The organism is Variovorax sp. 278MFTsu5.1, from assembly GCF_048305045.1.
GTDB lineage: Bacteria > Pseudomonadota > Gammaproteobacteria > Burkholderiales > Burkholderiaceae_C > Variovorax > Variovorax guangxiensis.
This window is the reverse complement of sequence record NZ_CP157622.1, coordinates 222,586-677,593: the sequence shown is the minus strand read 5'-3', so window position 1 is coordinate 677,593 and position 455,008 is coordinate 222,586. Positions and strand designations below refer to the sequence as shown.

Genomic DNA, 455,008 nt, shown 5'->3' with positions numbered 1-455,008 from the left:
CAGTCTTGGGCAATGCGCGACTCTGGGGTTGTCCGGAAATTATGGAGGCAGCCTTCTTCGCGGGGGCGAGTCCTCGCAAGCGTCGCCGCTGTGACCATGCGCAAGATGATCAACTAGCATCATGACCGCCCCAACCTTCCTGGCCTCTCGCTCCCAATGAATCCGAACGCGGCACCCAAGCCCGCGGAGCAATCCGGCAACGCCGGCCCCGGCTCACGCCTTACTCGCTCTTCCCGCTGGTCCTCCTCCGCGGCCGCCATGCTCATGGCCCTGGCCACCGCCTTCGCCCTGAGCCAGGCTTTCCGCACCGTCGGCGCCATGATGGCCACGCCGCTCGGCAGCCACTTCGGGCTTACGCCGCAGCAGCTGGGCACCTGGGCGGGCACCTTCCATTTCATGTTCGGGATCATGCAGCTCGCGATGGGCGTATCGATCGACATCTTCGGCGTGCGCCGCACGGTGCTGACCGCCTTTCCGCTGGCGATCGCGGGTGCGGTGCTGTGCGCGATGGCGCCGAACTTCCATGCGCTGCTGCTGGGGCAGGCGCTGATCGGCGTGGGCTGCGCGCCGGCCTTCCTGGCCTGCACGGTGTTCATCGCGCGGCACTTCGATGCCTCGCGCTTCACCGCGATGTCGGGGCTGGTGATGAGCCTGGCCGGCATGGGCATCCTGTTCACGGGCACGCCGCTGGCGCTGCTGATCGAGGCTTCGTCGTGGCGCGTGGGCTATGCGGTGCTGGGGGCGTTCGCTGTGTTGTCGTGGCTGATCATCTTCTGGCGCGTGCGCGAGCCTGCACGTGCCGCCGATATCGCGCTGCCGGAACGGGCGGAGCGACAGTCGCTGCGCAAGGCCGTGCGCGAACTGCTGCCGCTGTTCGCGATGCCGCACACGCTGGGCCTGCTGTGCTTCGCATGCGTGTCGTACGCCGCCTTCATCACGCTGCGCGGCCTGTGGCTCGGCCCGGTGCTGCACGAGCGGCACGGCCTCTCGCTGGTGGCCAGTGGCAACGTCGCGCTGGTGATGACTGTCGCCGGCATGATCAGCCCGACGCTCTTCGGCCGCATGGACCCGGGCGGCGCGCGGCGCACGCGCTGGATGATGGGCTGCGCGCTCGCGGGCTCGTTGATGTTCGGCGCGATGGCACTGACGCATTCGCGCACGATCGACATCGGCCTGCCGATCGTCTACGGCCTTCTCTCGGGCTACAGCGTGCTGCAGTACGCCTACACCAAGAACGCCTACCCGGCAGCCATGACGGGGCGCGCGATGGCGCTGATGAACATGGCGATGTTCCTCGGCGTCTCGCTGATGCAGTGGACCACCGGCGTGGCCGCGTCGTGGGCCGTGGCGAACGGCGTCGAGCCATTCCGCGCGGTGTTCTTCACGGTGGCCGGCATGCTGGCTGCGGGCAACCTGGCGTTCTTCCTTCTGCCGCGCGCGGCAGCACGGCCGGCAGCGCAGCTCAGCGCTTGATCGCGAGCATCAGCACGCCGCCCGCGATCATCGCCACGCCCGCCCATTCGCGGCCGGAGGGTCGCTCGCCGAGGAATATCACGGCGAAGAGCACGACCAGCACCACGCTGAGCTTGTCGACCGGTGCGACGCGCGAGGCATCGCCCACCTTGAGCGCGCGGAAGTAGCAGACCCACGACGCGCCGGTCGCAAGCCCCGAGAGCACGAGAAAGAGCCAGGTGCGCGGCGAGAGCTGCAGCGGGTTCGTCCACTTGCCGGTGGCGTTCACGAACACGAGCAGCACCGCGAAGATGACCACGGTGCGCACCAGCGTCGCCATGTCGGAATCGACACCGGCCAGGCCCAGCTTGGCGAGGATAGCCGTCAATGCGGCGAAGACGGCCGAGAGGGCGGCCCAGAGGAACCAGTTGGAGGCGGTGAGATTCATCGTGCTTTCTTTCATCGCGGGTGGCGCGGCGCCTGCATCATGCGCGATGCGACTTTGCCTCTACCTGACGAACGGCTTCAGACGTCTTCGCCCAGGCGCGCGCGGATCTCCTTGCGGCTGAGCTGGCGCTTGGTTGCGGCATAGACGTCGTCGCGCCCGTACATGGCCCGGTTGCTCGACACGCCGAACTCCGGCCGGCCCCACGCACACGTGGTCCTGACGAAGCAGCGCCGCAACACGTCGAAACGCTTGTCCCAGACACCCGGGGCCTTCATGGGCGGCGTGGCTGCCAGGGTGATCTCGAACCAGTCGCCGTTCACGCGGTGCCATTGCGTGAGTTCGTCGATCACGACGAACGAAAGCTCTGCCTTCGTGCCGCCGCGCTCACGCCGTCGAGCCTGTGAAAACCGGCGGTTGGGTAGAAGGATGCCGGTGGCGGGGTGCACGAAAAGCTTTACCCGCGAAGCCTCCTCCAGCGGCACGCGCTCACCGCGCCCCCACCATCCTGCACGCACCAGCACTTGCCCGTCGTGCATCACCGCATCGCGTTCGACGAAGTCGTCGATGTGCTCGAAGATATGCGCCTGCACGACGCTGCGTCGATCGATGGTGCTGCAAAGCTCCGAATACACCTTGTCCCAAGGCCGGTGCACCTGCTTGTGCAGCCAGCGCTTGAGCGGCGCGAGGTTCTCGTTGAGCCCCTTGGGGTATTCGTAGCCCTGCTTCATGCCCAGTCGCGAGCCGCGCTCCTTGCTGTTGCGCCACTTGCGTCCATCGCCCTGCACGCCGCCACCGCGGCGCGGCCGTTCAACGATGACCTTGTCCATGTCTTCACGCATGGTCAGTCCTCCTGCACGATGTTGCGCGCTGCCTTCTGCAGCGCCACCTTCTGCGCGCGCCGCTCGGCGCTGTGGGTGCGCAGGTGGCGGCCCGCCTTCTGGCTTGCTTCGCGGCGCGCCAGCGCGGCCACCACGGGGTTGCGGGGTGCCGCGTTCGGCACCGAGAAATAGAACCGGCCCAGACGCTTGTCGTCGTCGCGGGCCCTTCGTTGAGCACTCATGTGCACACACTCCGAAAAACAAAAAGGCCCCGGCGAATGGCTGCGCGGGGCCTTTGTCGATGGGCCTCGGCGGATGCGTGGATGCACGTCCGGCCGGGGCGGTCGGTGTGCGGGTCAGGTGTTCAGGTAACGGTTCATTGGATAGGTGTGTCGCCAGGGAGGTCGATCGTCGCCGGGCGCGCGGGGAGCAAAAACTGTTGCTGAAAAACGAAGCGCGGATTCTGTAGCTCGCGCGTTCGATGCGCAAGCGTCGCGCATCGCCTGTGTGGCGCAAAGCCTACGTGGAGGGCCGATGAATCCAATCGCGCGCAGGCGGCGTATCAGGTTCAAGCGCATTGCGCCTCCGATCTGCTGGCGGTTTCCACAGAGAGCCTCGAGAACCATCCATCATCTTTCCAGGAGACTTCAATGAAGAAACTCGTGATCGCAGCCAGCGTCTCTGTCCTCCTCGCAGCCTGCGCGGGCGGCATGGGCATGAGCGGCAACGGCAGCGGGGCATCGAACCCGATGGTCGGCGGCGCGCCGATGTACCCGACGAAGGACATCGTCGACAACGCGGTGAACTCGAAGGACCACACCACGCTTGTCGCCGCCGTGAAGGCCGCGGACCTCGTCGGCACGCTGAAGAGCCCCGGCCCGTTCACCGTGTTCGCGCCGACCAACGCCGCCTTCGCGGCACTGCCCGCCGGCACCGTCGACACGCTGCTCAAGCCCGAGAACAAACCCACGCTGACCAAGGTGCTGACCTATCACGTGGTGCCCGGCAAGCTCGATAGCGCGGCGCTCATGAGCGCCATCAACGCAGGCGGCGGCAAGGCCACGCTGAAGACCGCAAGCGGCGGCACGCTAACCGCGACGATGAGCGGCGGCAACGTGATGGTGACCGACGCCAAGGGCGGCACGGCGACGGTGACGATCGCCAACGTCTACCAGTCCAACGGCGTGATCCATGTCGTGAACAAGGTACTGCTGCCGGGTTGATCGGCATCGTTGTGCGTCAGCTGCGCTGCGCGGCCTCGGCCTCGTCGCGCAGCCACTGCGCGAACTCCTGCGCGTCGCGATTGCCTGCGGCGCGCCTGGACATCTCGATGAAGTAGCCGCGATGCGAGGCAGCGCCCTCGCCCAGCGGCGCCACGAGCCGGCCGTCGCGCACCAGCTCGCTCAGCAAGGGCAGCCGGCCGATCACTACGCCCTGCCCCGCCACCGCGGCCGAGACCGCATCGGCGTACTGCGTGAAGCGCAGCGTGCTCTTCATGCGCAGGTCTTCCAGCCCCATCACCTTGAGCCAGGGTTCCCAATCGGCAGTGGGCGCCTCGCTGTGGTCGGGGTACTCGACGGTGAGCAGCGTGAGCTTGGAGAAATCGGAAAGCTCGCGCAGCGACGCAGCCAACTGCGGCGAGCACAGCGGGATCACCGACTCCTCGAACAGCGCAGGTCCCACGCCACGGCCGATGGGCACGAAGCGCACCGCCAGGTCGATGCGGCTGCTTTCCAGGTCGAGCACGTCGAGCGTGGCCGACACGCGCACGTCGACCTGCGGATGGCTGCCCGTGAAGCGCGCCAGCTTCGGAATGAGCCAGATCGACGCGAAGCCCGGCGTGGTGGTGATCGCCACCTGCCGGGGCGCGGAACTCGCGCGCACCCGCGCCGTAGCGTCGCGCAGGCGCTCCAGGCTGTCGGTGACGGCGCGCTGCAGCACGCCGCCGGCCTCGGTGAGCGACAGCGCGCGATGGCGCCGCTCGAACAGCAGCACGCCCAGGCTGGCCTCCAGTTGCTGGATCTGACGGCTCACGGCCGACTGCGTGAGGTGCAGCTCGGCGGCCGCCAGCGTGAAGCTCAGCCGTCGCGCGGCCGCCTCGAAGCTGCGCAGCAGTTCGAGCGGGGGAAGCTCGACGCCGGTGGCATTGGCGGCTTTCGCATTCTCTGTACGCATGCAACGAGTTCCGAATTACCGTGTGTAAGAAGGGCTCCGGTTCACTATATTCATTCGCATATTGAATGCAATGGAGCTTGCCATGAGCACCTCTTCTTCGGACCCTTCTTCTCCCGCCGCGACCTTCTCGTCCAGCACTTCCCGCTTCCACGTGAGCCTGCCCAAGCGCTCGGTCTTCGCCGTGCCCGACGGCGCGGGCGTGGGCATCGAATGCCGCAGCGGCTCGGTGTGGGTGACGATCGACAGCGACACGCGCGACATCGTGCTGGAGCCCGGCGAGCGCTTCGAGAGCACCGACCACCGGCGCGTGCTGGTGTCGGCGCTGGAGTCGTCGTGCATTACCGTGTCCGACGCGCAGCCGGCCGCGATGCCGCTGCGTTCTCGGGATGCCAGCGCATGGTCGCAATGGCGACTTCGCTCCCACGGGTTGTCCCCGGCTTGACCTGTCTCCATGCGCATCGAACCATCGATGCCATGAGTTCCGACACCGCTGCACAACCCTTCATCCTCCAGGAGCAGGCCGACGGCATTGCGACGCTGACACTGAACCTGCCCGCCAAGTTGAACCCCATCGCGCGCGACCTGCAGATCGAGTTGCGCGACGCACTGGAGCGCATCCGCGACGACCGCTCGGTGCGCGCCGTGATCCTCACCGGCGCCGGCAAGGCCTTCTGCGTGGGCGCCGACCTGAGCGCGATGGCGCCACCCGAAGAGGGCAAGTCGCTCGGCACGCAGACCGCCGAGTGGATGCAGAGCCTGAGCAACCCACTGATCGAGACGCTGCGCACGCTGCCGGTGCCGGTGGTCGCGGCGGTGAACGGCCCGGCCGCCGGTGCGGGCGTGGGCCTGGCGCTCGCGGCCGACGTGACCATCGCGGCGCGCAGCGCCTATTTCTACCTGCCCTTCCTGCCGAAGCTCGGCATCGTTCCGGACCTGGGCTGCACCTGGGCTATTCCGCGCCGCGCGGGCCGTGCGCGCGCCATGGGCATGGCGCTGCTCGACGAGCGCGTGGGCGCCGGACGTGCGGTGCAATGGGGCCTGATCTGGGCCTGCGTGGACGACGAGCAACTGCTCGAAGAGGCCAAGGGCATCGCCCAACGCCTGGCCCGCCTGCCCGCGCACGCGGTGCTGGAAGCGCGAGAAGCCTTCGAAGCCTCCGAGCACCACACGCTGAAGGAACAATTGCACTACGAGAGCGAGCGCCAGCGCGAGCTGATCGACAAGCCCAGCTTCCGCGAGGGCGTGAGCGCCTTCCTGCAGAAGCGCGCGCCGGTGTTCGAGAGCCGCTGACATCCGGACACCGGCGCCCACTGGCGCCGCCCGGGGGGCTGCAGGACAATGCCGCGCATGTCCATCCCCAACGCCTTCTACGCCCAGTCGGGCGGCGTCACCTCGGTCATCAACGCCTCGGCCTGCGGCGTGATCGAGACGGCGCGCCGCCACCCCGACCGCATCGGCAAGCTCTACGCCGGGCGCAACGGCATCATCGGCGCGCTGGCCGAAGAGCTGATCGACACCGGCGCCGAATCGGCCGAAGCCATCGCGGCGCTGCGAACCACGCCATCGGGCGCCTTCGGTTCGTGCCGCTACAAGCTCAAGTCGCTGGAGAAGAACCGGCGCGAGTACGAGCGGCTGATCGAGGTGTTCAAGGCGCACGGCATCGGCTATTTCTTCTACAACGGCGGCGGCGATTCGGCCGACACCTGCTTCAAGGTGAGCCAGCTCTCGCAATCGATGGGCTATGCGCTGCAGGCCATCCACGTGCCCAAGACCATCGACAACGACCTGCCGCTGACCGACTGCTGCCCCGGCTTCGGCTCGGTCGCGAAGTACGTGGCGGTGTCGACCATCGAGGCTTCGTTCGACGTGCGCTCGATGGCCGCCACCTCAACCAAGGTGTTCGTGCTCGAGGTGATGGGCCGGCATGCGGGGTGGATCGCGGCGGCCGGCGGGCTCGCGGCGGACCAGGGCATTCCGGTGGTGGTGCTGTTCCCCGAGATCGAGTTCGACAAGGCACGCTTCCTCGCGCGCGTGGACGAGCTGGTGAAGCAGCACGGCTACTGCTCGGTGGTGGTGTCCGAAGGCTGCCACCACCCCGACGGCACCTTCCTCGCCGAGCAGGGCACGCGCGACGCCTTCGGCCATGCGCAGCTCGGCGGCGCGGCGCCGGTGGTGGCGCAGATGGTCAAGGACGCGCTGGGCCACAAGTTCCACTGGGCCGTGGCCGACTACCTTCAGCGCGCGGCGCGGCACATCGCATCGGCCACCGACGTGCGGCAGGCCTACGAACTGGGGCAGCGCGCGGTCGAGCTCGCGCTGGAAGGCCGCAACGCGGTGATGCCGACCATCGAGCGCATCTCCGACGCGCCCTACGCCTACCGCCTGGGCAGCGCGCCGCTCGAATCGGTGGCCAACGTCGAGAAGCCGATGCCGCGCGACTTCATCTCCGACGACGGCTACGGCATCACCGAGAAGTGCCGCCGCTACCTGCTGCCGCTGATCGAGGGCGAGGACTACCCCTCGTACAGCGGCGGGCTGCCGGTGTACGCGACGCTGCGCAACGACGTCGTCGCGAAGAAGCTGCCGGCCTTCGAGATTTCATGATTTCCACCACTGCAGAGGCTCCGGCCAGCCTGATCGACGCCACGCGCTGCCCGCTGTGCGGCGAGGCGAACCGCTGCGCGATGGAGATCGAGCGCGAGACGGGCCAGGCGCAGCCGCCCTGCTGGTGCATGCAGGTCGACTTCAGCAAGGCGCCTCTCACCAACCTGCCGGAAGAAATGCGCGGGCTCGCGTGCATCTGCATGCGCTGCGCGATGGGCAACCCCTCGCCTCAGGACTGAGCGGGGCTCTCCTGGGCCGGCTCGATGTCGCCGGCCACCACCATCGAGGGCGCGTCGCCCGGCCGCTGCTGCGTGACCACGCGGTGGATGAACTGCAGCTTGCCCACCGCCACGCGCGGCAGCACGAAGGGGTAGTAGTCGGGCTGGCCCATGCTGCGCGACAGCTCGTTGAGCACGTTGGTGAGCAGCACCCAGCCGTTGATGAAGTCGAGGAACCTGCCGGCGTCGGGGTCGTCGGGCTGCCACAGGTCGGCAGGCGTGAAGAGGTCGCTCGCGAGCTCGACGTTGGTCGCGTCGACGCCGAAGCTCATCGCGGTGTCGGCGGTGTCGGCCATATGCAGGTAGTGGGCCCAGGTTTCGGCCCAGTCCTCCCATGGGTGGGTGCTGGCGTAGCTGCTCACGAAGCGGTCGGCCCAGTCGGGCGGCGGGCCCTGCTCGTAGTGCGTCTGCAGCGCGGCGGCGTAGTCGGCGCGCTCGTCGCCGAAGAGGGCGCGGAAGTCGTCGATCCACTGCGTGGGCTGTACCAGCAGGTCCCAGTAGTAGTGGCCGATCTCGTGGCGGAAGTGGCCCAGCAGGGTGCGGTAGGGCTCGCGCATCTCGGCGCGGATGCGCTCGCGCACGGCGTCCTCGGCCTCCTCGGCGTTGAGGGTGATCACGCCGTGCTGGTGGCCGGTCATCACGTGCGGGCCGCCCGGCGTGTTGCTGAGGAAGTCGAAGGCCAGCCCGTGCTCGGGATCGGCGTGGCGGCTCACCACCGGCAGGCCCAGCGCGAGCAGTTGCGAGAGCAGCCGGCGCTTGGCGGTCTCGAGCTTGCGCCAGAGTTCGCCGTTGCCTTCCACCGAGAGATCGGGAATGGTGCGCGTGACGCTGCAGGCCAGGCAGTAGCCGGGCGCGAGGCCATGCGTGTCGGGCGGCTGCTGCTCGCCTTCACGCGCGGCGGGCACCATCCAGTTGCAGCCGGCCGGCGTCATGAAGTTCACGCAGCGGCTGTAGGTCTTGCCGTGCGGATCGCCGAACACAGTGAAGGTGTCGGGCTGCGCACCCGCGCCTTCCGCGGGCGCGAGCGGCATCACGCCGAGCCGCTCGATCACGTAGCCCAGCGGCGTGTGGCATGCCAGGCATTCGCTGTTGCGCAGGAACACGGGCCGCTCGCACTGGCATCGGTAGGCGCGGCTGACGGTGGGCGCGGCCAGCTCGGCGGCGAGGGTGGGCGCGCCTTCCCCTTGCGCTTCGCCGGAGGCAACCGGCTGGGCGTTGGCTTGATCATCGGATGGAGCATTCATGCGGCAGTTGTCTTGATTGATCTTCCTGACGCGGAAGGGACAGCGGGTGCATTTTGCGGTCGCCCCTTTCATTTGCCGCCGCGCAAAGCCCGATATGCTTGTAGGACGACGGACCCGAGACATTCCGCCGCCCCATGACCTCCCCACCGCCCCAAGAAGCCGCGAGCACGCCGGCCCCGCCCTCCATCGGCACGATGCGCCAGCGCTACGGCGAACGCTACCGGTGGTACCTGCTGCTGTCGGTGATGGTGGGGACGATGGCGTCGATCATGTCCTCGACCATCGTCAACGTGGCCATCCCCGGCATGAGCCACCACTTCTCGCTCGGACAGGAGCGCGCGCAATGGGTGAGCTCGGGCTTCATGGTGGCGATGACGGTGTCGATGCTCACCACGCCATGGCTGCTGTCGCGCTACGGCTACCGCCGCACCTACGTGGGCACGATGCTCCTGCTGCTGATCGGCGGCATCGTGGGCGGTGTGGCCAACGACTTCTCGCTGGTGCTGTTCGCGCGCGTGGCCGAGGGGCTGGCCGCGGGCGTTGTGCAGCCCATTCCGGCCATCATCATCCTGCGCGCCTTCGAGCCGCACGAGCAGGGGCGCGCCAGCGGCATCTTCGGCATGGGCGTGGTGCTGGCGCCGGCCATCGGGCCGAGCATCGGCGGCGTGCTGGTCGACCTGTTCGGCTGGCGTTCGATCTTCTTCATGGTGGTGCCGTTCTGCCTCGCGTCGCTGTGGCTGGCCTACAAGTTCGTGCCCAAGACCGCGCCCGGCGGCGTGGCGGCCGCGCGCGGCGACGGGCTGGACGCACGCGGACTGGCGCTGGGCACGGTCGGCACGCTGTGCCTGCTCAACGGCCTGGTGGCGCTGCGCGGCGATTCACCGCTGCAGGCGGCGCTGCTGCTGGCGGGCGCGCTGGCCTCGTTCGGCGTCTTCGTGTGGTGGCAGCGGCGCCTCGCGGCCTCGGGCGGCACGCCGCTGATGAACCTGGCGCTCTTCCGCTACCGGCAGTTCGCCATGGGCAGCGTGGTCGCATTTATCTACGGCACGGCGCTCTTCGGCTCGACCTACCTGCTGCCGGTGTACATGCAGGTGGGGCTGCATCTCTCCGCTTCCCACGTGGGCACCATCCTGCTGCCGGCGGGCATCGTGCTGGCGCTCACCATCGCCGGCGTGGGCCGGCTGGCCGACAAGCATCCGACCTGGGTGCTGGTGACCATCGGCCTCGCGCTGCTGGCGGCCTCTTTCGCGCTGATGATGGTGCTGCGGCTGGACAGCGCGCTGTGGCTGCTGGTGGCCTTCGCGATCATCGGGCGCATCGGGCTGGGCTTCATCCTGCCCTCGCTCAACCTGGGCTCGATGCGGCCGCTGGCCAAGCCGTTGATCCCGCAGGGCGCGAGCGCGATCAACTTCGTGCGCATGCTCGGCGGCGCTGCCGGTGTGAGCCTGTGCGCGATCGTGCTGGAGTGGCGGCTCGCGGCGCACGGCGATTCGCTGGCCAACCCGATGACCAGCCCGGCGCGGCTCGCGGCCTTCGACGAGGTGTTCGCGATGCTCGCCGGCCTTTGCGCGCTGGCCATCTGCGCGGCGTGGCAGTTGCGTCGCCCGCCACAGTCAGGGTAAGCACCGAGTAATACGAAAGGACCCATCGTCTCTAATTGTGAGAATTTGTTAAATCAGTTGGGATGGGTCTTACATGCAACGCAGAAGTTTTATCGCATCGACGGCCGTGGCCGCCGCCGGGCTCGCTCGGCTCTCCTGCGCGCAAGCCGCCGAAACGGGGGTGAGCGACAGCGAAGTCGTGCTCGGCAGTTCGGCCGTCCTGAGCGGTCCGCTCGGATCGCAGATCAAGGTCGTGCACAACGGTGCCGCGCTGGCGTTCGATGCCGTCAACGAACTGGGCGGCGTGAACGGGCGCAAGATCAAGATGGTGGCGCTGGACGACGAGCTGAAGCCCGAGAAGGCGCTGGAGAACTACACCAAGCTGCTGAACGACCATCGCGTGTTCGCCTTCTTCGGCTGCGTGGGCTCGGGCACCACGGCCGCCGCGGCGAAGCTGCTGCAGCAGAGCGGCGCGCCCAGCGTGGGCGGCTACGGGGTGGGCGACAGCGCGCGCGAACGCGTCGCGGGCTCGGCCTACTTCGTGCGCGCCAGCAACGCCCGTGAAGCGCAGGCCCTGGTCGAGCACCTGGCGACCATCGGCGTGAACAAGATCGCGATCGTCCACCTCGACAACCCCGGCGGCGCCGAGGCGGTCAAGCTGATCGAGGCGGCCATGGTCCCGCACAAGCTGGTGCCGACTGCCAAGGTGGTCGCCAAGGGCGACGGCTCCGACGCCGTCGCCGCCGGCAAGGCGCTGGCCGACAGCCAATCGCAGGCCATCCTGATGTACCTGGCCGGCACCGTGGCCGGCGAGGTGATCAAGGCCACCTACGCCGCCGGCAGCAAGCCGATGTTCTACGGCATGTCGATCGTGCCGGGCGAAGTCACGGCCAAGGTGGTGGCCCTGCAGGCAGGCGGCCTCGCGATCTCGCAAGTCATGCCCTATCCCTGGGGCGAAGTGGAGACCGTGACGCGCGACTATCGCCGGCTGGCGGAGCGGGCACAGGTGCCGGTGGGTTACGGCAGCTTCGAGGGCTACCTGAACGGGCTGGTGATGATCGAGGCGCTCAAGCGCACCGGCCGCGACCTGACGCGCGCGCGCCTGCATGCGACGCTGCGCGCGCTCAAGTTCCGCCTGGCCGGCATGGACATCGATTTCTCGACCGGCAACACCACCGGCTCGCGCTTCATCGAAATGGTGCGCGTCACGCCCGAGGGCCGCTTCGTGCGCTGAGCGGCGAGCGGATCCGCCGCACGGCCGGCCGGCACTCGCGCTCTAATAGCGCCATGTGCCAATTGCTAGGAATGAACTGCAACACGCCGACCGACGTGACCTTCAGCTTCACGGGGTTCGCGCAGCGCGGCGGCCGCACCGACCACCATGCCGACGGCTGGGGCATCGCATTCTTCGAGGATCGCGGGCTGCGGCACTTCGTCGACCACCAGCCGGCCTGCGAATCGCCGGTGGCAGATTTGATCCGGCGCTACCCCATACAGAGCCGCAACGTCATCGCGCACATCCGCAAGGCGACGCAGGGCGAGGTCAACCTGCAGAACTGCCACCCGTTCGTGCGCGAGCTGTGGGGGCGCTACTGGGTGTTCGCCCACAACGGCGACCTGAAGGAGTTCCGCCCGCGCCTGCACGGCAACTTCCACCCTGTGGGCAACACCGACAGCGAGCACGCCTTCTGCTGGATCATGCAGGAGCTGGCCAAGTCGCACGCGGGCGTGCCGAGCATCGAGGAGCTCACGCTCACGCTGCGCGAGTTGGCCCCGCAGCTGGCGAGCCACGGCACCTTCAACTTCATGCTGTCAAACGGGCAGGCGCTGTGGGCACACGCCTCGACCAACCTCTGGTACGTGGAGCGCCGCCATCCCTTCGTGACGGCGCAGCTGTCGGACGAAGACCTGGAGATCGACTTCGCACAGCACACCACGCCCAACGACCGCGTGGCCGTGGTCGTGACCTCGCCGCTGACCACCAACGAGACATGGACACAGTTCGCGCCGGGCGAGCTGCAGGTGTTCGTGGACGGGCAGCGCGTCGGAAACTGAGGCAAGTCAGTCTTTCGACTGACACTTTTTCGCAACATTGCAAGAACGTATCGACGGGTGGGCGCATACGAGTAAACAATAACGGTTCTCATTTGCAAATTGAACCGTTCATGCCCGCTTCCTTCTTCCATCTCCGGCCGACCGTGGTCGCAACGCTGCTTGCGCTGAATGCCGCGGTAGCTCTGGCCCAGACCACCGCAACGCAGCCGGCGGCTGCGGTGGTTTCGAGCGGCGGCACGCTGTCCACCGTGACCGTCGAAGCCAGCGCCGACGCCTCGGCCGAGGGCCTGACCAAGCCATACGCCGGTGGACAGGTCTCGCGCGGCGGGCGGGTCGGCATCCTGGGCAACCAGGACATGATGAGCACGCCGTTTTCCAGCACCAACTACACCAACGAGCTGATCCAGGACCAGCAGGCCAAGAGCGTGGCCGACGTGCTGCTCAACGATCCGTCGGTGCGCCAGGCTCGCGGCTTCGGCAACTTCCAGGAGCTGTACGTGGTGCGCGGCTTCCCCGTGTACTCCGACGACGTGGCCTACAACGGCCTGTACGGCATGCTGCCGCGCCAGTACATCGCTTCGGAATTCTTCGAGCGCGTGGAAGTCTTCCGCGGCGCCAACACCTTCCTGAACGGCGCAGCGCCCGGCGGCAGCGGCATCGGGGGTGCGATCAACCTGCTGCCCAAGCGCGCGCCCAACGAGCCGCTCACCCGCGTCGGCTTCGGCGTGCAGACAGGCGGACAGGGCTACGTCAACCTCGACCTGGCACGCCGCTTCGGCCCCGACGACAGCCTGGGCGTGCGCGTGAACGCGGTGCGCCGCGAAGGCGGCACCGGCGTGAAGAACGAGAGCCAGCAGCTCAGCGCCTTCAACGTCGGCCTCGACTGGCACAACCGCAACGTGCGCCTGTCGGCCGACTTCGGCTATCAAGATTACGACCTGAAGGACGGCCGCCCGAGCCTGACGCCTTCGTCGACGCTGCCGATCCCGCGCGCGCCCGACGCCCGCACCAACTTCGCCCAGCCCTGGACCTATTCGAAGGAAAAGGACAAGTTCGCCACCTTCCGCGGCGAGGTCGACATCACCGACAACATCACGGCCTGGGCCGCCGGCGGCGTGCGCCGCAGCGACGAGGACAACGTGCTGTCGAACCCCACGCTCGCCGACGCCTTCGGCAACACCAGCAACACCCGCTTCAGCAACACCCGCAAGGACCGCATCGGCACGGCCGAGATCGGCGTGCGCGGCAACTTCGCGACCGGCCCGGTGAAGCACACCGTGGTGGTGTCGGCGGCCAAGTACAGCAACGACCGCGACAACGCTTACGCCATCTCGGCGCAAAGTGTGCGCAACAACATCTACACGCCGTATGTGTCGCCCTACCCGGTCGCAAATGGCATTTACGTTGGCAATGCGCTGGACAATCCGCGCCTGACCGACAAGATCGAAACAGCCAGCGTGGCAATCGCCGACACCATGTCATTCATGGACGACCGCCTGCTCGTCACTTTAGGCGCGCGCCGTCAGGCCATCGAGCAGACGAGCTACGCCTATGACACGCTCAAGCAGAGCAGCTACTACGACAAGAGCAAGACCACGCCGGTGGCCGGCGTCGTATTCAAGATCACGCCGACCGTTTCGGCCTACGCCAACTACATCGAAGGCCTGGTCCAGGGCAAAGTGGCAAGCGCGACCGACAACGGCCGAGCAGTCACAAACGCTGGTGAGGTGTTCGCGCCATATCAAGCCAAGCAAAAGGAAATCGGCGTCAAGTACGACGGCGGCACACTTGGCGCCAGCGCAGCCTTCTTCTCCACCGATCAGCCAACTTATTACAACCAGCTTCAGCCCTCAGGCGTAGTCACTTTCGGCCTGTACGGCAAGCAGCGCAACCAAGGCCTGGAGCTGTCGGTGTTCGGCCAGCCCGCCAAGGGCCTGCGCCTGCTCGGCGGGCTGACGCTGCTCGACGCCAAGCAGAAGAACACCCAGGGCGGCGCCACCGATGGCCTCACCGCCATCGGCGTGGCCAAGCAGCAGGCCAACCTCGGCGCCGAGTGGGACGTGCCCGGCGTGCGCAACCTGTCGCTGAACGCCCGCTTGCTCTACACCTCGAAGCAGTACGCCAACGCCGCCAACACGCAGTCGGTGCCGTCGTGGACGCGCTTCGACGTGGGCGCGCGCTACCTGGTCGACCTGGGCAACGGCCGCCTGCTCACGCTGCGCGCGCGCATCGACAACCTCTTCAACAAGTCGTACTGGGCCTCGGTGGGCGGCACGCAGGGCAGCAACTACCTGGTGCTGGGTGCGCCGCGCACCTTCGCGGTGAGCGGCACGATCGACTTCTGATTGACCGCCGCGGCGCGCTCAGCGGCCCTGCTCGCGCAGGTTCGCCTCGAGCGCGTCGATGAACATCGCCGGCACGTCGAAGCCGGTCTGCTCGGTGATCTCCTGGAAGCAGGTCGGGCTGGTCACGTTGATCTCGGTGACCGAGTCGCCGATCACGTCGAGCCCGATCAGCAGCAGCCCGCGCGGCGCCAGCGCGCGGCCCACGGTCTCGGCGATCTCGCGGTTGCGCGGCGTGAGCGGCTGGGCCACGCCCTTGCCGCCCGCTGCCAGGTTGCCGCGCACCTCGGTGCCCTGGGGGATGCGCGCCAGCACGAAGGGCGCCGGCTCGCCCGCGATGATGAGGATGCGCTTGTCGCCCTGCGAGATCTCGGGCACGAAGCGCTGCACCATGATGGTTTCGGCGCCGTCCTTGTTGAGCGTCTCGACGATGGAGCCGAGGTTCAGCGCGTCCTGCTTCACGCGGAAGATGCCCATGCCGCCCATGCCGTCGAGCGGCTTGAGGATGATGTCGCCGTGCTCGGCGTGGAAGTCGCGCACGGCTTGCGCGCTGCGCGTCACCAGCGTGGGCGTGGTGAACTGCGGAAACTCCATGATCGCGAGCTTCTCGGGGTGGTCGCGCAGCGCGCGCGGCTTGTTGATTACCTGGGCGCCCTCGCGTTCGGCCTGCTCCAGCAGATGCGTGGCGTAGATGTACTCGGCGTCGAAGGGCGGGTCCTTGCGCATGAGCACGGCGTCGAAATCCTTCAGCGCCTTGGCCTCGGAGATGTCGACGCGGTACCAGTCCCTCGCGTCGCCGGTCAGCGTGATCTGCTGCACCGTGGCCGTGACCACGCCGCCCGACTTCCACTGGATGTCCTGCGGCAGGCAGGCCGCGATGCGGTAGCCGCGGCGCTGCGCCTCGCGCATCATCGAGAAGGTCGTGTCCTTGTAGATCTTGAAGTGATCGAGGGGATCGGCGACGAAGAGAATGTTTTTCATCAGGCGTTCTTTCTTGCGTTGCCGGGGCGCGGCGGCCATTGGCATGGGTGTCGGGGCGCGATGTTGCCGGAAGCGGCGATGTCCTTGCCGGCGGGGGCTTTTTTCTCTTCGGCCCACCGCGTCCGGCCTTGTCGCGCAGCGCGCATCCGGGCGATTGTGCCGGGCGCCCAATGGCTCAGGATGGTCAACAATCTGACTCCGATAAAGTCAACCATCCGGCACGGGAATTGCGTGTCTCCACCTCCGACAACTCCCGGAGAACCTCGTGGACACATCCATTTCGCAGGGCGGCCCTGCGCTCGATCCCGCCGCCGTGGTCGACGAATTCCTTCGCCTGGTGATGATCCCGGACCCGCAGTCGGCCTCGCGCTTCACCGCGCCCGACATCCGCATCCGCTTCACCGGCAACCGCCCGATGCATGCGCCAGCCGACACCTCGGCCTTCAACGCCCGGCGCTACGCCTGGGTCAAGAAGAAGATCGAGCGCACCGAAACGGTGGCCGGCGGCACGCCCGAGGAAACGGTGGTCTACAGCCTCGGCACGCTTTACGGTGCGTGGCCCGACGGCACGGCCTTCGAAGGCAACCGGTACGTCGACCGCTACGTGGTACGCCACGGCCTGATCGTGCAGATGGACGTCTGGAACGACAGCGCCGAATGGCTGCTGGTGCGCGCCGGGCTCGCCGTGCTGTGAGGCCGGCGGCATGACGACGCGCTGGCCCGACCGGCTCCCCACGCACGACCGCTTCGACTACCGGCCGATCACGCGGCGGCCCGATTACGCGTGGCCGAACGGCGCGCGGCTGGCGGTGTACATCGGCTTTAACGTCGAGCATTTCGCCTTCGGCGACGGACTGGGCGCATGCATCGGCCCGGCCTCGCCCCAGCCCGACGTGCTCAACCATGGCTGGCGCGAATACGGTAACCGCGTGGGCGCATGGCGTTGTCTCGAACTCTTCGATTCGCTCGCGCTACCGACCGGGGCGCTCGTCAACACCGCGCTGTATGACCACTGCCCGGAGCTGGTCCAGGCCCTGGTGGCACGCGGCGACGAGCTCATCGGCCACGGCCACAGCAACGCCGAACGCCAGAGCGTGCTCGACGAGGAGAACGAGCGCGCGCTGCTGCTGCGCTGCCGCGAGCGCATGCTGCGCGAAAGCGGGCAGGCGCCCGCGGGCTGGCTCTCGCCGTGGATTTCCGAAAGCGCCCTCACGCCCGACCTGCTGGCCGAGACCGGCTACGGCTACACGCTCAACTGGTGCCACGACGACCAGCCGCTGCGCATGCGCACGCGCGGTGGCGGATCGTTGTGGTCGGTGCCGTACCCGCAGGAGCTCAACGACATCCCGATGATCGTCGGCCGCCTGATGGACGCGAAGGATTTCAGCGCGATGGTGATCGACAACTTCGAGGAAATGCTCGATCAGTCGCGCGCGCAGCCGCTGGTGATGGGGCTGGCGCTGCATCCGTACATCGTGGGGCAGCCCTACCGGCTGAGGCACCTGCGCAGCGCGCTGGAGCGGCTGGCGCAGGCGCGCGACCGGGGCGAGATCTGGTTCACCACGCCCGGTGCGATCGCCTCGCACGTGGCCGGGCTCGAAAAGGAGCGGCCGGGAGAATTCGACTGAGCCGCGCTCGGACTCAGATCTCGATCTTCGACCCCAGCTCCACCACCGCGTTGTTCGGCAGCCCCAGGAAGGCCGCCGCACCGCTCGCGTTGTGGTGCATCTGCGCGAACAGCTTCTCGCGCCACGGCGCCATGCCGCTGCCCAGCGTCGGGATGACGACGTCGCGCGACAGGAAGTAGCTGGTCGTCATCTGCTCGAGCTGGCAGCCGCGCATGCGCGCGTTCTCGAGGGCGCGCGGCAGGTCGATGTCGTTCTTGAAGCCGTAGTGGACGATGATCTGCCAGCAGTGGTGGCCCAGCGCCTCGATCTCGATGCGCTTGTCCATCGGAATCCACGGCACCTCGTGGTTGCGCACGGTGACGAACATGTTCTGCTCGTGCAGCACCTTGTTGTGCTTCAGGTTGTGCAGCAGCGCGTTGGGCACCACGCCCGGCTCGGCCGTGAGGAACACCGCCGTGCCGTCGACACGCGCGGGCGGGCTCACGAACACGGAATCGAGGAAGGACTTCAGGTCGATGGCGTCGGCGTGCTGCGCCTCGCCCATCAGGCGGCGGCCTTCCTTCCAGGTGATCATCAGCGTGAAGACGAAGCCGCCGATCAAGAGCGGGAACCAGCCGCCCTCGAAGAGCTTGAGCAGGTTCGACGCGAAGAACAGGAAGTCGACCACGAAGAAGACCGCGGTGGAGGCGATGCACAGCGCCAGGGGAAGCTTCCACGCATAGCGGATCACGAAGAAAGTGAGCACCGTGGTGATCAGCATGTCGGTGGTCACGGCGATGCCGTAGGCCGCGGCCAGGCTGCTCGACGAGCGGAACATGACCACCGCCAGCACGATGGCCACGAACAGGCCCCAGTTGACAAGCGGAATGTAGATCTGGCCCGCCGTGCGCACGCTGGTGTGTTCGATGTTCAGGCGCGGCAGGTAGCCCAGCTGGATCACCTGGCGCGTCACGCTGAAGGCGCCGGTGATGAGGGCCTGCGACGCGATCACCGTGGCTGCGGTAGCAAGCAGCACCAGCGGAATGAGCGCCCACTCGGGCGCCATCATGAAGAACGGGTTCTTCACCGCCTCGGGGTTCTCCAGCAGCAGCGCGCCCTGGCCGAAGTAGTTGAGCGTGAGGGCGGGCATCACCACCGAGAACCACGCGATGCGGATCGGGCTCTTGCCGAAGTGGCCGAGGTCGGCGTACAGCGCCTCGGCGCCGGTCACGCACAGCACGGTCGCGCCCAGCAGGATGAAGCTGGTGCCGGGGTTGTCCCACATGAACTTCAGCGCGTAGAACGGGTTCAGCGCCTTCAGGATCTCGGGGTGGTGCAGGATCTGCGACACCCCGAGCACCGCGATCGCGATGAACCAGGTCAGCGTCACCGGCCCGAAGAACTTGCCGATGCCGGCGGTGCCGCGCTTCTGCACCACGAACAGGCAGAACAGCACGACCAGCGTGAGCGGAATGACGTAGTGCGTGAAGTGCGGCGACACCACCTCCAGGCCCTCGACCGCCGAGAGCACCGAGATGGCCGGGGTGATGACCCCGTCGCCATAGAAGAGCGAGGTGCCGAAGATGCCGACCACCAGCAGCAGGTGGCGCAGCCTGGGCTTGTCGGCCACCGCTCGGGAGGCCAGCGCCAGCATGGCGACCAGGCCGCCCTCGCCTTCGTTGTCGGCCCGCAGCACGAGCACGACGTACTTGATGGAGACGATGACGGTGAGCGTCCAGAAGAACATCGACAGGATGCCGTAGACGTTCTCGACGGTGAAAGGCACGTGGCCGTGGCCGAACACTTCCTTGACGGCGTACAGCACGCTGGTGCCGATGTCGCCATAGACGACGCCGATGGCGCCGACGATCAGGCCGGCTGAGAGATTTTTGGGGGCTGACACGAAGTCGATGGGAAAAGGGCAGGCTGCTGGAATCGACGCGTCAGGCACGCCGGGCGCGAACGGCGAACTTTAGTTCACCCGGATCGCCCTCCCGCCCTTTTGTTTCCGTTGCTGTGGGGCCGCTATTTTGCCGCCGCCTGCGCTCGGTGCAAGCCGAGGCAGGGAGCCCCCGGCCAATCACTCGTAGATTTCGGCATCCGGATCGGTCGCTTCCATCTCGTAGCTGGCGGCCACCATGGCCAGCCGGCCGACCACGCCGTACATGTAGAAGCGGTTCGGCGCGCTGGCGCCAGGCTTGGCGCCCGGCTGTGGCAAGTGCGCACTTTCAGAGAAGGCCAGCGGCACGAAGCTCGCGCCCGGCAGCTTCAGGTTCTCGTCGGCGGCGCGCTCGGCGTGCACCCGGTAGAAGCCGCCGACCACGTAGCGGTCCATCATGTAGACCACCGGTTCGGCCACGCCGTTGTGCACGCGCTCGTTGGTGAGCACGCCTTCCTGGACGATCAGTTCCGTCGGCTCGCGCAGGTCGCGGCCGGCGGCGTTCCTCGCGGATGCCGCCGGAACGCTGGCGCTGGCGCCGCCGCGCGGCTTGCCGATCAGCGACTCCACGTCCTTGGCGTCACGAACCGTCACCACGCCGGGGCTGCCGCTTCCGCTGTGGCCGCCCTTGACGACCACGAAGGGCTTCTCGTTGATGCCGTATTCCTTGTACTTGCGGCGCACCTTGGTCAGCACCGCATCCACATGGCTGGTGAGCACGTCGATGCCGCGGCCCTCGGCCACGTCGACGCCCTCGGCGCGCGCATAGATCGGGTTGATGAGCCACGGGTCGATGCCCAGCAGCTTGCCGAAGCGCTTGGACAGCTCCTCGTAGCTGTGCAGGTGATTGCTCTTGCGGCGTACCGACCAGCCCGCATGCAGCGGCGGCAAGAGGTATTGCTCGTGCAAATCTTCGAGGATGCCGGGAGTTCCCGCAGAAAGCTCGTTGTTAAGGAGAATTGTGCACGGATCGAAGTTCTTGAGCCCCAGACGTCGCTTGGTGCGCACCACCGGCTCCAGCGTCACGGTCTCGCCATTGGGCAGTTCGATCTTCTTGGGCGACTTGATCGCCGGATCGATCGACCCGATGCGCACGTTGAGCCCCGCCATGTGGAAGATGCGCACGAGTTGCGCGACGTTGGCGAGATAAAAGGTGTTCTTGGAGTGGTTTTCCGGAATGACGAGCAGGTTGCGCGCCTCCGGACAGATCTTCTCGATGGCCGCCTGCGCGGCCTGCACCGCCAGCGGCAGCATTTCCTTGGTGAGGTTGTTCCAGCCGCCCGGAAAGAGGTTGGTGTCGACCGGCGCCAGCTTGAAGCCCGCGTTGCGGATGTCGACGGCGCTGTAGAACGGCGGCGTGTGCTCCATCCACTCGAGCCGGAACCAGCGCTCGATGGCGGGCATCGAGTCGAGCACCCGCTGCTCCAGTTCGTTGATCGGGCCGGTCAGGGCGGTGACTAGATGCGGAACCATGCAGCGGCCTTGTTGGTTTTGTGCTTAAAGGTGGAGTGGAATTGTAGGATTTGGGGCTGGTCGCCCCAATGACAAGACCGCGCGCGAACGCATCGGATCGACCGCTCCCGTGCGGCTCATCAGGTCCGGACTTCGCCTTGCCCCAGCACCACGTACTTGAGCGAGGTCAGTCCTTCGATGCCCACCGGGCCGCGCGCATGGAACTTGTCGGTGCTGATGCCGATTTCGGCACCCAGCCCGAATTCGAAGCCGTCCGCGAAGCGTGTGCTCGCATTGACCATCACGCTGGCCGAATCGACCTCGCGCAGGAAGCGCTGTGCATGCACGTGGTCGCGCGTGACGATGGCGTCGGTGTGGTGGCTCGAGTAGCGGTTGATGTGCGCGATGGCCTCGTCCACGCCGGCCACCACCCTGATGCTGATGACCGCGGCGAGGTACTCCTCGTACCAGTCGGACTCCACCGCGTCGACGATCTTCGCCGGCGGGTTCACCGCGCCCAGCGCCTCGCTCTCGCGCAGGATGGCAGCGGCCGCCGGGTCGCAGCGCATTTCCACGCCCTTGGCCGCGAAGATGGCGGCGATCTCGGGCAGGAAGTCCTCGGCCACCGCGGCCGACACCAGCAGGCCTTCGGCGGCGTTGCAGGGGCTGTACTTCTGGGTCTTGGCGTTGTCGACGATGCGCAGCGCCATCTCGAACTCGGCCGTGTCGTCCACGTAGACGTGGCAGTTGCCGTCCAGGTGCTTGATGACCGGCACCTTGGCGTCGCGGCTGATGCGCTCGATCAGGCCCTTGCCGCCGCGCGGAATGATCACGTCGACGAATTCCGGCATGGCGATCAGCTGGCCGACGGCCTCGCGGTCGGTGGTCTGCACCAACTGCACCGCGTCGACCGGCAGGCCGGCCTCGCCGAGCACCTCGGACACCAGGACCGCCAGCGCCTTGTTCGAGTCGATGGCCTCCGAGCCGCCGCGCAGGATGGCGGCGTTGCCGCTCTTGATCGCCAGGCTCGCGGCCTCGATGGTCACGTTGGGCCGGCTCTCGTAGATCATGCCGAACACGCCGATCGGCACGCGCATCTGTCCCACGCGGATGCCGCTGGGCTGCTGCTTCATGCCGATGATCTCGCCGATGACGTCGGCCATGCCGGCGAGCTGCTCGCAGCCCTGGGCGACGGTCTCGATGACCTTGGGCGTGAGCTTCAGGCGATCGACCATCGGGGCAGGCAGGCCGGCGGCGGTGGCGCGCTCCAGGTCCTTCTGGTTGGCGACCGCGAGCGCCGGGCCGGCTTCGCGCAGGCGGCGGGCCAGCGCCTTCAGCGCCTTGTTCTTGCTGGCCGCATCGGCACGGGCCATGAGGAATGCGGCGGTCTTGGCTTGCAGACCCAGGGCCTGCATGTGTTCGCTTACGTTGAACGCGTTCATCGGGCTATTTTCCCACGCCGACCCGTGGCCCGGCTGGCGCAGGCCTTTTGGCGGCTGGAGCCGCCAGTCCGCTTCGCCGGGCAGCCTTCAGGCGCGCCGAGGGGCGCCGCCCGCGCTGCCGCAGGCGCGGCACAGCATCAGCGCCAGCCGCTGCAGCGCCTGCCAGCCGCTGGCGGGCCAGTCGGGCTGCTTCAGCCCCTTCACGATGCCGTCCACCACGTGCGCGGCGCGCAGCAGGCGCGCCAGCATGCGGTCGTCCAGGCGCGGCAGCACGCGCTCGAAGGCGCGCTCGCGCGGACCCCAGATGCGGTTCTCGCGCAGCGCCATCGGCAGCGGGCGCCCCGAGGCCATGGCGTCCTTCACGCGCTTGAGGGCGCGTATGTCCTCGGCGATCGCGTAGTGCACCAGCACTTCGGCCTCGCCCTCGGCCTGCAGGCCGTCGAGCATGCGCGCCACGCGCTGCGGATTGCCCGCCAGCACGGCCTCGGAGAGTTTGAACACGTCGTAGCGCGCCACGTTGTTGACCGCGCCTTCCACCTGCTCCCAGCTCAACTCGCCGGCCGGATGCAGCAGCGCGAGCTTCTGGATCTCCTGGTGCGCGGCCAGCAGGTTGCCTTCCACGCGATCGGCGAAGAACTGCAGCGTGCGCTGGCCCTCGTCGCCGGGCATCACGCGCTGGCCCTGCTGGCCCAGGCGTTGTGCGATCCACTGTGGCAGCGCGTTGCGCTCGATGGGGTCGACCTGGATGCTCGCGCCGTTGTTCTCCAGCGCCGAGAACCAGGCGCCGGTGCGCGTGGCCTTGTCCAGCCGCGGCAGCATCACCAGCGTGAGCGTGCTGTCGTTGCCGGGCGCCGCCTCCGCCAGCTGCTGCAGGGCTGCGCTGCCGTCCTTGCCGGGCTTGCCCGAGGGAATGCGGATCTCGACGATCTGCTTGTCCGCGAAGAGCGACAGCGAGCCCCCGGCCGCGAGCACCGCGCTCCAGTCGAAATGCGCGCCGGCCACGGTGTAGGAGCTGCGCTCGGTGTAGCCCTGCGCGCGCGCCGCCGAGCGAATGGCGTCGGCCGCCTCCTGCGCGAGCAGCGGCTCGTCGCCGTGGATCGTGTAGAGCGGCTTCAGGCCCTTCTGCAGATGGGCCCCGAGCTGGGCGCTGGCAAGTTGCATGGAAACGAAGGACCCGCCTCAGATTTCCTTGAGCGCCGCAAGCCGGCGCATCAGCTGCTGCGCGATGTCCGACTGCATGTCGCGGAACAGCAGGTCGGCCTCGCCTTCCTTGGCCAGCGCGTTGGTCTCGTTGAAGCTCAGGTCGCGCGTCTGCGAGACGTCGGTGGGCGGCAGCAGGTCCTTGCCGCCCGGGGTGCGCAGCTTGAAGCGCACCTTCAGCTGAAGCTGCAGCTCGCGCACGAGGCCCGCCGAGTTGGTCGAGATCACGATGCGGTTGCGGTCCTCGCCCAGGATCTCGAGCACGACGTCGGCCTTGGATGCGTCCTCGGCCGACATCACCGTCACGGTGCCAGTAGCCCGCAGCTCGCGCCGGATCTGGTTGATCATGGCCGAGTTGCCCGACACCGACAGCGACTTGAACGCGAAGACGGGCGCCTCGCGCAGCTTGAAGCCGCAGCCGGCCAGGCCCAGCGAGGCGCCGGCCGCCAGCCCGAGGAGGAGGCCGCGGCGCGGCAGCGAGACGTTGCGAGTGTTCATGCTTGCTTGGTTGATTGAGCCGTTCGTGCGGCGTTTCAGATGACCACGTTGACCAGGCGGCCCGGAACCACGATCACGCGCTTGGCGGACGCCCCCTCGGCGAAGGCCACGAAGTCGTCGCAGGCCAGCGCGAGCTTCTCGATCTCGTCCTTCGAGGCGCCTGCCGGCACGCTGAGCTTGCCGCGCAGCTTGCCGTTGACCTGCAGCATGAGCTCGATCTCGTCCTGCACCAGCGCGCCCACGTCGACCACGGGCCAGGGCGCGTCGAGCAGGCCGCCCAGGTCCTTGTCGTAGCCGAGCTCGCTCCACAGCTGCTGGGCGATGTGCGGCGTGGCCGGATAGAGGCAGCGCAGCAGGATGCCGAAGCCCTCGCGCAGCGCGGCGGCGTCGCCAGCACTGCCGTCGGGCTTGAAGCCTTCCAGCGCGTTGAGCAGCTTCATCGCGCCCGACACCACCGTGTTGTATTGCATGCGCTGGTAGTCGTAGTCGACCTGGCGCAGCACGGTGTGCACCTCGCGGCGCAGCGCCTGGGCGTTCTTGCCGAAGGCCTGGCCGGCCACGGCCACCGGAGCCACGTCGGCCTGCGAGACGCCGAAGTTCCACACGCGGCGCAGGAAGCGGAAGCTGCCCTCGACGGCCGAATCGTTCCACTCGAGCGTGGCCTCGGGCGGCGCGGTGAACATGGTGTACAGGCGCGCGGTGTCGGCGCCGTATTTCTCGATCAGGTCCTGCGGGTCGACGCCGTTGCGCTCAGTCTTGCCCATCTTGCCGACGCCGCCGTACTCCAGCTTCGTGCCGTCGGCCAGCGTGCCTCCGGTGATGCGGCCCTGCGCATCAACCACCGGTGTGACTTCGGCTGGCGGGAAGTAATTCTTCTCGCCCTTGTCGCCCCGGTTGTAGAAGATGTGGTTGAGCACCATCCCCTGCGTCAGCAGCTTGCTGAAGGGCTCGTCGGCCTTCAGCAGGCCGAGGTCGCGCATCACCTTGGTCCAGAAGCGCGCGTACAGCAGGTGAAGAATGGCGTGCTCGATGCCGCCGATGTACTGGTCCATCGGCATCCAGTAGTCGGCGCCCTCGGCCACCATCGCCGCGTCGTTCTTCGGGTCGCAGTAGCGCATGAAGTACCACGACGAGTCGACGAAGGTGTCCATCGTGTCGGTCTCGCGCCGCGCGGGCTTGCCGCACACGGGGCAGACCACGCCGGCGTGGAAGCCCTCGTGCTTGTGCAGCGGGTTGCCCGAGCCGTCGGGCACGCAGTCGGTCGGCAGCACCACCGGCAGGTCCTTCTCCGGGACGGGCACCGCGCCGTGCTCTTCGCAGTGGATGATCGGGATCGGCGTGCCCCAGTAGCGCTGGCGGCTCACGCCCCAGTCGCGCAGGCGCCAGGTGGTCTGCATCTCGCCCAGGCCCTTCTGGCCCAGCGCATGCGCCACGGCTGCAACGGCCTCCTTGTAGGTCATGCCGCTGAAGTTGTCGGAGTTGATGGTCACGCCGCGCTGCTTGTCGGCGTACCAGTCCTGCCACTTGTGATAGTCGAAGTGCGGCTCGTCGTCGACCAGCACCACCTGGATGATCTCGATGCCGTACTTGTTGGCGAAGGCGAAGTCGCGCTCGTCGTGCGCGGGCACGCCCATCACGGCGCCATCGCCGTAGCTCATCAGCACGTAGTTGCCGACCCACACCGGCACCTGCTCCTCGGTGATCGGGTGCATCACCGTGAGGCCGGTGGGCACGCCCTTCTTCTCCTGCGTGGCCAGCTCGGCCTCGGTGGTGCCGCCGCTCTTGCACTCCTCGATGAAGGCCGCGACCTTGGGGTCGAGCGTGGCGGCGTGCGCGGCCAGCGGGTGCTCGGGCGCGACAGCGCAGAAGGTCACGCCCATGATGGTGTCGGCACGCGTGGTGAACACGTACATGCGGCCGTCCTGGATGAGCTTGCCGTCGGCGCCCTTGATGTCGTGCGTGAAGGCGAAGCGCACGCCCTCGCTCTTGCCGATCCAGTTCTCCTGCATCAGCTTGACGCGCTCGGGCCAGCCCGGCAGCTTGTGCTGGGTGTGCTCGAGCAGTTCCTCGGCGTAGTCGCTGATCTTCAGGTAGTAGCCCGGGATCTCGCGGCGCTCGACCGTGGCGCCGGTGCGCCAGCCCTTGCCGTCGATCACCTGCTCGTTGGCCAGCACGGTCTGGTCGACCGGGTCCCAGTTGACGACCTGGGTCTTGCGGTAGGCGATGCCCTTTTCGAGCATCTTCAGGAACAGCCACTGGTTCCACTTGTAGTAGCTGGGGTCGCAGGTGGCGATCTCGCGGCTCCAGTCGATGGCCAGGCCCATGGCCTGGAGCTGGCCCTTCATGTAGGCGATGTTCTCGTAGGTCCACTTGGCGGGCGGCACGCCGTTCTTCAGCGCCGCGTTCTCGGCCGGCAGGCCGAAGGCGTCCCAGCCCATCGGCATCAGCACGTTGTAGCCACTCATGCGCAGGTAGCGCGTGAGCATGTCGTTGATCGTGTAGTTGCGCACGTGGCCCATGTGCAGCTTGCCGCTGGGGTACGGCAGCATCGAGCAGGCGTAGTACTTCTTGCGGCTCGCGTCCTCGGTGACGCGGTAGGCATCGGCGGCGCTCCATTGCGCCTGGGCAGCGGACTCGACGTCGCTGGGTTTGTAGCTGGGATTCATGGCGGTTCGGCAAGAGCCCGGCTCGGAAGCGGCCGGGAACGCGGGATTATCGCGCCGGACTAGACTCGCCCCCAGGCTGCGCGCACTTCGTGCACTGCGCCAACCCCCTTCCGGGGGCGACACCTGCGGCCCGGCGAAGCCGGTTCCGCGGTGTTTCGCGAAGAATGCATGCCTGCCCGTTACCTGACGCGGACGAAAAACACACCATGAAACTGCGCCTCAAACACCTCGCCCTGGCCCTCGCGGCCGCCGCCGGCCTTGCCGCCACCTCCGCTTGGGCTCAGCAGAACGACAAACCCCTGCGCATCGTCGTGCCCTTCGCCACCGGCGGCGCGCAGGACGTCATCGCCCGCTACCTGGGCGCCAAGCTCACCGACAAGCTCGGCCAGCCGGTCATCATCGACAACAAGGCCGGCGCCGGCGGCATCGTGGCCGCCGATGCGGTGGCCAAGGCGACCGACGGGGCCACGGTGCTGCTGGCCACCGGCGGCGCGGTAACCATCGCGCCGCACCTGCAGGCCAGGCTGCCCTACGACCCGGTCCACGAGCTGGTGCCGGTGGCCCTGGTGGCCGACACGCCCATGACGCTCTCGGTGCGCGCCGAAAGCCCCTACAAGACGGTGGCAGACGTGCTCCGCGACGCCAAGGCCAGGCCGGGCCAGGTGACCTACGCATCCACCGGCAACGGCACCGTCTCGCACCTGACCGGTGCGCTGCTGGCCCAGGCCAGCGGCGTGAACCTGCTGCACGTGCCCTACCGCGGCGCCGCGCCGGCCCTCACCGACCTGCTCGGCGGCCAGGTGGCGACCATCGTGACCAGCGTGGCCTCGATCGAGCCCATGGTCGCCAGCGGCAAGGCCCGCGTGCTGGGTACCTTCTCGCGCGCCGCGCTGCCGAGCATGGGCTCTGCCCCGACCATCGGCGAGGCGACGGGCCTGCCGGGCATGGAAGTGCCGGTCTGGGTCGGCGTGATGGCGCCCGCGCGCATGCCGGCGGCGAGCGTCGAGAAGCTTTCCGCGGCGCTGGTCGAGGTGTGCAACCTGCCGGAGACGAAGCAGCGCTTCGCCCAACTGGGCGCGGTCAACACCTGCGGCGGCCCGGCGGCACTGGGCAAGGTGGTCACGGAGGACAGCCAGCGTTGGGCCAAGGTGATCAAACAGGGCGGAATCAAGGTTGACTGAGGCCGCTGCAGGCAAGAAGTACCGCGTCGGCATTGCCGGCGCCGGAGCGATCGCGCTGGCCAGCGCAGCTTGGCTGCGGCGGGCAGGCCATGGCGTCACGATCTGGTCGCCGGGCGGCCGGGGCGCGGATGCCCTGCGCACGCAGCCGCTGGAAGCCGGCGGCATCGAGTCTTTCTCGGTGAACGTCGAGGTCGCAGACGACGCAGCCGGGCTCTGTACCGCCTCCGACGTGCTGCTGATCGCCCTGCCCGTCAACGGCCACAGGCGCGTGATGGACGCGCTGCTGCCCTTCCTGCGCGACGGCCAGGCGGTCATCGTCAGCTCGATGGCCTCGCTGTCCTCGCTCTATCTGCACGAAGCCGCGGTGCGCGCGGGCCTGCGGCAGCTCACCGTCGCCAGCTTCGGCACGACCGTGCTGACCGCGCGCCGCGAGTCCGGCACGCAGGTGCGGGTGATGACGCGGCGCAAGGCGGTCGGCGTCTCCGCGCTGCCCGGCGCCCGCGTCGACGAAGCTGTCGCGCTGTGCACGGAGCTCTTCGGCGAGGGCTTCTCCGCGCAGGGCAGCGCGCTCGCCAGTGCCCTGGGCAACGTCAACCCGCAGTCGCACGGACCGCTCGCGGTCTTCAACTGGACGCGCATCGAGCGCGCCGAGAACTGGCCGCAGTACCACTGCATGACGCCCGGCGTGTCGCGCGCGATCGAGGCGCTCGATGCCGAGCGCCGCGCCGTGGCGGCCGCCTTCGGCATCGAGCTCGGCCCCATCGAGGCGCATTTCGCGCGCTCCTTCGGCACCACCGCCGAGAAGCTCGCCGACATCGCCGCCGAACTGCACGCCAAGCGCGGCGGCCCGCCCGGCCCCACGCAGACGGACACGCGCTACCTGAGCGAGGACATGCCCTACGGCCTGGCCTTCGTCGAGGCGCTGGGTGCCATCGCCGGCGTGCCCACGCCCGCCACGCGGACCATCGTGGACGCGGCCTCGCTGGTCAACGGCATCGACTACCGCCGCGAGAACGACCTCGTCGGGCCGCTGGGCCTGGCGACCGAGACCGTCGCCGGCCTGCTCGCCCGCCTATGAGGCGTCGGAGGCCTCGGCTCCGGGGAACACGGGCTCCCCGAGGTTGAGCATCAGCCGGTTGGCCCAGGCGAAGATGGCCACCGAGTGGATCAGGTCGAGGATCTCCAGCTCGCCCAGCCCCACGTCCTTGAGCTTGCGCATGTCGTCGGCCGTGACCTTGTCGGGCTCGGCGCCCAGGCGGATCGAGAACTCGACGATGGCCTTCTCGCGTTCCGTGGTGCCGGCGCCCTCCGGCTCCTCGAACACCTGCGAGATCACGTCGTTGCGCTTTGCCAGCTGCTCGAAGCGCTGCGCGTGCACCGAGGCGCAGTACACGCAGCCGTTGACGCGCGATTCCACCGTGGCGCCCAGCTCGCGCTCCGCGCGCGGCATGCCGCCCGGCGCGAACATGATCGCGTTGAAGGCGATAGAGCGCTGCAGAAGAATCTCGGGCTGGTGCGCCAGCACCAGGAAATAGGGCGAGGTGCGCGCCTGCGGGCTCATCTCGTCCAGTGCCGCCAGCTGCTCGGGCGTGGCGGTATCCACGTTCACCGTGTCCAGCCACGGCTTCCACTTGAGCACTTCGTTGGTGAAGCCCTTGATGCGGATCGGGGCGTTCATGCCGACACCTCCAGCGCGGCCAGCGCCTTCAGGCCCGCCGCGACGCGGATCTGGTACGACAGGAAGGCGATCAGCTGGCTCATCGCCACGATGGCCGGCGTCGACAGGCCGCTCGCGGCCAGCGACTGAACGGCAGCCTTGTCGCCCTCGATGGGACGCTCGATCAGCTTGCCGGTGAAGGCCAGCATGGCCTGCAGGCGCGCGTCGGCCACGGGCTTGCCGGCATCGACCGCCGCGACCGCGGCCGCGTCGGCGCCTTCGGCCACGAGCTGCTCGCGGTAGTGCACGGCCAGGCTGTCGGCCTTCGACACGCGGCAGGCGTGCAGCGCCACCAGCAGCCGCTCGATCACCGAGATGCCCTCGACGAAAGGAGAGAACATCGCGTCGTAGCTGCCCTGCGTCGCGGCGAGCACCTTTTCGCGCTGGCGGCGCAGCGTCCAGGTGGGCTGGTCCGGCGCCAGGGGGACGACGGCATCGATCACATCGGTAGTGCTTGTCATGGTTCGTTCTTTTCTCAGTTTCTTTCCTTGGGCGGCAGCGCGGGCGTCCATTCGTCGCCGAAGAGTTCCGGCTCCGCGAACTCCTGCAGGTAGGCCCAGTGCTGGTCGAAGTCCTCGCGGTAGAAGAGGCTCGCGATGCCGCCGGCCAGCCGCCTGGCGCCGTCGCTGATGGCCGGGATGTCGCCCGACACCGTGCCGTGCGACAGCGCCGCCGGGTAGCAGAAGCAGTGAATGCGCCCAAGCCCCGGGCATTCGCCGGGCGCGCGCTCCTTGAACTCGAAGGCCGGGCCTAGGTCGGGCGAGTCGGCCAGTTCCTGGTCTTCGTCGCCCGGGGCGGGCGTGAAACGGTCCTTCCAGGTTCGCACGTGGGGCGCGATGGCGGCGAACTCGGGGCGGTTCGGCCAGTCGACCTTGAAGCCGGTCGAGACGATCAGGAAGTCGAACTCGAAATCGCCCCTGGGCGTGCTAACCACCATCGCGTCGCCCTTCGGCTCGACCGAGAGCACCGGGCAGCCGAAGTTGAAGAACGCATTGGCGTGGCGCGACACCCGCAGCGTGCTGCCGTGCGGCGGCGGCACGTTCAGCACGTTGATGTAGTGGCGGATGCGCCACTTGAGCTCGTCCGGCAGGTCGTAGTGCCCCTGCGTGAGCCCTGGCACGCCGGCGCCCTTGCCCTTGTTGACGCGCGGCAGGTCGGGGCGGCGGATCAGCAGCTCGACGCTGTGCGCGCCGGCCTCCAGCGCGGTGGCGGCGCTGTCCATGGCCGAGGAGCCCGCGCCGATCACGCCGACGCGCAGGCCCTTGAGCTTGCCGTAGTCCATCTCGTCGGAGGAATGCGCCCACTTCGAGCGCGGCAGGGCGTCCACGAAGGCCGGCACGGCCGGGCCGCCGAGGCCGTCGCGCCCGGTGGCCAGCACCAGGCGACGGGCCAGCACGCTGCTGACTTCGCCTTCGCTCGAGCGCAGGTCGAGGCGCACGCCGGTCGCGTCGGGCAGGGGATGGATCGCCGTGACCGTCATGCCGTTGCGCACGTCCACGTTCATCACGCGGCGGTACCAGACGAGGTAGTCCATCCACTGCAGACGCGGGATCTTGTCCATCGCCACCCAGGCCTCCAGCCCGAACTGGGCCTCGAACCAGGCACGGAAGGTGAGCGCGGGCAGGCCCAGCGCGGGACCGGTGAGCTCCTTGGGCGAGCGCAGCGTCTCCATGCGGGCGGTGGTGGCCCACGGGCCTTCGCTGCCGGCGGGCGAACGATCGAACACCACGGCGCGGATGCCCAGCTGCGCCAGCGCCACCGAGGCGGCCAGCCCGGCCTGCCCGCCGCCGATGATGGCCACGTCGATCATGGCCTCGCCATTGGCGGCCTGCCGCGGCGGCATCCAGTTGCGGGCGGGCCAGCCGAGGTAGGAAAGGTCCTGGGCGAGCCGGGCCTCGAGCGCGGCCAGGGAGGAAGAAGGGGAAGCGGGATCTGGAATCGTCATTTTCAAAACCGGGAACGGCGCTCAGTGTAGAAAGCTTCACGCCCCCCATGCCGTGCTCCGACGCCCGCATGGCCGTATCACTGGCCCGGATTTCGCATGCCACAATGATTTTCAGACCACAGGGACCGGCATGGCCAGCAGCAAAACCGACGGCAGCGACAGCGAATGGTGGCGCGGCGCGGTGATCTACCAGATCTACCCGCGCAGCTTCATGGACAGCAACGGCGACGGCATCGGCGACCTGCCGGGCATCACGTCCCGGCTGGAGCACGTGGCCGGCCTCGGCGTCGATGCCATCTGGGTCTCGCCCTTCTTCCGCTCGCCGATGAAGGACTTCGGCTACGACGTGTCCGACTACCGCGCGGTCGATCCGCTCTTCGGCACGCTGGCCGACTTCGACGCCATGCTGGCGCGGATGCACGCGCTGGGCCTGAAGCTCATCATCGACCAGGTGCTCTCGCACACCTCCGACCAGCACGCCTGGTTCGCCGAAAGCCGCAGCTCCCGCGACAACCCCAAGGCCGGCTGGTACGTGTGGGCCGACCCGAAGCCCGACGGCACGCCGCCGAACAACTGGCTGTCGGTCTTCGGCGGCCCGGCCTGGCAGTGGGACTCGCGCCGGCGCCAGTACTACCTGCATAGCTTCCTGGCCGAGCAGCCCGACCTGAACTTCCACTGCGCCGAGGTGCAGCAGGCGCTGCTGGGCGAGGTGCGCTTCTGGTGCGAGCGGGGGGTGGACGGCTTCCGCTTCGACGCCTGCAACCACCAGTTCCACGACGCGCTGCTGCGCGACAACCCGCCGGCCTCGCTGGCCTCCATCGGCGAGGTCAGCACGGTGCGCGCCGACAACCCGTACGCGATGCAGCAGCACCTGTACGACAAGAGCCAGCACGAGAACCTGGCGTTCCTCGAAGGGCTGCGCCGGCTGCTCGACGAGTACGGCGCAGTGGCGCTGGGCGAGGTCGGCGACGAGAACGCGCCGCCGGTCATGGCCCAGTACACCGAACTCGGCAAGCGCCTGCACCTGGCCTACAGCTTCAGCCTCCTGACGGCCGACCACAGCCCCGCGCACCTGCGCCACCAAGTCGAGGCGCTCGACAGCGCGCTCGCGCCCACCGGCGGCTGGGGCTGCTGGGCAGTGTCGAACCACGACGTGCCGCGCGTCGCCACCCGCTGGAGCGGCGGCGCCGCGCCCGACACGCGCCGCGACCGGCTCTGGCTCGCACTGCTGCTCTCGCTGCGCGGCAGCGCCAGCATCTACCAGGGCGAGGAACTGGGCCTGCCCGAGGCCGAGGTGCCTTTCCAGCTGCTGCAGGACCCGTACGGCCGCGCCTTCTGGCCCGAGTTCAAGGGCCGCGACGGCTGCCGCACGCCGATGCCCTGGACCGGCGAGGCGCCCAACGGCGGCTTCACCACCGGCACCCCCTGGCTGCCGGCATACGGCCCGCACCTGCCGCTGGCCATCGAACGTCAGGCCGCCGACCCCGATTCGATGCTCGCCTTCAGCCGCACCCTGCTGCACTGGCGGCGCACCCAGCCGCTGCTGCGCACCGGCGGCATCCGCTTCTTCGACACGCAGGAGCCGCGGCTGCTGCACTTCGAGCGGTACGGCGACGGCGCTTCGCCGCTGCAGGCGATCTTCAACTTCAGCGGCGAGCCCGTGTCGATGCCGCTGCCGGACGGACTGACACCTCTTGTCGGACAGCCGCTGGCGGCGACCTCCGTCATCCACACCTCCGACGGAAAGCGCATGCTGCAACTGGCGCCGTACGGCGTCTTCTTCGGCGCGTCCGCCGGGGAAGGATGAAGCCGAGCCCGATCACCATGCCCTTGAAGCCGCTGCCAGAGTCCGAAATCCACGCGCTGATGCGCGCGGAGCATGGCGATGCCTTCGCCGTGCTCGGCCCGCACGAAACGCCCGAAGGCCTGGTCGTGCGCGCACTGCTGCCCGGCGCCCAGCACGTGGCGGTGGTGCATTCGCGCACCGGCTGGCCGCTGTCGATACTCACGCGCCACCCGGAGTCCGATTTGTTCAGCGGCCTCGTTCCGGCCGCCGAGGCGCGCATGGGCTATTCCTTCCAGGTCGACTGGGATACGCACACCTCGCGGCTCGAAGACCCCTACCGCTTTCCGTTCGTGCTCGGCGAGACCGACGTGTGGCTGCTGGCCGAGGGCACGCACCTGCGGCCGTGGGAGCGGCTGGGCGCGCACCTGCGCGAGATGGACGGCGTGAAGGGCGTGGCCTTCGCGGTCTGGGCGCCGAATGCGAAGCGCGTGTCGGTGGTCGGCAGTTTCAACAACTGGGATGGCCGGCGTCACATGATGCGGCTGCGCCGCGAGTGCGGCGTGTGGGAGATCTTCGCGCCGCACGTGTCCGTGGGCGACAGCTACGAGTTCGAGATCCTGTCGGCGCAAGGCGAGGTGCTGCGCAAGGCCGACCCATTCGCCTTCTCCGCGCAGCTGCGCCCCGACACCGCCTGCGTGGTGCAGCCCCTGCCCGCGCCGGTGAAGATGCCCGAAGGCCGCGCCGCCGCCAATGGCCGCGACGCGCCCATCAGCATCTACGAAGTGCACCTGGGCTCGTGGCGCCGCAAGAACGGCCACGAGTGGCTGGACTACCGCGAGCTGGCCGACACCCTCGTGCCGTACGCGCGCGACATGGGCTTCACGCACATCGAGCTGCTGCCCGTGAGCGAGCACCCCTTCGACGGCTCGTGGGGCTACCAGCCCATCGGCCTCTATGCGCCAACCTCCCGCTTCGGCACGCCGGGCGACTTCCGCCATTTCGTCGAAGCCGCGCATGCGGCCGGGCTGGGCGTGATCCTGGACTGGGTGCCCGCACACTTCCCGACCGATTCGCACGGCCTGGGCCGCTTCGACGGCACCGCACTTTATGAGTACGCCGACCCGCGCGAAGGCTTCCACAACGACTGGCAGACGCTGATCTTCAACTACGCGCGCACGGAAGTCCGCAACTACCTCGTCGGCAACGCGCTGTACTGGCTGGAGCGCTACGGCGTCGACGGCCTGCGCGTCGACGCCGTGGCTTCCATGCTCTACCGCGACTACAGCCGCAAGTCGGGCGAGTGGATTCCCAACGCACTGGGCGGCCGAGAGAACCTGGAAGCCATCGAATTCCTGCGCCGCATGAACCGCGTGGTCGGCGTCGAGCGGCCCGGCACGGTGACCATCGCCGAGGAGTCGACCAGCTTTCCCGGCGTGACCCGCCCGCCCGAGGACGGCGGCCTGGGCTTCCACTACAAGTGGAACATGGGCTGGATGAACGACACCCTGACGTATGCCGGCACCGACCCGGTCTATCGCAAGCACCACCACCGTCAGATCACCTTCGGCCTGATGTACGCCCACAGCGAGAACTTCGTGCTGCCGCTGTCGCACGACGAAGTGGTGCACGGCAAGGGGTCGATGATCGGGCGCATGCCCGGTGACGAATGGCAGAAGTTCGCGGGCTTGCGCAACCTGTATGGGTACCTCTGGGCCTATCCGGGGAAGAAGCTGCTCTTCATGGGTGGGGAGTTTGCGCAGTACGCGGAGTGGAATGCGGATCGCAGCCTGGACTGGCATCTGCTGGAGCATGCGTCGCACCAGGGGGTGCGGAGGCTGGTGCGGGATCTGAACAATGTTTATCGGCACTTTCCGGCGCTGCATGAGCTCGACCATGAGGCTCGGGGGTTCGAGTGGGTTGTGCATGACGACTCGGATCAGTCGGTGTTTGCGTTTGTGCGGCGGGCTCGGGATGGGGCGTTTGTTGTCGTGGTTTGCAACTTCACGCCTGTGCCTCGGATGGGGTATCGGCTAGGCGTTCCCTCTTCTGGGTCCTATCGGGAGGTCATCAATACCGATGGGATTGTTTATGGAGGGAGTGGGGTGGGGAACGGGGTTGTGGAGAGTTCGCCTGTGCCTTGGCATGGGAGGGCGGATTCGGTTTTGATCGATTTGCCTCCGTTGGGTACCTTGATGTGGGTGCTGGTTTGACTTCTTGGGTAGGTTGCTTCCCGGGGCCGGGTCTCGGCCCGGCGGGCGACTCATTGCGCTGGCTTTGCCTCAGTGAGACGCTGTTGGGTGTTTGCTTCCCGAGGCCGGGTCTCGGCCCGGCGGCCGACCTACTTTTCTTTGCTTCGCCAAAGAAACGTAGGCAAAAGAAAGGCGACCCTACTGTCTGCGTCCCTTCGCTTCGCTACGGGCAACCTGCGGTGCTCGACGTAGGAGGGGGTCCGCAGAACTCGCTTCGCTCAAACAGCTGCGGCCCTTATCCCTCCTACGCCTGCGCTCCTCGGCGCAGCCAGAAGGGAGTGACCCGGGCCATCGCTTCGCTCGGCTTCTTGAGCAGCCTGGACGAGCCTTCGCTTTGCTCGGCCCGGGATGCAGGCTCAGAACCGATATCGACAGTGTCAACAGCGCATGCAAGCCAACAAACCTACACCCCATTCCAAGCACAGCAGGCGCGAAGCGCCTGCTGTGCCTTGGGGGCCGAGCAACGCGATGGCCCGGGCATCTCCCCTCCCCTCTGGCTGCGCCGAGGAGCGCAGCGTTGCGCGGACAAGGGCTCGCAGCTGTCTGAGCGAAGCGAGTTCTGCGAGACCCCGCGAAACGCGAGCACCGCAGGTTGCCCCTTCGCAAAGCGAAGGGGTCGCAGACAGTGGGGTCGCCTTTTCTTTGCCTACTTTCTTTTGGCGAAGCAAAAGAAAGTAGGTCGCCCGCCGGGGCGAGACCCGGCCTCGGGAAGCAAACTCCCAGAGGAGCCAACAGCATGCTGAGCCCAGGCAAGCCCTACCCCTTGGGTGCAACCCCTTCCCAACAAGGCATCAACTTCGCCCTCGCAGCCCCTTCAGCAGAAGCCGTAGACCTGTGCATCTTCGACACCACAGGCAACAACGAACAACAACGCCTGAGCCTGAAAGAACAAACAGACGGCATCTGGCACGGCCACCTCCCCAGCGGCAAGCCAGGCCTCGTCTACGCCTACCGCGTCCACGGCCCCTGGAATCCGAAAACAGGCCACCGCTTCAACCCATCGAAGCTCCTCCTCGACCCCTACGCCCGCGAAATCACAGGCACCTATGACGGCAGCGACCTCTTCCTCGGCCACGACCCCGCGAACCCGGAAAAAAGAGACCCTCGAGACAACGCAGCAGTCGCTCTCAAGGCACGGGTAGCAACCCCTCTGGCCCCGGCAGCAACAGCAGGCCACGCCCGCATCGCACCAGGCGACCGCGTCCTCTACGAACTCCACGTCAAGGGCCAGACCAAGCTCAACCCCGCGGTCCCCGCACCGCTGCGCGGCACCTACGCCGGCCTCGCCGAGCCCGCCGTGCTCGACCACCTCCAGCGCCTGGGCGTCACCACCCTGAGCCTCATGCCCGTGCAGCACCGCGCCGACGAGCCCCGCCTGCTGCGCATGGGCCTGAGCAACTACTGGGGCTACAACACCATCGGCTGGTTCGCTCCGGAGGCCCGCTACTGGAGCCGCCGCCCCGGCACCACGCCCGCCAGCGAGTTCCGTGCGATGGCCGACGCGATCCACGCGCGCGGCATGGAGCTGGTGATCGACGTGGTCTACAACCACAGCGCCGAGAGCGACGAACTCGGCCCGACGCTGTCGATGCGCGGCATCGACAACGCGCTCTACTACCACCTGCGCGAAGACGACCGCTCGCTCTACGAGAACTGGGCCGGCACCGGCAACTGCCTGAACCTCGGCGAGCCGCGCGTGCTGCAGCTGGTGATGGACAGCCTGCGCTTCTGGGCCGGCGAGATGGGCGTCGACGGGTTCCGCTTCGATCTGGCGCCGGTGCTCGGGCGCGCCGACGCGCAGCGCGGCTTCGACCCACGCGCGCCCTTCTTCGCCGCGATCGCGCAGGACCCGGTGCTGTCGCGCACGCTGCTCATCGCCGAGCCCTGGGACATCGGCCCCGGCGGCTACCGTCTCGGCGAGTTCCCGCCCGGCTGGCTCGAATGGAACGACCGCTATCGCGACACGCAGCGCGGCTTCTGGCTGAGGCAGGGCCACGACGACAAGGCCGGCCTTGGCGATTTCGCCCATCGCTTCGCGGCCTCCAGCACCGAGTTCGCACACCGGGGCCGGGCGCCGACGGCGAGCGTCAACTTCATCACCGCGCACGACGGCTTCACGCTGCGCGACCTGGTGAGCTACGACGAGCGCCACAACCTCGCCAACGGCGAGAACAACCGCGATGGCCATGGCCACAACCTCAGCAACAACTGCGGTGCGGAAGGGCCCAGCGACGACCCCGCCGTGCTGGCCCTGCGCACCCGGCTGCAGCGCGCGCTGCTCGCCACGCTGATGCTGTCCCAGGGCACGCCGATGCTGCTGGCGGGCGACGAGCTCGGCCACAGCCAGAAGGGCAACAACAACGCCTACTGCCAGGACAACGACACCACCTGGCTCGCGTGGATAGGCACCTCCGCCCCCGACAGCGACGCGGCGCGCCTGGGCGCCTTCATCGCGCGTCTCGCCGCACTGCGCCGCGAGGCCCCTGCCCTGCGCAGCACGCGCTGGTGGCCGGCCGAACCGGCACCCGGCATCCACTGGCTTCGCCCCGACGGCCAGCCGATGACACCCGCCGGCTGGAACGGCACGGGCACGGCCCTTGCAATCCTCTTCGATCATGAAGAGGCGACGGGAAGCTCATGGCTGGTGATGGTGAACGCGGGCCCGCAGGCCGTGACCTTCACGCTGCCGCCGGGCGCGTGGCGCCTCTGCCTGAGCACCGATCCGGCGGCCGACCCGGGCGATGGCCCCGAGGCGCTGGAAGCCGCTGTGCAAGTGCCTTTTTCGAGCATCGGGATTGCAAGAACGTAGGAGCCAGGCGTACAGCGCGGTGCTAGGCTCGATGCAGAAACTCTGACGGCGTATTCCGGCCAAGCGAACGACCAACAAAACGGAGACTCAGGATGGACAACCTCACACCGCAAGCGCAGCTACCGCAACAGGAGCTGCAGGCCCATCAACTGGTCCGCCGCACCATCGCCCTGGTGCTGGCCGGCGGACGCGGCTCCCGCCTCAAGCAGCTGACCGACCGGCGCGCCAAGCCGGCCGTGTACTTCGGCGGCAAGTTCCGCATCATCGATTTCGCGCTGTCGAACTGCCTGAACTCCGGCATCCGGCGCATGGCGGTGGTCACGCAGTACAAGTCGCACTCGCTCATGCGCCACCTGCAGCGCGGCTGGAGCTTCCTGCGCGCGGAACTCAACGAAATGGTCGACGTGCTGCCCGCCCAGCAGCGCATGGGCGACGAGCACTGGTACCGCGGCACGGCCGACGCGGTGTTCCAGAACCTGGACATCATCCAGACCCGCTCCACCAAGCACGACTACGTGGTGGTGCTGGCCGGCGACCACATCTACAAGATGGACTACTCGCTGATGGTGAAGGACCACGCCGAGCACGGCCTGGGCTGCACGGTCGGCTGCATCGAGGTGCCGCGCATGGAGGCCACGGCCTTCGGCGTGATGGCAGTGGACGACGGCCGCCAGATCACCGACTTCCTCGAGAAGCCCGCCGACCCGCCCGCCATGCCCGGCAAGCCCGACACGGCGCTGGCGAGCATGGGCATCTACGTGTTCGACTCCGAGTACCTCTACCAGCTGCTCGAGGAAGACAACGCCAACCCGGATTCGAGCCACGACTTCGGCAAGGACATCATTCCCCGCGCCGTGGCCCAGGGCCGTGCGCTGGCGCACCCGTTCGGCATGTCGTGCGTCACGCGGGCCTCGCGCGGGCCGGAGGCCAAGACCTACTGGCGCGACGTGGGCACGATTGATGCATTCTGGGCAGCCAACCTCGACCTGGCCTCCATCACCCCGGAACTCGACATCTATGACACGGACTGGCCCATCTGGACCTACCAGCGGCAACTGCCTCCGGCCAAGTTCGTGCTCGACCGCAACGGCCACCACGGCATGACGGTCAACACCATCGTCTCTGGCGGCTGCATCGTCTCGGGCTCCAAGGTGAGCAGCTCGGTGCTGTTCTCGGGCGTGCGCGTGCATTCCTTCTGCGAGATCAACGAGGCCGTGCTGCTGCCCGACGTGGAAGTCGGCCGCGGCGCGCGGCTGAACCGCGTGGTGATCGACCGCGCCTGCGTCATCCCCGAGGACATGGTGATCGGCGAAGATGCCGAGGCGGACGCCGCGCGCTTCGAGCGCACCGAGAACGGCGTCGTGCTCGTCACCCGCGAGATGCTGAAACGGCTGACCCCGGCCTGATCCACCCCACGATGCGAATCCTCCAGGTCAGCGCAGAACTCTTTCCCCTCCTCAAGACCGGCGGACTGGCGGACATCGCCGGCGCACTTCCCCTGGCGCTCATGGCGGCCGGGCAGGACGCGCGCGTGCTGCTGCCGGGTTTTCCGGCCATCGTGGCCGGCGTGCGCGACCTCGCGCCCGTGGCCGGCTTCGACGCACCATGGGGCGAGCGCTTCGGCTTGCGGCTGGGACACATCGACATCGAGGGTGCGCCGGGCATCCCGGCCTACGTGATCGACGCGCCGGCGCTGTACGACCGGCCCGGCAACCCCTACGAAGACAGCTCGCGCCAGCCCTACGGCGACAACCACCGCCGCTTCGCCTTGCTTGGCTGGGCCGCGGCGCGGCTGGCGCAGGGGCTGGACCCGGCATGGCAGCCCGAGGTGGTGCACGCGCACGACTGGCATGCCGCGCTCGCGCCTGCCTACCTGCATTTCGCGCGGCAGTCCGGCGCCCCGCACGTGGGCAGCGTCTTCACCGTGCACAACCTGGCCTACCAGGGCATCTTCGCGCCCTGGCACTTCACGGAGCTGGGCCTGCCGGGTGCCGCGTTCCAGATGAACGGCCTCGAGTACCACGGACAGGTCTCGTTCATGAAGGGCGGCCTGTGCTTCGCCGACCGGCTCACCACCGTGAGCCCGACCTACGCGCTGGAAATCCAGACGCCCGAGCAGGGCTGCGGGCTCGACGGCCTCTTGCGCCAGCGCAGCGCGGTGCTGAGCGGCATCCTCAACGCGGTCGACGACCAGGTCTGGAACCCGGCCGGCGACAGTGCGCTGGTGCAGGGCTATCACACGCCCGAAGGCCGCCACATGGCGGGCAAGGCGCGCTGCAAGTCGGTGCTGCAGCACCAGCTGGGGCTGGCCGAACGGCCGGATGCGCCGCTCTTCATCGTCGTGAGCCGCCTCACCGAGCAGAAGGGCCTGCACCTGGTGCTCGGCGGGCTCGACGCGCTGCTCGCCCAGGGCGGCCAGCTCGCGCTGCTGGGCAGCGGCGAAGCCTGGCTGGAGGAAGCCTTCCGCCAGCGCGCGGCGGCCGCGCCGCAGTCGGTGGCCGTGACCATCGGCTACAACGAGACGCTGGCCCACCAGCTCTTCGGCGCCGGCGACGTGACGCTGGTGCCCTCGCTCTTCGAGCCCTGCGGCCTCACCCAGATGTACGGCCTCAAGTACGGCAGCCTGCCGCTGGTGCGCCGCGTCGGCGGGCTGGCCGACACGGTGGTCGACAGCTCGCTGGAGGACCTGGCCAGCGGCAAAGCCACCGGCTTCGTGTTCGACCGCTTCGAGGCCGCCGACTACGAGCGCGCGCTGCGCCGCGCCTTCGCGCTCTACGAGCGCGCGCCCGACTGGCGCCGCGTGCGCGGCAACGCCATGCGCCGGCCGGCCGACTGGGCTACCGCGGCCGCGCAGTACATCGACGTGTACCGGCAAAGCCTGAAATAGACAACCCTCTTCCGGGAGCGCCCCATGACGATCAAGGACTTCGCATACGACCACCCCGACCGCGACGTCGCGGCCTTCAAGCGCGCCGTGGCCAACAAGCTGATCTACGCGGTCGGCAAGGACCCGGTCGCCGCCAGCCAGGACGACTGGCTCAACGCCACCTCGCAGGCGGTGCGCGACCAGCTGGTCGAGCGCTGGATGATGACCACGCGTGCCAACTACGCGCAGGACCTGAAGCGCGTTTATTACCTGTCGATGGAGTTCCTGATCGGGCGCACCTTCACCAACGCGCTGCTGGCGGTCGACCTCTACGACACGGTGCGCGAGGCGCTCGCCGACTTCGGCGTGGACATGGCAGCGCTGTCCGAGCGCGAGCCCGACGCGGCGCTGGGCAACGGCGGCCTGGGCCGGCTGGCGGCCTGCTTTCTCGACTCGATGGCCACGCTGGGCGTGCCGGGCATGGGCTACGGCATCCGCTACGAATACGGCATGTTCCGCCAGCGCATCGTCGACGGCCAGCAGGTGGAAACGCCCGACTACTGGCTCACGCGCGGCAACCCATGGGAGTTCCAGCGGCCCGAGGTGAACTACCGCGTGCGCTTCGGCGGCCATGTGCAGAAGCGCGAGGGAGCCGGCGTGCCCAGCGGCGCGGCCGACTGGGTCGACACGCACGACGTGCTGGCGGTGGCCTACGACACCATCATCCCGGGCTACGGCACGCAGGCCACCAACACGCTGCGGCTGTGGTCGGCGCGCGCCACCGAGGAGATCGACCTCTCGGCCTTCAACCGCGGCAACTACATGCAGGCGGTGGAGAGCAAGAACCATTCGGAGAACGTCTCGCGCGTGCTCTACCCCGACGACTCCACGCCTTCGGGCCGAGAGCTGCGCCTGCACCAGGAATACTTCTTCTGCAGCGCCAGCGTGCAGGACCTGCTGCGCCGCTACCTGCGCAACCACAAGACATTCGACCAGCTCTCGGAAAAAGTCAGCATCCACCTGAACGACACGCACCCGGTGCTGGCGGTGCCCGAGCTCATGCGCCTGCTGCTCGACGAGCACGGGCTCTCATGGGACGTGGCCTGGGCGCACACGCAGAAGGTGTTCAGCTACACCAACCACACGCTGATGCACGAGGCGCTGGAGACCTGGCCGGTGGAAATGCTCGGGCGCATCCTGCCGCGGCACCTGCAGATCATCTACGACATCAACGCGAAGTTCCTCGCCACGGTGACGCAGAAGGTGGGCAACGACGTGGAACTGATGCGCCGCCTCTCGCTGGTCGACGAGACCGGGGAGCGCCGCGTGCGCATGGCCTACGTTGCTGTGCTGGCGAGCCATTCGGTCAACGGCGTGTCGGGGCTGCACTCGGAGCTGATGAAGCAGTCGATCTTCTCGGACTTCGCGAAGATCTTTCCCGAGCGCTTCAACAACAAGACCAACGGCGTCACGCCCCGGCGTTGGCTGGCGCAGGCCAACCCGCCGCTGGCGGCGCTGCTCGACCAGCGCATCGGCAAGGGCTGGCGGCGCGACCTCTCGCAGCTGGAGGCGCTCAGGCCCATGGCCGCGCAGCCGGCCTTCGTGCGCGCCTTCCGCCATGCCAAGCGCGAGAACAAGCTGCGGCTGGCCAACTGGGTGGAGCAGCACCTGAAGATCGACATCGACACCGACGCGATGTTCGACGTGCAGGTCAAGCGCATCCACGAATACAAGCGGCAACTGCTCAACGTGCTGCACGTGGTGACGCGCTACCACCGCATCCTCGACGCACAGGCCGCTGGCACGCCGCTGGACATGGTGCCGCGCGTGGTGGTGTTCGCGGGCAAGGCGGCGTCGGCGTACGCGATGGCCAAGCTGGTGATCCGGCTCGTCAACGACGTGGCGGCCACCATCAACGCCGACGCGCGCGTGGGCAAGCTGCTGAAGGTGGTGTTCCTGCCGAACTACAGCGTGAGCCTGGCGGAGATCATCATGCCGGCGGCCGACCTGTCGGAGCAGATCTCCACGGCGGGCACGGAAGCCTCGGGCACCGGCAACATGAAGTTCGCGCTCAACGGCGCGCTCACCATCGGCACGCTGGACGGCGCGAACGTCGAGATGCGCGAGAGCGTGGGGCCCGAGAACATCTTCATCTTCGGCAACACCACGCCCGAGGTGGCCGACATCCGTGCCCGGGGCTACCAGCCGCGCGAGATCTACGAAGGCAACGCCGAACTCAAGCGCGTGCTAGACGCGATCCGCGACGGCGCCTTCTCGCCGGGCGAGCCCTCGCGCTACCAGGGCATCTACGACGCATTGGTGAACTGGGGCGACCACTACCTGCTGCTGGCCGACTACGCGAGCTACGTGGCGAAGCAGGCGGAGGTCGACGCGCTGTATCGCGACTCGGACGCGTGGACGCGGATGGCGATCCTCAACGTGGCGGGGATGGGGGTGTTCTCGTCGGATCGCACGATCGCGCAGTATGCGCACGAGATCTGGCACACCAAGCCAGTGGTGCTGGGCTGACCCGGCCCGGCTACAGGGGCTAGCTGCCGGGCTTCTTCGCCGGCTCGGCCTCGGTCACGAAGCCGATGCGGCTCAGCCCGGCCTTGTTCGCGATGCCCATGAGCGCGACCACCTTGCCGTAGGGCACGGTCTGGTCCGCACGCAGCTGCACCTCGGTGTCCTTGCTGTCGGCGGCGGCCTTTTCGAGCTGCTGCGCCAGTTCCTCGTCGGTCACGGCCTTGTCGTTGAGGAAGACCTTGCCCGAGGCGTCGACCGACAGGCTCACGAACTTCGGCGCGTCGTTGGGCTGGCCGGCGTCGGTCTGCGGCAGGTCGAGCTTGATCGAGCTGGCCATCAGCGGCGCTGTGATGATGAAGATCACCAGCAGCACCAGCATCACGTCGACCAGCGGCGTGACGTTGATGTCGGACAGCGGCCGCTGCGCCCCGCCACCCATGGCGCGCCCGCCGCCGCCGGCAGCGCTGCCCAGTGATGTGCGACCGAAGGCCATGGCGGTGTTGTGCCTCTCGGTATGTGGCTAGACCGGCATCGGCCGCGCGGGCGGCGGCGCGGCGGATGCCGGCGGGGCGCCGAAGCTGCCCAGCAGGTCGTGCGCGAAGCCTTCGAGCTCGGCTTCGATGCGGCCGATGACGCGGCCGAAGACGTTGTAGGCCAGCACGGCCGGAATGGCCACCGCCAGGCCGAAGGCCGTCATGATGAGCGCCTCGCCGACCGGGCCCGCCACCTTGTCGATGGTGAAGCCGCCGGTCTGGCCGGCGATGCCCGTCAGCGCGCCGTAGATGCCCCAGACCGTGCCCAGCAGCCCGACGAAGGGCGCGGTGGCGCCAACGGTGGCCAGCAGGATCTGCCCCGCCTGCAGCCGCCGCAGGGCGCCATGCAGGGCGTCGCGCAGCACGCGCGTGAGGCGCTGGTTGCGGTCGACCGTGGCGCCCAGCGTGCCGGCCGGCTCGCCCGCGCCCACGCTGCGGATGGCCGAGACGGCGGGAGACACGAGCGTCGCCCGGTCGAAGGCCCTGAGCTTCTGCTCGGCATCGGCCAGCGAGGACGACTGCCAGAACGCCGCGATGCTGCGCAGCACGTCGCGCGTGCCGCCGCGCAGCAGCCATGCCTTCCAGAGGATGATGACCCAGCTCGCGATCGACATCGCGAGCAGCAGCGCGGCCACCGAACGGCTGACACCGTCACCGTGGGCCAGCAGTTCGAGCACGCTCATCGGCGGTCCTTCTTCGTCGCTCGGTCAGCGAAGGCCGAGCACGTCGTACATGTCGAACAGGCCCGCGCGCTGCCCGGCCAGGAAGCGCACCGCGCGCAGGCTGCCCTGGGCGTAGGTGGTGCGGCTGGACGACTTGTGGGTGATCTCGATGCGCTCGCCAGTGCCGGCGAACAGCACGGTGTGGTCGCCCACGATGTCGCCGCCGCGGATGGCCGAGAAGCCGATGGTGGACGGGTCGCGCTCGCCGGTGATGCCTTCGCGGGCGTAGACGGCGCAGTCCTTGAGGTCGCGGCCCAGCGCGTCGGCGATGACCTCGCCCATCTTGAGCGCGGTGCCCGAGGGTGCGTCGACCTTGTGGCGGTGGTGCGCCTCGATGATCTCGATGTCGTAGCCCGTCGCCATGGCCTTGGCCGCCATTTCGAGCAGCTTGAAGGTGACGTTGACGCCCACGCTCATGTTGGGCGCCATCATGATCGCGATGTCCTTGGCGATCTCGGCGATCTCGGCCTTCTGCGCGTCGCTGAAGCCGGTGGTGCCGATCACGGCCTGCACGCCCAGCTCGCGGCAGACCGCGAGGTGCGCGAGCGTGCCCTCGGGCCGGGTGAAGTCGATGAGCACCTGCGCGTCCTTCAGGCCTGCGCGCAGGTCGGACACGATGGACACGCCGCTGTCGAAACCCAGGAAGGCGCCGGCATCGGAGCCCAGGGCCGGGCTGCCGGCGATGTCGAGGGCGCCGGCCAGGCGCAGGTCGGGCGCATTGCGCACGGCCTCGATCAGCATGTGGCCCATGCGGCCCGAAGCCCCGGCGATGGCGACGCGGCGCGGCGCGGAGGCGGAATTGGCGGAGGAAGTGGAGGTGGTTTCGGTCACGCGGATTCAGTCAGTCTTCGAGGTTTTCGAAACGGCCCGAGGCGGTCAGGAACGGCCGGGAACATGGATCGACACGAAAAGGACGGCCGCCTGGCCTCTCGGCTCGGCGGCCTCCCCGTTGCCGCCGATGCTCCAGCGAGCGCTCAGCGCGCGGCTTCGAGCGGGGGATAGGCGGCCGGCAGCGGCGGCAGGGAGGCCGACGGCGAGGCCTTGTCGGCATCGGCCTTTTTGTCGCCGTCCTTGGGCGCGTATTTCTTGAGCTCGTCTTCCGAGGCCTCGAGCGTGGGCACCTTGCCGGATTTCTTGCGGGTGTCGAGCGTGGCGACGAATTCTTCCTCGCTGGGCATCTCGTCACCCTCGAAGCGGTCGAGCAGCTCGCCGTTGAAGAACACCGTGAGGTGGCGTTCCTGCGGGTCGACGCCCTGGCGGCGGATGGTGAAGACGTAGTCCCAGCGGTTGGAATGGAAGACGTCGTTCAGCAGCGAGGTTCCGAGGATTTCACGCACCTGCTGGCGGGACATGCCCGGCTTGAGCGCCGCAACCTGTTCCTTCGACACGAAATTGCCCTGGACCACCTCGACTTTGTAGGGAGTTACGGCGGCCAGCGCACCACGCGTGCGCTCGGTGAAACCGCTGCAGGCACCGAGGGCGAGCGTTGCCGCGACGGCGGCAGCCAGCAGCCAGGGCCGGCGTTGGAAGATGGCAGGCATGGGAGGAAAAGGGGGTAGCGATATGATCGGCCATTGTAGCGGCTGGCCTTTTCGGGGCCTTTCGCCGCGGCCCCGCCAGGGGCGCAGGAACCAACATGGCCAACATCGACGAACTCAAGAACACCGGCCTCAAGGCCACCCTGCCGCGCCTGAAGATCCTGGAGATCTTCCAGACCGGCGCCCAGCGGCACATGACGGCGGAAGACGTGTTCCGCGTGCTGCTCAACGAGCACTCCGACATCGGTCTGGCCACGGTCTACCGGGTGCTCACCCAGTTCGAGCAGGCCGGCATCCTGGAACGCAGCCACTTCGAAAGCGGCAAGGCCGTCTACGAGCTGAACGAAGGCACCCACCACGACCACCTGATCTGCACCTCCTGCGGCAAGGTCGAGGAGTTCTACGACGCCGAGATCGAGCGCCGCCAGCAGATGATTGCCAAGGACAAGGGCTGGATCCTGCAGGACCACGCCATGTCGCTCTACGGCTTGTGCGGAGACTGCGCGAAGAAGCGTTGACCCCCCGGCTTTTCACTTCGCTTCGCTACCTGTAGCTCCACCCCCGAGGGGGAGGCGGCCCGCCTTGGGGCGGCCCGGCGGCGGCAGCATTCCCCGGTCATTCAATCCCCGTCGCGGGAGTTCTCCATCGCCTTGTGGTGCCGCGCCACGAAATCGGCGTACGTGTCGATGCCGCGCAGCTGCAGGATCGAATTGCGCACCGCGGCCTCCACCAGCACGGCGATGTTGCGCCCAGCCACCACCTGGATGATGACCTTGCGCACTGGAATGCCCAGCACGTCCTGCGTGAGCGGCGCCGAGGGCATGCGCTCGTAGTCGCGCTCGAAGCTGTCGCGCCGCACCAGGTGCACGATCAGCTTGAGCCGCATCTTCCGGCGCACCGCCGTCTCGCCGAAGATGGCGCGGATGTCCAGCAGGCCGATGCCGCGCACTTCGAGCAGGTTCAGCAGCAGGTCGGGACAGCGGCCCTCGATGGTGTTCTGGTTGATGCGGTAGAGGTCGACCGCGTCGTCGGCCACCAGGCCGTTTCCGCGCGAGATCAGTTCCAGCCCCAGTTCGCTCTTGCCCAGACCCGACTCGCCCGTGATCATCACGCCCATGCCCAGGATGTCCATGAACACGCCGTGCATCGAGGTGCGCTCGGCGAAGTGCTTGGACAGGTAGGCGCGCAGCAGGTCGATCACGAAAGCCGACGACTCGCGCGTGGCAAAGAGCGGCAGCTGGGCGCGCTCGCAGATCGACAGCAGCTCGTCGGGCGCGGCCTGGCCGTCGGCCAGCACCAGCATCGGCGGCTCCAGCGTGACGATGCGGGCGATGCGCCGGGCGCAGTCTTCCTCGCTGCCGCGCGTCAGGTAGGCGACCTCGCGGGCGCCGAGGATCTGCACGCGGTACGGGTGGATGTAGTTGAGGTAGCCGACGAGGTCCGCCGCCGACTGCGCGCGGCTGATGACCTCCGCATCGAACTGGCGCTCCGATGCCCCCAGCCCCGCCAGCCATTCCCAGCGGAGCGAGCCACGGAACTCCTCGAACATGGCATCGGCGCTGATGACGGTCGGCTTCATGCGTTCAGGAGACGGCGCGCGGGCGCCGGCTTTGCGTTGGAATGAGGGAAGAAGAAGCCGCGCAGCTTATCAGCAGCCGCGCGCGCCAACGCATGCGCTCAGGCGACTTGCGTCGATTGCCAGCCGGCGATCAGGTCGTGCAGGGCCGTGGCGTCCGTGCTGGACTTGATCTGTTCGCGCAGGCTGGCGTCGCTCAGCAGCTCGGCGATTTCGGAGAGGATTTCGAGATGCTTCTGCGTGGCCGCTTCGGGCACCAGCAGGAAGATCAGCAGTGCGACGGGTTGCTCGTCGGGGGCGTCGAAGCCGATCGGATTGGCCAGCTGGAACACAGCGGCCATCGGCGACTTGAGGCCCTTGATGCGGCCATGCGGAATGGCAACGCCATGGCCCAGCCCGGTGGAGCCGAGGCGCTCGCGCGCGAAGAGGCTGTCGGTGATGAGGGCACGGCCCAGACCGTGAAGGCTTTCGAACAGCAGGCCGGCTTCTTCGAAAGCACGCTTCTTGCTGGTAGCGTCAACGCTCACAAGCACTTGAGCGGGCGGCAGGATGGACGCGAGTCGATTCATGGTGGGTGCAGAGCGGGGGCGATTATGCACCCGCTTGGTAAAAACCCCCAGTCCCCCTATTTACTTTCTGTCTACATGTTGCCCAGAGGCCTCTCGCTCTCCTCTGGGCGACTGCCAAAAGCCCGACCGTGACAGTCGGAAAACAAAAAGCCGCCCGAAGGCGGCCTTGATATGCGAGCCCCGGGGGCTCCTTACATCACGCGCTTGGGCGCCGCGTGATGGTGGTCCTGCAGGCGGTCCTTGTGGCGCACCACCTGGCGGTCGAGCTTGTCGACCAGTTCATCGACCGCAGCGTAGAGATCAGCGTGGCTCGACTCCGCGAACATGTCATTGCCCTTGACGTGGATGTTGCATTCCGCCCTTTGGCGGCGTTCCTTTTCCTTCTGCTTTTCCACCGTGAGGATCACCTTCACATCGACCACCTGGTCGAAATGTCGGATGACCCGGTCCAGCTTGCTCGTGACGTAGGTGCGCAAGGCAGGTGTGACGTCGAGGTGATGACCGCTGATCGTCAAATTCATGAATGACCTCCTGGAATTGACGGTTGGGGGAAATGACCGCGCCGCGGGATGCGGTTTGGCCGGCGAAACGAAACGGGAGTTCTCTCTGGGGGTCTTGAGAAAGAAAAGAGGGAGGTGGGAAGAGGTGAGAAAGAGGGAAGGTCGATTCACTATGCCCAAGCTGTCACGGTATTGCAATACCTGAGTTGCCCGGGGTTTTGCAGCTTCGTGAGCAGCTTTTCACACGCTAGCGAATCGATAGCTGCGGGCACGCGCGGGGCTGGCGATACCGCGATTTGGAAACAAGTGTTTCAGTGCCGGCCCGCCGGTGACCATGCCGGCACAAGGGCCTGTCCATGCCGTCTCCGGTTCAGCGCCAGGCGGCCCGCATCCTGTTGCGCAGATCGATCACCGAGCTGGGCGGCGGCACCGCCGGCGGACGCTCCGGCGGGGGCGGCCAGGTCTGCTGCTCGAAGCCTTCCAGGTCGGCATCGGCGATGAAGCGTGTGCGGTTGGCATACAGGTGCCGGTCGCCGCGCGCCGCCTGCTGCGTGACATGGAAGCGCTGCGGCACCAGCAGGTGCAGGTGGTCGCGCGCCCGTGTCATCGCCACATAGAGCAGGCGCCGCTCCTCCTCCAGTTCTTGCGCGCTCTGCGCGACATCGGCCGGCAGGCAGCCGTCGACCACATTGAGCACGTGAACCGAATTCCATTCCTGCCCCTTGGCCGAATGGATGGTCGAGAGGATCAGGTAGTCCTCGTCCAGCAGCGGCGGCCCCGGTCGGTCGCTGGTGGCTTCGGGCGGATCAAGCGTGAGTTCGGTAAGGAAGCGTTCGCGCGAGGCGTAACCGGCCGCGAGCCGCGCGAGTTGCTCCACGTCGGCGCGCCGCACGCCGGAGGTGTCTTCGTACAGGCGCTCCAGATGCGGCAAATACCAGTCCATCGCCAGCTCGACGTCGGCCGGCCACTTCAGCGCGGGCTCGCGCAGCGCCTCGTAGGCCTTCGCGAAGTCGGCCCATTGCGCGCGCGCGGCGGAGGGCGGCACGAACTCGCGCACCGCCTGGGCCGGGTCGGCCGCCTGCTCCATCGCATCGAGCAGGCGCGCGCTCGTGGCGGGCCCGATACCGGGGATGAGTTGCGTCACGCGAAAGCCCGCCATGCGCCCGCGTGGGTTCTGCGCGAAGCGCAGCACCGCGAGCAGGTCCTTCACATGCGAGGCCTCCAGAAACTTGAGCCCGCCGAACTTCACGAACGGGATGTTGCGCCGCGCCAGCTCGAGTTCGAGCGCGGCGCTGTGCGACGAGGTGCGGAACAGCACCGCCTGCGACTTCAGCGCCAGCCCGCCCTCGCGGTGCGCCAGCACCTTGTCGGCCACCCAGCGCGCCTGCCCAGCCTCGTCGGGCACGAGCACGAGCAGCGGCTTGCCGGCCGACGGCTTGTCGGTCCACAGCGTCTTGGCGTGCCGCTCGGCGGCCTGCGCGATGACGCGGTTCGACACGTCGAGGATCGGCTGCGTCGAGCGGTAGTTGCGCTCCAGCGTGACCACGCGCGCGGGCTGCGTGAACTGCGAGGGGAAGTCGAGGATGTTGCGCACCGTGGCGCCGCGGAAGGAGTAGATCGACTGCGCGTCGTCGCCCACCACCGTCACGCCGCGGCCGTCTGGCTTGAGCGCCAGCAGGATCGCCGCCTGCAGCAGGTTGGTGTCCTGGTACTCGTCGACCAGCACGTGGTCGAAGCGCGCACCGATGTGCGCGGCCAGCGAAGGCTCGGCCGCCATCTCGGCCCAGTAGAGCAGCAGGTCGTCGTAGTCGAGCACGTTCTGCCGCTGCTTGGCCTCGACGTACGCGCCGAAGAGCTTCTTCAGCTCGGCCTCCCACTCGCCGCACCAGGGAAAGGCTTCCTTGAGCACATGGGCCAGCGGCGCGCGGGTGTTCACGCAGCGCGAGTAGATCGACAGGCAGGTGCCCTTTCGCGGGAAGCGGTTGACGGTGGAAGAAAGCCCGAGCTCGTGGCGCACCAGCCCCATCAGGTCTTCGGCGTCGCCACGGTCGTGGATGGTGAAGTTCTCGTCGAGCCCGATCTGCGGCGCGTACTCGCGCAGCAGCCGCGCGCCGATGCCGTGGAAGGTGCCGGCCCACGGCAGCGCGGGCGGCGCCTCCGACTTCAGCCCCAGCACCTGCGCCAGCACGCGGCCGGCGCGGCGCTCCATTTCCTGCGCGGCGCGGCGCGAGAAGGTCAGCAGCAGCAGGCGCTGCGGATCGACGCCGCCGGCGATGAGGCTGGCCACCCGATGCGCCAGCGTACTGGTCTTGCCCGAGCCGGCACCGGCGATCACGAGCAGCGGCCGCTCGTCGGGCGCGGCGATGGCCGCGCCCACGCCGTGCTCCACCGCCGCGCGCTGCGCCTCGTTGAGCGAGGCCAGTGCCTGCGCCAGGCGTTCGGCCTGGGTCTTCGGCGCGGCGGAAAAAACGGGAAGCGCAGTGCTCTGCATGGACCGTGACTTTACTGTATGCCCGTCCAGTCCGGCCACCTCGCCGACATGTGGCCGGTGACATAATCGGGCCACGCTGCAACCGGAGATTTTTCCTATGGAAACCGCCCCGTCTCGGCAGCTTTCAACTCCCTTTCGCTGACGCTTTTTTCGCGCTTCCTGCGCACGTCGGGCCGGGGAATTGAAAGCGCCCCTCCCCTCGCCCACCGTCCAGTCAGTCATTCCCGGGAGTGAGCCCCATGCTCAACATCTTCACGCTCGCCAACGGCCGCCTAGTCCAGGAAGAAATCGAGGCCCTCGAAGAGCTCTCCAGATTCCAGCCGATCTGGGTCGACCTCGAGTCGCCCACGCTCGAAGAGAAGCGCTGGATCAAGCAGTACTACGGCCTGTCCATCCCCGAAGACGCGATGGACGAGGACATCGAGGAATCGGCGCGCTTCTACGAGGAAGACAACGGCGAGCTGCACATCCGCTCCGACTTCCTGATCGACGACGACGAAGCCCCGCGCGCCGTGCGCGTGGCCTTCATCCTCAACCAGCACAACACCGACCTGCGCAGCCGCGGCGTGCTGTTCTCGATCCACGACGAGGACGTGCCCGTGTTCCGCCTGCTGCGCATGCGCGCGAGGCGCGCGCCGGGGCTGATCGAGGACGCCAAGGAAGTGATGCTCAAGCTCTTCGACGCCGACGCCGAATACTCGGCCGACTCGCTGGAGAACATCTACGACGAGCTCGAGGCCGCGAGCAAGAAGGTGCTGTCGGGCAACGTCAGCGACGAGCTGGCCGGCGAGGTGCTCGGCGCCATCGCGCGGCAGGAAGACCTGAACGGGCGCATCCGCCGCAACGTGATGGACACGCGCCGCGCCGTCAGCTTCATGATGCGCAGCAAGATGCTCAACGCCGAGCAGTTCGAGGAGGCCCGCCAGATCCTGCGCGACATCGAGTCACTGGACAACCACACGGCCTTCCTCTTCGACAAGATCAACTTCCTGATGGATGCGACCGTCGGTTTCATCAACATCAACCAGAACAAGACCATCAAGATCTTCTCGGTGGCCAGCGTGGCGCTGCTGCCGCCGACGCTGATCGCCAGTATCTACGGCATGAACTTCAAGTTCATGCCCGAGCTCGACTGGGCCATGGGCTATCCCTACGCCATCGTGCTGATGGCGGCGAGCGCGCTGGTGCCGATGTGGTACTTCCGCCGGCGCGGCTGGCTCAAGTAGCAGAGCCTCCCCGGGCGGCCCCGGTGCTAGAGTGGCTCCGGCCCCAAGCGCCGACCGGAGAGCCATCTTGCGCAGACTTCGCTTTCTTACCAACCGCCACCGCGCGCCGTCGACCAACACCGCGCTGGGCCTCCTGCTGGCCTTCAATGCCGGCGCCATCAACGCGGGCGGCTTTCTCGTGCTGCACATGTACACCTCGCACATGACCGGCTTCGCCTCGCAGCTGGCCGACGGCATGGTGCTGGGCAACGTCAAGCTGCTCTTGAACGCACTGGGCGCGATCCTGGCCTTCCTGACCGGCGCAGCCGTGTGCGCGGTGCTCGTCAACTGGGCTCGCCAGCACCGCATGCACGGCGTGTACGCACTGCCGCTGATGCTGGAGGCGGCGCTGATGTTTCCCTTCGGGCTCATGGGCGCCATCACGCTGACCTGGGCCACGCCCTTCGCGGTACCGCTCACCGTGCTGCTGCTGTCCTTCATCATGGGCCTGCAGAACGCGGTGGCCTCCAAGACCTCGGGCGGCAGCATCCGCACCACCCACATGACCGGCAACATCACCGACATGGGCATCGAGATCGGCAAGATGCTCTACTGGAACCGCCGCTCGAAATCGGCGCCGGCGCACGCCCTGCCCGTACGCCACGACCGCAGCCGCATGCGCCGCGCCGGCGGGCTGGTCGGCATGTTCGTGCTCGGCGGCGCGGCGGGCGCGCTGGGCTTCAAGTACGTGGGCTTCGTCTGCGTGGTGCCGCTGGCGGCGCTGCTGCTGGCGCTGTCGATCCCGCCGCTGCTGCGCGACATCCCGCGCCGCCGCACGCCCTCGCTCGGCTGAATTCAGCCGATCTCGGCCGGCAGCGAAGCCAGCCACGCATCGACCAGCGCGAGGCTGTAGCGGCTCGCCACCGCGGCGACGAAGCGCGAGAAGTCGCCGTGCGCGGCATCGTCGGCCCGGTCGGAAATCGTGCGCATCGCCGCAAAAGGCACGCCGTAGTCGTGACACACCTGCGCCACCGAAGCGCCCTCCATCTCGACCGCGAGCGCATCGGGCAAGGCGCGCTGCAGCGCCTCGCTCTCGGCGGTGGTCGAGACGAACCTGTCGCCGCTCACCAGCAGGCCGCGATGCACCTTCGGCGAATGAAGGCCGAATTCGGCGACGGCCTCCTGCCCCACCAGCGCCACTGGGTCGCGCAGCGTCTCCCGCGCAACCGCAGCCAGCGCATCGCCGATGGCTGCATCGGCCGCGAAGCGTGACAGCCCCATCAGCGGCACTTCGTACTTCGGAAAGATCGGCGAGGCATCGAGGTCGTGCTGCAGCATCTGCGTGGCCACCACCACGTCGCCGACGTTCACGCCCGGCGCCAGTCCGCCCGCGACGCCGGTGAACACGATGGCCCGCACGCCGAAGCGCTCCAGCAGCACCGTGGCCGTGATCGCCGCCGCGACCTTGCCGATGCGCGACAGCACCGCGACCACCGGCCGGCCATGCAGATGGCCCGCCCAGAAGTCGCGGCCCGCGACGCGCACGCGCTGCTCGTCGGGCATCAGCGCGAGCAGCGCGCCCAGCTCTTCGTGCATCGCAGCGACGATGGCAACAGGCGGACGCGACAGGGAACTCACAGTATTTCTCTTTCCAGGAACACCGCGGAACCGGCTTTGCCGGGCCGCAGGTGTTGCCCCCTGCAAGGGGGTTGGCGAAGCGACACGAAGTGCGCGGAGCCTGGGGGTTTACTCGTTCACTTGATGTCCACACCGTAGAAGGTGTGGCGGCCGAACGGGCTCAGCTTGAAGTCGATCACTTCCTTGCGCACCGGCTTCAGCTGCACCGCGTGCGCGATGGTGAACCACGGCGCCTGCTCCTTGAAGATCAGCTGCGCCTTCTTGTAGAGCGCGTCGCGGTCGGCCTGCTTGGTCGCGCTCTTGGCCTTCACCACCAGGTCTTCGTACGGCTGGTAGCAGAACTTCGAGATGTTGCTGCCGCTGGCCGACTTCGCCGAGGCGCAGCCCAGCAGCGTGTAGAGGAAGTTGTCCGGGTCACCGTTGTCGCCGGTCCAGCCCAGCATGCCCATCTGGTGCTCGCCGGCCTGCAGGCGCTTGCGGTACTCGCCCCACTCGAAGCTCTTGATCTCGGCCTTGACGTTGATCTTGGCGAGGTCGGCCTGCATCAGCTCGGCGATGCGCTTGGCGTTCGGGTTGTACGGGCGCTGCACCGGCATGGCCCACAGGTCGGTGGAGAAGCCATCGGGGAAGCCGGCCTGCGCCAGCAGCTTCTTGGCGGCCTCGGGGTCGTACGGATCGTCCTTCACCGCATCGTTGTAGGACCACATGGTCGGCGGAATCGGGTTCTTCGCGGCCACGCCGGTCGACAGATACACGCCGTCGATGATGGCCTTCTTGTTGATCGCCATGTTGATGGCCTTGCGCACGCGCACGTCGTCGAAGGGCTTCTTCGTCGTGTTGTACGAGAGGTATCCCACGTTCAGGCCGGGCTGCTCCAGCAGCTGCACGTTCGGGTCCTTGCGGATCGCGTCGAGGTCGGCCGGGTTCGGGTAGGGCATGACGTGGCACTCGCCCTTCTGCAGCTTGGCCCAGCGCACCGACGCGTCAGGCGTGATCGCGAACACGAGGTCGTCGATCTTGGCCTTGCCGCCCCAGTATTGCGGGAAGGCCTTGAAGCGGATGATCGCGTCCTTCTGGTACTGCACGAGGTAGAAGGGGCCGGTGCCGATCGGGTCCTGGTCGACCTTCTCGGGCGTTCCGGCCTTGAGCATCGCGATGGCGTATTCCTTCGACTGGATGCCCGCGTACTGCATCGCCAGGTTCGCGAGGAACGGTGCCTCGGCCTGGTTGAGCGTGATCTTCACGGTGTAGTCGTCGATGCGGTCCACAGACTTCAGCAGCTTGGGCATGCCCATGTCGTTGAAGTAGGAGTGGTTCTGGCTCGTGACCTTGAAGAAGGGGTCGCTCTCCTTCCACTGGCGCTCGATCATGAAGATGAAGTCGTCGGCGTTGAAGTCGCGCGTGGGCTTGAAGCTCTTGCTCGTGGTGTGCCACTTCACGCCCTTGCGCAGGTGGAAGGTGTAGACGGTACCGTCGGGGGAGATCTCCCATTTCTCGGCAAGGCCGGGCACAACCTTGGTGCCGCCGCGCTCGAACTCGACGATGGTGTTGTAGACCTGCGTGGTCACGTCGAAAGAGGTGCCGGTGGTGTTCATGCCCGGATAGAAATTCTCCGGGCTGCCTTCCGAGCAATACACCAGCGTCTTGGCGGACACCGCGCCGCAGGCCAGGGTAAGGGCTGCGAGCGCTGCAGGTGCCAGGAGCGCCAGGCTTCGTGAGCGGCGCGAAACGGTGGGCTGGGTCTTCATTTGGACTCCTTGATACACGGTTGAAAGGACTGCGAGAACGGGAACGGAAACAGGAACCGAAGGAACGCTAGGGATTCGTCGCCATCGCGATGGAGGCGGCGGAGGGAACGTCGGCGCGCACGAGCGGCGCGCCGTCCAGGAACTTCTCGGAGAAGTGACAGGCCACCTGCCGCTCGTCGAGCATGCGCAGCAGCGGGCGCTCTTCGCGGCAGCGCTGCTCCACATGCGGGCAGCGCGTGCTGAACACGCAGCCAGAAGGCGGATTCAGCGGCGACGGCAGCTCGCCCTTGAGCACGATGCGCTGGCTGCTGAGCCCCGGCGTGGAGGCCAGCAGCGCCTGCGTGTACGGATGCAGCGGCCGCGCGAAGATGCGCGACTTCGGGCCCTGCTCCACCGCATGGCCGAGGTACATCACCAGCACCTCGTGCGCGATGTGCCGCACCACGCCGAGGTCGTGCGAGATGAAGAGATACGCCAGGCCCAGCTCGGCCTGCAGGTCGGCCAGCAGGTTCAGCACCTGCGCCTGGATCGACACGTCGAGCGCCGACACCGGCTCGTCCGCCACCAGCAGGCGCGGGCTCAGCATCAGCGCGCGCGCGATGGCGATGCGCTGGCGCTGACCGCCGGAGAACATGTGCGGATAGCGGTTGGCGTACTCGGGCCGCAGGCCCACGCGCGCCAGCATGTCGCGCGCTTTTGCAGCGCGCTCCTGCTTGCCCAGGGTGGTGTTGATGGCCAGCGGGTCTTCGAGCACCGTCGCGATCTTCTTGCGCGGATTGAGCGAGCCGTACGGATTCTGGAACACCAGCTGCACAGCCTGGCGCAGCTCGCGCCTGCGCTCGGGCGGCGGGCTCACCGCGTCGGCGCCGACCAGCGTGAGCTGGCCCGCCGTCGGCTTCTCGATCAGCGCGACCATGCGCGCCAGCGTCGACTTGCCGCAGCCCGATTCGCCGACCACTGCCAGCGTGCGGCCGCGCTCAATCCGGAAGGAGATGTCGCCCACGGCGCGCAAGTGCGAAGGCGCGCGGAACAGCCCGCGGCGGATGTCGTAGGTGCGCTGGAGGTTCTTGGCCTCGACCACCACTTCAGTCGATGCCTCGCTCATGCCGCGACCTCCACGACCCGCTGCTTCGGCGGATCGCCCGCGATGGCCTCCCCGCGCCCCGGATCGCCGAGCGGAAAGTGGCAGCGCACCTCGGCGCCGTGCGACTCGCGCAGCGCCGGCCGCACCTGGCAGGCGCGCTCGGTGACGTAGCCGCAGCGCGGCGCGAACAGGCAGCCGGCGGGCCGGTCGTGCACGCCGGGCACCACGCCGCTGATGGTGGCGAGGCGCCCCTCGGGCGCGGCGCGTTCGGGCAGTGCCGCGAGCAGCGCCTCGGTGTAGGGGTGCTGCGGCTGTGCGAAGAGGCGGTCGACGCGCTGGTGCTCCATCACCTGGCCCGCGTACATCACGGCGATGCGCTGCGCCATCTCGCTGACCACGCCCATGTTGTGCGTGATGAGCACCAGCGCCATGCCGCGCTCCTTCTGCAGGTCGCGCAGCAGGTCGAGGATCTGCGCCTGGATGGTCACGTCGAGCGCGGTGGTCGGCTCGTCGGCGATCAGCAGGCGCGGATTGCAGGCGATGGCCATCGCGATCATCACGCGCTGGTTCATGCCGCCCGAGAGCTGGTGCGGAAAGCTCCCCAGGCGCGAGGACGCGGCCGGAATGCCCACCTGCTCCAGCAGCTCGGTCGCGCGCTTCTTCGCTTCGCGCTTGTCGAGCTTCAGGTGCAGCCGCAGCGTTTCCATCAGCTGGAAGCCGATGGTGAAGCAAGGGTTGAGGCTGGTGGTCGGCTCCTGGAAGATCATCGCGACTTCCTTGCCGACCAGCGCACGGCGCGCCTTGTCGGAAATGCCGAGCAGGTCCTTGCCCGCGAAGCGCATGTGCTCCGCACGCACCCGGCCTGGAAAGCCGACGAGGCCCATCAGCGCCATCATGGTGACGCTCTTGCCGGAGCCCGATTCGCCGACGATGCCGAGCACCTCGCCCTCTTCGAGGCTGAGGCTCACGCCGTCTACCGCATGCAGCACGCCGCCTTGAGTCGGAAACTCGACGTGCAGGTCCTCTATTTCAAGCAAAGGCATATCAGTGACTCCGGCCCGAACGGCCTGTTCCAGGAACACCGCGGAACCGGCTTTGCCGGGCCGCTGGTGTTGCCCCCTGCAAGGGGGTAGGAGGCCACACGAAGTGGGCAAGCCTGGGGGTGTGCTTCATGCTAGCGTTTCAGCTTGGGGTCGAGCGCATCGCGCAGCCCGTCGCCCAGGAGATTGAATGCGAGCACGGCCGCCAGGATCGCCATTCCCGGGAAGGTGACGACCCACCACGCACGCAGCACGAACTCGCGCGCGTCGGCCAGCATGGTTCCCCACTCGGGCGACGGCGGCTGCGCCCCGAGGCCCAGGAAGCCGAGCGCCGCCGCGTCGAGGATGGCGGTGGAGATTCCGAGCGAGGCCTGCACGATCAGCGGCGCGGCGCAGTTGGGCAGCACCTCGCGGAACATCAGCCGCAGCGTGCCGGCGCCGCTCACGCGCGCGGCGGTGACGTAGTCGCGCGAGACCTCGGCGATGACGGCGGCGCGCGTGATGCGCACGTAGTGCGGCAGCACCACGATGGCCACCGCGAGCATCGCGTTGACGAGGCCCGGCCCGAGGATCGCGACGATCACGATGGCCAGCAGCAGGCTGGGCAGCGTGAGCACGATGTCCATCAGCCGCATGATCGCGATCTCGAGCACGCCGCGGAAGAAGCCCGCGATGAGCCCGAGCACCACGCCCGCGACCACCGACAGCGCCACCACCGCGACGCCGATCGAAAGCGACAGCCGCGCGCCGTACATGAGCCGCGAAAGAATGTCGCGGCCGATGGCGTCGGTGCCCAGCAGGTAGCTCATGGAGCCGCCCTTCTGCCACGCCGGCGGCTGCAGGAAGACGGCGCTGTTGGTCTCGTTCGGTGCGTGCGGCGCGATCCACGGCGCGAACAGCGCGACCAGCAGCAGCACGACGATGGTGGCGAGCCCGATGACCGCGCCGCGGTTGGCCGAGAAGGCCGTCCAGAATTCGCGCCAGGGGCCGGGGGGTGCGGTGCTCTTGCCCGCACCGTCGGAAACGGTGATCTGCGTGGTTGTCGCCATGGGGAAGCTCAGCGCCTGATGCGTGGGTTGATGACGCCGTACGCCACGTCTACGAGAAGGTTGACCACCATCACGATGCCGCCGAGCAGCAGCATGCCACCCTGCAGCACCGGGTAGTCACGCCGGCCGATGGCCTCGATGAGCCACTTGCCGACGCCGGGCCAGGAGAAGATGGTCTCGGTGAGGATCGCGCCCGTGAACAGCACGCCCACCTGCAGCCCGATGACCGTCACCACCGGAATGAGCGCGTTGCGCAGCGCATGCAGCCCCACCACGCGAAAGCGCGAAAGCCCCTTGGCACGCGCGGTGCGGATGTAGTCCTCGCCCAGCACCTCGAGCATGGCCGAGCGCGTCATGCGCGCGATGACCGCGAGCGGCACCGTGCCGAGCACCACGGCCGGCAGCACGAGGTGGTGCAGCGCCGACCAGAAGGCGTCGGTCTCGCCGGCGCGCAGCGCGTCGACAAGCAGGAAGCCGGTGTCGGGCTCCACGTAGTACTGCACCGCGATGCGGCCCGATACGGGCGTCCATCCGAGCTGCACCGAGAAGAACAGGATCAGCAGCAGCCCCCACCAGAAGATCGGCATCGAGTAGCCGGTGAGCGAGGTGGCCATCACGCCGTGGTCGAAGATGGAGTTGCGCCGCACCGCCGCGAGGATGCCCGCCGGCAGCCCGAGCAGCAGCGCGAAAAGAATGGCGCACACCGCGAGCTCGACCGTGGCCGGGAAGAGCGAGAGGAACTCGCTCATCACCGTGTCCTGCGTGATGAGCGACTTGCCGAGATCGCCGTGCAGCACGCGGGCGATGTAGATGCCGTACTGCACGATCACCGGCTTGTCGAAGCCGTAGGCGGTGCGCAGTTCGGCATGGCGCGCGGGGTCGATCCCGCGCTCGCCGGCCATGGTTTCAATGGGGTCGCCCGGCACGAGCCGGATGAGAAAGAAGGCGAGCAGTGTCATGCCGAAGAAGGTCGGCACCAACAGACTCAAACGGGTAAAGACAAACCTGAGCATCGACCCGCGAATATGCAAGATCGATGCCTCGGCCCCACCCGGGCCGAACCCTTACTCCAGCGCGTGCTCGCGCACTTACTTCTTGGTGTCGCGCAGCTCGCGGCGAAGGATCTTGCCGACCGGCGTCTTCGGCATGTCGGTACGAAACTCTACGATGCGCGGCTGCTTGTAACCCGTAAGGTTTGCTCTGCAGTATTCGCGCACCTGCGCCTCCGTGAGCGAAGGGTCTTTCTTGACGATCACGAGCTTCACGGCCTCGCCCGTCTTGTCGTCGGGCACGCCGACCGCGGCGCACTCGAGCACGCCCGGAATGAGTGCGACCACATCCTCGACCTCGTTCGGGTACACGTTGAAACCCGACACCAGGATCATGTCCTTCTTGCGGTCGACCACCTTGAAGTAGCCGCGCTCGTCGACCACGCCGATGTCGCCGCTCTTGAAGTAGCCGTCGGCCGTCATGACCTTCGCGGTCTCGTCGGGGCGCTGCCAGTAGCCGGCCATCACCTGCGGGCCCTTGATGGCGATCTCGCCGCGCTCGCCGACGGGCACCTCGTTGCCGTCGTCGTCGAGCAGCCTGAGCCAGGTGCTCGGCAGCGGCAGGCCGATGGTGCCGGTGTAGGCCGTGCTGTTGGTCGGGTTGCAGGTGGCCGAGGGCGAGGTCTCGGAAAGGCCGTAGCCCTCGCAGATCGGGCAGCCCGTCTTCTCGAGCCAGAGCTTCGCCACCGCGGCCTGCACCGCCATGCCGCCGCCCACCGACACCTTCAGGTTCTTCCAGTTGACGGTGTTGAAGTCGGGGTGGTTCGCCAGCCCGTTGAAGAGCGTGTTGACGGCCGGGAAGCTGTGGATCGTGTGCTTCGACAGCTCCTTCAGCACGCCGGGAATGTCGCGCGGATTCGGGATAAGGATCAGCTTTCCGCCCGTGCGCATGCTCAGCATCATGCCGACCGTGAACGCGAAGATGTGATACAGCGGCAGAGCGCACACGCCGGTGGGCTGCTCGTTGGCCGGCACCTTGTTCATGACCGGCTCGTTCCACGCTTCGGACTGCAGCACGTTGGCGATCACGTTGCGATGCAGGAGCACAGCGCCCTTCGACACGCCGGTGGTGCCGCCGGTGTACTGCAACACGGCCACATCGTCGGGGCCGATGGCCACGGGCTTGAGCGCGACGCCCGCGCCCTTGTCGAGCGCGTCGTTGAAGCGCACCGTGCCCGGCAGGCTGAAGGTGGGCACCATCTTCTTGACGTTGCGCACCACGTAGTTGACGAGCGCGCCCTTGAGGAAGCCGAGGCGGTCGCCCATGGAGGCCAGCACGATGTGCTTGACCGGCGTGCTCGCGATGCATTGCTGCAGCGTGGTGCCGAAGTTCTCCATGATGACGATGGCCTTCGCGCCCGAATCCTTGAGCTGGTGCTCCAGTTCGCGCGGCGTGTACAGCGGATTGACGTTGACCAGGATGAGGCCGGCGCGCAGGATGCCCGCGACCGCAATGGGGTACTGCGGGCAATTGGGCATCATCACCGCCACGCGGTCGCCCTTGGCGAGGCCCAGGCTCTGCAGGTAGCCCGCGAACGACTTGCTCTGCCTGTCGGTCTCGCCGTAGCTGATGTCCTTGCCCATGAAGCTGTAGGCCGTGCGGTCGGCGTACTTCCTGAAGCTTTCCTCCATGAGCGCGACCAGCGAGGGGTACTGCGAGGCATCGACATCGGCAGGCACACCCTGCGGATAGCTGCTGAGCCAGGGACGATCGGTCATTGGATTTGTCTCCTCCGGGATTCGGACTGTTGAAAACGAAAACGGCGCACTTGATGGCGCCGCGAAGAACTCGTCCGCTGCGCGGACGGGGACCTTCGGCCTATTCGATGGCCTTGCCCATATCTTCCACTACTTTTTTGGCATCGCCAAAGACCATCATGGTCTTGTCCATGTAGAAGAGCTCGTTGTCCAGGCCGGCGTAGCCCGCGGCCATGGAGCGCTTGTTGACGATGACGGTCTTGGCCTTGTAGGCCTCCAGGATCGGCATGCCGTAGATCGGGCTGCCCTTGGTGTGCGCCGCAGGGTTCACCACGTCGTTGGCGCCCAGGATGATCGCCACGTCGGCCTGGCCGAACTCGCCGTTGATGTCCTCCATCTCGAACACCTGGTCGTACGGCACCTCGGCCTCGGCCAGCAGCACGTTCATGTGGCCGGGCATGCGGCCCGCCACCGGATGGATCGCGTACTTCACGGTCACGCCCTTCTCCACGAGCTTCTGCGCGAGTTCCTTCACCGCGTGCTGGGCACGCGCCACCGCAAGGCCGTAGCCCGGCACGATCACCACCGTCTCGGCATTGCCCAGCACGAAGGCCGCGTCGTCGGCGCTGCCGCTCTTCACCGGGCGCTGCTCCTTCGCGCCGCCCGTGGCTGCTGCGGCATCGCCGCCGAAGCCGCCCAGGATCACGTTGAAGAACGAGCGGTTCATGGCCTTGCACATGATGTAGCTCAGGATCGCGCCCGAGGAGCCCACCAGCGAGCCGGCCACGATCAGCATCGCGTTGTTCAGGCTGAAGCCGATGCCCGCGGCCGCCCAGCCCGAGTAGCTGTTGAGCATCGACACCACCACCGGCATGTCCGCGCCGCCGATCGGGATGATGATGAGCACGCCCATCACGAAGGCCAGCGCCAGCATCGCGAAGAAGGCCGGCCAGCTTTCAGTGAAGACGAACAGCAGGCCCAGGCCGATGGTCGCCAGGCCCAGCACGAGGTTGAGCATGTGCTGGCCCGCGAACTGCACGGGCGCGCCCTGGAACAGGCGGAACTTGTACTTGCCCGAGAGCTTGCCGAAGGCGATGACCGAGCCGCTGAAGGTGATGGCGCCGATGGCCGCTCCCAGGAAGAGCTCCAGCCGGTTGCCGCTCGGGATCGGATCGCCCTTGAGCGCGATGCCGAAGGCATGCGGCTCGGCCACGGCGGCCACCGCGATGAACACCGCCGCCAGGCCGATCATGCTGTGCATGAAAGCGACCAGCTCGGGCATCTTGGTCATCTCGACCTTGTTGGCCATGTAGGCGCCCAGGCCGCCGCCGACGACCAGCGCGACCAGCACGTAGCCCAGGCCGGCGAGGTTGCCGCTGGCGAGCTTGTAGATCAACGCTCCTGTGGTCAGCACGGCGATGGCCATGCCGGTCATGCCGAAGATGTTGCCGCGGATGGAGGTGGTGGGATGGCTCAGGCCCTTCAGGGCCTGGATGAAGCAGATGCTGGCGACGAGGTACAGCAGCGTGACGAGGTTCATGCTCACTTGGCAGCTCCCTCGGCGTTGGCTGCGGGTGCGGCCTTCTTGTCCTTCTTCTTGAACATTTCCAGCATGCGCCTCGTGACGAGGAAGCCGCCGAAGACGTTCACCGCGGCCAGGGCCACGGCCAGCACGCCCATGGTCTTGCCCAGGGGCGTGTCGGTGAGCGCGGCCGCCAGCATGGCGCCCACGATCACGATGGCCGAGATGGCGTTGGTCACCGCCATCAGCGGCGTATGCAGCGCGGGCGTGACGGTCCACACGACGTGGTAGCCCACGTAGATGGCCAGCACGAAGATGATCAGGTTGATGACTGTGTGAGAGACGATGTCCATGTTCTTCTCCTCGACGGGCGTTGCTTGTTGCGTTACTTCTTCGTGACCTGGCCGTCGTGGGTCACGCGGCAGGCGGCGACGATGTCGTCCTCGAGGTCGATCTTCAGCGCGCCCTCCTTGGTGACGATGAGCTTGAGGAAGTCGAGCACGTTGCGCGCATACAGCGCCGAGGCGTCGGCCGCCACGAGCGCGGCGAGGTTCGTTTCCCCGACGATGGTCACGCCGTGCTTCACGACGGTCTTGTCGGCTTCGGACAGCGGGCAGTTGCCGCCCACCCCATCCGGGCCTTTACCGGCGGCGATGTCGACGATGACGGAACCCGGCTTCATGGACTTGACCATGTCCTCGGTGATGAGGGTCGGCGCGGCGCGCCCCGGAATGAGCGCGGTGCTGATGACCACGTCGGCCAGCGCCACGCGCTTGGCGACCTCGGCCTGCTGTCGGCTGAGCCAGCTCGCGGGCATCGGCCGCGCGTAGCCGCCGACACCTTCGGCCGCGTCTTTCTCTTCCTGGGTCTCGTAGGGCACCTCGATGAACTTGCCGCCCAGCGACTCGATCTGCTCCTTGACGCTGGGGCGCACGTCGGACGCCTCGATGACGGCGCCCAGGCGCTTGGCGGTGGCGATGGCCTGCAGGCCCGCCACGCCCACGCCGAGGATGACGACGCGCGCGGCCTTCACCGTGCCGGCTGCCGTCATGAGCATGGGGAAGAAGCGCTGGTACTTGTCGGCCGCGATCATCACGGCCTTGTAGCCGGCGATGTTGGCCTGCGAGGAGAGCACGTCCATGCTCTGGGCGCGGGTGGTGCGGGGGGCGGCCTCGAGCGCGAAGCCGGTGACGCCGGCGGCGGCCAGGCGCTGCAGGCCGGCCGCGTCGAAGGGGTTGAGCATGCCGATCACGACGGCGCCGGACTTCAGCAGCGCGGTCTCGGCCTCGGTGGGCGTGCGCACCTTCAGGACCATGTCGGCGGAGAAGGCGCCTGCCTGGTCGGTGATCTCCGCGCCTGCGGCCTGGTAGGCCGCATCGGTGGCGCTGGCGGCCACGCCCGCTCCCGACTGCACCCTTACGGTATGCCCGGAGGCCACCAGTTTCTTCACCGTCTCAGGTGTAACAGCCACGCGGGTTTCGCCTGCCAGTGTCTCGGCGGGCACGCCTATCAGCATAGAGATCTCCTCAGAGCAAGGGGCACAGGGGGAATGTGCCGGCAGCTTACAGCAAGATTACAGCCGATCGCTGTCGCCGGAGCGCTCTGTCGTTTTCATCCCAAAGCGTTGAGGAGCTTATGGATACTATAACTTCAGCTATTCAATTGATAGCGAATTCGGGTATTCGATAGAAGCGGCCGGCAAAGAAATGAACACCTTTGATTTACATTCCATGCGGTTTGCTACGGCGACGGCATGGACGGGAACCGGAAGAGGTTCGCCGACCGAAATCCCCATTTGTATCCAACTGCATTCAACTTCGTTAACAAGCCCTCAGAAATCGGCGAATTGCGTGCATTAGTTGCAATTCCAAAAACTTTACCTTAGTCGCAGATAGATACACTTCCCCTCATCAATCGCCAGTTCACGGAAGCTGACGAAGGGAGGAAAAAAGGGGCTCGAATGCGAATCGCGGTACTCGACGACGGTGTTGATCAGATCAAGCAGATCAATCGAACCATGACTGCACTCGAACACGAGTGCCACCCGTACACGGAAGGAAGGGCGCTGCTGCAGGCCATGCGCCGCCAGACCTTCGACCTGCTGATACTCGGCTGGAATCTTCCCGACATGAAGGGCTCGGAGGTGGTGGCGACCATCCGCCGGGATCTCAACAGCCGCCTTCCCATTCTTTTCGTCTCCGACAAGCCCGGCGAGGCCGACATGGTCGAGGGCCTCAATGCTGGCGCCGACGACTTCATGGCCAAGCCCGCCCGCGCCGGCGAGCTCGAAGCCCGCGTCAATGCGCTGCTGCGCCGCTCCTACCCGGCCCAGCACGAAAACGAGCTGATCTTCGGCCCCTACCACTTCTATCCACCTTCGCGCGTGCTCAAGGTGCGTGGCGTACAGGTCGAACTGAAGAATCGGGAATACGAGCTCGCACTCTTCCTGTTCCAGAACCTCGGCCGCCTGCTTTCGCGCGAGCATCTGCACGAGGCCGTCTGGGGTCTGGGCATCGAGGCGTTGTCGCGCTCGCTCGACACCCACATCTCCCGCCTGCGGACCAAGCTCGACCTGCGCCCGGCCAACGGCTTCCTGCTGCTGGCCATCTACGGGCTGGGCTACCGGCTCGAAACCATCGAGGCCGACGCGCTGCCTGGAGTGGTCGGCGCGCGCTGAGCCCGGAATTCCGGGCGAGCTACAGTAGTCTCTCCAACGGCCTGCGCCCTGCGCGCGCCGCACCAAGGAACGAGACGAATGAATCCGATGATCCGGCTGCTGCTCGCCGCCGCATTGCTCTGGAGCTGGCTGGGGCCCGCCACCGCGGAAGAGGTCGAAGCAAGCGACATGGTGCGCGGCGGCCTGATGGCGATCCAGATGATCGACCAGGGCCGCGCCGCCGAACTCTGGGACGGCGCCACGCCGGCGACCCGCAATCGCGTGACGCGCGCCGACTTCACCAGCCAGATCAGCCGAAGCCGGGCGCCCATCGGCGTGCCCCAGATGCGCACCTGGGTCGCGGTCAACCGACAGGTCGTCGCCGACGCTGATGCCGGCATTGCTGGCCGGTACATCAGCATCGAATATGAAACCCGCTTCACGGGCAAGCCTGACAGGACCGTCCGGGAACTCGTCAGTTTCCACCTGGACCAGGACCGCGTCTGGCGTTTCAGCGGCTATGTATTGAAATAAAAGGCCAAACGATGCCCACTCCACGCTGGAAGCCCAATGTCACCGTCGCCGCGGTGATCGAGCGCGACGGGCGCTTCCTGCTGGTCGAGGAGCAGACTCCCGACGGCCTGCGCCTCAACACGCCGGCAGGCCATCTCGACCCCGGCGAATCACCCGCCGAAGGCTGCGCCCGCGAGACCCTGGAAGAAACTGCCCATCATTTCATGCCAACTGCGCTCATCGGCATCTACATGGCACGTTCCCGTCCGCTCGCGGAGGGCGGCGAAGACATCACCTACATGCGCTTTGCTTTCATGGGCACGCTTGGCGGGTTCGAGGAAGGCCGCCCGCTCGACAAAGGCATCGTTCGCACCGTCTGGATGACGGCCGACGAGATCCGCGCGAGCGTCGCGCGGCACCGCAGCCCGTTGCTGCTGCAGTGCGTGGAAGACCATCTGGCCGGCAAGCGATACCCGCTCGACCTGATCCACGTCGACGAATCGGTGCGGTCAGTGCCCTGAGTTGAAAAGCTTCGTCAGACGATGACGCCGCCGCCAAGGCAGCGTTCACCGTCATAGAGCACGGCCGACTGCCCCGGCGTCACCGCCCACTGCGCGTCGCCGAAGCGCAGTCCGAAGGCGGCCGGATTCACGCCGCCCTCCACCGCCTCCATCTCGCAAGCCGCATCGGCCTGCCGATAGCGCGCCTTGGAACCGTAAGCGCCCGGCACCGGCGCCTCGCCGGAAATCCAGCTCGCGTCGTCCGCCTTCAGCTCCGACGACAGCAGCCAGGGATGGTCGTGCCCCTGCACCACCCACAGCGTGTTCTTCTCGACGTCCTTGCGCGCCACGAACCATGGCGAATGGTCGCCCGAGCCGCGCTGCGCGCCCTTTTCCTTCACGCCGCCGATGCCCAGCCCCTGCCGCTGCCCCAGCGTGTAGAAGCTCAGCCCCTGGTGCTCGCCCAGCTTGCGGCCGCGGTCGTCCTTGATGGGACCCGGTTCCTTGGAGATGTAGCGGTTCAGGAATTCGCGGAACGGCCGCTCGCCGATGAAGCAGATGCCGGTCGAGTCCTTCTTCTTCGCATTGGGCAGGCCGATTTCCTCGGCGATGCGGCGCACCTCGGTCTTGTGCAGCTCGCCCACCGGGAACATCGTCTTCGACAGCTGCGCCTGGTTCAGGCGGTGCAGGAAGTAGCTCTGGTCCTTCGCCGGATCGAGCCCCTTGAGCAGCTCGTGCCTGCCGGTGGCCTCGTTCAGCCGCACGCGGGCGTAGTGCCCGGTGGCGATCTTCTCGGCGCCCAGGCGCATGGCGTGGTCGAGGAAGGCCTTGAACTTGATCTCGGCGTTGCACAGCACGTCGGGGTTGGGCGTGCGGCCGGCCTTGTACTCGCGCAGGAACTCGGCGAACACGCGGTCCTTGTAGTCAGCCGCGAAGTTGACGTGCTCGATCTCGATGCCCAGCACGTCGGCCACGCTGGCGGCGTCCACGAAGTCGATGTTCGACGAGCAGTATTCGCTGTCGTCGTCGTCTTCCCAGTTCTTCATGAAGATGCCGACCACCTCGTGCCCCTGCTGCTTGAGCAGGTGCGCCGTCACCGCGGAGTCCACTCCGCCGCTCAGTCCCACAACGATCCGATGCTTTGCCATAAGCCCCCTATTGTCCCAGCCCCGCGCAAGGGGCTTCCGGCGTGTGGGAAATCGGGAAAACCCGTGTCGCCGGTTTGTCAGCGTCCCGGTCCGCGACGCGAGGGCCGGCGCTACAGTGATTCCGGACGAAGGCGGCAGCAAGACCCGCCACGCCATTCACGAGACAACCGAAAGCAAGCGGAGACAAGACGCATGGCCACACCTTCCACCGCCGCGAATGCCGGCGACACCCTCCCCTGGACACGCGCCTACCCCGAGGGCATGCGCTGGGACGCCGAACTGCCCGTGAAGCCGGTGCAGCAGATGCTCGACGAGGCCGTCGAGCGCTGGCCCGAGCGTTCCGCCGTCGAGTTCATGGGCCAGGTCATCACCTACCGCGAGCTCGGCGCCGCCGTCGAGCGCGCCGCCAAGGGCCTGCAGGACCTGGGCGTGAAACCCGGCGTGCACGTCGGCCTCTATCTGCCGAACACGCCGCACTACCCGATCGCCTTCTTCGCGGTGCTCAAGGCCGGCGGCACGGTGGTCAATTATTCGCCGCTGGACGCCGAGCGCGTGCTGGCCCACAAGATCGAGGACAGCCGCACCGACATCCTCGTCACGCTAGACCTCGTCAACCTCTACCCGCAGATGGCGCGCCTGCTCGACAACTCGCGCCTGAAGAAGCTGGTGGTCGGCAGCCTCGGCGACTATGGCGCCATGGGCGACAAGGTGCAGGCCCAGCTGCAGGGCGCCGGCCAGATCGCCCCCGTGCCCGTCGACGACCGCCATGTGCGCTTCACCGACCTACTCAAGAGCGAAGGCACGCACAAGACCTATCCGCCGGGGGACCTCACGGAAGAGATCGTGGTGCTGCAATACACCGGTGGCACCACCGGCCTGCCCAAGGGCGCGATGCTCACCCACGCCAACCTCACGTCGGCCTCGGCGCAGTACTACGAGTCGACCCGCGGCGAGCCGCCGATCCTGGAGGAAGGCAAGGAGCGCTTCCTGGTGGTGCTGCCGCTCTTCCACATCTTCGCGCTCAGCGCAGCGATGCTGCTCGGCGTGCGCCTGGGCGCGGCGCTGGTGCTGCACACGCGCTTCGATGTCGATGCGGTGATGAACGAGCTCGCTGCCAGCCGCATCAGCGTGTTCCCCGGTGTTCCGACGATGTACACCGCGATCCTTTCGCACCCCAAGGCCAGGGAGATGGACCTGCGCTCGCTCAAGTTCTGCGGCTCGGGCGGCGCGCCGCTGCCGGTGGAGGTGGAGCAGCGCTTCTTCGAGCTCACAGGCTGCCATCTCAACGAAGGCTGGGGCATGACCGAGACCTCGCCCGTGGGCACCTTCACGCCCGCGCGCGGCCTTCGCAAGGCCGGTTCGTGCGGCATGCCGCTGCCGCAGGTGCGCATCAAGCTGGTGAGCCTGGACGATCCGTCGAGGGACATCACCGCCTTCGGCGAGGCGGGCGAGCTCTGCATCAAGGGCCCGAACGTGATGAAGGGCTACTGGAACAACCCCAAGGCCACGGCCGATTCGATGACGCCCGACGGCTACTTCCGCAGCGGCGACGTCGCGAAGATGGATGCCGACGGCTACCTCTACATCGTCGACCGCACCAAGGACATGCTGCTGTGCGGCGGCTACAACGTCTATCCGCGCGTGCTGGAGGAGGCGGTGTACGAGCACCCCTCGGTGGCCGAGGTCTGCGTGATCGGCATCCCCGACGAATACCGCGGCCAGTCGCCCAAGGCCTTCGTGAAGCTCAAGGAAGGCGCGCCCGAATTGACGCTCGACGCGCTGAAAGCCTTCCTGAAGGACCGCCTAGGCAAGCACGAGATGATCGGCGCGCTGGAGATCCGCGCCGAGCTGCCCAAGACGCCCGTGGGCAAGCTCTCGAAGAAGGACCTCGTCGACGAGGAAGCCCGTAAGCGGGCCTAGCCGCGGCTACTGCTGCTGGCCGAACGCACCGGCCAGCAGCTCGTAGGAGCGCAGCCGGGCCGCGTGGTCGAACACCTGCGAGGTGATCATGAGCTCGTCGGCGCCGGTGCGCGCGACGAAGGCTTCCACGCCCTTCTTCACCGTCTCGACCGAACCCACTGCCGAGCACGACAGCACCGAGTCGAGCAGCGCGTTCTCCGCCGGCCCGACCTTCTGGCGGTAGCCCTCCACCGGCGGCGGCAGGCGCCCCGGACGGCCGCTGCGCAGGTTCACGAAGGCCTGCTGCCATGAGGTGGCGCGGAACTCGGCCTCTTCGTCGGTGTCGGCCGCGAACACGTTGAAGCCCAGCATCACGTACGGCTTCTGCAGCTGGGCAGATGGCCTGAAGGTCTCGCGGTAGATCTGGATGGCCTGCATGATCTGCTGCGGCGCGAAGTGGGAGGCGAAGGCATAGGGCAGCCCCAGGTGCGCCGCGAGCTGCGCGCCGAAGGTGCTGGAGCCCAGGATCCACACCGGCACCTCCAGCCCCGCGCCGGGCACGGCGCGCACCGGCTGCTGCGGATTCTTCGACATGAAGTCCATCAGCTCGATCACGTCCTGCGGGAACTGGTCGGCGTCCGACTCCAGGTTGCGCCGCAGGGCCCTCGCGGTGCGCTGGTCGGAACCCGGCGCGCGTCCCAGGCCGAGGTCGACACGCCCGGGGTAGAGCGACTCCAGCGTACCGAACTGCTCGGCGATCACCAGCGGCGAGTGGTTCGGCAGCATCACGCCGCCGGCGCCGATGCGGATGGTGGAAGTGCCCGCCCCCACGTAGGCCAGCAGCACGGCGGTGGCCGCGCTCGCGATGCCCGGCATGCCGTGGTGCTCGGCCAGCCAGTAGCGCGTGTAGCCCAGTTTCTCGCCATGCTGCGCCAGCGAGAGCGAGTTGCGGAACGACTGCGCGGCGTCGCTGCCCTCGGTGATCGGGGAAAGGTCGAGGATGGAGAACGGAATCATGGGCGCGATCATGGCGCGAACCGCCCAATTCCGTCGCCCCAGGGGCTATTCGGTTTGGTATAGCGTGGTCACGCTCGCGAAGTCGCGGCCGTTCTGCTCCACGCTCGCCTGGAAGGGCACGCTCTCGCCCGGCGCGATGGCCGGCAGGTTGTCCACCAGCTTGAAGCCCGTGAGCTGCCCGTTGCGGTCGCGCAGGCTCACCCACAGCCGTACCTTGCCGACGATGCCCGTGCCCGAATTCTTCACGCTGCCGCTGACCACCACGTACTTGTACGAAAAGCGCTGGCTGAAGTTGAGCAGCACGCTGCCGATTTCGGCCTTGGTGCCCGTCACCTTCACCTCCAGCGGCTTGCGCGGGCCGGGCAGCGCCGCGCGGCGCATCGGCTTCCATTCGATGCGCGTGTCGGTGATGCGCTCCATGTCCTGCGGCTCCAGGTAGATGGGAAAGCGCTCGCCGGGATACAGGTAGGCCAGCCCCGAGATCGTGGTCGTGCCGTGCGCCTTGCTGCCGCTGAAGCGCGAGATCACGCCGCCCGGCGCGAGCACCACGGCATCGGTGCTGCGGTTGACCAGTTCGCCCAGGAAGAGCCGCTGCTGGATGTTGTTGCGCCCGTCCACCAGCGGCAGCAGCTCGAGCAGCTTGTCGTCGAAGCGCTCGCTGTCGTCGGCCAGCAGGTCGTCGGTGCCCAGGCGCAGTTCGGGGTTGAAGCTTTCCGGGCCGCCCGCGGTGCGGATCACGCGGTCGGCATTGAGCACCGGCGTGCGCCCGCCCGAGGCCTCGACGGTGCTGTAGCCGATGCGGTAGTCCCACGCCGCGATGGCTGCCGCGCGGCCGAAGCGCGCGATGCTCACGTCCACCGAGGTGCGTGCGCCGGGCTGGATCTCGTTGGCCTGCCCATAGCCGTGGCCGAAGCCGATCACCTGCCCCGCGTCGTCGTACAGCGTCGCCAGCACCTCGAAGCCGCCGAGCACGGTGGCGTCCTTGCGGTCGTTGACGATGCGGCCCACCAGCCGGACGCGGTCGCCCTGCTGCACCAGCCGCACGCGCGAGAACGCCATTCGCGGCCCCTTCACCGCGCTGTAGGGCTCGGCCAGCTTCTGCACGCGCAGCTCCTGGCGCGTCACGTTCTTGCCGCTGGGCATGTCGATCAGCGCGGGGGCGCTCTCGCCGGGCTCCAGCACGGCCACGGGCAGCATCTCGCTGCGCTCGTCGAGCTTGCTCTCGCCGTCGAAGTACACGGCGCGGATTCCGGCGCGCGACAGCGGCTTGCCGGTTTCGTTGCGCGCCACCACCAGCAGCTTGGGGCTGGCAGAGCTGCCGCTGCCCACGAGCACCTGGCGCGGCTCGTCGAGCTTGAGTCCGTCGACGGGAATGGTGCGGTCGACCGCAGCCACCACACGCTGCGAGCCCGATGCAGCGCGCGTGTCGGCATTGCGGCTGCCGAGGAACACGCCCACCACGCTGAAGAGCAGCACCGCGCCCACCGCAATGCCCACACCGATGCCGACCTTGCGCATCATGAGCGCCTGCCTGCGCGCCTCCTCGGCCGCGAGCCGGCGGCCGGCCTCGTTCTTCACCTGGTTGAGCACGCGCTCCAGCCGGTCGGAGACGTTGTCTTCCACCAGCGTGACGGAGCCGCAGTGCTCGCAGGTGTATTCGTTGAGGCCCGTGCGCTTGAGCACGCTGCTGCCGCACTCGCCGCACTTGAGCGTCTGGAGATCGATGGTCATGTCTGAAATGCTGCTCCCGTTTTTCTTTTGCCGCGGTCCCCGCGGCTCTCTACCAGTCGAAGAGGTCCGCGAGATCGTCGGCCCGGCCTGCGCCGACCAGCGGCGCGAGCCGCTCGATCAGGCGCGCGCGGTGCAGCGGGTTGACCGAGAAGTCGTCCATGAAGATGTCGTCGCCCGCCTCGTCCCACACCTGGCCGATGGTGCCGAGGCACGCGGCCATTTCGAAGATGTCTGCGAAGAGCGGCCCGTCGTCTTCCCACGCGCCCGCGCCATGCCGGGCGAACTGTATCGCGCCGCTGCGCAGGTCGAAGATGAAAGGATCGGCGCCCTGGTCGGCCACCACCAGCCAGTGGTCGGGCCATGAAGCGAGGCGTTCGCCGGTGATGCCATGCCAGCGATAGCCGGCTTGCTGCGACCACAGGCGCGCCAACGGAGGAATGCTGAACGGGTTGCCCGCGGTGGATACGGTGAGGCCCGCGTGGCCCACGCGCTCGTTGACCCAGTTGCCCAGCGGGCCGACCTGCTCGTAGAAGGCCGAGATGGCTTCTGGCAGCGGGATCTCGCCGTGCCAGTGGTCGGCGGCGAGCTGCGGCGCCAGCGCGCCGTGCGGAGCCAGTGCCGCGCGAGCCTGTTCTGTCGATGCCACCCGTGTTCCTCTTCGTTCAGGAAGCGCAGGCCGCACGCAGCGCGGTGCGAAGGACCTCCACGTCGCCGGGCGCGATCTCGCGCACGCCGCTCGGAGCGCCAAGGCCGCAGGCCGTCGATGCGACGACCGGAACGCCCGCTGCCACGGCCCGCAGCAGCGCGCGCGGTGCGTGCTCCACATGCGCGGGCAGCACCACCACATCGGCGCCGGCCAGCCAGTCGCCCTGCCAGTTCATGTGCTCGACGTGGCCGATGCCCTGCCAGAGCCGCGCATCGTCCGAGGCCGAGCCCAGCACACGCAGGCGGCACGGCCAGCCTTGCAGCGCCGCGGCGAGTTCGCGCGCGCCCTTGCGTGCCAGCGCGCTCGCGGCGAAGACGACGAGCGGAAGGTTTGGATTCGTGCGGGCAACGGCCTTGGCCCGAGGCAGCGCCCATTCCAGCTTCCGCAGCACCGCCAGCGGAGCCAGCGCCGCCAATTGCCGTGCAACTTCGGCATGCGGCGTGACGATGACCGAAGCGCGGGCCAGCGCCATCGACTCCGCACGCACCAGCGAAGGATCGGCACGGAAGTCGCGCAGGGTGGCGTCGTCGGGCCAGCGGCGGGAGGCCTCGTCCAGCCGCTGCTCGATCTCCGCCATCGGCAGCGCGCTGGCCAGCACGACGACGTTGCGGCCATCGAGCGCCCCAAGGCGCTGCAGGTGCGGCAGCAGCGACTGCTCGACCACCAGCTGCGTGTGCTGCGGCTTCAGCCGAGCCGCGAAGGCCTGCGCGAGCCAGCGCTGGCCGTCGATCAGGCTGGCCTGCCGCCGTCCCGCCTGCCGCGCCCACAGCCGCAGCCACAGCGCACGGCGCAGGCTCGTGGCCCACGGTGCTTGTGAAGCCGCGGCCGCCGGCTCGCGATGCCAGCCCGTCGCGCTGCGGCGCCAGAAGGCGAGCCGCATCGGCACCGGCTGCATGCGCTGCGCGCGTGGATGCTCTTCGCGCAGGTAGCGCGCGAACTCCGGCGTCCATGCGTCGAGCAGCGCGACGGTGAGCCCCTGCGGCCCCACATCGACCTGCGGACGATGGCGGAAGCAGGCGGTCTGGTCGCAGCTGAGGCAGCCGCGCGCCACCGGCAATGCGGCTGCGGTTTCTTCGTTCGCGCGGCGCATGGTGACGGGCACAAATGGCGCAGAAGATGCACCACGGCTGCGGATGCGCAGCACCAGTTCCGCCCCGGTCAGCTCCACTTCGAGCCGCCATGCATGCCTGGCGCGCACCTTGAGATCGATGTAGTTCCAGAACACGGTCGCATCGACGGCATCCGAGCCCGGCTCGCCGGCCTGTTCGATGCGCGCCGTGTGCCCGTGCCGCTCCACCAGCTCGAAGCCCGCGCGCGACGCCACGGTGGCGAGCGCATTCGACAGCTGGCACAGCCCGCCAGCCAGCGTCGGCACCACGCAGCCGCCGCGCAGCTCGCGGCCCTGCACGAAGCCGCGCCATGCGCCCGGCCTGCCCAGCTGGCGCCAGAAGCTCAGCACCTCACCGGCCGGGACCTCGACCGCGTCGAAGGCATTGCGCGCGACGCGCAGGTTCTGCACCTTGCCGGCCACGAGCGGAAATTCGTCCGCGCGGCCGTCGGTCCACAGGGGCGTGCGGTATTGGGCGAGCACGGGCGCATCGGCCAGTGCGTGGCTTGTGCCGGCGGTCCACCGGCGGGCCGATGGCCGCAGCGTCTCGCGCAGCGCGTGGGCCGTGGCCAGCAGCCGCGAGCGCAGCCAGAAGTCGATCGCGTCGATGCGGCGCGGCGGCTGCCAGGCCTGCACGCTCACGCGGAGGGGCCTCGCTTGCGCCATTGGCCGAGGTCGGCTTCGATGCGCTCCTCGATGCTGCCGCTCCACTGCACGCCGAAGCCGGCCGCGCGCAGCAGCTCGACGATGCGGCGGCCCACGGCCATGGTGTTGGCTTCGCGCTGCTCGATCTCGGGAATCATCCCGCCGCTGAAAGCCAGGTGGAGGCGGCCGGTGCGCACCGCCCGTTCGAGATCCTGTGCGTGATAGAAGCAGCAGCCGCGAATGCCCGAGTCCATGCGGCCGGCGGCGCGCCATTGCTCGCGCACGTCGTCGTGGCCGTCGGCCAGCGTGTTGCCCGCGCGGTGCAGCGCAATGATCTTCTCGCTGCGCAGTTGCTCGAACACGGCTTCGAGCCGGTCGTATTCGGTCTGTTCGGGCCAGCCGGCCTCGGCGGCGCGCTTGGCGGCGCATGCGCTCGCGGCCTCGGCCTTGACCCAGGCGCGGTCCTCGTAGGTGATCTCGTCGGGATCGAGGTACTCGTCGGTGATCATCCACTCGACATCGGCATCGGGATGGAAGCCGCTCCACACCAGGTCGTGGATGCGTCCGCGCGTGTCTTCTGGGTCGAGAGTAAGTGCCATGCGTGTTGTGCTGCCGCCTCGGCGGCAACGGGTCATGCTTTCTTTTTTCCTGGCGGAAGCGTGCTGGTATTTTCACCCGGGCGCACCACCATGGCGCAGTAATGCGAAAGCATGATGTCCTGGGCCACCCTTTCGCACCGCACCATCATGAAGGATGCCTCAGGGCAAGGCAATGCGCCTTTAGGCGAAGGCTGCCCGGCCGGATGGCCTGCGCTGCGCGACTGGCTATGCTCGTCGGCTCTTCATGCCCCAGCCCTCCTTTCCAGCCCCGCCGTTCGACGCACAGTCGCCCACCGCGTGGACCTCCGCCATGCCGCAGGCCACGGAGCGCGCGTCGAAGCCGGCCGCCGACTGGCTGGCGTGGCTGGTCGCGCTGGCGGTGCTGGTCTTCATGGCGGTGTTCGGCCTGCAGGCGATGCGCTGGTCGCTGGCAGGCGGCTGGCATTGGCTCTGGATGCTGGTGGGGCTGCCGTTCTTCGGCGTCTTCTCTGTGCTGGCCGTGACGGCCGTCGCCACGAGGCTGCGCGAGCGCCGCCGGGTGCGGGTGGCGCTGGAGAACATGTCGCTGGAGCGCGGGGAAGGCTTGCGCGTCGGCGAGCCGCTGGAGCTGCGCCTGCGCGCAACGGTACCCGCTGCGCAGGAAGGCGAGCGCACGGTGGCGCCGCAGCGCATCGCCATGCGACTGATGCTGCACCGCACGCTCGATGCTGTTGGCGAATGCTGCTGCGAGGCCATCGCCTCGCGCGAGGAAACGCGTGACGGCCGGCTGCTCTACGAGTGCGAACTGCGCGCAGACCCCGGGCTCGACGCCCCGCAGTGGTCGGTCGAACTGCGCGACGCGGCTGACGACACCGGCGCGCCCATCCTCACCGCCGCGCTGCGGCGGCTGCCCGCGCGCTGATCCTGAACACAGACGAAAAAAGGCCGGGCCATGCATTCCGCATGGCCCGGCCTTCTGTCTGTCTTCAGCTCTGCAGCGGATTACAGCGGCAGTGCGTCGCCGTGAGCGGCAGCGCGGGCTGCGGCGCGAACCGCGGCGCGGTCCACAGAGCTGGCCACGATCGGGGCCACGCCGGACGAAGCGCCTTCAGCGTACGGGTCACCGCTGCGAGCGGCAGCCACGGCTTCGGCGCGAACGGCGGAACGGCTGGCCGTCGACACGATCGCCTGGGCAGGGCCGGCGTTGGCACCGGTGGCGTACGGGTTGGCGCTGTGCGCGGCAACCACGGCCTGGCCGGCGACATCGGCGCGGCTGGCGGCCGAGGTCAGCTGGTGCACGCCTTCATAGGTTTCGGCGTGGGCAACGCCGGCGGCGGCCAGCAGGGCGAGAGAAACGGCGGAGAGGAGCTTCGAGGCGGTCATTTGGATGGGTCCTTCAATTGGTTCGGTTCTGGTTCTTGGTCTGGATCAGCTGAAGGGCTGGTCCATGGGAAGAATTGTGCGCCGTTATCTAAGTAAAAACCCTTAGACAATGGAACCGCGGTGTTCACGCCACGGAAACAATCGATCGCCAGGAACGCAGATCACCGCCTGTCGTAGAGTCCCCGCATGAGCGACCCGGCCCCCGCCCTTTCACCGATTTCGTCCCCCTGGGGCAACCCCGGGACGGTGTTCGACCGGCTCGCGGGCGAATGGAGCCTGCGGCGCAACATCGAGGGCCAGGCCACGATGAGCGGCGTCGCCTCCTTCACGCCGCTCCAAACGGCCGACATGCTGAAGTACCGCGAGGAAGGCCGCATCCGCCTGGCCGACGGCAAGGAGTTCGACGGGCACCGCGAATACGTCTTCGAGCGTGCGCCGAACGGCTTCGTCGTGCACTTCGCCGAAACGCCGCCGCGCCTCTTCCACGCCATCGCCATCGTGCGCGACGGCGATCTGCTCGCCGGATCGGCCACGCACCTGTGCACGCCCGACACCTACGACAGCAGCTACCGCTTCCTGCCCGACGGCTCCTTCGGCATCCGCCACGTGGTACACGGCCCGCGCAAGGACTACCTCTCGGACACGGTCTTCAGCCGCCTGGGCTGAACGAGGCCATTCAGTCGCGGTCCAGCCGCCAGCCCGGCATGCCGCGCATCACCGTCTGCACGAGCATCGCGCAGATGCCGCACTTGATGAGGTCGCCCGGAATGAACACCAGCATGGCCAGCGCAGCCTGCGACAGCGACATGTGCGCGATCAACGAGAGCCCGACGATGCCGAAGGCGTAGACCACGCCGATCCCGCCGACCAGCGCCGAGAGGAAGGCAGCCGCCAGCAGTGGAAGGCCCGTCGCGCCGCCGATGCGGCGCACGGCCAGGCGCATCAGCAGGCCGCAGGCGAAGGCGCCGAACATCCAGCCGAACAGGAAGCCGCCGGCCGGCGCCACGAACACGCTCAAGCCGCCACGGCCGCCGGGCAAGAGCGGCAGCCCCAGCGCCACCGCCAGCAGGAACAGCGCGATGGCCAGGAAGCCCCGGCGAGGCCCGAGCAGGCAACCGGCGAGCATCACACCCAGCGACTGCAGCGTGATCGGCACGCCGAAAGGCAGGTCGATCTTGGGGATCAGGCCGAACACCGCCATCAGCGCCGCGAAGAGCGCGATGTACGCCAGCGAACGGGAGGAAGCGAGGGAGCCTGAAGTGGTGGTCATGGCGATGGCAATCGAGAAGAAGAAAAAAAACGAAAAAATGGCTCAGCGCCCGAGCCGTGCGGCCAACGCATCGGCCACGCGCTCGGCCGTCTGCAGCGTGCGGATGGTCAGCGGCGCCAGCAGCCGCAGCCCGCCGCCATGGCCCGAGCGCGCGCGGTAGGCGTCGTCCAGGCGCTGCCACTGCACATAGAAATTTTCGGCGAAGCGCAGCATCAGGCCAAGGCCGAGCGCGATGCGCTCCGTGGGCACGCCGAAGCGCTGCAGCGGATGCAGCACGGCTTCGAGCACCGCCAGCAGGTCCTCGAAGCGCGTGGTGAGCGTGAGCATGAGCGCGAGCGTGGCCGCGCTGGCCAGCCGCAGCGCACTCGCCACGCCGAGCAGCGTGGTGCCCATTGCCCAGTGGAAGCCGACGATCAGCCCGCCCGCGATGGCCACGCCGAGCAGCATGCGTATGCGCCGCCACGCCGGCCGGCCGAGCGACGCGAACCCCAGCAGCACCACCGCGCAGGCCACCGCCAGATAGACAGGCCGCTCGACCAGCACCAGCAGAGTGCCGCACATCGACAGCACCGCGAGCTTCACCCACGCCGCAATCGCATGCAGCCACGTCGGCTGTTCCGAATAGAGGCTACGCATGGCGCCCCCGCTCGGCCGCCGCACGCTCGCGCACGTCTTCGGCATAGGCTTCGCAGATCTCCCGGCCCGGCCCGTCGGCGCGCACCCTGCCCTGCTCGAGCCACAGCACGCGCTCGAAGTCGTACACATGCTCCAGCAGGTGCGTGGACACGAGGATCTGGTGATCGCTCTCCTGCAGCTGCGCGGCCAGGCGCGCCTGGCTCAGCAGGTCGAGGCTGGCGAAGGGCTCGTCGAGCAGCAGCGTGGCCGGCTCGCTGATCTGCAGGGCGAGCAGGCACACCTGCTGGCGCTGGCCCTGGCTCAGCTCGCCCACCGCGCGCCCGGCCCAGGCTTCGAGCCCGCGCCGCGCAAGGAAGTCGCGCGCCTGCTGACGCGCTGCCTGCCGCGTCTCGCCGCGCGCGGTGAGGCTGAAGGCCAGTTCCTCGGCCACGGTCGGGAAGATGATCTGGTCGTCGGGGTTCTGGAACATCAGCCCGACATGCTTCGCGAGCTGACTTCGGTCGGCCTGCGTGTCGCAGCCATGCACCAGCACGCGCCCTTGCTCGGGCTGGTCGAGCCCGCTGATGAGGCGAAACAGGCTGCTCTTGCCCGCGCCGTTGTCGCCGACGAGGCCGATGCGCATCTCCTGCAGGTCGAGCGTCAGCCCCTCGAACACGCGGTGGCTGCCGCGCACCAGCGTCACCGCATCGAGGCGGATGCTGTGCGAAGAGACGGTTTCTGACGGGCTGGGCTGCGGCAAGGGGCGCCCACTGTACCCGAACCCGCCTGGCCGGCACGAGGTTCGGGCGAGGCTCAGGCCGTGGCCGGAAAGAGCGCGTTGAGCTCGCCCACCGACAGCATCCCCTCGCCCATCTTGCCGAAGCGGCCCTGCCCGAAGGCCTCGGCAGCGACGCGGTTCACCAGCCCCAGCGCCGACTGCAGCGGCCCGCAGCCCAGGCTGATGCGCCGCGCGCCGGCCTTCGCGAAGGCATCGGCCGACGGCGCCCCCGCATAGCCCGCGTACACGTTGAGCGGCAGTTCCAGCGCGCCGGCCAGCCGCGCGATCTCGTCGGGGTCGGACATGCCCGGCACGAAGATGCCGTCCGCGCCCGCCGCCGCGTAGAGCTTCGCGCGGCGCAGCGCCTCCTCGAAGCGTGCCACCGGGTCGTCCCATGGCACGAAGTACACGTCGGTGCGCGCGTTGATGAAGAAGCGCGCATCCAGCCCGCGGATGGCCGCGATGCGCTCGCGCAGCACCTCGGGCGATGCCAGCTCGCGCGTGCCGGGCCGGGTGCCGTCCTCGATGTTGATGCCGGCCGCGCCCATGCCGATCAGTTCGGCCACAACTTCGCGCACCGCCTGCGCGCTGTCGCCGAAGCCGCTTTCGATGTCCACGCTCACCGGCACACCCGCCACGCGGCAGATGCGCGCGCAGGCCGCGAGCAGTTCATCGACCGGCATGCGCTCGCCGTCGGCATAGCCCAGCGACCAGGCCATGCCCGCGCTGGTGGTGCCGATGGCCGTGGCCCCGGCGCGCTCGACGATGCGGGCGCTCGCGGCGTCCCATGCGTTGACCAGCACCAGCGGCGCGGGGCCCTCGTGGAGTCGGTGGAATGTTTCTGTCTTTTGCTGCGCGTCGCTGGCTCGCATGGTCATCCGTTCGGCAAGTTGAGGAATGACCGCAGCTTAGGAACGGCGCGGCGCGCCGGCTTGGAAAAAACTGCTATTTCATTTCACTTCACGCCGTAGCCGCGCGCCGCCCGCAGCGCGATCAGGCTCACCACCACGCCGAAGCCCACGTAGAACGCCGGCGCGATCTTGCTGCCCGTGGCGGTGATGAGCCAGGCGCTGATGAAGGGCGCGAATCCGCCGAAGATCGCCACGCCGAAGCTGTAGCTCACCGACAGCCCCGTGCCGCGCGTGGCCGCCGGGAAGAGCTCCGACATCGCCGCCGAGATCGGCCCCCAGTAGGCAGAGGCCACCACGCCCATCGCCGTGAGCGCCAGCATCAGCGCCGGCACCGAAGGATGGTTCACCAGCAGGTAGAAGAGCGGCACGATCATCACCAGCATGACCAGCGCCGCGGCGCGCATCACGGGAATGCGGCCCACGCGGTCCGACATGCTGCCGAACAGCGGCACCAGCGCGAACTGCAGCACGCCGAACCAGAATGTGCCCGCGAAGGCCATCGAAGGCGGCAGGCCCAGCTGCCGCACCGCGAAGGTGGGCATGAAGAGCCCCGTGTAGGCCACGATGGTCGCGAGGATGATGAGCCCCATCGCCGCCAGCGTGCGGCCGCGCTGGTCGACCAGCGTGGCGCGCACCGGCGCGGCTTCCTGCGCGGCGCGCTTGAACTCCATGCCCTCGTCGAGATGGCGGCGGATGTACAGCCCCGCCGGCCCGATCAGCAGCCCGAAGAAGAACGGGATGCGCCAGCCCCACGACAGCAGCTGCTCGGGCGTGAGCAGCGCGTTGAGCCCCATGCCGAAGCCGGCAGCCAGGAAGGTGGTGACGCCCTGGCTCGCGAACTGCCAGCTCGAGAAGAAGCCACGGCGGCGCGGGTCCTGCTCCGCCAGCAGCGCGGTGGCGCTGCCGAACTCGCCGCCCGCCGCGAAGCCCTGCAGCAGCCGCGCGAGGATCACCAGGCCCGGCGCCCACAGCCCGATCTGCGCGAAGGTGGGCGCCACCGCGATCAGCAGCGTGCCGCACAGCATCAGCGCCATCGACAGCGTCAGCGCGTTCTTGCGCCCCCTGGCGTCGGCGTACGCGCCCAGCACCAGCGAGCCGACAGGCCGCATCACGAAGGTCACGCCGAAGGTGCCCAGCGTGATGAGCAGCGACACGGTGTCGTTCTCGGCCGGGAAGAAGAGCTTGGAGATGGTGACGGCCAGAAAGCCGTAGATCACGATCTCGAACCACTCCAGCGCATTGCCGATGGAGATGGCGGTGATGACCCTCAGCGTGCTCTGCTGGGAGGCCGGCCCGGCGGGTTCCGAGAGGCCGGCGGTGCGTGGGGCGATGGTGCTCATGATGCTGCGTGCTCCAGGGATGGTTGAACTGCAAGGTCCGCGCCTGTCGAGGGCCGGACGCCGAAGTGGTGCAGCACGTTGCGCAGCAGCCCTTCGAACGAGGGGTCGGCGCCGAGCACCCAGCTCGCGCCGACGGCGCCTGCGTTGAACACGCGGCCGCCTTGCGGGCGCTCCCAATAGATCATCTCGGCCGAGAGCCCGCCAAGCGAATCGGTCGGCTGCGAGTAGTAGTCGAGGTAGGCATCGAGGCGCCCGGGGCGCTGCCTGCGCCCCTCGGCGATGACCTGGATGCCGCGCTGCGGCTCGGGCAGCCTTTCACCGGCGGGCAGCCTGCGCGTCATGCGGTTCAGCGTCGCGACGCTCAGGTCCCATTCGTGGCCGATGGCTCTCGGCAGCCCCCCGCCCGGCGCGTGGCCGAAAGTGGCGCCTTCAGTCAGCCCCAGCGGATGCGGCTGCGTGAACAGGAAGTGCTCCGGCTGCGTCGCGTGGTAAACGCCGAAGTCGTCGCCGTCGGCAAAGGCCCAGCCCGCCGATTCCAGCCCGATGAGCTCGGCGCACGAGCGCCCCGCCTGCCTGAACTGGCCGCCGCGCGCCCAGTCCTGCGAGTGGTACTGCTCGCCGTAGGGGCCGGCGGGCGGGCGCAACTCGACCGACTCCGCGCCGTCCTCGTCGCCGGGGCCGCGCACCTTGCGCTGCTCCATCACCGTGCATTCCTCGTCGTAGCTCACGCGCAGGTACATGGTGTTGCCCGACAGCACGATGGCGGTACCGCCGTTCGACAGGTAGTCGTCGAGCCCGTCGCACGCCGGCAGCGACCAGTATTCGCTGTGGCCGTTGATGAAGACCGTCTTGTAGGCCTTGAGCAGGCCCGGGTCGCGGTGCAGGTCGAGGTCGCTCACCACGTCGTAGTCGTAGCCGCAGCGATCGAGCCACACGTGCAGCCGGCGCTCCAGCCGGGTCCACTGGCTGAAGCCGGCATCGGCCGGGTCGTACAGCGCATTGGGGCTGGCGTTGGGCCAGGGCATGCGCAGGCCGACCTGGTAGGTGGGCTGGCCGCCGCGGTGGTAGGTGTAGCTGCAGAAGGCCGGCGCCTCGGGGTGGCTGTTCTCCAGGCCCGCCGAGCGCCGCGGCCACACCGGGTCGCTCGCGACGTTCTTCGCGAAGGGCGTGGCCGCGTAGGCCAGCCAGCTGTTGGTGGCGCACAGCACCAGCACCGGCGCGGGAGCACGATTCGCGGCGCGGCGCACGATGAAGGCGATGTCGTATTCGGCGCTCCGGCCGTCGAGCAGGAAGCGCACGCGGCCCACGTACACGCCGGACTTCGCATCCGCCGGCATGCGGAAGGCATGGCTCTCGGGCCAGCGGCAGTCGTAGAGATCGTCGCTCGCCAGACGCAGGCCGTGGCCGCGCGTGGGGTCTGCGAGCGGGTCGTAGCCCTCGTCGGAAAACTCGTTCACGCGACTCGGCTCGAAAGCCGGGCCGACGATCATCCAGGTGCCGTGGTTGACGATGCGGCCGGTGCGCTGGTGGCCGCTGGCATCGGCCACCACCTCGCCGCGCTCCTCGCGCAAGGGCCAGCAGGCGAGCACGGCGCGGCCACGCGGCGTGTGCAGGCCGCGGTCGGCGAAGCGCGCGCGCACCTCCTCCGGCCGCAGCGCCTGCGAGTAGATCGCGGGCATGGCGATGTCGCCTTCGAGGAACGCGTCCGCCAGGCCGTCGATGCCGCTGCTGCCCAGGCGCAGCGGCGCACGACCCGGCTGCAGCGGGCCGTCGAAGCGGCCGCGCGCGACCGCCTCGCCGTCGAGCCACAGCACCGTCTCGCTGCCGTCCCACGTCGCGACGATGTGGTGCCAGCGCCTCGGCTGCAGCGTGCCGCCCGAGAGCTGACCCTCGGTCCGGAACGCCGCGCCATCGCCCAGATAGAACACCGCGCGTCCGTCTTCGTCGACGAAGAGCCCGTAGCCGCAGGCGCCCGGCAGGTCGAACTGCCCGATCACGCTCTGGCGCGTGCCCACGCTCCACACCTGCACCCAGCACTCGAGCGCGAGCGAGCGCAGCGGCTGGTCGAGGCCGCGCTCGATGCGCACATAGGAGCCGGGGTGGATCGGATGCACGCGCGGCGCGGAAGGCTCGAAGCTGTGCAGCACCGTGTCGGCGGTGCGGCCCTCGGTGTCGGGGCCCAGCCGGCACACCGAGAGCGTGTAGGGCACGTCGCTGCTGATGTGGAAGCGCACCACCTCGCCGGCGGCCACGCTCTTGCGGTCGGTGTAGCCGTGCACGCCGGGCACCCGCAGGCTGCGGTGGGGCGGAAGGGCTTTCTGCTGCTGCATCGTCATGCCGCGGTGGCCAGGCCCTTGGCCGCGATCTCGTCGGCCAGTCCGCGCAGCGAGCGTTCGAGCAGCTCCGCGAGTTCGTCGATCTCGGCGGGCGTGATGGTCAGCGGCGGCGTGATCATCTGGAAGTCGCCGAAGGCGCCCAGGTTGGCGCGCCGGTTGTACAGCGCTATGCCGTGCTTCAGACCGTGCTCGGTGAGCCGCGCCGGCGCGTTGAAGCTTGCCGGCAGCTGCCGCTTGGTAGTCTTGTCGGCCACGATCTCGATGGCGGTGAAGAGCCCCTTGCCGCGCACGTCGCCCACGATGGGCGAGCGCTCCGCCACCTCGCGCAGTCGCGCCATCAGCAGCTCGCCCATGTCGCGTGCACGGCTCACGAGGTCTTGCTCGATCACCTCGCCGAGCACCGCGTTCGCCACCGCGCACGACAGCGGGTTGGTGAAGTAGGTGTGGCCGTGCACGAAGCCGCCGCTGCCCGCGATGGCATCGACGATGCGCTCGGGCGCCAGCAGCGCGCCCAGCGGCGTGTAGCCTGCCGCCAGCCCCTTGGCCAGTGTGACGAGGTCGGGCCGCGCGCCGGCCCAGTGGTGCGCCGCGAGAAAGGCGCCGGTGCGGCCCGCGCCGCTCATGATCTCGTCGTAGATCAGCAGCACGCCGTGCCGGTCGCAGATGGAACGCACGCGCTCGAAGTACGCGGCTGGCGCCACCGCCGCGCCGGTCGAGAGCCCGCCGATGGGCTCCATGATGAAGGCCAGCACCGTGTCGGCGCCCTCGCGCACGATGGTGGTCTCCAGCTCGTCGGCGCAGGCCAGCGCATGGCTCTCGGCGGTGTGGCCCGCGGGCACGCGGTAGGACAGCGGCGCGCTCACCTTCGGCATCTCGCGCACCATCGGCCCGTAGATCGACTGCGTGTGCGCATCGCCCGTCACCGCCAGCGCGCCCAGCGTGGAGCCGTGGTAGCTCGGATTGCGCGAGATGACCTTGGCGCGCTTGGGCTGGCCCGTGACCACCGCGTACTGCCGCGCCAGCTTGATCGCCGACTCGTTGGCCTCGGAACCGCCCGAGACGAAGAAGGCGCGGTCGAAGCCCTCGCCCGCCAGCGCGCAGACGCGGTCGGCCAGCTCGATGCTCTGCTCGCTCTCGAAGAAGCGCGGATAGGCGAAGGTGACGCGCGCCGCCTGCTCCTGCATGGCGGCCAGCACGCGCGGATTGCCGTGGCCGATGTTGGCGACCACCGCGCCGGCCGTTGCATCCAGAAAGCGGTGCCCGCCCTCGTCCCACAGGTAAACGCCCTCGCCGCGCGCGATGCGCGGCGGCCGGGGGGAGCCCTTGGCGGCATAGAAGCCGAGCACGGAACCGCCCTTGGGCGTGTCGCCCACGGTACGGGGGGGTTTGTCTTCGGTCGAGGCACTCATCGGTGGGTAATCCATTCGTTCGCAGCCCCGGACGATAGGCATGACAGGCCTTTGCGGGTAGACGTATGGCCCGATGAAGTGCTATACGTCTGGCGCATGAAGAACGCCCACGACCGGCTCGACCTGCTCCAGACCTTCATCCGCATCGGCGAGAGCGGATCGCTCAGCAAGGCGGCGCGATTGCTCGACACCACGCAGCCCACGGTGAGCCGCCGCCTGCTGGAGCTGGAGCGGCTGCTGGGCTGCAAGCTGGCGATCCGCAACACGGCCAATTTCTCGCTCACCGACGAAGGCCGCTCGCTGCTGGCCGAGGCGCACGACCTGACCGACCGCTGGTCGGGCCTCTCGCAACGGCTGCGCGGCGGCCAGAGCCGGCCCGAGGGCACGCTGCGCGTGATCGGCCCCTCCGGCTACGGCACGGGCTTCCTCACCGACGCGGTGACCGACCTGCGCGCCGCGCATCCGCAGCTGCGCGTGGAGCTCACGCTGACCGACCGCGTGGTCGACCTGGCGGCCTCGGGCGCCGAATGCTGGGTGTGCGTGGGCGAGGTGCGCGACCCGGGCCTCGTCTGCCGCACCGTGGGCCGCATGGAGCGGGTGCTGATCGCCACGCCCGAGTTGCTCGAGCGCACAGGCCCCGTCACGCTGGCACGGCTGCCGCAGGTGCCGTGCGTGGGCCTGATCCCGTACGTGACGGGCAACGTGCGGCTCATCGACCGCAGGGGCCGCTCACGCAGCGTGGCGCTCGATACGCCCATCCGCACCGACAGCCTGCTCGCGAGCTACCGCGCGATCCTCAACAGCGCCGGCATCGGCGCGGCGGCGCCATGGATGTGCCACGAGGACATGCAGGCCGGCCGCCTGAAGCGCGTGCTGCCCAACTGGTGGCTGGAGCCCATCGGCGTGCACGTCGCGCTGCCGCCGGGGCTGTACCGGCCGGCGCGGGTCACGGCCTTCGTCGAGGCGCTGCGGCGGCGCATGCATGCGCTGCCGGGGTTCCGGCCAGCTGACTAGGGCCTGTTCACAGGCCCCAAACCCCTGCTATCGCATCAGCGCGACGACCGGATAGCGCCGCCACCCCGCCTCCGCATGCCGCCGCCCGTGCGTGAAGATGAAGCCCAGCACCGCCTTCGGGTCGGACAGCAGAGCGGGGTTCTCCGCTTTCCATTGCTCGAAGCGCTGCCTGAGCCCGGCTTCTTCCTCCAGCATGCGCAGCGCCGTGTCCTCGAAGACGTAGGCCGAGAAGTTCTCCTTCTTCTCCAGAACGCTGTTGAAGAAGCCCCAGCGGAAGAAGCTGTCGTGCGCGAGCGGCTCCAGCGTCTCGACCACGTAGCGGGCACGCGGCTGGTCCAGCGAAACGAGGACGTCGCCGGCGCGCGCCTGGAAGGGCTCGGTGCTCTCCGACAGAGTCACCTCGTCGTGGAACATGTGGCCTTCGTAGGCACCGGGGCGCGAGGTCACGTCGCGGATGCGGTAGACGCGCGCCGCGTCGAAGAGCCGGTCTTCCTCGAGCCGCTGCAACTCGACGCCGTTCCACGCCAGCCGCTCGATCGCCTCGCGCCATGCCTGCGGCACGAGGTAGGCCTTCGGCGCGGCGGCCGTCGCTTCCTCGACGCAGCGGTCGAAATGGACGATGTCCTTCTCCCACGGCCGGCTGCGGTCGTAGGCCAGGCGCTCGTAGCTGCCCAGCAGGCTGGGCGTGCGGACCGCGCTGTAGCCCTTGAAGCGCAGGCTCGCGGGCCGGCTGCGGTCGTTGCGCCAGGTCAGGGGCCAGCGCGCCTGCCGCGCGGCTTCAGCCTTTGCCTCGCGGCGCAGCTCCTGGATGCGCGCCGCGTTCGCGATGGCGAAGTCGAGCACCGTCTCCACCAGCGCCCGCATCGACGCCACGCGGTCGGCGAAGGGCTTGAGCATGTGGGTCTCCGGCATGAAGCCGATGGTGTGGTGCAGCGCGGCATAGCCGGTGGAAAAGCGCGGCGTGTCGAGGAAGTCCTCGATGCCGTCGTCGGGCGTCTCGGCCAGCAGGTTCATGTACGGACAGGTAGGCCAGCCGCGCCGCGCCATGCCGGCGTAGACGGCGGGCAGCATGTTCTCGCGCAGGAAGGCGCCGAGCCCGCCGCCGAGCTTGTCGGGCTGGGTCGGGATCAGCGTCATGGTGTAGCTGTAGTCCGCGCCGTTGGAGGTGTGGGTGTCGACCATCACGTCCGGGTCCCAGGCGGTGAAGAAGCGGTTGAACACCTGCGCCGCAAGGCTGTCGCACTTGATGAAGTCGCGGTTCAGGTCCAGGTGCCGGCCGTTGCCGCGGAAGCCGAAGGACTCCGGCCCGAGCTGGTTGACGCGCGAAGTGTTCTGCCGGTCGATGCAGCCGTCCACGTTGTAGACCGGGATGAAGAGGAACACCGTGTCGCCCAGTGCCGCCAGCCTGTCGGGCTGCGTGCAGAAGTCGCGCACCAGCGCCATGCAGGTGTCGATGCCCTCGGGCTCGCCGGGGTGGATGCCGTTGTTGTTGAAGAACACCGGGCGGCCCTGCCGCTTGAGCGTTTCGCGGTCGAACACGCCGTCGACGGTGACCACGCCCGCATGGATCGGGGCGCCGGTGTCCGAGGTGCCTATCTCGCCCCAGCGCAGCACGCCGGGGAAATCACTGGCCAGCCGCTCGTAGAAGGCGATGCATTCGGCCCAGGTGGTGGTCTGGTTGCCGTTGCCTGCTTCGAACGGCGTGACGTACGAGGTGTCCTGTGGAGCGGTCATGGGAAGAAGGCTACAGTAGTCGCCCCTCCCGGTCATCGAGCCCTTCTTTCTTCAAAAGAGCCAGACAAGGCCGCAAGCAATACATATTCATTCAAGGAAACGACATGGGCGCCCAGTGGAAAGCCAAGCACAAGGACATCGCCGCCAACGCCAAGGGCCGGCTGTTCGGCAAGCTCGTCAAGGAAATCGTGGTGGCCGCGCGCAACGGAGCCGATCCCGCCTCCAACTCGCGCCTGCGGCTGGCGGTGGAGCAGGCCCGCAAGGCCTCGATGCCCAAGGAAACGCTCGACCGCGCCATCAAGAAGGGCGCGGGCCTGACGGGTGAATCGGTCAACTACGAGCACGTGATCTACGAAGGCTTCGCGCCGCACCGCGTGGCGGTGATGGTCGAATGCCTCACCGACAACGTGAACCGCACAGCGCCCGAGATGCGCGTGCTCTTCCGCAAGGGCCAGCTCGGCACCTCGGGCTCGGTGTCCTGGGACTTCGACCACGTCGGCATGATCGAGGCCGAGCCCGCCCGCCCCGACGCCGACCCCGAAGTGGCCGCCATCGAAGCCGGCGCGCAGGACTTCGAACCGGCCGGCGAGGACCACCCCGCCGTCTTCCTCACCGACCCCACCGACCTCGACCTCGTGAGCCGCGCCCTGCCCGCGCAAGGCTTCACCGTGCTGTCGGCCAAGCTGGGCTACAAGCCGAAGAACCCCGTCGATCCGGCGAGCCTGAGCGCCGAGGCGCTGGAGGAAGTCGAAACCTTCCTCGCTGCCATCGACGCGAACGACGACGTGCAGAACGTGTACGTGGGGCTGGCGGGCTGAGCCCCATGCCGCGCATGCTTTCCGGCAGGTGCCTGTGCGGCGCCGTCCACTACGCGGTGGCAGACGAGTTCACCTATTCGCTCAACTGCCACTGCGCCGATTGCCGCCGCGCGACCGGCTCGGCCTTCAAGCCCTTCGCGGGCATCGAGCGAAGCAAGTTCGCGATCACGCAGGGCGAAGACGGCATCACGGTCTACGGCAAGCCCGACGCGGGCGACCTGCACTGCGCGAAATGCGGCTCCCTGCTGTGCTCGGTGGTGCGCGACGGGCAGTACGTGCACGTCACGCTGGGCACGCTGGTCGACGCGCCCGCGATCCGGCCGGACGCACACATCTTCGTGGGTTCGAAGGCACCATGGTTCACGATCACGGACGACCTGCCGCAGTACCAGGGCCACGTCGGCTGAAGCCGGGCGTCGCGCTTCGTGCTGCCACCCGCGCGCTTCAGCCGGCGGTTCCCGGATGGCGAGCGCGAAACTCGCCCGGCGTCATTCCCTCGATCCGCCGGAAGTGCCGGTTGAAGTTCGAGACGTTGTTGAAACCCACCTCGTAGCAGATGCTGCTCACGTGCTGGCGCGTCGTTGCCAGCAGCCGGCAGGCCCTGGCCACGCGCAGGCCGATCACGAAGTCGGTGAAGGTCTGCCCGGTGGTGCGGCGGAAGCTGCGCGAGAAGGCGTTCTCGCGCATACCCACGATCGCGCCAACATCGGCAAGCGAGAGGTCTTCGGCGTAGTTGTCGCGGATGTGGTCGATCGCCTTGCACATGCGCAGCGCGCGGGCGTCCTCGCCCAGGCCTTCACCGGCCAGCGCGACGCCGGAGAGCACGCGGTAGTCGCGCCACTGCGCGAGTTCGTTCAGCAGCGCGGCGAATTCGGCAAAGCGCGCGAGCCCGCTCGACGCCTCCACGCGGCGCAGACGCGCGATGGTGCCCGCTTCCAGGCCGACGAACCGCACGCCCAGCCGCGCCCGGGCCAGCAGCGGCCCGGCGTCGGCGAGTTCCGGGAAGAGCGCCATGCCGCGCTTGAGCGGCTCGTCGCCGAAGCGCAGCACCAATCCATCCGTGGAGCCGCTGCCCGGCAGCGCGCGATGCTCGAACGCGAGGCTGCGCGGCAGCCGGGGCCCGAGCAGCACGACGGTGCCGGGTGCGAAGCTGTGGACCTCTTCGTCCCCGCCGCTGCCGATGCGCAGGCGTGCCGGCGCGGCGCCGATCAGGTGCAGCTCGTGGTCGTGCATGCAGCGCGTTGCGCTCTCGTGGGCCGCGGGCCCGGAGGCCGGCTCGCACCGGACCGTGGCGCAGATGTCGCCCGTTTCGCCAGCGCGAACCGGCGCGGGGGACGCCGCCTTGCGCCATGCGGCCGCCTCGATGCCGCGCGCGCCATGCCGCCGTGCCGGCGACAGGGGTCGCGCGGCTTTCGCGTGCGGATGCGGATGCGCGTGTGGAACGGAAGCGGGTGTCATCGTGTTCAGCAAGACCGGTTTTCCTTCAGCAAATCTCCGATGGACAACGACGACCGGCAGGCCGTCAGCTTCGCCGCTGCGACGGTGGCACCGCCGTCTGCTGCTGGAACGCGGCGAGCAGCCGGTATTCCTCGCCGAGCTTGCGCGGCAGCGAGTGGTACACCGGCAGCAGCTGCCGGTAGAGCGCGGCGTTCTTGGCGTTGGGCGTGTGGCGATGGGTGGCGCCGACCATGCCCGCGACCGCGTCGAGCGAATCGACATGGCCCAGCGCGTAGAGCCCGAGCACCGCGGCGCCGAGGCAGGAGCTCTCGAAGCTCTCGGGCACGACCACCTCGCGGTCGAACACGTCGGCCATCATCTGGCGCCACATGCCCGAGCGCGCGAAGCCGCCGGTGGCCTTGATGCGTGCACTGCGCCCGGCGATGGATTCCACCGCCGGCAGGATGCTGTGCAGGTTGAAGATCACGCCCTCCAGCACCGCGCGGATCATGTGTTCCTTGCGGTGGTGGATGCCCAGCCCGAAGAAGGAGCCGCGCAGGTCGGCGTTCCAGTAGGGCGCTCGCTCGCCGGTGAGGAAGGGGTGGAACACCAGTCCTTCGGAGCCGGCCGACACGCGCTCGGCGATGCGCGTGAGCACCTCGTAGGTGTCGATGCCCAGGCGCTTGGCGGTCTCGGCCTCGGCCGAGGCGAACTCGTCGCGCACCCAGCGCAGGATGATGCCGCCGTTGTTCACCGGCCCGCCCACCACCCAGCGCCGCTCGGCGAGCGCATAGCAGAAGGTGCGGCCCTCGGGGTCGGTCATGGGGTGGTCGACCACGGTGCGCATCGCGCCGCTGGTGCCGATGGTCACTGCCACCTCGCCGGGAGCCACCGCGTTCACGCCCAGGTTGGAGAGCACGCCGTCGTTCGCGCCGATGACGAAGGGCGTGTCGCGCGCCAGCCCCAGCTGCTTCGCCACGTCGCTCGCGAGGCCCTCGACGTGCCAGGTGGTCGGCACCGGGCGCGAAAGCTGTTCGGCGCGCACACCGGCGAGCGCGAGCGCCGCCTCGTCCCACTCGAGCCGTTCGATGTCGAAGAGGCCGGTGGCGGAAGCGATCGAATGGTCGACCTGCCACTGGCCGAAGAGCCGGAAGAACACGTACTCCTTGATGCCGACGAAGCGCGCGGCGCGCGAGAAGAGTTCGGCGCGCTCGTGGCGCAGCCACACCAGCTTGGCCAGCGGCGACATCGGATGGATCGGCGTGCCCGTACGGCGATAGATCGCGAGGCCGTCCCACTCGTCGCGGATGCGCGTGGCCCAGGCCGAGGCGCGGTGGTCGGCCCAGGTGATGCTGTTCGTGAGCGGCACGCCCGCGTCGTCGACCAGGATGAGGCTGTGCATCGCCGCGCTGAAGGACACGGCGAGCACGTCGGCGGGCGCAGCCTTGGCCTGCTTCACGCAGCTGGCGATGGCCGAGAGCACGGCCTGGAAGATCTGCTGCGGGTCCTGCTCGGCGGCGCCAGCCTCGGGCTGCAGCAGCGGGTATTCGGTCGCGTCGTGCGCCAGCACGCGCCCGGCGGGCGTGAAGGCCACGGCCTTCGTGCTGGTGGTTCCGATGTCGACGCCGATGACGATGCGACCCATGCTTTTCTCCTCAGACGACCATGTTCAGCAGCATGATGAAGACGATCGCCACGACCGAGATCAGCGTTTCCATCACGGTCCAGGTCTTGAAGGTCTCGGCCACGCTCATGTTGAAGTATTGCTTCACCAGCCAGAAGCCCGCGTCGTTGACGTGCGAAAGAATCAGCGAGCCCGCGCCGGTGGCCAGCACCAGCAGTTCGCGGTTCACGCCCGGCACCATGGTCGCCAGCGGCGCGACGATGCCCGCGCCGGTGATGGTGGCTACCGTGGCCGAGCCGGTGGCGATGCGGATCAGCCCCGCCACCAGCCAGGCCAGCAGGATCGGCGAGACCTGCGCATGCAGCGCCATCTGCCCGATCGCGTTGCCCACGCCGCTGGCCACCAGCATCTGCTTGAAGCCGCCGCCCGCGCCGATGATCAGCACGATGGCCGCGGTGGGCGCGAGGCTGTCGTCGACGAACTTCATGATCTGCCTGGCCGTGAAGCCGCGCGCGGTGCCGAAGGTGTAGAGCGACAGCAGCAGTGCCGCCAGCAGCGCGGTGATCGGGTGGCCGATGAAGTCCATCCACTGTCGCACGATGTTCTTCTCGTCGAGCGCCACGTCGGCGAAGGTCTTCAGCAGCATCAGCGCCACCGGCAGCAGCACGGTGACGAGCGTGATGCCGAAGCCGGGCAGCTCGCGCGCCTCGGGCTCGCGCGCCAGCTGTTCCATCAGCTCGGGCGAGGCCTCGCCCGGCACGTACTTCGAGATGAACTTGCCGAAGATCGGACCCGCGATCATCGCGGTGGGCAGGCCGACGATCAGGCCGTAGAAGATGGTCTTGCCGATGTCGGCATTGAACACGCCGATGGCCAGCAGCGGCCCCGGATGCGGCGGCACCAGGCCGTGCACCACCGAAAGCCCCGCCAGCAGCGGGATGCCGATGCGGATGAGCGACACGCCGGTGCGCCGCGCCACGATGAACACCAGCGGGATCAGCAGCACGAAGCCGATCTCGAAGAACAGCGGGATGCCGACCAGGAAGGCCGCGAACATCATCGCCCAGTGCACGCGCTCGCGGCCGAAGGCGTCGATCAGCGTGCGCGCGATGCGGTCCGCGCCGCCCGACTCCGCCATCATCTTGCCGAGCATGGTGCCCAGGCCGAGCACGATGCCCACGAAGCCCAGCACGCCGCCGAAGCCGTCCTGGAAGGACTTCATCACCTTGTCCACCGGCATGCCCGAGGTCAGGCCCAGGAAGCCCGCGGCCAGCGTCAGCGCGATGAAAGGGTGCACGCGCCAGCGCGTGATCAGAAGGATCAGCCCGAGGATCGCCACCAGGGCGTCGACGAGCAGGAAGATCTCTTGGCTCATTCCGAACATGGGTTGTCTCCTGAATCCGGGCCTTTGCGAAAACAAGGCAAGGCGGCGGCCCGGTGGGCTGGACAGCTTCGGGACAGCGCTATCCTGCACGATTCAAAAAAAGCCCGCTCTGGTGGGCGCTCGGGTTTTTCCGAATCGGCCAGGGGCTGGGATAGCGCTATCCTAGGACAGCGCTATCCAAATCCGGATTGGTATTAACCCTGAGACACGCCCGACCATGGCCGACACCCCCGACCGCCCGCGCTCCCGCTCTTCCAGCCACGTCACCCTCGACGACGTGGCGCGCGCCTGCGGGGTGAGCCCGATCACCGTGTCGCGGGCGCTGCGCGGCGCGCGCAACGTGGCGCCCGAGCTGCAGGCCCGCGTGCAGGCGGCGGTCGACCAGCTCGGCTACGTGCCCAACGTGGCGGCGCGCGCGCTGGCCTCGGCGCGCAGCTCCCACGTGGCGGTGCTGATCCCCTCGCTGACAAACCAGCTCTTCGTGGAGCTGCTCGAGGCGGTGCAGGACGCGCTGTCGCCGCACGGTTTCCAGTCGCTCATCGGCGTGACGCACTACGACCCGAGGCAGGAAGAGGCGCTGCTGCGCAGCTACCTCTCGCAGCGCCCGGCCGGCGTGCTGCTGACGGGCTTCGACCGGAGCGACGCGGCCGTGCAGATGCTGGAGCGCAGCAACGCGCCCTGCGTGTACCTGATGGAAACCTCGGCCGACGCGGGCGTGCACAGCGTGGGCTTCTCGCAGCGCGACGCGGGGCGCGCCATCGTGCAGCACCTGCTGCAAGGCGGCCGCCGGCGCATCGCCTATGCCGCCGGCCAGCTCGATCCGCGCGTGATGATGCGCCTGGAAGGCTATCGCGAGGCGCTGCGCGCGGCGGGCTGCCACGACCCCGCGCTCGAACTGCTGGTGCCGGGGCCGACTTCCATGGCGCTGGGCGGCCGCCAGTTCGAGGACCTGCTCGCGCGCCACCCCGACGTGGACGCCATCTTCTATTGCAACGACGACCTCGCCCAGGGCGCGCTGCTGGCCGCGCTGCGCAACGGCGTCGAGGTGCCGCGGCGCGTGGCGATCGCCGGCTTCAACGATCTGGGCGGCAGCGACCAGATGCTGCCGCCGCTGACCACCGTGCGCACGCCGCGCCGCGAGATCGGCGAACGCGCGGCCGCGATGCTGCTGGCGCTGATGCGCGGGGAGACCGTGGCCGAGCGAACGGTGGACCTGGGCTTCGAGCTGATGGCCCGGCAAAGCAGCTGAGGCCAGGCAACCGAAGGCGCGCGGCCTACAGCGCCAGCGCCGCCACCTCCGCGCTGCCCAGCGCACCGCCGTAGATGCGGAAGTCGTCGATGCGGCCCTTCAGGAACGCATCGCTCGGATACTGCGAGCGGCCCAGCCAGTTCTGCGTGGTAGCGCCGAGGTCGGCGGGCGCGAGGCTCATCTGCGCGTTGGAGCCGGCTTCGACGCCGTCCACGTACAGGGTGCCCAGCATGTCCGACACGGTCACCGCCACATGCACCCACCGGCCGGTGGGCATCGCCGCCGAGCCGTCGATCACCTGTTCGTTGTAGCCGTGCTCGGTGGTGATGGAGAAACGCGGCACGCCGCTGCCGTTGCGCACCGTCAGCATCATGTAGCGGCGAGTGCCGGAGCCGAAGTCGAAGACGCGCGACCAAGTCGCGAGCGTGTCGATGTAGAGCCAGGCCGCGATGCTGAAGTCGGCAATGTTCTTCGCCGCGCCGGCAGGCAGCGCCACGCAGCCGTTGGTGCCGCCAAGGGCGAGCGCGTTGCCCTTGCGTCCGGCGGTCCAGGTCGCGTCGCCCTGCAGTTCGCCGGCCGCGAACCGCCCGGTGGCGTCGGCAGCCTGCGTGCCCGCGGATTCGTCGAACTTCAGCTGCAGCAGCAGTTCGGCCCTGATCGCCGCGCGCTCTTCGTTGGAGGCGGCGCTCTCGCCTGATGCGCCGACCGCGACGACCACGTAGTACCAGACATCGTCGGCCGCGACACCGGCGTCGGTGAAGGTCAGCGTGTCGGTGATGCCCGATGCGATGTCGCTGTAGGGCCCGCCCGAGGTGCTCGCTCGCCTGACGGTGTAGCTCTGCGCATCGGGGCAGCCCCACCACGACAGCACCACCTGCGCGCCGCGCACGTGTGCCGTGAGCCCGCTCGGCTTGCCCGGCGCCGCGAACGGATCGCGCGTGAAGGTCAGCGTGCCGAAGCCCAGCTGGTCGCCGTTGCCGCCGTCGGACTCGGGGCGCATCTGTATCGCCTGCAGCGAGGTGTAGGGCGCGGCGACGCCCAGGCGGTTCGCGTAGTGGTTGTAGACGCTCTCCCAGACGGGGCGCCGGTGCCCCTGCCCCCCGGTCGCCAGCACCGACTGCGTGCCCTGCCTGTTGACGTTGGTGAAGAAGGGCACGGTGTAGAAGGTGCCGGTGCTGCTGTCGACGAGGTTCGACCTGGCGACGTACTCGGCGCCCGCGAGGAAGCGGTTGTTCTCGTAGCCGTAGGTGTCGTCGCCCTGGTTCCACGCCATCTCGTGGAACGCGGCCGCCAGGCCGATGCCCAGCGTGCAGTGGCCCTGGTCGCGGCCGCTTTCCTGCCACTGGCCGAGGTAGCCCGGATGCACCTGGTAGACCGCCTGCAGGCCCGCGCCATTGCCCTGGCCGGCCTTGAAGTAGCCCATCGCCTCGTCGTAGATGTCGGTACGGTCGCACAGCACGCCGATGGCCAGCATCGAGGCGATGTTGCACAGGTCCCAGTTGGCCCAGTAGTTGGTGATTTCGGAGCCGTTGTGGTTGATCAGGAAGCTGTGGTTGAGCGGGTAGAACAGCGTGAGCATCATGTTCTGGAAGCGCGCGAAATCGCTCGCGGCCCAGCCCTCGTAGCTGCGCATGATCTCGCCCGCGTTCGCGAACTGGTAGCCGTAGATGCCGGCGGCGAGGAAGCGGTCGGAGTTGCCGGTGACCAGCGTCAGCGTGGACGACCATGCGTTCAGGAAGACGACCGCGAGGTCGGCATAGCGCTTGTCCTGCGAGATCTTCCAGCGCAATGCGAGCTGGTAGGCGCGCGCGATGTCGATGTACATCTGCGCGAAGTTCTGGCCGTCTCCGCCGCGGATCACCGTGGCCAGCGGCCGCGGCGTGGCGCCGAGCTGCGAGCGGCCGCTGGAGGTCAGCGCTTTCCAGCCGTCGAGCCAGGGCTGTGCCTGCGCCGCGACCTTCTGGCGCATGCGCTCGAAGTCGGCCTCGGTGTGCAGCAGGCCGGGATGTACGAACTTTCGTGTCTGCGTGACCGGGTCTGTCGTTGCTGGTGCTGTTGTCGTGTCGACCGCGTCGGCGGCCGTGACCGTCGTCTGCGGCTGCCCGGTGGTGGCAGCGGTGGAGCCCTGCGTGCCGGTGCCCGCTGCCGGAAAGAAGAAGCTGCCTCCCCCTCCTCCGCAAGCCGTGGTCCCGAGGGTCAGGGCACTTGCCGTGCCCAGAAAGAAAACGCGGCGATCCAGGGAGAAGCCGTTCTTGTCGTCGTCCAACGCGTGCATCCTTGCAGAAACCTGTAAGGAGTCGATTCAGCAATCGGCATGCCCGCGCGCCTGCGCCGCCGCGCGGCGTGCCATTGCGCGCAGCGGTGAATGCAATGGCCTTGCATTGCGTCGCAAATGCATGCAGTGGCGTGACATTCGCTGTCACTCCCGCAAGCGGCGCGCCCAGGAATGTCAGTGCCAGCCGGTTCGCCGGACGCGTGGCGGGTTCAGGCGTCCTCCATGCGCGCATCCATATGCACGAGCTCGATGATGGCCTGCATCAGCGTGGCCGCGCTGACCGGCTTGAACAGCACCGGCACGCCCCACTCGCGCACGCGCTGCAGGCGCTCGGGCGCGGTCTCGCCGGTGATGAGCAGCATCGGCGCATCGAGCCTGAAGCGCTCGCGCAGCCGCAGTCCCACCTGCAGGCCCTCGGCACCGTCGCCCAGGCGGTAGTCGCACATCAGCAATGCGACCGGATTCAGGTCCGCGTCGGGCTGCGCAAGGACTTCCACTGCCTCGGCCTCGTCGGCCACCGCCACGACGTCGATGCCGTAGGCGCGCATGAGCTCGGTCATCGCCTCGCGGATGTCCTCCTCGTCGTCGATCAGCAGTACGCGCCCACCGAGTTCCGGCACCTGGAAGAAGTGGCGAACCGGCGATTCGAATTCCTGCAGCGGCAGGCTGTCCTGCGATGCCTCCGAGGGTTCGGCCAGCGGCAGCACGAGACGGAAGCGCGTCCCGCGCCCGGGGCGCGAGCGCAGCTCGACCCCGTGGCCGAGCAGACGGCCGAGGCGCCGCACGATCGACAGCCCGATGCCCAGGCCGCGCGAGCGGTCGCGCCCCGGGTTGTTCACCTGGTAGAACTCCTCGAAGATGCGCTCCGCCTGCTCGGGGGCGATGCCGATGCCGGTGTCGCGCACCTCGATCCACACCTGCTCGCCGCGCCTGCGCGCCATCACGGTCACGCCGCCCTGGCGCGTGTACTTCAGCGCGTTGTCCACGAGGTTGGAAAGCATGCGGTACAGCAGCTGCGGGTCGCTGCGCACCCACAGGCCGCTGGCGCGCACGCGCAGCTGCAGCCGCTTGCGCTCGGCCTGCACGGAAAAGGTGTTGTGCAGAGGCAGCAGCAGCTCGTCGAGTCCCAGCGCGATCGGCACGGGCTGCACCACGCCGGCGTCGAGCCGGGAGATGTCGAGCATGGTGTCCAGCGATGCGCCGAGCGCGTTCACCGCGCGCATCAGCCGCTCGACGTTTCGCTCCTCGGGGCGGTGGCGCAGCGTGTTGCCCAAAGCGGCGCCGAACAGCGCGATGGCATGCATGGGCTGGCGCAGGTCGTGGCTGGCGGCGGCGAGGAAGTGGGTCTTCTCGGCGCTGGCGCGCTCGGTGGCGGCGATCTGCTCGCGCAGCTGCGCGGCGAGCGCCTCGTTCTCGAACTGCAGGATCAGCGTGGCCGTCAGCCGCTTGTTCTGCTTGACGCCCTCGCTCAGCGTCAGCACGAGGTTGACGAAGGCGAAGCCGGCCAGGAACCAGTTGAGCGCGCCGCCATACCAGGCCAGCGAGATGATGAGCCCGCTCATCATCGGAATGCCGTAGCCGAACATCGCGGTGCGCAGCGGCCAGCGCGCCTGCACCGCGCGGGTCCAGCTGCCCATGATGACCACCGTGACGAAAGTGGTCAGCATCGAGTCCTGGATGCTCACGAGGAAGAGGCTGCTGGGCGCGGTCACGGTGCTGACCGCTGTGACGATGCGGGTGTACTTCTTCGCCCACGCGGGCGTTTCCGACAGCGGCACCTGCGGCGTCCAGCGCGGCGTGACGATGGCGTACAGGTCCACCAGCACGATCGCGGTGATCAGCGCCACGATCAGCAGCCTGAAGGCCGGATCGACGAAGAAGTAGCCGAAGCACCCGATGCCGATGGCGAAGCCCATGTGCGCGACGATGGCCGTGGTGTGGCCCGCGTACAGCGAGGCGACGTGCTCGCGCAGCACGCGCAACTCGAGCGTGGCGTCGACGGGCAAGCGCCCCGGGGCCGGATCGTTCTTCTTCATTTCCCTTGTCTCCCTTCGAGGCCTTCATCGCGCCCCGTTGCCTGCCGCGGCAGGGCCCGGCTCAGCGCAGGCTGCTGATCAACTGCGCGCGCGAGCGCATGCCGAACTGCAGCAGGATGCCCGCGACATAGTTCTTGACCGTGCCTTCGCTGATCTCGGCCAGCAAGGCGATCTCGTGGTTGCTCTTTCCCTCCAGCAACCAGTTGAGCACCTGGAGCTGCCGCTTCGTGAGCTTGTGCCGGGCGTTGCTGGACGAAGGCGCCACGGCATCGGACGGCGCGGGCATGGCGGGAGGCTGGTAGTTCACCGCGTCGCCGCCCAGCAGGCCGCAGGCGCGGATGAAGCTCACGACTTCGCGCAGCGTGGCCGACTTCGGCAGGTACGCGAAGGCGCCCAGCGTCATCGCTCCCTGCGCGAGCGTGTCTTGCGCGAGCGTCGTGTTGCCGGTGCCCGAGAGCACCACGATGCGCGCCTCGGGATAGCGCGATCGGAATTCCATGAGCCCGCTCAGGCCCTGCGTGTCGGGCAGCGCCAGGTCGAGCAGCACCAGTTCGATCGCTTCCTGGTTGTCCTCGAAGACCGCCATGGCCTCGGCCAGGTTGCCGGCCTCTAGCACCTCGATGGGCGTGGCCGACACGTTGGCCTCCAGCAGCGCGCACACGCCCATGCGCACGAGGTCGTGATCGTCCACGACCAGGATGGCGCGCGGCCGCGCGGGGTCTCGCTGTCGCCGGGTCTCCTCGGCCGGGGATGCGGGCCTGTCGGTCTCTGTCATCCCCCGGATGCTATTTGCGACCCGTGGGGCACCGTAAGTGCCCAAAGTCATGGCCGCGCCCGGCGCCGGCGCGGCCGTCTAGGGCGTGAAGCGTTCGACCGAGGTGAGGTCGCCCGAACCGGAATCTCCCGAGATGACCAGCACGCTCCCGTCGTTCAGCAGGATGGCCGTTGCCCGGGAGCGGGCGTTCGACATCGAGGCCGCGGCGGTCCAGGTGTCGACGTCGGGGTTGTAGATCTCCGCCGTGGCGAGGCCGGCACCGCCGGCCAGCAGCACGCGTCCGTCCGCCAGGACGGTCATGGTGGGCAGGACGCGCTTGATGCTGCTCGCGATGGTGCTCGCGGTGAAGGCCAGGCCGGAGGGATCGAAGCGCAGCGCGGTGGTGCTGCCGTCCGTCGACGCGAGCACGCTGCCGTCGGCGAGAAGCGCGGAGATGTAGATGTTGCCTGCGGGAACGGTGCCCGCCACCGGCGTCGTGCTTCCGCTGTCGTTGACCGGGAACAACTCGGCGGACGTGAGCTGATGCGTCGCGCCGCTGGGACCGCCGATACCGCCGATCAGCAGCACGGCGCTGCCGCCGGCCAGCAGCTGGGCGCCATGCTGCGCGCGCGGGGTGGACAGCGGGGTGGCCATGAGCGACCAGGTACCGGTGGCCGGGTCGTAGAGTTCGGCCGTCTGCGAGTACTGGGTGGCGGTCTGGTAGCCGCCGATCGCCAGCACCTTGCCGTTGGGCAGCAGCGAGGCCGAATGCCGCGTGCGCGCCGCGCTCATGCTTCCGGTCGCGGTCCAGGTATTGGCGACCGGGTCGTAGAGCTCGGCGCTGGCCTGGCTCGCGCTGTTGGAACTGTCGCCGCCCGCGACCAGCACCCGGCCGTCCGCCAGCAGCGTGGCCGAGGAATCGGCGCGGGCAGCCAGCATCTGCGGCAACGTCGTCCACGTGTCGGTGGCGGGGTCATAGAGGTCCGCCGCGCCGGTGTAGCCCGTTCCCCCTATTCCACCGACCACCAGCACCTTGCCGTTGGCGAGCTTCACCGCGGCGGAATAGTGTCGGGCGACGGGAATGGGCGCAGCCGCCGTCCAGCTGCCTCTTGCGGTGACGGAGATCTTCAGCTGCGTCTGCGCCGAGCCGGCCGCGTTGCTCGCGGTGACGGTGTAGGTCGCCTGCGGCTGGATCGCGCCCGGCGTGCCGGTGACGGCGCCGGTGGCCGCGTTGATGCTCAGGCCGGCGGGCAGCGCCGGCGCGATCGTGAACGAGGAAGCCGGGCCGCCCGTGACCTGAGCCGTGTTGGGCACGATCGGCTCGGTCGTCACGTAGAGGGCGGCGGGCGTGTCATAGCTCACGCTCGCGGGCGCCGCCAGCGCCGGCTGCACGGTCAGGCGCAGGGTGACCGTGGCCGACCCCGCCGTGTTGGTGCCGGTGACCACGTAGTCCGCCGCGGCAGCGGTCGCGGTCGGCGTGCCGCTGATCACGCCGGTGAGCGCGTCGAGCGACAGCCCCGCGGGCAGTGCCGGTGCGATGCCGTAGCCGGTGATCGGACCGCCGCTGCTGCTCGGCGCATTCGCCGCGATGCCCTGGCCCACGGTGTAGACCGGCGCGAGTTCCCTGTAGCTCAGGCCCGCCGGCGCGGCCGGCGACTGGCGAACCTCGACCACCACGCGCGCAGTGGCGGTGCCGCCGGCATTGCCGGCAGTGACCGTATACACGGTGGACGCGGCCAGCACCGTGGGCGTGCCGCTGATGACGCCGGTGGTGCCGTCGATGACGAGGCCCGCCGGCAGCGCCGGCTCGATCGTGTAACGCTCGACCGTGCCGCCGCTGGCGCTCGGCCTGTTGGGCACGATGGGCTGCCCGAGCTCGTATGTCGCGGAGGTCATGGCGTAGCTGAAGCCCGAGGGCGGCTGCACCGTGGGCGTGTCCGGCGGAGTGACGCCCGGACCGGCGCCGACGAAGGAGAAGCCCCCGGAGCCGCCGCCGCATCCCGACAGCAGCACGGCCACGCCCATCAGCAGCATCCGGAACCAGGCCCCGATGGAAGAAGAAAGGTCGAGGCGCAGCGCGTGCCGCGACGAAGGAACAGGCCGGATGTGCATGGCGCCGGGGACTCCGTGATCGTGGTTTGCTTCGCGGAGGCACCACAGGCGCGGCAGATCGGATGCGCGCGGTCGGTACCGTTCCGCCCGGAACGGCAGTCCTGTGGATGCACGGCAATGCCGATCGGCACAGGACGGCCTCGGAAAACGGCGCCAAATGTAACACTCCTGATACTTCTGCGCAGAAGTCAGGCTCCGTACAGGAAATCTCCTGACCGGCAGAGCACCGCAGAGGCTCAGAGCGGCTCCAGCCCCACCTTCTTCATCATGGCCTCGGTGAATACCATCTCCTTGGTGAAGCCCGTGGTGTAGGCCGAACCGTCCTGCATGTCGACCCTGCCGCCCTGCTCCTGCAGCGCCGCGACCACCCTGGGCTGCGCCAGCGCCTTCTCGAAGGCGGCGCGGATGCGCTGCACGATGGCGTCGGGCGTGCCAGCCGGCACCGAGATGCCGCCCCACGAGGTGAGCTCGGCCCCCTTCACGCCCAGCTCGGCCAGCGTGGGCACCTGCGGCAGCACGGGGTTGCGCTTCGCTCCCGCCACCGCCAGCGGACGCAGCTTGCCGGCCACGATCTGCGGATAGGCCACGCTGAAGATCGGCATGCCGAACGCGACCTGGTCGCCGAGCACCGCGTTGACCAGCTCCGAGGCGCCCTTGTAGGGCGCATGCAGCGCGGTGACGTTCTCGGCCGAGAGCAGCATCTCCACGCCCAGGTGCGAAGGCGTGCCCACGCCGCCCGAGGCATAGGCCAGCTGCCCGGGTTGCGCCTTGGCCCTGGCCACGAGGTCGGCCAGGCTGCGGACGTCGGAGCTGGCGTTCACGACCAGCACCACGTCGGAGCTGGCCAGCCGCATCACGTGGCGGAAGTCCTTCAGCGCGTCGTAGCCCGGGTTGCGGTACATGCGCATGTTGGCGGCCATGGGCGCGGCCGAGTAGATCCAGGTGTAGCCGTCCGCCGGAGACTTGGCGACGATGCGCGCGCCGATGTTGCCGGCCGCGCCGGCCTTGTTTTCGATCACCACCGGCTGGCCGATGACCGGCGCCACCGCCTCGGCGAGGATGCGCGCGGTGATGTCGGGGCCGGTGCCGGCCAGGTAGGGCAGCACCCACTTGATGGGACGGCTGGGGTAGGCCTCTTCGGCCCGCGCGAGGCCCGTGCCCAGGGGCTGCAGCATGGCGGCCAGGGCGTGCCCAAGCAGCTTGCGGCGATGTGGATCGGTCATTGTCTTGTCTCCTGTCGCTTGTCTCGTTGTCTGCTTCTTCTTCGGAACGCGCAAGGCGTTCTCAACCCGCCTCGGACGCCAGCAGTTCCTTGGCGATGGTGTTGCGCTGGATCTCGCTGGTGCCGGTGAGCACGCGGTACATGCGCAGCACGCGGAAGAGGAACTCCACACGCCGGCCCTGCACGATGCCTTCGCCGCCGTGGATCTGCACCGCGCGGTCGGCCACGCGGAAGGCGGTCTCGGAGCAGAACAGCTTGGCCATGGAGGCCTCGGCGCGTGCGTCCGAGCCTGCGTCGATCTGGCGGGCGGTGTTGATCATCAGCGCGCGCGCCGCCGCGAGTTCGGTCGCCATGTCGGCCAGCATGTGCTGGATGGCCTGGAACTGGCCGATGGCGCGGCCGAACTGCTTGCGCTGCAGCGCGTAGTCGCGCGCGTCGCGCAGCGCCACCTGCGCCAGCCCGACCATCGCCGGGCAATGCAGCAGCCGGTTGACGGTGATGCGGCCCAGCGCCAGCGCCAGGCCCCGGCCCTGCTCGCCGATCAGGTTGGCGGCCGGCACCCGGGCGTTCTCGAACACGATGTTGCCGGTGCCCGACTGGCCGGCCATGGTCTTGTAGCCCGACTCCACGCGCACGCCGGGCGCCTTCAGGTCGACGAAGAAGGCCGACACCTCGCGCTGGGCGGGGTCGGTGGCGGTGGAGGCGACCAGCACCGCGAAGTCGGCGAAGGGCGCGCCCGAGATGAAGCGCTTGCGGCCGTTGACGATGTACTCGTCGCCGTCGAGCACCGCGTGCGTCTGCACGGCGCCGGCGTCGGAGCCGGCCTGTTCTTCCGTCAGCGCGAAGCAGATGGCCTTGTCGGCCTCGGCCACCGGCACGATGAAGTTCCGCATCTGCCACGGCGTCGCGAAGCGTGCCAGCGCGCCCACACGCGGCGGGCCGCTCAGCTCGCCGAACACATGCGGCGCGAAGGGCGAGCCGGTGGCGTAGATCGCCTCCTTGATGAGCGCGTGGTCGAGCACCGAGAGGCCCATGCCGCCCATTTTTTCGGGCAGCGTCATGCCGTAGAAGCCCAGCTCGCGCGAGCGCTTCCACACGCGCTGCAGCAGCTCACGGGGCGCGCCGCGCTCGCTGTCGATGTCGTGCTCGCGCGCCAGGTCGGCCAGCTCGCCGTTCAGGAAGGCCTGCACGCGGCCGATGACTTCGGCGGCGCGCTCCGAGCCCTCGAAGGGGCCCGCGAAGATCGGCGCCATGTTGTTGATGGCGGGTGTCGTCATTGCATCCATCTCAGTTCACCATCCTCTCCTGGCCTGCCCAGTACGGCGCCTGCACCGCCTTGCGCATCACCTTGCCGTTGGGGTTCTTCGGCAGCGAGGCCACGAACTCGATGCGGCGCGGGCGCTTGAAGCCCGCCAGCCGCTCGCCGCAGAAAGCGTCGATGGCCGTGCCCTCCGCCGCGCGGCCGGGCTTGAGCACCACGTGCGCCGCCACCGACTCGCCCCACTTGTCGTCGGGAATCGCGAACACGCAGGCTTCCTGCACCGCTTCGTGCTGGAACAGCACCGCCTCTACCTCGGAGGGATAGACGTTGAAGCCGCCGCTGATGACCATGTCCTTCTTGCGGTCGACGATGTAGACGTAGCCCTCCTCGTCCATGCGCGCGAGGTCGCCAGTGTGGTAGCGGCCGTTCTTCAGCACCTCGGCCGTGAGCTCGGGCGCGCGCCAGTAGCCGGCGAAGATGTCCTCGCCGCCGACCACGATCTCGCCGATCTCGCCGGTGGCCACCGGTTGGCCCTCGTCATCGAGGATGCGCACGTCGCATTCGAGCAATGGGCGCCCGCACGAGGCCAGGCGCTCGGGCCGCGCGGCGCGGGCATGAAGGTGGTCGTGCGTGGTCAGCGCGCACACGCCAGAGGTGGTCTCGCCCGCGCCGTAGCCTTGCGACAGCACGGGGCCGAACACGTCCATGGCCTTGAGGATGCGCGCCGGCGCCATCGGCGCGGCGCCGTAGCCCAGGCGCTGCAGGTCGGGCAGCGGGCGGTATTGGCCCTCGAGCTCGCCCAGCAGCATGTTGATCATGGTCGGTACCATGAAGGTGTGCGTCACGCGGTCGGCGCGCATGTCTGCGATGAAGCGCGCCGGCTCGAAGCCCGAGAACAGGCGGATCGTCACGCCGCTGCACAGCGCCGGCACGATCTGCATGCCCGAGGCGTGCGTGACCGGCCCCACCAAGCCGAGGATGTGCCCTTCGTGCATGCCCTCGGAGCGGATCAGGAACTTGCGCAGCTGCGCGAGCCGGTTGCCGAAGGTCTGCATCGCGGCCTTCAGCACGCCCGATGAGCCCGAGGTGTAGTGCAGCACCGCGAGCTCGTCGGCATGCACTTCCACCGGCGCGAACGCATCGCTGGCGCGAGCGAGCGCGGCCTCGTAGTTCGTCGCGGCATCGCCGTCCAGCAGCAGCAGGCGGGGCATCTCGCCGCGGATGTGCGCCCGGAAGCTCTCGGCGCGCTCGCTGGTGGTGACGATGATCGCGGCCTCGCTGTTGGCCGCGATCTCGCCCACCTCGCTCGGTGACAGGCGCGAGTTGAACGGCGCCTTCACCAGGCCGGCCTTGTAGCAGGCGATCTCGATCTCGACGATCTCGGCGCAGTTGGCCAGGTAGATGCCCACGCGGTCGCCGCGCGCGAGGCCGAGGCCCAGCAGCGCGTTGGCGAGGCGGTTGCTGCGCTGTTCCAGCTCGGCGTAGCTGAGCGTGCGCGCGGGGCTCGTCACCGCGATGCGCCGGCCGTTGGCACGCGCGCTGCGCGCCACGAGTGCGCCGACATTGGCGACCACGCGCCTTGGGGGAATGGATGGGGGATTGATGCTTGTCTCCTGGGTGCCGCCCTTTGCGGTTCACGGCACTGTTCCAGAAGCGGCGCCGCAGGAGAAATACTGTTTGCTGATCCGCGGCCATCAACGGAATTGATGGCCCGTTGTGCCTCGGGGTGAGCTCAGCCGCGCATCATCCACTCGGCCATCCACTTGCGCTGCCTGATCAGGCTCTGCGCCTGGGATGTCAGCGCATCCACCACCACCTGCGTGACGGCATCGAGCGGCCGCTCGGCGGTGACCAGCGTGTATGCGCGCGAAAGCTCCGGGTTCACCACGCGCGCGACCAGCCAGCCTTCGCGCGGCGCCGGGCTGTCGTTCAGCGCACAGGCCGGCACGAAGGTGAAGCCGGCGCCGCTGAGGTAGAGCGAGCGGATCACACGCGCGGAATCGTGCTCGTGGACGATGTTCAGCGGCATGCCGCGGGCGCTCGCCGCACCCTCCACTGCCTGCCGTATCGCGAATCGGCGCGACTGCAGCACCAGCGGTTGAGCGGCGGCGTCGGCGAGGTCGATCAGCGGATAGGCGGGCGCACCGGCATCCGGCTTCGTCGCGGAGCGCCGACGGCCCGCGGGCGCCGCGCGCAGCAGCCGGGCGACGCGGCCATCGGTATCGCGTCCGCAGAAGTACATGCCCTCCTGCGCCATCGGCCTGCAGCGCAAGCCTTCGAGAGGCGGCGTGTCGACCAGGATGCCCACGTCGGCGCGGCGCTCGAGCACGGCCTTGCACACCGTCAGGCTCAGGCCGTCGAGCACGAAGACGCGCACGCGCGGGTGCGACTCCTTGAGCGCGGCCAGCACCGGCCCCATCAGCAGCGAGGCGAGCAGGAACGGAATGGCCAGCGTGACCGAGCCTTCGGGCCCCTGCGGCAGGCGCTGGATGCGCTCGCGCATGGCATCGGCGTCGCTCAGCAGGCGGCGCGCGTCGTCATACAGCCGCAGCCCGGCCGACGTGGGCGTGACGCCGGCATGCGAGCGTTCGAAGAGCTGCACGCCGAGCTCGCTTTCCAGCTTCTTGATCTGCGCCGTGAGCGCCGGCTGCGCCACGTACAGCGCCCCGGCCGCGCGAGAGAGGCTGCCGGCTTCGAGCACGGCGATGAAATAGCGGAGTGTGCGCAGGTCCATGCTGGCTACTATGCCTCGCGGCGCCGCAGCGGCTGCGGCGACGGACTTGCGGGCCTGGCAAACCCTGATCGGTCATCAGACATATGTTTGAAAATCAGACACGCCATTTGTCTGAATCGACGACACCATACGATCGACGGATCGGGAAATCTCTTGTGGATCAACGCGCAGGCGCACTGGCATGCCCCATGCAAAGCACAGCCGATCCGATCCACAACACGCGCTAAATCATCGCGGGCCGCCGCTCTTCCCGTTTCGCGCCTGGAGACACCATGGACACCCTTCTTCTTCAATCTCGCGCAGACGCGCCCCAGGCGCACGACAGCGTCGCCGCCTGGTTCGACCCGCTGCTGTCCGAAAGGCTCGCGCAGGCCGGCTTCGGCACGCTGGAGCAGCTGGCGCAACGCATCAACGATGCCGGCGTGACCTGGTGGTATCCGGTGCGGGGCATCGGCGTGAGGCGCGCCGAGCGCGTCGTGCAATGGCTGCACGAGCAGCAGCAGAGCACGGGCATGGAGGTGAACCTGCGCGGCCTGCGCGAACACGGGCGGGCGCGGTCGTCGTCATGCGCAGGCGCGCAGGCTGCGGTGGAGTGCGGCTCGGATAATGCGGGCTTCGTGTCAGCAGCAACAAGGCAAGGATGAGCGCCGCGGATTTTCTTTTTTCTCCCGAAGTACAGAAGCTGCTCACGGTCTTGTACGCGGCACCAGCCGACGAGCAGTTCCCGACCGCCGAACTCGCGCGGCGCGCCAGGCTGGCGGAACCCGAAGCCACGGCGACCGTCGGGCACCTGGTCAGCAGCGGCATCGTGAAGCGCCAGGCAGCGAAGGCCGAGCAGCCCGAGACCATCCGGATCGACCGCTCCTTCGTCTTCCACGACCAGCTGCGCAGCATCGCGCTGCGCTCCTTCGCCGCGGCGGAGCCGATCCGCTCCATGCTGCGGTCCAAGTTCAAGGACTCCGTCGTGCGCGCCTTCGTGCTGGGCGAAGACGAGCAGGGCACCTTGGAACTGCTGGTCGCGCACGGCCAGCTGGTGCCCGACGAAGCCGCCATGGCGGCGGCCTGCCAGAAACTGTCGAAATCCATGGGCAGGCATCTGAAGGTGCACGTCGTTCCGCTCACGCGGCTCAACGGCATGCCGCCGCGCGATCCGCTGGCGTCGAAGCTCGCCGCGGCCACGGTGCACGAGATCATCGCGCTGGGGGATACCAAGGCGGCGCTGCCCGTGGAACGTGGCGGGCTGCTGCAGGCGGCGAGGAAGAGGCTGGCGACGCTGGGCAGACCGCCAGCGTGATCCCCAGGAGAAGGACGACACCAGCAAGATGGCCGGCAACCCGGCCTGCCGCCGGGCGTGGCTGCAATCAGAAGACGCCGAAAACCTTCAGCAGGATGATCACGCCGATCGGTACGCCGCACAGCCAGAGGATGATGCTTTTCATAGGGGTCTCCTGTTCATTGGAGCGGCAACCTTAGCGAGCGCCTGGCTGGCGCCGAGACGGAAAAGGACGGACGGCGGGGTAGGCGCACTTCCACGCGCACCTCGCGCGAACTTCACGCGAGCCAATGCACGACGGCACCCGCCGGACTCCGAAATAGAAAGAGCCGCTTTCCCCAAAGGGAAAGCGGCTCTCTATTTGCAAAAACTGTCCGGCTTCAGAACGGAATGTCGTCGTCCATGTCATCGAAGCCCGACGACGACTTGGCCGGTGCCTGGCGCGGAGCCGGCGCCGGAGCGCGCGGTGCGGCCGCGGGTGCGCGCGGGGCGTAGCCGCCACCACCACCGCCGCCTTGCGAGTAGCCGCCGCCACCGCCGTAGCCGCCGTCGTCATCGCTGGGACCCGACGGGCCGCCCTGGCCCTGGCGGCTGCCGAGCATCTGCATCTGGTCGGCGCGGATCTCGGTGGTGTACTTTTCGATGCCGTCCTTGTCGGTCCACTTGCGCGTGCGCAGGCTGCCTTCGACATACACCTGCGAGCCCTTGCGCAGGTATTGGCCGGCGATTTCGGCCAGGCGGCCATTGAAGACGATGCGGTGCCACTCGGTGGCTTCGCGCATTTCGCCGCTTTGCTTGTCCTTCCAGCGATCGGTGGTGGCCACTGTGACGTTCGCGACCTGGTCGCCGCTCGGGAATGTACGCATCTCGGGGTCGCGCCCCAGATTGCCGACGACGATGACTTTATTGACCGATGCCATATGCACTGCCCCTGATAAGTAGATGGAGGAGAAGGTTGAGAAGAACCCTCGATTGTGCCCCAAGGCGACCGCTCTCTTTCTCCCCCGGTGCCAGAATGGGCGCTTGCGATGAACCGGGAACCTGACTTTTTCGAGCATCTGCGCGCCGAGCTGTCCAGCGGCCGCGTCTGGCTCGACCGCGCCATCGTGCTGGGCTACGCCATCGCGGCGGGCCTCTTCGTGGTGGGCTTCACGCTGGCCAGCGACTGGGTCTTCGGCCAGTTCCACCGCTTCTACCGCGCCTGGCCCTGGGCGGTGCTGCTGACCACGCCGATGCTCACGGCCGGCATCGTCTGGTTCACCCTGCGTTTCTTCCCCGGAGCTGGAGGCTCCGGCATTCCCCAGATCAAGGCCGCGCTCCACCCGGCCCTGCCCGGGGAGCGGCGCTTCGTGTTCGCCTCGCTGCGGCTGACAGTCGCCAAGATCGGGCTGGGCGTGGCGGGCTTCGCGGCCGGCCTGTCGATCGGCCGCGAGGGACCTTCGGTGCAGGTGGCGGCGGGCGTGATGCAGCATGCGCGGCGCTGGCTGTCGCCCAACACGTCCATCGACGGGCGCGCGCTGCTGGTGGCCGGCGGCGCGGCCGGCATCGCGGCGGCCTTCAATGCGCCGCTGGCGGGCGTGGTGTTCGCCATCGAGGAGCTGTCGGGCCGGCTGGAGGCGCGCTCCAGCGGGCTGATCATCACGGCCATCGTGCTGGCGGGCCTGGTGGCTGTGTCCGCCTTCGGCAACGTCAGCTATTTCGGCGTGATCCGCGTGCCGCGGCTGGGCTGGGACGTGCTCGGGCCAGGCCTGCTGGTCACGCTGCTGAGCGGCGCCGCGGGCGGCCTCTTCGCGCGGCTGCTGATCGCCTCGCTCACCGGCACGGCCGGGCGCTTCAACCGCTGGCGGGCGCGCTTTCCGGTGCGCTTCGCGGCGGTCGGCGGGCTGGCTGTGGCCGTCATCGGGTTGGTCACGGGCGGCGTCACCTTCGGCGCGGGCTCGGAGGCAGTCAAGCAGATGCTGCAGGGCCACGACGAGCTGACGCCGCTGTACACCGTGCTCAAGTTCGTCGCCACCTGGCTCACGGCGTGGTGCGGCGTGCCGGGCGGGATCTTCGCGCCCTCGCTGTCCATCGGCGCGGGCATCGGCGACGCGGTGGCCCGGTTCGCAAGCAGCGAGCAGGGGCCGGCGCTCATCGCCATGGGCATGGCCGGCTTCCTCGCGGCGGTGACGCAGGCGCCGCTGACCGCCTTCATCATCGTGATGGAGATGGTCGACGGCCACTCGATGGTGCTGAGCCTGATGGCCGCCGCGATGCTGGCCAGCCTGGTCTCGCGCATGATCAGCCGGCCGCTGTACGACACGCTGGCCGAGCACATGGTGAGCCGTGCGATCAGCACCTCCACCGGCACCGAAGCGGTGCACCCGCCGCCGGCAGAAACCCCGAAGTCCGAACCGCCGGTTCCCTCCGGCTCGCCATGAAATCGTCGGCGGTCTATCATGTCCGGTTGCCCTCGGACGATCGCCTCCCTTGAATTCAAAAGCCACAGCCCACACCGCAGCCGACGCGGAAAGCGCTCGCGACGCTGAACTCGAACGAAACACCTACCTCGGCGCGGTGCTGGCGCAGCAGCGCATCAGCATCCGGGGTGCGCGCACGCACAACCTGAAGAACGTCGATCTCGACATCCCGCGCAACAAGCTGGTGGTCATCACCGGCCTGTCTGGCTCGGGCAAGTCGAGCCTGGCCTTCGACACGCTCTATGCCGAAGGGCAGCGGCGCTACGTCGAGAGCCTGTCGGCCTATGCGCGGCAGTTCCTGCAGCTCATGGACAAGCCCGACGTCGACGTGATCGAGGGCCTCTCGCCCGCGATCAGCATCGAGCAGAAGGCCACCAGCCACAACCCGCGCTCCACCGTGGGCACGGTGACCGAGATCCACGACTACCTGCGCCTGCTGTACGCGCGCGCCGGCACGCCCTACTGCCCCGACCATCACCTGCCCTTGCAGGCGCAGACCGTGTCGCAGATGGTCGATGCGGTGCTGGCGATTCCCGACGAGCCGCGCCTGATGATCCTGGCGCCCGTGGCGCGCGAGAAGAAGGGCGAGTTCGTCGAGCTCTTCGCCGAGATGCAGGCCTCCGGTTACGTGCGCTTCCGCGTCGACGGGCAGATCTACGAATACAACGACCTGCCCAAGCTCAAGAAGACCGAGAAGCACGACATCGACGTCGTCATCGACCGCCTTCGCGCGCGCCCCGACATGCAGCAGCGCCTGGCCGAGAGCTTCGAGGCCGCGCTGCGCCTGGCCGAGAGCCGCGCCATCGCGCTGGAGTTGGGCGCCGAGGGAGCGCCCGACAGGGAGCACCTGTTCAACGCCAAGTTCGCCTGCCCGATCTGCCACTACTCGCTGTCGGAGCTGGAGCCGCGCCTGTTCTCGTTCAACTCGCCCGTGGGCGCATGCCCGACCTGCGACGGCCTGGGCAGCCGCGAGGTGTTCGATCCGGCGCGCGTGGTGGCGTTTCCGTCGCTGTCGCTGGCCAGCGGCGCCATCAAGGGCTGGGACCGCCGCAACGGCTACTACTTCAGCATGATCGAGAGCGTCGCCAGGCACTACAAGTTCGACGTCGACGCGCCCTTCGAATCGCTGCCGGCCTCGGTGCAGCAGGTGCTGCTGCACGGCTCGGCGGCCGAGGAGATCAAGTTCAACTACACCATGGAGTCGGGCAACTTCGCGGGCAAGAAGCTCACGAAGAAGCATCCCTTCGAAGGGATCATCCCGAACATGACGCGACGCTACCGCGAGACCGACTCGGTGATGGTGCGCGAGGACCTCGCCCGCTTCCGCAACATGCAGCCCTGCCCCGACTGCGGCGGCTCGCGCCTTCGCCCCGAGGCGCGCAACGTTTTCCTGGTCGACGAGAGCGGCGCGGACAACGGCGCCGAGCGCCCGCGCATGGCGATCTTCGAGCTCAGCCGCCTCACGCTGCGCGACTCCCTCGACTGGTTCCAGAAGCTCGAGCTGCGCGGCGCCAGGGCAGAGATCGCCGACAAGGTGGTGCGCGAGATCGGCCTGCGCCTGAAGTTCCTCAACGACGTGGGCCTGAACTACCTGAGCCTCGACCGCAGCGCCGAGACGCTGTCGGGCGGCGAGGCGCAGCGCATCCGGCTCGCCTCGCAGATCGGCTCGGGCCTCACCGGCGTGATGTACGTGCTCGACGAGCCCAGCATCGGCCTGCACCAGCGCGACAACGACCGCCTGATCGGCACGCTGAAACACCTGCGCGACATCGGCAACAGCGTGATCGTGGTCGAGCACGACGAGGACATGATCCACGCCGCCGACCACGTGATCGACATGGGCCCCGGCGCCGGCGTGCACGGCGGGCGCGTGATGGCGCAGGGCACGTACGCCGAGGTCTCGTCCAACCCCGACTCGCTCACCGGCCAGTACCTCTCGGGCGCTCGCAGGATCGAGGTGCCGAAGCATCGGACCGCATGGCTGCCGTCGACGAAGCAGCCCGCCTTTCATGAAGGCAAGAAGCCCCCTCGCTTTCCGCCGAGCCCCGCCGCCGAGCGCCGCGCCGCGCGCGAGGCCGCGCATCTCGCCACGCAGACCGACCTGCAGGAAATCCGCGTGGTCGGCGCCACGGGCAACAACCTGAAGAACGTGAGCGTCGCCTTCCCCGTCGGCCTGCTGACCTGCGTGACGGGCGTGTCGGGCTCGGGCAAGTCCACGCTTGTGAACGACACGCTCTACACGTCGGTGGCGCGCACGCTCTACCGCGCGCACGAGGAGCCGGCGGCGCACGAGTCGGTGGAAGGCATCGAGTACTTCGACAAGGTCATCAACGTCGACCAGAGCCCCATCGGCCGGACGCCGCGCAGCAATCCGGCCACCTACACGGGCCTGTTCACGCCCATCCGCGAACTCATGGCCGAGACCAACACCGCGCGCGAGCGCGGCTACGGCCCGGGCCGCTTCAGCTTCAACGTGGCGGGCGGGCGCTGCGAGTCCTGCCAGGGCGACGGCGTGGTCAAGGTCGAAATGCACTTCCTGCCCGACGTGTACGTGCCCTGCGAGGTCTGCCACGGCCAGCGCTACAACCGCGAGACGCTGGAAGTGCTCTACAAGGGCAAGAACATCGCGCAGATCCTGGAGATGACGGTCGAGGCCGCGCACGACTTCCTGAAGGCCGTGCCCACCATCGAGCGCAAGCTGCGCACCCTGCTCGACGTGGGCCTGAGCTACATCAAGCTGGGCCAGTCGGCCACCACGCTCTCAGGCGGCGAAGCACAGCGCGTGAAGCTCGCGCTGGAACTCAGCAAGCGCGACACCGGCCGCACCCTCTACATCCTCGACGAGCCGACCACCGGCCTGCACTTCGCCGACATCGAGCTGCTGCTGAAGGTACTGCACCAGCTGCGCGACGCGGGCAACACCATCGTCGTCATCGAGCACAACCTCGACGTCATCAAGACCGCCGACTGGCTCATCGACATGGGCCCCGAAGGCGGCGCCGGCGGCGGCACGGTGGTGGGCCAGGGCACGCCGGAGGAGATCGCGGCGAACGAGGCGAGCCATACGGGGCGGTATCTGAAGCGGCTGCTGTAGCCGGGCCGCTCCCTGCACGAATGGCCGGGCCGCGCCACAATCGCGCCCCATGCCCTCCTTCACCCCGCGCCAGTTCATCATCCTCGTTCTCCTGACCCTCGCCTGGGGTTTCAACTGGCCGGTGATGAAGCTCGGCGTGGCCGACTATCCGCCGCTGGGTTTCCGCGCGATCTCGATCTGGCTCGGGCTGCCGGTGCTGGCCGTCGCGCTGGTGTGGCTCAAGGTGCCGTTCCGCGTGCCTCGCAGCGCATGGCCCGAACTGGTGTGGCTGGGCGCCACCAACATGTTCGTCTGGCACGCCTGCATCATCCTCGCGGTGAAGGCGCTCTCGGGCGGGCGCGCGGCGATCCTGGGCTACACGATGCCGGTGTTTTCCGCCGTCATCGGTGCGCTGCTCTTCTCTGCGGCGCTCACGCGGCGCGCATGGCTGGGCGTGGGCGCCTGCGCGATCGGCGTGGGCCTGCTGCTGTGGCACGAGCTCACGAACCTCTCGGGCCGGCCCGGCTACGTGGCCCTGGCACTAGTGGCCGCAGCCACATGGGCGCTGGGCACGCAGCTTCTGCGCCACACGCGCATCGGCCTGCCTACGCTCACGCTTTCGTTCTGGATGACGGCGATGACTGCGGTGGTGATGACGGTGCTGTCGCTGCTGTTCGAGCGCGACCAGCTCTACTGGCCCAACGACGTGACGTGGGCTTCCATCGGCTACAACGCGGTGCTCATCTTCGGCTTCGCGCACGCCGCATGGTTCTACCTCGCGCGCGGCCTGCCACCCATCGCTTCGACGCTGAGCGTGATGTTCATTCCGGTGCTCGGCGTGTTCAGCGGCGCGGTGTGGCTGGGCGAGGTCGTGCACTGGCAGGACTGGGTGGCGGTCGCGCTGATGGTGGTCGCCATCGCCTCGGTGCTCTGGCCCTCGCGCAGCGCGGCGAAGGCCTGAGCGCGCCTTCTTTTTTCAGGTCGTCGTCTGCACGTGCAGGCGGCTGGTCTTGCAGCGGTGCAGCGCGCGGTAGTGCTCCAGCGGCCTGCCGTTGGCGCCGTAGGCGATCGACTCGATGCGCAGCAGCGGCTCCGGCTGCGGCAGGTTGAGCAGCTCGCAGGTATCGGCATCGGGCAGCACGGCGTCGATCCAGCGTTCGGCGCGCACCAGGCGCAGCCCGTACTGGCGGCGCAGCACGTCGTAGAGCGAGCGGTCGTCCAGGCGCGTGCGGTGCAGGCCGGGCGCGAGGTCGGCGGGCACCACGGTTTCGACCAGCAGGCGCAGTTCGCCGTCGACGCTGCGCAGGCGCTTGAGCGCCACCACCTGCGTGTCGTCGGTCAGGCCGAGCGAGGCGGCTTCCTGCTCGGTGGGCGCGCGCAGCTCCTGCGTGAGGATCTGCGTGCGCACCGAGCGGCCCTTGCGCTCCATCTCGTCGGAGAAGCCGAGCACGGTGGAAACGAAGTCTTCGTCGCGCTCGCGCGCCGACACGAAGGCGCCGCGGCCCTTGATCTTGTAGATGAGGTTGTTGCGCACCAGGTCGGCCAGCGCCTCGCGCACCACGATGCGCGAGATGCCGAACTGTTCGCCCAGCTCGGCCTCGGACGGCAGCTTGGCGCCGATGGGCAGCACGCCCTGCAGGATCTGCATGCGAAGCGCGTCGCGGAACTGGGCCCACAGCGGGGACTCGGAGTCGCGGTCGAGCACGGTCGAAATTTCGGTCGGAGAGTTCACGTCGAAGCTTGGCCCAGGGCCTGAGGAGTCATCAATGATGCATCGAAAGATGCGGGCGCATCCGCGGCCACCGGCGAAAGCCGCACGCCGTGGCGTTCGCGCAGGGCGGTGGCACAGGCCTGCAGCTCCGCGTGCTGCTGCGCGGCGTCCCAGCCCAGCGCATCGGCGGCGATGCCTGCGATCTCGGCGAGCGCGGCATCGGTGACCAGCCCGCGGATGGCCAGCAGCGTGCGGCGGATCACGAGGTCGTCGAGATGCACCACGCCGGTCTCGAGGCAGAGGTACGAAAGCTCGGCCACCGAATAGCCCGGCGCGTGGCGCAGCGGCATGTCGCCCGATGCGGCGAGGCGCTGCGCCAGCGGCAGGGCCTTCGATCCGTAGCGCTTCAGCAGCACCTGCGCGCGCGTGCGGCTCATGCCCGAGGCGGCGACCAGGCGATCGAGAAAACGCTCGACGGCCTGCGCATCCACCGGCAGCTCGGCGCCGCCGCCGATGGGCAGCATGTCGGTCGAGGCTGTGCGGGGACGGCCAAGTTGCTTCAGCACTTCATTGACCGCCTCTTCCGCGAGCGCGCGGAAGGTCGTCCACTTGCCGCCGACCAGGCCGACCACCGGAATGTCGCGCGTGGCGCTGGGCGGATCGAGCACCACCGAATGGTCGCGCGAGATCTGCCCCGGCTTGTCGGCGTCGGAGCGCGCAAGGGGCCGCACGCCGACGTAGGTGTAGACCACGTCGCCACGTCCGAAGCGCAGGTTGGGGAACACCTCGGCCAGCACTTCGAGCAGGTAGTCGACCTCCTCGGGCTCGGTCTCGATCCTGTCGGGGTCGTCCACCGGGATGTCGGTGGAGCCCACGAGCACGCGGTCGAGAAAGGGATAGACGATGCACACGCGCCCGTCCACCGCCTCGAAGTAGGCCATGCGGCCCTGCAGCGCATCGCGCAGCGCGGGATGGTCGAGCACGAGGTGCGAGCCCTTGGTGCCCATCACGCGCGGGCCGGCGCCGCCGAGCACCGCGGTGCTGCGGTCCAGCCACGCGCCGCTGGCGTTGACCACGGTGTCGGCCGTCACGCGCACCAGCGCGCCGGTGATCTCGTCGCGCAGCGTGATGATGTTGCCCGCGCAGCCCATCACGCGGCAGTAGTTGGCCGCGGCCGAGCGCGGCTGGTCGCGGCAGGCGTCGCCGATGAGTTCGAGGATGAGCCACTCGGGGTGGCTGATCCATGCGTCGAAGAAGGTGGCCGTCCAGCGCACCGCGGAGCGGAACAGGCTGCGGTCGCCCGGCGGCACGCGGCTGATGCGGTGATTGGGCATCACGCGCTGTCGGCGGCCCAGCAGGTCGTACAGGCGCAGGCCCGCAGCCACCGCCAGCAGGCCGCGCGTGCGCTGCGGCGGCGTACGGCCGAAGAACTTGAGCGCGCTGCTCATGAGGCCGCCGAAGAAGCTCGACAGCGGCACCACCGTCTTCAGCGGCTGCACCAGGTGCGGCGCGTTGCGCAGCAGCAGGTTGCGCTCGCGCGTGGCCTCGGCCACCAGCGAGAAGCTGCCGTTCTCCAGGTAGCGCAGGCCACCGTGGATCATGCGCGAGGGCGCGCTGCTGGCGCCCGCGCTGAAGTCGCCCTTGTCGACGATGAGGCAGTCCACGCGCTGCAGGCACAGGTCGCGGAACACGCCCACGCCGTTGATGCCGGCACCGATGATGACGGTGGAGAAATGACGGTCCGCGAGCGATGCAGGGCGCACGAAGGGCAGTTGCCACGCGCTCATCGGGAGACCTCCGCGCCGCGCGCTGCGGTGCTGTCGGCGACGGCCGTCACGCCGCCCGCCAGATGGGAAAACACAGGAGACATGGTGTCGATCAGTTCGTTGAAGCCGGCGTTGAAGTCGGCATGGGCGCGCGCCTGGGCGGCGTCGGGTTCGACGGTGTCGCAGGGCGCGAGCAAGGCGCTGCCCTGCTCCGCGCGGTCGATGCCCTGCGACATGGCGGCATGGATGGCGGCGCCGCGCGCGCCGGTCTCATCGTCGGCGCAGCGCTCGACCGGGTGGCCGAGCAGGCCTGCGAGCAAACGCACGAGGCGCGTGTCGCTCGCGCCGCCGCCGAGCACGGTGCACGCGGACACCGGCAGTCCGCAGGCCGCGAGCCGCCTGAGGTGGCGCGCATGCAGTGCAGCGACCGCATCGACCACCGCGCGCGCCATGTCGCCGCGCGTGTGATGGCTCTTGAGACCGACGAAGCCCGCCGTCACTCCGCCACCGCCGTTGACGAAAGGCAGGAAGCGCAGGCCGCCCGCGCCGAGCGGCACCGACATCGCGAGGTCGACCACCGCGCGCGCATCGGGCAGGCCCAGCACGCCGGCCAGCCAGGCGATGTTGGCCATCGACGAGGGGCTGTTCTCCATGTAGAGCCGCTTGTCCTCGCGGCCGAAATTCACGACGGCGGCCACCGCGGGCTTGGGCTCGATCACCGGCCCGATGACGGCGTTCACGCACCAGGTGCCGAAGACCGACACCGCGCGCGAACGCCCTTCGGCGCAGATCGCGGTCATCGATGCAAGCAGGTCGATGGCGCCCATCGCCACCGGAATGCCCGCTGGCAGGCCGCACAGCGCGGCTTCGGAAGGCCGCAGCCTGCCGAGGAGTTCGCCGCTGGGCACCAGCGGACCGAAGACGCGAGGGCCGAGATCGGCGATGCCCGAAGCATCGAAGGCCGCCTGCGACCACGTGCCCGTCGCGATCGACACCAGCCCGGCCGTGCTCGCATCGCTGGCATCGGTGGAGATCTCGCCGGTCAGCAGGAAGCCGAGGTAGTCCTTCGCGAACAGCAGCCGGCGCACCGCGCCGCGCTGCACGGCGTCGGTGCCCAGCAGCTCGGCCGCGATCACGGTGGGCTGGCCGGGCCAGGGCTGGCAGCCCACGTCGGCGAAGAGCGCCGGGCCGTGGCTCAGAGCGAGCGAGCGGGCGCGCGCGTCGGCGCGCTGGTCGGTGGAGGCGATGGCGCGTCCGCCCACGAGCTCGTTGCGTGCATCGAGCGCGTAGAGCCCCGCGCCGTGGCCGGTGCAGCCGATGGCGCGGACCTCCGACACGCGGTCTCCGAGTTGATGGGCGACGTCGCGCAGGACGTGGGTCAGCGCGGCGCGGATCGCCGAGGCCCCCACTTCGCATCCCCCTCCGGGCAGCCGGTCGTGCGGCAATGGCATTCGTGACAGGGCGACGCTGCGGCCACTCCCGGCTTCCAGGGCCAGGGCTTTCAGGCTGCTCGACCCCATGTCGATGCCGATCAGTATGTTTGGCTTCATGTCATAACAGCTTCGGCTGAATAAAAGCGGCCTGCCAGTAGCGTTTCCCCTAGTTATCCCTTCAAATGGCCAGCGCGTACATTCTAGCCTGTCATAACAACTGATGTGACAACAAGGTTCCGAGAGCTGCCCTGAAAAGCGGCATCCACAAGCTGTGCACCCAACGTGAGGAGACAAAGAATGAGGCGTAATTTCCTGAAGTCCGCCGCCGCAGCCGGCATCGGCCTGGCCGGCGCGAGCGCGTTCGCGCAGCAGCAGGCGGCTGCCCCCGCGGCCGGCGGCGGCCTGCGCGGCAACCCCAGCGACGTCTACGTGATGAACGTGATGGTGTCGGGGGTCGAGTACTGGTTTCCGGTCTACGAAATGATGAAGCAGCTCGGCCGCACGCTGGGCGTGAAGACGCGCTACACCGGCACGCCCGAGTACGACGTGAACAAGCAGCTGGCGTCCTTCGAGCAGGAACTGGCGCGCAAGCCCGCGGGCATCCTGCTGCACCCGATGAACCCCGACCCGTTCATCGAGCCGATCAACCGCGCGGCGGCGATGGGCATCCCCGTCGTCACCTTCGCGGCCGACTCGCCCAACTCCAAGCGCACCTCCTTCGTCACCTCCGACAACGACCGCGAGGGCAACCAGGCGGCCGACGCCATCGCTGCATCGCTGGGCGGCAAGGGCGAATACGCGGTGCTGGAGAACCCGGGCCAGGACAACCACGACCGCCGCATCGCCGCCTTCGTCAACCGCATGAAGACGAAGCACCCCGGCATGAAGCTGGTGGGCCGCGCCGCCAGCAACCAGGACCCGAACAAGGCCTACCAGGCGGTGCTGAGCCTCGCGCAGGCCAACCCGAACCTGGGCGCCCTCTTCATGCCCGAGGCCAACTCGGCCCTCGGCGCGGCGCAGGCCAAGGTGGAGACCAAGAAGAACATCAAGGTGATGTGCTGCGACGTGAACGCCAAGATCCTCGACATGATCAAGTCGGGCGACGTGTTCGGCGCCATCAACCCCAACCAGGGCATGCAGGGCTACATGGGCATGATGATGCTGTTCCTGGCCAAGAACCCCGGCCTCATCGACCCGATGAACGACGCCAAGCGCAACGGCACCAACCCGATGGCCGTGCCCTTCCTGGACAACGGGCTGTCGGTGGTCAGCAAGGCCAACGCAGACGACTTCTACTGGGACAAGTACCTCGCCCGCCGCGGCACCAAGGGAATCGGCGAGTGAACGCAGTGGGCGCATTGCTCGAACTGCGCGGCATCAGCAAGCGCTTCGGCGCTTCGCGCGCGCTCACGGGCGTGGACTTCTCGCTGCGCCGCCGCGAGATCCACGCCCTTTGCGGCGAGAACGGCGCGGGCAAGTCCACGCTGATGAACATCATCGACGGCATCCACCAGCCGGACGAAGGCACCATCTCGCTGGACGGCCAGGCGGTTGTCATCGACGGCCCCGCGCATGCGATGCGCCTGGGCATCGGGCTGGTGCACCAGGAGATCGCCCTGTGCGGCGACGCCACGGTGGCCGAGAACATCTTCATGCCGGAGATCAACGCCGGCAGGAGCGCGTGGATGAACTACGCGAACCTCAACGAACGCGCCGCCAGGGTGCTCCAGCGGCTGGGGCAGGACGTCGATCCCGCCGCGCTGGTGAAGGACCTGAGCATCTCCACGCAGCAGCTCATCGAGATCGCGAAGGCGCTCACGCTCGACTGCAAGGTGCTGATCCTCGACGAGCCCACCGCCGCGCTCACCGACAACGAATCGGCCGCGCTCTTCAGGGTGCTGCACGACCTCAAGGCGCAGGGCATCGGCATCATCTACATCAGCCACCGCATGGCGGAGATCTTCGCGAACTGCGACAGCGTCACGGTGCTGCGCGACGGCCGCAACGTACACACGGGCCCGCTGGCCGAGCTCGACGCCGACGGCCTGGTGCGCCGCATGGTCGGGCGCGACCTGGGCAACTACTACCCGCCCAAGCAGGAAGAACCCGCATCGGGCGAGCACGTGCTCGAGGTGACGGACATCGCCGACGGCGAACGCGTGCACGGCGTGTCGTTCAGGCTGAAGCGCGGCGAGATCCTCGGCATCGCGGGCCTCATGGGCGCCGGCCGCAGCGAGCTCGCCGAGACCATCTGCGGCCTGCGCACGGCGCGCGGCGGCAGCGTGCGGCTGCGCGGCAGGCCGCTCGCCATCCGCAAGTACAGCGACGCGCTGCGCGAAGGCATCGCCTACCTCAGCGAAGACCGCAAGGCGGCGGGCGTGTACCTCGATCTGCCCATCGCGCAGAACATCGCATCGATGGCGCTCGCGCGCGTCAGCTCGCGCTTCGGCCTGCTGCAGCGCGCGGCCGAGCACAAGCTGGCCGTGAGCCTCGGCGCGCGGCTCAAGCTCAAGTCGGACGGCGTGGACATCGACGTGGCCAGCCTCTCCGGCGGCAACCAGCAGAAGGTGGCCATCGCCAAGCTGCTGGCCACCAATCCCTCGGTGCTGCTGATGGACGAGCCCACGCGCGGCGTGGACGTGGGCGCCAAGTCGGAGATCCACCACATCCTGCGCGACCTGGCCAGCCAGGGCGTGGGCGTGATCGTGATCTCCTCGGAGCTGCCCGAGATCATCGGCCTGTGCGACCGCGCGCTGGTGATCCGCGACGGCCGGCTCGCCGGCGAGGTGCAAGACAAGGACATGACGGAAGAGGCCCTGCTGCGGCTGGCCTCGGGACTTTGCGAAGAGGAAACGACAGCATGAACTACCCAGCACAACTGGACGCGGGAGCCGCCGGCCTTGCGCCACGACAGACGACCGAGGGAGGAGGAAAGGGAGGCCCCGTGAAACCCGCCAGCAAGCTCGCCAGCATGCGCGAGCTGGGCCTGTTGATCATCATCGCGGCGCTGTGCGTGGGCATGAGCTTCGCGTCGCCCTACTTCCTCACCTGGGACAACGTGCGCGCGATGCTGCTGTCGTTCTCCATCGAGGGCATCGTGGTGGTGGGCATGACCATCCTGCTGATCGTGGGCGGCATCGACCTCTCGGTGGGCTCGGTGGTGTGCTTCGCGATGGTGGTCACCGGCAAGCTCTTCCTCATGGGCTTCGATCCGTGGACGGCGGGGCTCATCGCCATCGCGGCCAGCGCCATGATCGGCGCGATGATCGGCGGCTGCGTCACGCGCATCGGCCTGAACCACTTCATCGCCTCGCTGGCCTTCATGGTGATCGTGCGCGGCCTGTGCCTGGCGCTCACGCAGGGCACGCCGCAGTCGCTGTTCTCGCTGCCGGCGGAGTTCAAGTTCATCGGCCAGGGCACGCTCTTCGGCGTTCCGGCGGTGATCCTGATCTTCCTGGCCATCGTGGTGGTGAGCGATTTCGTGCTTCGCCGTTCCTCGCTGCTGCGCCGCGTGTTCTACACCGGCAGCAACGAGAAGGCCGCGCTTTACTCCGGCATCCGCGTGGGCCACGTCAAGTTCTGGGTCACGGTGCTGTGCGCGGCATCGGCCGGGCTCGCGGGCGTGATCTACACCGCGCGCTTCGGCGCCGCCACGCCCACCTTCGGCGTGGGCATGGAGCTCAACGTGATCGCAGCCGCGGTGATCGGCGGCGCCAGCCTGAAGGGCGGCTCGGGCACGGTGCTCGGCGCGGTGCTGGGCCTGGCGCTGCTGTCGGTGGTGACCAGCTCGCTGATCCTGCTGGACGTGTCGCCCTACTGGCAGGACGTGATCAAGGGCCTGATCCTGCTCGCGGCCGTGACCATCGACCACCTCATGAACACGAGAAAGACCAAGCGATGAGCAACAGCAGCACCATCAACGCATCGGACATGAAGAAGACCGTTCTCGGCCCCTCGGGCATCGAGTGCTCGGCCATCGGCCTGGGCACCTGGGCCATGGGCGGATGGATGTGGGGCGGCGGCGACAACGCGGCCGCCGTGCTCGCAATACAGGCCTCGCTGGACGCGGGCGTGAACCTGATCGACACCGCGCCGGCCTACGGCCTGGGCCGCTCCGAGACCATCGTCGGCACCGCGCTCAAGGGCCGCCGCCACGAGGCGGTGATCGCCACCAAGTGCGGGCTGGTGTGGCACACCCAACAGGGAACGCACTTCTTCGAAGAAGACGGCCACCCGGTGTACCGCTACCTCGGGCGCGAGTCGATCATCCATGAGGCCGAAGAGAGCCTGAAGCGCCTGCAGACCGACTACATCGACCTCTACATCACGCACTGGCAGGACGCCACGACGCCCGTGGCCGAGACCATGGACGCGCTGCTCGAGCTCAAGAAGCAGGGAAAGATCCGCGCCATCGGCGTGAGCAACGTGAGCCCCGAGACGCTGGCCGAGTACCTTCGCTACGGCCCCGTCGACGCGGCGCAGGAGCGCTACAGCCTGATTGACCGCGAGATCGAGCAGACGCTGGTGCCGCTGTGCACCGAGCACGACGTGGCGGTGCTGGGCTACTCCTCGCTCGCGCTGGGCCTGCTCGCCGGCCCCATCGACCCGGAGCGCAAGTTCACCGGCGACGACCAGCGCGCCACCAACCCGCGCTTCAGCGCGCAGAACCGCGCGAAGCTCGCGGCCTTCTTCGAGGAACTGGAGCCGCTGCGCAGGCAGCTCGAATGCTCCTTCGGCCAGCTCATGATCGCGTGGACGCTGGCGCGCGGCAGCGTGTCGGTCGCGCTGTGCGGCGCGCGCGCCAGCAAGCAGGCCATCGAGAACGCGGGCGCCGGCTCGGTGCGCCTGCACGACGCTGCGCTGCAGCTGATCGACAGCGCAGCGAGCAGGCACCTGGGCTCGCTCGGCTGAGCCCTTCTCCCTCTTTTCTGTCACACACCAACAAGCAAGGACTCTTTTCGTATGTCGAAGGACAAGACCGCACGCCTGAACCGGCTGCTCAACAACGGGCGCTGCCTGGACATCGCGCTCGACCATGGCGTGTGCAACGAGCCCAGCTTCCTCGACGGGCTGGAAGACATGCCCTCGGTGATGGAGCGTCTGCTGGCCGCCGGCCCCGACGCGATCCAGCTCAACTACGGCCAGTCCGACCTGCTGCAGGACCGCCCGGGCCGCGACAAGCCCGCCCTCGTGATGCGCATCGACATGGGCAACCCCTACAACGCCACGCGGCATCGCGTGATGTGGGCGGTGCTGCAGAACGAGCACGACCCGGTGCTGCCGGCGGTGCAGCAGGACGCCGCCTGCGTGGTGGTCAACCTCTTCATGCTGCCCGACGAACCCGACCTGTTCCGCCAGTGCGTGCAGAACATCGCCCGCGTGCGCGCCGACTGCGACCGCTACGGCATGCCGCTGATGATCGAGCCGCTGGTGATGCAGGCGCCCTCCGCCGGCAGCCGCTACTCGGTGGACGGCGACGCCGAGAAGATCGTCACGCTCGTGCGCCTGGCGCGCGACATGGGCGCCGACATCGTCAAGGCCGACCCCACCACCGACCCCAGGGACTTCCACCGCGTGGTGCAGGCCGCGCGCTGCCCCGTGCTCGTGCGCGGCGGCGGGCGCGAGGACCTGCAGCAGGTGTTCGCGCGCTCGCGCGTGCTGATGGACGAAGGCGCCGTCGGCATGGTGTACGGGCGCAACGTCTACCAGCACGGCAATCCGTCGGCGGTGGTGGACGCGCTGATGGCCATGATCCACCGGGGCGCCAGCGCCAAGGAGGCATGGGACATCTACGAATCGGGTGGCGCGAAATGACATGACGAAGACGCGCCCTCTTTAGGAGGAAGAAAAGAAGGAAGAGAGCTCACGGCGGGCGACGGATGCGTCGCCCGCCGGGGTGCGTCCTGCGCGCGCATTTTCCTGCCACGCGCGCAGGCGGGCAAGGAAGAGACGAGAGAGACAACGAGACAAGACAAACACGGAGTTAGCTGGCCAAGAAGAAAACGGTTCCCCTGCGGACTTCAAACAACCTGGAGGCGACGATGAAAATCCGGTATTACTTGATGGCGTTCCTGCTGCCGTTCGTCACGCTGTTGACGCACGCGGCAATCACCGGGGTCAGTCCGATGACGACCCTGAACAACATGGCGACGGCAGTGGCCGAAGCCGTGGCCGACCCGCTGCCGCTGCAGGGGCCGGGCCTGGGCAATCTCACCTACACATCGGCCGAGCTGTTCAAGCCGGTCTCGATGATCACCAGCGCCGCGCACCCGCTCGACCCCGCGCACAGCAGCGCCTATGAGTCGCGCGAGGTGCCCGCCACCTACCCGGGCCGCAAGGACTACGGCATGAACGCCGGCATCATGGTCAACGGCTACTTCCTGACCTCCTTCGCGCCGGACAGCGGCCTCGGCCCGGGCGGCTTCCTGCTGTACGACATCTCGAACCCGCGGCAGATCAAGCTCGTGAAGAAGATCTACGAGCCCGAAGGCCGCACGCAGGAGTTCCGCGAGACCCACTCCTTCGGCACCGCGAAGATCGGCGGCAAGACGTACGTGGTGCTGCCCAGCATCAACGGCGTGGAGTTCTGGGACTTCACCGACGTCAACGACATCAAGCAGGTCAAGAAGCTCGCGCTGCCCGGCGTCAACGGCGGCGACTACGAGAACGTGGCCTGGCAGCTCTGGTGGCAGGCACCCTACCTGTACGTGGCCTCGGCCGGCCGCGGCATCTTCATCGTCGATGCCACCGACCCCGCGAACGCCGTGGTGGCGAACCGCGGCGCAGGCAAGCCGAACCCGGTGCCCACCGGGGAACTCGGCGGCTTTCGCATCGGCCCGATCTTCACGATGGGCAACCACATGGTGCTGACCTCGATGGACAACACCGCGGGCTTCTCCAGCCTCGACATATCCGACCCGCTGAACCCCAAGGTGCTGGACACCGTGGGCTCCAACCCCAACTACTACGCCACCTGCTTCGATGGCAAGACGCTGCATGCCTCGGCGCGCGGCGGCGGGGCGAAGATGTACAGCTACGACCTGAGCGACCGCTCCAACTTCGTGGCCGAGGACAACCGCCTCGTCATCGACGAGCAGCTCTATTGCGCCACGCAGGACAACTACGTCATCCAGGGTGCGCAGACCTACATCCACAAGGTCGACGTGAGCAATCCGCTGAACCACGTCGAGGTGGGCCGCGGCAGCATCCTGCGCGAGGACGACCCGAATTTCTCGCACTCCGACAACGGGCAGGTCGCCGCCTTCGGCAACCTGATCTTCGTGGGCAACGACCACGGCTCGGGCAGCGGCTTCGTCGTGCACCAGGTCGACCCCGACACCACCAAGCCGGAGGTGCGGCAGGTCTCGCCCGCCAACAACGCCAAGCAGCAGGCGCTGACCTCGCGCATCGGCCTGGGCATGAGCGACAGCATCCTGCCCGAGAGCGTGAACTCCAACACCTTCATCGTGCGGCCAGTGGGCGGCAACACGCTGGCGGGCACCTACAGCGTGCAGTTGGGCATCATCAACTTCCACCCCGCGCAGCCGCTGCAGCCGGGCACCAGCTATGAAGTGTTCCTGCCGGCCAACGGCGTGAAGGACTATGCGGGCAACGCCATCGGCGCGGACTACAAGTCGGTGTTCCACACCGGCAATGCCGCCGAGATCGGCCTGATGCACTACTGGACGCTGGCGGGCAACCTCTCCGACCAGATCGGCGCCAACAACGGCACGCCCGCCACCGGCGACGCCTTCGAGAGCATCGGCCTGAACTTCGCGAACCGCACCGCCGGCGTGACGCTCAAGAGCGACACCGTGGCCACCGTGCTCGGCGGCAGCGCCTCGGTGAGCTTCTACATGAAGACCACGCAGACCGGCGGCGGCAATTCCTGGACGGCGCCCGGCATCTTCGGCCGCGACCAGGCCTCCGGCACCGACGACGTGTTCTGGGGTTGGCTCGACAACGGCGGGCGCATCAAGCTCTCGGTGGGCAACGACGGCGGCACCACCTCCACGGCGGCGGTGAACGACGGCACCTGGCACCACGTCGTGATGACGCGCGACGCAGCCTCCGGGGCGCAGGCCGTGTACGTCGACGGAGCCAAGACCACATCCACCGGCCCCACAGGCAACAAGGGCCTGTCGAACAAGTTCGCGCTGCTGGGCCAGATCCAGGGCAACGCGGCGCTCTTCAAGGGCACGCTGGCGGAAGTGCGCGTCTACGGCCGCGTGCTCAGCGACACCGACGTGAGCACGCTGCGCAGCCAGGCCATCATCGGCGACCCCGGCATCGGCGGCGGGCCCAAGCTGGTCAACGGCCAGCTGGTGTTCAACCCGGCCACGCTGGGCAGCAGCGGCGCGCAGTACCGCTGGAACTTCGGCGACGGCACGCAGACCGCCTACTCGAACCAGCCGAACTACACCTACACCTACACGCGCCCCGGCCACTTCACCGTGACGCTGACGGTGAAGGACGCCAACGGCCGCGAGACCTTCTACACCTACAACCTCACGGTGATCATGCCGGTGACGGCGAAGGCGCCCACGCACACCACCAACATCGCGGGCGACGCTAACTCGGTGTACTCGGTCAACCCCGACAGCGGCACGGTCGCCGCCATCGACTCGCAGAGCCTGGTCAAGCGCTGGGAAGTGCGCGTGGGCGACGAACCGAAGACGCTGGCCGTCGGCCCCGACGGGCGCATCTGGGTCGCGGTGCAGGGCGAGGACAAGCTGGTGGTGCTCAACGCCGCCGACGGCAGCCTCTCGGCCACCGTGCCGCTGGCCTACGGCAGCGGCCCCTACGGCGTGGCCTTCACGCCCGACGGCACGAAGGGCCTGCTGACGATGGAGAGCAAGTCGGTGCTGATGAGCTTCAACCCGAGCACCGGCGCCACCACCGGCGCGGTCGCGCTCGACGGCGCGCTGCGCGGCATCGCGGTCGAGTCGGGCTCTCAGGTGGCCTACGTCACGCGCTTCAAGTCGAAGATGACGGGCGGCCAGCTGCACAAGGTGAACCTGCAGAGCATGAGCGCCATGAGCACCATCGCGCTGCCGGTCGACACCACCACCATCGACACCGAGAACCGTGCGCGCGGCGTGGCCAACTACCTGAGCCAGGTGGTGATCTCGCCCGACGGCGCGCGCGCCGTGCTGCCCTCGAAGAAGGACAACATCGTGCGCGGCAAATTCCGCGACGGCAACAACCTGGTGCACGACCAGACGGTGCGCTCCATCCTGTCGCAGGTCAACCTGCAGACGGCGGCGGAGGAGTTCGGCGAGCAGATCGACTTCGACGACCGGGCGCCGGCACGCGCGGCGCTCTTCTCTCCCTCGGGCGACTACCTGTTCGTCGCGCAGATGGAAGGCAACCGCGTCGCCATCGTCGATCCGTACAGCCGCGCGGTGCGCGGCGAGATCAACGCCAGCAGCGCGCCGCACGGCCTGTACCTCGACACGGTGCGCAAGCGCCTGTTCGTCAACAACTTCCTGGCGCGCTCGGTGACGGTGCACGACGTGGCGACGGTGCTGTCGTCGGAGACCAACGTGCCGACCTTCCTGCAGACCGTGTCGACGGTGGCGGCGGAGCCCATGTCGCCGGCCGCGCTGCGCGGCAAGCAGGTGTTCTACAACGCGTCGGATCGCCGCATGAGCAAGGACAACTACATCTCCTGCGCGAGCTGCCATGCGGACGGCGGCGACGACGGCATGGTGTGGGACTTCACCCAGCGCGGCGAAGGCCTGCGCCGCACCATCAGCCTGCAGGGCCGGCGCGGCCTGGGCCACGGCAAGCTGCACTGGACGGCCAACTTCGACGAGGTGCAGGATTTCGAAAACGACATCCGCAACGAGTTCGGCGGCACCGGCTTCCTGACCAACGCGGACTTCGCGGCCACTTCCGACCCGCTGGGCGCGCCCAAGGCCGGCAAGAGCGCGCAGCTCGACGACCTGGCGGCCTACCTGACCTCGCTGACCAAGTACATGCGCAGCCCGGCGCGTGCGGCGGACGGCAGCCTCAGCGTGGACGCGGCGCGCGGCCAGACCGTGTTCAACACGGCCCAGTGCGCGACCTGCCACACCGGCGCCACCTTCCGCGACGGCGTGCGGCACGACGTGGGCACGATCCAGGCCTCCTCGGGCAAGGGCATGAACCAGCCGCTGGCGGGCGTGGGCTTCGACACGCCGACCCTGCTGGGCACGTGGAACACCACCGCGTTCTTCCACAACGGCCAGGCGGCCACGCTGCAGGACGTTCTCACCGGCGGCCACGGCAACGCCTCCAGCCTGCCGGCCAACGACGTGGTGGCGCTGCGCGAGTACGTGCGCTCGCTCGACAACGACCCGACGCCCGTGGTCACGCGCATCCGCTCCAACCACAGCAACCTGTGCGTGAACGTCAAGGGCGCGGCGACCACGAGCGGCACGACGGTGGTGCAGTGGCCGTGCGGCAACGCCGGCAACGAGCGCTTCACCGTGACGCAGCTCGGCGGCGGCTTCGTGCAGTTCAAGGCGGAGCACAGCGGCCTGTGCCTCGCGCAGAGCGGCACCGCGACGACCAATGCGCCCGTGGTTCAACTGGCTTGCACGGCTGGCGACACGACGCAGTGGAGCCTGGTCGGCGCGGCCCTGCGCAACCGGGCCTCGGGTTCGTGCCTGGACGTGCCGAACAATGCGACCGCGCAGGACACGGCGCTGATCACCTGGACCTGCAACGGCGGCAACAACCAGAACTGGACACAGCTGCAGTAACTAGGCAAACCCCCAGGCTTCGCGCACTTCGTGTCGCTGCGCCAACCCCCTTGCAGGGGGCAACACCTGCGGCCCGGCGAAGCCGGTTCCGCGGTGTTTTGCGAAGGAGCCGCCCGTTCTCACGGGCGGCTTTTTTGTTTGTGCCTCGGCACCTGCTCCATGACCTCACACGTCATGGACCGTGCGCAGCCGCTCTGGGAAAGTACGTCCATCGAGGAAGCGATCAGTGCCTCGATTCACCAACCTACCAGGAGAAAACACCATGACCGGCTTCAACATCCTTCCCCTCGCAGTGGCCCTGCTGATCGGCGTCGCCGCCCTCGGCTCCTGCCTCGGCATCGGACTGGTCGGGCAGAAGTTCCTGGAGAGCACGGCGCGCCAGCCCGAGCTGGTCGACACGCTTCAGACCAAGTTCTTCCTGGTGGCGGGCGTGACCGACGGGGCGTTCATCATCGCGACCGGCATCGGCCTGTGGTTCGCGACGGCCAATCCCTTCGGCTGAGCGGGAACGAGACGACGCGCTCGCCGGTTCAGGGCTGCTGCGGGCGGCGTGCGAGGAAGTAGACCCACGCCTCGTCGTTGCGGCCGATGCGCTCCATCTCCCAGCAGGGGTGCAGGCCGGCCGCCACGAGCTCCGCGGCGAACCGGTCCTTCTCCCAGCACACCGTGTGGTAGTCGCCGTTCTTCTCGCCTTCGCCGACGCGCATTGACACCAGGAAGACGCCGCCGGGCCGGAGCGCGTCGAAGATCTTGCGCAGCACCGCGGCGATCTGCGCGCGATCGACATGGATCAGCACGCACATCGCGAGGACGGCGTCGTAGGGCCCGCCCAGCGCATCGGTCACGACGTCGAGCAGCTCGCCCTTCTTGCCTCGCTGCGCCTGCAGATCGAGAAATGCCTGCGCCGCGTCGGTGCGCCGGACCACGCCGCCCAGGGACTCGACGAAGTCGGCGTCGCGCCCCGGACCGGAACCGACCTCGAGCACGCTGCCGCCCGCGGGCACGTACTCCATCATCCGCCGCATCGAATCCGCGATTTCGGGCTGCAGCGGATGCCCGGCCACGATCGCGTTGTACTCGCGGGCATGCGCGTCGTAGGACTGGACTGTGCGGCGCGAATTCTCCAGCGCCTGCGCCGGGGTCTTCATGCAGGCCTCACACCGACCGCGTGATGCCACCATCCACGCGCAGGTTCTGTCCGGTGATGTAGCCCGCGCCTTCCGACGCGAGGAAGCCGATGACGGCTGCGATCTCGCTGCTCTTGCCGTAGCGGCCCATCGGAATGCGCGAGCGGAACTCGGCCTTCTCGGGCAGGCTGTCGATGAAGCCGGGCAGCACGTTGTTCATGCGCACGTTCTTCGCCGCGTAGGTGTCGGCGAAGAGCTTGGTGAAGGCCGCGAGCCCGGCACGGAACACGCCCGACGTGGGGAACACCGGATCGGGCTCGAAGGCCGCGAAGGTGGAGATGTTGATGATGGCACCACCGCCTTGCTGCACCATCAGCGGCGCGACCAGCCGCGCCGGACGCACCGCGCTCAGCAGGTACACGTCCATGCCGCGGTGCCAGTCTTCGTCGGTGATGTCGAGGATGGGCGCGCGCGGACCGTGGCCGGCGCTGTTGACCAGCACGTCGACACGGCCCCACTGGGCCACCACCTTGTCGACGAGGCGTTTCAGGTCGTCGTTCGACTGGTTCGAGCCCGTCACGCCGATGCCGCCGAGCTCGGCCGCGAGCGCCTCCCCCTTGCCCGACGACGAGAGGATGGCCACGCGGAAGCCGTCCTCCGCGAGCTTGCGTGCCGCGGCGGCACCCATGCCGCTGCCGCCGGCGGTGACGATGGCTACTTTTTTCTGGTCTTCAGAAGACATTCGGGATTCCTTGGTTCATGCGAGAGCTCGCATTTAGCCAAGGATTCGGATCTCCTGCCAAGTGGAGACTTGCGGCCATGTCCGGGGTGCATGCGCAGGCCGCCGGGTACTCCCCTGCGCGAATGTCCGCCGTCGGCGTGATCGCACGCCGAACGAAAAAAGACTCAGGCAGTGGGCAGGGTCGCCTGCATGGAAGCCCGCTGGTTGAAAGCCTTGAACCACTTCGCGCTGTTCGGTGCTTCGGCGCGCCAGTCCACCGAGGGAAAGCGGAAGTCCATGTAGCCCAGCGCGCAACCGAAGGCGATGGTGCCGATGTCCACGCGGTCGCCGAAGGACGGCGCGGCGGTTTCCAGCCATTCGAGGCCGGTGCGCACCTTGGCGAGCTGGCCGTCGGTCCAGTCGGACCAGCGCAGTTCCTCGGGGCGCAGCACGTTCTCGTAGCGCGCGAGCAGCGCGGCTCCGGTCATGCCGTCGGCCAGCGCCAGTTCGGTGAGACGGGCCCAGCGCTCCTTGCCGCCGGACGGGAAGAGCTTGCCCGACTGCATGGCATCGAGGTACTCGCAGATCACGCGGCTGTCGAACAGCACCTGGCCATCGTCGGTGATGAAGGTGGGCACCTGGCCCAGCGGGTTCTTCGGGATGATGGTGGCGTCGCGCTTCACCGGGCCGGCCGCGCTGGGCAGCTTCTCGATGCGGTCGGCAACGCCGAGCTCGTGCGCCACGACCATGCACTTGCGCACGAAGGGGGAAGCGGGGGAGAAGAAGATTTTCATGGTGGAGGCCTTGTTTCAGCTGAATCGCCAGAACGCACTATGCGCGAGCCGCCGGCTTTCTGATGCGCAGCATGCCTTCCTGCGCAGCCGAGGCCACGAGCCGCCCGTCGCGCGCGTAGAGGCTGCCACGGCACAGGCCGCGCGCGCCGCCCGCGCTGGGCGAGTCGAGCACGTACAGCAGCCAGTCGTCCATGCGGAAATCGCGGTGGAACCACATCGCGTGGTCGAGGCTCGCGGGGCGCACCTGCCCGCTCATGAAGCTCAGGCCGTGCGGCAGCATGGCGGCGCGCAGCAGTCCGTGGTCGGAGGCGTAGGCCAGCAGCGCGCGGTGCACCATCGGGTCGTCGGGCAGCGGCGCGATGGCGCGCATCCAGATGGCGCTCTGCGCCGAGGTCGGGCGCACCTGCGGCGCGATCAGGTCCTCGGGGTCGACACGGCGGTATTCGATGCCGTGCGGCTGGATCGCCTTGGTGCGCCAGGGTTCGGGCAGGCGGTCGCCGAGTGCGATGCGCTGGTCGAGCTCGCTGATGAGCCCGTCGGGGCCATCCACCTCGGGCATGTCGAACTGGTGCTCGACGCCTTCATCCACGGTCTGGAAGGAGGCCGACATCTCGAAGATGATGCGCTCCTGCTGGCGCGCCACCACGTGGCGGGTGGTGAAGCTGCGGCCGTCGCGCACACGGTCGACGCTGTACTCGATGGGCGCATGCTCGCCCGGCAGCAGGAAGTAGGCGTGCATCGAATGCACCGGGCGCTCGGCCCCCACCGTGAGGCTCGCGGCCATCAGCGACTGGCCCAGCACCTGGCCGCCGAACACGGCCGGCGTGCCGATGTCCTCGCTCTGGGCACGGAAGCGGTCGCCGCCCAGGGGCTCGAGCTGCATGAGCGCGACGAGTTCGTTGACGAGGCGGGCGGCGGTGGCGGGATCGGTGGTCATCGGAGGGGAAAAGCGGTCGGAAAGCGACCCTCGACCATAGCAAAGCCCGCGCCCGCCGGCTGTCGCGGGCCTGTCAGCAGGCCCCCTCTTCTCCCTCTTCTTCTACTTGTAGAAGCACATGCCCATGAAGCCCGCACGGCAGCTGTAGTCCGTACCGCCCTGCACGACGCGCACCGGCACGCCGCCCAGCAGCATCGAGCCGTCGTCGGCATACACCAGCGGCGAGGGCGCGGCCTTGCTGAAAGGAGCGCTGAGCGTTTCCTGCTCGACGTAGCTCAGGTACTGGCGCCTGGAGAAATCGACCTTGTCGCCCGACTTCAGCGGCACCGCCTCGTAGCGCTTGCCGTAGACGGTGCCGAAGTAGCGCAGCGCGGGACCCGTACGGTCGCCGTACTTCACCTCGGTCTTCGCGAAGCCGGTCTGGATGAGGAAGGTGCGGTCCTCTGGTGTCAGGTCGGCGTCGAAGGCCAGCAGCACGTACTGGCCCTCGAAGCTCTGGTTGCGCGCCACCCTGAACTCGCCGAGCAGCGCGGGCGTGACCTTGGTGCGCCCGTCCCAGCGCAGCAGCGCAGCCACGGAGGGATCGCCGTCGAACACGTAGTGGTAGTTCTCGCCGACGATGGCGACCTTGCGGCCATCCTTGGCTGCCAGGAAGCTCAGCAGCCGGTCCTTGCCGTGGACGGGTTCGCCTTCGGGGGTACTGGCGCAGCCGGCCAGCGAGAGGCCGATGGCGGCGCAGGACAGCGCCAGGAGGGTGCGACGCGCGGGTGTCGACAGCGAAGGGAAGTGCACGTTGGGTCCGGGGTTCGAGTTCATCAAGCCCCGGACTCTAGCGCCATCCCGCACGCCGCGGGCCTTCAGCGGTCGAGGTCGACGCCGTCGGCGGCCAGCTTCTTCTGCAGCGCGGGGATGTCCACCGCGGCGAACGCCCCGCCGCCCAGCGACGCCGCCGCCGTGCCCGCCGCCTGCCCCATGACGAAGCAACCGCCACTGGCGCGCGCGGCCGACTGGCCCTCGTGCGTCATCGACGCGCAGCGGCCTGCCACCAGCAGGTTGTCGAGCGTCTGCGGCACCAGCATGCGCCAGGGCAGGTGGTTGTAGGCGTTGTCCTCGTCGCGCGGGAAGGCCCATTCGATGCGGCCGTCGGCATGCATCTCCATCGGCCAGGCGTTCAGGCCGATGTTGTCGTCGAACTTCACCGAGCCCAGGATGTCCTCGCGCCCGAGCGCGTAGAGCCCCTGGATGCGCCGCGTCTCGCGGATGCCGACCTGCGGCGCGATCTCCACGATGGCCGACTGGGCGAAGCCCGGCACCTCGGCCTTCAGGAACCTGAAGTACTCGGTGATCTGGCGGCGGCCCTCGAGCTCGCCCTCGGTCAGCTCGCGCGCGTCGACGCCGTTCATCGCGCGGCCCTGCGAGTTGCGGATCTGCGTGACGTTGGCGCGCCACTCGCGCGGGTCCTTGTTGGGCCGCAGGATCGCACCCTCGCGCGGGAACTTGTAGACGCCCGGCTTCTGCTGCTCGGCGCGCGCCATGAAGTCGTTGATGGCCTTGAACTCGCCCACCGCCTCCAGCGCGGCCGGCGCATCCACCTGGCCGATGCGGAACATGGTGGTCGGAAAGAGCCCGCTGCCGTGGCCGTCGCCCACCTCGAAGGGCACGCCCGCGAAGGCGGCCACGTCGGCATCGCCGCTGGCGTCGATGAAGGCGTTGGCGCGGATCGCCTGGCGGCCCGACTTGGTCTCCACCACCAGCGCCGCTATGCGCTTGCCGTCGAGCACGACGGCTGCGGCCAGCGCATGGAACAGCAGCTTCACGCCCGCATCGCCCAGCAGCTGGTCGGCGGCGAGCTTGTAGGCCGAGGTGTCGTACGAGCGCACGCAGATGCGCCCGCCCATGCCGTTCTGCGGCTGGTTCATGCCGTTGAGCGCGGCAATGCGCTCGATGAGCTCGTCGACGACGCCGCGCACCAGCTGCGTCATCTCGCCCTTGCGCTTGCCGTACAGGCCCGCGAAGTTGGTGACGCCGCCCGCGGTGCCCATGCCGCCGAGGAAGCCGTAGCGCTCCACCAGCAGCGTGCTGGCGCCGCGGCGCGCGGCGCTCACGGCGGCCGCGATGCCGGCGGGGCCGCCGCCGACCACCACCACGTCGTACTCGCCGAACACCGGCAGCGCGCGCGCCGGTTCATGCAATGTGGAAGTCATTCAAATAGGTCCATGGATGTCTGTTCGGGAAACACCACGGATCCGGCTTTGCCGGTCCGTCGGTGTTGCCCCCTGCAAGGGGGAAGGCGCGCGCGCGACACGAAGTGCGCGCAGCCTGGGGGTGTGGTTATTGCAACTTGATGCCGCGGGCCGAGATGATCTTGGTCATGATCGCGGCCTCTTCATTGACCCGCGTGCGCATGCCGTCCGGCGAGGTGCCCACGGCCTGCCAGCCCTGCTCGAAGAGCTTGCGGCGCACGTCGGGGTTCTTCATCACGGTCTCGAGTTCGCGGCTGATGCGCGCCTGCGCCACCTTCGACAGGTTGGACGGGCCCAGCAGCGCCACCCAAACCTCGAGGTTGAAATCCTTCACGCCTGCGTCGGCGAGCGGCGGGATCTCGGGCACCAGCGCGCTGCGCCCGCCGGTCAGGCCGATGGCCTTGAGCTTGCCGGCCTTGATCTGCGGCATGGCCACGCCCGGCGGGATCAGGCCCATCTGCACCTGGTCGCCCAGCATCGCGGTGATGACCTGCGGGTTGCCCTGATAGGGCACGTGCTCGGGCTTGAAGCCGGGCACGCGGGTCTTGAGCAGTTCCATGCCCAGGTGGCCGACGGAGCCGATGCCCACCGAGCCGTAGTTCCACTTGTCGCCGGCCTTGCGGCCTTCGTCGAAGAAGGCCGCGCCCGAGGGCAGGTTGTTCTGCGCCACCAGCACCAGCGGCGCGGTCGCGATCAGCGACAGGTAGGTGAAGTCCTTGACCGGGTCGTAGGGCAGCTTGGGGTACAGCATCTTCGACGACGTGAGGTTGCCGTTGATGACGATGCCCAGCGTGTGGTCGTCGGTGGCCTTGGCCACCTGGTCGGCCGCGATGTTGCCCGAGGCACCGGCCTTGTTGTCGACCACGATCGGCTGGCCCAGCGCCTTCGACAGCGGCTCGGCGATGGTGCGCGCGGCGATGTCGGGCGTGGAGCCGCCCGGGAAGCCCACGAGCAGGCGGATCGGCTTGGTCGGCCAGGCGGCGTTGTCTGCGTCGGCGCTCAGGGGCAGCATGGCGGCGGCGGCCAGGCCGCAGGCGATCAGAAGGGCTCTCTTGGTGGCGTGCATGGAGAAAAAGTGTGAAAAAGTCGTCAAAAAACCAAAGAGGGCCAGCTTAACTGCCGAGCAAGACACCGGGCAAGGCCGGGGCCTGGCGCGCCCTCGCTATTCGAGGCTGATGTTGCCCCTGCGCACCAGCTCGCCGTACATCTTCGACTTGGCCTCGGCATTGCGCTCGATTTCCTCGGGCGACCAGGCCAGCGGCTCGAAGGCGAAGGTGTCGAAGCGGGCGCGGATCTCGGGATCGGCGATGACCTTGGCCACGTCGGCATTGATCTTCGCCTTGATGGCCGCCGGCACGCCCTTGGGCGCGAGCAGCGACACGAATGAATTGACCTCCAGCGAGGCCGGGCCGCCCGCCTCGGCCATCGTCGGCACGTCGGGCATCTGCGGAATGCGCTTGCTGGCCGCCACCGCGATGTAGCGCAGCTTGCCGGCCTTGTAGATGCCCTGGCTCGACGGGATGCTCGCGAAGGCCCACGGCACCTCGCCGGTGCCTACGTTGGAATAGAGCTGCGACACCTCGCGGTACGGCGCGTGGCGCATGCGGATGCCGGTGAGCGCCTCCAACTGCTGCGCACCCAGGTGGCCCGGGCTGCCCACGCCCCACGAGCCGTAGACGATGCCGTCGGGGTTGGCCTTGGCGGCGGCGATCAGGTCGCTCATGTTCTTCCATTTCGAGTCGGTACCCACCGCCACGAAGAAGGGCGTGCGGAAGAGCGATGCCACCGGATCGAAATGCTGCAGCGTCACGAAGTTGCGCGACTTGTACAGGTGCGGCAGCGCGGCGACGTGCTCGCTGTCGAGCTGCAGCAGCGTGTAGCCGTCGGGCGCGGCGCGGCGGGCCTGGTCGATGGCGATGAAGCCGCCGCCGCCGGGCCGGTTGTCGATGACCACGCGCTGGTTCCACAGGCGCGAGAGCTTGTCGGAGACGAGGCGCAGCACCGCGTCGGGGCCGCTGCCGGCGGCGAAGGGCGTGACCAGGGTCACGGGCTTGCTCGGGTAGTCGCCGGACTGGGCCAACACGCCTGAAGCGGCCGTGAGGGCGAGGACGCCTGCGAGCAGGGCGCGCGAAAAATTCATGTCTTTGTCTCCTGGGCCTTCGGCCCCGATGGTTATGAATGATGAAAGAAACGGACCTCAGAGCGGCGAAAGCACGGCGGCGCCCTCGGCCCGGATCACGGGCGAAGGCCGCAGCGCCTCCGGGGCGTCGTCCAGGCAGCGCTCGGGCCGCCAGGCGTAGAGCCATTCGACCGCATCGTAGAAGCGCTCGGGCGTGCGGCCCGGCCAGAGGCTGTTGCGCACCAGGCGCTCCACGCCCTTGGCGTGATAGAGCCGCCCCATCTCGCGCACCGACAGCACCACGCGCGCGGTGCGGGCTACGCGCGCCGCCTCGTAGAGCTTGAAGGCGGCGGGCATGTCGAAGCCGCAGGCGTTCACTGCCTCGCCGAGCGTCACGGCGTCTTCCAGCGCCATGCACGCGCCCTGCGCGAGGTACTGCATCATGGGATGCGCGGCGTCGCCCAGCAGCGTGGCGGCGCCTTCGCTCCAGCGCTCGACCGGGTCGCGGTCGGCGGTGCTCCAGCGGCGCCACGAGGTCGGCCGGTCGAGCAGCTGGCGCGGGCGCGCGTGCACGCCCTCGAAGTACGAGAGCACTTCTTCCTTGCTGCCGTCGGTCACGCCCCACTCTTCCTTCTCGCGGCTGTGGAAGGTGACGACCAGGTTGTATTGCTCGCCATGGCGCAGCGGGTAGTGCACCAGGTGGCAGTCGGGGCCGGCCCAGACCACGGGCGCGTTCCAGCGCAGGTCGGCGGGCATGTCGGCCGCCGGCACCACGGCGCGGTACACCACGTGGCCCGAGACGCGCGGCGCGTCGCCGATGAGCCTGCCGCGCACCACCGACTTCACGCCGTCGCAGCCGACGATGGCGTCGGCCTTGAAGCTGCGGCCGTCGCGGGTGACGGCGGTGACTCCCTGACCGCCCAGGTCGATGGAATCGACCTGCGCCGAGGTGTGGAAGCGGATCAGCGGATGCTGCTTCACCGCCTCGTGGATCGCGCCATGCAGGTCGGCGCGGTGGCTCACCGCATAAGGATTTTTGAAGCGCGCGCGGAAGGCCTCGCCCACCGGCACCGAGGCCACTTCGCCGCAGTCGACCGCGTCCATCATCACGAGCCGGTCGGTGAACACCGAGCCCCGGCGCACCGCCTCGCCCACGCCCAGCGCGTCCAGCGCCGCGAAGGCATTGGGGCCGAGTTGCAGGCCGGCGCCGATCTCGCCGATGGTGGCGCTCTGCTCGAGCAGGTCGATGGAAACACCCAGCCGCGCGAGCGCCAGCGCGGCGGCCATGCCGCCGATGCCGCCGCCGACCAGCAGCACTGTGGGGGGGTTCTTCGAAAGGGTCATGGCGCGGCCTGTGCGGTCGGGAAAAACTTACTCGATGTGCACCGTCAACGACGGCAGTCGCTCGATGCTCACCTTGATGGTCTGGCCCGGCTTCACCGCGCCCACGCCCTCGGGCGTGCCGGTGAAGATCAGGTCGCCGGGCTGCAGCGTGAAGAGCGTCGAGAGGTTGGCGATGACTTCGTTCACCGACCAGATCAGGTGCGTGATGTCGCTCTTCTGGCGCACTTCGCCGTCGACTTCCAGCACGATGGCGCCGGCGTTGATCTCGCCCACGTCGGCCAGCGTGCGCAGCGGCGCGATGGGCGCGGAGAAGTCGAAGGCCTTGCCGATCTCCCACGGACGGCCCTGCTCGCGCATCTTCATCTGCAGGTCGCGGCGGGTCATGTCCAGGCCCACGGCGTAGCTGTGGATGTGGCTGGCGGCCTCCTCGACCGGAATGTTGGCGCCGCCCTTGCCGATGGCGACCACCAGCTCGGCCTCGTAGTGGTAGTTGCTGGTGAGCGGCGGGTAGGGAATGGAGACGCCCTTGCCGTCGGCCACCGGCACCACCGAGGCGTCGTCGTTGGGCTTGCAGAAGAAGAAAGGCGGCTCGCGGTCGGGGTCGAAGCCCATCTCGCGCGCATGGGCGGCGTAGTTGCGGCCCACGCAGTAGACGCGGCGCACGGGGAACTGCTGGTCGGAACCCAAGATGGGCAGGCCGACGATGGAAGGAGGCGTGAAGGCGAAGGACATGGGAAGCTCCTGCCGCTCGGGGCGGCACTTGGTCAGACGGAAAACGGGACGATCGCCTGTGGCTTCAGGCGTCTTCGAGGAAGGCTTCGCGCAGGATGCCCATGGCCTGCTGCACGGGGCGGTCGGAGAAGCTGAAAAGCACGGCGTCTTCGGCCGGCGACGACAGCTTCAGCGTCGCCCACGAGGGCACCACGAAGGTGTCGCGCGGGCCGAACACGAAGCGCTGGCCGGCGATCTCGGCCGTGCCGTGGCCCTCGACCACGCTGTAGACGGCGCCGTCGGTCGCGCGATGCGCCTTGCCGGCGAAGCCCTTGGGCAGCAGCTGCAGGTTGGTGGCGATGGTCGGCATCGGCGAGCCGCCGGTCAGCGGGTTGATGTAGCGCAGCTTGTGGCCCAGCCAGGCATCGGGCGCTTCCTGCTTCTGCAGCTGGGCCAGCGCCTCGCGGCTGCGCGCATAGGGGTAGTTGAAGATCGGCGAGGTGGCCGAGGCGTGGTCGTGCCGCACCGGCACCATGTTGTGGCCGAAGCGCGCGAGGCTGTTGCCCTCGGGACGCGAGACATGCTGCACCTTGGAGTCGTCGTTCTCGGCGAAGCCGGCGTCGAAGAAGCGCAGCATCGGGATGTCGAGGCCGTCGAGCCACACCACCGGCTCCACGCTGCCGCCGATGCCCTCGTTGCCATGGTCGTGCCAGGCCCACGAGGGCGTGATGATGAAGTCGCCCGGGTACATGGTGGTGCGCTCGCCGCCCACCGTGGTGTAGGCGCCCTTGCCGTCGACGATGAAGCGCAGCGCCGACTGCACGTGGCGGTGCGAGGGCGCGACCTCGCCCGGCATGATGAGCTGCAGCCCGGCGTAGAGCGACTGCGTGATCGACGAGTTGCCGGGCAGCGCCGGGTTCTCCAGCACCAGCACGCGGCGCACGGCCTCCTCGGCGGTGATGAGGTCGGCCGACTCCATCAGCAGCGGGCGGATCTCGTCGTAGCGCCACAGGGCGGGCACGCACGGCGTCTGCGGCTCGCGCGGCACCAGCGCGTGCAGCGACTCCCACAGCGGCGTGAGATGCAGCGGGCGGATGCGGTCGTAGTAGTCGCGGCGTTCGGCCGCGTTCGAGGGGGCGGGTTTCATGGGGCGGTTGTCTCCGTTGGCGGGCATTGTTGGCCCGCACCACTATTTCCTCAAGACCGGCAACCAATACACGGAATTCGAAATTTCGATAATGGTGCCTTTCGCCGTAAGCAGGAGGCCCGCATGTCGAAGCTCGATCTCGAATGGCTCGCCGTGTTCGACGAGGTCTACAAGACCGGCAACGTGTCGAAGGCGGCCGAGCGCCTGGGCATGGCGCAGGCCGCCGCCAGCACCGCGCTGAACAAGCTGCGCGCGCACTTCGACGACCGCCTTTTCACCCGCACCGCGCAGGGCATGCAGCCCACGCCGCACGCCGAGCGCATCTACCCGAACCTGCGCGAGGCGCTGGCGCAGATCGCGCAGGCGCAAGGCAACCGCAGCAGCTTCGACCCGGCGCAGGCGCAGCGGCGCTTTCGCATCTGCATGACCGACATCAGCGAGGTGGTGCTGCTGCCGGGCCTGCTCGACCACCTGCGGCAGGCGGCGCCGGGGGTGCACATCGAGACGGAGATCATCTCCACGCTCAGCGGCCGCCGGCTGCAGGACGGCGAGGTCGACCTGGCCGTGGGCTTCATGCCGCAACTGGACGCGGGCTTCTACCAGCAGACGCTCTTCATGCAGAACTTCGTCTGCCTGGCCGCCAAGAACCATCCGCGCATCGGCACGAAGCTCACGCGCAGGCGCTTCGAGGCCGAGGCGCACGCGGTGGTGTCGACCTCGGGCACGGGGCACGCCATCGTCGACACCACGCTCGCGCGGCTGGGCCTGAAGCGCAACGTGGTGGTGCGGCTGTCGAGCTTCCTGAGCGTGGCGCGCATCGTGGCGCAGACCGAGCTGCTGGTGGTGGTGCCGCGCATCCTCGGCAAGGTGCTGGCCACGCAGGAGCCGGTGAAGCTGCTGGAGCCGCCCTTCGCGCTGTCGGACTACGCGGTGAAGCAGCACTGGCACGAGCGCTTCCATGCCGACCCGGGCAATGCCTGGCTGAGGCGCACGCTGGCGCAGCTGTTCAGCGGCAGCTGAGCGTGCGCGCCGGGACGACCGGCGGCGTCCGCAAGCGGGCGCCCGCTCGCATAATCGCGGCTCCCCACTCCATAGTCACAGCCACATTCACCAAAGGCGGCCTCCCATGTCCTCGATCACCCTGCGTTTTCTCGCCGAGCCCAGCACCGTCAACTTCGGCGGCAAGGTCCACGGCGGCACCGTCATGAAGTGGATCGACGAGGCAGGCTACGCCTGCGCGACGAGCTGGGCCAAGCGCTACTGCGTCACCGCCTTCATCGGCAGCATCCGCTTCCACCGGCCGATCATGATCGGCGACCTCGTCGAGGTGGAGGCCCGCCTCGCCTACACCGGCAATACCAGCATGAACATCTCGGTCGAGGTGCGCAGCGGCGACATGAAGGGCGGCTCGATGGAGAAGACCACCGAATGCCTGATCGTGTTCGTCTCGGTCGATTCGCACGGCCGTCCGCTGCCCGTCGTACCCTACGTGCCCGGCACCCCCGGCGAAATGGCGCTGGCCGAGCGCGCCAAGGCCCACCTGGACGCGAGCCGCGCGGCCGGCACCTCGGCCTGAGCCTCTGCCGGGGAGCTTCACCCCATAGACGCGAAGCTCTAATGAAGAGGCCGCCGGGCGGCTAGAGTCAGGCGATTGTTTGCAGGCAAAGGAAAAGGAACGAATCGCATGGCTACCCAGGACGACGACAGCAACGGCAAGGCCGCCGACCGCATCAAGGATTCCGCCCAGCAGATCTGGCTTGCCGGCCTCGGTGCCTTCGCCAAGATGCAGCAGGAAGGCAGCAAGGCCTTCGAAGCACTGGTGCGCGACGGCGCCGGCATGCAGAAGAAGACCCAGCAGGCCGCCGAGGAGACCCTGGCCCAGGCACAGCAGCGCATGGCGGGCTTCGCCAGCGAGTTCGGCACCAAGGCCGCCGGCCAGTGGGGCAAGCTGGAGAACATCTTCGAGGAGCGCGTGGCGCGCGCGATGGAGAAGCTGGGCGCGCCCAGCGCCGCCGACATGGCCGCGCTGCAGGCGCGCGTCGAGGCGCTCGAAGCCCAACTGAAAAAGGCGCAGCAGGGCACCGCTACCGCCACCGCCGCGCGCAAGACCGCGGCCCGCAAGGCGGCCGCGCCCGCCGCCAAGAAAACCTTGCGCCGCAGCAAGGCCGGCTGACCCCGCGCAGGCCGCCGCGCCGGGCGGCCGCGATTGCGGCACTGCACAAGAAAGCCGGGGCGGCAAAACATGGCCCGTGCCTTCATGGTGCGGTGCACATACGCTAGAGTGTCCCCAAGAGAGACGAACGAGACATCGGGGGCACGACATGGCAAAGAAGGCGCCACGCCGCACCGCGCAACGCATCCTCGAAGCCGCATTGGACCTGTTCAACCGCTTCGGGGAGCCGAACGTCTCGACCACACTGGTGGCGAGCGAGCTCAACATCAGCCCGGGCAATCTCTACTACCACTACCCGGCCAAGGAAGAGCTGATCAACAAGCTCTACGAGGCCTACGAAGCCGAGCTCGACGAGCTGCTGCACGCCAGCGAGGGCGTGCACGACGTGGAGGACGCCTGGTTCTTCATGCACAGCCTGTTCGAGCTGATCTGGCGCTACCGCTTTCTCTACCGCGACCTCAACGACCTGCTCAGCAAGAACCGGCGGCTGGAGACCCAGTTCCAGCTGGTGCTGAAGAACAAGGCGCGCGCCATCCGCCAGCTGATCGCCGGCCTGAGCCGCGCCGGCCACCTGGAGATCGACGTGCACGAGGTCGACACGCTCGCGCAGAGCATGGTGGTGGTGCTGACCTACTGGCTGAGCTACGAATACGTGCGCAACCCGCGCGAGGCACTGGAACCCGAACATGCGCAGGGCGCGCTGATGCGCGGCGGCCTCCATGCATTGCACCTGCTCGCGCCCTACCTCGGGCCCGAACAGCGGCGCCACCTGCTGGCGCTCGGCAATGCCTACAACGGCGAAGACCCCGGCGGCGCAAACGCTGCCGGCGCCTCGGCTTCTCCTGTCGATATGGCGGTCTAGAACATGCCCCACCACGATTTCAAACCGCTTTCGCTGATGTCCGCCGGCGCCCCCGGCACCAATGCCGGCACCGAACCCTGGACTCCCCTGCCCTGGGCCGACTCTCCCCGCTACGACGCGCGCAGCGTTCTGCCTCACTGGGCGCGCCTGCATGCCGGCCACGAACTGCCGGTGCCCGCCGAGGGCTCGGCGCTCGCCGAGGGCTGGGCGCTGTATCACAGCGGCGAGTTCGAGCGCGCCGCGGCCATCGGGCTGCTGCAGGGCGCCGAGGGAATGGCGCTGGCCAACCAGGCGACCGCGATCTACGCCAACTACCTGGAGCCGCGCGAATCAGTGCGGCTCGCGATGTTCCGCCAGGTCATCGAACGCGCCGGCGCGCAGGCCGACTCCGAGCCCGACAACTGCCAGGCGCTCTACTGGCAGTCGTATGCGCTGGGCCGCTACAGCCAGGGCATCAGCGTGGCGCGCGCGCTGGCGCAGGGCCTGGGCAGCAAGCTCAAGGGCGCGCTGGAGCGGGTGATCGAGCTGCAGCCCCGGCACGCGGACGCGCACCTCGCGCTGGCCTCGTTCCACGCGGAAGTGATCGACAAGGTCGGCGCGCTGGTCGGGCGCATGACCTACGGCGTGCGCTCCGAAACCTCGCTGGAACTGTTCGAGCGCGGGCTCGAACTGCATCCCCATTCGGCCGCCGGAATGATGGAATACGCCCGCGCGCAGCTGATGCTCCACGGCGAATCGCGCATGGGCGAGGCGACGCGGCTGTACGAAAAGGCGGCGGCGCTGAAGCCCGCGGATGCGCGGGAGCGGCTGGACGTGGAACTGGCAAGGGCCGGGCTGCGGGACTGAACCGAGCCGGTACGGCCGTGTACCGCAGGATTTAAGATGCGGGCTTTCCGCTTTACATCCCCCTGACCGACATGTCCGACCTCAACGCCCTGTTCGAAGCCGCCCAGGCCAATTCCAAGCTGCTCGCCGAGCGTCCCGACAACCCGACGCTGCTAAAGATCTACGCCCTGTTCAAGCAGGCCACCGAGGGCGACAACACCGCCAAGAAGCCCAGCTTCAGCGACATCGTCGCCCGTGCCAAGTGGGACGCGTGGACGGCCCAGAAGGGCCTGAGCGCCGACGAAGCCAAGCAGAAGTACATCGACCTGATCGAATCGCTGCGCGGCTGAACGCCGACTCTCGGCCCGCTCAGCCCGGCAGCTTCGTATCGGCGAAACGCCGGATGGACTGCACGAAGGCGAGGTCCGCGCCGTCGAGCACGTCGCGGCCTTCCAGGCTTTCGAAGCGCAGCCCGGTTTCGGCCTCGATGAAGGCCAGCGGGCGCTGCGAGGTGCCGAAGTCTTCCAGGTCGCGGGCCACGCCCGAATCCAGGTAAGTGCCCTGGCTCATCAGGTAGGCGATCGCGCTGAGTTCGCCGGTCGCTTCGCTGATGAAGGCGACCACCTTCCAGAAGTCGCGCGGAATGCGGATGCCGAATCTCTCCGGGTCGTCCTGCCGCAGGATCGGGCCGGTGAAGACGCTGATTCGCTTGTCGTCGCCCTGGGCGTTGCCGAGGACGTAGTCCTCCAGGTCGCCCCAGAGCCCGTCGTTGAAGGGCTGCCACTGGGGGCAGGCGTTGGTGGCGAAGAAGGTGTCGATGTTGGCCCTCTGCGCCGTCGCCAGCGCGCCCCAGTTCGGGTCCTGCCTGCGCGTCATGTGGCCGCGCGAGAACTTGCCTTCCTGACCGGGGCCGTAGGCCTCGCGCAGCATCTGGTATTCCTTTTTGATGCGGCCATCGTAGTTCCAGGTGTCGTGGCGGGGGACGTTCTTCGACTTCGAGCCGTCGATGTTGCAGGCAGAGTAGAGCGGCACGCGCCGCGAGATGCACTGCACCGTGCTGAAGTGCTGATACTTGAGCTCGAAGGAGCCGTCCTCGAGCGTGGCGATGTCGTCCGTGGAAATGGATTCGCCGATGGCCGGCAGTTCCACGTGCCAGTCATCCCCCAGGAAGCCGGGCGCATAGCCCTTGCGGCCCTTGAAGAACTCCGGCGGCTTCGGCGTCGCGGCGACGCGCTGGATGCCGGCCCACGAACTGCTCACGACCTGGATGTCTGCATCGGACATGGAAAAGCTCCCTCCAGAAAAGCGCCGGGGCCATCTGCGGCCCCAGTGATTGCTTGCTGCGCGCTGCGCGCTGCGCGACTACTTCGCGAGCTTGGCCCTGGCGTTTTTCAGATTGAAGACAGGCTTGCGGATTTCCGCGAAGGTAGGCTGGGAGACGGCCCATTCCGGGTTCTGCTCGAGCGCGGCGAGCTGCTCGTCGTCGACCTGGGCTTCCATCAGCGTGCTGGTCTTGGCCGTGAGCACCACACCGGGCACGCAGCGACGCAGCCGTGCTTCCGCCGACAATTTCTTGCGGGGACTGCCTGTGTAGGTCAACACGATGCTGGTCACTTCAGAACTCCAAAACCTTCGTACTCGGCCGGCCAACCCACCTTTTTCGCTGCCTTGGACAGCATCCTGACGATGGCGTCGGCCTTTTCAGGGCCTCCCGGCATGTTAAGCAGCTTGTTATCCCCTGACAACAAACGGGCCGCCATTCCCGAGGAGTACGGCGTGGCCATCGAAGTTCCGGACATCATGGCGTAACGGTCGCCCGGGAAAGCCGACAGCACCGCCACGCCGGGGCCGATGAAATCGGTGGAGAGCCCGTAGTTCGAGAACTCGGCGACGAATTCCTTGCGGCGGCGAATCTCGCTTTCCTGGAAGCTCTCGGGGCAGTCCGCCGGAAAGGTCCCGTCGCGCCCCAGCGCGCCCACCGCCAGGGTGTGGCTGTAGCGGGCGGGGTAGCGCAGGAGCGACTGGCCGTCGTTGCCGGTGGCGGCGAACACCACCACGCCCGCGTTGCGCGCCTTCTCGAGGATGTCGGGCATCTCCGGCATCGGCTCCAGGCTGCCCATGCTGATGTTGACGATGTGGCAGCCGTCGGCGATCGCCCGGTCGAGCGCGCTGGCGATGTCGGTCGACTTGGCGCGCCCGCGCTCGCCGCTCTTCGGACAGACGCGGTAGGCCATCAGCCGGCAGGCGGGCGCGAGGCCGTAGATGCCGGTGTCCGCCGCCATCCGGCCCGCGATGATGCCGGCGACATGGGTGCCGTGCCCGATGCCGTTGTCCAGGAAATCCGCCGGGTTCTCGCCGGTGACGAAGCAGCCTCCGCCCGCCACCGCGATGCCGGCGTGCGGCCCGACGCCGCTGTCGATCACGCCCACCGTCACGCCCTCGCCCGCCTGCGCATCGTAGGGCGCGTAGTTCGCCAGCAGCTGAAAACTGTCGGGCGCCAGCGGCGCGGCCAGCACGTTCAGGCGCTTGGGCGCGTCGACCCGCTCGAAGCCCTTCGCGAACACCGACCAGTGCGTGTGCTCCGGCTCGACCAGGATCATTTCCACGCGCCGGTAGAGCACCGGAATCCCCAGGCTCGCGACGCCGTCGCCGTCGGTCACGGCCGGCACGTGCGCGCCGTCCCAGTCCACCAGCGCCTTCACCCGCACGCCCGCCACCGGCTTTCCCTGCGCGTCGGCAAAACGCACTTCGAAGCGCTTGACCTTGGTGCCCGCGGCGACCTGAATCGCGCTCGCCTCCAGTTCGTCGCCCAGCGGGCGGATGTATTGCAAATAGGCCCACGCCGCCGGCGCGATCCGCAACCCCGGCGTGTTGCGGCGCATGGCCAGCAGGGCCGACGAATTGGCGCGCATCACCGACACGCCCTCGACCTGCTTGAGCAGCTTCATCCTCGGCGCGCCGCGGCCGCGCACGCCCTCGCCTATCGCATCCGCCGCGTTGCCGAGGTTGATCGCGCTCAGCGTCGCCAGCTCCGCGCCCCCGGCCTCCGCCGTGCGGGGCGGCCAGACGATCACGTCGTCGGAGAACTTCGGCTCCAGCGCCATGCGGCGCAGGCGAAGCTCCTGCAGCAGGCGCTCCAGCTTCTTTTCATCCGATTCCGAAAGCTCGCTCTTCATGGACGGAAGATTGCCGTTGTTGTCGCGCCTGTGGACTTCCCGTCGCTCGTTCGCTGCTGCAGCCATGGACTCTCCTTTGCCGCTTTATCGCACGAGGACGGTTTCGCGCCCGTGAATCGCCCCGTGGCGAACTAGCCCACGATGCCCCGCTCGTGCAGCGCCGCGATCTGCTGCGTGCTCAACCCGATCTCCTTCAGCACCGCGTCGGTGTCCGCCCCCAGCGCGGGCGCGTTGCGCCGGTGGCTGGCAGGCGTGAGCGACAGCTTCGGTACGAAGCCGGGCACCGCGAGATCGCTGCCGTCGGACATGCGCACCTGCTGCAGTATGCCGCGCGCGGCGTAGTGCGGATCGGCCGCGATGTCGGCGATGGTGTAGATGCGCCCGCCCGGCACGTGCGCCGCGTCGAGCGCGGCCAGCACCTCGGCCACGGTGCGCTGCGCGGCCCAGTCGCCGATGGCGGCGTCCAGCATTTCCACCTGCGCGACGCGGCCGGTGTTGCCGGCCAGCGCCGGGTCGGCGGCCAGGTCGGGCCGGCCGATGCATGCCATGAGCCGGCGGAAGATGCTGTCGCCGTTGCCCGCGACGATGGCGTAGCCGCCGTCCGCGCAGCGGTAGGCATTGGTCGGCGCAATGCCGGGCAAGGCGCTGCCGGCCGCCTCGCGAACCGCGCCGAAGGCGCCGTACTCGGGCAGCAGGCTTTCCATGCAGTTGAAGACCGCCTCGTACAGCGCCACGTCGACCACCTGCCCGCGCCCTTTCGGGAATTCCGCGCTCACCGTCGCGTGCCGGTGCTGCATCGCCATCAGCACGCCGATCACGCCGTGCAGCGAGGCCAGCGTGTCGCCGATCGAGACGCCCACGCGCACCGGCACCCGGCCCGGCTCGCCGGTGAGGTGGCGCAGCCCGCCCATCGCCTCCGCCACCACGCCGAAGCCGGGGCGGTCGCGGTAGGGTCCGGTCTGGCCGTAGCCGCTGATGCGCAGCATCACCAGCGCGGGGTTGGCGGCCAGCAGCTCGTCGGGGCCCAGGCCCCAGCCTTCCATCGCGCCGGGGCGGAAGTTCTCGATCAGCACGTCGGCCTCGGCAGCGAGCTGCCGCACGATGGCCTGCGCCTCCGCCTCGCGCAGGTCCAGCGCCAGCGAGCGCTTGTTGCGCGACTGCACCTGCCACCAGACGGAGGTACCGTCCTTCAGCAGCCGCCAGGTGCGCAGCGGGTCGCCCGCGCCCGGCGGCTCGATCTTGATGACCTCGGCACCGAAGTCGGCCAGCGTGCGCGCGGCGAAAGGCCCGGCGATGAGCTGCCCGAGCTCGATGACCTTGAGGCCGGCCAGCGGGCCGGCCGGCGAAGCGGATACGGTGTTGGTTGAAGCGGTCGTCGTCATGCGCCCGAGTGTGCCGCGCCGCCGCAGCCACCCCGCCGGGGCGGGAAAACACCTATGAATTCTTGACACCGCAGGCCCCGCCGATTCCGCAGTGCAGCAACGACAGCCCCGTCCGGCCCGCTCCCCCGGGGAGAAAGGCCCTTGCTGCGGCGCAATGAGGGCCGGCAGGGCGGCCTCCAGCGGCCCTTCCAGGGTCAAGAAAGTATCAATTCAGGGCGCTATCTCTGGTTGTTGGCATCGGGAGCGATTCGTACAGTCCGCCCCATGCAACCCGACCTGGAAATCGTCGAAGTCCGCGGTGACGAATCGTTCACTTGCTGGGCCCACGGCTACCCGTACCGCACCGTGCGCTGGCACTTCCATCCCGAGTACGAGATCCAGCTGATCGTCGAGACCGAGGGCGTGTATTTCGTGGGCGACCACGTCGGCCACTTCGAGCCGGGCAACCTGGTGCTGATGGGCCCCGACCTGCCCCACAACTGGATCAGCGACGTGCCCGCCGGGCAGAGCGTGGAGCGGCGCGGCATCGTGATCCAGTTCCCGGCCTCGCTGGTGCAGGGCATGGCCGCGGCCTTCCCCGAATTCGAGCGCGTCGCGCCGCTGCTGGCCGAATCGGGCTCGGGCCTGCTGTTCTCGGCCGAAACCGCCGCGGCGGCCAAGCCCATCATGGAATCGCTGCTGGAGGCGCGCGGCCTGCGCCGGGTGATCCTGCTGCTGTCGCTGCTCGAGCTGCTGGCCGACGGCCAGGACCGCCAGCGCCTCGCGAGCCCGGCCTTCAAGCCCGATCCGAAGGCCTTCATGTCGCATGCCATCAACAACGTGCTGGCGCACATCGCCGCCAACCTGGGCGACGAGCTGCGCGAGCCGATGCTGGCCGAGCTGGTGGGCCAGAGCCCCAGCGCGTTCTCGCGCTCCTTCCGCAAGCACACGGGCCAGTCCTTCGTGCGCTACGTGAACCGGCTGCGCATCAGCCGCGCCTGCGAGCTGCTCACCAACAGCGAGAAGCCCGTGCTCGACGTCTGCATGGACGTGGGCTTCAACAACGTGTCGAACTTCAACCGGCAGTTCCTGCTGCACAAGCGCATGCCGCCAACCAAGTTCCGCAAGTTCCACCGCATGCAGGCAGCCGCCTCGCGTGCCGCCAGCCCGCCGTAGCGCCACAGGGCGCACCGCCCCACCGAGTTCCCCCGCGTCGTTTCCGGCGCGGCGCAAAAAAGGCGCCGCGCGGGGCGGCCCTTTGCCAGCGTTTTTTCAAACAGCGAGACAACCTCAAGGAGACAGCCACCATGACGAAACTTCTCAAAGCCACCGCCCTCACCGCATGCATCGCCGCGCTGGTCTGCGGCACTTCGGCCGTGCAGGCCCAGACGGCGAAGCAGCCGCTGCGCATCGGCATGACCTTCCAGGAGCTCAACAACCCCTACTTCGTGACCATGAAGCAGGCGCTGGAGGAAGCCGCCGCCAGCATCGGCGCAACGGTGGTCACCACCGACGCGCGGCACGATGTGGCCAAACAGATCGGCGACGTGGAGGACATGATCCAGAAGAAGGTCGACATCCTCCTGCTGAACCCGACCGACTCCACCGGCGTGCAGTCGGCCGTGCGCTCGGCCAAGAAGGCGAACGTGGTGGTGGTGGCCGTGGACGCTAACGCGCAGGGCCCGGTCGACTCCTTCGTGGGCTCCAAGAACACCGACGCCGGCCGCCTGGCCTGCGACTACCTCGCGAAGAACATCGGCGAGAAGGGCGACGTGGCCATCCTCGACGGCATTCCGGTGGTGCCCATCCTGGAGCGCGTGAAGGGCTGCCGCGAGGCGCTTTCCAGGTACCCCGGCATCAAGGTGGTGAGCACGCAGAACGGCAAGCAGGAGCGCGCCACAGCGCTCACCGTGACCGAGAACATCCTGCAGGCCAACAAGGACCTGAAGGGCATCTTCAGCGTGAACGACGGCGGCTCGATGGGCGCGCTCGCGGCCATCGAGGCGAGCGGCAAGGACGTGAAGCTCGCCAGCGTGGACGGCGCGCCCGAGGCCATCAAGGCGATGCAGAAGCCGGGCTCGAAGTTCATCGCGACCACCGCGCAGTACCCGCGCGACCAGATCCGCCTGGCCATCGGCATCGCGCTGGCGAAGAAGTGGGGCGCCAACGTGCCGGCCGCCGTGCCGGTGGACGTGAAGCTGATCGACGCCGAAGGCGCGAAGACCTTCACTTGGTGACCCACGCCCGAAGCAGCGCACGGCCATGAACGACACCGCCGAAATCCTCCGGCTCGAAGGCGTCTCGAAGAGCTTTCCCGGCGTGAAGGCGCTCTCGGGCATCGACCTGTCGATCCGCAAGGGCGAGGTGCACGCGCTGCTCGGCGAGAACGGCGCGGGCAAGTCGACGCTGATGAAGATCCTCGGCGGCATCCACCAGGCCGACGAGGGACGCATCATCATCGACGGCGGCGAATGCTGGTTCGCGGGCTACAACGACGCGATCGCGGCGGGCATCGGCATCATCTTCCAGGAATTCAGCCTCATCCCGTACCTGAATGCGGTGGAGAACATCTTCCTGGGCCGCTACATCAGGAACCGCTTCGGCCTGATGGACAAGGCGGCGATGAAGCGCTCGGCGCGCGAGCTCTTCGACGAACTGGGCGTGCAGATCGACCTCGACGCGCCGATCTGCCGGCTCTCGGTGGCGCAGCAGCAGTTCGTGGAGATCGGTAAGGCGCTGTCGCTGAAGGCGCGGCTGCTGGTGCTCGACGAGCCGACCGCCACGCTCACGCCGAACGAGGCCGGGCACCTGTTCAAGATCATGCGGGAGCTGCGCGCCAGGGGCGTGGCGATGATCTTCATCTCGCACCACCTCGACGAGATCTTCGAGGTGTGCGACCGCATCAGCGTGCTGCGCGACGGCGCCAACGCGGGTCATGCCGACGTGGGCGAGACGAACGTGGACGCGCTGGTCGAGATGATGGTGGGCCGCCGCATCGAGCACAGCTTTCCGCCCAAGCCGCAGCCCGCGCCGCGCGGGCGCAAGGTGCTGGAGGTGCCGCACATCCAGCTCGCAAAAGGCGGGCCGGTCAACGCCTTCGAGCTGCACGAGGGCGAGATCCTGGGCTTCGCCGGGCTCGTCGGATCGGGCCGCACCGAGCTGACGCTGGGCATGATGGGCGCCGACCGCGCCCATCGCAAGACGGTGCTGCGCAACGGCGTGCCCGTGCGGCTGAACGACCCGACGCAGGCGCTGGACAACGGCATCGGCCTGCTGCCCGAGAGCCGCAAGGTCGAGGGGCTCATCACCGACTTCACGATCCGCTTCAACATCTCGCTGAACAACCTCGGCAGGCATCGCCGCGCGGGACTGGTCGGCCGGGCCTCGGAGGAGCGCTCGGCGAACGAACTCTCGCGCCGCGTGGGCGTGAAGGCGCCAGGCATCGAGACGCGCGTGGCCACGCTCTCGGGCGGCAACCAGCAGAAGGTGGTGATCGCGCGCTGGCTCGGTCATGACTGCGAAGTGCTGATCTTCGACGAGCCCACGCGCGGCATCGACGTGGGCGCCAAGGCCGAGATCTACGGGCTCATGCGCGAGCTCACGCGGCAGGGCAAGTCGATCGTGATGATTTCGAGCGAGCTGCCCGAGATCGTCGGCATGTGCGACCGCGTCGCGGTGTTCTCCGGCGGCTCCATCGTCGCCACGCTCGAGGGCGACTCCATCAACTCCGGCGACATCATGCGCCACGCAACCAAAGGGGGCCTGCAATGAACGCCACCGCCAGCCATCACCCCGTGCCTCCGGTTCCCGCGGGCGGCCTCTTCACCCAGCTGCGCCGCTCCACGGCCTTCCTGCCGCTGGTGGGGCTGGTCGCGATCTCGGTCTTCATGATCGTCGCGACCGACAACTTCCTCTCGTGGAGCAACCTGCAGAACATCGCGCTGCAGTCGTCCATCAACGCGATCATCGCGGTGGGCATGACGGCGGCGATCCTCACCGGCGGCATCGATCTTTCGGTGGGCGCAGTGGTGGCGCTGTCGGGCACGCTGGCCTCGGGGCTGATGGTGCAGTTCGGCCTGCCGCCAGTGCTGGCGGTGCCTCTCGGCCTTGGCGTGGGCGTGGTGATCGGCCTGTTCAACGGCTACTGCGTGGCCTACCTGCGCATGCCGCCCATCATCGTGACGCTGGCCACCATGGGCATCGCGCGCGGCATCGCGCTGATCTACACCGGCGGCTATCCCATCGACGGGCTGCCCGATTCCTTCGCCTTCCTCGGCGGCGGCGTGCTGGCGGGCATCAAGGTGCCGATCCTCATCATGCTGGCGACGTATCTGGCGGCCTACGTGCTGCTGAACATGGCGCCCTTCGGCCGCTACGTGTACGCCATCGGCGGCAACGAGGAGGCCACGCGGCTCTCGGGCGTTCGGGTGTCGCGCTACAAGCTGCTGGTGTATGCGCTCAGCGGCTTCACCGCCGCGGTCGCCGGCATCGTGCAGGCCTCGCGCGTGACCAGCGGGCAGCCCGGCGTGGGCGTGGGCTTCGAGCTCGACGCCATCGCGGCCGTGGTGATGGGCGGCACCTCCATCGCGGGCGGACGCGGCGCCATCGTGGGCACGCTGGTCGGCGCGCTGCTGCTGGGCGTGCTGAACAACGGGCTGAACATGATCGGCGTGTCGCCGTACCTGCAGCTGATCATCAAGGGCGGCATCGTGCTGCTCGCCATCTTCATCAGCCGAGAAGCAAAACGATGAGTTCGCCCCCAGGCTTCGCGCACTTCGTGTCGCTACGCCAACCCCCTACCGGGGGCAACACCAGCGGCCCGGCAAAGCCGGTTCCGCGGTGTTCCGCGAAAGAACCGCAAACCCTTCGAACAGAAAGAACCATGAGCTATCAGAAACTCCAGCCCGGCACCTCGGGCGCCATCTCCCAGCTCGCCTCCATGCAGGCCGTGGTGTGCCACGGCCCCAAGGACTACCGGCTGGAGACCGTCGACATGCCGGTCATCGGCGCCAACGAGCTGCTGATCTCCATCGCCGCCTGCGGCATCTGCGCCTCCGACTGCAAGTGCCATTCGGGCGCGAAGATGTTCTGGGGCGGCGACGGCCAGCCCTCGTGGGTGAAGGCGCCCGTCATTCCGGGCCATGAGTTCTTCGGCTACGTCGAGGCGCTGGGCGAAGGCGCGGCGGCGCACTTCGGCGTGGAGAAGGGCGACCGCGTGATCGCCGAGCAGATCGTGCCCTGCGGCAAGTGCCGCTTCTGCACCTCGGGCAAGTACTGGATGTGCGAGGTGCACAACATCTTCGGCTTCCAGCGCATCGTGGCCGACGGCGGCATGGCCGACTACATGCGCCTGCCGCCCACCGCGCGCGTGCACAGGATTCCCGACGGCATCTCGCTGGAGGACGCGGCCATCATCGAGCCGCTCTCGTGCGCGATCCACACGGTGAACCGCGGCGACATCCAGCTCGACGACGTGGTGGTGATCGCGGGCGCCGGCCCGCTCGGGCTGATGATGGTGCAGGTGGCGGCGCTGAAGACGCCGAAGAAGCTGGTCGTGATCGACCTCGTGCCCGAGCGCCTCGCGCTCGCGAAGCAATATGGCGCCGACGTGGTCATCAACCCGAAGACGGAGAACGCCGACGCCATCGTCAAGGGGCTGACCGCAGGCTACGGCTGCGACGTGTACATCGAGACCACCGGCGCGCCCATCGGCGTGACGCAAGGGCTGGAGATGATCCGCAAGCTCGGCCGCTTCGTGGAGTTCAGCGTGTTCGGCTCCGAGACCAGCGCCGACTGGTCGATCATCGGCGACCGCAAGGAACTGGACGTGCGCGGCGCGCACCTGGGGCCGTACTGCTACCCCGTGGCCATCGACCTGCTGGCGCGCGGGCTGGTCACCTCGAAGGGCATCGTCACGCACGACTTTCCGCTGACCGAATGGGAGCGCGCCTTCGCGCTGGCAAACTCGCTGGATTCCATCAAGGTGCTGCTGAGACCGCAGCCCCGATCCCGAGAGACAACCAGCCAGGGGACAACATGAAATACGTGATCGGCGTCGACATCGGCACGCAAAGCACCAAGTGCCTGCTGGTCGGCATCGACGGCAAGGTGCATTCGCAGCACAGCGTGGCCTACCAGCCCGAGACGCCGAAACCGTTGTGGGCGCAGCAGGACTGCGAGGTGTGGTTCGACGCGGTGTGCGAGAGCGTGCGCGCCTGCGTGGCGGGCAGCGGCGTCGCACCGGCCGACATCGCGGCGATGTGCGTGAGCAGCCTCTATGGCGGCGCGGGCATTCCGGTCGACGAGGCCATGCGCCCGCTGCACCCCTGCCTGATCTGGATGGACCGCCGCGCCACCGCCGAGGTCGACGCGGTGAACGCGAATGTCGACGTGGCGCGGCTGCAGGCCATCACCGGCAACGGCGTGGACAGCTACTACGGCTTCACCAAGATCCTGTGGGTGCGCGAGCACCTGCCCGAGGTGTGGTCGAAGACGCGCCACTTCCTGCCGCCCAACAGCTACATCAACTGGCGGCTCACGGGTGAGTTCGCCGTCGACCACAGCTCGGCCGGCAACATCGGCGGCGTGTACGACGCGGCGCGTCGGCAGTGGTCGCAAGAGGCAATGGAGATGCTCGGCATTCCGTCGCGCATGATGCCGCCGCGCCTGGTCGAGTCGAGCGACGTGGTCGGCGGGCTGAGCGCCGAATGGGCCGCGAAGCTGGGCCTCGCCGAGGGCATGCCGCTGATGGCGGGCGGCGTCGATGCGGCGGTGGCCACCTTCTGCGCGGGCGTCACCGGCAGCGGCGACCACGTGGCGATGATCGGCACCAGCATGTGCTGGGGTTTCGTGAGCCCCACTGTCGATGCGCGGCACCGGCTCATCACCATGCCGCACGTGTACCGCGGCGCGGACCGCAGCTATGTGTTCGGCGGCGCGATCACGGCGGGCGCCGCAGTCACCTGGTTCCGTGAAGCCTTCTGCCAGGCGGAGATCGCCGAGGCCGCGCGCACCGGCGAGGACGCGCACGCGCTGATCGAGCGCAAGGCGGTCGACGTGCCGCCCGGCGCCGAGGGCCTGGTGTTCCTGCCCTACCTCATGGGCGAGCGCAGCCCGATCTGGGACGCGCAGGCCAAGGGCGCCTTCATCGGGCTTTCGCTGGCGCACAGCCGCGCCCACCTGTACCGCGCGGTGCTCGAGGGCGTGAGCTTCGCGCTGCAGCACAACATCGAGGCCGGGCGCCAGAGCGGCCAGCCGCTGGACGAGCGCCTGATCGTGGTCGGCGGCGCGGCGCACTCCGACCTCTGGATGCAGATCGTGGCGGACATCACGGGCTATCCGGTGTTCACCATCGAGCAGGAAGTGGAAGCGGCACTAGGCGCGGCCATGCTCGCGGCGCTCGGCGCCGGGCTGGTCGATGCGGCCACCGCCGAACGCGGCTGGGTCACGCTGGTGGAGCGGGCGCGGCCCGAGCCCCGCGCACAGGCCGCGTACCGCGAGCGCTTCGAAATCTACAAATCGCTCTACCCCGCGCTGCGCGATGCGATGCAGCGGCTGAAATGACCACTTCCTTCGATTTCTCCGGGCGTCGCGCCCTCGTGACCGGCGCGAGCAGCGGCATCGGCCGCGCGGTGGCGGCGCGGCTCGCGCAGGCAGGCGCGCAGGTCACGGCCGTCGGGCGCAATGCCGCGGCACTGGCGGCGCTGCACACCGAAGCCGGCTGCACGCCGCTGGTGCTCGACGTGGCCGACGCGCCCGCGCTGGAACGCGCGCTCGCACCTCTGCCCGCCTTCGACCTCGTGGTGAACTGCGCCGGCATCGCGCTGCTCGAATCGGCCATCGAGATGCAGGCCGAGAGCTTCGACGCTGTGATGGCCGTCAACGCGCGCGCGGCGGCATTGGTGGCCTCGCGCTGCGGCAAGGCCATGATCGCGGCCGGCGTGCGCGGCAGCATCGTCAACGTTTCGAGCCAGGCTGCGCTGGTGGCGCTCGACGCGCATCTTTGCTATTGCGCCTCGAAGGCGGCGATGGATGCCATCACGCGTTCGCTGTGCCTGGAGTTCGGGCCGCACGGCATCCGTGTGAACAGCGTGAACCCGACCGTCACGCTCACGCCGATGGCCGAGCAGGCCTGGTCCGATCCGGCCAAAAGCGCGGCCGCATTGAAGAACATTCCGCTGGGCCGCTTCGCGCAGGTGGAGGAAGTGGTGGCGCCCGTCCTCTTCCTGCTGGGCGATGGCGCTTCGATGGTGAGCGGCGCGGCGCTGCCGGTGGACGGCGGCTACACCATCGTCTGAACTTCGGCGCGCTCAGGCGAGACGCGTGCCGCCACCTCGCGGCGCATCGAGCATCGCGTCGAGGTTGCGCGTGATCTTGGCCTCGATCATTTCGCTGAAGCTGCTGAAAAGGAAGCCCAGCGTCGCGTCGAGCTTGAAGGTGGTGTCGGTGACTTCGACGGTGCCGTCGATGCCGGCGCGCGTGAAGGTGGCGGTGTCGCAGCCCTCGCCCTGCGTGTAGACGCATTCGAGGCCGAACTCCTGCTCGGCCTGCTGGATCCACTTGCGCGCGACGACGCGCGCGCGTGCGATGCCCAGTGTGTGGTTGCGTTCGATGTGGATGTCAGGCACCGCGATCTCCGGTCTTGTCGTGTTCAGGTGTGGTCTGGGTCTGGAGGATACCCGTCGCTGCCTGCAGGGCGACGCGGCGTTCCTCGGAGGTCGGCAGCTTCGCGATGCGCCGCACCTCGGCATAGAAGCGCGGCCAGTCGCGGCCCTCGCGCTCGAAGAGTTTCTCGAAGCTGGGCACGAGATCGTCGTAGGCTCCCTGCGCGCCGAAGGCCGCGTTGTTGGCGCGCGCCACCCAGGCGTCGTAGGCGTTCTGGCGCGGGCCGGTCCAGCCGGCCTTGAGCTTCGCGTAGCGCTCGCGGAAGTCGGCCATGGCGGCCTGCTTCATGGCTTCCACCTTCGTCCATTCCTTGGCCTTGGCTTCGGGCGACTCGTACACCTTCGTCAGCGCGCGGCGGGTGTCGAGCGCCAGCGCGCGGAACTCCTGGCGCTGCGCGTCGAACTGCGCGTACTCGCGCCGCGCCGCATCGCCGGCCTCGCGCTGCAGCCACATCGCGCCGCCGATGCGCTCGACCGCGGTGGCATAGGACTCGTTGAAGACCGTGTCGCCCGCCACGTAGAGCACCTGGTGCGCGAGCTCGTGGAACACGATGCGCGCGAGTTCGCCCTCTGGGTAGCCGATGAAGGTCGACAGCAGTGGATCGCCGCCGGCCCAGTTCATCCAGCCCAGCGTGGAGTACGCGGGCACCGGGTAAACGGCCACTTCCAGGTCCTGCTTCTTCTGTTCATCGGCTTCGGCCTTGGCCGCTTCCTCGGTGTAGTAGCCGCGGTAGCCCACACAGCCCGCCACGGGAAAGCACCAGCTCTTGAGCGTGAGCGAGTAGTGCGGCGCCGCCACCACGTTCCAGACGGCCGCGGCGCGATGCAGGTCGGCGTACGACTTGTAGCTGGCGTTGTCGGGCAGGCCGAGTTCGCTGGAGGCGAAGCGGCGGATGCGCTGCGTGAGCTCGAGCTTGGCCTTCAGCGCCGCCGACACCGACGGGTCGGCCAGCCATTCGGGCACCGGCTTGGCGGCCCGCATGATGCCGATGTGGCCGCTCGCGGACTGCCAGTAGTAGCCGAGGTCGGCGCAGCCGGTGAGCAGAAGCAGCGAGCCGGCCAGCGCGAGGGCCGGAAGGCCCGGAAGAAAGCGAAAGCGCCTCACACTTTCTCGACTTCGACCAGGCAGTCGTAGAAGGTCGGCCCGCGGCCGATGTCGGTCAGGCGCTGGCTGGTGAGCTCGTTGACGTTGGTGCCGTCCATGCCGAGCTTGCGCCACCAGATGCCCATGCCGTGCACCACGCCCTGCCGCGCGCGGCGCGAGACCTCGGCGCGGCAGCGGTGCTCGCCGCGCTTGTTGAACACGCGCACCGTGGCGCCGTCCTCGATGCCGCGCGCGGCGGCGTCGGCCTCGTGGATCTCGAGCAGGGGCTCGACCTCGATGGCGCGCAGGCTCGTCACGTTGACGAAGGTCGAGTTGAGGAAGTTGCGCGCCGGCGGCGAGATCATGGCCAGCGGGAACTCGGTCGAGCTGCCGGCCGGCTCCCAGTTGGGCACGTGATCGGGCAGGCCGTCCAAGCCCATGGCCTGCAGGCGGTCGCTGAAGAATTCGCAGCGGCCCGAGGGCGTGGGGAAGCCGCCTTCGGCGAAAGGCGCCTCGGGCAGCTTCAGGCTGCTGAAGCCCTGCGCCATCAGTTCGGAGAAATCGATGTTGCGCTCGGCGAAGGCGGTGCGGCAGAGCGTCTCGTCGGAATCGGAGAAGCAGGGTTCGGTGAAGCCCATGCGCTTCGCCAGTTCGCGGAACACCCAGGCGTTGCTGCGGGCCTCGCCGCGCGGCGCCACGGCCGGGCGGTTCAGCAGCACGTCGGTGTGGCCGTAGCTGCAGTGGATGTCCCAGTGCTCCAGCTGCGTGGTGGCGGGCAGAAGGTAGTCGGCGTAGTCGGCGGTGTCGGTGCGGAACTGCTCCAGCACCACGGTGAAGAGGTCTTCGCGCGCGAAGCCCGCCGCCACCTTTGCCGACTCGGGCGCCACCGCCACCGGGTTGCTGTTGTAGACCACGATGGCCTTCACCGGGTTGGCGGTGTCGAGCAGCGCATCGCCGATGGTGCTCATGTTGACGGTGCGCGGCTTGCGCCCGGCCAGCAGGTCGGGGCGCTGCAGCGCGGCGCGGTCCACCGGGTAGTGGCCCGAGCTGCTCAAGAGCAGGCCGCCCGCGCGGTCGCGCCAGGCGCCCACCAGCGCCGGCAGGCAGGCGACGGCGCGCGCCGCGTTGCCGCCGCCGCGCACGCGCTGCATGCCGTAGTTCAGTCGGATGGCGGCCGGCTTCGTGGTGCCGTAGGCCTTCGCGAGCGAGACGATCTGTTCCTCGGGAATGCCGCAGACCCGGGCCGCGCGCGACGGCGGCCATTGCAGCGCGCGCTCGCGCAGCTGCTCCCAGCCCAGCGTGTGGTTCGCGATGTAGTCGTGGTCGAGCCAGTCGTTCACGATCAGCTCGTGCATCAGTGCCAGCGCCAGCGCGGCGTCGGTGCCGGGCAGCAGCGCGATGTGCTCGTCGCACTTGTCGGCGGTCTCGGTCTTGCGCGGGTCGATGCACACCAGCCGCGCGCCGGCGCGCTTGGCGGCCTGGGCGTGGCGCCAGAAATGCAGGTTGCTGGCGATGGAGTTGCTGCCCCAGATCAGGATCAGCTTCGCCTCGGCGAAGAACTCGATGCGCATGCCGACCTTGCCGCCCAGCGTGTAGAGCATGGCCTCGCCGCCGGCCATGGAGCAGATCGTGCGGTCCAGCAGGCTGGCTCCCAGCTTGTGGAAGAAGCGCCGGTCCATCGACTCGCCCTGCACCAGGCCCATGGTGCCCGCATAGCTATAGGGGACAATAGCTTCGGGTTTTCCCTGTAATACTTGAAGATTCGCCGCGATGTCGTCCAGGGCGGCGTCCCAGCTCACCGGCTCGAACTGGCCACTTCCCTTGGGGCCCACCCGCTTCAGGGGCTGAACCAGCCGTTCCGCATGGTCGTTGCGCTCGATGTAGCGCGACACCTTGGTGCACAGCACCCCGCCCGTGTGCGAATGGGCGGGGTTGCCCTGCAGCTTCACGGCAACGCCGTCCCTGACGGTGGTGACCAGCGCGCAGGTGTCCGGACAGTCGTGCGGGCATGCGCCCAGCACGATGGTCGTTGCGGGCTGGGAGGGCGCTTCTTCGAGCGAGGTATCCGGTGCGTGGGCCATCGGGCAAGTCTAATTTGTGCGCGATTCAGAGCGCAGGAGTGGGTTTTCATCATGTTGTTGAATCGACGTCGTTTTTCTCTGGCCGCGGGCGCGGCCGCCACGCTGGGCGGCTTCGGCCTCGCCCGGGCGCAGGACACGCCGCTGGTGCTGGGCCAGTCGGCGGCATTCACCGGCCCGGCGGCGCAGCTGGGCATCCAGTTCCACCAGGGCGCCAAGCTGTTCCTGGACCAGTACAACGCCCAGCCGGGCCGCCGCAACGTGGTCATCAAGAACCTGGACGACGGCTATGAACCCGACCGCTGCGCGGCCAACACGCAGAAGCTGATCGAGGAAGACGTCTTCGCGCTCTTCGGCTACATCGGCACCCCGACCAGCCTGGCCGCGCTGCCGCTGGCGGTAAAGGACAAGGTGCCCTTCGTGGCGCCCTTCACCGGCGCAATGTCGCTGCGCGAACCCTTCCAGAAGAACGTGTTCCACCTGCGCGCCTCGTACAACGACGAGACGGCGCTGATGGTGAAGCAGCTCACCCACCTGGGCCTGAAGAAGATCGCGGTCTTCTATCAGAACGATGCCTACGGCAAGGCCGGCCTCGACGGCGTGACGCTGGCGCTCGGCGAGCAGCAGCTCAAGCCGGTCGCGCTGGCTACCGTGGAGCGCAACTCGGCCGACGTGGCGCAGGCGGTGAAGGCCATCGTCGCGGCGCGGCCCGACGCCGTGGTGCAGGTGGGCGCGTACAAGGCCTGCGCGGCCTTCATCCGCGAAGCGCGCAAGGCAGGCTATGGCGGCACCTTCTTCAACATGTCCTTCGTCGGCACGCAGGCGCTGGCGGACGAGCTGGGCAAGGACGGCGCCGGCGTGATGATCACGCAGGTGGTGCCCTCGCCCTACAACCAGGCCAACGCGCTGGCCCGCGAATTCACCGAGGCGGCGCGCAAGGTCAACGGCGCGAGCGTCAACTTCTCGAGCCTGGAGGGCTACCTGGCCGCGAAGGTGCTGGTCGAAGGCCTGCGCAAGGCGCCGGGCAAGCCCACGCGCGAGAGCCTGATCGCGGGCCTGGAAAGCATCGACCGCCAGCAGTTCGGCGGCTTCGAGGTGTCGTTCTCGGCCAGGAACCACGTGGGCTCGAAGTTCGTCGAGCTCTCGATGCTGACGGGCGACGGCCGCGTCAGGACCTGAGGTTCTCCGGCCGCGGCGTCAGCCCGTCAAGCCGTCGACGGCCTGGAACATCGCCTGGCGCGCCTGGCTGACGATCTGCCCGCGCCAGGCGTCGGTGTCCGTGTAGAACGCTTCCACCATGCGCGCGCGGATGCCATCCGCCAGCTCGGCCGGCGCCTCGGGGTGCTTGTGCAGCCAGTGGTCGGCGCGCAGGGCGCCGGTCACTTCGAGGATGGGCAGCGTGCCGTATTCGAGCGCGATGCCGGTGTACTCGGCCTGCGGGCACTCCTGGTACACCGAATCCCACATCAGCCCGCGCAGCAGCGCCGAGGTGGATGAACCGTCGTAGATGGAGGTGACGGGCGCCGCGGGCGTGCCCCACCACGCGTTGGCCCGCGCGTAGGCGGCCTTGTCGTCGCGGCAGGCGAAGATGCGTTCGCCGAGGCCGTTCGGGCCCAGCCCGGTGTGCAGGTCGATCCACGCGATGCGCTTGGCCTGCCCCGCATGGCGGCGCAGCACCTCGCGGATGGTCCTGTTGCTCCAGGTCGGCGCCTTGCCACCGTAGAAGAGGCCGTCTTCGAACTGGTACTGGCCGCTGGTCACGGCCGCCTGGTAGGCGGTGGTGCCGTGCTTGCCGATCCATTTCTCGATGGCCGCCTGGTTCTCGGGCGTGGGCGGCCAGGTGTCGGGCAGCAGCAACTCGTGCAGCTTGGCGTAGGCCTCGTTGACCGGCACCGGCTTCGAGAAATCGATGAAGTTGCGGTTGAGGTCGACGTTCTCGTGCGTCACGCGCCGGCCGTGCGAGAAACCGTGCGGATTGAGCGCATGCACGTACAGCACCGACACGCCCTGCGCCTTCGCTTTCTCGCGCCACTCGGCGTCGTGCAGCGCGAACACCTGCACGCCGCTGCCGCAGTGGCCTTCGATGCCGTGGCACGCGCTGCTGACGACCAGCAGGTTCGGCGCATCGGGTGCGCCGTCGAGCGCCACGTCCATCGAGAGCTCCTCGCCCTCGCGCCCCTTGAGCGGGTGCGCATGCGGCTCGACCGTGAGGCCGGCGCTCACGCAGCCCTGCAGGAACTTCTGGCGCGCCTGCGCGTAGCGCGGCGAAAAGGCTTCGGCGATTCCGATCATGTGGCGCTGGACCTCTCTCGGTGAATCAGGCGACCGGCAAGGCGGTCAGGCGGCGCTGCCGCCGGGCTTGAGGAACTGCTCCGCGATCTGCACCCAGCAGGTGGCACCCAGCGGGATCAGGTCGTCGTTGAAGTCGTAGCTCGCGTTGTGCAGCGTGCAGGGGCCCTCGCCATGGTGCACGTCGCGGTGCGAGCCGTCGCCGTTGCCGATGAAGGCGTAGGCGCCGGGCTTGGCCTGCAGCATGAAGGCGAAGTCTTCCGACGTCATGGCGGCTTCCTGCTTCAGCACGTTCTCGGGGCCGACCACGCCGCCCATCACGCGGCGCGCGAAGTCGGCCTCGGCCTCGGTGTTGATGGTGGGCGGGTAGTAGCGCTCGAAGCGGAACTCGCAGGTGGCATCGTGCGCGGCGCAGATGTGGTCGCAGATCTGCTTCATGCGCGCCTCGATCATGTCGAGCACTTCGATGGAGAAGGTGCGCACCGTGCCCGACAGTTCGCAGTTGTCGGGAATCACGTTGTTGGTTTCGCCGGCATGGATGGTGGTGACGGAGATGACGGCCGAATCGGTCGGCTTCATCTTGCGCGTGAGGATGGTCTGGAAGGCCTGCACGATCTCGCAGGCGATCGGCACCGGGTCGATGCCGGTCTGCGGCAGCGCCGCGTGGCCGCCCTTGCCCACCACGTTGACGAAGAACTTGTTGCCCGAGGCCATCACCGGGCCCGGGCTCACCGCGAACTGGCCGGCCTTCATGCCGGGCCAGTTGTGCATGCCGAAGACGGCATCCATCGGGAATTTCTCGAAGAGCCCTTCCTTGATCATCTCGCGGGCGCCGCCACCGCCTTCTTCGGCGGGCTGGAAGATCAGGTAGACGGTGCCGTCGAAGTTGCGGTGCTTCGCCAGGTGCTGCGCGGCCGCGAGCAGCATGGCCGTGTGGCCGTCGTGGCCGCAGGCGTGCATCTTGCCGTGGTGCTTGCTGGCGTGGGCGAAGGTGTTGAGCTCGGTGACGGGCAGCGCGTCCATGTCGGCGCGCAGGCCGACGGCGCGGTTGCTGGTGCCGTTCTTGACGATGCCCACCACGCCGGTGGTGCCCAGGCCGCGGTGGATGGGGATGCCCCATTCGGTGAGCTTGCCTGCCACCACGTCGGCGGTGCGGACTTCTTCGAAGCAGAGTTCGGGGTGTGCGTGCAGGTCACGTCGGACGGCGGCGATGCCAGCCGCCTGCGTGACGATCGAGTCGATGAGTTTCATGGGGATAGACCGTCTCAAAACGCCAGTCTATCCACTCTGGCATTTCGGGGCACCTCGGGAAACACGCAGCCCCAGCCGGGTGCCGGGGCCTTTCCTCAGTTCCTCAGTGCGCGCCGGTCCAGAAGCCCACGTGCGGCGCGGCGGCTTCCTGCTCGAGCAGCGGCCCCACCACCTCGACGCGCCGCTGCCCGCGCGCGAAGACTTCGCGGCAGGGAAGCGAAAAGGTCGGGTTCTCGGGATGGTCGCCCGTCAGGCCGAGCAGCGCGTGTTCGGAAAGCGCGTACACCACGCGCCCGATGTTGGTCCAGTAGATAGCGCCCGCGCACATGCAGCAGGGCTCGGCGCTGGTGAAGAGCGTGCAGCGCGCGAGTTCTTCTGGGGTGAGCAGCTTCGCGGCCTGCGCGGCGGCCACCAGCTCGGCGTGCTGCGTGGGATCGCCCTCGGGCGGCATCGAGTTGTTGCCCGCGGTGACGACGACCTCGCCGCGCTCGTTCGCCACCAGCGCGGCGAAGGGATGGCGCCCGCGCGCCTTCGATTCGTCCGACAGGCGGATGGCCATGCGAAGCAGTTCGAGGTCGCGCGGGGACAGGTCGGGCGAGGAGGTGTCGTCTGTGGTCATGCGCGGACGATAACCCGGTCGATCAGCGGCCGACGCTCTTGAGGTAGTCGGCGCGCGCGGCCAGCGCGGTGTCGGTGAAGTCGGTGAACACGCCGTCCACGCCGAGCTTGTAGTACACGCCGTATTCGTTCTTGCCGTCCTTGTTGTAGTCGGAGGCCAGGCGGCGCGACTCGTTGCGGAAGGTGAAGGGGTGCACGAACAGGCCCGCCTTGTGCGCGTCGGCGATCAGCGAGGTGGGCGCCATGGAGGTGGCGTCGGCGTCGTTGATCTTGCCGTCCTTGTTGACGTCCACCGGCTTGCCATCGGCACCGATGGTGCCCTTGATGCTCACGATGTAGCGCTTCCAGGGGCCGATGCCGTCGGCGTACTTCTTGATCTCTGCCAGGCCCGCGGGCGTGACCATGGCGTCGAAGTTGCGCTTGTCGCCAGCCTTGGTCCAGTCGTAGGGGCGGTCGCTGGGCACGGCGAAGGTCACGGCGCCGGTCTTCAGGTCGACGCTGTCGCCGTCGATGAGCTGGATGAGCTTCGTATTCAGGCCCTTGCTCTTCATGTACTTGAGGCTGCCCGGCTCGAAGGACTGCACGTAGATGGGCGCGGTCTTGCTGTTCCAGCCGGCCGCGTTGATGGCGGCGATGACCTTGTCCTCCATCGGCAGGCCCAGGTCGCGGAAGTAGGTCGGGTTCTTGGTCTCGGGGTAGATGGCGATGGTGCGGCCGGTTTCCTTCGACTTGGCCTTGGCGAAGTCGATGATCTCCTGGAAGGTCGGCACCTTGTACTTGCCGTTGAATTCCTGCGGACGCTCGGCGTCGGTGGAGATGGCGCCCAGGGTCTTGATCTCGGCCAGCGTGAAGTCGTTGCTGAACCAGCCGGTCTGGGTTTCGCCGTCGACCTTGATGGTCTTCTTGCGCGAGGCGAAGCGGGGGTGCCTGGCCACGTCGGTGCTGATGGCGAGATTGGGGTCGTGGCGGGCGATGAGCACGCCGTCCTTGGTGGAGATCAGGTCCATCTCGATCACGTCGGCGCCGAGCTCGATGGCGCGGGCGTAGGCTTCGAGGGTTTCCTCCGGCAGATAGCCCGATGCACCACGATGGGCGATGACCAGCGGCGGGTTGCCGTCCAGCGTGAGCAGCTTGCTGCTGCCGCCGGAAGGTCCGGTGCTGCTGCAGGCGGCCAGTGCGAGGGCTGCGGTGGCGGTCAGGGCGATCTGAAGAGAGGTGCGCATGGTCGAGGTTTCTCCGTCCGGAATGAAGAGGCGCAGGGTACCCGTTTCGCGTGACAGCTTCGACATCCATGCACGCGCGGCGCCGACTTCCGGGAGAATGTGTTGCATGCCCCATACGCTTTCCCCCCAAAGCCTGCTGATGGCCCAGACGCTGGTGCGCATGAACACCATCAGCGCCAACAGCAACCTCGAACTGATCGACTTCGCCCAGAGCCACCTCGCGGCGCTGGGCGTGAAGAGCCGCATCACCTACAACGCCGAACGCACCAAGGCGAACCTCTTCGCCACGCTGGGCGAGGGCAAGCCGGCCGGGGTGATCGTCTCGGGCCACACCGACACGGTGCCCTGGGACGGGCAGGACTGGAGCGTCGATCCGCTCTCGGCCGTGGTGCAAAACGAGCGCCTCTACGGGCGCGGCTCGGCCGACATGAAGAGCTTCATCGCCGTCGCGCTGTCGAACGCGAAGCGCTTCGTGGAGAGCGACTCTCCCTTCGCGATGCACTTCGCTTTCAGCTACGAGGAGGAGATCGGCTGCTTCGGCGTGAAGGAGCTCATCGCCGACATGCGCGATGCCGGCATCAAGCCCCTGGCCTGCATCGTGGGCGAACCCACCAGCATGGTGCCCGCCATCGCGCACAAGGGCGTGTACCGCTACAAGTGCTGCGTGCGCGGCAAGGAGGCGCACTCCTCGCTCACGCCGAAGTCGGTCAACGCCATCGAGATGGCCGCGCGCGTGATCGGCAAGGTGCGCGACATGGCCGAGGGCTTCGAGCGCAGCGAGCCGCGCTACGAGGGCTTCGACGTGCCCTTCAGCACCGCGAGCGTGGGACAGTTCCACGGCGGCATCGCCGACAACGTGGTGCCGCGCGACGCCGAGTTCCGCTATGAATTCCGCGACCTTCCCACCGCCGACGCCGGGAAGATGCAGGCCGAGGTGGTCGCCTACGCGGGCAGCCTCGAACCCGCGATGAAGAAGGTGGCGCCCGACGCGGGCTTCAGCTTCGAGACCATCTGCGAGATCCCGAGCTTCCTGGGCTCCGCCAACGACCCCATCACGCTGCTGGCCCAGCGCCTGGCGAGCGAGGAGCGCACCACGCTGGTGGCCTTCGGCACCGAAGCGGGTCTTTTCAAGAACGCCGGCATCCCCACCGTGGTGTGCGGACCCGGCAGCATCGAGCAGGCGCACCAGCCCGACGAGTACGTGAGCCTCGAGCAGCTCGCGCGCTGCGAGCTGTTCATGGAGCGCCTGGCATCCACGCCGAGCATTGGCTGAGAGCGCCGCCAGCATCGACGCGTCGCGGCGCATGAAGCGCGTCGCGCTCGGCCTGCTGTGCGGCGCCGCACTCCTCTATGCGGTGGCGAGCGTGCTGCATGCGCAGCACCCGGCCTGGGGCTACGTGGCGGCCTTCGCCGAGGCGGCGATGGTGGGCGCCATCGCCGACTGGTTCGCGGTGGTGGCGCTGTTCCGCCATCCGCTGGGCCTGCCGATTCCGCACACCGCCATCATCCCGAGCAACAAGGACCGCATCGGCGCCAAGCTCGCGGGCTTCATCTGCGACAACTTCCTGAGCACCGCCCAGGTGCTCGGCAAGCTGCGGCAGTTCGACGCGGCCGGGCGCATCGCCGACTGGCTGGCGCGCCCCGCGAGCGGCGAGAAGCTCGGCGAATGGGGCGTGGCCGCCACGCGCTATGGCCTTTCGGCCTTCGACGACGAGCGCGTGCGCGACTTCATGGGCCGCGCCGCCGCGGCCGGGCTGCAGAAGATCGACCTCTCGCGCCTCACGGGCCAGGCGCTCGACGCGCTCACGGCCGGCGGGCGCCACCAGGCACTGCTCGACGACGTGCTGCAGCAGGTGGCCGGCCTGCTCGAAGGCGAGGAGGTGCAGGCGCACATCACCGAGGCGATCGCGCGCGAGATCAAGACGCTGCGCTACGTGGGCCTCGACCAGGTGGCCGCCAAGCTGGCCACGCGCAAGATCGTCGCGGCCGTGGCGCGCACCATCGGCGAGCTCGCGGCCGAGCCCGACCATCCGATGCGCAGGCGCTTCGACCATTTCGTCGACGACTTCGTGGTGCGCCTGAAGCTCGACCCCGAGTTCCAGCAGCGCGGCGAGCAGATCCGCGCCGAACTGGTCGCGCACCCCGCGCTGGGCGACTACCTGCACGGGCTGTGGGGCGAGCTGCTCGCGTGGCTGCACGACGACCTGGGCCGCGGCGATTCGGCCATCCGCCAGCGCATCGCATCGATGGCGGGCGCACTGGGCGCGCGGCTGCAGGGCGACGAGGCCATCCGCCGCTGGATCAACGAGCAGATCGAGGCGGCCGCGCCGCTGGCCATCGAGCGCTACCGCGAGGACATCCGCCGCTACATCGAGGAGCGCGTGGGCGAGTGGAACGCGCAGGAGATGACGGCGGAGCTCGAGCGCCACATCGGGCGCGACCTGCAGTTCATCCGCATCAACGGCACGCTGGTGGGCGGGCTGGTGGGGCTGCTGATCCACACGGCGACGCAGCTGCTGCGCGGCTGAGTTGCGGCTGAACCGCAGCTGAAGGCCGCGGGTAATCCACAGCGGACGAAAGTCCGCATCCTGTCCCCGTGGGGACTCCGCGGCCCCGCCGCGCTCCTAGACTGCTGCGCGCATCAACAAGAGGAGACGCCAACCATGCCACGTCGAAGCAGCCTCGGCGCCATCGCGCTGACCGCCACCCTCGCCCTGCTGGGCGCCTGCAGCAGCCTCTCGCCACCGGCCTCCGCCCCACCCTCGCCCACGCAGTCCGCCCCGACCACGCGGCCCGCCTCGTGGGCCGCGCCCGAGGCGCTGGTCGCGCCCTCGGCCTTCGCCGGGGTGCATGGGCTGGCCGTCGACGCCAAGGGCCGGCTGCTCGCGGGCTCTGTGCTCGGCAACACGATGTGGGAAGTCGAACGCAGCACCGGCGCGGCCAGGGTGTTCATCGACGCGCCCGAAGGCCAGGCCGACGACATCGCCGTGGGCCCGAAGGGCGAGCTGGCCTGGACCAACTACCTGATGGGCATGCTGCGCTACCGCGAGAGCGACACCGCGCCCATGCGCGTGCTGGCCAAGGACCTGCCCGGCCTCAACTCGCTGGACTTCGACCGCCGCAACGGCAGGCTCTACGCCTCGCAGGTGTTCCTGGGCGACGCGCTGTGGGAGATCGACCGCGAGGGCCAGAAGCCGCCGCGGCTCATCAGGAAGGACATGGGTGGCTTCAACGGCTTCGAAGTGGGGCCCGACGGCATGCTCTACGGGCCGCTGTGGTTCAAGGGCCAGGTGGTGAAGATCGACCCGGCCAACGGCAACATGACCGTGATCGCCGACGGCTTCAAGATTCCGGCCGCCGCCAACCTCGACGGCAAGGGCAACCTCTGGGTGGTCGACGCGCGCAGCGGCGAGCTGGTGCGGGTGGAGCTGGCCACCGGCCGCAAGACGGTCGCGAAGCAGCTGCGGCCATCGCTCGACAACCTGGCGATCGCTCCCGACGGGACGATCTATGTCTCGAACATGGCGAACAACGAGGTGCAGGCCTTCAACCCCGCCACCGGCGAGCTGCGTACGCTCACCAGCGGCAAGGTGGCGGCGCCGGCCGGCATGAAGATCGACGGCAACGACCTCTGGGTGGCCGACGTCTTCGGCTTCCGCCAGGTCGACGTGCGCACCGGCGAGGTGCGCGACATCTTCCGCATGCAGCGCGACCCGGAGCTGGACTACCCCTTCGCCGTCGGCCTGTCGCCGAAGCTCTTCGCGCTGAGCTCGTGGTTCACCGGCACGGTGCAGCTGGTCGACCGGCAGACGCTGAAGACGGTCGAGACCATCCACGGGCTGAAGGCGCCGTTCGACGCCATTCCCATGCCCGACGGCAGCGTGATCTACGCCGAGATCGCCACCGGCAGCATCACACGCGCGAGCGGGCCGAAGTTCGCGCAGAAGTCAGTGCTCGCCAGCGGCCTGAACGGCCCGGTGCAGATGATCGTCGGCCAGGACGGCGCGCTCTACGTGACCGAGGCGGCCGGCCGGCTGCTGCGCATTCCGCTGGACGCCAGCGCTCCGCTGCGCGCGGTGGCCGAGGGGCTGGCCCTGCCCGAAGGCCTGGCGCAGACGCCCTGGGGCAGTTTCATCGTGGCCGAGAGCGCGGCGCGCCGGCTGGTCGAAATCGCGCCCGACGGCAGCCGCCGTACCGTCGCCGAGAACCTGCCGATCGGCCTCGCGCCCGGGCCCGGGCTGCCTCCGCCCTACGTGGTGACGGGCGTCGCGGTGGGCCGCGACGGCTCGATCTACATGGCGGCCGACCGCAACAATGCGATCTATCGGATTCGCCCCGTAAGGTAGGGTAACAATAAGTGTAAATTTCAGTTTACTTTTACAAACAAACATTACAGACTGCGCGGGACGTCTTGTGGCGTCCCGTCCGCATCCGGCGGCGGGGGGTCCGCGAGGCGCTCTTTTGACCTGAAAGGGACATCGCATGACTCCGCTCGTCGTAGGCCAGATCCTGTCGCCCGAGTACTCCCTGGGCATGGTGGCGCTCTCCTTCCTCATTTCCTTCGCGGGCTCGCTGGTGGCCCTGATCTGCGCCGGGCGGATGGTCGGCGCGGACGGCAAGCCCAACCTCGCCGTCGTGACCTGCGCGGCGGTGGCGCTGGGCGGCATCGGCATCTGGTCGATGCACTTCATCGGCATGCTGGCGTACCGGCTGCCGATAGCCATTTCGTACAACATGCCGCTCACGGTGGTGTCGCTGGTGGCGGCCATCCTGATTTCGGGCATCGCGCTGTACATGGCCGGCGGGCGGCGCAAGTTCAGCCGCTCGGGCTGGCTCGGCGGCAGCCTGCTGGCGGGCATCGGCGTGTGCGTGATGCACTACATGGGCATGTTCGCGATGAACATGCGCGCCTCGATGAATTTCGACCTGACGACGGTGGGCCTGTCGGTGCTCATCGCCGTCACCGCCGCCGCGGCGGCCCTGTGGCTGGCCTTCAACCTGCGCAAGTTCACGCACAAGGTCGCCGCCGCCGCCGTGATGGGCGTGGCGGTATGCACCATGCACTACGTGGGCATGAGCGCGGCCAGCATGGTCTGCACCGCCGCCGCGCCGGTCGACGCGCTGGCCATCGGCGGCAGCTACATGGGCCTCACGGTGTTCGGCACGGCCGGCGCGGTGCTGATCTTCATCTACTGGGTGGTCACCGGCAGCAGCCTCGACGCGCCGGTCGCCGGCCGCCGGGTGCGCGCCAGCTAGTAAGCGCAAGCGGGCGAGGCGCCCGCATCCTAGAGTCCGTGCAGAGCGAAAAAAACGATCTGCACGGACTCTCACATGCCAGTCATCGAATCCCGGCTGCAAACGGCCGGCGACACCTTCCAGGCCAACCGGGCCAGCATGCTGGCGCTGCTCGGCCAGGTGCGCGAGCACGAGGCACGCGCGGTCGCGGCCTCCGGCGCGTCGGCCGAGCGTTTCGCCAGGCGCGGGCAGCTGCTGCCGCGCGAGCGCATCGCGCTGCTGCTGGACACCGGCGCGCCCTTCCTGCCGCTGGCCTCGCTGGCCGGGCTCGGGCAGGACAACCCAGACCTCTCGAAGAGCGTGCCCGGCGGCGGCCTGATCTCCGGCATCGGCTACGTCGCGGGCGTGCGCTGCATGGTCAACGCCTCCGACTCCGGCATCGACGCCGGCGCGCTGCAGCCCATGGGCCTGGACAAGCAGCTGCGCGTGCAGGAGATCGCGCTGGAGAACAGGCTGCCCTACGTGCAGCTGGTGGAAAGCGCCGGCGCCAACCTCATGCACTACCGCGTGCAGGACTTCGTGCGCGGCGGCAACATCTTCCGCAACCTCGCGCGGCTGTCGGCCGCGGGGCTGCCGGTGGTGACGGTGACGCACGGCTCCTCGACCGCCGGGGGCGCCTACCAGACCGGTCTTTCCGACTACATCGTGATGGTGCGCGACCGCACGCGCGCATTCCTCGCGGGACCGCCGCTGCTGAAGGCGGCCACCGGCGAGATCGCCACCGAGGAAGAACTAGGCGGCGCGGTGATGCACACGCACATCTCGGGCCTGGGCGACTACCTCGCGGAGGACGATCGCGACGCCATCCGCATCGCGCGCACGATCCTCGGCGGCATCGACTGGGCGCGCGACGAGGCGCCGCGCCGGTTCGCGCCGCCGCGCTACGACGCCGAGGAACTGCTGGGCATCATGCCCAGCGACGGCCGACGCCCGGTGGACATGCGCGAGGTCATCGCGCGCATCGCCGACGGCTCCGAGTTCCTGGAGTTCAGCGAGCACTATGGCAGCGCCACCGTCTGCGGCCACATCCGGCTCGAAGGGCATGCGGTGGGCATCATCACCAACAACGGCCCCATCGACTCCGACGGCGCCACCAAGGCCACGCACTTCATCCAGGCCTGCTGCCAGTCGCGCACGCCCATCGTCTACCTGCAGAACATCACCGGCTACATGGTGGGCCGCGCGCACGAGGAGGCCGGCATCATCAAGCACGGCGCGAAGATGATCCAGGCGGTGTCGAACGCCACCGTGCCGCAGGTCACGCTGCTGTGCGGCGCCTCGTATGGCGCGGGCAACTACGGCATGTGCGGCCGGGGCTTCGCGCCGCGCTTCTGCTTCAGCTGGCCCAACGCGCGCACCGCCGTGATGGGCGGCGAGCAGGCGGCGAAGACCATGGCCATCGTGATGGAGGCCGGCATGGCACGAAAGGGCGCGGTCGACCAGGCAAAGATCGATGCGATGCAGCAGCAGGTCGTCGAGCGCTTCGACCGGCAGATGAGCGTGTTCACCACCAGCGCGCTGCTGCTGGACGACGGCGTGATCGACCCGCGTGACACCCGCGCCGTGCTGGCCGAGGTTCTCTCGGTGTGCCGCGACGCCGATGCCCGTGCGACCCAGCCCATGCAGTTCGGGGTGGCACGGCCATGAGCAACAGCACCACTACCGGATTCCGCAAGATCCTCGTCGCCAACCGCGGCGAGATCGCCGTGCGCGTGATGCGCACCGCGCGCGCCATGGGCTTTCGCACCGTGGCCGTGTACTCCAGCGCCGACGCCGGCTCGGAACACGTGCGCTTCGCCGACGAGGCGGTGCACATCGGCGAGCCCCTGCCTGCGCAGAGCTACCTGAACATCGCCGCGATCGTCGAGGCCGCGCGCGCCAGCGGCGCCGACGCGGTGCACCCCGGCTACGGCTTCCTAGCCGAGAACGCGGCCTTCGCGCAGGCCTGCCGCGATGCCGGCCTGGTCTTCATCGGCCCCTCGCCCGAAGCCATTCGCGCGATGGGCGACAAGGCCGGCGCCAAGCGGCTGATGCAGGCGGCGGGCGTGCCCTGCATTCCGGGCTACCAGGGCGAGGACCAGAGCGAGAAGACGCTGGCCGCCGAAGCCGCGCGCATCGGCTGGCCGGTGATGATCAAGGCCACCGCCGGCGGCGGTGGGCGCGGCATGCGGCTCGTCACCTCGGCCGCGAATTTCGCCGAGCAGCTGCGCAGCGCGCAGTCGGAAGCGCTCAATGCATTCGGCGACGCCACCGTGATCCTGGAGCGCGCCATCGTCGCGCCGCGCCATGTCGAGGTGCAGGTGTTCGCGGACCGGCACGGCAACGCCATCCACCTCGGCGAACGCGACTGCTCGGTGCAGCGCAGGCACCAGAAGGTGGTGGAGGAAGCGCCCTCGCCCGCCGTCTCGCAAGCGCTGCGCGAACGCATGGGCGCCACCGCCGTCACCGCGGCAAAGGCCATCGCCTACGAAGGCGCGGGCACGCTCGAATTCCTGCTCGATGCCGAGGGCCAGTACTGGTTCATGGAAATGAACACGCGCCTGCAGGTCGAGCACCCGGTGACGGAAGCGGTGACGGGCCTCGACCTGGTCGATCTGCAATTGCGCGTCGCGGCCGGCGAGCCGCTGCCGATCGCGCAGCAGGACGTGCGCTTCTCCGGCCACGCGATCGAGGTGCGCCTGTGCGCCGAAGATCCGCGGCAAGGCTTCATGCCGCAGAGCGGCACACTCGCGGCTTGGCGGCCTTCCGCCTCGCTGCGCACCGAGCACGCCCTGCGCGACGGCGCCGAGGTACCGCCCTTCTACGACTCGATGATCGCCAAGCTGGTCGCCCACGGCGGCACGCGGGAGGACGCGAGGCAGCGGCTCCTGGCCGGCCTGCACGACACCGTCGCGCTCGGCATTCCGACCAACCAGCAGCTGCTGGAGCGCACGCTGTCGCATGCGGTGTTCGCCGGCGGCAAGGCGACGACCGCCTTCGTGGCCGACCACATCGACACGCTGCTCGCCGCCGACGAAGCAGGCCGCAACCGCGCCGCGCTGCTCGCCGCACTGCTGTTGCAGCTCGGCGAACGCGGCTGGCCTTCGCCGCTGGCGCACACGCTGCCCAACGCCCTGCGCTTCGAGCTCGACGGCACGTTGCACGCCGCCCGGGTGACGCCGCGCGGCGCCGGCCACTTCGACATCGCGCTGGACGGCCAGGCGCCGATGCAGCTCTCGCTGCTCGACATGCCCGGCGACGGCAGCCTGCGCTTCTCGTGCAACGGGCTTTCGGCAAAAGCCTTGGTCGCGCGGCATGACGGCCGCGTGTTCTTCCACTTCGACGGACAGCCTCACCGCCTCGACGACCTCACTCACGTGCCGGCCACCCGAGCAGGCGCCGATGGCGGCGACGGCCTGCTGCGCGCCTCCATGAACGGCCGCGTGATCGCGCTGCTGGTGACCGAGGGCGAGGCCGTCGCGGCGGGCCAGCCGCTGGTCACGCTGGAGGCGATGAAGATGGAGCACGTGCACTGCGCGCCGCGCGCCGGCAAGGTCGCCCTGCATGTCGCGGTGGGTGCGCAGGTGGCGGCGCGGCATGTGGTCGCGCAGGTCGCCGATGCGTGACGGGAACCAGCCCACGTCTTTGCGAAAACCATTCACATGAACGCTCCCTCCTCCCACTACCGCTCCGTCTTCGCCCCCGGCCTGTTCGACGGGCAGGTCATCGTCGTCACAGGCGGCGGCTCCGGCATCGGCCGCTGCACCGCGCACGAACTCGCCGCGCTGGGCGCGCAGGTGGTGCTGGTCGGCCGCAAGCCCGAGAAGCTCGACGCGGTGCGCGCCGAGATCGAGGCCGTCGGCGGCAAGGCCTCCACGCAGGCCTTCGACATCCGCAACGAGGACGCGGTGCGCTCGGCCATCGCCGCCGTCGTCGCCGCGCACGGCCGCATCGACGGTCTGGTGAACAACGCGGGCGGCCAGTACATCACGCCACTGCATGCGATCTCGGCCAAGGGCTGGGAGGCGGTGATCCACACCAACCTCACGGGCGGCTTCCTGGTCGCGCGCGAGTGCTACCTGCAGAGCATGCAGGCCAACGGCGGCGCCATCGTCAACATCGTGGCCGACATGTGGGGCTCCATGCCCAACATGGGCCACAGCGGCGCGGCGCGCGCGGGCATGGTGAGTTTCACCGAGACCGCCGCGCTCGAATGGGCCGCGAGCGGCGTGCGCGTGAACGCGGTGGCGCCGGGCTACATCGCATCGAGCGGCATGGACCACTACCCGCCCGAGGCCGGCGACATGCTGCGCGCCATGCGCAAGACCGTGCCTGCGGGCCGCTTTGGCAACGAGGCCGAGACCTCCGCCGCCATCGTCTTCCTGCTTTGTCCCGCCGCGAGCTTCGTCAGCGGCAGCGTGCTGCGCGTGGACGGCGCGCGGCCGCAGGTGCGCATGGGCTGGCCGATGGCGATTCCCGACGCGCAGGCGCGGCAGCGCCGCGCGGTGAAGCCCTTCGACGGCTTCCACCTGGCGCAGGCGCCGCGCGTGTTCCAGGACAAGTAGGATGAGAGACAAGAAAAGACCGGAGACCACCTCATGCAGTACAGCCACGAACACCTCGAGATCCAGAAGACCCTGCGCCGCTTCATCGACGACGAGATCAACCCGCACGTGGACGAGTGGGAAGAGGCCGAGATCTTTCCCGCGCACGAGGTCTTCAAGAAGCTCGGCAACCTCGGCATGCTGGGCCTGAACAAGCCAGAGGCCTTTGGCGGCGCGGGCCTGGACTATTCGTACGCGATGGCCATGGCCGAGGCCCTGGGCCACATCTCCTGCGGCGGCGTGCCCATGGCCATCGGCGTGCAGACCGACATGTGCACGCCCGCGCTCGCGCGCTTCGGCAGCGACGAGCTGCGCCGCGAGTTCCTGGCGCCCGCCATCGCGGGCGACATGGTCGGCTGCATCGGCGTGAGCGAGCCCGGCGCGGGCAGCGACGTGGCGGGCCTGAAGAGCCATGCGCGCAAGGACGGCGGCGACTACCTCATCAGCGGCCAGAAGATGTGGATCACCAACAGCCTTCAGGCCGACTGGATGTGCATGCTGGTCAACACCGGCGACGGGCCCGTGCACCGAAACAAGTCGCTCGTGATGGTGCCGATGGACAGCCCCGGCATCGAGAAGGCGAAGAAGCTGCGCAAGATCGGCATGAATTCGAGCGACACCGGCCTCATCTACTTCGACAACGTGCGCGTGCCGCAGCGCTACCGCATCGGCGAGGAGGGCCAGGGCTTCGTCTACCAGATGCAGCAGTTCCAGGAAGAGCGCCTGTGGGCTGCCGCGAGCTCGCTGGAGCCCATGGAAGACTGCATCGCCCAGACCATCGAGTGGGCGCAGCAGCGCCAGATGTTCGGCTCCACGCTGGCCGACCAGCAGTGGGTGCAGTTCAAGCTCGCCGAGCTCAAGACCGAGGTGGAGGCGCTGCGCGCGCTCACCTACCGCGCCTGCGACCTGCACGTGAAGGGCGAGGACGTGCTCGAGCTCGCCTCGATGGCCAAGCTCAAGACCGGCCGCCTCACACGGCAGGTGGCCGACACCTGCCTGCAGTTCTGGGGCGGCATGGGATTCACGCTGGAGAACCGCGTCTCGCGCCTGTACCGCGACGGCCGGCTGGGCTCCATCGGCGGCGGCGCCGACGAGGTGATGCTGGGCATCCTCGCCAAGACCATGGGCATCGCCAAGCGCCCGCCGCGCGGCTAGCAGGAAGCCGGTCGCATGGACGCCGAGCTGCAAGCCGACCGCGCCGCGCTCGCCGACACGGTGCGGCGCTTCGCCGAAAGCGAGATCGCGCCGAACGTGCAGGCCTGGGACGATGCGGGCGAGTTTCCGCGCGCGCTTTATGCACGCGCCGCCGAACTGGGCCTGCTGGGCCTGGGCTATCCCGAAGAACTCGGCGGCACGCCGGCCTCGTATTCGCTCAAGCTGCCGGCCTGGGTCGCGCTCGCGCGCCATGGCAAGAGCGGCGGCGTGCTCGCCAGCCTGTTCTCGCACAACATCGGCCTGCCGCCCGTGGTGCTGCATGCCAGCGACGCGGTGCGCCGCGAGGTCGTGCCGCCGGTGCTGCGCGGCGAGAAGATCGCGGCGCTCGCCATCACGGAGCCCGGCGGCGGCTCCGACGTGGCGGCGCTGCGCACCACGGCAAGGCGCGACGGAGATCACTACGTGGTCAACGGCGAGAAGACCTTCATCACCTCGGGCATGCGCGCCGACTGGATCACCGTGGCCGTGCGCACCGGCGAAGGCCGCGGTGCGGGCGGCATCTCGATGCTGCTGGTGCCGGGCGACGCGGTCGGCCTCACGCGCACGCGGCTGTCGAAAATGGGCTGGCTGTGCTCCGACACCGCCACCCTGCACTTCGACAACGTGCGCGTGCCCGCGCGCTACCTGCTCGGCAACGAAGGCGAAGGTTTCCGCATGATCATGGGCAACTTCAACGGCGAGCGCATCGGCCTCGCCGCGGGCGCGCTGGGCTTCTCGCAGGCCTGCCTCGACGAGGCGCTGGCCTGGGCCCGCGAGCGAAAGGCCTTCGGCGCCCCGCTCATCGGGCACCAGGCGGTGCGCCACAAGCTCGTCGACATGCAGATGCGCATCGCCTCCACCGAGGCGTGGATCGAAGCGGTGTCGGCGCAGGGCGATGCGCTGGAAGCCGCAGGCCGCCACAACGCCCCCGAATGGGTGGCGCAGATATGCATGCTGAAGAACCACGCGACGCAGACCATGCAGTTCTGCGCCGACCAGGCGGTGCAGATCCTCGGCGGCATGGGCTTCATGCGCGGCACCGTGAGCGAGCGCATCTACCGCGAAGTGAAGGTGATGATGATCGGCGGCGGGGCCGAGGAAGTCATGAAGGAGCTGGCGGCGAAGCAGCTGGGCTGGCTGTAGAGGCAACAGAAGGAAGAAGCGGGGAAAGCGGAAAACTGTTCTTCACAGGCGCGGCTCGCCGGGCGCGATGCCATGCTTACCATCGGTCGCGCCAAGCCAGGCAGCAGGAGCCCGTGTGACCTTCATTCCCCATCTTTCTTTCGGCGAGCCCGCCACGGGCACGCGAGCGCCATGCTGAAGCACATCGTGATGTGGGACCTGCGCGCAGACACGCCCGAAGAAAAGGCGCGGGCCACCCAGCTGCTCAAGCGCAAGTTCGAATCGCTGCGCGGGCAGATACCCGGCCTGCTGCACATCGAGGTCGGCGTCGATTCGAGCCGCGTGGGCTACGCCTGCGACGTGGTGCTCTACAGCGAGTTCGACAGCCAGGCTTCGCTCGACGGCTATGCCACGCATCCGGCGCACCTGCGCGTGCGTGAAGAGCTGGGCGATCTGCGGATCGCGCGGCATCAGGTGGATTACGCGGTGGGCTGATCGGCGCCGGCCTGCGCGAGTCCGACACAGAACTCGCGCACCAGCCGCAGCGCAGGCGCCTCGGTTCGGCCTTCGAGCGTGACGAAGGCGAACTGGGCGCTGAGCCCGGCTGCCGGAGTCACCCACAGTTCCGACAGCTCACCGCTGTCCTGCAGCGCACGCGTGGCTGCGAGTACGCCCAGGAAGACGGCATCGGTGTTGCGCACGGCCTCGATCAGCGCGCCGATGTCTTCCGATGAAACATGCAGCCAGCGCTGCGGGCTCGCGTCGCTGCCGTAGCGCTCGACCAGGATGCGTGCCACGTCGTCGCTCACCATGGTCGAGATCACCGGATAGCGAGCCAGGTCACCGAAGCGCACCGGCTTGCCGCGCCCCTGCTTCAGCAATGGATGGTCGCGCCTGCAGACGAAGCCCGAGCGCATGGTCGGCAGCACCTCGATGCTCAGGTCCTCGCGCGGCGAGACGGCGCGGTACGTGAGCACCACGGCATCGAGATTGCGCGCGCGCAGGGCCGCAAGCTGCAGCTCCGGTCCGCCGCCGTGCAGCTGCAGCCCGACCTTCGGATGGTTGCGCAGCATGTGGATCAGAAGCGGCGACGAGAACAACGCGCCCGGCGCCGCACCCAGCCCGAGCCTCACCGATCCGGCCTGCCCTTCGGCCAGCAGCGCGGCGGCGCGCTTGAGCTCGTGCGCCTCCATCGAGATGCGCTTGGCCCGCGCCAGCACCATCGCGCCGAAGGGCGTGAGCTCGTTGCGCTTGCCGACGCGATCGACGAGCTGCATGCCCAACTCCTGCTCGAGCATCTGGATGCTTCGGCTCAGCGCGGGCTGCGTCAAGTGCACTTTCTCGGAAGCCCTACTGAAGGAGCCTGTTTCGGCGAGCGCGAGCAGGTGATCGAGTTGCTGGAGGTTCATGGCGAGTCGGATGCCGTCGTCATATGCATGAGATGCACTCATGGTAATGACAAAAACAATGCATTGGACAGATAGAACCCCGATTCCTAGCATCCATCGCGTACTACTTTGGACCAAGGAATTTCCCATGAAGCGGTTCGGTCAATGGCTCGGCGCGCTGGCTCTTCTAGGCTGCGCGGCGACGGCGGCGATGGCGCAGGCGCCCTACCCGGCGAAGGTCGTCACGATGATGGTTCCCTACCCTGCGGGCGCGGCCAGCGACTTCACCGCGCGGGCGCTGAACGACCTGGTCGGCAAGGAACTGGGCGGACAGGTGATCGTCGAGAACCTCGGCGGCGCGACCGGCGCCATCGCGGCCAACAAGGTGCTGGCGGCGCCGGCCGACGGCTACTACCTGTTCCAGGGCTCGCCCAACGAGCTGATCCTGTCGGGCCTGGTCAACAGGAGCACGCGCTACAGGCCGGAAGACTTCCAGTGGATCGCGCCGGTGGCCACGTCGCCGCTGGTGCTGGTGGTGAACAGCGCCCTGCCGGTGCAGACGCTGGATGAGTTCGTGACGCTCGCGCGCTCGCGCAAGGACGCGCCGCTGAGCTACGGCACGCCGGGCGCGGGCACGCTGTACCACCTGCTCGGTGAGCTCTTCACGAAGCGCACCGGCGCACCGGTCACGCACGTGCCCTACAAGGGCGGCGCGCCGATCATCCAGGACCTGATCGGCGGGCAGATCGACTTCGCCTTCATGCCGTACCAGGCCTTCTATGCCGACTACGTGAAGCAGGGACGGCTGCGCGTGATCGGCTCCCTCTCGCCGGGCAGGCGCCTGCCGCCGCCCTTCGACATGCTGCAGACCAGCGCGCAGAGCCGGGACATGAAGGACTTCGACTTCGGCATCTGGACCTCGTACATGGTGCGCAAGGGCACGCCGCGTCCCATTGCCGAGCGGCTCAACGCGGCCATCGGCGCGGCGCTGAAGAACCCGCACGCGCGGGCACAGCTGGAATCGCAGGCCAAGGCCGTGTTCGAGCCGATGGGCCTCGAGGCGGGCGAGAAGTTCTACGCGGCGGAGATCGCCCGCTACCGCGATCTGGTCAAGGCCATCGGCTACGAGTCGCCCTGACGGCCGGCCCTGCCCGCTCCCTCCTCCTCATTCCAACTATTCAAAGAGGTGTTCCCATGAAGACGAGACAAACCCGTTGCCTGGCGCTGCTGGTCGCGCTGTCGCTCTCCGCCTGCGGCGGGGGTGGCAGCGGCGGCGGCGGCGGATTCGCCGGTATCCTGCCGCCGCCCGCGCCTGCCGCCAGCCCCGCGCCGGCGGCGGCGCCCCCCGCCCAAGACACGACCATCGCGATGACGACCGAAGGCAAGGTCGCCGGCACTGCGAGCGCAGAGATGGTGTCCTTCCTCGGCATTCCATATGCGCAGCCGCCGGTGGGCGCACTGCGCTGGGCACCGCCGCAGCCGCCGGCCGCGCATGCCGACACTCTGCAGGCCAGGGCCTTCGGCAATGCCTGCCCCCAGGCCCCTGGCGCGGTGTCGTCGCCGATCGCCGAGGACTGCCTCTACATCAACGTGTGGAAGCCGGCCGGAACGCAGCCCGGCGCCGCTCTGCCGGTGGTGTTCTACATCCACGGCGGCGCGTTCACGCTGGGCTCCGGCGAGATGGGACCGAGCCCGCTGGCCAGCCAGGGCGTGGTGGTCGTGAGCTTCAACTATCGGCTGGGCGCGCTCGGTTATCTGGCGAACAAGGCGCTGCGCGCGGCCAACAAGGATGGCAGCCTCGGCAACTTCGCGGTGATGGACCAACTGGCCGCGCTCGGCTGGGTCAAAAGGAACATCGCGGCCTTCGGCGGGGATGCTGGCAACGTCACGCTGTGGGGCACATCGGCGGGCGCGACGCAGAGCTTCTCGCTGCTGCAGTCGCCCAAGGCCAAGGGCCTGTTCCAGCGTGCGGTGATGCAGAGCGGAGGCGCGGCGGAGTACTCGAACCCGAGCATGGACACCTCTCTCGCGGTGGGCGATACCGCCGTGACCAACCTCGGCTGCACGGGCGCGGCCGACGTGGTGGCGTGCCTGCGGGCGCTTCCGGTGTCCGCGCTGCTCGCGCAGGGCGGGCTCAAGTGGCGCCCGACGGTGGATGCGCAGGTCATCACGCAGGTGCCCGCGCGCGCATTCGAGAGCGGCAACTTCAACCAGGTGCCGGTGATGATCGGCGGCGTGTTCGACGAAGGCACGCTGTTCGTCGACACGAAGCTCAGCGCCGCCTACTACCCGCTGTACCTGCGCGGCCTCGCTCCGGCCGGCTACGACACCACGGCCATCGAGGCGGCCTACCCGGTCGGCAACTACGCGGTGCCGGCGCAGGGCATCGCCCGGGCCATGGGCGATGCGATGTACGCTTGCGGGAACAGCGCGCGGCGCGATGCGCTGTCGGCGTGGGTACCGGTGTACGGCTGGGAGCTGACCGATCCGCAGCTTTCGTTCCCGGCAAGCCCCACGGGCTTCTACTACGGCACGGCCCACGGCATGGACAGCTACTACTTCACCGGCACCGTCGACGCGCTGACCAGCTACCCGTACTTCGATCCCGGCAGCACAGTCGCACCGGAGGCGACAACCACCGCGCAACGCAAAGCGCTCGCGACGCAGATGCGCGCGTACTTGCTCAACTTCGCGAAGACCGGCGACCCGAACGGCAACGGCCGCAACGTCCCCACGCGCTGGCCGCGCTTCACCGGGCCGGCCGACCGGGCGCTGATCGACTTCAGCTACCCGGCAGTCAAGGTGTCGAGCAATGCCTTCGAGCACACGCACAAGTGCGACACGCTGTGGGGGCCGGCCGTGTTCCCGCCTTTGTACTGATGCCAGTACGCAGCCGCGCCACGCCCATGAACGAACCACAGCAGATCATCGACCACCTCGACGCGCGCCAGCCCGAGATCGTGGAATGGCTCAAGGCCTTCCTGTGCATCCCGAGCGTGAGCGCCGATCCGGCCTTCGCACAGGGCATGCACGAGGCGCGAGGCTTCCTCGTCGAGCGGCTTCGGCGCATGGGCCTTTGCGGCGTGCGCCTGCTCGACGGCGATGGCGAGCCGGCCGTGTACGGCGAATGGAACGGCGCGCCGGGGCGGCCCACGCTGATGGTCTACGGCCACTACGACGTGCAGCCGGCCGACCCGCTCGAGCAGTGGCGCACGCCGCCGTTCGAACCGACCGAGATCGACGGCCGGCTCTACGGCCGCGGCACCTCCGACGTGAAAGGCTCGACCACCATCGCGCTCGAAGTCATCGCCGCCTTCCTGTCGGTGCACGGCCGCTGCCCGGTGAACATCAAGGTGTTCCTCGAAGGCGAGGAAGAAACCGGCAGCCCTTCGCTGCGGGCCATCGTCGCCCGGCATCGTGCGCTGCTGCAGGCCGATGCGGTGCTTTCCGCCGACGGCGGCCGCGCGAGCGCCAGCGTGCCCACCGTCAACACCGGCGCGCGCGGCAACGCGCAGCTCGAGGTGCGGCTGCGCACCGCGCACAAGGACCTGCACTCGGGCCGCTACGGCGGCGGCGTGCGCAACGCGCTGCACGAGATGGCGCGGCTGATCGCATCGCTGCACGACGCGGACGGGGGCGTGGCCGTGCAAGGCTTCCACGACGGCGCGGTGCCGCCCACCGACAGGCAGCGCGCCGACACCGCGGCGTTTCCGTACGACGAAGCTGCGTTCTTCTGCGACGTGGGCGGCAGCGCGCACGGCGAGCCCGGCTACACCGCGCGCGAACGCATCACCTTGCGGCCCGCGCTCGACGTGAACGGCCTCTGGGGCGGCTACACCGGCGGGGGCGGCAAGACCATCGTGCCTTGCGAGGCGCAGGCCAAGCTCACCGTGCGCGTGGTCGCCGGGCAGGATGCAGACGCGGTCGTCCGCTCGGTGCTGGCCCACCTGCGCCGGCACTGCCCGCCCGGCTGCACGCTCGACGTGATCGCCATCAGCGAAGGTTCCCCCGCATCGACGCTCGCGCCCACTCATCCGCTGGTACGCGCGGCCGAAGCGGTACTGGAGCGCGAGACCGGCACTCGCCCCATCCACGTACGGCTCGGCGCGAGCGTTCCGGTGACGTCGATCTTCAAGGAGATGCTGGGCATCGACACGCTGATGTTCGGCTTCAACCTGCCCGACGAGGACGTGCACGCGCCGAACGAGTTCTTCAGGCTGCAGTCGATCCGCGAAGGCACACGCGCGTGGACGCTGCTGCTGGCGGAACTGGCGAGGCATTCGCCCGGCGAGTTCCACGCCGCACCGGACGGATCAGTCGGCGCCTGAGGTCTTCGTCGCTGCCGCGGCCTTCGCAGCAGCCGCCCGCAGCTTGTCCTTTTTGCTCGGCCTCTTCCCCTTGATCCCCCCCGTGCCCGAGGCGTCCACCACCGGCGGCGCGGTTTCCGTCGGCTCGAAGCCCTCGACGCGCTCGCGCGGCAGCCGCAGGCCGTTGCGTTTCTCGATCAGGCGGAAATGGGCCTCGGTGGCCGCGCTCACGAAGCTGATCGCCAGGCCGCGCTCTCCCGCGCGCCCGGTCCTGCCGATGCGGTGGATGTAGTCGGTCGGCGAGCGCGGCAGGTCGTAGTTGACGACCACGGGCAGTTGCGCGATGTCGATGCCGCGCGCGGCGAGGTCGGTGGCGATCACCACGTCCCACCGGCTCTGCTTGAACTGCGAGAGGATGTTGCTGCGGGTGCCCTGCGCGATGTCGCCGTGGAAGGGCACGGCGTAGATGCCGTTGCGGTAGAGCTTCTCGGCCACGGTCTGCGCCGCGTGCTGCGTGGCGACGAAGACCAGCACGCGGTCCCACTCGTTCTCGTGCTGCTCGAGCAGGTGGCGCAGCAGCTGGGTGCGACGGCTCGCGTCGACCTCGATCACGCGCTGCACGATGTCGGGCGCGGTGCCCGGCTCGCCCTGCACGTCGACGATGGCGGGGTCGCGCAGCATGCCGTCGGCCAGCGCCTGGATGGCCGGCGGGAAGGTGGCGGAGAAGAACAGGTTCTGGCGCCGCTTCGGCAGCAGTTCGAGGATGCGTCCGAGTTCCTCGGCGAAACCCAGGTCGAAAAGGCGGTCGGCCTCGTCGAGCACGAGCATGGCGACCGCGTCCAGCCTGAGCGCGTTGTGCTCCACCAGGTCCAGCAGCCGCCCGGGGGTGGCGACGACGATGTTGGCGCCGCCGCGCAGGCTCATCATCTGCGGGTTGATCGACACGCCGCCGAAGGCGGTGACTATCTTCAGGCGCTCGGGCAGGTGCTGCGCCAGGTCGTGCATGGTGTCGCCGACCTGGCCCGCGAGTTCGCGCGTGGGCACCAGCACGAGCGCGCGAACGCGGCGCGGGCCCTCACGCTGCTCGGTCAGGCGCTGCAGCAGGGGCAGGGAGAATGCGGCGGTCTTGCCGGAGCCGGTCTGTGCCGAGCCCCGCAGGTCGCGGCCTTGCAGAATGGCGGGAATGGCCGCGGCCTGGATGGGCGTCGGCGTGGAAAAGCCGCTTCGGGCGGCGGCCTGCACGAGCGCGGGGGCCAGGCCCAGTGAGTCGAATGGCATGTGTATGAGCGCGGCGGGCGAAGAGAGAGAAAGATCGAAAGCAGAAAGAGGCGTATCGGATGTCGACGATGAAACAGCAGCGCACCGGCCAGTCCGGCGGCAGCACCCTGGTGTATTCCACCGACGGGGGCGGACGCATGTGTCCCGGCTGCGGCGAGCCCGTGGCCCGTTGCCGCTGCAAGGAACTGGAAAAGGCGCGCGGCACGCCGGCCACCGACGGCATTGTGCGCGTGTCGCACGAGACAAAGGGCCGCAAAGGCAAGGGCGTGACGGTAGTGAAGGGCATGGCGCTCGACGCGGCGGCCCTGCTGGCGCTGAGCAAGCAGCTCAAGACGGCCTGCGGCACGGGCGGCACGGTGAAGGACGGCACCATCGAGATACAGGGCGACCACCGCGAAACGGTGATCGCAGCGCTGGTGAAGCTGGGCCATACGGTCAAGCGCGCGGGAGGCTGAGCGCTCCATGAACCCCGAAGACCTGCAACGGCTGGTAACGCTCGAAATGCCCTTCGGCAAGCACAAGGGCACGCTGATTGCGGACCTGCCCGGCAACTACCTGGGTTGGTTCGCACGCGAGGGTTTTCCCTCGGGAGAAATCGGCCGGCTGCTCGCCCTGATGCATGAAATAGACCACAACGGGCTTTCCGGGCTGCTGAAACCGTTGCGAAACCGCCCTCCGGAACGGGGAGTTTCCCGATAAGGCGCGATTTCGCCACATCTTTTTCGAAATCGGGCTGGATAATGCCCGCTACGTGTCAGTGAGTCGCATTGCGGCTCCCGTGCACGTAATTTGGTGATCGGTCAGTTTCGCGCCACAGCGCAGTTCTTGTTTGTTGTGATTCTGGGACTCCATCGCTTTTTTGTTTTTTTGTTGGTTTGAATCAGGAGTCCCTCAATGGGCAAGAAACTTTACGTGGGCAACCTCGCCTACTCGATCCGCGACAACGATCTCGAACAAGCCTTCGGCGAATTCGGCTCGATCGTCAGTGCCAAGGTCATGATGGAACGTGACACCGGCCGTTCGAAGGGCTTCGGCTTCGTCGAAATGGGCACGGATGCCGAAGCGCTCGCAGCCATCGAAGCCATGAACGGCCAACCCCTGCAGGGCCGCGCCCTGACGGTGAACGAAGCCCGTCCGATGGAAGCCCGTCCCCCCCGTAGCGGTGGCGGCGGCTACGGCGGTGGTGGTGGCGGCTACGGCGGCGGCGGCCGCAGCGGTGGCGGTGGCTACGGCGGCGACCGCGGTGGCTACGGTGGCGACCGCAGCGGTGGCGGCGGCTACGGTGGCGGCGGTGGCGGCTACGGCGGCGGCGGCCGCGGCGGCTACTGAGTCGAACCCCCTCCAGGGCCCTCGGGCCTCTGAATGAAAAAGCTCCTCCGGGAGCTTTTTTCGTTTCCGGGACACACCGGCCCCGGGGAGAACCCTTGCCCTGCGGTACGCATTTGTTCGTACCGCACCGGTCAGCCAACGGTCAGGCGCGCAGATCGACCCTCGTTTCCCCAATACAAGAGGAGCGAGACATGCGGATAAAGAGCCAGGCGGACTTCTTTTCAGGAGTCATGTTCACCACCGTGGGAGGCGCCTTCGCCATCGGCGCGACCACCTACACCATCGGCGACGGCGCGCGCATGGGGCCGGGCTACTTCCCGCTCATGCTGGGCATCCTGCTGGCGGTGCTGGGCGCGATCATCATGTTCCAGGCGATGGTGGTCGAGACCACCGACGGCGACCCGATCGGCAAGTGGGCCTGGAAGCCTCTGGCCTTCGTGCTCGGCGCCAACCTCGCCTTCGGCGTGCTGCTGGGCGGGCTGCCCAGCATCGGGCTGCCGGCCATGGGCATGATCATCGCGATCTACGCGCTCACCATCATCTCCAGCATGGCGGGCGAGCACTTCAGGCTGCGCGACGTGCTGATCCTCGCGACCATCCTGGCGGCCGGCAGCTACGTGGCGTTCATCTGGGCGCTGAAGCTGCAGATCCAGGTCTGGCCCACCTTCATCGCAGGTTGAGGAGCACACCGCCATGGAACTCTTCAACAACCTCGCGACCGGCTTCGGCGTCGCGTTCACCTTCACCAACCTGCTGTACTGCCTGATCGGCTGCATCCTTGGCACGCTGATCGGCGTGCTCCCGGGCATCGGCCCCGTCGCGACCATCGCGATGCTGCTGCCGGCCACCTATGCGCTGCCGCCCGTGTCGGCGCTGATCATGCTGGCCGGCATCTACTACGGCGCCCAGTACGGGGGCTCCACCACGGCCATCCTAGTGAACCTGCCGGGAGAGTCCTCGTCGGTGGTCACCTGCATCGACGGCTACCAGATGGCAAGGCAGGGCCGCGCGGGCCCGGCACTCGCCGCCGCCGGCCTGGGCTCGTTCTTCGCGGGCTGCGTGGGCACGCTGATCCTGGCCGCCTTCGCGCCGCCTCTGACCGAACTGGCCTTCAAGTTCGGCCCTGCCGAGTACTTCTCGCTGATGGTGCTGGGCCTGATCGGCGCGGTGGTGCTGGCTTCGGGCTCGCTGCTGAAGGCGGTGGCGATGATCGTGCTGGGCCTGCTGCTGGGCATCGTGGGCACCGACGTCAACTCGGGCGTGGCGCGCTACAGCTTCGACATTCCGGAGCTCACCGACGGCATCGGCTTCGTGGTCATCGCCATGGGCGTGTTCGGCTACGGCGAGATCATCGGCAACCTCTCGCAGCCCGACGACGAGCGCGAGGTGTTCACGCACAAGGTCAAGGGCCTGTGGCCCACCAAGGACGACTTCAAGCGCATGCTGCCCGCGGTGCTGCGCGGCACGGCCCTCGGCTCGGCCCTGGGCATCCTGCCGGGCGGCGGCGCGCTGCTGGCCTCCTTCGCCTCCTACGCGCTGGAGAAGAAGATCCGCATGCGCCCCGGCGAAGTGGCCTTCGGCAAGGGCAACATCCGCGGCGTCGCATCGCCGGAGTCGGCCAACAACGCCGGCGCGCAGACCTCCTTCATCCCGCTGCTGACGCTTGGCATTCCGCCCAACGCGGTGATGGCGCTGATGGTGGGCGCGATGACCATCCACAACATCCAGCCCGGTCCGCAGGTGATGACCAGCAACCCGGAGCTCTTCTGGGGCCTGATCGCCTCCATGTGGATCGGCAACGCGATGCTGATCATCCTGAACCTGCCGCTGATCGGCATGTGGATCAAGCTGCTGACGGTGCCCTACAAGTTCCTGTTCCCGGCCATCGTGCTGTTCTGCGCGATCGGCGTGTACTCGACCAACAACAACACCTTCGACGTGTGGATGGTGGCGGCCTTCGGCTTCATCGGCTACCTCTTCATCAAGCTGCGCACCGAGCCCGCGCCGCTGCTGCTGGGCTTCATCCTCGGGCCGATGATGGAAGAGAACCTGCGCCGGGCGCTGCTGCTGTCGCGCGGCGCGTGGAGCGTGTTCGTCACGCGGCCGCTGTCGGCGGGGCTCCTGATCGCTGCTGTCCTGCTGCTGGGCATCGTGCTTCTCCCGGCCATCAAGGCCAAGCGCGAAGAGGCGTTTGTAGAGGATTGAGCCTCAGCGCACGAGCAAAGGCAGCAACAACAGCTGCCACGCCAGCCCCAGCAGGGCCGAGGCGAGCACCACCGGGATCACACCGGCCTTGAAGCGGAACAGCGCCACGGCGGCGACCAGCCCGATCGCCGCCGATGCCGCGTCGAAGCCTCCCCCGGCTCCCTTCGGCCACAGCACGTGCCAGGCGAAGAACACCGCCAGGTTGACGATCACGCCCACCACCGCTGCCGTGATGGCCGTGAGCGGCGCGGTGAGCTTCAGGTTGCCGTGCGTCGACTCGATGAAGGGACCGCCCAGCAGGATGAAGAGGAACGACGGCAGGAAGGTGAAGAAGCTCACCACCGTCGCCGCCACCGCGCCCGCAGTGAAAAGCGAACCGGTGCCGAACAGCGCCTGGTTCCAGCCGCCGACGAAGCCCACGAAGGACACCACCATGATCAGCGGCCCCGGCGTGGTCTCGCCCAGCGCGAGGCCGTCGATCATCTGCGTGGCGCCGAGCCAGCCGTAGTGGTCGACGGCGCCCTGGAACACGTAGGGCAGCACCGCATAGGCGCCGCCGAAGGTCAGCAGCGCGGCCTTGGTGAAGAACCAGCCCATCTGCGTGAGCGTGCCGTGCCAGCCGTACAGCGCCGTGAGCGCGCCCATGGCGCCCAGCCACAGCGCGAGGAACACGCCCAGCACGCGCCAGAAGCGGCCCCAGCCGAAGCGCGCGTGCGCGGGCGTGGGGGTGTCGTCGTCGATGAGCGCCGGGCCGGCGGAAGCCACCGCCGCGCCATGCCCGCCGCCGGGCGCGAAGCGCTCCGGCGCCACCCGGCTGCCGAAATAGCCGATGGCTGCGGCCGCCAGCACGATCAGCGGAAAGGGCACGCTCAGCGCGAAGATCGCCGCGAAGGCCGCCGCCGCGATCGCCCACAGCCATGCGTTCTTCAGCACCCGCGAGCCGATGCGCCAGGCCGCGAACAGCACGATGGCCGTCACGGCAGGCTTCACGCCGTACAGCAGCCCCGCCACCGCCGGCACCTGCCCGTAGGCCATGTAGACCCACGACAGCGCGATCAGGATGAAGAGCGAGGGCAGCACGAACAGCGCCCCCGCCGCGATGCCGCCCCAGGTGCGATGCATGAGCCAGCCGATGTAGGTGGCGAGCTGCTGGGCCTCGGGGCCGGGCAGCAGCATGCAGTAGTTGAGGGCGTGGAGGAATCGCTTCTCCGAGATCCAGCGCCTGCGCTCCACCAGCTCCTGGTGCATCAGCGCGATCTGCCCGGCCGGCCCGCCGAAGCTGATGAAGCCCAGCTTGAGCCAGTAGCCGAAGGCCTGCCAGAAGCTGACGGGAACGGGCCGCTCGACGGGATCTTGGGGAGAGGACATCGGGCGACTTTCGTGTTGCGCTATTTCAGGAATGCGTCGTAGGCGGTCTTCAGTATCAGCGCGCTCACCACCACGATGAACACCACCCGCACGAAGCCCGCGCCGTGCTTCAGTGCAACCCGCGTGCCCAGCACGCTGCCGGCCACGTTGGCCACAGCCATCACCAGCCCGTAGTGCCACCAGACGTGGCCCTTGGCCGCCAGCAAAATCAGCGCGGCGGCGTTGGTCAGCGTGTTGATGATCTTGGCCGAAGCCGAGGCGTTGAGGAAGTCGTAGCCCATCCAGCGCACGAAGAGGAACACCAGGAAGCTGCCCGCACCCGGCCCGAAGAAGCCGTCGTACAGCCCGATCGACAGGCCGATGGTGCAGGCCGCCAGCGTCTCCGCCCTGCCCGAGAAGCGCGGCGCGTGCATGCGGCCCATGTCCTTGCGCGCCAGCGTGTACAGCAGCACGCCCAGCAGGATGAGCGGCAGCGCCTTGCGCAGGAAGTCGCCCGGAAACATGGTGACGCCCCAGGCGCCCAGCATCGAGCCGGCAAAGCCGAGCAGCGCGGCCGGCCACAGCGCGCCCCAGCGCATCTGCACCCGCTGGCTGAACTGGGCCGCGGCGGCGGCCGTGCCCCAGATGGACGCGCTCTTGTTGGTGCCCAGCAGGGTCGCGGGCGGTGCGCCCGGGAACACGGCGAACAGCGCAGGCACCAGGATCAGGCCGCCTCCGCCCACGATCGAATCGACAAAACCCGCGAGCGCAGAGGCGCCCGTGACCACCAGCATTTCCATAGGGCCCGGATTGTCTCACCCCGGTGCTATCGAAAAAGTAGCTGGAATGGCCGATGCCCAAGCCCCGCACAAATAAAAAAGGCGCCGACCAGCGGCGCCTTTCAAGCTTGGACAGGCATCTCGTACGGAGCCTTTGAAGAATTTTTATTGTTGCTTGGGGGTTTGTCTCCTCGGACCCTCGGCACACGAGCAGGGCCCGTTCGCGAGTGCGCAGACTTTAGGGGCACGCACCGCCTCAGTGCATAGGGAATTACCCGCTTTGCCTTACGCGGGAAGCCCGATTTGCAAACCAAAGTGTTTCTGATAGTTAACGACGTGGCACGACTTGTGCACGGGGCGCCTGAGTCCACCACATGAAGAAGAAAGCGACCATGGCCCTGGCACCGCAAGCCTCCATCAACGCGGCAGACACCGCATGGATGATGACCTCGACCGCGCTGGTGCTGCTGATGACGCTGCCCGGCATCGCTCTCTTCTACGCGGGCATGGTGCGCCGCAAGAACGTGCTGGCCACCATGGCCGCGGTGGTGGCGATCGCCTCGACGGTCTCGCTGACCTGGTTCGCGGTGGGCTATTCGCTGGCTTTCACCGAGGGCTGGCCCTGGCTCGGCGGCTCCGGGCGCTTCTGGTTCTCGGGCTTCGACTACCTGAAGGAGGCCGGCCAGCTCGCGGTGAGCCACGTGGCGCCCAACGTGCCCGAGTCGGTCTACGCGATGTTCCAGCTGACCTTCGCGATCATCACCACGGCGCTGGTGCTCGGCGCCTTCGTCGAGCGCATGCGCTTCTCGGCGATCCTTTGGTTCGCGCTGCTGTGGAGCGTGCTGGTCTACGCACCCGTCGCGCACTGGGTTTGGGAGCCGGGCGGCTGGCTCGCGCAGATGGGCGCGCTCGACTTCGCGGGCGGCTCGGTGGTGCACGTCAACGCCGGCATCGCCGGGCTCGTGTGCGCCTACGCCCTCGGCTCGCGCAAGGGCTACGGCCGCGAGGCCTTCGAGCCCTACAACCTGGCCTTCACCATGACCGGCGCCGGCCTGCTGTGGGTGGGCTGGTTCGGCTTCAATGCCGGCTCGGCGGTGGCGGCCGACGGCCGCGCGGGGCTGGCGATGCTGGTCACGCACATCGCGGCGGCCGCCGGCGCCATGAGCTGGATGCTCGGCGAATGGATCGTGCGGCGCAGCCCCTCGCTGCTGGGCCTGTGCTCGGGCCTCGTGGCCGGGCTGGTGGCCATCACGCCGGCGGCCGGCTTCGTCACGCCGCCGGCCGCGCTGGCCATCGGCGCCATCGCGGGGCTGGCCTGCTATTGGGGCGCCACCGGCCTGAAGCACCTGCTGGGGGCGGACGACTCGCTCGACGTGTTCGGCGTGCACGGCATCGGCGGCATCGTGGGTGCGCTGCTGACGGGCGTGTTCGCCGACGCACGCATCTCGGGCGCCACCGGCGACGTGCTGACGCAGGCGATCGCGGTCGGCAGCGTGGCCATCTTCAGTGCGGCGGGCACGGCGGTGGTGCTGTTCCTGGTGCACGTCATCGTCGGCCTGCGCGTCGATGCCGACAGCGAGCAGCTGGGCCTCGATCTTGCACAGCACAGGGAACATCTCGGGAGCAGTTGACCCACCGCCGGAGGAAACAAGCCATGTCCCCATCCATGTCCGAAAGCGAACGCATCGCCCTCGCCGCCCGCCTCCACGTGGCGCTGCGGCGAAAGCACGGCCGCGTGACCGACACCGAATGGATGGCGACCAATGCCGAGTACGCCGCCGAGATCGTGCGCATGACGCGCGCGCACGCCGCCGACACCAAGGACGAGGAGCTCTACCTGCTCGCCACCCGCCTGGAGCAGGCGATGGAACCGCTGGCACGCGCCGCGCGCCTGGCGGCGCGCCAGCCCGACGGCCAGCCGCCCACGCCCCCACCCCGGTACGTAGGCGGCCTGCGCTGAGGCTTGCTCAGCCCTCCAGCGCAGCCTTGCGAATCGACTGCAGCGTGCTGCCCGGCGTGATGGCCTCCGGGTCCAGCAGGCAGTGCAGGATCGCCGGCTTGCCGCTGGCGCGCGCACGGGCCAGCGCGGGGCCGAACTCTTCGGTGCTCTCGACGCGCTCGCCGTGCCCGCCGAACACCTCCGCGTAACCACGGAAGTCCGGGTTCTTCAGCTGCGTGGCGCTGATGCGGCCGGGGTAGTGCTTTTCCTGGTGCATGCGGATGGTGCCGTACATGGCGTTGTCCAGCAGCACCACGATGATCGGCAGCCCGTACTGCACGGCGGTGGCGAATTCCTGGCCGTGCATCATGAAGTCGCCGTCGCCCGCGAACACCACCACCTCGCGCTGCGGCCACAGCCGCTTGGCGCCGACGCCGGCCGGCAGGCCGTAGCCCATCGAGCCGCTGGTGGGCGCGAGCTGGCTCGCGTACGCGCGGAACGGCCAGAAGCGGTGCACCCAGGTGGCGAAGTTGCCCGCGCCGTTGCAGAAGATGGTGTCGGCCGGCAGCACCTCGCGCAGGTGCTGCATGACCTCGCCCATCTGCAGCGCGCCCGGAATGCGGATCGGCGACGGGTCGCTCCAGCGCAGGAAGTCTTGGCGCGCGGTATTCGTTTCCGCTGCCCAGGCCGGAACCTGCGCGGGGCGCAGCGTGGAAACGGCTTCGGCGAATGCCTGCGGCGTGGCATGGATGCCCAGCGCCGGGCGATACAGCTTGCCGAGCTCGTCGGCATCGGCATGCACGTGCACCAGCGCCTGCTTCGGCTGCGGGATGGACAGCAGCTCATAGCCCTGCGACGGCACCTCCGACAGGCGCCCGCCGGCCAGCAGGATCAGGTCGGCGTTGCGGATGCGCTCCAGCATCTTCGGATTGACGCCCAGCCCGAGGTCGCCCGCGTAGCAGGGATGCTCGGCCGACATCAGCATCTGGCGGCGAAACGAGCAGTACACGGGCAGCGAGAACGCCGCCGCGAAGTCCGCGAACTGCCGCGCCGCCTTCTCGGACCAGCGGCTGCCTCCCAAAATGACCACCGGCCGCTGCGCCTGCGACAGGCGCTGCTGCAGCTCGGCGAGCTGCGCCGCGCCCGGATGCGTTTCGGTGACGGCATAAGGCTGCGCGTCGGCCACCGTCGCGGCCTCGGTCAGCATGTCTTCCGGCAGCGCGATCACCACCGGGCCGGGCCGGCCCGAAGTCGCGACATGGAAGGCGCGCGACACCAACTCGGGCACGCGCGCCGGGTCGTCGATCTGCACCACCCACTTGGCCATGGTGCCGAACACCGCGCCGTAGTCCAGCTCCTGGAAGGCCTCGCGGCCCAGCGCGTCGCGCGCGACCTGGCCGACGAAGAGCAGCAGCGGCGTCGAGTCCTGGTGCGCGATGTGCACGCCCGCCGATGCATTGGTGGCGCCCGGCCCGCGCGTCACGAAGCACACGCCCGGCCTGCCGGTGAGCTTGCCCTGGGCCTCGGCCATCATCGTCGCGCCACCTTCCTGGCGGCACACGGTCACGTCGATGGAGGCGTCGTGCAGCGCGTCGAGCACGGCGAGAAAGCTCTCGCCGGGTACGCAGAAGAGCTGCTCGACGCCGTGGGTGACGAGCTGGTCGACCAGGATCTGGCCGCCTGTGCGGGGTGTGGTCATGGGGTTTCCGATGAAATGAAAGAGGCCGATGGGTCGCTCACTCGAGCGCGGCGCAGGCGGCGGCGATGCGCTCGCAGGCCTCCTGCAGCTGCGCCATCGAGGTCGCGTACGAGATGCGGAAATACGGCGCCAGCCCGAACACGCTGCCCGGCACCACCGCCACCTCGAAGTCCTGCAGCAGGTAGCGGCAGAAGTCGCTGTCGCTGTGCAGCAGAGTGCCGCCGCGCGTGCGCCTGCCGAGCACGCCGGCGCAGCTCGCGAATGTGTAGAACGCGCCCTCAGGCACGCGGCAGTGCAGGCCCGGCGCGCGGTTCAGCGCGGCGACCACGAAGTCGCGCCGCGCCTGGAAGTCGGCGCAGCGCTGGGCCACGATGTCCTGCGGCCCGGTCAGCGCCTCGATGGCGGCTGCCTGGCTGATGGACGAGGGGCAGGAGGTGGTCTGGCTCTGCACCACCGCCATCGCTGCAATCAGCGCGCGCGGCCCCGCGCCGTAGCCCACGCGCCAGCCGGTCATCGCATAGGCCTTGGACACGCCGTTCACCGTCAGCGTGCGCTCGCGCAGGCGCGGCTCCACCGCCGCCGGCGTGGCGAAGGCCAGACCGTCGTAGAGGATGTGCTCGTAGATGTCGTCCGCCAGCACCCAGACCTGCGGATGGCGCAGCAGCACCTCGCACAGCGGCTTGAGCTGCGCAGCGCTGTAGGCCGCGCCGCTCGGGTTCGAGGGCGAATTCAGGAAGAGCCAGCGCGTGCGCGGCGTGATGGCCGCCTCCAGCTGCGCCGCGTCGAGCCTGAAGCCGTTCGCTTCGGTACAGGCCACCGGCACGGGCACGCCGCCGCAGACCTGCACGATGTCGGCGTACGAGGTCCAGTACGGCGCGGGCAGGATCACCTCGTCGCCCGGGTCCAGGCTGGCCATCAGCGCGTTGAAGATCACCTGCTTGGCGCCCGCGCTCACGCTGATCTCGTCGAGCGCGAAGTCGAGCGCGTTGTCGCGCCTGAATTTCAGCTGCACCGCCGCCTTCATCGCCGGGCTGCCGTCGAGCACCGTATAGCGCGTGTCGCCCCGGCCGATGGCGCGCACGGCAGCGTCGCGCACGTTCTGCGGCGTGTCGAAGTCGGGCTCGCCCGCACCCAGAACGATCACCGGGCGGCCCGCGCGCTTGAGCGCGTTGGCGTGATCGGTGATGCGCAGGATCTCCGAGACGCCGATGGCGCGCACGCGCTGCGCAGGAGAAAAGACGACGGGGGCGACTGTGTCTGCGGTCACTTGGCGTAGGCCTCCAGCGGCTTGTCGTTGGGTTCGGCAATGAGCTGCTTCAGCGTCGCGCTCATCGGCAGGTTCAGGCTGGTGTTCTTCGGCGGAATGGCTGCGACGAACCACTTGCCGTAGATCTTCTCGAGCTCGCCGCTCTTCATCATGCGGCGCAGCGAGTCGTCCACCGCCGACTTGAAGGCCGGGTCGTCCTTGCGGAACAGCAGCGCGATCGGCTCCGAGCCCAGCGGCTCGCCCACGATGCGGTAGGCCGAGGGGTTCTTCGAGTTCGCGATGATCCCGGCCAGCAGGTTGTCGTCGAGCACGAAGGCATCGGCGCGGCCCGCCTCCATCAGCAGGAAGCTCTCCAGGTGGTCCTTGCCGAGCAAGGTGTTGTACGAGACGTTCTGCGCGCGCTCGCGCTTGCGAAGAAGCTGCACCGCGGTGGTGCCGGAGGAGGCCGACACGTTGCGGCCCGCGAGCTGGTCGAGGCTGGTGATGCCCGAGTCGACCCTGGTGGCCATGCGCACCTCGCTCACGTAGGTGGTGAGCGCGAAAGCCACCAGCTGCTGGCGCGCCATGTTGTTGGTGGTGGGGCCGCAGCCGATGTCCAGCGTGCCGTTCTGCACCAGCGGGATGGTGTTCTGCGCGGTCACGGCCATGTATTCGAGCCTGGCCTGTGGCGCGATGTCCTTCAGCACGCGCTCGCACAGCTCGACGTGATAGCCCACGTACTTCTCGCCCGCGCCCAGCATGTAGGCCATGGGCGGCGAAGCCTCGCGCACGCCGAGCACCACCTTGCCGCTGGACCTGATCTTGTCGAGCGTGCCGCCGGCGGCGGTCTGGGCGGCGGCGCCGAACGAAAGCGCCAGCAGCGCGGCCGCGGCAATGGTCTTGAAGGCGATGTTCATGTGCTCTGTCTCCTGATGGTTGTTTTTGACGGGGAGGCGAAGGCCGTCCCGACCTCGCACGGCCCTTTCGCGGGACATCGCGGAACCGGCTTTGCCGGGCCGCCGATGTCGCCCCCGGTGAGGGGGTTGGCGTAGCGACACGAAGTGCGCGAAGCCTGGGGGGGAGGGACTCAGTCCCCGATGTCGAAGGTCACGCCCTGAGCGAGCGGCAGTGCCGTGGAGTAGTTGATGGTGTTGGTGGCGCGTCGCATGTACGCCTTCCAGCTGTCGGAGCCGGCTTCGCGTCCGCCGCCGGTTTCCTTCTCGCCGCCGAAGGCACCGCCGATCTCGGCGCCGCTCGGGCCGATGTTGACGTTGGCGATGCCGCAGTCCGAGCCCGAGCTCGACATGAAGCGCTCGGCCTCGCGCATGTTCAGCGTGAAGATCGACGACGACAGGCCCGCGCCCACCGCGTTGTGCTGCTCGATGGCCTCGTCGAGCGAGCTGTAGCGCACCACATAAAGGATGGGCGCGAAGGTCTCGCGCAGCACCGGGCCCTCGTGCGACTTCAACTCCACCAGCGCGGGGCGCACGTAGTAGGCGTCGCTCGTGCCGATGCCCTCCACGCGCTGGCCGCCGTGCACCCTGGCGCCGATCTCGCGGCTTTCGGAGAGCGCCTTCTGCATGCCGTCGAAGGCCGCGCGGTCGATCAGCGGGCCGACCAGCGTGCCGGCCTCGCGCGGATCGCCCACCTGCACGATGCCGTAGACCTTGGCGAGCTTGGGCACCAGCTGTTCGTACACGCTCTCGTGCACGAAGAGGCGGCGCAGCGTGGTGCAGCGCTGGCCGGCCGTGCCCATGGCCGCGAAGGCGATGCCGCGCAGCGCGAGGTCGAGGTCGGCCGAGGGCGTGACGATGGCGGCGTTGTTGCCGCCGAGTTCGAGAATGGCGCGGGCGAAGCGCGCGGCCAGCTTCGGCCCCACCTGCCGGCCCATGGCGGTCGAGCCGGTGGCCGAGAGAACGGGCACGCGGTGGTCGTCCACCAGCAGCTCGCCGATGTCGCGCTGGCCCAGCAGCAGGCCCAGCAGGCCCTCGGGCGCGTCGCCGAAGCGTGCGATGGCGCGCTGCGCGATGGCGTGCACGGCCAGCGCGGTCAGCGGCGTCTTTTCGGAAGGCTTCCACACCACCGGGTCGCCGCACACCAGCGCCAGCGCCGCGTTCCACGACCACACCGCCACCGGGAAGTTGAAGGCCGAGATCACGCCGCACACGCCCAGCGGATGCCAGGTTTCCATCATCCGGTGCTCCGCGCGCTCGGTGGCCAGCGTGAGGCCGTAGATCTGGCGCGAGAGGCCGACCGCGAAGTCGCAGATGTCGATCATCTCCTGCACCTCGCCCGCGCCCTCGGACGGAATCTTGCCGGCCTCCAGCGTCACGAGACGGCCCAGGTCGGCCTTGGCGGCACGCAGTTCCTCGCCCAACAGCCGCACCAGCTCGCCGCGGCGCGGCGCCGGCACGTTGCGCCAGGCCTTGAAGGACTCGTGCGCGCGGCCGATCACCGCCGTCGCTTCGGCCGGCGAGGTCTGCGGCACCTGCGCCACCACTTCGCCGCTGACGGGCGAACGCACCGTCAGCTCGCCGCCGGTGTGGGCCGCGCGGGGCACGCCCAGGCGCTGCAGCAGCTGTTCGACTTCGGTGGCGACGGGAAGAGAGGTCTGGGCTTCGGACATGAGCACGCTCCGGGGGACAGGTGAAGGGAAAACGGGAAGGCGGCGAGAGGCCTGATCCGGCCAATATCAGCGAATCCCGCGCGATTGCCTAATGAAAATATGGAAGGACCTGATGCGTTTCAGGAAGGATCCCGGCCTTTTGATGTGCGTCTAGCGCACCAACCGGGCCGCCGCCAGGACCCACAGCGCCACCAGCACCGCATTGCTCGCCGCGAACACGTACAACCGGTGCAGCACGTGGTTGTAGGTCAGGTGCACCGCGCTGTGCAGCGCCCGCAGCCCCACGTAGGCCCAGGCCAGCCACACGGCCGCGGGCGTCGGCTGCGCCGCCACGTAGAAGACCAGGCACACCACGTAGAACAGCACCGGCAGCTCCAGCAGGTTCATGTAGTTGCGGTTGGGAATGCGCACCGCATCCGGCACCGCCGCCGACTCGCCCAGCCTGAAATCGGCCGCCCGGACTTCGCGGCGCAGAACGGCGCGCACGCGCGTGAAGGGAATGAGCAGCAGCACCATGCCGGTGAGGGCCGCGAGGGCGAAGACGGGGTAGAGGATCGAGGGGTTGTTCATGGTCGGCTCCCTGCTCAGCCCGCCCCCGAGGGCTCGGGCAACGGAATCTTCTGCCCCGCCGGCGAACTCGCCAGGCTCTGCGCCGGCCGCCTCAGCGTCGCGTCGAAGGGATTGATCCTCGGCCCGATCGCCGCCGCCTCGCGTTTCAGCAGCTCCACCACCGTCGGCATGCGGTCGGCGTTGAGCCGGTCGGCGATGGTGCCCACGCTCAGCGCGGCCACCGCGCGGCCTTCGCGGTCGAGGATGGGTACGGCCACGCCGGCCATGCCTTCGAGCAGGCCGGTGTTGCGCCCCGCGTAGCCCTGCTGCCGCACGCGCTCGATCTCGGTGCGCAGGTAGACCTCGTCGTACACGCCGTACTCGCGAACGCGCGAAAGGTTGAAGCGGATCACCTCCTCGCGCTCGGCCTCGGGCAGGAAGGCCAGGATCGCCAGCGCACCTTGCCCCACGCCCAGCGCGATGCGCCCGCCGATGTCGCCGGTGAAGGAGCGGATGGGAAAGGGCCCTTCGCTCCGGTCGAGGCACACGGCGTCGAAGCCGCTGCGCGCCAGCAGGAAGATGCTGTCGCCGAGGCTAGCGCACAGCCGCAGCAGCACGGGCCGGCAGATGGAGCGCAAGTCGCCGGGGTTGCCCGCGCTGGCGGCCAGCGCGAAGAAATCGATGCTCAGGCGGTAGAGCTTGCTGCGCTCGTCCTGCTCGACCATGCCTTCGGCGATGAGCGACTGCAGCAGCCGGTGCGTGGTGGCCTGGGTGAGGCCGACCGAGCGCGCGATCTGCGTCACGCGCCCGCCCTCGGCCTGCACCGCGCCGAGCGCGCGGATCACCGAAAAGACGCGCGGCACGCCGCCGCTGGCCGCCGCGTTCGCCCCTGCGCCGGCCGGGGTGTTCGCCGAAGAGCTATCCATACCTTCCTCCTGCGGAATTCGATTCATTGATCGAAGCCATGATATTCCATTGAACGGAATAAATTGAAGAAAGATTCTGATTAATGGAATACCCGATGCGATCTGGCTCAATCGTTGCAATAGAGTGAATCAAGGACAGCAAGCTGTCCATGGCCCGCACCAAGTCGAAGCAAGGTGCCTGAAGCCATCTTTTCGCCCCCGAAGAAAGGCCCGTTCCATGTCATTCCTGCGGCTCACCGACGTGACCAAGTTCTATGGCGCCACCCGTGCGGTGACGGACATGAATCTCTCGGTGGAAAAGGGCGAGTTCGTCTCGCTGCTCGGTCCTTCGGGCTGCGGCAAGACGACCACGCTCCAGATGATCGCGGGCTTCGAGGCGGTGAGCAGCGGCCGCATCGAGCTCGCGGGCAAGGACATCACGCACGCCAAGGCCAACACGCGCGGGCTGGGCATCGTGTTCCAGACCTACGCCCTCTTCCCGCACATGACGGTGGCCGACAACGTGAGCTTCGGCCTGGAAATGCGCAAGATGCCGAAGGCCGAGCGCACCGAACGGGTGAAGCAGGCGCTGGCGCTGGTGCACCTCGAGCAGCATGCCGCGCGCTACCCGCGCGAGCTTTCGGGCGGCCAGCGGCAGCGGGTGGCGCTGGCGCGCGCGCTGGTGATCGAGCCGCCGGTGCTGCTTCTGGACGAGCCGCTGTCCAACCTCGACGCCAAGCTGCGCGAGGAGATGCAGTTCGAGCTGCGCCAGATCCAGCGCAAGGTCGGCACCACCACGGTGATGGTCACGCACGACCAGAGCGAGGCGATGTCGATCAGCGACCGCGTGGTGGTGATGGAGGGCGGGCGCGCCACGCAGATCGACCATCCGCAGCGCGTGTACGAGCATCCGGGCACGCGCTTCATCTCCACCTTCGTGGGCAAGGCCAACCTGCTGGACTGCCGCGTGTCGGGCAGCGGCCCCGGGCGCACCTGCGTGGAGGTGGGCGCGCTCTCGCTGGACGTGGACGACACCGGCTTCAGTGTCGACGCCGCCGCGCTGCTGAGCGTGCGGCCCGAGAAGCTGCAGCTGGTGCCGCCCGGCAGCGGCCGCATCGACGGCGAGGTGCTGGAGCGCTTCTTCCTCGGCAGCCAGTGGCTCTACCGCGTGGCGACTTCGGTGGGCGAGCTCATGGTGCTGAGCCCCAACGACGGGCGCGAGGCCCTCGCCGAAGGCAGCCGTACAGGCATCGACTGGCCGGCGCACTGCATGCGGCTTCTGCCGGCCGATGAAAGGGCTGTCGCGGCATGAGCAGCGCATCGAAAAGCAAGGCCACCGCATGGTGGCTCTCCGGCCCCGCGTTGCTGCTGTTCACGGTGCTGCTGGTGGTGCCGCTCGGGCTCACCGCAGTGCTGTCGTTCAACGTCTACGACCCGGCCACGGGGCCGAAGTCGGGCGAGTTCACGCTCGCGCACTACGCGCTGGTGTTCTCCGACTCCTACTACCTCGGCATCTTCTGGCGCACCTTCTGGGTCTCGGCGCTGGTCACGCTGATCTGCGTGCTGATCGGCGCGCCCGAAGCCTATGTGCTCAGCCGCATGCGCAACCCGTGGCGCTCGGCGCTGCTGCTGGTGGTGCTCGCGCCGCTCTTGGTCTCGGTGGTGGTGCGGGCCTTCGGCTGGAGCATGCTGCTGGGCCCCGAGGGCGCGGTGAACGCGCTGCTGCAGCTGCTGGGCATCGGGCCGGTGAAGATCCTCTACACCAGCGCGGCAGTGGTCATCGCGCTGGTGCACGTGATGCTGCCCTTCATGGTGATTCCGGTGTGGACCTCGCTGCAGAAGCTCGACCCCGGCGTCGAGAACGCCGCCCTCTCGCTCAACGCCACGCCCTTCACCACGCTGCGGCGCATCGTGCTGCCGCAGGTGATGCCGGGCATTCTCTCGGGCAGCCTGATCGTGTTCGGGCTGGCGGCGAGCTCCTTCGCCATCCCGGGGCTCCTGGGCGGACGCCGGCTGAAGATGGTCGCGACCATCGTCTACGACGAGTACCTGAGCGAACTCAACTGGCCGCTGGGCGCGGCGGTGGCACTGGTGCTGCTGGTGGCCAATCTCGCAGTGATGCTCAGCTACAACCGGCTGGTCGAAGGCCGCTACAAGAAGGCATTGGGGTGATCTGATGAACAAGAACGGCCCCATTGCCCTCGCGTTCAACGCGCTCGTCATCGTCTTCATGCTGGCACCGCTGGTGGTGGTGTGCGTGGTGGCGTTCACGCCCGAAAACACGCTGACGATCCCCACCACGCATTTCTCGCTGCGCTGGTTCGAGGCGGTGTTCGCGCACCCCGACTTCATGCAGTCGTTCTGGAACAGCCTGTGGCTCGCGCTGAGCTCGGCCACCATCGCGACGCTGCTCGCGGTGCCGGCCGGCATGGCGATCACGCGCTACGAGTTTCCGGGGCGCGACTTCCTCAACGGCCTGTTCCTCTCGCCGCTGATCGTGCCGCACCTGGTGCTGGGCGTGGCGCTGCTGCGCCTGTTCTCGCTGGTGGGCGGCCCGGGCAGCTTCGCCTGGCTGGTGCTGGCGCATGCGCTCATCGTCACGCCCTACACGCTGCGGCTGGTGGTGGCGGCGCTGGTGGGCTTCGACCGCAGCGCCGAGCAGGCCGCGCTCTCGCTGGGTGCGAGCCAGGCCACCGTGTTCCGCCGCATCACGCTGCCGATGATCCTGCCGGGCGTGACCGGCGGCTGGATGCTGTCGTTCATCAACAGCTTCGACGAAGTGACGATGTCCATCTTCGTCACCTCGCCGAGCACGGTGACGCTGCCGGTGCGCATGTACATGTATGCGACAGAGTCCATCGACCCGCTGATGGCCGCCGTGTCGGCGCTGATGGTGGCGGTGACGGCATTCGCGATGGTGCTGCTCGATCGCGTCTACGGGCTCGACCGCGTGCTGGTGGGGCGCAGATAGATGACCATGAAAACACACGCCCTGCTCCACCGCGTGGCCGAGAAGACCGGCCGCGCGACGGTGCCCTTCATGCTCGACGGCGAACCCGCGAGTGCCCTGGCCGGCGACACCGTGCTGACCGCCGTGCTCACCCAGTGCGGCCAACTGCGCCGCAACGAGTTCAGCGGCCTGCCGCGCGCGGGCTTCTGCATGATGGGCGCCTGCCAGGACTGCTGGATCTCCACCGATGAAGGCGAACGCCTTCGCGCCTGCTCGACATTCATCGCGCCGGGCATGGCGCTGGTCACGGGAAAGGACGGCGCATGACCGCGACAGCAACACCGGCAGCGACAGGCGAAGTCCGCCCGGTGATCGTCGGCGCAGGTCCGGCCGGCGTGCGCGCCGCGCAAACGCTCGTGGCGCACGGCCTGAAGCCGGTGGTGATCGACGAGGCCTCGCGCGCCGGCGGCCAGATCTACCGCCGCCCTCCTCCCACCCTGGCCGGCCGCGACAAGCAGACGCTCTACGGCTTCGAGTCGAAGCGCGCCGACGCGGTGCACAACGCCTTCGAGGCGCTGCAGGGCCGCATCGAACACCATGCCGACAGCCTCGCGTGGAACGCGCAGGACCAGGTGCTCGACGTGATGCACAACCCCACGCGCAGCAACCGCCGCGTGGCCTACAGCCACCTGATCGTCGCGACCGGCGCCACCGACCGCGTGCTGCCGCTACCAGGCTGGACGCTGCCGGGCGTCTACACGCTGGGCGGCGCGCAGGTGGCGCTCAAGTTCCAGGGCTGCGCCATCGGGCGGCGCGTGGTGTTCATGGGCACCGGGCCGCTGCTCTACCTGGTGGCATATCAATATGCGAAGGCCGGCGTGGACGTGGCCGCGGTGCTCGACACGGCGCGCCTGGCCGACCAGATCGCCGCCGCGCCCGCGATGCTGGCGCAGCCGGCCGTGCTCGCGAAGGGCATGTACTACGTGGGCTGGCTGCGCGCACACGGCGTTGCGCTGCATGGCGGCGTGCGTCCGCTGCGCGTGCTCGGCGACGAGGCGCAGGGCCGCGTCACCGGCGTGGCCTGGCTCGACGGCGGGAACGAGCGCACGATCGAATGCGATGCGATCGGCTTCGGCTACGCGCTGCGCTCGGAGACGCAACTCGCCGACCTGCTCGGCTGCCGCTTCGACTACGCGCCGCTGCACCGCGCGCACCTGCCGGTGCGCGATGCGGCAGGACGCTCCAGCGTGCAGGGCGTGTACCTCGCGGGCGACGGCGCCGGCATCATGGGCGCGGATGCGGCCGAGTGGGCTGGCGAGCGCGCGGCGCTGGCGCTGCTGCAGGATGCCGGCATCGCCATCGACACCGCGCGTGCGTCGGAGCTCGAACGCAAGCTCGAAAAGCTCGCCGGCTTCCGCCAGGGCCTGGAGCGCGCCTTTCCCGTGCCGCAGGACTGGGCCAAGAACGCGGCCGACGACCTCGTCATCTGCCGCTGCGAGAACGTCACCGCCGGCACGTTGCGCCAGACCATCGCCAGCACCGGCGCCGACGAGATGAATCGCCTGAAGGCTCTGTCGCGCGTCGGCATGGGCCGCTGCCAGGGGCGCATGTGCGGCGCCGCGGCCGCCGAGATCCTCGCGCATGCGACGCGGCAGCCGCTGCAGCAGGTGGGCCGGCTGCGCGGGCAGGCGCCGATCAAGCCGATCCCGATCCGGCTCGTGCCGGCCGAAGGGAGCAGCGCATGAGTTCGATCAGGAAGCTTCGCACCGACGTCGCCATCGTCGGCGGCGGCATCGTCGGCTCTTCCGCCGCGCTGGCGCTGCGCCGCATGGGCGTCGGCGTGGTGCTGCTGGAGCGCGACCTTTGCGGCTCACGTTCCAGCGGCGTGAACTACGGCGGCGTACGCCGCCAGGGCCGGCCGGTGAGCCAATTGCCGCTGGCGCAGCGAGCACACCGCATCTGGGGCGGTCTTGCCGGGCTGCTGGGCACCGACGGCGAATACATCCGCTCGGGCCACTTCAAGATCGCGCGCAGCGAATCCGACATGGCCTCGCTCGAACGCTACCGCGCGTTGAGCAGCGATTTCGACCTGGGCCTGGAACTGATCTCGGGCGCGCGCCTGCGCGAGCAATGCCCGTGGCTCGGCGCGCGTGCGGTGGGCGGCTCGCTCTGCGCGGAAGACGGGCAGGCCAATCCGCGCCTGGTGTCGCCGGCCTTCGCGCTCGCGGCGCGGCGCGCCGGAGCGCAGGTCTTCGAGCGCCACAAGGTCGACGAGGTCGCGCACGACGGCGCGATGTTCATGGTGCGCAGCGGCAATGCGCTCGAAGTTCAGGCGCCGGTGCTGCTGAACTGCGCGGGCGCCTGGGCCGGCGCCATCGCCAGCCAGTTCGGCGAGACGCCGCCGATGTATGCACGCAGCCCGCTGATGGCGGTGACCGAGCCGGTGCCGCATTTCATGAAATGGAGCCTGGGCGTGGAAGGCGGCGGCATCTACTGCCGGCAGGTCGAGCGCGGCAACGTGGTGCTCGGCGGCGGCACGGGCATCACGCTCGATGCCGAACGCTCGCGCGCCGAGCGCGAGGGCATCGCCGCGCTGGCGGTGCAGGCCATCGAGTTGCTGCCGGTGCTGCGCCACGCGCACATCATCCGCACCTGGGGCGGCACCGAGGGCTACCTGCCCGACCGCGAACCGGTGCTCGGGCCCAGCCGCACCACGCCCGGCCTGTTCCACGGCTTCGGCTTCGCGGGCGCGGGCTTCCAGATCGGCCCTGCCGCCGGCGAGGTGCTGGCCGAACTCGCGCGCGACGGCCGCACCGAGACGCCCATCGACGCCTTCGCCATCGAGCGCTTCGACGGCGCCGACGAATCACTCACCGCATCCCCCACCTGAACCTGAATGGAGAGCATCGCCATGTCCCAGAAGTCCTCGATCAGAACCCTTCCGCTGCTGGCCGCGCTGCTCGCGGCCGCCGGCATCGCCGGTGCGCAGACCAAGACCCTCTACATCGGCATGAACGGCGGCACGATGGAGAAGGCGTACACGCAGTACGTCTTCCCGGCCTTCGAGAAGGCCTACGGCGCGAAGGTGGTGGTGGTGCCGGGCACCTCGTCCGACATCCTCGCCAAGGCGCAGGCCAACAAGGACAAGCCGCAGATGCACGTGATGTTCCTCGACGACGGCGTGATGGTGCGCGCCATCGGCATGGGCCTGTGCCAGAAGCAGAAGCCCAGCCAGTCGCTCGGCGAGATCTACCCGGCCGCGCGCTTCAAGGACGACATGGCCAGCGGCGTGAGCCTGGGCATGACGGGCCTGGCCTACAACGCGAAGATGTTCAAGGAGAAGGGCTGGGCGCCGCCCACTTCGTGGATGGACCTGGCCGACCCGAAGTACAAGGGCAAGGTGGTGTTCCAGTCGGTGTCGTCGTCCTCCTTCGGGCTGCACGGCTTCCTGATGTTCAACCGCATCCAGGGCGGCAACGACAAGAACGTGGAGCCGGGCTTCAAGGCCTGGCCCACCACCATCGGGCCGAACGTGCTGGAGTACATCCCGAGCTCGGCCAAGCTCTCGGAGATGGTGCAGACCGGCGAGGCCGCGATCTTCCCGCTCACGCCCACGGCCGTGGCCGCGATGAAGAGCAAGGGCATTCCGGTGGAGTACGCACCGCCCAAGGAAGGCGCGGTGGTGCTCATGGTGGGCCAGTGCGTGATCGCCAACAACACCGAGCCCGAGCTGTCGCAGAAGCTCGCCGAGTTCCTGCTGAGCCCGCTGGCGCAGGCCAACGTGCTGCAGTACGGCGCACAGATTCCCACCAACCCGAAGGCGCCGGTGGTGGGTGACGGCGTGGCGCAGGTGGCGGACATCAACAAGTGGATGAAGACCGCGGTGACCATCGACTGGGAAAGCATCAACGCGAACCGCCCGGCGTGGAACGCGCGCTGGAACAAGACCATCGAGAAATAGGGCTCGCCCCCAGGCTGCGCGCACTTCGTGTCGCTGCGCCAACCCCCTACCGGGGGCAACACCGGAGGCCCGGCGAAGCCGGTTCCTCGGTGTTTCTGGCATCAGGCCGAAGTCAGGCCACAGCTATGGCCTGGGAGCTCTGCGCAGCAGCACGGGCATGCACAGCAGGTAGACCACCGCGCCCGCCAGCCACGCGATGCCCGGAAAGCGCAGGCGGAAGGCGAAGTAGAGCTGGCTGATGAGCAGCGGTCCGAACACCGAGGCCAGGCTCGACAGGCTCGCGAGCACGCCCTGCAGCCGCCCTTGTTCGGCCTCGCCCACGCGGGCCGAGAGCATCGACTGCAGCGCGGGCGCGCCGATGCCGCCCGTGCACAAGAGCGGCAGCAGCGCGAGTGCCATCCAGCCCTGCGTGGCGAAGGCCAGCAGCGCATACGCGGTGCAGTCGGCTGCGGTGCCGATGGCGATGGCCGCGCGCTCGCCCCAGCGCTCGACCAGCGGCCCCGCCACGAAGCCCTGCATCAGCGCCTGGATCAGCCCGAAGACCGCGAGCGAGACGCCGACCATGGTGCCGTTCCACGCGAACTTGTCCTCGCCGTAGAGCACCCAGGTCGTGCCCGCGACCTCGCCCACCAGCATCAGCACGGTGAACACGCCGAGGATGGGCAGCAGCGCGGGAAAGCTCTTCGCCCAGCGCAGCGGTGCGAGCGGATGCAGCACGCCGCGGTCGAAGGGCTGGGAGGCGAGCTTCGGCGGGCGCGACTCGCGCAGCAGCAGCAGGGCCGCGAGGAATGTCAGGCCGTTGAGCACCGCGGCGGCGATGAAGGGCAACCGCACGCCGTGGTCGCCGAGCACGCCGCCGAGCGCCGGCCCCACGATGAAGCCGATGCCGAAGCAGGCGCCCATGCGGCCGAACCAGCGCGCGCGCTGGTTCTCGGGCGTGAGGTCGGCGATGGCGGCGGAGGCCACGGCCATGTTCGCGCCGGTCATGCCGGCGATCGCGCGGCCCACGAAGAGCATCCACAGCGAGGGCGCGAGGGCCATGAAGAGCGCGTCGATGGCGGCGCCCGCCACCGAGACCAGCAGCACCGGGCGGCGCCCGAAGCGGTCGCTGAGCGCGCCGAGCACCGGCGCGCAGAGGAACTGCATCAACGCGTAGAGCGAGAGGAATGCGCCGAAGCGCCAGCCGAGGTCACCGGTATGGCCGACCTCGCGCAGCAGGCTGGGCACGATCGGCATGACCAGGCTGATGCCGATCGCGTCGAGCGTGACGATCGCGAGGATCACGGCATGCGCGTGGCGGCCGCTCGCGAAAGGGGTCGGGAGGGTGCTTGAATTTATCATTGATAAGAAATTATCAGCGATAAATTCCGAGCTGTGAAGTACGCTCCCCGGTCGACATCGGCACGCACGCACATCGGAAGAATGAAACTGGACCGCGAAGTGATCCTCGAGACGGCGCTCACGCTGCTCGACGAGGTTGGAATGGACAAGCTCAGCACGCGCCTGCTGGCCGAGCGGCTCGGCGTGCAGCAGCCGGCGCTGTACTGGCACTTCAGGAACAAGCGTGCGCTGCTCGATGCGATGAACGGCGAGATCCTGCGCCGCGCCCACGAGCGCAAGCTGCCGGAGCCCGGCGAAACCTGGGACGCCTTCCTGCGCGAGAACGCACGCAGCTTCCGCCGCGCGCTGCTGGCGCGTCGCGACGGTGCGCGGCTGCATGCGGGCTCGGAGCCCGATCCGGCCGACCTCGACATGGTCGAGGCGCAACTCGCTTCCGTGGTCCGCCTGGGCCTGCCCGCGCCGCAGGCGATGACGCTGCTGATCGCCCTGGGCCGCTACACCGTGGGCTGCGTGCTGGAGCAGCAGGCGACGCCGCCCGACGCGGCCGAGCAGCAGCAGGCGCTCGACGCGGCCGCAGCCTCGCGCCCGCTGCTGGCCGAGGCTTTCGCCAACTACCGCCGGGCCGGGCCCGACGCGCTGTTCGAGATCGGCATCGACCTCATGCTGGAAGGCGCGAAGGCGCGCATGGCGGGCAATGCGCCGCCCAAGCGCCGCACTGCCGCACCGCGCCGCTGAAACCGCTCAGCGGTTGTCCTCGACGATCCAGCCCGCGGCCTTCTCGGCCATCATGAGCGTCGGGCTGTTGGTGTTGCCGCTGGTGATGGTAGGCATCGCGCCAGCATCCACCACGCGCAGGCCCTGCACGCCGCGCACGCGCAGGCGCGAATCGAGCACCGCCGCGGGGTCGTTGTCGGCGCCCATCCTGGTGGTGCCCACCGGGTGGAAGATGGTGGTGGCGATGTCGCCGGCCAGGCGCGCCAGGTCCTCGTCGGTCTGGTATTGCACGCCTGGCTTCCATTCCTCGGGCTTGTACTTGGCGAGCGCGGGCTGCTCGGCGATGCGGCGCGTGACGCGCAGCGACTCGGCCGCCACCTTGCGGTCCTCGTCGGTGCTCAGGTAGTTGGGCGCGATGGCCGGCGCGTCCTCGAAGCGGTTGCTGCGGATGCGCACCGAGCCCCGGCTCGTCGGGTTGAGGTTGCACACGCTCGCGGTGAAGGCCGGGAAGCTGTGCAGCGGATCGCCGAAGGCGTCGAGCGACAGCGGCTGCACGTGGTACTGCAGGTTGGGCCATTCGCGGTCTGGCGAGCTGCGCGTGAAGGCGCCCAGCTGCGAGGGCGCCATGCTCATCGGGCCGCTGCGCTTGAGCACGTATTCGAGGCCGATCTTCGCCTTGCCGATCATCGACGAGGCCATCACGTTGAGCGTGGGCGCGCCGGCGATCTTGTAGACCGCGCGGATCTGCAGGTGGTCCTGCAGGTTGGCGCCGACGCCGGGCGCATCGACCACCACGTCGATGCCGTGCTGCCTCAGCAGCTCGGAGGGCCCCACGCCCGACAGCTGCAGGATCTGCGGCGAGTTGATGGCGCCGGCGCTCAGCACCACCTCGCGCGTGGCGCGCACCGTGACCTTCTCGCTGCCGTTCCACACCTCGGCGCCGGTGCAGCGGCGCGTGCCGTCGGGTTGCGTCTCGAAGAGCAGGCGCGAGACCTGCGCGCCGGTCCAGAGCTCGAAGTTGGGCCTGCCGTAGCAGGTCGGGCGCAGGAAGGCCTTGGCTGTGTTCCAGCGCCAGCCGTTCTTCTGGTTGACCTGGAAGTAGCCAACGCCCTCGTTGTTGCCGCGGTTGAAGTCGGTGGAGTGCGGCACGCCGGCCTGCACCGCGGCTTCGGCAAAGGCGTCGAGGATGTCCCAGCGCAGGCGCTGTTTCTCGACGCGCCACTCGCCGCCCGCGCCATGCATCTCGTCGGCGCCCAGGTAGTGGTCTTCGTGCTTCTTGAAGGCCGGCAGCACGTTCTGCCAGCGCCAGCCGTCGTCGCCGGTGAGGTCGGCCCAGTGCTCGTAGTCGCGCGACTGGCCGCGCATGTAGATCATGCCGTTGATGCTGGAGCAGCCGCCCAGCGTCTTGCCGCGCGGATAGCGCAGCACCCGGCCGTTGAGGCCCGCGTCGGGCTCGGTGCTGTAGAGCCAGTCGGTGCGGGGGTTGCCGATGCAGTACAGGTAGCCGACCGGAATGTGGATCCAGTGGTAGTCGTCCTTGCGGCCCGCCTCGATGAGCAGCACGCGCCGGTTCTTGTCGGCGCTCAGGCGGTTCGCCATGAGCGAGCCGGCGGTGCCGGCGCCGATGACGATGTAGTCGAAGGTGGTCTCGCTCAAGTGGTTGTCTCCTTCTGCTTCGTTCTTTTTTGCTCAGGGCGCCGCACCGCGCCGATGCCAGTATCTGCCAGTACCAGTGCTCCCGCGGAACCGGCTCCGCCGGGCCGCCGGGAGCGCCCCCTCGAGGGGGGATGCGAGCGACACGAAGTGCGCGAGAGTCGGGGGTGGACTTATTTCGCAGTGGGCATGACGAACTCGGCGCCCTTGCCGATGCTTTCCGGCCAGCGCTGCATCACCGACTTCTGCTTCGTGTAGAAGCGCACGCCCTCTTCGCCGTAGGCGTGCATGTCGCCGAAGAGCGATCGCTTCCAGCCGCCGAAGCCGTGCCAGGCCATGGGCACCGGGATCGGCACGTTGATGCCGACCATGCCCACCTGGATGCGGCGGCTGAATTCGCGCGCCACGTTGCCGTCGCGGGTGAAGCAGCTCACGCCGTTGCCGAACTCGTGCGCATTGACCAGGTCGATCGCGTCCTTGAAGTTGGCCACGCGCACGCAGCTGAGCACCGGACCGAAGATCTCTTCCTTGTAGATGCGCATCTCGGGCGTGACGTGGTCGAAGAGCGTGCCGCCCATCCAGAAGCCATCGCCGCAGCCTTCGCCCGCCTGGTTGCCGTCGAACTTGCGGCCGTCCACCAGCAGCTTCGCGCCTTCCTTCTCGCCCAGGTCGATGTAGCCGGTGATGCGCTCGTGCGCGGCGCGGGTGACGATGGGGCCCATCTCGGCCGCGAGGTTCTCGCCGTTGAGCACCTGCAGCGTCTTCGTGCGCTCGATGAGCTTGGGAATGATCTTGTCGGCCACGTCGCCCACCAGCACCGCCACGCTGATGGCCATGCAGCGCTCGCCGGCCGAGCCGTAGCCGGCGCCGATCAGCGCGTCCACGGTCTGGTCGATGTCGGCATCGGGCATCACCACCATGTGGTTCTTCGCGCCGCCCAGGGCCTGCACGCGCTTGCCGTGGCGGGCGCCGGTCTCGTAGATGTAGTTGGCGATGGGCGTGGAGCCGACGAAGCTGATGGCCTTGACGTCGGGGTGCTCCAGCAGCGCGTCGACCGCGGCCTTGTCGCCCTGCACCACGTTGAACACGCCGTCGGGCAGGCCGGCTTCCTTCAGCAGCTCGGCGATGCGCAGCGAAGGCGTCGGGTCGGTCGGGCTGGGCTTGAGGATGAAGGTGTTGCCCGCGGCGATGGCCACCGGGAACATCCACATCGGCACCATCACCGGGAAGTTGAAGGGCGTGATGCCGGCGACCACGCCCAGGGGCTGGCGCAGCGTCCAGTTGTCGATGCCGGTGCTGACCTGGTCGGTGTAGTCGCCCTTGAGCAGCTGCGGGATGCCGCAGGCGAACTCGACGATGTCGATGCCGCGGCTGACTTCGCCCTGCGCGTCGGTGAAGACCTTGCCGTGCTCGGCGGTGATCATGTGGGCCAGCTCGTCCTTGTGCTCGTTGAGCAGCTGCAGGAACTTGAACATGACGCGCGCGCGGCGGATCGGCGGCGTGTCGGCCCAGGCCGGGAAGGCGGCCTGCGCGGCTGCGACGGCGGCCGAGACCTGGTCCGCATTGGCCAGGCCGACCTTGCCGGTGACGGCGCCGGTGGCGGGGTTGGTCACGTCCTGCGTGCGGCCGGAGGTGTTGGCGGCGGGCTTGCCGGCGATGAAGTGGTCGATGGAAGTAGGCATGGGGAGAACCCTGATGGAGGCGGTGTCGGGAGGAGGAGTGCGGCCAGTTTAGGCAGCGCGTTGTTCCCCGCCTAGTCACGATGCTTGAACTTATTGTTCGCATTGGCGAACAATGCAGGCATGAAACCCCAAAATATCGAGTCGCTCTGGACGCACCTGCACTGGCTCACGGTGCTGGCGCAGCAGGGCAGCTTCACCGCCGCCGCGCTGCGCCTGGGCGTGAGCAAGGCGGCCATGAGCCAGCGCATCGCCGAGCTCGAACGCGCGGCCGGCGCGCCGTTGGTGCAGCGCACCACGCGCAGCGTGCGACTCACCGAGGCCGGCCAGCGGCTGGTGGAAGACATGCGCGGCCCATTCGAGCAGATCGCCCACAGCTTCGCCGGCGTGCGCGACCTCGCGGGCGTGCCGCGCGGGCTGGTGCGGGTGACCGCGCCGGTGGCCTTCGCGCGCCAGCAGCTGGTGCCCCGGCTGGCCGACTTCCTGCGCGCGCAGCCCGAGGTGCGCATCGAACTCGACCTGTCCGATCGGCTCAGCTCGCTGGCGATGGAAGGTTTCGACCTCGCGATCCGCCATACGGCCGCGCCGCCCGACACGCACGTGGCCTGGACGCTGTGCGAAACCCGTTCGGTGCTGGTGGCCAGCCGCGCCTACCTGCGCCGCCGCGGCACGCCGCGCGAGCCCCAGGCGCTGGCCGGCCACGACTGCCTGCACTACCCCCGCGCCCAGGAAACGCCGACCTGGCACTTCGAGACCAAGTCTTCGGCGCCGCGCATCACGGTGCCGGTGTCGGGGCCGCTGGTCGCCAACAACAGCGAGGCGCTGCGCGACGCGGCCCTGAGCGGCCTGGGCATCGCGCTGGTGCCCGACTTCAGCGCGCAGGCGGCGCTGCAGTCGGGCAAGCTGCAGCAGGTGCTGCCGCAATGGCGCTCGGTGGGCGTCTTCGGCGAGCGCCTGTATGCAATACGCCCCTACGCCACGCACGTGCCGCAGGCGGTGACGGCCTTCGTGGGCTGGCTGCGCGAGGCGCTCTCCGATGGCTTCGCGCCCTGAGGAAATCATGAAGAAACGGCGTGGTGCCCTACGCGAACGAAGGGTCTGGCGCACCTTGACCGCGGATGCACGCGGTTACGATGCGCGCACCCGGCACGGGTTTTGTTAACTTTCCCCCTCACCCGCCTCACTTATTTCTCATCCAGCCATGTCTCCCGCTCCATCGCCTGCCGACGCCTCCGCCGCCGACAGCGCGTGGCCCCGCGTCGGGCAACGTGAGCAGGAGGGCCGCCAATGGACGGTGGCCAGCGGCCGCTGGACTACGCTGGCGATGTCGTCCAAGCCGGCATGGCAGGCGCTGGACCAGAGCCTGAAGGCGGCCCCGCCGGCCGACGACCATGCCTGGGACCTGCGGCCCATCGAGCAACTCGACCACATCGGCGCGCAGCTGCTGTGGGAGCACTGGCGCCACGAGTGGCCCGCCACCATCGAGTTGTCGCCGCAGCACAAGGCCGTGCTCGACCAAGTGGCGCAGTACACCGTCGCGACGCCCGACGAGCCCTCGCCCACGCTGAACGACCGCATCCGCGCGTTCTCGCACAACGGGCCGCGCGTGATGTACGTGGTGCGCGACTTCACCGCGCTGATCGGCCAGCTCGCCCTCGACCTGTGCCGGCTGGCACGCGCGCCGCACCGCGGACCGTGGCGCGATTTCTCCGGGCACCTGTATCAGTTCGGCGCGACGGCGCTGCACATCACGGCGCTGGTCGGCCTGCTGATCGGCGTGGTGCTGGCCTACCTGATCTCGCAGCAGCTGCGCCAGTACGGCGCCGAGACCTTCGTGGTGAACATCCTCGGGCTCTCGCTGATCCGCGAGCTGGGGCCGGTGCTCGCTGCCGTGCTGATCGCCGGCCGCTCGGGCTCCGCCATCACGGCGCAGATCGGCGTGATGCGTGTGACCGAGGAGCTCGACGCGATGCGCGTGATGGGCATCCCGCACGGCTTTCGCCTGGTGATGCCTCGCGTGCTGGCGCTGGCCATCGCAATGCCGCTGATCAGCCTGTGGACTTCGATGGCCGCGCTCGCGGGCGGCATGCTCGCGGCCGACGCTGCCCTCGACATTTCGCCGGCCTATTTCCTCTCGGCCCTGCCGCGCGCGGTGCCGATCTCGAACCTGTGGCTGGCCATGGCCAAGTCGGCGGTATTCGGCATCCTGATCGCGCTGATCGGCTGCCACTTCGGCATGAAGGTGAAGCCGAACACCGAGAGCCTCGGGCGCGGCACGACCTCGTCGGTGGTCACGTCGATCACCGCGGTGATCCTGGTCGATGCATTGTTCGCCGTGCTCTTCAAGGGCATCGGCTTCCGTGCATGAGGGCGTGAAACCATGAGCATGCCCGTGCGCCCCGACACCGACGCCACCGTGGTGGACATCCGCGGGCTGTGGACCGTGTTCCAGAGCGCCGACGGCGAGCAGGTGGTGCACCGCGACCTGCAGCTGCACATCGACCGCGGCGAGGTGCTCTCGCTGGTCGGCGGCTCGGGCACGGGCAAGACAGTGCTGCTGCGCCAGATCCTCGGGCTGGAGAAGCCCACGCGCGGCCACGTGGAGGTGCTGGGCCAGGAGCCCGGCGAGCTCAGCGCCTCGGGCGCGGCCAACGTGGGCATGCTGTTCCAGCACGGCGCGCTGTTCTCGGCCTTCAGCGTGCTGGAGAACATCGCCTTTCCGCTGCGCGAGCTGAAGCTGCTGCCCGACGAGCTCATACGCCACGCGGCGCTGGTGAAGCTGCAGATGGTGGGCCTGGGCCCGCAGCACGCCAACAAGAGCCCGGCCGATCTCTCGGGCGGCATGATCAAGCGCGTGGCGCTGGCGCGCGCGCTCATCATGGACCCACCGCTGCTGCTGCTGGACGAACCCACGGCCGGCCTCGACCCCGAGGCCTCCGACAGCTTCTGCGACCTGCTGCGCGGCCTGCACCGCGAACTGGGCCTCACGGTGGTGATGGTCACGCACGACCTGGACACGCTGTTCGACCTGAGCACCCGCATCGCGGTGCTGGCCGACCAGAAGGTGATCGTCACGGGCGCGGCGCGCGATGTCATCGCGTATCCGCATCCCTTCATCCACGAATACTTTCTCGGCGGGCGCGGCCAGCGCGCCCTCGAAGCGCTGCATGACAAGCCGGCCCCCGAGCGGGCCGCTGAAAGGTAGGTAGCCACCATGGAAAACAAGGCCCACGCACTCGCCGCCGGCGCCTTCGTGCTCGGACTGATCGCCGCGCTCGTCGCGCTGGTGGTCTGGTTCACGCGCGACAACACCGTGCGCAACATCTACGAGCTCTCCACGCGCGACGCGGTCAGCGGCCTGCAGCCGCAGGCCATGGTGCGCTACCGCGGCATCGCGGTGGGCAAGGTGGCGTCGATCGATTTCGACCCCAAGGTCAAGGGCAACGTGCGGGTGCGCATCACGGTCGACGAGCGCGTGCCGCTCACCACCTCCAGCTTCGCCACGCTGAGCTACCAGGGCGTGACCGGCCTGGCCTTCATCGCGCTGGACGACAAGGGCGAATCGACCGTCGCGCTCAAGCCCAACAACGACGACCCGCCGCGCATTCCGCTCAAGCCCTCGATGCTGGCGCAACTGCAGGACCGCGGCGAGGCCATCATCAACCAGGTCGAGGAAGTGACCAAACGCGCCAACCAGCTGCTGAGCGATCCCAACCAGAAGCGCGCGGCCGACGCGCTGGAGAACATCGCGGCCGCTTCGGCCAGCGCCAACACGCTGCTCAAGACGCTCGACAACACCGTGAAGACCGGCCTGAATCCGGCGCTGACGAAGCTGCCCGACACCATGGCCTCCGTGAAGAAGGCCGCCGGCGACGTCTCGCGCGTGGCCAACAACTTCAACACCACCGTGGGCCGCCTGAACGCGCCCGACGGCCCGGTCGAGCGGCTGAGCGACGGCACCAAGGCGCTGGCGCAGGCGGTCGATTCGTTCAACGCCGCCACGCTGCCGCGCGTGAACCGCGTGGCCGACGACACCTCGCACGCGGTGCGCCGGCTGGGCCGCGCGGCGGACAGCATCAACGACAACCCGCAATCGCTGCTGTTCGGCAACGGCGGCGCGGCCGCGGGTCCGGGCGAGCCGGGCTTCCAGGCGCCGGCCGCGACGCGGCCCTGATTCCCGACCGAGGGAGGATCACCGACCATGAACGCCATTCGCAAGACCCCTGCCGCCCTCGCGCTCGGCTGCGCCCTGCTGCTGGCCGCAGGCTGCGGCGCGCTGCCCGACAAGCCCGCGCGCGCCACGCTCTACGACTTCGGCCCCGGCCCGGCGATGCCGGCCCCGGCCGCCGCGCCGGCCAGCCTCCCGACGCTCTCGCTGGCCGAGTTCGAGAGCAACACCCGCCTCGAAGGCACGCAGATCCTCTACCGCCTGGGCTACGCCGACGCCAACGAGCTGCGGCCCTACGGCCAGTCGCGCTGGAGCCTGCCGCCCTCGCAGCTGCTGCGCCAGCGGCTGCGCGACACGCTCTCGGAGCGCCGCATGGTGCTCGGCCCCGAAGAGGCGGCCACCATCTCGCGCGGCCGTGGCGAGGCGCCGGACACGCTGCGCATCTCGCTGGACGAGTTCAGCCACTACTTCGAGTCGGCGAGCGCCAGCGTGGGCCTGGTGCGCCTGCGCGCCACGCTGGTCCGCACCACGACCGGCGGCGACCGGGTGCTGGGCCAGCGCCTGTTCACCGTGCGCCGCCCCGCGCCCAGCGCGGACGCGCCCGGCGGCGTGAAGGCGCTGATCGCGGCCAGCGACGCGGCTGTGGCCGAGGTCGTGCAGTGGGTGGACCAGTTGCAGCAGCAACAGCCGCGGCAGTAATCTGCGGCACCACACGGAAAGGAAGGAGCCTCGCCTCATGAACGCAACACGCATCGTCGGCATCCTGCTGATCGTGGCCGGCATCGCCGTGCTGGCCATGGGCAGCTTCAGCTTCACCAAGGAAACCCACCAGGCCAAGCTCGGGCCGCTGGAGTTCTCGGTGAAGGAGAAGGAAACGGTCAACCTGCCGGTGTGGGCCGGCGTGGCCGTGATCGTGGTGGGCGGGGCGCTGGTGCTGCTGGGGGGCCGCAAGGGCTGAGCGCCCTCAGCCTCTGGAGCCCGGCACACCCGCCAGCAACTGCGGCAGCAGGTCTTCGGAAAGACCGCGCAGCACCACGGCCGCCGCGTCGTCCAGGTGCGGCAGCGGCTCCAGGTTCAGCGTAATGAGCCGCGCGCCGTGCGCGAGGGCGGTCTGCGGCAGCTCGGCCGCCGGATAAACGATGGTGGTGCTGCCCACCACCATGAACAGGTCGCACTCCTGAGCCGCCACTTGCGCGTCGAGCAGCACGCCGGCATTCAGCATCTCGCCGAACATCACCACGTCGGGCCGCGCGTGCGAGCCGCAGCGCAGGCAGCGGTGGAAAGGCCAGGGGCCGCTTCGGTTGCCGCAGCGGTCGCAGCGCCAGCGGCGCAGCGAGCCGTGCAGCTCCAGCACGTCCTGGCCGCCGGCCAGCGTGAGCAGGCCGTCGACGTTCTGCGTCACCAGCCGCGTGGCGGGGCGCAGCCGCTGCAGCAGCGCGAGCGCGGTGTGGCCCGGGTTGGGCTGGGCCGACTCGATGACCGACTGGCGCTGCCCCCAGAATTTCGTGAAGCCCGACGGGTCGCGCGCCAGGTCTTCGGCGTGGGAGAACTGCAGGGCGTTCTGGCTCTTCCAGAGGCCGTCGGCATCGCGGTAGGTGGGAATGCCGGAGGCGCGCGACAGGCCCGCGCCCGAGAAAACGACGATGCGGCGGGCGTTGGCCAGCAGTTCGGTGGCCGCGTGAACAGGGGAGGAAAAGGAAGAAGAAATATCCGGTGTGACTGGCGTCGTCATCTCTCTGTTCTGGGGGGAGCTGGCGCGGCGGCTGCGGCGCCCAGGCGCTGCGACACGGTATCGGCGCAGGCCTTGAGCGCACGGGAAATCTCGCCGTCCCACGCGGTGTCGAAGATGCCGGCCGGGCCGATGGCGGTGACGGCCAGCACGATGGCGCCAGTGTGGTCGAAGACGGGCGCGGCCATGGCGCTGACGCCCTCGATGACCTCGCCGTCGGAACGGCTGATGCCGTGCCCGCGCACCTCCTGCAGCTGGCGCTCGAAGTCGCCCCAGGAGGGCAGCGGCTGCACCGGCGGCATGCCGGCCGGGGGCGTGGGCTCGCCGCCCTTGCGCTGCTTCCGGCGCTGGCGTTCTTCCTCGAGCAGGCTGCGCACCGCGTCCTCGTCGAGATAAGCCGCGAACACCCGCCCCGAGGCCGTGTTGGTCAGCGAGAACACCGTGCCGTGCCGCATGTTCACGTGCACCGGCGAGGGCGACTCGGCCGTGCGCACGATGGTCGCGCCGCGCGCGCCCCACACGGCCAGCGCCACGGTGTGGCCGATCTGCTGCGCGAGCTGGCCGATCAGCGGGGTGGCGATGTGCACCGGGTCGGCCTGCTGCAGGCTGATGAGGCCCAGTTGCAAGGCGAGCGGGCCGAGCAGATAGTGGCCGCTGGCGCGGTCCTGCTCGATGAGGCCCAGGCGCCCGAAGCTGACCATGTACGGGTGCGCCTTGGCCGCCGTCATGTCGGCCTCGCGCGCCAGGTCCTTCAGCGCCATGGGCCGGCCGTGATGCACCAGCGCGCGCAGCAGCTGGCCACCGACTTCGATGCTCTGGATGCCGCGCTGGGCGCGGTCGCTGTCACTGGCTGCCATGGCCGGCCTCGCCTTCTGGTCGTTCGTTCATGAAGAAGGGATTAGACATTAACTGATCTGCGGCTTACACTGCGCCAATTCGTTAACTGCAAATTCGTTCGACTTAGACGAATTTCAAATTCCACCCCACCGACGGAGACACCCCGATGAGCCAAGCCAAGAAATTCGCCAGCCAGGCCGACATGGAAGAGAAGAAGGTCACCTTCAGCCAGATCTCGGAACATGCCTGGGCCTACACCGCCGAGGGCGACCCCAACACCGGCATCGTGATCGGCGACGACTGCGTGCTGGTGGCCGACACCCAGGCCACGCCCGCCATGGCGGCCGACGTGGTGCGCCGCATCCGCGAGGTGACCGACAAGCCCATCAAGTACGTGGTGCTCACGCACTACCACGCGGTGCGCGTGCTGGGCGCGGCCGGCTACGGTGCCGAGCACATCCTGGCCAGCCAGGACACGCGCGACCTGATCGTCGAGCGCGGCGAGCAGGACAAGGCCAGCGAGATCGGCCGCTTCCCCCGCCTGTTCCAGAACGTCGAGACCGTGCCGCCGGGCCTGACCTGGCCCACCATGACCTTCACCGGCAAGATGACCCTGTGGCTGGGCAAGCTCGAGGTGCAGCTGATCCAGCTCGGGCGCGGCCACACCAAGGGCGACACCGTCGTCTGGCTGCCGCAGGAGCGCACGCTGCTGTCGGGCGACCTGGTCGAGTTCGGCGCCACGCCGTACGCGGGCGACGCCTACTTCAAGGACTGGCCGCAGACGCTGGACAACATCGCCGCGCTCAAGCCCGTGGCCCTGGTGCCCGGCCGCGGCGCCGCGCTGACCACCCGCGAGGCGGTGGCCGAGGGCCTCACTGGCACGCGCGACTTCATCTCCGACGTGTACGCCAGCGTGCAGGAAGGCGTGAAGGCCGGGCGCGACCTGAACGCGGTCTACAAGGAGACCTACGAGAAGCTCAAGCCCAAGTACAGCCAGTGGGTGATCTTCGACCACTGCATGCCCTTCGACGTGAGCCGTGCCTACGACGAGGCCTCGGGCCACGCCGACCCGCGCATCTGGACGGCCGAGCGCGACGTCGAGATGTGGAAGGCCCTCGAGGGCTGATTCCGCATTGCTCCCTCCCCCGCTGGGGGAGGGTTGGGGTGGGGGCAGGCAGAGCGCCCGAAGTGAACGCTGTCGTGCCCCCACCCCGGCCTTCCCCCAGCGGGAAAGGAGCAAGACAAGGACAAAAGACACGGAGACAAGTACGTGATCGACTATCAGAGCCTGCGCTTCGACTACAGGCGCCACGCCGACCAGGACGCGGCGGCACCGGCGCGCCATCCCGTCGTGATCGTCGGCGCGGGCCCCGTGGGCCTCACGCTGGCCATCGACCTCGCGCTGCGGCAGGTGCCCGTGGTGCTGCTAGACAACGACAACACGCTCTCCAGCGGCTCGCGCGCGATCTGCTTCGCCAAGCGCACGCTGGAGGTGTTCGACCGCCTGGGCTGCGGCGACCGCATGGTCGACAAGGGCGTGTCGTGGAACGTGGGCAAGGTGTTCTTCCATGACGAGCAGGTCTACCGCTTCGACCTGCTGCCCGAACCCGGCCACGAGCGCCCGGCCTTCATCAACCTGCAGCAGTATTACGTCGAGGGCTACCTCGTCGAGCGCGCGGCGGCGCTGCCGCTGGTCGACCTGCGCTGGAACAACAAGGTCACCGGCATCGAGCAAAGCGACGACGGCGCGGTGCTGACGGTGGAAACGCCCGAGGGCAGCTACCGGCTGCAGGCCGACTACGTGGCCGCCTGCGACGGCTCGCGCTCCAGCACGCGCCAGATGCTGGGCCTGGAGGCCAAGGGCCGCGTGTTCCGCGACCGCTTCCTGATCGCCGACATCACGATGGACGCCGACCTGCCAACCGAGCGCCGCTTCTGGTTCGACCCGTCGTTCCACCCCGGCCAGAGCGTGCTGCTGCACAAGCAGGCCGACGGCATGTGGCGCGTGGACTTCCAGCTCGGCTGGGACGCCGACCCGGTGGAAGAGCGCAAGCCCGAGAACATCACGCCGCGCGTGCGCGCGCTGCTCGACAGCATCGGCTTCGAGGGCGTGCAGTTCCAGATCGGCTGGGCCAGCGTCTACACCTTCGCCTGCCAGCGCATGGAGCGCTTCCGCCACGGCCGCGTGCTGTTCGCGGGCGACTCGGCCCACGGCGTGTCGCCCTTCGGCGCGCGCGGTGCCAATTCGGGCGTGCAGGACGCCGACAACCTCGCCTGGAAGCTCGCCGCCGTGGTGCAGGGCGACGCGCCCGACGCGCTGCTCGACAGCTACGCCAGCGAGCGCGAGTACGCCGCCGACGAGAACATCCGCAATTCCACCCGCGCCACCGACTTCATCACGCCCAAGAGCGAGGTGAGCCGCCTCTTCCGTGACGCGGTGCTGGAGCTGACGAAGCGCCACGCCTTCGCGCGCACGCTGGTCAACAGCGGCCGGCTGTCGGTGCCCTCGGTGCTGCGCGACTCGCCGCTGAACACGCCCGACGCCGACGCCTTCTCGGGCGCGATGGTGCCCGGCGCCGCCGCGGCCGACGCGCCCGTGGTTCATGCCGACGGCAGCACCGGCTGGCTGCTGCGCGAATGCCATGTCGCGCAGTTCACCGCGCTGGTATTCGGCCAGGGCGAGGCGGCCGAGCGCAGCCTGGCCGCGCTGAGGGCTTGCGACCGGCCGCTGCACGTGGTGCGCATGGACGACGGCGCCCGCGGCAGCGAGTTCGCCGCGCAGCGCTACGACGCCCGCCCCGGCACCGTGTACCTGCTGCGCCCCGACCAGCACGTGTGCGCGCGCTGGCGCGCCCCGTCGGCGGCGCAGGTGCGCAACGCCGTCGATCGTGCGCTCGGCAAACACTGAGGGAACGAACCCATGACCGCATCCACCCCCAAGCTGATCACCGAAGCGCACCTCGAGGCGCCCGACGATTTCTATGAAGCGCTGATCGACGCGCACCAGGGCCTGAGCACCGACGAGAGCAACGCGTACAACGCGCGCCTCGTGCTGGTGCTGGCCAACCACATCGGCTCGCTCGCCGTGCTGCGCGAAGCGCTCGCGGCTGCGAAGTAGGCACTCGGATGCGGACAGCCGAACGCAGAGGACGCGAAGGTTTCGCGAAGGACGCAGAAAAGAATTTCAAAATTTCTTTCCTTGTTTCTTTCGCGCTCTTCGCGAAACCTTCGCGTCCTCCGCGTCCCGACCCCGCCTTCGACCCCCATTCAAGTCAATCCATGAGGACCACATGACCGCCGCAACCTCTTCCACCGAGCGCCGCTACCAGAGCGGCTTCGGCAACGAATACGCCTCCGAGGCCGTGCCCGGCGCGCTGCCGCAGGGCCGCAACAACCCGCAGCGCGGACCTCTCGACCTCTACACCGAGCTGCTCTCCGGCACCGCCTTCACCGCGCCGCGCCACGAGAACCGCCGCACGTGGCTGTATCGCCGCCAGCCCTCGGTGGTGTCGGGCCGCTACCAGGCCTATGCGCAGCCGCTGTGGACCACCGGCGCCGACCGCGAGGTCGCGCTGCCGCCCGAGCCGCTGCGCTGGCATCCGCAGCCGCTGGACGAAGCGGCGGCCAAGGCCGACTTCATCGACGGCATGCGCACCATCGCGGCCAACGGCGACGCCGAGTCGCAGGTCGGCATCGGCTCGCTGATGTACCTCGCAGGCCGCTCGATGGAGCGCCGCGCCTTCGTCAACGCCGACGGCGAGATGCTGGTGGTGCCGCAGCAGGGCCGCCTCGTCATCACGACCGAGCTGGGCGTGCTCGACGTGAAGCCCGGCGAGATCGCGGTGCTGCCGCGCGGCATGGCCTTCAAGGTCGCCTTGCCCGACGGCCTCTCACGCGGCTACGTCTGCGAGAACTACGGCGCGCACTTCCGCCTGCCGGAGCTGGGCCCGATCGGCTCGAACGGCCTGGCCAACGCGCGCGACTTCCAGGCACCGGTGGCGGCCTTCGAGACGGAGGAAGGCGGCTACGAGATCGTCAAGAAGTTCGGCGGCCGCTTCTGGCAGGCGCCGATGAAGCAGTCGCCCTTCAACGTGGTCGCTTGGCACGGCAACCTGTCGCCGGTGAAGTACGACACGGCGCACTTCATGGTGATCGGCTCGATCAGCTTCGACCATCCCGATCCGTCGATCTTCACCGTGCTGACCTCGCCCAGCGACACCCCCGGCACGGCCAACTGCGACTTCGTGATCTTCCCGCCGCGCTGGATGGTGATGGAGAACACCTTCCGTCCGCCGTGGTTCCACCGCAACCTGATGAGCGAGTTCATGGGCCTGGTGCTGGGCGAGTACGACGCCAAGCCCGGCGGCTTCAAGCCCGGCGGCGCGAGCCTGCACAACTGCATGGTGCCGCACGGCCCCGACGAGGAAGCCTTCGACAAGGCCACCCACGCCGACCTCAAGCCGCACAAGCTGGACAACACGCTGGCCTTCATGTTCGAGAGCCGCTATCGCTTCGTGCCGACGAACTTCGCGCTGAAGAGCCCCGCGCTGGACACCGACTACGCCGACTGCTGGGCGGGCCTCAAGGATCAATTCAAGGCATGAAGACCGTGTTCACCCTCACGCGCCGCGCTGCGGCCATGGCGCTGCTCGCCGCTCCCTTCCTCGCGCACGCGGCCGACTACCCCTCGAAGCCCATCCGCTTCATCGTGCCCTACACGCCCGGCGGCACCACCGACCTGGTGGCGCGTACCGTGGGCCAGAAAGTGTCGGAGAAGCTGGGCCAGCCGGTGCTAGTCGACAACCGCGGCGGCGCTGGCGGCAACATCGGCATGGACGCGGTGGCCAAGGCCGCGCCCGACGGCTACACCATCGGCTTCGGCGCGATCTCGACCAACGCGTTGAACCCGCACATCTACAAGTCGATGGCCTTCGATCCGCGCAAGGACTTCACCGCCATCAGCCTGCTTGGCACCTCGACCATCGTGCTCGAAGTGCCGGCGGCCTCGGCCGTGAAGTCGGTGCCCGAGCTGATCGCCGCCGCGAAGAAGAACCCCGGCCTGCCCTACGCCACCGCGGGCGCCGGCACCTCGATGAACCTGGCGGGCGTGATGTTCGCGCAGATGACCGGCACCGAGCTCGTCCACGTCGCCTACAAGGGCAGCGGCCCGGCCATCACCGACATGCTGGGCAACAACATCGGCGTGATGTTCGACAACCTGCCGGCCTCGCTGCCGCACATCCAGGCCGGCAAGCTGCGCGCGCTGGCGGTGGCGGGCCCGGCGCGCTCGCCCTCGCTGCCCGACGTGCCGACCATGGCCGAGGCGGGCCTGAAGGGCTACGCGCTGGAGCCGTGGTTCGGCGTGTACGGCCCGGCGAAGCTGCCGGCGCCGGTGGTGAAGGCGCTGAACGAGGCTTTCGTGGAAGCGCTCGCGATGCCCGATGTGAAGGCCAAGCTGGCGCAAGCCGGCTTCTCGCCGCGCGGCTCCACGCCGCAGGAGCTCACCACGCTGACCGAGACCGAATACCAGCGCCTGGGCGATGTGGCGAAGAAGGCCGGCATGACCGCAGACTGAACACAGACAGATCAAGTACAGAAAGACATCCATGACCGCACTGAACGCCACCCATGACCCGAAGCTGCGCAGCTGGGTCGCATCGGCCAACGAGGCCGGCACCGACTTCCCGATCCAGAACCTGCCCTTCGGCCGCTTCCGCACCGCCGGCAGCAGCGAAGCCTTCCGCATCGGCGTCGCCATCGGCGACCAGGTGCTGGACCTGCGCGCCACCGGCCTGATCGACACCGACGACATGAACGTGCTGATGGACGCCGGCACGAAGGAACGCCAGGCGCTGCGCGCCGCCATCTCGGCGGGCCTGGCCGAAGGCAGCGACAAGCAGGCCGCCTGGTCGAAGGCGCTGCTGCCGCAGGCCAGGGCCGAGATGACGGTGCCCTGCCGCATCGGCGACTACACCGACTTCTACACGGGCATCCACCACGCCACCACCATCGGCAAGCTGTTCCGCCCCGACCAGCCGCTGATGCCCAACTACAAGTGGGTGCCCATCGGCTACCACGGCCGCGCCTCGTCCATCGGCGTGAGCGGCCAGGTCTTCAAGCGCCCGAACGGCCAGACCAAGGCGCCCGACGCGGCCGAGCCGACATTCGGGCCGTCGAAGCGGCTGGACTACGAGCTGGAGCTGGGCTTCTTCATCGGCCGCGGCAACGCGCAGGGCGAACCCATCGCCATCGCCGACGCCGAGGAGCACCTGTTCGGCGTGACGCTGCTCAACGACTGGTCGGCGCGCGACCTGCAGGCCTGGGAATACCAGCCGCTCGGCCCCTTCCTGTCGAAGAACTTCGCCAGCACGCTGTCGCCGTGGCTCGTGACGATGGAGGCGCTGGCGCCCTTCCGCTCGAAGTTCGAGCGCCCCGCCGGCGACCCGCAGCCGCTGCCGTACCTCGACTCGGCCTCCAACCGCGAGAGCGGCGCGCTCGACATCACGCTCGAAGTGCTGCTGCAGACCGCGAAGATGCGCGCCGAGGGCGTGGCGCCCGTGCGCCTGACGCGCGGCAACACCACCGAGGCGGCCTACTGGACGGCAGCGCAGCTCGTCGCGCACCACACGGTCAACGGCTGCAACCTGCAGCCGGGCGACATGCTGGGCTCGGGCACCCTCTCGGGCCCGAAGCCCGACGAAGCCGGCTCGCTGATCGAGCTGACGCAGGGCGGCAAGCAGCCGATCACGCTGCCTAACGGCGAGAAGCGGACGTTCCTGGAGGACGGGGACACGCTGACCATTCGCGGTTACTGCGAGCGACCGGGCGCGGTGCGGATCGGGCTAGGTGAGGTCAGCGGAACGGTGGTCTGAGAGTCTTCTTCCCTCTCCCCTCGGGGAGAGGGCCAGGTGCCTCCAATGAAGCGCCGCATCGAATCCGCCGCCGATGCCCTCACCCCACCCCTCTCCCCAAGGGGAGAGGGAGCAAGGCATCAGGGCGCGGTGGCGGGCGTGGCCGAAGCGGCCGGCCAGGCCACTTCGCTCGCCACGCGCGGCTTGCCGATCGGCGCGGTCGCCTTGCCGATCTTGATGGCGGCCATGTCGGCTTCGCTCGGGTACTGGTCCGCGAGCCAGTAGTCGAAGACCCGGCGAGCGATGGGGGCTGCAGCGCCTGCGCCCCAACCGGCGTTCTCGACGATCACCGCCACGGCGATCTTCGGGTCGTTCACCGGCGCGTAGGCCATGAAGAGGGCGTGGTCGCGCTGGTGCTCCTCGAGCGCGCGCGCGTTGTACTTGGTGTTCTGGCCCATCGACACCGCCTGCGCCGTACCCGTCTTGCCGGCCGCCTGGTAGCTGGCGCCCGCGAACACGCCGCGCGCGGTGCCGCTGGTGACCACGCTGGTCAGGCCCTCGCGGATCACCGCGATGTTGGCGGCCGTGAAGCCAAGGTTCTCCGCCGCGGGCTGCGGCAGTGGCACCACGTTGCCGCTGACGGTGTCGCGCGTGGCCAGCGCGAGGTGAGGCTTGTGCTTGAGGCCGCCGTTGGCGATGGTGGCGGTGGCCTGCGCCAGCTGCAGCATGGTGAAGTTGTTGTAGCCCTGGCCGATGCCCAGCGAGATGGTCTCGCCCGCATACCACTTCTTCTGCTCGGGGCGCTTGTAAGTGTTGCGCTTCCACTCGGTGCTGGGCAGCACGCCGCGCACCTCGCCGCCGAGGTCGATGCCGGTGATCTGGCCGAAGCCCAGCGGCTTCATGAAGTCGTGGATCATGTCCACGCCCATCTCGTTGGCCAGCGAGTAGTAGTAGATATTGCTCGACAGCTGGATCGATCGGCGCATGTCGACGCCGCCGAGGTTGCCCTCGGGGCTGCCGAAGCGGTGGCCGCCGAAGTTGAAGTAGCCGGGGTCGTTCACCACCACGCTGGGGCCGCGCTTGCCGGTCTGCAGCGCCGCCAGCGCCATGAAGGGCTTGTAGGTGGAGCCCGGCGGGTAGGTGCCGCGCAGGGCGCGGTTCAAGAGCGGCTTGTCGATGGATTCGGTGAGCGCCGCCCAGCTCTCGTTGTCGATGCCCTCGACGAAGAGGTTGGGGTCGAAGGTGGGCTTGCTCACGAAGGCGAGGATCTCGCCGGTCTTCGGGTCGATGGCCACCAGCGCACCGCGGCGCTCGCCGTACATGTCCTCCACCAGCTTCTGCAGCTTGATGTCGAGCGACAGCATCACCGTGTTGCCCGGCGTGGCCGGGTGGCTGGCCAGCCGCCGCACGGCGCGGCCGCCGGCGGAGGTCTCCATCTGCTCGACGCCGGTCTGGCCGTGCAGCGTCTTCTCGTAGCTCTGCTCGATGCCGAGCTTGCCGATGTAGTCGGTGCCCTTGTAGTTGGCCTGGTCTTCCTCGTCCCAGTCCTCCATCGCGGTCTTCTCGCGCTGGTTGATGCGGCCGATGTAGCCGAGCACGTGCGAGGCCAACTCGCCCTGCGGATAGTTGCGGAAGAGGCGCGCCTTGATCTCCACGCCCGGGAAGCGGTAGCGCTGGGCGGCGAAGCGGGCGACTTCCTCGTCGCTCAGGCGGGTGCGGATGGGAATGGAGTCGAAGCTGCGAGAGTCTTCGCGCAGGCGCTTGAAGCGGCGGCGGTCGCGCGGAGAGACTTCGAGCACCTGCGTGAGGCTGTCGATGGTCTCCTCCACGTCGCCCACCTTCGAGGGCGTGATCTCCAGCGTGTAGGCCGAGTAATTGGAGGCCAGCACGATGCCGTTGCGGTCGAGGATGAGCCCCCGGTTCGGCACCACCGGCACCACCGCCGTGCGGTTGCTCTCGGCCTGCTCGGCCAGGTCTTCGTGGCGCGTGACCTGCAGGTAGACCAGCCGCGCGCACAGCAGCCCGAACGCGAAGAGCACCGCCAGGCCGATGACGATCACGCGGCGCTTGAAGCGCGCAAGATCGGCGGCGACGTTGCGGATTTCGGTCATGGCGATGGGAGCTTAGGCGCGCGCAGGTGCGAAGGCAAATGCGGGAGGGGCTGGGCTTAGAGGGGGCGGTTCTCGTCCGGTTCCGGCGTTCTGCGCTGGGGGGCCAGCAGCAGTGCGGTCGCAAGGGGCCAGAGCGCCGCCTCGATGGCCGGCGAGGCCAGCACCGTCCAGCCCGGGAACACGCCGCCGCCGATCATCCGCGTGACCACCTCGATCAGCTGCGAGAGCGCAAAGAGCGGCAGCACCTGCAGCGCCTGCGAGGCCACCGGATACCAGAGCAGCCGCCGGTGGATGGTGATCGCGAAGAAGCCCAGCGTGGTGTAGGAGAGCGCGTGCTGCCCCAGCATCGACGACTGGTGCACGTCCATGCACAGGCCGAACACGAAGGCCGCGCCGATACCCACGCGCGCGGGCTGGTGCACGCCCCAGAAAACGATGACGAGCGCCAGCAGGTCGGGCATCCAGACGGCGCGGCCGATCGGGATCATGTTGATGAGCAGCGCCACCACGAGGCTGCTCCACATGAAGACCGGGCTGACGGGCAGCAGGAGCTGCTGCTGGCCTGGACGCTTGATCATGGGCGCGCTCCCGGTTTCTTCTCGTTCTTGCCGGCGCCGGGCTTGCCCTCGGGGCGCTTGCGCTGGGTGACGGCGGGTGCCGGGGGCGGCGGCGCGGCGGGCGTGCCGGTGGGTTCGAGCACCAGCACGTAGCGCGCGGCCGTCACGTGGGCCAGCGGCAGGCAGTAGATGCGGGCGAAGGCGGAGTCGGCACGCCGCTCGATGCGCTCGATCTTCGCCACCGGCAGGCCGGCGGGGTAGATGCCGTCGACGCCGCTGGTGGACAGCAGGTCGCCCTCCTGCAAGTCGGCGTTGGCGGCCATGAAGCGCAGCTCCAGCCCGCCGCCGTGCGCCGAAGCGTCGCCGAAGGCCACGCTGCGCACGCCGGTGCGGGTGTTCTGCACGGGAATGGAAAGGTCGCGGTCGATCACCAGCGTGACCTCGCTCGTGAAGGGCAGCACCTGCGTGACCTGCCCGAGCACGCCGCGCGCGTCGATCACCGGCGAGCCGGGCTGCACGCCCTGGGCCATGCCCTGGTCGATGACGATCTTGCGGGTGTAGGGGTCTGCAGCGTCGTAGAGCACCTCGGCGGCGCGGCCCGGCGTGGTGGTGGTCTGGCGCAACTCGAGCAGTTCGCGCAGGCGGGCGTTGTCCTGCGCCAGCGTGTCGGCCTGGGCGGCGCGCTCGGCCTGAGCCATCAGCGCCTTGCGGGCGTCTTCCTCGTTGCGCTGGGCGGTCTGCAGGTCTTCGAAATAGCGCCCGCCGCCCAGCACCGCCTGCACCGGCTTCAGCGCCACCCACTGCACCGGATAGAGCACGGCCCCGACAGCGGCCCGGATCGGCTGCACGATGTGGAAGCGCGCGTCGGCCACCATGAGGAACAGGGAGAGCGCGCCGAAGAAGATCAGCTTGCTGAGTGCCGACTGGCCCTGGTTGAACAGGGGTGGCGCTGTGCGATCGAGCGTGCCCAGGGGCATGAATTCAGACTCGGCGGTGGTGCGGAATCAAATAACAAAAAGCCGGCCTGCGCAAGCAGAGGCCGGCCGATGATGGCTTTCGCCCCTTACTCGCTCGTGAAGATGCTGCCCAGGCGGTCCATGCGCTCGAGAGCGATGCCGCAGCCTCGCACCACGCAGGTCAGCGGATCTTCGGCCACCAGCACCGGCAGGCCGGTTTCCTCGGCCAGCAGGCGGTCGAGGTCGCGCAGCAGCGCGCCGCCGCCGGTCAGCATCATGCCGCGCTCGGCGATGTCGGCGCCCAGCTCGGGCGGCGTCTGCTCCAGCGCGTTCTTCACGGCCGAGACGATGTTGTTGAGCGGATCGGTCAGGGCTTCCAGCACTTCGTTGCTGCTGATGGTGAAGCTGCGCGGCACGCCTTCGGAGAGGTTGCGGCCCTTGACTTCCATTTCCTTGACTTCGGAGCCCGGGAAAGCCGAGCCGATGTTCTTCTTGATGACTTCGGCCGTCGGCTCGCCGATCAGCATGCCGTAGTTGCGGCGGATGTAGTTGATGATGGCTTCGTCGAAGCGGTCGCCGCCCACGCGCACGGAGCCCTTGTAGACCATGCCGCCCAGGCTGATGACGCCCACCTCGGTGGTGCCGCCGCCGATGTCCACCACCATCGAGCCCGAGGCCTCGCTGACGGGAAGGCCGGCGCCGATGGCCGCGGCCATGGGCTCCTCGATGAGGTAGACGGAGGTGGCGCCTGCCGCCTCGGCCGCGTCCTTGATGGCGCGGCGCTCGACCTGGGTGGAGCCGCAGGGCACGCAGATGATGATGCGCGGGCTCGGCGTGAGCAGCGTGCGCGGGTGCACCATCTTGATGAACTGCTTGATCATCTGCTCGGTGATCACGAAGTCGGCGATCACGCCGTCCTTCATCGGGCGGATCGCCTCGATGTTGCCGGGCACCTTGCCCAGCATGGCCTTGGCTTCTCGGCCGACGGCCTGGATCACCTTCTTGCCATGCGGACCGCCTTCGTGGCGGATTGCGACGACCGAGGGCTCATCGAGCACGATGCCCTTGTTGCGGGCGAATATCAGGGTGTTGGCGGTGCCGAGGTCGATCGCAAGGTCGGTGGAGAAGTACCGACGGAAAGCTCCAAACATGTGCGGAATCCTCTGAGCACGGCCTGCGCATCGGCAGGTCGTCGCTCTATTTTTTGGGTCGTTTGACGGGGTGAATTGATCGTTTTTGGCGCAAAAGCCGGCGCGTTCGCGGGGGTTGCGGCAAAGGCGGGATAATACCCGAATCCCCTCTGATTCCCGTATTAGCACCGGCTCCCGCGTGCGAATACCTCCGCTTTTTTGGGCCGTTCCGACCTATGTCTCTCTCCGCTTCCGATATTGCGCGCATCGCCTCGCTGGCGAGGCTGCAGCTGGCTCCCGATGAAAGCGAGCGCATGCTCAGCCAGATCAACGGCTTTTTCGACTTAGTCGAACGTATGCGTTCCGTCGACACCACCGGCGTCGAACCGCTGGCCCATCCGGTGGCCGCCCTCGAAGACATCACGCTGCGCCTGCGCGACGACGTGGTGAGCGAACCCAATAACCGCGAAGCCAACCAGAAGAGCGCCCCGGCCGTCGAAGCCGGCCTTTTCCTCGTGCCCAAGGTAATCGAATGATGAGCAGCAGCGGTGAATTGCACCAATTGAGCGTTGTCGAGCTGGCGAAGGCGCTGGCCGAACGCAAGGTATCGGCCGTCGAGGCCTCGCAGGCCTTCCTGGGCCGCATGAAGGCGCACCAGTCGCTGGGTACCTTCGTCGACGTGAACGAGGAAGTCACGCTGGCCCAGGCGCGCGCCGCCGACGCGCTCATCGCCAAGGGCGACGCCCCGGCGCTGGCCGGCGTGCCCATTGCGCACAAGGACATCTTCGTCACCACCGACTTCGCCACCACCGCCGGCTCGAAGATGCTCGCGGGCTACCGCTCGCCCTTCGACGCCACCGTGGTGCGCCGCCTGGCCGAGGCCGGCGCGGTCACGCTGGGCAAGCTGAGCTGCGACGAGTTCGCCATGGGCTCGGCCAACGAGAACGTCGCCGTGCCCGCCGTGGGCCACGACAAGGCCGTGCCTGTGCGCAACCCGTGGAACACCGAGCGCATTCCGGGCGGCTCCTCCGGCGCCAGCGCGGCTGCGGTGGCTGCACGGCTGGCCCCCGCGGCCACCGGCACCGACACCGGCGGCTCGATCCGCCAGCCCGCCTCCTTCTGCGGCATCACCGGCATCAAGCCCACCTACGGCCGCGCCTCGCGCTACGGCATGGTGGCCTTCGCATCGAGCCTCGACCAGGCCGGCCCGATGGCCCGCTCGGCGGAAGACTGCGCGCTGCTGCTGTCGGCCTTCTGCGGCCCCGACCTCGACCGCGACTCCACCTCGCTCGACAAGCCCGCCGAGAACTTCGGCCGCTCGCTGAACGACTCGCTCGAAGGCCTGCGCATCGGCGTGCCGAAGGAGTTCTTCGGCGAGGGCGTGGCGCCCGGCGTGCGCGCGGCCATCGACGCGGCGCTCGCGCAGTACGAGAAGCTCGGCGCGAAGCGCGTCGAGGTCACGCTGCCGCGCACCGAGCTGTCGATTCCGGTGTACTACATCCTCGCCGCGGCCGAGGCCTCGAGCAACCTGAGCCGCTTCGACGGCGTGAAGTTCGGCCACCGCGCCAAGGACTTCATCGACCCCGCGAGCAGGAAGAGCGCGCTCACGCAGATGTACGAACGCACCCGCGCCGAAGGCTTCGGCGACGAAGTGAAGCGCCGCATCATGATCGGCACCTACGTGCTCTCGCACGGCTACTACGACGCCTACTACCTGCAGGCGCAAAAAGTGCGCCGCATGATCGCCGACGACTTCCAGCAGGCCTTCAAGCAGTGCGACGTGATCGCCGGCCCCGCCGCGCCCACCACCGCCTGGAAGATCGGCGAGCACGGCGACGACCCCGTAGCCGACTACCTCGCCGACATCTTCACGCTGCCCGCATCGCTGGCCGGCCTGCCCGGCATGAGCGTGCCCGCGGGCTTCGACGGCGGCATGCCCGTGGGCCTGCAGCTGATCGGCAACTACTTCGGCGAAGCGAAGCTGCTGAACGCGGCCCACCGCTTCCAGCAGGCCACCGACTGGCACGCCCGCACGCCGGAGGGCTTCTGAAATGAGCGAGACAGTGAACACCTTCGAAGCACAACAACAGGGCCGCCCGACCGGCCCGCTGGTGCGCGGCTATGAAGTCATCATCGGCTTCGAGACGCACGCGCAGCTCTCCACCGCGAGCAAGATCTTCAGCCGCGCCTCCACAGCCTTCGGCGCCGAGCCCAACACGCAGGCTTGCGCGGTCGACCTGGCGCTGCCCGGCACGCTGCCCGTGATGAACAAGGGCGCGGTCGAACGCGCCATCAAGCTCGGCCTGGCGCTGGGCTCGCACATCGCGCCGCGCAGCGTGTTCGCGCGCAAGAACTACTTCTATCCCGACCTGCCCAAGGGCTACCAGATCAGCCAGTTCGAGATTCCCGTGGTGCAGGGCGGCGCGGTGACGTTCTTCGTCGGCGAAGAGCAGAAGACGGTGCGCCTGGTGCGCGCCCACCTCGAGGAAGACGCAGGCAAGTCGCTGCACGAGGACTTCGTCGGCCAGAGCGGCATCGACCTGAACCGCGCCGGCACGCCGCTGCTGGAGATCGTGACCGAGCCCGACATGCGCTCGACCGCCGAGGCCGTGGCCTATGCGAAGGAGCTGCACAAGATCGTCACCTGGATCGGCATCTGCGACGGCAACATGCAGGAAGGCAGTTTCCGCTGCGACGCCAACGTGTCGGTGCGCCGCCCCGGCGAGAAGCTCGGCACGCGCCGCGAGATCAAGAACCTGAACAGCTTCAAGTTCATGCAGCAGGCGATCGACTACGAGATCCGCTGGCAGATCGACGAGATCGAGGACGGCCGCGCCATCGAGCAGGCCACGGTGCTCTTCGACCCCGACACCGGCGAGACGCGCGCCATGCGCGCCAAGGAAGACTCGGCCGACTACCGCTACTTCCCCGATCCGGACCTGCCCCCGCTGGTCATCGCCGTCGACTGGATCGAGCGCGTGAAGGCCGAGATGCCCGAGCTGCCGCGCGCAATGGCCGAGCGCTATGTGCGCGACCATGGCCTTTCGGAATACGACGCGGCGCAGCTCACGCAGAGCGCCGCGCTCGCCGGCTATTTCGACGAAGCCGTGAAGGCGGGCGCCACGCCCAAGCTCGCGAGCAACTGGATCACCGGCGAGATGGCACGCCGCCTGAACGCCGCCGAGATCGGCATCGAGGCCGCGCCGGTGAAGGCGCAGCAACTCGCGCAGCTGGTCAAGCGCATCGCCGACGGCACCTTGCCCAACAACGCCGCGCGCCAGGTGTTCGAGGCCCTGTGGACCGGCGAAGGCAGCGACGTCGACGCGATCATCGAGGCGAAAGACCTCAAGCCGATGAACGACGCCGGCGCCCTCGACAAGATCCTCGACGAGGTGATCGCGAAGAACGCGAAGAACGTCGAGGAATACCGCGGCGGCAAGGAAAAGGCCCTCAACGCCCTCGTCGGCCAAGTCATGAAGGCCAGCGGCGGCAAGGCGAACCCGGCGCAGGTCACCGAGTTGCTGAAGGCCAAGCTCAGCTAAGTCTTTTCGGGGAACACCGCGGAACCGGCTTTGCCGGGCCGCAGGTGTTGTCCCCCGCAGGGGGTTGGCGAAGCGACACGAAGTGCGCGCAGCCTGGCGGGTTACCTGGGATTTCCGCCGTTCTGCGGAGTCCACAGCGCCTTCAAGCGAATGCGCTCCTCGTCGAAGCGCGCATTCACCCGCTTCTTCTCGTCTTCCTGCTCCGCGATGAAGCGGTTCTGCACCGCCACGCTCTTCGTGTTCTCGTCGATCCTGCGGCGTAGCGCGGCCGGGGCCTTGGTGGGGTCCTGCTTGTAGAACTCCATCTCCTCGTCGATCTTCTTGCGGTCTTCACTGAGCTCGGAGATGCGTTTCTTCGCCGCCTCCGACACGGCATCGATCTGCGACAGCGCCTCGGCGCGTTCACGGTCGTGCGTGGCGCTGTTGGGGTAGCGCACCAGCAGCGCCCGCTCGCGGCGCCGCTCGTCGGTCTGGCGCGCCGCCACGATGGCGGCCTCGCGGGCGCGGTCTTCGCGCTCCTGCAGTTCGCGCGCGGTGTAGGTGGGTTCCAGCTTGCGGCGGGTCGAGCCGCTCGGATTGAGCTCCCGCTGCTCGCGGTCGCTGCACTCGGCGATGGGCCGGTCGGCCGTCAGGGTGCGGCCACGGGCGTCGGTGCAGGTGTAGATGCCGGGAGAGGCGCCTTCCACTTTCTGCGGTTGCGCCTGCAGCGCGCCGCAAAACGAGGAAGCCATTAGAAGAAATGATGCCGCCGCCAGCAGGCGGGCCGGTGAACCGTGAGCGTCGCGTGCGGGATGAGGATGGTGCATTCGGCGGCCCTGCGTCTTCAGCTGGCGCCGTAGCGCGCGCGGTAGGCCAGCACGCGCTCGCGGTGAGCACCCAGGTCGGCCGCGGCGTCGCCGGAGAGATAACTCAGCAGGTCGTCCAGCGTGGCGATGGCGATCACCGACAGGCCGAGCTGGTTGCGCACGTACTGCACGGCGCTGTGGTCCACGTCGACGCCGTTCTCGGTGGCCTTCTCCTGCCGGTCGAGCGCGATGGCCACGGCATGCGGCGTGGCGCCTGCAGCCTCGATGGCGGCGATGGATTCGCGCACCGCGGTGCCGGCGGACATCACGTCGTCGACGATCAGCACGCGTCCTTTGAGCGGCGCGCCCACGAGGTTGCCGCCTTCGCCATGCGCCTTGGCTTCCTTGCGGTTGTAGGCAAAGGGATAGTTGCGGCCCCGGCGGGCAAGCTCGGCCGCCACCGTGGCGCCCAGCGGAATGCCCTTGTAGGCGGGGCCGAAGATCATGTCGAACTCGAGGCCGCTCTCGATCAGGCGGTCTGCATAGAATCCGGCGAGCCGGGCGATCTTGCCGCCGTCGTCGAAGAGCCCCGAGTTGAAGAAGTAGGGGCTCATCCGACCGGCCTTGGTCTTGAACTCCCCGAAGCGCAGTACGCCGGCGTCCAGGGCGAACTGGACGAAATCCTGGGCGATCGCGCTGCTTTTGCTTTTCTCACCATCTACAGCCATCGGAAATTCCTTGTGTTCAAACTGACCAGTCTCAATCTCAATGGCCTGCGTTCGGCCGCAACCAAAGGCGTGGCCGACTGGGTGGCCGAACTTGCGCCGGATTGTATTTGCATGCAGGAGATCCGCGTCCAGGCCAGCGACATCGAGGGCCGGTTCGAGGAAATGGCCGGCCTCAAGGGCCATTTCCACTTCGCCGAGAAGAAGGGATACGCCGGCACCGCGGTCTACACCAAGCACGCTCCGAGCCAGGTCGTGGTGGGCTGGGGCGACGCCGAATTCGACGCCGAGGGCCGCTACCTCGAACTGCGCTTCGACACGCCCAAACGCAAGTTCTCCGTGATCAGCTGCTACTTCCCGAGCGGCAGCTCGGGCGAGGAACGACAGGAAGCCAAGTTCCGCTTCCTCAAGGGCTTCTTCCCGCACCTGGTGGCCCTGAAGAAGGAGCGCGAGTTCGTGCTGTGCGGCGACATCAACATCGCCCATAAGGAGATCGACCTGAAGAACTGGCGCGGCAACCAGAAGAACAGCGGCTTCCTGCCCGAGGAGCGCGCCTGGATGACGAAGCTGCTCGATGCCGGCGCCGAGGGCGCGGGCCTGGTGGACGTCTACCGCATGCTCAAGCCCGACACCACGGCCGAGGCCTACACATGGTGGAGCAACCGCGGGCAGGCCTATGCGAACAACGTGGGATGGCGGCTGGACTACCACCTGGCCACGCCGAAGATCGCGGCGCTGGCGCGCACCGAGCAAATCTACAAAACCGTGAAGTTTTCGGACCATGCGCCGATCACGGTGGACTACGACTTCAAGCTGTAGGTCATCATCCGGGTCCGATGCCGCTGCCAGCACCCGCACCCAATCCTTCGCCAGCCAACGCCTATCTGCCACGTGACGTGGTCAACGCGCCCGAGGTCAAGGCAGCGATCACCCGGCGCAGCACCGAACGGGGCGACGAGCCCGACATGCAGGCGTGGCTGCGCAACCATTTCTTCCGCTGGGCGATCGGCAGCTTCGAGCATGTGGTGCCGCTGCGATCGATTGCCGACTATCAGGCCGTGACCGGCACCGGCGATCCGGTGCCGGAGTGGCTGGCCAGGCTCCTGCGGCCGTCCGCTGCCGGGGCCGACAAGGACTGCTGGTATCTCGACCCCGAGCATCTCCTGCTGATCGAACGCGAGCGCGTGCTGGTCGAGTTCCTGCGTTCGCGGCGTGGCACGCGGCTCGAACAGAAGCTGCAACGCATCAACTGCTTCATGGCGCTGACGATGTGGGAGCAGGAGCACCAGCGCATGCAGTCGCGCCGCAGCAAGGGCTGGGTCCCCAGCAGCGGCCTGGCCCTGCGCGAAGTACTGCGCACGCCCAACGGCGTGATCTTCGAATTCGACGGCCGGCACGCCGCGCTGCGCGAGGAAATGGCGTACGAGTCCTACCACATGCAGCACTGCCTGGGCCAGTTCGCGAGCCTCAAGAAGCTCAGCGGCGGCTACGGAGAGCAGTACGCGCAGGCGGCGCAGGACGGCCGGCTGCGCCTGTTCACGCTGCGCAGCGCGGGCAACATGCCGCACGTGACCATCAGCCTCGCCGTGCATCCGGACGGCCTGCGCGTGGACCAGATCAAGGGCAAGCAGAACCGCCACCCGATCCGCAAGTACGCGGACGACGTGCTGCAGTTCCTGCGCACCGTCGCGCCACGGGGCGAACGGCATCCCGACTGCGAAGGCATGGGCCTGGTGTTCGAGCCCCAGGCGACCGCGCAAGACCCATCCGCCGGCCGATGGAAGTTCGTTACCGAGGTGGGCGACGCCAACTATCTGCTCAGCGTGATGAGCGCCAACTTCCACCTGGCCGAGCACTTCGAGCAACCGCCGGCCGTGCTGCAATGGCTGTTGCTGCGCATTGCGCCAGGCGAACTGGCGCGGCTTCGGCAGATCGACCCGGGAGTGGCTGCAGCCGCGCGCCTCACGCTGCCGCAAGACGCGCTGCCGGCCGCACTGCGGGAGATGCCCGCGGGGGCCTGCGAGATCGAGGGCATTCCGCTCGATCTCGTCCGCAAAGGCGCCGCATGCTGACGGCGCTCGCGTGGCTCGCCGGCCTGGTGGTGCTCTTCATCGTGCTGCGCACGGCTGCCGTCTTGTGGGGCGTGGTGCGCGAAGGCGACGGTCAGGACGGCAGCAACACGGCCTTGCCCGCCAGGGACGATCCCGCGCTGCGAGCCCTCCGCGCCAGGGCCGAAGCCGCGCCGCCCAATCGCCGCCGCTGGGCTCTTGCGCTCGGTGACATTCTGTCGATTCGCAACGGCCTTCCATGCAACGGCGACACGCTGGCGCTCGACCTTCCCGCGGACAGGCGCGAGCAACTCGCGCGCCAGGTGCTGCGCGAAATGAACATCGCCGCCGACCTCCCCGCTTCGGCCATCGGCGCACGCATGCAGGAAGCGCTCGACGGCTGGGTCGGGGGCCTGGGGCGCTCGCACGACGGCTTCTACGAACAACTCGCGGCACAAGGCCGCGTACGCGACGCGCTGGCGTTCGACTGCGCGCGCACGGCCTTCCTGGTGCGTTGCATCGCCCACCTCGGCTGGGTACCGGAGGCACGCGCCTGGCTGGTGCTCTTTCTCAACGCGCAGCGCGCACAGGACAGCTTCGAGAGCTGGGAAGACTTCGGCCTGGCCTACGCCCGGGCGCGCGAGCACTGGCTGCGCATGAGCAACCAGGACGGCCCCGCCTCGACACGCGCCATGATGGAGGTGCACGAACACCTTCGCAACGCCGAAGGCAGCTGGCTCGCTCTGCCCTGGAAGCGCTATCGCATCTTCGACCCCCAGCCTCGGCCCGTCTGACGAGTGCTGGCGTCTCCGTTTCCTTTTTTGCAACTCACGCCATGACCACGATCGCTCCGATTCCTTCGCCGTGGAAAGTCTGCGACGCCAGTGCGCTGCTGCGCGCAGGCGACTACGACACGCTCGACCAGCTCTTCGATGAGGCGCTCGCCGCGAGCTTTCACGATCGCACCAGCGAGGAGCGGTACTACGCCGCACTGCCCGCCGACCTGAAGGACTGCATCGATTCGGGCGCCGAAGGACTGGCGCTTCTGCGCGCCTGGCAGGCGGCCCGACCGGAGTCGGCGCACGCATGGCTGTGCGAGGCGCACTACTGGTTCCACTGGGCCTACGAGTACCGGGGCTCCGGCTGGTCGAACACGGTGACCGAGCTGGGATGGACCTGCGCCCACGCCTGCTGCACGCACGCGGCGGTCTGCGCCATTCGGGCGCTGGAGCGAAGCCCCACGCTGTGGAGCGCGCCCGCCCTGCTGATGCAGAGCGTGGCCGCCTTCGAGGAGCCCGCATGGCTGTCGGAACTGGTGCGCAGCGGCCGCGGCCCGGCCGGCGAGCTGGCGCACGACCTGGCGCTCGAAGGCATGCCTGCCGACGCGCGCGACGAATTGCTGGCCATGCTCGCGCGCTCCGGCATCCGCGCCGACGAACGCATTGCCTGTCCTCAGACCGTACCCGAGTCCCTGCCACCACCGATGCAAGGCAAGAAGCTGCTGAGCGGCAGGCAGTACTGGATGCACGCCACCATCCATCTGCATCCGCGCCTGTTCTTCTTCCTGCGCCAATGCATCTGGTTCATGCAGCCGCGCTGGGGCGGCAGCCACGACCGGGTGCGGGCCTTCATCGCTTCGCCCACTTGCGCGCACCTGGACGAGGTAGAGAAAGACCGGCTGCGCCATGAAATCTGGCGCGACGACCATCTGGGGAACGAAGTGGACGAGGACGACGATCCCGAAGACGTTCGCCAGTGGATAGAGGCCGCCCGCAAGCGCGCCGAAGAGGCCCTGTACCCCTATCACCGCTGGGAGACTCTGTACTGGATTTCCAGCGCCCACTACGGACTCGGTGATCAGCCGCAGGCTTTCGCCTTCCTCAAGGAAGCGGAGGCGCACTGGCCCATCGAAGACGACGACGCGATGGCCCGGGCTGTGTTCTTGTTGTTCCAGCTCGAGCCGCAGGATCCGTCGTGGCTGGGCCAGGCCATCGTGCGCAGCGCCAATGCCGGGGAATGCACTGCCGCGATGATCCTCCACGGGTACTGCAGCCTGAAGGGCCTGCTGGGCTTTGTTCCGAACGCGGCGGCCGCAGAAGCCTGGCTCGAGGCCGCGCGCCGGCACGCCCCCGGCTCGCTCGCATGGAACAAGGTGTCCTACGCGTTCCGCAGGGGCAATCGCGAAGCGGATGCATTCGAACTGGCGACCATGGGCCTGGCCGCGGGCGGCGATTCCTGCGACTACCTGCTCGGCCTGTTCCACGAGGAAGGCGTGCACGTCGCGCCCGACCTGGCCAAGGCCATTCGCTATTACGGCCAGACGGCCGAAGGCGGCGGCAACATGGGTGCATACAAGCTGGGTTACGCCAGCTACAACCTCGGCCAGGCCACCCAGGAACCGGCCGAGCGTTCACGTCTCCTGCGGCAGGCCGTGGAAGCCGCTCGCCAGGCACACGAACTGGGGCACTCCGAGGGCCTCGAAAGCATGCTGATGTTCATCGGCGCGCTGGAGGACGTTCCCGCGCGCCACGAATACCTCGAGCTGGTACGCGAACACGCACAGCAAGGCGATGCCACCGCCATGGCCACGATGTCGGTGCTGCTGGCTGACAGCGACGACAAGAAGCTCTACGACTACCGCGAAAGCGTGCGATGGATCATGGGCGCGCAGGCCGTCGCCCCCGAAAGCGAATACGTCCGGAACGTGACGAAGACCTGTCACCAGGACGGCTTCCTGTCGTCCACGCTCTACAAGCTCACGCGGCGCCAGATCAAGGCACACGAGATTCCCGGCGCCGACAACGCGATGGTCTGAGCTTCAGCGCGACAGCTCGGGCAGCGCCTTCTCCAGCGTGGCGACGAAGGCCTGCATGGCCTCCGTCTCGTACGCCCCGCGCTTGGTGATGCGGTAGAAGTCGAGCCCCACCTTCGGCTTGGTCAGCACGTCGGTGCGCACGCGGTGGCGGCGGCAGGCGGCGAGCGCGAAGGTCGGCATCACGGCGGTGCCGAAGCCGGCCTCCACCATCGAGATCAGCGTGCCGAAGAAGTTGAATGCGGTGCGCTGCGCATCGGCGCGGCCGATGGCGGCGAGATGCTGGTCGATCACCTTCTGGATCGGGTTGCCGGGCGGCAGGCCGACGAGCTCGGCGCCGCGCAATGCCGACCAGGGCGCGGTGCCTGTGGCCTGCGGCTCTCCGGCCTCCACGCGCATCAGGTGAAAGCGCCCCACCGGCTCGCGCGACAGCCCCGGCGCGGCCTTGAAGAAGAAGCCCAGGCCCACGTCGGCCTCGCCGGCGGCCACCATCGCCTCCACGTCGCGCAGGTCGGCGTCGAAGAGGCGCAGGCTCACCTGCGGATGCGCGGCGCGGAAGCTGGCGAACACCTGCGGCAGAAGGTTCGACGACACCAGCGGCGTGGCCGCGATGCGCAGCGTCTGGCGTGCCGCGTCGCCCTCGGCGCCCAGCTCGGCGGCCACGTCGTCGAGGTCGGTCACCATCCGCTCCACCACCGGCAGCAGGCGCCGGCCCGCGGGCGTGAGGCTCACCACGCGCGTGGTGCGGTCGAAGAGCCGGCAGCCCAGCTGCTTTTCCATCTCGCGGATCAGGATGCTGAGCCCCGCCTGCGTGATGTGCGCCTGCTCTGCTGCGCGGGTGAAGTTGCCCACGCGCGCCACCTGGAGGAAAGCGCGCAGCTGGCGGGTCGATAGATTCATATTGATTCATGATAAATCCATATCACATCTAAATTTCCCAAATGATCCGTCTGCGTTCCTAATGCGGGCCGAGACAAAGCAACGCGTCGCAACGACCGATCATCATGAGCAACGAAGTCATCATCCTAGGCGCCGGCATCGGCGGCCTGACCCTCGCGCTGAGCCTGCACCAGGCCGGCATTCCCTGCCGCGTGTACGAAGCCGTGCCCGAACTCAAGCCGCTGGGCGTGGGCATCAACCTGCTGCCGCACGCGGTGCGCGAACTCACCGAACTCGGGCTGCTGGAGGCCCTCGACAAGGTGGGCGTGCGCACGAAGGAAGCCGTGTTCTTCACCGAGCACGGCCAGCTGGTGTTCCGCGAGGCGGCGGGCCGGCATGCGGGCTACGACTGGCCCCAGTTCTCCATCCACCGCGGCGACCTGCAGACGGTGCTGTACGAAGAGACGCTCAAGCGCCTCGGCTCCGACAGCGTGGTGTGCGGCCGCCGCTGCACGCACGTGGAGCAGGACGCGGACGGCGTCACCGTGCATTTCGCCGATGCGCCGCCTGTGCGCGGCGCAGTCGCCGTGGGCTGCGACGGCATCCACTCGGCGCTGCGCAAGCAGCTCTATCCCGACGAAGGCGCGCCGCGCTACTCGGGCATCAACATGTGGCGCGGCACCGCGCGCTGGAAGCCTTTCCTCTCCGGCGGCAGCATGGTGCGCGCGGGCTGGCTCTCGGTCGGCAAGATGGTGATCTACCCGATCCGCGAGAACATCGACGCCGAGGGCCGCCAGCTGGTGAACTGGGTCGCCGAGATCCACGCGCCGCAGCCCGCCATGCGCGACTGGAGCCGCGCGGGCCGGCTCGAAGACTTCCTGCCGGCCTTCGCCGACTGGCATTTCGACTGGCTCGACGTGCCCGCGCTGATCCTCGCCTCCGACACCATCCTCGAATATCCGATGGTCGACCAGGACCCGCTGCCGCGCTGGACGCACGGCCGCCTCACGCTGCTGGGCGACGCCGCGCACCCGATGGTTCCGCGCGGCTCCAACGGCGCGGGGCAGGCCATCATCGACGCGCGCTACCTCGCGGGTGCGCTGAAGAAGATGGGCGTCGGAGCGGCCGCGCTCGAAGACTACGACCGCGTGCGCGTCAAGGCCACCACCGACGTGGTGCTGACCAACCGCAGCAATCCGCCCGACGCCATCCTGCGCGAAGTGTTCGAGCGCTCGGGCGGCAAGCGCTTCGGGAACATCGAGCAGGTCGTGCCCGTTGCCGAGCTGCAGGCCATCTCGGACAACTACAAGCGCGTGGCGGGCTACGACCCTGCCGCCCTGAAGGCGCGCGCCTCCTACCTTTGAACCGACAGGCAACCCCGGAAGAACACGGAGACTGAAAAGACCATGCGATCGCTGATCAAGAAGACCCTCGCCGCCCTGCTCGTCATGGCAGGCACCGCTACCACCGCATTCGCCTGGCCCGAGCAGGCCATCACGCTGGTGGTGCCCTACACCCCCGGCACCGGCATCGACCTGATCGCCCGCCAGCTCTCGGCACGCCTGCCCGCGAAACTGGGCCAGCCGGTGATCGTGGAGAACGTGGCCGGCGCCAGCGGCAACATCGGCAGCGAGCGCGTGGCGCGCGCCAAGCCCGACGGCTACACGCTGCTGGTGCAGGTCAACACGCTGGTGATGAACCGCAGCCTGTATCGCTCGCTGGGCTACGACCCGGTGGCCGACTTCGCCCCCGTGTCGCTCACCTCGTGGGGCACGCTGCTGCTGGTGACCAACCCGAACGTGCAGAAGGTGTCGTCGGTGCAGCAGATGGTGAGCGCGGCCAAGGCCGAGCCCGGCAAGCTGACCTACGCCACCCCGGGCGTGGGCACGCCGCACCACCTGTCGATGGCGCTGCTCATGCAAGGCACCGGCACCGATCTGCTGCACGTGCCGTACAAGGGCACGGCCGGGGCGGTGACCGACCTGCTGGGCGGGCGCATCGACTACATGTTCCTGCCGGTGCACGTGGCGCTGCAGCACATCCAGGCCGGCAAGCTCAAGGCCATCGCCACCGGCAGCGGCAAGCGCCTGCCGCAGTTGCCCGACGTGCCCACCCTCGCCGAGGCCGGCGTGACCGCCGACAACGTCGACATGTGGTACGGCGTGCTCGCGCCCAAGGGCACGCCCGCGGACGTGGTGGCGCGGCTGAACAAGGAGATCGCGGCGGTGCTGAAGCAGCCCGACGTGGCGAAGTCGTTCGAGTCGCAGGGCATGGTGCCGGCGAGCTCGACGCCGGCGGAGTTCGGCACGCTGCTGAAGAAGGATGCGGACCGCTGGGCCACGGTGGTGAAGCGCGGCAATATCACCGCGGATTGAGCCAGACCCGGCTCAGCGCGGCGCCACCTTCCCCGCATGCCGCGCCAGATGCACCTGGTGCAGCGTGATCTTGCGCACCTCTGCCTGGCTGGTCTCGATGTGCGCGCGCAGCAGCATCGCGGCCTGGTCGCCGCGGTTCGCGCGCACCGCCTTCAATATCTTGGCGTGCTCGTCGTAGGTGGCGTCGATGCGCGGCTGCTTGGTGAAGTCGAGGCGACGGATGATGCGGATGCGATCGGTCACGTCGCCGTGCACTCGCGCCATCTCGGCATTGCCGGCGGCGGCCACCAGCGAGCAGTGGAAGGCTTCGTCCCACTGCGCGACCTGCGCCATGTCGGTGCTGCGTTGCGCCGCGGGCACCAGCCAGATGTCGGCCAGCGTCTCCAGCAGGCGGCGGTCGATGTGGCGGTCGGTCTCGCACAGGCGGTGCACGGCGGTGGTCTCCAGCACCATGCGCAAGTCGTAGAGTTGCTCGAACTGGTCGAAGTCGAAGGGCAGCACGCGCCAGCCGCTGCGAAACAGAACCTCGACGAACCCCTCCTGCTGCAGCCTGAACAACGCCTGCCGCACCGGCGTGCGCGACACGCCGAGCCGGTCGCTGATCTCGCTCTCGGTGAAGCGGTCGCCCGGCACGAGGATGAAATCGGCCACGTCGCGCTTGAGCTGCGCGTAGACCTCGTCGGCCCGTGTGCGGAAGACCGCCGCGTCGGGAGCGGCAACGGGAGTTTCTGGGCTGGATCGGGCTGTGGACACGGCTGGAATGTTAGTCGCAGGCGCCGGCTTCATCGAAGGCTCTTCAGCGCGGAAAGCAACGCCGTGCCCGGCGCCGTCCAGCCGACGATGCCGCCCTGCGCGCGCACCATGTCGAGCGTGGCCGCCTTGAACGCGGGAAAGTAGCTCTCGGTGCAGTCCTCCAGCAGCAGGCAGTCGTAGCCCCGGTCGTTGGCTTCGCGCATACTGGTCTGCACGCAGACCTCGGTGGTGACGCCGCCGAACAGCAGATGCGTGATGCCGCGCGCCTGCAGCAGCTCGTGCAGGCCGGTGGCGTAGAACGCGCCCTTGCCCGGCTTGTCGATCACGATCTCGCCGTCGACGGGTGCGAGCGCCTCGACGATCTGGTTGCCCGGCTCCCCCGCCACGAGGATGCGGCCCATCGGCCCTTCGTCGCCGATGCGCAGCGTGGGGTTGCCGCGATTGCGCTTGGCCGGCGGGCAATCGGAAAGATCGGCCTTGTGGGCCTCGCGCGTGTGCACGACAAGCCCGCCCGCCTGCCGCCATGCGTGCAGCACGGCCTTCGTCGCGGGAACGATGGCTTCGAGCAGGGACACGTCGTTGCCAAGCGTTTCGCCGAAGCCACCGGGCTCGATGAAGTCGCGCTGCATGTCGATCAGCACGAGCGCCGTGCGTGAAACGTGGAACTCATAGGGAAAGGGGTTGGCTTCGTCGATGTGCATGCTGGTTCTCAAGAATGTTCCGGATCGGGCCAGCGGCTAGGCCGCACCTTCGTGATGCCCACCGCCCATATGCGCCCCGATCACATGCCGCTGCGCTCCAGCAGCCGATGTCTCGAACACGATCCGGCCCTCGCTCATCACGACGATGCGGTCCGCCAGCTCGAGCAACTCGTCGAGGTCCTCGCTGATGAGCAGCACAGCCCCGCCCTTCTCCCGCACCTGCACGATGCGCGAATGGATCTCCGCGACCGCGGCAAAGTCCAGCCCGAACACCGGATTCGCCGCGATCAGCACATTGATGTCGCCCGCCAGCTCGCGCGCCAGCACCGCACGCTGCACATTGCCGCCCGAGAGGCTGCGGATCGGCGCGCCCTCGCCCCGGGTCTTCACGCCGTATTCGGCGATCCACTCGCGCGCCCTGCTGCGCCAGTACGGAAAGCTCAGCACGCCGGCTCGCGACAGCGGCGGCAGGTCGAAGTCGCGCAGCGCCATGTTCTCCGCGACGCTCAGGTCGCCGACGCATGCGTTGCGCAGCGGCTCCTCCGGCAGGCTGCGCACCTTGAGCTCGCGGTTCTCGGCGCGGCGTGCCGCGTAAGGTTGACCCATCACCGTGACCTTGCCTGCAAGGCGCGGGCGCTGCCCCACCAGCGCTTCGACCAGCTCGCGCTGCCCGTTGCCCGAGACGCCGGCCACGCCGAGGATCTCCCCCGCACGCACCGACAGGCTCAGCTCGTGCAGCGCCAGCGTTCCGCGATCGCCCTGCGCCTTCAGTCCTTGGACCTCCAGCGCGACCGGCGCGCCGGCGGGCACGGGCGTTCTTGCAACGCAAGCCTGCGCCGCAGGCGAGGCAGCCACCTGTTCGCCCCCCATCATGGCCTGCGCCAGTTGCGCCGGGCTGGTGTCGGCCACGCGGCAATGGTGCACCGCCTTGCCGCGCCTGAGCACCGTCACGCTGTCGGCGTACGCCATCACCTCGCGGAACTTGTGCGTGATGATCAGCACCGTGCACAGCCCGCTGCGCGCGAACTCGCGCACGTGGCCCAGCACCTCGTCGGCCTCCTGCGGCGTGAGCACCGAGGTCGGCTCGTCGAGGATCAGCAGGCGCGGCTTCAGGTAGAGCTGCTTGAGCAGTTCGAGCTTCTGCTTCTCGCCCGCCGCAAGTTCGGCAGGCCGCGCGTCGAGGTCGAGGCTGAACGGCGTGGTCGCCAGGAAGGCCTCCAGCTCCGCGCGCTTGCGCTTCCAGTCGATGATGGCGGGCGTCTTTCCACCGGCCAGCAGCAGGTTCTCGGCCACCGTCATGCCCGGCGCAAGCGTGAAGTGCTGGTAGACCATGCCGATGCCCAGCGCGCGCGCCACGATGGGGTTGGCGATGTCCTGCTCGCGCCCGTCGATGAGGATGCTGCCCTCCTCCGCGCGCTGGAAACCCGCCACGCATTTCACCAGCGTGCTCTTGCCCGCGCCGTTCTCGCCGAGCAGCGCATGCACCGTGCCGGGCTCGACGCGCATCGTCACGCGGTCCATCGCGGTGAAGTCGCCGAAGCGCTTGGTGAGCTCGTAGGTGTCGAGCGCGAGCGCGCCGCTGCCCGCCGGCAGGCCGCCGATGGCGTGAGAGGAAGAAGACGCGGCGCCCATGGCGGTCAGCCGAGCGCCGCCAGCAGCGCCTGCGAGGTGGCGTGCGCGCCGAACACGCCGCCCTGCATGGTGATCATCTTCAGCGCGGCGAGGTGGTTGCCGTAGTCGGTGGCCGCCGTGCAGTCAGACAGCAGCAGGCATTCGAAGCCGCGGTCGTTGGCGTCGCGCATCGTGGTGTGCACGCACACGTCGGTGGTGATGCCCGCGAGGATGATGTTCTCGATGCCGCGCGTACGCAAAATCAGTTCGAGGTCGGTCGCGTAGAACGAGCCCTTGCCGGGCTTGTCGATGATCACCTCGCCCGGCAGCGGCGCCAGCTCGGGAATGATTTCCCAGCCCGGCTCGCCGCGCACCAGGATGCGCCCGCACGGCCCGTCGTCGCCGATGCCCACGCCGTTCGCGCCGATCTGCCGCGAGCGCCAGCGCTTGTTGGCCGGCAGGTCGCCGAGATCGGGCCGGTGGCCCTCGCGCGTGTGGATGATGTGATAGCCCAGCGGCCGCAGCGCCGCCAGCGTGCGCGCGATCGGCTGGATGGGCGCCTGCACCAAGGAGAGGTCGTAGCCCATCACGTCGACATAGCCGCCCTTGCCGCAGAAGTCGGTCTGCATGTCGATGACGACGAGCGCCGTGTTGTCGGGGCGCATGTTCGCGTTGTAGGGCCAGGCGTAGGGCTCGGCGGCGACGGTCTTTGTTGTCGTTGTCGTCATGGCGTTCAGTTCCTTGTCGATGAGAGTTCGCCGGGGCTGCCTGCGGCGGCGCTGCCCGGCCTGCAGGTGAACACCAGGATCACCAGCGTGAGCACGTAAGGCACGGTGTTGAAGAGGTGGTAGCCCCAGCCGATGCCGATGGACTGCAGCGCCGGGCCGATGGCGCCAGCGCCGCCGAAGAGCAGCGCCGCGCCCACGCAGCGCAGCGGGCTCCAGCGCGCGAAGATCACCAGCGCCACCGCGATCAGGCCCTGGCCGCTGGAGATGCCTTCGTTCCAGCTGCCCGGATAGAAGAGCGTGAGCGACGCGCCGCCCAGCCCGGCGATGAAGCCGCCCGCCGTGGTGGCCGCGATGCGCAGGCCCGAGACCGAATAGCCGAGCGCGCGCGTGGCCTGCGCCGAGTCGCCCGCCATGCGCACCAGCAGCCCTGCACGCGTGCGCGCAAAGCCCCACCACAACAGCACCGCGAGCGCCACGCCGACGGGCACCAGCGCGTTGAGCTGCAGGGCCGAGCGCACGACGGGGTTGTCGCTCCAGAAGCCCAGCGGGATCGCCGGGATCTGCGGCGCCTGCGGCTGGATCAGCGGCTTGCCCAGGTAGAACGCGAGCCCCGTGCCCAGCAGCATCAACGCGATGCCGGTCGCCACGTCGTTCACGCGGTCGAGCGAGCACAGCAGCCCGTGCAGCAGCGCGAGCGCAGCGCCGGCCAGCGCGCCGACCAGCACGCCGAGCCATGCGGAGTCGGCGAGATACGCGCCGCCGAAGGCCGCCATGGCCGACAGCACCAGCACGCCTTCTAGCCCGAGATTGATGCGGCCCGACTTCTCGGTGAGGCACTCGCCCAGGCTCACGAAAAGAAAAGGCGCGCCGACGCGCAATGCGCCGCCGACGATGCCGGCGACCAGCGCGATCCACTGGTCGGCCGTCATGTGTAGCTCCTTGCTTCCGGAAGCATGCGGTCGCCGAACTTCTTCCAGTCGACCGTGCGCAGGCCTTCGCTCGCGAGGATCAGCACGAAGGCGATGCCCTGCAGCACCAGCACCGATGCATCGGGCAGGCCCAGCCGGCGCTGCAGCAGGCTGCCCGCCGCGCCGAAACCGCCGAACAGGATCGCCACCGGCACGATGGCCACCGGGTTGTGCCGCGCGATGAACGACACCAGGATGCCCGCGTAGCCGTAGCCCGCGATCAGCGATGCGTTCGCGTTGGTGTGCACCGCCGCCACCTCGATGGCGCCCGCGAGCCCCGCGCATGCGCCACCGAGCCCGCAGGCCGAAAGAATGAGCCGCGTGGCTGGCAAGCCGACGAGCTGCGCGGTGCGCGGATTGCCGCCCACCACCCGCACAGAGAAACCCGAGGCCGTGGCGCGCAGCCACCAGCCGAGCCCGAGGCAGGCCACGATGCCGACCACCAGCCCCCAGTGCACGTCGGAACCGCCGATGCCGCCGATCAGCAGCCCGTCGCCCAGCGCGTAGGTCGAGGGCTTGTTGAGGCTTGCCGGGTCGCGCAGCGGCCCTTCGACCAGGTGCTTGAAGATGCCGATGGCGATGTAGGCCAGCAGCAGGCTGCTGATGGTCTCGTTGATGCCTCGATACTGGCGCAGCCAGCCCGCGAGCACGATCCACAACGCGCCCGCGAGCGCACCGGCAATGCACACGGCCACGGTGCCCACGACGTTGCCCGGCAGCGGCACCGCATGCGCCAGCGCCGCGCAGGCCAGCCCGCCCAGCACCAGCGCGCCCTCGCCGCCGATCACGATGAGCCCCGCGCGCGCGGGCAGTGCCACGCACAGCGCGGTGAGCATCAGCGGCGCGGCGCGCTGCAGCGTGTTCTGCCACGAGAACCAGTCGCCGAACGCGCCCTTGAACAGCGTGGCCCACACCTCCACCGCGTCGATACCGGCGAAGGCCACCACCAGCCCGAACAGCAGCAGCGCCGCCGCGATGGCGAACACCGGCAGGGCCAGTTCCTTGAAGAGCGCGGGGCGCAGCATGACGGTACCGGGGTGTCGTTCAGACGCTTCCGACGACGCCTTCGACGAGGTAGTTCATCTTCTCGAGCTCCAGGTCGGTCTGCTTCAGGACCTTGCCCGCCGGCACCACCACGGCGCCCTTGTTGTCCTTGATGCCGTCCTTGAAGATGTCGAAGCTGCCCGCGATCATCTTCGCCTTGATCTCGTCGGCGTGCTTCTTCGCGGCGTCCGGCACCATGGGGCCGTAGGCCGACATCTTCACGTAGCCTTCCTTCAGGCCGCCGCGCAGGAAGTTGGGGTGCGGCTTGCCGGTCTGCGCGGCCTCGATGGCGGTCTTGTAGGCGGTGAGCCAGTTCCACTCGGCGCCGGTGAGGTACGCATTGGGCGCGAGCTTGGCCTGGCTGGCGTGGTAGCCGCAGACCATCTTGCCGCGCTTGGCGGCCGTCTCGACCACCACCTTGGGGCCGTCCACGTGCATCGTGAACACGTCGCAGCCCTGGTCGGCCAGGCTGTTGGTGGCTTCGGCTTCCTTCACCGCCATCGACCAGTCGCCCGTGAAGATCACGCTGCAGGTGATGTTCGGCTTGACCGAGCGCGCGCCGAGCGTGAAGGCGTTGATGTTGCGCAGCACCTGCGGAATGGGCTTGGCGGCGACGAAGGCGATCTTGTTGCTCTTCGTCATGTGCGCGGCGATCACGCCGTTGAGGTACTGGCACTCGTCGATGTAGCCGAAGAAGCTGCCGACGTTCTTGGGGTGCTTGCCTTCGGTCCAGAGGCCGCCGCAGTGCGAGAAGCGCACGTCGGGGTTCTTGGGCGCGACCGCGAGGATGTGCGGATCGAAGTAGCCGAACGAGGTGGGAAAGAGCAGGCCCGCGCCGTCCTGCGAAATCATGCCGGTCATGGTCTTCTGCACGGCCGCCGTCTCGGGCACGTTCTCTTCCTCCACCACCTTCACGCCGGGCAGCTTCTTGATCTCGGCGGCGGCCATGGCGTGCGCCTGGTTGTAGCCGTAGTCGTCGCGCGCGCCGACGTAGATCACGCCGACGGTGAGCGGCTTGGGCTTGGCCTGGGCGGCGGCAAGCGCGCTCCAGCTTCCGAGGCCGCCCGCCGCGCCGAGCGCGGCCAGGGTCTTGAGGGAATCGCGGCGATTGAATTGGCTGGTCATGACGTACTCCGTTGCTGGAAAACAGGTTGAAGGACTGAAGGAAAAAGAAGTGCCTGGGCGCTCAGCCGAGCAGGCTGACGTGCGCCGAGACCACGCGCCAGCCCTCGGGCGTGCGCATCCAGGTCTGGCTCTGGCGGCCGCTTCGCCCGGCGCCTTCGCGGCGGAACTCGCAGTTCGCGGTGGCGAAGTCGCGCCCGTAGGTGGTGATGACGGTCACGAGCAGCTCGCGCGCCAAGCCCTGCGAAGGGCGCGATGCGCGAAAGGCCCGGATCTCGTCGTAGCCGTAGAGGTTTTCGGTTGCGCCATAGCGCAGCGTGGTCGGGCTGTTCCAGAACAGCTCGTCGAGCACCTCGACCTTGTTGTTCACCAGCGCGTCCTCGTAACGGGCGAAGGCGGCCTGCACTTCGGACAGCACGTCGGGCAGGTTGATGTTGCTTGCGTTCATGCGGGTGTTTCCTCCGAACTGAGTGCGGCGACCGGCGCATGCGCCACGCCTGCGGCTTCGAGTGCCGCGGCCACGCGCAGCACGAGGTCTTCGCGCCACGGCGCAGCGATCACCTGCACGCCGACCGGTAGGTCGGGCTGGTTCGGCTGGTTGGCGTGCGTGCCCCATACCGGCACGGCGCACACCGGCAGGCCGATGCACGAGAAGGGCTGGGTCAGCAGGCCCATGTTGGGCCGTACCGGCAGCACCTGGCCGTTGACCTCGAAGCTTTCCGCGCCGATGGGCGTGGCCGCGCTGGGCGTGGCCGGGGCCAGCAGGATGTCGTAGCGCGCGAACAGGCGCCCCACCGCCTCGGCATACACACGGCGCACGCGCTGCGCGCGCGCCACCCAGGCGGCCGGCAGCAGCGCTCCGGCCAGGAAGCGGTCGCGCGACAGCGGCTCGAAGTCTTGCGCGCGGCGACGCAGGTCATCCAGGTGCAGCGCGGCGCCTTCGGCGTTGGTGATGAGGAAGGCGGCGGCCCGCCCGGCCTCGACCAGCGGCAGTTCCACGCTGGCCCGCGAGACGCCCGAGCCCAGCGCATCGGCGACCAGATCGGCGGCGGCCAGCGCCTGGGCGCCGGCACGCTGGTGGAAATAACCGCCGAGCACGCCGATGCGCAGGCCGCGCGCGCCCTGCGCCAGCACGCCTGATACAGGTTCGACGGCCCGCTGCGCGCAGCCGGGGTCATGCGGGTGGCCAGCGTCTTCTGGGCCCTGCAGCGCGTCGTAGACCAGCGCCAGGTCGCGCGCCGAACGGGCGAAGGGGCCGAGGTGGTCCAGGCTGGACACGAACGGGAAGCTCCCGGTGCGCGGCAGCCGCCCGAACGTGGGCTTGAGGCCGAACACGCCGCACAGCGACGCGGGCACGCGGATCGATCCGTTGGTGTCGGAGCCCAGCGCGAGCGGCACCTGCCCCGCGGCCACCGCGGCACCCGAGCCGCCCGACGAGCCGCCCGCGATGCGCCGGAGGTCGTGCGGGTTGCGCGTGGGGCCTTCATGGCTGTTCTCGGTGGTGAAGCCGTAGGCGTACTCGTCCATGTTGAGCGCGCCCACCAGCACGGCGCCCGCACGCTCCAGCCGTCGCACCAGCGCGGCGTCGGCGCGCGCGGGCGCGGTCTGGCGCTCGATCTTCGAGCCCGCGAGCGTGGGCAGGCCGGCGATGTCGAACAGGTTCTTCACCGCGAACGGCACGCCGAGCAGCGGCAGTTCGCGGGTGCGCGCGCCGTTCGTCGATGCCAGCGAGGCATCGACCTGTGCCGCGCGACGCAACGCACGTTCCCCCAGCACGGCAGTGAACGCGTTGACCCGGCCGTCGGTGGCGTCCACGCGCTCGAGGCTGGCCTGCACCAGCGCGGTGGCGCTCGCGGCGCCCGCGCGCACCGCTTCGGCCATGGCGGTCGCATCGCGCAGGAGCAGGTCCGCGGCGCTCATGCGTCCTTCTCCTCGGGCGCCACCGGAGCGAAATGCACCGCCGGCTCGGCCGACATGGCCAGCGGTACCGACTCCACCAGCGCTGCGAACTCGGCCGCGAGCGCGAAGTAACGCAGCACGCCGGGGCGGTGCGCGGGCGACAGGGGCAACGCGAGCGCCGCCGCGGCGGCGTCGACGTAGCTCTCGATCTGCGTGGGTGTCATGGACGGTTCCTCGGGTCGATGCCTAGCGGCGGACTTCGCGCTGGAAGATGTCGAGGCTGAGCTTCTTCATGGCGACGAAACTCCCGGTGCTGAGCGTCTCCACCGTGCGGGGGCGCGCATCGCCGTAGCGCAGGATCTCCGCGACCCGTGTGGGCCGCTTGGTCAGGAGCAGCACCTCGTCGGCGAGGTACACCGCCTCCTCGAGGTCGTGCGACACCAGCAGCATCGTGGTGCCGGTCTGCATGAACACCTCCTGCAGCTTCTCGCGGATGAAGAGCGTCATCTCGAAGTCGAGCGCGGAGAAGGGCTCGTCGAGAAACAGCACCTCCGGGTTGGGCGCGAGCGCGCGCATGATCGACGCCGTCTGCTGCTGGCCGCCCGAGAGTTCGTACGGGTAGCGCGCGAGGTCGAACTTCACGTCGAAGGAGGCCACCAGCTCTTCCATGCGCCGGTCGACCTCGGCCTTGCTGCGCCCTTCGAGCTTCAGCGGATAGGCGATGTTGTCGATGGTCCGCATCCACGGGAACATCGCCTCGCGGTAGTTCTGGAACACGTAGCCGATCTTGGTGTCCTTGCGCTGCTTGCCGTCGAACAGGATCTCGCCCGAGTCGACGGGGATCAGCCCCGCGATCATGTTGATCAGCGTGGACTTGCCGCAGCCGTTGGGGCCGAACACCGAGACGATCGCGTGCTTCGGGATGTCGAGGTCGAAGTTCTCGTACAGCGGCCAGCCCGCGAAGTACTTGGTGAGCCCTCGGATGGTGATGTGCGTGCCTGCCGGGCCGGGTTTGAAGACCGGCTTCGGAACGTCGGCGTACACCGGGCCGTTGACGACGATGTCCTGCGTGACTTTCATCTTCCGCTCCAGTGCACGATGCGGCGTTCGGCGACCAGGAAGAGGACGTTCAGCGCATAGCCCAGCGCACCCGCCGAAAGAATCGCCGCGTACATGCTCTTCACGTTGAGCACCTGCTGCGCGTCGATGATCCGGTGGCCGAGCCCCGTGTCGGAGCCGATGAACATCTCGGCCACGATGACGATCACCAGCGCCATCGACACCGCCGAACGCAGGCCCACGAAACTGGGCTGCAGGCTTTCCCACACCAGCACGTCCTTGAAGATCTGCCAGCGCGATGCGCCCATGACGCGCGCCGCCATCACGCGCTGCTTGCGCGCGTTCATCACGCCGTAGGCGCTGTTGAACACCACGATGAGCAGCGCGCCGAAGGCGGCGATGGCCACCTTGTTGACGTCGCTCACGCCGAAGATCAGCAGGAACAGCGGGATGAGCGCGGACGACGGCGTGGAGCGGAAGAAGTCGATCAGGAACTCCACGCTGCGGTAGGCGCGCTCGTTGCTGCCCAGCAGCACCCCCAGCGGCACGCCGATGGCCGCCGCGATGACGAAGGCCTGCACGGTGCGCCACACGGTCATGGCGAAGTCGGCGAGCAGCGGGCCGCCGGCCAGGCCTGTGATGAGCGCCGCGACGGTGTCGGCCGGCGTGGGCAGCAGGATCGGCTTGATGAAACCGAGCCGCACCACCAGGTCCCACACGATGAACAGCACCACCGGTCCGATGAAGGGCAGCAGGCGGTCGCGCAGCGGCGGCTTCGGCGCGGCGGTGGCCGCGCTGGCCGGCGGGGTCCACGGCGCGGCCGTGGTCGAGCTTGCTTCGGCCATGGTCTTCAGGCCTTGTAGAGCAGCGTGTCCACCGCGACCTTCTTCTCGAAGATGCCCTTCTCGGTGAACAGGTCGTAGAACTTCTGGAAGTACGCGACGTCGCTGGGCTTGAACTCGTTGTAGAGCATGTACGACGCGAGCGGCACCTCGGCGGTGAGCTTGCCTTCGATGGCGGTGTAGCCCTTCATGAACTGGCGTGCCTCGTCGGGCTTGCTGCGCACCAGCTCCACGCCGCGTGCGTAGGCGGCTATGTACTTCTTCGCGACCTCGGGGTTCTTCCTGATGAAGTCGCTGGTGAGGCTGGCCGCGCCGCCGTGCCACGGCGCCATCGGGTCGCCGAGGATGTACTTCGCGACCACGCCGGCCTCGACGACGCGCGTGGTGCCGTTCATGCGGCCCACGGTGCCGGTGGGCTCCAGCGTGTAGCAGGCGTCGACCTGGCCCGCGACCAGCGCAGCCACGTGCTGGCCGATGGGCAGCTCGCTCACGGTCGCGCCCTTGGCGCCCGCGCGCTCCAGCATGGTCTTGCACAGCGTGACGTTCTGGATGCCGGGGCCCGATGCGACCTTCTTGCCGGCCAGCTCGGCCACCGACTTGACGGGGCTGTCCTTGGCGACGATGAATTCGTCGAGCACGTACTTCGCGTTGCTCGGGTTGGTGCAGAAAATCTTGAACAGCCCGGGCTGCGCGATCTCGCCGATCGCGAGATTGGCGGAGCCCGTGCCGTTGGCGCTGCCGTCGCAGCGGCCCGCGAGCATGCCTTCCATCACCTGCTGCGCGCCGGCGAACTTCAGCGGCTCCACGTCCAGGCCGGCTTCCTTGAAGTAGCCCTTGTCGACCGCCGCGAAGAACGGCAGGCCGGCGGCCACCGGCCAGAAGCCGATGCGCAGCTTCGCAGCCGCGCCCTGCGCGCGCACGATGGCGGGCGCGGCCAGCACTGCCATGCCCGCGGCGCCGGCCTGCAGCAGCTGGCGTCGCCGGCGTGCGGCGGGAGAGTGTTGTTGGATGCTCATCGGAACTCCTCTGATCAGTTGGAACTCGGGGTGGCGCGGCTCGCGACGTATGCGCGCCAGCCGCCGTGATGGCTCACGTCCTGCGCGCCGTCCAGCGCGTGGCCTTCGCAGATGAAGCCCTTCACCCAGCTGCCGTCGGCCAGCTCCACGCTGCCGAGGCCCAGCGGTGGCGGGATCAGCGCGAGGAAGCTGCCGACCTGCGCGAGCGGCACGGCCCACACCTCCAGCGCGATGGCGGCGCCTTCATCGCCTTCGGCCACGCGACGCAGTCCGGGCTTGGGCGGCACGGTGCCCGGCAGCGCGTGCAGCCTGTAGGCGGGCGAGGTGGTGGTGGCGCGCACCAGGGTCGCGCCGCGCTCGGTCAGTTGGCTGTTGAGCGGCATGCCCGAGAGATGCGCACCGACGACGGCGATCGGCAAGGTGCCGGCACCCGCCGCCGCGAGCCCCGGAATCGCACGCGGCGGCGGCAGAGGCTCGCCTGTCGCGCCCTGCGCAAGGCCGGTGGCGTGGTGGAAGCGCTGGCCCAGCTCGGCGAGTGCGAGATCGCTGCCGCAGGGGCCGATCAGCGTGATGCCGAAAGGCAGGCCGTCCGCGCGCAGGCTGCTGGGCACCGAGAGCGCGGCGTAGTCGAGCAGGTTGACGAAGTTGGTGTAGGCGCCGAGGTTGCGGTTGAGCGCGACCGGATCGGCGCGCATCTGCTCGCGCGTGTAGTGCGTGGGCGCGGTGGGCACGAGCAGCAGGTCGATGTCGCGCCACATCGGCTCGACCTTCTGCGCGATGGCGCGCAGCCTGGTCTGTGCGTCGAACAGGTCGGCGGCGCTGTAGCCCCGGCCGCTGGCGAGGATGCCGCGCACGGGCTCGATCACGTCGTCGGCATGCGCGTCGAAGAACTCGCGCACCGCGGCGTAGCGCTCGGCGACGAGTGCGCTTTCGTAGAGCATGGCGGCCGCTTCCGCGAGCGGCGCGTAGGCGATGGTGACGGGCGTGCCGCCCATGGCGAGCAGCCGCGCGACCGCATCGCCGAAGGCCTGCTCGGCGGCGGCGTCGCCGAAGAAGCTGAGCCTGTCGGGCACGCCGAAGCGGAAGCGCGCGGGCAGCGGCTCGCGGCGCAAGTCGATCTCGCGGGAGTACGGATCGCGCGCGTCGTGGCCGGCGGCTGCGAGCAGCACGTCGACCGCGGTGGCGACGGTGCGCGCGAAGATGGAGACGCAGTCGGCGCTCTGCGCGGCGGGCACCACGCCGAAGGCGCTCAGCAGGCCGCGCGAAGGCTTCAGGCCGACGATGTTGTTGAGCCCGGCCGGCACGCGGCCGGAGCCGGCGGTGTCGGTGCCCAGCGCGAAGTCGGCCTCGCCCGTGGCCACCACACAGGCCGAGCCCGAACTGGAGCCGCCCGATACATAGCGCGCGTCGAAAGCGTTGGGCACCTCGCCATAAGGAGAGCGGGTGCCGTTCAGGCCGCAGGCGAACTGGTCGAGATTGGTCTTGCCGGCCAGCAATGCACCGGCTTCGAGCAGGCGCTGCACCACGGTCGCGTGCACCTCGGGCAGGCGCTCGAAGGCCGGGCAGGCGGCGGTGGTGGGCACGCCGGCCACGTCGATGTTGTCCTTGACAGCGAAGCGCAGGCCCGCGAGCGGCAGGGCGAAATCCAGCGCCACGGCGGCGTGCGTGTGTGCCACAGGCGAGGCGAACCTGGCGATCCAGGCCGCTTCTGGCGTTCCGCTTTTCGGGTTTTCTTCGTGCACCATCTTCAGGCATCCAAACATGTGTACAAGTTGAGATGCAAGCGGCATGCCAGCGCAAGCGCACCGTGGCGCAGATCGGAATCGTGCGGGGATTGGCCCGCTCCCCTCGGGCTTTGGGCTCCCTCCCCCGGGCTTGGCTCCCTCTCCCCCTCGGGGAGAGGGTTGGGGTGAGGGCAGGTGCGGAAGATGAAGCGCGACTCTTATCTAGAGGCCGTAGCCCTCACCCCCGCCCTCTCCCCAGGGGGAGAGGGAGTCATGCAAGTCAGCTCTTCCTTGCGTCGCGGTAGAGCTTCTCGACCTTCGGCAGGTTCGCTTCGAGCTTCGAGATGCGGTCCGGACCGCTCGGGTGCGTCGAGAGGAAGCTCAGGCCGCCCTGATTCCTGGACACCGTGGCCATCTTCTGCCACAGCGAGACCGACGCCTTCGGGTCATAGCCCGCCCGCGCCGCCAGTTCGAGCCCGACGAGATCGGCCTCTGTCTCGTCGCTGCGGCTGAACTTGAGGGTGATGAGCTGCGTGCCGGCGCGCGCGGCCAGGTCGCCTACCTGCCCCCAGCCGAGCAGCTGCGCACCGATGGAGAGCGCGGCGCCCGTGCCCGCGCTCTTGGCCAGGCGGGCGCGTGCATGCTCGCGCAGGGCGTGAGCCATCTCGTGGCCCATCACCATCGCGACCTCGTCGTCGGTGAGCTTCAGCTGGTCGAGGATGCCTGTGAAGAAGGCGATCTTGCCGCCGGGCATGCAGAAGGCGTTGATCTGCTTGCTGCCGATCAGGTTGACCTCCCACTTCCAGTCTCGGGCGCGCGAATTCCACGGCATCGCGAACGGAATGAGCCGCCTGGCGATGGCCCGCAGGCGCTGCAGCTGCGGATTGCTCTCGCCCGCGAGCGCCCCCTTGGCGCGTGCCTGCTCGAGCAGCTGGCCGTACTGCTGCACGCCGGCCGTCTCGATCTGCTCGACCGGCACGATGTTCCGGGCCACCGAGGCCTTGCCCACGTCGACCTGCGCCAGGGCCGGCTTCGCGAGGACCGCGCCGGCCGCCGCCAGCAGGAAGGCTCGCCGCGGATGCCACGCGGAAGCTGCGGAGGGGGCGGGAACGTCGGTGAAGGGGCGATCGCATCGTGTGCACATAGGAGCGGGATGATAGGAACAAATGAAGACAAGAAGCCCGGGAACCCGGGCCGTCGCTCATGGACAATCCAGGGCACATGTCCGCCTCGCCCGCAGAAACCCCCACGCCCACCTCACCGCCCTGGCGCGACGCGCTGAAGGTCTACCTGGAGCCCGCCACCCTGCGCATGCTGGCGCTGGGCTTCTCGGCCGGGCTGCCGCTGCTGCTGGTGCTGGGCACGCTGAGCTTCCGGCTGCGCGAAGCGGGCATCGACCGCACCACCATCGGCTACCTGAGCTGGGTCGGGCTGGCCTACGGCTTCAAGTGGGTCTGGGCGCCGCTGGTCGACCGGCTGCCGCTGCCGCCGCTCACCACCTTGCTGGGACGCCGCCGGGGCTGGCTGCTGCTGGCGCAGTGCATGGTCATCGCAGGGCTGGCGGGCATGGCGGTCAACGATCCGCGCCACGGGCTCACGCCGCTGGTGTGGTGCGCGCTGCTGGTGGCCTTCGGCTCGGCCACGCAGGACATCGCGCTCGACGCCTTCCGCATCGAATCGGCCGAGGCGCGCAAGCAGGCCGCGCTGGCCGCCGCCTACCAGACGGGCTACCGGCTCGCGATGATCTGGGCCGGCGCCGGCGTGCTGTGGGTCGCGGCCTGGGCCGAGGTGGCGCCCGCTGCAGCGGCCACGGGCGCGGCGGCCTATCAGAACGGCGCCTGGAAGACGGCCTACCTGGTCATGGCGGCATCGATGGCCATCGGCGTGGTCACGGTGCTGCTTTCGCCCGAGCCGGTGCCGGGCGCCATGCCCAAGGCCCGGACCGCCGCCGAATGGCTGCGCAACGTGCTGATCGAGCCCTTCGCCGATTTCATACGCCGCTACAAATGGCAGGCGGTGCTGATCCTCTCGCTGATCGCCATCTACCGCATCAGCGACGTGGTGATGGGCATCATGGCCAACCCGTTCTACGTGGACATGGGCTTCACCAAGGACCAGGTGGCCTCGGTCAGCAAGATCTACGGCGTGATCATGACGCTGGCGGGCGCCTTCGTCGGCGGCGTGCTGTCGATGCGCCTGGGCGTGATGCGCGTGCTGATGCTCGGCGCCGTGCTCAGCGCCGCCAGCAACCTGCTCTTCGCCTGGCTGGCCACGCGCGGGCACGACCTGACTGCGCTGATCGCGGTGGTCTCGGCCGACAACCTGGCCGGCGGCATCGCCTCGGCGGCGTTCATCGCCTACCTGTCGAGCCTCACCAACATCAGCTACTCGGCCACGCAGTACGCCCTTTTCAGCTCGCTGATGCTGCTGCTGCCGAAGTTCCTGGCCGGCTACTCGGGTGCCTTCGTCGACGCCTACGGCTACAGCAGCTTCTTCGTCGGCACCGCCCTGCTGGGTGCGCCGGTGCTGTTGCTGGTGGCGCTGGCCTCGCGGCTGACGGCGACCACAAGCCCAAAGGGCCGTCAATAGGGCCTGGGCCTTATAGGAAACGGCCGACGGTGCGCGGGCCGCGCAACTGGTAGGCTGTGCCGGTATACATTCGTTTCTTTCAATTTTCTTTCCCCGCCGCGCGCTTCGCTTCCTGCCGGCGTCCATCGTCCGCCTGACCGACAGCCCAACACCTACAAGATCGTGCCGTCCCGAATTTCTCCTCTTCAGATAAGTGCCTACACGGCCACCAGCGCCGTCGGTGTCGGCAAGGAAGCGCTGGCCGACGCGCTCGCGCAGTCGCGCAGCGGGCTGCGCGCCAACGATTTCGGCGACGCGCCGCTGCCCACCTGGATCGGCCGCGTCGAAGGCGTCGAGGAGGTCCGGCTCCCCGAATCGCTCGCGCAGTGGGACTGCCGCAACAACCGGCTGGCCTGGATGGGCCTGCAGGCCGACGGCTTCATCGATGCCGTGGCCGCGGCGCGCGAGAAATACGGCGCATCGCGCATCGCGCTGGTGCTGGGCACCTCCACCGCGAGCATCGGCGAGACCGAGCTGGCCTACACGCAGCTCGACGCGCAGGGCATGTTCCCGCCCGGACAGCGCCGCCCCGAGGTGCACACACCGCATTCGCTGGCCATGTTCGCGCAGCAGCTGCTGGGCATCAGCGGACCCAGCGAAACGATTTCCACCGCCTGCTCGTCCAGCGCGAAGGTGTTCGCCTCGGCCGAGCGGCTCATTCGCCTGGGCCTGGCCGACGCGGCCGTGGTCGGCGGGGCCGACACGCTGTGCGGCAGCGTGCTGTTCGGCTTCAACTCGCTCGAACTTGTATCGAGCGAGCCGTGCCGGCCCTTCGACGCCGCGCGCAAGGGCATCAGCCTGGGCGAGGCCGCGGGTTTCGCGCTGGTCGAGCGCGTCCAGACCGGCGCCGATGCCGCGCCGCTGCATTTGCTGGGTTACGGCGAAGCCAGTGACGCGCACCACATGTCGACGCCCCACCCCGAGGGCCTGGGCGCCGAGCGCGCGCTCGACGAGGCGCTGGCGCGCGCCGGGCTCGCACCCGAGGCGATCGACTACATCAACATGCACGGCACCGCGAGCCAGAAGAACGACGAGGTCGAGGGCGCGCTGGTGGCGCGCCGCTTCCCGGCACGCACGCACGCCAGTTCGACCAAGGGCTTCATGGGCCACACGCTGGGTGCGGCGGGCATCGTCGAGGCGGTCATCAGCCTGCTGGCGATCGAGCGCGGCCTGATGCCGGGCACGGTCAACACGCACACGCTGGACGACGGCTTCGGCCCGCAGATCCGGCTGGAGCCCGCGCGCGGCGAAGTGCGCTATGCGCTGAGCAACTCCTTCGGCTTCGGCGGCAACAACTGCTCCCTCGTTTTCGGCAAGGCGGCATGAACCACATGAACCAGGCCGCTTCCAAGCCCCCCACCCTCTACATCGAAGGCCCCTCCTTCTGGACTCCCACGCTGCCTGGCTGGGACGCCGCGCGCGCCGCCTTCCGCGGCGAAGGCGCGCTGGCCGATCCGCCCGCCAAGCGGCCCTCGCCGCAGGTGCTGGCCCCTGCCGAGCGCCGCCGCGCGCCCGACACCGTGGCACTGGCGCTCGAAGTGGCCGCCGCCGCCCTCGCCGGCTCGGGCCGCAACGCGGCCGACGTGCCCTGCGTGTTCACGTCGGCGCACGGCGACCTGTCGATCAACGACTACATGTGCAGCACGCTCGCGAGCGATCCGAAAGGGCTGTCGCCCACCAAGTTCCACAACTCGGTGCACAACGCGGCCGTGGGCTACTGGACCATCGGCACCGGCTGCATGGCGGCAAGCAACGCGGTCTCGGCCTACGAGCACAGCTTCGCCTCGGGCCTGCTGGAGGCGGCCGTGCAGTCCGCCTGCGACCAGGAGCCCGTGCTGCTGGTGGGCTACGACACCCCCACCCTCGGCGCGCTGACTTCCGTCACCGACAGCCGCGGCCTGCTCGCGGTGGCGCTGGTGATCGCAAGCGAACCCGGCGAGCGCACCGTGGCGGCGCTCGACTGGTCGCTCGTCAGCGAAGACGGCAAGGCTGCGGCAGCCACGCCGCCGCGCTCCGAAGCCGCGAAGTCGCTGGCCGAGATCAACCCCATGGCCCAGTCGCTGGGCCTCTTCGAATCGCTGGCACATCTGGATGACGGCAATGTCGGCGGCGTGGGCTCGCCGGTCGACCTGCCGCTTTCCGCCACCCTGTCGCTGCGGCTGCAGTTGCGGCCGTTCGCACGGGGCTGAGCCCACGGCCACTGCAACCGGCGCTATGCTTTTCGCAGCATGGCCGGTTGACAGGGGTTGCCGAGGTTTACCCAACTTTACGGAGCGTTCAAGCCCTCTTGCTCCCGGTGGACGACCATGAAGCGCATGAGCACCCCCCAACTCCTGATGATCGAAGACGACGCCCGCCTGGCGCAGATGGTGGGCGAATACCTGACGCAGTCGGGCTTCGCGTTCAACCATGCCGGCGACGGCGCCGCCGGGCTCGAGCAGCTGCAGCAGCACGCGCCCGACCTGGTGATCCTCGACCTGATGCTGCCCGACACCGATGGCCTCGAAGTCTGCCGCCGCATCCGCGCGCTGCCCGGTCCGCTGTCGAAGGTGTCGGTGCTGATGCTCACGGCCAAGGGCGACCCGATGGACCGCATCATCGGCCTGGAGATCGGCGCCGACGACTACCTGCCCAAGCCCTTCGAGCCGCGCGAGCTGCTCGCGCGCATCCGCGCCGTGCTGCGCCGCCGCGCCGAGAGCGCCACCGAGGCCGAGGCCTCGTCGGTGATGCGCTTCGGCACGCTGGAGATCGACCGCAACGCGCGCACCGTGTCGGTGGGCGGCGCGGTGGCCGACCTCACCTCCTACCAGTTCGACCTGCTGACGGCGATGGCAGAGCGCGCGGGCCGCGTGCTCACGCGCGACCAGATCATGGAGGCCGTGCGCGGCCGCGAGCTCGAAGCCTTCGACCGCTCCATCGACGTGCACATGGGCCGCATCCGCGCCGCCATCGAGGTCGACGCGAAGAACCCGAAGCGCATCCTCACGGTACGCGGCGTCGGGTACGTCTTCGCCAAGCAGCAAGACTAGGCTGACCGCCGATGCTGCGCAGTCTCTATTCGCGCCACCTCTACGTCCGCATCTGGCTCGCGGTGGTGGGCGGGGTCGTCATCCTCACGCTGATGGCCAACTGGATCGTGCGCGAGGCCGCCGAGGCCGAGCGCGAACGGCTGGCGCCGGTGCCGCGCAACGTGGTGGTGCTGGACGCACAGGACAAGCCGATAGGCGCGGGCACCGCGCTGCGCGTGCCGGGCCAGGGCCTGGAGTTCGACGTGACGCTCAGCGACGGCAAGGCCATCACGCTGCGCGTGGCGCCGCGCGAGCGGCCCACCGGCACCGGCGGTTTCGCGCCGTGGCGCACGCCCTTCGGCCTGGGCTGGATGATCGCGCTGGTGGGCGTGGCGGTGGCGCTGGGTGTGTACCCGATCGTGCGGCGCATCACGCAGCGGCTGGAATCGCTGCAGCGCGGCGTGCAGCGGTGGGGCGAGGGCGATCTCTCGGTGCGCGTGACAGAAGAAGGGCAGGACGAAGTGGCTGATCTATCCAAACGATTCAACGCGTCGGCCGAACGCATCGAGCAGCTGGTGCGCTCGCACAAGTCGCTGCTGGCCAACGCATCGCACGAGCTGCGCTCGCCGCTCACCCGCATCCGCATGGGCCTGGAGCTGATGGGCGAGCACCCGAGCCAGTCGGCGCGCGAGGAAATCTCGCGCAACATCGGCGAGCTCGACCAGCTCATCGACGAGATCCTGCTGGCAAGCCGGCTCGACGCCAGCGAGGCCGACATGGGCACCATCGAGCCGGTCGACCTGACCGGGCTCGCAGCCGAGGAATGCTCGCAGGTGAACGCCGAGCTCGACCTGGCCGACGGCACCGACAACGCCACTCTCACCGTGCCAGGCGTGTCGCGCCTGCTGCGCCGCGCCATCCGCAACCTGCTGGAGAACGCGCGCCGCTACGGCGCCGGCGAGATCGCGGTGGAGCTGGGCAGCGCCAACGGCTACGCCACCGTGCGTGTGAACGACCGGGGCCCGGGCGTGCCGCCCGCCCTGCGCGAGCGCATCTTCGAGCCCTTCTACCGCCTGCCCGGCGCCAGCGAGCGCAACGGCGGCGTGGGCCTGGGGCTGGCGCTGGTGAAGTCGATCGCCGAGCGGCACGGCGGCACCGTGCGCTGCGAGGACCGCCCCGGCGGCGGCGCGAGCTTCGTGATCCGCCTGCCGGCCGCCGCACGCAGCCACTGAACGCGCACTGTCCACCACCCCCGCCCGCGCGGGGTCGTGGTCAGGTTGGCCCGAGGACGCCAACCTAAAATCCCGCCCCTATGCAGAGATCGCACATCGTTCGGCCCGCGGCCATGTTCTGGGGGCTGGTGGTGTTCATGCCGGTCGGCGTCACCTATCTTTCGGCCATCGTGCTGCTGCTCGCCATGCTGGTGGCCGGCGGCCTGGGCGAGCGCTATGCGCGGCTGCGCGCCAACCCGCTGTGGTGGCCGGTGATGGCCTACTTCGCCTGGACCTTCATCGTGCTGGCCATCGGGCAGCACTATCCCGAGACCGGCTCCAACCTCTTCCACGGCATCCGCATCGGCCTCACGATGCTCATGGCGATGGCACTCACGCGCGAGGAAGCCATCTGGGCGCTGCGCGGCTTCCTGCTGGTGGCGGCGCTCAACATCGTGCTGGTCATCGTCTTCTACGCGGTCGGCGGCTTCAACATCTGGTCGCCGCTGCGCGCGGTGGTGATGGAGGTGGGCAACAAGTCGATCAGCAACGCGCTGCTATTCAGCGTGGTGGCTTCCACCGCCGCCGTGTGGGGCATCGCGCAGATCGCCGCCCACAAGCCGCTGCGCGCCGTTCCCGCCTTCGTGCTGATGCTCGGGCTGGGCCTGGTGGTGGCGCTGCCGCTGACCTCGCGCACCTCGGTGCTCGCGCTGCTGCTGGTGGTCCCGGTGGTGTGCATCCATCAGTGGCGCAGCCACCTGAAGATGCTGGTGGGCGCACTGGTGCTGGGTGCCGTGGTGATGGGCGCCGGGCTCTACCAGTTGCCGCAACTGCAGCACAAGGTGGAAGTGGGCGTGCAGGAACTCGAGGAGGCGCAGGCCGGCGCGGTCTTCAAGGGCAGCTGGGCCATCCGCTACTACATGTACCGCGACACCGGCCTCATGATCGCCGACCGCCCGTTCACCGGCTGGGGCATCGGCGGCTGGACCGACCAGTGGCACAAGCGCGGCCCGGCGCTGCTGGCCGACTCGAACATGCCCCACAACGACTTCCTCTGGGTCGGCGCCCAGGGCGGCCTGCCCGCGCTGCTGAGCCTGCTCTTCATCATGGTCGCCGCCGTCTGGCAGGCATGGAAGAGGCCCGACATCGCGGGCCGCTACGCGCTGGCGGCCACGCTGATCGCGCTGATCGCCTCGAGCGTGAACTCGGCCATGCGCGACGCGCAGATCGGCCTGGCGCTGCTGTTCATCGCGATGGTCTACCTGCGGCTCGCGCAGGAGAAGAACGACCCGAATCCGTGGCGCGGACTGCTGTCCTCGCGCCTGAAAGGCCTGGAGAGCCTGGAAAAAGACCCCGCCCGCCCGGCTGCCTGAAGAGGCACCTGGCGGCCGGGGCCGGGTGGTTCAGCCGTGGCTCAGTGCCGCGCCGACACCGCCTCGCCGGCCTTCAGCCGGTACACCGTGCCGCAATACGGGCACTTGGCCTCGCCGGTGCGCGCCACGTCGAGGTACACCTTCGGGTGGCTGTTCCAGAGCTTCATGTCGGCCTTGGGACTGGGGCAGAACACGCCGCCCTGATGATTGAGCTCCTTGGCCAGGAGTTCGACTACTGCATTGGTGGACATGGGGTCGTTCTCTCGTTCTCTCGTTCTCTTCTTCTGCTCAGACTTTCGTGAGCCAGTGGGCGTACTTGGGATTCTTGCCGTTCACGATGTCGAAGAAGGCCGCCTGGATCTTCTCGGTGATCGGGCCGCGCGCGCCGCCGTCGCCGCGGTTGCCGATCTCGATGCGGTCGAGCTCGCGGATCGGCGTGACTTCGGCGGCCGTGCCGGTGAAGAAGGCTTCGTCGGCGACGTAGACCTCGTCGCGCGTGATGCGCTTTTGCACCAGTTCCAGGCCCAGGTCCTTGCACACGTGCAGGATGGTGTTGCGGGTGATGCCGTTGAGCGCGCCGGCCGACAGGTCGGGCGTGTAGACCACGCCGCCCTTGACCACGAAGATGTTCTCGCCCGCGCCTTCGGACACGAAGCCGCTCGCGTCGAGCAGCAGTGCCTCGTCGTAGCCGTCGTCCAGCGCTTCCATGTTGGCCAGGATCGAGTTGGTGTAGTTGCTCACCGTCTTGGCCTGCGTCATCGTGATGTTGACGTGGTGGCGGGTGTAGCTCGAAGTCTTCACGCGGATGCCGCGCTTCATGCCCTCTTCGCCCAGGTAGGCGCCCCAGGACCAGGCCGCGACCATGGCGTGCACCTTGTTGCCCTTGGGGCTCACGCCCAGCTTCTCGGAGCCGATCCAGATGAGGGGCCGCAGGTAGCAACTCTCGAGCTTGTTCTCGCGCACCACCTGCTTCTGGGCCTCGTTGAGCTGCTCCTGGGTGAAGGGGATCTTCATGCGCAGGATCTTGGCGCTGTTGAACAGGCGCTCGGTGTGCTCCGCCAGGCGGAAGATCGCGGTGCTGCCGTCGGCCGTCTTGTAGGCGCGCACGCCCTCGAAGGCGCCGCAGCCGTAGTGCAGCGTGTGGCTCAGCACGTGGATCTTGGCGTCGCGCCAGTCCACGAGTTCGCCGTCCATCCAGATCTTGCCGTCACGGTCGTCCAGCGAGGGGGGGATCGAGCTCATTTCCTGATTCCTTTGGGATCGGTGTGGGGGTGCGACAGGAAGGGAAGTCGCAAAAGCTTGCGATTTTACGGCGCCGGGCCGAAGGGCCTGCCCGACAATGGCCGGCTGTCCAAACCGTTGGAAAAAGGGTTTCCGTGTCCGTATTCAAGAACGTCATCGTCTATCGCATCGAACCCGCCTGGTCCCAGACACTGGCCGAGGCGGAGGAAGGCCTGGGCAGGCAGCGCTTCGAGCCCTGCGGCCCCTCGCAGGAAAAGTCCGCCGGCTGGATCGAGCCGCGCGGCGAGGCCAACGGCCCGCTGGTGGAGTCCATCGACGGCCAGTGGCTGGTCGAATACATGATCGAAAGCAAGCAGGTGCCCGGCTCGGTGGTTCGCCGCAAGGTCGACGAGCGCTGCGCCCACATCGAGGCCACCACCGGCCGCAAGCCCGGCAAGAAGGAAAAGAAGGAGCTCAAGGAAGACATCACCCTCGAGCTGCTGCCCATGGCCTTCACCCGCAGCGCGCGCGTGACGGTGTGGATCGACAAGGCCGAGAACCGCCTGGTGATCAACACCGGCAACGCCTCTCGCGCCGACGAAGTGGTCACCAGCCTCGTGAAGTCGCTCGACGGCTTCGCGGTGGCGCTCATCAACACCCAGGTCGAGCCCGCCGCCGCCATGGCCAACTGGCTGCTCACGCAAGAGCCGCCGGCCGGCTTCACCATCGACCGCGAGTGCGAGCTCAAGGCCAGCGACGACTCCAAGGCCGTGGTGCGCTACGCCAAGCATCCGCTGGACATCGACGAGGTCAAGCAACACATCACCGACGGCAAGCGCCCCACCCGCCTCGCGCTGACCTGGGACGACCGCGTGTCCTTCGAGCTCACGCACGGCCTGCTGATCCGCAAGATCGCCTTCCTCGAAGGCACGGGCGACGGCGCGGCGGGCGGCAAGAAGGAAGACAACTTCGACGCCGACGTGGCCATCGCCACCGGCGAGCTGGGCCAGCTGGTGCCGGCACTGCTCGACGCGCTGGGCGGCGAAGCGGCCTTTTCCGCAGCGCCGCAGGACGAAGCGCCCAAGCCTGTTGCCACCCAGTCCGAGGCTACGGCAGGGGCCGAAACGGAAGACGCGCCGTTCTGAGGCCGTCAGGAACACGGACAACCGAACGCAGAAGAAATACAAAAACTACGCAAAGGTCGCAAAAGAAACCAAGGAAAAAATTTCTGGTTTTCCTTTCGCGACCTTTGCGAAACCTTCGCGTCCTCTGCGTCCGGCTGCCCACTCCCGCATTTCCAGCAGCTTGCGATCAGGCCACCAGATAGGTCTGCGCCAGTCGCACCCAACAGGCGGCCCCAAGCGGCAGCACTTCGTCGTTGAAGTCGTAGCCGGGGTTGTGGACCATGCAGCCGCCGAATTCGCCCTCGCCGTTGCCCAGCAGCAGGTAGCAGCCCGGCAGTTCGGAGAGCATCCAGGCGAAGTCCTCGCTGCCCGAGAAGCCCTTGGGCGCCTGCGTGACGACGTTCTCCTCGCCTACCAGTTCGGCGCACACTTTCGCCGCAAGCTCGGTCTCGGCGGCGGTGTTGACCACCGGGGGCACGAGCTGGCGGTAGTCGATCTCGGCTTCCACGCCGTGCGCCTGCGCGGTGAGGCTCACGATCTCGCGGATGCGCTGCTCGACCAGCGCGCGCGTCTCGGGCCGTGCCGCGCGCACGTTCAGGCCCAGCGACACCGACTGCGGGATCACGTTGTGCGTGGCGCCGCCGCGGATGAAGCCGACCGACACCACCGCCGTGTCGTCCGGCGCCACGTTGCGCGCCACCACCGTCTGCAGAGCCGTCACCACCGCCGCGGCTGCCGCGACCGGATCGCGCGCGCGGTGCGGCATGGCGCCGTGCCCGCCCACGCCCTTGATGGTGACGTCGGCCACGTCGGACGACAGCGTGACCGGGCCTTCGATCGCCATCATCGTGCCCACCGGCACGCCCGGCGCGTTGTGCAGCGCGTACACCGCATCGCAGGGGAAGCGCTCGAACAGGCCGTCCTCGATCATCGCGCGCGCGCCGCAGAGGTTTTCTTCGTCGGGCTGGAAGATCAGGTTCAGCGTGCCGTCGAAGTCGCGCGCCTTCGCCAGCGCCTTGGCGGCCGCCAGCAGGATGGCCGTGTGGCCGTCGTGCCCGCAGGCGTGCATGCGCCCCGCGTTGCGGCTCGCGTACGGCAGGCCGGTGGCCTCGGTGATGGGCAGCGCGTCCATGTCGGCGCGGATGCCCAGGCGGCGCGTGCCGCTGCCGAGCCTGAGCTGCGCCACGATGCCGGTGCGGCCAATGCCGGTGTGCACCTCGTAGCCCCAGCTGCGCAGCAGGTTCGCGACCAGCTCGCTGGTGGCGTTCACCTCGAAACCGAGCTCGGGGTTGGCGTGGATCTGCCTGCGGATGTCGACGAAGGCCTGGGTGTCGACGTCGGCCGGCGGCAGCAGGCGCGACAGGAGCTTGGTGGTCTGGGGGCTGAGTTGGCGGGTCATCTGGGAAATCTGTTCCTTTCGTCGTCTGCGGATGGCGTTCAGGCCGCCTTGCGTTCGCGCAGACTCGGCAGCGCGCCGAGGCTCAGCACGCCGCAGACCATCATGTAGAAGGCAGGCGACATCGGGTTGCCGGTCTTCGCGAGCAGCCAGGTCACGATGAACTGCGAGGAACCGCCGAACACCGTCACGCCCACGCTGTAGATCACCGAGATGCCGCTGGCACGCACGCCGGCTGGCAGCATCTCCAGCAGCATCAGGAACATGGGCGTGGTGCCGATGTTCACGCTCGCGGTGAGCAGCGCAGACAGCGCCAGCACCAGCGGCACGCTCGGGTACTGGCCGATGAGCCAGAACACCGGGTACACCGCGATCACGCTGAAGAGCAGCGAGCCGATCACCAGCGGCTTGCGGTTAGGCAAGCGGTCCGCGAGCCGTCCCGCGACCAGCGACACCACGAACAGCGTGATGCCCGTGACGCAGCCCGACAGCAGCGACAGCGACGGCGGCATGTGCAGCACGCGGATCATGTAGGTGGGCATGAAGAACACCACGAGGTACATCGTGGCCGTGCCGGCGGTGGTGGCCAGGATGCCCTTGAGCACCAGTCCGCCGTGCTCGCGCAGCAGCCGGCCGATGGGACTGGACTCGTGGCTCTCGGCGACGTGCGTCTCTTCCAGGTGCGCGCGGATGTAGAGCCCCACCGGCGCGATCAGCAGCCCGAGCAGGAACGGCAGGCGCCAGCCCCAGCTCTCCAGCGAGGCTTGCGGCAACGCGGCATACAGCGCGGCGCCGGTGAGCGCGCCCAGCAATGCCGAAACGCCCTGGCTCGCAAGCTGCCAGCTCACGCGAAAGCCCCGGCCCTTCACGCCGCCCGCTTCCATCAGCATCGACGTGGCGGCCCCCACCTCGCCGCCGAGCGAGAAGCCCTGCAGCAGCCGGCCCAGCACGATCATCAGCGAGCCGAAGACGCCAGCCGACGCATAGGTGGGCGCGAAGGCGATGCACAGCGTGCCCAGCACCATGAGCCCGATGGTCAGCGTCATCGCCGCCTTGCGGCCCTTGCGGTCGGCGTAGTTGCCGATGATCACGCCGCCCAGCGGACGCATCACGAAGCCGATGCCGAAGGTGGCCACCGCCAGCAGCAGCGAGCCGTAGGGGCTGTCGGAGGGAAAGAACAGCTTGCCGATCAGCAGCGCGAAGAAGCTGTAGACGGTGAAGTCGTACATCTCCAGCGCATTGCCCAGCGAACAGGCGGCGATCAGGCGGAACTGGCTCTGCTTCTTTCCCTTGCCATGCTGCACCACGGCAGCCGGTGAAGAGGCCCCGATCGGGCTTGCGGGCAATGCGGCTTCGCTCATCTAATGTCACTCCACGTACAGGTTGCGAGGGGGCGTGCATCGACTGCGGGCCCGTTCGCGGCGGAGTATTCAGGCAAAGCGCTGCGGCGAAGAATCACAAATTTTCATGCTGATAACCAAACGGCATCCCCGTCATAAACAGGCGCCGGAGGCCATCGGGACAACCCCCAAGAGGCCTCTTTCCGGGAGCGGCGCACCACGATGAAGCTGCAACAGTTGCGCGTACTGCTGGCCGTGGCGCAGCACGGCAGCATCCACGAGGCCTCGCGCAGCCTGCACACCACCCAGCCTGCGCTGTCGAAGACCATCTCGGAGCTGGAGCGCGAACTCGGCGTGACGCTGATGTCGCGCTCCACGCGCGGCGTGAGCCTCACGGCCTACGGCACGGCGCTGGTCAAGCGCGCGAGCGTGGTCGAGCAGGAGCTGCGCCACGCGCTGGAAGACATCGAGGCGATACGCGGGCACGACGAGGCGCAGCTCAACATCGGCTTCACCGCCGTGGCATCGAGCGGGCCGCTGCCCGATGCGATGGCGTCTTTCCGCAGGCGCTTTCCCAACGTGGCGCTGCGCGGCTTCGAGCTGCGGCCGCAGCAGATCTTCGAGGGCCTGCGCGAAGGCCGGCTCGACCTGGGGATGGTCTCCACCTGCAACGGGCCCGGCACCAACGCATTCCAGTGGGAGCCGCTGTTCTCGGTGGCCATGCACCTGTCGGTGCGCACCGGCCATCCGCTTAGGCGTGTGCGCAGGCTGCAGCCGCTGGTGGACGCCGACTGGCTGGTGCTCGACCCCATCGACGACGCGGGCAGCCCGCTGGTGAGCATGATGAACATGCACGGGCTGGAGATGCCCAGGCGCATGGTGCACAGCGCCTCGAACCTGCTGGGCCTGCAGCTGGCCACGCAGACCGACCTGATCAGCATGTGGTCGGACTTCGTGTTCCACGGCGCGGGGCCGCTGCGGCTGCAGCCCCATCTGCTGGAGAAGCTGCCGATCACGGACGAACTGCCGGACTTCGACGTGTTCCTGGTCTACCGCTCGGCCGACCTGATGACGCACGCATGCGCCGAATTCGCGAAGGAGGCGCGCCACCAGGCGAAGGCCAATCCGCCGTGGCGGCAGCCCCGGCGCAAGGGGAGTGCGTCCTAGGCTGCGCTGTCTTCGTCGGCCGGCGTCTCGGGCCGCGTCATCGTCCAGCTCTGCAGCTTGCCGCCGTTGAACACGGTATCGACATACGAGCCGCCGCCGTCGGTCCAGCGGTAGTGCTCGGGCTGCTCGTCCTTGGGCGAGCGCAGTTCGCCGAGGGCGCGCGTCATCGCGATCACATGCATCAGCGTCACGCCCGGCTTGAGCTTGGCGTTGAGCATCACCGCGCTGGCCACGTAGCCCACCGGCCGCTCGGCCGCGCGCTTGAGCACCTGCATGGCGCGGTTGAAGTGCAGCAGCAGGAACATCACGATCGCGCCACCGGCCAGGGCGACACCGCCCCACCCGCCAGCGCGCCAGGCCAGCGCCATGACGACGATGGCGCCCACGGGCAGCAGAAAGTTCTTGAAATTCATGGCCTGCATTGTCGCCGCCCGGCACATCGCGGCCGGCAAAGACCTCAGGCCGGGCCGCGCAGTCCGATGCAGTTGCCCCAGGGGTCGCGCACCTGGCACATGTACTGCACGCCCTGCGCGTCGTCCAGCCGTAGCGGCCCCCGGTACAGCACAGCACCGGCCGATTCGAAGCGGCGCAGCGCGGCATCGAAGCGGTCGACGCTCCAGTACACGACCGAGCCCGAAGCGCCCGAACCGACCTTCCCGTCGCTCGGCACGATCTCGAGCAGGACCCCTTGCACCGACAGGCATTCGAACACCGGCGTCCCGATGCGGACGCGAACGGCCTCGCCCCCGAATGCCGCTTCGTACCAGCGCAGCGCCGCCTCCACGTCAGCGACATGGACCATGACGGCGGCAATCGGGAACGGCATCGGCTTCATTCGGCGAACGGTTGGTAGGGGCGTGATTGTGCCGGCCCATCCGCAGCGATCGCGGTAGCGGCCGTGGCTACCGCCGGGCGCGCAAGGCGGTACTCGCAGCGAAAGGCACGTACGGCGGCGGCGAGAGGCGGCACATTTCGCCGCACGGGCATCCGCCCGGGCCACCGAAAAGCGTATGACCATTCCGCGCTCCGTCACATTCGTTCGTCTCACCCTCGCCGCCACGCTCACGGCCGCCGCGCTCAGCGGCTGCTACGTCGTGCCGCTCGGGCAACCCGCTCCCTCGGCGCCGCCTTCGCAGGCTTACGCCGTCGCGCCGGGCCCGGTCGCACAGACCTTCAACGCGCGGCTGTACCCGTCGAATGCCGAGGCCTCGCGCTACGGCGTCGTCTCCGGCACGGTGACCAACGACATGAACGGCCGCGGCCACTTCAACGCACAGATCGGCGGCGAACAATTTCAGGGAGAGGCAACCCGGGTCGCCGGCTCGCGTGCCAACGGCGTGGCGAACGCCACGGGCAGCCGCGGCGGCAACCTGAGTTGCCAGTATTCGATGAACTCGGCCACGCTGGGTAGCGGCCAATGCGTGCTCAACAGCGGACCGGCGTTCACGATGCACATCGGGGGATAGGGAGGGTAGGCCCGGCGCGACAGCGTGCGCGCCGGGTCATTTTTTCCCGGTTTCAGTCGAGGCGGCGGACGACGTCCATCGCCTCCTCGATGCGGTCCACCGCGTGGATCGTCAGCCCTTCGATTTCCTTCGCGCCCTTTCGCGGCGCGTTCGCCTTGGGCACCACCGCCACGCTGAAACCCAGCTTGGCGGCCTCGCGCAGGCGCTCCTGCCCGCGCGGCGCGGGGCGCACCTCGCCGGCCAGGCCCACTTCGCCGAAGGCGATGAAGCCCTTGGGCATGGGCTTGCCGCGCAGGCTGGAGGTGATGGCCAGCATCACGGCCAGGTCGGCCGCGGGCTCGCTGATGCGCACGCCGCCCACCGCGTTCACGAACACGTCCTGGTCCATGCATGCCACGCCGGCGTGGCGGTGCAGCACCGCCAGCAGCATCGCGAGGCGGTCGCGGTCCAGGCCCACCGAGAGGCGGCGCGGGCTCGGCCCGCCGTTGTCGACCAGCGCCTGGATTTCCACCAGCATCGGCCGCGTGCCTTCGAGCGTGACGAGCACCACGCTGCCGGGCACGGGCTCGGCATGCTGGCTCAGGAAGATCGCGCTCGGGTTGGTCACGCCCTTCAGGCCGCGCTCGGTCATGGCGAACACGCCGATCTCGTTGACCGCGCCGAAGCGGTTCTTGATGGCGCGCACGAGGCGGAAGCTCGAATGCGTGTCGCCCTCGAAGTACAGCACCGTGTCGACCATGTGCTCCAGCACGCGCGGACCGGCGAGCGCGCCCTCCTTCGTGACGTGGCCCACCAGCACCACCGCCGTGCCGCTGGTCTTGGCGAAGCGCGTGAGGTGCGCCGCGCATTCGCGCACCTGCGCGACGGAACCGGGCGCCGAGGTGAGCTGGTCGGAGTACACGGTCTGGATCGAGTCGATCACCGCGATGGCCGGGCGCGTGGCGTCGAGCGTGGCGATGATCTTCTCGAGCTGGATCTCCGCCAGCACCTGCACCTGCGAGTGGTCCAGGCCCAGCCGCCGGGAGCGCAGCGCCACCTGCGAGCCGCTTTCCTCGCCGGTGACGTAGAGCGCGTTCTGCCCGGCGTGCTGCAGCGCGTCGACCGCCTGCAGCAGCAGCGTCGACTTGCCGATGCCCGGGTCGCCGCCGATCAGCGTGACGCCGCCGGAGACGATGCCGCCGCCCAGCACGCGGTCGAGCTCGTCGATGCCGGTGGGCGTGCGCGCGACGTCGGTCGCCTCGATCTCGGAGAGCGTCGCGAGCTCCGATGCGCCCGCGAGCGACGCGAACTGGGTGCCGAAGCGGTTGTTGGCGGGCCCGCTGCCGGCGCCCGCGACCTGCTCGACGAGCGTGTTCCATGCGCCGCAGCTGGGGCATTTGCCCAGCCACTTCGGGCTGGTGCCGCCGCATTCGCTGCAGACGAAAAGTGATTTGTCCTTGGCCATCCTTCGAGTTTAGGTGGCCGGGCGATGCTGCTTCTTCAGTCGTTGGCCTGGAAGTTCACCGCCTTCATGATCGCCGCCCATCTCGCGGTGTCCTCGCGCATGGTCTTCAGCAGCGCCTCGGGGCCATCGCCGACCGGGTACATGCCGTTCTGCAGCAGCTGCTGGCGCACCTCGCGGGAATTCACCGCGCGCGTGAACTCGGCGCGCAGCTGGTCGACCACAGGCTTGGGCGTCTTCAGCGGCGCGTAGTAGGCGAACCAGGCGGTCGCCACCACGTCCTTCAGGCCGCTCTCCACGAAAGTGGGCAGGCTGGGCATCAGCGGCGAGCGCTTCTCGCCGCTGGTGGCGATGACCTTCACGCGGCCGGTGGGCAACAGCTGCAGCGCGCCGCCGACGGTGTCGAAGTAGGCGGGAACGATGCCGCCCATCACGTCCTGGCGCGCCGGCGTGGAGCCGCGATAGGGCACGTGCACCATCGACAGCCCCGCCGATCGGTTGAGCATCTCGCCGAGAAAGTGCGAGGGCGTGCCCGCACCGTACGACGCGAAGCTCACGCCGCCGGGCTGCTTTTTGGCCCAGGCGATGAATTCGGCGACCGTGTTGGCCGGCACGTCCTTGTGCACCACCAGCGCGAGCTCGAAGCGGGCCGCGTTGATGATCGGCTGGAAATCCTTGACCGGGTCGTAGGTCAGGTTCCTGTAGGCGCTCGGGAACATGGTCATCATGCTCGCGGTGCCCAGCAGCAGCGTGTGGCCGTCGGGCGCGGCGGTCTTCACCACGTCGACCGCGATGCGCCCGGCGGCGCCGGAGCGGTTGTCCACGATGAGCGGGCCGAGCGACTCGCGCACTTCCTGCGCGATGGCGCGGGTGAGCACGTCCTGCGTGCCGCCGGCGGGCACGCCGATCAGCACGCGGATGGGGGTGCCGCGCTGGATGGCCTGCTGCTGGGCCTGCACCGCGGCGGCCATCGGCGCGAGGGCCATGCCGCCGAGCGCGGCCAGCACGCGGCGGCGCCTGTGAAGATGCAGGAACTGCGGGTCTGTCGTCATCTGTCTTGTCTCCGTTGCTTGCTGTCTGCGCAGCGCGATGGGTCGCGGCCACTGTAGAGCGCCGACAATTGGTTCATCTAATCAATCATTGCCCGGGCAAACCCTATGCCGATGCAAGCGCAGCCCCGCACGCTCGACGACCTGCTGCTCTACCGCACCAGCCGGCTGCTGTCGGTCGCGGGCAGCATGGTCATCCGGCTGTGCGAGGGGCGCTTCGGCATCACGCGGCGCGAATGGCGGCTCATCGCCACGCTCGCGGGGCACGGCGCGCTGGGCTCGTCGCAACTGGCGGAGCACGCGCAGCTCGACCGGGCGCGTACGTCGCGCGCCGTGAGCTCGCTGGTCGAGAAGGATCTGATCTCGCGCGAGCAGCCCGCGGGCGACCGGCGCCATGTGCTCCTGCGACTGACCGCGCGAGGCACGAAGCTGCATGCGGAGCTTTATCCGCTGGTCTGCGCGATCAACACCGAGCTGCTGGGTGCGCTGAAGACCGACGAAGTGACGCTGCTCGACGACATGCTGCAGCGCCTGCATGCGCGCGGCGAGGCGATGGTGGCTGCCGCAGCCGACCTGCCCAAGGCCGACCGGCGCCGCCGTGAAGCACCCGCCGCGCGCTGAAGCGCACCGCACGGCGTATCCGTGCATACCCTAGGTTTGCGAATCGACCCGGCAATCGGCTAGGAAAGCCGCGACGATTCATTTAACATGTTAAGTAATTTCGGAAGAGACAAGCTTTGAGCACCACATTCACTCATCGCAACCTGCCGCGCCTGCTGCTGCAGGCACGCGAGGCCGTGATGGCCCACACGCGGCCCAGCCTGCGGGAGCACGCCCTGTCCGACCAGCAATGGCGCGTGCTGCGCGTGCTGGGCGAGCACGGCGCGGTCGACACCGGCCGCGTGGCGCGCGAGGCCTTCATCCTCGGGCCCAGCCTCACCGGCGTGCTCGCGCGCATGGAGCGCGACAACCTCATCACCCGCGCGCGCGATCCGGCCGACCAGCGCCGCACCGTGGTCGAGGCCACGCCGCACGGCATGAAGCTGGTGAAGCGGCTGGGCAGCAGCATCGAGGCCCACTACGACTGGATGGAACAGTCCCTCGGCAAGGCCAAGCTCGCGCAGCTCTACGGGCTGCTCGACGAACTCATCGCACTGGAGCAACCCTCGCCATGAGCAGCACTCCCCATTTCCTACCCACGGGCACGGTGTACGGCACCCTGCTCAACTTCCGCGCGGAGGTGGAGGCACTCGCGCCGCAGATGACGCAGCCGCCCTACAAGGCACCGCCGAAGGCGCCCGTGCTCTACGTGAAGACGGCCAACACATGGAGCCCGCACGGCAGCGCCATCACGGTGCCGGCCGGTGTACCCGAGGTCGAAGTCGGCGCAAGCATCGGCATGGTGATCGGCGCCGAGGGCGACGTCGAAGGCTTCGTGCTGATGAACGACCTGTCGATTCCCCACGCGAGCTTCTTCCGCCCGCCGGTCAAGTTCAAGTGCGTCGACGGCTTCCTCGGCATCGGCCCCGTGCTGCGCGACGCGCAGGAAGTGGCCGACCCGGCCAACTTCCGGGCCGAGGTGCGCATCAACGGCGAGCTCAGGCAGTCGCTCGACTTCTCGCAGCTCGTGCGCCCCGCGCGGCAGCTGCTCGCCGACGTCGGCGAATTCATGACGCTCGCGCACGGCGACGTGCTGATGCTCGGCTGCGGCGCCGGCCGTCCGCTGGCCCGCGCGGGCGACCGCATCGACATCTCCGCGCCGGGCTTCGAGACCCTGAGCAACACGCTGGTGAAGGAAGCCACGGCATGAAGCACGCACGCGTCATCTTCGAAGGCCGCGAGCACACCGGCACGAGCCACGAGTTCAACGGCCAGCCCGATGCAGCCGTGCGGCTGGACGACGGCCGCGTCGTGCCGCAGGAGCAGCTCGTGTGGCTGCCGCCGCTCGCGCCGACTGCGCGCCCGCGCACCATCCTCGCGCTGGGCCTCAACTACGCCGACCACGCCAAGGAACTCGAATTCAAGGCGCCCGAGGAGCCGCTGGTGTTCGTCAAGGGCCAGAGCGCGCTCATCGGCCATCGCCAGCACACGCGGCGCCCGGCCGGCGTGCAGTTCATGCACTACGAGTGCGAGCTCGCCATCGTGGTCGGCAAGACCGCGAGGAACGTGAAGCGCGACGACGCCTACGACTTCATCGGCGGCTACACCGTGGCCAACGACTACGCTATCCGCGACTACCTGGAGAACTGGTACCGCCCCAACCTGCGCGTGAAGAACCGCGACACCTGCACGCCGCTGGGCCCGTGGTTCGTGGACGCCGCCGACATCGCCGACCCGATGGCGCTCGCGCTGCGCACCACGGTGAACGGCACCGTCACGCAGGAAGGCAACACGCGCGACATGATCTTCGACGCGCCCTTCCTCATCGAGTACTTCAGCCGCTTCATGACGCTCTCGCCGGGCGACCTGATCCTCACCGGCACGCCCGACGGCGTGGTCGACTGCAAGCCGGGCGACGTGGTCGTCACCGAGATCGAAGGCATCGGCGCGCTGGTCAACACCATCGCGGCGGCCTGAGCCGGCGCGCCGCCGGCCTGCCGCTTCGACACCGCGACGCGCCTTTCTTTCATTGCCACATCCATAACCCGATCAGCGGAGACAACACGACATGATCACCGGCAGAAAGCTCCTCCAGTTCACCGCCGCCGCCCTGGCGCTGGCCGTCTCGGCCGCAGCCCTCGCGCAGACTGCCTACCCCGCCAAGCCCGTGCGCTGGGTGGTCGGCTACCCGGCCGGCGGCGGTACCGACTTCCTCGCGCGCACCGTGGGCGCGCAGGTCTCGCAGCAGATGGGCCAGCCGGTGCTGGTGGACAACCGCCCCGGCGCGGGCGCGATCATCGCGTCGGAGAACGTGGCGCGTTCGCCGGGCGACGGCTACACCGTGTTCTCGGCCGACAACGGCGTGCTGGTCTACAACCCCGCGCTCTACAAGAAGCTGCCCTACGACGCCGAGAAAGACTTCGCGCTCGTCGGCATGATGGGCCGCTCGCCGCTCATCATCACCGCGGCGCCCAACGCAGGCATCGCCGATGCGAAGGCGCTGCTGGCCGCGCTGAAGGCCTCGCCCGGCAAGTACAGCATCGCGACGCCGGGCACCGGCAGCCCGCACCACCTCGCCTACGAACTGTTCCAGCGCGAGGCCGGCGTGTCGATGCTGCACGTGCCCTACAAGGGCGGCGCCCCCGCGCTGCAGGACCTGATGGGCGGCCAGGTCGCGCTGATGATGCTCGACCTGCCCAGCGGCGTGAGCGCGGTCAAGGCCGGCAAGGTGATCCCGCTGCTGGCCATGTCGGGCGAGCGTGTGCCGCAGCTGCCCAACGTTCCCACGGCCAAGGAGCTCGGCTTCGCCAACGTCGAGGCCTACACATGGCAGGGCCTCGTGACGCCCGCGGCCACGCCCAGGGAAGTGCAGGCGAAGCTGGGCAGCGAACTGCAGAAGGCTATGGCCGACGCCGGCGTGAAGCAGAAGCTCTACGACGCCGGCTGGGAGGCACGCCCCGCCGACGCCACCGAGATGACGCGCTACGCCGAGTCGGAGCGCAGGAAGTGGCAAGCCCTCATCAAGGCGCGCGACATCAAGCTGGACTGACAGATCCGGACCCCTTTTTGGACCTTTTCCCATGCAACAGATCGACCATCTCATCGGCGGCAAGTCCGTCAAGGGCTCGGACTACTTCGAGACCGTCAACCCCGCCACGCAGGAAGTGCTGGCCGAAGTCGCCTCGGGTGGCGAGGCCGAGGTCAACGCCGCCGTCGCCGCGGCCAAGGAAGCCTTTCCCAAGTGGGCCGGCATGCCCGCGCCCGAGCGCGCGAAGCTGATCCGCAAGCTCGGCGACCTGATCGCCAAGAACGTGCCCGAGATCGCACAGACCGAGACCAACGACTGCGGCCAGGTCATCGCGCAGACCGGCAAGCAGCTGGTGCCGCGCGCGGCCGACAACTTCTACTACTTCGCGGAAATGTGCACGCGCGTGGACGGCCACACCTACCCCACGCCCACGCACCTGAACTACACGCTGTTCCATCCGGTGGGCGTCTGCGCACTCATCAGCCCGTGGAACGTGCCCTTCATGACGGCCACCTGGAAGGTCGCGCCCTGCCTGGCCTTCGGCAACACCGCCGTGCTGAAGATGAGCGAGCTCTCGCCGCTGACGGCTGCGCGCCTGGGCGAACTGGCGCTGGAAGCCGGCATTCCGCCGGGCGTGCTGAACCTGGTGCACGGCTACGGCAAGGAAGCCGGCGAGCCGCTGGTGGCGCATCCCGACGTGCGAGCCATCTCGTTCACCGGCTCCACCGCCACCGGCAACCGCATCGTGAAGAGCGCGGGCCTGAAGAAGTTCAGCATGGAGCTCGGCGGCAAGAGCCCCTTCGTGATCTTCGAGGACGCCGACCTCGACCGCGCGCTCGACGCGGCCGTGTTCATGATCTTCAGCAACAACGGCGAGCGCTGCACCGCAGGCTCGCGCATCCTGGTGCAGCAGTCGATCTACGCCGACTTCGCCGCGAAGTTCGCCGAGCGCGCGAAGCGCATCACCGTGGGCGACCCGCTGGACGAGAAGACCATCGTCGGCCCGATGATCTCGCAGGCCCACCTGGCCAAGGTGCGCAGCTACATCGAGCTGGGCCCGAAGGAAGGCGCGACGCTGCTGTGCGGCGGGCTGGAAGCGCCCTCGAACCTGCCCGAGCGCGTGAAGAAGGGCAACTACGTGGCGCCCACCGTGTTCGCCGACGTGGACAACCGCATGAAGATCGCGCAGGACGAGATCTTCGGCCCCGTCGCCTGCCTCATTCCGTTCAGGGACGAGGCGCACGCCATCGAGCTGGCCAACGACATCCAGTACGGCCTCAGCAGCTACGTGTGGACCGAGAACATCGGCAAGGCGCACCGCGTGGCCGCCGCAGTAGAGGCCGGCATGTGCTTCGTCAACAGCCAGAACGTGCGCGACCTGCGCCAGCCATTCGGCGGCACCAAGGCCTCGGGCACCGGCCGCGAAGGCGGCACCTGGAGCTACGAAGTGTTCTGCGAGCCGAAGAACGTGGCGGTGTCGCTGGGCTCGCATCACATTCCTCACTGGGGCGTGGCGTGAGCATGCAACGCCGCGCGCTGCTGCAGGGCGCCGCCGCCCTCGCAGCCCTGCCCTCGCTCGCACGCGCGCAGGGCACATGGCCCGCCAGGCCGATCCGCGTGATCGTGCCCTTCACACCCGGCGGCACCACCGACTTCGTCGCGCGCCTCGTCGGCACGGAGCTTTCGAAAACGCTGGGCCAGCCGGTGATAGTCGACAACAAGCCCGGCGCGGGCACGGTGATCGGCGTCGATGCCGCTGCCAAGGCAGCGCCCGACGGCTACACCTTCGTCTGCGTGGCCAACAGCTTCACGGCCAACCAGACGCTGATCCGCAAGCTGCCCTACGACACGCTGAAGGACCTGCGCCCGGTCGCGCTCATGGGCATGTCGGAGCACGTGCTGGCCACGCACCCCAACAGCGGCCTGAAGACGCTGGCCGACCTGCGCAATGCCGCCAAGGCGAAGCCCGGCACGCTGAGCTTCGCATCCTTCGGCAACGGCACCTCGGCCCATCTCTCGGGCGAGATGCTCAGGCTGCAGATGGGCCTGGACATCGTGCACGTGCCCTACAAGGGCCAGGGCCCCGCGCTCACCGACCTGCTCGGCGGGCAGGTGACGATGATGTTCGGCAACTGGCCCGAGTTCCGAGGCCACATCCAGAGCGGCAAGCTGGTGGCGCTGGGCATGGCGACCGCGCAGCGCTCGCAGTACGCGAGCGCCATACCCACACTGGCCGAACAGGGCGTGCCCATCGAGTCCAATTCGTGGAACGGCCTGCTGGCGCCCGCCGGTACGCCCGACGCCATCGTGCAGCGCATGAACGCCGAGGTGAACCGCGCGCTCGCGAGCCCTGTGGTGACCGAGGCCTTCCAGAAGGGAGGCATCGCGTCGCTGTCGGGCACGCCCGAGCGCTTCGCGGCCTTCATCCAGAGCGAGATCGCGAAGTACGCCGAGGTGATCCGCAAGGCCAACATCCAGATCGAGGGCTGAACCATGAGCCTCTATGCGATGCAGAAATTCCTCTTCGCGCTCAACCGCGAGCCCGAGGTGCAGCGCCGCTATGCCGAAGGCGGCGAAACGCGCGCGGCGCTGCTGGGCGCCTACGACTTCACCGAGGAGGAACGCGAGGCCATCGACGCCGGCGACATCGGCAAGCTCTACGTGCTCGGCTGCAACGGGCAGCTGCTGATGCACTTCGCGCCGCTGCTGGGCCTTCCGTGGGCCGACTACCTCGAAGCCATGCGCGAGGGCGTGCGCAAGTACGGTCCCGTGCGCGCCGGCATCTACGCAATGACGACAGGCACAGACGAAAAGGTGGCGGGCGTATGAGTCTCGTATTCGCAGGCGTGTGCAGCCACGCCCCCGGCATCACCGGCCGCGCGCACCTGGCCGACCCGGCCGTGAAGGACGATTTCCACGCGCAGTTCCATCGTTTCGGCGAGGCGATGCGCGCGACGAAGCCCGACGCGGTGATCGTGATCGCCGCCGAGCACTTCGCGAACTTCTTCATGAACAACATGCCGGCCTATGCGATCGGCATGGCCGACAGCTACGAAGGCCCTATCGAAGACCCGAAGTGGCTGGGCATCGAGAAGCACCGCATTCCCGGCGACGCCGCGCTCTCGCAGCGGCTGATCCGCGAAGTTATGCAGACGGTGGACGTGGCCTACGCGGAGGAATGGAAGTTCGACCACGGCATCATGGTGCCGCTGAACTTCCTCACGCCGGAGTTCGACACCAAGGTCATCCCCGTGAACATCAACTGCCAGGGCCCGCCGCTCACGCCGCTGCACCGCGCCTGGGCCTTCGGCGAGGCCTTGCGCCGCGCCTGCGACAAGGTGCCCGAGCGCATAGCGCTGGTGGGCACGGGCGGCATCTCGCACTGGCCGGCCACGCCCGATTCGGGCAAGGTCAACGCCGAGTGGGACGCCGAGTTCATGCGCCGCTGGTGCGCCAACGACCGCGGCGCCCTGCTCTCGCAGGACGACTACGGCGACGAGGCCACCTACCGCGAGGCGGGCCAGGGCGGCTTCGAGATCCGCACCTTCATCAGCGTGGCAGCGGCCGCGCGCGGCAAGGGCGAGATCTTCCACATGAAGGCGATCCCGATCTTCGCGGTGACCTGCACGGCCGCCGTGATGTCCGTCGAATGAAAGAGCAAAGACGATGCCGCACCTGGTGATCCTCTACACGCCGAACATCGAGGCCGAGACCGACATGCAGGCCCTGTGCCGCTCGCTGGCCGACACCATGCTCGCGCAGCGCGACGAAGCGGACAAGCCGGCGTACCCCACCGGCGGCACGCGCGTGCTGGCCTACCCCGCCGCGCACTACGCGGTGGCCGACGGCAAGGCCGACTACGCCTTCGTGTACCTCAACCTGCGCATGGCCGCGGGGCGCTCGGAGGCCGTGAAGAAGAGGGCCGGCGACGACCTGCTGGCGGCCGTGCGCGCACACTTCGCGCCGATCTTCGACAAGCGCCACATCGGCATCACCCTGCAGATCGACGAAAGCCCCGGGCAGGTGTACGACGGCAAGCACAGCAACCTGCATCCGCTGTTCAACAAGAGCTGAACGACGACAAGAGAAAAACGGACCCACATGCTCTCCCAAGCCACCATCGCCCAACTGGCCGCCGAGCTGCACGAAAGCGAGAAGTCGCGCGTGCAGGTCGAGCACTTCTCCAAGCGCTTTCCCGAGATGACCATCGAGGACGGCTACGCCATCTCGCGCGAGTGGGTCAAGACCAAGATCGCCGAGGGCCGCACCGTCAAGGGCCACAAGATCGGCCTCACCTCGCGCGCCATGCAGCAGTCCAGCCAGATCGACGAGCCCGACTACGGCACGCTGCTGGACGACATGTTCTTCGAGCAGGGCGGCGACATCCCCTTCAACCGCTTCATCGCGCCGCGCATCGAGGTCGAGCTGGCCTTCATCCTCGGCAGGAAGCTGCAGGGCCCGAACGTGACCATGTTCGACGTGCTCGCCGCCACCGACTACGTGGTGCCCGCCATCGAGATCATCGACGCGCGCATCGAGCAGTTCGACCGCCACACGAAGGCGCCGCGCAAGGTGTTCGACACCATCTCCGACAACGCGGCCAACGCCGGCATCGTGATGGGCGGACGCCCCGTGAAGCCCGACGCGGTGGACCTGCGCTGGGTGAGCGCGCTGCTGTTCAAGAACGGCGTGATCGAGGAATCGGGCGTGGCCGCCGCCGTGCTCAACCACCCGGCCACCGGCGTGGCCTGGCTCGCGAACAAGCTCGCGCCGTGGGACGAGTGCCTGGAGGCCGGCGAGGTGGTGCTGGGCGGCTCGTTCACGCGGCCCACGACGGCCGTGCCCGGCGACACCTTCCACGCCGACTACGGCCCGCTGGGCTCGATTTCCTTCCGCTTCGTCTGAACGAACACCATGCACACACCCATCAACACCTTCAAGCAGGCCCTCGCGGCCGGCAAGCCCCAGATCGGCCTGTGGGTCGGGCTGGCCGACGGCTACGCGGCCGAGATCCTGGCTGGCATCGGCTACGACTGGCTGCTGGTCGACGGAGAGCACGCGCCCAACGACGTGCGCTCGGTGCTCGGTCAGCTGCAGGGCATCTCCAGCGCATGGTCGGCGCAGGCCGAGGCCGAGCGCTCGCATCCCGTCGTGCGCATTCCGGTGGGCGACACCACGCTGATCAAGCAGTACCTCGACATCGGCGCGCAAACGCTGCTGGTGCCCATGGTCGACACCGCCGAGCAGGCCGCGCGGCTGGTGCAGGGCATGCGCTATCCGCCCGAAGGCATCCGCGGCATGGGCAGCGCGCTGGCGCGCGCCTCGCGCTGGCAGGCCTACCCCAACTACCTGCACGAAGCCAACGCGCAGACCTGCCTGCTGGTGCAGGCCGAGACGGTGGAGGCGATGAAGAACCTCGACGCCATCGCGGCCACGCCCGGCGTGGACGGCGTGTTCATCGGCCCGGCCGATCTGTCGGCCTCGATGGGCTTCGTGGGCCAGCCCAACCATCCCGAGGTGCAGGCGGTGATCGCCGACGCCATCGAGCGCATCCGCAAGGCCGGCAAGGCGCCGGGCATCCTCTCGACCACCGAGGAACAGGCGCGCAAGTGGCTCGCGGCCGGCGCACTGTTCGTGGCGGTGGGCGTGGACACCATCGTGCTGGCGGCGGCGGCGAAGCAGCTGCTGGCGAAGTACAAGGCAGCGCCGGGCGCGGCCACACCCAACGGTTATTGATCTTCTTCACCCGGGAGCACTCGCCATGCAACGCACCACCCTCGCGGCCCTGGCCGCGGCAGCCACCCTGTTCCTCGCCGCCTGCGCGCCCATGGGCTCCGGCAGGCAGGACGCCACCGCCCAGCAGGAGGCCAACCGCCGTGCGGTGCTCGCCTTCTACGAGAAGGGCCTGAACCAGAAGGACGCCGACGCGGCGCTGCAGTACGTGGGCAACCGCTACGTGCAGCACAACCCGACGGCGGCCGACGGCCCCGAGGGCTTCCGCAAGTTCATCGCCTTCCTGCGCGAGAAGTTCCCGAATTCGCGCAGCGAGATCAAGCGCAGCTTCGTCGACGGCGACTACGTGATCCTGCACGTCAACGCGATTCGCGAGCCGGGCACGCGCGGCAGCGCCATCGTCGACATCTTCAAGCTCGAGAACGGGAAGATCGTCGAGCACTGGGACGTGGTGCAGCCGGTGCCAGAGACCGCCGCGAACAAGAACGGCATGTTCTGACCTCCTCCTGAAACCCAGCCAGCCCCACGCCAGCCGATGACCACGCCGACCGACCCGAACAGCAAGCGCTTCCGCTCCGCCACCATCCGCGAGGGTACGATCCGCGCGACCACCCGCAGCTTCCTGCACGCGCTGGGCCAGGACGACGAGGACATCGCGCGACCGCACGTCGGCGTGTTCCACACGGGCGGCGAGATGAGCCCGTGCAACCTCAACCTGCGCGAGCAGGCGCAGCACGCCAAGACCGGCATCTACGCCGGCGGCGGCACGCCCCACGAGTGCCCGGTGGTGTCGATCAGCGACGGGCTGACGATGGCGCACTCGGGCATGCGCTTCTCGCTGATCTCGCGCGAGCTCATCGCCGACAGCGTGGAAGCCTCCACGCGCGGCCACCAGTGGGACGGCATCTTCGCCATCGGCGCCTGCGACAAGAACCTGCCGGGGCTGATGATGGGCATGGTCCGCTGCAACGTGCCCAGCGTGTTCGTGCACGGCGGCTCGGCGCTGCCGGGCCAGATGCCGGGCCCCGACGGGCAGGACCTGAACGTGGTCGACACCTACGAGACCATCGGCAAGGTGCTGGCCGGCACCGCCACGCACGACGAGCTCGACGCGATGAGCCGCGCCTGCCTGCCCACCGCCGGTGCGTGCGCCGGGCAATTCACGGCCAACACCATGGGCATGGTGTCGGAGGCGCTGGGCCTGGCGCCGATCGGATCGAGCATGGTGCCGGCGGTGTTCAGCGAACGCGCGCCGCTGATGCGCCGTGCCGCGAAGACGCTGATGAAGGCGGTGTTGGGCGACGGCCCTTTGCCGCGCGACATCGTCACGCGCAAGGCGCTCGAGAACGCCTGCGCGGTGGTGTCGGCCACGGGCGGCTCGACGAATGCGGCGCTGCACCTGCCGGCGATCGCGCACGAGGCGGGCATCAAGTTCCATCTGGACGACGTGGCCGAGATCTTCGCGCGCACGCCGCTCGTCGCCGACCTGCGCCCGGGCGGCAAGTACCTGGCGCGCGACGTGTTCTACATCGGCGGCGCGGGCGTCATCCTGCGCACGCTGCTGGAGCAGGGCTTCCTGCACGGCGACGCGCTCACCTTCACCGGACGCACCATGGCCGAGGAGCTGGCCGGCGCGCTGGCGCCCGACGGCCGCGTGGTGCGCGAGGCCGGCAATCCGATCACGCGCGACGGCGGGCTGGCGGTGCTCAAGGGCAACCTCTGCCCGGACGGCGCGCTGCTCAAGACGGCGGGACTCCAGGGCCTGGTGTTTCGCGGCCCGGCGCGCGTCTTCAACTCGGAAGAAGAAGCGCAGACCGCCGTGCAGAACCGCCGCTACGAGGCGGGCGACGTGATCGTGATCCGCAACGAGGGCCCGAAAGGCAGCCCCGGCATGCGCGAGATGCTGGGCATCACCGCCCTGCTCTACGGCCAGGGCATGGGCGACAAGGTGGCGCTGCTGACCGACGGGCGCTTCTCGGGCGCCACGCGCGGCCTGTGCATCGGCTACGCGGGCCCCGAGGCAGCGGACGGCGGCCCGATCGCGGCGCTGCGCGACGGCGACATGGTGTCCATCGACGCACGGGCGGAAGCGCGCTCCATCACGGTCGACCTGACGGCCGGGGAAATCGCGTCGCGGCTTGCCGGACGTGAGGTAAACGCGGGGGTCGCGCGCGGCGGCCTGCTGGAAAAATATGCGCTCACCGTGCGCCCTGCCCACCAGGGCGCCGTGACCCACTCGGGCGCGGTCACCTGGCTGCGCGACGAGTCTTGATCGAACCCTCCACAACCACAGTCCGGAGAGAGACACCATGAGCTTCACGCGCCGCCAGATCCTGCAGACCACCAGCGCATCCGCCTTGCTGGCAAGCATCGGCCAGAACGTCTTCGCGCAGGCGACGACGAACATCGAGACCGCCACCATCGTCACCGGCTTCGCGGCCGGCGGCACTTCCGACACCACCTGCCGGCGCCTGGCGACCAAGCTCGGCGGCGACTACGCGAAGACGGTGGTGGTGGAGAACCGCACCGGCGCCGGCGGCCAGATCGCCGTGGGCTACGTGAAGGGCAAGCCGGCCGACGGCAGCACCATCCTGCAGACGCCGACCTCGATCCTCACGATCTACCCCCACATCTACAAGAAGCTGCCGTACGACCCGATGGTCGACATCACGCCGGTGAGCCTGGCCTGCATCTTCGACTTCGGCTTCGCGGTGGGCCCGGCGGTGCCGGCCAGCGTGAAGAGCGTGCCCGAGTTCCTGGCCTGGGCCAAGGCCAACCCGGCGGGCGCCAACTACGGCTCGCCGGCCGCCGGCTCCACGCCCCACTTCATCGGCGCGCTGCTGGGCAAGAAAGGCGGCGTCGAGCTCAAGCACGCGGCCTACCGCGGCACGCAGCCGGCCATGCTCGATCTGCTGGGCGGCAACATCTCGGCCGTCTCGGGCCCCATCGGCGACATCACGCAGCACCTGCCCACGGGCAAGGTGCGCATCCTGGGCGTGTCGGGCGCCAAGCGCAGCCGCTTCGCGCCCGAAGTGCCCACCTTCGGCGAACAGGGCCTGAAGGACATGGCGCACAGCGAGTGGTTCGCCTTCTTCCTGCCGGCCAAGGCCTCGCCCGAGCTGGTGGCGAAGCTGAACACCGCGATGAAGAACGCGCTCGCGCAGAAGGACGTGATCGACGGCCTCGGCACCTTCGGCCTGGAAGCGATGTCTTCCACGCCGGCCGAGCTGGCGGAACTGCTGAAGAAGGACACCGCCAAGTGGGCGCCGATCGTCAAGGAAGTCGGCTTCACGGCGGAGGGATAGGACCACCCCGTTTCTTGCCCGCTTCGTGTAGCCGAATCCCCCTGAAGGGGCAACACCGGCGGCCCGGCAAAGCCGGTTCCGCGGTGTTTCCCGCGAAGGGCGCCGGCCGGCGCGGTGGGCAAGCCATCTAGATAGAAGGAACTGCCATGAACGCAATCGCCACCACCGCGCCGTCTTCCACGTCTGCGCTGGTCCATCCCTCGATCCACCCCGACGAGCGCGCCGCGCGCGAGGAGCTCGCGGCCTGCTATCGCGTGTTCGCGATGCTGGGCTGGACGGAGATGATCTACAACCACATCACGGTGCGGCTGCCCGACAGCGTGACGGGCGGCGAGAAGCAGTTCCTGATCAACCCCTTCGGCCTGCACTACAGCGAGGTCACGGCCAGCAACCTGGTGAAGATCGACCTGCAGGGCAAGGTGCTCGACGGTTCGTCGTACCCGGTGAACCCGGCCGGCTTCACGGTGCATGCCGCGATCCACGACGGGCTGGAGGGCGCGCACTGCGTGATGCACACGCACACCACGGCCGGCGTGGCCGTGGCCTGCCTGCAGGGCGGCCTGCAGCAGACCAATTTCTATACGGCGCAGTTGCACGACATGGTGGCGTACCACGACTTCGAGGGCATCACCATCCATGCCGACGAGGGCCCGCGCCTGCTCAAGAGCATCGGCGAGCGCAACGCGGTGATCCTGCGCAACCACGGCCTGCTGGCCTGGGGGCACACGCTGCCGCAGACCTTCGCGATTTTGTGGACGCTGCAGCGCGCCTGCGAGATCCAGATGGCGACCTTCTCCATGGGCCAGGCCATTCCGGTGAGCGAAGAGATCGCCCGGCGCTGCACACGCGACGCGCTGCAGTTCAGCCCCGAGCACGGCGCGGGGCAGGACGTGTTCAACGCGCTGGTGCGGCAGGTGGACCGCATCGATCCCTCCTACCGCAACTGAACCGGAACGGCTTAGCTCATGAAGATCTGCATCTACGGCGCCGGCGCGATCGGCGGATGGATCGGCGTCGGGCTCGCGCAGGCGGGCGAACGGCTGAATGTGGTGGCGCGCGGCGCCACCCTGGAAGCACTGCAGCGCGACGGACTCTCGCTGATTCGTGGTGACGTGCGCACGCGCGTGCCGGTCAACGCGGTGGCCGACCCCGAGGCGCTCGGCGTGCAGGACCTGGTGGTCATCGCCGTGAAGGCGCCCGCGCTGGCCGGCGTGGCCGAGCGCATCGGACCGCTGATCGGCGCCGACACCGTCGTGCTGGTGGCGATGAACGGCGTGCCGTGGTGGTTCCTGGAAGGCGGCTTCGGCGGCGAGATCACCGGCCACCGGCTCGCCGCCGTGGACCCCGACGGGGCCATCGCGCGCGCGATTCCGTCGCGCAACGTGATCGGCTGCGTGGTGCATGCGAGCTGCTCGCTCGACGGACCGGGCGTGGTGCGGCACCACTTCGGCAACGGGCTGATCATCGGCGAGCCTTCGGGCGAGGCCACGCCGCGCGTGCAGAAACTGCTGGCGCTGCTGAAGAGCACCGGCATCGACACCACGCTGTCGCCGCAGATCCAGAAGGACGTGTGGTTCAAGCTGTGGGGCAACATGACGGTGAACCCGATCAGCGCGCTCACCGGCTGCACCACCGACCTGATCATGGGCGACGACTACGTGCGCGGCTTCATCTCGGCGGTGATGCTGGAAGCCAAGGAAATCGGCCGGCGCATCGGGATCGAGATCACGCAGAGCCCCGAAGACCGGCACGAGATCACGAAGAAGCTGGGCGCGTTCAAGACTTCCATGCTGCAGGACGTGGAGGCCGGGCGCTCGGTGGAACTGGACGCGCTGGTCACGGTGGTGCGCGAACTGGGCGAGCTGACGGCGGTGGCCACGCCCTTCACCGATGCGCTGCTGGGCCTGGCGCGGCTGCGCACGCGCAAGCTCGGGCTGTACTGAGTACTGAGCCGGTCCGTCGGCCAGAGTCAGGCCGCGCACAGGTTCGGCCCGCAGACTGAAGAAGAGACGGGGGTGGGGTTGCGGGGGCCGCAAACCCTGTACCCCCGCTTTTCTTCTTGGGCTATCCTCTCGCCACTCAAAATGCACGTAGCGATTTATTACACACCACCAAGGCTGCCTGCATGTCCGAGAACAAGGGGAGACGGATGCGTTTGATCTTCATCGAGCTGCTGGTGGCGCTGGTGCTGCTGCCCATCAGCGGCCTGTTCTGGTGGTGGGCCTTCGGCATGGGCGGCCTTGCGGTGGCTGGCTTCGTGGTGGTTGCCGGCGGCGCTCTCTATCTGGTGGTGCGGGGCGTGCGCTCCGCCAAGAAGCAGCTCGGCCACCCGGGCGACGACCGCGAAGAATGAACGCGGGCCTGCAACGGGCCTGCCCGCCGCACCGGCGGCACAGAAACATTCGCATTCAATTCGCCGACGCTCGGCACAATATTTCTCCCTGGCTCGCACCTTTGTGCGGCCCTGCCCGGCCGCTCATGAACTCTTTTTTCTGATTTATTCCGATCTTTGCGGCAATCCGGGCCGGTTTCAATGATCGAAATATGAAACATTCTCCGTCACCCGGAATTCCTGAAATTGCAGGGCAATACGAAAGTCTTGCCTGTCTCCGAGCAAATCGGAACCTGCGCGGAATACGCGCCCAATTAACCTGAAATCATTCCGGGCCCGGTGGAACGGCATTGCACGTACTTGGTGCCTGGAGCCCCGGCGCAGGGCGCCCGATTTCAGGATTAATCAGAAAAACGTACTTCCGCGCCTGCCTCCGAGTTATGTACGGCCGCGAAGCCGTTTCGAAGTAGTTTGTTGCCTCCGGCAGGCACATTGATGCTCCCGCCCCACGGCTTGTCAGTCATCTCCTACTGGGACACATTTCTTTACAAAATTGAACGCAATATCAAAAACCCTATGGAACCTGACTTTGTGGAGCGAAAACCACAATCTCCCGGCTGTCCGGGGTAATAAATAGGTCGCAAGTTTCGGCTTTCCGGAGTGCCTGAAAAACAGGCATTCCGCACCCCCTTTCCCCAGTGAAAACAGGGCTGCGGGCAACTCGCCTCCGCATAACCCTGTGCATGGCGTGGTCGACGCACGAATAGACACGTCATTTGCGTCTACTCCACCAAAAAGTCGCCTTGCGAAGGCAGCGACAATTCGCGCTCTCGCTGGCTCGCCGATAAATCGCCGATGCCCGGATTAACTCTTCCTCAATAAAAAGAATTAACCGGCGCAATCGACGCAAATCAGGCTCGGGCTTTGCATGGGCAATCGCAGTTATTGAAATAACCAAGTTCGCAATGGAGTTCCATTTGTCACGCTACCTGTACCTGACGGGTTGGAGTGCCGCCCTCGCCGGGGCGTTGGCGCTTCAGGGCTGCGCGCCGGGCTTCGGCTCGGTGGTGGCCTACGAGCCCGACCAGAGTCCGGCGCCGGCCCTGTCGGCCGACGGCATGCCGGCCGAAGGGGGGCTGGTGTCGATCTCGCCTGGTCTCATCCGGGCGATGGCCGATGCGCGGCCGACGGCGGTGCCGCCGGACGTGAAGGCGCTGTTCGGCGAGGCGCCGGTCTACACGATCGGGCCCGGCGACGTGGTGGGCGTCGTCGTCTACGACCATCCGGAGCTGCTGCCCCACGCCGGTGCGGTGATCTCCCAGCAGGTGGATCCCACCGGCATCAGCGTGGCGCCTGGCTTCATCGTCGACGCCTCGGGGCAGATCAGCTTCCCGTACATCGGGCGCGTGAAGATGCAGGGCCTGACCGAGATCGAGGCCTCCGACCTCATCGCCAGGCAGATCGCCAGGTACATCAAGGACCCGCAGGTGACGGTGCGCATCCAGTCCTTCAGGAGCCGCCGCGCCTTCGTCGAAGGCGAGGTGAATTCGCCGGGGCTGCAGATCTTCACCGACGTGCCGATGACGCTGGCCGAGGCACTCAACCGCGCGGGCGGCATCACGGCCGCCGGCGACCGCTCGTTCATCACGCTCACGCGCGGCGACAAGACCACGCTCATCGACCTGCCGAAGCTGCAGGACATCGGCGTCGGCGCCAGCCGCATCCCCTTGCACAGCGGCGACGTGGTGCAGGTGCGCAACCGCGACGAGAGCAAGGTGTTCGTGACGGGCGAAGTGCTCAAGCCTTCCGCGCTGACCATGCACAACGGCAGGCTCAGCCTCAGCGAGGCGCTGGGTGAAGCCGGCGGCGCGAACCTGGGCACCGCCAACACGGGGCAGATCTACGTCGTGCGCAACACCGGCGGCGGCAGCAATGACGCCGGCAGTGCCAGGAGCACGCCGGCCATCTTCCATCTCAACGCGAAGAACCCAGCCGCGCTCGCGCTGGCCGACCGCTTTCCGCTGCAGCCGCGCGACGTGGTCTACATCGACTCCGTGCCGCTGGTCACCTGGAACCGCGTGGCCAGCCTGATCCTGCCGGCGACGCAGGCGCTCTACAACACCGACCAGGTCTACATGAACCACCGATGAGATCCGTGCTGACCGTCTGCATCGGCAACATCTGCCGAAGCCCCATGGCCGAAGGCCTGCTCGCAGCAGGACTGCCGGGGCTGCGCGTGTTCTCCGCGGGCACCGGCGCGCTCGTCGGCCGGCCTGCGGACGCCACCGCGCGCAAGCTCATGCATGAGCGCGGCGTCGACATCTCGGGCCATGTCGCGCAGCAGGTGAGCCAGCTGCTGTGCCGGCAGGCCGACCTGATCCTGGTGATGGACCGCGACCAGCGCCGCTACCTCGAGTCGACCTATCCCTTCGTGCGCGGCAAGGTGTTCCGCATCGCCGAGTTCGAGGGGCACGACGTGCCCGACCCTTACGGGAAGGACGAGGCCGCGTTCGAGCACGCCCTGGCGCTGATCGATGCCGGCGCGCGCGCGTGGATCGACCGCATTCTGAAAATCACGAAACCCGAGCAGCAACCGACATGAACGCACCCCAGCAGGCCGCGCTGCCGCTGCAAGCCATGGAAGAGGATGGCGATGGCATCAACCTGGCCGAGTACCTGGACATCCTGATCGACAACCGCTGGCTGGTCGCGGCCATCGCGCTCGTCGCCGTGCTGCTGGGCACGGCGTACGCCTTTCTCGGCAAGCCGGTCTACGAAGGCAACGTCGCCGTGCAGGTGGAAGACACCGGCAACTCAGCCGGAAGCTTCCTGGGCGACGCAGCCTCCTCCCTGCTGAGCGTGAAGACGCCGGCCGCGGGCGAAATCGAGATCCTGCGCTCGCGCGCCATCCTCGGCAAGGCGGTGGAGAACACCAAGCTCTACATCAGCGCGCGGCCGCGCTACGCGCCCTTCGTGGGGAGCTGGCTCGCACGCCGCGCCACCGAGCTGTCCGACCCCGGCTTCATGGGCCTGTCCGGCTACGTGACGGGCACCGAGAAGATCCTCGTGCCCAGGTTCGACGTGCCCGCCGACTTCGAGGACAAGCAGTTCACGCTGACCCTGGGCACCGACGGCCAGTACGAGCTGAGCAACCCCGACATCGACACGCCGATGAAGGGCCGCGTCGGCACGCTGCTCGAGGCCAAGGTGCCGGGCGTTCCCAACGGCAGCCTGAGCCTGATGGTCACCAGCATCGAGGCCAGGCCCGGCGCGCAGTTCGTGCTCGTGCGCTCGTCCAGCCAGCTCACGCTGCTGGCGCTGCAGGACGCGCTCAAGGTCGTCGAGAAGGGCAAGCAGTCGGGCGTGCTCGACGTGAGCTGGAAGAACCCCGACCCCGAGAAGCTCACGCAGCTGCTCAACGAGATCGGCCGGCTCTACGTGCGCCAGAACATGGAGCGCAAGGCCGCCGAGGCCGAGAAGACGCTGGGCTTCCTCGACGGGGCGCTGCCGCAGTTCAAGAAGCAGCTGGAGCAGTCGGAAGACATCTACAACCGCTACCGCAACCAGAACGGCACCGTCAGCCTCGACGACGAGGCGAAGAACGCGCTGACGCAGACGGTCGACCTGCAGTCCAAGCTGCTGGAGGCCGAGCAGAAGCGGCGCGAGCTCACGTCGCGCTTCACGAACGAGCACCCCAACGTGCAGACGCTCGACGCGCAGGTCGCCGCATGGAAGAGCGCGCTCGCCACAGTCGACGCGCGCATCCGCAAGATGCCCGAGCTGCAGCAGAACACGGTGCGCATGCAGCGCGACATCAAGGTAAACACCGACCTCTACGTGTCGCTGCTCAACAGCTCGCTGCAGATGCGGCTGGCCAAGGAAGGCAAGGTCGGCAACGTGCGCCTGCTCGACGAGGCCATCGTTCCGGAAGAGCCGGTGTGGCCGAAGCGGCCGCTGGTGATCGCGCTGGCGGCGATCCTCGGGCTGGCCGCCGGCTTCGGCGCGGCGGTCGCGCGGAGTTCCTTCTTCGGCGGCATCCGCAATCCGGCCGAGATCGAGAGCCATACCGGCCTCAACGTCTACAGCAGCGTTCCGCTGAGCGCCGCGCAGCGCACCATCGACAGGAACATCGAGAACAAGGTGGCCGGCAAGCACGTGCTGGCGCACCTGCAGCCGGAAGACCCGGCGGTGGAAAGCCTGCGCAGCCTGCGCACCGCGCTGCAGTTCGCGATGCTGGAGGCGACCAACAACCGGCTGCTCATCTCGGGCGCGACACCCGGCGTTGGCAAGACCTTCGTCTCGGTCAACTTCGCGGCAATCACAGCGGCCACCGGCAAGCGGGTGCTGCTGATCGACGCCGACCTGCGCAAGGGCCGGGTCAGCCAGTTCTTCTCGATTCCGCGCTCATCCGGCCTGTCGGAGCTGATCGCCGGCACGCTGGACTTCAAGCAGGCCATCCGCCCTGGCGTGCTGCCCAACCTGGACATCATGACGACGGGGGTGCTGCCGCCGAATCCGGCGGAGCTGCTCACCAGCGAGTCCTTCGTTCAGGTGCTGGAACAGCTCTCGCCGCTGTACGACCTGGTCGTCATCGACACCGCCCCGGTGCTGGTGGCCGCCGACACCGCCTCGGTGGCGCCGCTGGCGAGCACCCTGCTGCTGGTGGCACGCGCCGAGAAAACCCAGCTCGGCGAATTGAATGAAACCGTCAGAAGGCTCGCCCATGCGGGCAGAACGGTAAATGGCGTAATTCTGAATGCTATTGATTTAAGCCGCCGCCACGCTGGAAGCGGGGGTTACAAATACGGCGCTTACAAGCAGTTGCAATACACATACAATACCAACAGGGATTCCACTTAGACCGCCTGAATTGGAGTTAAATTCAAAATCATGCGGTAGGCCTCCAACCTCCTGCATCGATTAAATACTCAAATAGTATTCAGCATAAAAAGGCACTACAAATGATCTTTAATTCATTGGTACTGCCTTCATCGAGTCATTTGGCCGCGCAATAGTTTCTGCATCGCAGACGCTAAAGAGGCATTTGTGCGGGTAGTGTCGGCCAAAAACACAGGGCCATAACCGAGGATCTGCGGGCAATTGCCCGCATGAGGAAAGGTGCGTCAAAAATGAAAGCATTTCGACGGGAAATCTTGTCGCGCTTCAAACCCGGATGGAAAAATCCCATGGGAAATCTCCATCCCGAAGAATCGCTCGTACCGCAGGGCTGGGACCTTGCCGACGCAGGTGCCGAAATGTCCCGCGGCGGATCGCAATCCGGAATCAACCATTCCCCATTGCTGAAGGTCGCGAAAAGATCGGTGGACATCGGCGCCGCTCTTTTTTTCTTCATCGCATTCGGCTGGCTTTTCGTATTGCTCGGACTGTGCGTCTTCGCGAGTTCGGGAGCACCGGTGCTCTATTACCAGCCGCGGTACGGGAAGAACGGGCGCGTATTCCGCTTCTACAAATTCCGCTCGATGATCGCCAATTCGGCGCAGGTGCTGGAAGAGCACCTGAAGAACAATCCCGACGCGCGCCGCCAATGGGACGAATACCAGAAACTGGACGACGATCCGCGCATCACCCGTTTCGGCAAATTCATCCGCAAGACCAGCCTCGACGAATTGCCGCAATTCTGGAACGTGCTGGTGGGCGACATGAGCCTGATCGGCCCTCGCCCCTGCATGCTGGAGCAGAAGGAGCTCTACGGCCACAGCTGGTCGCACTACTGCGCCGTGCGGCCCGGCATCACCGGCCTCTGGCAGGTCAGCGGGCGCAACCAGCTGACCTACAACGCGCGCGTCGCGCTCGACGTGAGGTATGTCGAAACCCTTTCCGTCGGGAAGGACGTGGACATCTTCTTCAGAACCATCTGGGTGGTTGCCGCCGGTCACGGGTCGCGGTGAATTCCACCGCCGGTCCCGGGTGACCGGCTCCGGCCGCGCCGGCCGGAGTACGCCTTTCACGAAGTCCACGCCACAGGGCCGGACAGAACTTCTTTCGCTTTGGAATTGATCGGATCGGAATCCACATGCCGATGAGCCACGCCATTCCCGCTCCGGCGGCGCCGGCACGGGCACCCGCGACGACAACGACAGGAAGAAGGGGCACGCGCCGCTTCAACCAGTACTCCGTTGCCGGGGTGCTGATCGTGCTCGTCTACGTGATCATCTATGCGTATTTCCGGGAAATGCTCCCCGAGAAATGGAGCGTGGACTCGGCGAAGATCCTCGAGATCCTGAATTACGGCGGAACGGACGAAATGGACAATTCGTTCGCCGTCACGGCCGCGCTTTTCAGCATCATCGGGTCGGACAATCTCGACGTTTTCACCTGCATCAGCAGCGCGATATTTCTTTTCTTCGCGACACGCAATATCCGCCGGGCCGGCGACTTCTTCTCCAGGCTGCTGCTGATCGCGCCCTGCATCATGCTGAACATGTTCGCACCGTCGAAGGAGACGGTGGTGCTCATCATGACCATGTGCATCACGGTGACGACAATCTATTTCCGCACCTCCAGATTTATCACCGTCGGCGCATTTCTCGGCCTCTACGCAATCTACGGAGTTTTCGTCCGGAATTATTATTTGCTGATCGTCGGCGCATTCTTCGCCGTTCATTATCTCTGGCGGCGGCCGCTCAAATACCATTTCCTGGCGGCAATCCTGGCTGCCGGCGCGATCATGGCAGCGCCCTCCAATATCCTGCAGACGCTGCAGTCGCCGCGCGACACCTCCAATGCCTATGCGGAGCAGATCGGCAGCGACAACCGCACGGCCTTCACCAATATCGCCTCGCCCGCCACCGGCCCGGGCTTTCTGGTGAATTACGTGTACGCCGCGACGGTGCTGATCACGCCCGTTCTCTATTTCCAGACACCCAGCGACGCATTCATGCAATTGATGATCGCGGCGATGCTGATCATTCTCTACAAGGCACGGCGATGGTCGAAGCGCGATCCGACGCAATTCGAGCCACGCTTCTTCGGAAGTCTTTTCGTCGCGCACATCCTCGTTCAATTGATTTTCGAACCGGACCTCGGCAGTTTCACCCGGCATCTGACCTCCGTGATGCTCTATCTGATCGCCATCAAGGTCGCGGGAAATAAAAGGCTTATTCCGGGTATTCAAAGATGAAAAAGATCCTGATCTGCGCGGTGCCGTTCAGCGACAACCTCGGCGACGGGGTCATCGCGGCCTCGCTGGCCCATATCGCGGCCATGAAGTATCCCGACGCGAAGGTCGAGTTCCTCGACATCGCCGGGCGCGTGGCCTTCGACGAATCCAACCTGCGCGGCGGCGGCGCCTTCGGCGTTTTCCAGAAGCTGCCTTCGCTGCTGCGTTCGGCAATCGTTTTCGCCTACTGCCTGAAGAACTACCTGCTGAGCTGGCGCAGGCAATGGCAGGCGGCGGTGGCCGATGCCGACCTGGTGCTGATCGGCGGCGGGCAGCTCTTCTGCGACGTGGCACTGAATTTCCCGTCGAAACTCTTCTTCCTGGGCCGGCTGCTGCGCGGAAAGAGAGTGGCCGTGGTGTCGGTCGGCGTTACCGGCAAATGGTCTTACTGGGGACAGTGGCTCGTCGGCAAGTTCCTCCAGAACGCCGCGCCGGTCTTCTACGCGACGCGCGACGTGGATTCGGCAAACAACCTGCACGCCTTCTTCCGCATTCCGCGCAGCCGCATCAACGTGGTGCCCGATCCGGCGCTGGTCTGCGCGAGCGCCTTCTCGGAAGAACTCTCCCCCGAGAAGAAGTGGGACGTGGGCATCTGCGTCAGCAGCCTCGACGCGCTGGTGATGAATTCCGAATACGGGGGCAAGCGAGCCGGCGGTTCGGCCGAATTCTTCTCGGGCCTCGCGCAGGCATTGCGGGCCGAGGGCGCGCGGGTGCTGTACTTCACGAACGGCGCGGCGGAAGACAACCGGGTGCTCGCCGAGATCTCCGAGCGCACCGCCGCCGCGGACGACTTCTCCTTCGCCGTGCCGAAGCGCCCCGACGACCTGGTCACGCTGATCAGTGCCTGCTCCTGCATCGCGGCGCACCGGCTGCACGCGAACATCGTCGCCTACAGCCTGAGCATCCCGTCCATCGGCATGAACTGGGACAAGAAGGTCGAGTCCTTCTTCCGGCTCACGAACCGCACCGAGTTCCTGTTCGGCCTCTCGCCGCGCCACGACGAGCTGAAGGCATCCGTCCTGAACCTGCTTCGGGAACGCAACGATCCGCGCCGGCTGGACGAGCTCCAGGCCGAAGTCATCGCCGGCACCCACGCAATGATCTGAGCAGCCAGGAGCGAAGAAGCCATGAAAGTCCTGCACGTCGCGGAAACGCTCAAGGGCGGGCTGGAGACCTATCTCCGGATCGTCTCGAACTTCCAGCGCAACTCGCCGGAGATCAGCCAGGTGAAGTTCATCCTGCCCGGGCAGGTCGACTGGCTGGGCCCCGAGAGCGCGCACGTGGTGCCCACCGCACGCAGCCCGCTCTCGCTGGTGGGCTATGCGAAGCGGGTGAAGAAGATCATCGAGTCGGAGCGGCCCTCGGTGCTGCACCTGCACAGCTCGATCGCCGGCGGCATCGTGCGCTCGATGGCGCTGCTGGGCCAGATACCGCGCGAGGTGAAGATCGTCTACTGCTCGCACGGCTGGGCCTTCGACCAGGCGGCGTCGAGCTACAAGAAGTCGGCCTACCGCTGGATCGAGCGGCTGCTGTCCTCGCGCAGCGACGCCATCATCTGCATCAGCCGCCACGAGGTGCGGATCGCGGCCGAATCGGGCATCAGGCGCTGCACCTGCATTCCCAACGGCATCGATTCCGTGAACCCGGCGCCAGCCCCCGCTCTCGAGCCGCCGCCGCCCGCGGACGCCGGCAAGCCCGCGCCGCGGACCATCCTGTTCGTCGGCCGGCTCGACCGCCAGAAGGGCATCGACCTTCTGCTCGACGCCTACGCCCGCGTGCGGCCCGACTTCAGGCTGATCGTGGTCGGCGACGCGGTGCGCAAGGACCTGCAGCTCGCGCAGCCCGAGCGGGTCGAGTTCAAGGGGTGGCTCGAGAAGGACGCGCTGGACGCGGTCTACCAGTCCTGCGACGCCATCGTCGTGCCCTCGCGCTGGGAGGGCTTCGGCCTCGTCGCGGTCGAGGCCATGGCCAGGAGCAAGGCCGTCTTCGCGTCCGCCGTCGGCGGCCTCGTGGACATCGTCGAGAACGATCGCAGCGGCCGGCTCTTCGAGCTGGAGCACATCGACCAGATGCTGCGCGAGATCGACCGCATGCCCGTCGAGACCCTGCGCCAGATGGGCCGGACCGGGCGAAGGATCTTCGAGGAGAAGTTCACTTCGCAGCGCATGAACACCGCCATCGTCGATCTGTACAAGGAGTCGGTACTGCCATGAAGAAGACCATCACCAGCCTGCTGGGCGCCCTGCTCTTCGCCGCAGCGCCGATCGGCCCGGCCCACGCGCGAGGCATCGGCACCCTGAGCTCCGAATACCCGGTTTCGCTGAGCGTGCAGATCGACCCCGCGACCATCACCGACGAGGACCTGCACGAGATCCGCGCCGCCGGCTTCGAGTTCGTGCGCTTCGGCGTGCGTCCGCCGATCAAGAGCGTGAACCCCGCGATGACCGACTATCCGAAACTGATCCAGCGTGTGCGCAAGGCGAAGCTCAACGCCATCGTGACGCTCTTCGGCGGCAAGGAGATCTGGGGCCACGAGCCCGGCGACATGCGCAGCGGCGGGGGCAGCGACACCGCCAGCAAGGAGAGCCGCTTCGCCGACTTCGCGGCCGGGTTCATCAAGGCGCACTCGGCCGACGTCGCGGTCTGGGAAGTGTGGAACGAGCCCGACAACAAGACCTTCCTGCAGCCCGCCCTGGTGCCGGACTTCGGCGCCGCCTCGTCGGCGCTGTGCGAGAAGCTCGCGCAGCAGCAGATCCGCCCGGACATCATCGTCGGCTTCGGCTTCGCGAAGCTGCCCTTCGTCGGCGGCAGTGCGGGGAAGGTGCCCTCGGAGCTGGAAGATGCCTTCGTCTCGGCCGCGCGCAGCGACTGCCTGACGGACATCTCCATCCACCCCTACCGCTCCGTGCCCGAGACCGCGCTGGCCGACTACCAGAAGCTGCGCGCGCAGCTCGACCGCCGCCAGCTGAACAAGACCGGCATCGTCGCCTCCGAATGGGGTTACGCCTCGTACATGCCCGTGCGCAACCAGGGCGCGCAGGCGTCGCTGATCTTCAGGGAGTACCTGATCAACGCCGCGGCCGGCATCAAGCTGCTGAACCTCTATTCGTGGCGCGACCGCGGCCAGTCGTACTTCTCGAAGGAAGACAACTTCGGCATCAAGTCGAAGGCCGGCGAGAAGAAGGAGGCCTACTCGGCACTCACCGAGTTCCTGAAGATCGCGCGGCACTCGCAGAAGGTGTCCTACGACGACGCGCGCGGCGCGAGCCGGCTGGTGCTGCGCCGTGGCGAATCGATGCTGCACGTGGTCTGGACGCAGGGCGCGCAGCAGAGCGTGTCGGTGCCCGCGGGCGCCGGCGCGAAGTGCACCCGCGTCGACTTCTTCCCGCAGATGCGCGAAGGCAGCTGCGGCAGCCGTTCGGGCGAGGGCTTCACCGTGAAGGCGACCTCCAGTCCGGTCCTGCTTTCCATCTCGGGCTAGGTGGATGAAGCAGCGACTGTCAGGACTCAGGAAACGCCTCGGCGGTCCCATCTATGCCGTTGCCGACCAGTGCATCTACAGCGCGAGCCAGCTGCTGCTCAGCTTCGCGCTGGCGCGCGTGCTCTCGCCCGCCGACTTCGGCGTGGCCTCCGCATTCCTCGCGGTGATCAGCTTCCAGTACATCCTGCACATGGCCATGGTGCACGAGCCCCTGCTCATCCGGCGCTACTACGCCGACCGCTCCACGGCGTGGCTGACGTGGGCGCTGGTTGTGCTGTTCTCGCTGCTGGGCTTCCTCGCGTGGCAGATCGCCGCGTTCCCGGGGCAGCTGCAGTGGGTGGGCGTGGCGCTGATCGTGGGCTACGAGATCTTCTGGATCTCGCGCAGCCTGCTGCTCGCGGGGCGGCGCTATGGCGTGCTCTGCGTTTCGGGCGCGCTGATCGCGATCGGCTATGTCGTCGTGCTGAACGCCGAACGGCCCGCGAGCTGGAAGGAGGCCCTGCTGCTGGTTTCCGTGCTGCAGCTTCCGTTTCTCTACCTGGTGCTCGCGAACACGCGCCACACGGTTCTTCCGCTGCCGGCCGCGAAGGACGACCGGGGCCTGACGGCGCGCGAATCGATGGCCTACGGCTGGAAGGCCAGCCTCTCGCAGTTCATGAGCTGGATCATGACCGGCGGCGCCATCCTGCTGCTGGGCTCCTCGGCCGATGCCGAGCAGGGCGGCCTGCTCAAGATCTACATCACCTTCCTGCTGCCGATGCAGTACGTGCTGTCGGCGCTGGGCTACTACCTGCTGCCGCAGCTGGCGGCCAGCTGGAAGTCGGCGGACGCAGCGCAGAGGAAGAAGTCCTTTCGCGACTTCACCGGCTTCGTGCTGCTCGGCTTCCTGGTCGCCGAGGCCGTGGGCGTGGCGCTGGGCCTGCTGGGGCCGCACCTCGTGGTGCTGGCCTTCGGCGCGAACTACAGGGACATGGACTTCTCGCCCTTTTTCTACGCGCCCGCGATCTTCGGCCTGACCATGTGCCTGCGCACCGGCTTCAGGGCCGCTTCGAAACCCGGCGCCCTGCTGCTGTGCTCGGTGGTCGGCGCCGTGGTGTTCGCCGCCGCGATGCTCGCTGCCGGACGGCCCGTCTCCTACATCCAGACCATCCACGCCATGACCTGGGGCTTCGCCTGCATGGCCGCGCTGATGGTCGGCTGGCTGCTCTTCCTGGTGCGGGCGAGCGGGGTGGATGGGAACAAAGGGGAGCAACGCGCCTGATGCCCGAAGGGCCGGCGCCGGACGAGGAGATCCTGATGAGCAACCCACTGCTTCGCGGCGTGAGCTTCGACGAGCGCCTCCGGTTCCTGCGGGACGGCGTCGTGTGCCTGCGCGGGATCGTCTCGCCCGAGTGGATAGAGCTGGCGCGCGACGGCATCGAGCAGCGCCGCGACGGCCTGCTGCAGCGCGTGGTGTCCGAATCGGGTGCCAGCGAGATCGCCGGCCAGCTCACCGTGACCCGACGGCTGCGCTGGATCTGCGACCAGCTGCTCTTCGACAAGGACGTGAGCGCCGCGACGGCAACACCCTGGCACCAGGACATGTCCTGCGGCCTGGCCGACAGCCACCGCATCGTCCACCTGTGGATGCCCGTGGACCACATGCCGCGCGAGACCGCGCCGGAAGTGGTGCGCGGCTCCCACCTGTGGAAGACCGGCTACCGCCGCGGCGGCTGGATCGGTCCCACGGACGACGAAGCGTTCGCGCCCGAGCTGCCCGACATCGAATCCAACCGCGGCGCCTTCGACATCGTGGGCTACGAGGTCGACCCGGGCGACGTGGTGGCCTTCAACCACCGTGCGCTGCACCACGCGGGGCCCGTGATGAGCTTCGGGGAGAAGCACCGGGCCTTCGCGATCCTGTGCGCCGACGACGAGCTGCTGGCGCTGGGGCTGAACCGGCGGCCCGCGGCCATGCCGGCGTTCCGCGCGGCCTAGGACGCGTTTACCAGAACTTCTCGGGCGTGGCCGAAAGCGTCTCGGTGCAGCGGGTCACGGCCTTGGCGCGCTCCTCACGCAGCCGCTGCCAGTTGTCGGCCTGCCATTCACTCCACGCGACCGGCTCCGACTGATAGAAGCACGAGGCCGGCGGACGCATGAAGCCCGCGCGGCCGAGCTCGGCACCGAACTTCAGGCGGAACAGCTCGTCCGAGCCCGTCAGGTTCTCGTAGACCAGGTGCCAGGCGCCCGGAAGCAGCGGCGTGTCCGCCACCGCCTGCACCTTGCGCGCCTCCTCGATCTCCTCGGGCGTGGAGCCATCGGTCAGGGCCGTGGCGTAGGCGGCCTCGGCACGCTTGCGGTAGATGCCGGTGGCGACCTTGCTGAGCGCATCGCTCAGCTCGCCGATGGCGGGGTTGACGCCCAGCGGGTCGTCCTTGAGCGCCTCCAGCGTGGCGCCGCCGAGGTCGTCCTTCGAGAAGCCCTGCGCACCGACGCTCACGCCGCCCGCGATGACCGACAGCGCGATGTTCAGCGCCACCTGCCCCGCGACGTTGTTCATCGTGTTCTCGCGACGGACCACCCGAAGCTGTTCGATGCCGGGCTTGTAGTTGCCGCGGGCGAAGCGCACGCGGGTCTGGGGTGCCGGCGGCGCGGCGGCGGCCGGTGTGGGTGCGGGTGCGGCCGGTTCCATCGGTGCGGCCGGCACGATGGGCGCATCTGCGACGGCCTCCGTGGCTTGCGATCGCTGCGGGTCCGCCGCCGCTGCATCGGATTCGGCATGCGCCGATATGGCGGCGACCGCCAGCGCGATGCCGCATGCGCGCCATGCGGCGCGCGCTCCCTGTTTCTTCGAGATCATGTGAATGAAATTCCTCCCGGCGCGGATTGTCTCCGACCCACGGGGGCCAGCGTCCACAGCACGGCATCGAGCACACGCTCATGGTCCCGCGGACGGGGCTGGAGCCGGTCGTGCAGCTTGTGCTCAGCGCCTTCGAGCCGCACGACCTCGTACTGCGCCAACGACCGGGCGCCCGCGCACACGTCCTCCACCCACCCAACAACCGCTCCATGGCGCCCAGGTGCAAGGCGCTGGTCGATCACCTGATGGGCGCGCTCAGTGCTTCTTCAGCAGGACGCGCACCGCCTCGGGCAGGGAGTTGACCTGCGGCATGAAGTGGTCGAGCAGCGCGCCCAGCGCCACCGCGCAGATTACCGCGCCAAGCAGCGGCTTCCAGGTGAGCCGCACGGCGGCCATGAGCCAGCCCTCGCGCGCCACGCGCACCGCGGCGCGGGCCGAGACGTAGGAGAAGGCGATTTCGATGGCCACTGCCAGCAGCGCGTCCCAGCTGAAATACAGCAACACCAGCGAGCCCGCGCCGAACAGGATGGCGGCGCAGATCAGGAAGATGGCGATCACCGGGATGACGACGACCGCCCCCTCGTCGGCGCCGCCGGCCACGTCGAGCGCGCCGCTGGCGATGTCCGAGAGGCCGCTGCCGCCGCCACCGTCGCCCGGGGCTTCGCCGATGCCCGTGTGGCCGTGCGAGCCGCTGCCGCCTCGTCCGCCGCCGAACTCGAAGTCGGGCGCATCGACGTTGAGATCGAGCCCGCGTTCCTCGACCAGCCGCTTCGCCCACCAGCGCAGCACCAGCAGGTAGCCCAGGTACCCCACGCCCAGCGTGAGGAAGTAGCGCACCGCGAGCGAATCGACGTGCAGCAGGTGCATCTGCAGCGCCGACACGCCCCACATGAGCAGCAGCGTGAAGCTGCCGATGAGGATGCCGTGCGTGCGCAGGCTGTACTTGCGGTGGAGCTCGCGCTCGACCTGCGTTTCCCAAAGACGCACGGAGCGCCAGTTGGAAAGGATCTTCACGGCTTCAGGGTGTTCAGGCAGCGTCCGCCATGTCGGCGAACGGCACGCGCTGCGCCACCGCGCACATCAGCTCGTAGCCGATGGTGCCGCCGGCCCTGGCGACCTCGTCGATGGGCAGCACGGCGCCGGTCTTCGCCGACCTGCCCCACAGCGTGACCTCGCTGCCGAACTTCGCGTCGGGCACGCCGGTGAGGTCGACGGTGATCATGTCCATGCTCACGCGCCCGACCATGCGGGTGCGCACGCCGTTCACCAGCACCGGCGTGCCGGTGCCGCAGTGGCGCGGGTAGCCGTCGGCATAGCCGACCGCCGCCACGCCGATGGTCATGGGGCCCTCGGCGGTGAAGTTGGAGCCATAGCCGACGGTGTCTCCTGCCTGCAGCGTCTGCACCGACAGGAGCTGGGTCGACAGCGTCATGGTGGACTGCAGCTGCCAGTGCGCCGCGTCGTGCTGGGGAAAGTCGGGCGCGCCGCCGTACAGCATGACGCCGGGGCGCACCCAGTCGCCGCGCGTGAGGTCGGCATGGCGCAGCGTGGCCGCGCTGTTGGCGATGGAGCGCTCGCCCGGCAGGTCGCGGGTGGCGCGCTCGAAGGCCTCCAACTGGTGGGCGATGCCGCGTTCGCCGTCGGCGTCGCTGAAATGGGTCATGAGCGAGATCTCGTCGACCTGGGTGAGCGCGTTGAGGCGGGTCCAGGCGGAGCCGAAGCGCTCGGGGGTGAAGCCCAGGCGGTTCATGCCCGAGTTCATCTTCAGGAACACGCGTTGCGGCTTGAGGGTCTTGTGGGCGGCGAGCATGTCGATCTGCTCGTCGCAGTGCACGGTGTGCCAGAGATCGAGGCGCGAGCACAGCTCCAGGTCGCGGGCCTCGAAGACGCCCTCCAGCAGCAGCACCGGGCCGCGCCAGCCGAGGGCGCGCACGCGCTCGGCCTCTGCCAGGTCGAGCATCGCGAAGCCATCGGCGCCTCGCAAACCCTCATAGACCCGCTCGATGCCATGGCCGTAGGCGTTGGCCTTGACGACGGCCCAGACGCGGGCTTCGAGGGCCGAGCGGCGCGCCCGCTCGAGGTTGTGGCGCAGGGCTTCGGTGTGGACGGTGGCGAGGATCGGGCGCGGCATGAAGGGTTTCCGGAGAAGGCTCGGTGGGAGCTCGGGGACAATGCAGACCACGTTTTAGCATCTTCGGGAATGGGGTCGAACACGGTGGGGATGCGGGATTGCGCGTCGCACCCCCGTGCTATAACCGCCCATTCGCCCTCTACGCGACACTTTTTCACTACCGCCAGCAGACCTATTCCTCTGGCCAGCCAGCCCATCGATGAAGCGCGGTTTCTACACGATCATGTCGGCCCAGTTCTTTTCGTCGCTGGCCGACCAAGCGCTTTTCGTTGTTGCGGTCGACCTCATGCGCAGTTCGGGCGCGCCCGAATGGCAACGCGCGGCGCTGGTGCCCATCTTCGCCGTCTTCTATGTGGTGCTCGCCCCGCTGGTAGGCGCCTTCGCCGACGCCCTGCCCAAGGGCAAGGTGATGTTCATCAGCAATGCCATCAAGGTGCTGGGCTGCGTGATGATGCTCTTCGGCTCGCACCCGCTGCTGTCCTACTCGATCGTGGGGCTGGGCGCCGCGGCCTACTCGCCGGCCAAGTACGGCATCCTCACCGAGCTGCTGCCGGCGTCGCAGCTGGTCAAGGCCAACGGCTGGATCGAAGGCCTGACCATCGCGTCGATCCTGCTGGGCATCGTGCTCGGCGGCGCGCTGGTGGGGCATGCGGTCTCCAGCAAGCTGCTGGCCTTCGACCTCCCGCTCATCGACACCGGTATCGACACGCCGGCCGAAGCAGCCCTCGCGGTGCTGATCTTCGTCTACATGCTGGCGGCCTGGTTCAACACGCGCATCCCGCACACCGGCGTCGAGATGCGCCCGCTGCGCGCCAACCCCGAACAAGGCCTGCTGCGCAATGTCGCGGCGCTGCTGCCCGACTTCTGGCACTGCAACGCGCGCCTGTGGCGCGATCGCCTCGGCCAGATCTCGCTGGCCACCACCACCCTCTTCTGGGGCGCGGGCGGCAACCTCAAGTACATCGTGCTGGCATGGGCGTCGCTGGCGCTGGGCTACAACACCACGCAGGCCTCTGCGCTGACGGGCGTGGTGACCATCGGCACCGCCGTGGGCGCCATCGTCGCCTCGATGCGCATGCGCCTGGACATGGCCACTCGCGTGATCCCCATGGGCATCGCGATGGGCCTGATGGTGATCTGCATGAACTTCATCGGCAACGTGTGGCTGGCGGTGCCCTTCCTCATCCTGCTCGGCGGCCTGGGCGGCTTCCTGGTGGTGCCGATGAACGCGCTGCTGCAGCACCGCGGCCACAACCTGATGGGCGCGGGCCGCTCCATCGCGGTGCAGAACTTCAACGAGCAGGCCTGCATCCTTCTGCTGGGCGGCTTCTACAGCGTGTGCACGGGCCTCGGCCTCTCGGCCTACGGTGCCATCAGCGCCTTCGGCCTCGTGGTGGCCGGCTGCATGTGGATCATCAAGCGCTGGCACGAGAACAACCTCAAGAAATATCCCGAGGAAGTGGAGCACCTGCTGGCTATTGCCCGTAGCGACAAACACCACTGACTCCCCCAGGCTTCGCGCACTTCGTGTCGCTGCGCCAACCCCCTCGCCGGGGGCGGCACCGGAGGCCCGGCAAAGCCGGTTCCTCGGTGCCCCACGAAAACTCCGCCACCATGCCAGCACTCGCCCTGCTACTGAACGCCTTCGTCTGGGGCGTGTCCTGGTTTCCCTTCCGCCAGATCGCGGGCCACGGACTGCATCCGCTGTGGACCACCTGCCTGATCTACCTGGCCATCGCCGTGCTGATGGGCGTGCTGCGCCGGCATGCCTGGAAGGGCTTCGCGGCCTTTCCGATGCTGGTGGTGCTGGGCCTGGCGGCCGGCTTCACCAACGTGGGCTTCAACTGGGCCGTGACGCAGGGCGATGTGGTGCGCGTTGTGCTGCTGTTCTACCTGATGCCGCTGTGGAGCGTGCTGCTGGCCTGGCTGCTGCTCGGCGAGCGGCCCACCGGCGGCGCGCTGGCGCGCGTGGCGCTCGCGCTCACCGGCGTGGCGGTGGTGCTGAAGGCGCCCGGCACCGACTGGCCCGTGCCTTCGAGCCTGCCCGACTGGCTGGGCGTGGCAGCGGGCTTCGGCTTCGCCGTCACCAACATCGCGCTGCGCCACCTGCGCGAGGCGCCGGGCGAATCGCGCGCGCTGGCGATGTTCTGCGGCTGCACCTTCGTGGCCGGCGTCGCGGCGCTGATCGGTACCGCGCTGGGCGTGTTCGATTCGCCGCTGCACGCCTCGCCGGGCTGGCTCGGCTGGGCCGCGCTGCTGGGCACGGCCTTCGTCTTCGCCAACGTGTGCCTGCAGTACGGCGCGGCACGGCTCACGGCCTCCGCGACCTCGGTGATCATGCTGTCGGAGGTGCTGTTCGCAAGCGTGTCTTCGGTGGCGCTGGGCGCAGCCGAGATGGACCCGCGCATCCTCGTGGGCGGCGCACTGATCGTGCTGGGCGCCGTCTGGGCGGCGTTTGCGCGAACGACCGCACGGCGCGATGATCGCGCCTCTTCTTCTCCTTCCTGACGAGGACACAGCATGACCAGCGTCTACGACTTCGAAGCCAACCTGATCGACGGCAAGCCGGTCAAGCTCTCCACCTTCAAGGGCAAGGTGCTGCTGATCGTCAACACCGCCAGCAAGTGCGGCTTCACGCCGCAGTTCGCGGGGCTGGAGGCGCTGCACGAGAAGTACGCCGGCAAGGGCCTCACCGTGCTGGGCTTTCCCTCGAACCAGTTCGGCGGGCAGGACCCGGGCACCAACGAGGAGATCGGCGCCTTCTGCACCACGAACTACGGCGTGAGCTTTCCGATGATGGAGAAGATCGACGTCAACGGCAGCAACGCCGCGCCGCTCTACCAGTGGCTCACGAAGGAAAAGCCGGGCCTGCTGGGCAGCACGGCCATCAAGTGGAACTTCACGAAGTTCCTCATCGGCCGCGACGGCACGGTGCTCAAGCGCTACGCGCCGCTGGACACGCCGGCCTCGCTCGAGCGCGACGTCGAGGCGGCGCTGGCCGCCGCCTGAGCGCCTTCGATCTCCGGCCTGTTCAGAACCTGAAATCGGCCGTCTTCGGGCCGCCGCCCACCGTCACGGCCTGGCTCTTGGTGGCGCCGCCGGGCGCCGCGACGTCGATCACGTAGCGTCCGTTCGGCACGTCGACCAGGCAGACCGGGCCGCTCGCGCGAAACGCCAGCGCGGCGGCATTGCCGGCGTCGCCGCCCTTGATCGTCACGTCGACGTTCGCCAGATAAGCGCCATCGGCGCGAGCGAACAGCAGCGCGAGCGGATGTTCCTTCATCGCGGCGCGCATGGCCGTCGATTCGTCGGAGCCGATGCCGCCGCACACGTAGCGCGCCGGGCCCGCGCCCTGCCAGGACGGCATGGCGCCCTGGGCCTGCGCGGCCGTGGCGCCGGCCGCGCAGGCGCAGGCCAGCAGCACGACCCGCAGCGAGGCGGGAATGGACGGAATGTAAGGAATGGAAGGTGCGAGAACACGAGGCATGGCACTGGCTCCTTGCAGGTTCGATGCGGCCATGATGCGCCCCGAACCGGCCCCGCGCGAGTCGGACCAACCCCCTCCTGCTTGTCCGATGGCGCCTGCGTTCAGGCCTTTTGCCGCAGTGCAGCGTCCAGCAGCTCGACCCAATGCCGTACCGGCGTGTCGTCGCTGCCGCTTTGCAGGTGCGTGATGCAGCCGATGTTGGCCGAGGCGATCACCACCGGGCGCAGCTGCTTCAGGTGGCCCAGCTTGCGGTCGCGCAGCGGATAGGCCAGCTCGGGCTGCAGCACCGAGTACGTGCCGGCCGAGCCGCAGCACAGGTGCGATTCGTTCATCGCCACGCGCATGTCGAAGCCCAGCGCGCGCAGGTGCGTCTCGACGCCGCCGCGCAACTTCTGGCCATGCTGCAGCGTGCACGGCGGGTGGTATGCCACCACGCCCTCTGGCGCCTTCACGCGGGCCTTGAGCGCGGGCACGAGGTCGGGCAGCAGCTCGCTGAGGTCACGCGTGAGCTCGCTGATGCGCGCGGCCTTCAGCGCATAGGCCGTGTCGTGCTGCAGGATGTGGCCGTACTCGCGCACGGTGACGCCGCAGCCGGATGCATTCATGACAATGGCCTCGACCTCGTTGCGCTCCACGTAGGGCCACCACGCGTCGATGTTGGCGCGCATCTGCGCCTTGCCGCCCTCCTGGTCGTTCAGGTGGAACTTCACCGCACCGCAGCAGCCGGCCTCGGGCGCGATCACGGCCTGGATACCGGCCGCGTCGAGCACGCGCGCGGTGGCGCTGTTGATGTTGGGCATCATCGACGGCTGCACGCAGCCCGCGAGCATCAGCACCTTGCGCGCATGCGTGGCGGTGGGCCAAGCGCCGGCATCCTGCTTCTCAGGCACCTTGGCCTTCAGCGCATCGGGCAGCAGGCCGCGCACCGACTGGCCCAGCTTCATCGCAGGGCCGAAGAGCGGCGACGGCAGGCCTTCCTTCAGCACCCAGCGCTGGGCCGATTCCATCGCGGGGCGCGGCACCTTCTCGTCGACGATCCTGCGGCCGATGTCGACCAGGTGGCCGTACTGCACGCCGCTCGGGCAGGTGCTCTCGCAGTTGCGGCAGGTGAGGCAGCGGTCGAGGTGCAGCTGCGTGCTGCGCGTGGGCGCCTTGCCCTCGAGCACCTGCTTGATGAGGTAGATGCGCCCGCGCGGGCCGTCGAGCTCGTCGCCGAGCAGCTGGTAGGTCGGGCAGGTGGCGGTGCAGAAGCCGCAGTGCACGCACTTGCGCAGGATGGCCTCGGCCTCGCGGCCTTCGTCGGTGCCTTTGAATTCGGGAGCGAGCTCGGTTTGCATGTCTTGCGTTCTTGTTCTCAGTTGGCGCTCAGCAGGCGGCCGCGATTGAAGATGCCATGCGGATCGAACTCGCGCATCAGCGCGCGCTGGATGCGCTCGACCGGCGCGCTCAGCGCATCGAAGCGCGGCACCCCTTCGTGCATGCCCGAACCCGGCAGCCGGAACAGCGTGGCGTGGCCGCCCGCCGCGCGCGCGATCTCGCGGATGCGCGCAGCCTGCGAGGGCGGTGCCTTGTACCAGCGCTGGCCGCCGTGCCATTCGATCAGCGGCGCGGCACTGTCGATGGAGAGCACGGGCGCGGTCTGCGGCACCGACACGCGCCAGAGCGCGTCGGAGCCCTCGCCGGTGGCGAACCAGGGCAGCTGCTGGTCGCGCAGCGATTGCCAGTCGGCGGCGGCGCGCGTGTTGTCCTTGCGCTCGCCGCCCAGGTGCTCGCACGCGGCTTCGACGGCGGCGACCGCACCGCGCAGCCGCAGGTAGAGCGCGCCAGCGCCGGCATATTCGAACCAGCAGCTCGCATTCAGCGGCAGCGGCCGGCCGCCCCACTCGTTGAGCAGCCGCAGCGCATCGGCCTGGCTGCAGGCGAATTCGAGCGTGGCCTCGGCGGGCGGCACCGGCAGCACCTTGAGGCTGACCTCCGCGATCACGCCCAGCGTGCCGAGCGAGCCGGCGAGCACGCGCGAGACGTCGTAGCCCGCGACGTTCTTCATCACCTGGCCACCGAAGCTCAGCAGCTCGCCGCGGCCGTTGACCAGCGTGGCGCCGAGCACGTAGTCGCGCACCGAGCCAACGCTGGCGCGCGCCGGGCCGCTGAGGCCCGCTGCAACCATGCCGCCCACCGTGCCGCCGCTTGCGAAGCACGGCGGCTCGAACGGCAGGCACTGGCCCTTCTCGGCGAGCGCCGCTTCGAGCTCGGCCAGCGGCGTGCCCGCGCGCACGGTGACGACCAGCTCGCTCGGCTCGTAGCTCGTGATGCCGGCGAGCGCCCGCATGTCGAGCAGTTCGCCCTGCGGCGCCTCGCCGTAGAAATCCTTGGTGCCGCCTCCCCGGATGCACAGCGGGGTAGCGTCGGCTGCAGCGGTGCGGATGCGCTCGACGGTCTGGCGGAGGGCGTTGTCGTTGTTGTCCATCGCCATCCTCAGAACCTCGGCAGATCGGAATGCGGCAGCCTGCCGCCGCGCACCACCTGCTTGCCGTACTCGGCGCAGCGCTGCAGCGTGGGAATCACCTTGCCTGGGTTGAGCATGCCCTCGGGGTCGAAGGCGCGCTTCACGCCGAGCATCTGCTCGTTCTCGGCGGCGGTGAACTGCACGCACATGCTGTTGAGCTTCTCCACGCCCACGCCGTGCTCGCCCGAGACGGTGCCGCCCATCGCGACGCTGGTCTCCAGGATGTCGGCGCCGAAGAGCTCGCAGCGGTGCAGCTCGTCGGGGTCGTTGGCGTCGAACAGCACCAGCGGATGCAGGTTGCCGTCGCCTGCGTGGAACACGTTGCAGCAGCGCAGGCCGTATTTTTTCTCCATCTCCTGGATGGCCAGCAGGATGTCGGCCAGGCGCTTGCGCGGGATGGTGGAGTCCAGGCACATGTAGTCGGGGCTGATGCGGCCCGAGGCGGGGAAGGCGTTCTTGCGCCCGCTCCAGAACCGCATGCGCTCCTCCTCGCTGTTGCTGCAGGCGATGGCGGTGGCACCCGAGGCGCGCAGCACGGCGGTCATGCGGCCGATTTCCTCTTCCACCTCCTCGGGCGTGCCGTCGGACTCGCACAGCAGGATGGCGGCAGCGTCGAGATCGTAGCCCGCGCGCACGAAGTCTTCGACCGCGGCGGTCATGGGCTTGTCCATCATCTCCAGTCCGGCCGGGATGATGCCGGCTGCGATCACCGCGGCCACCGCGTCGCCGGCCTTCCGCACGTCGTCGAAGCTGGCCATGATGCAGCGCGCGAGCTGCGGCTTGGGCACCAGCTTCACGGTGACCTCGGTGGTCACGGCCAGCATGCCCTCGCTGCCGATGACCAGCGCGAGCAGGTCGAGCCCCGGCGCGTCGAGCGCCTCGCCGCCGAACTCCACCGGTTCGCCCTCGGCCGTGAAGCCGCGCACGCGCATCACGTTGTGCAGCGTGAGCCCGTACTTGAGGCAGTGCACGCCACCCGAGTTCTCGGCCACGTTGCCGCCGATGGTGCAGGCGATCTGGCTCGACGGATCAGGCGCGTAGTAGAGGTTGAAGGGCGCGGCCGCCTCGCTGATGGCGAGGTTGCGCACGCCGCACTGCACCACGGCCGTGCGGCTCACCGGATCGATCTTCAGGATGCGGTTGAACCTGGCGAGCGACAGCGTCACGCCCATGGTGTGCGGCATCGCGCCGCCCGAGAGCCCGGTGCCCGCGCCGCGCGCGACCACCGGCACGCCGAGCTGATGGCAGGCCTTGAGCACGGCGGCGACCTGCGCCTCGGTCTCGGGCAGGGCCACCACGAGCGGGCGGGCGCGGTAGGCGGTGAGACCGTCGCACTCGTAGGGAGTCGTGTCCTCGTCGTGCCAGATCAGCGCGTGGGCCGGCAGGTGCGGCTGCAGCGCGCGAACGATCTGCGCCTGGCGCTGCGTTTTCTGTAGCGAATCGTGTTGCGTGGGGGTCAGCGGCGCGTTCATGCGGCGGCCTCTTTTCTTCTGTTCGCGGATGTCTCGGGTGTACCGCACTCTACGGGCATTGCGGCAGCCCCGGGTTGATGGATTTTTGCCGGCTGCTTGAAAGAACTTCGCGCCGGGCCGTCCGGTTCAGCGCAGGCTCTGTTCCAGCCAGTCTGCAAAAGCCGCGCATTCCCAGCGCTCGAGCGTGCCGGTCTGCCAGCAGATGTAGTGCCGGTGCGGCGAAGTCACCGCCTGATCGGACAGCGCCACCAGCCGCCCCGATTCGAACCACTCCGCGCCCAGCTTCTGCCGCACCAGCGCCACGCCGAAGCCGCTGGCGGCCGCGTCGTACATCAGCCCCAGGTCGTTGAACTGCGAGCCGATGGCGGGCTCGGGCTGGTCGATGCCGCAGCTCGCGAACCAGGTGCCCCAGGGCTCGAGCGGGCTGCGGATGAGCCGCGCGGCGGCGATCTCGGCCGCGCTGCGGAAACCGGTGAAGGGGCCGAACTCGTTGAGGTAGCTCGGGCTGCAGGCGGGCACCACCTGCTCGCCGATCAGCAGCCGGTGTTCGCAGTCGGCATAGCCGCCGGGGCCGTAACGCACCTCGAGGTCGGCCTGCTCGGCCGTCACGTCGAGCAGCGGGATCGACACCTGCAGCACCAGTTCGATGTCGGGGTAGATGTTGCGGAACAGCTCCAGCCTCGGCATGAGGAATTGCCGGCTGAAGGTGGGCGTGACCGCGATACGCAGCCGCGTGGCGCGCTGCGCGGCACTGCCGCCCAGAGGCGTCGCCTGCAGCGCCGCCAGTCCCGTGCGCACGTTCGCGAGGTAGGCCGCGCCGTCGGCCGTGAGGCTGAAGTCGCCGCGCCCGAAGAGCTTGAAGCCGACGTGCGATTCGAGCTGCCGGATGCGGTGGCTCACGGCGCTGGGCGTCACGCACAGCTCGTCGGCCGCGCGGCCCGCATGCCGCAGCCGCGCCACGGCCTCGAAGGTCAGCAGGCACTGGATCGGCGGGATGTGCTGCAGGGCCATGTGCGCCCGGGTCCCCGGTTTCTCTTCAGTCTTCGAAGAAGTTGACCGGAAGGCCGGGCGTGTCGACGCGCATCGAGATCACCGTGCCCGATGCCGGCCGCTGCGCGAGCTCGGCTGCAGGCCGGCCCTTGCGGCCGCTGGTGACGAACAGCGTCTTCAGGTCGTCGCCGCCGAAGCAGGGCATGGTCGGGCACTGCACCGGCACGGGCACCGAAGCCACGATCTCGCCCGTGGGTGCAAAGCGCAGCAGCTGCGCGCCCTCGAACATGGCCACCCAGTAGTGGCCCTGCGCGTCGACGGTGGCGCCGTCGGGGCGGCCCTGGTAGCCCAGCGGTGCATCGGCGCTCCAACCCTCGGGCTTGGCGTCGAACTGGTGGAACACGCGCGCGCGCGAGAGCGAGTTGGCTTCGGCGTCCCAGTCCCATGCGCAGACCACGTGCGCGGCCGTGTCGGCCCAGTAGAGGGTGCGCGCATCGGGCGAGAAGGCAAGGCCGTTGGCGGTGGTGGACTCATTGGCCATCTGCGTGAGCGTGGGCGAGACGCCGGTGCCGGGGCGCGCGTCGAAGCAGTAGAGCGCGGCGTTGGCGCGGTCCTTCGCCTCGTTGAGCGAGCCGCCCCAGAAGCGGCCCAGCGGGTCGCACTTGCCGTCGTTGAAGCGCATGGTGCGCACGTCGTGCTCAACGCGCGCCATCGCGGCGAGTTCGCCACCCCATTCGCGCGCACGGTAGATGCCGTCGCGCAACGCGATCACCAGGCCGCCGCTGCGCGCGGGCGCCATGCAGCCGGGCTCGGTGGGCAGGGGCCAGCGCTCGACCTTCGCATCGGGCGATCCGATCTCGCCGCGTGTTCGCAGCACGGCGCGGCCGGGAATGTCGAGCCAGTAGAGCGATCGTTCTTCGGGATGCCAGAACGGCGATTCGCCGAGCTCGCAGAGGCTGTCTTCGATGGAGGTCCACATGGTGGCGAGATTGTGCTCCCGGCCACCGGGGCTCCGGACAAAAAAATGCCCGCTGGCGCGTGAGCGCTGGCGGGCTGAACATCCAAAGGAGACCTCGCTTGAAAAACTCGTTACGCGGAATTCTTCTTGTTGTAGATGGTGGTCATTCATGCAATGGCGGGCTGCCCGCAGGCGAGCCCGCCAGAGCGGATCAGCGGTTGTATGCGGTTTCGCCGTGCGAGGAGATGTCGAGGCCTTCGCGCTCTTCTTCTTCCGACACACGCAGGCCGAGGGTCAGGTCGGCGATCTTGTAGGCGATGAAGGCCACGATGCCGGACCACACGACGGTGAGCAGCACGCTCTTGATCTGGATCCAGACCTGTGCGCCCATCGCGAAGGTGTCGGGCGTCGCGCCGCCGGTGCCGCCCAGGCCCTTGGCAGCGAACACGCCGGTCAGGATGGCACCCAGGATACCGCCCACGCCGTGGACGCCGAACACGTCGAACGCGTCGTCTGCACCGAGCATGCGCTTCAGGCCGCCCACGCCCCACAGGCAGACCAGGCCGGCCAGCAGGCCCAGCACGATCGAACCCATCGGGCCGACGAAGCCGGCGGCGGGCGTGACGGCCACCAGGCCGGCGACGGCACCGGATGCCGCACCCAGCATCGAGGCCTTGCCCTTGTGCAGGCTCTCGCCCAGGATCCACGACAGGGCCGCGGCGGCGGTGGCGAGCACCGTGTTCACGAAGGCCAGGCCGGCGACGGCGTTGGCAGCACCGGCCGAGCCGGCGTTGAAGCCGAACCAGCCGACCCACAGCAGCGATGCGCCGACCATGGTGAGCGTGAGCGAGTGAGGCGTGAAGGCTTCCTTGCCGTAGCCGACGCGCTTGCCGACCATGTAGGCGCCGACCAGGCCGGCCACACCGGCGTTGATGTGCACCACGGTGCCGCCGGCGAAGTCCAGCGCGCCGTCCTTGCCCAGCAGGCCGCCGCCCCACACGATGTGGGCGATCGGCACGTAGCTGAAGGTGAACCACAGCACCGAGAACAGCAGCACGGCCGAGAACTTGGCGCGCTCCGCGAAGGCGCCGACGATCAGCGCCACGGTGATGGCCGCGAAGGTGCCCTGGAAGGCGACGAACACATATTCGGGAATCGTGGTCAGCGCGCCGAAGGTCTCCTGCGTGATGCCCTTCATGAAGATCTTGTCGAATCCTCCGAAGAAGTTGCCGTCACCCGAGAAGGCCAGGCTGTAGCCGTAGACGGCCCACAGGATGCTGATCAGCGAGAAGATCACGAAGACCTGCATCAGCACCGACAGCATGTTCTTCGAGCGGCCCAGGCCGCCATAGAACAGCGCAAGGCCGGGGATGGTCATCAGGATCACGAGAAGGGTCGAAGTGAGCATCCAGGCGGTGTCGCCGGAGTCGATCTTCGGAGCGGGGGCCGCGGCGGGCGCAGCCGGGGCTGCATCGGCGGCTGCCGCTGCGGGAGCAGCAGCAGGGGCGGGCGCGGCGGCAGCGGGTGCCGACGCGGCCGGAGCCTCGGCCGTGGCCGCTGCAGGAGTCTGCGCGAAGCCGGTGGTACCGGCAGCCAACACGCTCAAGCCGAGCGCAAGAGAGACAAGCAGTTTTTTCATAGTCGTTGTTCTTTCGGGCCAGGACTCGATCAGAGGGCTTCGCGGCCCGTTTCGCCGGTGCGGATGCGAACGACCTGTTCGAGGTTGTAGACGAAGATCTTGCCGTCGCCGATCTTGCCGGTGCGCGCAGCGCCTTCCACCGCCTCGATCACGCGATCGACGAGGTCGTCGGAGACGGCCGCTTCGATCTTGACCTTGGGCAGGAAGTCGACCACGTATTCAGCGCCGCGGTAGAGCTCCGTGTGGCCCTTCTGGCGGCCGAAACCCTTCACCTCGGTGACGGTGATCCCCTGCACGCCGATGGCCGACAGCGCTTCGCGCACTTCGTCGAGCTTGAACGGTTTGATGATGGCTGTGACCAGCTTCATGAGTTTTCTCCTTCGGATGGAAATGAAGTGGCGCGGCAGCTTGGGCCGCACCTCGTTGTTGTGTGGCTTACAGCGTCTTCGTCAGCGTGACGATGAAGCGGGCCTTGTTCGGCGAGTAGTAGGTCGTGCCGAAGGTGCCGAAGCCGTAGTCGACGCCCGGGTTGCTCACCGCGAGGTACGAGTTCTTCTTGTTGGCGCCCTGCACCGAGCCGGTCAGCGACAGGCCGTTGCCGAAGTCGTAGCTCGCGCCGATGTTGTAGTCGACGTAGCTCTTGTAGCCCAGGCTGCGGATGTCGCTGGACATGTTGGTGAAGCCCACCGCGGCCTTCAGCGTGACCTTGGGCACGATCTCCTTGCTGTACGACAGGTTCAGGTAGCCCGTGTTCGTGCCCTTCAGGCCCGAGCCGGCCTTGTTGCCGGCGTAGCCGAAGTAATCCTTCGACACGGTGTGCGAGTACTTGGCGGTGAAGGAGCCGAAGCTGTCGTTCGCGTAGGTGGCGCCGACGTACAGCTCGGTGGTGTTGCCCGAGGAGTTGCCCGGGTAGATGTAGGTGAGCGCACCGACGTCCATGTCCAGCGGGCCGGCCTTGAACTTGTAGCCGCCGTACACGTCCATCTCGATGCTGTTGCCCTTGAGCCAGTTGACGCTCGAGTTCCAGTTGCCCACGTAGAAGCCGCTGTCGCCGAAGGCGTAGTCGAGGCCGCCCTGGATCGCGGGCTTGAAGCCCTTGGTCTTGGCGTAGTCGTTCTTGCCGATCATGTCCTGGTCCTGGCCACGGAACTTGTAGTTCGTGGTGATGGACACGTTGCCGGTCAGATTCGGGGCGGGAGCTGCCGCAGGCGCTGCTGCGGCGTCGGTCGTTGCAGTCTGCGCCAGGGCCGCGCCGGACGCGGTCAATGCGGTGGCCAGAACGATCAGCGCCTGGGCGGCGGTACGGTGCGTCATCAGGGAACTCCTCGCAAGTGTGTGGTTGGACCGGAAGGCTCAAAGCAGGGAGCGTGCCAAAGTGCACGAATGCCGCGCCTTGCAGCCGTGTCCGCGGCGCGGTTGAGAGCCAAATCGTTACAACAGCTGTTGCGAGTGGTTGCAGATGCACGGTGCGCCGCACCACCGCGGGAATGCTCAAAAAACGCGCACCATCTTGGGGAGAGGGAGAGAAATGGGACTGTCTTTGGTGCAAAGCCGCGCCTTGCTGGGTCTTGAAGCGGCCAGTGTCACGGTTGAGGTGCATCTGGCGAACGGCCTGCCCAGCTTCACGCTGGTCGGCCTGGTCGAGACCGAGGTCAAGGAGGCGCGAGAGCGCGTGCGCTCGGCGCTGCAGAACGCGGGGCTGGAGTTCCCCAACAACAAGCGCATCACGGTCAACCTCGCGCCGGCCGACCTGCCGAAGGACTCCGGACGTTTCGATCTGCCCATCGCGCTGGGCATCCTCGCGGCCAGCGGCCAGATAGACAACGCGAAGCTCGCCGGCCACGAGTTCGCCGGCGAGCTCTCGCTTTCGGGCGAGCTGCGGCCCGTGCGCGGCGCGCTGGCCATGGCGCTCGCGCTGCACACGCGCGGCGTCGCTACGCGGCTGGTGCTGCCCCTGGAAAGTGCGCAGGAGGCGGCGCTGGTACCAGGCGGCGAGGTGTACGGCGCCAGGCATCTGCTGGACGTGGTGCGCCAGTTCGTGGCCACCGATGACGAAGCTTCACAGTTGCCCGACACCGCGGACGACGGCTGGGCGCGCATCCGGGCCGCGCCCGACACGAACCCGCCCCGCTACGCCGATCTTGCGGAAGTGAAGGGACACACGGGCGTCAAGCGCGTGCTCGAAATCGCCGCGGCGGGCGGCCACAGCCTGCTGATGGTGGGCGAGCCGGGCTCGGGCAAGTCGATGCTCGCCCAGCGCTTCGCGGGGCTGCTGCCGTCGATGCACATCGACGAGGCACTGGAGAGCGCGGCCGTGGCCAGCCTGGGTGGGCGCTTCGCGACCGAGCGGTGGCGGGTGCGGCCGACATGCTCGCCGCACCATACGGCGAGCGCGGTGGCACTGGTCGGCGGGGGCTCCCCGCCACGGCCCGGTGAAATCTCCCGCGCGCACCATGGAGTCCTTTTTCTCGACGAATTTCCCGAGTTCGCCAGATCCGCCCTCGAAGCGCTGCGCGAGCCGCTGGAGACCGGCACCATCACCATCGCCCGCGCCGCGCGGCGCGCCGAATTCCCGGCGCGCTTCCAGCTCGTCGCCGCGATGAACCCATGTCCCTGCGGCTATCTCGGCTCGTCATCCAGGCCCTGCCGCTGCACGCACGAGCAAGTCTCGCGCTACCAGGGCAAGCTCAGCGGCCCGCTGCTCGACCGGATCGACCTGCACATCGAAGTGCCTCCGGTGTCCGCGCAGTTGCTGCTCGAGGCGCCCGCGGGCGAATCGACCGACAGCATCCGCGAACGCGTGGTCGCCGCGCGCGAGCGCGCGATGCAGCGCCAGGGCCATGCCAACCAGTCGCTGCAAGGCGCAGCCATCGACCGTCATGCGGCACTCGACGACGCGGCGCGCGCGTTCATGTTCAACGCGGCCGCCAAGCTCGGCTGGTCGGCGCGCAGCACGCACCGGGCGCTGAAGGTGGCGCGCACGATCGCGGACCTGGCCGGGTCGCAGGCCGTGCAGGTCGGGCACCTGGCGGAGGCGGTGCAGTATCGAAGGGCGTTGCGCGGGGCCGCCTAAAGCGAGATATGCAAGAGCGCGCTCCCGCCTCGCGCACGTAACCCCGAGGCGGGTCGCGGCCCGGAGCCGGCAGGGCCGCAGGATCCGGCTACTTGAACTCGTGGCTCACAACGGGCGCCGACTTGCTGTCCTGCACCGTCACGCGCTGCCGGTACACCTCGAGGTCGCCGTTGCGCACTTCGATGTTGTAGATGCCGGGGCGCAGCGACAGCGACTTCAGCGGCGGGCTGACGCCACGGTCGGCGCCGTCGACGAACACCTGGCCCCAAGGCCGCACGTTGAACAGCACGCGGCCCATGCCGGGCGCCGCGGGCGGAGTGGCGGTGGCGCCAGGCGTGCCGGGCGTGGCGCCGGCGACCGTGGTTCCGGGCGGCTGTGTGCCGGGGGCAACGGGCACCGAAGGCGGCGAGACGCGGTTGATCTCGGCGATGGCGTTGCGCGCCTCCCGGGCGTGCAGGCCGCGGCGGTAGCGGCGCAGGTAGGCCTCGTAGCCTTCGCGCGTGTTCTCGCTCTGCGCGAGGTTCCAGTCCTCGGCTTCGGCGGTGGCCAATGCGGATTCGGGCGGCGTGGCCGGTGTTGCGGGCGTCGCCGGCGCAGTCCCGGGCGTGGTGACCGGAACGTTCTCGAGCGGCGCCAGAGGCCCGGTGGATGCTGCGGGCGCGCTGGCCGCCGCGGCCGGGGGCTGCGCCGCGGCACCGCCGGCCACGGCCGGCGGCACGCCGTCGGTGGCGGGCGGCGTGGCGGTACCGGTCGTGGCCGCAGGCGGCATCGCTGCCGGCGGCGCTGCGCTGGTCGACATCGGATCGCTGGGCGGCGGCACCGGCACCATCGCGGTCTTGGGCTCCTGCGGCTGCATGCCCGAAGTGAGGCGCAGGCCGATCCACGCGCCCACGGCGACGAGCGCGATCAGCAGCACGCCGACCATGCCCCAGGGCGGGCGCTTGAGCTTCTGTTTCTGCGCGGGCGCGGCAGCCACGGCTTTGCGGGCCTTGGCGCGGCTGTCGCGCTCGTCCTGCGCCGCGCGCGGTGCGGGCGCCGGCGCGGAAGCGCGCACCGGTTCGGGCGCGGCCACCGGCATGGGCATCGACATCGGCTCCAGCGGCGCGGGCGCCGACACCGGCGAGAACTGCTGCGGCGTGAGCTGCGGAGGCGGCGGCGTGGCCGAAACGGGCGCGGCGGGAATGATCACCGCCGGCACGCCCATGCCGCTCACGTAGATGTCGCCCAGCTTCACCAGCCCGAGCTCGGCGGCGAAGGCGGCCACGGTCTGCGTGCGGTCCTTGCTGTGCACGGCCAGCGTGTGGTCGATGGCGGCGCAGAAGGCCGGGCTCAGGTCGTCGCGGCCCATGGACGACAGCGGCACGTAGGCATCCTGCACGCTGCGCACCACGGCCGAAGGCGGCGGATGGCCGGTGACCGCGCGGTACAGCACAGCGCCCAGCGCGTACAGGTCGGTCCATGCGCCCTGCAGCAGGGTGTTGTCGTCGGCGTACTGCTCGATGGGCGAGTAGCCCGACTTCACCATCACCGCCACCTCGTCGACGAGGTCGGCGATGGACTTGCGCGCCGCACCGAAGTCGAGCAGCACCGGCAGGTCGTCCTGCTGGATGAAGATGTTGTCGGGCGCGATGTCGCGGTGGAAGCACTGGCTGCGGTGCAGCGTCTCCAGCGCACCCAGCAGCGGCCCCAGCATGCCCAGCAGCCAGGGCTCGGTGACCTTGCCGGGCTCGTCTTCCGCCAGGCGGCGCAGCGTGCGGCCCTTGTAGAGCTGGATCGCCATGTAGGCGGTGGAGTTCGCCTCCCAGAAGCGGTGTACCCGCACCAGCGCCGGATGGCTGAACTGCGCGAGCGTGCGCGCCTCGTTGATGAAGCTGCGCAGGCCCGCCTGGAAGGTGGCCGTGAGCCGCTCGGAGCGCACGTGCACGCTGTTGTCGCCCACGCGGCGCGCGAGCATCGCGGGCATGTATTCCTTGATGGCGACTTCGCGCTGCAGGGAGTGGTCGTAGGCGCGGTAGACGATGCCGAAGCCGCCCTCGCCGATCACCTCGAGCAGCTCGAACTCGTCGAGGCGGTGGTTCACGCCCAGGGGATGCGGGCGCTCGTCCTGCGTGTCGGCCGCCGGGCTTCCGATGCCGTGCGTGGTCGTCATGCTTCGTTTCCTCCTGCGGGACGGCCGCCCACATGGTCCTCACGGTCCTCATGGCCCTCACGGCCCCCATGACCCTCTCGGCCCCTCCGGGCCTGCCGGCCGATATGGCTCTTCTTGTTCATGCCCATGGCACATGTCCCTGCGAAAACAACTTGGAAAACAGCGGCGTGTTGAGCCCGCCGCCATGGGCCGCGGTGCGCAACGGAGACCCGTCGGCCTGGTTGGTCCACCAGTAGCTGGTGCTGCCGAAAGGGTCGAAGCACAGTGGAAGCTCTGGCCAGCCCAGGCGCTGCTGGGCGCTGGCGCCACCGGCCGTAGGCCCGAGGATCGAAAGGATGTCGTCCGAACCGCCGCTGGCCGTCTGGAAGCCCGCGCGGCCGGCCGCCAGCACCTGGCTGTCGAACTGGTCGGGTGCCACGCCGTGGCGGATGGCCTGCAGCATCGCGCTGCCGCACTGCCAGTACCACTCGGCCGAGCCTTCGAGCACCGAGGGGCGGTAGTTGCGCGCGGCCACCTGCAGGGTGATGCACACGGGGTAGTAGCGGCCCACCCGGTCGCAGCTGGGTGCGATGCAGCCGAACTGCACCGCGTCGACGCCCTGCGTGGCGGGAATCGCGAAGTTCCACACCGGCGCCACCGCGTAGTGGCGCGTCATCGCGTCGGGCCAGCGCTTGAAGCTGCCCAGGCCGTTCTGCATCCAGCGGTCCCACCAGGCCTGCAACTCGCGCGGCATGCGGCGATAGAGGAAGTCGCCGGCGGAGGGCAGCTTGCCGTACCAGCCGATCTGCTCGTCGACCGGCACCCAGGCCTGCGGGGGAATGCTGCTGTTCATTGCATATGCCTCGAAACAACATCGCGGCATATGCCAGGAACACCGCGGAACCGGCTTTGCCGGGCCGCAGGTGTTGCCCCCTGCAAGGGGGTTGGAGAAGCGACACGAAGTGCGCGAAGCCTGGGGGTGTTCATGATTTCCCGGGGCACGAGAAGCTGTTCATCTGCGGCAGGCGCAGCGGGTTGTAGACGCTGTTGGCGGTGACCGCGAGCACCACCTTCTTGCCTTGCAGGTCGAAGCTGGCGTTGAAGGATTCGGGCGAGCTGCCCGCCGAGATGGAAGCCTTGTCGAAGAGCCGGTGCAGCGCCCACGGCCCTTCGGTCACGATGCCGCCGGCCGGCGTGCCGTTGGCGGTGGTCACCTGCAGGCGCACCTGGTTGCTGTTGCGCGGGCCCGGCCACTTGATGGTGCTGGGCGCCTGCGGGCCGTGGGCGTAGCGAACCGTCTGGCCGTCGACGTCGAGCGTGAACTGCGTGAGCGCCGCGTCCATGTCCTCGGGCCGGATGTCGATGGTGAACGAGGGCGTGCGCCCGCCCGCCATGCCCGAGAAGAACACGTCGCGGATCGCCTGCGCCTTCTGGAAGGAATCGAGGTAGGCCGAGCGTCCGGTGGCACTGCCGTCCACGCCGCGCTTGAAAGTCCAGGGGTTGACCGAGGTGTCGACCTGCGTGATGAGGTTCTTCTGGAAGAAGTCGTCCATCATCCCGCCCGGCGCGAACAGCTGCGCGAAGTCGCCCGAGGCCACGTCGCGGTTGGAGCCTCGCGTGAACGGATAGCGCCCCGCGATGGCCTGGTTGCAGAACGAGCCGATGCTGGCCGCCGCGCTCTGCCCGATGTTCTGCCGCGTGACCGCCGCCGCCTTCGACGACGCGGTGGCCGAGAGGTCGTTCAGCATGCCCTGGAAGGGCACCGGCAGGCGCCCCGCCTCTGCCTGCACCTTGGTGACCGCGTCGCTGGTCGGCGGGATGTTGCCGCTGCGCAGCGCCGTGTCGGTGGCGGTGAGGAAGTTGTAGAGCTCGTTGATGAGCGCGGCCGTCGCGTCGATGGGCGCCTGCCCGCCCTGCTTGGGCGCGGTGACCATGCGGCGCAGCGGCTCGAAGTGGTTGTCCACCAGCGACTCGGGGCGGTCCACGCGCGTGTTGCGGCGCTGGCTGCCGTCGGGCTGGCCGATGAGCTGCTCGATGCGCTCGCGCGTGCTCTGCACGCGGTTCTGCGCCTGGTCGAGCAGGCTGCGCGCGGCCTCGTCGTGGTTGCGCAGCAGGTCGGTCTCGCGCGCGGCGCCGCGGATGATGCGCGACATCGGCGACTCGGCGGTCGAGAGCACGCGTGTCATCTGGATGCTCTGCAGCAGCGAGCGGCTGTCGGCCAGGCGGATGTCGACGAGATAGTCGTCCCACACCTTGATGTAGTCGGTGAGGTAGAGCCGGCGCACCTCGCGCAGCAGCAGCTCGCGCGAGGTGATGTCGGCGATGCCGGGTGCGCGGATCTGCAGCACCCAGCGGTCTTCCTGCTCGAGCGACAGCGCGGTCTCGGCCATGCGCTTGTCGAAGATGTCCCAGTAGCCGCGGTAGGTGAAGAGCGTCGGGATGCCGTCGGTCAGCGGCTTGCCGCTCGCGCGGCGGATGACCAGCGCCGACTCGGCGCCGCCCGCCTCGGCGATGGTGAAGGCATTGGGCTGGCTGGTCTGCAGCAGGATGCGGCGCAGCCGCGCATACGAGCGCTGCGCCAGCGGCACGCCGGCCAGGCGCTCGCGCGTCTGCGTGATGAGCCTGTCGTCCTTCGCGAAGGGCGAGGTCACCACGCGGCCCGAGAACAGCGCCTTCAGGTGCGACTCCAGGTTGGCGCGCTGCTCGCGCGTGAGCGAGGCGCCGATCTTGCGGTCCACGTCGGTGAGCAGCCAGGCCTGCAGGAAGTCGGCGTCGTAGCGCTCGGCGTCGTACAGCATGAGGTAGGCCTTGAGCGCCTCGTAGCTGTATTCGGCGTCGTTCTTCGCGGCCTCGCGCAGCGACTGCTCCACGCGCTGCGCGGCCTGCGGCAGCAGCACGGTCTCGAGCGCGCGCTGGTAGACGCCGTCGGTCGCCGCCTGCAGCTTCTCGCCCTGGTACAGGCCGAAGCGGTAGGAGGTGGGCGGATCGCCGATGTCGAAGTGGCTGGACTTCGGCAGGTCGCGCAGCCTGTCGAGGATGAGCAGCGAGCTGGCGATGTCGCCGCTGGTGTCGACCACCGTGGGCAGCTCGCCGCGCGCGGCGGCCTTGTTGAAGGCCTTGGCGTTGGTGTCGACCTCGGCCACGTACTCCTTGTTGTTGCGCCAGCTGTTCACGCAGGCTCCCAGCAGCAGCACCAGCAGCACGCCGATCACGCTGTAGCCCGCGATGTCGATGGCCCGCTTGCGCCGGTACCAGCGCAGGTTGGTGCCCGCCACGCCCGCGTCGCGGAAGATCACCTGCTGCAGCAGCTCCTTCAGGAAGTAGCTCTTGCCCGGGCCCGGCGGCGGCGCCGGCGGCGCGTTGACCTGCAGGTAGCGCTTGATGGCGCCCATCACGCGGTCGAAGGCCGTGCCCTCCTGCGTGCCGCTGGTGAAGTACACGCCGCGCAGCATCGACGCGGCCTCGAACTTCGAGGGGTTGAATACGTCGGCCAGGAAGGTGCCGAGGATGTCCTCGAAGCTCGCGAACTGCTGCGGCAGCAGGTAGGCCTGCGCACGGCGCATCGGGTCGGACTCGGCCGCCAGCAGCTCGGGCAGTCGCTCGTCCAGGCGCTGGTGCAGCAGCTTGTATTCCTGGTGGAAGCGCTCGCGCAGGTCGCCGCCCACGGGCGCCGCGCCCTTGTTGCCCTTGCCGGCCTTCGCCGGGTTGCCCTGGATCGGGAAGGTGAAGCCCCACACCTGCTGGCGCTCCGCGCGGCCCAGCGAGCCGAAGTACTCGTTGAAGCCGGCCAGCAGGTCGGTCTTGGTGACCAGCACATAGACCGGGAAGTCGATGCCAAGGTCGTTGCGCAGCTCCAGCAGCCGCTTGCGCAGCGCCATCGCGTGGCGCGCGCGCTGTGCGTCGTCGGCCAGCGGCAGGTCGGCGATGCTGATGGTTAGGATCGCGCCGTTGATCGGCTGGCGCGGCCTGAACTTCTTCAGCAGCTCGATGAAGCCCTTCCACTCGCCCTCGTCGGTCTCGCGGTTGCTCTCGTGCGTGGTGTAGCGCCCGGCCGTGTCGATCAGCACCGCCTCGTTGGTGAACCACCAGTCGCAGTTGCGCGTGCCGCCGATGCCTCGCACCGCCGCCTTGCCGAGCTGGTCGGCCAGGGGGAAGTCGAGGTCGGAATTGACCAGCGCGGTGGTCTTGCCCGAGCCCGGCGCGCCGATGAAGATGTACCAGGGCAACTGGTACAGGTACTGCCGGTCGAACAGCGAGAAGCGGCTCGCGGGCTTGCCGTCGGCATCCGCGCCGAAGCGCATGTTCTTCAGGATGTTGGTGGCGTCGGTGAAGCCGCTTTGCAGCTCCTTGATCTCGGGCGCGTCCTCGGGCTTGGCCTCTTTCTCGCTCTTGGAAGGCGTGCGCAGCTGGTTGAGCAGCTGCGCGTTGAGCCGGCGCTCGCGCCACTTGCGGTAGATGACGCGCACGAGCCAGATCGTGAACATCAGCACGATGACCACGATGCGCACGATCTCGTCTTCGAGCGGGCGATAGCGGCCCACCGCGATGGCCGGGCCGATGACCCAGATCAGGAAGGCGAGCGCGACCAGGCCCAGGAAGACCCACAGGTCGCGGCTGATGAGAAAACGGAAGATGGCGCGCAGCATCAGCGGGTGCCTCCGGAGCGCGGTGCGGGCACAGGTGCGGGTGCGGGCGCAACGAGCGGCGCAGGAGCCACCGGCGCCACCAGCAGCGTCACCTCGACGCGGCGGTTGCGGGCGCGGTTGGCGGGCGAGTCGTTGGGCACCAGCGGGTCGGCGTCACCGCGGCCTTCGGCGCGCAGGCGCTCGGGCCGCGCAATGCGCGCTGCGATCATCTTCTTCACCGCGTCGGCGCGGGCCTGCGAGAGTTGCCAGTTGGAGGGGAAGCGCACGCTGCGGATCGGCTGGTCGTCGCTGAAGCCGCTGACCAGCACATTGCCTTCCACGGAATTGAGCGCGTCGGCCACGCGCGCGAGCACCGGCGCGTAGCGGTCGAGCACGCGGTCGGAACCCGAGGCGAAGAGGCCGTCGCCGCGCAGCACCACGACACTGCGATCCGCCTCGTCGCGCACGGTGAGCAGTCCTTCGCGAATTTCAGGCTCGAGGAAGCGCTGCAGGCGCGGCACCGGCGCCGGCATGACGACGGCACGCTCGGCCTGCGGCAGGCGCACCGCATTGACGGCCGCGAAGGCGCCGTCGGAGTGGCCCGCGAGATTGAAGGTGAGGAAGGCGAACACGCCCATCAGCAGCACCGCTGCGACCGCGCCCACGGCCCACACGGGCAGCCAGTTGCGCGAGCGGCGCACGGGCGCGCTGCCGTCCTGCCAGTGCGGCGACAGCGGCACCGGGATCTCGCCGCGCGTCTGCCGGATGATCTGCAGCAGCCGCTGCTTGAGCGTCTCGAGCTGCGAGCGGCCGTTGTCGATGACGCGGAAGCGCCCCTCGAAGCCCATGGCCAGGCAGAAGTAGATGAGCTCGATCAGGTGCAGGTGCTGCTGCGGGTTCTGCACCAGGCGCGACAGGAGCTGGAAGAACTTCTCGCCGCCCCAGGTCTCGTTGTGGAACATCACCAGCAGGCTCTGCGACGACCAGATGCTGCCGCCCCACGGCGTGAGCGCCGCGGCCTCGTCGACCGCGGTGCACAGGCAATAACGCGCACCGATGATCACCTCGGGCGCGATGCCCGCCTGCTGCGCGCGCGTCTCGAAGCGGCGGACCTCGTCGACGAGGTGCTCGCGCAGCTGCGAGGGTGCGGGATGGTGGCCGGTGGCGCGGATCTGCGGGATCAGGTCGAGCAGCGGGTTGGCCGCGGCCACCAGCGGGTTGTTGCCCGCGAGCGCCGTGTCGCCCGCATGCGGGCGCCGCGCGTCATGCCATGCGGTGAAGGAGTCGGGTTGCGCACCGAGTCCGCGCTGCGCGGCGGGCATGCCGCCCACGTCGGCGTTGCCGCCACCCGGGTTCGGCGGCACGAAGCCCCCCGGGCCGACGGCCATGTCGTTGACACCGTTCATAGAGTCCCTCACGGACGGATGGCCCAGAACTCCATGGCCAGACCGGGAAAGTCACCGGCCAGGTGCATCGCGACGCCGCCCGATTTCTCGAGCTGGCGCCACATGTCGCCGCTCTTGTCGAGTTCGAAATAGTGGTAGCCCGCGTTGTACGGAATCTGCCGCGGCGCCACCGGCAGCGGACGCACCACCACCCCCGGCAGCTGCAGCTGCACGAGGTCGCGGATGCGCTCGACCGAGCCGATCTTCACCTGCGTGGGGAAGCGCTGCTGGATGGCGTCGGCCGGCAGGTCGGCATGCACCGCGAGCACGAAGCCCGCGTTGCGCACCAGCACCGGGTCGGGCATGCGGCCCACGCGCACGCCGTGGCTGCGCTCCTCGAGCTCGATGGCGATCGCGCTCTGCTCGAGCACGGCGGAGAGCGAACGCCGGAGCTCTTCGAGCAGCGGGCGTATGCATTCGTTGAGGTTGTCGTGGTCGTAGATCGGCCACAGCACCGGACGGCGCGTGGGCGAAGTGTGCGTGGCGAGGTGGCAGGCCAGCTTGAGCCAGTCGACGAAGAGCTCCTCGGGGTGCACCTGCACGGCCTGCTGCGCATGCCAGGTGAGCGCGAGATAGCGATTGACCAGTTCGAGCAGCAGGAAGTCGGAGACTTCGCTCACGCCGCCGCGGCCGGGTTGCGAGAGGCGCGAGGCCAGTGCCTCCGAGCGCTGCGTGAGCAGGCCGTGCAGCTCCGCGATCATGCTGCGCAGCATGGCGTGCGCGGAGGCGTCGAGCACCGGCGGGATGTAGTTGGCGTCGACCACCAGCTTGTGGTCGGTGCGGCGCTCGATCACGCGGACCGCGCCGATGGCCTGCCATTCGGCAGTGAGGGAAGACGCACGGGCAAGGCGCAGGCGTGGTGACGCGAGCTGCAGCACGGCCGGGCCCAAGGCGACGGCATTGCCGTCGTTCACCTCGCGTTCGATCACGCCGAAGCGCGCGGCGGAGCCTTCGTCTTCCGAAAAGATGACTTCCTCGCTGCCGGGCCTGCGCAAGGGCAGCGCGAGAACGATGAGTTCGTCGGTGAGATCGCTGGGCACTTCATAAGGAAGCGGCGCGTCTTCGGCGCCGAACGAGAAGGGCGTGCCGTCGGGCATCACGCCGGCGCCGCCGAGCAGCGACACGCGGCCCAGCGCGTAGGCGTCGCGATCGATGTCCAGGTGCAGCCAGCCCCAGTAGGCGCCTTGCAGGCCCGCGGTGCGCCGGGTCACGTACTGCTCGACATAGCGTTCCATTTGCTGGAAGTGCTGCGGGCGCAGGTACATGCCCTCGGACCACACAACGCGATTCGCCAATGCCTGCGGATGAGCGCCGTTCTTTGCGGCGCCCCGATTGCGAACTGTCACCAAAAAGTCCTCCTGGGGAGTGCTCACGCCGGAGCGGGAGATGCGCTGGAGAGCGGCCTCCCGGTCCACTTGTTTTGCTCTCGATGCTACACGTCGAGTCTTACGTTTTGCACCGCATTTCGCTTATGAATTTCTCGCACTTTGGTACTAGCGAATCAATACCTTCGGTCCAAAGTTAACGACTTGGTAGCAGCTCTATGCCTGTCTTGCGCACAGCGACATGCACGGCCTGCTCGCTCGGCGAGAACTGCCACACCTTGTACAGGTTGGTTTGCTTGGGCTCCTTCAGCGGCAGCACGATGCGCCAGCGAGCGGCCTCCAGCTTGCGATAACCGGCGATGATGCCTATGGCGCGCGAGTCCAGACCGGCCTCGCGCTTGAACACCCGCTCCTCGCCGCTGCGCATGATTGCCTGGTCGGCGTTGACCAGTTCCGTGCTCAGCGTTTCCCTGTCACGGTCTTGTAATGCGAAGTAGTCTGCTGTCTCGAAGTTACCGGAAGATTTCAATTCGAAGACTTTCACCAGGATGGGAGCGGCTTGTCCTCGCCCGTCCGGATTGACGCCGTCGTCGATCCTGATGGTGACGGCGTAGGGCGTGGGCATTGACTTGGCCGTCGATGCGCATCCGCTGATGAGGCCCGCAAACAACGGTGTGGTTGCGAGTGCGCCTTGTAGCAAGCTTCGTCGATGCATTGAAATCTCCCGAGGGTTCGCGGCTTATATTATCGAAGTCATGCGCCCTTACGATGGCGCATGGCGTGCATGTCGCGACTGAGCGGCACACTATCTCAAGCATTGCCTTTTCATTGCCCTTTGCAAGGTAGGAGAGAAGATTGAAGTCATGTCTGCCTGCTCTGGCGTTAGCTCTTCTTGCGGTCGCCGGTTGCACGACCACACCGCCGCCGGAGCCCGCGCCCCAACCCGAACGACTGAGCCAGCAAGTGGCGCGCACCACGCTCGAGAAGGCGCAACAGGCGTATGACGAAGGCGACTATGCCAAGGCACTCAGCACGCTCAAGAGCGGCGGCGTCTCGGTGTTCGAAGCCGCGGAGCCGGCCACACGCCTCGATGCGATGAAGCTCGAGGCCTTCAGCTACTGCGTGGCCAACCAGATCCCCGAATGCCGGCTGCAGTTCCGCAAGATCCTCGATGCGTTCCCGACCTTCGAGCTCAACGTGGCGGAGCGCAAGCATCCGGTGTGGGGCCCCGCGTTCGAGGCCGCCAAGCGAATGAAGCGTTGATGAAGAACATCGCGGCCGCACCGGCACTGCGGCGCGAGAAGACCAACACGGAGAAGCCATGCGTTGGACAGTGATCGAACACGCAGGCAGGCCGGTGGCCACGGGCCCCTCGGCATTGCTCGCCGCGCCCGGAGGAACGATCGGACGCAGCCCCGACAACAATCTTGTGCTGCCTGACGAGCAGCGCCAGATCTCGCGCCTGCAGGCCACCGTGCGCTTCGACGACGACGGCGCCGCGGTGCTGCGCAACATGAGCGCGGTGCTGCCCATCAGCGTGAACGGACGCCCGCTCGCGCACGAGCAGGAATCGCGCGTGGCCGATGGCGACCGGGTGACGATCGGCAGCTATGTGCTGGAGGCCTCTAGCGCTCAGCATGCCGCGCGCCCTGTTGCACCACCATCCCCGCCCTTTCCCCCGCCACCGGCAGCGGCGCCGGCTCAGTACATGCCACCGCCGCCGATGGCCGCGCCACCGATATCGGCAGCAGGCCCCATCGACGCGCTGCTTCCGTCTTCCGGCGCATCCGACGTCTTCGCCGACCTGTTCGGCGAAGGGGCCCTGCCCATCGGAGACACGCAGCCCACGGTGGCAATGCCATCGCCGCCGCGCCAGGCGGTGCCGGCGCCGCCGCCACCTGCTGCTTTCGCCCCGTCGCCACCCAGCCCGGCTTTTGTTCCACCGCTGCAGCAGCAATACCAGCAGCCGCCTGCGCCCGCGCCCGCGCCCGCGCCTCAGCCCGATCCCTGGGCGACGCTTTCGCAATCGACTCCGCCCACGCAGAGCCAGGGCACGAACGCCAGTTCGTCGCAGATGCCCTCCGCGGCCGACTGGGACGCCATCCTCGCCAACGCACCGCGCCGTGTCGACACAACGCCCGCGCCGATGCCCGACCCGATGGCGCACGAGCCCTTCGAGCTGCCGTCGCAGGCACGCCGCAATCCGGTCGACCCGCTCGCCGAGCTGAATCCCGACGCGACCAGGGACATGTCCGACGTTGCGCTCAAGCGCGGCGTCGATCCACTGTCCTTCTTCGCGTCCGACGAGAGCGCGCATTCGCCGCTCTCCGACCCGCGCCCCACGGCACTGCCCCATACCGATCCGCTGCTGCCGGGCGACACGCACCCGGCGGTCGACCTGCTGCACAACAACAGGCCGGCCACACCGGGCTACAGCCATTCGAACCATGCGCGCGAAGTGGCGGCGCAGTTCCGTCCGCCGAATCCGGTGGCGATGCCGGCACCTGCGCCGGCACCTGTCGTCGAGCCGCCGCGAGTGGAAGCAACGCCCCCGCCTCCCCCGCCTCCCTCGCCTCCACCCCCGCCTCCGCCCGCGCCGGTTCCGCCCCCACCACCTCCGCCGCCCTCTCCTCCCGCGCCACCGCCTGCGCCCGTGATGCAGGAGACAAGACTCGAGCCGCCCCTCTTTACGGAGCCGCCGCCGGTGGCAGAACCTGTCCCGGCACCCGAAGCGGCGACGTCAGCACCCTCGCCAGCAAGCACGCCGCAGCCCGGGACAGCAGCGCTTCCATCGTCGTCATCGGAAGCCCTCTTCAGGGCTTTCCTCGAGGGCGCCGGCGTTCCGGAAGTCGCCGGCCAGCAGCCGCTCGACATCGAAGCCATGCAGCGGCTCGGCCGCATCATGCGTGCCTTCACCGACGGCACCATCGAACTGCTGTCTTCGCGCGCCATGCTCAAGCGCGAAGTGCGCGCCGAGATCACGATGATCGTGGACGAGGAGAACAACCCCTTCAAGATCCTGCCCAATGGCCGCGCCGTGCTGATGCAGATGTTCGGTGCGCGCATGCCCGGCTTCCTGCCGCCCGAGGCCGCCGTGCACGACGCGCTCGGCGACCTGCAGTCGCACCAGCTCGGCATGGTCGCGGGCATGCGCGCCGCGCTGCTCACGCTGCTCAAGCGCTTCGACCCCGCCGCTCTCAGCCGCGACACCCCTCACGACGGCAGCCTCGGCGAGAAGCTGCTGCCTGGCGGCCGCGAAGCGCGCCTGTGGCGCGAGCTGCAGCAGCTGCACACCGAGACCACGGCGGCCGTCGAGGACGACTTCCAGGCCGTGTTCGGCCGGGCCTTCCAGCAGGCCTACGACAAGGAGATGGAACGGCTGAAGGAGATGCGCCGTGCTTGAAGCCACACGCTCTTCCTCGTCCTCCTCCTCGTTCGCCGTGCCGATCTCGACCTCGCAGTTCTCCTGCGTCGGCGAGCGCAGCGGCAACCAGGACGCCATCGGCTACCACCTCGACGAACGCAACGGCTGCTTCGTGGTGAGCGACGGTGTCGGCGGCAACGCGGGCGGCGAGCTGGCCTCGCGCATCGCGGTCGACACCGCACTCGACACCTTCGTCGCTGCGCCCTCGCTGGCGGCCGACAACATCCAGCGCTGCGTGAAGGCGGCGAACGACGCCATCCTTGCCAAGCAGCGCGAGCTGACCGAGCAGAGCCGCATGAGCGCGACCTTCGTGTCGCTGTTCGTCGACCGCATCACCAACCAGGCCTGCTGGGCGCACGTGGGCGACAGCCGCCTCTACTGGTTCCGCCGCGGCGCACTGATGCAGCGCACGGAGGACCACAGCCTGTCGGAACGCTCGGGCGATGCGGCCGCGAGCCATCAGAACGGCGGCGAGCGGCTGGTGAAAACCAATCTGCTGTACCGCGCGCTCGGCGCGCGCGCGACCGCCGAAGCCACCATCACCGCGCCGCAGCGGCTGGCCGATGGTGATGCATTCCTGCTTTGTACCGATGGGCTTTGGCAGCTGATCTCGCAGCAGGTGATGGAGCGCTCGCTGCAGCTGGCCGACAGCGCGGAGGAATGGCTGGCACTGATCCGCCGGGCGGCTGAAGCCAAGGCCGATGATTCGCAGGACAACTACTCGGCGCTGGCGGTGTGGGTGGGGTTTCCGCAGCAGGTGACGCTGGCGGGGGCGGTGACGCCAGCTCCAGTGTCGGCGCCACGCGCACCGGTAGCCTAGGGGCTCCTCAAGCGCACAGGTTCACAGCCTTCAACTGAGGCGGCACGAGCAGCAGGCCCCTGGCGTTGTTGCCGTTCTGCTTCGTGGGATTGGTCACCCGCGTGGCGTGCCCGCCCTTGATCAGGAAGGTGCGCGAGCCCATGATCTTCTGCTCCGGGCCCATCACATTCGGATAGCGCACGCCCAGGCCAATACCGGCAAAGTCGCCGAGCGTCAGCGGGACCTTGGTCTTCTTGTTGTGCGCCGGCATGCAGCACCACAGGATGTTGGTGACATTGGGAATCGCCATGAACTCGAAACAGAAGTCCACGTGCGGAAAAGGCGTAATCGGCGTCTTGCAGATATCGGGAATCGCAAAGCACATGCCGGGACCTTGGCAATCGAAAAACATCTGCTACCTCCTCAGGTTGAAGAAAACGTAAAAATCATCCCATGTGGATCTGCTTGGCATCCGCCTTGATCAGATCCTTGGCGGTGACCACGGTATTGCGGCCATGCACGCGTGCCATCTCGCTCGCCTGGTAGTCGATCTGCCCCGCACGCACCTGGTCCACACTTTCGGTCATGCGAAAGGCCGTCTTGCTCAGTTGCACCAGCCGGTCGACGACCGCCTCGTATACCCGGCCGACGACGCGAAAGCTCATCACCGTGGCCAGGACTTCCTCGCCACGGTAGGTCGTTCTGCCGATCTGGCATTCGGCCGTTTGCGCATTGACGTTCAGTTGCGAGGTGCCCAGGTTCAGGGCATCTCGCCCCGCCAGGGTGAGCTGTTTAGCGCTGTGCACGCTGACGGCACCGCGCTCCGAAGCAAGCGTGAGGTCTCCCTGCACGTCGATGTGCGCAGCGCCGGCGTTGGCCTGCTCGGCCACCGCCGTCAGGTAAAGCCGCCGTTGGTCCGGTCCGCTCACGAGCACGGTGTCGCCGATCTCAGGTCGCAGCAGGCAGCTCGCGGCACGCATGCAGCGCAAGGTCCGGCCCTCGCTTTCCACGGTGTGAATGCCGCCGGGCAGAATGGCCGTGACAATGCCCAGGGCATTGACGACACCACCCGAAGCGGGAGTGCGCGCCGCTTCGGCCGGCACATGATGGGCGGTGGTGCTGGCATGGGTCGGGTGCGTGATCATGGCAAATCTCCTCGTGGTTAGAGACTCATGCGGGCCGCCCTCGCGGGCCGTGCTGGTCACGGTGTCTGGGGCGGCGCGCGGAAAACTCCTCGGCCGCGAACAATGCGGAGTCGTTCTGCAACAGTCCTCCTCGGTCGGAAAACTGAGTGCCCTCGAGCAGCGTGCGATGCACACGCGTGCGCATCAGGGTTGCGTTGCGGAAGTCGGCCTCGCGCAGGTCTGCATAGGAGAAGTCGGCGTACGCGAGTTGCGCGCCGTCGAAGACGGCCCCCTCGCAGCGCGCCCGGTGGAACACGCACTGTTCGAGGTTCGCGCCCGAGAAATCGGTCTTGCGCAATTGCGCATCGGCCCACACGCTCTGGCTGAAGTCGCTGCCGTTGCAAGGCACGCCGTTCATGTCCGCGGATGCGAACACGCATTGGGACGCAACCGCGCCGCGCAGCGACGCACCTTCCAGCTTCGCGCCCTTGAAGTTGCACCGGTGCAGCGTCGCCCCGTCGAAATCGCAGCCGTGCAGCAATGCGTCCGTGAACTGGCAGGTTGCGAACGCCAGTCCCTTCAACGATCTGCCCGAGAGATTCGACTCCGTGAAGATGGTCTTGTCGAAGCGGCACCCATCGAAGATCGAGGTTCGCAGGTCCGATTGGTAGAACGTGGTCTGGAAAAGCAGGCTGCCCGAAAAATCCGTGCGATCCAGCATGCCTTCGTAGAACACCAGCATCTGCGAACCGATGTTCTTGAAAGAGGCTCCGCTCAGGTCGCACTCGGAGAAGCTGAGCGCACCGGCTTGCACATTGTCGAAGTTCGAGGCCGACAACGCGATGCCATGAAAGCTGGCGTCGCTCATCGACGCGCCGCTCATTCGCACGCCTGTTGCGTCGCCGCCTCGAACGGCGCATTGATCGAGCTTCGCATGCTCGAACACGGCGCCGGACCAAAGGCAATCGACGAACATGCTGCCGTTCAACTGCGCACCCGACAGATCGGCACCGCTGAGGTCGGTGTCGGCCATGATCGCTCCCGACAGGTTCAGCCCGCGAAAATCCATGCCCTGCAAGCGCAGGCCATGAAGCTCGCGGCCGCTTTGGATCAGCATCTGCACGTCTCTCGGCGTCATTGCCCGCTGTCCTTCACTTGGCGCCGGGGTGTGGTGATGACCTGTTCAGTGTAGGCTCCGTCGAAGCGCGTGGCTTCGTCTATCAGGCACTGCGAAAGATCGGCCCTGAAGAGGTTTGCACGGTGGAAATCGGACGCTACCAGGATGGACTTTTCCAGGTCGGCGTCGATCAGACTCGCATCCACGAACGAGGCCGCGGTGAGGTCGGCACGGGTGAACGTGGAACCGCCCGCATCGGCACCTGAGAGCTTCGCCCCACGCATGGAGGCGTCGCTGAAATCGGTATTGTCCAGGCGGGCATCGCGAAAGTCCGCTTCGTCGAGCAGTGCGTCGCTCAGGTTGCATTCGATCAGGACGGCGCCCTGGAAATCAGCCTTGCGCAAATTGCTGCGCCCGACGAAACAGGTCGTGGTCATACGGGCATCGGAAAAGTCAAGGCCACCGGTGCAGCCGGTGTCGGTCCAGTCGCAGGTGTCGAGTTCGGCGCCCGAAAAGTCCAGGTCGGACACAGTGCATTCGATCCACGCCAGCTTGACGAGGCGCGCGCCTTCAAAGCGGAGGCCGTGCAGGGTGCTTTCCTCTGTGAAGTCCAGGTTCTGAAGATTGGCGCGCGCGAAACTGCATTGCGCCATGGAAACGTTCTCGAAGTCGAGATCCCGCATGCGCACGCCGGTGAAATCGCATCGCGTGGCGGACATGGCGGCCACGATCGTCGACTTGAAGCGCGCACCGTTGAAATCGGCGTCCTCGCATTGCGTCATCGCCAGGTTGGCAAGCTCGAGATTCACCTCGCGCATCGACGTGCGAAGCAGGAGCGCACGCGCGAGCACGGCGTCGTGGAAATCGCCGGCGTCCAGCGTGCTGCCGGTGAAGTCCACACGCTCCAGCAGCGCACGATGCCAGCGCGCACCGCGCAGATCCATGCCCGAGAGATCGGCCCCTGTCAGGTCAAGCCCGGAAAGGTCGCGCGTGCCGGCCATGATGCGCATGACTTCGGCCCGTGCCTGTGCGGACTGTTCCGCGGTCATCGGGTCGGCAGCATCCTGGAAATGTGCCGTGTGGCGATAGTTCTCGAGCAGTTGCTGTCCCGAAGAATCGATCATCGCGCGCATCTCGGCCATCTGCTCGGGGGATGGTGAAAAGCCCCCGGGCTGCACCCGCCGCGCCATGGCCTCGATGCGTGGCCACATGTCCAGCTTGGGCGGCCCCTTCAGGCCGGTCTCTTCGCCTTGCTGGAAAAAGGTGGAGGTATCGAATCCGGCCTTGCGCGAGTGCACCGCGTTCGCGGCGGCCGCTTCCTCGAGGGTCTTGCGCGCCTCGTCGATCTTGTGCTGGGCGGCACCAGCCATTGCCTTGGCCTGCTTGATATAGGCAGGCAGTTCGCGCAGGGTCGGCGTCTTCTCGAGCGGCGAGTCGGGCAGCGGCGCACGGCCCTGGCCCAGGCCGTACGACTTGAACGCGGTTTCCATCTCGGCCTGCTGCTGTGCGGCGCGGGTCTTCATGTTGCGCCGCAGAGGAGATTCCTCGGCCACTTCGTCCAGCTCCGGCCATGCGCCCATCAGCGCCTCGGGCATCAACTGCTCGTCGAGCAGGCCGTAGATGGCCCGGTCTTCCGACTCGCAGCGCAGCGACAGCACCTCCCGGTAGTCCGCCAGGCCACGCGGCTCGCCCCGGCCATCCTCCAGCGCGATCATCGCGTGCGTGACGTCGGCGGCATCGTCCTCCTCGACGGGCGTGACGCCGTGGTAGATGAGCGCCATGCGCCCGAGATGCGGAAAGAACCAGGCCGTGCTCAATTGCATCGGCACCTCATCGAACGTTCCCTCCGACAGCTCGACGCTGTGGATGGGGCCGCGTACGACGACGCAGCGAGCGCGCCACTGCGGTACCCGCCCCCGCAGCACGACCTGCTCAGGGTGCATGTTCCATATCTCGAAATCTGCTCCCGCGAGCTCGTCTTCCCCAGGCATGAGCCACTGGTCGCGCGGCGCGGCGTTGAAGTAGTGCCAATCCATGTCGCGCGCGAAACCGGGAAACAGCTCGTTCTTCCAATGGTCGTCATATGCGCTGCCGAGCCGGGACGACCGAGAAGGCCGCTGGAGGTCCACCGGCCCCATTCCGGCAGGCTCGACCACATCGCCCGGCCGGTGCAGCCGTGCATCGGGATATTCGATGTTCGGCAGCCGGCGCGCACGCACGCCATGGACGATTTCATCGTCGTGCCCGATCCCCGCCGGGTTCTCGGCAAAGCCCGGCCCCCCGAATGCACCATGCCAATCAATGCGACGCGAATCGAAGGGCTGCGGCGCACTGGCCCGGCCGTCGATCCAGAAGCGGTCGCCGAACACCAGCAGGTTCTTCTGCAGGCGCCCGACGCGCGCGTTGACCGCGCACTGCGTCTTGTCCTGCTGGTGGCGCGTGTAGGCAATGCCGGTGACGAGGAACTCCTGCTTCACCTTCGGCATGCCGAGGTCGAAGGCGATCTCGCCGCCCAACTCGTCCGCGAACGTCTGCCAGCACCGGGCCTCGGGAATGATCCGGGCGTCGCTGTCCAGGGCGTCGGTCATGGCCAAGGCAGTCACGGCGAGCCAGTTGCGCTGGTCTTTCTTGAACGGGCGGGTCAGCATGCCCAATCGAAGCGGTTTGATGATCTTCATGGATGCAGGCTGTAGGGAACTTCGACTTGCGTGCGCTCCCTGTCGATGGCGACGACGGGCGGGGTGTCGCTCGAGTAGACGATCGGCAGCTTCCGCCCTCCGCTGAAATTGGCGATCAGGTCTTCATCGATGAAGGTCCGCAGCAGCACCTCATGGGCCACACCCTGGGTGTCCGTGAAGGCAATCAGGAGTTCGACGACCGCCATGTCCGGCGAATCATTGCGCCACGTGACCAGCCGGTTGCCAGGGCGCCCCACGGCCAGGATGTCGGCTTCGGTGCGCTGCCCGGTCTCGCGCAGCTTCTCCCAGTCTTCTTCTTCCTTGCCATGCGCGACGATCGCGATCTTGCCGTTGCGCTCCATGCGGACCGTCCAGCGGGTCACCACGACGAAGCAGATCACGCCCACGAGCGCGAAGACGATGTCTGACCATTGCCATTGCACTGGATGTCTCTTTCTCGGTATTTTCCGGTCAAGCTTCGTTCTCGAGGCCGCTCTTGGATTGGGCCTTGGCTGCAACCGCGACCTTGACGCGCACTGTCTTGCCGGCAACCTTCTCTTCCTTGTACTTGCTCTTGGCCTGGATCAGGCTCAGTACCGAGACATTGGCGAAATAGCTCTTTTGCAGAAGCGTGTTGCTTCGCGCAAGCTGCATCTTGTTCGCAAAGGAATCCGCGGCGCCGATGACAAATAGGGCCTGGTGGACGATCCCCTCTTTCAGGAAATGCGTGAGCCAGCACATGTCGGTGGAATTGGTCGTCTGTTCGGGCGCATTGATGACCGTACCCGTCGCGTTGAGCGTGAAATTGGCAGTATTGATCGTGTAGTGGGTGCTCTGGTTGAACATCGAGGGCGCCCAGACAGTCTTCGGTCCCGTCACCACCTTGATGTGCGGTCCGAGAACAAGCTTGATGTCGACTGCGTTGATGATCTCCACCCGGCCGGTGCAGGTGACGCGGATGTCCGCGCCGCTCACCAGCCGCAGCACGGTACCGTTGATGGTCACCAGCACGTCGCCGTTCACGGTCTCGACCATACCGCCGCTGACGGTGCGCTTCTCTCCTCCCGTGATGAACTCGACCGCACCGCCGGTGATCGTGCGCGTCTCCCCGCCCGAGACCGTTTCGGTGGCGCCGTCATGCACGGTACGGGTCTCTCCGCCGTCGATGGTCTCGACCGCGCCACCGGTAATGTGGCGCTCTTCGCCCGCTTCGAACGTCGACGACTCATGGCCCTTGATGAGGGTCGTGCGCGACTTGCGTGTGGTGTGCGTCTCGTCCCCCTCGACCTCCACGTCGAGGTTACGCTGAGCGTGCAGCAGGATCTGCTCGGCTCCCATACTGTCCTCGAATGCCAGCACATTGGCGGTGGCCACCGATCCCCCGCGCGTGGAACGCGAGACGATGCCGCTGCGGGTGGCCTCTCCGGGCAGGTCGAACGCAGGCATCTGGTCCGCGTTGTAGACACGCCCCACGACGATCGGACGGTCGGGGCGCCCGGCAATGAAGCCGACCACCACTTCCTGCCCGATGCGCGGCATGTGCACCGTACCGAAACCCGCACCGGCCCAGGCCTGCGATACGCGCACCCAGCAGGAACTGTTCTCGTTACTCTGTCCGTGGCGATCCCAGTGGAACTGCACCTTCACCCGGCCGTACTGATCGGTCCAGATCTCTTCGCCCGAAGGGCCGACCACAGTGGCGGTCTGCGAGCCCGTGTGAGGCAGCGGCGTGAGCCTTGGGGCACGAAACGGCGTGTGCAAGGGCTGCGCCACGAAGTCGAAGTCGTAGGAGCCCGAGGGAGCGCCGGTGGCATAACCGCCTTCGCGAAGCGCGTACGACACCGACACCACCAGGTACTCGGCGTTGTCGTCGTCGCGCGGCGCGTTGCGCATCGTGAAACTGCCGCCCGGCGCCATGCCGCGCACCGTGGAGCGCCCCGCGCTACGCGAGGCCAGCGACTGCGACTCTTCGAGCCGCACGCGCGCATAGTGCTCGCTCTGCGCCGGGTCGGTGTACTCGCCCAGCCATTCGTAGAGCTCGTAGGCGGCATGGTCGTTCTGCCGAGGCTGGGCGCGTATGCCCATAAGGTCCGCCCCCGGCATCGTGGGGTTGAAGTCGTCGACCACATAGCTGCCGGAACGGATTTCCTCGGTCACCTGCCAGCCATAGATGACTTCGAGGTCATCGCCGATGTCGCGATCCGCCGCGAAATAGTCGATGCTCCCGTAACCATCCAGGGTGTCGTGGCCATCGGGGTTGTCGACCAGGACCAGCGTGTGCTGGTTCCGGTCGTGCTTGAAGTAGTAGTAGATGCCTTCGAGTTCCATCAGCCGGCTCACGAACGCGAAGTCGCTCTCGTTGTGCTGCACGCAGTATTCCCACTGCCGGTACGCAGCGCAGAGCCGCTTCTCGAACGCGAAGCCATAGGCGCCGAAGACCTCCTCCAGGATTTCGACCACCGTTCTGTTCTGGAATACCCGGTTGCCACTGGCGCGCTTGAGGTACCACAGCCATGGCCGCACCACGGCCCTGTACACCGTATGGCGCGCGGTGCCTCCCTCGCGGCCGATCGTTGCGAAGCTCACGATCTGGCCGTTGAGGAAGCGCACGCCTCCCGAGGTCCGGATCTCCAGCGCCAAGGGCTTGCCCAGAACCTCCTTGCGATCGATCGAAGCGCTCGCGCTCAGCAGTTCCACCTCGAACTCGAACAGGCAGGACAACCCCTCGGTGCCGTACATCGAGCGGAACAGCAACTGCTCCCCGCCCAGCGGCGAATGCGCTGTCACGATTCTGACCATAGATCCTCGCTTTTCTCGCCGACCGAGTATTCCGGCAGGCACTGTGGGTACGACGTCACGACCGGGTTGTCTTGAAGTTGAACTCCATGCTGATCGGATAGGTACCGAGGTACATCTTGCGAATGACCACCTTCTTCATGCCAAGTTGGAACACCACCGGTGCGTCGATCAGGAAGTGAGGCGCCTTGTTGACAAACCATTTCGGCTGGAGTTGCGTGTTGAACTTGGACGCCTGGAACTTGGCTCCGTAGAAATCGGTCGCGAAGACAACGAGCCGCAGGTGCGTGTTGGTCCATCTCAGGAACGAGTTCTGCAACCAGTCTTCGTCCTTGACGTTGAACGTCTTGTGTGGCGTGTTGAATATGCTCACGTCGGCATTGAGGGTGTAGGTGCTCGTTTGGATCGTGTAGTCGGTGGTGTGATTGACGATGGTCGGAGAGAAGACCGTCTTCGGCCCCGCCACAGTCTTCACGTCGGGCCCCAGCACGACCTTGACGTCGAAGGCATTGATGAGTTCGATGCGTCCGGCGCACGTGATGCGGATGTCGGCGCCACTCACCAGACGGATCGTGTTGCCGTTGACGGTCAGCAGGAGGCCTCCGTTTAGGGTCTCCACAATGCCGCCGTTCACGGCTCTCGTCTCCCCACCAGTGATCGTCTCCGTCGCCCCGCCGGTGATCGTGCGCTTCTCCCCATCCGTCACCGTTTCCTTCGCACCCCCCGTCACCGTGCGCTCCTCACCACCGTCGATCGTCTCCACCGCACCCTGCGTGATGTGCCGCTCCTCGCCCGACTCATACGTCGCCGACTCGTGCCCCTTGATCAGCGTCGTGCGCGTCTTCTCGGTCGTGTGCGTCTCGTCGCCTTCCACCTCCACGTCCAGGTTGCGCTCCGCGTGCACAAGAATCTGCTCCGCGCCCATCTTGTCCTCGAACACGAAGGCATTGGCCGTGGCCTCCGAACCGCCTTTACTCGACCGCGTGACGATCCCGCTCTTGGTCGCCTCCCCCGGCAGGCTGAACGGCGGCATCTGGTCGGCGTTGTACACGCGCCCCACGATCACCGGCCGGTCGATCCGACCGCCGATGAAGTCCACGATCACCTCCTGCCCGATGCGCGGCGTGAACACGCCCCCGAACCGCTCGCCCGCCCAGATGTGCGACACACGCACGAAGCGCGAGCTGTTCTCGTTGCGCTGGCCATAGCGGTCCCAGTGGAACTGCACCTTCACCCGACCGTACTGGTCGGTCCAGATCTCCTCGCCCTCGGGTCCGACGACCGTGGCCGTCTGCGGTCCGCTGGTGCGCGGCACCGGCGTCTGCCGCGGCGCCCTGAACGCCAGCGCCGTGGGCTGCACCACGAAGTTGAAGTCGTAGCTGCCGGGCTCCGAGCCCGTGGCATACCCGCCCTCGCGCAGTGCGTACGACACGGCCACCGCCAGGTACTCCTGGTTGTCGTCCGATCTCGGCGAGTTGCGCATCGTGAACTTGTAGCCCGGCGCCATGCCCCGCACGGTCGAGTGCCCGCTGCTGCGCTGCGCCAGCGACTGCGACTCCTCCAGCCTCACCTTCGCATAGTGCTCGCCGTCTCCCGCGGCCGGGTAGTCGCCCAGCCACTCGTACATCTCGTAGTCGGCGTTGTCGTGCCCCCGGGGCTGGCTGCGCACGTTGATCAGCTCGCCCTTGGGCGTGGTGAAGTTGAAGTCGTCCACCGTGTAGCTGCCCGAGCGAACCTCCTCGCTGGGCTGCCACTCGCGGATGACTTCCATGTCTTCCGTGATGTCACGGTCGGATGCGAAGTAGTCGATGGTCTCGTAGCCGGGCATCGGATCGTGCGCGCCGATGTCGTCTGACAGCACCAGCGTGTGCTGGTTCTTCTCGTGCTTGAACCAGTAGTAGATGCCTTCGAGTTCCATCAGCCGGCTCACGAAGGCGTAGTCGCTCTCGTTGTACTGCACGCAGTATTCCCACTGCCGGTAGCTCCCGGAGAGCTGCTTCTCGAACGCAAAGCCGTAGTCGCCGAACACTTCCTCCAGGATCTCCACCACGCTCTTGTTCTGGAAGATCTTGTTGTCGCTCGAGCGTGTGAGGTACCACAGCCACGGGCGCACGGTGGCCCGGTACACGGTATGGCGCTCGGTGCCGCCTTCGCGCCCGATCATCGAGAAGCGGATCACCTGGCCGTTGAGGTATCTCGGCTGGCTGCCCGCCGTCTGGATCTCCAGCGTCAGCGGCTTGCCCAGCACCGACTTCAGATCCAGCGACGCGCTCGGACTCAGCAGGTCGACCTCGAACTCGAAAAGCTGCGACAAACCCTCCGTGCCCCGCATCGAGCGGAACAGCAGCTGGCTCTCGTCCAGTGGCGTGTGGGCTCGAACGACTCTGGTCATGAGGGTTGTCTCCTTGTGCGTGGAAGCGACAGACCGGTCATCGTCAGTTCCCCTTGACGTGAAGGGTTCCGAGAGCCGCCCAGAAGTTGCTCTGCTTGCGCACCTTGTTGAACTGCATGAACTCGACGAAGCCCAGGTGGTATTTCGTGCCGGGCACGACCATGCTGCGCATGGAGAGGTTCGTGAATGTGCCGTTGGCCGAGATGAAGGCCCGCGACATCATCATCTTGAAGAAGTACATGTCGTAAGCATCGCCGTGATTCCCGTGCTTCTGCCAGTCGGCTTCGTATCGCGTCAGCCGCCAATGGCTGTGGTCCTCCGTTTTGATCGTCTTTTTCGGCGTGTTGTAGACGATCACGTTGGCGTTGAGGATGTAGTTGGTCGTGTTGATCGTGTAGTGGGTGCTGTCGTTGATGATGGTGGGTGCATAGACTGTCTTCGGCCCCGTGATCACCGTGAGTTCCGGGCCCAGCACGACCTTGGCATCGACAACGTTGACGATCTCGATGCGCCCCGCGCCCGTGATGCGGATGTCCGTGCCGCTCACGATGCGAATCACGCTGCCGTTCACGGTCAGGGTCACGTTGCCGGTCACGTCTTCAGTGAGGCCGCCGTTCACGGTCCTCGTCTCCCCACCAGTGATCGTCTCCGTCGCCCCGCCGGTGATCGTGCGCTTCTCCCCATCCGTCACCGTTTCCTTCGCACCCCCCGTCACCGTGCGCTCCTCACCACCGTCGATCGTCTCCACCGCACCCTGCGTGATGTGCCGCTCCTCGCCCGACTCATACGTCGCCGACTCGTGCCCCTTGATCAGCGTCGTGCGCGTCTTCTCGGTCGTGTGCGTCTCGTCGCCTTCCACCTCCACGTCCAGGTTGCGCTCCGCGTGCACAAGAATCTGCTCCGCGCCCATCTTGTCCTCGAACACGAAGGCATTGGCCGTGGCCTCCGAACCGCCTTTACTCGACCGCGTGACGATCCCGCTCTTGGTCGCCTCCCCCGGCAGGCTGAACGGCGGCATCTGGTCGGCGTTGTACACGCGCCCCACGATCACCGGCCGGTCGATCCGACCGCCGATGAAGTCCACGATCACCTCCTGCCCGATGCGCGGCGTGAACACGCCCCCGAACCGCTCGCCCGCCCAGATGTGCGACACACGCACGAAGCGCGAGCTGTTCTCGTTGCGCTGGCCATAGCGGTCCCAGTGGAACTGCACCTTCACCCGACCGTACTGGTCGGTCCAGATCTCCTCGCCCTCGGGTCCGACGACCGTGGCCGTCTGCGGTCCGCTGGTGCGCGGCACCGGCGTCTGCCGCGGCGCCCTGAACGCCAGCGCCGTGGGCTGCACCACGAAGTTGAAGTCGTAGCTGCCGGGCTCCGAGCCCGTGGCATACCCGCCCTCGCGCAGTGCGTACGACACGGCCACCGCCAGGTACTCCTGGTTGTCGTCCGATCTCGGCGAGTTGCGCATCGTGAACTTGTAGCCCGGCGCCATGCCCCGCACGGTCGAGTGCCCGCTGCTGCGCTGCGCCAGCGACTGCGACTCCTCCAGCCTCACCTTCGCATAGTGCTCGCCGTCTCCCGCGGCCGGGTAGTCGCCCAGCCACTCGTACATCTCGTAGTCGGCGTTGTCGTGCCCCCGGGGCTGGCTGCGCACGTTGATCAGCTCGCCCTTGGGCGTGGTGAAGTTGAAGTCGTCCACCGTGTAGCTGCCCGAGCGAACCTCCTCGCTGGGCTGCCACTCGCGGATGACTTCCATGTCTTCCGTGATGTCACGGTCGGATGCGAAGTAGTCGATGGTCTCGTAGCCGGGCATCGGATCGTGCGCGCCGATGTCGTCTGACAGCACCAGCGTGTGCTGGTTCTTCTCGTGCTTGAACCAGTAGTAGATGCCTTCGAGTTCCATCAGCCGGCTCACGAAGGCGTAGTCGCTCTCGTTGTACTGCACGCAGTATTCCCACTGCCGGTAGCTCCCGGAGAGCTGCTTCTCGAACGCAAAGCCGTAGTCGCCGAACACTTCCTCCAGGATCTCCACCACGCTCTTGTTCTGGAAGATCTTGTTGTCGCTCGAGCGTGTGAGGTACCACAGCCACGGGCGCACGGTGGCCCGGTACACGGTATGGCGCTCGGTGCCGCCTTCGCGCCCGATCATCGAGAAGCGGATCACCTGGCCGTTGAGGTATCTCGGCTGGCTGCCCGCCGTCTGGATCTCCAGCGTCAGCGGCTTGCCCAGCACCGACTTCAGATCCAGCGACGCGCTCGGACTCAACAGGTCGACCTCGAACTCGAAAAGCTGCGACAAACCCTCCGTGCCCCGCATCGAGCGGAACAGCAGCTGGCTCTCGTCCAGTGGCGTGTGGGCTCGAACGACTCTGGTCATGGGGGTTGTCTCCTTCTATTTTTTTACGCTTCGGAAAATTCGTAGCGGAAGTCGTCGTCCGCGGCGCTGAGCTGCACGACGCTCAGCTTGCGCGCACTGACGGTGGCGCCGATGACTTCCTCGCTCAGGCGCGGAAGGATGGTGTGCGTGAGGATCGCGTCGATCATCCGGCCGCCCGATTCGATGGCGGTGCAGCGGCGTGCGACGAGCTCGACGGCGCAGTCGTCGTAGGCCAGTGCGATGCCGTGGTTCGCCTGCAGGCGCGTCGCGATGCGATCGAGCTGGAGGCGGATGATGCGATGCAACGCCTCTGCGTGCAACGGGTAATAAGGCACTACAACGAGGCGGCCCAGCAGCGCGGGCGCGAACACCTTGAGCAGCGGCTCGCGCAGCGCGGCGGCCAGCGGCTCGGGGTCGGGGCGCAGGGTCGGGTCTTCGCACAGCTGCATGACCAGGTCGGTGCCGACGTTCGAGGTCATGATGATCACGGTGTTGCGGAAGTCGATGTGGCGGCCTTCGCCGTCTTCCATCCAGCCCTTGTCGAAGACCTGGAAGAAGATCTCGTGCACGTCGGTGTGCGCCTTCTCGATCTCGTCGAGCAGCACCACGCTGTAGGGCCTGCGGCGCACGGCTTCGGTAAGCACGCCGCCTTCGCCATAGCCCACGTAGCCGGGCGGCGCGCCCTTCAGCGTGGAGACGGTGTGCGACTCCTGGAACTCGCTCATGTTGATGGTGACGAGGTTCTGCTCGCCCCCGTACAGCGCTTCGGAGAGCGCCAGCGCCGTCTCGGTCTTGCCGACGCCCGAGGGGCCGCACAGCAGGAACACGCCGACGGGCTTGTTGGGGTTGTCCAGCCGCGCGCGCGCGGTGCGGATGCGGCGCGAGATGGTTTCCAGCGCATCGGGCTGCGCGACCACGCGCGCCGAGAGGATCTCGCCGAGCTTGAGCACCGATTGCGCGTCGTCGCGCACCATGCGGCCGATGGGAATGCCGGTCCAGTCGGCCACCACGGTGGCGACAGCCTGCGCATCGACGGCGGCGAGGATGAGCGGCGACTCGCCCTGCAGCTGCGAGAGCCTGTCCTGCGCTTCGTTGAGTTCGGCGCGAATTTCGTCGGGCGTGCGCTGGGGTTCGGCGGGAGGCGTATCGGGGTCCACGTCGGCATTGGCCGCGGCTTCGACATCCTCGGCGCCTTCCGCGTCCGATGCCTCGGCCTGAGCTTGCGGCACTGCCGCCGGCGAGAGCTGCTTGCGCAGCGCGACGATGCGCTCGACCAGCGCGCTTTCTTCCACGCGCCGCTTCTCCAGCACCTCGAGCTCGGCCTTCGCCTGCTCGACCTGCGCCGCGATGTCTTCCACGCGCTGGTGCTCGCCCACGCCGATGGCGGCCTCGCGCCCCGCGATGCCCGACTCGATGCCCAGCACCTCGATGCGGCGCTGCAGGTCTTCGATGGCGGCGGGCAGCGCATGCTGGCTCAGCGCCACGCGCGCGCATGCGGTGTCGAGCAGGCTCACGGCCTTGTCGGGCAGCTGGCGCGCGGGAATGTAGCGGTGCGACAGGCTCACGGCCGCTTCGAGCGCGGCGTCGAGGATGAGCACGCCGTGATGCTTCTCCAGCTCCGCCGAGATGCCACGCAGCATCAGAACCGCCTTGGGCTCGGTGGGCTCGTGCACCTGGATGGTCTGGAAGCGCCGCGTGAGCGCCGGGTCTTTCTCGATGTACTTCTTGTATTCAGACCAGGTGGTCGCGCCGATGGTGCGCAGCCGGCCACGTGCAAGCGCGGGCTTGAGCAGGTTGGCCGCGTCACCGGTGCCTGCCTGGCCGCCCGCGCCCACCAGCGTGTGCACCTCGTCGACGAAGAGCACGATGGGCTTCGGACTCTTCTCGACTTCGTCGATCACCTGGCGCAGCCGCTGCTCGAACTCGCCCTTCACGCCCGCGCCGGCCTGCAGCAGCGTGGGGTCGAGCACCCAAAGCGACACGTCCTTCAGCGAGGGCGGCACGTCGCCCGCGGCGAGGCGCGAGGCCAGGCCTTCGACCACCGCCGTCTTGCCGACGCCGGCCTCGCCGGTGAGCAGCGGGTTGTTCTGGCGGCGGCGCATCAGGATGTCGATGATCTGGCGGATCTCGTCGTCGCGGCCGTAGACCGGATCGAGCTCGCCCGCGCGCGCCTTGGCGGTGAGGTCGCTCGCGTACTTGGCAAGCGCGGAACCACCGGCTGCGGGGCCGTCGCCCTGGTGGTGCGCCGCGGCCGGCGCGCCGCCTGCTGCGCTGGCCGCAGCGGCATCGAAGTCGTCTTCGGGCGAGCCTTCGGTCCACGAAGCCAGTTGAGCCACCAGCACATCAGGCACGATCTTGTCGAACTCGCGCGAGATGCCCGAGAGCACCTGCCGCAGCCCCGGCGTCTTGATGATGCCCGCGAGCAGGTAGGCGCCGCGGATCGAGGTGGCCTCGAAGCGCAGGCTCGCATAGACCCACGCGCGCTCCACGGCGTTGTCGACGTGCTCGGAGATGTCGCTGATCGAGGTGGCGCCGTGCGGCAGCCGGTCGAGGGCGCGCACCAGGTCCTGCTCGACCGCGTCGAGGTTGAGCCCCGCGCGCCTGATGATGCGCAGCATGTCGCTGTCCTGCTGCTGCAGGATCTGGTGCAGCCAGTGCACCAGTTCGACGTAGGCGTTGCCGCGCAGCTTGGCGAAAGCGGTGGCGGTCTCCAATGCCTTGTAGAGCATCGGATTGAGCTTCGAGAACAGGGAGACGCGGCGGATGTCGGTCATGGATTAAAGCTAACCCCCAGTCTTCGCGCACTTCGTGTCGCTACGCCAACCCCCTTGCAGGGGGCAACACCTGTGGCCCGGCAGAGCCGGTTCCACGGTGTTTCGCGAAAAGACCGTGATGTGGTCATGTCGTCGGCGTCTCGAGCGGAGTTGCGGAAGAGCGGGTAAGGAATGCATCGGTAGGAGCCGCCGATGCGGAACGGGAAAACAATGCTTCGGGCTGGAACAGCATGTCGCCAGCGTCGGTGTCAGACATGCGCGTGCCCAGCCAGCTGCCCCAGCCCAGCCGCTGGTTGCTGTTGAGCCGCATGCCGTGCGCGTCCTGCTTCTTGAGCACGAGCCGCAGCTCCCACGCGAACTCGATGCCGACGTACTGGCGCACCCAGTCGACCACCTGCTGCAGCCGCTTGCTGCCCGGCAGGAACTCGCGGTACTGCTCCTGCGAGAGCGGACCGAGTTCGAGGCGGAACTTGCTCTGCGCGTCGCGCACCGCGAGGCCGATGGTGGCGCCGCCTCCGAGCCGGTGGTTGCGCCCGAGCGTGCCGATGCGGCTGATCTGGCGCTCGTCGATCATCACCCAGTCGCTCACGAACTCGTCGATGCGCACCGGCACGTCGAAGTAGAGCCGCATGATCTGGATCAGCCCTTCGGGGTTGCGCGTCTGGCGAACGAGGTGGCCCGCCATGAAGGTGCGCGCATGGTCGGCGATGCGGTCACGCTCCTTGAGGCCGGGCTGGCCCATGTTCATGAGGCTCGCGACGTAGTCGACGAAGCGGTGGCCATCGGTGCGGTCCAGGCTGTTGACCGACTGGGCGTCGGCCCAGGCCCGATAGAACAGCAGGATGAGCCTGTGGTGGAACAGGTCGGCGAACGCGCTGATGGTGTTGTCGGCGTGGTGCCGCTTGCGCTCGCGCGCGTACTCCGTCAGGTGCAGCGGCAGCGGGCCGTTGGGGCCGAACAGGCCGAAGCCGTAGATCGAGATGCGCGGCGGCCCGTCGCCGTCGGCCTCGACGCCCGAGACGTTCGATGGCGCGAAGGCCATCGAGGGCTCCTGCCCGAGGCGCAGCGGCTCGTCGAGCGGGCGTGGCGCGCGGCCCAGCAGCGGATGGTCGTCCTGCGCGTCCAGGCGGCGCAGCAGCATGAAAAGGTCGTGCTCGAAGGGCTGCTCGAGCAGCCTGGCCCAGAGCTCCGGGTCGGCCTGCGCGATGCCGCGCGCGGGGGGCAGGCCTGCTCCTTGCGCGGACGCTTGGAGGACCTCGTGATCTATGGCGATCTCTGCCGCGTCCGGCACCACGCCCTGCGCATGTCCGGCCGAAGCGGCTTCCTGCTGCTCCTGGTGCTGCTGCACCGCGTCGGTGAAGCCCGTTTCGCTCATACGGCGGGGCGGCGTCCCACGCGCGGGGTCCAGCGCGCGATTTCGCCGCGCTGCAGGCTGGCCAGCGCGAATTCGGTGAACGCGTTGAGCGACACGTGGCGGCTGAAGAACTGCTCCAGCACCGCGCCGAAGAGATACGGGCTCGCGCCCGAGAACGCGACCTCGTCGATCTTGAGCGCGATCTCCACGCCGCGGCCGAACACGATCGGGCCGGGCTCGGGCAGGCGGCGGAACACCGGCGCCAGCGCCATCGAGCGCACGCCCTGGATCTGGCGGCGCACCGAGGGGTCGGCGAGGTTGCCGTACAGGTCGAGCATCTCGCGCAGCGCGGCCGCGCCCTGCGTGGGGTCGACGTCTGTGAGGCTCAGGTAATTGAGGCCCAGGTGGCTGATGAGGCGCCAGGTGAGCGCGCCCTCGGCCAGCGCCGGGTAGGGCCGCGAAGGCCCGCGCAGGATGCGGATGGAGCGTACGGGGGCGGACACGCGCAGCGTGAAGTCTGATTCGAGCCCGGTCGGCAGCAGCAGCGGCAGGTCGCGGTTGGTGCACAGCGCGTCGAGCGTGATGTGGCGCAGGCTGTGCGGGAACGGCGCGTCGTGCTGGTCGACGAGCGACACATAGACCTCGCTGCCGGTGTAGCTAGTGCGCGTACCCTGCGCGCGCGCGCGGTCCGACACGAGGCGCGGTTCGCGGCGCAGCGAGAAGTAGGCGCCGAAGTCGCCATCGTCGGCTGCGAAGGAGCCGAGGAAGGGCCGGAATTCGCGCTCCTCCGAGCCGTTGGCCATGTGGCCGGTGACGCGCTCTACCGTGAAGATCTCGAAGTCGCGCGGACGCGTGCGGTCGATCACCGCGTGGTGCTCGTGCTGGCCCGGCCCCACCGGAATGCGGTCGCTGCGGCGCGGCACGAGGTTGATGATGGGCGTGCAGAACAGCGAGAAATGCTTGGCGTCGACCAGGCGTTCGAGGTCGGCATCCGCGCGGTCGAGCAGGATCACGATTTCCATCGTGGTGCCGCCCATGGCCGCGACCGCCGCACGCAGCTTGTTCACGCTGAAGAACAGGTAGCGGTCGGGGAAGGCGAAGTACTCGTGCAGCAGGCGGTAGCCCTGGAACGAACGCGCGTCATAGGGCAGCAGCGCCTGGTCGGGCTCGAAGCCCTCGTGCCTGATGGCATCGTCACCCAGCGGCACGATGCGCGCCGTGGTGCCGGGCCCGCTGCGGCACACCACGCCGACGCTGTGGTGCGTCGCGAGTTCGAGCATGCGCAGCGCATGCAGCTCCGCGCCCGAGAGGAAGAATTCGAGCCGGTCCAGCGGCATGTCGGCAAAGCGCGCGCCGCCCACTGCTTCGAGCTTGATGGTGATGGCGCTCTTCGCCTGCCGGGCGACCATGGGCATCGCATGCGCGATCTCCGCCGGCACCGGGCCGATGCCGGCCTCGGCGATGCGGATGGGCCACAGCGTGACGGCATGGCCGGTGCGGAACTCGCAGGCCGTCTGCTCGCCCTTGATCATGCGGCCGCGCAGGATGGTGTGGCGCGGCAATTCGTAGCCGGCCTTCAGCGAGCCTTCGTTGAGGTTGCCGTCGATCTGCACCACCGCCATGGCAGGCAGCGGCGCGAGGAAGTTGGGGTAGACCACTTCGAGCAGCCGCTGCGAGAAGCGCGGGAACTCGGCGTCCATCTTGAGCTGGATGCGCGCGGTGAGGAAGCTGAAGCCTTCGAGCAGCCGCTCCACGTACGGGTCGCTGACCTCGATGCCTCGCATGCCGAGGCGGCCCGCAATCTTCGGGTAGCGCTGCGCGAACTCGGCCCCGAGCTCGTGCATGTAGGTGAGCTCGCGGTTGTAGTAATCCAGCAGCCGGGCATCCATCAGAGGCCTCCGGTAGGCCGAAGGACCATGTGCCCGCTTTCGAGATCGAGTTCGGAACGCAGGATGAATTCGATGGGATACGGCACCGACCACAAGGTGCCGCGGATCTCCAGCGCGAGCAGGTTGTGGTGCTCGAGGTCGGTCGCATCGGTCACGCAGCGCACGTCGATGCTGTCTTTCATGATGCGCGGCTCGAAGTCGATGATGGCCGCGCGGATGGCGGCCTCGACATCGGCGAAGTCGACTTCGGACATGCGCCCGCCGGCCCAGCCGCGAACGCCGAAGTTCAGCACCGAGCGGCGCGCGCGCGGCATGGTGTTGATGTTGTGCTCGGCGCCGAAGTTGGTGGTGTTGAGCAGCCACTGCAGGTCGCGCAGCACCGAGTCGCGCAGCAGCCTGCCGCTCATGAGGAAGGCCCCCGCGCGCTCCTGTCGGGTCTGCGGCGCCTTGTCGGTGAGGCGGTCGAGCAGCACCGGCTGCAGGCGGTCGCGCGCGACGCTTTCCTGCTGGTCGCCGTCGGTGTCCATCATTCCGCTCATCCGGCGCTGCCCTCGCGCGAGAACTCGATGAGGCGCAGGTCGAGCAGCGAATGGTCGCCGGCCTCGCTGATCAGCGTGCGCTGGCCCAGGCCTGCGTACTGCTCTTCGCCGGCCAGCGGCAGCCAGTCGGTGCGGCGGCCCAGCGCGGCCTCGTCGTCGAGGCCCTCGAGCTGGCCCGGATAGCGCACCGGCACCAGGCCGTTGAGCGCGCGGCCGTCGTGCAGTTCGAATTCGGTGGGAGCCCACAGCAGGTCGACGAGGTGCTGCGGCCGGGAAAACTTGACGCGGCGCACTTCCGTCAGCGGCAGCCAAGCGTAGCCCGAGGGCGTGAGCAACTCGAACACGGTACCGATGCGCACGTCGCCGTCGCAGAGCCATTCGAAATCGCTGTGCTGCACCGGCTCGCCATCAAGCGCCTGCACGGCGCGCGAATCGGAACGGTCGACGCTGGTGAGCCTGCCATGCAGTGCGGGCGCGGCCTGCCGCGCGCTTTCGCGCAGGGCCGCGGCTTCCTCGGCACGATCCGCTGGCAGGGCTGCGGCGGCGATCAACTGCTCGACCCATTCGGCATTGCCGCCGACGATGGCCGGAGCACGTCCGCCCGACCAGAACTCGCTGCGGTGGCGTTCGCCCGAAAGCGCCATCGAGCAGGTGACGCTGGCGGGCGTGAAAGTGGGATCCAGCTTGGTGGCGAGCTTGAGCTGGTCTTCGGCCCGCTGCCACTCTCCACGCAATGCGAGAAAGTGGCACAAGGCAAGACGCAAGCCTGCATTCTGGGGATTGGAGCGGATCTGCCGCTGTACCCATTCGGTGTGCTCGGCCACTGAGCGCTCGCCCAGTACTGCAAACCCATCGCCCATGAAGCTTCCTCGCTGACTTGCTGGCACGCGGCGCGAACGTTGAGAAGGCCGCCGTGCGAAGGACGGCCGTGGAGGCCGTCGGGAAAAACGTCGCGGCCGGCCCGAAAGGCCGGCCGCGCATCGGGAAAAGGAGATCAGGACTCCTTGTTTTCCTTGATGTTCCAGGCCAGGACCGTCTCGGCGCCCTTGCCGCCCTTGTCGGTCTGTTCCCAGTACTGCTGCTTCACCTTGGCGGCCTGGAAGGCGTACTGCACGAACACGGCGTCCGAGCCCTGTTCGGCGGTGTACTGCACCGAGGTCACCAGCACTTCTTCGAGCGTGACGCGCGTGTACTCGATCTGCGAACCACCGGCCTTGCACACCGACACTTCCACCTTGCCCAGGTGCTTGCCGCTTGCGCAGTTCTTCATGACGGACGGTGCCGCCTTGTCGATGCGCGCCAGAACCTGCAGGTCGTTGAAGCTGGCCTTGCCAACGCCACCGCCACCGCCGCTGACCATGTTGCCAGGCTGCGTTGCTCCCCACGCAAACGACTTGATGTCCGTCCACTCCTTGTGGTTCGAGTCCTTCGATTCGCCGTTTGCGCCTTCAACGCGCATGAACATGTCTACTGCCATGATTTAAACCCCCAGAGTTATTTGCGCCCGATTCCGGGACGCCGTTGAATTAGCTGCTGTCCTTCTTGTTGGATGGCAGCTTCGAAACCAGCCGCAACGACACCGTCAGCCCTTCGAGCTGATAGTGCGGCCGGAGAAAAAACTTGGCGGCGTAGTAGCCGGGGTTGTCCTCGATGGCTTCCACCTGGACTTCCGCCGCCGCCAGCGGCTTCATTGCCTTCGTGTCCTGCGACGAGGTGCCGGGGCTGCCGTCGACGTAGTTCATGATCCAGTCGTTGAGCCAGCGCTCCATGTCCTCGCGCTCGCGGAACGAACCGATCTTGTCCCGCACGATGCACTTCAGGTAGTGCGCGAAGCGGCAGCAGGCGAACAGGTACGGCAGGCGTGCCGCGAGGTTCGCGTTGGCCGTGGCGTCGGCGTCGTAGTACTCGGCCGGCAGCTGCAGCGACTGCGCGCCGATGAAGGCCGCGAAGTCGGAGTTCTTGCGGTGCACCAGCGGCATGAAGCCGTTCTTGGCGAGCTCGGCCTCGCGGCGGTCGCTGATGGCGATCTCGGTCGGGCACTTCATGTCCACGCCACCGTCGTCGGTCGGGAAAGTGTGCGTGGGCAGGTTCTCGACAGCGCCGCCCGATTCCACGCCACGGATCGACGTGCACCAGCCGTACTGCTTGAACGAGCGGTTGATGTTCACGCCCATCGCATAGGCCGAGTTGGCCCAGGTGTAGCGGTTGTGGGCTGCCGAGTCGGTCTCTTCCTCGAACTCGAATTCGTCGACCGGGTTGGTGCGCGCACCATACGGCAGGCGAGCCAGGAAGCGCGGCATGGCCAGGCCGATGTAGCGCGCGTCTTCCGAGTCGCGCAGCGAGCGCCATGCGGTGTGTTCGGTGTTCTGGAAGATCTTGGTCAGGTCGCGCGGGTTCGAAAGCTCCTGCCACGAATCCATCTGCATCACGGTGGGCGAAGCGCCGGCGATGAAGGGGCAGTGCGCGGCCGCGGCGATCTTGGCCATTTCGCCGAGCATCTCGACGTCGGGCGGGCTGTGGTCGAAGTGGAAGTCGCCGATCAGTGCGCCGAAAGGCTCGCCGCCGAACTGGCCGTACTCGGCTTCGTAGATCTTCTTGAAGAGCGGACTCTGGTCCCAGCCGATGCCCTTGTGGCGCTTGAGCGAGCGAGCGACTTCACGCTTGGATGCGCACATCACGCGGATCTTCAGCTGCTCGTCGGTCTCGGTGTTGTTCACCAGATAGTGCAGGCCGCGCCATGCGCCTTCGAGCTGCTGGAACTCCTCGTGGTGCAGGATCTGGTTGATCTGCTCCGAGAGCTTGCGGTCGATCTCGGTAATGATGGCCTGAACGGTGCGGTACGCATCGTTGGAGACCGTGACGGTGCTTTCCAGCGCCTGCACGGCCAGCGTCTTGACGGCGTTTTCCACCGCCTCGCGGGCCTGGTCGGTCTTGGGCTTGAACTCGCGCTGCAGCAGGTTCGAGAACTCGTTCGGCTCCAGCGTCTCGACGGAAGCCGGTGCGCGCGCGGTGGTCTGTTTGGGGGCGGTGCTCATGATGATGGCGGTCCTTGCTGCTGCTCGCGCTTATTCGGAAGACGTGCCGGGCGTGCCGGCCTTTTCGTTCGCGGCTTCCACTGCCTTTGCAACGGCGGGGTTCGGGGCCGATGCCAGCGACTTCAGCAGTGCCGGGTTCTGCAGCGCCTGCGCGATCAGCTGTTCGGCGCCGTTCTTGCCGTCCATGTACGACAACAGGTTCGACAGTTCGGTGCGCGCCTCGAGCAGCTGCTGCAGCGCGCCGACCTGGCGGGCGATGCGCGCGGGCGAGAAGTCGTCCATGCTGTCGAAGGTGATGTCGACGTTCATCTGGCCGTCGCCGGTGAGCGTGTTGGGCACCTGGAAGGCAACGCGCGGCTTGATGGCCTTCATGCGCTCGTCGAAGTTGTCGATGTCCACCGCCATGAACTCTCGTTCGGCGAGGTCGGGCATCGGGTCGATCTGCTTGCCCGCGAGATCGGCGATCACGCCCATCACGAAGGGCAGCTGGATCTTGCGCTCGCTGCCGTAGATCTCGACGTCGTACTCGATCTGCACACGCGGCGCGCGGTTGCGCGCAATGAACTTCTGACCACTGTTTCTGACACGGTTGTCTGCCATAAGCTTCCTCTTGAATCTGTAATGCGTGTGGGTACGACCCCCGGCCGGCCTCTCGGCTCGCGGGGCCCGCGACGGCCTCCGCCTGTTACTCCGCGCTGCCCCCGTTCAACGGACGTCCTGCAAGGCTCTCTATCTTTTGCAATCCCTCTGGCACGAGCTCTTCGATGATCTGGAAGAAGTTGAGATCCAGCAGCCGCTGCGCCCTGCGTATGAGCATGGGCGCCGGATGGCTGGGCTCCGTGCGTTCCATGAACTGGCAAGCCTTCTCGAGCAGCACCTGCACATCTTCACGGCTCGATATTTCAATATCCTTAATAAATACCTGACGTAGGCCGGTACCGACATTTGCAGCAGTACCGCCAACAGCACCATTCGCCACGGTCCCGGCCGCACCGCCCTCTTGCGCAACGGCTTCGGCGTGGGTTTCGCCGGCCACTGCCGCCTCGACATGCGCCTGCTCCGGCAACAGTTGGGCAACGGTGCGCAACGAACGCTCGAGCCGCGAGAAATCGGGCGCCCAGCTCTGTCCCAGCGCGCGCTCGCAGGTCTCGCGAATTCGCTGCAGCAACTCCAGCGCTGCGCGCAATGCCACCACAGGTGGCGCCGCCTTGTCCTGCGCGCGCCGCACCGCGTCCTTCAACCGGCCGATACCGCCGGGGTAATCGATCTGATGATCGGTCTTGCTCGAATCGAGCAAGGCCTCGACCTGGCGCAGGCTCATCGACGCGCCTGCGCCTTCGTCGAGCAGCCGCGCATCGCGCACGCTGCGTCCCAGTCCTTCGGCTTCGGCCAATGCGGCCAGCGCATTCATGCGCGGCAGCGGGTCTTCGAAGCCGTCGTCGACGACGCGTGGATGCACGTCGTCCCAGAATCTCTGAAGCACGACGTCGACGAGTTGCAGACCTTCTACATACCCGGGCAAGCCTCGGCTCTCGGTCCAGGCCAGCGTGAGAGGCACCAGCACGCGCAGGTCTCGCGTACGCGAGCACAGCTGCTTCGCGATGCGTTCCACACGGGCCCAATCGGGCGGCTCGGCGGGGATGATGGTCGAGCCGAACTGCTGTTCGCGCTTGCCCGCCGTCGCCTGGTGCAACGCCATGAAATCGGGGTCGTATTCCAGGTCTTCACCGCAAGGTAGCGGGCCCTCGACGGGCTCCTGCAATAGATCGATCTCGCTCTGCGCCAACCTCTACTCCCCTCGTTCAAACGTTTCTTAACAGCAGCAATCTTGAGGGGAACAAGTGATGCGGTCAACAGCAACAGATTGCAACACGACTCGTATGAATTACTAAGGAGTACACCCCTTTTTGAAACTCATACAGAACGCCTACATGCCAATCAGAGCAAACCGCGCGCAGCTAGATTGCGCATCAACGCACTGATACCAAAAGTCCACATCGGCGCCTTGTCCGAATGCATCACGCGATTCACCAGGGCACCGAGTTCCGGTGCGGCAATGCGCACGCGGTCCCCCACGACGTGCGTGAATCCTTGCCCAGGCCCGTGACGATCTTGTGTCGGTGCGAACATCGTTCCGAGAAACAACATGAAGCCGTCCGGATAAGCGTGATTGGCTCCTATCGTCTGCGCCACGAGGTCGAGCGGGTCGCGGCTGATCTTCGACAGCGAACTCGAGCCCTCCAGGGTGAAGCCTTCGGGCCCCGCCACTTCCAGCTCGACGGTGATGCGCCTCACGTCAGCAATACCGAAGTGTTCATCGAACAGGCGAATGAACGGGCCGATCGCGCACGACGCGTTGTTGTCCTTCGCCTTGCCCAGCAGCAGCGCGCTTCGGCCTTCGAAGTCACGAAGGTTCACATCGTTGCCCAGCGCCGCGCCCAATGTTTCGCCGCGGCTGTTCACCGCGAGCACGACCTCGGGCTCCGGGTTGTTCCATGCGGAGCCCGGATGAATGCCTACATCGGCCCCGGTACCGACGGCTGAAAGTACGGGCGCCTTGGTAAAGATCTCCGCGTCGGGCCCGATGCCGACCTCCAGATACTGCGACCAGGCGCCCTGCGCTATCAGCACTTGCTTGACCTTCATCGCCTCGGGCGAGCCGGGCACGATGTCCGCGAGGTTGTCGCCGAGCACGCTGCCGATGGCCGCTCGCGTGGCTTCCGCCTTCGATGCATCGCCGCGCGCCTGCTCCTCGATCACGCGCTCGAGCAGGCTCGCAACAAATGTGACGCCGCTCGCCTTGATGGCCTGCAGGTCGCAAGGGGCGAGCAGCCAGGGCTTGCCCGTGTCGCGCGCGGCCTCGTCGCTGTTGGCAAGGGCTTCGTCGAGCGCGGCGATGCGCGGCGCGCTCTTGCTCTTGAGTGCGGCGCGAACCGCTTCCGCAGGTGGTGTGTTGCCTTCGAGCAGATCGCTCATGGTGGGAGCGAGCTTCGACAGGTCGTGCAGGCCACCTTCGTGAACTGCGACCAGCACGGGGCCCACGCCCGGATGCCAGAGACGGCCGACGAGCGTGGCGCGTCCGGCGTCGCGGGGCAGGCTGGAAGAAGTGGAAAGATCGAGCGGCATGGCGTGGTGTCTCCGTGATGAATGTGGCTGCTACGTTGCATCGTAGCGGCGCACGCAGAAAACAGCCCGCTCGGCCGGCTCGGCACTCCTTGTCTACGGCCTCAGTGCCCCGGCGTCGCGCGCACGCGCGCCACCTCGGCAGGCAGGTCGGTCCACGCGGGCTCCTGCGGCGCGAAGCGTGCGCGCATGTAGACGGCAAGCTCGGCGATCTGCCGGTCGTCGAGCACATCGCGGAAGCCGGGCATGAAGCCGATGTCGCGGCTCGCCGGCTCGCGCACGCCGTCGAGGATGGTGCGCAGCAGGTTGTCGGGCCGCGCGCTCGTGAGGTTGCTGTTGAGCGCGAGCGGCGTGTTGACGCCGAGCAGCGTGGGCCCGTTGCCGTCGTGGTGGCAAGAGGCGCAGGCACTGTCGAACATGCGCTGTGCGGGGCCCAGCAGTCGCCCCTGCGTGCGCGCCGCGTTGCCCACAACCTGTTGCGCGACAGCGGCAGGATCCGCGGCCGGCGCGGGGTTGAACGAGCCCAGATACGTGGCCATCGCGCGAATGTCCTCGTCCGGCACCTGCGCGAGCTCGCGCACAACCTCGGCCATCGGCCCGCCCGCGACGCCGTGCCGCTGCGTGTGGCCGTTGCGCAGGTAGCGATACAACTCGTCGGCATCCCACGGCACCGCCGACTTCGATGCCAGCTGCGTGAGCGCCGGCGCCTCCCAGCCATCGACCATCGCGCCCGACAGGAAGGCACTGCCGCCCTGCTCCGCGCCCAGCGCATTGCGCGGGGTATGGCAGGCGCCGCAATGCCCCAGGCCGTTGACCAGATAGGCACCACGATTCCACTCCGCGCTCTGCGTGGCCACGGGCTGCGTCGGCGCCGGGTCATGGAAGAGCGCGTTCCAGCCGGCCATCAGCGGGCGAATGCTGAACGGAAACTTGAGCTCGGACTTCGGCGTTTCCGCCCGCACGGCGGGCAGTGACATGAAGTACGCATACAGCGCCTGCAGATCGTCGTCGCTGGCCTTCGCGAAAGCGGTGTAGGGGAATGCGGGATACAGATAGTGCCCCTCGCGCGAGACGCCCTCGCGCATCGCACGCTGGAAAGCGCTGAAGGACCAGCGGCCCAGGCCCGTCTCGGCATCCGGCGTGAGGTTCGTGGTGTAGAGCGTGCCGAAGGGTGTGTCCATGGCGCGGCCGCCCGCGTTGGCCATGCCGCCGGGTGCCGTGTGGCACACGGCGCAATCGCCGACCGAGGCGAGCACCCGGCCACGCTCGATGGTGGCCTGGCTGTAGACCGGCGCGGTGAGCGACACCGGCGCGATGGCCGATCGCCAGCCGAGCAGGCCGGCGATGACGCCGATGCCACCGACAACCAATGCAGCACCAGTGGCCCACAGCCCCTTGCGCCGAGGCCAGACCGCATTGCTCCTTCCGGCACCGGGGGAAGGCCCGGATGGGGGCACGGCGGCATCACCATTCCCACGCAGCTCGTCTCCCCCGCCATCTCCCGGAGGAGCCGGAGGCAGCAAGCCCTTGTTCAATTCCGCGAGCACCGTCTCCGGCGTGAATGGCGGCGCCCTGAAGCGCACGCCCGTCGCATCGAAGATCGCATTCGCGATCGCCGCAGTGCCCGGCACCGACGACGACTCGCCCGCGCCCAGCGAAGGCTCGCCGGGCCGCGGCATGTGCATCACCTCGATCACCGGCACTTCGCGGAAGTTGATGATCGGGTAGCCGCCCCATTCGCGGCTGGCGACCACGCCGGAAGGCAGGACGCCAGGCAGCTGCGCACCCGTCGCCGCATCCTGCTGCTGCTGTTGCTGCGGCGCGAATTCCACGCGCTCCTTCAGCGCGCGGCTCGTGGTCTGGATCACGTTGCCGTGCACCTGGTGCTCGACGCCCGCCGGGTTTACCAGCAACCCCGCGTCGTGCCCCACCACCACGCGGCGCACATGCACCTCGCCCGTCTTGCGGTTGACCTCCACGTCGGCCACCCACGCGGCCCACGCCGCGCCGAAACCCGGCCACTTGCTGTGGATGTAGCGTGCGTACGCAAAGCCCTGGCCGAAGAGGATGTCGCCGCCCTCGCCGAGCCCGCCGTCGGCGTTCTCCTGCGGCCCGGTGCGCATGCGCCAGCCGGCCTTCTGCGCGGTGGCCTGCACGAGCTCGACGGCGCGCGGGTCTTCCAGGTACCGCAGCCTGAACTGCACCGGATCGACACCCGCCGCCGTCGCCAGTTCGTCGATGTAGGACTCGTGCGCGAACGAACTCGGCAGCGCCGACACGCCGCGCAGCCACGAGGCGCGCACGATCGGCGCCATGTCGTTGACCTTCACGCGCAGGTTGTCGTAGCTGTAGGGCGGGCGGGCGGTGCGGTCGCCCATCTCGAAGGCCTGCGCCACCGGCTCGATGGTGCGCGTGAGCAGCAACGCCAGCGTGGGCGCACCGTTCGAGGGATACGAGGTTTCGAAATCGTAGGCGGCGACGTTGCCGTCGGGCATGAGGCCGCCGTCGATCTCCATGAGCTGCGCCGCGCCCTTGGGCTCCCACGCGTGCTCCTGCTCGCGCGTGAGCTGCACGCGCACCGGCGCGCCGACCGCGCGCGCGAGCAGCGCGGCATCGGCGGCCACGTCGTCGGCGCCGTTGCGGCCGTAGCAGCCCGCCGCCTCCATGCGGACCACGTCGACCTGCACGTCGTCCACGCCCATGAGCTTCGCGAGATCGGCGCGCAGCACGTGCGGGTTCTGCGAGCCGGTCCAGCAGCGCAGTTGCATGCCGCTGCCGTCGGCGGGCTGCCAGTCGGCCAGCGCGCACGAGGGGCCGATGGAGGCATGCATCTGGTAGGGCCACACGTAGGTGCGGCGCATGGGCTTCGCGGCCGATGCGATGGCGCCGTCCACGTCGCCTTCGTCGACCAGCAGACGCTGCGTCGAGGGGTTGTCGCGCAGGGCCTGGGCGAGGTCGCCCAGGTCGGGCATGCCGGGCCAAGGCTTCCACTTCACGCGGAGCTCGCGAAGGGCCTCCTCGGCGTGTTCCTCGCGCTCGGCCACGATGCCGACGAAGTCGCGGATGACGACCACCGCGCGAATGCCGGGAATGTGCGCGATCGACGATTCGTCGACCGACTCCAGCGTGTTGCCGATGAACTCGCCGTGGTCCGCGCCGGCATACGGCGGGCGCACCACACGGCCGTGCAGCATGCCAGGCACCCGCATGTCGTGCACGAACACGAGCTCTCCCGCGAGCTTGGCCGGGATGTCGACGCGCGCCTGCCGCGTGCCGACCACGCGGTAGTCGGCCGGGTCCTTGGGCTTCGCCTGCGGATCGAGCCGCAGCACGGTGCGCTGGCCGGCGACGAGTTCGGCATAGCTGACGTGCCGGTCGGGCAGCTCGGCGACGCGCACCACGCCATTGCGCATCTGCAGCGCATCCGCGGCCACGCCCAAGCGCTCGGCAGCACGCGCCAGCAGCCATGCACGCGCCTGTGCCGCCGCCAGCCGCAAGGGCTGCGCATGAATCTGGATCGACGCGCTGGCGATGGTCGCGCCCTGGTTGGGCGCGCGCGCGGTGTCGCCGAGCATCACGCGCACGCAGGGCATGCCGAGGTCGAGTTCCTCGGCCACGATCTGGCCCAGTGCGGTCTGTATGCCGGTGCCCAGGTCGACGTGCCCGTTGAGCGCCGAGGCGCTGCCGTCGTCCCATACCGCAAGAAGAATCTCGTCGCCCTCGACGGGGTTGCCGGCAACGAAGGCCGGCTGTCCCTTGGCGGGCACCGGCGCGGCCGGCGTCTCGCGTACCACCAGCAGCACGCCGTCTGAGGCGAGGAATTCGGCGCGCGTGCGCGGAAGATCGGCGCGGCGCGTCATGTGGCGGGTTGCTCGCGCATGCGCACCGCCGCGCGCTGCACCGCATCAAGAATCTCGATGTGCGTGCCGCAGCGGCATAGGTTGCCCGAAAGCTCGCCGCGGATGCGCGCCTCGCTGGCCTGCGGGTCGCGCGCCAGCAGCGCAGCCGCCTGCATCACCATGCCGTTGAGGCAGTAGCCGCACTGCGCGGCCTGCGCATCCTCGAAGGCGGCCTGCACCGGATGCCAGCTGCCGCGCGAACCCAGTCCTTCGAGCGTGGTGATGGCGCGCCCCGCCACGCCGTGCGCCGGAATCACGCACGAGCGCGCGGCCACGCCATCGACGTGCACGGTGCATGCGCCGCACTGCCCCAGCCCGCAGCCGTACTTGGGACCGTTCAGCCCCAGGTCGTTGCGCAGGAGGTGCAGCAGCGTCGCCTCGCGCGGAACTCCTGCTATCGATTGCGCCCGGCCGTTGACCAGCAGGCGCAGCGGCTCAGCGCCGCAACTGGCCGTCACGGGCGTATATCTCCAGATCGACGAAGGTCGAGCCGTTGTGGTTTTTCGCGCTGTACTCGATGGGGAAGTCGCCGAAGCGCGTGCTGCCGATGCTCTCGAGGCCGGCGATGAAGCTGTCGCGCGTGGGCGTCTTGCCGGCGCGGCGCAGGCCTTCGACCATCACGCGCGCGACGATGTAGCCTTCCAACGCGGTGTAGCTGTCGATCTTCTCGCCGAACTCGGCGCGGTCGCGCTGGTAGTCGGCCACGATCGGCACGCGCAGCGCCTGCGGCGGCGGCACGATGCTGGCCGTGACCAGGCCCGCGAGCTTGCCTTCGAGCCGCTTGGCCGAGCCGGCCGCGTCGGTGATGCCGACGGAGAGCGTGTACAGCGGTGCGCCCACGGCGTTGGCGCGGTAGTCGCGCATGAACACTTCGACCATGCGCCCGGCCATGATCATCACGACCGCGCCCGGCTTCGCGTCGGCCAGGCCGGTGACGACCTGCCTGGCGTCTTCAGCTGTTATGGCCAGCGGGAAGGTCTTGAGCACCTTCACCTTGTAGTCGGCCGCCAGCTCCTCGCAGGTGGCGAGGTTCGACTTGCCGAAGGCGCTGTCCTGGTAGACCACCGCGATCGACTGGATGCCGATGGTCGACAGGTGGCTGATGATCTTGCGCAGCTCCAGGTCGTAGCCCGCGCGCACATGGAACAGGTAGCGGTTGACCTTGGTTCGGAACGACGTGGTACCCACCAGCGGCGCGAACATCGGCACGCCGGCCTTCTCCGCCAGCGGCATCGCCGCCGCGAGGTTGCCGGTGGCCACGTAGCCGGTGAGCGCGAACACCTTGTCCTCGTCGATCAGCTTGGCGGTGTTGACGGCCGTCTTCGCGGGATCGTAGGCATCGTCGTAGGTGACGAGCTCGATCTTGCGGCCGTTCACGCCGCCCGACTTGTTGACGCGGTCGAAGTACAGCTTGATGCCCGCGCGGTAGTCGATGCCGAAGTCCTTCGCCGGTCCGCTGAACACGGCCGACTGGCCGATGCGGATGGTGGTGTCGCTCACACCGTTGTCCGCGCGCGCCGTGCGCAGCAGGCCGGGGCCGAGTGCAAGGGCGGCGCCGCCCGCGACCATGGCGCGCCTGGTGATGGAAAGCTTCATGCGTCGTGGATCCGTGTGTTGCCCGTTCTTGTCGTTCTTCTTCACGGCGGCGCGCTCAGGCGGTCTGGATGTCGGCCGACTGGATGCGCTTGACGCCCTTGGCCGTCATCTGCTTCCAGGCCGCCGCCAGCGAGCCGTTGAGGTCGATGCCGCGCGTGGCGTCCTCGATCACGTAGGCCTCGAAGCCGGCCTTGCGCGCGTCCATCGCGGTCCAGGCCACGCAGAAGTCGGTGGCCAGGCCGGTGACGAACACGGTCTTGATGCCGCGCGCCTTCAGGTAGCCGGCGAGGCCCGTGGCCGTCTTGTGGTCGGCCTCCTCGAAGGCCGAGTAGCTGTCCATGTCCTTGTGGAAGCCCTTGCGGATGACGAGCTGCGCGGTGGGCACCTTCAGGTCCTTGCCGAGCGCGGCGTCGTCGGTGCCCTGCACGCAGTGGTCGGGCCACAGCACCTGCGTGCCGTAGCTGAGCTTGGTGGTCTCGAAGGGCTTCTTGCCGCTGTAGGTGCTGGCGAAAGATGCGTGGCCCGCCGTGTGCCAGTCCTGCGTGACCACGATGTTCTCGAACGCCGGCGCGAGCGCATTGATCACCGGGATGACTTCGTTGCCGCCCTTCACCGCGAGCGTGCCGCCGTCGAGAAAGCAGTTCTGCACGTCGACCACGATCAGCGCCGCCTTGGCGCCGGGCTTGATCTTGCCGACCGCGAAGGCGTTGAAGCCGAGACTGCCGAGGCCGCTGGCCAGCCCGAGGCCGGCGGCGGATTTCACGAGGGTTCTGCGATGCATGGCGTGGACTCCTGGTAGGACTGGAAGGGGGAACTTGAATCAGGACAAGAGAAACTTTCCAGGAACACCACGGCACCGGCTTTGCCGGGCCGTCGGTGTTGCCCCCTGCAAGGGGGTTGGCGAAGCGACACGAAGTGCGCGAAGACTGGGGGTGTGCTTCATGCTAGACACTCAGATAGGCGCGGCGGACTTCGTCGTTGGCCGCAAGCTCGGCCATGGTGGCGTGATAGCGGATCTGCCCCTTCTCGAGCACATAGGCGCGGTCGGACACCAGTTCGGCGAAGTGCATGTTCTGCTCCGACAGCAGGATGCTCACGCCCTGCGCCTTGAGCTCCAGGATCATGTTGGCCATCTGCTCGACGATCACCGGCGCCACACCTTCGGAAGGCTCGTCGAGCAGCACGAGGTACGGGTTGCCCATCAGCGTGCGCGCCACGGTCAGCATCTGCTGCTCGCCGCCGCTCATGCGGCCGCCCGGGCGGTTGGGCATCTCGCCGAGGTTGGGGAAGAGCTTGAACAGGCGCTCTGGCGTCCACAGCGGCGCGTCGCTGCCGTCGGCCCAGCGGCGCGCGGCCTGCCGGCCGACCTCGAGGTTCTCCATCACCGTGAGATCGGTGAACACGCGCCGGTCTTCGGGCACGAAGCCCAGGCCCAGGCGCGCCGCATGGTGCGGCTCGCTCTTGGAGATGTCGTGGCCCAGGAAGCGCACCGCGCCGCGGCGCTTGGTGAGCATGCCGATCAGCGCCTTGAGCGTGGTCGACTTGCCCGCGCCGTTGCGGCCCATGAGCGCCACCACCTCGCCGCGGCGGACTTCGAGATCGACGTCGTAGAGGATCTGCGCGGCGCCGTACCAGGCGCACAGTGCCTTGGCCTGCAGGAGAGGTTCATGCGTGCTCATACTGCTTCTCCAATGGCTGCGGCCTTCTCGGCGATCTTCTTCTCGAATGTCTTGCCGGTGCCGAAGTACACCTCCTGCACCTTGGGATGGTCGCGGATCTCCAGCGGCTTGCCCTGGGCGATGAGGCGCCCGCGCGCCAGCACGATCATGCGGTCGGCGTACGCGAACACCACGTCCATGCTGTGCTCGGTGAAGAGCACGGCCATGCCGCGCTGGATGACGAGTTCCTTGGTCAGCGCCATGAGGGAGTTGCGCTCCTTGGGCGCCATGCCGGCGGTGGGCTCGTCCATCAGCAGCAGCTTGGGCGAGTTGGCCATTGCGATGGCGAGCTCGACGCGCTTCACGTCGCCGTATGCCAGCACGCTGCAGGGCCGGTCGGCCTGCGACTTCATGCCGACCTGGTCGAGCAGCGCCAGCGCTTCCTCGCGCTTGTGGTCGGCGGCACGGCGCCATGTGGAAAAGAGCTTGCGGTCGTGCGACAGCAGCGCCATCTGCACGTTCTCGACCACGGTGAGCGAGGCGAAGGTCTCGGCGATCTGGAAGGTGCGGCCCACGCCCATGCGCCAGATCTCGCGCGGCTTGCGGCCCACGAGTTCCTGGCCGTCGAGCGTGATGGAGCCCTGGTCTGCCTTCAGCTGGCCGTTGACCATGTTGAAGGTGGTCGACTTGCCGGCGCCGTTGGGCCCGATGAGCGCGAGCAGCTCGCCGGGCGGCAGCTCGAAGCTGATGCCGTCCACGGCCTTCACGCCGCCGAAGGACTTGCCGAGGTTCTCGACCTTGAGGAGCGTGTTGCTCATGCCTTCACCTCCTCGAGCTTGGCCTTGGCTTCGGTCTTTTCGGCTTCACCTTCCTTCGGCGCGCGCCAGCGGTCCGCAAGCTGCTTGATGGAGCCCGCGATGCCCTGCGGGAACAGCAGCACCAGGATCAGGATGATGGCGCCGAGCATCGCGCGCCAGTAGTCTGTGTTGCGCGCCACGGTGTCGTGCAGCCAGGTGAAGGTGACGGCACCGACCACCGGGCCCGCGAGCGTCTGGATGCCGCCGAGCAGCACCATCACGAGGCCGTCGACCGACTTGCCCACCGACAGCGTCTCCGGTGAGATGCTGCCCTTGGAGAAGGCGAAGAGCGCACCCGCCAGGCCCGCCACGGTGCCAGCGATGATGAACGCCACCCACTGCATGCGCTTGACGTCGATGCCGATGGCGTCGGCGCGCAGCACCGAGTCGCGGCCCGCGCGCATCGCGTAGCCGAATGGCGAGAACAGCACGCGCCGCAGCCACCACACGCCGAGGCCCACGAGCACCAGTGTGAGCCAGTAGTAGGCCTGCTTGTCGGAAAGCCACTCGGAAGGCCACACGCCGGTCAGGCCGTTGCTGCCGCCGGTGAAGCTGTCCCACTGATAGGTAATGGCCCAGGTGATCTGCGCGAAGGCGAGCGTGAGCATCGCCAGGTACACACCCGACAGCCGCACCGCGAACCAGCCGTAGACGAAGGCGCCGAGCGCCGCCACCAGCGGCGCGACGATCAGCGCGAGTTCCATCGGCAGGTGCAGCGCGCGCACCAGCAGCGCCGCACCGTAGGCGCCGAGGCCGAAGTACGCCGCATGGCCGAAGGAATGCATGCCGGCCGGCCCCATGATGAAGTGCAGGCTGGTGGCGAAGAGGGCCGCGATCATCAGGTCGATCATCAGCACCGTGGTGTAGGGCGAGTTCACCGTCAGGAACGGCAGCACCGCCAGCACCAGCGCGAACACGGCGGCCGCCACCACATAGGCCCTGCCCGGGCGGCGCAGCGGCTCTTCCTGCATGCCCACGTAGCGGCTGGGTGCCTGCGGACGGCCGAACAGGCCCCAGGGGCGCCACACCAGCACGATGGCCATCACGAGGAAATCGACCATCAGCGTGAGCTTGGAGAACGAGACGTCAATGCCGAAGATCTGCACCACGCCGAGCCAGATGCACACCGCCTTGATCTCGGCGATGAGCAGCGCGGCCATGTAGGCGCCGGGCAGCGAGCCCATGCCGCCGACCACCACGACCACGAAGGCGGCGCCGATGGTGTTCAGGTCCATCTCCAGCGTGGCGGGTTCGCGCGGCAGCTGCAGCGCGCCGCCGAGGCCCGCGAGCAGCGCGCCGAGCGCGAACACTGCCGTGAAGAGCCAGGCCTGGTTGACGCCCAGCGCACTGACCATCTCGCGGTCCTGCGTGGCGGCGCGCACCAGCGTGCCGAAGCGCGTGCGGGTGAGCAGCAGCCACACGAGGCCCAGCACCACCGGGCCGATGACGATCAGGAACAGGTCATAGGAAGGAAACTGCCGCCCGAGGATCTCGACCGAGCCCTTGAGGCCGGGCGCGCGCGGACCGAGCAGTTCGTCGGGGCCCCAGAGCCACAGCACCGCGTCCTTGATGACGAGCACCAGCGCGAACGTGGCCAGCAGTTGGAACAGCTCCGGCGCCTTGTAGATGCGGCGCAGCAGCAGCACCTCGATCAGCGCACCGAGCACGCCGACCGCCAGCGCGGCGATCAGCAGCGCAGGCCAGAAGCCCAGGCTCGAGCCCAGCTTGTCGACGAGCGTGTACGCGAGATAGATGCCCACCATGAAGAACGAACCATGGGCGAAGTTGACGATGCGCGTCACGCCGAAGATCAACGAGAGACCGGCCGCCACGAAGAAGAGCGAGGACGCGCCGGCCAAACCGTTGAGCAACTGAACAACAAAACCTGAAAAACTCATCAAGGATCCTTTGCTCGCCCCCAGGCTTGCCCACTTCGTGTGGCCGCCCCCCTACCGGGGGCAATACCGGCGGCCCGGCGAAGCCGGTTCCGCGGTATTCCTGGAATGGTCCGCTTTGGTATAGGTGTCAGGGGTTGGCTTGCGCTCAGTCTGCCGGGCGCATCTTCTTCACTTCGTCGTCCGACGGCTGGAACTTCGCGCCGTCGAGGTAGACGTAGTCGACCATCACGCCCTTGCCGCCGTCGTTCTTGGTCTTGCCAACGTAGGCGCCCATGGTGGACTGGTTGTCCTGCGCGCGGTAGCTGATCTTGCCGAAGGGCGTGTCGACCTGCAGGCCCTTGAAGGCTGCCACGAGCTTCTCGGTGTCGGTGCCGCCGGCCTTCTTGATGCCGGCCGCGATCGAGTGGATGGCGCTGTAGCCGACCACCGAGCCCAGTCGCGGATAGTCCTTGAACTTGGCCTGGTAGGCATCGAGGAAGGCCTTGTGCTCGGGCGTCTTCACGCCGTTCCACGGGTAGCCGGTGACGATCCAGCCGTTGGGCGCTTCATCCTTCAGCGGGTCGAGGTACTCCGGCTCGCCGGTCAGCACGCTCACCACCTCGCGGTCCTTGAAGAGGCCGCGCGTGTTGCCTTCGCGCACGAACTTGGAGAGGTCGGCGCCGAAGAGCACGTTGAAGATGGCGTCGGGCTTGGCATCGGCCAGGGCCTGCACCACGCTGCCCGAGTCGACCTTGCCCAGCGGTGGCGCCTGCTCGGCGACGAACTCGACGTCGGGCTGCGCGGCCTTCAGCAGCGTCTTGAAGGTGGCGACCGACGACTGGCCGTATTCGTAGTTGGGGTACACGAGCGCCCAGCGCTTCTTCTTGAGCTTGGCGGCCTCGGGCACCAGCATCGCGACCTGCATGTAGGTCGAGGGACGCAGGCGGTAGGTGTACTTGTTGCCGTTGCTCCAGACGATCTTGTCGGTGAGCGGCTCGGCGGCGAGATAGAAGAACTTCTTCTGCTTCGCGAAGTCGGTCAGCGCCAGACCGGTGTTCGACAGGAAGGCGCCGGCCAGCACGTCGATCTTCTCGCGCGAGATGAGCTCCTCGGCCACGCGCACGGCGTCGCCGGGGTTGGCGTTGTCGTCGCGGCTAATGAGCTCGATCTTCTTGCCATTGATGCCGCCCTTGGCGTTGATCTCGTCGACCGCGAGCTCCATGCCCTTCTTGTAGGGCTCGAGGAAGGCGGGCTGCGCCTTGTAGCTGTTGATTTCGCCGATCTTGATCACGCCCTGCGCGTGCGCGGGAACGAGGGCCGAAGCCAGCGTGACGACGGAAGCGGCGCAGAAAACATGGCGCAATGGGTTCATCGAGAAGCTCCTAGGGGTTAAGGCAGAAAGAATTCGAGTTGTGCGGACGCGGGGGCTGTGCGGTGCGTCTGTTTTCAGCGCAGGCCGTCTTCGCCCTTGATTTCAGAAACCTGCAGGCCGCCGATGCGCGGCAGCGGACGGCCGCTGTCGGTGACGGCCACGGCCACCACGATCTCGTTGGCGCGCGGTGCGTCGCTCACGCGGGCTTCCACCGCGTCGAAGTGGCTGCGCACGAAGGCGGCGTCCTTGTGGCCCAGCGGCACGTCGATGGCGGTGCCCAGCGTGCCCTGCTTCTTGGCCGATGGCACGAGCGCGGCGCCCTTCTCCACTGCAACGCGCAGCGGCGCGCCCAGCTTGGGATGCAGGATGGCGGCGGCATGCTCGAGCTCGCCGCGCTCGCCGACGATGGCGGCCTTGCCGTAGCTCTGCGCCTGGCCGGGCTCGATGCCCAGCGCCTTCACGGCCTTCTGGCCCAGCAGCGCGCCGAGTTCCTCGCCGATGGCGATGAGCTCGTCGAGGTTCTCGCTGTAGCGGCCCGCGTAAGGGTTCTCGATGACGGCGATGGCGACGGCGCGGCGCGTGGGCGGCGTGATGTCCTTGCCCATTTCCTTGCGGGTTTCATCGACCTGGACGACGAGCTTGCGGATGTTGGCGGTCATGTTCTGTGTGTTCCTTGTCTTGTCTCTGTGCGGGTCTTCGCGGGTCAGCGCAGGCCGTCCCACTTGCTGATGTCTTTCGCGAGCAGCCCGCCCACGCGGGCATGGATGCGATAGCCCGTGCTCATCGCGAGGATGAAGACGATCTCGTCGGCCGCAGGCGCGCCGGGCACGCGCACCTCGATGGCGTCGAACTGGCCGCGCACGTAGCTGGCGTTGATGTTGGTCAGCGGCACGTCGAGCGTGGCGCCGGGCGGGCCGACCTTCTTGGTCGAAGGCACGATCGAGAGCGCGTTGCCGGGCTGGCCGGTTTTTTCCTCGGCCTTGCCAGCGGTGTAGGCGGCGCGGCTGCCCTTCCAGCCGAGCAGTTCCCGCATCGCGTAGCCGCCGGGCACGTGCCACAGCGCGCCATGCTCCAGTTCGCCATCGGCGCCGACGATGGCGCCCTTGCCGTAGGTGGCGATCTGCTCGAGCGGCACGTCCATGGCGGCATGCAGCCGGTGCGCCATGTCGACGCCCACCGGGTCGAGCAGCGCCATCATCGGCAGGATGTCGGGCTCGTAGCGGCCCGCGAACGGATTGGTCAGCACCGCGCCGATGGCACCACGCACCAGCGGGGTGTCGGCGCGCGGTCCGAACTCGTGGTGGATGTGCTCGACCTGGGTGAAGACGCGGCGGATTTCGATCATGAAAAAGAACCTTGCTTTTCGTTAAGCAAATACTGAACCAACGGATTTCGGCGACTCTGCATCGAGCGCCTTTGAGCATAAGGGTTCGACAAGTCTCCACTGCCCCTGGCAAACGAGTAGAGCGGCCCATACGAGCCCTCCTTTTTGCAGGACCTTGGCGCATATCGCGCCCGTATCGAGTGCGCTGCGCACCTGCGCGGGGGCCAGCGCGGGCACGTCGACGGTGACGAGGGTGTCGCCGAGGTCGCTGTCGTCCTTGCACTCGCTCGCCGGGCGGCGCGCGATGGCCTCGTCGTCCACGTCGACGGCGTTGGCGATCACTGTCGCGGCGGCATCGGCCTGCGCTGCGGTGGCGGCCAGCACCGTCACGCTGTCGGCGATACCCAGCGAGAAACTGCGCCCGCGCCAGCCGCTGGTGGCGACGCCGCGCACGGGCTGGTCGGCGCGCAGCTCGAACTGGCCGTCGGTGGTGAGGACGCCGCCTTCGCCGGCCAGATGGCCGCGCAGGTCGAAGCGCGCGATGTCGGCGAACACGCCCACGCGCGCGGACTGCCCCGGCGCGAGGTGCAGCGCGATGTCACCGCCGTTGTTGATCCACGCGCGCTCCACGCCGGGGCGCTCGTAGAACGCGATGAGTTCCTGCGCAACCGAGCCGGCCACCGCCGCCATCGGTGTGATGAACATCGGCGAAAAAGCGGCGCAGGCATCCCACATGCGGCGTGCCACCACGTTGCGCGGGCGCATCTTGTCCACGACGGGCAGGCGCAGCAGCGGCAGCTCACGCACGAGCTCGTCGAGCACGTGGACGAAGCGCGCCCACGCCGCGTCGTGCGCGGCGGCCACGGCGTACGGGTCGCCATGCGCCTCGGCCACGATATCGATCGGGCCGTGGTTGAAATGCCAGCGGCTCTTGTCGAGCGCTGTGCGTTGGGCGGACATGATCAGCCCAGCATCGGGGCGTGGCCCAGGGGCCACGGGTTGGCGTCGTCCACCGCGAGCCATTGGCGCGCGAGCGGTGCGCCGTCTTCCTGCCATGCACCGCGAGCGAGCGCCTGCTCGAGCGGGAAGATGTGTTCGACGTGGCCGCCGAGCGCCTCGTAGTCGTCGCGCCGCATGCTGAATTCGATGGGCGCGACGATGGCCGGCGTGGGCACGGTGCCGAAGCTGTTGTCGGGCATGCGCATGACGTCGGCCATCACCGTGATGCCGCCGCCGGGCCACACATAGGCCGGCGCGCCGCCGCAGGTGACGTTGACCAGCGCGCGCTTGATGGCGCGCGTGAGCAGCACAGGGTTCTCGGTGACGCCCGCGCGCAGGCTTCCGCCCGCACCGCCGAGGAACAGCACCGTGCACAGCGACGGTTCGCAGTTCTCGCCGATGCGGTCGACGATGCGCTTCACTTCGGGCGGCATCGGCTGCTCGACGGGCTTGAGCGCGTCGTCGAGCACGTACCACTGCGCGTGCTCGCCGGTGGTCGATGTCATGAGCAGGCGCAGGCCGGGGCGGGCGACGCCCTCTTCCCAGCCCTCGATGATCGCGAGCGGATCGGCGATGTCGGTGCCGCCCCAGCCGTTGCCCGGGTTCGCCACCTGGAAGTAGCGCCCCGGCGTGGACTTGCGCCCCAGCATCTGGATGCCCGAGGGCGCCATGTCGAGGCAGCGTCCGGCCTGGTGCTCGGTGAGCACGCCGGTGATGTGGTCGTCGACCACGACCACCTCGTCGGCCACGCCGGCGAACTGGCGCGCGAAGATGCCGACCGCGGCCGAGCCGCAGCCCACGCGCATGCGCTGCTCTTCCACGCCGTTGACGATGGGCGCCTTGCCGGCCTGGATGACGAGGGTGGAGCCGCCGTCGATGGTGCACTCCACCGCCTTCTTGTTGCCCAGCAGCTGCATCAGCTCGGCCGTCATGCGGCCTTCCTTCTTGCTGCCGCCGGTGAGGTGGTGCACGCCACCGAGCGAGAGCATCTGCGAGCCGTATTCGGCCGTGGTCACGTGGCCCACGACCTCGCCGCGGTAGCGCACGTTGGCCTGCTCGGGGCCGAGGAAGCGATCGGTGTCGATCTTCACCTTGAAGCTGCAGTAGCTGAAGATGCCTTCGGTGACGACGGTGACCATGTCCACGCCCTGGGCCCTGGAGGCCACGATGAAGGGGGCGGGCTTGTAGTCGGGATAGGTGGTGGAGGAGCCCACGCCGGTGACGAAGACTTCGTCGGCGTGCAGCAGGTCGCCGTTCCAGTCGGGGCTGGCAGGGGCCTCTTCGGCGCCGGGCCGGTTGAAGGGCACCAGCGCGGGCTTCTCGCTCTCGACCGTGCGGCGCAGCAGCACCACGGGATCGACGCGCACCAGCACGCCCTCCTTGTTGGCGTAGCGGTCGCAGGCGCCGGTGCGGCCGTCGGAGATCTGGCAGAGCACCGGGCAGGCGTTGCACTCGACCTTGGCCGTGCTCATGCGCTCGTTGCGCAGCGGCGCCTTGCCGAAGGCGCTGCTGCCGGCTTCGGCCACCACGGGCATGTCCATGCCGGGGAGGCCATCTGTCTTGGTGTGTTCTGTCATCAGGGCGATCTCGTGGGCGTTCGGTGGTGAGCGAAAGGCAAATCCAGGCTGCCGGGGTTTGCAACAAACGTGCCGTCCGCCCGCTTGTGCATCGACTTCCGTTTGTGTAGCATTCCCTACACTTTCATGTTGCATTCACTACATCAAAGGTCAATGTAGCAAACGGGCCCGATGCTTGCAATGGTGTTTTCTCGCGGTGTTCATCGGGGTTTCTCCGACCAACGACAATGGAGGGTTCGGAGCCGGCCGGCGGCTTGCGCCCCAAAGGCGTGCACGCAGGCTCAGCCAACCTCCCCTGTTACCAACCAACTCTTGAGTTCCGTATGAGTGCATTCAGCGAAGAACGCGTCCTGAGCGTCCACCACTGGACCGATCGCCTGTTCACCTTCACCACCACGCGCGACCCGGCGCTTCGCTTCTCCAACGGTCATTTCACGATGATCGGCCTGAAGGTCAACAACAAGCCCCTGCTGCGCGCGTACAGCATCGTGAGCCCGAACTACGAGGAGCATCTCGAGTTCCTGAGCATCAAGGTGGAAGACGGCCCGCTGACCTCGCGCCTGCAGCACATCCAGGTGGGCGACACCATCATCGTGGGCCGCAAGCCCACCGGCACGCTGCTGATCGACTACACGCTGCCTGCCAAGCGCCTGTACCTCTTCGGCACCGGCACCGGCCTCGCACCGTTCATGAGCATCATCCGCGACCCGGACACCTACGAGAAGTTCGAGCAGGTCATCCTGGTGCATGGCGTGCGCCAGGTCGACGAACTGGCCTACCACGACCTCGTGACCGACCACCTGCCCAAGCACGAGTTCCTGGGCGAGATGATCGAGAAGCAGCTGCTGTACTACCCCACGGTCACGCGCGAGGAGTTCCGCAACCAGGGCCGCATCACCGACCTGATCGAGAGCAACAAGCTCACCGACGACCTCGGCCTGCCGCCGCTGAACGTCGAGGAAGACCGCGTCATGCTGTGCGGCAGCCCCGGCCTGCTGGTGGACCTGAAGCACATCCTGGAGGCTCGCGGCTTCAAGGAAGGCAACACGTCGACCCCCGGCGACTACGTCGTCGAGCGCGCCTTCGCAGAGAAATGAAAGCCCCCCGGCTTTTCCCTCGTGTAACTCCACCCCCCATGGGGGAGGCGCGGTCCGCCTTGGGGCGGCCCGGCGGCGACCGCCTCGCCCTTCATTCCGGCCGCTGATGGAACGCAAGGCAGTCACCAAGCCGCAGCGCCGCACGGGCGTGCGCGAGGCGGCTGCCCAGGCCACGCGCGACAGCATCCTGAAGGCCGCGACCAAGGTCTTCGCCAGGTACGGCTACGACGGCGGCAGCGTGGAGAAGATCTCCAAGGCCGCGAAGTCGTACGACCGGATGATCTACTACTACTTCGGCAGCAAGGAAGGCCTCTTCATCGCAGTGCTCGAAGGCATCTACCAGCGCATGGACGACGCCGAGGCCGCCATCGCGCTCGACGCCTCGCGGCCGGTGGACGCGCTCACCGAAGTCATCCGCTTCGTGCTGGGCTATTACCGCAAGAATCCCGAGTTCGTCACGCTGCTGAACACCGAGAACCTGCACAAGGGCCGGCACATTTCGAAGTCGCTGCGCGCACGCGAATACTCGTCGCGCGCGGTGGCGATCATCGAGGAGATCCTGGCGAGCGGCGCCGCGCAGGGCCTGTTCCGCAAGGACCTGGTGGCGCGCGACATCTACCTGCTGATTGCCTCCACCGGCTACTTCTACACCTCCAACCGGCACACGCTCACCGCCTTCCTCGGCGAGCCGCTGGAGTCGCCCGAGGCGATCGCGCACTGGGAAGACTTCGTGATCGAGACCGTGCTGCGTACCGTGCGCGCGGACGAAGTGCAAGACAACACCCCACCCCACGAGGAAAACACGAAATGGCAGAAATCGCAGCCGGCGGCAAGTCGGGCAAGGTCGTCATAAGGAACATCGGGCTGCTGCTCTCGGGCGACATCGACAAGCCCATTCTCGATGCCGACACCATCGTCGTGAACGACGGCCTGATCGTCGCGATCGGCAAGGAAAAGGACTGCGACCTCGAAGGCGCCGTCACCGTCATCGACGCGAAGAAGACCTGCGTGGCGCCCGGCCTGATCGACAGCCACGTGCACCCGGTGTTCGGCGACTGGACCCCGCGCCAGGGCCAGCTCGGCTGGATCGACTCCACCATGCACGGCGGCGTGACCACCATGATTTCCGCCGGCGAGGTGCACCTGCCCGGCCGCCCCAAGGACATCGTGGGCCTGAAGGCCCTGGCCATCACCGCGCAGCGCGCCTTCGACAACTTCCGCCCCGGCGGCGTGAAGGTGCTGGCAGGCGCGCCCGTCATCGAGAAGGGCATGGTCGAGAGCGACTTCAAGGAACTCGCCGAGGCCGGCGTGGGCCTGCTCGGCGAAGTGGGCCTGGGCTCGGTCAAGGCCGGCTACGAGGCCAAGGAGATGGTGGCCTGGGCGCGCAAGTACGGCATCCAGAGCACGATCCACACGGGGGGCCCGTCCATTCCCGGCTCGGGGCTGATCGACAAGGACGTGGTGCTCGAGGCCGACGCCGACGTCATCGGCCACATCAACGGCGGCCACACCTCGCTGCCCGAGGCGCACGTGTGCGAGCTCTGCGAGAAGAGCTCGCGCGCCATCGAGATCGTGCACAACGGCAACGAGAAGGTCGCCATCGCGGCGGCGAAGGCCGCGCTGGAACTCAAGTGCCCGCACCGCGTGATCCTCGGCACCGACGGCCCGGCAGGCTCGGGCGTGCAGCCGCTGGGCATCCTGCGCATGGTGGCGATGCTGTCGTCCATCGCGAACATCCCGGCCGAGCTGGTGTTCTGCTTCGCGACCGGCAACACCGCGAAGATCCGCAAGCTCAACTGCGGCCTCGTCGAGGTGGGCCGTGCCGCCGACTTCGTCTTCATGGACCGCGCGCAGCACTCGCCCGCGCCGGGGCTGCTCGAGAGCGTGCAGCTGGGCGACATCCCGGGCGTGGGCATGGTGATGATCGACGGCATCGTGCGCTGCGGCCGCAGCCGCAACACGCCGCCGGCGACGGAGATTCCGGTCGTCGTCTCGGGCGTGCACTGAGCGCGCCGCACCACCGGCCTCAGCCGTTGCGGTGCGACCGGAAGACGAGATAACGCGCCGACAGGAAGTTGGCGCTCATGCCCGCGAGGCTGCCCAGCGCCACGCCGAGCGCCGCGGCCCAGCGGCCTTCCACCCAGTGCAGCGTGAGCACGTAGGCACCGTAGTTGAGCACCGCGCCCGCGGTCATGGTCGCGAGATAGCCCAGGTATTCGCGCCAGATGGAACGGCCGGCCGCCGCGCTGGCCGCGAAGGTGTAGCGGCGGTTGAAGGCCCAGGTGGTGGTCGCCGCCGCGAGGAACGACACCACGCGCGCCGCGTACCAGCCCAGCAGCGGCGCCAGCAGGTACAGCACCACCACGTCGACCACGAGCCCGATCACGCCGACGGCGGCGAAGACGAGGAACTCGCGGCCTATCTTCATCGTGGGCCGGCCGCCAAGCCGCGCGACACCCGTTCGCGCACGCTCGGAATCGCGAGGTAGCTCAGCCGCTTGGCCTCACGTCGGCCCAAGGTGATGGCTTGCATGATGACGCCGCACACGAAGGAGAGCATCGCCGCCAGCATCGCCCCGGTGGCCAGCACCGCGGTGGGCAAGCGGGGCACCAGTCCGGTCTGCACGTAGGTCATGAAGACCGGCACGACCAGCGCGACCGACATCAGCGCCAGCAGCGCGCCGATGATCGAGAAGAACTGCAGCGGCCGTTCGCTCACGAACAGCTTGCAGATGGTCTTGAGGATGCGCCAGCCGTCGCGGTAGGTCGAGAGCTTGCTCACCGAGCCTTCGGGACGCGTGCTGTAGGCGGTGGCTTCCTCCGCATAGGGCATGCGCAGTTCGAGCGCGTGCACGGTGAGCTCGGTCTCCGTCTCGAAGCCCCGCGACAGCGCCGGGAACGACTTGGCATAGCGCCGCGAGAACACGCGGTAGCCCGAGAGCATGTCGGTGAGCCCGCCGCCGAAGAGCTGCGCCACCGCGCCCGTGAGCATGCGGTTGCCGAAGCGGTGGCCCGCGCGGTAGGTGTGCACGTCCTGGCCGTCGTCCACGCGGCTGCCGACCACCATGTCGAGGTTGTCGTTCACCAGACGTTCGACGAGGCGCGGCGCGGCGCCCGCGTCGTAGGTGGCGTCGCCGTCGGTCATCACGTACACGTCGGCGTCGACGTCGGCGAACATGCGCCGCACCACGTTGCCCTTGCCTCGCAGGGCCACGTGGGTGACGGTGGCGCCGGCCGCGCGCGCCACGGCGGCCGTGTCGTCGCTGGAGTTGTTGTCGAAGACGTGGATGTCGGCTTCCGGCAGCGCGGCGCGAAAGCCCCGAACCACCTGTTCGATGGCCAGCGCCTCGTTGTAGCAGGGGATGACCACGGCGACGCGCAGGCCGCGGCCGCCGCTGCCTCCGAGGCCTTGCCGGGTATTGGTGGAGATGTCTGCCGCGTCGTTCATGGTGCGACGGGAAGGATACGGTAGACGCGGCTGCCGTCCTTCTGGTATTCCACGGCGAAGTACTTGTCGAAGTCGATGCGCGCGGTGAAGACCGGCACCACCGAATCGGGCAGCACGATGGCAACGAAGCCCATGCCCGAGAGCTTGCGCGCGAGATCGCCGCCCGACAGGCGCCCGAAGTCGGTGTAGCGCCAGGGCCCGAGGGTGTCGCCCCAGATGGGGTTGGGGCCGTAGTAGATCGCCTCGTTCAGCGCGATCTGATAGACGCGACCCTTGGCGTTGCGCCGCAGGTAGTCCATGGCCGCGTAGCCCGGCACGTGCTTGCGCAGCACGGCTTCACGGGCCTCCGGCGTGGTGGCGACCAGCGCGACCTTGGCAGCCGTCTGGCGCACGGAAACCGCGGCCAGCACCGCCAGCAGCAGCACGATCGCCCAGTCGCCCACGCGGGCCGGGGTACGCGCGGTGACGGCGGCGGGCGGAACGTCGGCTGCCGCACCCTTGCCCCCGGCCAAGCGGCGAAAGCCCGCGGCGATCCAGCCGAACACCACCTGCCAGCCGACGGCCGCGATGGCCGCCAGCAGCGGGAACGAGGCCGTCAGGTAGCGCGGATAGCGCGAGGTCGCGACCCAGACGACCACCGAGTACAGGCAGAACCAGCCGGCCGCGCGCACCGCCGCGGAGCGCTTCCACAGCGGGCTGAACGGCGCGAAGAACACCGACCACAGCAGCGCGTTGGGCAGCTCGGCATGCACGCGCACGTCGGCCACCTGCTGCACGTAGTCGGCCGGCGTCCATTCGGTGAAACCGAACACGCGCGCGCCGATGGGGTTGAACGGGTCGCCGGTCATGATGGCGTTGCGTGCGTACCAGTACACGCAGGGAATCAGGAAGCAGGCGAACATCAGCGCCCAGGCCTTGAGGCTGCGCTCGTGGCGGAAGACGAAGGGCGCCACCAGCGGCAGGAAGACCAGCGCCTGGTACTTCGAGCCCGCGGCCACGCCCAGGCAGAAGGCCGCCAGGCCGAGCCAGCGGATGCCACCGTGCACAGGCTTGCCGATCTCGGACTCGCGCCACCACCACAGCGCCACGCAGGCCGAGAGCACGAAGAGCGCCACGCCCATGTCGATCAGCGCGTTGGAGTAGTCGCCGAGCCCCAGCCAGATGGCCGCGCCGATGCACGCGGTGAGCCGGCCGGCATGCAGCATGCCCAGGCGGTAGACCATGACCACCGACAGCGCTCCGGCCAGGCCGTTCAGGAAGTGCGGCAGCACGTCGTCGCCCAGCTGCAGCGCACCGGCATACAGCAGGTTGTAGTTGTACGGGAACCAGGGGTAGCGCAGCCAGTCGTGGATGCCCAGCGAGCCTTGCTCGGCGACCTGCCGAGCGTAGGGCAGGTGGTACATCAGCTCGTCGAAGGCGATGGGCGGCGCAAGCGGGGCGGCCAGCGCGGGCAGCACGACCAGCGCCAGCGCGATCGCCGCGACGCGCTCGACGTAGCTCCACGGCGCCGCGGGCGGGTTCGCGAGCAACAGCGTGCGCCGCTCGCGCAGCCATGAGGGCAACTGGAGCGCCGCGGCTGCCACGCCCACGGCGACGATCGCCGCGGTCGCGCCGGGCCTGAAGGCTCCGAAGATGGCCAGGGCCTGCAAGGCGCAGATGAAGATTCCCACGCCCAGGGCCACGGCCATGGCGGCTTCGAGCCCCGCGTCGCGGCGCGGGGGAGGCGCGAGGCGGCCCAGCAGCGCGCGTCCATAGCCCCAGCAGCCCGTCACGAAAATCGCCAGGGCCGCGTAGTGCGCGGCTGCAAACATCAGCTTCTGAATAACGACTCCCGGTGCCGGACGGCCGCGCCGGCCGGCAGGTTCAAAGGTTGGGCGCGAGCAGGCGTTCGAGGTCGGCTTCGCTTTCCTTGCGCCGCGCGGCCTGGTCCTGTAACTGGTCGTGTCCGATCTTGCCGACGTTGAAGTACGTCGAATCGGGGTGGCTCAGGTAGAACCCGCTCACGCTGGCGGCGGGCATCATAGCGAGGCTTTCCGTCAGGCTCATGCCAATGTCCGCGCAGTTCAGAAGGTCGAACATGGGCTTCTTCACGCTGTGGTCGGGGCAGGCCGGGTAGCCGGGCGCGGGGCGGATGCCGCGGTACTTCTCCGCGATCATGTCGTCGTTGCTCAGGCTCTCGTCGCTCGCGTAGCCCCACAGGTCGGTGCGCACGCGGTGATGCAGCGCCTCGGCGAAGGCTTCGGCCAGCCGGTCGGCAAGGGCCTTGAGCATGATGGCGGAGTAGTCGTCGAGGTCGTCGACGAAGTACTTCTCCTTCTTCTCCACGCCCAGGCCGGCGGTCACGGCGAACATGCCGACGTAGTCCTTCACGCCGCTGTCCCTGGGCGCGACGAAGTCGGCCAGGCAGCGGCTCGGGCGCATCACGCCGTCGATCTCGTGCTTCTCGGTCTGCTGGCGCATGCCGTACCAGGTGAGCGCCACCTCGCTGCGCGATTCGTCGGTGTAGAGCTCGATGTCGTCGTCGTTCACGGTGTTGGCGGGCCAGAAGCCCACCACGCCGCTCGCGCTGAGCCAGCGGCCCTCGATGAGACGCTTGAGCATGCGCTGGCCGTCGGCATACACGCGCACGGCCTCGGTGCCGACGATCTCGTCCTTCAGGATGGCCGGGAACGGGCCGGCGAGGTCCCAGGTCTGGAAGAACGGGCCCCAGTCGATGTACTTCGCGAGCTCGGTGAGGTCGAAGTTCCTGAACACGCGCCGGCCGATGAACTTCGGCACCGGCGGCAGGTAGTTCGCGAAATCGATGGGCGTCTTGTTGGCGCGCGCCTTGGCCAGCGGCCACAGCGGCACCTGCTTCTTGTTGGCGTGCTGCTCGCGCACCTTGACGTAGTCGGCGTTGATCTCCTCGATGTACGCAGCCGCCTGGTCGCTCAGCAGGCTCTGCGCCACGCTCACGCTGCGCGAGGCGTCGGGCACGTAGACCACCGGCCCCTCGTAGTGCGGCGCGATCTTCACGGCCGTGTGCACGCGGCTGGTGGTGGCGCCGCCGATCAAGAGGGGGATCTTGCGGATGCGGAAGTGGTCGTCCTTCTGCATCTCGCCGGCCACGTACTGCATTTCTTCGAGGCTCGGCGTGATGAGGCCCGACAGGCCCACGATGTCCGCGCCCTCGACCTTCGCCTTCGCGAGGATCTCGTGGCACGGGACCATCACGCCCATGTTCACCACCTCGAAGTTGTTGCACTGGAGCACGACGGTGACGATGTTCTTGCCGATGTCGTGCACGTCGCCCTTCACGGTGGCGATGATGATCTTGCCCTTGGAGCGCACGTCGCGCCCGGCCGCCTCGTCCTGGCGCTTCTCTTCCTCGATGTAGGGAATGAGGTGCGCCACGGCCTGCTTCATCACGCGGGCCGACTTCACCACCTGCGGCAGGAACATCTTGCCCTGCCCGAACAAGTCGCCGACCACGTTCATGCCGTCCATCAGCGGACCTTCGATCACGTGCAGCGGACGGCCGCCCCTCGCGAGGATCGCGCGGTAGGCCTCTTCGGTGTCTTCGGTGATGAACTCGGTGATGCCGTGCACCAGAGCGTGCGACAGGCGCTGCGCCACCGGCACGGGCTGCTCGGGCGTGCCGCGCCATTCGAGCTTCTTGCTGTCGTCCTTGGCCGCGCCCTTGGCGCTCTCGGCGATCTCGACCAGGCGCTCGCCGGCGTCGGGGCGGCGGTTGAGCACCACGTCTTCCACGCGCTCGCGCAGCGTGGGCTCGACCTCGTCGTACACGCCCACCATGCCGGCGTTGACGATGCCCATGTCCATGCCCGCCTTGATCGCGTGGTACAGGAACACGGTGTGGATCGCCTCGCGCACCGGGTCGTTGCCGCGGAAGCTGAAGCTGACGTTCGACACGCCGCCCGACACCTTCGCGCCTGGCAGGTTCTGCTTGATCCAGCGCGTGGCCTCGATGAAGTCGACCGCGTAGTTGTCATGCTCCTCGATGCCGGTGGCGATGGCGAAGATGTTCGGGTCGAAGATGATGTCCTCGGGCGGGAAGCCCACCTCGTCCACCAGGATGCGGTAGGCGCGCTCGCAGATCTCGATCTTGCGCGCGTAGGTGTCGGCCTGGCCCTTCTCGTCGAAGGCCATCACCACGGCGGCGGCGCCGTAGCGCTTCACCAGCTTGGCTTCGTGCTTGAACTTGTCGACGCCCTCCTTCATGGAGATCGAGTTGACGATGCCCTTGCCCTGGATGCAGCGCAGGCCCGCCTCGATGACCTCCCACTTCGAGCTGTCGACCATCACCGGCACGCGCGCGATGTCGGGCTCGCTGGCGATGAGGTTGAGGAAGCGCACCATCGCGGCCTTGCTGTCGAGCATGGCCTCGTCCATGTTCACGTCGATCACCTGCGCACCGTTCTCGACCTGCTGGCGCGCCACCGCCAGCGCTTCTTCGAACTGGCCGTTGAGGATCATGCGCGCGAAGGCCTTGGAGCCCGTGACGTTGGTGCGCTCGCCAATGTTGACGAACAGCGTGCCTTCGCCGATGGAGACCGGCTCCAGGCCTGAAAGCTTCATGGGAGGCGGCATTGGGGAAGACATGGTTGGACTCGGAGGCAAAAGCGGTTATTCGTGCGCGGGTTGGGGGAGTCTATCGCCCTCCCATACGCCGCAGGGGCTGCAGGAGTAAGTCCGAATCATGAAAGGGAAAGTCCGGATCGATCCGGCCCGGTCGGTTTCGCAGAATGAAAAGTGCACGCTCGTTCGTTTTTGCGTGCCCCCACCCTACCAACCGACACAGGGAGTTCCGATGATTCGAATGAAGAGGAATGCGGCTTCGAGGACCGAGGCGACGGGCAGCAAACAGGGCGGCGCGGCCCGGCGGACGGCCGGCGCGCTGCTGGTGTGCGGCATGCTGGCGCTCGCGCCCCTGGCGCAGACGGCACAAGCGGCCAACACCAGCGCGCAGACGGCCTATCCGATCGTGCTGGTGCACGGCATGCTGGGTTTCGACACCATCGCCGGCATCGACTACTGGTACGGCATTCCGGGCGAACTGCGCGCGCAGGGCGCCAAGGTCTTCGTCGCCGAGGTGGCGGCCACCAACAGCAGCGAGGTGCGCGGCGAGCAGCTGCTCAAGCAGGTCAAGGACGTCCTGGCGCTGACCGGCGCGAGCAAGGTCAACCTGATCGGCCATTCGCACGGCGGCCCCACGGCGCGCTACGTCTCGGGCGTGGCGCCGCAGCTGGTGGCCTCCGTCACCACCGTGGGCAGCCCGCACAAGGGCAGCAAGGTGGCCGACGTGCTCGGCAACACGCTGCCGGACGGCAGCATCAGCCGCGCCGTGGTGGTGAGCGTGGTCAACGCGTTCTCCAGCCTCATCGGCATTCTCTCGGGCAACAACACGCCGCAGAACGGGCTGGGTGCGCTGGATTCGCTCAACACCGCCGGCTCGGCGAAGTTCAACGCCAAGTTCCCCGACGGCGTGCCCACCACCGCCTGCGGCAACGGCACCGAGCTGGTCAACGGGGTGCGCTACTTCTCCTGGTCGGGCACCCAGCCGCTGACCAACGTGTTCGACGCCTCCGACTACGCGCTGTCGCTGACGAGCGTGGTGCACGGCGAGCCCAACGACGGGCTCGCATCGGCCTGCAGCTCGCACCTGGGCACCTACCTCGGCAGCTACAGGCAGAACCACCTGGACGAGGTCAACCAGATGCTCGGCCTGCGCGACCTTTTCTCGGTGAGCCCGGTGACGCTGTACGTGAACCAGGCGGCGAGACTGAAGCAACTCGGCCTCTGAGGAGACGATGCCCCGCAAGCTCCTGCTGCCGCTCGCGGCGGCCGCGGCGGTGCTGGCCGCGGGCACCGCGTGGTGGCTGGCCGGCGGCGAGGAGGCTCCGGCTCCCGCGGTCGTATCGGCAGCCCTGCCGGCCACCTCGTCGGACCTTCCCGATGTCTCCAGATCCGCGCCAGACGCAAGCCCCCACGCCCCCGATCCGCTGCTGACGCCCGCCCTGCTGCGCATCTTCGAGCAGATGCTCGACGGCAGCCAGGCGCGCGACAAGGAAGGCCTGATGGCCGAGATGCGCGCCAGGATCGACAGGTACCTGCCGCCCGAATGGCGCGTGCGCGCGCTCGGCCTGCTGGAGCGCTACATCGACTACCGCAACGCGCTGGAGGCCCTGCCGGCCGCCAACATCGGCGATCCGGCCGGGCTGCGCCGGATCCTCGATGCGCGCGCCGGCATCCGCTCGCGCTACTTCGCGCCCGAGGAAGTCGAGGGCCTGTTCGCCGCCGACGAGAAGTTCGACCGCTTCAGCGTCGAGAAGCTGGAGATCGAGCGCAACGCCGGCCTCACCGCCGAGCAGAAGCGCCAGGCGCTCGCGAAGACCGAGGAGACATGGCTCACGCCGGAGCAGCGCGCCGATCGCGTCGCCTCCGTCGCGCAACTGGCCGTGGGCGAGCAGACCGCCGCACTGGAAGCACGCGGCGCCAGTCCGCAGGAGCGTTTCGAGGAGCGCTCCAAGCAGTATGGCTACGAGGCGGCGCAGCGTCTCGCGACGCTCGACCGGCAGGAGCAGGACTGGCAGAGCCGCCTGTCGCGCTACGCCGCGGCCGACGAAGCCGCGCGGGCACAGCTGCAGGCGGAACTCTTCACGCCGCAGGAGGCGCTGCGGCTGCAGGCCGCGCTCGAGATGCGGGCGGCCGAGCAAAAGAAAAAGGCGGCCACGCCGCCTTGATCCTCTCTGCCCGGGCGGCCCTCAGGCCGCCACCGGCACCTTCGCCGCAGCCGAAGCCGGCAGGCCGAACACGCGGTCGAAGGCCCAGTTGAAGACGAAGGTGTAGACCAGGAAGAACACCACCAGCCCCAGGTCCATCACCAGCGCCTGCCAGAGCGTGACGCCCAAGCCCCAGGCGAACATCGGCACCAGGAAGGCGATCAGGCCTCCCTCGAAGCCGATGGCGTGCGCGATGCGGCGGCGCAGGCTGCGTCCGCGCACGGCCTGGCGCGACTCCCAGCGCTCGAAGAGCGAGTTGAAGACCAGGTTCCAGATCACCGCGATGACCGAGGCCGCCACCGCCATCGCGCCCGAATGGCCCAGGCCGGCATCCGTCATCAGGGCCAGGCCCGCGCTGGCGGCCACGATGGCGATGCCTTCGTAGAGGCTGATGTAGACGATGCGACGCTGAATCCCTTGCATGGCTTTCTCTCTGTGTTCGTTGATGCGATGACTGGACTTTATTTGTCCCGGGCTGATATAAAAAGTTAACTTGTTTCAGTTTTATTGAAAGATCGGCGCCATGGCCTTTTCCAGCGACAACGTCGAAGTCTTCCTGGCCGTGATCGACCACGGCTCCTTCTCGGCCGCCGCGCGGGCGCTGCGCCGGGTGCCGTCGGCAGTGAGCATGGCCATCGCCAATCTCGAGGCCGAGCTCGACCTGCAACTGTTCGACCGCAGCGGCCGCGAGCCCCAGCCCACGGCCGCCGCGCGCTCGCTGGAGCCGCAGGCGCGGCTGCTGGCGGCGCAGCTCAGGCAGCTGCAGGTGCAGGCACTCGCCCTCACCCAGGGACTGGAAGACCGGCTCACCCTGGCCATCGCGCCCGAGCTTCTGGCCGCCCCGTGGACGGGCCCGCTGTCGGAGCTGGCGCGGGAGCATCCGCTGCTGCAGGTCGAGGTGCTTGCCGCGCCGCAGGCCGACGCGCTGGCGCTGCTGCACAGCGGGCGCGCGCAACTCGCGCTGGTGTTCGAGCGGCCCAGCCTCGACGGGCGCGAAGGCTTCCAGGAAGTGGGCAGCGAGCTCATGGTGGCGGTGATGGCGCCCGACCATCCCGTGCTCGCCGCCAACGGCGGCCGGCTGCGCGAGGACCATCTGACCAACACCCGCCAGATCGTCGTGGCCGGGCGCGACCTCGCCACCAGCGACCCGCGCTTCGTGTTCGCGCGCCACGTCTGGCGCTCCGACAACGCGCTGGCCGCGCTGAGCCTGATCACCGCCGGGCTGGGCTGGGGCTGGCTGCCGCGCAACTTCGCGCGGCCCCATGTGGCGGCGGGCGCGCTGGTCGAGATTCCGTTCGAAAACCTCAGCAACGGGCTCGACCTGTGGGTGGACGTCGTGTGGTCACGTGAGCGCCCACTCGGCCTGGGAGCCCAGCATTTCGTGAATCTGATCGCCAAGGGGCGGGCCGCGGCGGGCGAATGCAGCCCCAAAGTCAGCGGCGACACCACTGGCTCGCAAGACTAGACGACTGGTCTAATTGCCGCTAGAGTGCGGCCCATGAACGCCGCAGCCGCACCCATCACCGACGTCCGCCAGCACATCCTCGACGTGGCCCATCCGCTGCTGCTGCGAAAGGGCTTCACCGGCGTCGGGCTGGCCGAGGTACTGGCGGCGGCGAAGGTGCCGAAGGGCTCGTTCTATCACTACTTCGGCTCCAAGGAAGTCTTCGGCGAGGCGGTTCTGGAGGCCTACTTCAGCGAGTACCTCGGGCGCACCGACGCCCTGCTGACCGAGGGGTCCGGCACCGCCGCCCAGCGCCTGATCGCCTACTTCGACGACTGGCTCGACTCCCAGACCGGCGAGGAGGCGCAGAGCCGCTGCCTCGTCGTCAAGCTTGGCGCCGAGGTCTGCGACCTGTCCGAGAGCATGCGCGCGGCGCTGGCGCGCGGCACCCGCGGCATCACCGACCGGCTCGCAGGCTGCATCGAGGCCGGCCGGGCCGACGGCTCAATCAAGGCGATGCCGCAGGGGCAGGACGCCCAGGGCGTCGCCGTCGCGCTCTACCAGCGCTGGCTCGGCGCCAGCCTGCTGGCCAAGATCACGCGCGACCGCTCGTCGCTGGACGCGGCGATGCGCGACACCCGGCAGCAGTTGGGCCTGTCTTCGGACCACTGAAGGAAATCACCCGGCGGGAGGCGAACGCGCTCCCGCTTTTTTTCGCCCACGCACTAGACGACTGGTCTATTAACCAAGGAGCCACGCCCCATGTCCCAGAAGAGCAACGCCGTCGACACCGTCAACCGCCGCATCGTCCTCGCCGCCCGGCCGCGCGGCCTGCCGACGCCGGAGAACTTCCGGCTGGAGGAAACCGCCGTTCCCACGCCCGGCGAGAGCCAGGTGCTGCTGCGCACGCTGCACCTTTCGCTCGATCCGTACATGCGCCAGCTGATGGACGAGGTGCCGCCGCTCTATGCGCCCGCCTCGGTGCAAGTGGGCGAGCCGATGCCGGGCGGCACGGTCAACCGCGTCGTCGAGTCCCGGAATCCGCAGTTCCGCCCGGGCGATCTCGTGCTCGGCAACACCGGCTGGCAGGACTACGCGCTGTCCGACGGCCAGGACCTGATGCCGCTCGGCGACATGGCTCAGCCCTCGCTGGCGCTCGGCGGGCTCGGCATGCCGGCCTTCACCGCGCACGTCGGCCTGCTCGACATCGGCCAGCCCAAGCCGGGCGAGACGGTGGTGGTGGCGGCCGCGACCGGCGCCGTCGGCTCGGTGGTCGGGCAGATCGCCAGGCTCAAGGGCGCGCGCGTGGTGGGCATCGCGGGCGGTGCGGACAAGTGCCGCCACGCAGTCGAGGTGCTGGGCTTCGACGCCTGCATCGACCGCCACGACCCGGCGTTCGCAGCGCGCCTCGCGGCCGCCTGCCCCACGGGCATCGACGTCTACTTCGAGAACGTCGGAGGCGAGGTGTTCGACGCGGTGCTGCCGCTGCTCAACATCGGCGCGCGCGTGCCGGTGTGCGGGCACATCGCCGACTACAACAGCGAGGCACTGCCCCCGGGCCCGAACCGGCTGCCGCTGCTGACGGCGGCGCTGCTGCAGAAGCGCATCCGCATGCAGGGCTTCGTCATCCTCGACCACTACGGCGAGCGCTTCGATGCGTTCCGGCGCGAGATGGACGAGTGGGTCGAGGCCGGCAAGATCACGCTGCGCGAGGACCGCATCGACGGCCTGGAGAACGCGCCGGATGCGTTCATCGGCCTGCTTCAGGGCCGCAACTTCGGCAAGCGCGTGGTGCGCGTCGCGGAAGACTGAGGCACCGGCCCTCAGTGCCGGTGCCCGCCGCCGTGACCTCCGCCATGGTCACCGCCACGGCCTCCCCCACGATGCCCACCGCCCCCTCCGGGATGCGGATGCGGCTTGCCCGGCGGCGGCCCGGGCCGGAAACCCGCCTGCGGCCGTGGCGGCCTGATTCCCGGGTCCACCGGCGGACGGATGCCCGGCGCGGGCGGTGGCCTGAAGCCCGGCGCGGACGGCCTGAACCCCGGCCCCGGCCGCCACGGATGCGGTTGCCATCCGGGCCGTACCGGCGGCGGCGGACGCCAGCCCGCCACGGGCGGAGGCGGCCGGCCGCCCCACCAGCGCCGGTCGCCGTACCAGGGCCTGTCGCGGTAGTAGTCGGCCCAGTAGCTGCCGATCGCGAAGCCGATGATCGGCACGCCGATCAGCGCGCCGTACGTGGCCAGCGGCACGCGCTGCTCCTGGTAGGCGTAATCGAGGTTGCGCGCCCAGATCCAGCCGCGCCCGCCATCGGGCAGCACCACGTCGCACCAGCCGTAGCCGCTGGTGCAGCCCACCACTTCGAGCGGCTGGCCGGGCCCGAGCCGCGCCACCAGCGGATAGTCGCCCGAAGGCCCCGCGCGCAGGTTGACCGCGCCGCGCGTGAAGGCCTGCTGCGCCTGCGCGGCGAGCGGCAGCGCCAGGGCCAACGCGCCGACGGCGGCCCAGCGCCAGGCGAGTGATGAGTTCATGGCAAGGCTCCTTGCGCCCCAGCGTAGGCCGGGGGCTGGGGCCCGTCAATCGGCCGCGGACGCGGCCGGAGCGCTCAAGCTGCCTCTTTGTAGAAGCCGGCGTTGTTGGTGCCCAGCACCCGGCCAGCCATCGGCGCGACCGCCTTGCCGATCGCCGCGATGTGGTCCGGCGTGGTGCCGCAGCAGCCGCCCACGATGTTTACCAGCCCCTCGGAGGCGAACTCGTGCAGCAGGCGCGAGGTGACCTCGGGCGTCTCGTCGAAGCCGGTGTCGCTCATCGGGTTGGGCAGGCCGGCGTTCGGGTAGCAGCTGATGAAGGTGTCGCCGGCCACGCGCGCCAGTTCCTGGATGTAGGGGCGCATCAGCGCCGCGCCCAGCGCGCAGTTCAGGCCGATGGCCAGCGGCTGCGAATGGCGCACGCTGTGCCAGAAGGCGGTGACGGTCTGGCCGCTGAGGATGCGGCCCGAGGCATCGGTCACCGTGCCGCTGATGATGAGCGGCAGGCGCTGCCCGCTGTTGTCGAAGTACTCGTCGACCGCGAACAGCGCGGCCTTGGCATTGAGCGTGTCGAAGATGGTCTCGACCAGGATCACGTCGGCACCGCCCTCGACCAGCGCTTCGGTCTGCTCGTAGTAGGCAGCGCGCAGTTCCTCGAAGTTGACGTTGCGCGCGCCCGGGTCGTTCACGTCGGGGCTGATGCTCGCCGTCTTGGGCGTCGGGCCGAGGGCGCCGGCCACGAAGCGAGGCTTGTCGGGCGTGCTGAACTTGTCGCAGGCCGCGCGCGCGAGCCTGGCCGATTCGAGATTCATCTCGCGCGCGAGGTGCGCCATCTTGTAGTCCTCCTGCGCGATGGTGGTCGCGCCGAAGGTGTTGGTCTCGATGAGGTCGGCGCCCGCCGCGAGGTAGCCCTCGTGGATGTCGCGGATCACGTCGGGCCGCGTGAGCGAGAGCAGCTCGTTGTTGCCCTTCACGTCGCGCTCGAAGTCCTTGAAGCGCTCGCCGCGGTACTGCTCCTCCGTCAGCTTGAAGCGCTGGATCATCGTGCCCATGGCGCCGTCGAGGATGGCGATGCGCTTGGCGAGGATGCCGGGCAGTGCCTGGCCGCGGGTGTAGGTGACGGGCTTCATAGACCCCCGATTGTAGGAAGGGGGCCTGCCCCTGCCCGCGGTCAGCCCTTTGCGCGGCCTTCCACGAAGGCCAGCACCGCCTCGATCATCCGCCGCACGTGCGGCTGCACGCCCGCCGCCACCTCGGGCAGGTAGTCGAAGGGGAGCTTCTCCTGCATGTAGCTCGACTGGGTCATCTCCAGCTGCACCGCGTGCACGTTCTGCGCGGGATTGCCGTAGTTGCGCGTGATGTAGCCGCCGGTGAAGCGGCCGTTGAGCACGCCCGTGTAGCCGGTGGCGCTTTCGGCGATGCCCAGCAGCGTCTGCGCCAGCACCGGGTCGCAGCTGATGCCCTTGCCGGTGCCCAGGTTCAGGTCGGGCAGCTTGCCTTCGAAGAAGCGCGGCAGCACCGAGCGGATCGAGTGCGCGTCCCACAGCGCGGCCACGCCGTGCTGCGCGCGGATGCGCGCGAGCTCCTCGGCGAGCTTGGCGTGATACGGCTGCCAGATGGCGTCGCGGCGCTGCGCGGTCTCTTCGTCACCCGGCACGTCGGCGGCGTCGGCGTACAGCGGCGTGTCGTCGAAGGTGTCGACCGGGCACAGGCCCGTCACGCTCTGGCCGGGGTACAGGCTGGCGCCGTCCGGCGGACGGTTCAGGTCGATCACGTAGCGCGAATGCGTCGCCACCAGCACCGAGGCGCCCAGCTCGTCGGCGAAGTCGTAGAGGCGCTCGAGGTGCCAGTCGGTGTCGGGCACATGGCGTGCCTCCTCGGTGAGGCGCGCGGCCAGCGCGGGCGGCACATGGGTGCCGACGTGCGGCATGGAGATCAGCAGCGGGCGCGTGCCCTGGCGGAAGTGAAACGCCGGTTCGTTGGTGGTGAAGGCCATGGTGGGGTCCGGGTGAGGTTCGATCAATCCTGCAGCAGTTGGGTGCGCGCGGCCACGAAGGCAGCGGCGGCTTCGTCGTGCAGCGCGTGGCGGCCTGCCGAGACGCGCGGCCGGCCTGCAACCCAGACGGCGTCGACGGCCGAAGTGCGGTGGCTCGCGAAGACGTGGGCCGAAAGCATATCGGGCGCGCTCAGCCCCTGCAGCGCGACGTGCGAGGCGTCGAGGACGACGAAGTCGGCCTGCTGCCCTGCTGCGAGCCCGCCCGTGGCGCGGCCCGAGGCCCGCGCCCCGCCCTGCACAGCCTCCAGCGTCAGCGCGCTGGCCACATGCGGCTGCGCCGCGCTGGCGCCGACGTTGCGCTGGCGCCGGGCCAGGCGCTGGCTGTATTCGAGCATCAGCAGCTCTTCCGCCGCGTTCACGCTGGCGTGGCTGTCGGAGCCCACGCCCCATGCGCCGCCGTGGCTGCGCCATTTGGCGAAATCGAAGATGCCGTCGCCCAGGTTGGCCTCGGTGGTCGGGCACAGGCCCGCCACCGCGCCGCTGCGGGCCGCGTATTCGTACTCGGCGTCGTTCATGTGCGTGGCGTGCACCAGGCACCACCGCTCGTCCACCGGCGCGTGGTCCAGCAGCCATTCGACCGGGCGCAGGCCGCTCCAGGCCACGCAGTCGTCCACTTCCTTGGTCTGCTCGGCAATGTGGATGTGGATGGGCGCCGTGCGGTCGATGGCTTCGAGCCCCGCGATGGCGTCGCGCAAACCTTCGGGCGGCACGGCGCGCAGCGAATGTGGCGCGAGGCCGAGCCGCGCGCCCTGCGCATCGCACTGCGGCTTGAGCGTTTCGAGCAGGCGCAGCATCGATTCGGTGGAGCGCACGAAGCGGCGCTGCCCCTCGGTGGGCGGCTGCTCGCCGAAGCCGCCGGTCTGGTAGAGCACCGGCAGCAGCGTGAAGCCGATGCCCACCTTCTTCGCCGCGCGCAGCAGCGCGAGGCTCAGCGTGGCGTCGTCGGCATAGGGGCGGCCGTCCACGTCGTGGTGCACGTACTGGAACTCGCACACACCGGTGTAGCCCGCTTCGAGCATCTCGGCATAGAGCCAGGTCGCGATGGTTTCCATGTGCTGCGGGCCCAGGCGCGCGGCAAAGCGGTACATCAGCGTGCGCCAGCTCCAGAAGCTGTCGTGCTGCTCGGCGCGGTGTTCCGTGAGGCCCGCGAAGGCGCGCTGGAAGGCGTGCGAATGCAGGTTGGGCATGCCCGGGATCACGGGGCCGCGCGCGGCCTCGGTGCCGGCGGGGCGCTGCGCGCCGGCCTGCACCTGCGTGAGCCAGCCCGCGTCGTCCCACGCCAGCAGCACGTTGCGGGCCCAGCCTTCGGGCAGCAGCGCGTCGGCAGCGAAAAGGGTGTTTGTCGTCATGCGTTGGCTCCAATGGCGATGCGCCCTTGCCGCACCACCGCGCGCACGGGCTGCTGTCCGAACCAGTAGGCGAGCTCGGCCGCTTCGCGCACGTTCCACAGCACGAAGTTGGCGGGCATGCCGGGCGCGATGGCGCCGTGCGTGTCCTGCAGGCCCAGCGCGCGTGCCGCGTGCACGGTGACGCCGTCGAGCGCCTCGGGCACCATGAGGCGGAACAGCGTGCAGGCCATGTTCACCATCAGCAGCAGGCTCAGCGCGGGCGAGGTGCCGGGGTTGTGGTCGGTCGACACCGCCATCGGCACGCCCGCGGCGCGCAGCGCGGCGATGGGCGGCAGGTGCGTGTCGCGCAGCGTGTAGTAGGCGCCCGGCAGCAGCACGGCCACAGTGCCGGATCTGCGCATCGCCTCGATGCCCTCGGCCGACAGGTGCTCGATGTGGTCGCACGAGAGCGCGCCGTAGCTCGCGGCCAATGCGGCGCCGCCCATGTCAGAGAGCTGCTCCGCATGCAGCTTCACCGGCAGGCCCAGCGCCTTCGCGGCCTTGAAGACCTGCTCGGTCTCGGCGAGCGAGAAGGCGATGCGCTCGCAGAACACGTCCACCGCGTCGACCAGGCCTTCGGCCGCGAGCGCGGGCAGCATCTCGCGGCAGACGAGATCGATGTACTCACCGCTGCGGCCCGCGTACTCGGGCGGCAGCGCATGCGCGCCGAGAAAAGTGGTGCGCACCGTCACGCTGTACGCCTCGCCCAGGCGCCGCGCCACGCGCAGTTGCTTGCGCTCGTGCTCCAGCGAGAGGCCGTAGCCCGACTTGATCTCGATGGCGCATACGCCGTCGGCCAGCAGCTGTTCGAGCCGGGCGGCGGCCTGCGCTAACAGCGTGTCCTCATCGGCCTCGCGCGTGGCGCGCACCGACGAGACGATGCCGCCGCCGGCCTTCGCCACTTCTTCATACGTGGCGCCCGCGAGCCGCATCGCGAACTCGTTGGCGCGCTGGCCGCCGTAGACGAGGTGCGTGTGGCAATCGACCAGCCCCGGCGTGACGAGCGCGCCACCGCCGTCGTGCTGCGCGAGGGCGGCGAATTCGGCCGGCAGCGCTTTGCGGGCGCCGGCCCAGCGGATCGCGCCCTTCTCCACCACGATGGCGGCTTCCACGCCCGCATCGGCGGCAAGGCGGATGCCGGTCCAGAGGCCGTCGGCCGAGGGAAATTCGTTGACGGGTTTCATCGTTGTTCCTGTTGTTGCGTCGGCAGCTCAGGCCGGCAGGATGCGCACCGCGAGCAGCCGCGCGCCGGCGCCCTCGGGCATCGCCTGCCAGCCGCGCGCGGCATCGGCCCACTGCAGGCCTTCGCCCTCGCCGCAGGCTTCGTCGTCCAGGCGCCACGCACCGCGCAGCGCCAGCAGCACGCCATGCGGCGCGGGCTCGATGGCCGTGGCGCCGTCCAGCAAGCGGACTTCGGCGCGCCACTGGCCGCGCCGCGTCATCACGTTGAAGTCGTTCGAGGCGCCGCCGAGCAGCGTGCAGTCGATGGCCTCGTCGCCGCTGAAAGCGAATGGCTGCAGTGCGGTGTCGAGCCGGTGTTCGATGCGCCCGTCGTGCGTGAAGAGCCGCACGCCGTCGCCCTCGAGCAGCGTGATGCTGCGGTCCACGCCCGCGAACACCGAGAACGGCCCCGCCGCCGCGATGGTGGCGATGCTCACGCGCCAGCCGAAGCTGTCGAGCCCCGCGCCCTGCGGCCAGCTGGCGATCTCCTGCGTGGTGCCGCCGCCGTTCTTCCACGGCGTGGCGGGCAGCGAGGCGCGCGAGAAGCGACGAAGCATGCCCGTCATCGCACCATCCCGCCCTGGCGCAGTCGCTGTTCGAAATGCCGCAGCACCAGCGTCATCGTGCCGGTGAGCACGAAGTACACGACCGCGATGGCCAGGTACACCTCCAGCGAGCGGTACGACACGCTGATGATCTTCTGCCCCTCGTGCATCACGTCGTGGATGGTCAGCAACGACACCAGCGCCGAGTTCTTGATGAGCGCGATGAACTCGTTGCCCAGCGGCGGAATCATGCGCACCACCGCCTGCGGCAGCACGATGTGGCGCATCGCGAGGCCGGGCGTCATGCCCAGCGACTGCGCCGCCATGGTCTGGCCCTTGTCGATCGACTGGATCGCGCCGCGCACGATCTCCGACACGTAGGCGCCCGAATACACGCCGAGCCCCAGCACGCCGCACACGAAGGCCGGCAGCAGGATGCCGAAGTGCGGCAGGCCGAAGAACAGGATGAACAGCTGCACCAGCAGCGGCGTGCCGCGAATGGCCGCGACATAGGCGGTGCAGATGCCGTAGAGCCAGCGCCGCTTCGGGTTCAGCCGGCCGATGCCGACCATCAGGCCCAGCACGCAGCCCAGCGCCAGCGCGCAGGCGGTGATTTCCACCGTGACCAGCGCGCCGCGCAGCAGGTCGTGCCAGCCTTCCCAGACGGGCGAGAAATCGAGATCCATGGCGGGCTTACTTGGCAGCCGTGCTGAACCACTTCTTGACGATCTGGTCGTAGGTGCCGTCGGCCTTGAGCTTCTCGATGGCACCGTTCACCGCCTTGGTCAGCTCGGGCGTGTCCTTGCGGATGGCCATGCCGTATTCCTCGGTGGTGATCTGCTCGGGCAGCACCTTCAGGCCGCCGCGCGTGCGCACGTACTGGTAGGCGGCGGGCTTGCCTGTCACGGCGGCGTCGGCGCGGCCGATGTCGACGAGGTTGAACATCTCCTGGTTCTTCTCGACTTCCATCAGTTGCACCTGCGGGAATTTCTCCTTCGTGAAGCTCACCGACTTGGTGCCCACCTGCACGCTGACCTTCTTGCCGTTGATGTCGGCCGGCGTCTTGATGGCCATGTTGCCGTCCTTCACCATCACCACGAGGCCGCCCGCGTAATAGGGCACGGTGAAGTCGACCACCTTCTTGCGCTCGTCGGTGATGTAGATGCCAGAGACTGCCATGTCGAAGCGCTTGGAGATCAGGCCCGGCACGAGGCCCTTGAAGTCGATGTCGATCCACTCGATCTTTCGGCCCAGCGTCTTGCCGATGGCCTCGACCAGTTCCACGTCGAAGCCGGTGCGCTTGCCGTTCTCCACGAATTCCATCGGCGGGAAGGTGGCGTCGGTGGCCACGCGCAGCGGCTCGCCCTGCGCATGCGCGGCACCCGCGAAACCGAAGATGGCAAGGCCGGAGAGTGCGGCGGCGACGATGGAGCGGCGGGTGTTCATGGCGATGGGCTTTCGTGGTGTGAGTGGAGGTGGGAGGGAAAGAAAAGAAAGAAGAGCCGGCGTGGCTACTGCAGCGCCCGCGAGATGCGCGCCGCCGTGACGACGGTCATGTGCAGCAATGCAGCTTCCATGCCCTCGACGCGCGTGAGCGGTGCCATCAGCGTGATTGCGCCGCGCAGGCGGCGGCCCGGGGCCAGCACCGGCGCGCTCGCACCCCACACGCCGGCGTCAACCTCGCCGTGCGTCACGGCATGGCCGGCCTCGCGGATGGCGTCGAGTTCGGCGGCGCGCTCGGCGCGGCGCTCGGGGCTTTCGCCGAGGCCGTCGAGCAGGGCGTCGCGCTGGTCGATCGGCATGTGGGCCAGCAGGCACTTGGCGCTGGCGCCGTCGCGCGCGGGCACGCTGCGGCCGCGGTCGAAGGAGCAGCGCAGCGACTGTTCGCTGTCGATCATCTCAAGGCACACGACGCGCTCGTTCACCGCCGTGACCAGCGCGACGCTCTCATGCGACTGCTGTGCCAGCGCGCGCATGTCGGCGCGAGCCGCGATCACGAGGTCGGAGTTGCCGTCGAAGCCGGTGGCCAGCTGCACGCTGACCGGGCCTGGCGAGTAGCGGCCGTCGGACTCCATCACGAAGCCCCAGCGGCGCAAGGTGGCGATCTGCCGGTACAGCGTGCTTTGCGAGAGGCCCGTGGCCCGCACCAGCTCGGCCGCCGTCATCGACGCCTTGCTCTGCGCCAGCACCGACAGCACGAAGAGCGCGCGGTCGTTGGCGGGGGCGTCGGTCGGGGTCGTCATGCGGTCGATCGGATGAATGGAACCGGCGTGCAGTATCTTGCCCGCCGTTCCCACTTCCAAGCCCGTATTCCCATCGAGTGGGAATGGGCCTGCTTTTTCTTTCTACCTTCGGCTTAAGGTGCCGCCGTTCTTCGCGGCGGCGCCCGCCCTCACTTCACCATCGGCAGCTTCAGGCCCTGCTTCTTCGCGGTGGCGACGGCAATGTCGTAGCCCGCGTCGGCATGGCGCATCACGCCCGTGGCCGGGTCGTTGAAGAGCACGCGCTCGATGCGCCTGGCGGCCGCGTCGGTGCCGTCGCACACGATCACCACGCCCGAGTGCTGCGAGTAGCCCATGCCCACGCCGCCGCCGTGGTGCAGGCTGACCCAGGTGGCGCCGCCTGCGGTGTTGAGCAGCGCGTTGAGCAGCGGCCAGTCGCTCACCGCATCGGTGCCGTCTTTCATCGCTTCGGTCTCGCGGTTGGGGCTGGCCACCGAGCCGGTGTCGAGGTGGTCGCGGCCGATGACGATGGGCGCCTTCAGCTCGCCGTTCTTCACCATCTCGTTGAACGCCAGGCCCGCGATGTGGCGCTCGCCCAGGCCCAGCCAGCAGATGCGCGCCGGCAGGCCCTGGAACGCGATGCGCTCGCGCGCCATGTCGAGCCAGCGGTGCGTGTGCCTGTTCTCGGGGAACAGCTCCTTGATCTTCGCGTCGGTCTTGTAGATGTCCTCCGGATCGCCCGAGAGCGCCACCCAGCGGAACGGGCCCTTGCCCTCGCAGAAGAGCGGGCGGATGTAGGCCGGCACGAAGCCGGGGAAGTCGAAGGCGTTCTTCACGCCTTCGTCGAAGGCCACCTGGCGGATGTTGTTGCCGTAGTCCACCGTGGGAATGCCCATGGCCTGGAAGTCGAGCATGGCCTGCACGTGCACGGCGCACGACCTGGCTGCCGCCTTCTTCAGTGCGTCATGCTGCGAGGCGTCCTTCATGGCGGCCTGCCATTGCGGCACGGTCCAGCCGGCCGGCAGGTAGCCGTTGATCAGGTCGTGCGCGGAGGTCTGGTCGGTCACGAGGTCGGGCTTCAGGCCGCCGGCCTTCGCACGCTTCACCAGCTCGGGCAGGATTTCGGCCGCGTTGCCCAGCAGCGCGATCGACACGGCTTCCTTCGCATCGCAATGCTGCTTGATGAGCTCGAAGGCGTGGTCGATGTCGCGCGCCTGCTTGTCGACGTAGCGGGTGCGCAGGCGGAAGTCGATGCTCGACTGCTGGCACTCGATGTTCAGCGACACAGCGCCGGCCAGCGTGGCGGCCAGCGGCTGCGCGCCGCCCATGCCGCCCAGGCCGGCCGTGAGGATCCACTTGCCCGCGAGACTGTTGTTGTAGTGCTGGCGGCCGGCCTCCACGAAGGTCTCGAAGGTGCCCTGCACGATGCCCTGGCTGCCGATGTAGATCCAGCTGCCGGCCGTCATCTGGCCGTACATGAAGAGGCCCTTGCGGTCGAGCTCGTTGAAGTGCTCCCAGTTGGCCCACTTCGGAACGAGGTTCGAATTGGCCAGCAGCACGCGCGGCGCGTTCTCGTGCGTCTTGAAGACGCCGACGGGCTTGCCCGACTGGATGAGCAGCGTCTCGTCGTCGTTCAGCTCCTTCAGCGAGGCGAGGATCTGGTCGAAGCAGGCCCAGTCGCGCGCGGCGCGGCCGATGCCGCCGTACACCACCAGGTCCTGCGGGCGCTCGGCCACCTCGGCGTCGAGGTTGTTCTGCAGCATGCGGAAGGGAGCCTCGGTGAGCCAGCTCTTGCAGTTGAGCTCGCTGCCGCGCGGGGCGCGGATCACGCGCGTCGGGTCGCGGCGCGGGTCGGTGGCAGTGTTCAGGGCAAATTTGTCGGGAGCGTTCATGGCGGGTTCTCCTAATCGGGGGGTGTTTTACGAGTGGCTGGGCAGGATGTCGAGCAGCGCGGCCGGCAGCTCGGCCTTCAGCGCCCACTGGCGCATGGCTTCGATGTCGGGGGCGAGATAGCGGTCGGTTTCGAGGAAGGCGACCTTCTGGCGGATGGCGGCGAATTCGGCCTCCACGAGCGGCGAGCTCTTGAGCTTGCGTTTGAGTTCGATGCCCTGCGCGGCGGCCATCGCTTCGATGCCGACGACAACAGCCGTGTTGTCGACCATGTCGGCCAGGCGGCGGCCCGCGAAGGTGGCCATCGACACGTGGTCTTCCTGGTTGGCGGAGGTCGGCAGGCTGTCGACGCTGGCGGGGTGCGCGAGCGACTTGTTCTCCGAGGCAAGCGCCGCGGCCGTGACCTGCGCGATCATGAAGCCGGAGTTCAGGCCGCCGTCGCGCACCAGGAAAGGCGGCAGGCCCGACAGGCCGCTGTCCAGCAGCAGCGCGAGGCGGCGCTCGGAGATCGCGCCGACTTCGCTCACGGCCAGCGCCACGATGTCGGCCGCGAAGGCGACGGGCTCGGCGTGGAAGTTGCCGCCCGAGATGACCTCGCCCGTGTCCGTGAAGACCAGCGGGTTGTCCGACGCCGCATTGGCTTCGATGACCAGCACGCGCGCGGCGTGCGCGAGGTTGTCGAGGCAGGCGCCCATCACCTGCGGGATGCAGCGCACGGAATATGGATCCTGCACGCGGCCGCAGTCGGCGTGCGAGGGAACGATCTCGCTGCCTTCGAGCAGCGTGCGCACCGCGCCCGCCACGGCGATCTGGCCCGGCTGACCGCGCGCGGCGTGGATTCGCGCGTCGAAGGGCTTGATGGAGCCCTGGATGGCTTCGAGCGACAGCGCGCCCGACATCAGCGCCGAGGCGAATACGTCTTCCGCGCCGAAGAGGCCGGCCAGCGCCAGCGCGGTCGACACCTGCGTGCCGTTGAGCAGCGCGAGGCCTTCCTTGGGGCCGAGCACGAAGGGTTCGAGGCCGATGTGCTTCATCGCCTCGGCGCCACTCACCACGCGGCCGTCGGCCAGCATCGCCTCGCCTTCGCCGATCAGCACGCAGGCGAGGTGCGCGAGCGGCGCGAGGTCGCCCGAGGCGCCCACGGAGCCCTTGGCCGGGATGCGCGGCATCACGCCCGCGTTGAACAGCGCCAGCAGCGCGTCGGCCAGCGCGGGCCGCACGCCCGAGTGGCCGCGCGCCAGGCTCACCGCCTTGGTCGCGAGGATCATGCGCACGACAGGCGCGGCCAGCGGCTCGCCGGTGCCCACGCTGTGCGAGAGCACCAGGTTGCGCTGCAGCTCGGCCAGGTGGTCGTTGCCGATGCGCGTGCTCGCGAGCTTGCCGAAGCCGGTGTTGATGCCGTAGACCACCTGGTCGTTCTCGACGATGTGGCGCACGGCGGCCTCGGCGCGCTGCATGCCTTCGCGCACCGACGCATCGAGCGCAAGCTTCACGCCACCGGTCTGGATGCGGCGCAGCGTCGCAAGGTCGACCTCGCCGGGCACGAGGGTCAAAGTGGCATCTGGATGGGCGGTTTGTTTGCTTGGCATGTGAACCTGTCTATACAAGTAGTTGCGAGTGAAATCGGAGGTCTCGGGGACGAAAAAAATCAGCCGAAGCTGGGGTTGCCGTCGGCCTTGAAGCGGCTTCCCAGGCTGTAGCGCGAACCGGGGTGCAGGCAGCGCACCCACGTCACGGGAACGTTGCGCGACCAGGTGCGGCGCGTGAGCAGCAGGCAGGGGTCGGTGGGCGTCATCGCGAGGCGCTCGGCCTGCTCGGCGTTGGGCAGCACTGCGTCGACCACGTGCTCGATCTGGTCGAAGGGCACGTTGCGCACCAGGTACTCGCTGGGCGGCGTCGTCGAGAAGTCCTGCTCGAGGTAGTCGGGCACCACCTGCGGGTTGACGAAGCGCTCCTCCAGCTGCACCGGCGTGCCGTTCTCCAGGTGCAGGCACACGCTGTGGAACACCGAGTCGCCGGCGCGCTTGTCGAGCCATGCGGCCACGTCGGGCGAGGCGGCGAGGCGCTCGACGGCGATCATCTCGCAGCGGTAGTCGTGCCCGCGCTGGCGGATCTCGCTGGCGATGTTGGCGATCTGCAGCAGCGTGGACTGCGGCTTGTTCTCCGCCACGAAGCTGCCGACGCCGGCCACGCGCACGATGCGGCCCTGCTCCACCAGCTCGCGCAGCGCGCGGTTCACCGTCATGCGCGCCATGCCGAACTGCGCGACCAGTTCGTGCTCCGACGGCAGGCGGTGGCCGGGCGGCCACGTCCCGTCCTGGATCTTGCGGGAGATGTGATCCATGACTTGCGCGTACAGCGCGAGGGTCGGCAGGTCGCGTTTCATCGTGTCTTCGTCAATGCTCCGCCGCGGCCATCGATTCGGCGCGGATTTCTTCTGTCAGGCGCGCCTTGATTTCCATGAACTCCGGCGAGGTCTTGATGGTGTAGCTGCGTGGGTGCGGGAAGTCGACCGCGATCTCGGTCTTGATGCGCCCGGGCCGCGCGCTGAACACCGCCACGCGGTTGGCCATGAAGATCGCTTCGTCGATGTCGTGCGTGACGAACAGCACCGTCTTCTGCGCCGACTCCCAGATGCCCAGCAGCAGCTCCTGCATGAGCACGCGGGTCTGGTTGTCGAGCGCGCCGAAGGGTTCGTCCAGCAGCAGCATCTTGGGGTCGTTGGCCAGCGCGCGCGCGATGGCCGTGCGCTGCTGCATGCCGCCGGAGAGCTGCTTCGGGAAGTGGTTCTCGAAGCCGCGCAGGCCGACCTTGGCGATGAAGAATTCGCTGCGCTCCTTCTGGTCGGCCTCGCTCATGCCGCGCTCGCGCAGGCCGAAGCGGATGTTCTGCGCCACCGTGAGCCACGGAAAGAGCGTGTAGCTCTGGAACACCACGCCGCGGTCGGCGCCGGGGCCTTCGATGCGCTGGCCGTCGAGCAGCACCTGCCCGGTGGTCGGGAAGTCGAGCCCCGCCACGATGCGCAGCAGCGTCGACTTGCCGCAGCCCGAGGGGCCGAGGATGGTGACGAAGTCGTTCTCCTTCACCTCGAAGTCGATCGGCTGCAGCGCCTGCGTGCGCTGGCCCTTGGCGCCGGTGAAGACGCGGGAGACACCCTGGATGGAAAGTTGGTTCTGCGACATCACAGTGCTGCCCACGCGAAGAGACGGCGGTTGATTGCCTTGAAGGCGAAGTCGGACAAAAGGCCGATGACGCCGATCACGATGATTCCGAAGATGATCTGGCCGGTGTTCAGCAGCGCCTGGCTGTCGGTGATCATGTGGCCGATGCCCGAGGAGGAGCCGATGAGCTCCGCCACGATCACGTAGGTCCATGCCCAACCGAGCACGAGGCGCAGCGTTTCGGCGATGCCCGGTGCCGCGCCCGGAATGAGCACCCGCGCCACGATGCCTCGGCTGTTGGCGCCCAGGGTGTAGGCAGCTTCCACGAGGTCGCGCCGCGCGCCGCCCACGGTGACGGCCACCATCAGCACGATCTGGAAGAAGGAGCCGATGAAGATCACCAGCAGCTTCTGCATCTCGCCCAGGCCCGCCCACAGGATGAGCAGCGGAATGAAGGCCGAGGCCGGCAGGTAGCGGCAGAAGGACACGAAGGGCTCGAAGAAGGCCTCCACGGCCTTCCAGGTGCCCATGGCGATGCCCAGCGGCACGGCGAACACGGCCGCCAGCAGGAAGCCGCCGAACACGCGCCACACGGTCATGCCGATGTCGCCGATGAAGCCGTACTCGGTGAAGAGCAGCCAGCCTTCCTTGACCATGGTCGGCGGACTCGCGAGGAAGGTCGGCGGCACGAAGCCGCCGAGCGTGGCGATGGCCCACACGAGCACGAAGACGACGAAGAAGGCGAGCCCCAGCAACACGCGGGCGCGCGTGCCGATGGGCTCCAGTGGCGCGAGCGCGCGGCGGCGCGCGGGCGCGACGACAGGCACCGCTGCGGGCCTCGAGGCTGGCGCTGCGGCCACCATGGCGGACGGCATCTGCGACATCTGACAGGCCTTACTTGACGAAGCTTGCATCGAAGGTGGCCGAGAGATCTTCCGGCGCCTTGCGGATCACGCCGGCTTCCAGAAGGATGGGCGTGGCCTCCTTCATGAAGCTGGTGAGTTCGCCCGCGAAGAACTTCTGGTTGGCCGCCTTGTCCTGCCAGCGCAGGAAGGCCGACGACTTGGCGAACTGCTCGCCGCTCTGCTTGACGGCGGAGCCCATGAGCTCGTTGGACTTCTCGGGCTCGGCCTTGATCATGTCCAGCGCGTCGAAGTACGACTTGGTGAGCGCGGCGGCGGCCTTGGCGTTGGCCTTGAGCCAGGTGGGGGCGCAGCCGACCGTGTCCATCACCATCGGGTAGTCGAGCGTGGTGGCCAGGATCTTGCCGGCGGCGGGGTTGGCGCGCACCGTCGAGAGGTAGGGCTCGTAGGTCATGGCTGCGTCGTTCTGGCCGGCCACGAAGGCCTGGGCCGAGGCCTGCGGCGACAGCGTGGTGGTCTTCACGTCCTTCAGCGACATGCCGTTCTTGCTGAGCATCCAGGCCAGGCCGAAGTAGGGCGCGGTGCCGGGGGCGTCGACGCCGATGGTCTTGCCCTTGAGGTCGGAGAACTTGCTGACGTCGCCGCGCACCGCGAGGCCGTCGGCGCCGTAGGACTTGTCCATCTGGAAGATCTGCACGATCGGCACGCCGTTGGCGTTCCAGGCCACGTGCGTCTCGACCGTGGTGGCCGCGCACTGGATGGCGCCGGAGGCCAGCGCGAGGTGGCGGTCCTTCTGCGGGATCATCTTGAGTTCGACGTCCAGGCCGTTCTTCTTGAAGATGCCGGCCTTGTCCGCCAGCGAGAGCGGCGCGAAGCCAGTCCAGCCGGACATGCCGAGCGAGATCTTCGTCAGATCCTGGGCGGCGGCCGTTCCGGCCATGCCTGCCGCACATGCGCCCGCTGCAACCAGCGAGGCGAACTTCACAACTACCGTCTTGACCATGGGTACTCCTGGGTCTGTTCTTTGGGAAAAGGCTCGGCGGCGGGCCCGATGGCCGGGTAACGCACGCCTCGCATTGTTGCCAGGCGCCCCAACTTGTATATACAGGATAACCCGAAAGACCATTTCTGGTGCATTTGCTTGGGAAATGCACCTTTTTGCTGTCTAGACAGGAGGGACGCAGGACGGCAGCAACCATTGCAAACCTCGTGCCACAGTCATATCTGTGGCGCTGGGGGACAATCGACGGCCGCCCTCTTTCCCCTCCCTTCCGACCTCCCCCCGCCCGCCGCCCGTGTCCTCTCTCGCCCCCCAACCCATCGACATCTCCGGCAGCAGCGCCCCCTCCGACATCCTCCACGAGGTCTTCGGCTATGCGCAGTTCCGGGGGGCCCAGCAGGACATCGTCGACCACGTGGTGGCCGGCGGCGACGCGCTGGTGCTGATGCCCACGGGCGGCGGCAAGTCGCTGTGCTACCAGATCCCGGCGATCGCCCGGCAGCGCGCGGGCAAGGGCGTGGCGATCGTGGTGTCGCCGCTGATCGCGCTGATGCACGACCAGGTGGGCGCGCTGCACGAGGCCGGCGTGAGCGCGGCCTTCCTCAACTCCACGCTCGACTGGGAAGAGACGCAGGATGTCGAGCGCCGCATGCTGCGCGGCGAGATCACGCTGCTGTACGCGGCGCCCGAGCGCGTGAACACGCCGCGCTTCCTGTCGCAACTCGATTCGCTGAAGGAGCGCGGCAAGCTGTCGCTCTTCGCCATCGACGAGGCGCATTGCGTGAGCCAGTGGGGCCACGACTTCCGCCCCGAGTACCGCGCGCTCACCGTGCTGCACGAGCGCTACGCGGGCGTGCCGCGCATCGCGCTCACCGCCACGGCCGACGCGCTCACGCGGGCCGACATCGTCGAGCGGCTGCAGCTGGAGGACGCGCGCCAGTTCGTCTCCAGCTTCGACCGGCCCAACATCCGCTACACCATCGTCGAGAAGAAGGACGCCACCACGCAGCTGCTGCGCTTCATCGAGCGCGAGCACGAGGGCGACGCGGGCGTGGTCTATTGCCAGTCGCGCAAACGGGTGGAAGACGTGGCGGTGCAATTGCGCGACGCGGGCATCAACGCCCTGCCCTACCACGCGGGCCTCGACGCCGCGGTGCGCCAGCAGCACCAGGACCGCTTCCTGCGCGAGGAAGGCATCGTGATGGTCGCCACCATCGCCTTCGGCATGGGCATCGACAAGCCCGACGTGCGCTTCGTCGGCCATCTCGACATGCCCAAGAACATCGAGGGCTACTACCAGGAAACCGGCCGCGCCGGCCGCGACGGCGGCCCCGCCGACGCCTGGATGGCCTACGGCCTGCAGGACGTGGTCAACCAGCGCCGCATGATCGACGAGAGCCCCGCCGGCGAGGAATTCAAGCAGGTGATGCGCGGCAAGCTCGACGCCCTGCTCTCGCTGGCCGAGGCCAGCGACTGCCGGCGCGTGCGCCTCCTGGGCTACTTCGGCGAGAAGAGCACGCCCTGCGGCAACTGCGACAACTGCCTGAACCCGCCGCAGGTGTGGGACGGCACCGATGCCGCGCGCAAGCTGCTGAGCACCATCTACCGCGTGCAGCAGTTGAGCGGCATCAGCTTCGGCGCCGGGCACATCATGGACATCCTGCGCGGCAAGACGACCGAGAAGGTCAAGCAGTTCGGACACGAGCGCATCAGCACCTTCGGCATCGGCGCCGAGTTCAGCGAGGTGGCGCTGCGCGGCGTGCTGCGCCAGCTGATCGCCACCGGCGCGCTGGCGGTGGACGCGGAGGCCTTCAACACGCTGAAGCTCACCGAGGGTTCGCGCGCCGTGCTCAGGGGCGAGACGCCGGTGACGCTGCGCGAATCGGTGTCGTCGCCCGCCGAGCGCAAGCCCCGGCGCGAGAAGGCCGCCAAAGGCGCGCCGCCGCCGGCTGCCGCCAAGCTCGACGAGACGGGCCGCAAGCGCTTCGACGCGCTCAAGGCCTGGCGCGCCGAGGTCGCGAAGGAGCACAACCTGCCGGCCTACGTGATCTTCCACGACGCCACGCTGGCGGCCATCGCCGAGCGCGCGCCCGCCTCGCTGGAGGACCTGCAGGGCATCAGCGGCATCGGCACCAAGAAGCTCGAGGCCTACGGCAGCGAGGTGCTGCGCGTCTGCGAAGCCTTCTGACGGCCTGAAAGAAGAGAACAGGGGCGCCGCCGTGGACACCCGCCAGATGCGCTGCGTCGTCGCGATCGCCGAGGCGGGCAGCCTCACCAAGGCGGCCGAGCGGCTCGGCCTGGCGCAGCCGGCGCTCACGCAGACGCTGAACCGGCTCGAGAAGGAACTCGGCACGCCGCTCTTCACGCGCACGCGCCGCGGCGCCGCGCTCACCGATGCGGGGCAGGCCGTCATCGACGACCTGCGCGCCAGCCTGGCCTATGGCGACGCCGCCACCGAGCGTGCCCGGGCGATGGGGGCAGGACGCGCGGGACGGCTCACGATCGGCTTCGTCACGCATGCGGTGTACGAGGTGCTGCCGAATGCGCTGCGCCGGCTGCGCGCCGAGCATCCGCAACTCGACGTGGTGCTGCGCGAGATGAGCAACGCCGAGCAGGTGGCGGCGCTGGAGGGCGGGCGCATCGACATCGCGCTGCTGCATCCGCCGGTGTCGGTCACGGCCCGGGTGCACGAGCTGCGGCTGGGCGAGGAGCCGCTGATCGCCGCGCTGCCCGCCGCATGGCCCCTGGATGCGGACGGCTGCGTGTCGCTCGCCGATGTCGCGCGGCACGGCCTGGTGTGGTTCCCGGAGCAGCAGATTCCCGCCCTGCGCGCACAGCTGCTGGGCGCGCTGCGCCGCGCCGGCCACGAGACGCGGGTGGTGCAGGACGCCAATCGCACGCTGACGGTGCTGGCCTGCGTGGCGGCCGGGCTGGGCTGGTCGCTGCTGCCGCGCTCGGTGCGCGCGCTGCGGCACGAAGGCGTGCGCTACGCCGAGGTGCGCGACGGCGCGGGGCTGCCGGCCTTCGAGCTGTCGGCGCTGTGGCTGGCGCGCTCGCGGCCCACCTTCGCCGACGCGTTCGCGACCATGCTGCGCGGCTGAGGCTGCGGCCTCAATCGAGCTGGATCTTGTTGTCCTTCGCGAGCTTGGTCCACTTGGCGATCTCGGCGCGGCGGAAGCTGTCGAGTTCGGCGGGGCTGGAGCCGATCACCTCGGCACCCAGCGCTTCGAGCCGGCTGCGCACTTCCGGGTCCTTGAGCGCAGCGGCGAATTCCTTCGACAGGCGCTCCGCCACCGGCGCGGGCGTGCCGGCCGGCACGAACACCGCATTCCATTCGTAGACCTCGTAGCCGGGCAGTCCGGCCTCGGCCACGGTGGGCAGCTGCGGCAGCGCGGGCGCATGCGCCTTGCCGGTCACGGCCAGCGGGCGCAGCTTGCCGTCCTTGATGAAGGGCATGCTCGAAGCCAGGCTGGCGAAGAACACCGGCACATGCCCCGACATCACGTCGGTGAGCGCCGGGCCGCCGCCCTTGTACGCCACGTGCGTCATCTGCACGCCCGCCATCGATGCGAACAGCTCACCCGCCAGATGCTGCGCCGAACCGTTGCCCGACGATGCGTAGTTGATGCCGCCCGGCTTCGCCTTGGCCTGCACGATCAGGTCGGCAACGCTCTTGATAGGCGCCGACGGGTTCACCACCAGCACGTTGGGCACCTTCACCAGCAGCGACACCGGCGCCAGTTCGCGCAGCGTGTCGAAGGGCATCTTGCGCAGCGCCGGGTTCTGCGCGTGGTTGGAGGCGTCGAGCAGCACGGTGTAGCCGTCGGGCGCGCTCTTGGCCACGAGGTCGCCGCCGATGGCGCCGCCCGCGCCGCCGCGGTTGTCGATCACCACCGGCTGGCCCAGCTTCGCCGAAAGCCTGGGCGCCACGATGCGCGCCACTGCGTCGACCGTACCGCCCGGCGGATAGCTCACGACCAGCCGCACGGGCTTGGACGGCCACGCCTGGGCATATGCGGAAGTGAGCCCGGCCAGCAGCAGGACCGCGCCCGCGAGGGCACGGGGGATGGCATGCCGCAGTCGTGCGCGCGGGAAGTCGTCATTGGTCATGGATGCTGTCTCCTGTCTTGAATCTGAAAAGCCGCGCCGGCGTGTCGACGAGGACGCGGCAGCGCGCGGCGGCGTCGGGCACCCAGCCGGCGAGCGCCGCGTGGGCGGTTGTGTAGTCGGCGATCTCGCGGTGCTGGGTGTGGGGCCAGTCGCTGCCCCACATCAGCCGCTCGGGGCCGAAGGCTTTCAGCAGCGCCTGCGCGGCGTCATGCGCGCAGGCATCGGTGGACGCGGGCCAGTTGCGGTAGGCGGCCGAGAGCTTGACCCAGATGCGCCCGCAGTCCGCGGCGCCGAGCAGCCAGGCGAAGCCTTCATCGTCGGCGGGCGCCGATGCGGGACGGCCGAAATGGTCGACGACCAGCGCGCATCCAGCATCGAGCACAGGCTGCGCGGCCAGCGCGAGGTCGCGCGATTCGCGATGCAGCTCCACATGCCAGCCCAGCGCATTCACGCGGGTGAAGAGCCGTTGCCAATCGGGCCGGGCGAGATCGGGCAGCGGCATGCCCACGATATTGAGGCGGATGCCGACGACGCCGGACTCGGCCATGGCCTGCAGAGTGGCGTCGTCCACCAGCGGATCGACCACCGCGACGCCGCGCAGGCGGGCGGGGGCCGCGCGCAGCGCGTCGATCAGGAAGCCGTTGTCGGTGCCGAGGAAGCTGGGCTGCACCAGCACGCCGTGCGAGACGCCGTGCGCGTCGAGCAGCGCGAGGTAGTCGGCCAGCGTCGCGTCGTAGTCGGGCGCATGCCGGCGCGCCGTGGCCAGCGGCAGGCCGCGCGCGAACACGTGGGCGTGGCCGTCGATGGCAGTGATGACGGTGGTGGGGGCGGAAGGCACGGCGGCGGCGTCTCTGTCGGAATCGTTGTGCGTCCGCGGAAAAGCGGACGTGGGCGAGTATCCGAAGGACGGCGCCTGCCGGGAACGGGTCTCCCGGTTGCGTTTGGATAAGCGCGGCTTATGACGCCGCTCAGTTCGACGTCAAGGGCAGCACGACCGGCACGGGCCGCGTGAGCAGGTCGACGTAGAGCTCGAAGAAGCGCGCGTTGTCGAACTTCTTCACCACCGTCATCTTCTGCAGCATCGGCCCCGCGGGCTGCGAGGAATAGCCGATGGAGCGGCCGTTGTCCGCCGCGCCCGGCTTGGCGATGACGTCGACGTAGCGGTCCACCGTCTGCGTGGCGTAGCTCGGGTCGATCAGGTAGGCCAGCGTGAGCGTGTCCCAGATGTTCTGCGTGTAGTTCGGGTTGGTCTCGAAGCCGTTCTTGCCGTCGAAGCCGTAGCCGTTGAGCTTCTGGAACACGTCGGTCACGGCCGTGGGCTTGGCCGGGTGCGCGATGCGGTCGTAGATGGGCTTGGTGAGGAACACGGTGTCGGTCACATCCAGCGGCACCACCACCTGCGGAATGGGCAGCCGCACCACGAACTGCGCCGCATCGGGGTCGAACCACCAGTTGAACTCGGCGGCCTTGGTGGTGTTGCCGGGCACGTCGATGGCGCCGCCCATGTAGATGATCTTCTTGATGAGCGGCACGATCTCGGGGTTCTGCTTCACCGCGAGCGCGATGTTGGTGAGCGGGCCGATGGCCAGGATGGTGATCTCGCCGGGGTTGGCCTTCACGGTGTCGACGATGAAGTCGACAGCCGTCTTGCGCTGCACCACCGTGTGCTTCGCGAAGCCGTCGGGCGAGGGCTTGAGGTCGGCATCGGTCTTGGGCTCGGGGCCGCCCCAGGCGCCGAGGTAGCCGTCGCCGCCGGCACCGGCGGCCATCTCGGCCTCGACGTCGGCAAAGGTGTGGTTCAGCGCGTAGTTCGCGCCCGAGTAGATGCCGATGCGGTCGCCCACGCCCAGGCGCTCCACCGACATCAGCGCGTCGGCCACGCCCTGCTTGAGCCACTGGTTGCCCGAGACCACGCTGATGCCCATGACCCGCACCTTGCCCTCGGCCTGCAGCTGCGCGGCCATCACGCCGAGCTGGCCGTCGTCGCTCATGGTGTTGTAGTCGCTGTCGATGATGATCTTCTGCGGACCGGCGCTGCCGCCGCCCGATCCACCACCGCCCCCAGCGCCCCAGCCCGGACCGAGGCCGATGCCCGAGCCTCCGTTCCCGCCGCCTCCGCAGCCTGCCAACGTCGTGATGACGGCGATCAACATCGCCCCGATCCATTTGCGCATCGTGTCTCTCCTGGTACTAGGAAGTTGGTTCTCAGGTGGGGCAAGTCCTGCCGCTCCGAGATACAAACGTTTGCGCAAAGCTTTGCGCAAACGTTTCACTCACTCTACGGCGCGAGCGACGGGGGTGGCAAGCGCCAGCGCTAGGGGTTTTCCGCGAGCTGAAGGAGGCTCTGGCAGCGCTCAGAACTGCTCGGGCGGCGCGGTGTCTCAGGCCGGATCGGGCACGCCGACCAGGCGGTTCTCACGCAGCGGCGAGCGGCCTCGCAGATAGGGCTGCTCCGCTTCAGGCTCGGTCGCCTTCTCCAGGCCCTGCACGGTCGTCTTGGCAGAGACCGAACAGGAGCCCGAGCTGCGCAGCGCGAGCGCGGCAGCGAGCCGCGCCTCGGCCTTGTCGCCGAGCTGGTGATTGAAGTCGTCAGCCACGACACAGCCGGCATTGGGCGCCATGCCGTCGCCGTAGTCGCCCTCGCCCTTCTGGTTCACCCCCTTGAACTGGATCGCGAAGTAGGTGGTGCCGCAGTTGTCCTGCGGATAGAAGCCATAGGGCTTGCCGCAGGTGGTGCCGCCGACGAGGTTGACGGTGACACCCACGCCACGCAGGCTGTTGACGACCGACTCGCTCGCCGAGCAGGTGTCGGGACCGGTGAGCACGGTCACGCGCGAAAGGCCCAGCGTGGGCAGCGCCTGGCCGCTGCGGCTGGTGGCCGTGAAGGGCGTGAGCGTCTGCGCGACCGTGAGGTGGAACGGGTTCTTGTCGTTGAAGACCAGTTGCTCGAAGGTCTTGCCGGCTGTCACCGACGGCGACGCGATCATGTAGGCCAGCCGGCTGGCGATGAGCAACTGGCCGCCGCCGTTGTAGCGCATGTCGAGCACCAGGTCCTGGATGCCGGCGCCCTGCTTGAAGGTGTTCACCGCATTGATGAGCTGGGTCTCGGACGTGGTGATGTGGTCGTTGAACAGCAGATAGCCCACGCGGCCGCTGCCGGTGTCGATGACCTGCACGTTCTGCACCGGCGTGCTGGTGATCTTCGCGGCCGTCAGCTGCACCGGCGACTGCGCGACGCCGTTCACCTCGAAGGTGAAGGTGTGCGATTCGCCGATGGCCTTGGGCGAAAGCGCCCCGTTGATCGCATTGACGTTGGCCGTGCCAGTGCTGCTGACGACGTTGATGCCGTCGATGGTGAGGATCTTCGCGCCGCGCAGCAGGCCAGCATTGGTGGCGGGCGAGTTCGGCTCGACGAAGGCGATGCGGATGTCGCGCGGCGGCGAGCTGCGTATCGCGGCCGTCTCCATGCCGTAGCCGGCGGAGACGCCGCCCTGCGTGAGCTGGCGGTACGCCTCGGTGTCGTAGGTGAAGTGGAAGCGGTCCTTGGCGCGGCCCGAGGGCGTGGTGGCCGTCGTCTTGAGCACGTTGAACCAGGTGATGGGCGTGGCGTAGTCTGCGGCCTTGAGGGTGGTGGGCACTTCGCCGTACCAGAGGTAGGTTTCGTCGATCCAGCCGCGCACCCAGCTTTTTTCATTGTCGAGCGTGCCGCCGCGGTCGGGGTAGGCCGCATTGGTGTCCGGGTTGATGCCGCTGCGCGGCGATGCGCACAGTCCCGCGACGGTGGCCGAGGCAACGATGCCGTCGCCGCTGCTCGGGGGAGTTGTTGCCGGTGGTGTCGTGGCGCCGGGGATCAGGCCGATCGGCAAGCCGCCGCCGCCGCCCCCTCCTCCGCCGCCACCGCAGCCCGCCAGAAGGAACGCGGCAGCGAGCGCCGCGCCGGCGGCAGCCCATGCACCTGGAAGCGGCAGCCGCCGCGCGTCGTCGACCTTGCGAGATCCCACCATGCGCTCCTCCTCGTGCCCGCGATGGCGGGCGGATGTTTTCGTTCTGCGCGGCGACGGCCGCCCGCGCCTTCGGCTTGCCGCTGGAGCCTGAGCTACTGCACGAAGCCCATGCCGCGCGATTCGCGCACTTCGGGCTTGATGCGGTGCTCGGCTTCGAGCTGGTCCAGGAACTCGCTCGCGGAGAACTCCGTGGCCAGGATATCGGTCTGCCTTTTCACCGCCGCGAAATCGCCCGGGCACAGCTGCCCCAGCGCTGCGAGGCGCGAACGCATGGCGGCCGTCATGAGCTCGGCGTCGCCCGCGAGCGCCTCGGTGACGAACATGCGCTCGCGCTGCGCCGCGGTGAGCGGCATGAACTTGATCTTGAAGGTGAAGCGCCGCAGCGCCGCCTGGTCGAGCCGGTCGAGCAGGTTGGTGGTGCAGACGAAGACGCCGTTGAAGCGCTCCATGCCCTGCAGCATCTCGTTGACCTCGGTGACCTCGTAGGTGCGCTGCGCACCGCGCCGGTCCTGCAGGAAGCTGTCGGCCTCGTCGAGCAGCAGCACCGCCTTCTCGGCCTCGGCCTCGCGGAACATGGCGGCCATGTTCTGCTCGGTCTCGCCGACGTACTTGCTCATGAGGTCGCTGGCCTGCTTGACGATGAGCGGGCGTCCGATCGAACGGGCGATGTGCTCGGCCAGCGCCGTCTTGCCGGTGCCGGGCGCGCCGTAGAAGCAGAGCGTGCCGTGGCCGCGCGCCTTCAGCGCCTCGACGATGCGCGGGATCTCGAAGCGGGTCTCGACATTGAGCATGTCGAGGTCGTAGGTAGTGACGCTGCGGCGGTCGCCACGCGAGGCATCGGCGGTGCCGAGGGCGAGGTCGGCGTTGCGCAGCTGGCGTTCGATGAGCGCTTCCATCGAGGCGCCTTCGGCGCCGGCCAGTCCGGCGAAGCGCACCGCCGTACGGATCTGCGCGGGCGTGAGGCCCTTGCGCTCCGCGAGCTTGGCGGTGAAGGCTTCGGACACGACCACGCCTTCGAGCGTCTTCTTCACGAGCTGCTCGCGCGCGCCGGGCGGCGGCGACTTGAGCTCGAGGTGATAGGCGAAGCGCCGGCGGAAGGCCGGGTCGATCTGCTCGATGCGGTTGGTGACCCACAGCGTGGGCACCGGGTTGGCCTCCAGGATCTGGTTGACCCAGGCCTTGCCGCTCACGCTGCCGCTGGTGGGTGCGGGAATCTGCTCGGCGCGCGCCATGAACTGCGCGGCCTCGGTGCTGATGGGCGGGAACACGTCCTCGACCTCGTCGAACAGCAGCGCCGCCTGTGCGCTGCCCTTGAGGAACACCTGCGCGATCTGCAGAGAGCGGTAGCGGTCGCGGCCGCTGAGCGAGTTGCCGTCGCGGTCGGCGTACTCGACTTCGAAGAGCTCGAGCCCGGCGGCCTGCGCCACGACCTTCGCGAGCTCGGTCTTTCCGGTGCCTGGCGGGCCGTAGAGCAGCACATTGACGCCCGGCTCCTTGCGCGCGACGGCGGCACGCAGCAGCGTGACGAGCATCTGCGCGTCTTCCTGCACGAAGGAGAAGTCCTGCGGCGTGAGTGCGCTCTTGGCCGAGGGACGGGTGAAAACGGCCATCAGCTCGTTGTGGTCGCGGTACTCGCGCATGAGCACCGGCGGCAGCTTCTCGCTAACCTTCATGAGGTCGGCGAGGTCGGTGATGTTGTGCTCGGAGATGAGGTTCTCGACGAGCCCGATGCGCTCGAGCCGCGAACCGGCGCGCAGTGCCTCGCCCACGTCGCTCGCGTTCACACCGGCGATGTCGGCGATGGCGGCATAGGCCTCGGGCGCGTTGTTGACCTTGAACTCGACCAGCAGCGAGCGCAGGTCACGCTGGTAGCGTGCGAGCGTGCCGTACAGCAGCAGCGCACGCTCGGCCTTGTTGAGCTGCAGCAGGCCCGCGAGCGCGTCGATGTTCTTCTCGACAAGCGTCGATTGCTTGCGCAGCGCGTGCGTGAGCCAGTCGCGCGTGACGGCCAGCACCGAAAGCAGGTCCTTGGGCTGGTCCTTCGCGTATTCGTCGAGATAGAAGAAGAGCGTGCCTTCCTCGTACGGGCCGCGCCACACGCCGTGACGCTCCAGCAGCGTGCGGCCGTCGAAATCTTCGACGCCCTTCCAGGCTTCGTTGCCGGCACAGCGTCGGCCGAGGAATTCGCGCAGCCGCTGCAGTACCGCGGCAGGCCACACGAGATGCCGCCCGGTGAGCGAGAGCAGCCCGTTGATATCGCGCCGCACGTTGAAGCGCGGCCCCTGCTTGGCTGCGAGCGTGAGCACGAAGTGCGAGCACATGAGCTCGAGCACCGGTGCCTCCTTGAGTCCGGGCGACGGCAATGCCTGCCCGCGTACCGCAGCAGCCACGACATCGACACCCGCACGCTTGACCATCAGGCAACCTCCAACGAGGACAATTTCGGAGAGACCATAACGCAGACTTTTGGCTTCGGGAAGACCGTGAAACGGGAAAAACCCTGATGGGTGCGATTCCAGCCACAATGCGCGCCATGGTCGGAATCCAGGAAATCGAACGCGCCGCGGCGCGGCTCCAGGGGCAGGTGCTCAACACGCCGTGCGTGGAGTCGCGCACCCTTTCGGAAATCGTCGGCGCTCAGGTGTTCCTGAAATTCGAGAACCTGCAGTTCACATCCTCGTTCAAGGAGCGGGGGGCATGCAACAAGCTGGTGGATCTTTCCGAGAACGGTACACGCGGAGTGATCGCCATGTCTGCCGGCAACCATGCGCAGGGTGTGGCCTATCACGCGCAACGCCTCGGGCTTCGGGCGCTGATCGTGATGCCGCGCTTCACGCCCGGCGTGAAGATCGAACGCACGCGCGGCTTCGGCGCCGAGGTGGTGTTGCACGGCGACACGCTGGAAGCGGCGCGCACCCATGCTTTCGAGCTTGCGCAGCGCGAGGGGCTGACCTTCGTGCATCCCTACGACGACGAGGCGATCATCGCCGGCCAGGGCACCGTGGCGCTGGAGATGCTCGACGCCGTTCCCGATCTCGACGCGCTGGTGGTGTCGGTCGGCGGCGGCGGGCTGATCGCGGGCATGGCAGTGGCCGCGCGCGAACGCAAGCCGGACATCGAGATCGTCGGCGTGCAGACCACGCGCTTTCCGGCGATGGTCAACGCCATCAAGGGTACCCACCATGCGCAGGGCTCGAGCACCATCGCCGAAGGCATCGCGGTCGGCACACCCGGTGTGCTGACGCAGCAGATCATCGCGAGCAAGGTCGACGACCTGCTGCTGGTGGATGAAGGCGATATCGAGCAGGGCGTGCTGATGCTGCTGGAGATCGAAAAGACCCTGGTCGAGGGTGCGGGTGCCGCCGGGCTGGCGGCGCTGATACGGCACCCCGAGCGCTTCCGGGGCAAGCGCGTGGGACTGGTGCTGTCGGGTGGCAACATCGATCCGCTGCTGCTGGCGGCCATCATCGAGCGCGGCATGGTTCGGGCGGGGCGGCTGGCGCGCATCCGGGTGAGCGCACGCGACGTGCCGGGTTCGCTGGCCCACATCACGGCCACTGTGGCCGAAGCGGGCGCTAACGTCGACGAGGTTCATCACCAACGCGCCTTCACCATGCTGGCGGCACAGAACGTCGATGTCGAGCTGGTCCTGCAGACCCGCGGACGAGCCCACCTGGCCAGCGTGCTGTCCGCGCTGAAGGACGCCGGCTTCGAGGCCGAAGAGCAGCATTGAGCTGCAAGATCAAGCCCGCAAGGCGCTGTTTGGGGGCTCGCATCCCCCTAGAACGGCTCCGGACGGCCCGCCGGTAAAATGCCATCAGTTTGTCAATTGCGTATTCGAGGAATTTCCCGATGTCCAATCCCACTCCCGTCGAGCCGAGCCACAGCGCGGCCGTCGAACATGACGCTGTCGAGTCGGTCGTTCACCTGATGCCGCTGGTGCTTCCGCTGGCTGGCGGCGTGCTGATGCTGCTGCTGGCATCCATCGCCGTCTACATGGCCTGACGCTGACAGGCGTTAGCGCCTTTGTCCGCGGGCGGTGCGGCCCGCGCTGACGCAATCTCCCGAAGCGAAACGTTTTCTCAAACGGACCTCCGTGCCTGAGCTGGCGCGGCGTCCCGTTCGGAAAGACGATTTTTCAACTTAGGAGATTTTCCGATGAACGCACCCACGATGAAGGGCCTCACCATTCAGGCGCCCTCATACGTCAAGAACGCGAAACTGATTGCCTGGGTGGCCGACATGGCCGCGCTGTGCAAACCCGAAGCCATCCACTGGTGCGACGGAAGCAAGGAAGAGTACGACCGCCTGTGCCAGCAACTGGTCGACGCCGGCACCTTCAAGAAGCTCAACCCCGCCAAGCGGCCCAATTCCTTCCTCGCGGTGTCCGACCCGAGCGACGTCGCGCGCGTGGAAGACCGCACCTACATCTGCTCCGAGCAGAAGGAAAACGCCGGCCCCACCAACAACTGGATGGCTCCCGCCGAGATGCGCGCGACCCTGCAGCCGCTGTTCGACGGCTGCATGAAGGGCCGCACGATGTACGTCGTGCCGTTCAGCATGGGCCCTCTGGGTTCGCCGATCGCGCACATCGGCATCGAGCTCTCCGACTCGCCCTACGTGGCGGTCAACATGCGCATCATGACCCGCATGGGCAAGGCCGTTTACGACGTGCTGGGCGCCGACGGCGAGTTCGTGCCCTGCGTGCATACCGTGGGTGCACCGCTCGAGCCTGGCCAGAAGGACGTGTCCTGGCCGTGCAACAAGACCAAGTACATCGTTCACTATCCCGAGACGCGCGAGATCTGGAGCTACGGCTCGGGCTACGGCGGCAACGCGCTGCTGGGCAAGAAGTGTTTCGCGCTGCGCATCGCCTCCAACATGGGCCGCGATGAAGGCTGGCTGGCCGAGCACATGCTCATCCTCGGCGTGACGAGTCCCGAGGGCAAGAAATACCACGTGGCGGCGGCTTTCCCCAGCGCCTGCGGCAAGACGAATTTCTCGATGCTGGTGCCGCCTGCGGGCTTCGAAGGCTGGAAGGTTACGACCATCGGCGACGACATCGCCTGGATCAAGCCCGGCAAGGACGGTCGCCTCTATGCGATCAACCCGGAGGCTGGATATTTCGGCGTGGCGCCCGGCACCAACATGCTGACCAATCCGAACTGCATGGACAGCCTGCACCACGACGTGATCTTCACGAATGTGGCACTCACCGATGATGGCGACGTGTGGTGGGAAGGCATGGAGCAGGACACCAAGACGCTGCCCGGGCATCTCACCGACTGGCAAGGCAAGGACTGGACCCCGCAGATCGCCAAGGAAACCGGCGCCAAGGCTGCGCACCCGAACTCGCGTTTCACCGTGGCCGCGACGAACAACCCCGCGCTGGACGATGCCTGGGACGATCCGAAGGGTGTGGCGATCGACGCGTTCATCTTCGGTGGCCGCCGGTCGACCACCGTGCCGCTGGTGACCGAGGCACGCAACTGGGTCGAGGGTGTCTACATGGCAGCGACCATGGGTTCGGAGACCACCGCCGCCGCAGCCGGCCAGCAAGGCGTGGTGCGCCGCGACCCGTTCGCGATGCTGCCGTTCATGGGCTACAACATGAGCGACTACTTCCAGCATTGGCTCGATCTGGGCAAGAAGCTGGAAGCTGCTGGCGCGAAGTTGCCGAAGATCTACACGACCAACTGGTTCCGCAAGGGAGCTGATGGCAAGTTCGTCTGGCCAGGCTATGGCGAGAACATGCGTGTGCTGAAGTGGATGATCGATCGTGTCGAAGGTAACAAGACCGAAGGCGTGGATCACATCACTGGTGTGAGTCCGCGCTATGAGGATCTGAACTGGACTGGCTTGAATTTCAGCGCGGAGCAATTCGCTACTGTGACGAGTATCGACAAAGCCGCATGGCAAGCCGAGTTGAAGCTGCATGCGGAGCTGTTCAAGCAGCTTGAGCATCATCTCCCTAAGGAGCTTCCGGAGACGAAGGCTGCGATTGAGCAGCGCTTGGCTGCTTGATAGCAAGCTGCTTCCAAAAAAGCAAAGGCCCGATGGAAATCCATCGGGCTTTTTTATTTGTGCGCACTTCTCAGCAGAGCGGCATAGGCTACCAAGTCGGCTGGCTGCGGGGTTGGGCAGTTAGCGCCGCGAGTAATTCAGCTCTCGTAGTCACTGTGTAGCCTGTTTTAGGCCGTCTCCTGGCGTTTTTTCTTGTTTGTGCTGTGCAAAGCAAAAACCCCCGATCGCGATGGACCGGGGGTTTCTGGGGCTGTAAGAGCCTGACGATGACCTACTTTCACACGGGAACCCGCACTATCATCGGCGCTGAGTCGTTTCACTGTCCTGTTCGGGATGGGAAGGAGTGGGACCAACTCGCTATGGTCATCAGGCATAAAGGGTTGTCTGGTTGATCACATGATCAATCAGACGAATTCATAGAGTTTGGAATCAGTTTTGGCGAATTGTTTTGAATGCGTCAACTTGGCATAACACCTTGATCTGACTGATCAAAGTTATAGGGTCAAGCCGCACGAGCAATTAGTATCAGTTAGCTTAACGCATTACTGCGCTTCCACACCTGACCTATCAACGTCCTGGTCTTGAACGACTCTTCAGGGGGCTCAAGGCCCCGGCAGATCTCATCTTGAAACGAGTTTCCCGCTTAGATGCTTTCAGCGGTTATCTCTTCCACACTTAGCTACTCGGCAATGCCACTGGCGTGACAACCGATACACCAGAGGTGTGTCCACTCCGGTCCTCTCGTACTAGGAGCAGGCTTCCTCAAATCTGCAGCGCCCACGGAAGATAGGGACCAAACTGTCTCACGACGTTTTAAACCCAGCTCACGTACCTCTTTAAATGGCGAACAGCCATACCCTTGGGACCGGCTACAGCCCCAGGATGAGATGAGCCGACATCGAGGTGCCAAACACCGCCGTCGATATGAACTCTTGGGCGGTATCAGCCTGTTATCCCCAGAGTACCTTTTATCCGTTGAGCGATGGCCCTTCCATACAGAACCACCGGATCACTATGTCCTGCTTTCGCATCTGCTCGACTTGTCAGTCTCGCAGTTAAGCACGCTTATGCCATTGCACTATCGTCACGATGTCCGACCGTAACTAGCGTACCTTCGAACTCCTCCGTTACGCTTTGGGAGGAGACCGCCCCAGTCAAACTGCCTACCATGCACTGTCCCCGATCCAGATAATGGACCTAGGTTAGAACCTCAAACACACCAGGGTGGTATTTCAACGTTGGCTCCACAAGATCTAGCGACCCTGCTTCAAAGCCTCCCACCTATCCTACACAGATCTGTTCAAAGTCCAATACAAAGCTACAGTAAAGGTTCATGGGGTCTTTCCGTCTTTCCGCGGGGAGATTGCATCATCACAAACATTTCAACTTCGCTGAGTCTCAGGAGGAGACAGTGTGGCCATCGTTACGCCATTCGTGCAGGTCGGAACTTACCCGACAAGGAATTTCGCTACCTTAGGACCGTTATAGTTACGGCCGCCGTTTACTGGGACTTCAATCAAGAGCTTGCACCCCATCATTTAATCTTCCAGCACCGGGCAGGCGTCACACCCTATACGTCCACTTTCGTGTTTGCAGAGTGCTGTGTTTTTAATAAACAGTCGCAGCCACCGATTTTTTGCAACCCGTTCATGCTCCGTTGTTCACTTCACACTAATAGGGCACACCTTCTTCCGAAGTTACGGTGTCAATTTGCCGAGTTCCTTCTCCTGAGTTCTCTCAAGCGCCTTAGAATACTCATCTCGCGCACCAGTGTCGGTTTGCGGTACGGTCGTTGTTAGCTGAAGCTTAGTGGCTTTTCCTGGAACCTCGTTCAATCACTTCACCAGCAAGCTGGCTCGATCGATGGCCTCGGTATATGTGCACCGGATTTGCCTAATGCACGCCTACATCCATCTAAACCGGGATATCCAACACCCGGATGACCTATTAAGATCCGTCCCCACATCGCACTAACAATCGGTACAGGAATATTGACCTGTTTCCCATCAGCTACGCATCTCTGCCTCGCCTTAGGGGCCGACTCACTCTACGCCGATGAACGTTGCGTAGAAAACCTTGCGCTTACGGCGAGGGGGCTTTTCACCCCCTTTAACGCTACTCATGTCAGCATTCGCACTTCTGATACCTCCAGCACGCTTTACAACGCACCTTCACAGGCTTACAGAACGCTCTCCTACCACTTGCAATAAATTGCAAATCCGCAGCTTCGGTAACTGGCTTAGCCCCGTTACATCTTCCGCGCAGGACGACTCGATCAGTGAGCTATTACGCTTTCTTTAAATGATGGCTGCTTCTAAGCCAACATCCTGACTGTTTTAGCCTTCCCACTTCGTTTCCCACTTAGCCAATTTTAGGGACCTTAGCTGGCGGTCTGGGTTGTTTCCCTCTTGAGTCCGGACGTTAGCACCCGGTGCTCTGTCTCCCAAGCTGTACTCTTCGGTATTCGGAGTTTGCCTTGGTTTGGTAAGTCGCCATGACCCCCTAGCCAAAACAGTGCTCTACCCCCGAAGGTAATACTTGAGGCACTACCTAAATAGTTTTCGGAGAGAACCAGCTATTTCCAAGTTTGTTTAGCCTTTCACCCCTATCCACAGCTCATCCGCTAGTTTTGCAACACTAGTCGGTTCGGACCTCCAGTACCTGTTACGGCACCTTCATCCTGGCCATGGATAGATCACTTGGTTTCGGGTCTACACCCAGCGACTGATCGCCCTATTCGGACTCGATTTCTCTACGGCTTCCCTATTCGGTTAACCTTGCCACTGAATGTAAGTCGCTGACCCATTATACAAAAGGTACGCAGTCACCCTTGCGGGCTCCTACTTTTTGTAAGCACGCGGTTTCAGGATCTATTTCACTCCCCTCCCGGGGTTCTTTTCGCCTTTCCCTCACGGTACTAGTTCACTATCGGTCAATGATGAGTATTTAGCCTTGGAGGATGGTCCCCCCATATTCAGACAGGATTTCTCGTGTCCCGCCCTACTTGTCGTTAGCTCAGTACCACACAGGTCATTTCACGTACGGGGCTATCACCCGCTATGGCCAGCCTTTCCAAGCTGTTCCGTTATGTCTTGTGCTATCACTAACAGGCTTCTCCGATTTCGCTCGCCACTACTTTCGGAATCTCGGTTGATGTCTTTTCCTCGAGCTACTGAGATGTTTCAGTTCACCCGGTTCGCCTCGTTACCCTATGTATTCAGATAACGATACCTTTCGGTGGGTTTCCCCATTCGGAAATCTCCGGATCAAAGCTAATTTGCCAGCTCCCCGAAGCTTATCGCAGGCTATCACGTCCTTCGTCGCCTATCATTGCCAAGGCATCCACCACGTGCTCTTATTCACTTGACCCTATAACTTTGACGTTTCCTCACGGAAACCAAAGTCAATCAAGGAATTGCCAGGTCTTTCACCTGACGCGTTATGCCGTCTTCAAAAATCGATTTGATTCGAAATTGAAGTTTCTTTTGACGCAATCAAAAATTCTTGCTGCTGATGGCACGGTCCGCACTAAACCTTTACGAATGTGCGGTTTCCATCAGCAGCGCTGATTCGACTCTATGAATTTTTAAAGAACAGCCGATTGATCAAGAGATCCTGATCAACAACAAAGAAGCCTCATGCTTTCGCAGGAAGCCGCTTTGGTGTTGAGTAAGCATCGAGTTGTTGGTGGAGGATGACGGGATCGAACCGACGACCCCCTGCTTGCAAAGCAGGTGCTCTCCCAGCTGAGCTAATCCCCCTCAACTCTCACACGAGATATCAGAAGATTTGGTGGGTCTAGTTGGGCTCGAACCAACGACCCCCGCCTTATCAAGACGGTGCTCTAACCAGCTGAGCTACAGACCCATATCGATGACCTTGACGATCTCGACTTCTTCCAACAACCGATAAGTGTGGGCGTTTAAATTAAATTGCCTGTTTCCAGAAAGGAGGTGATCCAGCCGCACCTTCCGATACGGCTACCTTGTTACGACTTCACCCCAGTCACGAACCCTGCCGTGGTAATCGCCCTCCTTGCGGTTAAGCTAACTACTTCTGGCAGAACCCGCTCCCATGGTGTGACGGGCGGTGTGTACAAGACCCGGGAACGTATTCACCGTGACATTCTGATCCACGATTACTAGCGATTCCGACTTCACGCAGTCGAGTTGCAGACTGCGATCCGGACTACGACTGGTTTTATGGGATTAGCTCCCCCTCGCGGGTTGGCAACCCTTTGTACCAGCCATTGTATGACGTGTGTAGCCCCACCTATAAGGGCCATGAGGACTTGACGTCATCCCCACCTTCCTCCGGTTTGTCACCGGCAGTCTCATTAGAGTGCCCAACTGAATGTAGCAACTAATGACAAGGGTTGCGCTCGTTGCGGGACTTAACCCAACATCTCACGACACGAGCTGACGACAGCCATGCAGCACCTGTGTTACGGCTCTCTTTCGAGCACTAAGCCATCTCTGGCAAATTCCGTACATGTCAAAGGTGGGTAAGGTTTTTCGCGTTGCATCGAATTAAACCACATCATCCACCGCTTGTGCGGGTCCCCGTCAATTCCTTTGAGTTTCAACCTTGCGGCCGTACTCCCCAGGCGGTCAACTTCACGCGTTAGCTTCGTTACTGAGTCAGTGAAGACCCAACAACCAGTTGACATCGTTTAGGGCGTGGACTACCAGGGTATCTAATCCTGTTTGCTCCCCACGCTTTCGTGCATGAGCGTCAGTACAGGCCCAGGGGATTGCCTTCGCCATCGGTGTTCCTCCGCATATCTACGCATTTCACTGCTACACGCGGAATTCCATCCCCCTCTGCCGTACTCCAGCAATGCAGTCACAGATGCAGTTCCCAGGTTGAGCCCGGGGATTTCACAACTGTCTTACATCACCGCCTGCGCACGCTTTACGCCCAGTAATTCCGATTAACGCTTGCACCCTACGTATTACCGCGGCTGCTGGCACGTAGTTAGCCGGTGCTTATTCTTACGGTACCGTCATTAGCCCTCTTTATTAGAAAGAGCCGTTTCGTTCCGTACAAAAGCAGTTTACAACCCGAAGGCCTTCATCCTGCACGCGGCATGGCTGGATCAGGCTTGCGCCCATTGTCCAAAATTCCCCACTGCTGCCTCCCGTAGGAGTCTGGGCCGTGTCTCAGTCCCAGTGTGGCTGGTCGTCCTCTCAGACCAGCTACAGATCGAAGGCTTGGTGAGCCTTTACCTCACCAACTACCTAATCTGCCATCGGCCGCTCCATTCGCGCAAGGTCTTGCGATCCCCTGCTTTCATCCGTAGATCGTATGCGGTATTAGCACAGCTTTCGCTGCGTTATCCCCCACGATTGGGCACGTTCCGATGTATTACTCACCCGTTCGCCACTCGCCGCCAGGATTGCTCCCGCGCTGCCGTTCGACTTGCATGTGTAAGGCATGCCGCCAGCGTTCAATCTGAGCCAGGATCAAACTCTATAGTTCGATCTTGATTTTGCGCCCCATCTCGCGATGGAGCAAAACTCACAAAAACGGAATTGAAGTGAACTTCACTTCTATTCTCATGAGCGTTTTAAGTCTTGCGACTTGTTCCGAAGAACTTGTGCAATTACCTTCAAACGCCCACGCTTATCGGCTGTAATTTTTTAACGATCACCGAAGCAACTTGTCGCTTACTTCGTTTGCTTGCTGCGATCAGCGAAGCCTTGTAGTCTAGCACGATTTTTAAAGAATCGCCAAACTTTTTTCGCTTTCCATTTCTTCGTTATTCGCAGCTCACAACTCTCATTGTCAGCCGCCGAAGTCATTTCAGCGGAGCCTTGTAGTCTAGCACGATTTTTTCAAATCAACCAAACTATTTTGGCTTTTCGCATCCACCAACTTCTCTCGCAACCCGCAACTTTCATCGCAAGTCGCTGAAGCAGTTCGTTTCAGCGAAGCCTTCGATTATGCACTGTTTTTTCAAACCGCGTCAACTTTTCGAAGACTTTTCTTCGCCCCGTCCAACCAGCCCCTAAGAACCTGCAAGACCCGAACACCAGGAGGCATTCAGCAGCGAAGCCCACGAGTATATGACAGATTTTGAGACTCTGTCTACTCTTTCGTACTTTTTGCGCAGCGGCTGTGCGCCTCCCCTCATAAATGAAGAAAGCCGCCCGAAGGCGGCTTTCTTCATTGGCGAATCGCTGCTGCTTAGTAGTAGCGCGAGCTGTTCATGCGGCGCATCGCTTCGTACAGCGTGGGCATGCGCACTTCCTGCGAGCGGGCGCTCATGCGGGCCAGTGCATCGATCTTGGCGGCTTCGGCTGCGGGCACGGTGCCTTCCGATTGCTGGCGCCACATGGCGGCCTGCAGTTCCTGCATCACGCGCGGGTCGCTTTGAGCGGTGGCGAGGAAGCGGGCGTCGGCACGCGCTGCGGCACGGCGTTCGGCAGCTGCGCGCCACGCGGCGGCGAGGCTGCTCTGGCGGACCGAGCCGGCGAACAGCGCGAACAAGGCGATGGCTGCAATGCAGAACACCGTCCAGGCAGCAAGCAGGCCGCCGTCGTTCCAGTTGGAAACGAGCGACTCGGTCACCACAAGGACGGCCGCCGCGATGGCGACGATCAACAGGGCGATCAGCGGGCGGGCGCCATTGGCACCTGCACGTGCGGCCTGGATCTGGCCGAACAGGACTTCGGCGCGACGGACGCCGGGGTGGACGGTAGGTTGGTCAACGTGAACGAAGCTGGTCATGATGCATCCCTCCTGGGACATTGGTAATCAGTGGTGGCGAACAAGGCCGATGGGGTGATATTAGGGATTACCCCAGTGTTTATCCACTTTATCTTTCTGATGTTTATCATTCACAAGACTGATGGACGTCAACTTTCGCACGCTCGACCTCAACCTGCTCCGCGTCTTCGACGAGGTGATGGCCGAACGCAACCTCACGCGAGCCGCTCGCAACCTGTCGATCACCCAGCCGGCGGTAAGCAATGCGCTGCGACGCCTGCGCGAAGTCCTGGGCGACGAGCTGGTGCGTCGCTCCGGCGCAGGCGTCGAGCCCACCCCTCGCGCGCTCGCCCTCTGGCCGACCGTGCGGGACGCCCTGCGCCAGTTGCAGCACACGCTGGCCCCCGGCGAATTCGATGCCGGCACGGCCGACACGACGTTCCTCTTGGCGATGGCCGATGCCACCGCGGCGGAGCTCATCCCGGGCCTGGTCCAGATCGCCGAAAAGGAAGCTCCGGCCATTTCCCTGCGCGTGCTGCCGCTGACCACGCGCGATCCGCGCCGCATGCTGGAACAGGAAGAGGTCGACATGGCGGTCGGCTACTTCCCGGCGGTGATCGCGAGCCTCGCGGCGCGGGGGCAGTCGGGGGTAGGGGTTCCGTTCGAGACCCAGCGGCTCTACCTGGGCCAATATGTATGCGTGATGCGGCGGGGCCATCCGCTGGCGGATGCGCCCCTCACGCTGGACGACTACTGTGCCGCCCGCCACCTGCTGGTGAGCTTCTCGGGCCGGCCCTATGGCTTCATCGACCAGACGCTGGGCGCCATGGGCCGCGAGCGACGCATCGTGGTGACGGTGAACCAGTTCTTCACCGCAGGCAGGGTGGTCGCCAATTCGGATCTGCTGACCGTGCTGCCCCGCCACTTCGTGACCGTGACCGGCATCGACGACCAGCTGGTACTGCGCGACCTGCCCTTCGACCAGCCGCCGGTACACGTGGATGCGATCTGGCATCGGCGCGCCCAGCACGGGCATTCTCACGAATGGCTGCGAAATGCGCTGTTGCGCTCGGCAGCCGCGGCTTTCGCCGGCTCGGTCCTCGGACAGAAGGTGCCCGACTGACCTGTTGCGCTATCTATATGTGGATCAGCGGACGACGCTGAGCCAGGCGCTGGCTGCGGCGCGCAGCTCCTGGGCGTGATGGGCTCCGCGGCCGGCGCGCATGTCGGCGCTTTCCATCAGCGCGGCGGCGTGGCTGGCCGGGGCATTAGCGCTGGAAGAACGGAAGAAACGGGCCACTTGGGCGATGAGGCTGAACATGATGGTGCGCGGCTCGTGGCTGCGCTGGAGTGGTTGATGCTCCAAGAATAAGGGTTAACCCTAAAAGATCAAGCCAAACCTTATGCGTGTCACGCATGGGGCAATTCACCTAGACTGGCTCGACGATGAAGCTGCAACTGCTGTCCGACCTGCACCTGGAGTCCCATCCCCGCTTCCGAGCCGAGCCCCTGCCCGGCGCCGACATGCTGATCCTGGCGGGCGACATCGGCTCCTACCAGCAGGGCTCCCGCCTGACCGACACCGACTTCGGCCTGGGCCGCTTCTCCCCCCGCAAGGGCTGGCCGGTGCCGGTGATCTACGTGCCGGGCAACCATGAATACGACAACGTCGACTTCGACGAGACCCACCAGCGCCTGCGCGCCCTCTGCGACGAGCTCGACATCATCTGGCTGGAGCGCGAAACCCGCGTGATCGAAGGCGTCCGCTTCGTCGGCACCACGCTCTGGGCCGATTTCGACGCGCTCGCCGAGCCGACAGACAGCCTCGCCGAAGCACTCAAGAAGCGCGGCAAGGCCATGCGCGCGGCCGATTTCTATCTTGAAAAAGCAGCCACCATGCGTAACGGCGAGCTGTTCCTCGCCGCACAGCTGCGCGACCAGGGGCTGGCTTGCCAGGACTGGCTCAAGCAGGCGCTGGCCGAGCCATTCGACGGGACCACGGTCGCCATCACCCACTTCGCGCCCAGCCTCGAAAGCGGAGATCCGCGCTACGGATTGACACCCGGCACCGCAGGTTTTTGCAACGCGCTCGACGAGCTGCTGCCCCATGCACAGCTCTGGCTGCACGGCCACCTGCACTGCCCGTCCGACTACGTGAAGAACGGCTGCCGCGTGGTTGCCAACCCCCTGGGCTACGCGCGCAACGGCGAACAGGAAGGCTACAAGCCCCAGCTGCTGATCGAAGTGCCCGGCGCCCGGCACCAGCAGCGGTAACGGCCGGCAACGCGTTCGCCGCCATGGCTGTGTAGACTGGCCCGATTCCATCCGACCGGATGGGGGAGCGTGCCATGACGCAGCAGCAACAACAACGACGTCGCCACTTCCTGCAGCAGGCCGCCGGCGCAGCCGCGACCGCCGGGCTGTCCTCCTTCTGGCCGCGGGCTTTCGCCCAGAAGCCGGCCGAGGCGACCGGAGGCAGGGCCATGGGGCAGCTCTCGATCGCCGAGATGTCGCGCCGCCTCGCCGCCGGCAGCCTCAGCAGCGGCCAGCTCGTGGAAGAAGCGCTGGCCGCCATCCAGAACCCCGCCGGCGAAGGCGCCCGCACCTTCATCCGCGTGCACGCCGATTCGGCACGCGCCGCCGCCGCGCGGCTCGACGCCGAACGCAAGGGCGGCCGCCCCGCCGCCTCGCCCATCGCCGGCATCCCCATCTCGCTGAAGGACCTGTTCGACGAGGCCGGCGTCACCACGCTCGGCGGCTCGGTGGTGCTGGCCGGCCAGCCGCCGGCCGCGCGCGACGCCATCGTGGTCGAGCGGCTGCGGCGCGCGGGCGCGATCGTCATCGGGCGTTCCAACACGGTCGAGTTCGCATACACAGGCCTGGGCATCAACCCGCACTACGGCACGCCGAAGAACGCCTACGACCGCGCGACCGGCCGCATCCCCGGCGGCTCGACCTCCGGCGGCGCGATCTCGCTGACCGATGGCATGGCAGCCGGCGCCATCGGTACCGACACCGGTGGCTCGCTGCGCATTCCGGCCGCCCTCAACGGCCTGGTGGGCTTCAAGCCGACGCAGCGGCGCGTTCCGCTGGACGGCGTGCTGCCGCTGTCGACCTCCTTCGACTCGGCCGGTCCGATGGCGTGGACGGTGGAAGACTGCGCCCTGCTCGATTCCGTGCTCGCCGCCGAGCTGCCGCGCCCGCTGCGCGTGCTGCCGATGCGCGGCCTGCGCTTCGCGGTGCCCAGGACCTTCTTCCTCGACGAACTCTCGCCGCCCGTGGCTGCGGCCTTCGCCTCGGCGCTGGCCAAGCTCTCCGCCGCGGGCGCGACGATCACCGAGCTGCCGATGGCCGAGTTCGCGAAGGCGCCGACCATCAACCCGCGCGGGATGATCACCGCCGCCGAAGCCTTCACCTGGCACCGCGAGCTCATCAAGGCCGCCGCCACCAAGTACGACCCGCGCGTGCTGGCCCGCATCAGGACCGGCGAGACCATCACCGCGCCCGACTACCTGCAGCTGCAGGCGCTGCGCCGGCAGTTCATCCGCTCGATCAACACCGTGGCCGCGAGCTACGACGCAATGCTGATGCCCACCACGCCCGACATCGCGCCGCCGATCGCCGAAGTGCTGAAGGACGATGACACCTATTACCGGATCAACGGCCGCATGCTGCGCAACCCCGCGGTGGTGAACCTGTTCGACGGCTGCGCGCTCTCGGTGCCCTGCCATGACGCGGGCACCGCGCCGGTGGGGCTGATGGTGGCCAGCATCGGCAACACCGATCACCGCCTGCTGGCGGTGGGCGCGGCGGTGGAGGCGGTGGTAACGCCGAGGCGTGCGCTCAGCAGCTGAGCTGCCGCACCGCCAGCGTCGGAGATTCAGGCGCCGCCGCGGCCCTTCGCCACCAGCTTGATGCCCGGCATCAGCTCGGCCGCCAGCTCCGGCCGCTCCAGCGCGTAGTCAAGGTTCATGCGCGCGATCTCGACATGCTCCTCGCCCAGCGCCTGCGCGCGCGAGCCCTGCCCGCGCTCGATGGCCTGCACCATCGCATGGTGCGTGCGGTGCGCCTGGCGCATCCACTGCTGGCCCTCTTCCATCGACGACTGCATCGGCAGCATCGCGCTCGGGGCAGCGAAGGGCTGGCCGCCGAGCATGTCCATCACGCGCTTGAGCGCGAGGTTGCCGCAGCCTTCGATGATCAGCTTGTGGAAGCGGTCGTTCATCTCGACGTAGGCCGCGTAATCGTCGATCTCCATGCTGGGCTTGTTCACGGCGCGGTCGCCGTCTTCCAGGCATTCCTTCAGGTCGCGCAGCAGCTGGCGCGAGGCGCCGTCCTCGGCAAGCAGGCGCGCGGCGAAGCCTTCGATCACGCCGCGCACGCGGATGGCGTCGGCCACCTCCTGCGAGGTGAAGCGGCGCATCTGGTAGCCGCCGCTGGGCGACTGCTCGATCAGCCCTTCGTGCTCCAGGCTGGCCAGCGCCAGCCGCACCGGCGTGCGCGAAGCCTCGAGCTTCTCGGCCAGCGGGATCTCGGCCAGCCGCTCTCCGGGCCCGAATTCGCCCTTGAGGATCATGTCGCGCAATTGCACGAGCACGCGGGATTGTTGGGAGTCCATGGGCGGATTCTAGGAGACGGGCCCCACATTGCACGCAGCGTATTTACTCTGGCTCGGTTGTTGCATGCATCTCTTCACAAGAAGTGTCAAAAACCGACGATACGCTCGGCGTTTACCCTGATTTTGGCGTTTGCAAGCCCCAAATTGGGGCAATTTGGCAGATGAAAGTTTGACCCGGATCGAGGATCACCAAGACAATGCATACAGTTGCATGCAATGGCTGCAAGCCTCTTTCCACAGTCCCCACGATGGAGCCCGCACGATGATCAGCGCAGAGCAGAACGATTTCATCACCCGCGTCGGACCCGGCGCGCCCGCCGGCAAGCTGCTGCGCCGCTACTGGCAGCCGGTGGCCCTGGCCGACGAACTGGCAGGCCCGCGCCCGGTCAAGCCGGTGAAGCTCATGGGGCAGGACTTCGTCCTCTTCCGCGACGAGAGCGGCCAGCTCGGCATGCTCGACCGCGACTGCCCCCACCGCGGCGCCGACCTCGCCTTCGGCCGGCTCGAGAACGGCGGCATCCGCTGCGCCTTCCACGGCTGGCTGTTCGACGCCAGGGGCAACTGCCTAGAGACCCCGGCCGAACCCGCCTCCAGCAAGCTGTGCAGCCGCATCAAGCAGTCGGCCTATCCGGTGGTCGAGAAGAGCGGCGTGGTCTTTGCCTACATCGGCGAGGGCGAGCCCCCAGCCTTCCCCGAGTTCGACTGCTTCGTCGCGCCCGACAGCCACACCTTCGCGTTCAAGGGCCTGTTCGAGTGCAACTGGCTGCAGGCGCTCGAAGTGGGCATCGACCCAGCGCACGCCTCGTACCTGCACCGCTTCTTCGAGGACGAGGACACCTCCGAAAGCTACGGCAAGCAGTTCCGCGGCGCCTCGGCCGACTCCGACATGCCCATCACCAAGGTGCTGCGCGAATACGACCGGCCCGACATCAGCGTCGAGCCCACCAACTACGGCTTCCGCCTGAAGGCGCTGCGCAAGCTGTCGGAGGACACCACCCACGTGCGCGTGACCAACCTCGTGTTTCCGCAGGCCTTCGTGATCCCGATGAGCTCCGAGATGACCATCTCGCAGTGGCACGTGCCGGTGGACGACACACACTGCTACTGGTACGCCATCTTCACCAGCTTCACAGGCCCGGTCGACAAGCAGCAGATGCGCGAGCAGCGCCTGAAGCTCTACGAGCTGCCCGACTACACCTCGCGCAAGAACAAGCGCAACAACTACGGCTACAGCGTCGAGGAGCAGCTCACCGAGACCTACACCGGCATGGGCGACGACATCAACGTGCACGACCAGTGGGCGGTGGAGTCGCAGGGCCCGATCCAGGACCGCACCCGCGAGCACCTGGGCAGCACCGACAAGGGGATCATTGCCTACCGCCGCGTGCTGGTGAAGGCGATCGAGGCCACGCTGGCCGGCGAAGGCGCGCCGATGGTCATCGACGCCGCGCAGGCCAGCGCCATGACCGGCCCGCCGTCCATCGACGGCATCGGCCGCAACGTCGCCGACGAGGCCGCCACCGAGGCCTACTGGCAGGACGCCGACCGCGCGCGGCGACTGAAGTCGGACTGGGCCTCCGCACGCCTGGCCGCAGCCTGAGCACACGCCATGACGAGCCACACATTCGTCGACCGCTTCGGCCTCTGGAGCGAAGACCAGCACGCGCAGGCCAGGGAACTGGTGCGCCGCATCGACGGCGGCGAAGTCGACCTCGTCCGCTTCGCCTGGCCCGACCAGCACGGCATCCTGCGCGGCAAGACGCTGGTCGCCGCCGAGGCGCGCTCGGCCCTCTGGGAAGGCGTCAACCTCACCTCCACCCTGCTGGCCAAGGACACCTCGCACAAGACCGTGTTCCCGGTGTTCACCCAGGGCGGCGGCTTCGCCATGGAGGGCCTGCAGGGCGGCGCCGACTTCACCATCGTGGCCGACCCGGCCACCTTCAAGGTGCTGCCATGGTCGCCGCGCACCGGCTGGGTGATGTGCGACGCCTACATGGCCGACGGCAAGCCCTGCCCCTTCGCCACGCGGCAGATCCTGCAGCGCGCGGCGCGCCAGCTCGACGAGCTGGGGCTGGACTTCATCGCCGGCCTGGAGGTGGAGTTCCACGTCTTCAGGCTCGACGACCCTCGCATGGGCCTGGCCGACTCGGGCCAGCCCGGCGAGCCGCCGCGCGTGTCGCTGCTGTCGCATGGCCACCAGTACCTCACCGAGCTGCGCTACGACCGCGTCGACGACCTGATGGAGCTGCTGCGCTCGCAGCTCATGGCGCTGGGCCTGCCGCTGCGCTCGCTCGAGATCGAATTCGGCCCCAGCCAGTTCGAGCTCACCTTCGGCCCCACCGCCGGCGTCACGCCCGCCGACACCATGGTGCTGCTGCGCAGCGCCATCAAGCAGGTCTGCCAGCGCCACGGGCTGCACGCCACCTTCATGTGCCGGCCGAAGATCCCCAACGTGATGTCCAGCGGCTGGCACCTGCACCAGTCGCTGCGCCGCAAGAGCGACGGCGTCAACGCCTTCATGCCGGAGGCCTCGAGCGGCCAGCCGCTGAGCGAGACCGGCATGCACTACCTCGGCGGCCTCAAGGCACACGCCTGCGGCGCCGCGGCTCTCGCAAGCCCCACCATCAACGGCTACCGCCGCTACCGCCCCTTCTCGCTCGCGCCCGACCGCGCGATCTGGGCCAAGGACAACCGCGGCGCGATGCTGCGCGTGCTCGGCGGCGCGGGCCAGGCGGCCACTCGCATCGAAAACCGCGTGGGCGAGCCGACGGCCAATCCGTACCTGTACCTGGCGTCGCAGCTGTTCTCGGGCCTCGACGGCATCCGCAACAGGATCGACCCCGGCCCCTCTGCCGATGCGCCGTACGAAACGCCGGCCGAGCAGCTGCCCCGTTCACTGGGCGACGCCCTCGCCTGCCTGCGCCAGGACGAGATGCTCAACGCGCAGATGGGCAAGACCTTCGTCGACTACCTCTGCCACATCAAGGAAGCGGAGATCGCCCGTTTCAACCTCGAAGTCAGCGAGTGGGAACACCGCGAGTACTTCGACATGTTCTAGAACCCATGCCCACGATCCACTACATCCTCAAGGACGGCACCACGCGTTCGGTCGACGCCAAGGTCGGCGCCAGCGTGATGGAGACCGCCATCCGCGGTAACGTGCGCGGCATCGACGCCGAGTGCGGCGGCTGCTGCTCCTGCGCCACCTGCCACGTCTACGTGGACGACGCCTTCATCGACCTGCTGCCGCCGCCCGACGACATGGAGAGCGCGCTGCTCGATGCCGTGGCGTCCGAGCGCCGGCCCGGCTCGCGCCTGAGCTGCCAGCTCGGCATCACCGCGGCCTTCGATGGCCTCACGGTGCGCGTGCCCGATACGCAGGTCTGACGCCTGCCTCGGGCATCATCGCCCGCTTTGTTTGCACATCCGGTTACATGACAGCGGCGCCCGAAGGGGCGCATCCACTCCACCTGAAAGGCGTTTTCCCATGACGACGATGACCAAGAGAACCATCCTCTCGACCCTGCTGCTGGCCGGCTTCGGCCTGCTGGGAGCGACCGCGCAGGCCGCCGACGAGCCGCTGCGCATCGGCCTCATCGCCACCTACTCGGGCCCGTACGCCGACTACGGCCGCCAGTTCGACGCCGGCATCGCGCTCTACCTGAAGGAGCACGGCGGCAAGGTGGGCGGCCGCACGGTCGAGATCATCAAGAAGGACACCGCCGGCCCCGCGCCCGACGCCGCCAAGCGCATCGCGCAGGAGCTCATCGTGCGCGACAAGGTGAGCGTGCTCACCGGCCTGGACTTCAGCCCCAACGCCTACGCCGTGGGCGCCATCGCCACGCAGGCGAAGATCCCGACCATCGTGATGAACGCGGCCTCCTCGGCCATCACCACCAGCTCGCCGTACGTAGCGCGGCTGTCGTTCACCGTGCAGCAGGTGACGGACCCGATGGCGCGCTACATGCTCAAGGAAGGCATCAAGGACGCCTACACCGTGGTCGCCGACTACGCCTCGGGCGTCGACGCCGAGACCGCCTTCAAGAAGACCTTCACCGCCGGCGGCGGCAAGGTCTCGGGCGAGGTGCGCACGCCGATGAACAACCCCGACTTCTCGGCCTACGTACAGCGCATCAAGGACGCCAAGCCCCAGGCCGTGTTCTTCTTCTTCCCCTCGGGCGTGATGCCGCCGGCCTTCCTGAAGGTGTGGAAGGAGCGCGGCATGGAGCAGGCCGGCATCAAGCTCTACGCCACCGGCGAAGCCACCGACGACAGCTACCTCGACGCCACCGGCGACGTGGCGCTGGGCCTGGTCACCAGCCACCATTACTCCTTCGCTCACCCCTCGCCGAAGAACCAGAAGTTCGTGCGCGACTTCGCCGCCGACAACGGCACCAAGCTGCGCCCGAGCTACTTCGCCGTGACCGCCTACGACGCCATGGCCGCCATCGACCTCGCGCTGGCCAGGACCAAGGGCGACACCGCCGGCGACAAGTTCATGGACGCGCTCAAGGGCCTGAGCTTCGAGAGCCCGCGCGGCCCGGTGGAGATCGACCCGGCCACGCGCGACATCGTGCAGACCGTCTACATCCGCAAGACCGAGCGCGTGAACGGCCAGCTGGTGAACGTCGAGTTCGACAAGTTCGAGCGCGTGAAGGACCCGGCGAAGGAAGGCGCGGCCGCCAAGTAGGCATTGCTCGTCGTATCCATCGTTCAGCCAGCGAGTCAGCAAGCGGGAAATTCATGGGCATCGTGATCTTCGACGGAGTGGCCTACGGCATGCTCCTCTTCCTCATCGGCGTGGGCCTGTCCATCACGATGGGGCTCATGAATTTCGTCAACCTCGCGCACGGCAGCTTCGCGATGGTGGGCGGCTACGCAGCCGCCGTGCTGATGAACCGCTTCGGGCTCGGCTTCGGCCTCTCGCTGGCGGCCGCGTTCGCGGCGGCGGCACTGGTGGGCGCGGTGCTGGAGTTCGTGTTCTACCGGCGCCTGTACCGCGCGCATCCGCTGGACCAGGTGCTGCTGTCGATCGGCGTGGTGTTCGTGTCCATCGCGGCCTTCACGTACTTCTTCGGCCCGACGATGCAGCCCTTCGCGCTGCCGCCGGCGCTCGACGGGCAGGTGTCGCTGGCGGGCCTGGAGGTGGGCCGCTACCGGCTCTTCCTGATCGTCTGCGGCGTGCTCGTGCTGGCTGCCCTGCTGCTGGGCCTGGGCAAGACGCGCTACGGCGCGATGGTGCGCGCGGCGGTCGACAACCAGCGCGTGGCCGGCGGCACCGGCATCCACGTGCAGCGGCTCTTCTTCCTGACCTTCTCGCTGGGCTGCGGCCTCGCGGGCCTGGGCGGCGCGCTGAGCCTGGGCATGCTGGGGCTGGAGCCCTCGTTCCCGCTCAAATACCTCGTTTACTTCCTGATGGTGGTCTGCGTGGGCGGCGCGGGCACCGTCACGGGGCCTTTCATCGCGGCGCTGCTGGTCGGCATCGTCGACGTGGCGGGCAAGTACTACCTGCCGGAAGCCGGCGCATTTCTCATCTACGTCTTCATGATCGCCATGCTGCTGGTACGCCCGAACGGCATCGTCGCGAAGAAGGGGCTCGCATGAAAGCCCTGAACCTCTCTCCCGCGCAGCTGCGCATCGCCGAGGCCGCCTTCTGGCTCGCGCTGGCGTCGAGCTTCTTCCTGCTGCCCGACAAGCTCACGCTGATGAGCCAGGTGCTCATCTTCGGCCTGTTCGCGGTGTCGCTCGACATGGCGCTGGGCTACGCGGGCATCCTCACCGTGGGCCACGCGGCCTTCTTCGGCGCGGGCGCCTACGCGGCCGGCCTGCTCGCCAAGTACGGCTGGAGCGAGCCCTTCAGCGGCCTCGTGTTCGCACTCGCGGTGTGCGGCGCACTGGGCTATGCGCTGAGCTACCTGGTGGTGCGCGGCGCCGACCTCACGCGGCTGATGATCACCATCGGCGTGTGCGTGCTGCTCTACGAACTGGCCAACCGGCTCTCGGGCATCACCGGCGGCACCGACGGGCTGCAGGGCGTGGCCATCGCGCCGGTGCTCGGCCTCTTCGAATTCGACCTTTACGGCAAAACCGCGTTCGGCTACGCCTTCGGCGTGGTGCTCGCGATGTTCCTGCTGGTGCGGCTGGTGCTGCGCTCGCCCTTCGGCCTGGCGCTGCGCGGCATCCACGACAGCCGCAAGCGCATGACGGCCATCGGCTCGCCGGTGGAGGCGCGGCTGCGCATGGCCTACGCCTTCTCGGCGGCGGTGGCGGGCGTGGCGGGCGCGCTGCTGGCGCAGACCACGCAGTTCGTCGGCATCGAATCGATCGGCTTCAACCGTTCGGCCGAGGTGCTCATCATCCTGGTGCTCGGCGGCACGGGGCGGCTCTATGGCGGGATGATCGGCGCCATCGTCTACATGCTGGTGCACGACTGGTTCGCCGACATGAACCCGCAGTACTGGATGTTCTGGCTCGGCATCTTCCTGATCGCCGCCGTCATGCTGGGACGCGGCGGCATCATGGGGGCGCTCTCGCGCCTCGTTCGCACGGGGAAGGCGCGATGACGAACACCACGCACACCCTGCGCACGCAGGACCTCGGCGTGCGCTTCGGCGCCTTCCAGGCCGTGGCCGACGTGAACCTCTCGCTCGAACCCGGCGCGCGGCAGGCGCTGATCGGCCCCAACGGCGCCGGCAAGACCACGCTCATCAATCTGCTGACCGGCGTGCTCAAGCCCACCAGCGGCAGCATCCACATGGGCGGGACCGACATCACGCGGCTGCCCGGCGACAAGCGCGCCCGAATGGGCCTGGCGCGCACCTTCCAGATCAACACGCTCTTTCCCAGCCTCACGCCGCTGCTGTCGGTGGTGCTGGCGATCAGCGAGCGCGAAGGGTTGGGCGCCACCTGGTGGCGGCCGCTGAAAGGCTGCACCGCGGTGTTCGACGAGGCGCATGCGCTGCTTCGCACGCTGAAGCTCGACGGCCTCGCCGACGTGCCCGTGGCCGAGCTGGCCTACGGCAAGCAGCGGCTGCTCGAGATCGCGCTCGCGCTCGCGGCCAGGCCCCGCATCCTGCTGCTCGACGAACCCGCCGCCGGCGTACCGCAGGACGAGAGCGGCGAGTTGTTCGAGGCCATCTCGGCGCTGCCCGCGGACATCAGCGTGCTCTTCATCGAGCACGACATGAAGCTGGTCTTCCGCTTCGCTAGCCGCATCTCGGTGCTGGTGGGCGGACGCATCCTCACCGAGGGCACGCCTTCGGACATCGGCGCCGATCCGCGCGTGCGCGAGGTTTACCTGGGCAGCTCGCACCTCCACCACCACCCACACCCACATGCCTGAAGCACTCGCCTTCGACAACGTCACCGCCGGCTATGGCAACGCCGTGGTGCTCGACCGGCTCGATTTCTCCCTGCAGCAGGGCGAGAGCCTTGCCATCCTCGGGCGCAACGGCGTGGGCAAGACCACGCTGCTCGAGACGCTGATGGGCAACACCCGCGTGATGCAGGGCGCGATCCGCTGGCAGGGCACGGACATCGTGCGCTGGCCCTCGCACCAGCGCGTGCGCGCGGGGCTGGGCTGGGTGCCGCAGGAGCGCGAGGTGTTCCCCTCGCTCACGGTCGAAGAGAACCTCACCGTCATCTCGCGGCTCGGCGGCTGGAACCTCAAGCGCGTCTACGACTTCTTCCCGCGCCTGCGCGAGCGTCGCGGCAACTACGGCAACCAGCTGTCGGGCGGCGAGCAGCAGATGCTCGCCATCGGCCGCGCGCTCATGACCAACCCGAAGCTGCTGCTGCTCGACGAGCCCATGGAGGGCCTCGCGCCGATCATCGTGGAGGAACTGGCGACGGCGATCCGCCGGCTGTGCGAGTCGGAGGGGCTCGCGTCGATCGTGGTGGAGCAGCACCCGGTGCTCGCGCTGGAGATGACGCACAAGGCGATCGTGCTGGAGCGTGGCACCGTGGTGCACGCGGGGCTCAGTGCGGAGCTGGCGGAGGACGCGTCGCTGCTCGAGGGGCTGCTCGGGGTCGGGGTCTGAAATTCGGGAGCGGGCAGCCGGACGCAGAGGGCGCGAAGGTCGCAAAAGGAAAACCAAAAAAGTTTTCGATTTCTTCTACGACTTCTGCGTAGTTTTTGTATTCCTTCTGCGTTCGGCTGTCCGTTCCCGCTTTCGCGCCCGGCGGCCTAGCTGAGCATCTGGCCGCGGCTGCCGATGACGGCCACGTCCACGAACTGGCCGCCTTCGCGGTTGGTGCGCCCGTAGTTGATCTTCACGCCGCCCAAGTCGAAGTTCTCGATGCTCGCGAGCCCCGACATCACCGATGCGCGGGTGAGCGAGCCGCCCGCGCGGCGCATGCCCTCTGCGAGCACCGCCGCGTTCAGGTAGCCCTCCAGGCTGGTGAGCGAGAAGTCCTTGACGCCGTTGGCCACCATGTCGGCTTGGTAGCGGCGCACGATCTCGAACTTGGTCGAGTACGGCGAGGGCACCACGATCACGAAGCCCAGGCCCTTGGCCAGGTCGCCCATGGCCGACAGCGCGCTGGCCGTGATGGAGAGGCCGTAGGCCGAGCTGCTGTTGCCCGCCTCGCGCAACGCCTTCAGGAACACCGGCGCCGTGCCGGCCAGACCGACCACCACCACCTGAGGCTTGGCCTTGGCGATGGCTTCGGCGGCGGGGCCCACTTCCATGCTGGTCGTGTTGGGCGTGGTCGCGATCACCGCCGGCTCCAGCTTCGCCTTCGCCAGCGCGGCCTTGAAGGCGGCCAGCACCGACTGCCCCAGCGGATCGTTCGAATGCACGAGGCCGATGCGGCTCTGGCCCAGCACGGCGGCGGTGCTCACCAGCTTCTCGACTTCCTGGTCGTAGTTGGCGCGCACCCAGAAGGTGTTGGGCGAATTCTTCTTGCGCAGCGAGATCGTGCCGGTGATGGGCCCCACCACGGCCATGCCGGGCACCGCATCCATCACCTCGGCCGTCTGGCGCGTGCCCAGGGGGTGCACCAGCGCGAGCACGGAGCTGTCCTTTTCGAACGCCAGCGCGTTGGCCTTGGCCACGTCGGGCTTGAAGGTGTCGTCGGCCATCACGAGCTCGACCTTGGAGCCGTTGACGCCGCCAGCCTTGTTCAGCGCATTGAAGAAGGCGCTGGAGCCCTGGTACAGGCCCTGGCCGTTGGCCTTCTCGACGCTGCTGTTGTCGAAGGTCGTTCCCACGCGCAGCGGCCGGTTCTGCGCGAGCGCCGGAAAGCCGAGGCCGGCGGCGGCAGTGGCGGCGGCCAGCCCGGTCAGCGCACGCCGACGGCTGTTGGAAAGCGGCGCAATCGACTCGCGCGGCACGGGAACGGTCATGGTCGAAGTCTCCGGAAATGAATGCGTCTGTGACAAAAGTTCACACTCTTGCGAGGAATGTAACGCACCTTGCCGCGCCGGAGATGACCTTGGCTGCTACTTCATGGCCGGCTTCGGCATGGCCGCCACATAGCGTGCGTCGGTCAGGGTGCCGAGGAAGGCGCTGATCTCGTCGATCTCCTCGTCGGTCAGCGCGGGCGTGGTGCCGGGGCGACGGTTCATCGGCGTGGAGTTGACGTTGATGTTGCCCCGGTAGGCGGCGGGCACGTCGTCGAAGGTCGGCCTGCCGTGGTACCACTTCGCAGGGTCGGTGGAGCGCGTGGCATAGAACGCGACCGCGTCGCGCAGCGTGGTGAACACGCCGTTGTGCATGAAGCTCTGGCGCACCGCCACGTTGCGCAGCCCCGGCGTGCGGAAGTAGCCGCACCACTGGCTCGGCTCCGGCCAGCGCAGCTGCGCCGCGGTGCGGCACAGGCCGTTGTCGAAGCGGCGCGGATCGCGGTTGGCCGGCAGCGAGAGGTTTCGCGGCACGGCGATGGCGTCGTAGCCGAAGTCGGTGAAGAGCGAACGCTCGGGCCGGCTCGCCGTGTCCGACAGCGTGTGGCACGACATGCAGTTGCCCTTGTCGGGATTCTTGAACAGCGCGAGGCCGCGCATCTCCTGCGGGCTCAGCGGCGTGCGCTTGCGCAGGTAGTCGTCGAAGCGCGAGCTGAAGGGCGCCATCTCGTCGCTCTGCAGGTACGCCTGCAGCGCCTGGCCGATGCCCTTCACCGCCTGTTCGGGGTCGCGCAGCACGCGCGGCCCGAAGGCCAGCGACATCGCGGGAGCCAGGTCGGTGCCGCGCAGCTTGCGCAGCAGGCTCTGCGGCGAGGCGTTGTTCATCTCGTCGGGGTCGAACAGCGGGCCGCGCGCCTGCTCGGCCAGCGTATCGGCGCGGCCGTCGGCGAATAGGCCGCCGAAGGGCGAGGCGAAAGGCGCGTCGTCGTCCTGGTAGAAGTGGCGCCGCGGCACGTAGCGCACGTACAGCAGCGACGGCGCCGTGCGCGCGCTGAAGCGCCCCGGCCGGCTGCCCTGCGGCGTGCGCGGCCCGGCCAGCGAAGGCGCCTTCAGCGTCGAGGTGAAGGCGCGCAGCGGATCGTGGCAGCTCGCGCAGGAGGTGCCCTGCGGCTGCGACAGCCGCGTGTCGAAGAAGATGCGCTTGCCCAGCGCGGCCAGCGCCGGGTCGGGCCTGAAGGTGGCCTCGGTGGGATCGATGCGCGCTGAGACCTTCGGCGTGGCGCCGATGCGTTCGACGACCATGCTCGGCGGGCCGCCCGGGTTGATCTCCACGGTGGTGGCGGCGGCGGCAGCCACGCCCGGCCAGCCCAGGCAGGCGGCCGCCATCGCCAGCGCGGCACGCATCGTCACGGCGTCAGGAAGCCCGTCTTGTCGCAAGCCAGCGTGCGCCCGGTCTGCACGCAGGTGGCGAGCAGCTTGCCGGCCACGGTGTAGGCCTTGAAGGTCCAGCCCACGCCGGGCGAGGCCTTGCGCTCCATCAGCATGAAGCCGAAGCTGGCATGGTGCGTGATGCGGTCGACCGTCACGTCCGGCGCGGGCGCGGTGCCGGGAGCCAGCGGATCGGGCAGCGCCACGTCGAGGTTGTCGCCGCCGTTGCCCGACACCAGCGTCGCGGGATGGTCGGTGGCGAAGTTCAGCGCCTGGAAGTCGTGCACGTGGCCGTGCAGCGCGACGTGCACGCCGCTCGGGTAGTAGGCCTTGGGGTTGAGGTTGCTCATCACCGACTGCAGCGCGAGGTTGCCCGGCGCCGGGGTCTGGCCCGCGACCGGCGCGAAGGCCAGGATCGGGTGGTGGTTGGTGAACATCGTGGTCGTGATGCCAGGCTTGGCGGCCAGCGTCGCGACGGTCTGGAACTGCTTCTGGTAGGCGATGAACTGCGGATCGTTCGTCGCCAGCGCCGCCTTGCCGGCCTTGGCCGAGTCGAACACGATGATCTGCGAGCCGGTGCCCAGCTGCACCGCGTATGGCTCGGAATAGTTGCCGGTGCTGTCGTTGGCCGGGTCGTTGCACGAGCGCTTGTCGGAGTACGGGCGCGGATCGAGGAAGCGGATCCAGCCCTGGCCGCCGCGCGCGCATTCCTCGTGGTTGCCGCGCACCACGATCCACGGCGCCTTGGCCAGCAGCGGCGCGGCCGGCTTGAAGAAGTCGGCCTGCCAGGTGTCCCAGCCATAGCCCCAGGGGCTGTCCTTGCAGCCGGCGATGTCGTCGGGGCAGGCGTTCTCGCGGTAGTGGTAGTCGCCGATGTGCAGCACCAGGTCGGGGTTGAAGCCCGCGCCGGTGGCCGCGAGCGGCGCGAAGGGCCACACGGTGCTGTCGTTGCAGGGCTGGTAGGCCTGGTCGGCCTTCTTCAGGCGGCAGCCGGTGTCGGCCAGCACCAGAACACGTTGCGGCTCGGCCTTGGGCATCGGCAGCGTGCGGCTGCCGATGGCGGCCTGCTTCGCGTCGGCCGGCAGCGTGGTCTCGCAGGCCGAGACGGGAAAGGCGGAAGGCTTCGAATCGGCCGGGTCGCTGGCCGTGGTGCGCAGCGCCATGGTGCCGGCGCCCACGCGCAGGGTCATGCGCGTGACCTTGCCGTCGATCGTGATCTGCGGGCACACGGCGTTGGCGTCGGCCGTCGTGTCGGCCGACGGTGCGGCGTAGCTGGTGATGGCGCGCGCGATGGCCGCGTTGTTGTCGCCGATCTCCACCCAGGTGGCCTGCAGGTTGGCGTCGGCCGAGGCGGCGTCGGGTTGCGGGGCGGGAGCCGGCGCTGGGGCCGGAGCGGGTGCCGGGGCCGCCGGCGGCCCCAGGACGATCGACTGGTTGTTGCCGCCGCCGTTGCAGCCCTGCAGCAGGATGGCGGTGCAGGCCAGGCCGGCCAGCCAGCGCAGGTCGCGCATGGCGCGCGGCGCGGGGGCCGCGGTGAGTGTGGTGCGCATCTGGGAATCCCTCTGGTTGTTGTGTCGTGGGACGCCGCAATCTAGAGGGCCAGTGTGCAAGCCGTATTACATGGCCGCAGGCGCGCCGCGGGCGCGCATCGACGAAGGAACCGCTACAGCAGCTCTTCGCCCACGATCGGCAGCAGCAGCCAGTTCTTGAAGCGCAGCCAGAGGAATTCGCCGGGCTCGTCCTCGTGGACGATGTCGCCGCCGGCGTCGTCGTACTCCAGCCACTGCACGCGCCGGCCGTTGGGCGCGAGCCGCAGCCGGTAGCCGAGGTTCACGCGCTCGCCGCTCATGAGCCTGTCGTAGTCCTTCACCAGCTCGGGGCTGTCGATGACCAGCCCCATCTCGGTATTGACCGCGGCCGAGCGGTGGTCGAGATTCATCGAGCCGATGAAGAAGCGCTCATCGTCGACGATCGCCAGCTTGGCGTGCAGCCGGCTGATCGACTTGCCGAAGTCGCCGAAACGCCCCGACTTGCCGGTGAGCGTGGGCGCGATCTCGTAGATGGTGACGCCGATCTTCAGCATGTCGGCGCGGTAGCGCTCGTAGCCCGCATAGGCCAGGGGCTCGTCGGTGGCGCCCAGCGAGTTCGTCACCACCGTGATGCGCCCGCCGCGCTCGATGGCCTTCTTCATCATCGCCATGCCGCGCGCACCCGGGATGAAGTACGGCGAGCCGATCTTCACCTCGCGCCTGGCCGAATTGATGACGCTCAGCGCCCCCTCGGTCACGCTGCCCTCATAGGCGGCCTCGGCCTTGCGCGTGATCTTCTCGGGGTCGTCCACGAACAGCGTCGACGGTGCCCAGTAGCGCTCGACGTTGCCGGCGATGAGCTGCTGCCCCACCGGCGACTTGTCGAGCACGTCGCGCTGGTGCATGGCCACGTCGGGCACCGCGGTGCGCGCGATCTCGTCGAAGCGCTTCTGCGCCTGCGCAACGGGCATGCGCAGCGGCGCGATCTGCTCGATGGGGCGCACGTGCTCGCTGTTCCAGTAGCGGTCGAAGCCCTCGGACATCTGGCGCACCACCGGGCCGCTGGACAGCACGTCCATGTCGATGAAGTTCGCCGCCGTGCTGCGCATGAAGTATTCGTTGGCGATGTTGCGGCCGCCCGAGACCGCGAAGCTGTTGTCGGCCACCAGCAGCTTGTTGTGCATGCGGTGGTTGATGCGGCCGAAATCGGTCAGCGAGAACAGCAGCCGCGTGGCCAGCGAACTCGCGCGCGACGGCAGCGGGTTGAACAGCCGCACCTCGATGTTCGGGAAGGCCGACAGCGTGCTGAACACCTCGTCCTCGCCGCCCGTGTAGAGGTCGTCCACCAGCAGCCGCACGCGCACGCCGCGCGCCGCGGCCTCGCGCAGCTCCTTGAGGAACAGCAGGCCGACGTCGTCCTTCTGGATCAGGTAGTACTGCACGTCGAGCGACTTCTCGGCATGCCGCGCGAGCGAGATGCGCGCGTCGAAGGCGAAGGCGGCCTCCGGCAGCAGCCGGAAGCCCGAAAGCGAGGTCGAGCCGCCCGGCGTGCCCTTGGCCGCCAGCTGCCCCAGTTCTGTCTGCGACACGTCGGTGACAGCCGTGACCACCGGGCGCGGCTGCGGCGGCGGCAGGCTCGCGCAACCCGCCAGCCAGAGGGCGGCGGCGCCCAGGACGAGAGCGGCGAATCGGCGGACGGTGGAGGCGCGCATGGGCCGAACTGTAGCTCGCGGCGAGCCCGGATGGCGGGCCTATCATCGAAGCGAAACAAAAGGAAAAGAAGCGTGCTCAACGGCTTGTGGCTGGGTTTCTTCGGGGTGGCGACGGTGGCGGCGCTGGTGCGCTGGCTGGCCGGGGGCGACCCGACCGTGTTCGCGGCGCTGGTCGAAAGCCTGTTCGCGATGGCGCGGCTGGCGGTCGAGGTGATGGTGCTGCTGTTCGGCACGCTCACGCTGTGGCTGGGCTTCCTGCGCATCGCCGAGGCGGCGGGGCTGGTGGGCTGGCTCGCGCGGCTGCTGGGGCCGCTCTTCCGGCGGCTCATGCCGGGCGTGCCGGCGGGGCATCCGGCCCTCGGGCTCATCACCATGAACTTCGCGGCCAACGCGCTGGGGCTGGACAACGCCGCCACGCCCATCGGCCTGAAGGCGATGCGCGAGCTGCAGCGGCTGAACCCCGACCCGGTGACGGCCACCAACGCGCAGATCCTCTTTTTGGTGCTCAACGCCTCGTCGCTGACGCTGCTGCCGGTCACCATCTTCATGTACCGCGCGCAGCAGGGCGCGGGCGACCCGACGCTGGTGTTCCTGCCTATCCTGCTGGCCACCAGCGCCTCCACGCTGGTCGGGCTGCTGTCGGTGGCGGTGGCGCAGCGCCTGCGGCTGTGGGACCCGGTGGTGCTGGCCTACCTGGTGCCGGGCGCGCTGCTGCTGGGCGGATTCATGGCCCTGCTGGGCACGCTGTCGGCGACGGCCATCGCCTCGCTGTCGTCGCTGCTGGGCAATCTGACGCTGTTCGGCGTGATCGTCGTGTTCCTGCTGGCGGGCGCCATCCGCCGCATCAAGGTGTACGAATGCTTCATCGAGGGCGCGAAGGAAGGCTTCGACATCGCGAAGAACCTGTTGCCCTACCTGGTGGCGATGCTGTGCGCCATCGGCGTGCTGCGCGCCTCGGGCGCGCTCGACTTCGCGCTCGGCGGCCTGCGCTGGCTGGTGACCGCGGCGGGGCTCGACGCGCGTTTCGTCGACGCCATGCCCACCGCGCTGGTCAAGCCCTTCTCGGGCAGCGCGGCGCGCGCGATGCTGATCGAGACCATGAAGAGCCGCGGCGTCGACAGCTTCCCCGCGCTGGTGGCCGCCACCATCCAGGGCAGCACCGAGACCACCTTCTACGTGCTGGCGGTGTACTTCGGCGCGGTGGGCATCCAGCGCACGCGGCATGCGGTGTCGTGCGCGCTGCTGGCCGAGCTGGCGGGCGTGGTGGCCGCCATCGCTGTCTGCTATTGGTTCTTCGGCTGAGCGCGGGGCTCGACGACCGGGAACATCGGCTCGAAGGTATCGAGCATCGACATCAGTTCCGCCAGCTTCGTGCGGTCGCCGTCGATCTTCACCTTGCCCGCGAGCACCGCCGCCGGGAAGCTGGTTTCCTTCAGTGTGATCGCGTCCAGCGTGGCGCGGCTCAGCGTCACGGTGGCGTCGGCATCCGGCTGCTGCCCGGCGATGTGCGTGAGCGCGGAGTTCTCCAGCGTCAGCACGAACTGCTGGTTCGAATCGGTGAAGTTCCAGTTGATGGCCATCTTCCTGCCCTCGGCCCTGGCCGCGTTCAGCCGCACGCCGAGGAAGTCGAAGAACAGGTCGTTGCTCACGGCCTTGAGCGAATCAGCGTTGGCGCTGTTGCCGCCCGCGATCTTCGGCACGCCGTTGCGCAGCTCCATCGCGCCCACCAAATACGCGCTGCGCCAGGTGCCGGCCTCCGACTGGTAGCCCATCTGCTCCAGGGCGTCGGCGCCCAGTTCGCGGGCCGCGCGGTTGGCGGGGTCGGCGTACACCACCTGGCTCATCGCGCTGGCCACCCAGCGGAACTCGCCCTTACTGAAATCTTCGCGGGCGCGCGCCAGCACCGCGTCGGCGCCGCCCATGTACTCGACCGTCTTCTTCGCATAGGCCACAGGCGGCAGCGGGTTCAGGTTGGCGGGGTTGGCGTCGTACCAGCCCAGGTACTTCTGGTAGACGGCCTTGGCGTTGTGCCGCAGCGTGCCGTAGTAGCCGCGCGCCGACCATTCCTGCTCCAGGCTCGCGGGCATGCGCAGCGTCTCGGCGATGTCGGCCGCGGTGTAGCCCTGGTTGAGCAGGCGCAGCGACTGGTCGTTGATGAACTTGTACATGTCGCGCTGCTTCTTCAGCAGGTCGACGATGCGGTCCTGCCCGAAGGTGGGCCAGTGGTGCTGGGCGATCAGCACCTCGGCCTTGCCGCCGAAGGCCATGCGCGCCTCGTCGATGTACTTCGACCACAGGTTGCCGTCGCGCACCTCCGCGCCGCGGATGGTGTAGAGGTTGTGCATGTTGTGCGTCACGTCCTCCGCCATGTTGAGCACGCGGAACTGCGGCAGGTACATGAGCATTTCCGACGGCGCCTCGGAGCCCGGCACCAGCCTGAAGACGAACTGCACGCCGTCGATGGTGCGCTCCTCCGTTGGCTTGTCGATGGTGGACGTAGGCGCGATCAGCGACATGGTGCCGCGCGCCAGCGCCTTGCCCAGGCCGGTGTCCACCTGCCCGCGCGGGCCCGGCGGCAGCAGCGTGCCGAACTGGTACTGCGAGCGCCGGCTCATCGCGTTGCCCGCGAGGATGTTCTCGGCCACCGCCGTTTCCATGAAGCCCGAGGGCGCGAGCACCTGCACGCGGCCGGCCTTCACGTCGGCCTCGTCGATCACGCCCTTCACGCCGCCGAAGTGGTCGGCATGGCCGTGCGTGTAGATCACCGTTCCCACCGGCTTGCGCGGACGGTGCTGGTAGTAGAGCTCCAGCGCGGCGCGCGCGGTCTCGGCGGCCAGCAGCGGATCGATGACGATCAGCGAGCTGTCGCCTTCGACGATGGTCATGTTCGCGAGATCGAAGCCCCGCACCTGGTAGACGCGATCGGTCACCTTGAAGAGCCCGTGGATCGCGTTGAGCTGCGCCTGGCGCCACAGGCTCGGATTGACGGTGTCGGCCGGGGCCCCGGCCTTGAGGAAGTCGTAGGGCTTCATGTTCCACACCGGGCGCGCGCCGGAGCCCGGCACCAGCGCGTCGGGCACGGTGCCGACGAAGCCGTGCATCGCGTCCTCGAAGTCCTGCCGGTTGGCAAAGGGCAGCGTCTTCGCCATCTCGGCGTTGGCCTGCAGCGTGGAGGGCTCGGGCGCCTTGGGCGCGGTCTGCGCAAAGGAGGCCGACGGCGCGCCCAGCGCGCATGCAAGGGCGACGAGCGCAACGGAAAAGGAAGAAGGAGCGGGCAAGGAAGATTTCATCCGGCAATGATGCGAAGCGCCAGAACCATTGGCAAATGCAAAATATGTGCTTCCTTTTGAAGCAAAACGCAAAATGCAGCTGCGCCAGCTCCAGCATCTCGTCGCCCTCGCCGACCAGGGCAGCTTCGGCCGCGCGGCCCAGGCGGTGCATCTCTCGCAGCCGGCGCTTTCGCGCAGCATCGAGAACCTCGAAGAGAACCTGCAGGCGCGCCTGGTCGACCGCGCCTACGGCAGCGTGCGCTTCACCCAGGCCGGCGAACTGGTGCTGGCGCGCGCCCGCGAGCTGCTGGCCGACGCGCAGCAGATCGCGCGTGACGTGTTGCAGCTCGAAGGCCTTGCCATCGGCAGCCTCGCGGTCGGCTTCGGCCCCTTCGCCGCCGGCACGCTGGGCCGCGCGGCGCTGTCGCTCATGACGCAGCGCCACCCGCAGCTGCAGATGCGCATGGAAGTGGCCGATACCGCCACCCTCTGCGAGCGCCTGCACCGCCGCGAGCTCGATCTGTTCGTCGCCGACACGCGAGACCTGACGAAGCTTCAGCCCGGGCTGAAGCTCTCACGGCTGCCCAACCTGCCGGTGTCTTTCTTCGTGCGAGCGAAGCACCCGCTGCTGAAGCTCAAGCCCCAGCTGACGACGCTCGAGAAGCTCATGGCGTATCCCGTCGCGGGCCCGCGCCTGCCGGCGGAGGTGGCGCAGCAGTTCGACCGGGCCGCTCCGCGCGGCGACCGCGGCGTGTTCAACGTGACCTGCGACGACGCCGGCACGCTGCGGCACCTGGCGCTCACCGCCGACGCGGTGATCCTCGCGCCGGTCGCCCCCGTGCCGGGCCACGACACCGACACCCTTGTTCCCCTGCCGGTGGCGGGCCTGGAGCGCATGCAGACGCACTACAGCCTCGTCACGCTGGCGGCGCGCACGCCTTCGCCGGCGGCCGCCGTCTATACCCGGCTGGTCGACGAGTTGATGGACCCGCTCGGGCAGGCCGGCGGGCACTGAGCCAAAATGGCCCTCCGCCTTCAAGCCTTTGCGTCTTTTTTCAGTGACCACTCCCCGCCGGGCCCAGCCGCCCTCCTTTTCGTCCGACGAGTTCCGTGAAGCCCTCGGCATGTTCGCCACCGGCGTCACCGTCGTGACCGCGCGCGCGGCGAACGGCACGCTGGTCGGCCTCACTGCCAACTCCTTCAACTCGGTGTCGCTGACGCCGCCGCTGGTGCTGTGGAGCCTGTCGCGCGCGGCCGGCTCGATGCCCGCGCTCAGCGCCGGCTCGCACTACACGGTGAACATCCTCGCGGCCAACCAGAAGGCGCTGGCCGAGCGCTTCGCCACCAAGAACATCGACCGCTGGGCCGACGTGGCCTTCACCGAGGGCCTGGGCGGCGCGCCGGTGCTCGTGGGCGCGGCGGCCAGCTTCGAGTGCTTCAACCGCAGCCGCTACGACGAAGGCGACCACGTGATCTTCGTCGGCGAGGTGGAGCGCTGCTCGCACGACGCGGGCGCATCGCCGCTGCTCTTCCACGGCGGTCGCTTCTACACAGAGCATCCCTTGTGACTCATCGTCCTGCGCTCCTGCTTGTCCTGCTGCTCGCCGCGCAGGCCGGCACGGCGCAGGAAGCGAACGGGCCGGTCAAGCAGAACTGGTTCGACGACCCGTTCTTCCAGCTCTCCTCGGGCCTGCCGGCCTGCGCCGTGCCCGAGGGCCCGTTCTACACGGCGCAAGAGCGTCGCCTGCAGACCCATTCGAGGCTGGAGCGCGGCACCACCTGCTGGCTGGCCGGCAAGTGCGCCGACAGCAACGCCTACCGCTACGACAAGCCGCTCGCACCCAAGGTGCGCGCCGCGCTGCTGGCCGTGCCGGGGGTGAAGAAAAGCAGCGTCTGGGTCATCATCCAGCGCCGCTGGGTGTACCTGCAGGGCTGCGTGCCGGACGCGGCGCTCGCCAGGAAGCTGGAGCGCGCCGCGCGCGCGGTGGCCGACGTGGAAACCGTGGTGCCCGACCTGATGACGGGCACGCGGGGCAAGCCGCCCTATCCGGTGGCCCCGCCGAGATAGAGGCCGGGAAGCCTTGCGCGCACGCCGAACACGCCGCCGCGATACGATCATCGGATGAATCCGGCGGCTCCTCGCCGCGAACGACCCGATCCGAATGATCCAGCGCAAGACCCACCTCGACGGCCTCGCCATCGGCCTGCTCATCGCCTGCTGTGCCTTCTGGGGCCTGCAGCAGATCCTCATCAAGACCACCGTGGCGGAGGTGCCGCCGATGTGGCAGGCCTCGATCCGCATGGTCGGCGCCACTGTGCTGCTGTGGCTGTGGTGCGTGTGGCGGCGCGTGCCGCTCTTCGAGCGCGACGGCACGCTGTGGCCCGGGCTTCTGGCGGGCATGCTGTTCGCGGGCGAGTTCGCCGGCATCTACCTGGGGCTGCAGCACACCAGCGCATCGCGGCTCACGGTGTTCCTCTACACCGCGCCGTTCTGGGTCTCGCTGCTGCTGCCACGCTGGGTGCCGGCCGAGCGGCTGCGCGGCTTCCAGTGGCTGGGGCTCTTCATCGCGTTCTCGGGCGTGGTGCTGGCCTTCAGCGAGGGCTTCGCCCACATGAGCTCGTCGCAGCTCATCGGCGACGGCATGGCGCTGGCGGCCGGCATGCTCTGGGGCCTGACCACGCTCACGCTGCGCACCACGCGCCTGGCCACGGCCAGCGCCGAGAAGACGCTGTTCTACCAGGTGGCGGTCACCGCGGCGATGTGCCCGGTGCTGTCGCTGGTGCTCGGCGAGCACTGGAGCTTCTCGTACTCGGCCTGGGCCTGGACCTCCATCGGGCTGCAGACGGTGGTCGGCGCCTTCGCCAGCTATCTCGCATGGATGTGGTTGCTGCGGCACTACCCCGCCACGCAGATGTCGTCCTTCACCTTTCTCACGCCGCTCTTCGCGCTGGTGTTCGGCGTGGCGCTGCTGAAGGAGCCGCTCACTGCGCAACTGATCGTGGCGCTCATCGGCGTGGCGCTGGGCATCGTGCTGGTGAACCGGCGGCCTGCGGTACAACGCAGCGCATGAGCAGCAACATCACCCGATTCCAGCCCGTCCTCGACGAGATCGTCGCCACGCTGCGCCCGCAGCTCGGCCAGGGCGGCAAGGTCGCCAGCTACATTCCGGCGCTCGCGCGCGTCGATGCCCGGCAGTTCGGCATCGCGCTGCGCACCTGCGAGGGCGAGGAAGCCGGCGCGGGCGACTTCGAGACGCCCTTCTCCATCCAGAGCGTTTCCAAGCTCTTCACGCTCACGCTCGCCATGCAGCGCATGGGCGACGCGCTGTGGGAGCGCATCGGCCGCGAGCCCTCGGGCAACCCGTTCAACTCGCTGGTGCAGCTGGAAAACGAACAGGGCAAGCCGCGCAATCCCTTCATCAATGCCGGCGCCATCGCGGTGGCCGACCGGCTGGTGAGCCAGGCCAAAGCCAGCGGCGGCAGCGCCAAGGCCGACATCCTCGCGCTCATGCGCAGCCTGGGCGGCGAGCCCATCGCCTTCGACGACGAAGTGGCGCAATCGGAGGCCGACACCGGCTTTCGCAACATCGCGCTGGCCAACTTCATGAAGAGCTTCGGCAAGATCGACAACGACGTCGAGACCGTGCTGGACACCTACTTCCACCAGTGCGCGCTGCGCATGAGCTGCCGCCAGCTGGCGCGCGCCGCCGCCTTCCTGTGCCGCGACGGGGCACACCCCATCGACGGCGAGCCCGAGGTCACGGGCGAGCGGCAGACGCGCCGCATCAACGCGCTGATGCTCACCTGCGGCACCTACGACGCGGCGGGCGACGTGGCCTTCTCCATCGGCCTGCCCTGCAAGAGCGGCGTAGGCGGCGGCATCGTCGCGGTGGTGCCCGACAGGCTCACGCTGTGCGTGTGGTCGCCCGCGCTCGACGCCACCGGCAATTCGCTGCTGGGCATGAAGGCGCTCGAAATGTTCGTGGCGCGCACGGGGCTCTCGGTTTTCTGAACCTGCCTCAGGCGGCGGCAGCCACCGGCGCTGCGGCCAGGCAGCCCATGCCGTCCAGCGCCGTCTCCACGGCCTCTTCGAGCGGCGTATGCGGCTCGCGGCCGAGAAAGGCCACCAGCTTCGCGTTGTCCATCGCCACGGGCGTGCGCCACAGGTAGCGCATCTCGCGCAGTTCCCGGAAGGTCACGACGAAGGGCGAGGCCAGCGCCAGCAGCCACCACGGAAAGGCCGACACGCGGACCTTCGCGCCGGAGCGCCGCACCACCACCTTGCGGATGGCCTCGCTCATGCGCGTGCCGTCCGAATCCCAGTGGCCTGCCATGTGGAAGCGCGCGAAGGGCTCCAGCCTGTCGCGCCGCGCGAGCAGCTCGACCATGGTGCGCGCCACGTCCGGCAGGTAAGACCACTGGTGGCCTACACCGGGGCTGCCGGGCTGGCTCACGGCCCGCACGGGCTGGCCCGCCTTCACCAGGCCCTGCGAGAACCAGTTGTTGCCGGCCTTCGGCCCGAAGAAATCGCCAGCGCGCACGATCAGCACGCGCGCGCCCTGCCGGCTGGCCTCCTCGAGGCGCCGCTCCAGCTCGACGCGAATCGCGCCCTTGCTGGTGAGCGGATGCTGCGGCGAATCCTCCGCGAGCAGCGGAAAGGCATCGGGACCGAAGTTGTAGACCGTGCCCGGCAGCACGATGGTCGCGCCCTCGGCCTTGGCTGCGGCGATGGTTCTGTCGAGCATCGGCAGCACCAGCTCCGACCAGCCGCGATAGCCCGGCGGGTTGACCGCATGCACGATGACCGAGCAGCCCTTCGCGGCGCGGCGCACCGATTGCTCGTCCATCGCGTCGCCCGCCAGCCAGGTGATTCCGTCGCTCTTTCCCTCTGTTGCGCCGCGCTTGAGCGCCCGCACATCCCAGCCCGCATCGCGCAGCTGGCGGGCCACCTCGCCGCCGATGCCGCCCGTTGCGCCGAGAACCAGAACCTTGTCGTTGCGTGCCGTTTCGTGTGCCATGAAATGCTCCAGAACAGTTGTCGATGGAAGAATTCTGGTTTCGACGGGGTTGCATTGGAATTGCCGAACATTAGCCATCGGCCATACATTTATGCATGACCTGGAACATCGGCTGGGAGCTTTACCGCTCCTTCCTCGGCGTGCTGCGCGAGGGCTCCCTGTCGGGCGCGGCGCGCGCGCTCGGCATCACCCAACCCACGGCGGGCCGCCACGTGGCCGCGCTCGAAGAGGCGCTGGGTGTAGTGCTCTTCACACGCTCGCAGACCGGCCTGCTGCCCACCGAGGTCGCGCTGGCGCTGCGTACGCACGCGGAGGCCATGGAGAGCATCGCGGCCTCGATGGAGCGCGCCGCCACCAGCCAGGGCGAAGGCGTGCGCGGCGTGGTACGCGTATCGGCCAGCGAGGTGGTGGGCACGGAGGTGCTGCCGCCCATCATCACGCAGCTGCGCGAGGCGCATCCGGCGCTGAAGGTCGAGCTGGTGTCGACCAACCGCGTGCAGGACCTGCTCAGGCGCGAGGCCGACATCGCGGTGCGCATGGTGCGGCCCCGGCAGGAGCAGCTGGTCGCGCGCCGCATCGGCAACATCGAGCTGGGCTTTCACGCGCATCGCGACTACATCGCGCGTCACGGCACGCCGCGCAACCTCGACGACCTGCCGACGCACGCCGTCATCGGCTATGACCAGCCGCCGGCCTTCGTGCGCGCGGCGGGAAAGTCGATCAGGAACTTCACGCGTGACACCTTCTCGCTGCGCGCCGACAGCGACCTCGCCCAGCTCGCGCTGATCCGCGCGGGCGCGGGCATCGGCGTCTGCCAGGTGGGTCTCGCGAAGCGCGACCCCGCGCTGGTGCGGCTGATGCCGCGCGCCTTCTCGCTGAAGCTGGACACCTGGGTCACGATGCACGAAGACCTGCGCAACAGCCCGCGCTGCCGCGTGGCCTTCGACGCGCTGGTCGAGGGGCTCTCGCGCTACGTGGGCAACGCCGAAGCGGATACGGCACAGGCGAAAATGCCACGCGCCAGACAGCAAGCATCCGAATGACCGATACGACCACAGACTCCGACACCCTCCCCCTGCAGGAAGACCGCCTCTGGCGCGACGACCGCTGGACCGCACGCATCATCAAGAACGAGGAAGACGACGGCTGGGCCGTCGAGATGACCCGCCACGGCGACCCCGAGCCCGCCCTCGTCGGCCCCTGGACCATGGGCCGCGACAAGAAGAACCCGAAGCCGCTCGACGCGCCCGCCTTCTCCACGCTGGTGAAGACCGCCGCCGAAGTCATCCGCCGCCACGAGCAGCAGCTGCACGCCAGCCTCAACAGGAGCGTGACCGTCACCGCGCGCGACGACCGGCGCGTGCGCGTCGCGCTGGCCATCGTGCCCGACGAGGACAACCCCACGGCCACGCTCTCCGCATACGACGATGCCGACGACAGCGAACTCGCCAGCGTGAGCGTGTCGCCTGCGTTCAGGCTCACGGCGAGCAGCGCGAGCGCGTGGATCGAGTCCGGCTACGCGCGCCCGCGCTGAGCGCGAATAACACAGGCGCCGCGTTTTCGCCAATTAGCGAAACAGCGTATGTTCATGCCGGGGTGAGTTGAGAAGAATCCGCCCCAACGAGCAATCGTTACCAGTCAAGTCATACGACACCCGCTGCCAGTGCTGCCAGCGAGGCGTCGGGCAATAAAGCCCGAATCGGTTTAACCACCGGTTCGGGCTTTTTTGTTTTCTCGGCCGCAAGAGTGCTTTTTCGAAACGGATGCGCCGCATCCTGTGGCGGAGCCTTGCCTGGAGAAAACGCACTGGCAGCAGAACGCCCGTTTGCAGGGCCGCGCCGCGGGAGGAGACACCCAACGCGCGGTTCCGAAGGTCGGATCTTCCTCATGACTCGCACAACCACAAAGGAATTTGACATGACGAACGCTTTCACCCGCCGCCAGATCGTGAAGACAGGCGGCTCGATGATCGTGCTGGGCGCAGCCGGCGGCGCGGCCAGCATCGCCTCG

General features: G+C 68.1%; 398 protein-coding genes, 2 tRNA genes and 3 rRNA genes (2 of these 403 running past the window's edge). 185 read left to right on the top strand and 218 right to left on the bottom strand.

The features are described from left to right. Positions 1-13: the beginning of a PDDEXK nuclease domain-containing protein gene (locus ABL844_RS02985; protein ID WP_221297595.1), read on the bottom strand. 1,202 nt of this gene lie to the left of the window's left edge; the window shows 13 of its 1,215 coding nt (coding positions 1-13); its start codon is at positions 11-13; its stop codon lies off the left edge, out of view. Positions 14-156: 143 nt separating this feature from the next. Between ABL844_RS02985 and ABL844_RS02980 the strand changes: the two genes are divergently transcribed. Continuing rightward, on the top strand, positions 157-1,473 hold the full coding sequence (locus ABL844_RS02980; protein ID WP_418130442.1) for an MFS transporter: 1,317 nt from the start codon (positions 157-159) through the stop codon (positions 1,471-1,473). Here the strand turns inward: ABL844_RS02980 and ABL844_RS02975 are convergent. From ABL844_RS02975 to ABL844_RS02965, 3 genes are all read right to left on the bottom strand, one after another. Then, positions 1,463-1,900 (bottom strand): EamA family transporter, encoded by a 438-nt coding sequence (locus ABL844_RS02975; protein WP_126022213.1) that lies wholly within the window; start codon positions 1,898-1,900, stop codon positions 1,463-1,465. The genes ABL844_RS02980 and ABL844_RS02975 overlap by 11 nt on opposite strands. Positions 1,901-1,977: 77 nt before the next feature. Continuing rightward, positions 1,978-2,727, bottom strand: a complete 750-nt coding sequence (locus ABL844_RS02970; protein WP_418130441.1) for a hypothetical protein — start codon at positions 2,725-2,727, stop codon at positions 1,978-1,980. Positions 2,728-2,741: 14 nt separating this feature from the next. Beyond that, complete coding sequence (locus tag ABL844_RS02965) at positions 2,742-2,960, bottom strand: hypothetical protein (RefSeq protein ID WP_126183986.1); 219 nt, start codon at positions 2,958-2,960, stop codon at positions 2,742-2,744. Between the two features lie 408 nt (positions 2,961-3,368). Between ABL844_RS02965 and ABL844_RS02960 the strand changes: the two genes are divergently transcribed. After that, positions 3,369-3,941: a fasciclin domain-containing protein gene (locus ABL844_RS02960; protein ID WP_184640051.1), complete on the top strand. Its 573-nt coding sequence runs from the start codon at positions 3,369-3,371 to the stop codon at positions 3,939-3,941. 16 nt (positions 3,942-3,957) lie between these two features. Here ABL844_RS02960 and ABL844_RS02955 read toward each other — a convergent pair whose 3' ends face one another. Further along, positions 3,958-4,893, bottom strand: coding sequence for a LysR substrate-binding domain-containing protein (locus ABL844_RS02955; protein ID WP_418130440.1), 936 nt, complete (start codon positions 4,891-4,893; stop codon positions 3,958-3,960). Between the two features lie 82 nt (positions 4,894-4,975). Between ABL844_RS02955 and ABL844_RS02950 the strand changes: the two genes are divergently transcribed. Genes ABL844_RS02950 through ABL844_RS02935 form a run of 4 tightly spaced genes read left to right on the top strand, consistent with a single transcriptional unit; the run spans position 4,976 to position 7,736 of the window. Continuing rightward, complete coding sequence (locus tag ABL844_RS02950) at positions 4,976-5,335, top strand: DUF2917 domain-containing protein (protein ID WP_418130439.1); 360 nt, start codon at positions 4,976-4,978, stop codon at positions 5,333-5,335. Between the two features lie 32 nt (positions 5,336-5,367). Next, positions 5,368-6,183: an enoyl-CoA hydratase-related protein gene (locus ABL844_RS02945; protein ID WP_418124046.1), complete on the top strand. Its 816-nt coding sequence runs from the start codon at positions 5,368-5,370 to the stop codon at positions 6,181-6,183. 57 nt (positions 6,184-6,240) lie between these two features. Then, positions 6,241-7,497: a 6-phosphofructokinase gene (locus tag ABL844_RS02940; protein ID WP_418130438.1), complete on the top strand. Its 1,257-nt coding sequence runs from the start codon at positions 6,241-6,243 to the stop codon at positions 7,495-7,497. Then, positions 7,494-7,736 (top strand): cysteine-rich CWC family protein, encoded by a 243-nt coding sequence (locus tag ABL844_RS02935; RefSeq protein WP_418130437.1) that lies wholly within the window; start codon positions 7,494-7,496, stop codon positions 7,734-7,736. Before ABL844_RS02940 ends, ABL844_RS02935 begins: the two co-directional genes overlap by 4 nt. Here ABL844_RS02935 and ABL844_RS02930 read toward each other — a convergent pair. After that, entirely contained in the window at positions 7,727-9,019 is a 1,293-nt protein-coding gene (locus ABL844_RS02930; protein ID WP_418124044.1) for a zinc-binding metallopeptidase family protein, read from the bottom strand. The genes ABL844_RS02935 and ABL844_RS02930 overlap by 10 nt on opposite strands. 134 nt (positions 9,020-9,153) lie before the next feature. On the opposite strand from ABL844_RS02930, the gene ABL844_RS02925 reads away from it, so the two are divergent. From ABL844_RS02925 to ABL844_RS02910, 4 genes are all read left to right on the top strand, one after another. Further along, positions 9,154-10,641 carry a DHA2 family efflux MFS transporter permease subunit gene (locus ABL844_RS02925; protein ID WP_126022220.1) on the top strand — a complete coding sequence of 496 codons (1,488 nt, stop codon included), beginning with the start codon at positions 9,154-9,156 and terminating at the stop codon, positions 10,639-10,641. A gap of 73 nt (positions 10,642-10,714) precedes the next feature. Beyond that, the gene (locus ABL844_RS02920; protein ID WP_418130436.1) at positions 10,715-11,854 is read left to right on the top strand and encodes an ABC transporter substrate-binding protein; all 1,140 of its coding nucleotides are present in this window, start codon (positions 10,715-10,717) and stop codon (positions 11,852-11,854) included. Positions 11,855-11,907: 53 nt separating this feature from the next. Beyond that, the gene (locus ABL844_RS02915) at positions 11,908-12,675 is read left to right on the top strand and encodes a class II glutamine amidotransferase (RefSeq protein WP_126022222.1); all 768 of its coding nucleotides are present in this window, start codon (positions 11,908-11,910) and stop codon (positions 12,673-12,675) included. Between the two features lie 110 nt (positions 12,676-12,785). Beyond that, the gene (locus ABL844_RS02910; RefSeq protein ID WP_418130435.1) at positions 12,786-15,020 is read left to right on the top strand and encodes a TonB-dependent receptor; all 2,235 of its coding nucleotides are present in this window, start codon (positions 12,786-12,788) and stop codon (positions 15,018-15,020) included. An 18-nt stretch (positions 15,021-15,038) separates the two neighbouring features. Here the strand turns inward: ABL844_RS02910 and gshB are convergent, their stop codons facing one another. Then, a complete protein-coding gene (gene gshB / locus ABL844_RS02905; RefSeq protein ID WP_126022224.1) occupies positions 15,039-15,998 on the bottom strand; it encodes a glutathione synthase in 960 nt (319 codons plus the stop codon). Positions 15,999-16,263: 265 nt separating this feature from the next. Between gshB and ABL844_RS02900 the strand changes: the two genes are divergently transcribed. Both ABL844_RS02900 and ABL844_RS02895 read left to right on the top strand, forming a co-directional pair. Beyond that, positions 16,264-16,692: a nuclear transport factor 2 family protein gene (locus ABL844_RS02900; protein WP_176665962.1), complete on the top strand. Its 429-nt coding sequence runs from the start codon at positions 16,264-16,266 to the stop codon at positions 16,690-16,692. Positions 16,693-16,702: 10 nt separating this feature from the next. Beyond that, positions 16,703-17,626, top strand: a complete 924-nt coding sequence (locus ABL844_RS02895) for a polysaccharide deacetylase family protein (protein WP_418130434.1) — start codon at positions 16,703-16,705, stop codon at positions 17,624-17,626. A gap of 13 nt (positions 17,627-17,639) precedes the next feature. Here the strand turns inward: ABL844_RS02895 and ABL844_RS02890 are convergent, their stop codons facing one another. From ABL844_RS02890 to leuS, 6 genes are all read right to left on the bottom strand, one after another. Further along, positions 17,640-19,508 carry a potassium transporter Kup gene (locus ABL844_RS02890; RefSeq protein WP_126022227.1) on the bottom strand — a complete coding sequence of 623 codons (1,869 nt, stop codon included), beginning with the start codon at positions 19,506-19,508 and terminating at the stop codon, positions 17,640-17,642. Between the two features lie 177 nt (positions 19,509-19,685). Then, positions 19,686-21,017: a glutamate--cysteine ligase gene (gene gshA, locus ABL844_RS02885; RefSeq protein WP_126022228.1), complete on the bottom strand. Its 1,332-nt coding sequence runs from the start codon at positions 21,015-21,017 to the stop codon at positions 19,686-19,688. Positions 21,018-21,136: 119 nt separating this feature from the next. Continuing rightward, positions 21,137-22,438: a glutamate-5-semialdehyde dehydrogenase gene (locus ABL844_RS02880; RefSeq protein WP_418130433.1), complete on the bottom strand. Its 1,302-nt coding sequence runs from the start codon at positions 22,436-22,438 to the stop codon at positions 21,137-21,139. Between the two features lie 87 nt (positions 22,439-22,525). Beyond that, positions 22,526-23,599 carry a DNA polymerase III subunit delta gene (holA, locus tag ABL844_RS02875; RefSeq protein WP_184640073.1) on the bottom strand — a complete coding sequence of 358 codons (1,074 nt, stop codon included), beginning with the start codon at positions 23,597-23,599 and terminating at the stop codon, positions 22,526-22,528. Positions 23,600-23,617: 18 nt separating this feature from the next. Beyond that, the gene (gene lptE / locus ABL844_RS02870; RefSeq protein WP_369659866.1) at positions 23,618-24,136 is read right to left on the bottom strand and encodes an LPS assembly lipoprotein LptE; all 519 of its coding nucleotides are present in this window, start codon (positions 24,134-24,136) and stop codon (positions 23,618-23,620) included. Between the two features lie 35 nt (positions 24,137-24,171). After that, complete coding sequence (gene leuS, locus ABL844_RS02865) at positions 24,172-26,802, bottom strand: leucine--tRNA ligase (protein ID WP_418130432.1); 2,631 nt, start codon at positions 26,800-26,802, stop codon at positions 24,172-24,174. 206 nt (positions 26,803-27,008) lie between these two features. Here leuS and ABL844_RS02860 point away from each other — a divergent pair, with 206 nt between their 5' ends. Both ABL844_RS02860 and ABL844_RS02855 read left to right on the top strand, forming a co-directional pair. Next, positions 27,009-27,983: a Bug family tripartite tricarboxylate transporter substrate binding protein gene (locus tag ABL844_RS02860; protein WP_418130431.1), complete on the top strand. Its 975-nt coding sequence runs from the start codon at positions 27,009-27,011 to the stop codon at positions 27,981-27,983. Then, positions 27,976-29,061: an NAD/NADP octopine/nopaline dehydrogenase family protein gene (locus tag ABL844_RS02855; protein ID WP_418130430.1), complete on the top strand. Its 1,086-nt coding sequence runs from the start codon at positions 27,976-27,978 to the stop codon at positions 29,059-29,061. Before ABL844_RS02860 ends, ABL844_RS02855 begins: the two co-directional genes overlap by 8 nt. Here the strand turns inward: ABL844_RS02855 and ABL844_RS02850 are convergent. From ABL844_RS02850 to ABL844_RS02840, 3 genes are read right to left on the bottom strand one after another with little or no spacing between them, the layout of a single operon-like run. Continuing rightward, positions 29,056-29,661, bottom strand: coding sequence for a peroxidase-related enzyme (locus ABL844_RS02850; protein WP_418130429.1), 606 nt, complete (start codon positions 29,659-29,661; stop codon positions 29,056-29,058). The genes ABL844_RS02855 and ABL844_RS02850 overlap by 6 nt on opposite strands. Beyond that, positions 29,658-30,161, bottom strand: a complete 504-nt coding sequence (locus ABL844_RS02845) for a CMD domain-containing protein (protein WP_418130428.1) — start codon at positions 30,159-30,161, stop codon at positions 29,658-29,660. Before ABL844_RS02845 ends, ABL844_RS02850 begins: the two co-directional genes overlap by 4 nt. A gap of 14 nt (positions 30,162-30,175) precedes the next feature. Continuing rightward, positions 30,176-31,645, bottom strand: coding sequence for an NAD(P)-binding domain-containing protein (locus ABL844_RS02840; RefSeq protein ID WP_418130427.1), 1,470 nt, complete (start codon positions 31,643-31,645; stop codon positions 30,176-30,178). 130 nt (positions 31,646-31,775) lie between these two features. Between ABL844_RS02840 and ABL844_RS02835 the strand changes: the two genes are divergently transcribed. From ABL844_RS02835 to ABL844_RS02810, 6 genes are all read left to right on the top strand, one after another. Beyond that, positions 31,776-33,452, top strand: a complete 1,677-nt coding sequence (locus tag ABL844_RS02835; RefSeq protein ID WP_418130426.1) for an alpha-amylase family glycosyl hydrolase — start codon at positions 31,776-31,778, stop codon at positions 33,450-33,452. A gap of 17 nt (positions 33,453-33,469) precedes the next feature. Then, positions 33,470-35,641, top strand: a complete 2,172-nt coding sequence (gene glgB / locus ABL844_RS02830) for a 1,4-alpha-glucan branching protein GlgB (protein WP_418130425.1) — start codon at positions 33,470-33,472, stop codon at positions 35,639-35,641. A 775-nt stretch (positions 35,642-36,416) separates the two neighbouring features. Beyond that, on the top strand, positions 36,417-38,489 hold the full coding sequence (gene glgX / locus ABL844_RS02825; protein ID WP_418130424.1) for a glycogen debranching protein GlgX: 2,073 nt from the start codon (positions 36,417-36,419) through the stop codon (positions 38,487-38,489). Positions 38,490-38,581: 92 nt separating this feature from the next. After that, a complete protein-coding gene (gene glgC, locus ABL844_RS02820; RefSeq protein WP_418130423.1) occupies positions 38,582-39,895 on the top strand; it encodes a glucose-1-phosphate adenylyltransferase in 1,314 nt (437 codons plus the stop codon). 11 nt (positions 39,896-39,906) lie between these two features. Then, the gene (gene glgA, locus ABL844_RS02815) at positions 39,907-41,376 is read left to right on the top strand and encodes a glycogen synthase GlgA (RefSeq protein ID WP_418130422.1); all 1,470 of its coding nucleotides are present in this window, start codon (positions 39,907-39,909) and stop codon (positions 41,374-41,376) included. A 24-nt stretch (positions 41,377-41,400) separates the two neighbouring features. Further along, positions 41,401-43,884, top strand: a complete 2,484-nt coding sequence (locus tag ABL844_RS02810; RefSeq protein ID WP_418130421.1) for a glycogen/starch/alpha-glucan phosphorylase — start codon at positions 41,401-41,403, stop codon at positions 43,882-43,884. Positions 43,885-43,903: 19 nt separating this feature from the next. Here the strand turns inward: ABL844_RS02810 and ABL844_RS02805 are convergent, their stop codons facing one another. From ABL844_RS02805 to ABL844_RS02790, 4 genes are all read right to left on the bottom strand, one after another. Further along, positions 43,904-44,374, bottom strand: a complete 471-nt coding sequence (locus ABL844_RS02805) for an ExbD/TolR family protein (RefSeq protein ID WP_184640097.1) — start codon at positions 44,372-44,374, stop codon at positions 43,904-43,906. 27 nt (positions 44,375-44,401) lie between these two features. Next, positions 44,402-45,097, bottom strand: coding sequence for a MotA/TolQ/ExbB proton channel family protein (locus ABL844_RS02800; protein ID WP_418130420.1), 696 nt, complete (start codon positions 45,095-45,097; stop codon positions 44,402-44,404). Between the two features lie 24 nt (positions 45,098-45,121). Next, positions 45,122-45,886 (bottom strand): 4-hydroxy-tetrahydrodipicolinate reductase, encoded by a 765-nt coding sequence (gene dapB / locus ABL844_RS02795; protein WP_418131871.1) that lies wholly within the window; start codon positions 45,884-45,886, stop codon positions 45,122-45,124. A gap of 224 nt (positions 45,887-46,110) precedes the next feature. Beyond that, the gene (locus ABL844_RS02790; protein ID WP_184640104.1) at positions 46,111-46,677 is read right to left on the bottom strand and encodes an outer membrane protein assembly factor BamE; all 567 of its coding nucleotides are present in this window, start codon (positions 46,675-46,677) and stop codon (positions 46,111-46,113) included. 95 nt (positions 46,678-46,772) lie between these two features. Between ABL844_RS02790 and fur the strand changes: the two genes are divergently transcribed. After that, entirely contained in the window at positions 46,773-47,192 is a 420-nt protein-coding gene (gene fur, locus ABL844_RS02785; RefSeq protein WP_126022248.1) for a ferric iron uptake transcriptional regulator, read from the top strand. 101 nt (positions 47,193-47,293) lie between these two features. On the opposite strand, the gene hprK is transcribed toward fur, so the two are convergent. The 4 genes from hprK to ABL844_RS02765 form a co-directional block, all read right to left on the bottom strand. After that, the gene (hprK, locus tag ABL844_RS02780) at positions 47,294-48,253 is read right to left on the bottom strand and encodes an HPr(Ser) kinase/phosphatase (RefSeq protein WP_019655575.1); all 960 of its coding nucleotides are present in this window, start codon (positions 48,251-48,253) and stop codon (positions 47,294-47,296) included. Between the two features lie 98 nt (positions 48,254-48,351). Then, positions 48,352-48,819, bottom strand: coding sequence for a PTS sugar transporter subunit IIA (locus ABL844_RS02775; RefSeq protein WP_019655574.1), 468 nt, complete (start codon positions 48,817-48,819; stop codon positions 48,352-48,354). A 191-nt stretch (positions 48,820-49,010) separates the two neighbouring features. Further along, positions 49,011-49,340 carry a ribosome hibernation-promoting factor, HPF/YfiA family gene (gene hpf, locus ABL844_RS02770; protein WP_125948955.1) on the bottom strand — a complete coding sequence of 110 codons (330 nt, stop codon included), beginning with the start codon at positions 49,338-49,340 and terminating at the stop codon, positions 49,011-49,013. Between the two features lie 349 nt (positions 49,341-49,689). Then, a complete protein-coding gene (locus tag ABL844_RS02765) occupies positions 49,690-51,810 on the bottom strand; it encodes an ATP-dependent helicase (protein WP_418130419.1) in 2,121 nt (706 codons plus the stop codon). Between the two features lie 239 nt (positions 51,811-52,049). On the opposite strand from ABL844_RS02765, the gene corA reads away from it, so the two are divergent. Then, on the top strand, positions 52,050-53,036 hold the full coding sequence (gene corA, locus ABL844_RS02760; protein ID WP_057593823.1) for a magnesium/cobalt transporter CorA: 987 nt from the start codon (positions 52,050-52,052) through the stop codon (positions 53,034-53,036). 67 nt (positions 53,037-53,103) lie between these two features. Next, a complete protein-coding gene (locus ABL844_RS02755) occupies positions 53,104-53,868 on the top strand; it encodes a YoaK family protein (protein WP_126022251.1) in 765 nt (254 codons plus the stop codon). 2 nt (positions 53,869-53,870) lie between these two features. Here ABL844_RS02755 and ABL844_RS02750 read toward each other — a convergent pair whose 3' ends face one another. From ABL844_RS02750 to ABL844_RS02705, 10 genes are all read right to left on the bottom strand, one after another. Further along, complete coding sequence (locus ABL844_RS02750; RefSeq protein ID WP_418131870.1) at positions 53,871-54,611, bottom strand: 5'-methylthioadenosine/adenosylhomocysteine nucleosidase; 741 nt, start codon at positions 54,609-54,611, stop codon at positions 53,871-53,873. Between the two features lie 158 nt (positions 54,612-54,769). Beyond that, the gene (locus ABL844_RS02745; protein ID WP_184640108.1) at positions 54,770-56,401 is read right to left on the bottom strand and encodes an ABC transporter substrate-binding protein; all 1,632 of its coding nucleotides are present in this window, start codon (positions 56,399-56,401) and stop codon (positions 54,770-54,772) included. A 67-nt stretch (positions 56,402-56,468) separates the two neighbouring features. Then, positions 56,469-57,506 carry a dipeptide ABC transporter ATP-binding protein gene (locus ABL844_RS02740; protein ID WP_418130418.1) on the bottom strand — a complete coding sequence of 346 codons (1,038 nt, stop codon included), beginning with the start codon at positions 57,504-57,506 and terminating at the stop codon, positions 56,469-56,471. Further along, entirely contained in the window at positions 57,503-58,528 is a 1,026-nt protein-coding gene (locus tag ABL844_RS02735) for an ABC transporter ATP-binding protein (protein ID WP_418130417.1), read from the bottom strand. The genes ABL844_RS02740 and ABL844_RS02735 overlap by 4 nt, the downstream gene beginning before the upstream one ends. A gap of 131 nt (positions 58,529-58,659) precedes the next feature. Next, the gene (locus ABL844_RS02730; RefSeq protein ID WP_126022256.1) at positions 58,660-59,574 is read right to left on the bottom strand and encodes an ABC transporter permease subunit; all 915 of its coding nucleotides are present in this window, start codon (positions 59,572-59,574) and stop codon (positions 58,660-58,662) included. A gap of 8 nt (positions 59,575-59,582) precedes the next feature. Next, the gene (locus ABL844_RS02725; protein ID WP_418130416.1) at positions 59,583-60,587 is read right to left on the bottom strand and encodes an ABC transporter permease subunit; all 1,005 of its coding nucleotides are present in this window, start codon (positions 60,585-60,587) and stop codon (positions 59,583-59,585) included. A 75-nt stretch (positions 60,588-60,662) separates the two neighbouring features. Beyond that, on the bottom strand, positions 60,663-62,342 hold the full coding sequence (locus tag ABL844_RS02720; protein WP_418130415.1) for a long-chain-fatty-acid--CoA ligase: 1,680 nt from the start codon (positions 62,340-62,342) through the stop codon (positions 60,663-60,665). Between the two features lie 100 nt (positions 62,343-62,442). Then, a complete protein-coding gene (locus ABL844_RS02715) occupies positions 62,443-63,867 on the bottom strand; it encodes an NAD(P)(+) transhydrogenase (Re/Si-specific) subunit beta (protein WP_418130414.1) in 1,425 nt (474 codons plus the stop codon). After that, positions 63,864-64,196: an NAD(P) transhydrogenase subunit alpha gene (locus tag ABL844_RS02710; RefSeq protein ID WP_093203732.1), complete on the bottom strand. Its 333-nt coding sequence runs from the start codon at positions 64,194-64,196 to the stop codon at positions 63,864-63,866. Before ABL844_RS02710 ends, ABL844_RS02715 begins: the two co-directional genes overlap by 4 nt. A gap of 32 nt (positions 64,197-64,228) precedes the next feature. Next, positions 64,229-65,359, bottom strand: coding sequence for a Re/Si-specific NAD(P)(+) transhydrogenase subunit alpha (locus ABL844_RS02705; protein WP_418130413.1), 1,131 nt, complete (start codon positions 65,357-65,359; stop codon positions 64,229-64,231). Positions 65,360-65,803: 444 nt separating this feature from the next. On the opposite strand from ABL844_RS02705, the gene ABL844_RS02700 reads away from it, so the two are divergent. The 3 genes from ABL844_RS02700 to ABL844_RS02690 all read left to right on the top strand — a co-directional run bounded on the left by ABL844_RS02700 (position 65,804) and on the right by ABL844_RS02690 (position 67,533). Further along, positions 65,804-66,520 carry a response regulator transcription factor gene (locus ABL844_RS02700; RefSeq protein ID WP_126022262.1) on the top strand — a complete coding sequence of 239 codons (717 nt, stop codon included), beginning with the start codon at positions 65,804-65,806 and terminating at the stop codon, positions 66,518-66,520. Positions 66,521-66,598: 78 nt separating this feature from the next. Further along, the gene (locus tag ABL844_RS02695; protein WP_418130412.1) at positions 66,599-67,033 is read left to right on the top strand and encodes a DUF4019 domain-containing protein; all 435 of its coding nucleotides are present in this window, start codon (positions 66,599-66,601) and stop codon (positions 67,031-67,033) included. Between the two features lie 11 nt (positions 67,034-67,044). Next, entirely contained in the window at positions 67,045-67,533 is a 489-nt protein-coding gene (locus tag ABL844_RS02690; RefSeq protein ID WP_418130411.1) for an NUDIX hydrolase, read from the top strand. A 14-nt stretch (positions 67,534-67,547) separates the two neighbouring features. Here the strand turns inward: ABL844_RS02690 and mnmA are convergent, their stop codons facing one another. Continuing rightward, positions 67,548-68,660 (bottom strand): tRNA 2-thiouridine(34) synthase MnmA, encoded by a 1,113-nt coding sequence (gene mnmA, locus ABL844_RS02685; RefSeq protein WP_126022265.1) that lies wholly within the window; start codon positions 68,658-68,660, stop codon positions 67,548-67,550. Positions 68,661-68,852: 192 nt separating this feature from the next. Here mnmA and ABL844_RS02680 point away from each other — a divergent pair, with 192 nt between their 5' ends. Next, positions 68,853-70,580 carry a long-chain-fatty-acid--CoA ligase gene (locus ABL844_RS02680; protein WP_418130410.1) on the top strand — a complete coding sequence of 576 codons (1,728 nt, stop codon included), beginning with the start codon at positions 68,853-68,855 and terminating at the stop codon, positions 70,578-70,580. A 6-nt stretch (positions 70,581-70,586) separates the two neighbouring features. Here the strand turns inward: ABL844_RS02680 and ABL844_RS02675 are convergent, their stop codons facing one another. From ABL844_RS02675 to ABL844_RS02655, 5 genes are read right to left on the bottom strand one after another with little or no spacing between them, the layout of a single operon-like run. Next, on the bottom strand, positions 70,587-71,576 hold the full coding sequence (locus tag ABL844_RS02675) for an LLM class flavin-dependent oxidoreductase (protein WP_418131869.1): 990 nt from the start codon (positions 71,574-71,576) through the stop codon (positions 70,587-70,589). Positions 71,577-71,621: 45 nt separating this feature from the next. Beyond that, the gene (locus ABL844_RS02670) at positions 71,622-73,307 is read right to left on the bottom strand and encodes an FxLYD domain-containing protein (protein WP_418130409.1); all 1,686 of its coding nucleotides are present in this window, start codon (positions 73,305-73,307) and stop codon (positions 71,622-71,624) included. Positions 73,308-73,356: 49 nt separating this feature from the next. Beyond that, complete coding sequence (locus ABL844_RS02665; RefSeq protein ID WP_418118866.1) at positions 73,357-73,953, bottom strand: hypothetical protein; 597 nt, start codon at positions 73,951-73,953, stop codon at positions 73,357-73,359. 16 nt (positions 73,954-73,969) lie between these two features. Continuing rightward, positions 73,970-75,763 (bottom strand): VanW family protein, encoded by a 1,794-nt coding sequence (locus ABL844_RS02660; RefSeq protein WP_418130408.1) that lies wholly within the window; start codon positions 75,761-75,763, stop codon positions 73,970-73,972. Further along, positions 75,760-76,365 (bottom strand): DUF6891 domain-containing protein, encoded by a 606-nt coding sequence (locus ABL844_RS02655; protein WP_418130407.1) that lies wholly within the window; start codon positions 76,363-76,365, stop codon positions 75,760-75,762. Before ABL844_RS02655 ends, ABL844_RS02660 begins: the two co-directional genes overlap by 4 nt. A 244-nt stretch (positions 76,366-76,609) precedes the next feature. Between ABL844_RS02655 and ABL844_RS02650 the strand changes: the two genes are divergently transcribed. Further along, entirely contained in the window at positions 76,610-77,266 is a 657-nt protein-coding gene (locus ABL844_RS02650) for a hypothetical protein (protein ID WP_260319352.1), read from the top strand. A gap of 80 nt (positions 77,267-77,346) precedes the next feature. Here the strand turns inward: ABL844_RS02650 and ABL844_RS02645 are convergent, their stop codons facing one another. Further along, positions 77,347-77,727: a helicase SNF2 gene (locus ABL844_RS02645; protein ID WP_184640134.1), complete on the bottom strand. Its 381-nt coding sequence runs from the start codon at positions 77,725-77,727 to the stop codon at positions 77,347-77,349. Between the two features lie 186 nt (positions 77,728-77,913). Here ABL844_RS02645 and ABL844_RS02640 point away from each other — a divergent pair, with 186 nt between their 5' ends. After that, on the top strand, positions 77,914-78,393 hold the full coding sequence (locus tag ABL844_RS02640) for a DUF6314 family protein (RefSeq protein ID WP_418130406.1): 480 nt from the start codon (positions 77,914-77,916) through the stop codon (positions 78,391-78,393). 10 nt (positions 78,394-78,403) lie between these two features. Here ABL844_RS02640 and ABL844_RS02635 read toward each other — a convergent pair whose 3' ends face one another. The 7 genes from ABL844_RS02635 to ABL844_RS02605 form a co-directional block, all read right to left on the bottom strand. Next, the gene (locus ABL844_RS02635; protein ID WP_126022274.1) at positions 78,404-78,997 is read right to left on the bottom strand and encodes a biotin transporter BioY; all 594 of its coding nucleotides are present in this window, start codon (positions 78,995-78,997) and stop codon (positions 78,404-78,406) included. A gap of 42 nt (positions 78,998-79,039) precedes the next feature. Further along, complete coding sequence (locus ABL844_RS02630) at positions 79,040-79,633, bottom strand: energy-coupling factor transporter transmembrane component T family protein (RefSeq protein WP_418130405.1); 594 nt, start codon at positions 79,631-79,633, stop codon at positions 79,040-79,042. Continuing rightward, positions 79,626-80,372, bottom strand: a complete 747-nt coding sequence (locus ABL844_RS02625) for an energy-coupling factor ABC transporter ATP-binding protein (protein ID WP_418130404.1) — start codon at positions 80,370-80,372, stop codon at positions 79,626-79,628. Before ABL844_RS02625 ends, ABL844_RS02630 begins: the two co-directional genes overlap by 8 nt. A gap of 53 nt (positions 80,373-80,425) precedes the next feature. Beyond that, on the bottom strand, positions 80,426-81,268 hold the full coding sequence (locus tag ABL844_RS02620; RefSeq protein WP_418130403.1) for an isocitrate lyase/PEP mutase family protein: 843 nt from the start codon (positions 81,266-81,268) through the stop codon (positions 80,426-80,428). Positions 81,269-81,345: 77 nt separating this feature from the next. Beyond that, positions 81,346-82,641 carry an MFS transporter gene (locus tag ABL844_RS02615; protein ID WP_418130402.1) on the bottom strand — a complete coding sequence of 432 codons (1,296 nt, stop codon included), beginning with the start codon at positions 82,639-82,641 and terminating at the stop codon, positions 81,346-81,348. Then, on the bottom strand, positions 82,638-84,977 hold the full coding sequence (locus tag ABL844_RS02610; RefSeq protein WP_418130401.1) for a N,N-dimethylformamidase beta subunit family domain-containing protein: 2,340 nt from the start codon (positions 84,975-84,977) through the stop codon (positions 82,638-82,640). The genes ABL844_RS02615 and ABL844_RS02610 overlap by 4 nt, the downstream gene beginning before the upstream one ends. Continuing rightward, positions 84,974-86,386: an aspartate aminotransferase family protein gene (locus ABL844_RS02605; RefSeq protein WP_418130400.1), complete on the bottom strand. Its 1,413-nt coding sequence runs from the start codon at positions 86,384-86,386 to the stop codon at positions 84,974-84,976. Before ABL844_RS02605 ends, ABL844_RS02610 begins: the two co-directional genes overlap by 4 nt. Before the next feature lie 96 nt (positions 86,387-86,482). On the opposite strand from ABL844_RS02605, the gene ABL844_RS02600 reads away from it, so the two are divergent. After that, positions 86,483-87,400, top strand: a complete 918-nt coding sequence (locus ABL844_RS02600; protein ID WP_418130399.1) for a LysR substrate-binding domain-containing protein — start codon at positions 86,483-86,485, stop codon at positions 87,398-87,400. A 27-nt stretch (positions 87,401-87,427) separates the two neighbouring features. Here the strand turns inward: ABL844_RS02600 and ABL844_RS02595 are convergent, their stop codons facing one another. Beyond that, entirely contained in the window at positions 87,428-89,134 is a 1,707-nt protein-coding gene (locus ABL844_RS02595) for a M14 family zinc carboxypeptidase (RefSeq protein WP_418130398.1), read from the bottom strand. Positions 89,135-89,238: 104 nt separating this feature from the next. Between ABL844_RS02595 and ABL844_RS02590 the strand changes: the two genes are divergently transcribed. Together ABL844_RS02590 and ABL844_RS02585 are read left to right on the top strand one after the other, a co-directional pair. Beyond that, positions 89,239-89,952, top strand: coding sequence for a YebC/PmpR family DNA-binding transcriptional regulator (locus ABL844_RS02590; protein WP_126022283.1), 714 nt, complete (start codon positions 89,239-89,241; stop codon positions 89,950-89,952). Between the two features lie 5 nt (positions 89,953-89,957). Further along, positions 89,958-90,359 carry a GFA family protein gene (locus tag ABL844_RS02585; protein WP_418130397.1) on the top strand — a complete coding sequence of 134 codons (402 nt, stop codon included), beginning with the start codon at positions 89,958-89,960 and terminating at the stop codon, positions 90,357-90,359. A gap of 37 nt (positions 90,360-90,396) precedes the next feature. On the opposite strand, the gene ABL844_RS02580 is transcribed toward ABL844_RS02585, so the two are convergent. The 3 genes from ABL844_RS02580 to ABL844_RS02570 all read right to left on the bottom strand — a co-directional run bounded on the left by ABL844_RS02580 (position 90,397) and on the right by ABL844_RS02570 (position 94,397). Then, positions 90,397-91,410, bottom strand: coding sequence for a helix-turn-helix domain-containing protein (locus ABL844_RS02580; RefSeq protein WP_418130396.1), 1,014 nt, complete (start codon positions 91,408-91,410; stop codon positions 90,397-90,399). Between the two features lie 64 nt (positions 91,411-91,474). Then, complete coding sequence (gntK, locus tag ABL844_RS02575) at positions 91,475-93,034, bottom strand: gluconokinase (RefSeq protein WP_418130395.1); 1,560 nt, start codon at positions 93,032-93,034, stop codon at positions 91,475-91,477. A gap of 10 nt (positions 93,035-93,044) precedes the next feature. Next, complete coding sequence (locus ABL844_RS02570; RefSeq protein WP_418130394.1) at positions 93,045-94,397, bottom strand: GntP family permease; 1,353 nt, start codon at positions 94,395-94,397, stop codon at positions 93,045-93,047. Between the two features lie 217 nt (positions 94,398-94,614). On the opposite strand from ABL844_RS02570, the gene ABL844_RS02565 reads away from it, so the two are divergent. Further along, positions 94,615-95,646, top strand: a complete 1,032-nt coding sequence (locus tag ABL844_RS02565) for a LacI family DNA-binding transcriptional regulator (RefSeq protein WP_369659905.1) — start codon at positions 94,615-94,617, stop codon at positions 95,644-95,646. A gap of 25 nt (positions 95,647-95,671) precedes the next feature. Here ABL844_RS02565 and ABL844_RS02560 read toward each other — a convergent pair whose 3' ends face one another. The 8 genes from ABL844_RS02560 to ABL844_RS02525 all read right to left on the bottom strand — a co-directional run bounded on the left by ABL844_RS02560 (position 95,672) and on the right by ABL844_RS02525 (position 108,040). After that, positions 95,672-97,921, bottom strand: a complete 2,250-nt coding sequence (locus ABL844_RS02560) for a LamG-like jellyroll fold domain-containing protein (protein WP_418130393.1) — start codon at positions 97,919-97,921, stop codon at positions 95,672-95,674. Between the two features lie 209 nt (positions 97,922-98,130). Continuing rightward, complete coding sequence (locus tag ABL844_RS02555; protein ID WP_184640161.1) at positions 98,131-99,957, bottom strand: hybrid sensor histidine kinase/response regulator; 1,827 nt, start codon at positions 99,955-99,957, stop codon at positions 98,131-98,133. A 61-nt stretch (positions 99,958-100,018) separates the two neighbouring features. Further along, positions 100,019-100,732 (bottom strand): response regulator transcription factor, encoded by a 714-nt coding sequence (locus ABL844_RS02550; RefSeq protein WP_184640163.1) that lies wholly within the window; start codon positions 100,730-100,732, stop codon positions 100,019-100,021. A 78-nt stretch (positions 100,733-100,810) separates the two neighbouring features. Further along, the gene (locus ABL844_RS02545; RefSeq protein ID WP_418130392.1) at positions 100,811-102,823 is read right to left on the bottom strand and encodes a kelch repeat-containing protein; all 2,013 of its coding nucleotides are present in this window, start codon (positions 102,821-102,823) and stop codon (positions 100,811-100,813) included. A 236-nt stretch (positions 102,824-103,059) separates the two neighbouring features. Beyond that, the gene (locus tag ABL844_RS02540; RefSeq protein ID WP_184640165.1) at positions 103,060-104,046 is read right to left on the bottom strand and encodes a Bug family tripartite tricarboxylate transporter substrate binding protein; all 987 of its coding nucleotides are present in this window, start codon (positions 104,044-104,046) and stop codon (positions 103,060-103,062) included. Positions 104,047-104,107: 61 nt separating this feature from the next. Beyond that, complete coding sequence (locus tag ABL844_RS02535) at positions 104,108-105,331, bottom strand: acyl-CoA dehydrogenase family protein (protein WP_418130391.1); 1,224 nt, start codon at positions 105,329-105,331, stop codon at positions 104,108-104,110. A 1-nt stretch (position 105,332) separates the two neighbouring features. Next, positions 105,333-106,880: an AMP-binding protein gene (locus ABL844_RS02530; protein ID WP_418130390.1), complete on the bottom strand. Its 1,548-nt coding sequence runs from the start codon at positions 106,878-106,880 to the stop codon at positions 105,333-105,335. A gap of 158 nt (positions 106,881-107,038) precedes the next feature. Further along, the gene (locus tag ABL844_RS02525; protein WP_418130389.1) at positions 107,039-108,040 is read right to left on the bottom strand and encodes a LysR family transcriptional regulator; all 1,002 of its coding nucleotides are present in this window, start codon (positions 108,038-108,040) and stop codon (positions 107,039-107,041) included. A 272-nt stretch (positions 108,041-108,312) separates the two neighbouring features. Between ABL844_RS02525 and ABL844_RS02520 the strand changes: the two genes are divergently transcribed. Both ABL844_RS02520 and ABL844_RS02515 read left to right on the top strand, forming a co-directional pair. Further along, positions 108,313-108,684 carry a phage integrase family protein gene (locus ABL844_RS02520; RefSeq protein ID WP_184640171.1) on the top strand — a complete coding sequence of 124 codons (372 nt, stop codon included), beginning with the start codon at positions 108,313-108,315 and terminating at the stop codon, positions 108,682-108,684. Continuing rightward, positions 108,681-109,334, top strand: coding sequence for a hypothetical protein (locus tag ABL844_RS02515; protein ID WP_418130388.1), 654 nt, complete (start codon positions 108,681-108,683; stop codon positions 109,332-109,334). Before ABL844_RS02520 ends, ABL844_RS02515 begins: the two co-directional genes overlap by 4 nt. Positions 109,335-109,693: 359 nt before the next feature. Here ABL844_RS02515 and ssb read toward each other — a convergent pair whose 3' ends face one another. Further along, positions 109,694-110,233, bottom strand: coding sequence for a single-stranded DNA-binding protein (gene ssb, locus ABL844_RS02510; RefSeq protein WP_184640175.1), 540 nt, complete (start codon positions 110,231-110,233; stop codon positions 109,694-109,696). 108 nt (positions 110,234-110,341) lie between these two features. Here ssb and ABL844_RS02505 point away from each other — a divergent pair, with 108 nt between their 5' ends. The 3 genes from ABL844_RS02505 to ABL844_RS02495 are packed head-to-tail and all read left to right on the top strand — an operon-like array spanning position 110,342 to position 115,806. Then, the gene (locus tag ABL844_RS02505; RefSeq protein ID WP_369659914.1) at positions 110,342-111,733 is read left to right on the top strand and encodes a chloride channel protein; all 1,392 of its coding nucleotides are present in this window, start codon (positions 110,342-110,344) and stop codon (positions 111,731-111,733) included. A gap of 49 nt (positions 111,734-111,782) precedes the next feature. After that, positions 111,783-114,866, top strand: a complete 3,084-nt coding sequence (gene uvrA / locus ABL844_RS02500; protein ID WP_418130387.1) for an excinuclease ABC subunit UvrA — start codon at positions 111,783-111,785, stop codon at positions 114,864-114,866. 49 nt (positions 114,867-114,915) lie between these two features. After that, a complete protein-coding gene (locus ABL844_RS02495; RefSeq protein ID WP_184640180.1) occupies positions 114,916-115,806 on the top strand; it encodes a DMT family transporter in 891 nt (296 codons plus the stop codon). Positions 115,807-115,821: 15 nt separating this feature from the next. Here ABL844_RS02495 and ABL844_RS02490 read toward each other — a convergent pair whose 3' ends face one another. Genes ABL844_RS02490 through ABL844_RS02480 form a run of 3 tightly spaced genes read right to left on the bottom strand, consistent with a single transcriptional unit; the run spans position 115,822 to position 119,872 of the window. After that, positions 115,822-116,577, bottom strand: a complete 756-nt coding sequence (locus ABL844_RS02490; protein ID WP_126022303.1) for a GntR family transcriptional regulator — start codon at positions 116,575-116,577, stop codon at positions 115,822-115,824. Beyond that, a complete protein-coding gene (locus tag ABL844_RS02485) occupies positions 116,574-118,343 on the bottom strand; it encodes a glycerol-3-phosphate dehydrogenase/oxidase (RefSeq protein WP_418118841.1) in 1,770 nt (589 codons plus the stop codon). Before ABL844_RS02485 ends, ABL844_RS02490 begins: the two co-directional genes overlap by 4 nt. Next, positions 118,340-119,872: an FGGY family carbohydrate kinase gene (locus ABL844_RS02480; RefSeq protein WP_418130386.1), complete on the bottom strand. Its 1,533-nt coding sequence runs from the start codon at positions 119,870-119,872 to the stop codon at positions 118,340-118,342. Before ABL844_RS02480 ends, ABL844_RS02485 begins: the two co-directional genes overlap by 4 nt. Positions 119,873-120,052: 180 nt before the next feature. Here ABL844_RS02480 and ABL844_RS02475 point away from each other — a divergent pair, with 180 nt between their 5' ends. The 7 genes from ABL844_RS02475 (at position 120,053) to atpE (ending at position 131,005) form a co-directional block, all read left to right on the top strand. Next, entirely contained in the window at positions 120,053-121,099 is a 1,047-nt protein-coding gene (locus ABL844_RS02475; RefSeq protein WP_418130385.1) for a substrate-binding domain-containing protein, read from the top strand. Beyond that, positions 121,096-122,619, top strand: a complete 1,524-nt coding sequence (locus ABL844_RS02470; protein ID WP_418130384.1) for a sugar ABC transporter ATP-binding protein — start codon at positions 121,096-121,098, stop codon at positions 122,617-122,619. The genes ABL844_RS02475 and ABL844_RS02470 overlap by 4 nt, the downstream gene beginning before the upstream one ends. Further along, on the top strand, positions 122,616-123,656 hold the full coding sequence (locus ABL844_RS02465) for an ABC transporter permease (protein ID WP_126022307.1): 1,041 nt from the start codon (positions 122,616-122,618) through the stop codon (positions 123,654-123,656). The genes ABL844_RS02470 and ABL844_RS02465 overlap by 4 nt, the downstream gene beginning before the upstream one ends. Continuing rightward, a complete protein-coding gene (locus ABL844_RS02460; RefSeq protein WP_418130383.1) occupies positions 123,653-124,666 on the top strand; it encodes an aldo/keto reductase in 1,014 nt (337 codons plus the stop codon). The genes ABL844_RS02465 and ABL844_RS02460 overlap by 4 nt, the downstream gene beginning before the upstream one ends. A 51-nt stretch (positions 124,667-124,717) precedes the next feature. Next, a complete protein-coding gene (locus tag ABL844_RS02455) occupies positions 124,718-125,569 on the top strand; it encodes a class I fructose-bisphosphate aldolase (RefSeq protein WP_369659920.1) in 852 nt (283 codons plus the stop codon). A gap of 227 nt (positions 125,570-125,796) precedes the next feature. After that, the gene (locus ABL844_RS02450) at positions 125,797-130,503 is read left to right on the top strand and encodes an RICIN domain-containing protein (RefSeq protein WP_418130382.1); all 4,707 of its coding nucleotides are present in this window, start codon (positions 125,797-125,799) and stop codon (positions 130,501-130,503) included. Between the two features lie 262 nt (positions 130,504-130,765). Continuing rightward, the gene (gene atpE, locus ABL844_RS02445; RefSeq protein ID WP_012745530.1) at positions 130,766-131,005 is read left to right on the top strand and encodes a F0F1 ATP synthase subunit C; all 240 of its coding nucleotides are present in this window, start codon (positions 130,766-130,768) and stop codon (positions 131,003-131,005) included. 28 nt (positions 131,006-131,033) lie between these two features. On the opposite strand, the gene ABL844_RS02440 is transcribed toward atpE, so the two are convergent. The 11 genes from ABL844_RS02440 to gtdA all read right to left on the bottom strand — a co-directional run bounded on the left by ABL844_RS02440 (position 131,034) and on the right by gtdA (position 141,646). Beyond that, positions 131,034-131,651: a class I SAM-dependent DNA methyltransferase gene (locus ABL844_RS02440; protein WP_369659922.1), complete on the bottom strand. Its 618-nt coding sequence runs from the start codon at positions 131,649-131,651 to the stop codon at positions 131,034-131,036. A 7-nt stretch (positions 131,652-131,658) separates the two neighbouring features. Further along, a complete protein-coding gene (locus ABL844_RS02435) occupies positions 131,659-132,372 on the bottom strand; it encodes an SDR family oxidoreductase (protein WP_126022311.1) in 714 nt (237 codons plus the stop codon). 164 nt (positions 132,373-132,536) lie between these two features. Beyond that, entirely contained in the window at positions 132,537-133,145 is a 609-nt protein-coding gene (locus tag ABL844_RS02430; RefSeq protein WP_126022312.1) for a glutathione S-transferase, read from the bottom strand. A 37-nt stretch (positions 133,146-133,182) separates the two neighbouring features. After that, positions 133,183-134,082 (bottom strand): acyl-CoA thioesterase, encoded by a 900-nt coding sequence (locus tag ABL844_RS02425; protein ID WP_184640193.1) that lies wholly within the window; start codon positions 134,080-134,082, stop codon positions 133,183-133,185. A gap of 102 nt (positions 134,083-134,184) precedes the next feature. Next, positions 134,185-134,898, bottom strand: a complete 714-nt coding sequence (locus ABL844_RS02420; protein WP_418130381.1) for a hypothetical protein — start codon at positions 134,896-134,898, stop codon at positions 134,185-134,187. Between the two features lie 41 nt (positions 134,899-134,939). Continuing rightward, positions 134,940-136,286, bottom strand: coding sequence for an FAD-dependent oxidoreductase (locus tag ABL844_RS02415; protein WP_418130380.1), 1,347 nt, complete (start codon positions 136,284-136,286; stop codon positions 134,940-134,942). A gap of 127 nt (positions 136,287-136,413) precedes the next feature. Next, on the bottom strand, positions 136,414-137,391 hold the full coding sequence (locus ABL844_RS02410; RefSeq protein WP_418130379.1) for a Bug family tripartite tricarboxylate transporter substrate binding protein: 978 nt from the start codon (positions 137,389-137,391) through the stop codon (positions 136,414-136,416). 96 nt (positions 137,392-137,487) lie between these two features. Continuing rightward, positions 137,488-138,465 (bottom strand): Bug family tripartite tricarboxylate transporter substrate binding protein, encoded by a 978-nt coding sequence (locus ABL844_RS02405; protein WP_418130378.1) that lies wholly within the window; start codon positions 138,463-138,465, stop codon positions 137,488-137,490. 57 nt (positions 138,466-138,522) lie between these two features. Then, positions 138,523-139,788, bottom strand: coding sequence for a 3-hydroxybenzoate 6-monooxygenase (locus ABL844_RS02400; protein WP_418130377.1), 1,266 nt, complete (start codon positions 139,786-139,788; stop codon positions 138,523-138,525). 27 nt (positions 139,789-139,815) lie between these two features. After that, positions 139,816-140,520 carry a fumarylacetoacetate hydrolase family protein gene (locus tag ABL844_RS02395; protein WP_418123941.1) on the bottom strand — a complete coding sequence of 235 codons (705 nt, stop codon included), beginning with the start codon at positions 140,518-140,520 and terminating at the stop codon, positions 139,816-139,818. A 64-nt stretch (positions 140,521-140,584) separates the two neighbouring features. Further along, on the bottom strand, positions 140,585-141,646 hold the full coding sequence (gene gtdA / locus ABL844_RS02390) for a gentisate 1,2-dioxygenase (RefSeq protein ID WP_418123939.1): 1,062 nt from the start codon (positions 141,644-141,646) through the stop codon (positions 140,585-140,587). Between the two features lie 123 nt (positions 141,647-141,769). Between gtdA and ABL844_RS02385 the strand changes: the two genes are divergently transcribed. The 6 genes from ABL844_RS02385 to ABL844_RS02360 all read left to right on the top strand — a co-directional run bounded on the left by ABL844_RS02385 (position 141,770) and on the right by ABL844_RS02360 (position 145,856). Next, complete coding sequence (locus ABL844_RS02385; protein ID WP_418130376.1) at positions 141,770-142,666, top strand: LysR family transcriptional regulator; 897 nt, start codon at positions 141,770-141,772, stop codon at positions 142,664-142,666. A gap of 106 nt (positions 142,667-142,772) precedes the next feature. Continuing rightward, positions 142,773-143,222: an acyl-CoA thioesterase gene (locus tag ABL844_RS02380; protein ID WP_126022322.1), complete on the top strand. Its 450-nt coding sequence runs from the start codon at positions 142,773-142,775 to the stop codon at positions 143,220-143,222. A 108-nt stretch (positions 143,223-143,330) separates the two neighbouring features. Continuing rightward, on the top strand, positions 143,331-143,819 hold the full coding sequence (locus ABL844_RS02375; protein WP_126022323.1) for a phasin family protein: 489 nt from the start codon (positions 143,331-143,333) through the stop codon (positions 143,817-143,819). A 148-nt stretch (positions 143,820-143,967) separates the two neighbouring features. Beyond that, a complete protein-coding gene (locus ABL844_RS02370; protein WP_184640211.1) occupies positions 143,968-144,681 on the top strand; it encodes a TetR/AcrR family transcriptional regulator in 714 nt (237 codons plus the stop codon). 3 nt (positions 144,682-144,684) lie between these two features. Further along, positions 144,685-145,527 carry a hypothetical protein gene (locus tag ABL844_RS02365; RefSeq protein ID WP_184640213.1) on the top strand — a complete coding sequence of 281 codons (843 nt, stop codon included), beginning with the start codon at positions 144,685-144,687 and terminating at the stop codon, positions 145,525-145,527. A 71-nt stretch (positions 145,528-145,598) separates the two neighbouring features. Then, positions 145,599-145,856, top strand: coding sequence for an acyl-CoA-binding protein (locus ABL844_RS02360; RefSeq protein ID WP_184640215.1), 258 nt, complete (start codon positions 145,599-145,601; stop codon positions 145,854-145,856). Positions 145,857-145,875: 19 nt separating this feature from the next. Here ABL844_RS02360 and ABL844_RS02355 read toward each other — a convergent pair whose 3' ends face one another. The 4 genes from ABL844_RS02355 to ABL844_RS02340 all read right to left on the bottom strand — a co-directional run bounded on the left by ABL844_RS02355 (position 145,876) and on the right by ABL844_RS02340 (position 150,064). Continuing rightward, entirely contained in the window at positions 145,876-146,790 is a 915-nt protein-coding gene (locus ABL844_RS02355; protein ID WP_418130375.1) for a DNA/RNA non-specific endonuclease, read from the bottom strand. 78 nt (positions 146,791-146,868) lie between these two features. Further along, positions 146,869-147,120 carry a hypothetical protein gene (locus ABL844_RS02350; RefSeq protein WP_418118829.1) on the bottom strand — a complete coding sequence of 84 codons (252 nt, stop codon included), beginning with the start codon at positions 147,118-147,120 and terminating at the stop codon, positions 146,869-146,871. Then, positions 147,117-148,748, bottom strand: a complete 1,632-nt coding sequence (locus ABL844_RS02345; protein ID WP_418130374.1) for a S8 family peptidase — start codon at positions 148,746-148,748, stop codon at positions 147,117-147,119. The genes ABL844_RS02350 and ABL844_RS02345 overlap by 4 nt, the downstream gene beginning before the upstream one ends. 65 nt (positions 148,749-148,813) lie before the next feature. Beyond that, positions 148,814-150,064 carry a CaiB/BaiF CoA transferase family protein gene (locus ABL844_RS02340; RefSeq protein WP_418130373.1) on the bottom strand — a complete coding sequence of 417 codons (1,251 nt, stop codon included), beginning with the start codon at positions 150,062-150,064 and terminating at the stop codon, positions 148,814-148,816. A gap of 264 nt (positions 150,065-150,328) precedes the next feature. Between ABL844_RS02340 and ABL844_RS02335 the strand changes: the two genes are divergently transcribed. The 7 genes from ABL844_RS02335 to ABL844_RS02305 all read left to right on the top strand — a co-directional run bounded on the left by ABL844_RS02335 (position 150,329) and on the right by ABL844_RS02305 (position 158,340). Beyond that, positions 150,329-151,219 carry a helix-turn-helix domain-containing protein gene (locus ABL844_RS02335; protein ID WP_418118826.1) on the top strand — a complete coding sequence of 297 codons (891 nt, stop codon included), beginning with the start codon at positions 150,329-150,331 and terminating at the stop codon, positions 151,217-151,219. Positions 151,220-151,350: 131 nt separating this feature from the next. Beyond that, the gene (locus ABL844_RS02330) at positions 151,351-152,280 is read left to right on the top strand and encodes a substrate-binding domain-containing protein (RefSeq protein ID WP_418130372.1); all 930 of its coding nucleotides are present in this window, start codon (positions 151,351-151,353) and stop codon (positions 152,278-152,280) included. 25 nt (positions 152,281-152,305) lie between these two features. Then, entirely contained in the window at positions 152,306-153,814 is a 1,509-nt protein-coding gene (locus ABL844_RS02325; protein ID WP_418130371.1) for a sugar ABC transporter ATP-binding protein, read from the top strand. Next, on the top strand, positions 153,811-154,794 hold the full coding sequence (locus ABL844_RS02320; RefSeq protein WP_126022333.1) for an ABC transporter permease: 984 nt from the start codon (positions 153,811-153,813) through the stop codon (positions 154,792-154,794). The genes ABL844_RS02325 and ABL844_RS02320 overlap by 4 nt, the downstream gene beginning before the upstream one ends. Before the next feature lie 131 nt (positions 154,795-154,925). Next, entirely contained in the window at positions 154,926-156,083 is a 1,158-nt protein-coding gene (locus ABL844_RS02315; protein ID WP_418130370.1) for an alcohol dehydrogenase catalytic domain-containing protein, read from the top strand. Further along, positions 156,080-157,606, top strand: coding sequence for an FGGY-family carbohydrate kinase (locus tag ABL844_RS02310; RefSeq protein ID WP_184640229.1), 1,527 nt, complete (start codon positions 156,080-156,082; stop codon positions 157,604-157,606). The genes ABL844_RS02315 and ABL844_RS02310 overlap by 4 nt, the downstream gene beginning before the upstream one ends. Next, entirely contained in the window at positions 157,603-158,340 is a 738-nt protein-coding gene (locus ABL844_RS02305; protein WP_418118822.1) for an SDR family oxidoreductase, read from the top strand. Before ABL844_RS02310 ends, ABL844_RS02305 begins: the two co-directional genes overlap by 4 nt. A gap of 12 nt (positions 158,341-158,352) precedes the next feature. Here the strand turns inward: ABL844_RS02305 and ABL844_RS02300 are convergent, their stop codons facing one another. Genes ABL844_RS02300 through ABL844_RS02290 form a run of 3 tightly spaced genes read right to left on the bottom strand, consistent with a single transcriptional unit; the run spans position 158,353 to position 161,871 of the window. Next, positions 158,353-158,670, bottom strand: a complete 318-nt coding sequence (locus tag ABL844_RS02300; RefSeq protein ID WP_184640232.1) for a polyhydroxyalkanoic acid system family protein — start codon at positions 158,668-158,670, stop codon at positions 158,353-158,355. Beyond that, a complete protein-coding gene (locus ABL844_RS02295; RefSeq protein ID WP_418130369.1) occupies positions 158,663-159,811 on the bottom strand; it encodes an aminopeptidase in 1,149 nt (382 codons plus the stop codon). The genes ABL844_RS02300 and ABL844_RS02295 overlap by 8 nt, the downstream gene beginning before the upstream one ends. Continuing rightward, positions 159,808-161,871, bottom strand: coding sequence for a molybdopterin-containing oxidoreductase family protein (locus ABL844_RS02290; RefSeq protein WP_418130368.1), 2,064 nt, complete (start codon positions 161,869-161,871; stop codon positions 159,808-159,810). Before ABL844_RS02290 ends, ABL844_RS02295 begins: the two co-directional genes overlap by 4 nt. Positions 161,872-161,922: 51 nt before the next feature. Here ABL844_RS02290 and ABL844_RS02285 point away from each other — a divergent pair, with 51 nt between their 5' ends. After that, a complete protein-coding gene (locus tag ABL844_RS02285; RefSeq protein WP_418130367.1) occupies positions 161,923-163,047 on the top strand; it encodes an ABC transporter substrate-binding protein in 1,125 nt (374 codons plus the stop codon). A gap of 18 nt (positions 163,048-163,065) precedes the next feature. On the opposite strand, the gene ABL844_RS02280 is transcribed toward ABL844_RS02285, so the two are convergent. The 4 genes from ABL844_RS02280 to ABL844_RS02265 form a co-directional block, all read right to left on the bottom strand. Next, entirely contained in the window at positions 163,066-164,160 is a 1,095-nt protein-coding gene (locus tag ABL844_RS02280; RefSeq protein WP_418130366.1) for a M14 family metallopeptidase, read from the bottom strand. Between the two features lie 45 nt (positions 164,161-164,205). After that, positions 164,206-165,408 (bottom strand): M20 aminoacylase family protein, encoded by a 1,203-nt coding sequence (locus ABL844_RS02275; RefSeq protein WP_184640240.1) that lies wholly within the window; start codon positions 165,406-165,408, stop codon positions 164,206-164,208. 103 nt (positions 165,409-165,511) lie between these two features. Further along, a complete protein-coding gene (locus ABL844_RS02270) occupies positions 165,512-166,027 on the bottom strand; it encodes a nucleoside deaminase (RefSeq protein ID WP_369659944.1) in 516 nt (171 codons plus the stop codon). A 22-nt stretch (positions 166,028-166,049) separates the two neighbouring features. Then, positions 166,050-167,249, bottom strand: coding sequence for a glycerophosphodiester phosphodiesterase (locus ABL844_RS02265; RefSeq protein WP_418131868.1), 1,200 nt, complete (start codon positions 167,247-167,249; stop codon positions 166,050-166,052). A 106-nt stretch (positions 167,250-167,355) separates the two neighbouring features. Between ABL844_RS02265 and argE the strand changes: the two genes are divergently transcribed. From argE to ABL844_RS02215, 10 genes are all read left to right on the top strand, one after another. Further along, positions 167,356-168,522 (top strand): acetylornithine deacetylase, encoded by a 1,167-nt coding sequence (gene argE, locus ABL844_RS02260; RefSeq protein WP_418130365.1) that lies wholly within the window; start codon positions 167,356-167,358, stop codon positions 168,520-168,522. Next, entirely contained in the window at positions 168,515-169,777 is a 1,263-nt protein-coding gene (locus ABL844_RS02255) for a DUF445 domain-containing protein (protein WP_418130364.1), read from the top strand. Before argE ends, ABL844_RS02255 begins: the two co-directional genes overlap by 8 nt. A gap of 135 nt (positions 169,778-169,912) precedes the next feature. After that, a complete protein-coding gene (locus ABL844_RS02250; RefSeq protein WP_418130363.1) occupies positions 169,913-171,595 on the top strand; it encodes a hypothetical protein in 1,683 nt (560 codons plus the stop codon). A gap of 136 nt (positions 171,596-171,731) precedes the next feature. Continuing rightward, positions 171,732-172,505, top strand: coding sequence for an MHYT domain-containing protein (locus ABL844_RS02245; protein WP_126022345.1), 774 nt, complete (start codon positions 171,732-171,734; stop codon positions 172,503-172,505). 75 nt (positions 172,506-172,580) lie between these two features. Continuing rightward, positions 172,581-174,191 (top strand): acyl-CoA carboxylase subunit beta, encoded by a 1,611-nt coding sequence (locus ABL844_RS02240; RefSeq protein ID WP_418130362.1) that lies wholly within the window; start codon positions 172,581-172,583, stop codon positions 174,189-174,191. Further along, positions 174,188-176,149 carry an acetyl/propionyl/methylcrotonyl-CoA carboxylase subunit alpha gene (locus ABL844_RS02235; RefSeq protein ID WP_418130361.1) on the top strand — a complete coding sequence of 654 codons (1,962 nt, stop codon included), beginning with the start codon at positions 174,188-174,190 and terminating at the stop codon, positions 176,147-176,149. The genes ABL844_RS02240 and ABL844_RS02235 overlap by 4 nt, the downstream gene beginning before the upstream one ends. 36 nt (positions 176,150-176,185) lie before the next feature. Continuing rightward, complete coding sequence (locus tag ABL844_RS02230; RefSeq protein WP_418130360.1) at positions 176,186-177,088, top strand: SDR family oxidoreductase; 903 nt, start codon at positions 176,186-176,188, stop codon at positions 177,086-177,088. A 33-nt stretch (positions 177,089-177,121) separates the two neighbouring features. Continuing rightward, positions 177,122-178,282 carry an acyl-CoA dehydrogenase family protein gene (locus ABL844_RS02225; RefSeq protein WP_418118809.1) on the top strand — a complete coding sequence of 387 codons (1,161 nt, stop codon included), beginning with the start codon at positions 177,122-177,124 and terminating at the stop codon, positions 178,280-178,282. A gap of 15 nt (positions 178,283-178,297) precedes the next feature. Then, a complete protein-coding gene (locus tag ABL844_RS02220; protein WP_418130359.1) occupies positions 178,298-179,464 on the top strand; it encodes an acyl-CoA dehydrogenase family protein in 1,167 nt (388 codons plus the stop codon). Positions 179,465-179,635: 171 nt separating this feature from the next. Then, complete coding sequence (locus ABL844_RS02215) at positions 179,636-179,938, top strand: Dabb family protein (protein ID WP_184640258.1); 303 nt, start codon at positions 179,636-179,638, stop codon at positions 179,936-179,938. On the opposite strand, the gene ABL844_RS02210 is transcribed toward ABL844_RS02215, so the two are convergent. Continuing rightward, positions 179,923-180,852 carry a LysR family transcriptional regulator gene (locus ABL844_RS02210; protein WP_418130358.1) on the bottom strand — a complete coding sequence of 310 codons (930 nt, stop codon included), beginning with the start codon at positions 180,850-180,852 and terminating at the stop codon, positions 179,923-179,925. The genes ABL844_RS02215 and ABL844_RS02210 overlap by 16 nt on opposite strands. A gap of 127 nt (positions 180,853-180,979) precedes the next feature. Here ABL844_RS02210 and ABL844_RS02205 point away from each other — a divergent pair, with 127 nt between their 5' ends. The 3 genes from ABL844_RS02205 to ABL844_RS02195 are packed head-to-tail and all read left to right on the top strand — an operon-like array spanning position 180,980 to position 185,159. Further along, entirely contained in the window at positions 180,980-181,969 is a 990-nt protein-coding gene (locus ABL844_RS02205) for a tripartite tricarboxylate transporter substrate binding protein (RefSeq protein WP_418130357.1), read from the top strand. A gap of 56 nt (positions 181,970-182,025) precedes the next feature. Next, positions 182,026-183,711, top strand: a complete 1,686-nt coding sequence (locus tag ABL844_RS02200) for a carboxylesterase/lipase family protein (RefSeq protein WP_418130356.1) — start codon at positions 182,026-182,028, stop codon at positions 183,709-183,711. 26 nt (positions 183,712-183,737) lie between these two features. After that, a complete protein-coding gene (locus ABL844_RS02195) occupies positions 183,738-185,159 on the top strand; it encodes a dipeptidase (protein ID WP_418130355.1) in 1,422 nt (473 codons plus the stop codon). Here ABL844_RS02195 and ABL844_RS02190 read toward each other — a convergent pair. After that, on the bottom strand, positions 185,145-186,416 hold the full coding sequence (locus tag ABL844_RS02190) for a DEAD/DEAH box helicase (protein ID WP_418130354.1): 1,272 nt from the start codon (positions 186,414-186,416) through the stop codon (positions 185,145-185,147). The genes ABL844_RS02195 and ABL844_RS02190 overlap by 15 nt on opposite strands. Before the next feature lie 59 nt (positions 186,417-186,475). On the opposite strand from ABL844_RS02190, the gene ABL844_RS02185 reads away from it, so the two are divergent. The 5 genes from ABL844_RS02185 to ABL844_RS02165 all read left to right on the top strand — a co-directional run bounded on the left by ABL844_RS02185 (position 186,476) and on the right by ABL844_RS02165 (position 189,950). Beyond that, a complete protein-coding gene (locus tag ABL844_RS02185; protein ID WP_418130353.1) occupies positions 186,476-186,871 on the top strand; it encodes a translation initiation factor Sui1 in 396 nt (131 codons plus the stop codon). Between the two features lie 7 nt (positions 186,872-186,878). Beyond that, positions 186,879-187,115 carry a DUF3820 family protein gene (locus ABL844_RS02180; protein ID WP_418123900.1) on the top strand — a complete coding sequence of 79 codons (237 nt, stop codon included), beginning with the start codon at positions 186,879-186,881 and terminating at the stop codon, positions 187,113-187,115. Between the two features lie 195 nt (positions 187,116-187,310). After that, positions 187,311-187,745 (top strand): RNA recognition motif domain-containing protein, encoded by a 435-nt coding sequence (locus tag ABL844_RS02175; RefSeq protein WP_369659956.1) that lies wholly within the window; start codon positions 187,311-187,313, stop codon positions 187,743-187,745. 191 nt (positions 187,746-187,936) lie between these two features. Further along, positions 187,937-188,425, top strand: a complete 489-nt coding sequence (locus ABL844_RS02170; protein WP_126022356.1) for a tripartite tricarboxylate transporter TctB family protein — start codon at positions 187,937-187,939, stop codon at positions 188,423-188,425. Positions 188,426-188,438: 13 nt separating this feature from the next. Next, complete coding sequence (locus ABL844_RS02165) at positions 188,439-189,950, top strand: tripartite tricarboxylate transporter permease (protein ID WP_126022357.1); 1,512 nt, start codon at positions 188,439-188,441, stop codon at positions 189,948-189,950. Positions 189,951-189,953: 3 nt separating this feature from the next. Here the strand turns inward: ABL844_RS02165 and chrA are convergent, their stop codons facing one another. Then, a complete protein-coding gene (chrA, locus tag ABL844_RS02160; RefSeq protein ID WP_418130352.1) occupies positions 189,954-191,318 on the bottom strand; it encodes a chromate efflux transporter in 1,365 nt (454 codons plus the stop codon). A 20-nt stretch (positions 191,319-191,338) separates the two neighbouring features. Then, positions 191,339-192,097, bottom strand: coding sequence for a sulfite exporter TauE/SafE family protein (locus ABL844_RS02155; RefSeq protein ID WP_093206951.1), 759 nt, complete (start codon positions 192,095-192,097; stop codon positions 191,339-191,341). A gap of 353 nt (positions 192,098-192,450) precedes the next feature. Between ABL844_RS02155 and ABL844_RS02150 the strand changes: the two genes are divergently transcribed. Further along, a complete protein-coding gene (locus ABL844_RS02150) occupies positions 192,451-193,707 on the top strand; it encodes an ammonium transporter (RefSeq protein ID WP_184640266.1) in 1,257 nt (418 codons plus the stop codon). 23 nt (positions 193,708-193,730) lie between these two features. Next, a complete protein-coding gene (locus tag ABL844_RS02145) occupies positions 193,731-194,036 on the top strand; it encodes a hypothetical protein (RefSeq protein ID WP_019655447.1) in 306 nt (101 codons plus the stop codon). 7 nt (positions 194,037-194,043) lie between these two features. Here the strand turns inward: ABL844_RS02145 and ABL844_RS02140 are convergent, their stop codons facing one another. From ABL844_RS02140 to ABL844_RS02115, 6 genes are all read right to left on the bottom strand, one after another. Next, on the bottom strand, positions 194,044-195,714 hold the full coding sequence (locus tag ABL844_RS02140; protein ID WP_418130351.1) for a thiamine pyrophosphate-binding protein: 1,671 nt from the start codon (positions 195,712-195,714) through the stop codon (positions 194,044-194,046). A 37-nt stretch (positions 195,715-195,751) separates the two neighbouring features. Then, positions 195,752-196,981, bottom strand: a complete 1,230-nt coding sequence (locus ABL844_RS02135) for a pyridoxal phosphate-dependent aminotransferase (protein ID WP_418130350.1) — start codon at positions 196,979-196,981, stop codon at positions 195,752-195,754. Beyond that, positions 196,978-197,877, bottom strand: a complete 900-nt coding sequence (locus tag ABL844_RS02130) for an amino acid ABC transporter substrate-binding protein (protein ID WP_184640272.1) — start codon at positions 197,875-197,877, stop codon at positions 196,978-196,980. The genes ABL844_RS02135 and ABL844_RS02130 overlap by 4 nt, the downstream gene beginning before the upstream one ends. A 170-nt stretch (positions 197,878-198,047) precedes the next feature. Further along, a complete protein-coding gene (locus tag ABL844_RS02125; RefSeq protein ID WP_418130349.1) occupies positions 198,048-199,586 on the bottom strand; it encodes an aldehyde dehydrogenase family protein in 1,539 nt (512 codons plus the stop codon). 150 nt (positions 199,587-199,736) lie between these two features. Next, the gene (locus ABL844_RS02120) at positions 199,737-200,156 is read right to left on the bottom strand and encodes an MAPEG family protein (RefSeq protein WP_184640276.1); all 420 of its coding nucleotides are present in this window, start codon (positions 200,154-200,156) and stop codon (positions 199,737-199,739) included. Positions 200,157-200,170: 14 nt separating this feature from the next. Then, positions 200,171-201,061 (bottom strand): IclR family transcriptional regulator, encoded by an 891-nt coding sequence (locus ABL844_RS02115; protein ID WP_418130348.1) that lies wholly within the window; start codon positions 201,059-201,061, stop codon positions 200,171-200,173. 217 nt (positions 201,062-201,278) lie between these two features. On the opposite strand from ABL844_RS02115, the gene ABL844_RS02110 reads away from it, so the two are divergent. Genes ABL844_RS02110 through ABL844_RS02080 form a run of 7 tightly spaced genes read left to right on the top strand, consistent with a single transcriptional unit; the run spans position 201,279 to position 207,951 of the window. Beyond that, positions 201,279-202,352, top strand: a complete 1,074-nt coding sequence (locus ABL844_RS02110; protein ID WP_418130347.1) for an ABC transporter ATP-binding protein — start codon at positions 201,279-201,281, stop codon at positions 202,350-202,352. Then, entirely contained in the window at positions 202,349-203,212 is an 864-nt protein-coding gene (locus ABL844_RS02105) for an ABC transporter permease (protein ID WP_184640282.1), read from the top strand. The genes ABL844_RS02110 and ABL844_RS02105 overlap by 4 nt, the downstream gene beginning before the upstream one ends. A gap of 4 nt (positions 203,213-203,216) precedes the next feature. Continuing rightward, a complete protein-coding gene (locus ABL844_RS02100) occupies positions 203,217-204,011 on the top strand; it encodes an ABC transporter permease (protein ID WP_418130346.1) in 795 nt (264 codons plus the stop codon). A 6-nt stretch (positions 204,012-204,017) separates the two neighbouring features. Next, positions 204,018-204,317: a (2Fe-2S)-binding protein gene (locus ABL844_RS02095; protein ID WP_418130345.1), complete on the top strand. Its 300-nt coding sequence runs from the start codon at positions 204,018-204,020 to the stop codon at positions 204,315-204,317. Beyond that, on the top strand, positions 204,314-205,735 hold the full coding sequence (locus ABL844_RS02090; protein ID WP_418130344.1) for an FAD-dependent oxidoreductase: 1,422 nt from the start codon (positions 204,314-204,316) through the stop codon (positions 205,733-205,735). Before ABL844_RS02095 ends, ABL844_RS02090 begins: the two co-directional genes overlap by 4 nt. After that, positions 205,732-206,880, top strand: a complete 1,149-nt coding sequence (locus tag ABL844_RS02085; protein WP_418123886.1) for an NAD(P)/FAD-dependent oxidoreductase — start codon at positions 205,732-205,734, stop codon at positions 206,878-206,880. The genes ABL844_RS02090 and ABL844_RS02085 overlap by 4 nt, the downstream gene beginning before the upstream one ends. A 21-nt stretch (positions 206,881-206,901) precedes the next feature. Next, positions 206,902-207,951, top strand: a complete 1,050-nt coding sequence (locus ABL844_RS02080) for an ABC transporter substrate-binding protein (RefSeq protein ID WP_126184101.1) — start codon at positions 206,902-206,904, stop codon at positions 207,949-207,951. Positions 207,952-208,074: 123 nt separating this feature from the next. Here the strand turns inward: ABL844_RS02080 and tet are convergent, their stop codons facing one another. Further along, entirely contained in the window at positions 208,075-209,292 is a 1,218-nt protein-coding gene (gene tet, locus ABL844_RS02075) for a Tet(A)/Tet(B)/Tet(C) family tetracycline efflux MFS transporter (RefSeq protein WP_418130343.1), read from the bottom strand. A gap of 81 nt (positions 209,293-209,373) precedes the next feature. On the opposite strand from tet, the gene tetR reads away from it, so the two are divergent. Next, positions 209,374-210,027, top strand: coding sequence for a tetracycline resistance transcriptional repressor TetR (tetR, locus tag ABL844_RS02070; protein WP_418130342.1), 654 nt, complete (start codon positions 209,374-209,376; stop codon positions 210,025-210,027). Positions 210,028-210,033: 6 nt separating this feature from the next. Here the strand turns inward: tetR and ABL844_RS02065 are convergent, their stop codons facing one another. Together ABL844_RS02065 and ABL844_RS02060 are read right to left on the bottom strand one after the other, a co-directional pair. Beyond that, complete coding sequence (locus ABL844_RS02065; protein ID WP_418130341.1) at positions 210,034-211,662, bottom strand: GMC family oxidoreductase; 1,629 nt, start codon at positions 211,660-211,662, stop codon at positions 210,034-210,036. 170 nt (positions 211,663-211,832) lie between these two features. After that, positions 211,833-213,341 (bottom strand): CoA-acylating methylmalonate-semialdehyde dehydrogenase, encoded by a 1,509-nt coding sequence (locus tag ABL844_RS02060; protein ID WP_184640299.1) that lies wholly within the window; start codon positions 213,339-213,341, stop codon positions 211,833-211,835. Between the two features lie 120 nt (positions 213,342-213,461). Here ABL844_RS02060 and ABL844_RS02055 point away from each other — a divergent pair, with 120 nt between their 5' ends. The 6 genes from ABL844_RS02055 to ABL844_RS02030 all read left to right on the top strand — a co-directional run bounded on the left by ABL844_RS02055 (position 213,462) and on the right by ABL844_RS02030 (position 218,464). Next, positions 213,462-214,391, top strand: coding sequence for a LysR family transcriptional regulator (locus tag ABL844_RS02055; RefSeq protein ID WP_418130340.1), 930 nt, complete (start codon positions 213,462-213,464; stop codon positions 214,389-214,391). Between the two features lie 148 nt (positions 214,392-214,539). Beyond that, positions 214,540-215,706 (top strand): MlaE family ABC transporter permease, encoded by a 1,167-nt coding sequence (locus ABL844_RS02050; protein ID WP_418130339.1) that lies wholly within the window; start codon positions 214,540-214,542, stop codon positions 215,704-215,706. 12 nt (positions 215,707-215,718) lie between these two features. Further along, positions 215,719-216,543: an ABC transporter ATP-binding protein gene (locus tag ABL844_RS02045; protein WP_126022380.1), complete on the top strand. Its 825-nt coding sequence runs from the start codon at positions 215,719-215,721 to the stop codon at positions 216,541-216,543. Between the two features lie 9 nt (positions 216,544-216,552). After that, positions 216,553-217,512 carry an MlaD family protein gene (locus ABL844_RS02040; RefSeq protein ID WP_126022381.1) on the top strand — a complete coding sequence of 320 codons (960 nt, stop codon included), beginning with the start codon at positions 216,553-216,555 and terminating at the stop codon, positions 217,510-217,512. A 27-nt stretch (positions 217,513-217,539) separates the two neighbouring features. Further along, positions 217,540-218,205, top strand: coding sequence for an ABC-type transport auxiliary lipoprotein family protein (locus tag ABL844_RS02035; protein ID WP_418123881.1), 666 nt, complete (start codon positions 217,540-217,542; stop codon positions 218,203-218,205). 37 nt (positions 218,206-218,242) lie between these two features. Continuing rightward, positions 218,243-218,464, top strand: a complete 222-nt coding sequence (locus tag ABL844_RS02030) for a hypothetical protein (RefSeq protein WP_126022383.1) — start codon at positions 218,243-218,245, stop codon at positions 218,462-218,464. Positions 218,465-218,470: 6 nt separating this feature from the next. Here ABL844_RS02030 and ABL844_RS02025 read toward each other — a convergent pair whose 3' ends face one another. Continuing rightward, entirely contained in the window at positions 218,471-219,238 is a 768-nt protein-coding gene (locus ABL844_RS02025; protein ID WP_418130338.1) for an SIR2 family NAD-dependent protein deacylase, read from the bottom strand. After that, entirely contained in the window at positions 219,235-220,092 is an 858-nt protein-coding gene (locus tag ABL844_RS02020) for an IclR family transcriptional regulator (protein ID WP_418130337.1), read from the bottom strand. The genes ABL844_RS02025 and ABL844_RS02020 overlap by 4 nt, the downstream gene beginning before the upstream one ends. Positions 220,093-220,238: 146 nt before the next feature. On the opposite strand from ABL844_RS02020, the gene ABL844_RS02015 reads away from it, so the two are divergent. The 6 genes from ABL844_RS02015 (at position 220,239) to fahA (ending at position 226,944) form a co-directional block, all read left to right on the top strand. After that, positions 220,239-221,198 (top strand): MBL fold metallo-hydrolase, encoded by a 960-nt coding sequence (locus ABL844_RS02015; protein ID WP_418130335.1) that lies wholly within the window; start codon positions 220,239-220,241, stop codon positions 221,196-221,198. A 144-nt stretch (positions 221,199-221,342) separates the two neighbouring features. Continuing rightward, positions 221,343-222,980, top strand: a complete 1,638-nt coding sequence (locus tag ABL844_RS02010) for an FAD-dependent oxidoreductase (protein ID WP_418130334.1) — start codon at positions 221,343-221,345, stop codon at positions 222,978-222,980. Between the two features lie 12 nt (positions 222,981-222,992). Next, positions 222,993-223,190 (top strand): DUF2783 domain-containing protein, encoded by a 198-nt coding sequence (locus ABL844_RS02005; protein WP_126022388.1) that lies wholly within the window; start codon positions 222,993-222,995, stop codon positions 223,188-223,190. Positions 223,191-223,362: 172 nt separating this feature from the next. After that, entirely contained in the window at positions 223,363-224,676 is a 1,314-nt protein-coding gene (hmgA, locus tag ABL844_RS02000) for a homogentisate 1,2-dioxygenase (protein ID WP_418130333.1), read from the top strand. After that, on the top strand, positions 224,673-225,647 hold the full coding sequence (locus ABL844_RS01995) for a Bug family tripartite tricarboxylate transporter substrate binding protein (RefSeq protein WP_418130332.1): 975 nt from the start codon (positions 224,673-224,675) through the stop codon (positions 225,645-225,647). Before hmgA ends, ABL844_RS01995 begins: the two co-directional genes overlap by 4 nt. Before the next feature lie 31 nt (positions 225,648-225,678). Then, positions 225,679-226,944, top strand: coding sequence for a fumarylacetoacetase (gene fahA / locus ABL844_RS01990; protein WP_418130331.1), 1,266 nt, complete (start codon positions 225,679-225,681; stop codon positions 226,942-226,944). A gap of 119 nt (positions 226,945-227,063) precedes the next feature. Here fahA and mrdA read toward each other — a convergent pair whose 3' ends face one another. From mrdA to ABL844_RS01970, 4 genes are all read right to left on the bottom strand, one after another. Then, positions 227,064-229,034, bottom strand: a complete 1,971-nt coding sequence (mrdA, locus tag ABL844_RS01985; protein WP_184640322.1) for a penicillin-binding protein 2 — start codon at positions 229,032-229,034, stop codon at positions 227,064-227,066. A gap of 56 nt (positions 229,035-229,090) precedes the next feature. Further along, positions 229,091-229,612: a rod shape-determining protein MreD gene (gene mreD, locus ABL844_RS01980; RefSeq protein WP_019655414.1), complete on the bottom strand. Its 522-nt coding sequence runs from the start codon at positions 229,610-229,612 to the stop codon at positions 229,091-229,093. Next, entirely contained in the window at positions 229,609-230,568 is a 960-nt protein-coding gene (gene mreC / locus ABL844_RS01975) for a rod shape-determining protein MreC (RefSeq protein WP_126022393.1), read from the bottom strand. The genes mreD and mreC overlap by 4 nt, the downstream gene beginning before the upstream one ends. 86 nt (positions 230,569-230,654) lie before the next feature. Then, positions 230,655-231,698, bottom strand: coding sequence for a rod shape-determining protein (locus ABL844_RS01970; RefSeq protein ID WP_007833435.1), 1,044 nt, complete (start codon positions 231,696-231,698; stop codon positions 230,655-230,657). 215 nt (positions 231,699-231,913) lie between these two features. On the opposite strand from ABL844_RS01970, the gene gatC reads away from it, so the two are divergent. The 3 genes from gatC to gatB are packed head-to-tail and all read left to right on the top strand — an operon-like array spanning position 231,914 to position 235,219. Continuing rightward, on the top strand, positions 231,914-232,213 hold the full coding sequence (gene gatC, locus ABL844_RS01965; protein WP_126022394.1) for an Asp-tRNA(Asn)/Glu-tRNA(Gln) amidotransferase subunit GatC: 300 nt from the start codon (positions 231,914-231,916) through the stop codon (positions 232,211-232,213). Then, a complete protein-coding gene (gene gatA, locus ABL844_RS01960) occupies positions 232,213-233,727 on the top strand; it encodes an Asp-tRNA(Asn)/Glu-tRNA(Gln) amidotransferase subunit GatA (protein WP_418130330.1) in 1,515 nt (504 codons plus the stop codon). The genes gatC and gatA overlap by 1 nt, the downstream gene beginning before the upstream one ends. 1 nt (position 233,728) lies before the next feature. After that, positions 233,729-235,219 (top strand): Asp-tRNA(Asn)/Glu-tRNA(Gln) amidotransferase subunit GatB, encoded by a 1,491-nt coding sequence (gatB, locus tag ABL844_RS01955; protein ID WP_418130329.1) that lies wholly within the window; start codon positions 233,729-233,731, stop codon positions 235,217-235,219. A 101-nt stretch (positions 235,220-235,320) separates the two neighbouring features. Here gatB and ABL844_RS01950 read toward each other — a convergent pair whose 3' ends face one another. Continuing rightward, positions 235,321-235,950 (bottom strand): DUF4124 domain-containing protein, encoded by a 630-nt coding sequence (locus tag ABL844_RS01950; RefSeq protein ID WP_260319358.1) that lies wholly within the window; start codon positions 235,948-235,950, stop codon positions 235,321-235,323. A gap of 92 nt (positions 235,951-236,042) precedes the next feature. Next, positions 236,043-236,732, bottom strand: a complete 690-nt coding sequence (gene pyrE, locus ABL844_RS01945) for an orotate phosphoribosyltransferase (RefSeq protein ID WP_184640332.1) — start codon at positions 236,730-236,732, stop codon at positions 236,043-236,045. 12 nt (positions 236,733-236,744) lie between these two features. Here pyrE and ABL844_RS01940 point away from each other — a divergent pair, with 12 nt between their 5' ends. The 4 genes from ABL844_RS01940 to ABL844_RS01925 are packed head-to-tail and all read left to right on the top strand — an operon-like array spanning position 236,745 to position 241,592. Further along, entirely contained in the window at positions 236,745-237,548 is an 804-nt protein-coding gene (locus tag ABL844_RS01940) for an exodeoxyribonuclease III (protein WP_126022399.1), read from the top strand. A 17-nt stretch (positions 237,549-237,565) separates the two neighbouring features. Continuing rightward, positions 237,566-238,801 (top strand): hypothetical protein, encoded by a 1,236-nt coding sequence (locus tag ABL844_RS01935; RefSeq protein WP_418130328.1) that lies wholly within the window; start codon positions 237,566-237,568, stop codon positions 238,799-238,801. Then, positions 238,795-239,571 (top strand): DUF1266 domain-containing protein, encoded by a 777-nt coding sequence (locus tag ABL844_RS01930; RefSeq protein ID WP_418130327.1) that lies wholly within the window; start codon positions 238,795-238,797, stop codon positions 239,569-239,571. The genes ABL844_RS01935 and ABL844_RS01930 overlap by 7 nt, the downstream gene beginning before the upstream one ends. Before the next feature lie 41 nt (positions 239,572-239,612). Then, positions 239,613-241,592, top strand: coding sequence for a DUF4034 domain-containing protein (locus ABL844_RS01925; protein ID WP_418130326.1), 1,980 nt, complete (start codon positions 239,613-239,615; stop codon positions 241,590-241,592). 3 nt (positions 241,593-241,595) lie between these two features. On the opposite strand, the gene ABL844_RS01920 is transcribed toward ABL844_RS01925, so the two are convergent. Next, the gene (locus tag ABL844_RS01920; protein WP_184640342.1) at positions 241,596-242,489 is read right to left on the bottom strand and encodes a LysR family transcriptional regulator; all 894 of its coding nucleotides are present in this window, start codon (positions 242,487-242,489) and stop codon (positions 241,596-241,598) included. 104 nt (positions 242,490-242,593) lie between these two features. Between ABL844_RS01920 and ABL844_RS01915 the strand changes: the two genes are divergently transcribed. Next, entirely contained in the window at positions 242,594-243,832 is a 1,239-nt protein-coding gene (locus ABL844_RS01915) for a flavin-dependent oxidoreductase (protein ID WP_418130325.1), read from the top strand. A 42-nt stretch (positions 243,833-243,874) separates the two neighbouring features. Next, complete coding sequence (locus ABL844_RS01910) at positions 243,875-244,843, top strand: Bug family tripartite tricarboxylate transporter substrate binding protein (protein ID WP_418130324.1); 969 nt, start codon at positions 243,875-243,877, stop codon at positions 244,841-244,843. Positions 244,844-244,855: 12 nt separating this feature from the next. On the opposite strand, the gene ABL844_RS01905 is transcribed toward ABL844_RS01910, so the two are convergent. The 15 genes from ABL844_RS01905 to ABL844_RS01835 form a co-directional block, all read right to left on the bottom strand. Further along, entirely contained in the window at positions 244,856-245,629 is a 774-nt protein-coding gene (locus ABL844_RS01905) for a GntR family transcriptional regulator (RefSeq protein ID WP_221297598.1), read from the bottom strand. Next, a complete protein-coding gene (locus ABL844_RS01900; protein WP_418130323.1) occupies positions 245,626-246,297 on the bottom strand; it encodes a cysteine hydrolase family protein in 672 nt (223 codons plus the stop codon). Before ABL844_RS01900 ends, ABL844_RS01905 begins: the two co-directional genes overlap by 4 nt. A gap of 36 nt (positions 246,298-246,333) precedes the next feature. Next, on the bottom strand, positions 246,334-247,929 hold the full coding sequence (locus ABL844_RS01895) for an ABC transporter ATP-binding protein (RefSeq protein ID WP_418130322.1): 1,596 nt from the start codon (positions 247,927-247,929) through the stop codon (positions 246,334-246,336). A 5-nt stretch (positions 247,930-247,934) separates the two neighbouring features. Beyond that, positions 247,935-248,636, bottom strand: a complete 702-nt coding sequence (locus ABL844_RS01890) for a cysteine hydrolase family protein (protein ID WP_418130321.1) — start codon at positions 248,634-248,636, stop codon at positions 247,935-247,937. 5 nt (positions 248,637-248,641) lie between these two features. After that, positions 248,642-249,565, bottom strand: coding sequence for an ABC transporter permease (locus ABL844_RS01885; RefSeq protein ID WP_418130320.1), 924 nt, complete (start codon positions 249,563-249,565; stop codon positions 248,642-248,644). Next, positions 249,562-250,629: an ABC transporter permease gene (locus ABL844_RS01880; RefSeq protein ID WP_418130319.1), complete on the bottom strand. Its 1,068-nt coding sequence runs from the start codon at positions 250,627-250,629 to the stop codon at positions 249,562-249,564. Before ABL844_RS01880 ends, ABL844_RS01885 begins: the two co-directional genes overlap by 4 nt. Before the next feature lie 19 nt (positions 250,630-250,648). Beyond that, positions 250,649-251,773 carry a BMP family ABC transporter substrate-binding protein gene (locus ABL844_RS01875; protein WP_184640357.1) on the bottom strand — a complete coding sequence of 375 codons (1,125 nt, stop codon included), beginning with the start codon at positions 251,771-251,773 and terminating at the stop codon, positions 250,649-250,651. 61 nt (positions 251,774-251,834) lie between these two features. Further along, complete coding sequence (gene hpxZ / locus ABL844_RS01870) at positions 251,835-252,218, bottom strand: oxalurate catabolism protein HpxZ (RefSeq protein WP_418130318.1); 384 nt, start codon at positions 252,216-252,218, stop codon at positions 251,835-251,837. Beyond that, complete coding sequence (locus ABL844_RS01865; RefSeq protein ID WP_418130317.1) at positions 252,215-253,690, bottom strand: AtzE family amidohydrolase; 1,476 nt, start codon at positions 253,688-253,690, stop codon at positions 252,215-252,217. The genes hpxZ and ABL844_RS01865 overlap by 4 nt, the downstream gene beginning before the upstream one ends. Next, on the bottom strand, positions 253,687-253,893 hold the full coding sequence (locus ABL844_RS01860) for an AtzG-like protein (protein ID WP_126022414.1): 207 nt from the start codon (positions 253,891-253,893) through the stop codon (positions 253,687-253,689). Before ABL844_RS01860 ends, ABL844_RS01865 begins: the two co-directional genes overlap by 4 nt. 22 nt (positions 253,894-253,915) lie before the next feature. Beyond that, complete coding sequence (locus tag ABL844_RS01855; RefSeq protein ID WP_418123841.1) at positions 253,916-254,749, bottom strand: ABC transporter ATP-binding protein; 834 nt, start codon at positions 254,747-254,749, stop codon at positions 253,916-253,918. Next, positions 254,746-255,573, bottom strand: a complete 828-nt coding sequence (locus ABL844_RS01850) for an ABC transporter permease (RefSeq protein ID WP_418130316.1) — start codon at positions 255,571-255,573, stop codon at positions 254,746-254,748. Before ABL844_RS01850 ends, ABL844_RS01855 begins: the two co-directional genes overlap by 4 nt. A gap of 5 nt (positions 255,574-255,578) precedes the next feature. Then, positions 255,579-256,586 carry an ABC transporter substrate-binding protein gene (locus ABL844_RS01845; RefSeq protein WP_126022417.1) on the bottom strand — a complete coding sequence of 336 codons (1,008 nt, stop codon included), beginning with the start codon at positions 256,584-256,586 and terminating at the stop codon, positions 255,579-255,581. Positions 256,587-256,600: 14 nt separating this feature from the next. Next, positions 256,601-258,331, bottom strand: coding sequence for an allophanate hydrolase (atzF, locus tag ABL844_RS01840; RefSeq protein ID WP_418130315.1), 1,731 nt, complete (start codon positions 258,329-258,331; stop codon positions 256,601-256,603). A gap of 259 nt (positions 258,332-258,590) precedes the next feature. Beyond that, positions 258,591-259,454 carry a M48 family metallopeptidase gene (locus ABL844_RS01835; RefSeq protein WP_418130314.1) on the bottom strand — a complete coding sequence of 288 codons (864 nt, stop codon included), beginning with the start codon at positions 259,452-259,454 and terminating at the stop codon, positions 258,591-258,593. Positions 259,455-259,513: 59 nt separating this feature from the next. Between ABL844_RS01835 and ABL844_RS01830 the strand changes: the two genes are divergently transcribed. From ABL844_RS01830 to ABL844_RS01805, 6 genes are all read left to right on the top strand, one after another. Then, entirely contained in the window at positions 259,514-260,899 is a 1,386-nt protein-coding gene (locus tag ABL844_RS01830; protein WP_418130313.1) for an AmpG family muropeptide MFS transporter, read from the top strand. 162 nt (positions 260,900-261,061) lie between these two features. After that, complete coding sequence (locus ABL844_RS01825; protein ID WP_418130312.1) at positions 261,062-262,264, top strand: beta-ketoacyl-[acyl-carrier-protein] synthase family protein; 1,203 nt, start codon at positions 261,062-261,064, stop codon at positions 262,262-262,264. Continuing rightward, positions 262,261-263,127, top strand: a complete 867-nt coding sequence (locus ABL844_RS01820; RefSeq protein WP_418130311.1) for a beta-ketoacyl synthase chain length factor — start codon at positions 262,261-262,263, stop codon at positions 263,125-263,127. The genes ABL844_RS01825 and ABL844_RS01820 overlap by 4 nt, the downstream gene beginning before the upstream one ends. A gap of 117 nt (positions 263,128-263,244) precedes the next feature. Then, positions 263,245-263,967: a response regulator gene (locus ABL844_RS01815; protein ID WP_126022422.1), complete on the top strand. Its 723-nt coding sequence runs from the start codon at positions 263,245-263,247 to the stop codon at positions 263,965-263,967. Between the two features lie 11 nt (positions 263,968-263,978). Beyond that, positions 263,979-265,178 carry an ATP-binding protein gene (locus ABL844_RS01810; protein WP_126022423.1) on the top strand — a complete coding sequence of 400 codons (1,200 nt, stop codon included), beginning with the start codon at positions 263,979-263,981 and terminating at the stop codon, positions 265,176-265,178. An 80-nt stretch (positions 265,179-265,258) separates the two neighbouring features. Beyond that, on the top strand, positions 265,259-266,530 hold the full coding sequence (locus tag ABL844_RS01805) for an O-antigen ligase family protein (protein WP_240650658.1): 1,272 nt from the start codon (positions 265,259-265,261) through the stop codon (positions 266,528-266,530). A gap of 41 nt (positions 266,531-266,571) precedes the next feature. Here the strand turns inward: ABL844_RS01805 and ABL844_RS01800 are convergent, their stop codons facing one another. Together ABL844_RS01800 and ABL844_RS01795 are read right to left on the bottom strand one after the other, a co-directional pair. Then, positions 266,572-266,781: a zinc-finger domain-containing protein gene (locus ABL844_RS01800; protein ID WP_013538728.1), complete on the bottom strand. Its 210-nt coding sequence runs from the start codon at positions 266,779-266,781 to the stop codon at positions 266,572-266,574. Positions 266,782-266,818: 37 nt separating this feature from the next. After that, positions 266,819-267,772, bottom strand: coding sequence for a branched-chain amino acid transaminase (locus ABL844_RS01795; RefSeq protein WP_019658018.1), 954 nt, complete (start codon positions 267,770-267,772; stop codon positions 266,819-266,821). Between the two features lie 134 nt (positions 267,773-267,906). Here ABL844_RS01795 and ABL844_RS01790 point away from each other — a divergent pair, with 134 nt between their 5' ends. Next, positions 267,907-268,896 carry a recombination-associated protein RdgC gene (locus ABL844_RS01790; RefSeq protein WP_184640378.1) on the top strand — a complete coding sequence of 330 codons (990 nt, stop codon included), beginning with the start codon at positions 267,907-267,909 and terminating at the stop codon, positions 268,894-268,896. A gap of 166 nt (positions 268,897-269,062) precedes the next feature. Here the strand turns inward: ABL844_RS01790 and ABL844_RS01785 are convergent, their stop codons facing one another. Beyond that, on the bottom strand, positions 269,063-270,274 hold the full coding sequence (locus tag ABL844_RS01785) for a M20 aminoacylase family protein (protein ID WP_418130310.1): 1,212 nt from the start codon (positions 270,272-270,274) through the stop codon (positions 269,063-269,065). Between the two features lie 38 nt (positions 270,275-270,312). Then, entirely contained in the window at positions 270,313-271,632 is a 1,320-nt protein-coding gene (locus ABL844_RS01780; RefSeq protein WP_418130309.1) for an MFS transporter, read from the bottom strand. A 201-nt stretch (positions 271,633-271,833) separates the two neighbouring features. On the opposite strand from ABL844_RS01780, the gene ABL844_RS01775 reads away from it, so the two are divergent. Then, positions 271,834-272,778, top strand: a complete 945-nt coding sequence (locus tag ABL844_RS01775) for a LysR family transcriptional regulator (RefSeq protein ID WP_184640384.1) — start codon at positions 271,834-271,836, stop codon at positions 272,776-272,778. Here ABL844_RS01775 and ABL844_RS01770 read toward each other — a convergent pair. Both ABL844_RS01770 and ABL844_RS01765 read right to left on the bottom strand, forming a co-directional pair. Beyond that, complete coding sequence (locus ABL844_RS01770; RefSeq protein ID WP_418130308.1) at positions 272,775-273,200, bottom strand: glycerate kinase; 426 nt, start codon at positions 273,198-273,200, stop codon at positions 272,775-272,777. The two genes, ABL844_RS01775 and ABL844_RS01770, sit on opposite strands and share 4 nt — an antisense overlap. 35 nt (positions 273,201-273,235) lie before the next feature. Beyond that, positions 273,236-273,604 (bottom strand): VOC family protein, encoded by a 369-nt coding sequence (locus ABL844_RS01765; RefSeq protein WP_369660008.1) that lies wholly within the window; start codon positions 273,602-273,604, stop codon positions 273,236-273,238. Positions 273,605-273,788: 184 nt separating this feature from the next. Here ABL844_RS01765 and ABL844_RS01760 point away from each other — a divergent pair, with 184 nt between their 5' ends. Continuing rightward, positions 273,789-274,244, top strand: a complete 456-nt coding sequence (locus ABL844_RS01760) for a hypothetical protein (RefSeq protein WP_184640387.1) — start codon at positions 273,789-273,791, stop codon at positions 274,242-274,244. 52 nt (positions 274,245-274,296) lie between these two features. On the opposite strand, the gene radA is transcribed toward ABL844_RS01760, so the two are convergent. After that, on the bottom strand, positions 274,297-275,688 hold the full coding sequence (gene radA / locus ABL844_RS01755; RefSeq protein WP_418130307.1) for a DNA repair protein RadA: 1,392 nt from the start codon (positions 275,686-275,688) through the stop codon (positions 274,297-274,299). Between the two features lie 35 nt (positions 275,689-275,723). After that, positions 275,724-276,737, bottom strand: a complete 1,014-nt coding sequence (locus ABL844_RS01750; protein ID WP_418130306.1) for a Bug family tripartite tricarboxylate transporter substrate binding protein — start codon at positions 276,735-276,737, stop codon at positions 275,724-275,726. Between the two features lie 111 nt (positions 276,738-276,848). Here ABL844_RS01750 and ABL844_RS01745 point away from each other — a divergent pair, with 111 nt between their 5' ends. The 28 genes from ABL844_RS01745 (at position 276,849) to ABL844_RS01610 (ending at position 304,370) form a co-directional block, all read left to right on the top strand. After that, positions 276,849-277,355, top strand: a complete 507-nt coding sequence (locus ABL844_RS01745) for a MarR family winged helix-turn-helix transcriptional regulator (RefSeq protein WP_418130305.1) — start codon at positions 276,849-276,851, stop codon at positions 277,353-277,355. Between the two features lie 116 nt (positions 277,356-277,471). Then, positions 277,472-277,909 (top strand): homoprotocatechuate degradation operon regulator HpaR, encoded by a 438-nt coding sequence (gene hpaR / locus ABL844_RS01740; RefSeq protein ID WP_369660012.1) that lies wholly within the window; start codon positions 277,472-277,474, stop codon positions 277,907-277,909. After that, complete coding sequence (locus ABL844_RS01735) at positions 277,906-278,544, top strand: fumarylacetoacetate hydrolase family protein (protein ID WP_418123817.1); 639 nt, start codon at positions 277,906-277,908, stop codon at positions 278,542-278,544. The genes hpaR and ABL844_RS01735 overlap by 4 nt, the downstream gene beginning before the upstream one ends. Further along, positions 278,541-279,311, top strand: coding sequence for a fumarylacetoacetate hydrolase family protein (locus ABL844_RS01730; RefSeq protein ID WP_418130304.1), 771 nt, complete (start codon positions 278,541-278,543; stop codon positions 279,309-279,311). Before ABL844_RS01735 ends, ABL844_RS01730 begins: the two co-directional genes overlap by 4 nt. Before the next feature lie 91 nt (positions 279,312-279,402). Continuing rightward, the gene (locus ABL844_RS01725) at positions 279,403-280,383 is read left to right on the top strand and encodes a Bug family tripartite tricarboxylate transporter substrate binding protein (protein ID WP_418130303.1); all 981 of its coding nucleotides are present in this window, start codon (positions 279,403-279,405) and stop codon (positions 280,381-280,383) included. A 31-nt stretch (positions 280,384-280,414) separates the two neighbouring features. Next, positions 280,415-281,881: a 5-carboxymethyl-2-hydroxymuconate semialdehyde dehydrogenase gene (hpaE, locus tag ABL844_RS01720; protein ID WP_418123812.1), complete on the top strand. Its 1,467-nt coding sequence runs from the start codon at positions 280,415-280,417 to the stop codon at positions 281,879-281,881. A 2-nt stretch (positions 281,882-281,883) separates the two neighbouring features. After that, on the top strand, positions 281,884-282,852 hold the full coding sequence (locus ABL844_RS01715) for a tripartite tricarboxylate transporter substrate binding protein (protein WP_418131867.1): 969 nt from the start codon (positions 281,884-281,886) through the stop codon (positions 282,850-282,852). Positions 282,853-282,855: 3 nt separating this feature from the next. After that, positions 282,856-283,191, top strand: coding sequence for an aromatic ring-opening dioxygenase subunit LigA (locus tag ABL844_RS01710; protein ID WP_418130302.1), 336 nt, complete (start codon positions 282,856-282,858; stop codon positions 283,189-283,191). Next, positions 283,188-284,015, top strand: coding sequence for an extradiol ring-cleavage dioxygenase (locus tag ABL844_RS01705; RefSeq protein WP_418130301.1), 828 nt, complete (start codon positions 283,188-283,190; stop codon positions 284,013-284,015). The genes ABL844_RS01710 and ABL844_RS01705 overlap by 4 nt, the downstream gene beginning before the upstream one ends. A 13-nt stretch (positions 284,016-284,028) precedes the next feature. After that, entirely contained in the window at positions 284,029-284,436 is a 408-nt protein-coding gene (locus ABL844_RS01700) for a 5-carboxymethyl-2-hydroxymuconate Delta-isomerase (RefSeq protein WP_418130300.1), read from the top strand. 27 nt (positions 284,437-284,463) lie between these two features. Further along, the gene (hpaH, locus tag ABL844_RS01695; protein WP_418130299.1) at positions 284,464-285,267 is read left to right on the top strand and encodes a 2-oxo-hept-4-ene-1,7-dioate hydratase; all 804 of its coding nucleotides are present in this window, start codon (positions 284,464-284,466) and stop codon (positions 285,265-285,267) included. Positions 285,268-285,276: 9 nt separating this feature from the next. Continuing rightward, positions 285,277-286,098 (top strand): 4-hydroxy-2-oxoheptanedioate aldolase, encoded by an 822-nt coding sequence (gene hpaI, locus ABL844_RS01690; RefSeq protein ID WP_418130298.1) that lies wholly within the window; start codon positions 285,277-285,279, stop codon positions 286,096-286,098. A 25-nt stretch (positions 286,099-286,123) separates the two neighbouring features. Then, complete coding sequence (locus ABL844_RS01685; RefSeq protein ID WP_184640412.1) at positions 286,124-286,594, top strand: ester cyclase; 471 nt, start codon at positions 286,124-286,126, stop codon at positions 286,592-286,594. 36 nt (positions 286,595-286,630) lie between these two features. Beyond that, complete coding sequence (gene ilvD, locus ABL844_RS01680) at positions 286,631-288,367, top strand: dihydroxy-acid dehydratase (protein ID WP_418130297.1); 1,737 nt, start codon at positions 286,631-286,633, stop codon at positions 288,365-288,367. A gap of 37 nt (positions 288,368-288,404) precedes the next feature. Next, positions 288,405-289,400 (top strand): Bug family tripartite tricarboxylate transporter substrate binding protein, encoded by a 996-nt coding sequence (locus ABL844_RS01675; RefSeq protein WP_418130296.1) that lies wholly within the window; start codon positions 288,405-288,407, stop codon positions 289,398-289,400. Between the two features lie 146 nt (positions 289,401-289,546). Continuing rightward, positions 289,547-290,347: a class II aldolase/adducin family protein gene (locus ABL844_RS01670; protein WP_418130295.1), complete on the top strand. Its 801-nt coding sequence runs from the start codon at positions 289,547-289,549 to the stop codon at positions 290,345-290,347. 18 nt (positions 290,348-290,365) lie between these two features. Beyond that, complete coding sequence (locus ABL844_RS01665) at positions 290,366-291,343, top strand: 2-dehydropantoate 2-reductase (protein WP_418130294.1); 978 nt, start codon at positions 290,366-290,368, stop codon at positions 291,341-291,343. A 206-nt stretch (positions 291,344-291,549) separates the two neighbouring features. After that, positions 291,550-291,753 (top strand): hypothetical protein, encoded by a 204-nt coding sequence (locus ABL844_RS01660; RefSeq protein WP_026346788.1) that lies wholly within the window; start codon positions 291,550-291,552, stop codon positions 291,751-291,753. Positions 291,754-292,697: 944 nt separating this feature from the next. Then, a complete protein-coding gene (locus ABL844_RS01655) occupies positions 292,698-293,882 on the top strand; it encodes a polysaccharide biosynthesis/export family protein (RefSeq protein WP_418130293.1) in 1,185 nt (394 codons plus the stop codon). Next, positions 293,879-294,334 carry a low molecular weight protein-tyrosine-phosphatase gene (locus ABL844_RS01650; RefSeq protein WP_126022450.1) on the top strand — a complete coding sequence of 152 codons (456 nt, stop codon included), beginning with the start codon at positions 293,879-293,881 and terminating at the stop codon, positions 294,332-294,334. Before ABL844_RS01655 ends, ABL844_RS01650 begins: the two co-directional genes overlap by 4 nt. Then, positions 294,331-296,592 carry a polysaccharide biosynthesis tyrosine autokinase gene (locus ABL844_RS01645; protein ID WP_418118747.1) on the top strand — a complete coding sequence of 754 codons (2,262 nt, stop codon included), beginning with the start codon at positions 294,331-294,333 and terminating at the stop codon, positions 296,590-296,592. The genes ABL844_RS01650 and ABL844_RS01645 overlap by 4 nt, the downstream gene beginning before the upstream one ends. Positions 296,593-296,861: 269 nt before the next feature. Beyond that, a complete protein-coding gene (locus ABL844_RS01640) occupies positions 296,862-297,641 on the top strand; it encodes a sugar transferase (RefSeq protein ID WP_418123800.1) in 780 nt (259 codons plus the stop codon). A 131-nt stretch (positions 297,642-297,772) separates the two neighbouring features. Further along, positions 297,773-298,873, top strand: a complete 1,101-nt coding sequence (locus tag ABL844_RS01635; protein WP_418130292.1) for a hypothetical protein — start codon at positions 297,773-297,775, stop codon at positions 298,871-298,873. Continuing rightward, positions 298,870-300,018 (top strand): polysaccharide pyruvyl transferase family protein, encoded by a 1,149-nt coding sequence (locus tag ABL844_RS01630; RefSeq protein ID WP_126022452.1) that lies wholly within the window; start codon positions 298,870-298,872, stop codon positions 300,016-300,018. Before ABL844_RS01635 ends, ABL844_RS01630 begins: the two co-directional genes overlap by 4 nt. Before the next feature lie 21 nt (positions 300,019-300,039). Further along, positions 300,040-301,125 carry a glycosyltransferase gene (locus ABL844_RS01625; protein WP_184640424.1) on the top strand — a complete coding sequence of 362 codons (1,086 nt, stop codon included), beginning with the start codon at positions 300,040-300,042 and terminating at the stop codon, positions 301,123-301,125. After that, a complete protein-coding gene (locus ABL844_RS01620; protein WP_418130291.1) occupies positions 301,122-302,393 on the top strand; it encodes a hypothetical protein in 1,272 nt (423 codons plus the stop codon). The genes ABL844_RS01625 and ABL844_RS01620 overlap by 4 nt, the downstream gene beginning before the upstream one ends. Before the next feature lie 4 nt (positions 302,394-302,397). Then, positions 302,398-303,654, top strand: coding sequence for a lipopolysaccharide biosynthesis protein (locus ABL844_RS01615; RefSeq protein ID WP_418130290.1), 1,257 nt, complete (start codon positions 302,398-302,400; stop codon positions 303,652-303,654). Between the two features lie 35 nt (positions 303,655-303,689). Continuing rightward, on the top strand, positions 303,690-304,370 hold the full coding sequence (locus ABL844_RS01610; protein WP_418130289.1) for a phytanoyl-CoA dioxygenase family protein: 681 nt from the start codon (positions 303,690-303,692) through the stop codon (positions 304,368-304,370). Positions 304,371-304,377: 7 nt separating this feature from the next. Here ABL844_RS01610 and ABL844_RS01605 read toward each other — a convergent pair whose 3' ends face one another. From ABL844_RS01605 to alr, 3 genes are all read right to left on the bottom strand, one after another. Then, on the bottom strand, positions 304,378-305,232 hold the full coding sequence (locus tag ABL844_RS01605; protein WP_418123789.1) for a hypothetical protein: 855 nt from the start codon (positions 305,230-305,232) through the stop codon (positions 304,378-304,380). 255 nt (positions 305,233-305,487) lie between these two features. Continuing rightward, positions 305,488-306,246: a hypothetical protein gene (locus ABL844_RS01600; RefSeq protein WP_184640435.1), complete on the bottom strand. Its 759-nt coding sequence runs from the start codon at positions 306,244-306,246 to the stop codon at positions 305,488-305,490. Positions 306,247-306,259: 13 nt separating this feature from the next. Beyond that, positions 306,260-307,363 (bottom strand): alanine racemase, encoded by a 1,104-nt coding sequence (alr, locus tag ABL844_RS01595; protein WP_418118740.1) that lies wholly within the window; start codon positions 307,361-307,363, stop codon positions 306,260-306,262. A 199-nt stretch (positions 307,364-307,562) separates the two neighbouring features. On the opposite strand from alr, the gene lplT reads away from it, so the two are divergent. From lplT to ABL844_RS01580, 3 genes are all read left to right on the top strand, one after another. Next, a complete protein-coding gene (gene lplT / locus ABL844_RS01590; protein ID WP_126022459.1) occupies positions 307,563-308,867 on the top strand; it encodes a lysophospholipid transporter LplT in 1,305 nt (434 codons plus the stop codon). A 110-nt stretch (positions 308,868-308,977) separates the two neighbouring features. Beyond that, complete coding sequence (locus ABL844_RS01585; protein ID WP_418130288.1) at positions 308,978-309,871, top strand: DMT family transporter; 894 nt, start codon at positions 308,978-308,980, stop codon at positions 309,869-309,871. Positions 309,872-309,883: 12 nt separating this feature from the next. Next, a complete protein-coding gene (locus ABL844_RS01580; RefSeq protein ID WP_126022461.1) occupies positions 309,884-310,372 on the top strand; it encodes a glutathione peroxidase in 489 nt (162 codons plus the stop codon). A gap of 22 nt (positions 310,373-310,394) precedes the next feature. Here ABL844_RS01580 and ABL844_RS01575 read toward each other — a convergent pair whose 3' ends face one another. The 9 genes from ABL844_RS01575 to ABL844_RS01535 form a co-directional block, all read right to left on the bottom strand. Beyond that, positions 310,395-310,850, bottom strand: a complete 456-nt coding sequence (locus ABL844_RS01575; protein ID WP_418123784.1) for a carboxypeptidase-like regulatory domain-containing protein — start codon at positions 310,848-310,850, stop codon at positions 310,395-310,397. A gap of 101 nt (positions 310,851-310,951) precedes the next feature. After that, the gene (gene glcF / locus ABL844_RS01570; RefSeq protein ID WP_418130287.1) at positions 310,952-312,187 is read right to left on the bottom strand and encodes a glycolate oxidase subunit GlcF; all 1,236 of its coding nucleotides are present in this window, start codon (positions 312,185-312,187) and stop codon (positions 310,952-310,954) included. 17 nt (positions 312,188-312,204) lie between these two features. Further along, a complete protein-coding gene (gene glcE / locus ABL844_RS01565; RefSeq protein ID WP_418130286.1) occupies positions 312,205-313,323 on the bottom strand; it encodes a glycolate oxidase subunit GlcE in 1,119 nt (372 codons plus the stop codon). A 2-nt stretch (positions 313,324-313,325) separates the two neighbouring features. Beyond that, complete coding sequence (locus tag ABL844_RS01560; RefSeq protein ID WP_418130285.1) at positions 313,326-314,828, bottom strand: FAD-linked oxidase C-terminal domain-containing protein; 1,503 nt, start codon at positions 314,826-314,828, stop codon at positions 313,326-313,328. 126 nt (positions 314,829-314,954) lie between these two features. Continuing rightward, complete coding sequence (locus ABL844_RS01555) at positions 314,955-315,839, bottom strand: LysR substrate-binding domain-containing protein (RefSeq protein WP_369660040.1); 885 nt, start codon at positions 315,837-315,839, stop codon at positions 314,955-314,957. A gap of 25 nt (positions 315,840-315,864) precedes the next feature. Beyond that, positions 315,865-316,797 (bottom strand): SMP-30/gluconolactonase/LRE family protein, encoded by a 933-nt coding sequence (locus tag ABL844_RS01550; protein WP_369660041.1) that lies wholly within the window; start codon positions 316,795-316,797, stop codon positions 315,865-315,867. A gap of 190 nt (positions 316,798-316,987) precedes the next feature. Continuing rightward, complete coding sequence (locus ABL844_RS01545) at positions 316,988-318,415, bottom strand: ammonium transporter (RefSeq protein WP_418130284.1); 1,428 nt, start codon at positions 318,413-318,415, stop codon at positions 316,988-316,990. 29 nt (positions 318,416-318,444) lie between these two features. Continuing rightward, positions 318,445-318,783: a P-II family nitrogen regulator gene (gene glnK / locus ABL844_RS01540; RefSeq protein WP_007833403.1), complete on the bottom strand. Its 339-nt coding sequence runs from the start codon at positions 318,781-318,783 to the stop codon at positions 318,445-318,447. Between the two features lie 67 nt (positions 318,784-318,850). Then, positions 318,851-319,729, bottom strand: a complete 879-nt coding sequence (locus ABL844_RS01535; protein WP_418130283.1) for a TorF family putative porin — start codon at positions 319,727-319,729, stop codon at positions 318,851-318,853. A gap of 214 nt (positions 319,730-319,943) precedes the next feature. Here ABL844_RS01535 and ABL844_RS01530 point away from each other — a divergent pair, with 214 nt between their 5' ends. Further along, positions 319,944-321,488, top strand: coding sequence for a YifB family Mg chelatase-like AAA ATPase (locus ABL844_RS01530; protein ID WP_418130282.1), 1,545 nt, complete (start codon positions 319,944-319,946; stop codon positions 321,486-321,488). A gap of 88 nt (positions 321,489-321,576) precedes the next feature. Here the strand turns inward: ABL844_RS01530 and ABL844_RS01525 are convergent, their stop codons facing one another. The 6 genes from ABL844_RS01525 to tssJ all read right to left on the bottom strand — a co-directional run bounded on the left by ABL844_RS01525 (position 321,577) and on the right by tssJ (position 331,636). Further along, the gene (locus ABL844_RS01525) at positions 321,577-323,637 is read right to left on the bottom strand and encodes a serine/threonine protein kinase (protein WP_418130281.1); all 2,061 of its coding nucleotides are present in this window, start codon (positions 323,635-323,637) and stop codon (positions 321,577-321,579) included. A gap of 118 nt (positions 323,638-323,755) precedes the next feature. Next, positions 323,756-324,469: a type VI secretion system-associated protein TagF gene (tagF, locus tag ABL844_RS01520; RefSeq protein WP_126022472.1), complete on the bottom strand. Its 714-nt coding sequence runs from the start codon at positions 324,467-324,469 to the stop codon at positions 323,756-323,758. A 130-nt stretch (positions 324,470-324,599) separates the two neighbouring features. Next, positions 324,600-328,262, bottom strand: a complete 3,663-nt coding sequence (gene tssM / locus ABL844_RS01515; RefSeq protein ID WP_418130280.1) for a type VI secretion system membrane subunit TssM — start codon at positions 328,260-328,262, stop codon at positions 324,600-324,602. Then, positions 328,262-329,647: a DotU family type VI secretion system protein gene (locus tag ABL844_RS01510; protein WP_418130279.1), complete on the bottom strand. Its 1,386-nt coding sequence runs from the start codon at positions 329,645-329,647 to the stop codon at positions 328,262-328,264. The genes tssM and ABL844_RS01510 overlap by 1 nt, the downstream gene beginning before the upstream one ends. Before the next feature lie 8 nt (positions 329,648-329,655). After that, the gene (gene tssK, locus ABL844_RS01505) at positions 329,656-330,951 is read right to left on the bottom strand and encodes a type VI secretion system baseplate subunit TssK (protein ID WP_240650671.1); all 1,296 of its coding nucleotides are present in this window, start codon (positions 330,949-330,951) and stop codon (positions 329,656-329,658) included. A gap of 256 nt (positions 330,952-331,207) precedes the next feature. Beyond that, positions 331,208-331,636 (bottom strand): type VI secretion system lipoprotein TssJ, encoded by a 429-nt coding sequence (gene tssJ, locus ABL844_RS01500; protein WP_240650660.1) that lies wholly within the window; start codon positions 331,634-331,636, stop codon positions 331,208-331,210. Between the two features lie 338 nt (positions 331,637-331,974). Here tssJ and ABL844_RS01495 point away from each other — a divergent pair, with 338 nt between their 5' ends. The 3 genes from ABL844_RS01495 to ABL844_RS01485 are packed head-to-tail and all read left to right on the top strand — an operon-like array spanning position 331,975 to position 335,255. Beyond that, the gene (locus ABL844_RS01495; protein WP_311737037.1) at positions 331,975-332,274 is read left to right on the top strand and encodes a TssQ family T6SS-associated lipoprotein; all 300 of its coding nucleotides are present in this window, start codon (positions 331,975-331,977) and stop codon (positions 332,272-332,274) included. A gap of 58 nt (positions 332,275-332,332) precedes the next feature. Continuing rightward, positions 332,333-334,414 carry a type VI secretion system-associated FHA domain protein TagH gene (gene tagH / locus ABL844_RS01490; RefSeq protein WP_418130278.1) on the top strand — a complete coding sequence of 694 codons (2,082 nt, stop codon included), beginning with the start codon at positions 332,333-332,335 and terminating at the stop codon, positions 334,412-334,414. Continuing rightward, positions 334,407-335,255 (top strand): PP2C family protein-serine/threonine phosphatase, encoded by an 849-nt coding sequence (locus ABL844_RS01485; RefSeq protein WP_418130277.1) that lies wholly within the window; start codon positions 334,407-334,409, stop codon positions 335,253-335,255. Before tagH ends, ABL844_RS01485 begins: the two co-directional genes overlap by 8 nt. A 7-nt stretch (positions 335,256-335,262) precedes the next feature. Here the strand turns inward: ABL844_RS01485 and ABL844_RS01480 are convergent, their stop codons facing one another. The 30 genes from ABL844_RS01480 to ABL844_RS01335 form a co-directional block, all read right to left on the bottom strand. Further along, complete coding sequence (locus ABL844_RS01480; RefSeq protein ID WP_418130276.1) at positions 335,263-335,646, bottom strand: DUF4150 domain-containing protein; 384 nt, start codon at positions 335,644-335,646, stop codon at positions 335,263-335,265. Between the two features lie 34 nt (positions 335,647-335,680). Beyond that, a complete protein-coding gene (locus ABL844_RS01475; RefSeq protein ID WP_418130275.1) occupies positions 335,681-336,379 on the bottom strand; it encodes a DUF3540 domain-containing protein in 699 nt (232 codons plus the stop codon). Between the two features lie 25 nt (positions 336,380-336,404). Continuing rightward, positions 336,405-337,496, bottom strand: coding sequence for a pentapeptide repeat-containing protein (locus tag ABL844_RS01470; RefSeq protein WP_418130274.1), 1,092 nt, complete (start codon positions 337,494-337,496; stop codon positions 336,405-336,407). Next, a complete protein-coding gene (locus ABL844_RS01465; RefSeq protein ID WP_418130273.1) occupies positions 337,493-340,153 on the bottom strand; it encodes a DUF2169 domain-containing protein in 2,661 nt (886 codons plus the stop codon). Before ABL844_RS01465 ends, ABL844_RS01470 begins: the two co-directional genes overlap by 4 nt. After that, complete coding sequence (locus tag ABL844_RS01460; protein WP_418130272.1) at positions 340,150-340,596, bottom strand: hypothetical protein; 447 nt, start codon at positions 340,594-340,596, stop codon at positions 340,150-340,152. The genes ABL844_RS01465 and ABL844_RS01460 overlap by 4 nt, the downstream gene beginning before the upstream one ends. A gap of 28 nt (positions 340,597-340,624) precedes the next feature. Further along, positions 340,625-342,952: a type VI secretion system Vgr family protein gene (locus ABL844_RS01455; RefSeq protein ID WP_418130271.1), complete on the bottom strand. Its 2,328-nt coding sequence runs from the start codon at positions 342,950-342,952 to the stop codon at positions 340,625-340,627. Between the two features lie 55 nt (positions 342,953-343,007). Then, on the bottom strand, positions 343,008-345,341 hold the full coding sequence (locus tag ABL844_RS01450; protein ID WP_418130270.1) for a type VI secretion system Vgr family protein: 2,334 nt from the start codon (positions 345,339-345,341) through the stop codon (positions 343,008-343,010). Between the two features lie 43 nt (positions 345,342-345,384). Further along, complete coding sequence (locus tag ABL844_RS01445) at positions 345,385-347,718, bottom strand: type VI secretion system Vgr family protein (RefSeq protein ID WP_418130269.1); 2,334 nt, start codon at positions 347,716-347,718, stop codon at positions 345,385-345,387. 23 nt (positions 347,719-347,741) lie between these two features. Then, on the bottom strand, positions 347,742-350,492 hold the full coding sequence (gene tssH, locus ABL844_RS01440) for a type VI secretion system ATPase TssH (RefSeq protein ID WP_418130268.1): 2,751 nt from the start codon (positions 350,490-350,492) through the stop codon (positions 347,742-347,744). A 124-nt stretch (positions 350,493-350,616) separates the two neighbouring features. After that, on the bottom strand, positions 350,617-351,867 hold the full coding sequence (gene tssG, locus ABL844_RS01435) for a type VI secretion system baseplate subunit TssG (protein ID WP_418130267.1): 1,251 nt from the start codon (positions 351,865-351,867) through the stop codon (positions 350,617-350,619). After that, positions 351,864-353,735 carry a type VI secretion system baseplate subunit TssF gene (gene tssF / locus ABL844_RS01430; RefSeq protein ID WP_126022487.1) on the bottom strand — a complete coding sequence of 624 codons (1,872 nt, stop codon included), beginning with the start codon at positions 353,733-353,735 and terminating at the stop codon, positions 351,864-351,866. Before tssF ends, tssG begins: the two co-directional genes overlap by 4 nt. Then, the gene (gene tssE, locus ABL844_RS01425) at positions 353,735-354,262 is read right to left on the bottom strand and encodes a type VI secretion system baseplate subunit TssE (protein ID WP_126022556.1); all 528 of its coding nucleotides are present in this window, start codon (positions 354,260-354,262) and stop codon (positions 353,735-353,737) included. Before tssE ends, tssF begins: the two co-directional genes overlap by 1 nt. 8 nt (positions 354,263-354,270) lie before the next feature. After that, positions 354,271-355,134 carry a type VI secretion system accessory protein TagJ gene (locus tag ABL844_RS01420; protein ID WP_369660056.1) on the bottom strand — a complete coding sequence of 288 codons (864 nt, stop codon included), beginning with the start codon at positions 355,132-355,134 and terminating at the stop codon, positions 354,271-354,273. Positions 355,135-355,268: 134 nt separating this feature from the next. Further along, positions 355,269-355,751, bottom strand: coding sequence for an Hcp family type VI secretion system effector (locus tag ABL844_RS01415; RefSeq protein ID WP_126022489.1), 483 nt, complete (start codon positions 355,749-355,751; stop codon positions 355,269-355,271). A 49-nt stretch (positions 355,752-355,800) separates the two neighbouring features. Further along, a complete protein-coding gene (gene tssC / locus ABL844_RS01410) occupies positions 355,801-357,309 on the bottom strand; it encodes a type VI secretion system contractile sheath large subunit (protein WP_019658415.1) in 1,509 nt (502 codons plus the stop codon). 30 nt (positions 357,310-357,339) lie between these two features. Further along, positions 357,340-357,909: a type VI secretion system contractile sheath small subunit gene (tssB, locus tag ABL844_RS01405; protein WP_184640478.1), complete on the bottom strand. Its 570-nt coding sequence runs from the start codon at positions 357,907-357,909 to the stop codon at positions 357,340-357,342. Positions 357,910-357,994: 85 nt separating this feature from the next. Further along, complete coding sequence (gene tssA / locus ABL844_RS01400) at positions 357,995-359,095, bottom strand: type VI secretion system protein TssA (RefSeq protein WP_418118718.1); 1,101 nt, start codon at positions 359,093-359,095, stop codon at positions 357,995-357,997. Positions 359,096-359,247: 152 nt separating this feature from the next. Further along, positions 359,248-360,435 (bottom strand): fumarylacetoacetate hydrolase family protein, encoded by a 1,188-nt coding sequence (locus ABL844_RS01395; protein ID WP_418130266.1) that lies wholly within the window; start codon positions 360,433-360,435, stop codon positions 359,248-359,250. Between the two features lie 101 nt (positions 360,436-360,536). Further along, a complete protein-coding gene (locus ABL844_RS01390) occupies positions 360,537-364,292 on the bottom strand; it encodes a molybdopterin cofactor-binding domain-containing protein (RefSeq protein ID WP_418130265.1) in 3,756 nt (1,251 codons plus the stop codon). Beyond that, complete coding sequence (locus ABL844_RS01385) at positions 364,289-364,789, bottom strand: (2Fe-2S)-binding protein (protein WP_126022494.1); 501 nt, start codon at positions 364,787-364,789, stop codon at positions 364,289-364,291. The genes ABL844_RS01390 and ABL844_RS01385 overlap by 4 nt, the downstream gene beginning before the upstream one ends. After that, a complete protein-coding gene (locus ABL844_RS01380) occupies positions 364,767-365,927 on the bottom strand; it encodes an ABC transporter substrate-binding protein (protein ID WP_418130264.1) in 1,161 nt (386 codons plus the stop codon). Before ABL844_RS01380 ends, ABL844_RS01385 begins: the two co-directional genes overlap by 23 nt. Before the next feature lie 55 nt (positions 365,928-365,982). Then, complete coding sequence (gene pncA / locus ABL844_RS01375; RefSeq protein WP_418130263.1) at positions 365,983-366,708, bottom strand: bifunctional nicotinamidase/pyrazinamidase; 726 nt, start codon at positions 366,706-366,708, stop codon at positions 365,983-365,985. Positions 366,709-366,871: 163 nt separating this feature from the next. Beyond that, on the bottom strand, positions 366,872-367,606 hold the full coding sequence (locus ABL844_RS01370) for an ABC transporter ATP-binding protein (protein WP_418123758.1): 735 nt from the start codon (positions 367,604-367,606) through the stop codon (positions 366,872-366,874). Beyond that, the gene (locus ABL844_RS01365; protein WP_126022497.1) at positions 367,603-368,403 is read right to left on the bottom strand and encodes an ABC transporter ATP-binding protein; all 801 of its coding nucleotides are present in this window, start codon (positions 368,401-368,403) and stop codon (positions 367,603-367,605) included. The genes ABL844_RS01370 and ABL844_RS01365 overlap by 4 nt, the downstream gene beginning before the upstream one ends. Continuing rightward, a complete protein-coding gene (locus tag ABL844_RS01360) occupies positions 368,400-370,340 on the bottom strand; it encodes an ABC transporter permease (protein ID WP_126022498.1) in 1,941 nt (646 codons plus the stop codon). The genes ABL844_RS01365 and ABL844_RS01360 overlap by 4 nt, the downstream gene beginning before the upstream one ends. Before the next feature lie 145 nt (positions 370,341-370,485). Further along, complete coding sequence (locus ABL844_RS01355; protein ID WP_418130262.1) at positions 370,486-371,691, bottom strand: ABC transporter substrate-binding protein; 1,206 nt, start codon at positions 371,689-371,691, stop codon at positions 370,486-370,488. A gap of 74 nt (positions 371,692-371,765) precedes the next feature. Then, positions 371,766-372,350 carry an amino acid synthesis family protein gene (locus tag ABL844_RS01350; RefSeq protein ID WP_126022500.1) on the bottom strand — a complete coding sequence of 195 codons (585 nt, stop codon included), beginning with the start codon at positions 372,348-372,350 and terminating at the stop codon, positions 371,766-371,768. A gap of 44 nt (positions 372,351-372,394) precedes the next feature. Continuing rightward, positions 372,395-373,036, bottom strand: a complete 642-nt coding sequence (locus tag ABL844_RS01345) for an amino acid synthesis family protein (RefSeq protein ID WP_126022501.1) — start codon at positions 373,034-373,036, stop codon at positions 372,395-372,397. 21 nt (positions 373,037-373,057) lie between these two features. Beyond that, the gene (locus tag ABL844_RS01340; protein ID WP_126022502.1) at positions 373,058-373,975 is read right to left on the bottom strand and encodes a UPF0280 family protein; all 918 of its coding nucleotides are present in this window, start codon (positions 373,973-373,975) and stop codon (positions 373,058-373,060) included. A gap of 2 nt (positions 373,976-373,977) precedes the next feature. Further along, on the bottom strand, positions 373,978-375,591 hold the full coding sequence (locus tag ABL844_RS01335) for a 6-hydroxynicotinate reductase (RefSeq protein ID WP_418130261.1): 1,614 nt from the start codon (positions 375,589-375,591) through the stop codon (positions 373,978-373,980). A 323-nt stretch (positions 375,592-375,914) separates the two neighbouring features. Between ABL844_RS01335 and ABL844_RS01330 the strand changes: the two genes are divergently transcribed. The 3 genes from ABL844_RS01330 to ABL844_RS01320 all read left to right on the top strand — a co-directional run bounded on the left by ABL844_RS01330 (position 375,915) and on the right by ABL844_RS01320 (position 378,695). Continuing rightward, the gene (locus ABL844_RS01330) at positions 375,915-376,688 is read left to right on the top strand and encodes a ferredoxin--NADP reductase (protein WP_184640497.1); all 774 of its coding nucleotides are present in this window, start codon (positions 375,915-375,917) and stop codon (positions 376,686-376,688) included. Between the two features lie 106 nt (positions 376,689-376,794). Then, positions 376,795-377,541 carry a TetR family transcriptional regulator gene (locus ABL844_RS01325; RefSeq protein WP_126022505.1) on the top strand — a complete coding sequence of 249 codons (747 nt, stop codon included), beginning with the start codon at positions 376,795-376,797 and terminating at the stop codon, positions 377,539-377,541. Then, positions 377,496-378,695 carry an amidohydrolase family protein gene (locus ABL844_RS01320; protein WP_418130260.1) on the top strand — a complete coding sequence of 400 codons (1,200 nt, stop codon included), beginning with the start codon at positions 377,496-377,498 and terminating at the stop codon, positions 378,693-378,695. Before ABL844_RS01325 ends, ABL844_RS01320 begins: the two co-directional genes overlap by 46 nt. A gap of 19 nt (positions 378,696-378,714) precedes the next feature. Here ABL844_RS01320 and ABL844_RS01315 read toward each other — a convergent pair whose 3' ends face one another. Genes ABL844_RS01315 through metH form a run of 4 tightly spaced genes read right to left on the bottom strand, consistent with a single transcriptional unit; the run spans position 378,715 to position 384,713 of the window. Beyond that, positions 378,715-379,116: a GtrA family protein gene (locus ABL844_RS01315; RefSeq protein ID WP_126022507.1), complete on the bottom strand. Its 402-nt coding sequence runs from the start codon at positions 379,114-379,116 to the stop codon at positions 378,715-378,717. Continuing rightward, positions 379,113-380,135, bottom strand: coding sequence for a glycosyltransferase family 2 protein (locus ABL844_RS01310; protein ID WP_418130259.1), 1,023 nt, complete (start codon positions 380,133-380,135; stop codon positions 379,113-379,115). Before ABL844_RS01310 ends, ABL844_RS01315 begins: the two co-directional genes overlap by 4 nt. After that, positions 380,132-381,946: an ArnT family glycosyltransferase gene (locus ABL844_RS01305; RefSeq protein ID WP_418130258.1), complete on the bottom strand. Its 1,815-nt coding sequence runs from the start codon at positions 381,944-381,946 to the stop codon at positions 380,132-380,134. Before ABL844_RS01305 ends, ABL844_RS01310 begins: the two co-directional genes overlap by 4 nt. Before the next feature lie 52 nt (positions 381,947-381,998). Next, positions 381,999-384,713, bottom strand: a complete 2,715-nt coding sequence (gene metH, locus ABL844_RS01300; protein WP_418130257.1) for a methionine synthase — start codon at positions 384,711-384,713, stop codon at positions 381,999-382,001. A gap of 334 nt (positions 384,714-385,047) precedes the next feature. Here metH and ABL844_RS01295 point away from each other — a divergent pair, with 334 nt between their 5' ends. Both ABL844_RS01295 and ABL844_RS01290 read left to right on the top strand, forming a co-directional pair. After that, positions 385,048-385,938 (top strand): esterase/lipase family protein, encoded by an 891-nt coding sequence (locus ABL844_RS01295; RefSeq protein ID WP_369662499.1) that lies wholly within the window; start codon positions 385,048-385,050, stop codon positions 385,936-385,938. Positions 385,939-385,945: 7 nt separating this feature from the next. After that, complete coding sequence (locus ABL844_RS01290) at positions 385,946-386,878, top strand: lipase secretion chaperone (protein WP_418130256.1); 933 nt, start codon at positions 385,946-385,948, stop codon at positions 386,876-386,878. Positions 386,879-386,899: 21 nt separating this feature from the next. On the opposite strand, the gene ABL844_RS01285 is transcribed toward ABL844_RS01290, so the two are convergent. Beyond that, complete coding sequence (locus tag ABL844_RS01285; RefSeq protein WP_418130255.1) at positions 386,900-387,340, bottom strand: PACE efflux transporter; 441 nt, start codon at positions 387,338-387,340, stop codon at positions 386,900-386,902. A 100-nt stretch (positions 387,341-387,440) separates the two neighbouring features. Between ABL844_RS01285 and ABL844_RS01280 the strand changes: the two genes are divergently transcribed. The 3 genes from ABL844_RS01280 (at position 387,441) to ABL844_RS01270 (ending at position 390,173) form a co-directional block, all read left to right on the top strand. Beyond that, entirely contained in the window at positions 387,441-388,382 is a 942-nt protein-coding gene (locus ABL844_RS01280) for a LysR family transcriptional regulator (protein ID WP_418130254.1), read from the top strand. A 33-nt stretch (positions 388,383-388,415) separates the two neighbouring features. Next, positions 388,416-389,033 (top strand): TetR/AcrR family transcriptional regulator, encoded by a 618-nt coding sequence (locus tag ABL844_RS01275; RefSeq protein ID WP_126022513.1) that lies wholly within the window; start codon positions 388,416-388,418, stop codon positions 389,031-389,033. Between the two features lie 90 nt (positions 389,034-389,123). Continuing rightward, complete coding sequence (locus ABL844_RS01270; protein WP_418130253.1) at positions 389,124-390,173, top strand: NADP-dependent oxidoreductase; 1,050 nt, start codon at positions 389,124-389,126, stop codon at positions 390,171-390,173. A gap of 11 nt (positions 390,174-390,184) precedes the next feature. On the opposite strand, the gene ABL844_RS01265 is transcribed toward ABL844_RS01270, so the two are convergent. The 15 genes from ABL844_RS01265 to ABL844_RS01195 all read right to left on the bottom strand — a co-directional run bounded on the left by ABL844_RS01265 (position 390,185) and on the right by ABL844_RS01195 (position 405,235). Then, positions 390,185-390,889, bottom strand: a complete 705-nt coding sequence (locus ABL844_RS01265; RefSeq protein ID WP_418130252.1) for an SH3 domain-containing protein — start codon at positions 390,887-390,889, stop codon at positions 390,185-390,187. 74 nt (positions 390,890-390,963) lie between these two features. Next, complete coding sequence (locus ABL844_RS01260) at positions 390,964-392,016, bottom strand: homocysteine S-methyltransferase family protein (protein ID WP_418130251.1); 1,053 nt, start codon at positions 392,014-392,016, stop codon at positions 390,964-390,966. Positions 392,017-392,057: 41 nt separating this feature from the next. Next, a complete protein-coding gene (hutG, locus tag ABL844_RS01255) occupies positions 392,058-392,882 on the bottom strand; it encodes an N-formylglutamate deformylase (RefSeq protein ID WP_418130250.1) in 825 nt (274 codons plus the stop codon). 23 nt (positions 392,883-392,905) lie between these two features. Then, on the bottom strand, positions 392,906-394,291 hold the full coding sequence (locus ABL844_RS01250) for a formimidoylglutamate deiminase (RefSeq protein ID WP_418130249.1): 1,386 nt from the start codon (positions 394,289-394,291) through the stop codon (positions 392,906-392,908). Further along, complete coding sequence (gene hutI / locus ABL844_RS01245; protein WP_418130248.1) at positions 394,288-395,514, bottom strand: imidazolonepropionase; 1,227 nt, start codon at positions 395,512-395,514, stop codon at positions 394,288-394,290. Before hutI ends, ABL844_RS01250 begins: the two co-directional genes overlap by 4 nt. 27 nt (positions 395,515-395,541) lie before the next feature. Next, positions 395,542-396,108: a HutD family protein gene (locus ABL844_RS01240; RefSeq protein ID WP_418131866.1), complete on the bottom strand. Its 567-nt coding sequence runs from the start codon at positions 396,106-396,108 to the stop codon at positions 395,542-395,544. Positions 396,109-396,113: 5 nt separating this feature from the next. Continuing rightward, positions 396,114-396,782, bottom strand: a complete 669-nt coding sequence (locus ABL844_RS01235) for an amino acid ABC transporter permease (protein ID WP_418118703.1) — start codon at positions 396,780-396,782, stop codon at positions 396,114-396,116. Between the two features lie 7 nt (positions 396,783-396,789). After that, on the bottom strand, positions 396,790-397,542 hold the full coding sequence (locus ABL844_RS01230; protein WP_418130247.1) for a transporter substrate-binding domain-containing protein: 753 nt from the start codon (positions 397,540-397,542) through the stop codon (positions 396,790-396,792). 65 nt (positions 397,543-397,607) lie between these two features. Continuing rightward, entirely contained in the window at positions 397,608-398,339 is a 732-nt protein-coding gene (locus ABL844_RS01225) for an IclR family transcriptional regulator (protein ID WP_126022522.1), read from the bottom strand. A 149-nt stretch (positions 398,340-398,488) separates the two neighbouring features. After that, complete coding sequence (gene hutU / locus ABL844_RS01220; protein ID WP_418130246.1) at positions 398,489-400,210, bottom strand: urocanate hydratase; 1,722 nt, start codon at positions 400,208-400,210, stop codon at positions 398,489-398,491. A gap of 27 nt (positions 400,211-400,237) precedes the next feature. After that, a complete protein-coding gene (gene hutH / locus ABL844_RS01215) occupies positions 400,238-401,797 on the bottom strand; it encodes a histidine ammonia-lyase (protein ID WP_418130245.1) in 1,560 nt (519 codons plus the stop codon). Between the two features lie 59 nt (positions 401,798-401,856). Then, positions 401,857-402,594 carry a histidine utilization repressor gene (gene hutC / locus ABL844_RS01210; protein ID WP_418130244.1) on the bottom strand — a complete coding sequence of 246 codons (738 nt, stop codon included), beginning with the start codon at positions 402,592-402,594 and terminating at the stop codon, positions 401,857-401,859. A 10-nt stretch (positions 402,595-402,604) separates the two neighbouring features. Beyond that, positions 402,605-403,390: an ABC transporter ATP-binding protein gene (locus ABL844_RS01205; RefSeq protein ID WP_369660081.1), complete on the bottom strand. Its 786-nt coding sequence runs from the start codon at positions 403,388-403,390 to the stop codon at positions 402,605-402,607. Continuing rightward, positions 403,390-404,244 carry an ABC transporter permease gene (locus tag ABL844_RS01200; RefSeq protein ID WP_418120425.1) on the bottom strand — a complete coding sequence of 285 codons (855 nt, stop codon included), beginning with the start codon at positions 404,242-404,244 and terminating at the stop codon, positions 403,390-403,392. Before ABL844_RS01200 ends, ABL844_RS01205 begins: the two co-directional genes overlap by 1 nt. Before the next feature lie 19 nt (positions 404,245-404,263). Continuing rightward, the gene (locus ABL844_RS01195) at positions 404,264-405,235 is read right to left on the bottom strand and encodes an ABC transporter substrate-binding protein (protein WP_126022527.1); all 972 of its coding nucleotides are present in this window, start codon (positions 405,233-405,235) and stop codon (positions 404,264-404,266) included. A gap of 292 nt (positions 405,236-405,527) precedes the next feature. Here ABL844_RS01195 and recQ point away from each other — a divergent pair, with 292 nt between their 5' ends. After that, the gene (gene recQ, locus ABL844_RS01190) at positions 405,528-407,420 is read left to right on the top strand and encodes a DNA helicase RecQ (RefSeq protein ID WP_418123721.1); all 1,893 of its coding nucleotides are present in this window, start codon (positions 405,528-405,530) and stop codon (positions 407,418-407,420) included. Positions 407,421-407,451: 31 nt separating this feature from the next. Continuing rightward, complete coding sequence (locus ABL844_RS01185) at positions 407,452-408,333, top strand: LysR family transcriptional regulator (RefSeq protein WP_418130243.1); 882 nt, start codon at positions 407,452-407,454, stop codon at positions 408,331-408,333. A gap of 10 nt (positions 408,334-408,343) precedes the next feature. Here ABL844_RS01185 and ABL844_RS01180 read toward each other — a convergent pair whose 3' ends face one another. The 5 genes from ABL844_RS01180 to ABL844_RS01160 form a co-directional block, all read right to left on the bottom strand. Next, positions 408,344-409,342: a tripartite tricarboxylate transporter substrate binding protein gene (locus ABL844_RS01180; RefSeq protein WP_418130242.1), complete on the bottom strand. Its 999-nt coding sequence runs from the start codon at positions 409,340-409,342 to the stop codon at positions 408,344-408,346. Further along, positions 409,332-410,180 (bottom strand): amidohydrolase family protein, encoded by an 849-nt coding sequence (locus tag ABL844_RS01175; RefSeq protein WP_418130241.1) that lies wholly within the window; start codon positions 410,178-410,180, stop codon positions 409,332-409,334. The genes ABL844_RS01180 and ABL844_RS01175 overlap by 11 nt, the downstream gene beginning before the upstream one ends. A gap of 130 nt (positions 410,181-410,310) precedes the next feature. Beyond that, positions 410,311-411,516: a nucleoside hydrolase gene (locus ABL844_RS01170; protein WP_418130240.1), complete on the bottom strand. Its 1,206-nt coding sequence runs from the start codon at positions 411,514-411,516 to the stop codon at positions 410,311-410,313. A 207-nt stretch (positions 411,517-411,723) separates the two neighbouring features. Continuing rightward, positions 411,724-413,346, bottom strand: coding sequence for a S41 family peptidase (locus ABL844_RS01165; protein ID WP_418130239.1), 1,623 nt, complete (start codon positions 413,344-413,346; stop codon positions 411,724-411,726). Positions 413,347-413,438: 92 nt separating this feature from the next. Next, the gene (locus tag ABL844_RS01160; RefSeq protein WP_418130238.1) at positions 413,439-415,763 is read right to left on the bottom strand and encodes an ATP-binding protein; all 2,325 of its coding nucleotides are present in this window, start codon (positions 415,761-415,763) and stop codon (positions 413,439-413,441) included. 116 nt (positions 415,764-415,879) lie between these two features. On the opposite strand from ABL844_RS01160, the gene ABL844_RS01155 reads away from it, so the two are divergent. The 3 genes from ABL844_RS01155 (at position 415,880) to ABL844_RS01145 (ending at position 419,370) form a co-directional block, all read left to right on the top strand. Next, a complete protein-coding gene (locus ABL844_RS01155; RefSeq protein WP_418130237.1) occupies positions 415,880-417,079 on the top strand; it encodes a threonine ammonia-lyase in 1,200 nt (399 codons plus the stop codon). Positions 417,080-417,198: 119 nt separating this feature from the next. Further along, the gene (locus tag ABL844_RS01150; RefSeq protein ID WP_165909630.1) at positions 417,199-417,351 is read left to right on the top strand and encodes a hypothetical protein; all 153 of its coding nucleotides are present in this window, start codon (positions 417,199-417,201) and stop codon (positions 417,349-417,351) included. A 153-nt stretch (positions 417,352-417,504) separates the two neighbouring features. Then, positions 417,505-419,370: a phosphoenolpyruvate carboxykinase (GTP) gene (locus ABL844_RS01145; RefSeq protein WP_126022535.1), complete on the top strand. Its 1,866-nt coding sequence runs from the start codon at positions 417,505-417,507 to the stop codon at positions 419,368-419,370. Positions 419,371-419,628: 258 nt separating this feature from the next. Here ABL844_RS01145 and rrf read toward each other — a convergent pair. The 6 genes from rrf to ABL844_RS01115 form a co-directional block, all read right to left on the bottom strand. Next, positions 419,629-419,741, bottom strand: a 5S ribosomal RNA gene (rrf, locus tag ABL844_RS01140). A gap of 127 nt (positions 419,742-419,868) precedes the next feature. Next, positions 419,869-422,739 (bottom strand): 23S ribosomal RNA (locus ABL844_RS01135). 316 nt (positions 422,740-423,055) lie between these two features. Then, positions 423,056-423,131, bottom strand: a tRNA-Ala gene (locus tag ABL844_RS01130). Positions 423,132-423,160: 29 nt separating this feature from the next. Continuing rightward, positions 423,161-423,237, bottom strand: a tRNA-Ile gene (locus ABL844_RS01125). Between the two features lie 79 nt (positions 423,238-423,316). Further along, a 16S ribosomal RNA gene (locus ABL844_RS01120) occupies positions 423,317-424,851 on the bottom strand. Together the 16S, 23S and 5S rRNA genes with 2 tRNA genes alongside form the textbook arrangement of a ribosomal RNA operon. A gap of 708 nt (positions 424,852-425,559) precedes the next feature. Continuing rightward, positions 425,560-426,102, bottom strand: a complete 543-nt coding sequence (locus ABL844_RS01115) for a hypothetical protein (protein WP_126020473.1) — start codon at positions 426,100-426,102, stop codon at positions 425,560-425,562. A gap of 121 nt (positions 426,103-426,223) precedes the next feature. Here ABL844_RS01115 and ABL844_RS01110 point away from each other — a divergent pair, with 121 nt between their 5' ends. Beyond that, positions 426,224-427,204: a LysR family transcriptional regulator gene (locus ABL844_RS01110; protein ID WP_184638823.1), complete on the top strand. Its 981-nt coding sequence runs from the start codon at positions 426,224-426,226 to the stop codon at positions 427,202-427,204. A 24-nt stretch (positions 427,205-427,228) separates the two neighbouring features. Here the strand turns inward: ABL844_RS01110 and ABL844_RS01105 are convergent, their stop codons facing one another. Further along, a complete protein-coding gene (locus ABL844_RS01105) occupies positions 427,229-427,402 on the bottom strand; it encodes a hypothetical protein (RefSeq protein ID WP_165909565.1) in 174 nt (57 codons plus the stop codon). A gap of 125 nt (positions 427,403-427,527) precedes the next feature. Between ABL844_RS01105 and ABL844_RS01100 the strand changes: the two genes are divergently transcribed. Both ABL844_RS01100 and ABL844_RS01095 read left to right on the top strand, forming a co-directional pair. Next, entirely contained in the window at positions 427,528-428,355 is an 828-nt protein-coding gene (locus ABL844_RS01100) for a metallophosphoesterase (RefSeq protein WP_418130236.1), read from the top strand. Between the two features lie 74 nt (positions 428,356-428,429). Beyond that, positions 428,430-429,935, top strand: coding sequence for an amidase (locus ABL844_RS01095; protein ID WP_418130235.1), 1,506 nt, complete (start codon positions 428,430-428,432; stop codon positions 429,933-429,935). A gap of 26 nt (positions 429,936-429,961) precedes the next feature. Here the strand turns inward: ABL844_RS01095 and ABL844_RS01090 are convergent, their stop codons facing one another. After that, entirely contained in the window at positions 429,962-430,699 is a 738-nt protein-coding gene (locus ABL844_RS01090) for a GntR family transcriptional regulator (RefSeq protein ID WP_126020480.1), read from the bottom strand. Between the two features lie 262 nt (positions 430,700-430,961). Here ABL844_RS01090 and ABL844_RS01085 point away from each other — a divergent pair, with 262 nt between their 5' ends. The 8 genes from ABL844_RS01085 to ABL844_RS01050 all read left to right on the top strand — a co-directional run bounded on the left by ABL844_RS01085 (position 430,962) and on the right by ABL844_RS01050 (position 438,738). Then, positions 430,962-432,299 carry a Rieske 2Fe-2S domain-containing protein gene (locus tag ABL844_RS01085; RefSeq protein ID WP_418130234.1) on the top strand — a complete coding sequence of 446 codons (1,338 nt, stop codon included), beginning with the start codon at positions 430,962-430,964 and terminating at the stop codon, positions 432,297-432,299. 9 nt (positions 432,300-432,308) lie between these two features. Then, a complete protein-coding gene (locus ABL844_RS01080; protein ID WP_418130233.1) occupies positions 432,309-433,757 on the top strand; it encodes a glutamine synthetase family protein in 1,449 nt (482 codons plus the stop codon). A gap of 5 nt (positions 433,758-433,762) precedes the next feature. Then, a complete protein-coding gene (locus tag ABL844_RS01075; protein WP_184638831.1) occupies positions 433,763-434,086 on the top strand; it encodes a 2Fe-2S iron-sulfur cluster-binding protein in 324 nt (107 codons plus the stop codon). A 100-nt stretch (positions 434,087-434,186) separates the two neighbouring features. After that, positions 434,187-435,389: an ABC transporter substrate-binding protein gene (locus ABL844_RS01070; RefSeq protein ID WP_418130232.1), complete on the top strand. Its 1,203-nt coding sequence runs from the start codon at positions 434,187-434,189 to the stop codon at positions 435,387-435,389. Between the two features lie 53 nt (positions 435,390-435,442). Beyond that, entirely contained in the window at positions 435,443-436,303 is an 861-nt protein-coding gene (locus ABL844_RS01065) for a branched-chain amino acid ABC transporter permease (RefSeq protein WP_418130231.1), read from the top strand. After that, positions 436,300-437,262 carry a branched-chain amino acid ABC transporter permease gene (locus ABL844_RS01060; protein WP_418130230.1) on the top strand — a complete coding sequence of 321 codons (963 nt, stop codon included), beginning with the start codon at positions 436,300-436,302 and terminating at the stop codon, positions 437,260-437,262. The genes ABL844_RS01065 and ABL844_RS01060 overlap by 4 nt, the downstream gene beginning before the upstream one ends. Then, a complete protein-coding gene (locus tag ABL844_RS01055) occupies positions 437,259-438,041 on the top strand; it encodes an ABC transporter ATP-binding protein (protein ID WP_418130229.1) in 783 nt (260 codons plus the stop codon). Before ABL844_RS01060 ends, ABL844_RS01055 begins: the two co-directional genes overlap by 4 nt. After that, positions 438,034-438,738 (top strand): ABC transporter ATP-binding protein, encoded by a 705-nt coding sequence (locus tag ABL844_RS01050; protein WP_184638841.1) that lies wholly within the window; start codon positions 438,034-438,036, stop codon positions 438,736-438,738. Before ABL844_RS01055 ends, ABL844_RS01050 begins: the two co-directional genes overlap by 8 nt. Before the next feature lie 146 nt (positions 438,739-438,884). Here the strand turns inward: ABL844_RS01050 and ABL844_RS01045 are convergent, their stop codons facing one another. The 4 genes from ABL844_RS01045 to ABL844_RS01030 all read right to left on the bottom strand — a co-directional run bounded on the left by ABL844_RS01045 (position 438,885) and on the right by ABL844_RS01030 (position 444,711). Next, positions 438,885-440,045, bottom strand: a complete 1,161-nt coding sequence (locus ABL844_RS01045) for an ABC transporter substrate-binding protein (RefSeq protein WP_418130228.1) — start codon at positions 440,043-440,045, stop codon at positions 438,885-438,887. Between the two features lie 96 nt (positions 440,046-440,141). Further along, positions 440,142-441,446 (bottom strand): cytochrome-c peroxidase, encoded by a 1,305-nt coding sequence (locus tag ABL844_RS01040; RefSeq protein WP_418131973.1) that lies wholly within the window; start codon positions 441,444-441,446, stop codon positions 440,142-440,144. A 2-nt stretch (positions 441,447-441,448) separates the two neighbouring features. Next, the gene (locus tag ABL844_RS01035; protein WP_418130227.1) at positions 441,449-443,020 is read right to left on the bottom strand and encodes a metallophosphoesterase; all 1,572 of its coding nucleotides are present in this window, start codon (positions 443,018-443,020) and stop codon (positions 441,449-441,451) included. 113 nt (positions 443,021-443,133) lie between these two features. Next, on the bottom strand, positions 443,134-444,711 hold the full coding sequence (locus tag ABL844_RS01030) for a phospholipase D family protein (protein WP_184638846.1): 1,578 nt from the start codon (positions 444,709-444,711) through the stop codon (positions 443,134-443,136). A 72-nt stretch (positions 444,712-444,783) separates the two neighbouring features. Here ABL844_RS01030 and ABL844_RS01025 point away from each other — a divergent pair, with 72 nt between their 5' ends. Continuing rightward, positions 444,784-446,013, top strand: coding sequence for a nucleoside recognition domain-containing protein (locus ABL844_RS01025; protein ID WP_418130226.1), 1,230 nt, complete (start codon positions 444,784-444,786; stop codon positions 446,011-446,013). On the opposite strand, the gene ABL844_RS01020 is transcribed toward ABL844_RS01025, so the two are convergent. Continuing rightward, on the bottom strand, positions 445,995-448,001 hold the full coding sequence (locus ABL844_RS01020; RefSeq protein ID WP_418130225.1) for an alkyl/aryl-sulfatase: 2,007 nt from the start codon (positions 447,999-448,001) through the stop codon (positions 445,995-445,997). The genes ABL844_RS01025 and ABL844_RS01020 overlap by 19 nt on opposite strands. A 73-nt stretch (positions 448,002-448,074) precedes the next feature. On the opposite strand from ABL844_RS01020, the gene ABL844_RS01015 reads away from it, so the two are divergent. The 5 genes from ABL844_RS01015 to ABL844_RS00995 all read left to right on the top strand — a co-directional run bounded on the left by ABL844_RS01015 (position 448,075) and on the right by ABL844_RS00995 (position 451,992). Beyond that, positions 448,075-448,995, top strand: a complete 921-nt coding sequence (locus tag ABL844_RS01015) for a LysR family transcriptional regulator (protein WP_418130224.1) — start codon at positions 448,075-448,077, stop codon at positions 448,993-448,995. A gap of 43 nt (positions 448,996-449,038) precedes the next feature. Beyond that, positions 449,039-449,548 (top strand): flavin reductase family protein, encoded by a 510-nt coding sequence (locus ABL844_RS01010; protein WP_184638853.1) that lies wholly within the window; start codon positions 449,039-449,041, stop codon positions 449,546-449,548. Continuing rightward, positions 449,545-450,048 (top strand): BON domain-containing protein, encoded by a 504-nt coding sequence (locus ABL844_RS01005; RefSeq protein ID WP_126020511.1) that lies wholly within the window; start codon positions 449,545-449,547, stop codon positions 450,046-450,048. The genes ABL844_RS01010 and ABL844_RS01005 overlap by 4 nt, the downstream gene beginning before the upstream one ends. Before the next feature lie 94 nt (positions 450,049-450,142). Further along, positions 450,143-451,051, top strand: coding sequence for a DMT family transporter (locus tag ABL844_RS01000; protein ID WP_126020513.1), 909 nt, complete (start codon positions 450,143-450,145; stop codon positions 451,049-451,051). Next, positions 451,048-451,992, top strand: coding sequence for a glutaminase (locus ABL844_RS00995; RefSeq protein WP_184638858.1), 945 nt, complete (start codon positions 451,048-451,050; stop codon positions 451,990-451,992). Before ABL844_RS01000 ends, ABL844_RS00995 begins: the two co-directional genes overlap by 4 nt. A gap of 7 nt (positions 451,993-451,999) precedes the next feature. Here ABL844_RS00995 and ABL844_RS00990 read toward each other — a convergent pair whose 3' ends face one another. Further along, the gene (locus ABL844_RS00990; RefSeq protein WP_184638861.1) at positions 452,000-452,998 is read right to left on the bottom strand and encodes an NAD-dependent epimerase/dehydratase family protein; all 999 of its coding nucleotides are present in this window, start codon (positions 452,996-452,998) and stop codon (positions 452,000-452,002) included. 95 nt (positions 452,999-453,093) lie between these two features. On the opposite strand from ABL844_RS00990, the gene ABL844_RS00985 reads away from it, so the two are divergent. From ABL844_RS00985 to urtA, 3 genes are all read left to right on the top strand, one after another. After that, positions 453,094-454,041 (top strand): LysR family transcriptional regulator, encoded by a 948-nt coding sequence (locus tag ABL844_RS00985; protein ID WP_184638863.1) that lies wholly within the window; start codon positions 453,094-453,096, stop codon positions 454,039-454,041. Beyond that, on the top strand, positions 454,038-454,532 hold the full coding sequence (locus ABL844_RS00980; protein ID WP_418130223.1) for a hypothetical protein: 495 nt from the start codon (positions 454,038-454,040) through the stop codon (positions 454,530-454,532). The genes ABL844_RS00985 and ABL844_RS00980 overlap by 4 nt, the downstream gene beginning before the upstream one ends. Positions 454,533-454,915: 383 nt before the next feature. Next, positions 454,916-455,008, top strand: partial view of an urea ABC transporter substrate-binding protein gene (urtA, locus tag ABL844_RS00975; RefSeq protein WP_418130222.1) — the 5' end (the start) only. 1,101 nt of this gene lie beyond the right edge of the window; only the first 93 of its 1,194 coding nucleotides appear in the window; its start codon is at positions 454,916-454,918; its stop codon lies off the right edge, out of view.

What these genes read in the sequence shown, in the direction of transcription:
- ABL844_RS02980 (WP_418130442.1), top strand. Translation starts at nt 157, where the DNA reads ATGAATCCGAACGCGGCACCCAAGCCCGCGGAGCAATCCGGCAACGCC.
- ABL844_RS02975 (WP_126022213.1), bottom strand. Translation starts at nt 1,900, where the DNA reads ATGAATCTCACCGCCTCCAACTGGTTCCTCTGGGCCGCCCTCTCGGCC.
- ABL844_RS02970 (WP_418130441.1), bottom strand. Translation starts at nt 2,727, where the DNA reads ATGGACAAGGTCATCGTTGAACGGCCGCGCCGCGGTGGCGGCGTGCAG.
- ABL844_RS02965 (WP_126183986.1), bottom strand. Translation starts at nt 2,960, where the DNA reads ATGAGTGCTCAACGAAGGGCCCGCGACGACGACAAGCGTCTGGGCCGG.
- ABL844_RS02960 (WP_184640051.1), top strand. Translation starts at nt 3,369, where the DNA reads ATGAAGAAACTCGTGATCGCAGCCAGCGTCTCTGTCCTCCTCGCAGCC.
- ABL844_RS02955 (WP_418130440.1), bottom strand. Translation starts at nt 4,893, where the DNA reads ATGCGTACAGAGAATGCGAAAGCCGCCAATGCCACCGGCGTCGAGCTT.
- ABL844_RS02950 (WP_418130439.1), top strand. Translation starts at nt 4,976, where the DNA reads ATGAGCACCTCTTCTTCGGACCCTTCTTCTCCCGCCGCGACCTTCTCG.
- ABL844_RS02945 (WP_418124046.1), top strand. Translation starts at nt 5,368, where the DNA reads ATGAGTTCCGACACCGCTGCACAACCCTTCATCCTCCAGGAGCAGGCC.
- ABL844_RS02940 (WP_418130438.1), top strand. Translation starts at nt 6,241, where the DNA reads ATGTCCATCCCCAACGCCTTCTACGCCCAGTCGGGCGGCGTCACCTCG.
- ABL844_RS02935 (WP_418130437.1), top strand. Translation starts at nt 7,494, where the DNA reads ATGATTTCCACCACTGCAGAGGCTCCGGCCAGCCTGATCGACGCCACG.
- ABL844_RS02930 (WP_418124044.1), bottom strand. Translation starts at nt 9,019, where the DNA reads ATGAATGCTCCATCCGATGATCAAGCCAACGCCCAGCCGGTTGCCTCC.
- ABL844_RS02925 (WP_126022220.1), top strand. Translation starts at nt 9,154, where the DNA reads ATGACCTCCCCACCGCCCCAAGAAGCCGCGAGCACGCCGGCCCCGCCC.
- ABL844_RS02920 (WP_418130436.1), top strand. Translation starts at nt 10,715, where the DNA reads ATGCAACGCAGAAGTTTTATCGCATCGACGGCCGTGGCCGCCGCCGGG.
- ABL844_RS02915 (WP_126022222.1), top strand. Translation starts at nt 11,908, where the DNA reads ATGTGCCAATTGCTAGGAATGAACTGCAACACGCCGACCGACGTGACC.
- ABL844_RS02910 (WP_418130435.1), top strand. Translation starts at nt 12,786, where the DNA reads ATGCCCGCTTCCTTCTTCCATCTCCGGCCGACCGTGGTCGCAACGCTG.
- gshB (WP_126022224.1), bottom strand. Translation starts at nt 15,998, where the DNA reads ATGAAAAACATTCTCTTCGTCGCCGATCCCCTCGATCACTTCAAGATC.
- ABL844_RS02895 (WP_418130434.1), top strand. Translation starts at nt 16,703, where the DNA reads ATGACGACGCGCTGGCCCGACCGGCTCCCCACGCACGACCGCTTCGAC.
- gshA (WP_126022228.1), bottom strand. Translation starts at nt 21,017, where the DNA reads ATGGTTCCGCATCTAGTCACCGCCCTGACCGGCCCGATCAACGAACTG.
- ABL844_RS02880 (WP_418130433.1), bottom strand. Translation starts at nt 22,438, where the DNA reads ATGAACGCGTTCAACGTAAGCGAACACATGCAGGCCCTGGGTCTGCAA.
- holA (WP_184640073.1), bottom strand. Translation starts at nt 23,599, where the DNA reads ATGCAACTTGCCAGCGCCCAGCTCGGGGCCCATCTGCAGAAGGGCCTG.
- lptE (WP_369659866.1), bottom strand. Translation starts at nt 24,136, where the DNA reads ATGAACACTCGCAACGTCTCGCTGCCGCGCCGCGGCCTCCTCCTCGGG.
- leuS (WP_418130432.1), bottom strand. Translation starts at nt 26,802, where the DNA reads ATGAATCCCAGCTACAAACCCAGCGACGTCGAGTCCGCTGCCCAGGCG.
- ABL844_RS02860 (WP_418130431.1), top strand. Translation starts at nt 27,009, where the DNA reads ATGAAACTGCGCCTCAAACACCTCGCCCTGGCCCTCGCGGCCGCCGCC.
- ABL844_RS02850 (WP_418130429.1), bottom strand. Translation starts at nt 29,661, where the DNA reads ATGAACGCCCCGATCCGCATCAAGGGCTTCACCAACGAAGTGCTCAAG.
- ABL844_RS02845 (WP_418130428.1), bottom strand. Translation starts at nt 30,161, where the DNA reads ATGACAAGCACTACCGATGTGATCGATGCCGTCGTCCCCCTGGCGCCG.
- ABL844_RS02840 (WP_418130427.1), bottom strand. Translation starts at nt 31,645, where the DNA reads ATGACGATTCCAGATCCCGCTTCCCCTTCTTCCTCCCTGGCCGCGCTC.
- ABL844_RS02835 (WP_418130426.1), top strand. Translation starts at nt 31,776, where the DNA reads ATGGCCAGCAGCAAAACCGACGGCAGCGACAGCGAATGGTGGCGCGGC.
- glgB (WP_418130425.1), top strand. Translation starts at nt 33,470, where the DNA reads ATGCCCTTGAAGCCGCTGCCAGAGTCCGAAATCCACGCGCTGATGCGC.
- glgX (WP_418130424.1), top strand. Translation starts at nt 36,417, where the DNA reads ATGCTGAGCCCAGGCAAGCCCTACCCCTTGGGTGCAACCCCTTCCCAA.
- glgC (WP_418130423.1), top strand. Translation starts at nt 38,582, where the DNA reads ATGGACAACCTCACACCGCAAGCGCAGCTACCGCAACAGGAGCTGCAG.
- glgA (WP_418130422.1), top strand. Translation starts at nt 39,907, where the DNA reads ATGCGAATCCTCCAGGTCAGCGCAGAACTCTTTCCCCTCCTCAAGACC.
- ABL844_RS02810 (WP_418130421.1), top strand. Translation starts at nt 41,401, where the DNA reads ATGACGATCAAGGACTTCGCATACGACCACCCCGACCGCGACGTCGCG.
- ABL844_RS02805 (WP_184640097.1), bottom strand. Translation starts at nt 44,374, where the DNA reads ATGGCCTTCGGTCGCACATCACTGGGCAGCGCTGCCGGCGGCGGCGGG.
- ABL844_RS02800 (WP_418130420.1), bottom strand. Translation starts at nt 45,097, where the DNA reads ATGAGCGTGCTCGAACTGCTGGCCCACGGTGACGGTGTCAGCCGTTCG.
- dapB (WP_418131871.1), bottom strand. Translation starts at nt 45,886, where the DNA reads ATGGGCCACATGCTGATCGAGGCCGTGCGCAATGCGCCCGACCTGCGC.
- ABL844_RS02790 (WP_184640104.1), bottom strand. Translation starts at nt 46,677, where the DNA reads ATGCCTGCCATCTTCCAACGCCGGCCCTGGCTGCTGGCTGCCGCCGTC.
- fur (WP_126022248.1), top strand. Translation starts at nt 46,773, where the DNA reads ATGGCCAACATCGACGAACTCAAGAACACCGGCCTCAAGGCCACCCTG.
- hprK (WP_019655575.1), bottom strand. Translation starts at nt 48,253, where the DNA reads ATGAAGCCGACCGTCATCAGCGCCGATGCCATGTTCGAGGAGTTCCGT.
- ABL844_RS02775 (WP_019655574.1), bottom strand. Translation starts at nt 48,819, where the DNA reads ATGAATCGACTCGCGTCCATCCTGCCGCCCGCTCAAGTGCTTGTGAGC.
- hpf (WP_125948955.1), bottom strand. Translation starts at nt 49,340, where the DNA reads ATGAATTTGACGATCAGCGGTCATCACCTCGACGTCACACCTGCCTTG.
- ABL844_RS02765 (WP_418130419.1), bottom strand. Translation starts at nt 51,810, where the DNA reads ATGCAGAGCACTGCGCTTCCCGTTTTTTCCGCCGCGCCGAAGACCCAG.
- corA (WP_057593823.1), top strand. Translation starts at nt 52,050, where the DNA reads ATGCTCAACATCTTCACGCTCGCCAACGGCCGCCTAGTCCAGGAAGAA.
- ABL844_RS02750 (WP_418131870.1), bottom strand. Translation starts at nt 54,611, where the DNA reads ATGCACGAAGAGCTGGGCGCGCTGCTCGCGCTGATGCCCGACGAGCAG.
- ABL844_RS02745 (WP_184640108.1), bottom strand. Translation starts at nt 56,401, where the DNA reads ATGAAGACCCAGCCCACCGTTTCGCGCCGCTCACGAAGCCTGGCGCTC.
- ABL844_RS02740 (WP_418130418.1), bottom strand. Translation starts at nt 57,506, where the DNA reads ATGAGCGAGGCATCGACTGAAGTGGTGGTCGAGGCCAAGAACCTCCAG.
- ABL844_RS02735 (WP_418130417.1), bottom strand. Translation starts at nt 58,528, where the DNA reads ATGCCTTTGCTTGAAATAGAGGACCTGCACGTCGAGTTTCCGACTCAA.
- ABL844_RS02730 (WP_126022256.1), bottom strand. Translation starts at nt 59,574, where the DNA reads ATGGCGACAACCACGCAGATCACCGTTTCCGACGGTGCGGGCAAGAGC.
- ABL844_RS02725 (WP_418130416.1), bottom strand. Translation starts at nt 60,587, where the DNA reads ATGCTCAGGTTTGTCTTTACCCGTTTGAGTCTGTTGGTGCCGACCTTC.
- ABL844_RS02720 (WP_418130415.1), bottom strand. Translation starts at nt 62,342, where the DNA reads ATGACCGATCGTCCCTGGCTCAGCAGCTATCCGCAGGGTGTGCCTGCC.
- ABL844_RS02710 (WP_093203732.1), bottom strand. Translation starts at nt 64,196, where the DNA reads ATGGACATCGTCTCTCACACAGTCATCAACCTGATCATCTTCGTGCTG.
- ABL844_RS02705 (WP_418130413.1), bottom strand. Translation starts at nt 65,359, where the DNA reads ATGCTGATAGGCGTGCCCGCCGAGACACTGGCAGGCGAAACCCGCGTG.
- ABL844_RS02700 (WP_126022262.1), top strand. Translation starts at nt 65,804, where the DNA reads ATGCGAATCGCGGTACTCGACGACGGTGTTGATCAGATCAAGCAGATC.
- ABL844_RS02695 (WP_418130412.1), top strand. Translation starts at nt 66,599, where the DNA reads ATGAATCCGATGATCCGGCTGCTGCTCGCCGCCGCATTGCTCTGGAGC.
- ABL844_RS02690 (WP_418130411.1), top strand. Translation starts at nt 67,045, where the DNA reads ATGCCCACTCCACGCTGGAAGCCCAATGTCACCGTCGCCGCGGTGATC.
- mnmA (WP_126022265.1), bottom strand. Translation starts at nt 68,660, where the DNA reads ATGGCAAAGCATCGGATCGTTGTGGGACTGAGCGGCGGAGTGGACTCC.
- ABL844_RS02680 (WP_418130410.1), top strand. Translation starts at nt 68,853, where the DNA reads ATGGCCACACCTTCCACCGCCGCGAATGCCGGCGACACCCTCCCCTGG.
- ABL844_RS02675 (WP_418131869.1), bottom strand. Translation starts at nt 71,576, where the DNA reads ATGATTCCGTTCTCCATCCTCGACCTTTCCCCGATCACCGAGGGCAGC.
- ABL844_RS02670 (WP_418130409.1), bottom strand. Translation starts at nt 73,307, where the DNA reads ATGACCATCGATCTCCAGACGCTCAAGTGCGGCGAGTGCGGCAGCAGC.
- ABL844_RS02655 (WP_418130407.1), bottom strand. Translation starts at nt 76,365, where the DNA reads ATGGCACTTACTCTCGACCCAGAAGACACGCGCGGACGCATCCACGAC.
- ABL844_RS02650 (WP_260319352.1), top strand. Translation starts at nt 76,610, where the DNA reads ATGCCCCAGCCCTCCTTTCCAGCCCCGCCGTTCGACGCACAGTCGCCC.
- ABL844_RS02645 (WP_184640134.1), bottom strand. Translation starts at nt 77,727, where the DNA reads ATGACCGCCTCGAAGCTCCTCTCCGCCGTTTCTCTCGCCCTGCTGGCC.
- ABL844_RS02640 (WP_418130406.1), top strand. Translation starts at nt 77,914, where the DNA reads ATGAGCGACCCGGCCCCCGCCCTTTCACCGATTTCGTCCCCCTGGGGC.
- ABL844_RS02635 (WP_126022274.1), bottom strand. Translation starts at nt 78,997, where the DNA reads ATGACCACCACTTCAGGCTCCCTCGCTTCCTCCCGTTCGCTGGCGTAC.
- ABL844_RS02630 (WP_418130405.1), bottom strand. Translation starts at nt 79,633, where the DNA reads ATGCGTAGCCTCTATTCGGAACAGCCGACGTGGCTGCATGCGATTGCG.
- ABL844_RS02620 (WP_418130403.1), bottom strand. Translation starts at nt 81,268, where the DNA reads ATGACCATGCGAGCCAGCGACGCGCAGCAAAAGACAGAAACATTCCAC.
- ABL844_RS02615 (WP_418130402.1), bottom strand. Translation starts at nt 82,641, where the DNA reads ATGAGCACCATCGCCCCACGCACCGCCGGCCTCTCGGAACCCGCCGGG.
- ABL844_RS02610 (WP_418130401.1), bottom strand. Translation starts at nt 84,977, where the DNA reads ATGACGATGCAGCAGCAGAAAGCCCTTCCGCCCCACCGCAGCCTGCGG.
- ABL844_RS02605 (WP_418130400.1), bottom strand. Translation starts at nt 86,386, where the DNA reads ATGAGTGCCTCGACCGAAGACAAACCCCCCCGTACCGTGGGCGACACG.
- ABL844_RS02600 (WP_418130399.1), top strand. Translation starts at nt 86,483, where the DNA reads ATGAAGAACGCCCACGACCGGCTCGACCTGCTCCAGACCTTCATCCGC.
- ABL844_RS02595 (WP_418130398.1), bottom strand. Translation starts at nt 89,134, where the DNA reads ATGACCGCTCCACAGGACACCTCGTACGTCACGCCGTTCGAAGCAGGC.
- ABL844_RS02590 (WP_126022283.1), top strand. Translation starts at nt 89,239, where the DNA reads ATGGGCGCCCAGTGGAAAGCCAAGCACAAGGACATCGCCGCCAACGCC.
- ABL844_RS02585 (WP_418130397.1), top strand. Translation starts at nt 89,958, where the DNA reads ATGCCGCGCATGCTTTCCGGCAGGTGCCTGTGCGGCGCCGTCCACTAC.
- ABL844_RS02580 (WP_418130396.1), bottom strand. Translation starts at nt 91,410, where the DNA reads ATGACACCCGCTTCCGTTCCACACGCGCATCCGCATCCGCACGCGAAA.
- gntK (WP_418130395.1), bottom strand. Translation starts at nt 93,034, where the DNA reads ATGGGTCGCATCGTCATCGGCGTCGACATCGGAACCACCAGCACGAAG.
- ABL844_RS02570 (WP_418130394.1), bottom strand. Translation starts at nt 94,397, where the DNA reads ATGTTCGGAATGAGCCAAGAGATCTTCCTGCTCGTCGACGCCCTGGTG.
- ABL844_RS02565 (WP_369659905.1), top strand. Translation starts at nt 94,615, where the DNA reads ATGGCCGACACCCCCGACCGCCCGCGCTCCCGCTCTTCCAGCCACGTC.
- ABL844_RS02560 (WP_418130393.1), bottom strand. Translation starts at nt 97,921, where the DNA reads ATGCACGCGTTGGACGACGACAAGAACGGCTTCTCCCTGGATCGCCGC.
- ABL844_RS02555 (WP_184640161.1), bottom strand. Translation starts at nt 99,957, where the DNA reads ATGAAGAAGAACGATCCGGCCCCGGGGCGCTTGCCCGTCGACGCCACG.
- ABL844_RS02550 (WP_184640163.1), bottom strand. Translation starts at nt 100,732, where the DNA reads ATGACAGAGACCGACAGGCCCGCATCCCCGGCCGAGGAGACCCGGCGA.
- ABL844_RS02545 (WP_418130392.1), bottom strand. Translation starts at nt 102,823, where the DNA reads ATGCACATCCGGCCTGTTCCTTCGTCGCGGCACGCGCTGCGCCTCGAC.
- ABL844_RS02540 (WP_184640165.1), bottom strand. Translation starts at nt 104,046, where the DNA reads ATGACCGATCCACATCGCCGCAAGCTGCTTGGGCACGCCCTGGCCGCC.
- ABL844_RS02535 (WP_418130391.1), bottom strand. Translation starts at nt 105,331, where the DNA reads ATGGATGCAATGACGACACCCGCCATCAACAACATGGCGCCGATCTTC.
- ABL844_RS02525 (WP_418130389.1), bottom strand. Translation starts at nt 108,040, where the DNA reads ATGGACCTGCGCACACTCCGCTATTTCATCGCCGTGCTCGAAGCCGGC.
- ABL844_RS02520 (WP_184640171.1), top strand. Translation starts at nt 108,313, where the DNA reads ATGGACACCCTTCTTCTTCAATCTCGCGCAGACGCGCCCCAGGCGCAC.
- ABL844_RS02515 (WP_418130388.1), top strand. Translation starts at nt 108,681, where the DNA reads ATGAGCGCCGCGGATTTTCTTTTTTCTCCCGAAGTACAGAAGCTGCTC.
- ssb (WP_184640175.1), bottom strand. Translation starts at nt 110,233, where the DNA reads ATGGCATCGGTCAATAAAGTCATCGTCGTCGGCAATCTGGGGCGCGAC.
- ABL844_RS02505 (WP_369659914.1), top strand. Translation starts at nt 110,342, where the DNA reads ATGAACCGGGAACCTGACTTTTTCGAGCATCTGCGCGCCGAGCTGTCC.
- ABL844_RS02495 (WP_184640180.1), top strand. Translation starts at nt 114,916, where the DNA reads ATGCCCTCCTTCACCCCGCGCCAGTTCATCATCCTCGTTCTCCTGACC.
- ABL844_RS02485 (WP_418118841.1), bottom strand. Translation starts at nt 118,343, where the DNA reads ATGAGCGCGTGGCAACTGCCCTTCGTGCGCCCTGCATCGCTCGCGGAC.
- ABL844_RS02480 (WP_418130386.1), bottom strand. Translation starts at nt 119,872, where the DNA reads ATGAAGCCAAACATACTGATCGGCATCGACATGGGGTCGAGCAGCCTG.
- ABL844_RS02475 (WP_418130385.1), top strand. Translation starts at nt 120,053, where the DNA reads ATGAGGCGTAATTTCCTGAAGTCCGCCGCCGCAGCCGGCATCGGCCTG.
- ABL844_RS02465 (WP_126022307.1), top strand. Translation starts at nt 122,616, where the DNA reads ATGAACTACCCAGCACAACTGGACGCGGGAGCCGCCGGCCTTGCGCCA.
- ABL844_RS02460 (WP_418130383.1), top strand. Translation starts at nt 123,653, where the DNA reads ATGAGCAACAGCAGCACCATCAACGCATCGGACATGAAGAAGACCGTT.
- ABL844_RS02455 (WP_369659920.1), top strand. Translation starts at nt 124,718, where the DNA reads ATGTCGAAGGACAAGACCGCACGCCTGAACCGGCTGCTCAACAACGGG.
- ABL844_RS02450 (WP_418130382.1), top strand. Translation starts at nt 125,797, where the DNA reads ATGAAAATCCGGTATTACTTGATGGCGTTCCTGCTGCCGTTCGTCACG.
- atpE (WP_012745530.1), top strand. Translation starts at nt 130,766, where the DNA reads ATGACCGGCTTCAACATCCTTCCCCTCGCAGTGGCCCTGCTGATCGGC.
- ABL844_RS02440 (WP_369659922.1), bottom strand. Translation starts at nt 131,651, where the DNA reads ATGAAGACCCCGGCGCAGGCGCTGGAGAATTCGCGCCGCACAGTCCAG.
- ABL844_RS02435 (WP_126022311.1), bottom strand. Translation starts at nt 132,372, where the DNA reads ATGTCTTCTGAAGACCAGAAAAAAGTAGCCATCGTCACCGCCGGCGGC.
- ABL844_RS02430 (WP_126022312.1), bottom strand. Translation starts at nt 133,145, where the DNA reads ATGAAAATCTTCTTCTCCCCCGCTTCCCCCTTCGTGCGCAAGTGCATG.
- ABL844_RS02425 (WP_184640193.1), bottom strand. Translation starts at nt 134,082, where the DNA reads ATGACCACCGATCCCGCCACCGCCGCCCGCCTCGTCAACGAACTCGTC.
- ABL844_RS02420 (WP_418130381.1), bottom strand. Translation starts at nt 134,898, where the DNA reads ATGAACTCGAACCCCGGACCCAACGTGCACTTCCCTTCGCTGTCGACA.
- ABL844_RS02415 (WP_418130380.1), bottom strand. Translation starts at nt 136,286, where the DNA reads ATGACTTCCACATTGCATGAACCGGCGCGCGCGCTGCCGGTGTTCGGC.
- ABL844_RS02410 (WP_418130379.1), bottom strand. Translation starts at nt 137,391, where the DNA reads ATGCACGCCACCAAGAGAGCCCTTCTGATCGCCTGCGGCCTGGCCGCC.
- ABL844_RS02405 (WP_418130378.1), bottom strand. Translation starts at nt 138,465, where the DNA reads ATGAATTTTTCGCGCGCCCTGCTCGCAGGCGTCCTCGCCCTCACGGCC.
- ABL844_RS02400 (WP_418130377.1), bottom strand. Translation starts at nt 139,788, where the DNA reads ATGACCCTTTCGAAGAACCCCCCCACAGTGCTGCTGGTCGGCGGCGGC.
- ABL844_RS02395 (WP_418123941.1), bottom strand. Translation starts at nt 140,520, where the DNA reads ATGTCCTTCGCCTTCACGCCTCCTTCCATCGTCGGCCTGCCCATCTTG.
- gtdA (WP_418123939.1), bottom strand. Translation starts at nt 141,646, where the DNA reads ATGAAACCCGCCCCCTCGAACGCGGCCGAACGCCGCGACTACTACGAC.
- ABL844_RS02385 (WP_418130376.1), top strand. Translation starts at nt 141,770, where the DNA reads ATGTCGAAGCTCGATCTCGAATGGCTCGCCGTGTTCGACGAGGTCTAC.
- ABL844_RS02380 (WP_126022322.1), top strand. Translation starts at nt 142,773, where the DNA reads ATGTCCTCGATCACCCTGCGTTTTCTCGCCGAGCCCAGCACCGTCAAC.
- ABL844_RS02375 (WP_126022323.1), top strand. Translation starts at nt 143,331, where the DNA reads ATGGCTACCCAGGACGACGACAGCAACGGCAAGGCCGCCGACCGCATC.
- ABL844_RS02370 (WP_184640211.1), top strand. Translation starts at nt 143,968, where the DNA reads ATGGCAAAGAAGGCGCCACGCCGCACCGCGCAACGCATCCTCGAAGCC.
- ABL844_RS02365 (WP_184640213.1), top strand. Translation starts at nt 144,685, where the DNA reads ATGCCCCACCACGATTTCAAACCGCTTTCGCTGATGTCCGCCGGCGCC.
- ABL844_RS02360 (WP_184640215.1), top strand. Translation starts at nt 145,599, where the DNA reads ATGTCCGACCTCAACGCCCTGTTCGAAGCCGCCCAGGCCAATTCCAAG.
- ABL844_RS02355 (WP_418130375.1), bottom strand. Translation starts at nt 146,790, where the DNA reads ATGTCCGATGCAGACATCCAGGTCGTGAGCAGTTCGTGGGCCGGCATC.
- ABL844_RS02345 (WP_418130374.1), bottom strand. Translation starts at nt 148,748, where the DNA reads ATGGCTGCAGCAGCGAACGAGCGACGGGAAGTCCACAGGCGCGACAAC.
- ABL844_RS02340 (WP_418130373.1), bottom strand. Translation starts at nt 150,064, where the DNA reads ATGACGACGACCGCTTCAACCAACACCGTATCCGCTTCGCCGGCCGGC.
- ABL844_RS02335 (WP_418118826.1), top strand. Translation starts at nt 150,329, where the DNA reads ATGCAACCCGACCTGGAAATCGTCGAAGTCCGCGGTGACGAATCGTTC.
- ABL844_RS02330 (WP_418130372.1), top strand. Translation starts at nt 151,351, where the DNA reads ATGACGAAACTTCTCAAAGCCACCGCCCTCACCGCATGCATCGCCGCG.
- ABL844_RS02325 (WP_418130371.1), top strand. Translation starts at nt 152,306, where the DNA reads ATGAACGACACCGCCGAAATCCTCCGGCTCGAAGGCGTCTCGAAGAGC.
- ABL844_RS02320 (WP_126022333.1), top strand. Translation starts at nt 153,811, where the DNA reads ATGAACGCCACCGCCAGCCATCACCCCGTGCCTCCGGTTCCCGCGGGC.
- ABL844_RS02315 (WP_418130370.1), top strand. Translation starts at nt 154,926, where the DNA reads ATGAGCTATCAGAAACTCCAGCCCGGCACCTCGGGCGCCATCTCCCAG.
- ABL844_RS02310 (WP_184640229.1), top strand. Translation starts at nt 156,080, where the DNA reads ATGAAATACGTGATCGGCGTCGACATCGGCACGCAAAGCACCAAGTGC.
- ABL844_RS02305 (WP_418118822.1), top strand. Translation starts at nt 157,603, where the DNA reads ATGACCACTTCCTTCGATTTCTCCGGGCGTCGCGCCCTCGTGACCGGC.
- ABL844_RS02290 (WP_418130368.1), bottom strand. Translation starts at nt 161,871, where the DNA reads ATGGCCCACGCACCGGATACCTCGCTCGAAGAAGCGCCCTCCCAGCCC.
- ABL844_RS02285 (WP_418130367.1), top strand. Translation starts at nt 161,923, where the DNA reads ATGTTGTTGAATCGACGTCGTTTTTCTCTGGCCGCGGGCGCGGCCGCC.
- ABL844_RS02280 (WP_418130366.1), bottom strand. Translation starts at nt 164,160, where the DNA reads ATGATCGGAATCGCCGAAGCCTTTTCGCCGCGCTACGCGCAGGCGCGC.
- ABL844_RS02275 (WP_184640240.1), bottom strand. Translation starts at nt 165,408, where the DNA reads ATGAAACTCATCGACTCGATCGTCACGCAGGCGGCTGGCATCGCCGCC.
- ABL844_RS02270 (WP_369659944.1), bottom strand. Translation starts at nt 166,027, where the DNA reads ATGACCACAGACGACACCTCCTCGCCCGACCTGTCCCCGCGCGACCTC.
- ABL844_RS02265 (WP_418131868.1), bottom strand. Translation starts at nt 167,249, where the DNA reads ATGCGCACCTCTCTTCAGATCGCCCTGACCGCCACCGCAGCCCTCGCA.
- argE (WP_418130365.1), top strand. Translation starts at nt 167,356, where the DNA reads ATGCCCCATACGCTTTCCCCCCAAAGCCTGCTGATGGCCCAGACGCTG.
- ABL844_RS02250 (WP_418130363.1), top strand. Translation starts at nt 169,913, where the DNA reads ATGCCACGTCGAAGCAGCCTCGGCGCCATCGCGCTGACCGCCACCCTC.
- ABL844_RS02245 (WP_126022345.1), top strand. Translation starts at nt 171,732, where the DNA reads ATGACTCCGCTCGTCGTAGGCCAGATCCTGTCGCCCGAGTACTCCCTG.
- ABL844_RS02240 (WP_418130362.1), top strand. Translation starts at nt 172,581, where the DNA reads ATGCCAGTCATCGAATCCCGGCTGCAAACGGCCGGCGACACCTTCCAG.
- ABL844_RS02235 (WP_418130361.1), top strand. Translation starts at nt 174,188, where the DNA reads ATGAGCAACAGCACCACTACCGGATTCCGCAAGATCCTCGTCGCCAAC.
- ABL844_RS02230 (WP_418130360.1), top strand. Translation starts at nt 176,186, where the DNA reads ATGAACGCTCCCTCCTCCCACTACCGCTCCGTCTTCGCCCCCGGCCTG.
- ABL844_RS02225 (WP_418118809.1), top strand. Translation starts at nt 177,122, where the DNA reads ATGCAGTACAGCCACGAACACCTCGAGATCCAGAAGACCCTGCGCCGC.
- ABL844_RS02220 (WP_418130359.1), top strand. Translation starts at nt 178,298, where the DNA reads ATGGACGCCGAGCTGCAAGCCGACCGCGCCGCGCTCGCCGACACGGTG.
- ABL844_RS02215 (WP_184640258.1), top strand. Translation starts at nt 179,636, where the DNA reads ATGCTGAAGCACATCGTGATGTGGGACCTGCGCGCAGACACGCCCGAA.
- ABL844_RS02210 (WP_418130358.1), bottom strand. Translation starts at nt 180,852, where the DNA reads ATGAACCTCCAGCAACTCGATCACCTGCTCGCGCTCGCCGAAACAGGC.
- ABL844_RS02205 (WP_418130357.1), top strand. Translation starts at nt 180,980, where the DNA reads ATGAAGCGGTTCGGTCAATGGCTCGGCGCGCTGGCTCTTCTAGGCTGC.
- ABL844_RS02200 (WP_418130356.1), top strand. Translation starts at nt 182,026, where the DNA reads ATGAAGACGAGACAAACCCGTTGCCTGGCGCTGCTGGTCGCGCTGTCG.
- ABL844_RS02195 (WP_418130355.1), top strand. Translation starts at nt 183,738, where the DNA reads ATGAACGAACCACAGCAGATCATCGACCACCTCGACGCGCGCCAGCCC.
- ABL844_RS02190 (WP_418130354.1), bottom strand. Translation starts at nt 186,416, where the DNA reads ATGCCATTCGACTCACTGGGCCTGGCCCCCGCGCTCGTGCAGGCCGCC.
- ABL844_RS02185 (WP_418130353.1), top strand. Translation starts at nt 186,476, where the DNA reads ATGTCGACGATGAAACAGCAGCGCACCGGCCAGTCCGGCGGCAGCACC.
- ABL844_RS02180 (WP_418123900.1), top strand. Translation starts at nt 186,879, where the DNA reads ATGAACCCCGAAGACCTGCAACGGCTGGTAACGCTCGAAATGCCCTTC.
- ABL844_RS02175 (WP_369659956.1), top strand. Translation starts at nt 187,311, where the DNA reads ATGGGCAAGAAACTTTACGTGGGCAACCTCGCCTACTCGATCCGCGAC.
- ABL844_RS02170 (WP_126022356.1), top strand. Translation starts at nt 187,937, where the DNA reads ATGCGGATAAAGAGCCAGGCGGACTTCTTTTCAGGAGTCATGTTCACC.
- ABL844_RS02165 (WP_126022357.1), top strand. Translation starts at nt 188,439, where the DNA reads ATGGAACTCTTCAACAACCTCGCGACCGGCTTCGGCGTCGCGTTCACC.
- chrA (WP_418130352.1), bottom strand. Translation starts at nt 191,318, where the DNA reads ATGTCCTCTCCCCAAGATCCCGTCGAGCGGCCCGTTCCCGTCAGCTTC.
- ABL844_RS02155 (WP_093206951.1), bottom strand. Translation starts at nt 192,097, where the DNA reads ATGGAAATGCTGGTGGTCACGGGCGCCTCTGCGCTCGCGGGTTTTGTC.
- ABL844_RS02150 (WP_184640266.1), top strand. Translation starts at nt 192,451, where the DNA reads ATGAAGAAGAAAGCGACCATGGCCCTGGCACCGCAAGCCTCCATCAAC.
- ABL844_RS02145 (WP_019655447.1), top strand. Translation starts at nt 193,731, where the DNA reads ATGTCCCCATCCATGTCCGAAAGCGAACGCATCGCCCTCGCCGCCCGC.
- ABL844_RS02140 (WP_418130351.1), bottom strand. Translation starts at nt 195,714, where the DNA reads ATGACCACACCCCGCACAGGCGGCCAGATCCTGGTCGACCAGCTCGTC.
- ABL844_RS02130 (WP_184640272.1), bottom strand. Translation starts at nt 197,877, where the DNA reads ATGAACATCGCCTTCAAGACCATTGCCGCGGCCGCGCTGCTGGCGCTT.
- ABL844_RS02125 (WP_418130349.1), bottom strand. Translation starts at nt 199,586, where the DNA reads ATGTCCGAAGCCCAGACCTCTCTTCCCGTCGCCACCGAAGTCGAACAG.
- ABL844_RS02120 (WP_184640276.1), bottom strand. Translation starts at nt 200,156, where the DNA reads ATGAACAACCCCTCGATCCTCTACCCCGTCTTCGCCCTCGCGGCCCTC.
- ABL844_RS02115 (WP_418130348.1), bottom strand. Translation starts at nt 201,061, where the DNA reads ATGGATAGCTCTTCGGCGAACACCCCGGCCGGCGCAGGGGCGAACGCG.
- ABL844_RS02110 (WP_418130347.1), top strand. Translation starts at nt 201,279, where the DNA reads ATGTCATTCCTGCGGCTCACCGACGTGACCAAGTTCTATGGCGCCACC.
- ABL844_RS02105 (WP_184640282.1), top strand. Translation starts at nt 202,349, where the DNA reads ATGAGCAGCGCATCGAAAAGCAAGGCCACCGCATGGTGGCTCTCCGGC.
- ABL844_RS02100 (WP_418130346.1), top strand. Translation starts at nt 203,217, where the DNA reads ATGAACAAGAACGGCCCCATTGCCCTCGCGTTCAACGCGCTCGTCATC.
- ABL844_RS02095 (WP_418130345.1), top strand. Translation starts at nt 204,018, where the DNA reads ATGAAAACACACGCCCTGCTCCACCGCGTGGCCGAGAAGACCGGCCGC.
- ABL844_RS02090 (WP_418130344.1), top strand. Translation starts at nt 204,314, where the DNA reads ATGACCGCGACAGCAACACCGGCAGCGACAGGCGAAGTCCGCCCGGTG.
- ABL844_RS02085 (WP_418123886.1), top strand. Translation starts at nt 205,732, where the DNA reads ATGAGTTCGATCAGGAAGCTTCGCACCGACGTCGCCATCGTCGGCGGC.
- ABL844_RS02080 (WP_126184101.1), top strand. Translation starts at nt 206,902, where the DNA reads ATGTCCCAGAAGTCCTCGATCAGAACCCTTCCGCTGCTGGCCGCGCTG.
- tet (WP_418130343.1), bottom strand. Translation starts at nt 209,292, where the DNA reads ATGATAAATTCAAGCACCCTCCCGACCCCTTTCGCGAGCGGCCGCCAC.
- tetR (WP_418130342.1), top strand. Translation starts at nt 209,374, where the DNA reads ATGAAACTGGACCGCGAAGTGATCCTCGAGACGGCGCTCACGCTGCTC.
- ABL844_RS02060 (WP_184640299.1), bottom strand. Translation starts at nt 213,341, where the DNA reads ATGCCTACTTCCATCGACCACTTCATCGCCGGCAAGCCCGCCGCCAAC.
- ABL844_RS02055 (WP_418130340.1), top strand. Translation starts at nt 213,462, where the DNA reads ATGAAACCCCAAAATATCGAGTCGCTCTGGACGCACCTGCACTGGCTC.
- ABL844_RS02050 (WP_418130339.1), top strand. Translation starts at nt 214,540, where the DNA reads ATGTCTCCCGCTCCATCGCCTGCCGACGCCTCCGCCGCCGACAGCGCG.
- ABL844_RS02045 (WP_126022380.1), top strand. Translation starts at nt 215,719, where the DNA reads ATGAGCATGCCCGTGCGCCCCGACACCGACGCCACCGTGGTGGACATC.
- ABL844_RS02040 (WP_126022381.1), top strand. Translation starts at nt 216,553, where the DNA reads ATGGAAAACAAGGCCCACGCACTCGCCGCCGGCGCCTTCGTGCTCGGA.
- ABL844_RS02035 (WP_418123881.1), top strand. Translation starts at nt 217,540, where the DNA reads ATGAACGCCATTCGCAAGACCCCTGCCGCCCTCGCGCTCGGCTGCGCC.
- ABL844_RS02030 (WP_126022383.1), top strand. Translation starts at nt 218,243, where the DNA reads ATGAACGCAACACGCATCGTCGGCATCCTGCTGATCGTGGCCGGCATC.
- ABL844_RS02025 (WP_418130338.1), bottom strand. Translation starts at nt 219,238, where the DNA reads ATGACGACGCCAGTCACACCGGATATTTCTTCTTCCTTTTCCTCCCCT.
- ABL844_RS02020 (WP_418130337.1), bottom strand. Translation starts at nt 220,092, where the DNA reads ATGGCAGCCAGTGACAGCGACCGCGCCCAGCGCGGCATCCAGAGCATC.
- ABL844_RS02015 (WP_418130335.1), top strand. Translation starts at nt 220,239, where the DNA reads ATGAGCCAAGCCAAGAAATTCGCCAGCCAGGCCGACATGGAAGAGAAG.
- ABL844_RS02005 (WP_126022388.1), top strand. Translation starts at nt 222,993, where the DNA reads ATGACCGCATCCACCCCCAAGCTGATCACCGAAGCGCACCTCGAGGCG.
- hmgA (WP_418130333.1), top strand. Translation starts at nt 223,363, where the DNA reads ATGACCGCCGCAACCTCTTCCACCGAGCGCCGCTACCAGAGCGGCTTC.
- ABL844_RS01995 (WP_418130332.1), top strand. Translation starts at nt 224,673, where the DNA reads ATGAAGACCGTGTTCACCCTCACGCGCCGCGCTGCGGCCATGGCGCTG.
- fahA (WP_418130331.1), top strand. Translation starts at nt 225,679, where the DNA reads ATGACCGCACTGAACGCCACCCATGACCCGAAGCTGCGCAGCTGGGTC.
- mrdA (WP_184640322.1), bottom strand. Translation starts at nt 229,034, where the DNA reads ATGACCGAAATCCGCAACGTCGCCGCCGATCTTGCGCGCTTCAAGCGC.
- mreD (WP_019655414.1), bottom strand. Translation starts at nt 229,612, where the DNA reads ATGATCAAGCGTCCAGGCCAGCAGCAGCTCCTGCTGCCCGTCAGCCCG.
- mreC (WP_126022393.1), bottom strand. Translation starts at nt 230,568, where the DNA reads ATGCCCCTGGGCACGCTCGATCGCACAGCGCCACCCCTGTTCAACCAG.
- ABL844_RS01970 (WP_007833435.1), bottom strand. Translation starts at nt 231,698, where the DNA reads ATGTTTGGAGCTTTCCGTCGGTACTTCTCCACCGACCTTGCGATCGAC.
- gatC (WP_126022394.1), top strand. Translation starts at nt 231,914, where the DNA reads ATGTCTCTCTCCGCTTCCGATATTGCGCGCATCGCCTCGCTGGCGAGG.
- gatA (WP_418130330.1), top strand. Translation starts at nt 232,213, where the DNA reads ATGAGCAGCAGCGGTGAATTGCACCAATTGAGCGTTGTCGAGCTGGCG.
- gatB (WP_418130329.1), top strand. Translation starts at nt 233,729, where the DNA reads ATGAGCGAGACAGTGAACACCTTCGAAGCACAACAACAGGGCCGCCCG.
- ABL844_RS01950 (WP_260319358.1), bottom strand. Translation starts at nt 235,950, where the DNA reads ATGGCTTCCTCGTTTTGCGGCGCGCTGCAGGCGCAACCGCAGAAAGTG.
- pyrE (WP_184640332.1), bottom strand. Translation starts at nt 236,732, where the DNA reads ATGGCTGTAGATGGTGAGAAAAGCAAAAGCAGCGCGATCGCCCAGGAT.
- ABL844_RS01935 (WP_418130328.1), top strand. Translation starts at nt 237,566, where the DNA reads ATGCCGCTGCCAGCACCCGCACCCAATCCTTCGCCAGCCAACGCCTAT.
- ABL844_RS01930 (WP_418130327.1), top strand. Translation starts at nt 238,795, where the DNA reads ATGCTGACGGCGCTCGCGTGGCTCGCCGGCCTGGTGGTGCTCTTCATC.
- ABL844_RS01925 (WP_418130326.1), top strand. Translation starts at nt 239,613, where the DNA reads ATGACCACGATCGCTCCGATTCCTTCGCCGTGGAAAGTCTGCGACGCC.
- ABL844_RS01920 (WP_184640342.1), bottom strand. Translation starts at nt 242,489, where the DNA reads ATGAATCTATCGACCCGCCAGCTGCGCGCTTTCCTCCAGGTGGCGCGC.
- ABL844_RS01915 (WP_418130325.1), top strand. Translation starts at nt 242,594, where the DNA reads ATGAGCAACGAAGTCATCATCCTAGGCGCCGGCATCGGCGGCCTGACC.
- ABL844_RS01910 (WP_418130324.1), top strand. Translation starts at nt 243,875, where the DNA reads ATGCGATCGCTGATCAAGAAGACCCTCGCCGCCCTGCTCGTCATGGCA.
- ABL844_RS01905 (WP_221297598.1), bottom strand. Translation starts at nt 245,629, where the DNA reads ATGAAGCCGGCGCCTGCGACTAACATTCCAGCCGTGTCCACAGCCCGA.
- ABL844_RS01900 (WP_418130323.1), bottom strand. Translation starts at nt 246,297, where the DNA reads ATGCACATCGACGAAGCCAACCCCTTTCCCTATGAGTTCCACGTTTCA.
- ABL844_RS01895 (WP_418130322.1), bottom strand. Translation starts at nt 247,929, where the DNA reads ATGGGCGCCGCGTCTTCTTCCTCTCACGCCATCGGCGGCCTGCCGGCG.
- ABL844_RS01890 (WP_418130321.1), bottom strand. Translation starts at nt 248,636, where the DNA reads ATGACGACAACGACAACAAAGACCGTCGCCGCCGAGCCCTACGCCTGG.
- ABL844_RS01885 (WP_418130320.1), bottom strand. Translation starts at nt 249,565, where the DNA reads ATGACGGCCGACCAGTGGATCGCGCTGGTCGCCGGCATCGTCGGCGGC.
- ABL844_RS01880 (WP_418130319.1), bottom strand. Translation starts at nt 250,629, where the DNA reads ATGCTGCGCCCCGCGCTCTTCAAGGAACTGGCCCTGCCGGTGTTCGCC.
- ABL844_RS01875 (WP_184640357.1), bottom strand. Translation starts at nt 251,773, where the DNA reads ATGACCAGCCAATTCAATCGCCGCGATTCCCTCAAGACCCTGGCCGCG.
- hpxZ (WP_418130318.1), bottom strand. Translation starts at nt 252,218, where the DNA reads ATGAACGCAAGCAACATCAACCTGCCCGACGTGCTGTCCGAAGTGCAG.
- ABL844_RS01865 (WP_418130317.1), bottom strand. Translation starts at nt 253,690, where the DNA reads ATGAGCGCCGCGGACCTGCTCCTGCGCGATGCGACCGCCATGGCCGAA.
- ABL844_RS01860 (WP_126022414.1), bottom strand. Translation starts at nt 253,893, where the DNA reads ATGACACCCACGCAGATCGAGAGCTACGTCGACGCCGCCGCGGCGGCG.
- ABL844_RS01855 (WP_418123841.1), bottom strand. Translation starts at nt 254,749, where the DNA reads ATGAAAGTCACGCAGGACATCGTCGTCAACGGCCCGGTGTACGCCGAC.
- ABL844_RS01850 (WP_418130316.1), bottom strand. Translation starts at nt 255,573, where the DNA reads ATGGCCGAAGCAAGCTCGACCACGGCCGCGCCGTGGACCCCGCCGGCC.
- ABL844_RS01845 (WP_126022417.1), bottom strand. Translation starts at nt 256,586, where the DNA reads ATGAGCATCCAACAACACTCTCCCGCCGCACGCCGGCGACGCCAGCTG.
- atzF (WP_418130315.1), bottom strand. Translation starts at nt 258,331, where the DNA reads ATGGTGCACGAAGAAAACCCGAAAAGCGGAACGCCAGAAGCGGCCTGG.
- ABL844_RS01835 (WP_418130314.1), bottom strand. Translation starts at nt 259,454, where the DNA reads ATGTGCACACGATGCGATCGCCCCTTCACCGACGTTCCCGCCCCCTCC.
- ABL844_RS01830 (WP_418130313.1), top strand. Translation starts at nt 259,514, where the DNA reads ATGGACAATCCAGGGCACATGTCCGCCTCGCCCGCAGAAACCCCCACG.
- ABL844_RS01820 (WP_418130311.1), top strand. Translation starts at nt 262,261, where the DNA reads ATGAACCACATGAACCAGGCCGCTTCCAAGCCCCCCACCCTCTACATC.
- ABL844_RS01815 (WP_126022422.1), top strand. Translation starts at nt 263,245, where the DNA reads ATGAAGCGCATGAGCACCCCCCAACTCCTGATGATCGAAGACGACGCC.
- ABL844_RS01810 (WP_126022423.1), top strand. Translation starts at nt 263,979, where the DNA reads ATGCTGCGCAGTCTCTATTCGCGCCACCTCTACGTCCGCATCTGGCTC.
- ABL844_RS01805 (WP_240650658.1), top strand. Translation starts at nt 265,259, where the DNA reads ATGCAGAGATCGCACATCGTTCGGCCCGCGGCCATGTTCTGGGGGCTG.
- ABL844_RS01800 (WP_013538728.1), bottom strand. Translation starts at nt 266,781, where the DNA reads ATGTCCACCAATGCAGTAGTCGAACTCCTGGCCAAGGAGCTCAATCAT.
- ABL844_RS01795 (WP_019658018.1), bottom strand. Translation starts at nt 267,772, where the DNA reads ATGAGCTCGATCCCCCCCTCGCTGGACGACCGTGACGGCAAGATCTGG.
- ABL844_RS01785 (WP_418130310.1), bottom strand. Translation starts at nt 270,274, where the DNA reads ATGACCCGCCAACTCAGCCCCCAGACCACCAAGCTCCTGTCGCGCCTG.
- ABL844_RS01780 (WP_418130309.1), bottom strand. Translation starts at nt 271,632, where the DNA reads ATGAGCGAAGCCGCATTGCCCGCAAGCCCGATCGGGGCCTCTTCACCG.
- ABL844_RS01775 (WP_184640384.1), top strand. Translation starts at nt 271,834, where the DNA reads ATGAAGCTGCAACAGTTGCGCGTACTGCTGGCCGTGGCGCAGCACGGC.
- ABL844_RS01770 (WP_418130308.1), bottom strand. Translation starts at nt 273,200, where the DNA reads ATGCAGGCCATGAATTTCAAGAACTTTCTGCTGCCCGTGGGCGCCATC.
- ABL844_RS01765 (WP_369660008.1), bottom strand. Translation starts at nt 273,604, where the DNA reads ATGCCGTTCCCGATTGCCGCCGTCATGGTCCATGTCGCTGACGTGGAG.
- ABL844_RS01760 (WP_184640387.1), top strand. Translation starts at nt 273,789, where the DNA reads ATGACCATTCCGCGCTCCGTCACATTCGTTCGTCTCACCCTCGCCGCC.
- radA (WP_418130307.1), bottom strand. Translation starts at nt 275,688, where the DNA reads ATGGCCAAGGACAAATCACTTTTCGTCTGCAGCGAATGCGGCGGCACC.
- ABL844_RS01750 (WP_418130306.1), bottom strand. Translation starts at nt 276,737, where the DNA reads ATGACGACAGACCCGCAGTTCCTGCATCTTCACAGGCGCCGCCGCGTG.
- ABL844_RS01745 (WP_418130305.1), top strand. Translation starts at nt 276,849, where the DNA reads ATGCAAGCGCAGCCCCGCACGCTCGACGACCTGCTGCTCTACCGCACC.
- ABL844_RS01735 (WP_418123817.1), top strand. Translation starts at nt 277,906, where the DNA reads ATGAGCAGCACTCCCCATTTCCTACCCACGGGCACGGTGTACGGCACC.
- ABL844_RS01730 (WP_418130304.1), top strand. Translation starts at nt 278,541, where the DNA reads ATGAAGCACGCACGCGTCATCTTCGAAGGCCGCGAGCACACCGGCACG.
- ABL844_RS01725 (WP_418130303.1), top strand. Translation starts at nt 279,403, where the DNA reads ATGATCACCGGCAGAAAGCTCCTCCAGTTCACCGCCGCCGCCCTGGCG.
- hpaE (WP_418123812.1), top strand. Translation starts at nt 280,415, where the DNA reads ATGCAACAGATCGACCATCTCATCGGCGGCAAGTCCGTCAAGGGCTCG.
- ABL844_RS01715 (WP_418131867.1), top strand. Translation starts at nt 281,884, where the DNA reads ATGCAACGCCGCGCGCTGCTGCAGGGCGCCGCCGCCCTCGCAGCCCTG.
- ABL844_RS01710 (WP_418130302.1), top strand. Translation starts at nt 282,856, where the DNA reads ATGAGCCTCTATGCGATGCAGAAATTCCTCTTCGCGCTCAACCGCGAG.
- ABL844_RS01705 (WP_418130301.1), top strand. Translation starts at nt 283,188, where the DNA reads ATGAGTCTCGTATTCGCAGGCGTGTGCAGCCACGCCCCCGGCATCACC.
- ABL844_RS01700 (WP_418130300.1), top strand. Translation starts at nt 284,029, where the DNA reads ATGCCGCACCTGGTGATCCTCTACACGCCGAACATCGAGGCCGAGACC.
- hpaH (WP_418130299.1), top strand. Translation starts at nt 284,464, where the DNA reads ATGCTCTCCCAAGCCACCATCGCCCAACTGGCCGCCGAGCTGCACGAA.
- hpaI (WP_418130298.1), top strand. Translation starts at nt 285,277, where the DNA reads ATGCACACACCCATCAACACCTTCAAGCAGGCCCTCGCGGCCGGCAAG.
- ABL844_RS01685 (WP_184640412.1), top strand. Translation starts at nt 286,124, where the DNA reads ATGCAACGCACCACCCTCGCGGCCCTGGCCGCGGCAGCCACCCTGTTC.
- ilvD (WP_418130297.1), top strand. Translation starts at nt 286,631, where the DNA reads ATGACCACGCCGACCGACCCGAACAGCAAGCGCTTCCGCTCCGCCACC.
- ABL844_RS01675 (WP_418130296.1), top strand. Translation starts at nt 288,405, where the DNA reads ATGAGCTTCACGCGCCGCCAGATCCTGCAGACCACCAGCGCATCCGCC.
- ABL844_RS01670 (WP_418130295.1), top strand. Translation starts at nt 289,547, where the DNA reads ATGAACGCAATCGCCACCACCGCGCCGTCTTCCACGTCTGCGCTGGTC.
- ABL844_RS01665 (WP_418130294.1), top strand. Translation starts at nt 290,366, where the DNA reads ATGAAGATCTGCATCTACGGCGCCGGCGCGATCGGCGGATGGATCGGC.
- ABL844_RS01660 (WP_026346788.1), top strand. Translation starts at nt 291,550, where the DNA reads ATGCGTTTGATCTTCATCGAGCTGCTGGTGGCGCTGGTGCTGCTGCCC.
- ABL844_RS01655 (WP_418130293.1), top strand. Translation starts at nt 292,698, where the DNA reads ATGGAGTTCCATTTGTCACGCTACCTGTACCTGACGGGTTGGAGTGCC.
- ABL844_RS01650 (WP_126022450.1), top strand. Translation starts at nt 293,879, where the DNA reads ATGAGATCCGTGCTGACCGTCTGCATCGGCAACATCTGCCGAAGCCCC.
- ABL844_RS01645 (WP_418118747.1), top strand. Translation starts at nt 294,331, where the DNA reads ATGAACGCACCCCAGCAGGCCGCGCTGCCGCTGCAAGCCATGGAAGAG.
- ABL844_RS01640 (WP_418123800.1), top strand. Translation starts at nt 296,862, where the DNA reads ATGAAAGCATTTCGACGGGAAATCTTGTCGCGCTTCAAACCCGGATGG.
- ABL844_RS01635 (WP_418130292.1), top strand. Translation starts at nt 297,773, where the DNA reads ATGAGCCACGCCATTCCCGCTCCGGCGGCGCCGGCACGGGCACCCGCG.
- ABL844_RS01630 (WP_126022452.1), top strand. Translation starts at nt 298,870, where the DNA reads ATGAAAAAGATCCTGATCTGCGCGGTGCCGTTCAGCGACAACCTCGGC.
- ABL844_RS01625 (WP_184640424.1), top strand. Translation starts at nt 300,040, where the DNA reads ATGAAAGTCCTGCACGTCGCGGAAACGCTCAAGGGCGGGCTGGAGACC.
- ABL844_RS01620 (WP_418130291.1), top strand. Translation starts at nt 301,122, where the DNA reads ATGAAGAAGACCATCACCAGCCTGCTGGGCGCCCTGCTCTTCGCCGCA.
- ABL844_RS01615 (WP_418130290.1), top strand. Translation starts at nt 302,398, where the DNA reads ATGAAGCAGCGACTGTCAGGACTCAGGAAACGCCTCGGCGGTCCCATC.
- ABL844_RS01610 (WP_418130289.1), top strand. Translation starts at nt 303,690, where the DNA reads ATGAGCAACCCACTGCTTCGCGGCGTGAGCTTCGACGAGCGCCTCCGG.
- ABL844_RS01605 (WP_418123789.1), bottom strand. Translation starts at nt 305,232, where the DNA reads ATGATCTCGAAGAAACAGGGAGCGCGCGCCGCATGGCGCGCATGCGGC.
- alr (WP_418118740.1), bottom strand. Translation starts at nt 307,363, where the DNA reads ATGCCGCGCCCGATCCTCGCCACCGTCCACACCGAAGCCCTGCGCCAC.
- lplT (WP_126022459.1), top strand. Translation starts at nt 307,563, where the DNA reads ATGAAGCGCGGTTTCTACACGATCATGTCGGCCCAGTTCTTTTCGTCG.
- ABL844_RS01585 (WP_418130288.1), top strand. Translation starts at nt 308,978, where the DNA reads ATGCCAGCACTCGCCCTGCTACTGAACGCCTTCGTCTGGGGCGTGTCC.
- ABL844_RS01580 (WP_126022461.1), top strand. Translation starts at nt 309,884, where the DNA reads ATGACCAGCGTCTACGACTTCGAAGCCAACCTGATCGACGGCAAGCCG.
- ABL844_RS01575 (WP_418123784.1), bottom strand. Translation starts at nt 310,850, where the DNA reads ATGCCTCGTGTTCTCGCACCTTCCATTCCTTACATTCCGTCCATTCCC.
- glcF (WP_418130287.1), bottom strand. Translation starts at nt 312,187, where the DNA reads ATGCAAACCGAGCTCGCTCCCGAATTCAAAGGCACCGACGAAGGCCGC.
- glcE (WP_418130286.1), bottom strand. Translation starts at nt 313,323, where the DNA reads ATGGCGATGGACAACAACGACAACGCCCTCCGCCAGACCGTCGAGCGC.
- ABL844_RS01560 (WP_418130285.1), bottom strand. Translation starts at nt 314,828, where the DNA reads ATGAACGCGCCGCTGACCCCCACGCAACACGATTCGCTACAGAAAACG.
- ABL844_RS01555 (WP_369660040.1), bottom strand. Translation starts at nt 315,839, where the DNA reads ATGGCCCTGCAGCACATCCCGCCGATCCAGTGCCTGCTGACCTTCGAG.
- ABL844_RS01550 (WP_369660041.1), bottom strand. Translation starts at nt 316,797, where the DNA reads ATGTGGACCTCCATCGAAGACAGCCTCTGCGAGCTCGGCGAATCGCCG.
- ABL844_RS01545 (WP_418130284.1), bottom strand. Translation starts at nt 318,415, where the DNA reads ATGAAAAAACTGCTTGTCTCTCTTGCGCTCGGCTTGAGCGTGTTGGCT.
- glnK (WP_007833403.1), bottom strand. Translation starts at nt 318,783, where the DNA reads ATGAAGCTGGTCACAGCCATCATCAAACCGTTCAAGCTCGACGAAGTG.
- ABL844_RS01535 (WP_418130283.1), bottom strand. Translation starts at nt 319,729, where the DNA reads ATGACGCACCGTACCGCCGCCCAGGCGCTGATCGTTCTGGCCACCGCA.
- ABL844_RS01530 (WP_418130282.1), top strand. Translation starts at nt 319,944, where the DNA reads ATGGGACTGTCTTTGGTGCAAAGCCGCGCCTTGCTGGGTCTTGAAGCG.
- ABL844_RS01525 (WP_418130281.1), bottom strand. Translation starts at nt 323,637, where the DNA reads ATGACGACCACGCACGGCATCGGAAGCCCGGCGGCCGACACGCAGGAC.
- tagF (WP_126022472.1), bottom strand. Translation starts at nt 324,469, where the DNA reads ATGAACAGCAGCATTCCCCCGCAGGCCTGGGTGCCGGTCGACGAGCAG.
- tssM (WP_418130280.1), bottom strand. Translation starts at nt 328,262, where the DNA reads ATGCTGCGCGCCATCTTCCGTTTTCTCATCAGCCGCGACCTGTGGGTC.
- ABL844_RS01510 (WP_418130279.1), bottom strand. Translation starts at nt 329,647, where the DNA reads ATGAACGGTGTCAACGACATGGCCGTCGGCCCGGGGGGCTTCGTGCCG.
- tssK (WP_240650671.1), bottom strand. Translation starts at nt 330,951, where the DNA reads ATGTACCTGCGCCCGCAGCACTTCCAGCAAATGGAACGCTATGTCGAG.
- tssJ (WP_240650660.1), bottom strand. Translation starts at nt 331,636, where the DNA reads ATGCCCACGCCCTACGCCGTCACCATCAGGATCGACGACGGCGTCAAT.
- tagH (WP_418130278.1), top strand. Translation starts at nt 332,333, where the DNA reads ATGCGTTGGACAGTGATCGAACACGCAGGCAGGCCGGTGGCCACGGGC.
- ABL844_RS01480 (WP_418130276.1), bottom strand. Translation starts at nt 335,646, where the DNA reads ATGTTTTTCGATTGCCAAGGTCCCGGCATGTGCTTTGCGATTCCCGAT.
- ABL844_RS01475 (WP_418130275.1), bottom strand. Translation starts at nt 336,379, where the DNA reads ATGATCACGCACCCGACCCATGCCAGCACCACCGCCCATCATGTGCCG.
- ABL844_RS01470 (WP_418130274.1), bottom strand. Translation starts at nt 337,496, where the DNA reads ATGACGCCGAGAGACGTGCAGATGCTGATCCAAAGCGGCCGCGAGCTT.
- ABL844_RS01465 (WP_418130273.1), bottom strand. Translation starts at nt 340,153, where the DNA reads ATGAAGATCATCAAACCGCTTCGATTGGGCATGCTGACCCGCCCGTTC.
- ABL844_RS01455 (WP_418130271.1), bottom strand. Translation starts at nt 342,952, where the DNA reads ATGGTCAGAATCGTGACAGCGCATTCGCCGCTGGGCGGGGAGCAGTTG.
- ABL844_RS01450 (WP_418130270.1), bottom strand. Translation starts at nt 345,341, where the DNA reads ATGACCAGAGTCGTTCGAGCCCACACGCCACTGGACGAGAGCCAGCTG.
- ABL844_RS01445 (WP_418130269.1), bottom strand. Translation starts at nt 347,718, where the DNA reads ATGACCAGAGTCGTTCGAGCCCACACGCCACTGGACGAGAGCCAGCTG.
- tssH (WP_418130268.1), bottom strand. Translation starts at nt 350,492, where the DNA reads ATGACCGACATCCGCCGCGTCTCCCTGTTCTCGAAGCTCAATCCGATG.
- tssG (WP_418130267.1), bottom strand. Translation starts at nt 351,867, where the DNA reads ATGAGCGAAACGGGCTTCACCGACGCGGTGCAGCAGCACCAGGAGCAG.
- tssF (WP_126022487.1), bottom strand. Translation starts at nt 353,735, where the DNA reads ATGGATGCCCGGCTGCTGGATTACTACAACCGCGAGCTCACCTACATG.
- tssE (WP_126022556.1), bottom strand. Translation starts at nt 354,262, where the DNA reads ATGGACACCGACGGCGACCAGCAGGAAAGCGTCGCGCGCGACCGCCTG.
- ABL844_RS01420 (WP_369660056.1), bottom strand. Translation starts at nt 355,134, where the DNA reads ATGGGCGATGGGTTTGCAGTACTGGGCGAGCGCTCAGTGGCCGAGCAC.
- ABL844_RS01415 (WP_126022489.1), bottom strand. Translation starts at nt 355,751, where the DNA reads ATGGCAGTAGACATGTTCATGCGCGTTGAAGGCGCAAACGGCGAATCG.
- tssC (WP_019658415.1), bottom strand. Translation starts at nt 357,309, where the DNA reads ATGAGCACCGCCCCCAAACAGACCACCGCGCGCGCACCGGCTTCCGTC.
- tssB (WP_184640478.1), bottom strand. Translation starts at nt 357,909, where the DNA reads ATGGCAGACAACCGTGTCAGAAACAGTGGTCAGAAGTTCATTGCGCGC.
- ABL844_RS01395 (WP_418130266.1), bottom strand. Translation starts at nt 360,435, where the DNA reads ATGCCGCTCGATCTTTCCACTTCTTCCAGCCTGCCCCGCGACGCCGGA.
- ABL844_RS01390 (WP_418130265.1), bottom strand. Translation starts at nt 364,292, where the DNA reads ATGACGCGCCGCGCCGATCTTCCGCGCACGCGCGCCGAATTCCTCGCC.
- ABL844_RS01380 (WP_418130264.1), bottom strand. Translation starts at nt 365,927, where the DNA reads ATGAAGCTTTCCATCACCAGGCGCGCCATGGTCGCGGGCGGCGCCGCC.
- pncA (WP_418130263.1), bottom strand. Translation starts at nt 366,708, where the DNA reads ATGCATCGCAGAACCCTCGTGAAATCCGCCGCCGGCCTCGGGCTGGCC.
- ABL844_RS01370 (WP_418123758.1), bottom strand. Translation starts at nt 367,606, where the DNA reads ATGAGCACGCATGAACCTCTCCTGCAGGCCAAGGCACTGTGCGCCTGG.
- ABL844_RS01365 (WP_126022497.1), bottom strand. Translation starts at nt 368,403, where the DNA reads ATGAGCAACACGCTCCTCAAGGTCGAGAACCTCGGCAAGTCCTTCGGC.
- ABL844_RS01360 (WP_126022498.1), bottom strand. Translation starts at nt 370,340, where the DNA reads ATGAGTTTTTCAGGTTTTGTTGTTCAGTTGCTCAACGGTTTGGCCGGC.
- ABL844_RS01355 (WP_418130262.1), bottom strand. Translation starts at nt 371,691, where the DNA reads ATGAACCCATTGCGCCATGTTTTCTGCGCCGCTTCCGTCGTCACGCTG.
- ABL844_RS01350 (WP_126022500.1), bottom strand. Translation starts at nt 372,350, where the DNA reads ATGACCGCCAACATCCGCAAGCTCGTCGTCCAGGTCGATGAAACCCGC.
- ABL844_RS01345 (WP_126022501.1), bottom strand. Translation starts at nt 373,036, where the DNA reads ATGATCGAAATCCGCCGCGTCTTCACCCAGGTCGAGCACATCCACCAC.
- ABL844_RS01340 (WP_126022502.1), bottom strand. Translation starts at nt 373,975, where the DNA reads ATGTCCGCCCAACGCACAGCGCTCGACAAGAGCCGCTGGCATTTCAAC.
- ABL844_RS01335 (WP_418130261.1), bottom strand. Translation starts at nt 375,591, where the DNA reads ATGACAGAACACACCAAGACAGATGGCCTCCCCGGCATGGACATGCCC.
- ABL844_RS01330 (WP_184640497.1), top strand. Translation starts at nt 375,915, where the DNA reads ATGAGTGCATTCAGCGAAGAACGCGTCCTGAGCGTCCACCACTGGACC.
- ABL844_RS01325 (WP_126022505.1), top strand. Translation starts at nt 376,795, where the DNA reads ATGGAACGCAAGGCAGTCACCAAGCCGCAGCGCCGCACGGGCGTGCGC.
- ABL844_RS01320 (WP_418130260.1), top strand. Translation starts at nt 377,496, where the DNA reads ATGGCAGAAATCGCAGCCGGCGGCAAGTCGGGCAAGGTCGTCATAAGG.
- ABL844_RS01315 (WP_126022507.1), bottom strand. Translation starts at nt 379,116, where the DNA reads ATGAAGATAGGCCGCGAGTTCCTCGTCTTCGCCGCCGTCGGCGTGATC.
- ABL844_RS01310 (WP_418130259.1), bottom strand. Translation starts at nt 380,135, where the DNA reads ATGAACGACGCGGCAGACATCTCCACCAATACCCGGCAAGGCCTCGGA.
- ABL844_RS01305 (WP_418130258.1), bottom strand. Translation starts at nt 381,946, where the DNA reads ATGTTTGCAGCCGCGCACTACGCGGCCCTGGCGATTTTCGTGACGGGC.
- metH (WP_418130257.1), bottom strand. Translation starts at nt 384,713, where the DNA reads ATGAAGCTTTCAGGCCTGGAGCCGGTCTCCATCGGCGAAGGCACGCTG.
- ABL844_RS01295 (WP_369662499.1), top strand. Translation starts at nt 385,048, where the DNA reads ATGCTGGCGCTCGCGCCCCTGGCGCAGACGGCACAAGCGGCCAACACC.
- ABL844_RS01290 (WP_418130256.1), top strand. Translation starts at nt 385,946, where the DNA reads ATGCCCCGCAAGCTCCTGCTGCCGCTCGCGGCGGCCGCGGCGGTGCTG.
- ABL844_RS01285 (WP_418130255.1), bottom strand. Translation starts at nt 387,340, where the DNA reads ATGCAAGGGATTCAGCGTCGCATCGTCTACATCAGCCTCTACGAAGGC.
- ABL844_RS01280 (WP_418130254.1), top strand. Translation starts at nt 387,441, where the DNA reads ATGGCCTTTTCCAGCGACAACGTCGAAGTCTTCCTGGCCGTGATCGAC.
- ABL844_RS01275 (WP_126022513.1), top strand. Translation starts at nt 388,416, where the DNA reads ATGAACGCCGCAGCCGCACCCATCACCGACGTCCGCCAGCACATCCTC.
- ABL844_RS01270 (WP_418130253.1), top strand. Translation starts at nt 389,124, where the DNA reads ATGTCCCAGAAGAGCAACGCCGTCGACACCGTCAACCGCCGCATCGTC.
- ABL844_RS01265 (WP_418130252.1), bottom strand. Translation starts at nt 390,889, where the DNA reads ATGAACTCATCACTCGCCTGGCGCTGGGCCGCCGTCGGCGCGTTGGCC.
- ABL844_RS01260 (WP_418130251.1), bottom strand. Translation starts at nt 392,016, where the DNA reads ATGAAGCCCGTCACCTACACCCGCGGCCAGGCACTGCCCGGCATCCTC.
- hutG (WP_418130250.1), bottom strand. Translation starts at nt 392,882, where the DNA reads ATGGCCTTCACCACCAACGAACCGGCGTTTCACTTCCGCCAGGGCACG.
- ABL844_RS01250 (WP_418130249.1), bottom strand. Translation starts at nt 394,291, where the DNA reads ATGACGACAAACACCCTTTTCGCTGCCGACGCGCTGCTGCCCGAAGGC.
- hutI (WP_418130248.1), bottom strand. Translation starts at nt 395,514, where the DNA reads ATGAAACCCGTCAACGAATTTCCCTCGGCCGACGGCCTCTGGACCGGC.
- ABL844_RS01240 (WP_418131866.1), bottom strand. Translation starts at nt 396,108, where the DNA reads ATGCTTCGTCGCTTCTCGCGCGCCTCGCTGCCCGCCACGCCGTGGAAG.
- ABL844_RS01235 (WP_418118703.1), bottom strand. Translation starts at nt 396,782, where the DNA reads ATGGATCTCGATTTCTCGCCCGTCTGGGAAGGCTGGCACGACCTGCTG.
- ABL844_RS01230 (WP_418130247.1), bottom strand. Translation starts at nt 397,542, where the DNA reads ATGAACACCCGCCGCTCCATCGTCGCCGCCGCACTCTCCGGCCTTGCC.
- ABL844_RS01225 (WP_126022522.1), bottom strand. Translation starts at nt 398,339, where the DNA reads ATGACGACCCCGACCGACGCCCCCGCCAACGACCGCGCGCTCTTCGTG.
- hutU (WP_418130246.1), bottom strand. Translation starts at nt 400,210, where the DNA reads ATGAACGCTCCCGACAAATTTGCCCTGAACACTGCCACCGACCCGCGC.
- hutH (WP_418130245.1), bottom strand. Translation starts at nt 401,797, where the DNA reads ATGCCAAGCAAACAAACCGCCCATCCAGATGCCACTTTGACCCTCGTG.
- hutC (WP_418130244.1), bottom strand. Translation starts at nt 402,594, where the DNA reads ATGAAACGCGACCTGCCGACCCTCGCGCTGTACGCGCAAGTCATGGAT.
- ABL844_RS01205 (WP_369660081.1), bottom strand. Translation starts at nt 403,390, where the DNA reads ATGTCGCAGAACCAACTTTCCATCCAGGGTGTCTCCCGCGTCTTCACC.
- ABL844_RS01200 (WP_418120425.1), bottom strand. Translation starts at nt 404,244, where the DNA reads ATGCCGTCCGCCATGGTGGCCGCAGCGCCAGCCTCGAGGCCCGCAGCG.
- ABL844_RS01195 (WP_126022527.1), bottom strand. Translation starts at nt 405,235, where the DNA reads ATGGTCAAGACGGTAGTTGTGAAGTTCGCCTCGCTGGTTGCAGCGGGC.
- ABL844_RS01180 (WP_418130242.1), bottom strand. Translation starts at nt 409,342, where the DNA reads ATGACCAATGACGACTTCCCGCGCGCACGACTGCGGCATGCCATCCCC.
- ABL844_RS01170 (WP_418130240.1), bottom strand. Translation starts at nt 411,516, where the DNA reads ATGCGCAAATGGATCGGGGCGATGTTGATCGCCGTCATCACGACGTTG.
- ABL844_RS01165 (WP_418130239.1), bottom strand. Translation starts at nt 413,346, where the DNA reads ATGGTGGGATCTCGCAAGGTCGACGACGCGCGGCGGCTGCCGCTTCCA.
- ABL844_RS01160 (WP_418130238.1), bottom strand. Translation starts at nt 415,763, where the DNA reads ATGGTCAAGCGTGCGGGTGTCGATGTCGTGGCTGCTGCGGTACGCGGG.
- ABL844_RS01155 (WP_418130237.1), top strand. Translation starts at nt 415,880, where the DNA reads ATGGTCGGAATCCAGGAAATCGAACGCGCCGCGGCGCGGCTCCAGGGG.
- ABL844_RS01150 (WP_165909630.1), top strand. Translation starts at nt 417,199, where the DNA reads ATGTCCAATCCCACTCCCGTCGAGCCGAGCCACAGCGCGGCCGTCGAA.
- ABL844_RS01145 (WP_126022535.1), top strand. Translation starts at nt 417,505, where the DNA reads ATGAACGCACCCACGATGAAGGGCCTCACCATTCAGGCGCCCTCATAC.
- ABL844_RS01115 (WP_126020473.1), bottom strand. Translation starts at nt 426,102, where the DNA reads ATGACCAGCTTCGTTCACGTTGACCAACCTACCGTCCACCCCGGCGTC.
- ABL844_RS01110 (WP_184638823.1), top strand. Translation starts at nt 426,224, where the DNA reads ATGGACGTCAACTTTCGCACGCTCGACCTCAACCTGCTCCGCGTCTTC.
- ABL844_RS01105 (WP_165909565.1), bottom strand. Translation starts at nt 427,402, where the DNA reads ATGTTCAGCCTCATCGCCCAAGTGGCCCGTTTCTTCCGTTCTTCCAGC.
- ABL844_RS01100 (WP_418130236.1), top strand. Translation starts at nt 427,528, where the DNA reads ATGAAGCTGCAACTGCTGTCCGACCTGCACCTGGAGTCCCATCCCCGC.
- ABL844_RS01095 (WP_418130235.1), top strand. Translation starts at nt 428,430, where the DNA reads ATGACGCAGCAGCAACAACAACGACGTCGCCACTTCCTGCAGCAGGCC.
- ABL844_RS01090 (WP_126020480.1), bottom strand. Translation starts at nt 430,699, where the DNA reads ATGGACTCCCAACAATCCCGCGTGCTCGTGCAATTGCGCGACATGATC.
- ABL844_RS01085 (WP_418130234.1), top strand. Translation starts at nt 430,962, where the DNA reads ATGATCAGCGCAGAGCAGAACGATTTCATCACCCGCGTCGGACCCGGC.
- ABL844_RS01080 (WP_418130233.1), top strand. Translation starts at nt 432,309, where the DNA reads ATGACGAGCCACACATTCGTCGACCGCTTCGGCCTCTGGAGCGAAGAC.
- ABL844_RS01075 (WP_184638831.1), top strand. Translation starts at nt 433,763, where the DNA reads ATGCCCACGATCCACTACATCCTCAAGGACGGCACCACGCGTTCGGTC.
- ABL844_RS01070 (WP_418130232.1), top strand. Translation starts at nt 434,187, where the DNA reads ATGACGACGATGACCAAGAGAACCATCCTCTCGACCCTGCTGCTGGCC.
- ABL844_RS01065 (WP_418130231.1), top strand. Translation starts at nt 435,443, where the DNA reads ATGGGCATCGTGATCTTCGACGGAGTGGCCTACGGCATGCTCCTCTTC.
- ABL844_RS01060 (WP_418130230.1), top strand. Translation starts at nt 436,300, where the DNA reads ATGAAAGCCCTGAACCTCTCTCCCGCGCAGCTGCGCATCGCCGAGGCC.
- ABL844_RS01055 (WP_418130229.1), top strand. Translation starts at nt 437,259, where the DNA reads ATGACGAACACCACGCACACCCTGCGCACGCAGGACCTCGGCGTGCGC.
- ABL844_RS01050 (WP_184638841.1), top strand. Translation starts at nt 438,034, where the DNA reads ATGCCTGAAGCACTCGCCTTCGACAACGTCACCGCCGGCTATGGCAAC.
- ABL844_RS01045 (WP_418130228.1), bottom strand. Translation starts at nt 440,045, where the DNA reads ATGACCGTTCCCGTGCCGCGCGAGTCGATTGCGCCGCTTTCCAACAGC.
- ABL844_RS01040 (WP_418131973.1), bottom strand. Translation starts at nt 441,446, where the DNA reads ATGCGTGCCGCGCTGGCGATGGCGGCCGCCTGCCTGGGCTGGCCGGGC.
- ABL844_RS01035 (WP_418130227.1), bottom strand. Translation starts at nt 443,020, where the DNA reads ATGCGCACCACACTCACCGCGGCCCCCGCGCCGCGCGCCATGCGCGAC.
- ABL844_RS01030 (WP_184638846.1), bottom strand. Translation starts at nt 444,711, where the DNA reads ATGCGCGCCTCCACCGTCCGCCGATTCGCCGCTCTCGTCCTGGGCGCC.
- ABL844_RS01020 (WP_418130225.1), bottom strand. Translation starts at nt 448,001, where the DNA reads ATGAAATCTTCCTTGCCCGCTCCTTCTTCCTTTTCCGTTGCGCTCGTC.
- ABL844_RS01015 (WP_418130224.1), top strand. Translation starts at nt 448,075, where the DNA reads ATGCAGCTGCGCCAGCTCCAGCATCTCGTCGCCCTCGCCGACCAGGGC.
- ABL844_RS01000 (WP_126020513.1), top strand. Translation starts at nt 450,143, where the DNA reads ATGATCCAGCGCAAGACCCACCTCGACGGCCTCGCCATCGGCCTGCTC.
- ABL844_RS00995 (WP_184638858.1), top strand. Translation starts at nt 451,048, where the DNA reads ATGAGCAGCAACATCACCCGATTCCAGCCCGTCCTCGACGAGATCGTC.
- ABL844_RS00990 (WP_184638861.1), bottom strand. Translation starts at nt 452,998, where the DNA reads ATGGCACACGAAACGGCACGCAACGACAAGGTTCTGGTTCTCGGCGCA.
- ABL844_RS00985 (WP_184638863.1), top strand. Translation starts at nt 453,094, where the DNA reads ATGACCTGGAACATCGGCTGGGAGCTTTACCGCTCCTTCCTCGGCGTG.
- ABL844_RS00980 (WP_418130223.1), top strand. Translation starts at nt 454,038, where the DNA reads ATGACCGATACGACCACAGACTCCGACACCCTCCCCCTGCAGGAAGAC.